This window comes from Photobacterium sp. DA100 (assembly GCF_029223585.1).
Lineage (GTDB): Bacteria > Pseudomonadota > Gammaproteobacteria > Enterobacterales > Vibrionaceae > Photobacterium.
The window spans coordinates 2,187,056-2,648,428 of the sequence record NZ_CP119423.1 but is presented as its reverse complement, the minus strand read 5'-3'; the positions used below and the strand labels follow the sequence as shown (position 1 = coordinate 2,648,428).

Here is a 461,373-nt window from a genome sequence, read left to right as displayed (position 1 = left end):
TGTCTCGGCTACCGCTGGCTGGGTTGCTTCTACTGCAGCGACCTCTACATCATCGGTAATACGTACTTTCTTACGCATTTCACGACGCTGGCGGCGCTGTTTCACTTTGGCCGTTTTTTCCTGCTCCTGGCGCTGTTCTTCAACAACCGGCTTGTCAGCCTTGGCTTTCTGATCCTGCTCGCGGTCGCGACGAGGCTTCTGGGCCTGGGCATCATCACGGTCACGGCGCTGACGCTTCTGATCTTTGTCCTTACGCTGCTGGGTTGGCTTCTCGGCGCTCTGCTCCGGCTTGTCTTTCGCTTTTTCGTTGCGACGACGAGCTTGGCGCTGCTCGCGCTGTTCGGCTACCTGCTGCTGCTTGTTGCTTTCAGACTCTTGGCGATCCTGACGGCCACGGCGATTGTCTTTACCTCGGCGGCTGTCTTGCTGGCGCTCACCACGGCGGCCTTCCTGACGCTCACCGCGACGGTTGTCTTGGCTGCGGCGGGTGTCCTTGCGGTCGCGACGATTGCGCTTGCTTGGCTCTTTCTTCTCTTTCGGTTGCTCTTCCTGCTCAGTACCTGAGAAGAAGCTAGCAATGGCAGTGAAGATGCGGCTAAAGAAGCCTGGCTTGGCATCGGATGCTGCCGCCGGTGCTGCTGCTTTCTTAGCTGGCTGAGGCTTGGCTTTCGGCGTGGCTGTTGTTTGCGCCGGAGCGGTAAAGCCCTGCAGTACAGGCTCCTCACGTTTCTTAGTCGTACGCTCTTGCGGGGCAGACTCAGAAGATTCAGCTTCGCGCAATGCTTCCAACGTGCTTGGAAGGTTGTATGACAGCGTATCGTGCTCGTCACCAGAGCGGACACGCACCACTTCAAAGTGAGGCGTTTCCATGTCGGCGTTTGGCACGATGATCACACGTACATTGTGTGATTTCTCGATGTACTGGACCGAGCGTCGCTTCTCGTTGAGCAGGTAAGACGCTATCGCCACCGGCACAATGGCCAGGACCTGCGAGGTGTTGTCTTTCAGTGCCTCTTCTTCGATTAGACGAAGGATTGAAAGCGAAAGCGATTCACTGTCACGGATCACGCCGGTACCGCTACAGCGAGGACACACATGGTGGCTGGCTTCAGCAAGAGACGGGCTCAGGCGCTGGCGAGACATTTCCAATAGACCAAAGCGTGAAATACGGCCGATCTGAACACGCGCACGGTCCATGCGGACGGCTTCGCGCAGGCGGTTCTCGACTTCGCGCTGGTGGCGAACCGGTGTCATATCGATGAAGTCGATAACAACCAGGCCACCAAGGTCGCGTAGGCGAAGCTGACGGGCAATTTCGTCTGCCGCTTCCAGGTTGGTCTGAAGCGCGGTTTCTTCGATATCGCCACCCTTGGTTGCACGGGCAGAGTTGATATCGATTGAAGTCAGGGCTTCAGTCGGGTCGATAACAATAGAGCCACCAGAAGGCAGGCGAACCTCGCGCTGGAACGCGGACTCGATCTGGTTTTCGATCTGATAGTGGTTGAACAGCGGTGTTTCGCTGTTTTCATACAGTTTTACCCGAGACAGGAAGTCAGGACGAACCTGCTGGATATGATCACGGGCGCGGTCGAAGATTTTCTTGCTGTCGATAACAATTTCACCGATATCACGGCGTAGGTAGTCACGGATAGCTCGGGCAATAACGTTGCTTTCCTGATGGATCAGGAAAGGCGCCGGTGCCGAGTCAGCAGCATCTTTAACACGCTCCCAGTGGTTCAGTAGGTAGTTCAGATCGTATTCAAGATCTTCAGCTGACTTACCAACACCAGCAGTACGTACGATCAGCCCCATGCCCTGAGGCAATTCAAGCGTGCTAAGTGCCGCTTTAAGCTGAGTACGCTCTTCGCCTTCGATACGGCGAGAGATACCGCCGGCACGAGGGTTGTTAGGCATCAGTACCAGATAGCTACCTGCCAGGGAGATAAAGGTCGTAAGGGCGGCGCCTTTGTTGCCTCGCTCTTCTTTGTCGACCTGGACAATCACTTCCTGACCTTCTTTCAGCACTTCCTTAATGTTAGGGCGGCCTTGGTAAGAGTAGTCTGCTGGGAAGTAATCGCGGGCGATTTCTTTAAGAGGGAGGAAACCGTGGCGTTCTGCACCATAGTCAACGAACGCTGCTTCCAGACTTGGTTCGATACGTGTGATGCGTCCTTTGTAGATATTTGCTTTTTTAGATTCGTGGCCAGGGCTTTCGATATCTAGATCGAACAGCTTCTGCCCATCAACTAATGCGACGCGCAACTCTTCCTTCTGAGTTGCGTTAATCAACATTCTTTTCATTATATTGTACTCGTTTTTTTTCATGTGCTAGTGCACTTAGAAACGTGTCTTTACTGGTGGTGCCGGACCCCAAGTCTGATCTTAAATGCAACCTCACGGCTGGAATTCAGGGGTGCTATGTGGCAACACGTATCATCCAACTGTACCAAGACGTTTAGATCTGAAAATGTACAGCTGGTTCACCGATGGTAACGGCGGTATCTGTCACACCAATAAAAAATTCGTCGCTTAAGGACACTAAAAAAACACTCCGAGGAATGAAACGTCTTACGCCACATGCTGCGTTTTTCATCAGAGCGGTATATATAGTCATCAGTTGGGTGTTATTCTGTTCACCCTGTTGGCAGAATAGGCAAATTTTCCTACCCTTGCACGCCAATCATAGCAGGGTGACTTTTTTGCGGCAATCTGCTTTGCATGCATGTTAGAATGAAACCCATGAAAGATGATAAACCAAAAGTGCAGTTCATCGAAATATCTGATGACTTTGCAGGCCAGCGGATCGATAACTTCCTCCGAGCTCGGCTAAAAAATGTACCAAAAAGTATGATTTACCGCATTTTGCGCAAAGGTGAAGTGCGAGTGAACAAAAAACGTATAAAACCAGAATACAAACTGCAGGACGGTGATCTTGTTCGGGTTCCTCCGGTAAAGGTACCGGAAAAAGAAGACCAAGCACCGATCAGTACCAAGCTGGATAAGGTGGCCGAGCTTGAGGCGTGTATCATCTATGAAGATGACCACATGCTGATCCTCAACAAACCGTCCGGTACCGCAGTCCATGGCGGCAGCGGCTTGAAGTTCGGGGCAATCGAAGCGCTGCGGGCGTTGCGCCCGGAAGCACGCTTCCTGGAGTTGGTCCACCGTATCGACCGTGATACCTCCGGTATTTTGCTGGTGGCGAAAAAGCGTTCGGCGCTGCGCAAGTTGCAGGAGCAGTTCCGCAACAAGACGGTACAGAAGTATTACTTTGCCCTGGTGATGGGGGAGTGGAAGGCCAGCTGCAAGAAAGTGACTGCGCCACTGCTTAAAAATGAGGTCAACAGTATTGTTCGGGTTAACCCTAACGGTAAGCCTTCTGACACCCGTTTCAAGGTGCTCGAGCGGTTAGACCAGGCGACCTTGGTTCAGGCCAGTCCGGTCACGGGCCGTACCCACCAGATCCGTGTCCATTGCCAATATACCGGCCACCCGATTGCCTGGGACGACCGTTACGGCGATCCGCGCTTCGATGCCTTTACCAAAAAGGTTGGGTTGGATCGTCTGTTTCTGCATGCAGCGAACATCAAGTTCACTCATCCGGGCAGTGATGAACTAATGGATATCAGCGCGCCGATGGAGAAAAAGCTGCAGCAGGCTGTGGAGAAACTGCGCCGTAAGGCGTAGCACCTTCATTAGTATAAATGAAGCCGTGCTCTCGCAGGCAAGGAAGCAAAGGCTCTCACGGGTAATGATAAAACGGCAGTTTCGACTGCCGTTTTTTATTGCTGGCGTGCAAACATACTACTACAGAACGCTGACACCTTGTTTAGCCAGCATTTCCCGTAGGGCAATCAGTGGAAGACCGACCAGGGTGTTGGGGTCGCGGCCTTCGAGTTTGTCGAACAGGGCGATCCCCAAACCTTCGCTCTTAAAGCTGCCGGCGCAGTTGAGGGGCTGCTCACGCTCGACATAATGGCGGATTTCGGCATCTGTCAGTTGGCGGAAGTGAACATGGAAAGGTTCGCAAATCACTTCGCTTTCACCCGTTTTGGCGTTGTGCAGGCAAAGCCCGGTATAAAAGGTAATGGTTTGGCCACTGGCGGCCTTCAGTTGGCGGCAGGCATTTTCAGCAGTATGCGGCTTGCCAATGATCTTCCCGTCGATAACACAGACCTGGTCGGAGCCGATAATCAAGTGATCGCCATGCTCGTCAGCGCAAGCAAGCGCTTTGGCCTTGGCAAGACGGGTGACAAGTTGTTCTGCTGGCTCATTTGGCTGCGGTGTTTCGTCTGCATCGGGCTTGGCCGTGGTAAAAGGCAGGCCGAGTTTCTGGAGCAGTGATTGGCGGAAAGGGGAGGTCGAAGCCAAAAGTAAAGGTTGGTGCATGACTATTACCGGGTTAATGCTAGGTTGTGGTAGTCTACGCATCTTGCTTTGCGATGGCTACGTTATAATGGAAGGTGAAGCAGGCTTAATGGTCGGCTTTTCACCAGTTTTTGTGTGTTATTTGAGCTGATGCATGCTGTCTTACAAGTTATTGGTGGATAGGCAGATAACAGATAAAATGGTGGAAGTGGCAGTGCTGGAGTGCTTGTATCTGGCATCGAGCATACGAATTGGCTAAATGCTGTTAATTCGCGCACATTTCCTTTGACTCAAACTGATTAGAAGGCTAATATTCGCGCCCTATGCAAAAGGTAAAATTGCCGCTTACGGTTGACCCGGTTCGCGCAGCTCAGAAAAAACTCGACTACGATGGCATCATCAAAGCCGAATTACTTGAGCGATTGGCCGAGTCAACGCAGAGCGTAACACGTGATGCAAACGTCACCTTATCATTTGACCTGGACCAGCGTCGTATCGCATTTATGCGCGGAAGCGCAGACATCGAAGTGATGCTGACCTGTCAGCGATGCCAGGAAGGATTCAAGCACGAATATCGTGTTGAGTTCTGTTACAGTCCGCTTCTCGACCCAGAGAAAGCAGATGATTTACCGGAAGCTTATGAGCCGGCTGACGTCGACGAAAATGGTGAGATCAATCTGATTCAAATCGTCGAAGACGAATTGATTTTGGAATTGCCGCAAGTCGCTATGCATGATGAAGCTGACTGCAAAGCCAGTGGAAACATGACTTTTGGTGAGATCCCCGTTGCTGATGAGCGTCCGAATCCGTTTGCAGTATTGAAAAATCTAAGTAAGTAATTTTAACAGGAGTAGGGTTAATGGCCGTACAAAAGAGCAAAAAATCACGTTCAGCACGTGGTATGCGTCGTTCTCACGATGCACTAACAACTGCAGCTGTATCTGTAGATTCTGCAAGTGGTGAAACTCACCTACGTCACCACGTAACTGCTGACGGTTTCTACCGTGGCCGTAAGGTTATCAACAAGTAAGGTTGAGCCTTGAGTGGTCTAACCGTTGCACTTGATGCAATGGGCGGGGATTTCGGTCCTCAAGTAACAGTGCCTGCCTCCGTGCAGGCACTGTTGCAATTCCCAGAGCTCAAAGTCATTTTATTTGGTGATCAAAGTGCGATCACTGCCCAACTATCCCTCCTGAATCATACGAATCACCCTCGTCTTCGCATTGTTCACTGCGACCACGTAATAGCAAACGATACCCGGCCTTCTCAGGCGTTGCGCCGTAGTCAGGGCTCATCGATGCGCGCCGCCCTGGAAGCGGTTGCCGAAGGCTCTGCCGATGCGTGCGTCAGCGCAGGCAATACCGGTGCTCTGATGGCACTGTCTCGTTATATTCTCAAGCAATTGCCCGGTGTCGATCGTCCCGCGCTGGTGTCTGCTATTCCGACCCACAACGAGACCAAGACCTGGCTGCTAGACTTAGGGGCTAACGTATCCTGCGACGCCGATACCTTGTTCCAGTTTGCGGTGATGGGCTCGGTGCTTGCTGAGCAAGGTCACGCGGCCTCACCGCGGGTTGCGCTGCTCAATATCGGCGAAGAGGAGATCAAAGGTAACGATCTCGTCAAGCGCTGTGCTGAAATGCTGGCCGACTCCCCGGATATCAATTACATCGGCTACCTTGAAGGTGATCAGCTATATAGCGGCAAGGCCGATGTCATTGTCTGTGATGGTTTCGTTGGCAATGTCAGCCTGAAAACCAGTGAAGGGGTGGCGAACCTGTTTATCGGCGCGATTAAACGTGCTATTTACGGTAATCCGTTCAAGCAATTGATAGCTAGGTGGCTGTTTAGTGACCTGTTTAACAGCTTGAAACAGTTGAACCCCGACCAGTATAACGGCGCGAGTCTGTTAGGATTGCGCGGTATTGTGGTGAAAAGCCACGGAAGTGCTGATACAACCGCTTTGACTAATGCGATTGGTGAAGCGGTACACGAGGTCAAACGGCAAATACCGACAAAAATCAGTGACCGTTTGGAAGAAGTCTTACTCGAGAGGCATTATTAGTCTTCATGTATAGCAAAATTTTAGGTACTGGCAGCTATCTGCCGGAGCAAGTACGTTCTAATGCCGACTTAGAACAAATGGTTGAAACCAACGATGAGTGGATTGTAGCTCGTACCGGTATTCGAGAGCGCCGCATTGCCGCCGAAGACGAAACTGTCGCGGTAATGGGGTATCAGGCGTCATTGAATGCCATTGAAATGGCAGGCATTGAAAGAGATGACATTGACCTGATCATCGTAGCGACTACCAGTGCGAGCCACGCGTTCCCTTCGGCTGCTTGTCAAGTCCAGGGAATGCTGGATATTAAAGGCTGTCCGGCCTTTGATATTGCCGCGGCCTGTTCAGGCTTCGTCTACGCCTTGAGTGTTGCTGATCAGCACATCAAAACAGGTATGGCGAAAAATGTGTTGGTGATCGGCTCTGATGCGCTGTCGCACCGCTGCGATCCCAACGATCGCTCGACTATCATTCTGTTTGGTGATGGTGCTGGTGCTGTCGTAGTCGGTGCCAGCGAAGAGCCGGGTATCATCTCGACCCACCTCCATGCCGATGGTCATTTTGGTGGTTTGCTGAGCCTAGGCGTGCCGGAGCACGGCCAGGACTTCAGCGACGACAAGTGGCTGTATATGGCAGGTAACGAAGTGTTCAAGGTGGCAGTCACCCAACTGTCCAACTTGGTGAAAGACACACTGGCTGCCAATGACATGGACAAATCCGAGCTTGACTGGCTGGTACCGCACCAGGCGAACCTGCGTATTATCAAGGCGACAGCAAAGAAATTGTCGATGTCGATGGATCAAGTCGTTGTAACACTTGATCGCCACGGTAATACCTCGGCAGCCACTGTGCCGACAGCGCTGGACGAAGCGGTGCGTGATGGTCGCATCCAGCGTGGCCAGACATTGCTGCTTGAAGCCTTCGGTGGTGGTTTCACTTGGGGCTCTGCGTTGGTGAAGTTCTAAGCACCTTCTTTATATTTAGTTTGGGCGGGTTGGCCGAGTGCCACCACGCCCGATTTAGCAAAACTGAGTGTTCAGTTACACAGAATAAGGATTCTCGAATGTCTAAGTTCGCGATTGTATTTCCGGGTCAAGGTTCTCAAACCGTAGGTATGTTGGCTGAATTGGCCGAGCAGTACGATGTGGTTAAGCAAACTTTTGCTGAGGCATCTGAAGTATTGGGTTATGACCTGTGGGCACTGGTACAAAACGGCCCAGCTGAAGACCTGAATCAAACTCACCGCACTCAGCCTGCGCTTCTGACGTCTTCAGTGGCTATCTGGCGTGTGTGGCAGGAAGTGGGTGGTGCGCAGCCAGAAGTACTGGCCGGCCACAGCCTAGGTGAGTATTCGGCACTCGTCTGTGCGGGTGTTATCGAATTCAAAGATGCCGTTAAGCTGGTTGAGCTACGCGGTCAGTTGATGCAAGAAGCAGTGCCTGCGGGTGTGGGCGCGATGTCAGCCATCATCGGTTTGGACAACGACGCGATTGCGACGGCGTGTGCAGAAGCGGCGCAAGACCAGGTGTGTTCACCGGTCAACTTCAACTCACCGGGCCAGGTTGTGATTGCCGGTAACAAAGAAGCGGTTGAGCGTGCTAACGTGCTTTGTAAAGAAGCGGGTGCCAAGCGTGCAATGCCACTGCCAGTTTCTGTACCTTCGCACTGTGCACTGATGCAGCCAGCAGCCGACAAGCTAGCAGAAGCGCTTGAGAACATCACTTTCTCGGCACCAGTACTACCGGTTATCAACAATGCCGACGTGGCAACCGAGACCGCTCCTGCCGCGATCAAGACCGCACTGGTTAAGCAGTTGCACAGCCCGGTTCGCTGGACCGAGTCTGTTGAGCGTATGGCGGCAGAAGGCATCGAGTCTCTGCTTGAGTTTGGCCCTGGTAAAGTATTGACTGGCCTAACAAAACGAATCAACCGTTCACTCAGCGGCGCAGCGGTTAACGACACCGCGAGCCTTGACGCTGCTAAGTAACCTATTTCATCAAAGAGGATTAACAATGAGCCTGGAAGGAAAAATTGCGCTGGTAACAGGTGCGACCCGTGGTATCGGTCGTGCGATTGCCGAGATTCTGGTTGAGCGTGGTGCCACTGTTATCGGTACTGCAACCTCTGAAGGCGGCGCAGAAGCGATCAGCGCTTATCTGGGTGACAATGGTAAAGGCCTTGCGCTGAATGTCACGTCGCCTGAATCTATTGAAGCTGTACTTAAACAGATCAAAGAAGAGTTCGGCGATGTTGACATCTTGGTTAACAACGCAGGTATTACCCGCGATAACCTACTGATGCGTATGAAAGATGACGAGTGGCAGGACATCATGGACACGAACCTAACGTCTATCTTCCGTCTGTCGAAAGCGGTACTGCGCGCAATGATGAAAAAGCGCCACGGCCGTATTATCAGCATCGGTTCGGTAGTGGGTACCATGGGTAACGCTGGCCAGACTAACTATGCAGCTGCAAAAGCAGGCCTGATTGGCTTTACTAAGTCTATGGCACGTGAAGTTGCTTCTCGTGGCATTACGGTGAATGCTGTAGCACCGGGTTTCATCGAAACCGACATGACCAAGGCGCTGACAGACGATCAGCGTGCAGCCACTTTGGCTGGCGTACCGGCTGGCCGTCTTGGCGATCCGCGTGAAATTGCGGCAGCAGTGGCTTTCCTAGCTTCTGAAGACGCTGGTTACGTAACCGGCGAAACCCTGCACGTGAACGGCGGCATGTACATGATTTAATCAAAAAAGTTGCATAACTTGATGATGCAAGTCAAACTCAACTAGTTTTCACCGAAAATCGTGGTTTGACCAGCATGTTGAGTATTGCAACTTTTGCAGTATTGAATAAACTACAGCAAATCGCATTAGCGAATTCTTGTTTTAAGGAAATAGATTAATGAGCAACATCGAAGAACGCGTAAAAAAAATCATCGTTGAGCAACTAGGTGTAGACGAAGCTGAAGTTAAGAACGAAGCATCTTTCGTTGACGATCTAGGCGCTGACTCTCTAGACACTGTTGAACTAGTAATGGCTCTTGAAGAAGAATTCGACACTGAGATTCCAGACGAAGAAGCTGAAAAAATTACTACAGTTCAAGCTGCAATCGACTACGTTGTTGGCGCTTCTGAGTAATTAAAGAACTCCCTCCAGGCGGTCACCATGACCGCCTGATTTTCTTTTGAAACCTGTTTTATCCTCAATTCCCGGAGAAATTAATCGTGTCTAAGCGTCGCGTAGTTGTTACTGGCATGGGTATGCTATCACCGGTAGGTAATTCTGTTGAATCATCTTGGAAAGCCCTTCTAGCCGGTACCAGCGGTATCAGCACCATTGAACATTTTGATGCTAGCGCATTCGCTACTCGTTTTGCTGGTATGGTCAAAGACTTCAACTGTGAAGAATACATGTCGAAGAAAGATGCCCGTAAAATGGATCTGTTCATCCAATACGGCATTGCAGCAGGCGTCCAAGCATTAAAAGACTCTGGCATTGAAGTAACTGAAGAAAATGCAGCCCGTATTGGTGTTGCTATCGGTTCTGGCATTGGTGGTCTTGGCTTGATCGAAGCTAACCACCAAGCATTGATGGAAAAGGGCCCGCGTAAAATCAGCCCATTCTTCGTTCCATCAACAATTGTAAATATGATTGCTGGCCACATGTCTATCATGCACGGTCTTCGTGGTCCAAACATTGCAATCTCTACTGCGTGTACAACTGGCCTTCACAACATTGGCCATGCAGCGCGTATGATCGCATACGGCGACGCCGATGCGATGCTAGCCGGTGGTGCAGAAAAAGCATCGACACCGCTAGGTATGGGCGGCTTCGCAGCGGCTAAAGCACTTTCTACCCGTAACGACGATCCTCAGGGCGCATCTCGTCCATGGGACAAAGATCGTGACGGTTTCGTCCTTGGTGACGGTGCCGGTATGATGATGCTTGAAGAATACGAGCATGCAAAAGCACGTGGTGCGAAAATCTACGCAGAGCTTGTTGGCTTTGGTATGAGCGGCGATGCTTACCACATGACATCACCAAGTGCCGACGGTTCTGGCGGTGCATTGGCAATGGAAGCGGCTATCCGTGATGCTGGCATCAATGCAGACCAGATCGGTTACGTCAATGCTCACGGTACATCGACTCCTGCTGGCGACGTTGCTGAAACGCTGGGTATCAAGCGTGCAATGGGCGCAGCAGTTGACAAAGTGATGGTATCTTCTACCAAGTCGATGACTGGCCACCTATTGGGTGCGGCTGGCTCTGTTGAAGCTATCATCACTGCTATGACTCTGGTTGATCAGGCTGTTCCGCCAACAATCAACCTAGAGAACCCTGATGAAGGTTGTGATCTGGACTACGTTCCTGGTGAAGCGCGTCAGGCAAATCTTGAGTACGCACTGTGTAACTCTTTCGGTTTCGGTGGTACAAACGGCTCATTGCTGTTCAAGAAAATCTAACGATAACCTGTTATCATAGAGCGGCTCGGTGTTACGCACCGGGCCGTTTTTTTATCTGTACGTATGAATTTATCGGCAGGCAGCAAGATGATCCTGATCAACGGAAAACCCAGCAACCAGATAGCGGTGACCGACCGGGCGATGCAGTACGGTGATGGCTGCTTCACGACTATGCTGGTAGAAAGAGGCATGGTGCGCCTTTGGCCTTTTCATCTCGAACGGCTGAAGGAAACACTGACATGGTTGGAGATGGCTGAGCCGAACTGGGATGAACTTGCGGAGACCGTCGATAAGCTTGCTGCCAATTACCCGGAGAAGGGCGGTCTCAAGGTGCTGATCAGCCGTGGCAGTGGCGGCCGGGGCTACAGTGCCGCCGGCTGTGACCATACCCAAGTGGTGGTATCGGAGTTTGCATGGCCGCAGCAATACCAGCGGTGGCAGCAAGAGGGCATCGTACTTGGGGTCTGCCAGCAACGTTTGTCCCATTCACCGATGCTGGCTGGCTACAAACACCTCAACCGCCTTGAGCAAGTGATGCTCAAGCGGGAAGCCGAAAATCGCCAGTGGCTGGATGCGGTGGTACTGGATGTTGCGGGCAATGTGGTTGAATCCATAGCATCGAACATCTTTTGGCGCAAAGGCCGTACCCTTTATACCCCATGCCTGGCATTATCTGGTGTGAGGGGGGTGATGCGGCGGCATATATTACAGTTGGTAAACGAATTGGATTATTGTTTAGAAATTGTCAATTCGCCGCTCGATAGCTTGCTTTGCGCAGATGAAGTCTTTATTACTAATGCCCTCATGGCGTTAGTGCCAGTTAATGAAATCAATGGAATAACATTTACTCAGCGTACTTTGCTGGGTGAGCTGAACAAGAGGTTGTACACGTGCTAAAGAAGTTGGCAATAGCTGTGATCCTGCTGGGCCTAGTGGCTGCTGGTGGACTGGGGTGGTCGTATCAGCAAGTGAAATCATCGCTGGACATGCAGGTGGAAAACCAGCAGGAAGTCTTGTTGACGGTAAGGGGCGGTACGTCATACCGCGGTCTCCTTAACCAGCTGGTTAGAGAAGATATTTTTGCTGAGTCCCCATGGACGCGTTGGATCCCGAGGCTTGAGCCGCAATTGGCAAACCTGAAATCCGGTACGTACCAGATCAAGCCGTCAATGACCTTGCAGGAGGTGCTGACCTTGGTTGCCTCCGGCCGCGAGCATCAGTTTGCCATCACCTTGGTTGAAGGTGAGCGTTTTGTCGATTGGTTGGTACAGTTGCAGCAAGCCCCTCACGTAACCCATGCAACGGAAGGGATGAGTGAAGTCGATATCGCCAAGGAACTGGGTGCAAAGGTTGAAAAGCTAGAAGGCTTCTTGCTGCCAGAAACCTATCACTATACGGCGGGGACCTCGGATCTTGAGCTGTTACGCCGGGCCTACCGAGATATGCAGCGTCTGCTGGATGTTGCTTGGAATGAGCGTGATGCCAAAATTCCACTGAAAAACGCTTATGAAGCCTTGATCATGGCATCGATTATCGAAAAGGAAACGGCTGTTGATGATGAGCGTGGCTTGGTGTCATCGGTGTTCATGAACCGTCTCAATAAGGGGATGCGCCTGCAGACGGATCCTACCGTTATTTATGGAATGGGCGACAAATATGAAGGCCGGATCCGCAAGCGCGATCTGCAAACACCGACCCCATACAACACCTATACCATTTTCGGCCTGCCGCCAACCCCGATTGCAATGCCGAGCAAGGCATCGGTACTGGCTGCGGTGAATCCGGATGACAGTACGTACTATTACTTTGTGGCTGATGGCAAAGGCGGCCATAAATTCTCGAGAACACTGACAGAACACAACCGTGCTGTGCGTGAATATTTAAGAATACTAAGACAACAATAATGACTGGTAAATTTATCGTAATCGAGGGGCTGGAAGGCGCCGGCAAAAGTACTGCCATTGAGCAAGTGATCCAGGTGCTTGCCGAGCAGGGTATCAAAGATATTACGTCGACCCGCGAGCCGGGGGGCACGCCATTGGCTGAGCAGATGCGTGCCTTGGTTAAACAAGGCCACCCCGATGAGCCACTGACGGATATGGCTGAGTTGTTGCTGCTTTATGCTGCCCGTTCTCAATTGGTTGAGAATGTTATCAAGCCGGCCCTGTCACAGGGCCAATGGGTCGTCGGAGACCGCCATGATATGTCCTCACAGGCCTACCAAGGCGGTGGCCGTGGCTTCGACCGTACGGTGATGGAGCGCCTGCGCGATACCGTACTCGGGGATTTCCGCCCGGACTTTACCCTTTACATGGACATCGACCCGGTGCTAGGCCTCGAACGCGCCCGTGGGCGCGGTGAATTGGATCGCATCGAGAAGATGAATATCGACTTTTTCCACCGTGCGCGTGCTCGCTTCCTCGAATTGTCTGAAGCGGATCCGAGCGTGGTGATTATAGATGCGAGCCAGACGCTCGAAGCCGTGACAGCCGATATTCGCCAGGCTGTCAAACACTGGCTGGAGCGGCAGTAATATGCTTTATCCGTGGCAGGAAAGTGTATGGCAAGGCTGGCAGCAGTTGCTGGCCCAGGGAAGAATGCACCATGCAATTCTTCTCGTTGCCCCCCATGGCAGCGGACGTGAAGCACTGGCCCGTCATCTGGCGAAAACGGTCTTGTGCCAGAATGGGGCGGCAGGGGTAGGTGGCGAACCTTGCGGGGTTTGCCATAGCTGCAAGTTGTTTGTAGCGGGCACCCACCCGGATTTCCATGTGGTGGCGCCACTGCAGGAAGGCAAGCAGATCGGTGTGGATACGGTCAGGCAGTGCAACCGTTGGGCGGTTGAAACGTCACAGCTAGGCGGTGAACGTATCATCTTGATTGATGGGGCCGACGCAATGGGCGAGGCGGCGGCCAACGCGTTGCTGAAAACCCTGGAAGAGCCACCATCAGGTTGCCAGTTTATCTTGCTGGCTTCTTCGCTGGATAATTTGTTGCCGACTATCAATAGCCGCTGTAATAAGTGGCGCTTGGCGATGCCAGCCGAACAAGATACCAAACGCTGGGTAGAAAAGCAGTTGATGCAGACTATCAAGTTGGAAACTGTCAGGCTCAACGGTTCAGCACCGCTGGCAACCCAGCAGTTTATTGAACAAGGCCAGGATATCCGATATGCCAAGTTGTTGGCTGCCTTTGCCGAGTTTTTGCGACCGCCATTTATCGGCTTATATGATGTTGCAGGCTTGTGTACTCAGGAAGGTCACCATAGCCTTAAATGGTTGAGTTACTTCTTGGTCGATTGCTTGAAGTGGCAACAGGGCGCAACCGCGCACTTGGTTCACAGTGAGTCACTGCCCTTGGTCGAGCAAGCGGCAAGTGTGATTGCTCCCATGACCCTGTTGGATCAAACTCGTGAGGCGAATAGCCTTTACCAGAAGCTTGAACGGCATCCAGGGTTGAATGCTGAGCTGCTAATTGTCGAGTGGCTGACCGGCTTCATGGGTCAACAGTAATGCTTCAGTTAAAGAAGCATCATGAAATTAATGAATACAGAGGAAAGAACCGTGCTAGTTGATTCGCATTGTCACCTGGATAAATTGGATTACGAGCAACTTCATACAGGGATTGATGATGTGTTGGCCAAGGCTAAAGCCCGTGGCATTGATTACTGCCTGTCGGTGGGGGTGACGCTGGACAGTTTCCCGACCATGATGGAGCTGATTGAGCCGCACGATAACGTCTTTGCATCATGTGGCGTTCACCCGCTGGATATCGAAGCCGGCTTTGATTACGACAAGCTCAAAGAGTATGCCCAGCATGAGCGAGTGGTAGCGATCGGTGAAACTGGTCTTGACTACCATTACCAACCTGAGCTTGCCGAGCAGCAGAAAGAGATTTTCCGCCATCATGTGCGTTTAGCCGTAGAGCTGGACAAGCCTCTGATCATCCATACTCGTATGGCCCGCGAAGATACTTTGCAGATCTTGCGTGAAGAAGGTGCAGAGAAGTGTGGTGGTGTGTTGCATTGCTTCACGGAGAGCTTGGAGATGGCACAAGCCGCTATCGAGCTGGGGTTCTATATCTCTATTTCGGGTATTGTAACCTTTAACAAGGCGTCTGAGCTCAAGAATGTTGTCAACCAGTTGCCACTGGAGCGGCTGCTTGTTGAAACGGATTCGCCATACTTGGCGCCGATCCCATACCGTGGCAAGCAGAACCAGCCTGCTTATGTGCGTGAGGTTGCTGAATATATTGGCTTGCTTAAAGGTGTTTCGGTCGAAGAAGTCGAGCAGGTTACCACGGATAACTTCTTTACGCTTTTTTCGCGAGCGAAACGAAGCTAAGAGTAAAAAAGGGGCTTTGGCCCCTTTTTTTTATGATTTTTGTATCCTATTTATTCGCTCATCAATAAGTATCAACGAAATCTACAATTAACACCAAAAAACACCAATTAAAGTTGATTATTAACTTCGTAACGTAAAGTAACACAGCTTACATTACTGAAAGATAATTACAGGTTGCTGTAAGTGGGTTTGTGTGTTGTTTTTTCTTTATCTATCAATGGATTGTGTTTAATTTGCATCTTTAGTAGTCGAAATTTCAACTGTGATCTATATTGAGTTTTGAAATTATATTTCATGACGTATTGGTAATTTTGACAGCCATCAAGTTATATTTAGCACCGCATTTTATACTTAACCTGTATTAAAAATGTCGGTCTTATTGGCAAGATGGCTACGGGGGTAGGCCGCTAATAAAGACCGAAAATCTAAATAAAACACTCACTCAGGAGCACATTATGTTTAAGAACCTTTTTGCGAACCTGCAAAAAGTCGGTAAGGCGCTGATGCTTCCAGTATCAGTACTACCGGTTGCCGGTATCCTACTTGGTGTTGGTGCAGCTAACCTTGGCTTCATCCCAGAAATCGTCTCTAACCTGATGGAACAAGCAGGTGGTTCGGTATTCGGCCAGATGGCCCTTCTTTTTGCTGTTGGTGTAGCTCTAGGCTTTACTAACAACGACGGTGTTGCAGGTCTTGCAGCTATCGTTGGTTACGGCATCATGACCGCTACACTAAGCGTAATGGCGGGTGTGATGGGTGTTGAGTCCATCGACACTGGTGTACTAGGTGGTATCCTCGTCGGTGGTGTTGCGGCTTGGGCATTCAACCGTTTCTTCCGCATCCAGCTTCCAGAGTACCTAGGTTTCTTCGCTGGTAAGCGTGCAGTGCCAATCATCACTGGTTTCTCTGCTATCGGTCTAGGTATCGTTCTATCTATCGTATGGCCACCAATCGGCGGCGCTATCGGTGCATTCTCTGACTGGGCTGCTCACCAGAACCCAACAGTGGCATTCGGTATCTACGGTATCGTTGAGCGTTCTCTGATCCCATTCGGTCTACACCACGTTTGGAACGTACCTTTCTTCTTCGAAGCAGGTACTTGTGTTAACGCTGCAGGCGAAACACAGAACGGTGTTCTAACTTGTTACCTAGTTGCTGACGAAGCTTCTCGTATCGCTGGTAACGGCTTCGGTCAGCTAGCGGGCGGTTACATGTTCAAGATGTTCGGTCTACCAGCTGCAGCAATCGCTATTGCTCACTGTGCTAAGCCTGAAAACCGCGTTAAGGTAATGGGTATCATGGCATCTGCTGCTCTGACTTCATTCCTAACAGGTATTACTGAGCCAATCGAATTCTCTTTCCTATTCGTTGCTCCTGTACTATACGGAATTCACGCCCTACTAGCTGGTTCTGCATACGTTGTTGCTAACATCCTAGGCTTCGTACACGGTACTTCTTTCTCACACGGTCTAATCGACTTCCTAGTTCTATCTGGTAACGCACAGAAGATGGTTCTAATGGTTGGTGTTGGTCTGATTTACGCTGCAATCTACTACGTAGTATTCCGCACTGTAATCACTAAGCTTGACCTTAAGACTCCTGGCCGTGAAGAAGAAGAAGCTGAAGCAGGTGCTGCAGTTGAAGGTTCTGAGCTAGCGAAAGACCTAGTTATGGCATTCGGTGGTAAAGACAACATCACTGGTCTTGATGCATGTATCACTCGTCTACGTGTAGCGGTTGCAAGCGTTGACAACGTTGACCAGGAAAAACTGAAGAAACTAGGTGCGGCAGGTGTTGTTGTAGCTGGTGGCGGTGTTCAGGCTATCTTCGGTACTAAGTCTGACAACCTGAAATCTGACATGGATGAGTGGATTCGTAACAACTAATACGAAATACTGATTCAATACTTCAAAAGGGAGCTTCGGCTCCCTTTTTGTTTTTCTGGTTCTGTGGTTCTGTGGTTCTGTCAGTCTATGCTGGAGATCAGGGTAGGGGGTTAGTAGTATTAGTGCATAGGTATTGGTATGTTAGTTAGCGTATTGGATTTTCTTTTTACTGTTTCAGGAATAGGGGTGCTGCTTTCAATCATCGGGTTTATTCTGATGATGATCTTTGCCAAGCGCTTAAATCCAACAATCATTAATGTGATGGTGATTAACTTTGTTATTGCGTTGGCCTTGATGGTGAGCTTGCCTCAGCTCGGGCGAGCTGAGCTTCGAAGCCGGCTTGCTGATGGAATTGACAGTATTTCATCTGATGAAGCCTTCAACCGTAATTTAATGGCTGAAAGGCTAACTAATATCAAATATGTTATTGGGTCAAATTCACATCCGAAAGAGCGTTTCGATATAGTGGTCTACACCAAGAGAGAAGAGATTCTGCTTCAGCTTGCCAGGGATTCAGTAGAGCAAAGTACCTATTGGGTCTACTACCCAAAATACCGCTTTTTCACCATCAATGAAGTCGGCAAGGTAAGGCTATAAACCCCAGAGCCTCAAGGAGCTTTCCGCTCCTATCTAGGGCCAAGCACCCAGAACCTAGGACCGTTTTTCTTGGAACTCGGTATCAACAAAAAAGCGAGAGTCTCAGACTCTCGCTTTGCTTTTCTTACTCTTATCTAGGTTCCAGGAACTAGGATCTATTTTGTTCTTACCCTGCACCTAGGGCCTAGGCTCCTGCTCTTCCTGCTTTTACAGCGACAAAAAGAACAGCATCAACACCGGTACTAGCAAACTCAGGATAAAGCCGCTGACAATGGCGATGGGGACGCAGCGGATCCCACCGCAGTTCTGGATCACCGGCAGGGTAAAGTCCATCGCAGTGGCACCGGCATAGCCGATGGCAGTACTTGGGTAGCGGGTGATCATCATCGGGATCAGGCTCAGGGCGACAAGTTCGCGCAGCAGCTCATTGAGGAAGGCTACCCCACCCATGACAGGACCCAGGCTGTCACCGATCAAGATCCCTGCTAGTGAGTACCAGCCAAAGCCTGAAGCCATTGCTAAGCCTTGGTTATAGGGTAGGTCGAGCAGCCATGCGGCAATCAAGCCACCAGGCAACGAAGTTGCGATGATCGTTAAGGCAATGATGATGCCTTTTTTATTGAGTAGGATCTGTTTTAGCGTCATGCCGCTATTTCTGAGCTGGATCCCGATCAGAAACAGCAGAAGCAACAGAATCACCTCACTGGCCTGGTCGACCCAGCCCAACTCGATGCCTGTGACAAGGCCTATAACCAATCCCCCTGCAACCACCACAATGAGCTTCAACGATTCCATCACCATGTCACGTAGCGGAAGTGTGTGGTGGCCATGCTCTGTTTCAGTGGGCATTAGCCTGTCCAGCAGGGGGAGAGCAAGTAGGTTGCAGGCACTGATTATTAAAAAGAACACTAACGTATAGGTGATAATTTGGTTCAGGTTTTGCCCAATATTGTCTAGGCCGGCCAAGCTAAGTCCCATAAGGGTCAGGATTACCAAAACCAAACGGCTGGTCTGGGTGTTGATAAAATCCAGTACTGAAGGATTTTTGACGGTGATGAGGTAGCCGATAATTAGCGGCAGGAAAATATAAAGCATGCCAGAGAACATGTTGGTCCTTTTGTGGTGTCGGTGGTGTAAGGCGGGCAGATCCGTCCCCCGCGGTTGGTATTACTGGGCTTGGTATAATTTCAGCAGCTTATCAGGTAGGCTGAGAATGGGTCAATATTCATTCTCAGCCAATTTACACGTTTGTCATCACAGGGTGTGATAGGCACGAGTGGCGGTAGCTTTATAGCCCGCTATTGTTGATAACGGTCTTGAGGCGTTGGTTGAATTCCTGAGAGGGCAGGTTGGTTAGTTCATACATGACTTCAGCTCCAGCAAGATCGAGTTCGACATGGTGTTCATCGATGGCATCGTCATTGCTTTTGAACATCAATAGATGATGGGCCATACGGGCTACGTCAAGATACCCGGTCTCGTCATCAGATGAACGGCTTCGCAAGAATTGGTTGGTTGCAACCTCGAGATAATCATCGTCGAAGCCCCAGTGCTTGAGTATGACCTTGCTGGCCTCTTGGCAACTGTGTTGGAAGACATACTTAGCTATATCAATGTCGAGATAGTTGCCGCTGTCGAGATATGACTGATATTCGTGGATCAAGCTAAATAGGCCAATGTCAGCAAACAGCCCTGCCAGCAGGGCTTTTTCTGGCTCGATGTTTTTGGGAAATTCATCGTGACTCGCTAAGCCATGGCTTATCAGGGCCATGGTCGCCGCCAGCTGGCGCGAGCGTATCGCACTCTGCTTTAGTAACTGATTGCATTCCTGGCTGAAGTGGTAGCGCAGTTTAAGCTCTTCGATGGCTTTGGCGGTAATAATATCCCTTACCCGAAAAATGCCCAGTCGGCTAACGGCAGTGTAGATATCATGACATACCACATTGCGTCGATTGAACATCATAGTGTTAGATATTTTCACGATATAGGCGGTTATGCCCGGATCATCGATAAGCAAGTCTGCAACACTGCGAACGGTTGTCTCGTCATCATTGCAAAGCTGCTGGAGTTTGTTAAGAACAGACGGGATAGGGGGAAGGATAAGCCGGTCTTTTTGGACTGCCGATTTAACTAGAGAACAAAATTCTGACTCCAATCCCTTGATTATCTTGTCGTTTTCAGGTCTCAACCAAAAAAAAGATACGTGAGTCATTTTTATATTATTAAAAGTCTGGACTTGGCTATTCTATCGGGACTGGCGGGGGATAGATAGAGCCAACTTCATAATTTCAGAACTTACTGTCCAGTTGGTCAACTTTCAGGCGAATGGAGCAGTTTGTGTAGGAAACGTGTGGTTAATTTAGCCGTATCTTGTGTTATCAACAGTTGCTTATAGTGTACTTCAAGCGGTAAAACTTCAATCCATCTCTGGCAAACCCAGGAAATATCGTCCCACGAGGCATCTGGGTATAAGGCCCCAATTTCAGGCATTGTTTGGTAGAACAGTTTGAGTTTTTCTGCCAGTTCCGTATCGGCTTTTGGGAGGGGGGCTGATTGCCAGTTAGGGTAAAGAGTGGCATCACCTTGCATCAAGCTGTCGCTATCAACGCTGATTCCATGCAGGCGGATTTTCTGTGTACCCTCTACCACAATAGATAGCAACCCGGCGTTATTCTGATCAAAATTAATGACTTTACACTGGGTGGCGATAGCTGGGATCTGCTTGAGCTCGCTCATTTCCTCTGATTCATTAATCATGCACAGGGCAAATGGGCTACGATTTGCCAGTGATTCTCTTAGCATCCGCAAATGGCGTTTTTCTATTAGCGTAAACGACGCCCTTCCACCTGGCAAAAGATGGGTACTTGATGGATAGAGGGCGATCTTATTCATGGTATGGCCTAAAAGAATACCTGTTGTGTAAAAGTTAGTGATAAGAATAAAGATAGTGGCTGCTGCATATTTTGGGATCTTGATCGGATTTTACAGCCGCCTAAATGTGGTCGAAATTGCCACAACTCGCTTATTTTTTGCTTCGTAATATGTCTGAATTCTCACTTTTAAATGTTCGCTGTTTCATATGTGGCGATTATTTTTTGGCTATGTCAAAGTCATCTCAATGATGCGGCTCAGTTCAGTCTGGCTGCAGAAAAGATAAGCCATTAACCGTTTAATGGGAGAATAATTGTGCTAGGTTTCAGGGATGAGATATTTAATTATTTGCGCGAATTTGGTGGGTTTGAAAAACGCTCCATGTTCGGTGGTACTGGTATTTTTATAGACAGTGCCATGTATGCCATCATTACCGATGAAGCGTTATTCCTTCGAGGTGGTGGCGAGCTCGACCAACAATTGACTTCGTTGGGCTGTGAAAAGTTTAGGCATATCAAGCGCAGCACGACTGCTGTTGTGAATTATTACGATGTTTCTAGGGTCTACCAGCAGGATCTGGCGCTTTGCTCAAGGCTGGTTAAGCAGTCCATTTCTATTTCGACCTCTGAGAAAAACTATAAGATGTCAGGAAAAAGCAAAAGGATCAGGGATCTGCCTAATATGCGCTTAACGCTGGAGCGAATGGTCAAAAAAGCGGGCGTACCGGATGTCACCAGTTTTGTTTCTCTTGGTGCTGTGGAAGTTTTTCGCAAAGTTCGCCAGAGCCAAGGCAAAGATCTGGACGTGAAGTTGCTATGGATGTTTGCCGGGGCGATCGATGGCTGTCATTGGACATTGCTTAAAGATGATCAGAAACAGCGCTTATTACGTGATGTGGAATAAGTGAACCACATTATTTCATTGCTAACAAAAAGCCACTTTTTCGAAGTGGCTTTTTTATTTTCTCCTTCCGGGAAAACGTTGGGGGGAATCTGATCGTTTTTGGGTATATCATGTGATGATAAACCCATGCCGTTCAGAGATATATGCGATTACCACGTTTGACAGGACCTGTGCTTTCAGGGCTCCATTGCTTCCTTATTGCTGCCGATCAAATGAGCTTTACCCGCGCTGCTGAGATCCTATGCCTGACCCAAAGCGCGGTAAGCCACAAAATTAAAAACCTGGAAGACTCCTTAGGCGTAAAACTGTTTATTCGCCAGCCGAGGAAACTGACCCTGACCGACGAAGGCAAGCGGCTCAAGGAGGTTTTGGCGCTTAATTTTGGGGATATTGCCAATGAGTTGAGGGATCTGAGGACACTTGAATTAAGTGGTGATCTCAATGTTTCGGTGCCACCGACATTTGCCCAGCGTTGGCTGCTGCCTAGGCTCAATAGCTTTTTGGAAAAGTACCCGGCGTTGCGTTTTCACCTGCGAACTCGCAACGAGCTGGTGGATTTCCACACCGAGTCCTTTGATTGTGCGATTTATTTTGGCAATGGTAAGTACACCGGACTGCATGTTGTCAAGCTGATGGATGAAAGCATGGTCCCGGTCTGCAGCCATGAGTATGCCGAGCAACATGGCTTATACGGAAACCCAGCCAAGCTGTCCTCTTGTATGCTGCTGCACGATGCCGCACCCTGGGCCAGAGCGGGGAAAAACGATGAATGGCAATATTGGGCCCAGCAAAATGGGGTTGTGCTGCCAGCAGCCGGTTGTACGTTTGACCGAGCCGATTTGGCACTGCAGGCGGCGGAGCGGGGGATTGGCGTCGCGATCGGGCGAGCATCATTTATTGCCGAGCAGCTTCAGTCAGGGCGTCTGGTGACACCATTTACCTTGTCTGTACCATCACCCCAAAATTACTTTTTGGTGTGTCGTAAGGAAATGGCGACCTCACCCAGGGTGAAGGCATTTATCGATTGGCTTGGAGAAGTACAGGCGTAATTGGCCCGACAGCCAAAGTCCAGATAGCAAAACGCCCTGCAGCGGCAGGGCGTTTTGGGGGATATGCGCCGATTAGAATTTGAATCGAGTCGACAGCATTACCTGATCACCATATAGCTCGTTGAAACGACCTGTTACGCCGACGGAGAACAGCTCTGTGGCGTGGAAGCGGCCGTAGACACTACCGATCACTTCTTCGTAATCATCAATGTTCAGGTGACCGATGGTACCGCCAACTTCTAGCTGTGGACCAAGCCACTGGCGCACGCCCAAGTTCACTTCAACACCGAACTTACCGCTGGAGCTATTCAGGGCACCTTTGTTTTTAGCACTGCGGGCTTTAATCTCACCCGTAATATCGGCCCAGTTGTTGACGGGTGCGTGGAAGCCTACCCCTAGCGCAGCATCCCAGTCGCTGTCGAATTCGGTGTCGATACTACCAGTGATGTGGGCATTCGGGTGAATAGACGTGCTGAAACCAGCACCGTAAGTCAGCGGGCTAATACCAATACGAGCCTCAGCATAGTCGTAGCTGAAATTGCTCATTGTCGGCTGGGCTGTTGCCTGAGCCGCTGAAACAGATGCCAGGACAAGACCTGAAGCAATTAGGATTTTACGCATGACAAATTTGTCCAATGGGCTAAAAATAATTGGATTATTTTAATGGACAAAAGCCAGTGTTCATAGCAGTTTTAGAGAATTTTGCTGTCTTGTTTATGAGGAAATAGGCATAAAAATGGACAAAATTGGTAAAATTTTATGATCTCTTGCTGCAACGGCTTCAAAACGCCACTCTGGGCAGGTGTGCTCCTGCCCATGGTTGCAGTGTTGTTGCGTGCAAGCAATTGTCATTGCAAAAAACTATTTAGACCAGCTCATTTCCCGAACGCTGTTGCTGCTCAAACTGCTTAATATTGTTCAAGGTGGTATCGGCAATATTGCCAAGCGCTTCTTCGGTAAGAAAAGCCTGGTGGCCGGTAAAGAGTACATTGTGGCACGCCGACAAACGACGGAAAACGTCGTCTTTAATCACGTCGTTGGATTTGTCCTCAAAGAACAGATCTTTTTCATTTTCGTAGACATCAATACCCAAGGAGCCGATTTTGCTATTTTTCAATGCCTCGATAGCATCTTTCGAGTTGAGCAGCTCGCCACGGCTGGTATTGATGATCATCACGCCATCGCGCATTTTGCCAAACGCCTCGGCATTGAGCATGTGGTAGTTTTCATCGGTCATCGGACAATGCAGGGTGATGACATCGGCCTGGTGGTAGATGTTATCCAGACTGGTGTATTCGACACCCAGTTCAATCGCCACTGGATTCTGGTATGGATCGTAGGCGAGTATATTCATCCCCAGCCCCTTGAGGATACGGATGGTTGCGATACCGATTTTCCCCGTGCCTATTACCCCGACGGTTTTACCGTAGAAGTTGAAGCCAGTCAGGCCCTCCAGTGAGAAGTTGGCATCCCGGGTACGCTGGTAGGCGCGGTGGATACGGCGGTTGAGGCTGAGCATAAGGCCAAGGGTGTGCTCGGCAATGGCTTCAGGGGAGTAAGCAGGAACTCGGACGACCTGAATACCGAGTGATTTGGCCGCTTCGAGGTCGACCTTGTCGTAACCAGCGCAGCGCATGGCGATGAGTTTTACGTGGTTTGCTGCCAGCGCTTCAAGCACCGGTCGGCTCAAGTCGTCGTTGACGAAAGCGCACACGGCGTCGTAACCCTGAACGATTTTGACGGTTTGAGGCGTTAGGCGGAAATCGTAGAAATCGAGCTGATGGTTGTAGTGTTGATTAATCAGCTCGAAGGAGTTCTGGTCATATTTTTTGGTGCTGAAGACTGCAACTTTCATGGATCACCTTTTCGGGTTGACTCTACCTCGGCGATTGCCTTGGACTAGTGTAATTGGTCTTGTTGTTTTGTGACCAAGATAACACTTCCGCCCTGTCCCGAAAAGGTTTGTATGACAATTAAATTTGTAGGGTTATATGTCTGACAGCGATATCCGGCGGTGGCTCAGCGCTTCCATGATCCGGTTGGTGTCGAGGATCTGCATCCACGCTATCAGCTCGGCCTCGGACTCGTTGTCGATCATAAAGGTGGTCAACTGGTCAATTACGACCTGTTTGAGCTGGTCTCCGTTCCATGGTTTGGCGATGTAATAATCCAGGCTGGCGTTGTTCACTGCCTGAACGGTTTCCTCTAGACCTGCCTGGCCAGTCAGCAAGACCTTGCGCGCATTGCAGGACTCTTCCTGGTGCTTGAGCTCGATAAGGAAGTCGATACCGGTTTCGCCGGGCATAATGTGATCACACAGGATCAGTGCCAGCGGCATATGGTCGGCAATAGCATCTGCGAGCACTTCCTTGGCTTCATCGACCGACTCCGCGGCTTCTATTACAAAATATTCTTCCAGCGCACGTAAATCATTAAGCACGCTATCGAGCACTTCCCGCTCATCATCAACGCAAAGGATCAGGTACTTGTTCATAGGCTCTCCTTAGCTGCCTCATCCAAAGGCAACGTGACTATCATTCTGGTAAACAATCCAGGTTCGGATTCGACCCTGATACTGCCATTGTGTTGGTGGATGATCTGCTGGCAGACAGACAATCCAATGCCAAGTCCGAAGTCTCCTTCTCGCTTGGTAGTAAAATTCAGTTCAAAGATCTTTGTCTGCTGGTCCGGCGGGATCCCCTTGCCGTTGTCCTCGACAATGACTTCAATGGCCTGCTGGCCGTTCTGTCCCGAGGTTACCAATCGGGTAATAACCTTTATCTCGCCCGGTTCATCAATGGCGTCAAGGGCATTGGAAATCAGATTGGTCCACACTTGCTGCAAGGCGATGGGCTGGCACTGTATGGGCGGTAGTGGATTGTATTCTTTGATGACATGGTGACGCTTAAGCTTGTTTTCGAAGATCACCAGTGTATCTTCCAGCCCCTCATGAATATCGACAAAGTGTATTGACTCATCGTCTTGCCGCGCATAACTTTTAAGGCTCTTGACCAGATCCGCAATACGTTGGGCACAGACATTGATTGAGCGCAGGAAGTTACCCATCTGGTAATAATTTTCCCATTCGGCCAAAACCTGCGACAGATTATTCTTTTGCGGGAGCAACCATTCTTGGAGGTGGCTATCGTCATCTATTCCCATCTGAACGACCTTGCGGGCTAATTGCCTGTCGCCGAGTGAGTCGGTTAGTCGCTTGGCCCGCTGGCGAGCCTCTGCCGTGGATAGAGGCCGTGACTGCATCGCCTGGTGCATAATGTCATTACCGCGGTCCTGGTTTTCATGGCTCAGCGCGGTTTTGGTAATGCTACCAATGGTCTGTTGGAGGGTATCGCTGCCCCGCAGGATCGCGGATACCGGGTTGTTGAGCTCATGGGCCACGCCGGCTACCAACTGGCCCAACATTGCCATTTTTTCCTTTTCAACCAGCTGGTGGTAAGCCTCATCGAGCGACTTCAGGGTCTGCTGCAGCCGCAATTCGGTTTGGATACTGCCTTTGAGGCGGCGGTTGAAGTTACGTAATAGTAGGTTGGTGAACAGTGGCAGCAGTTCGCTGCGGGAGTTCATGACCTTGTTGAACAGCTCCCGGTCGAGCTTGATCACGTCGGTAGCGCACAAGGTCACACCGGTAGAAAAGGAGTTCTCTCCGGAAATGAATGACATGCCGCCGACGAGATGGCCAGGTCCAGCCCTAACGACCTCATGACGACAGCCATGTTCATCTTTTTTGTACAGCGCAACCTCGCCGCTGGTGATGAACCAGAGGAAGTTATTCGGCTCGCCCTCCTGGGTCAGGATATGGTCGGCACTGTAACTGCGACAGGCCCGGGTTTCATCTTTGCTGGCAAAGAAATCGTGCAGGGCATCAATCACCTGGTTGGCCAGGCTGGTATCGTCGAGGGTATGGCTATGCTGGATAAAACCCGAACGGAAGCGAGACATTTGACGTTCGATATGGGCATTGAGGATCCGGCGGTGATCAAGCAACTGGCTGTACTTGAGCCAATCTTCATCGGGATGTTTCAAAACGAACTGTGTCAACTCCTTGAGCAACACTTGCTTGAGCTCTTGCGAGTTCCAGGGTTTGGTGAGGCAATAGTGCAGCCGGCCCTCGTTCACTGCCTGCATGATGGCATCAAGCTGTGGCATGTCATTGAGCAGCACCGATCGCGCCTGCTTGCTGGCTGGGAACTGATCGAGAGAGACCAGGAAGTTGACCCCCTTGTCTTCGCCCAGCTCATTGTCGCAGATCACCATGGCGACCAGCTGGTTGTTAGTCGCAATATCATCAAGGATCTCATTGGCTTCAGTAATGCTATAGGCATTGTAGATGTCAAAAAGAGAGGCAAAATCTGCCAAATCTCGATTGAGCTTTTCAACTACGAGGGGATCGTCATCCAGACAGACAATCGCAAAATTATTCACCGTTACACCCTTCTTGCTCAGATAACGTTTGCCCAGGTACGCGCAGGCGATAGGGCCAGTAAAACACGTCAAATTATTGCTATATGGCTGTTATATTTAGATACTTTAATCGCAGTGTATAAGATCTAGTCATTCTGGACTGAGAGCCACCCTGCAATCGCGTGAGAATATTATTACCGGTTGTCCAAGGTGTGACTGTGAGCCGATTTGCGGGGAGCACTGGCAAAATATCTTAGAAAATCAATGCATAAATTTATTGTTCAGCAAGCTATGATAGACTGATCTTTTCATCTTCAGATCTGGGACCTAAAAATAATGCTAGGAAAAGTTGGTGCCGTTGGTGGTGCAGTGGCTGTGGCACTGTGTTGGCCGTTTGCCACGGGGCAAATTGGCGAGCGTATTTATCTTGATACGTTTGGGCAGTATGAAAATCCGTATCTTGCTGTGTCCAATGATACCTATCAGCGCGGATACCTGACGTCTGAGGCGGTATCAAAAATCGAGCTAAAGGATGAGCTGAAATTTCTGTTTGAAGATGAAGGCTTACCGACCGTTTGGTTTGTGAAGCACCATGTCAGCCATGGCTTTATGGGAGTCTCCTCGACTAGCGAGCTGGTGGTGGACGATGCGCTCAAGCCAATGACAGCTGCACTGTGGGGAGAAGGGGTCTCTCCTGTTACCTTTACCACTAACACTGCGTTGACACGCAAGACTGATTTTACTTTCCAGATCAATCCAATTAGCGAAAAAGAAGTCAATGGCACCAGTGTTGCCGTAGCTTCGTTTGTCATGCAGGGGACGGTGAATGCTAAGGGGGCAGGCGAGTTTCACTATCAGCTTCCATCCGCCAACCTCACAACGGCAGCCCGCGAAGAGATGGTGCTAAAAGGGCTGAAAGGCGGTGGTAAGGGTTATCTGGACGGGCAGTTCTGGATCGGTGACCAAGCGCTGACGTTGGATGAGGTGCGGTTTGTCGATTTGAACTCCGAGCAGAGCCTGGATGTGGCCGAGCTGGCGGTCGGGATGGAAAATGTGCTTATCCAGCCTGAAGTAGCAGAAGGGCAGGAGAAGCCTGAGCTGCAGCTATCGAATTCCAACCATATCAAGGTTGGCAAAGTTGTGATGCTAGACGGCAGCGAATACCGTAACTTCAACTTCCAAATGGCCTTCTCTGAACTGGATTATCCCTCATTGAGCCGTTTGGGGGATATGACCGATGACTTGGACGAGCCACTCACCGAACAACAGGCGATGGAAGTCTCTGCGGCACTGGATGCGCTGGTAGCCAAGGGCCTTGCATTCTCTATTAACGATTTGAGTGTACTTGCTCCGGAAGGGCAGGTGACCAGCCGCCTGAACATGACCGTCGCTCCTGGGATCAGCAATATTTCCCAGAATATTGGCCAGATTGCGGAGAAGCTAGGGGGGGATCTTCACCTTAGCTTGCCGGTGGAGCTGGTCGAAGCGGATCCGCTGCTTAGTGAGCGGATCGATATGCTGGAGCAGAGTGCGATTGTCGAGCGCAATGCTACCCACTACCTGCTAGATATGCAGATTGAAGGTGACAAGGTTATCTTATCTAACGGTGACCAGCTGCCCTTTGCGATGCTGTTTATGCTTTTCATGTAACCTGCAGTTGCGTGTGCTAGTACGAAAAACCGCCGTTACCAACGGCGGTTTTTTTGTTGGTGCGCCGAGCATGGCGTTGTTCTAGGAGGTGAAAGTCCTCTACGGGCTCAGTCGAGCGAGAACCGTTAGCCTATGCAAGGGTGCCCACCGTGAGGTGGGATCTGAAGGAAGCAAACGGCAAAACTTGGTTGTGACGAACAGAAATCTGATAGTAGGCCAGTACAACTTGGGTAACCTAGCCATATATAGAATAGCCCAATGCCTCGACGGGAAGTGTGTACGGGTAAATCAGGCACAACCAAGGGAAAGAACAACGTCTTACCTCGGGAGATCTTATTAGCTGTCTCGGACGAGACTAGTGCAGCAGTGATGCTGCGTGACGGTTAATAAGAAGTCAGCAGAAGGCATAGTACCTTGGGGAAGTACAACCCAAGGGAAGGCCGGAACTGAATATATCAAGAAGCAGTCATTAGACACTCAATCATGTGGAGTCATAGCAAGATGAACAATATCTCTACGTACCAATGGGCAACACCGCAAGTGACGCTCATGGCCACGAAGAATGACAAGCATGTTTGGCGTAGACAGGAGGACGAGTCTTGGTGACCTCCACTCAGTTGATGGAGCAGATCTGTTCATCAACGAATCTGAACCAAGCCCTGAGAAGAGTAAAGAAGAACAAGGGATGTGCTGGGGTTGATAAACTCGACATAGCAGCCACTATCTCGGTGCTTCGGCAGTCTTCCAATGGGCAAGCGCTCCGCCAGAGCCTTCTGGACGGTAGCTATCAACCCCAACCCGTCTTGGGTGTAGAAATCCCTAAACCTAGTGGGGGAGTGAGGCAGCTAGGTATCCCAACGGTACTTGATAGGATCGTCCAGCAGGCCATCACATCAGTCCTGACAGATATCTACGAACCTAAGTTCTCCAACAGCAGTTACGGGTTCAGGCCCAACCGTAGTGCCCACCATGCTCTGGCGGCAGCAAGCCACTACATCAGGGAGGGGCGGGGTTATGTAGTCGATGTTGACCTAGCGAAATACTTCGATACTGTGAACCACGATAGGCTGATGCACAGGTTATCGAAAGATATCACAGATAAACGGGTACTGAAGCTGATCAGGTCATACCTACAGGCAGGCATAATGCGAAACGGGTTAGTCGAGCAGAGGCAACGAGGGACACCACAGGGTGGCCCATTATCTCCGCTGCTATCAAATATCGTATTAGATGAGTTGGATAAAGAGCTTGAACGAAGAGGGCATAAGTTCTGCCGATATGCAGACGACTGCCAAATCTACGTGCACAGTGAGGAAGCCGCAAATCGAGTAAAAGCCTCGATAACGGAGTTCTTGGAGCAGAAACTGAAACTCACGGTCAACCGGGAGAAGAGTGCAGCAACAAGAGTGACAGAGCGGACTTACTTAGGCCATCGCTTCCAACGAGATGGAAGTATCCATATCTCGAAGACAGCACAAACTCACATGAAGAAGCGAGTGCGTCAAATAACGAAGCGGAATCGAGGACGAGAGTTGAAGACAGTAATAGTCGAACTAACTCAATATCTAAGAGGTTGGCAACACTACTTCAAGCTCGCCATGCGGAAAAGCGCGATGCAGCGCTTGGATGAATGGATAAGACGGCGCTTACGGTGCTACCGACTCAAGCAGCGAAAACGCAGACACAGCATAGCGATATGGTTACGCCAAGAAGGCGTAAACGAGCGCAATGCGTGGAAGCTAGCGATGTCAGAGAAAGGATGGTGGCATCTGGCTTTATCGCCGCAGCTCAATCAGGCCATGCCAACGAAACGGTTCAAGGAGATGGGCATGTACTCATTGCGAGATGGGTACGAGTCACTGAAAATATATTCGGAACCGCCGTATGCGACCCACGCTTGTACGGTGGTGTGAGAGGACGGAGGCCGTGAGGCCTCCTCCTACTCGATTGCGCCGAGCATGGCGTTGTTCTAGGAGGTGAAAGTCCTCTACGGGCTCAGTCGAGCGAGAACCGTTAGCCTATGCAAGGGTGCCCACCGTGAGGCGGGATCTGAAGGAAGCAAATGGCAAAACTTGGCCGTGACGAACAGAAATCTGATAGTAGGCCAGTACAACTTGGGTAACCTAGCAACATATAGAATAGCCCAATGCCTCGACGGGAAGTGTGTACGGGTAAATCAGGCACAGCCAAGGGAAAGAACAACGTCTTACCTCGGGAGATCTTATTACCTGTCTCGGGCGAGACTAATGCAGCAGTGATGCTGTGTGATGGGAAATAAGAAGTCAGCAGAAGGCATAGTACCTTGGGGAAGTACAACCCAAGGGAAGGCCGGAACTGAATATATCAAGAAGCAGTCACTAGACACTCAATCATGTGGAGTCATAGCAAGATGATCAAAATCTCTACGTACCAATGGGCAACACCGCAAGTGACGCTCATGGCCACGAAGAATGACAAGCATGATCGGCGTAGACAGGAGGACGAGTCTTGGTGACCTCAACTCAGTTGATGGAGCAGATCTGTTCATCAACGAATCTGAACCAAGCCCTGAGAAGAGTGAAGAAGAACAAAGGGTGTGCTGGTGTCGATAAACTCGATATAACAGCGACTATCTCGATGCTTCGGCAGTCTTCAAATGGGCAAGCGCTCCGCCAGAGCCTTCTGGATGGGAGCTATCAACCCCAACCTGTTCTGGGTGTAGAAATCCCTAAACCTAGCGGGGGAGTTAGGCAACTAGGTATCCCAACAGTACTTGATAGGATAGTCCAACAGGCTATCACCTCAGTACTGACAGATATCTATGAACCGAAGTTCTCCCACAGTAGTTACGGGTTCAGGCCCAACCGTAGTGCCCACCATGCATTGGCGGCAGCAAGCCACTACATCAGGGAGGGGCGGGGTTATGTAGTCGACATTGACCTAGCGAAATACTTCGATACCGTGAACCACGATAGACTGATGCACAGGCTATCGGAGGATATCACGGACAAACGGGTACTGAAGCTGGTCAGGTCATACCTACAGGCAGGCATAATGCGAAACGGGTTAGCCGAGCAGAGGCAACGAGGGACACCACAGGGTGGACCATTATCTCCGCTGCTATCAAATATCGTATTAGATGAGTTGGATAAAGAGCTTGAGCGAAGAGGGCATAAGTTCTGCCGATATGCAGATGACTGCCAAATCTACGTGGGCAGTGAGGAAGCCGCGAACCGAGTAAAAGCCTCAATAACGGAGTTCTTGGAGCAGAAACTGAAACTCACGGTCAACCGTGAGAAAAGTGCGGCAACAAGAGTGACAGAGCGGACTTACCTAGGCCATCGCTTCCAACGAGGTGGAATTATCCATATCTCGAAGAGAGCACAAACTCATATGAAGAAGCGAGTGCGTCAAATAACGAAGCGGAATCGAGGGCGAGAGTTGAAGACAGTAATAGTCGAACTCACTCAATACCTAAGAGGATGGCAACACTACTTCAAGCTTGCCATACGGAAAAGCGCGATGCAGCGCTTAGATGAATGGATAAGGCGGCGCCTACGGTGCTATCGACTCAAGCAGCGCAAACGCAGACACAGTATAGCGTCATGGTTACGCCAAGAGGGCGTAAGCGAACGCAATGCGTGGAAGCTAGCGATGTCAGAGAAAGGATGGTGGCACTTGGCTTTATCGCCACAGCTCAATCAGGCCATGCCAACGAAACGGTTCAAGGAGATGGGCATGTACTCATTGCGAGATGGGTACGAGTCACTGAAAATATATTCGGAACCGCCGTATGCGACCCACGCTTGTACGGTGGTGTGAGAGGACGGAGGCCGCGAGGCCTCCTCCTACTCGATTCAAATCTTCCTCAATCCTGTGCGGGTAACCGGGTTTGCGCCAAGATAGGTCATGCCTATTGATAAAATTGCTCATTTCAATTTAGTAATTTCAAGGAAATAGACGACACTTATATCAAAAGGAGGTGAGCCCGGAGTGGGACCACCAATTTGAAAAATTATGGTCTGGGCAGTCAGCAACGAGGTGGATTGCTCCGGCAAGCATGAATTAGGGGGATGTATGGAGTCGTTGAAGGTGAAGGATTATATGAATGTGCGTCCGGTGACATTCGAACCCAAAATGTCTCTTTCTAAGGCACTGGACAAACTACTCTCTTCAAAACAAATCGGTGGTCCGGTTGTTAATGAGACCCATCATGTCGTGGGTTTCCTTTCCGAGCAGGATATGATCCACAAGCTACTCAAGGTAGGGTATTACTGCCAAGATACGCACACGGTTGAAGAATGCATGCGGCCAGATGTGCTGACCGTCTCGCCTGAGGATTCAATTATCGAATTGGCTGACATCATGGCCGGGCAGAAGCCGAAAATCTATCCGGTTGTCGACAATGGCCGCCTGGTTGGGGTGATCACAAGACGGGATGTGCTGACAGCCATAAGTAACCAAATCGTAGATTGTTTCAAGCATCCGGTTTAGTTGACGAAGCCGCAAAGAACATAGAAAGGCGCCTCGAGCGCCTTTTTCGTATCTACCACGCAAGGAATGTTTGTGCCTAGACAAAGCCAATCCCGCCAAGAAGCGAACATATCACGACAAATACCCAAAAAAGAGGCCAAGTTTGTCACCGGATCGCCAATGAAGCATATTGTGGTGATGTCTAGTACCGGAGCCGTTGGCCTGATGGCCCTGTTTCTGGTGGATCTGCTCGATATGTTTTTCATCAGCTTGCTGGGAGAAGTCGAATTAGCCGCAGCGATTGGTTTTGCTGGGACACTGGTGTTTTTTACGACTTCCGCTTCCATCGGTACGTCTATTGCTATGGGGGCGCTGGTGTCGCGTTCGTTGGGAGCCGACCAGCCTGAGCAGGCTCGGGTAATGACAATAAACATCATGATATTTGCCGTTATTTTTAGTGCGGTGCTGGTGTTCTTTATGCTTGGCAACCTGCAAGCGCTGTTGGCGATGATAGGAGCCAAAGGGAAGGTTGCCGAGGCGGCGACCGATTACCTTACGATACTGATGCCCAGTGCGCCGGTTGTCGCGGTGTCGATGGCCGCCGGTGCGGCACTCAGAGGAGTCGGGGATGCCCGGCGTTCGATGTATGCCACTATCATCGGGGGAGGGGTGAATGCGGTGTTTGATCCCCTGCTCATCTTTGGCTTCTCAATGGGCGTTGAAGGGGCCGCAGCGGCCTCTGTGTTGGCGCGGGTGGCTGTGATGATATTCTCGATCCATGCTGTGATTATCCACCATGATCTGGTTGCCCGCCCGCGGCTCGGCGCTTTTCTGTCTTCGGTTCTCCCGGTCTCAGCGATTGCCTTTCCGGCAATACTAACCAATACCGCCACACCGATCGGCAACGCTATCGTGACCAGCAATATCGCCCAGTTTGGTGAGAGCTTTGTTGCGGGCTATGCGGTAATTGGCCGGATCATGCCGGTTTGCTTTGCACTGGTTTTCTCGTTATCCGGGGCAATCGGCCCTATCATCGGGCAAAACTTTGGCGCCGGCCGCTGGGATCGTATCCTGCGCTCGCTGTCGGATGCGCTTAAGTTCGTGACGGGTTATTGTGTCGCGGTCTCTATTCTGCTTTGGCTGGTGCAGGATTGGTTGGTTGCCATCTTCAGCCTGGAAGCGGAAGCCGCAAGTCTGATCTCGGTCTTTTGTACCTACATCGCCATTACGTTTATCTTCAATGGTGCGATGTTCGTCGCCAATGCCGCTTTTAACAACCTCAATCGCCCGACCTGGTCGACAATGCTCAATATGGGCAAGGCGACCCTGGGGACGATTCCGTTTGTCTGGATCGGGGGGAACCTTGGCGGGGCGGCTGGGGTGCTGATTGGACAGGCGGCGGGAACGATTGTGTTTGGGATCGTCAGTGGCCTGCTGGTGGTCAGCCAGGTTCGAAAAATGGCTATCGAACATGAGCAGCAGCAGGCAGAGCCGGAAATACTAGAGCCGAGTGTGCCTCTGACCCCGTTCTGTTCGTCACGGACCTATATGGGGCATGAAGATGTCATAGAGGAGAGCTTGGCGAGCGATACCAAGGCCTGAATTTGGTTTTTCAGTAAGTCAATTGTTAAAAAGAGTTATATTTCACTGGTTTATTGATCTGTTCCGGTGAAATTTCCTACCTATAGACGCACAATCACTTAATCTAGATTTTGACCGGTAGGCAGAAGCGCTACCGGTGCTTCTGCGCCTGCTGAATGATGACTTCCATGGATTTGCCTAAACCAGCAGCGACAGACGCCAGATTTTGTGTTTTTAAGGGAATAATGTAAACATGCGTCAATATCTTAGGGTGATCATACCCGTTCTCATCCCCCTCATCATTCTGATGCTGCCGGCATCAGCGTTTCCAGTCGAAGGGTTAACCATTGTCCAGCAGCGGGTTATTGCCATTTTCTTGCTGGCGGCCTTGTGCTGGGTGCTGGAGCCAATACCGATTTATGCCACTTCCGTAGTGATTATCGTGTTGGAACTTTTGCTCCTCTCCGATAAAGGCTTGTATTTGTTCCGGGGCGCTGAAGGGCAGCCGCATTTTGGTGAGCTGCTGAACTACAGTGATATTATGGCAACCTTTGCCAGCCCGATCATTATGCTGTTCCTCGGTGGTTTCTTCCTCGCCATGGCTGCCACCAAATACCGCCTCGATGTCAACTTGGCCCGGGTGTTGCTAAGGCCTTTCGGTACCCAGCCGAAGTACGTCATGTTTGGCCTGATGCTGATCACTGCCATTTTCTCCATGTTTATGTCGAATACGGCGACCACGGCCATGATGCTGTCGATTCTGGCCCCAGTGATAGCCCTGTTTGGCGCCAAGGACCCGGGCAAAATCGCCTTTGCTCTGTGTATCCCGGTCGCTGCCAACATTGGTGGTATCGGTACTCCAATTGGTACCCCGCCCAATGCGATTGCCTTGAAGTACCTGACTGGCGACAACATGATCACCTTTGGTGAGTGGATGTTCTTCGGTGTGCCGTTTGTTGCGGTGATGCTGGTCTTTGCCTGGGTGCTGATCAATGCGCTTTACCCGGCCAAACAGGAAAAAATCGAGCTGACCATCAAAGGGAAGTTCTTGATGACACCGAAGGCGATCACAGTTTACGTGACTTTCGCCCTGACGATCATTCTATGGTTGATGGGATCGGCCCACGGCATGAACTCATATACCGTAGCCCTGATCCCGGTGGCGGTGTTCTCGCTAACCGGTATTATCAACAAGGAAGATCTTAAAAAGATCTCGTGGGATGTGCTGTGGCTGGTCTCGGGGGGGATTGCCCTCGGCTTGGCGCTGGATCAGACCGGACTGGCCAGACTGATGGTGCACAGCATCCCGTTCGATAGTTTCTCGCCATACATCGTCCTTGGTGGCTCGGCGCTGCTGTGTCTGGTCATGGCTAACTTCATGTCGCACACCGCAACGGCCAACTTGCTGATGCCGATCATGGCGGCATTGGGTACCTCCATGGTCTCGCTGGTGCCGCTTGGCGGTGAGATCACCCTGATTTTGGTGGTCACTTTCGCAGCCTCGCTGGGGATGTCCTTGCCAATCAGTACCCCGCCGAATGCCCTGGCGCATGCCACTGGCCATGTCCAGAGTAACCAGATGGCCCGTGTTGGGGTGATCATCGGGGTTGTCGGTGTGGTGCTGAGCTTTGCCATGATTTGGCTTCTGCACCTGATTGACCATATCTAAGAGAGTCGCCATGCATCAACCTAAAGCCATGCAGCGGATCATTGATGTGTACTTTCGTGATCCCGCCCGGACCGAAGCGGTTAAGGCCGGCACCCAGGTGCTGGTTCAGGATGGTTATAACGACAAGCTCTACTGGGTGAAAAAAGGCGAGCTGTCTGGCTACCTCAAGAACGAAGCCGATGTAACGGCAAGAGTGTTCAGGGTCGAGCAGGGCATGTTTTTCGGTGTCCACAGTTTCTTTGCCCAGACACTGATGGCGTCGACCACGGTGGTGGCGGAAAAAGACAGCGAAATCGCCTGGATCGATCTCAAAACCCAGCCGGTCGAGCCCGAAACTTTCGGCTCGTTGGCTGAGCAGTTCATGCCGGTTATGGTCCATGAACTGGCCCAGCGCCAGATGATGACCGGGTTGCAGGCGATTGAGAAAGAGAAGGCGCTGCAAAAGCTTTATGCTGCGGAGCAGATGACGACCTTGGGCCAGCTGGCCGCTGGCATAGCCCATGAACTCAACAATGCGGTTGGGGTGCTAAGCAGTAAAACCGAGGGCTTGCAGCAGGGGATCTGTCGCTTCCTGGAAGAAAACAAGCCGGAAGTCAGTCCGTTTCTTGATCTGGGGATTTGCGATGGCCAGGCTGTTACCTCGGCACAGGCCCGCAAGCGCGCCAAGCAGCTAGAGCAAGATCTGACGCTCCAGCGGGATCAGGCCAGGCAATTGGCCCGGGCAGTACCGGTAGGGGACATTCCGAATTACTGGCTCGATAATCTCGACGAAGCCTTGCAGTACTGGGATATCGGCCGCGACCTGCATGATATGAAGCTGGCTGCCAAGCATGCCGCCAGTATCGTCCGCTCGGTGAAACAGCTCGGTGGCACAGACAATGCGCGCCAGCCCGAGGTTGATGTTAACGATACGATCCACAAGTCCCTGGCCTTGCTGCAAAGCAATCTGAGGCGAGTCAATGTGGTACTGCGCCCGGCGGTGCTACCCACGATGACCGCGAGCACGACCGAGCTGGTGCAGGTGTGGGTCAATATCATCAAGAATGCGTGTGATGCGATGGAGCATACGGCCGAGCCGCAGATCGAGATCATCACGCGCCATTCGAAAAACCGCTTGCTGATCACCATCAGCAACAACGGGCCGATGATCGATGAAGCGACGCGGCGCAAAGTGTTTCAACCCAACTTCACCACCAAGAAAGGAGGGTTGTCGTTCGGATTAGGGCTGGGCCTCTCGATAGTACAGCGGATAGTCAACAGTTATGGTGGCACCATTGCACTGAAGAGCGACCTGGAGAAAACAAAATTTCGTATCAAACTGCCAATCGCGTAAGGGAATGGTTATGGAAAAACTAAACATCATCTGCGTAGATGATCAGAGGGAAGTACTAAGCGCTGTATTGAAAGATTTATCACCTTTGAATGATTTCTTTCATGTCGAAGATTGTGAATCGGCGGATGAGGCGCTTGAATTGATGGACGAGCTGGATGCCGAAGGCGAGTTCATTGCTTTGGTGATCTCAGACCATGTTATGCCGGGCAAAACCGGGGTCGAGTTGCTGACTGAGGTTTCGCAGGATAGCCGCTTCCACAAAACCAAGAAGGTCTTGCTGACCGGACAGGCGACCCATCAGGACACCATTGCGGCAATAAACCGCGCCCGCATCGAGAGCTATTTCGAAAAACCTTGGAAAGCTGACAGCCTGCTGACAACAGCCAGGAGCTTAATCACCGAGTACATCTTTGATATGGGGATGGACTACCAGCCTTGGATGGAGATCCTTGATAATGGTGTGGTGTTTAGGCGCCTAAGTTAAGGTTTTAGCTAAAGGCTTAGCCAAGGGCTAGTAAAACTAAAAAGCAGGCTTTTGTGCCTGCTTTTTGTATCTTGAAGTCGCTTGGGTATATTTAAGCCGCCACAATATTGTTTCTGACCAAGCCGCGCTTGATATTGCGGCACATTTTGCCAAAGCGAGAAATGTCGTCGAAGTCCGGCGAGTCACCCCGCTCCAATATACATTCCCAGTAAGACACTTCAGACTCGAGCAATTCCATCAGTTTTTTCGGGCAGCCAATACAGCTGTTGTCCGGGCCACAGACAAAGGTGTCGGGATCATACAGCGGCAGCTCTTGCTTAACTTGTTCGATGATCAGTTGCATCGCGGTGCGGCGATCGGGTTTCTTAGCCATAGTCGGTGCTGGATGTAGGGGAACAGGAGGGCAGAGGGTATATAACATGGGAGGGGGATGTCCATAGCCAATTAGTGGTTTTGTTTATTGCTAGCAAGTGGGGCTCTTTGTGTATCTTACGACTTGACCTTGGACTTAGCTCCAAGGTTTATAGTTACAGTATGGTGATGCTAATCACTATCAATAACGAAAAGGAGAAGGCCATGTGTGCCCAATGCAATAATAAGAAGTTACATGTTCATGCGGACAAAGCTGCCAGCTTTGGCCAGCCATCGGTTGTGGTTGAAAATAACAGCCCGGAACCGTGCTGTGCATCAAGCAGCTGCCAATCAACACAAACCTCATCAATTACGCAAGAATCGGAGCTGTCGCCGGGCGATGATGATCCTGCCTCCGGAGCCTCCAAAGGGTGTTCAGTTAATAAAATCACTTCCGCAGAGGCAGCGGCCAAATTGTCATGTTGCAGCTCAGGTAGTTGTGATAGTTCAGCGACGGATGAACCTACCCCCGATGACCTTGCTCCCGCTCCTCATAGCACGACATTAAGTTGGAAAGTCGAAGGCATGGACTGTCCAAGTTGTGCTAATAAACTCGAAAGGGCCATTAACGGCTTAGAGGGTGTTGCTTCGGCGAAAGTGATGTTTGCCACTGAAAAATTGGTCGTCAACTGCCAATCTGCTGCGATGTCGGAGGAGATTGTAGCGAAAACCCGCGAAGCAGGCTTTATTCTCTATACCACTGACAATACACCTGAAGACAGCAAGCGGATGAGTTTATTCCGAGAGATCCTGCCCGTATTGACGATAGCGGTGATGATGCTGGTTTCTTTTTTGCTCAACCAGCAGTCTCAAGCCATGGGGTTAGCTGCCTTTACCGCAACGACGCTGGTGGGTTTGCTCCCTATCGCCCGCAAGGCTGTCAGGTTGGCCAAGAGTGGCACCCCATTCTCCATCGAAACCTTGATGAGCGTGGCGGCTATCGGCGCGCTGTACCTGGGGGAAACGGCGGAAGCGGCGATGGTGTTGCTGCTGTTTTTGATCGGTGAGCAACTGGAAGGTTACGCGTCTGCGAAAGCCAGAAGTGGGGTGAAAGCACTGATGGCCTTGGTGCCGGAAAAAGCCAGCCGAGTATTGCCGGACGGTCGCAAAGAGCAGGTCTCGGCGAGTGAGCTTAAACCTGGCGATATTATTGAAGTTGCGCCGGGCGGCCGGTTGCCCGCTGATGTCGAGTTGATGGATGCGGCGGCCAGCTTTGATGAAAGTGCCTTGACCGGCGAATCCGTTCCGGTAGAGCGTTTACCTGGTGAGCAGGTGATGGCTGGTGCTTTGGTGGCCGATAAAGTGGTGCGCCTGAGGATTATTTCCGAGCAGGGCGAGAATGCCATCGACCGCATCTTGCATTTGATTGAGGATGCCGAATCGCGCAAGGCTCCACTGGAGCGCTTTGTCGACCGGTTCAGCCGCTGGTATACCCCTGCGATGATTGTGCTGGCCGCTCTGGTGGTCGTCATTCCACCGATGTTGTTCGGGCAGGCGTGGGACGAGTGGTTATACAAAGGCCTCACACTATTGCTGATTGCCTGTCCGTGTGCCTTGGTAATTTCCATTCCGGCGGCAATTACTTCAGGTCTGGCGGCGGCAACACGTCGAGGTGCTCTGATTAAAGGCGGGGCTGCCCTCGAGCAGTTAGGCAAGATTGAAACGGTGGCATTCGACAAGACCGGTACCCTGACCGAAGGAAAACCGGTGATGACGGATATTGTCAGCTGGGATGGCGATGAAGCCCGCTTGCTGCGCCAGTCGGCTGCGGTAGAGATGGGATCAGCCCACCCTCTGGCACAAGCTGTGGTCAATGCTGCTCAAGCACGCGGTTTGGATGTTGAAGAAGCGCAGGAGCGCCAAGCGTTGCCGGGCCGCGGGATCCAGGGCAATTGCCAGGGTGATACCCTGATGCTGCTAGCTGCCGACCGTCTACCACTGGGCATTACGCTGACCGCGCAGCAGGCTGAGCAAGCCCATGAGCTTGAAGGCCAAGGAAAGACCTTGGTGGTCGTGTTGCGTAACCAGCAACCTGTCGGGTTGATTGCCTGGCGTGACAACTTGCGCGAAGACAGTGCCAAGGCGGTAGAGCAACTCAAAGCGATGGGCATCCACTCCGTTATGCTAACTGGTGATAACCCGCGTGCCGCGGCGGCGATTGCCGGTGAAATAGGGATTGCCTTTGAGGCGGGACTGTTGCCTGAAGACAAAGTGAAGCATGTCGAGCTGGCCAACCAACGTACCAACGTCGCTATGGTTGGCGATGGCATTAACGATGCGCCTGCGATGAAAACGGCGTCGATTGGTATTGCGATGGGTGGGGGCACCGACGTGGCATTGGAAACGGCCGATGCGGCTCTGACCCATAACCGTGTCGCTGAGTTGCCGATGATGATCGCGTTGTCGAAAGCAACGCTGGCCAATATCAAGCAGAATGTGTTCTTGTCGCTGGGTCTGAAAGGGGTTTTCCTGATCACCACCTTGCTGGGGATGACGGGACTTTGGGTGGCGGTGCTGGCCGACAGCGGGGCCACCGCGCTGGTGACCCTCAATGCTCTTCGCCTGTTGAAGTTCAAGCTTAAGGACTAAACCGGTAATGATAGTCAAAAGGCACCCTCGGGTGCTTTTTGACAGTTTGAGTACCATGGCTTGTAAGTGTCCCCAAACATCAACGTACGCTGATAGCTGTTTCAAGCGACAAATGCAATTATCACCAAGTCCAAGGAGAGGAGCCATGCTCGAGTTAAAGATCCCGCCGTTATTGCTGTTCAATATCTTTGCGGCCGCGATGTTACTGCCGGCAGATTACCCGATTAAACTGGATAACGAAGGCTTTTGGGCAGGCAGCCTACTGATAGCCATCGCAATGGCGATAGCACTGTCAGCAACGATGACCTTCAGGCGGGCCAAGACCACGGTTAATCCCTGCCGGTTTGATAATGTCAATGCATTGGTGACTTCCGGTGTGTTCGGGTACTCAAGAAACCCGATGTATCTTGCCATGGCTATCGCCCTGTTGGGTGTTGGCTTGATAGTGGGCACAGTGGTTACGGCCGTGTTGGTGGTTGTCGGATTCGTCATTTATATGACGAAGTTTCAAATATTGCCAGAGGAGCGGTTGTTGGCCGAGCTGTTCGGCGCAGAGTACCGCCGGTACTGTCAGCAAGTACGGCGCTGGGTTTAGGCTATCCCAATTGTGTTCACTCTACTCGCTAAGGAGAGGAAAGTAGCTCAATTTCGCTAATTGTTGTTGGCCTCATAAAGTGCGTAAGCGAAAGCGGTTACTCTTGCCTATCACCTTTCATGGAGGCTAATAATGATGAAAACAGAAAAAAATAAGACAATCGCCATTGTTTCAGCAATCTTTTTCTTCATCGGACTCGCGGCATTTAATATTAGCGGGCTCGGTATTGTTCCGATATTTATTGTGGTGATTTCCTTTTTTACGTCACTGATACACGGCTGGCTGTATCTTTCCGGGCATAAAGAGACCGATGTTTTCACAGCCTATCAGGATGGCGCCAAAACCAAGGCGAAGGCGCTACATTCGGGCTTCAAAGGAAAAGCCGGTAAGGAGTAATGGTTTACTTCAACAGTCTATCTGCCGTTTACAGCGTGAAGCCCTAAAGCGGCAGGGGGAGATTTGCTGGTGCAGGCATCATAGCCCCCTGGTGGCATTGTTTGGTTACGAGCAAGAGCCACAGCAAAAACCGGGTTCACCGTGTTTCTTTGTTGTTTTAGTCTTTTCGGACTCTTGACGTTCGCTGGAAGCAGGTTGCTCAATAAACGTCTTATCTTCGGCTTTTTCGTTATCTTTCTTAAAGATCTTGGTAAATGAAATGGCCATTCTACTTCTCTCCTAGTGGTCTTGTGTGATGCAGCTTATAAGTTGTATTTTTTATATATGTTATAGTTTACCCAAGATGACTGTCAATGATTAAGATGGAGGGAAGAATGTTTGGGTTGTTACTAGCATTGCATATTATTGCCGCAACTATTTGGACTGGCGGGCATATTGTATTGTCGCTGGTAGTCTTGCCGTCGGTGTTAAAAAATCGCAATCCACAGCAGTTGCTGGATTTTGAGCAGGTATACGAAAAAATCGGTATGCCAGCGTTGATCATCCAGGTTGTTACAGGACTCATGCTGGCATACAGAATGCTACCGGATATCACCCTATGGTTTGATACCAGCATTCCTTTAGCTCATGGGATCATGGCTAAACTTTTGCTGCTGGCACTAACCGTACTATTTGCGCTGGACGCAAGATTTAGAGTGATACCGAAATTGTCTCAGGCGAATCTGTGGGATATGGCGTGGCATATTATCCCGGTTACGGTGATTTCTGTGCTGTTTGTTTTGGTTGGTGTCTCTTTCCGGGTTGGCTGGCTGGTATGATAGGAGGATGCTGAATCGTTTAACAGGTGCAGTAATAGAGAGAGAAGGAGTCATGAACACAACGGATGTTATGCATGCTTACAACAAGCATGAAAGAAAGGTTATCAATGATCTCGATGGAAAGGTGATTGATACGGATGGTGTGATTAAATTTGTTTCTGATAACCCCGAAGGGAGTTACATCTCTTTTTACGGTCTCAACGAGCAATCCGCCAAGGCTGCTATTGAACGGGAAGTGGCTTACTTTTCTCAATTGGGTAAAGCATTTGAATGGAAGACTTATTGCACAGACTTACCGCAGAATATTGGTGAGCTGTTACTGAGCAATGGCTTTGAGCAACAAGAGTCAGAATCCTTTATGGCGTTAGAACTGTCAACCGTCTCTGGGCGTGAGGTTGATGACAGCCGGATAGTTGAAGTGTTTGATGCCAAAGGGATCAGAGATGCTGTCTGCGTGCAGGAGCAGGTCTGGGGCGGAAATTTCGATTGGCAATATACCCATCTGCTCAATATGAAGACCCAAACCCCGGATAATATCGCTATCTACGTTGTGTATGACGACGGCAAACCGGTAACCTCGGCCTGGATAGTTTATAACGATGAGAGTCCGTTTGCGGGGATCTGGGGAGGTAGTACTATCGCTGAATACCGGGGAAGGGGACATTACTCGTTATTGCTCAACAAGCGAATCAACGAAGCGAAAAAGAGGGGCAAACAATATTTAATTATTGATGCTTCTGAGATGAGTCGCCCCATTGTTGCAAAGCATGGCTTTGTCTTTGTCTCAACAACCACGCCCTATATCTTTGAGCCGGGCAAGCAGCCATAGAGATTGGATGGGGCATCCTTTTGCAGGATGCCTGTTTGTTATGCCGAGTTATCCGGCGGCCAGCCAGATGCCGACGCCCATCATCAGCGAACCGGCAATCCGGTTTAGCATCTGTACGTTGCCACGCTGTTGCAGAAAACGGCGCAGTGTACGCCCCCCGCTTGCATACAGCAGCAGGCAGCTGAATTCGGTGATTAGGATAATGCTGATCAGCACCGACAGCTGTGGTAACAGGGCGTTGCCGGTATTGATGAACGGGGGCAGCAGCGAAATCATAAATGCCCATCCCTTTGGATTGGCAATGGCCGTAACAAACCCCTGTATGGCCAATCCGACCGCAGAGGTATCCACTTCCTCATCGATATTATCCGGAATTGCGAGCTTGCCCCTAGAGCGCCACATCTGGATCCCCAGCCAGAACAAATAGCCGCCACCGAGATATTTTAGTAGCAGGAACATTGCAGGGTAGTTGAGCATAATGGCTGCCACACCTACCACAGAAGCGATGGAAACCAATGCGACCCCGATCAGCTCCCCCCACATCATCGGCAGGCTTCTGCGAACCCCAATCGTCATACCCAGCGTCATCGATAGCGTCATGCACATTCCAGGCGTAACCGAGACGAAAAAGAAAGTAGGAATAAAAACAGCCAAAATGGCGAAGTCGATCATCAATTAACATCCTTGCGGTTAACTATACTGACGGGGCAACGAGAATAATTGAAAAAATATTATCAGTTAACTCAATAACAAAAAATAGTGTGATAAGCCGCACGGGCAAACGTTTTTTGGTGATCTGTGTCACTTTATCATGAAACATGAAATTAATGTAATTTCGCTTACTGTGACTGCGATCACTCAAATGCTAATTTTTATCAGCTATCGTAATTAAGTGTTTACGAACTCTTATTATGAATAAACGGTTTATACCCAAGTGATTACCAGATAGCTGACTCAGCGCTGGGATCTTCATGTTGAAGCCATTTGGGTATAAACAAAACTAATCAGCCGCTGGCCTCAATTTCCCTACCAGGCGGCAACAATAGAAAGGATATGATTATGTCTGACAACGCAGTATTCCATTTGGGTGTGAACAAAGCAGATCTTAACGGTGCAGAGCTAGCCATTATTCCTGGTGACCCGGCACGAGTTGAAAAAATCGCAAACCTAATGGATAACCCTGAGTTTCTAGCAAGCTCTCGTGAATACACGGTGTACCGCGCTAAGTTGGATGGTAAGTCTGTTGTTGTTTGTTCTACCGGTATTGGCGGCCCGTCTACGTCAATTGCTGTTGAAGAGTTGGCACAGCTGGGTGTGCGTACGTTCCTTCGTGTCGGTACAACCGGTGCTATCCAGCCGCACATCAACGTAGGCGATATGATCGTAACGACGGGTTCTGTCCGTCTAGATGGCGCAAGCTTGCACTTCGCCCCAATGGAGTTCCCTGCGGTAGCTGATTTCGATGTGGCTACAGCAATGAAAGCGGCATGTGATGCCGATGGTGCGACCGTTCACACAGGCGTAACCGCATCAAGTGATACGTTCTACCCAGGTCAGGAGCGTTACGACACATTCTCTGGTCGTATTGTCCGTCGTTTCCAAGGCTCGATGAAAGAGTGGCAGGAAATGGGCGTGCTTAACTTCGAAATGGAATCAGCAACGCTGCTAACCATGTGTGCAAGCTCAGGCCTTCGTGCCGGCTGTGTTGCTGGTGTTATTATCAACCGCACTCAGAAAGAAATTCCGGATCACGCAACGTTGAAAGAAACAGAAGCGCGCTCTATCAAGGTTGTGGTTGAAGCAGCCCGCCGTATGCTTGCTGAGTAATCGGTTATTACCCAGCCGGATACCGAGTAGAGAAGCCAGCTCAATTGAGCTGGCTTTTTTTTACTTCCAATAACCGCACATGCAGCGGCTGTCGTTTGGTACCTTGTATCTGGTTTCACTTGCATAAATATACTGGCGATATTTTGCTCATGCAGGGTACTGTGCCCAAGCAGGTTGCTGTTACATAAGCAAGGTCTGGGTAACATTTGAAATAAACTGTTGTTGGTATTGTTGCATCTATGGCGCATGTTTCTGTCGGTAATGAAAATGAACAGGCTCCATTACGTGACCCTGAGTCCATAGTTATTGGCAGCGACAGCTTTTATCAGTTTCTTTAAGTAACAAAGAAACCATTTTGCCAACAGTGATCTGCTTGCAGGAAATCAAAATTTAGTAAAAAGTTGATTGTGATATTGATTCCGAACTTAACTTACTGTTATGAATTACTTTTCACTTCATTCCGGATGGTTATTCAAGGCGGTTTGATTAATTGTTTTACTGAAAAATTTTACTGTGACTACGATCTATTTTACTTAAAATTTTACTCGTTATTATTTCCTCCGCTAATAAACAAGCTTGTTATATGTAAATAAAAAAGCGCCTGCCAGCCAATACAAGAATCGCACAGATCACGGCGGCGGGTGACATCGGGGGATTTTTTAATGACTTTTCGTAAAACGTGTTTAGCCGTGTTGATTGGTTCCGTCGTGGCATTGGCGGGGTGTAATAGCAGCAGTAGCAAATCAGAAAAAGAGGCCGGATTACCGAGCAACGATTTTATCAATGTGATCGACAGAAGTGGCGCGCCAGAGTACCTGCGCGATTATGACGAATACAGCAACTTGAAGTTTAACGCGTTTGTTGACAACGGGGCCTGGCACGGTCACTTGCTACCGGCAGATGAGCAAGGCTATGGCACCTTTGGCGGTATCATGCAGGTGACCCAGGAGTATGCGCATTTCATGTCGGGCCAGACATTCGACAAACTTCACATTACCGATACCATCAGCGGCGAGACGATTGATCTTTCCGCAGCCGAAGCCAAGGTCTACAGCACGCCGGGGGCGCTGGTACAGATCTTGAAGACCGATAAGCTTGAAGTGCAGATGGTGCTTCGCTTTGTCACCGATCGAACCTCGTTGGTTGAAACCAAACTGACTAACCTGACGAGTCAGGACATGGATCTGCAATTGTTGTGGGACGGTGAGCTGCTGCAAAAGGCGCGCTCGACACCGGGTTACGAAAACCAGACCGTTGACCAGATGTATCCGGAATACAATCGCCAAATCCACGCCACGGATAATGGCCTGAAAATCACTTTCGGTGACATGAAAGGCAACTGGGCAATTCGTAACGATGATGACAGTGAGTTCCGTATTGCCCGCTCGGTCAGCACCCAAACACATGTGATGCCAAACGAAATCTCGTACGCCTCTGTTGGCCACCAGCCGCTGTCAGCAAAGGGCACTGCGAGCATCTACACCACTTATTCCCACCTGCACAACGGTGCTGAGGTAACGAAAGAAACAGGCAAAGTAACGGATATTCTCAACAACCCGCAGCCATACATGATAGCTGCCGATGAGCGTTGGGCGGGTTACCTGTCATCGGGCATGGTCAACGGTCAGGCGACCGATGAACAGGCGCGGGTTGGCGTAAAAGCCATTATGACCCTTAACGGTAACTGGCGTTCGGCTGCCGGTGATGTCCATCAGGCAACGGTGACGCCATCGGTAACGGCGCGTTGGTTCTCCGGTAACCTCACCTGGCCTTGGGATACCTGGAAACAGGCTTACGCCATGGCGCACTTCAACCCAGATGTGGCCATGGACAATATCCGCACGGTATTTGAATACCAGGTGCAGGAAGACGATCCGATCAGGCCGCAGGACAAAGGCTACCTGCTTGATGTCGTCACGTATACCTTGCCGGAAAACCGCTGTGGTGCCGGCTCCGAGAACTGGAACGAGCGTAATACCAAACCTTCCCTGGCGGCTTGGTCGGTGATGGAAGTGTATAACGCGCTTAAAAACGAGTTCGACCGTCCGGCAGATGCCCAGGCCTGGATTGATGAGATGTATCCTAAGCTGGTGGCTTATCACGATTGGTGGCTGACCAACCGAGACCATAACGGCAACGGGGTGCCGGAGTATGGTGCGGCAGTGGACCCGGCGCATAATACCGATGATGGCCACATGTATGTGTGGGTTAAGACCGATGATGATTTGGTAGGTGCTGTCGGCCAGGGAAATATCCTTGAGCAAAAAGGAAATGAATACAAAGTAAAAGGAGTGGATAGCTACAACACCATCCTTGATAAAGTGATCTACCAGGAGCTGCATGTGGGTGCTCAGGAAGCCGCTGGCTGGGAATCCGGCATGGATAACGCCGCCCGCTTTGGCTTTATTTCAGCCGAGCAGCTTCAAGCGTACGCCGATGTCCAGCACGGCGGTGATGTGGAAGCGGCGAAGAAAGACTGGGAAGTGCGCTTCGCCGAGAACCGTGGCAGTAACGATGAGCTGCTGGGCTTCTCGATGCTGCAGGAGTCAGTAGACCAAGCGTCGTACATGTATTCCGACAATAAGTACTTGGCGCAAATGGCGACCCTGGTGTCAGCCAATGTTCCCGGCAAACAGCGCGGCCAGGAGTTCCTCGACGGCGCGGCGGCCATCAAGGACTACATCAATACCTGTATGTTTGATGCCAACACCGAGTTCTACTACGACATCCACCTGAATGTCGACCAGGACGGCAACCCAGCACCAGTAATGAAAAACGGCATTGCCTGCGCCGGTGAGCCGATTGTCGAGCGCGGACGCGGTCCTGAGGGCTGGGGGCCGTTGTTCAATGGTGCCGCGACCCAGGAGCTGGCGGATAAAGTGGTACGGACCATGATGGAGCCGGAGGAGTTCAACACTTCTGAAAAGTATATTGGTGAGGGGATTTCACTGCCGACGGCTTCGCAAACCAACCCGGCTTACCATGCTGACATCTACTGGCGAGGCAGGGTATGGCTAGACCAATTCTACTTCGGTGTGCGTGCGATGGAGCAATACGGTTATGGCAGCGAGGCGGTGCATATGGCCAATGAGCTGTTTGCCAACGCCGAAGGGATGACTGAAGACGGTGCGATCCGCGAAAACTACAACCCGGAAACTGGTGCGGTACAGGGGGCCACGAACTTCTCTTGGAGTGCTGCCCATATGTATATGCTTTACAGAGAGTTTTTTAAGAACTAATCGCCCTGCCTGACAGCAGATAAAATGAAAGCCAGCTCCTGCGAGCTGGCTTTTTGTTTGCAGCAATACGTTGTACAAACGCTTGTTTAGTCGAAGCTCTTGGTATGCAGGCTTCGCCGAGTATATTCATTCCACTCTTCGGTTAGTATTGAATAGGTGAGAGTACTCGAGGTGCGCGTATACAAAGGAATATAGACTTCACCGTGTTCATTGGTTTTGTATACTCTCCCGCGGTTAGCTGGATTACTGACGCTTACTCTGGCATTGACAGCCGGTTTGCCATTTTCAGTGACTTTCACCCAGCTACCTACTTGGGTGTCGATAATTCGGATATCAGCAAAAGCGAGTGAGCTAGCAGATAGCATCAGCGCTGCGATACTTGCTTGTTTGAATGTCATGTAAACCTCTCAGACAACTTACCCTGACATTGTTGTATTGCCACCTTCATCATTGATCACACTGGCAAGCAAAAGAAGGTGATGTCTGGTTTCGATGGAATAGCCAATCGCGTCGGTAGATAGCTGCTAGAGATCAGTATAGATAAGGTCACCCACTCCAGAAAGAAACCCGCTGCTCTTGCAATCACTGTGATTACCCCGTGCCAAACGCATCGTGAGCAATGCCGTTGTGGGTCAATTGGGTTCAGGGACAAATTTTGTAACAGAAGGAGTGATGGATTTTTGAACTTGCTATTTGAGCTCGATGATAACCGGGCATATAGTTAATACATACCGACCGTCGGTCGGTCAGTGTGAGGCAGGGTATGTCGAGAGTCGTCAAGTCGCCGCAGGAGCGGCGGGCAGAGTTCATCGCCGCGGCCAATGAGCTGTTTTTTTCCAAGGGGTATGCCAATACCTCGGTCAACGATCTCATCCAGCATGTGGGGGTGTCCAAAGGGGCGTTCTATCACCATTTCGATTCCAAGCAAGCGGTGCTGGAAGCGTGGAGCGATGACATGCTGGCGCAATATCGCCAGGTGATCGGTGGACTGGTGGATGATCCTAACCTCAGTGCCCTGACCAAGTGGGCACTCTTGCTGCGTCGTACCAACCAATGGGAAATCGGCCAGAAGGCAATCATGCTGGGCTTTGTCAAAATCATCAATATGGATGAAAACCTACAGCTAAAACATAACTTCATGCAAAAGGTCAGTGCGTTGCTCGCCGGTTACTACGAAGCTATCTTGCGCCAGGGATCTCAAGAGCAGGTGTTCGATGTGCCTTTTCCGGCGGTGACGGCCAGATTGATGGTGACTGTGCTCAACGGTTTTTCTGAAGCCCTCACCCGAAAAATGCTGCAAGCCGAGCATATCCAAGATCTGTTTGACGGTGTCGTGGATGAAGTGAAAGCCACCCAGCAAATACTGGAAAGGATGGTCGCGGCAAAGGCTGGCAGCATGCCTTTGATTGATGACGAGTTGCTGCGGGCTTGGTTCACAGGGGAATAGAGATGCGATTTGTGAAGGTGCTGTTTGTAATGTTGGTCTGTTTTCCGGCTTGGGCCATGGCGGAGTCAGCGACATCGATTGTAAAAAAGTCTGATCAGCAGATGCGGGGGGATTCCAGCTACAGCGAGGCGACGATGCGCATTGTCCGGCCAGACTGGACCCGAACCATGAGCATGAAAAGCTGGACCAAGGGTTTGGATTTGTCATTGGTGCTGGTGACGGCTCCCGCCAAAGACAAAGGTACGGCTTCTCTTAAACGCTACCGCGAAATGTGGAACTGGCTACCTAGCATTGAGCGGGTGGTCAAAATTGCCCCTTCCATGCTAGGCCAGTCGTGGATGGGGTCGGATTTCACCAATGATGATCTGATCAACCAGTCGTCGATTGTCGTTGACTATACCCATGCGATGGTTGGCAAAGACGTCTTCGATAATGACCCGACCTGGGTAATTGATGCGATAGCCAAGCCCAATGCGCCGGTTGTCTGGAGCAAGGTGAGGCTGTGGATCTCGCAACAGACCTACCTGCAACGCAAGGTGGAGTTTTACGATGAGTTCGACGAGTTGATCAACACCCTCAATACTTACGAGGTGAAGTGGATGGGCGGGCGCCAGGTTGCGACGCGAATGGAAATGCTCCCGGCCGATAAGCCGGGCAACAAAACCGAGATCATCACCCATCAGGCCCAGTTTAATTTTCCGATCAAAGAGAGCTTTTTCTCCCAAAGCCAGATGAAAGCCCTGCGCGACTGATGGGCAGTTAACAAGGAAGGACCATGTTACTGAAACTAGCTTGGCGCAACATCTGGCGGCAGAAAAGGCGGACTCTCCTGACGGCATCGGCGTTGGCGCTGGCATTGGCACTCTCATTATTTATGCGCAGCCTGCAAGAGGGTACCTATGCCAATAATATTGAAAATGCGGCGCGATTCTATACCGGGCTGATCCAGCTCCAGCATCCTGAGTTTGCCGAAAGTCACAGCATCGATGATTTGCTCGTCATGGATGAATCTTTTCTCCAGCCGGTATTGGCGAACGTGCATATTAACCGTGTCCTGCCGCGGATAGAGTCGTTTGCCCTGGCGGCCTCCGCGGATAAGTCTAAAGGGGTGATGGTGCTCGGGGTCGATACGGTCGCGGAAGATAGTTATTCCGGCATTTCAAACCGCCTGATCCGGGGAGCGTTTCTGGTGCCTGACGATCAGCAAGTCCTGGTTGGTGAGGGGCTGGCCCGGTATTTTGGCTTGGATGTCGGTGACGAACTGATCCTCTATGGACAGGGGTATCGCGGGCAGACGGCCGCGGGTTTGTACCGGATAAAAGGTATCCTCGATTTTCCGGTTGCCCAACTGGATAACCAACTGGTGTACATGCCGATAGCACTCGCTCAAACTCTCTACAGCACCGGGGAACAAGTGACGGCCTGGGTGATGGATGTCAAGCCGCTTGCCCAGCTGCAACCGACGGTCGACCTGCTGGGCGAGGCGTACCGCAGCGAGGTAAATGTCCGGGATTGGCAGGATCTGGCGCCGGAAATGGCCCAGCAGATCCTGATGGATAAAGCCGGGGGGATTTTCATTATGTACCTGCTCTATGGCGTTGTGGGGTTTGGCCTGTTTGCGACTCTGTTGATGATGACGCTGGAGCGGCAACGTGAATTCGGGGTTATGCTGGCAACCGGGATGCTCAAGCGCAAGATAATTGCCTTATTAGGCTTGGAATCACTGATGATCGGCTGGTTGGGGATTGCCATGGGTATGGCAATTACGCTGCCGGTGCTAATTTGGTTCTACTTCAACCCGATTGAGCTAACCGGTGAAACCGCGGAGCTGGTGCTGGAGATGGGCTGGGAGCCTATCTTGCCCATGTCGCTGGACCCGGTGTTGATGCTCAACCAAATGGTGATTGTATTGGGGCTGCTGGCCATTTGCCTGATTTATCCGATGTGGCGGATCCGCCGCATCGATGTGGCCAGGGCGCTAAAAGGAGGCGGTCATGCGAACTGACATGCTGTTCAAGCTGGCGTGGCGTAATCTTTGGCGCAATAAACTTCGCACGGCGATCATGCTGGGTGCCATGGTGTTTGGCCTGATGGGGGTCGTTGCCATGATGGGGTTCCTGTCTGGTATGTACGGCAGCATGATCCACAACGCCATTGCTTGGCAAACCAGCCATATTCAAATTCACAACCGGCTCTATCTGGATGATCCCGACATCAAGCACACAATTGTTGAACTGGCCGATGTCGAGCAAGCCGTGGCGGCGCTACCCGGGCTCAAAGGGTGGTCAGCCCGGTTTGTTGCCGATGGTATGGTGGCGTCAGCGCGCAGTAACCGCGGTGTCCGTATCAATGGCGTGGATCTCGACGCGGAGTCAAAGGTTACGCCGCTGGTAGATAATATCACCCAGGGGCAATGGCTGAGTGAAGAAGGACGGAACCCGGTATTGGTGTCGGAAAAAACCGCCTCGCGCCTCAAGCTTCGAATTGGCTCCAAGGTCGTACTGACCTTCACGGATGCCAACGGCGATGTCAGCGGGGCCGCCTTTCGGGTGCGGGGGATGTTCAAGACACCCTCTACCAGTTTTGATGATGGCAATGTATTTGTTCGCCGGACTGACCTAACCGCGCTGGCTGGTATTGGGGGCGCCCATGAAATCGCCATTTTGCTCGATAGCGATGAGGCGGCCATGGTGCAGGCAAGGCGATTGGGTAAAGCGCTGGCGGCAACGGACGACAGTGCCGCGATGGCGAGGGGCAACCGGGTTCGAGACTGGCAGCAGGTCCAGCCTATGCTGGCTTCGATCATCAACCAGCAAGGGCTGAGCAATGCCATCATGCTGGGTATCTTCGTGGTGGCAATGGGCTTTGGTATCGTCAATGTCATGCTGATGTCGGTTTTCGAGCGTACCCGTGAGTTCGGGGTGCTGATGGCTGTTGGCATGCAGAAACACCGGGTGTTTTTGCTGATCATGCTGGAGACTACGTGGCTGGGGGTAACCGGGGCCGGTCTTGGCTTGCTTGCCAGTTTCTCCTTGATTGGCTTGCTGCAGTACACCGGGATACCGCTCGGGGCGATGGCCGAAGGACTGGGGGCGTTTGGGGTCGACACCTTGCTGTACCCGCATGTGTCCTTTGCCGAATACCAAATGATCTTTTTTACTGTCGTTGCGGCCAGCCTTCTCGCCGCACTTTATCCTGCCCGGCAAATCCTCAGGCAGCGCCCGGTTGATGCCATGGCTGAGATGCACTGATGAAAAAGCACTGATAGCGAGAAACGGATGACCATTACCATAAAGCAGTTATGCAAAACCTATAACCCTGACAGTGATTTTCCCGTACATGCGGTAAAAGATCTCGATCTTACGGTCGAACAAGGCGAGTTTGTTGCGATCATGGGGCCATCGGGCTCGGGCAAGACAACGTTGCTCAATATGATCGGGGGGATCGACAGTCCAAGTTCGGGGAGTGTGCATATCGATGGCTGCGATATCTGCCAGCTCGACGAAAAGGCATTGATTGCTTTTCGCCGCGACCATGTCGGCTTTATTTTCCAGGACTACAGCTTGCTGCCGGTTCTTACCGCGCTGGAGAATGTCGAGTTCGTGATGCAGCTGCAAGGGCACGATGAAGCCACCTGCCGCCAGCGGGCCAGTGCACTGTTGGCGCAGGTGGGGTTGGCAAGCCAGCAGCACAAGCGACCGGCCAAGCTCTCGGGTGGGCAACAGCAGCGGGTCGCCGTCGCGAGGGCGCTGGCGCCTCGCCCCCGTTTTGTGATGGCCGATGAGCCGACCGCCAACCTCGATGCCCAGAGCACCGCCGAGCTGCTCGATATCATGCAGCAACTCAATGAAAAGGAAGGGACCACCTTTATTTTCTCAACCCACGACCCTCGGGTGATCACGCGGGCCAAGCGGGTGATTGTGTTTGAGGACGGCAAGCTGAAGGAGGATCGCCGCCAGTGAGCAGGTATCGAAATAGCGTCGGCAAACCGCGACTGTCAATGCCGGTTTGGCTTTTGCTGACAGCTGGGGGACTGTTATCCCCGCTGGCATGTGGCCAGATCCCGGGCCTGGAGCCGGAAAAAGATTGGGATCTCAACGGATACGTGAAGTACATGGCAACGGGCACATTGCCGGACAGCGGCTCGAATGGCCTTGATCACCTGATCCATCAGCGCTTCAATTTTGAATATCGGTTTAATGGGCAGTGGCGGTTCAATGTCGGGATGCGCAATCGCCTGCTGTTTGGTGATGCCGCCGAAATCCCCGGTTACGGTGATCTGGTTGCGATCGATACCGGCTATATGGACTTGTCGAAAAATTGGCTGGACAAAAAAGGCGCCGTGGGGAATAGCCAGCTTGATCGCCTGTATGTCAATTGGCAGCGCGATGACTGGCAGGTGCGAGGCGGCCGTTTCCGGGTCAATTGGGCGATGGCCACGCTGTGGAACCCGAACGATATCTTCAATTCCTATTCCATCTATGATTTTGACTACGAAGAGCGTGCCGGGAGCGATGCGGTGATGGTCAGCCGTAAGCTCGGTTTTGCCAGTTCTTTCGATGTGGTTGTTAACCCCAACTCCGATAGCAACCTGAACAGTTACGCCGGCCGGTATCTGTTCAATCACAATGGCTGGGACTATCAGGTATTGGCCGGAAAATCCCTGTGGGATCATGTTGTCGGGGCTGGCTTTGCCGGCGATCTCCAAGGGGCTGGTGTCAGGGGAGAATTGAGCTGGTTCGAGCCTGATCAGGATGAATGGCAGGGTGAGCCGCTCGAGCATTCTGCGGTAGCCACACTCGAAACCGATTACAGCTTTGGCGGCCAGCGCAACTGGATGGCGCGGGGGGCGGTGCTGTATATCTCGAACCCGCAGACCCCACGCAATGCCATCGCCTTTTTGAACCTGCCGCTAACCGCGAGGACCTTGAGCTTTACCCGCTGGACGGCCTATGCGGATGCCAGTTTGGATGTTACCCCCCTTAGCCGTCTGACTCTGTCAGCATCATACTATGATGATGGCTCGTATTTTGTCGGTGCCAGCAACAGCTACTCGTTGGCGGATGACTGGCAGTTGCTCGGGGTTATCCAGCGCTTCGACGGCAGCGGCAATAGCTTGTTTGGTGACACCGCCAGTACCTTGCTGTTTGCCCAGATTCGCTGGAATTTTTAAGTTAGTCCAAACTGGGTAATAGTGGGGTATTGCAAGCGATAAATACTGATTATGCATGCTTATTGGTATCAATGACAGGGTAACGGGATAGCTGATGATAACACTCGAAGGGATTGACCATGTGGTGCTGAGAACCACCAAACTGCCTGACATGCTCCATTTTTATTGCCAGGTGCTTGGTGCAAAGCTGGAGCGCGAACTGCCCAAGGAGATGGGGTTGGTACAACTGCGTGCCGGTAGTGCCTTGATTGATCTGGTAACCGTTGATAGCCAGCTTGGCCAGTTAGGCGGTAAGCCGCCTAGCCAAGATGGCCGCAACGTCGATCACTTTTGTTTGCAGATAGCGCCTGTTTCGGAACAAGCGCTGCTTGAGTACTTATCCCAATACAATATTTCCTGCGAGGGCTTCGCCGAGCGCTATGGCGCTGAAGGGTTCGGCCGCTCGATCTATATTCAAGATCCTGAAGGGAATGTGGTGGAGCTCAAGCTGAAGTGCCAATGAACGTCATTAGCTAGAGCGTTGACCGCAACTGATAAAGTGTTCGGTACGAGCGATGCTCGAGATCCTTGGACGTCAGCCCAAACTGCTTGGCCAGCTGTTCAAGCTCACCTTTATATTTTGCAAGAAGCGATTCATCATTGGTCATGATGGCAAATTCTGCAAAGTGGCCAATACCATCGAGGAAGTCCAGGGTAATGTGGTACGGACCGACAAAGTAAATGCTACGCACTTTCTTCATTAACAAATAAGGCTCATAGCCCATGGTCGCCAGCATGCTTTTGGCGGCCTTTGCATCAGTGATATTGGTCGCTTCGCAGCGATCAGCCTCCGGCCCTTTGACGATCCAGAGCTTGATGCCCGATGGTTCCATTTCGCGGATAGCGACGCTCTTGTTTTGGCTTGCCAGTGAATGCTCGGGCGTGTCGAAGTACCAATCGGTCTCTATGTTGTCGACTAGCATAACTTCATGGTGGAGCGAACTGAGCACCTGTAAAAAATCAGATTTTGATTCCACACGGTACTTCAGCTCGACTTCATATTTTCCTTTGAAGTGTTCACTACTCATGTCTGCTTTCCGGGTGCTGGTTTTCAGTTTTGTTCATTTTCATGAATACGGCGGATCAGCTTGGCGGGGGTACCACCGTAAAGGCTGTCAGGTGGCACGTCTGAATTGACCACGGAGTTGGCGGCGATAACGGAGCGGGCACCGATGGTGACACCTTGGTTAATCACGACGTTACCACCAATCCAGACATCATCTTCGACGGTAATGGGCTTGCAGGTGGTCGCCCATTGGCGGCGCTCGAGGTAGTTCAGCGGGTGGCTGGCGCAGTAGAGCTGGGTATTTGGGCCAATGAGTACATTGTTGCCAATGGTAATCTTGGCACCGTCCAGCATGGTGACATTCATATTGATGAAGGTTTTCTCACCGATATAAATGGTTTTACCGAATTCGCAGTGGAAGGGAGAGCGGACGATGCTTGAATCGGGTATGTCACCCATCAGTTGGCTGAGGAGAACACTGCGCTGGGTGTCATCAATGGTTTGGTTTAACGCCATCAACACCTGTGCGGCGTTGTCACGAATGTGGTTGATCCCTTGATCGCTGCCGTCAAAGTCTTTGCCTGCGAGCATTTTCTCGAATTCGGTCATTGTCTTTCCAATCTGTCTCTATTTGGGCCGGTCAGACAGCCCTGAGTATATTGTTGCAAGGACTATAGCGACCTCATGATATGATGAGAAGTGATTAAAATTCATTATTCAGCTGAATCAAAGGAATATCATGATCGATCTATCCCGCCTGCTAAAAAATGATATGAATCTGTTGATTTGCCTGTATGTGCTATTGCAAGAGCGCAGTGTCAGCCGGGCAGCAGACAAGCTGTATTTATCGCAGTCTGCAGTGAGCAAACAGCTGACAAAATTGCGCCAAGTGTTTGATGACCAGCTTTTCGAGCGCGAGTCGAAAGGCTTGTTGCCCACCCCAAAAGCACTGTCTTTGGAGGCTAAATTACAGCAGATCTTGCTGCAGGTCGACCAGCTCAGTGATCCCGACCGCTTCGAGCCGGAGAGCAGTACCCGTTCATTCAATATCGATCTGATTGAAACGGCGTACGCGACAATTTATCCCCGTTTTTTGCCGGCGGCGTTAGCCGAAGCGCCGAATATCACCATAAACAGCCGCGACTGGAATGCAAACAGCCTCCAGCGCCTGCAAAAACGGGAAGTGGACTTTGGGATCGGGATTTTCGAGTGGGACAGCCGGGCGAAGACCCATGTCCAGACTATTCCAGACACGCTCAGCTATGTTGAGCTAATGCGCGACTCATCCGCTTGTGTAATGCGCAGAGGACACCCCGCGCTGCAGGAGGAGTGGAGCCTGGAGACCTTTTTGAAATACCGTCATATCCAGGTGTTGACCGGGGGGATCACCAGCTGGTTATTGCATGAAGTGCTGGACTCCAAGCGTCTTAAGATAAACAACGCGGTAAATATGTCGGATATTGCCAGTGCGGTAAAGCTGTGTGAGAAGAGTGATTTGCTGACCTCTTACCCTTATGAGTGTGTGCGCGATTTTGTTGATAGCGCCGACATTGTGATCAAGCCGCTGCCGATTGAATTAGACCCCGGCGGTCAGTTCTTGTTGTGGAACAAGCAGTTCGACACGGATCCCAGCCATAGATGGCTCAGGGAGCTGATTATCAATCAGTTCAACGGCAGCGAGTGAAACCGGCGGTTACTTCTGGTGTAGCCCCATCTTGCACAGCTGCCTGAAGTCCTTGGGACTGACATCGGTATGGCGCTTGAAGAATTTGGTCATATTGGTGGCTTCGTTGAAACCGAGCCGGTTGGCCACATCGGAAATCGAATACTGGCTGAAGGCCAACAGGCGCTTGGCCTCAACCAGGACCCGTTCATCGACGAGCTCTTTGACACTGAGGCAGGCGTGATCCTTGGCAAGCTTGTCCAGCTGCTTGATGCTTTTGCCCAATGCCAGCGCGATTTCCCCTGCTGTCGGTCTTTGCTGGAAATGCTCGTCGATATATTTTTTCAGCCGGTAATAGTCGTTGTGGCCAATTCGCTGGGTGGATTGCAATTGTTGCTGGTAGCTGGGTACCACGGCTTTGAGGATGATGGACCGGATCAGATTGCGAATGATCTCGTCTTTGAATTCAGAGGTCGATGCAAACTCATTGACCATGGCATTGAACAGTAGCCCGATATCGTCATCGACATGGTGGACGCAATTAATGTGGCCCATGGCGGTGAGCAAGAGATCGAAGTAGGGATCGGTATTGCCACTGGACAGAAAGCTGCAGTCGAACGAAAGCACGTAGCCATCGACCGCACGCTGTTTGGCAAAGGCATGGATCTGGTTCTTGCCCAGTATCAGCATAGATCCGGTACGCAGTCGATGCTGTTGGTGTTCGACGTAATGCACGCCTTGGCCCTCGGTGATATAGATCAATGCACTGAAGTTAAGCCGGTGTGGCCTGGAAACGGTCTCTAAACCCCTTAGGGTATAGAGATCTGAAATCCTGTTGATAAAGGGATTAATCAGGTTCACTTCTCTGTTCAGGCGCTCGAGAGGGATGCACTTGCTAGTCATATCTATCTTTACAAAAGGCGCTTGGCGTTCGGCCAAGCCCTTACACTCCATGGAAACTGCGGCGTAGCAGAGGTGCTTGCTGCTCGCTTTAGTATTTTTCTTGCGTCAAATCGTTAGCCATTTGCCGGAAGTCGACTTTTGGTGCGCTGTTGAGCTCCGTGGTCTTGGCCGTCGGCTCGGTCTGGCGTGACACACTGTGCAATATCGAGCGCTGAGGTGCATCACTGCTCAGGGCCATGAAGCTGGCACTGATTTGCAGCATGATGACAACAGAAGCCAGGCAATAAAATACGAGGGAAATACGCTGTCTCATCGGTGGCCTCCAGTATGTTCATGGCGAGTAGGTACGTCTTCCGCTGCGATTTGTTTTGGTGCCGTTCGTTTGGCCATGCCTTGTCGCCGCTTGCGAGGCTTGGCAGCCTGTTTGATCCACTGCTTATTGAAAACGACAAAGTCAGTTAAGGTATTGATCGGACACAAACTTTGGCACCAAGGACGGCGGACGATTAATGAGGTTAGGAGGATCATCACAGTTAGGATAAACAGGTACATACCGCCGATCATGCCAAAGGCGATGCCGAAGGGCTCGTAGACAAAGGCGGCAGGGTTGCGGAAATAAGCCCCCAGACAGAGGGTGGCCAGCAGCAGGAAGCGGGGAAACCAGATAAACAGTGAACGGCGTATCGGTGACGCTTTGGCTTTGCCGACCTTGGCCAGGCATTGCTGGACGGCACCGAATGGGCAGAGGCTCTGGCAATACACGTTCCGGTTGTAGTAGAGGATACAGCCAATGCTCAGCATCAGCAGAATAAATGGCGTGTAATTGGCGACACCGCTGAGCCAGGTGCCGGAGACTAATCCAGCCATGGTGGAAGCCGAATAGAGTGACGCGGAGTGGAAGCCAAACAGCAGGGTAGAGCCAGCCAGCAGCACGGCATTCATTTTGCTCTTGTGCTCAGAGCGGGTGCGGCTAACCCAGACTGCCGCAACGAAAAATAGCAGGGCCGCAGCATCAAGCCATTTCAGGTAATGCCACGCGGGCTTGGCCTCGGTAAACTGGTAGCCAAATAGCCGCAGCCGGATCGGATCGGCCGCTTGGTTCAATGCCTGGGTATAGGCCTTCGAAGTCAGGGTGGCGCCGGATACCGCATCTACAGACAATGCGGTTTTGATATTCTGGGCCAGCAATGATTCGGGCAGTTTCTGCTCGGCCACTTTGTCAAAATAAGAGGTTGTTTCTTTAGAGCCCAGCAAGGCAATGGTTTCTATCTCCCCTTGATGGGAAAAGACCGCGCCGATGGTTAACTCGCCGCCGTAGCCAACGCCGGTGCCGAAGCTGACCCACTTGCTCGTATCCTGGGTAGTTTCTGGCGCAGGGTTGTTCTCAACACTCGGTACGATTTGATAGAGCAGGGGAGCCACTTCGATAAGCTGTTCGCCGCTGGCGAGGATACTGTCGAAGAACTGGGTTTGGGAATGGTTGGTGCGCTGCCCGCCGAGGTACCATGCAAACGCCAAAGCCAAGATAGAGATAACACTCACAAATTTGTCGAAGCGGCTATTACGCCGAGGTTTGGTCTTTCTTTCCATATATCTCCAAAGCCATGAGGCATCGATCCGATGCCTCATGGCTTATTCCTATCATACTGTGATCAAAATAGGTTAGCGCTGTATTCAGAACTAGCGACTCAGTGCTTCGGCTTCAGGGCGATGAGTACTCTTAGCAGGACTGCCCCTGCGATAACGAGGCCGGTGCCGACAAACCCGAGGAAGTACCAACCGGCAAGGCCCTCGTTTTCACCCAACAGGGTAAATGCCCCGGCAATGGTGAGAATGATCGAGGCCCACCAGGTACCGGCCAGTGTCCATTTCCACCAGTTCATCCCCAGTTTAAATTGCTTGGCCCATTGGTTGGCGCCGGCAAAGACCAGTACCTGTAAAGCGCCGAATGCCATCCAGAACAACGGATCCAGTATTGTTGATTGTGGAAACATCAGAAGCCCTCCCAGTTGCCGTCATAGTCCCAGGTCTTCTTGACCTGGAGGTAATCCTCGCTGCGTAGCCACTCCGGCGGTTGGTGGTAGCCTGCAAATCGCCCGCCGTTCCAGTCGCCGTGGTAGGCTTCTGCCTCTGGGTAATAGAAGAAGTTATGCTGCATCGCCAACAAGGTTTTGCGGGTCAAGCCGGTTGGATCTCGCGGGTCGGTCTCCTTGACCAGCGCATGGATCCAGTTGTTCTTGCGGGTATATGGGCATACCGCGATACAGACCCTGCACCCCATGGCGGTCTCCGTTGGACCCTGGCGCCACATGGTCCAGCAACTGTCCTGGTTGAAGTCGAACTTGCGATAGCCTCGCACGACGGCATCGGGTTTATCAGCTTTGCTGATCGAGCCGCTCGGGCAAGAGTCCGCGCAGATTTTGCACTCTTCGCAGAAGTGTTTCACTTTGGTATCGATCGGCTTGTCAGGCTCCATATCCAAATCAGTGATCACGGCGGCAAGGCGGATATTCGGACCCAGCTCCGGGGTCAGCAGGATACCGTTACGGGCGGCTTCGCCCATACCGGCCTGAATTGCCAGTGGCGGCACGACGATCTCATAGTCCGAACCCGGCCACTGTGGCCGGGCCGCGTAACCCAGTTCACCCAGGAAGGCTGCCATCAGCCCCGAAGCATTCTTGGCGCGGAAATAGCCGTCATAGGAGGTAGAGTAGCCGATAGAAGCATACATCGGGTCCCAGTTCATTGGGGTACCGAAGATAATGACATTCTTCCAGTGTTTCGGAATGCTCTCGTCCCAGTCGGGCATACCGCGCATGGTGTTTTTGAATACGAAGCTCGGGTCCAGCTTGGTGATGCCGACAATGCTCATGCCGAACTTGAACGCCATTTTCTTGATCAGCTCTGAGGCGTGTTTAGGCGATTTAAAGGCTTGAGGCTCACGCTTGACCCACTGGAAATCGACCTCATCGGGGTGGCCTTTGGGCTTCGGAGGGAAGTTGCTGCTATTGCCCTTCAAGTAAGCCGCAGAATAGGCCCAAGCGAGGGCAAAGCGGTCACGGTGTCGTTCGATGTTCTGGTCGTGCTTGGCCTTTTCTTCAAATGACTGGTACATATCGTCCCAGCGTTCTGGGTGGCGGGAGTAGTACTCACGCACCTGCTCATTGGGGATATCACGCCAATCCTTAGTGGGTACCCAGCCGTTGCCCATCTCTTTGCCCAGTGCACGGGTGCGGTGGAACAGGAAGTCGCTCCATTCAGGACGGACGGGCTCGCTGACCACTTCCATTGTCGGGGCGACATCGACCCGGAAAGGCTCGCGGTTGAAATACATATCTTTGCCCGCTTCGGTGCGACCCCAGCCGACGTTGGCATCTGGGTCACGGCCCAGTACAAAACCTGCACCGGCGGCGGCACCCACGGTGGCAGTGGCTGCCGCAACACCACCAAGTTTGAGGAAGTCGCGTCGCGATGTACTGGCAACGCCTTGTTCGGTTTTTTCTCTCACGTTTGCTCCCTGTGTATTAGTTTAATTCGACGATATCGAGGCTCAGTTTCTTGTTGATGGTATTGATGAGCGCTCGGTGAGTAACTTTGTAATGGCCGGATAGCTTGTTGAGTTCGACCATAATGTGCTGGGCCTCGGCCCATTGCCCGCTATGGAAATAGCAAAGGAAAAGTTGCTCGAGGCTCCATTCTTCATGCGGTTCGAGGGTCAGTAGCTGTTTGAGATCAGGCTCGAGCTGGTCAAAAAGATTGAGCTCGGCTTTGATGCGGGCACGGATGTTGAGTACATCGAAATTGCTAGGGTGTACGCTTAGGTATTGGTCCAACGCTTCAAGCGCTTCTTCCAGTCTGCCTTGCTGGTGGGCACAGATGCCAGCCAATCGCACCAGCTCGAACGATGAAACCTGGTTTTCGAAGGCGCGGGTGATCCATTTATCAGCCTGAACGTTCTCCCCCAGCGCCAGGTAACTGCTGGTGGCGGTGATGTAGGTAGAAACCAGCGAATGATCTTTGCTGTAGGCCTGTTCGGCATATTGTGCTGCCAACGCGAAGTTGCCTTCTTGGTAATAAAGGCCAGCAAGATTCTGGTAGCCGCCGATAAAGTCAGGGTCGGTGGTGATACTGCGCTTGAAGCTCTCTTCGGCCAACTCGCTTTGACCCAGATACAGATGGCTAAAGCCGAGGTGGCAGTGCAGCAGGGGATTGTGGGTATTGAGGGCTATCGACTCTTCGAACATCGATTTTGCCATTTCGTAATCGCCCAACTGCTGGTAGACCAACCCGCAGCAGGTTTTGAATTCTTCTTCGCTGAGCAGGGGCTTATGGTTATTGATGGTTACCATGGCAAGCTGGCACATCTGGGCGGCCATCAGGGTTTCGAACAGGAATTTCAGCTGGGCTGGGCTAAGCCTGTGTGTAGCCACGATGTCACTCATGATTAACGTAAAGGCTTCATGTTCTAACCAGTCGGCATGGCTATGTCCTTGGGTGTCTTCGCTCTCCCAGCTTGTTTGCTGGCGCTGTTGTTGCTTGGGAAACTGTACTTGTAAAAACAGCAGACGCTCGTTGAGCGGTGCGAGTACGTCGGCAGGATCAGGGAACTGCGTGATCTGTTTCTTGATATATTGGTAGAGCTCAATCCACTTACTGCTAATCATTCGGGTGTCCTTGGAGAAAGATCAGCTCAAGTATTGTGGATACGGCAAATGGTCAAAAGGTACAAATCTCCCCGTTTTGGGTAGAAAAATGCCCTTTGCTGACAATGTTGATTTTAATCAATAGATGTGTTCGGAATGAAAGGGCTAAAAGCAATATAGCCCTTTGTATTTATTGAGTTTGTTTTGTAAGGCTAATGGTCGCTGTGGGTTGATAGCAGGCCGTTGTCACTACCAAAACCGTTATGGATGTAGTCATCTGCACCGGGGTCATTTTCCCACGTTGAACCATTGATCAGGTAGCGGAATTGATATTGGCCATCTTTGGGCAAGCGAAGTTTCAGGCTAAAGATTTTCTTTTTGTTTAGTTTCATCGGGGTGGCTTGCCACTGGGTAAAGTCACCCGATACCGCAACGGTTTCGGTCATGCTACCTGCTTGAGGCCATTCGAAAGTGACTTCGACTTCATCTTTGGTTTTAAAAAAGCGCTTTTTAATCATGTTCACTCCTTGGAATAAAGCGTAATGATGAAAGCAAGCAACTTAAATGCCAATAATCAATGGGTTATACAGTGGTAGTAAAAGGTGGCATAGGGCTGGAAATTGTTGCCAATGCCCCATAAAGGGGCAATGGATGCACCATGACTAAGCTGAGCTTATGGCCTGCGAGTCTGCAAGTTTGGAATAACGGGTAACTCGTCATGAAAAGCGCCTTTTGCTGCCATAAAACCAAATGTATACGGAGCAACCTGTAGCCCTTGGCGGGCACGGTGGTCTTGGCTTTCGCGTAGCAGGTTAAATAACCAATCATCTAGCTTATGGACAACTTTTTGAAACTCGTCTTTGGTGAGATCGGCTTTCAGTGTAATGAGGAAAGCATCCTCATCGTCGGCCGATATACCGATGACTCGCTCTTGAAGTCTGGTTAATACTTGATGGGTAAAAAACTCGGGAAATTTAGAGCCTTTTTCGAATGAGGTGTGGGTCGGGACACACAGCTTTACTTCATGAGCTAGCCCTAGGGTGATTAGCCCTACTTTTTCCAGCTGCCTTAGATAGAGGTGAACGGAAGCGTTATTGAGGTGATATTTAGCTGTAATTTCAGCAACGCTTTGGTGCTCGGTCAGTTTTGTCCAGAACGTAAATAGGGCAGGGTTATCCCAAAATGCCTGATCTTGCTCAGAGGTGAAAAGGGGGATTTTAAACAGGTTTTTCTCGGCCTCTACTAGCAGGTTTGAAAGCGGTACATCAATGAGCTGGCAGATAGCAATGAGTCTCTGCATGGAAAGAGGCTGCTGGTTGTTCAGCAGGCGCTTGATGCTCACATCAGAAATACCTAATTGGGTCGAAAGTGCTCTGTAGTTAATGCCGTGCTTTTTGAGCTCCCTTTTGATTATCCGGCATACCTCGAAGGACAGTTGTTCTTCCATATTGTTTACTTTTCCTTTTCCATGTTGTCGGGCACGTGAGGTGATACATGAATGGTCATTATACGATGCTTTTTTGTTCATTGTTGTTCTGGAGGGTCAATATGAGACTCTTTGAAAAACAAAGGACATGGAGGAGCAAGATGACACGGGAGGCATTGGTATGGCGTTATGCCATTCAACAATTTATACACTGGACGATTGTCGGTATTACTATTCCGGTGTTGATACTGCTTTTTCAGGCCAGAGGGTTTAACTTACAGGATATTGGTCTGGTGATGGCCGTTTGGGTGGGCAGTACTGCGGTACTGGAAGTGCCCCTTGGTGGTGTTGCGGATAGGTATGGCCGTAAAGCCACCTACCTTGGTTCGTTGATCGTCAATATACTGGGTTGTTTTGCTCTGTTGTATGTCACCGAACTAGTAGAGATGTTGTTCTCAGCCTTTATGCTAGGGGCGTCTCGGGCCATTTACTCTGGCACGCTTGATGCTTGGTTTTACGATGCCTTTCAACAATGTCGCCAGCACAAGCTAACATTTCATACGGCACAATCCTATGTGAATATTTCTGTCACTATTGGATTGGCTTTGGGCTCGCTGCTTGGCGGCTGGCTGCCGGACTATGTGGTGAGTACTGGTGCACAGTGGGCCAGCATTTATGATCTTAATCTTGTGGTGGTGATTGTCGCAAATACCTTTTTGATTGCTGTCACGGCAGTGCTGCTCCGCGATAATAAAGAGCAAAACAAAGCTGTTGATTTGAAAGCCACTAACCTAAGTGTTTCGGTCCAGGCTTTAAGTGAGGCGTTTACGCATGATGTTATCAAGAGGCTGATGCAGACAACTATCGTTTATGGTGCAGTGCTAAGTGCCGTAGAGACATTTTGGCAGCCTTATCTGATGGCGATAATACAAACGACCACCAGCGGTCCGAATGAGAGTAGCATCACGCTGTTTGGCATTTTAGCAGGGCTGTATTTTTTGATGTCTGCTTTATCTTCCTTATTCTCTATCCGTTTGTTGGCTTTTTGTAATGGCTCACATAAAACGTTGATGCTTGCAACTCGGATCTTAGCCGGTCTTGTTTTGATAGCCATGGCAAATAGTGATGAAACTCTTTCGTTTACTTTGTCTTATCTGGCTTTTTTCTTCTTTTTTACTCTGGGCAATAGTTCTCAAAGCGTGCTGACCCATGAAAATACCCAGCCGCAGCATCGGTCTACCATGTTGTCGGTGAGCTCCTTGGTAGTGACTTGCGGGGCGGTGGTTGCTTCATTGTTGTTTGGCTTTATCTCTGAGCATTATGGCATTTCACTGAGCTGGCTGATTTGCGGAGGGGCACTGGTAGTATCTTCAGCGTGGTTCGTCCTGATCCCTGATAATCACAGTGCTGCTGCCCAGCAGTAGAGAGATACCAGCGCCACAACAAAAGAGGGAGAACGTATGTTCCCCCTCTAAATTCACTGAGATAAGTGCCAAATTCAATTAGGCGATATTGTGGCTTTGCCCACCGGCGTCTTTGAACCAGTTGTAGAGGTGGGTTTGCAGCTCGCTGAGCTGCTCCGGGCCGATAATGGCCAGGCCAAGGTCCTGGGCGCGCACCACATCGTGATGGCGAAGAGGTCGAAAGCTCACCAGCATGGCACGGGCCTGCAGGCCGCCAAGCAGGTCTCGCAGTGATTCTAGCTTGTACAAGGTGTCGTCACCGTCGTCACGCATGCCTTTTGTTTTGCATTCGATAATATGGAGCTTGTTGTTTACCACTGTGGCAACATCAAGCTCATTACGAACCTCGCGATCGCCAATCTGGCGGTAGACCTGAACACCCAGCGAGTGGTCTTGGATGGTCGGTAGATCGTTCTGGATAGCCCGTACTGTGCTGTGTACCAGGTTCTCTAGCCACTCGCCGTTGGCGAAGCGGCGTGCTTCCTCATGCTTGAAGGTTAGGGTGCCAGCCTGGTAGGTCGCGAGGCCGGTTTCTTCCAGGTCTTTGATGAGCATTCCCAGCTCTTTGTAGCCTTGCTGCTTCTCGCTCAGCTCCACATCGAGCTTTTGCTCTTTGCGACAAGTGGTGGCCAAGTAGTTGAGGGTGGCAAGGCCGGGGCCGAGCTCAAGGGCCGAGCTTGCCCAGCGTTGCCCCAACTCCCAAAGCTGCTCGTTGAGCTCTTCAGGTACCAAACTCTCGGGTAATTCACAGCGGGCACCGAAAATGGTCAGGTAGTCGGTTAGTTGTATGCGGTCTTCCACTTGCTGTTGCTCGCGGTCTGCCGGGTACAACCAGCACATTTCGTCACTGTACGGCTCGATGACATAAATTGGCCAATGGTAAGTGCGGAAAACTTCATAAGCGGATAATAGGCGGTGACGCAGGCCGCAGCTGGCATTGAACCAGACATCGGTTTGTTCGACTTTGAGTTTTTCTGCCAGCTCGATAATACGAGCGCGAATGCGGGTGATATTGATGGAATCAGGGATGATGAAAAACTCGGCGTCGATATTGCGGGGAAGCAAAATCGACGCTAGGCGGTCGTATTGTTCTTGCTGCGCTTCGGTGCCGATAAAAATCATTTTATTGGCCGGGATGCCGTGGTCGAGAAGTGGGGTGATCAGTCTCACGGGATCCTGATCGATAATGCCAACATGTGTAATCATAATTATCCTTAAGCGTTATCTGTGACTGTGCCGGCTCATCGATAATGGGGTACAAAGGGCGGCCCGGGCTTACTAGTCAGTGACGCTTTATATTTGTCATTCTTTATATATGCGGACAGTGTTCATTAAAATCAAGTCACACTGTTGCGTATGCTCATATTATTTTGTGCTTGATGCTCTGTTTGGTGAGCGCTGATTCAATAACTTAATTGAATCAATTCAAAGAAATGTCTGAGCTATGTAAGTGTTTGTCAGGATAAATGAAGTTTTGTTCCACTTCGCAAGCAAATTTTGGCAGAAAATTGTGGTGCCGGCAGCAGCCTGCTGATTTGCTGCAGGAAAAGGATTGAAATTATCGCGGTGTCAGTAACAATAGGTGGTGAAACCAATAACCAGAATGATTATGACCCAGAAACTTACAATCCTTGATATTGCCAAGCTGGCAGGTGTTGGCAAATCTACCGTTTCCCGAGTACTGACCAATGACCCTAAAGTTAAGCCGGCGACCAGAGAAAAAGTCGAGCAGGTGATCCGTGAGTCCGGTTACGTGCCGTCCAAGTCAGCCCAGGCGATGCGCGGAGGGAGTGCCAAGGTGGTTGGGGTCATTCTCTCGCGCCTGGATTCTCCTTCTGAAAATAAGGCGGTCAGCGGTATTTTGGATGTTATCTACAAAGCTGGCTATGACGCCGTGATCATGGAAAGCCAGTTCAGTGCCAAAAAGACCAACGAGCACCTGGCGGTGTTGCAAAAGCGCAATGTCGACGGGGTGATTGTGTTTGGTTTCTCGGGCTGCGATCTCAGCAGTATTGAACAGCTCGGCCATAAAGCGGTGGTTATCGCCACCGATACCGACACCATTTCTTCTGTCGACTATGATCACCAGGGCTTGATAGCGCTTGCCATGGACAAGCTGGTCTCATGCGGCAAGCAAGTCATTAGCTATATCGGGGTGGATGAATCGGACCGTACCACGGGTCTACTTCGCCTTAACGCCTACCTTGATAGCTGCCGCAAGCTGGGGATCGAGCCGTGTTACCAGACCGGACAGCTGAGCTATGACAGCGCTTACCATATTACCGACCAGGTGCTCCGTGAAGGTACTGAAGCGATTGTCTGTGCCAGTGATACCTTGGCAATGGGGGTCGCCAAGCGCTTGCAGGAACTGGGTCGCACTGATATTCAGGTCTCCGGAGTCGGGGCGACGGATCTGCTGTCGTTTCTGTTCCCCAATACCTTCAGTATCGACCCGGGCTACTTTGAGGCCGGCAAAGCCTCGGCCCAATTGCTGATAAAGCAGCTGTCGGGCCAGCAAGAAATTACTCACCTGATCCAGCAAGCGTCTTACTAAGCGGGAACTTGGTAGGCGACACCGGAGGATCTAAATCACAGGTTTGCTATTAATCTATAAAGGTAGGTTGTGAACTGATTCACGAAATGGGAATGTTCCCATTTTCATCAGCCAGCGGATCTGACACTATTTGCGATATCAAGTGGGAACATTCCCATTTAATTAAAAGTGAACAAAGACAGACAACCCAACACATTCCTATTTTTATAACGATGGACAATCGGCATGAGTAAGATTAACCAACAGCAGATAGAGCGTTTGGTCGAGTTAATCGGCGGTAAGGACAACATTGCAAGCGTCAGCCACTGCCTGACCCGTTTGCGTTTTGTACTGGCAGACACAGACAAGGCGCAATTAAAGGAAATTGAAAAGCTGGGCATGGTCAAAGGCTGCTTTACCAATGCTGGCCAGTTCCAGGTAGTGATTGGGACTGAAGTTGACCAGGTATATAAAGTGTTGAATGAGTATACCGGCCAATCGGGGGCTAGCAAGGAAGAGGCTAAAGTGGCTGCCCGCCAGAATATGAGCCTGCTGGAGCGTGGGATCTCCCATCTTGCTGAAATCTTTGTCCCATTGCTTCCGGCGATTATTACCGGTGGTTTGATCCTCGGTTTCCGTAATGTCATCGGCGACATCAAGATGTTCGATGGCCAAACCCTGACAGAAATCAGCCAGTTTTGGGCGACGGTTCACTCTTTCCTATGGCTGATTGGCGAAGCGATCTTCTTCTTCCTGCCTGTCGGTGTGTGTTGGTCAACCGTGAAAAAACTGGGCGGTACGCCAATTCTGGGGATCGTGCTGGGTGTCACATTAGTATCCCCACAGTTGATGAATGCCTACCTGATAGGCCAGCAATTGCCGGAAGTGTGGGACTTTGGCCTGTTCACCATTGAAAAGGTCGGCTATCAGGCGCAGGTGATCCCTGCCATGCTGGCCGGTATTGCCTTGGCCCTGATCGAAACCAACCTGAAAAAAATCATCCCCGCTTACCTATACCTAGTGATTGTACCGTTTGTGTCAATCATTACTGCGGTCATTCTGGCTCATGCATTCATCGGGCCGTTCGGCCGTATGCTGGGCGACGGTGTGGGCTATGCGGCTCAAGCTGCAATGACCGGTGACTTTGCCATTTTCGGGGCGATGATCTTCGGCTTCCTGTATGCCCCGCTGGTTATTACCGGTATCCACCACACCACGAACGCCGTGGACTTGCAGCTGATGCAATCTATGGGGGGGACACCGATCTGGCCTTTGATTGCCCTGTCTAACATTGCCCAGGCATCAGCGGTTGTTGGCATCATCATTATCAGCAAGAAAACCAATGAGCGTGAAATTTCGGTTCCGGCTGCGATTTCAGCTTACCTAGGGGTAACAGAGCCCGCGATGTACGGCATCAATCTGAAGTACAAGTTCCCGATGCTGAGCGCGATGATTGGCTCGGCGATGGCGGCGGCAATTTGCGGTAGCGCCGGGGTAATGGCGAACGGGATCGGTGTTGGCGGTCTACCGGGCATCCTATCGATTCAGCCGCAGTACTGGCTGGTGTACTTCATCGCAATGCTGGTGGCGGTAGTGGTACCGATGGCACTGACCTTGTTCATGTACAAGCGTGCCGAAGCAAAAGGCGAGTTGAGTGAAGCAACGGCTTAGTGGCAACCGCCTTCCTGAGTAATTTTGTAGCTGGCCGGAACGATTTAAATGGCCAGCTACCTTTTTCTGATTTGTTAAGTGTGCAGGTTATTATGTTGAAACAGCAACTTGAATGGTGGCGTACCGCTACGATTTACCAGATTTATCCGAAGAGCTTCTGTGATAGCGGCAGCAAGGGAACCGGTGATATTCAAGGGATCATTGCTAAGCTCGACTACCTTAACGCCTTGGGGGTCGATGCGATCTGGCTGACGCCGGTTTATTGCTCGCCAATGGTTGATAATGGCTACGATATTTCCGACTACTACAATATCAACCCCGATTTTGGCACCATGGCCGATTTTGACCAGTTGCTGGCACAAGCGCACCAGCGTGGTATCAGAATTGTTATGGATATTGTCGTTAACCATACTTCAACCGAACATGCCTGGTTTCAGTCGGCGCTGGGCGACAAGAGCAGTCCGTACCGAGATTACTATATCTGGAAAGACCCGGTTGACGGCGCTGAGCCTAATAACTGGCAGTCGAAGTTTGGTGGCAATGCTTGGGCGCTGGATGAGGCGACCGACCAGTATTATCTGCACCTGTTTGCCAAAGAGCAGGCCGATCTGAACTGGGAAAACCCGCAGGTCCGGGAAGAAGTCAAAGAGGTGATCAGCTTCTGGGCCGAAAAAGGGGTCGATGGCTTCCGCCTGGATGTGATTAACCTGATCTCCAAGCAGCAGGATTTCCCTCATGACGATATTGGCGATGGTCGCCGTTTCTACACCGATGGTCCCCGTGTTCATCAATACCTGCAGGAAATCAGCGAAGCGGTGTTCCAGAAATACGGTTCGGTGACGGTGGGCGAAATGTCTTCCACTACCCTTGAGCACTGCCAGCAATACTCATCGCTTGATGGCAAAGAGCTGTCGATGGTGTTTAATTTCCACCACTTGAAAGTCGATTACCCCAATGGCGACAAGTGGACCAAGGCCCCGTTTGACTTCCATCAGCTCAAGTCGATTTTCAATCACTGGCAGCTGGGGCTCAATGGCAAGGGTTGGGGCGCACTGTTCTGGTGTAACCATGACCAACCTCGGGTGGTTAGCCGCTTGGGTGACGATGTTAACTACCGGGTTGAATCGGCCAAGATGCTGGGGGCGTCGGTGCACATGATGCAGGGCACCCCGTATATCTTCCAAGGTGAAGAAATCGGTATGACCAATCCGGGCTACACCTCGATTGACCAGTATCGCGATGTGGAAAGTACCAACATGTACGACATCATGGTGAATCAGCAAGGGGTGAGTCATGACGCGATGATGGCCATTCTGGCGCAAAAATCCCGCGATAACTCCCGTACCCCGATGCAGTGGGACGACAGCGACTATGCCGGTTTCTCCAAGGCAGAGCCTTGGCTGCAAGTCGCAGGGAACTATACGCAGATCAATGCCAAAGCCGCGGTGGAAGATCAGAACTCAGTGTTCCACTTCTACCGCCAGCTTATCCAGTTGCGTAAAGAGGTTGCCGTTATCACCGACGGAGATTACGCCGACCTGATGCCGGAGCACGATCGTATCTTCTGCTACAAACGCGAGTCAGCCAGCCAGATTTTGCTGTGTGTGAACAACTACTATGGCGAGGAGGTCGAATGCCAGTTACCGCCAGAGCTGGATGTTAGCCGCAGCGAGTGCTTGCTGTCGAACTATAGCGACGCTATGCAGGTGGTTCAGCAAAGTCGCTTTGTCCTCAGGCCCTACGAAACTCGCATTATTCTTATCGCCAAATAGGCGTGGCTTGAGGCAGATAACCCAAAAAAAGCGCCCGATGGCGCTTTTTTATTTATGAGCTGGCCTGTCATGATGCCAGCGCCATATAGCCTTGAGGTGGAGTCGTGTTGGCCAATACGGATTCTTTTAGCCGGCAATAGGCTTCGATACGGGCGTTAGCCCTTTCAACCTGGCCCGGCAAAGGACGGGCTGCAGCGTAGGGCGAGGAGCCCCAATAGAACAGGTAGAAGGTTTCAAAGGTACGGGCAATACGGTTGGGGGTAGATTCTTTGAGACAGGCTTCAATGAGTTTCCAGGCCGATCCCAGAGGAGTGAGGGTGGGTTTGATCTTGATGAGGTATTCCTGTATCCAGCGACCGCGATCTAGCGGTTTATTCATACAAACGCCAATGGCAGTATGCGATAATACGGTCATTAGCTGATCAGTGTTGGTATTGTAGCTATGGCGGGTTTCCAGAATATATTTCAACGGCGTCATGGTACATCCTCTCCTTTATATTTTTGTTTGGAGTAAGATAGGTAGTTGGTGAACTTTATTTACGTTACTTATGTGGGCTTCTGCTATTACGTTTATGTTTGTTCTCAAAATACAGCGCGATCCTGGCGGCTATAATCAATAAAGCGATAGCAATTAGTATATTAATAAATACGGTGATGAAATCAGGCATATTCATATAAATGCTCTCGCCACCATATGGACATTGGAGTATTCGCCAATGTCAATTTCAGATGGCATTTTATCGGCGTCTTTATTAGACAGGGCGATATTGAAATCCATAATCCCGGGAAAGTGTGTCTTCAAGGACATTCTGGCTAAGTCGATGGCCCGGAGCGGGTGGCTGGATGAATAGTGATAATGACCAGCGTCGATGTCGACCTGAAATATATATGCAAACTGGTCGCGTACGGCTCGAATAAAGACATTAACTAAAGCCGGGAAATAACAGGCATAAACAATGAGCTCTGTATGGGTACCGGATTCTTGCTGCACGTGTATATCTCGTATTTCCACCAGCCCCTTGGCCGCAATATCATGGCTTACCAGCAGCTCTTCGACGGCCGAGATGCGTGATGTTGAATAATCCGTCACTAGATCGTAATGCATGGCATTTATGCTGGTGGTGTAGCGTACAGAATTGTTTGACTCGAATACTTTGATGACGATTGACTGCATTCTTTTTTCTCGTTTTGGGGATGTGAAGCGCGATACAGGAGGCTATCTAGCGAGGAAGCCGCAGGGGGTAAGTACGGCTTCTTCACAGGCCTGATGTTAGCCGGCCTTGTCCAAATTCGCGGTATTAAACTGCACGGGCGAATTGCGGGAGTTTTGCCCCTTCTTTTGTCAAGGCGAGCTGCCAAACGCTCAATCGGCGGCTGCGGAATGCGCCGGCGCAGGACAAGAGGTAGTAGCGCCACATCCGATAGAATCTTTCATCGTATTTATCCGATATGTTGCCCCAGTTTGCTTCGAAGTTCCGGCACCATGCCATGAGTGTCTTATCGTAGTCCGGCCCGATGTTGTGCAGATCTTCAATGTTGAACTTGTGCTCCATGGCTGTTCCCAGCTGGGAAATAGAGGGGATCACGCCGTTGGGGAAGATGTACTTGTTGATCCAAGGGTCGGTTTCCGTCTGGGATTGCGGGCTGCCTATGGTATGGAGCAAGAATAAGCCGTCGTCGTTGAGGAATCGGTGAGCACAGGCAAAATAATCGCTGTAGTTGCTTGGCCCGACATGCTCAATCATACCGATTGATACTACGCGGTCATAAGTGATGGCAGGGACATACTGCCGGTAATCCTGGAGGATGAAGCTGACAGGCAGTTGCTTACGGCGGGCGATTTCCATTCCCATAGAGGTTTGCTCTTTGGATAAGGTCAAGCCATGGCAGATCACGCCATAATGCTCGGCAGCGTAATTCATGAAGCTGCCCCAACCGCAGCCAATGTCCAGGAGTCGCATGCCAGGCCGCAAGTCGAGCTTGCGGCATATCAAGTCCAGTTTTGCCGTCTGCGCGCTGTCTAAATCGAATGATTCTTTCCAGTAGCCACAGGTGTAGGTCATACGCTCATCAAGCATATTTTGGAATAAGTCGTTGCCAATGTCATAATGAAACGGCACATCTGTATTGCAGCGCTCCACACTTTGCCGGTTGAAAAAACTGACGACTTTCTTTCTGCCAAGGTGCGCTCCGAGCAAGAGTTTGGCTTTGACGCCCAGTTTTTCTTCAAGGTTGTGGTGAGTAATGCGATTGACTAACTCGTCTATTCTGTCGCAGTCCCATAAGCCTTCCATGTATGTTTCACCTAAACCCAATGAGCCATCCATGAGGATTCTGTCCAGCACGGCTTCATCGTGTAGCCTGATATCCCAATCTCGCGTGCCATTTATTTTAATATCGGCCGGGCTTAACAGCTCATTAAAAAGTTTCAAATAAGACATAACTTACCTGCTGAGTTTTATATAACAGTGTGAGATTGGAAAGTACCATGATATTGATAATCATGATGTTCATTTTTTTCTAACCTACTATTTAGTAGAACTAACATGAGCGGTGGATATTACACGGACTCGGCCAATGCTGATTGCATGAAGGGTAAATGCTGGGAGGAAGGGATTAATTGAATGCGCTAATTCTTTTTTAAGTGTGATATGTAATATCAACAATTACATTGTATTTTGGGTGGTATGGCTTTCGTCAATGATTATAGAATTTGGCCGATGCATTGAATAATCTATTTTATAAAACTTGTAGATAAAGGACCTGTTTATGTATTTATTTGCTAATAAATGCAAAAGGGCATCCCGAGAGATGCCCTTTCTTTTAACTAGCGGTTTACCCAGATGTTTTAGACGGCAGGTACCTGTGAGGCCAATAACCAAATAGCCAATACGAAGAAGATCAAGCCCATGAACTTGTGTTGGTTGGTACGGAATTTCTCGTTCTTAAGCAGTGGCTGGCCCAGGCTGCCGATCATGGTGACCAAGAACAGGTTGAATAACAGACCCAGTACATTCAATAGCAGACCTAGCACTAGCATTTGTTCACCGGAAGTCGCCGTAACCTGAGTGGATACAAACTGCGGCAGGAACAGAACAAAGAAAATCAGCGCTTTAGGGTTAAGCAAATTACTTATCACCGCTCGGCGGTACAAGGTTTTGGCAACACTGTTGCTTTGCTCAAGGGTTGGCGCATCGGAAGGCTGGGTGCGCATACAGTCCCAACCCATTTTCAGGAGGTAGGCACCGCCCAGTAGACGAAGTACCTGCAGGGCAATCGGGTTCATGGCAATCAATGCTGAGACGCCCATGGCTGCCAGCAGAGTGAGGATCAATCCTGAGGTGGCATTGCCCAGGCTGGCAAAGACCCCCACCTTTTTACCGTAGCTCAGGCTGGAGCTGGCGATGAGCAGCATGTCGGGGCCAGGGATGAGCAGCAGGGCGATCACGGCAGTCAAGTAAACGGGTAAAATGGATAGATCAATCATGGCTATTCGGTGTTGGAATTACAAGGTGCTGGATTCTAGTTCTTTTTGTGGTTGATTTAAACGCAAAGATTGTATTTTTTGGTTTGTTTATTTGCCATGTGAGTATTTTGTTTGTTAATTGTTCTGAGGAAGGCATAAGATTATTGTTCGTCGCTGAGTGAACTCAGTGTCTTTCAAACAACCACTAGGACATCGCAGTGACCACCATTACCATTGAGCAAAGCCAATTACCGTCATCGGTGTCGTTGCTGGCAAAGGCTTTGCTGAAAAAGGGGAGAGAGCCTTTGCCAGAGATAGCAGTTGCTATTAATGGCTTTGTTTTTGAAAGGGATAGCGTCAACCGTTACAACACTTGCTGTGGCTTGCCACAAGACAGACTACCGCTCCCTTACTTGTTTGTGGCCACCCAACCCGCCCAATTGCTCTTGCTTACCCATCCTAACGTCTCGTTGAAATTGCTGGGCATGATCCACACCCATGTCAGTTTTCAGCAACAAACGCCACTGCTAATCGGCAAAGCCTATGATTTCACGCTTGGCGTGGCAGAGTGTATCCAAAGCGAAAAGGGCATGGAGTTTGAGCTGGAGGGGCGCTTTCATCTCGATGGCGTGTATCAGGCAGGCTATCGCAGCCGTTGCCTGTTGCGAAGCAAGCAGCCAGTGTCGGACAGCCGGAAAAAACGCAATGTCCCTTCAAGCGATGCCGAGGCACAATCACCGGCATGGGAGACGCTGGAGACATTGATGCTGACGCCCCGGATAGCGCGAGGCTATGCGGCTGTCTCGGGCGATTACAATCCTATTCACCTGCATTGGCTAACCGCCAAGCCGTTTGGTTTCAGGGCACCGATTATCCACGGTATGTACTCGGCCGCCCGCATGTATGCGGTACTCGAGTCCCCGGTTTGTCATGCTGAGTTTGTGTTCCGCCGTCCGGCCTTCTTGCCTTCAACTGTACAGTTGCAGGCCCGGGAGGGCGAACTCAGGCTGCTCAATAGTGAGGGTAAGCCGTTGGTCGAGGCCAAATACGCGCTCCGAGAGCCTAAAGCGGAGAACCAGAATTAATAAATAGTTACGTTTCAAATGTATATAGAGAGTATGGCAGCAACGAAACTTCGCTATTATGTCGCTTTAACAAATCATAACCCCAAGTGTTAACCCGCTTGGTTTGCAAAGGAAAGTCAAATGGATATTCAGCGTATTAACCCGACCAAGCGATGGTCTGATGTGACGGTCTTCAATGGTATTGCGCATTTTGTTGAAGTGGCCGAGCAGGACACCAGCGCCGATATGGCCGGTCAGGTCAACCAGATTTTTGCCCAGGCCGAGGCGATGCTGGCCAGTGTGGGCAGTGATAAATCCCGCTTGTTGTCAGTGACTATCTACGTCACCGATTTTGCCAACTTCGATGCGTTGAATATCGCTTGGGAAGCGTGGCTGCCGGAAGGTTGTGCTCCAAGCCGCGCTTGTGTCAAAGTCGAACTCGCTGATCCTGACTTGTTGGTGGAAATGGCATTTGTTGCCGCGGCTGGATAATTCTATGGCATGGTCCTAAAACAAATTTATCTTTTTGTTATGTAATGGGCCATGATGGTGTTGTACGGTATTTTTGCTGGATAACATCATGTTGAATTTTAATATGGAGGACGCAAGTCAAGTGTGTGTTGGCGCATTTGCCCTTGCTGTCCCTATCTCGTTTTCCGAGGAAGCTTGGCGGCTAGGGGAAACCTTACCTCTCCCTAACTTGGTTATGCTGTTCTGCCTCGCGGTTTTTTTCCTGGGTGTCTTCACCTACGAAAGTGTGTTTCAGAAAAATATCCAGCACCGGCTTGCCGGCTTTGTTTTTCGTATTGTCATTGCCTATCTGATCACGGCGGTGGTTGTTTCTCTTATCCTACTGGCGTTGGATAAATTACCCTTGCTCTCCGATCCGCTGACTTCGTTCAAGCGCATAATCGTTATCGCCATGCCGGCTTCGATGGGGGCTATCGTCGTCGATAGCTTTGACAAAGAATAGGCTGTTAAAGCATTGCGACTCCTTACTTCTCCAACGAAAACGCCATTACAAGCGCTAGCGGCTTGTAATGGCGCTATTGATAGTTACCTACCAATATCAGTTAAGCGGCTTGTTCATTTTTTACCTGAGCTGTCTCGTTGGTCCGTGCCGCCAACTTGTTGGCGAGCGAGTGAAGCTCAGGCAGCATGCGCTGGATAAGGTGCAATTGCTGCAGCACCATGCGGGCCGATGTCGAATCCTCATCCCGCCACAGTGATAGGCGCTGATCCAGTTCGCTGTCGGACTCTGGTGCCTGGGCGCAGTGGTTACCTGCCAGTTGCGCAGCCAGACAATCTAAGTGCTGGTGGATCTGCCGGTGGGCCTGCGAGACCAAGTGGTGAGTACTTTCATCTTCTAGCTGGGTACGGTGCGCACCGAGAGCGGAAATATAGCTCAGCATGGCATGGTTGAGTGTCAGGAAGCGGAAGCTCTCATCCGTTGCCATTCGGTAGCGGCCGGGTTCCAGTAGCATGTTACTAATCGCCGTACTGAGCTGGGCATCGGTATTGTGGGCATCCCGGCGTGCAATGCGGTAATTCAAGCTGTCCTTCTTCCCAATTCGATACTGGCCAATAATTTGCGCCAGATAGTCTCGGTTGGTTTCGATTGCTGATGCCATGACTTTATGCAGACGGCGGGCTTGCCAATCCGGCAAGATGAAGCTTACCGCCAATACCGCCAGCAAACAGCCCAGCAGGGTATCACCCAGACGAGGCAGAATGACCGCAAAGCCTTCACCAAGCTGGTTGAAGCAGAACAGCACCAACAAGGTGATGAACATGGTCGCCACGCCATAATTGGCGGTACGGAAGGCAAAGAACATCACGCCGGTAAAGACCATCAGTACCAGCTGCCCTTCTTGTCCCGGGAACAGATACAACAATGGCATCCCAATGAGCAAACCGGCTAAGGTGCCAATCACCCTTTGTTTCAGCCTCTGGCGGGTCGCACTGTAGTTAGGCTGACAGACAAACAGAGTGGTCAGCAAAATCCAGTAGCCTCGCTCCAAATCGAGCCCGAGAATAATCCCGTAGCCTACAGTTAGGGCAATGGCCATGCGCAGCGCGTGGCGGAACAGCATCGAGCTAGGATCGAGCTGGGCGCGGATCCGCTGCCAGCGCTCTTTCATGCTGCGTGCCTCGGTATCCGACAACTCGTTGTCACGGGCATTGTCGGTGGTCGAAACATCAGGGTTGCTGACGTTCGACAACTGGCGTTCAACCGTGGCGAGGTTGTTGAACAGGTATTCGAGCTGATTGATATACACCCGGCGCTTGGGATCGTTCTGGCTTTTCAGGTAAAGCAGGGACTCTTGCAGCTCATCCAGGGCTTTTACGCTTTCAATCCCATGGCTGTATGGTTTTCCCATCGCTAGGGCATGGGCAATCTCCCGGCATGCACTGGCCTGCCGGGTCAGCAGCCGCTGGAAGCGAAACAGCACATCACTGCGCTGGAATTCAGCGGCGAGATCCTGGTAGCGGTAGTGGGAAGAGCTGGCCCGCTCATGGATATCCTGCACCAAGAAATAGATCTTGAGGAACTTATCTCCGGTTTCATTCGGGTGTCCGCGCCGGGCGCGGTGAAGCAAGGTTGCCTTGGCATCGTTTAGCGCGCTGACCACCTTGGCATTCTTGGTGGCCGCTTGCAGTCGCAGTGGCTGGGGCACTAAATCGGCTACCGGCTCGAACAGCTGGCTCTTGCTATCGAGGTAGCAGGCCAGTTCGGTAAAGACTTTCGACAGGCTCTGCTGAACCGGCTGGTTTGGCCAAAGTACCTGCCAGCTTAGCGACAGTAGTCCGTACCAGGTTGCGCCCCCGAGCAGCAGCATAGGTTGGTACCACAGGTTCGGGCTTTGTGCCGCCCCGAGCATGGTATAGACCGCCAGTAGCAGTGAAGCAAAGGCGATACTGGCATAGCGGGCACCCATCGCCCCCAGCATGATAAAGCCAAAGGTTGAAGTAAAAAGCCCGATCGCAAACAGCGGAGGGTAGGGAAACAAGAGTTCGATCGAGAAGGCGGCAAGCACGAAACAAAGCAGGGTGGTGATCAGTGCTTTGATCCGCCCGGTCAGGTTGTCATCGGTTTCGGCTAGCGCCGAGGCAATGATGCCCAGGACTAACGGGGTCACTTCAGAGGTTGCTTGCAGATACCAGCAGGGCAGAGCAACCCCAACCAGGGCAATAAGTACACGAATGCTGTAGTTTATCCGGTCATTTGCCCAGTAACGACGCAGAGTTAATTGTAAGCGGCTAGTTGTCATTGTTTTTATGGTCTTCCTATTGAAGCGCTAAAGATAGCAAACTTCAGTTAGCAAGCGTTATATATCCCTATAAAAAATGCAGTTTTACCGGGGGTGTTGACCTTACGAGGCTATTTTTTGCGCGGGCGTGACCCCGGGCCGGATCCGACGGAGCGTTTGCCGGCTATGCCTACAAGGGAAAACAGGTTTTCATGTATAACAACGACATATCCAAAGCTTGCGCTGGGTGATTTTTACCCGCATTGCCGGAAATGCCAGCGGGATGGCCCGGTTCTCCCTAATCATTTAGCAAAAAATTTACGCAAAAGATTTTTTGGACGCTAGGGTATATCTATATAACTTGATACTCTAAGAACAGAGTGTTTCCTCGTTATTGGTTGATATCTATCCAGAACATTTGGGTTAGGAGCCAATATCGAGCGCGAAAGCTAGCGTAGCAGAAGTAAGTTGAGTGTTGGTGACAGAATGCGTTTGACAGCAGGGTGGTTGGCCCAATGGCTCGCCCAAGGTGATTATTGCAGTATTGCTCTTGGTGATAATTGTTTGGTGCTTGATAGCCAGACAGAGACAGAAGAAATTCCCTTTGATGAGTGGGATGGGGCCATAGACGTTCACCGCGGCGTGTTATGGGGCAGCTTTGAATTGACCTCAGCGGATCAGGAGTATTGCTGGACGGTACATGGCCTGCCATGGCAGCAGTGTAAGGCCTTTGCCAATATGTTGCTCGAAGCCTACCGCAACTGGGCGCAAGGCCGGGTCGAAAAGCTCGATAACCTGCTGCCAGTGATGCTTGAACGTATTGATCGCTATGCCCAAGCCGACGGCTACCTTCGTGAATCCTCCCACCGTCAGTTATACCGTTATCTTGACAACTCATTGGCCTCGACCGGTCTAACCCGCGAGCTGGCGGCATCGTTCCGCCCGCTGGCGTTCGAGAAGGTTGAACCTTGGCTGGAGGGCAATGAAGAGTGGGTGGAAGAAGCCAACAACCAATGGCTGGAAAAAGAAACTGATAAGTGGTCGTCGTGGTTCGATAAGTTTGAATCGTCGCCGTTAAACCCCTCCCAGCGCGAAGCCGTGTTGATTAATCAGGATCATAACTTGGTGCTTGCAGGCGCCGGTACGGGGAAAACCAGCGTATTGGTTGCCCGCGCCGCCTACCTGATTGCCAACCAGCAGAGCCAGCCCGAAGAGATCCTGATGCTGGCGTTTGGCCGCAAAGCCGCCGAGGAGATGAGCGAGCGACTGGCGGCCAAAGTCAGCGATCGCATCAAGGTGGCGACCTTCCATAGTTTGGGCACCCAAATCATCAAGGCGGTCGAGAGCGAGATGCCAAGTGTCTCACCGATCACTTTGGACGACAAAGAGCGCGCCAAGTGGATTGCCCAAGTGCTGACCGAGCAATGGGAAACCGCTGCTTCGGCCAAGCGCTGGCAGAAGCACCTGACCCAATGGCGCATTCCGGGCTTCAAAGCGGACAATTCGATGGAAAAGCAGGCCAAGAGTGAACAACTGGCAGCTTGGGTATGGCGTCATATCGAGTTGATTGGCCAGCGCGGAGCCAACAAGTCTCAGCTGGTTGAGAGTATCGAAAAGCATGACAATGAATCTGCTCGGGCGCGGATGAAGAGTGAGCTGGCGCTGCTGTGGCCATGCTACCGCGCCTACGAGCAGCACCTGAAGGCCAACAAGCAGATTGATTTCAACACCATGATCCAAAGGGCGACCGAATACGTCAAAGAGGGCAAGTTCACCCCGCCGTGGACGTTTGTCATGGTTGATGAGTACCAAGATATCTCGCCGCACCGTTTGGCCCTGATCGAAGCGCTCTGCCATGCGGGTGACAAGGACCAAAGACCAACTTTGTTTGCAGTTGGGGATGACTGGCAGGCTATCTACCGCTTTGCCGGAGCCGATGTGAACCTGACTACTGGCTTTGAACAGCGCTTTGGCGCCAGCCATATTACCGAGCTGGATACCACCTACCGTTTCAATAGCATGATCGGTGAAGTGGCCAATGCGTTTATCCAGCAGAACCCGAACCAGCTGAAAAAAGATCTCACCAGCTTCAAGAAACAAAAGCGCAAAGCCGTAACGTTGCTGTGCCAGGACTTGATCGACCAGGAGCTGGCCCAACTGGCCTCGCAGCAAAAAGGCGAAGTGACCACCTTGCTACTGGGACGCAACAACAACCAGCGCCCGGAGAAGCTCAAGCAGTGGCAGGAAAAGTGGCCGCACCTTGGCATTAACTTCATGACCTGCCACGCCAGCAAGGGGCGTGAAGCCGATTTTGTCTTCATCTTAGATGTGAACCGAGGCGTATTTCCGGCTCCAGACCGCGATACTGGCCTCGCCGCTTGCCTCCAGGCCCGCGGGGAAAGTTTCACCGATGCCGAAGAGCGCAGGTTGTTCTACGTCGCACTGACCCGTGCCAAGAAGCACGTTTGGGTCTGCGCCGAGCCGCAGAAGCCATCGACATTCGTCAATGAGCTGATTGACGACGGCTACCCGGTGATGAACAAGATCAAGCGGGTGAAAGCGAAGCAGAAGTAATTTCGTATACAGCCCCCCAAAAAAATATCAGCAAGCTCGCTATTCAATAGCGAGCTTGCTTTTTTATTTAAGCGGACGTTGTATCTTCCTGCTTTCTTTTTTGGGTTAGGCTTGTTTTGCCGGTGAGGCTAAAACGAAGTAGTTCATAAATTTTATTTTCTAGCTCTTCAGGGGTAGCAAATAAAGAATGGCTGTAATACCAGTTTCTATGTTTGCCAATAGTAAAAAGCCCCCGGCCGGGCTTATTGCTCTTTTCAGTAACTGATACTAGCCTGTCAGCGTAAATAACCTGTATTTCAGAATATGTATTGGTCCACTGCTCAGGCGTTCCATCGTACATAAACACCTCGGTACCAGGCTGAGCCTTGTCATTGTAAATTGCTTTTAGGCTTGCCACGCCCTGAAGAACCTCTAGTGTTTCACTCGGTAATTTAATCATGACTTGTCCTTAATCTAATGATTGTACTTGATAAAGTATTTAATATGTTGCTCTCTGTGACATGCTAAAGATTAGAGTGTTAAACGAATGAATTAAATTACAGGCTATTACACTAATTTAATGCTTGCCGAGAAATGGTGGAATAGATTGGCTTTCAGTTTATTAACTGTTCAATTAATAAAAGTTGGCTCTTAGATTTTCATGATGACTATTGAATGGAAAAGGTACTTCAAACGGCGTTAAGATACGATAATAAATATTTCCGAATAGTATGCTTCCTTGCAATTATGGAGAAAAGGATATGAACACTGTAACAGTAAACATTGATGTTGATAACCGTGAGCAAGGTATACAGTTTGAAGCACTGTTTGCTGAATATGCGAAGGCCAATTCAGTAGAAATTAAGCCGCATGTTGTAAAACAGTTATTTCGACTGCCTTATTTCCATGGATTCATTTGCTTTGTTGATAATGAACCTGCCGGCTTTGCCGTCTGCTTCGAGTCTTACTCTACCTACCGGGCGCAAAAAGTACTCAATATTCATGACTTCATGGTTTCCAAGGCGTTTCGTGGTAAGGGTATTGGCCACGCTCTGCTGCAGGGCGTCGAACAATACTGTGCGAGTAAGGGGTACCTAAAGATCACCCTGGAAGTGGACAGTGACAATATAGCAGCCACACGACTCTACAAGTCATGCGGCTACGATGATTACCAACGGGCGCAAAAAGGATTGCTGCACTGGCAAAAATACCTCATTTAACAGGGGGAGCAATCCATTCGAGTTAGCGGAAATCAAATAGTTCGGTATGGAAGTGCTGCATGTCAAAGTGTTCATCTCTCAGCTGCTGCTGGATAGCCGTGCTAAATGTCGTCGGTCCGCAAAACCAGACACTTGAATGCAATATGTCCCCGTTGTGCCGTTTGATATCACCGATGGTCAGGAAGTCATGCAGGCGGTTGTCTACAACATGAAACTCCACATTGGTCCCGTAGGTTGCCGATTCCAAATCCCGGATAAGCTGTGGCGATGGATTCTCGGTACAGTAATAGAAAAGTATCGGCTCAGGGCGGTCGAGCTGTTTCAACTCCGCTAATCTTGCTTTGAACGCCGCGCAACCAATACCTCCGGCAACCCAGATTTGTGGCTTGTTGTCATTGAAATTAAAATGCCCATAGGGGCCTTCCACAGTTACCTTCTTGCCTATTTCCAATCGTTGGTGAATTGTTGAGGTGAAATCACCCAAGGCCTTCACCAAGAATTGGACACTTGTTCTATTTCTTTGAGTATTGCCTTTGCTGCCGCCTGCTGCAGTAATTGTAAATGGGTGCGGCTCTTCTCCGGCCAGGGTTAAAAAAGCAAACTGCCCTGAGGTGTGGCCGGGCCACTTGGGGGCATCGATATCGATAAGCGTGGTTTTATTCTGCTCGTCGTATTGAATACTTGTTACGGTGCCTTGATATTGCTGACGTTTGCCAATCAGCCCGAAGAGGCTGAATAGCGCGCTGAAGACACCTATCACGACGGTACCAATAACAATAGGGGTGATTATGTCATCCCAGTAGGCATGCTTCAGTAATACCAGCGAGTGATAGGCAATAAACAGAAAGGTGATAGCCATCAGTTTATGGATAAACTTGAATCGCTGATATTTAATTGGGGCAAATAGCGCAATCAAGATCAGGGCGATGAACAGGTAAAGCGTCCACTCACCAAGGGATTCGGCCCCTCCGCGGAGGCTGTGAATGGTGGCGTAGAAAGAATCAGGATCAATAGTCAGGTTTGGTTTTGCTCCTCGTTCCATCACACCATAGCGAACCAACTGCTTTGGAACGATAGCAAGCAGCCAGTGGATGGCTCCAAATACGACGGCGTAAATACCCAGCCACTTATGTAAGCGGTACGATTTATCAAGACCTGCGGTCAGTCGCTCTATTTGTGGCAGGCGCAAGGCGAGTATCATGACCAGCGTTAAGAGTAGGGTCGAGATAATCCCAGTGATCTGGATCAGCGGGCTGCGCCATTGCATCAACGTGGAGTTATTAAGCAAATCTGGCTCAGCTTGCAGCCAGATCAGGATACATAGGAAGATAATACCTACCGAGGTTAAATAGAGATTTTTCATAATATAAGCTCCCGTTGAGCTTATACTCTAACGCGCAGAATGTAATAGAACGCCAATTGAAGTAAAGGAGTGTAAATCGTGCTTTTTCGCAGGGGGCGCGCCTCCCCGGCTCAGCAAGCATGGCCTGAGCCGGGGAGGGGGGATTATGCTGATTGCAATTGAGATACAGCTAGAGCCGGTCGGCGGCGGATCACGTAGCGCAGGCGCAGCAGCATAAACAGTGCCGCAACGCTCAGGCCGGTGACAATTCCCACCCAGAAGCCGGTTTCGCCCATGGCCGGTACCACCTTGTCAGTCAGCCCCATTACCATGCCCAGAGGCAGCGCCAAGCCCCAGTAGGCGGTGATCGCCAGGATCATCGGCACTTTGGTATCTTTGTAACCCCGCAGGGCGCCATTGGTGGAGGTTTGCAGTGCATCGCTAAACTGGTATACCGCGGTATAAATCAGCAGCGTAGCGGCGGTTGCACTGACCGCCGGGTCCGTGGTGTACAGGCGGATGATCCAATCAGGGAACAGCAGGAAAAAGCCCACGGAAATCAGAGAGAGCAGGCCGGCGACGGCAATACCGAACAGGCTGCGCTCCTTGGCCCCCTGTTCGTTCTTGGCTCCCAGGGCATGGCCAACACGGATAGTGATACCAAAAGAGAGACTCATCGGGATCATATAGGTCATGCTCGAAATGTTCAGGGCAATTTGTGCCGCTGCGACATTTTCGGCACCGATACGGCCAATCAGCAGGGCGATTACGGCAAATATACTGCCGCACACCGCGATGTTCATTCCGATAGGCACGCCCAGCTTGAGCAGGCGCAAGCCATCTAGGACTCTCGGCTTGATATCCGCAAAGTGAATGATCTTTTTATAATGGTGATGCCCTTTGATGTAAGAGTAGAGCAAGCCGGACATCACCCAATAGACGACACTGGTTGCCCAGCCACAGCCTACTGCGCCAAGGGCCGGGAAGCCAAACTTTCCGTAAATCAGCACGTAGTTGATCGGGATGTTTAGCAGCAGACCGATAACCGAAACCAGCATCGGGGCTCGGGTGTTGTTCATCCCCTCACAGAAACCGTTAAGGGTATAGAACAGGGCAATTCCCGGCACACCGAAAGCCAGTGCCAACACGTAGTCGCCGGCAATCGGGATGATTTCAGGGGCGACACCGATGGTGCTGAGTATATTGCCGCCTTGCGTCAGGTAGATAATCAGCAGGCTGCTGACCGAGCCAGCGACCCAGAGCATCTGGATGAACTCGGTACGTACTTTATCGAGTTCATTGGCACCGCGGTGAAAAGCAACCACCGGCGTGAGTGCCATGATGATGCCACGAAGCAACAGGGAGACCGGCAACCAAAGGCTGGTACCCAAGGCAATCGCAGCCAGATCGGCAGCGCTGACTTGGCCGGCCATGGTGGTATCGACAAATCCCATCGCCTGGGTGGCAAGCTGGGTCAGAATGATTGGAATCGATAGGTTCATGAGTGAACCCGACTCACGGGTAAAGCGAGAAAAAAGCGTTGAGCTTTTCTGTGATTGATTTTGCATGGAGTATTGATAACACCAATATAAATGCACCAGTGGAAGCAGGATGGCGGGTGTGCATTTTAGGGTGTGCCTTTCGAGGCGGGGGGAATATATCCAGCCTGTGCGCAAAGTGCAAGACCGGATATGTAAGTAGGTGTGGAAGAGCTTTTGTATTGGCTTAGGCGACCTGCTCTTGAGGGCTCTCATTGAAGCCACGGAAGATATTACTCAGGGTGATCAGAGCGAATACCGCGATGACAATCGATAAGTGCCAAGGCTGGCTGAGGCCCAGCTTCACCAAGCTCATGCTGACAATCGATGAGGCAATCATCTGTCCGCCTCCCGACATGGCCGCGGCAGCGCCGGCTTGCTTCTTGTACGGTTGCATTACCATTGCCTGCGAACAAGGCAGGGCAATACCATTTCCCAATATCATCAGAAACTGGCCCAGCATCAGGTATAGCGGCTCAACCGGGCAGAAGAACAGCCACAGTGCCGCACAAGCATGCAGTACCGGGGTGAAAAACAACATTTTCTGGGTGCCGATTTTCGGCCGGACCCGGTTGGTCAGGGTGGTGCCTGCCAGCATGCCAAGAGCCGGGATCAACGCCCACATCGCATATTCGTCGGAGGTCATGCCGATTTGGTTTTGCATGATGAAAGGCATGACTGAGACAGTGGTGATCATTAGGCTGAAGTTGAGCCAGCCGATACTGGCAAAGCTCATGAAATAGCGTGAGGTAAGCAGCTGCCAGTACTGCTGGGCGATGTTTTTTGCCGAAGGCACTTTCGACCTATTTTTCATGGTCTCTTTGAAACGCAGCGCAATCACAATCCAAATCAGGCTGACGTAGCCCAGCAGGGACGTGAACACCATGGTCCAGCCGAAATGGAAGTTAATAAACCCTCCAATCACAGGTGCCATCAAAGGGGTCAGCGACGCAGCCATTGCAATGTAAGACATGGCCAAGGGTAATTCTGCACCGCTAAATTGGTCACGGGTGGATGCCCGCGCTAGCACGGCGCAGCAACCGGTACCGAGTCCCTGAAGAAAACGGCCCAAAACCATACCGGTAAAAGAATGGCTGAACGTGATGATCACCACCAGGCCGGATAGGGCGATCAGCAACCCTGTCATCAGTACTTTCTTACGGCCCAACGCGTCCGAAATGGGGCCGTAGAGAAACTGTGACGGGCCAAAGCCGAGCAAATAGATACTGACCAGTAGCTGTGCCTGATCGAGCGTTATGTCAAAGTCTTTGGCAATCCATGGCAGGGAAGGGAAGACCAATCCCATACTTAGCTGCCCGACACTAATGATCAGGCAAACCAGTCCCAAGGCTTTCCAGAAATTACGATCTGTCATTACAGGTTGTTATCCTTGTGGCGTTTGCAGGTGTGCCGGGTACGCAATGCGCCTTCATCATCGAACTGGCTTAATTTACTTTTTACACGCTTGACGGTGGAAATGCTGACATTACAGCTATCCGCGACGTGTTGTAGTTTGTGGCCTTCGAGCAACATGGCCGCGATTTCCCGGTGTTTCTCGCGATCGGCAGGCCGGCCGCGGAATTTTTGCTGCCACAGCTCGGGATCTTCCTTTATTGCTTTGCGGCTATGCTCGGCAGCCAGCAACCTGCGACGGGTCTGGACATTGCCATAGCCGCTGAGAAGAGAAAGCAGCACCCGGCTCGCCTCCGCCTGTGGCGCAAACGTCAGCGGCTCGGACAGGGTGTAAAGTGTGACGCCCTTGTCGAGCAGTGCCGATACCGTTGCCTGGACCTGGTTGAAGTCATGCCCCAGTGCCGTCAACCACCAAACCCATATTGCGTCGCCGTCTTTGAGGCTGTCGAACATTTGGCGAAACGCTCGGCGTGCCATCGGGTCGATATCACCACGTACGCGATCTTGGACTTGCTCTGCCCCCGGTTCGGCGGCAAGCAAGGCATCAATTTGCTGCTGGTAGTCGGTATTCCTGGGAGAGAATCGTGAATAGATATATTTTGCCATAAAGCAAAATTTGGCTCACTTGATGTAATGGTTCATAAATATACCGTGGTCAACCTTTAAACACAATGAACAGAACCTGACTTGGTGGTGTTGTGGCGGATATTCAGGCCATTTTAGCTAACGGTCATTACCAGCTTACCGCTATGTTGCTGCTCTTTAAGGTGTTTGAGTGCTTCGGGAAGCTGGCCGAAGGCATAGACGTGATCCACCATAGGATCGAGCTTGCCCTCGCTGACGAGGCAGGCCAACTGGTTACCAATATCAGCGAGATGCTGGATATGCTCGATATGGCCGTGGGAGTAGGTGCCGTGCAGGGCGACCTCATGCAAGCTGAGCGCTTTGGTTGTCGCCAGCAGTGGTATCTGGTTGAACTGATCGGCAATCATGACAATATGGCCGTTGTAGCGGACCAAGGCGCTCATGGTGCTGCCCGACTTGGCCGACACACAGTCAACCACCCCGTGTACTAATTTGTCTTCGGTGTATTCGATAAGCCGCATGGCGATGTTTTCCGTCTGCGGATCAATAACTTCATCCACACCGTAGGACAGAAGCCGTTGGTGGTGCTGGCTGTCGGCAATGGCATAGACAGTGGCGCCAGCCAATTTTGCCAGTTGGACGGCGAAACCGCCCACACCGCCTCCGGCACCGGTAACGGCGATGCTTTGCCCGGCCTCGAGCCGGAGTTTGTCATGAATGGCGATCCACGCCGAGTAGCCTGCGCAGGGAAGGGCTGCAGCCTGGGTGAAGCTGACATTGTCGGGTAATCGACTGACCGCATAGGCTTTGGCCTTGCTGTATTGGGCGAAGCCCCCGCCGTCCCGGGGATCAATAAATGCCATGACCCGATCGCCGGGCTGGAAATGGTGGACGTCCTTACCGACGTCGGTGACCGTACCGGCAATATCCAGCCCGATAATTTGGGGGTAGTGCCAGGTAGCATAGCCCCAATGCGCAAGTTTATAGTCGATAGGGTTGAGGCCGACAGCTTCTACCTTGATACAGATATCTTCAGCGGAAGGGACGGGTTGGGGCGCCGTAGCCAGTACCAATTGATCGATACCCTCCGGCTGGTTCAATTTCCATGCTTTCATTGGCCACCACTGCGATTCTTGTTGTATGTCATGTGTTTATTGTCTCTTATAACAATAAACCAAATTTTCACTTTTGGGTGGTTTGGGCGCAGCGACGGGGCGGAAGAGGCTACAGGCGAGGAGGCGGTTGCTGATTAGGGTAAAACCCGCCAATAAAAAACGCCTCTTGGCGAAGAGGCGCTTGCTGGACTCTAGGCGACGGCCTGGCTGGAGTGTTCTTAGCCTAGGCGTTCGGTTAGGTACGCGTCGTAATCGGGGATTTCGATCTCGACCTTTTCCGCCAGTTTTGGCGAAGAAATCATGAAGTTCGCGCTGGCACGGTTGGTTGCTACCGGAATGTTCCAAACTGCTGAGATACGCAGGAGGGCTTTCACATCAGGATCATGGGGTACCGCATTGAGTGGATCCCAGAAGAAAATCATCATGTCAATCTTGCCTTCGCAGATCAGTGCACCGAGCTGTTGGTCACCCCCCATAGGTCCACTGAGCAAGCAGTTGATCTCAAGACCCGACTCGCGTTCAATCATATGGCCTGTTGTACCTGTGGCGTACAGAACATGGTCTTTTAACTTGTCCTTGTGCTCATTGACCCAGCGAAGCAGGTGAGCTTTACAATTATCATGAGCGACAAGCGCGATGTGTTTGGTTTCTTCCATTGTGCGGGTTGTTACGTGCATCTATTACTCCACAGAGACAAAATTGACAACAGCTGTCGCACAGAGTTTACGGCTCGAGTATGACAGCTGTGTGGTGTTATCTGTATTTTTATAACGCCATATGTAATGGATTGCACTTGGCAAGGGAATAGCATGTGCAACGCAATTCGAGGCATCAGGTATAAGTACCAGAGCTGACCATGGAAGTACAAAGAATTCTTTTCAAATCATTGGCTAGGTAACAGAATTCTGTCATGCGGGACCAGCCGTGGCCGGTCCTTGGATGGAAATACAACAGGGTAGGTGTCGGTATTACGGCGCTTCCACATGGAAGACGGGGCGAAATTCCGCAGGAGAGAGCGACTCGGCAATGGCATCGCTGTCGAGGCTAGCCGGTGTCAGCAGGGCAAGGATCGGGGCGAGATCTTTGTTCAAAGGCTTGCCTTCCAGATACCTGACCGCCTGATCGACTGACAACATTGCCTGCTGGGCCATCTTATCCGTTGGAGCAAAGAGGATTTTGCCGCGCAGCAAACCGCGATATACCCCATGACTGAGGTAGGTCGACAAGATCTGGGTCTCACCGCTCAAGTGCTTGGTTCTCAGTTCACTGATCGCAACTTCTGCCGCTACCGCCCCACCGACAATGTAGTCAAAGTGCTGCTCGCTCGCCAGCAGCTGCTGGATCAGGTTACGCTGTAGTTCCTTGCTGTGATCGGCCCATAACGTTGTGACAATCTTAATATCGCTGTCTTTGGTCGCATCATAAAAGCCCTGTACTACCGGCTTGGTGCCGCCACGTTTTTGCGGCCCGGGCAGCAAGGCCACATTGACCATACCACTGCCTTTGGGGTGGCGTTTTGCCAGAAACTGGCCGGTAAGGTGCCCCATCTCGTACCAGTCAATCCCGACTCTGGCGATGACATTGTCGTGGCTATCTTGGTCGGTGGTATCGAGGTAGTTGATGGTGGCAAAGACCGGAATATCCTCGGTCAGCTGGGTCAGCATATTCTCGTAGGCTAGGCTGTCGACGGTACCAAGGATAATGGCGTCGGCTTGCCATTTCCGGCAGTCAACAAGTTGGCTCTGCTGTTTATCGAGGTTCGGGTAGCCACCGGCTTCCAGTACTTTGAGCTCGACGCCGAGCTTTTTCGCATGTTCTACCATGCCGTAATTGACAGACAACCAATAGGAGTCTTTAAGGTGCGGGTAAACGGCACAGAGCTTCCACGGTTTGCTGGCGGTATCGAGCGGTTGGTAATGGATTTTCGTGGCTTGTTTGTTGGCCTCGAAAGGAGGGCTGTAGGCGATAACCTCGACCGCATTTGCTGTGTGGCTGAAGCCGGCGATTGCCAGCAGTGCCATCGCAATTTTGTTTATCATGTTGCAACCGTCTGGAAGTAGGTCTGTTGTTTCGGCTGGCGAGTATATTCCAGCCAATAAGAGTAGAGCAATGTTGTGGTTTATCATTAACTAGCTTGGGTATAATAGCATTTTTACTGTTTTCTGTGAGATGTGCTCGGCGAATCTTCCTGCTTTCTGTATTGTGTTAAGCAAACTGAAAGAGGGTGCATCTTCTTCTCTGCCACGGTTTATTATATGACCTTTACTCCCAGTAGCATTGGCCAGAAACTGCTGATTGCTTTTTCAATGATGGCCGGCCTGATGATCATCGCCGTAGTGATTGGTGTGGCCGGTTTTTCCCTGGTGGCCAAAACCGAGCGGACGGTGATCAATGCTGCCGTCCCAGCTTTGGTCGAGGCTCGTCAGCTGTCGGATCTCAGTACCCGGATTATCTTCAACGCCCAGGTGCTGGCAAAGTCAAAAGATGAAAACGAACGGGAGCAGCAGGGCAAGTCGCTGACACTTCACATCCGTGCCCTGAACAACAGCCTGAAATCTCTTGATCAGTATGCGTTCGAGCCTGAGCTGATGGCTCAGCTGGAAACCGATGTCGAGAACATCGTCAATAACCTTGCCATGCTGGGGATGCTGGTGGGCAGGAAGCTTGAACTTAGCGAGCAGGTCAAGGCGCTGAATAACACCATGACGGCAGCCACCAAGCAAATCGACGAACTGTCACAGTCTCAGGTTTCCAATGCCAATACCATTGCAGTGGCAAACGTGTCTCGCATTTATGATCTGGTGAAGAAAGATGACAAGGAGGCGGTATTCAATGCCCTCGACAGCTTGGTCGAGGTCGACATGGATCTCAGCGAGCGCCTGTTCGAGCTTCGTTTCCTTTCCCTGCAAGTGATTAATATGCTCGATGACAGCGAGCAAGTGAAAACAATCGGTGAGTTGGGCAAACTCAGGGAGCGTTTCGAGTACGCGGTTGGTGTCATTCAGCAGCGGGTGAAATCGGTAGAGGATCCGAGCCGCTCAGAGCAACTGCTTGAGCAGGTCAAAGCACTCAATAACGACGGCGAGTTCTTCGCCAACATGGAAGCGTTGATCTATTCCCATCAGGATGTCGAACGGATGGAGCAGCAGAACTTGGTGCTGTTCCAGCAGTTGAACCAAACCGTCGACGATATTATACAGGCGGCGAATACCGGTACCCAGCAGGCAGTTACCCAGGTCGATGAAACCCTCACAGTCGCGCGAAATAGCCTGATTGCGATTTCTGCCCTTGGGATGGTGGCCTTGGTGCTCATTATGTGGCGCTATGTTTATGCCCGGGTGATCCGCCGGATCAATGATTACAGCAAAGCCCTGATGGCACTGGCTCGGGGCGATTTGGCGATCCGCTTAACCACCCAGGGTGATGATGAGCTCGCGCAGATGGGGCGGGCGATTATGGTAGCCCGTGATACCGCCTACGAACGGCACAGGCTGGCGCAAGTTGAATCGAAGATCCGTTCTGAGTTGCAGCAGCATAAAAATAGCCTGGAACAATTGGTGGCAGAGAGAACCAGCCAGTTGGAAAAGGCTAACGAGAAGCTCAACCAGGAAGTGCAGAACCATGCTAAGGCGCGGGATGAAGCTGAGCAGGCCAACCGGGCGAAATCGGCATTCCTGGCGACCATGAGTCATGAAATCCGCACTCCGATGAACGGGGTGCTCGGTACGGCATCCTTGCTTGCCGATACCGGACTCACCGACAAGCAGGCGGAATATTTGAAGGTGATCAATCGCAGCGGCGAAACCCTGCTCGATATTCTCAACGATGTGCTGGATTATTCGAAGATCGAAGCCGGCCACCTGGACATCAGACCTGCTAATTTCTCGCTCCATACTTTGGTCAAGGATGTCTACAGCCTATTTGCCGGACGGGCACAGGGTAAACATATCCGTTTGCTGACCGAGATTGATGACAATGTCACGGAATACTGGGTCGGGGATGCGACACGTATCCGCCAAGTGTTGGCTAATTTGGTCGGCAATGCCGTCAAGTTTACTGAAAACGGCCAGGTGTCGGTGTATGTGACCGCATCGGCGCATGACCCTTCTCGCCTGCATTTTGAAGTGGAGGATACTGGTGTTGGTATCCCCCACCATGAGCAAGAGGTAATGTTCGATGCCTTCCAGCAGTCAAGCGAGGGCCGTCAGGCGGTGGGGGGAACAGGATTGGGACTGGCTATCAGCAAACGTATCGTCGAGGCCATGGGCGGGGAAATTGGCCTGGTCTCATCGCCTGGCGAAGGGAGCTGCTTCTGGTTTACCCTGACGCTAGAGCCTGGCGAGCAGAGCGAGGTTTCAAGCCTTGAAATGGTATCGAGCCTTCCTGCGGCCAAGGTGCTGCTGGTGGAAGATAATCCGGTCAACAGCCTGGTCGCCGAGGGCTTCCTGCGCCGCTTGGGTCATCATACTGTGGTGGCCGAAGATGGCCAGCAGGCGAGGGAAGTCTATGCCGGGCATGACTTTGATATTGTCCTGCTGGATATTAATCTGCCGGATACCGATGGGGTAACCTTGCTTGGTGAGCTCAAACGACTCAAAGGTACGGGGCAAGTTTCCGATACGACACCATTTATCGCTTTTTCTGCCCATGTGTTCAATGAAGAGGTCGAGCAATATTTGGCCGCCGGGTTTGCCGGTTTCCTACCTAAACCGCTGGTCGAGCACCAACTGCTGGATGTCATGAATGCGATTTTAGGTGGTAATGAGCATGTCGGTGCTTTAGAGCAAGCCCATTTTGTGCAGGAAGAAGCGGCGAGTAATAGCCGTAGTGACAATGAAGAAGATGTCGAGGTAAGTGCAATCATGACCGAGCAAATACCGCTGTTGGATGAATCTGTGTTGGGTGGTGATCTCCAAGTGCTGGGCCAGGCGATGGTCGAGAAGATGATCTCTCTGTTTGCCGAGTCATCGCAAGCGACCATGGCCAAATTGCTGCCGGCCATGCAGAGTGGCGATAGTGCATCGGTATCTGGCCTGTCACATAACCTCAAGGGGGCGGCAGGTACCATGGGGTTGCGCCAGCTGCATCAGGTTTGCTTGGAAATCGAGAAATCGGCAAAGGAAGGCAAGGTGGAAGAGGGGGCAGCCAATGAGCTCGAGGCAGTGTATCAGCAATCGCTCAAGGCGTTAGCAGATGCTTTTTCTAACGGTGACAAATAAGAAAAGGCTACTGGTAAAATAGATGAGTGTAGCAGGAGGTAACTTCCATCCTGCCACAGCAAGGACCACTGAAAAGTCAGTGGTTTTCTTTATTTCTCTTTATAAAATGCAGACTTCGGCGCGTTGGGAATGTCACCGGTTTCGGTCGGGTTGCTAGGATCCCCGCTCCATTCAAACCAGCCACCGTCATAGACGCTGATGTCTTGCCAGCCCATCACATGGGCGTAGAAGAAGGCCTCGGATGCTCGCCAGCCGGTACCGCAATAGAACGAAACCGTCTGCGATGCGTTAATGCCCCAATCTTTCCAGAAGTCAGTCATGATATTAGGACTGATCATGGTGTCATCTGGGTTGCGGAAGTCTTCCAGATGGTAGGCATCCGATCCCGCGTGGCCCCATTTTGAACCCTTGATGCGGCCTTTGGGCTCGATGTAGCGGTAACCACTCGTCTCACCAACATATTCGGCCCAGCTGCGGATACTGACCAATGACTGATGTTCAGGATCTGCCAGGATTTCACGTGCTCCTGGAACATCAATAACGTAGTGCGGATTGGCTGGAATAGTGCGGCCAAACTCGACAGGCTTGGCGTGGTTACGCAGTGGCTGGGTTGAATAACCTGCATTGACCCAGGATTGCCAGCCGCCGTTGAGCAGGCGTACATCATCAACACCGGCATACATAAGTAGGCTGGCGGCGCGGGCTGCGGCGGTATTGTCACGGCCGTACAGGATCACCGTTGTATCGTGGGCGATCCCCAATTCTTTGATGGTCGCCGCTAGCTTGCTGTCGTCAACTCGGTTCCACCAAGGCTCTGATTCAATATTGTTGGTATTGAGGTAGAGTGCAGAAGGTATATGGGCGGCAAGGTATTTTGTCGGTGGTCCCCAGGCGACCTCGACCACTTTGTAGCCTTTTGCCGGTGGGTGAAGGACATCTTTGCCGTTGATCAGCTGATTGAGCCACTGTGCAGGTACAAGCTGCTGGTAGTTTTCAAGCGCAGTAAGCGGACCTGAAAAGTCAGTAACCGCCTGGCTAATAAGCTGAATATTGTTATTGCCAAGGCTCTTAAGCTGGGATTGTAAAATGTCCGCTTTTTCAGGCTGGCAATAGAGATAAGTCGGCTTGGTCAGGTCGATACCGCGGTTTTCGAGCTCGGCTCGGACAACCTGGGGGCGAAGCGTCGATAGCCAGTCGGCATCGAAATTAATAGCACCAGGAAAGTGGCCACCACGTGTCTGGTTGGCTTCGGGCCAGCCGTTGTAGTGATTACTCGACCGACAATCGATGATTTGAAAGTCTTGGTTATTTTCGGCGGCTAACTGATCAAAAGTTGCCGCCATAAGTTGGGGACTCATTACGGCTGCAGAAGAGAGCAGTGCCCATTTTGTTAGTTTCATTGGAGTTACCTAGCATAAAAAACAGAGCCAGCATTATATTATGCTGGCTCGCTACTTTATTGATATAAGTAATGTTCTTTCGGTTTAGCTTGCTTGCGCTGCGGTATTTTTCGAGCGGTTCACATTTTTGCTACTAGGCTTGCGGCCACGTTGGTTTGGCTTTTGGCCTCTTGGCTTCACATCGCTGTTACGGGAGTTTTTGCCGTTGCCGTTGCCGTTGCCGTTGCCGTTGCCGTTGCCGCTACGTTTGCGTTGCTGGCCGTCAGCATTACGAGGTTTATTGTCACCTTGTTTTGGTGCGTTACCTTTGCGAGGGCCTGAGTTGCGTTTTGGCTGGTTACTGCGGTTGTCGCCACGTTTTTCAGTACGCTTTTCAGTATTGCTTTCTGCCGCTTCTTTTGGATTTTTTGGTTTCTTTGGCTTTTTCGCTTTAAGCGGTTTGATCGGCAAAGAGTTCGGTAGCGCATTGGTTGGCACAAAGCCCATTACATCTTTGCGCTCAAGGTGCTGCTGAATCAACTGCTCAATGGCGTTAAGCTCTTTGATTTCATCAGCGCATACCAGTGAAACTGCATGGCCTTCAGCTCCTGCACGGCCGGTACGGCCAATACGGTGAACATAGTCTTCAGCCACATTTGGCAGGTCGAAGTTGACTACTTGTGGCAGCTGGTCGATATCGATACCACGGGCGGCGATATCGGTTGCCACCAAGATGCGGATCTCACCGGTTTTGAAGTTTGCCAATGCCTTGGTACGGGCACCCTGGCTCTTGTTACCGTGGATAGCCGCCGCGGTAATGTCACGCTCTTCAAGGTATTTTGCCAAGCGGTTCGCGCCGTGCTTGGTACGGGTGAAAACCAGTGCCTGATGCCATTTTTTCTCTTGGATCAGCTTGGTTAGCAGCGCCGGCTTTTTCTTCTTGTCGGTTGGGTAGATCCACTGCTGTACCGTTTTGGCTGTGCTGTTGCGCGGTGTTACCGAAATCTCAACCGGGTTGTTGGTCAGCTCGCGGGCCAACTCACGGATTTCTTCCGAGAAGGTTGCAGAGAACAGCAGGTTCTGACGCTTGGCAGGAAGTAGCGCCAAAATCTTTTTGATGTCACGGATAAAGCCCATATCCAGCATACGGTCGGCTTCATCAAGTACCAGTACTTCTAGCTGGTTGAACTTAACAGCGTTCTGGCCGATAAGATCCAACAAGCGGCCTGGAGTGGCAACCAGTACGTCGGCACCTTTGCGCATGCGCATCATCTGCGGGTTGATTTTCACCCCACCGAATACGACCGCCGAGCTAAGTGGCAGTTTCTTGGAGTAGGTTGCTACATTTTCACCCACCTGTGCCGCCAGCTCGCGAGTTGGTGTTAGAACAAGTGCTCGCACTTGGTTCGCACGTACGATAGGGCCTTTTGATAGGCGCTCAAGAATAGGCAGGGTGAAGCCTGCGGTTTTGCCTGTTCCTGTTTGAGCTGCGGCCATAACGTCTCGACCTTCCAAAACCGCAGGGATAGCCTGTGCCTGAATAGGAGACGGGGTTTCATAGCCTTGGTTGGCAACAGCTTCAAGGATTGGGGTACAAAGGCCCAAAGAGGCAAAACTCATAGATAATTCTCAGTTGGATGAAAAGTATGATCTGCCTCACACAGGCAGCAAGCGGGCTAGCTTACAGCAGGATCGGGAAAAGTCCTAATCTTTCAGATTATTCTATCGGTCGGCCAGTGATTGTGGATCAGCTTTCACCGCTTGCGATAAGTGTCTCAAACCGCTCATTGCCGCGCAGGGATTCGAAGTCCTGCTCTTCGGCGGCTAGCTCGCGCAAGGAGGCACTGTCACGGACCGCTTGTTCCAAGTCATTGATAGCCATTTCTTCGGAGCCGAGGCAGGCATAGGCACAGGCACGTTGATAGAGCGCATGGGCATTTCTGGGATCGAGTTCTAATACCCGGTTACACAAGCTTAACGCCCAGTGAAACTCCCTGATTTCCATCACCGCATCGGCTTTGTAGGTCAGGGCTTCCAAGTCACCGGGGCGGATTTTCAAAATGTCGTCATAGACCTCGATTTTTTGTTCCGGCGTCTGCAGGCCCTGCGAACGTAACCACAGGTTGTGGATTTCGTTGATGGTTTCAATCTCTTTGTTGTTCTGGGCAATGATACGGGTTTTGCGCTTGAGATCTTGTTCGAGGCGTTGGAACTTCTTTTCATATTGTTCAGCAATAGACTGGAGTTGTTGATCGGCGGCTTTCTTGGTGTTGTCGCGCAGCTCACGCAGCGACTGCCAGCCGATCAGGGCAAACAGGGACGCGGCACCAGCAATGAGGTAGAAGAAATAGGTGACAGTGACATTGGCGTAGTTCATCGACTTATCAGCAACAGCCAGTTCCCGGTCGGTGATTTCGATCACCAACCGGCGTTCGAGATCCTGCTGGTCGATACGCAGCGCCTTGAGTTCGTCAAGTACGTACCTTTCCATCAAGGGGCGCTCCAGTATTTTATCTTCTGCTGGCGGTGTCTCGGCACTGGCAAGGGCCGAAAAGGCGAAGGCAACGAGTAGGATCAGATGACGAAATAGCATAGAGACTTCCTTGAGCAAAAAAATACCTCAAAGATCAGTCTAAAGGAACGGTCGTTCGATTGGAAATCGCAGGGGAAAGAAAAGCGCTGATGGCCTGAGTATGTTGATTGCTTACTAACAACGAGGCACAGGAAGAGATTGGTTGGCGGCCAAAACCTTGGTTACCACCAGCGCTGGAGAGACGTCGAAATAGGATTGCTAGTCTTCGAAACCACCTTCTTTCTGAATGGTAGCCAGCATCGACCTGCGCTTGAGCTCTTTATCGGCTTCTTGCTGGCAATGGACGGTGTTGGCTTCTTCGAAGCTGGTTTCTGCAGTGTTTGAAAAAACAAAATCTTTATTAAAAATCAGCATGACGTTTTACCCTCAAGTCATCATGTTGTTTACGGATCACATCCTGTCTTGATTTGGTTAAAAAACCATCATCCCTGACTAATTATTTTAAGGAGGAGGAAAGAGGCGTAGTTCACACTTTCTTTGCCTACGTAGGCGTAGAGCGACCAAAGGCTCGTCAATCTATACCGAGCAGCTCTAGTGCGAGTCGGGCTGAGTCAAACGCAAACTCAGAGGGGGCAATCTCATGGCGATTGATCCATTTGATAGCCGCAACATCATCATTTGCCTGCATTTTTGGCTTGCTATCAAGTGTTATCTGATAGAAGGCATCACAGGTTTTGTACGTCGTACCTCGGTATTTATAAGTATTGGGTGCCGAGCCGATATAGCGCATGCCGGCAGGCTGAAAGCCAAGTTCTTCTTCGAGTTCGCGGCAGAGCGCTTGTTCTAAAGATTCATCGTAATCGACAAACCCTCCCGGGAAATCGAGCATGCCTTTACCCGGTTGCCGCCCTCGCTCTGCCACCAAGATATCATCACCGCAGCAGATAACCGCCAGCACTGCCGAAGCGGTATTGTGGAAATAGGTAAACTGACAGTGGTCACAGCGAAACGCTTTGGCCTCGGCGCGTGATAGTGTGGCTTGTCCGCAAGATGGGCAGAACATAGGGCACTCTTGATAGTCGAAAATGAAAAGAAGAAACAAGTCGCGAGAATAACTTAGTAAACCCGTGAATGCCAAGCGTGATTGGGTTAAAATTCAGTAAGCGTTATACCCAAGTCTTTTGCGCTGAATAAAGCCCCTTGAAGTTACTTGGCTGTATAGCGCCTGTGTATTTATTGAAGTCACCACTGGTTTAGAAAAATGTCTGAAGAACACGAAGAGTATGAAGTTGAGGCCCTTGGCGTTGAGGTGAGTGCCCAGCCAATAGAGCTTTACAAGGTATTGAAAATTGCCAATGCCGTAAGTGGTGGCGGTGAAGCGAAGTTTGCGATTGCCGAAGGGTATGTGGCGGTAAATGGTGAGTTGGAGCAGCGCAAGCGCCGCAAGGTTTACGACGGCGATGTGATTGAGTTCAACAACGAGTTCTATTTGGTGCTTTGTGATCAGCCCGTGACAGAAGTTGCTGACAAGCCAAAGAAAGCCGCCGAGCCAAAACCCGCACCACGCACAAAGTCGAGCTCAAAACTGGCAAAAGGCAAAGGGCAGGGTGCCAAACCGAAATCAGGCTCACAAGCTAACCGCTCTCAAGGAAATAAAGCCAATAAAGGCCGCTCGGGCAAAGCGCCGGCCAAAGGTCCTGCGGACAAAGCGACGGGCAGAAAGCCAATTAGTTTCTAAGCGAATCTGTGACAAGTCAGTTTTTTTGACAACATTGGATAGGAAAGGCCGCGTATTCGCCTGTCTCTTATGCACAAATCCCCGAGCATGCTCGGGGATTTTTTTTTGAACTCACTTTCGAAGTTGTGATCTGATCATTTAATAGCTATTAAATGGATGATTAAGATGGATAAAAATACTCATGAACAATGGGCAGATATGCAATTTGGGCAAGCTAACCTCAACGACCCTAGACGAACTCAGCGTTTAGTCTCTTTAGCGGCTTCACTTGCTCAACAGCCAGGAGTTGCTGTGTCAAAATTATCCCTCTCACCTGCTGATATGGAAGGGGCATACCGGTTTATTCGTAATGACCATATCGAACCAAAAGATATCGCTGAGGCGGGGTTTCAAGTAACTGCTCAAAGAGCCGCAACCCATCCCATTTTACTCGCCCTTGAGGATACAACCGCTTTAGTCTTTAGGCATCAATCGGTTAAAGGTGAACTAGGGCATATTAATCAGGGAGATAATAATCGAGCCATCTTGGCACATTCGATTTTGCTTTTTGCTCCACAAAACCACGATATTGTTGGCTTAATTGAGCAGCAAATGTGGACCCGTGACATATTGAAACGAGGCCAGCGACATCAACATGCTTCGCGGCCTTACAAAGAAAAAGAGAGCTATAAGTGGGAAAAGGCCTCTCAGAACATGGTTGAACGATTAGGCACTAATATAGATAAAGTGATTTCAGTATGTGACCGTGAGGCTGATATCTACGAATATCTGGCGTACAAAGCGCAAAATAATCAACGATTTGTTGTGCGTTCAATGCAGAGCCGATGTATCAAAGAGCATGACAACAAACTCTATGACTATGCTGAGCAATTACAAAATGCGACGCCTAAAGTCTTGCATATACCTCAAAAAGGGGGACGTAAAGCGAGAGATGTCGTCCTTGATATCAAGTACGCAAAAGTCACACTGAAAGCACCAGCCAATAAATCATCTCAGCCCGATACCGCTATGTATTATGTCAGTTGTGTTGAACAAGGCGATAGAAAAGACAAGCTCGCTTGGCACTTACTGACATCTGAAAGGGTCACAAAAGCAGAAGATGCGGAACGCATTGTCAGCTATTACGAACACCGCTGGTTAATTGAGGACTACCATAAGGTCTGGAAAAGTGAGGGGACAGGAGTTGAAGAGCTCAGAATGCAAAGTCGAGATAATTTAGAGCGGATAAGCGTCATTTTAGCATTTATAGCCACACGTTTATTACAGTTACGCTTTATGAGAAAAACGTGTTCTCAGGCTGATCATAACTGTGAAAAGGTATTGAGCACACAAGCTTGGAAGTTGTTGTGGTTGAAAATGGAGAAGAAAACCATTCCCGAGTCGCCACCCAATATATCTTGGGCTTATGAAAACCTTGCAAGAATGGGGGGATGGAAAGATACCAAACGAACAGGAAAGGCATCAGTGAAAGCCCTATGGGAAGGATGGTTCAAGTTACAAACCATCCTTGAAGGCTATGAGCTAGCAATGTCTCTTGACCATCAAAACTTGTGATCAAGAGACAGGCGTATTCGCGGCCTTTTTGTTGGGGATGTGCTTGTGCCAGCAGAAACACAAGCGCTAAGCCGCGCGATGGTTGCTAAGCCCGTATTTCTTGATTTTGCGGTACAAGGTCGCAATGCCGATCCCCAGCTCTTCGGCCACCATCTTGCGGTTGCCGAGGCGCGAAATTGCCTCTTCTATACGGATTTTTTCCATCTCTTCCAAGCTCATCGAGCAGTCGTCATTCAAGATCTCCTGCGGACTTGTGGCTTCAGGGGTTTGCTCAAAATAAGGCGGAAGCAAATCGACGTCGATTTGGTCACCTTCAGGGACAACATTGACGAGGTATTCCACTAAGTTGCTTAGCTCTCGTACGTTGCCCGGCCAGTGGTAGGCATTGAGACGGCGCATGGCTTCTTCACTGATCCCCGGGTACGTCACCCCGATTTTCTGGGTGTGGTGCTCGAGGAAATAGTTGATCAGTAGCGCGATATCCCCTTCACGCTCCTTGAGCGGCGGCAGGTGGATAGGGATCACGTTGAGGCGGTAATACAAATCCTCGCGGAATTTGTTGGTGGCGATCATCTCCTGGAAATTACGGTTGGTGGCCGAAATAATGCGGATATCTACCGGAACCGCTTTGTTGGAGCCAATCGGCATCACTTCCCGCTCTTCCAGCACGCGTAACAGCTTGGCCTGCAGGGTCATCGACATATCACCGATTTCATCGAGGAACAGCGTGCCCTTGTTGGCGGCCTGGATCAAACCGGTTTTGCCTTTGGTAGATGCGCCGGTAAAGGCGCCTTTGACATAGCCGAACAACTCGCTTTCCAATAGCTGATCAGGGATAGCCGCACAGTTGATCGCAATGAAAGGGTACTGGCTGCGATCGCTCAGGTTATGGACCGCATTGGCGATCACTTCCTTGCCGGTACCGCTCTCGCCGTTGATCAGGACGCTCGATGGGCTGCTGGCAATGCGGGTGATGAGCTTCTTCAACTGGCGCATCTTGCTGCATTCGCCGATAACGGTGGCGAACTGTGGCTCATGATCCGGGATCATCAATGCGCTATTAGGTTGATGAAAGGCCATCAGGAAAAGTTGATGGCCGTGGGCGTTATAAAACTGCCCGACTAATAATTCCTGCCGGCCACCGAGTGAAATAATATGTTGTTGGTGGCCCTTCATCTCATTGTTGTGCAGAGACAGTGGCTGAATATTAATTTCAAGGCTGTGCAGCGCCTCCTGCGTTATATTCAGGTTGTTGAGGGCGGGCTGGTTGCCGTATTTTACCCGGTTGTTTTCATCGAGTACTAATACGCCCTGGTCCATGTTTTCAATAAGATTGGTAAACACCTCGTCGAGACTGTCACTATTACTGTTTTTCTCGACAACTTTAGATACCACTATTTGGGCAATATGTTTGATGTAGTCAGAGAAAAGCTGGACATTGTCTTTGATCCTCTCGCGTGATTCTTCACTGAACGCAACGAGGCTGATCACCCCGAGGCAGCGATCCTCAATCATGATCGGCACACCGAGGAAGGCCATTTCACGACAGCCGTTCTTGTTGGTGCAGCCCTCGCACAAAGGATCGGTCCTTGATTTGACGACAACTTTTTCTTCATGTGTTTCAAGTATATACCTGAAAATCCTTGAGCTGGTATTTAGCTTTTTTCCAAAAAACTTACTATAGGGACCAGTACCTGCAATTCTGACCAAATCGGCATCGACGACTTCGGCGTCGATTTTCAACACCGCCGACAGCATTTGGGTGAAGCGGAGGATAGTCGGTTGCAACTGCATTAATTCTGAGGGTCTTGGTGTATTCAGCATATTGACTGGCTTATTCCTTTAATGACCGAATTAACATAAAGAAAAACCCAGTTATGCTGTTTGATATGTGTCAGGGTTTTTAGATTGAATATTTCAAAATGAAATATTTTGCTACCAATGTCACACGGGCATATCAATATGATAATTCCCCTTTTTTATCACTATCATTTTGGTCTAGCGAGTTGATACCTCTGTGATAGCTGGTATTTCTATTGCCTCTCTATTCTTTATGAAAGATCGATACTCTTAAATCCTTCATCCCAGTATTCATGCGGGCTTTCAACGAGTAACAATAAATAATATTTTCTAAATTCAATGTTGGCACAGTTGTTGATTGTACTGAATTAAGTTCCGAAATAATTACCTTTGTTAACCCTTAGTTTAAGCCTGAAATTTATAAGCAATCTCAGTGCCTTAAATCAAAAACCAAATGAATGATCGCTGATTGAGCAATGCTGAAGGCTGTCATTACCCATTAAGCGACTGGCCCGTGAAGAAAAGCGCTGCCAGGGACGTATAACAATTGAAACCGGGAAGAAAAACATGAAGAGCATCAACGAACTGATCAAGGAAATTAATGAGCTTAAATCTGAACTGCACGACAAAGACTTTCTGTTGACCTGGGAGCAAACCCCGGAAGAGCTTGAGCGTGTATTGAAAACAGCCCAAGCCCTTAAATCAATGCGCCAGGAAAACATTGCTACCAACGTGTTTAACAACGGTCTCGGAATCTCCCTGTTCCGCGATAACTCAACCCGTACTCGTTTCTCTTATGCTTCGGCTATCAACATGCTAGGTCTTGCTCAGCAGGATCTGGATGAAGGCAAATCCCAAATTGCCCACGGTGAAACGGTCCGTGAAACGGCTAACATGATTTCATTCTGTGCCGATGCCATCGGTATCCGCGACGACATGTACCTAGGGGCGGGTAACGCTTACATGCGTGAAGTGGGTGAAGCCTTGGATGACGGCGTGAAAGAAGGTGTGCTTCCTCACCGTCCGGCACTGGTGAACCTGCAGTGTGATATCGACCACCCAACCCAGTCTATGGCTGACTTGGCATGGTTGGAAGAGCACTTCGGTGGCTTGGACAAGCTGAAAGGCAAGAAAATTGCGATGACATGGGCTTACTCGCCAAGTTACGGCAAGCCACTGTCTGTGCCTCAGGGCATCATCGGTTTGATGACCCGCTTCGGTATGGATGTCACCCTGGCACACCCAGAAGGCTATGACCTGATCCCTGAAGTGGTTGAAGAAGCACGTAAGAACGCAGAAGCCTCTGGTGGTAGCTTCACTCAGGTTGCCAGCATGGAAGAAGCGTTCAAAGACGCGGACATCGTATATCCGAAGTCTTGGGCGCCATATCAAGTCATGGGCCGCCGTACAGAATTGCTACGCGCTAACGACCATGATGGTCTGAAGGCATTGGAAAAAGAATGTCTTGCACAAAATGCCAACCACAAAGACTGGCATTGCACCGAAGAGATGATGAAGCTGACCAAAGGTGGCGAAGCATTATACATGCACTGCCTACCAGCAGACATCACTGGCGTATCTTGCGAAGAAGGTGAAGTGGAAGAATCGGTATTCGAGAAATACCGCATCGCGACCTACAAGGAAGCGAGCTGGAAGCCATACATCATTGCCGCAATGATCCTTAACCGTAAATACCAGGAGCCTGGCCACATTCTGCAAGAGCTACTGGATGATGCGAAGAAGCGCGTTAAATAACCGCGTGGAGCATCGATGCTTCTCCTGCCTTGGCTCGCTGGCCATGGTGTGACAGGGCAGGGAAAACCTAGTCGATCTATCTGTATCTTTATGCTTGGGCCATGCTAGCCCATTCGCGGGGGAATACCCTTGAGTAATTAAAGCCCCCGCTTTTTTCTTTCTCTAATTTTACGAGGTCTGGTCGTGTCTACGTTCACTCTTAAAATGGAGATCGCCGATAACCGCCACTATAACGGTCAGCTTTCTCCACTATTTACCGCCGCCGAGGCGGAAAAAGCCCGCGCTTTCCACCAAGCTGTGGAAGGCTACCAGCCGACACCATTGCATTCTCTCGACTGCCTGGCCAAAGCAATCGGTGTTGGAAAAATCCTAGTCAAAGACGAAGCTTACCGTTTCGATTTGAATGCCTTCAAGATGCTGGGGGGCGCATATGCGATTGCCCGCCTGCTGTGTGATGAGTTCAAGCTCGATATCAATGCCTTTGATTTCGCCAAGCTGAAAAACGACATCACAGAAAAAATGACCTTTGCGACCGCGACCGACGGCAACCATGGCCGTGGTGTGGCATGGGCCGCAAACAAACTCGGCCAGAACGCTGTGGTTTACATGCCTAAAGGTGCTGCCGATGAGCGTGTTAACAACATCCGTGCCCTGGGGGCCGAATGTATTGTCACCGACATGAACTACGACGATACCGTGCGCCTTGCGATCAAAACTGCCGATGAAAATGGTTGGAAAGTGGTCCAGGACACGGCATGGGAAGGATACACCGAAATCCCGACTTGGATCATGCAGGGTTACACCACGATGGCGGCAGAAGCTGTCGACCAAATGAAAGCGATGGCTGTTGAACGTCCGACTCACGTCTTCCTTCAGGCCGGTGTCGGTGCGATGGCCGGTGGGGTGCTGGGTTACCTGTGTGACCAATTCGGCCCTGACAAATTGCACTCAGTGGTTGTCGAGCCCGATCAGGCCGACTGTATCTACCGCTCGGGGATCAGCGAAAACGGCGAGATGATCAATGTCGATGGTGATCTTGCCACCATCATGGTTGGTCTGGCTTGCGGTGAGCCTAACCCGATTGGCTGGCCGGTACTGCGAGACTGTTCAACCCAGTTTGTTTCCTGCCAGGACAGTGTTGCAGCGCTAGGTATGCGTGTTCTCGGTAACCCGCTGGGTGAAGACCCAAGGGTGGTATCGGGTGAGTCTGGTGCGGTAGGCGCCGGTTTGCTGGCGGCGGTTCATTTCCATCCGGAAAAAGAAAAACTGATGGAAAAACTGGGCCTCAACCAAGACTCGGTGGTGCTGCTGATTAATACCGAAGGGGATACCGATCCTGTCCATTACCGCGAAGTTGTTTGGGGCGGTAAACACCAAACTATCTGACCGTTTTTTGAGCAGCTGTTTGGGCTAGTTAGCGCAATGCCTTTACTAACTAGCATCACTAAATGCTCAAAAAAAACAATCAAGAAAGAATTTTTAAATTTCGTGCCTTGTTGGAGTCATCAATAGGCAGGGCGCCGTGAAAATCGATCATACCGGGTGTGATGACCACCGCCCGGTTCAAGGAGAATTATAATGAACATCCCATTTGCCCAGGTACTGGAAAAAGCCCAAGACTACAAAGCGGACATGACCCGTTTCCTTCGTGACATGATTGCCATCCCGAGTGAAAGTTGTGACGAAGAGAAAGTTGTCCTGCGCATCAAAGAAGAAATGGAAAAAGTCGGTTTTGACAAAGTAGAAATCGACCCAATGGGTAACGTACTGGGTTGGATTGGTCACGGTCCGCACCTAATCGCGATGGATGCACACATCGATACCGTGGGTGTCGGCAACATGGATAACTGGGACTTCGACCCATATGAAGGTATGGAAGATGACGAAGTGATCGGTGGCCGTGGTGCATCGGATCAGGAAGGCGGCATGGCGTCTATGGTTTATGCCGGTAAGATCATCAAAGATCTTGGCCTGGAAGATGAATACACCCTGCTAGTGACCGGTACCGTTCAGGAAGAAGACTGTGACGGCCTATGCTGGCAGTACATCATCCAGGAAAGCAACATCCGCCCTGAGTTTGTCGTATCGACTGAACCAACAGATTGCCAGATCTACCGCGGTCAGCGCGGCCGTATGGAAATCCGTGTTGATGTCTCCGGTGTTAGCTGCCACGGCTCGGCGCCTGAGCGCGGTGAAAACGCGATCTTCAAGATGGGCCACATCCTGGGCGATATCGAAAAACTGGCTTCCAACCTTGGCGACGACCCATTCCTAGGCAAAGGCACACTGACAGTGTCCGAAGTCTTCTTCACTTCACCAAGCCGCTGTGCGGTGGCTGATAGCTGTGCGGTTTCTATCGACCGTCGTCTGACTTGGGGCGAAACCTGGGAAGGTGCTATTAAGGAAATCGAAGAGCTTGAAGCGGTTAAGAAATTCGGCGCTAAAGTGTCTATGTACAACTACGACCGTCCGGCTTACACCGGCCTGGTTTACCCAACTGAGTGCTACTTCCCTGCATGGAAGATCGACGAAGAGCATGTTGCAACCAAGACACTGGAAGCGTCTTACGAGCTATTGTTCGACAAGAAACCAACCGTTGATAAGTGGACCTTCTCAACCAACGGCGTATCAATCATGGGCCGCTACGGTATCCCTGTGATTGGCTTTGGTCCAGGTAAAGAGCCAGAAGCACACGCGCCAAACGAGAAGACTTGGAAAGACCACCTCGTTACTTGTGCAGCTATGTATGCTGTTATCCCTCAGATGTACCTGAAAGAGTTGAAAAAGTAATAAAACGTGACGGGTAGGGCATTACGCTCTCTATGCTTTGCCTGTCCATCCTTTTCCGTCCTGGGGGTGCCGACCGCTCTGCCTAACGTTGGCCACATATCCCCCCCAGGATGGATTTCTTTTTTATGAGCAAGTTACCTCTGAACCCGTATTTTGAAGTAGCTTGACGATATAGGCAGGCGCTTGCTGTTCCTTTTGTCCGTTAGGCCTGAAGTTCTAAGTCATAGCGGGCAAACGAAACAGCATCCTTTTTATCTTAGGCAGAGAAGGAATAAAGTATGTTTTCCGCGGCGTCGAAAAAAACATCAGAACACCAAGCGGCGATCCTGACCCAGCCCCGTCCGGGGACCATGTTGATCCGCCAGGGGATAGTGGTCGATCACCAGCAGGCACAAAAAGCCGATATTCTTATCGTTGACGGCAAGATCGCCGATATTGCCCCTGAAATCCACATCATTCCCAAGCAGTGCGAAATTATTGAGGCGGCGGGTTTGTATGTGATGCCGGGTGGTATTGATGTTCATACCCATTTTAATATCGATGTCGGTATCGCGCGCAGTTGCGATGATTTTTTCTCCGGTACCCGCGCAGCAGCATGTGGCGGTACCACTACGGTCGTTGACCATATGGGATTTGGCCCCAAAGGTTGCAGTCTTCATCACCAGCTCAATGTCTACCAGCAATACGCCAAGGAAACGGCTGTTATCGACTATAGCTTCCATGGGGTTATCCAGCATGTAAATGATGACATCCTCGGCGAAATGGCATCGATGGTGGAAGAAGAGGGGATATCCAGCTTCAAGCTGTACCTGACCTACGGTTACAAACTCGATGATGAAGAAGTGCTCAAGGCGCTGATTCAGCTCAAGCAAGTCGGTGCGCTGGCAACCGTGCACCCTGAAAACGACGCTGCCATTGCCTTGCGGCGCAGCCAGTTGCTCGAGCAGGGCAAGACCGCACCCAAATACCACGCGGTTAGTCGTCCGCTGGAGTGCGAGGCAGAAGCCATAGCCCGGATGATCAACCTTGCCAAACTGGCCGGTGATGCCCCTTTGTACATTGTCCACCTCTCCAATGGGCTTGGCCTGGATTATGCCCGGCTCGCCCGTGACAACCACCAGCCGGTGTGGGTGGAAACCTGCCCACAATACCTGATGCTTGATGACAGTTGCTACGAGCGGGAAGACGCCCTCAAGTATATCCTAAGCCCTCCTCTGCGCCCGGCTGCGGAGCGAGAGAAACTCTGGCTCGGGCTGGTGGATGGCAGTATCGATACGGTTGCCACCGATCATTGCTCGTTTACCTACCACGATCAAAAACAACGCGGCAAAGACAACTTCAGCGCTTGCCCGAATGGCATGCCCGGTGTCGAAACCCGGATGCCGCTGATGTTCTCCGAAGGTGTGATGAAAAGGCGGCTGAGCCCAAGCCGATTTGTCGAGCTGACCAGTTACCTGCCAGCCAAGCTGTTTGGCCTTTATCCGCAAAAAGGCGCATTGCAGGCGGGTTCTGACGCCGATTTGGTGCTGTTCGATCCAGAGCAGCAAGTGACAATCAAACACGAATTACTACACGACAACGCAGATTATACCCCGTTTGAAGATATCCAAGCCCAGGGCTGGCCGGTGATGACCATCAGCCGTGGGGACGTTGTCGCATGTAATGGCGAATTTACGGGGAAAGCCGGGAATGGCCGCTTTATTCGCCGCAAACCGTTCGATGCCAGTGCGCTATAAACCGTAACGAACGGGTAGGGGTGATAGCCCCACACAACAAGGATAATTCAAGGAGTCTTTATGAACACCCCAACCAAGAAGAGTACTGCCGTCGTCGCCCTCGGGGGTAATGCGTTGTTGCGTCGCGGCGACGCGCCAAGTTTTACCAACCAGCTTGCCAATATCAAGATTGCTGCCAAGGCGATTGCGGAAATTGCCAAGGAATACCAGGTCGCCATTGTTCATGGTAATGGGCCTCAGGTCGGTTTGTTAGCGTTGCAAAACCTGGCTTACGATAAGGTTCAGCCTTACCCGCTCGATGTTTTGGGCGCCGAAAGTGAAGGTATGATCGGCTATATGCTGGCGCAGGAGCTGCAAAACCTGATGCCTGATACCGAAGTCACCAGCTTGCTGACCCGTATCGAAGTCGATCCGAATGACCCGAGTATGCTCGACCCGACCAAGTTCGTTGGCCCTGTTTACAACGAGGAGGAAGCGGGCATTTTGGCTGAAGCCAACAACTGGACCATGAAACGTGATGGCGAGTTTGTCCGTCGCGTCGTACCGTCACCGAAACCGCTGAACATTATCGATAAAAAATCTATCGAAACCCTGTTGGGCGCTGGCGACATTGTGATCTGCTGCGGTGGCGGCGGGATCCCGGTACGCAAAACCGACTGCGGTTACACCGGGGTTGAAGGGGTGATCGACAAAGATCTTGCTGCTACTTTGCTGGCCAAGCAGCTCAAAGCCGACAAGTTGTTGATCCTCACTGATGCCGATGCGGTTTACCTTGACTGGGGCACCGAAAACCAGCGCGCACTGCGCTCAACCACGCCAGCTCAGCTGAGCGAATACCAATTCCCGGCAGGCTCGATGGGCCCCAAAGTCGAAGCCGCCGCCGACTTTGCCCAGTTCGGTGGCAGAGCCTACATCGGTGCCTTGGAAGAAGGGTTAGATGTACTGGCCGAGCGAGCGGGTACCTGTGTTAGTGCATAGGTGCTAGCGGTTTAATTCAGGCTTGATGAATAAGCAGCAACTCAGCGTAATGGGTTGCTGTTTTTTTTGTGGGGATGAAGGAATAGCCACTAACAATCTGCCGCAGATCTCAAACGTTGCTAACTTTTATATTTTCATTTCCAAAATCTTTCTTAACTATGACCAATCGAAGCATAGTTCATGGAAAAATAGGCGAGTCATATCGGATGGCCATGTTTGCTTCATTCGTGTTTCTAAACTGTTTTATTGCAACTGTAGTCGCTTTGTATGCAGTGACGCAGCATGCTAGAGCTTGTATTTCACACTCATTCTTAATAAGACGTCTTGAAGCTATGACACTCCAGGCAATATTTTTAAACCAACAATAAGTCAGAAATAGACATACATGACATGAAGAAAATTGAGTATCAAAATAGCATGAAAAAATTAAACCTCGGTTTTGCCGCTTTCATCTTTACTATGCTTGCTGGCTGCTCGTCGACTGAAGCAGTCTATGATGAAAAAACAAAGACTTACGCCAAGTCACATAAGCTTGTTGGTCAAGCTTCGTGGTATGGTGACAGATACCACGGAAAGCTCACTGCAAGTGGTGAGCGGTATAACATGAGAGCCTATACAGCGGCTCATAAAACCTTACCTTTTGGGACTATCGTGAGGGTTACAAATACAGTTAATAACAAAACGGTAGATGTGAAGATCAATGATCGAGGTCCTTTTGCCAAAGACCGAGTCATTGATCTTTCTCATAAGTCATTTGAACAAATAGGTGACACCAAGAAAGGCTTAGCACCGGTCAAAATTCAAATTATTGATGATAGTAATACCTTCAGGTATAAGCACTAATCACCTAATCAAAGTTAGCTTGGACTGATTTGTGTCGCAGTTTGCTGCACAAATCGGTACTGACGCAGTTGCTAGGTGAGATTGTCGTTAATCGTCTTCTTACCGCACTTTTCGCAAATACTATGGCGTGAAAAGTCATCCATAGTGGCTTCAAACGCGCCAACCGCAGCACTTTTAATAAAGCCTTTTAAGAAATCCTTAAATTTGCTCTGCTCAGGTTCATCTCGAACTAAAACAACAATATGCTTAGTTTCCATTGCGCATTTGGAACAGTAGTGAACTTCTTCATTTGTCAGCATGAGGCGTCTCGATGTGATGAGTTTCTATCGATTGAAGTTACCTGAACACCTTTCTTGCCGCTTTGAGCCGCCACACATTTCAAGGCAAAAATACGCGGCGCTTCACTGCGTTAATACTCCTCAGCCGGAATTATCCACCTGTACCCTGGCTTTCCATTACCCTTCTACGGTGAGCATCCAATCAGCTCCGGTGTTATCATATCTTCAGAACTAGGATACAACTTTGGCGAAACACACTTTTGACTAGCGCAATAATTCATCGCGGTCGGCACATTTTATATTTCATTTGGTACCGGCTCAGAACCAGTGGCTTGCAGATGCTGGCCAGCTTTCTTTTTGTGCGCTGCGCACTGCTGACTTTGTTTGTCCCGCTCGATATTTGGATCAGTTCCAAGTTGATGGCGTTTCATGGGGTGAGTGCCATTGCCAACCAGGAGCTGTTGGCTTTTTTGCTTTCGCCTGCCGGCTTTCTGCTGAGCTTGTGGTTTATCACACAGCTGAGTTTTGCCTTTTTCGTCGAACACTCAACAATTAGCATCTTGCTGGCCCAGCATGATCTGGGCAAGCGATCGATATTGGATACGTTCGGGCTGATCCTCCAGCGCAGCTTTCGGGTGGCGAAGGTCGTGCTGGCACAATCGCTTGGGATCAGTCTGCTGTTTTCTACCTTGGTGTGGTGCGGGCGCTGGATCTACGGGCTTATGCTCAATGACTGGGATATCAACTATTATCTCAGCCACCAGATGAGCTCGTTGTGGCTGGCGGTTGGCTTATTGGTCCTGCTCACGTTACCGATTGTATTGCTGGTCCTGCGCTATTGGGCTAGCTGGTGGCTCGCCTTGCCGCTGAGCCTGTTTCAAAACTGCTCCCAGTGGCGGCTGTTCAAGCAAGCCCAGCGTTTGAGCCAAGGCATTTATCCGCATATTTTATTGGGCCATATTGCTTGGTTATTCGGCCGGGTGGTTATTATAGCCATCATCGCCAAGGGCATTTTGTTTGTGCTTGAACCCGTACTGCACTGGGCAACTTATGATCCTGAGCGTTACCCTTGGCTGATGGTTGCAACGGTTCTGCTGATTGGCGTCGCCTTTCTGCTGAGCTTTGTCGACCGCTTTATTTACGCAAGTTGCCAATACTATGTGCTGCGCCTGCAAACTAGGCGCCATAAACTGGTCAATGAAGAAGAACGATTTGCGGGGCTGATGCAAAGCACCGAGCGCCGTATTTTGCTCAGTAGTGTCATGGTGCTGTTCATTGTCTTTGCATCAGTGAATGGTTACTCCGACGTGCGCCATTTCGTCGGACATTTGCAAACCAATACCTCTGGCTATGTCACCGCGCACCGCGGTGGGGGATTTGCGTACCCAGAAAACAGTGAAGCAGGCATACAGTACGCAATATCGCTGGGGGTCCAGAGTACCGAAATTGATGTGCAGATCACCAAGGACGGGCAGGTGGTGGTTTTCCACGACCGTGACTTGGGCCGTATGCTTGGCTCTCACTTGGTGGTGGAAGACGCTAGCTATTCTGAGATAGTCGCGGCTTATCAGGCTAAGAACCAGGTACCTCCGCCGCTGTTAAAACAGTTATTGGATGACTATGCCGATGATATCGAATTCAACATTGAATTAAAGCGTTACAACCGAAGCTTCGATCTTGCTCTGGCAATGGCGGAGTTGCTGCCGAAATACCAGCAAGCCATGATTGTGTCGAGCTTGGATGTTGAACTGCTGGCACGGCTGATGAACAAGATGGAGGCATCGCGTCCTGAACAGCTACGCTATGCGCTTATTTATGCCGCCAGTGTTGGCGAGTCCGAGCTTGAACGAGAAGTGGATATGCTGATGCTCAGCGATCAATGGCTCGATACGTGGCGAATCATCGAAATCCAGCAACGGGAGCAAGAGGTATTGGCTTGGACCATCAACAACTCAGCTGCGATGGAGCGGCTATTCCTGCTGGGGGTGGATGGCATTATTACCGACGAGCCCAAGTTAGCGTTGGAAGCCAAGAAGAGCATCGAACAAATGGATTTCTCTGAGCGGGCACTGCGGACCTTGCGCCACTGGTTGTTACTTTAAATGAAAGATCGGCTTACTCTTCTAGGGTAAAGCCGATTTTAATGGTTACCTGCCAGTGGGCCACTTTTCCGTCTTCAATATGGCCACGGGTTTCGACGACCTCAAACCAGCGCAGGTTTTTGACGGTTTCGTTTGCCCGTTCAATAGCGTTGCTGATTGCGTCTTCAATACTGTCTGGAGACGAGCCAACCAGTTCCATTTTCTTGTAGGTGTGATGATCGGGGCCACTCATAGCCGTCTCCTGCCATTAATCGTCGTTTAAGTGTAGTCGTTTTGAAGGCCACGTCATGCCGCAATATTGAATGATAATGCCCCGTGACCGATGGAGGGCAACGCTATTATTATTCGGGCAAGAAAAAGGGCCTCACTCTGCAGTGAAGCCCTTTGATGCGATCTAGCTACTGGAACTTACTCCTCAATCAACCGGTGCGCGATCTGGCTCTGGCGCTCCTGCGGTTTGAACTGGTTAAACCTTGGCAAGAACTTGTCCCAGTCGATGACATGGCTGTTGATTTCAGGACCATCGATACAGGCGTGCTTGCGCACCAGTTTGCCGTCTTCCATCACTGGCACCATGCAGGCACCACACATGCCGGTGGCATCCACCATGATGGAGTTGAGACTGGCAACACAAGGGACTTGATAGCCCAGAGTCTGATCGCTCACCGCGCGCATCATCATAGGCGGACCGATAGTGATAACTTCTGCAATGGTCTGATCAGAATCAGGACTATTGGCTTCCCTGTGCTGCACCAGGCGATCTTCCAGCGGATTAGTCACGAACCCTTCGATGCCGAATGTTCCGTCATTACTGGTGTAAACCACTTCCAGCAAACCTGGGAACGCAGCCCGGAGGTTCTCGACTTTGTCACCTTCTTCCGTCCAGAAGCTATGGGTTTTGCTTCTGAAACCGGAGATCAGAGTGACTTTGTTGCCGATTTCCAGATGGGCACGCATGATCGGGTGTACCGCCGGCAGACCAACGCCGCCAGCGGTGAAGATAACACTCTGGTTGTCAGGGTGTTTCACCACGTGGCTTGCTTGCCCCAGTGGGCCGGCAATGGCCTCGAAGCAGTCGCCTTCTTGCATTTGGTTGATCAGCTTGGAGCTGGTCCCCAGACCTTGGATCACTAGCTCGATAGTACCGGCTTCGGCGTCCCAATCGGCCAGAGTCAACGGGATCAATTCACCTTTCTCGTCGGCTAGTACCCTGACAAACTGTCCAGCCTTGGCTGAGCGGGCAATCAGCGGTGAGGTAATGGTGAACTCGACAATTTCCTCGGTCAATTGACGACGTTTGACGATTTTAGGCGGCGTTTGACCGAGCCCAGTGTAGTGGCAAGCTTGTGCGACTAGCCCTTCGACTTCCTTGGCGTTGAAATCAAGGTGGCCCATGATCTCTCTTGCCGCTGCCTGACCGTCACCAGCGGCCTTGATCGCGGTAGAACCACCACGGGTAGCATCACCACCACTGTACACGCCGCTTAGCGAGGTCTCTTGCGAGCCTTTGTTGAGCAGCAGCGTACCCCACTTGGAGGTATCCAAGTCTGGGTTAGCGTCTTTGACGATCGGGTTAGAGCTGTTACCCAAGGCCATAATGGCAAAGTCGACCTTCATCAGCTCAAACTCACCGGTAGACTGTGGACGTCTACGGCCAGAAGCATCAGGCTCACCCAGAGCCATCACATCAAGCTTGGCACTGGCCAGAACATGGTTCTTGTCGCCGTTGAACTCGCAAGGCGAGCGCAGCTCCTTGAGCTGGATTCCTTCTTCGAGCGCATGGTGAAGCTCTTCGACTCGGGCTGGCATTTCCTGTTGGGTCCGGCGGTAGACAATCGTGACGTTGGCTCCCAAACGGCAAGCGGTACGGGCGGCGTCCATCGCGGTGTTACCACCACCGATGATCATTACTTCCTTGCCTTCCATATCCGGCATTGGCGTTTCGTAGTCAGGCTCGTTGGCATGCATTAGATTGACACGGGTCAGGAATTCATTGGCCGACATGATGTTCAGCAAATGCTCACCCGGTACATTCATAAAGCGCGGCAAGCCCGCACCAGTGCCTACGAAGATGCGGGTGAAGCCAGCGCGTTTAAGATCGGCGAGGGTCGCCGTTTTACCCACGATGTAGTTGGTGACAAAGCGGCCGCCGAGCGCTTTGATTTTCTCAACCACATCATCCACCAACTGGTTGGGCAGGCGGAATTCGGGGATGCCGTATCTTAGTACCCCGCCCAAGACATGGAATGCCTCGAACACGGTGACCGGGTAGCCTTCTTTGGCGAGCAAGTAGGCATTGATCAGCCCCGAAGGCCCCGAGCCGACAATCGCCACCGGCGGCTTGGTAGCAGCCACCCAAGGGTTGATGTCCGCCGGTTTTGGCGGTTCACCGTTGGAGAGCTCACGCTCACGCTGGGGCAGGAACCACTCCAGCTGGCCGATTTCAATCGGCCTGTCGTTGTGGGTACACACCCCCTGGCATTGCAGCTCCTGCGGGCAAACCCGGCCGGTGACATTCGGCAGTGGGTTGGCATCGCGGATCAGCTCGAATGCGTCTCTAAAGCGGCCTTCACCCATCAGGTTGAGTACCTGAGGGATGTGGATCTTAACCGGGCAGCCTCCGTCGTTTTCTTCGGCTGGGTTACCGTCGCGATCGCACTTAGGTACGCCGATTTCACACGGACGATCTTCACACTGCTTGTCTCGGATCACTTCCAGCCAGACGAACAGTTCAACTTCACGCAGGCTGTAGCCTAGCCCCATGTAGCCGAGATAGCCCTGGCTAACCAAGTCAAAGTCCTTGCGGCGCTCTTCGGCAGGGCGCACGTAAGGCGGTATGTTGTTGCTTCCGGGCCACCCGACGGATAGCCCTTTGAACATCGGGTAGCGCTCAGACAGATGGGTATCCAGCGCCTGGACGAAGGCGCGCTTTTGCTTGAGCGGGATACGCCATAGGTAACGCTGCAGGGCGACACTGAGTTCGTTGTTGGCGAGCAACAGCTGCCAGAGTTTCTCGGTAAACTCCGCTGACAGCTTGCCTTGCTTGAGCGTTTCGCGGATGAGCTGCATACTCTCCTCGATCACCATCTGCTGGAAGCGCTGCGGATTTTGCTCCATGCGCTTTAGCATCAGCTCCCGTTGAGCTTGCGACACGCCAGGTGTCGCTTCTGGTTTTACAAAAACGTCGCTCATATCTACACCTCCACCGACGCAGGCGCGTTGAAGTGGATAATTTCCGCATCGCACTCATCGGCAATGCGCGAGGCTCGCTTGATCAACTCATCGCTGAGTTCGACGGTTTCCAGTGCATTAGGGATCACCTGGCTGATGACCTTGGCTTCACCGTTTTCAACAATCGTGGTCTTCTCAAACAGCTCACTCAATTGCTGGTAGCAGGTTTTGCAGTCGGTGCACTGGCCTTTTTCGTCCTCGTTGATGGTGACAAGCGGCAAGTCCCCTTGAGTACTAGTAGACGCTTGTGGGGCAGCTGAGCTGCTATCTATCTGGGTGACCGGGATGCTATTGGCCACATTGGGCGAAGCAGCCATAGCCAGTTCCGCCAAGCCATTGGCGATGGTTTCGATGGTCTGCTCGTTGCTGTCCATCGCGTTGTGGTAACGCTGTTTCCACTCATTGATCTGCAGTTGGTACTGCTGGTCAATATTCGTGACATGCTGGCCGCTTAGGTATTGCAGCATGTGCCAGTTGCGTAAGCGCTCTTCGGTCAGGGCGACAATCGAGCTGGACACACTCAGCTTGATCAGGTGCTGCTGTTTATCCGTTGCCCAGATAAACGGTGTCTTGCCACTGCGTTCATCCGCACTCATTGTGACGTATTCAGCTATCTCAACCGCGTGTTGCTCGTCAGATACTGGGTTGAAGTGTTTCTTGAAGCGCCCTTCATAGAGTGAGAAATCAGCCGGAGTAAACGGCACTTGTTTCAACTGGGTCATACCGTCACTGTCAATAAAGCTAATGGTATGGGTTGCCCAGTCATGCTGCAGCTCAGGGTTGCCTTCGATAGAGAAGCGCTCGGCCAGGGTTGCGCCCTTGCGTGGGTCGTGGACAAACACTGGACTCATGCGGCTTTCGACTGCCAGGCGGGAGTGGCGGGTACTGGCGTCATCGGCAATACCGTGCTCACCCATACATGGGGTGTAGACATCAAACAGTGCAGGGGCGTCTTGATAGTTCAGGTACTCCATCAAGTTGGCCATGAAGTGGCCCTGCAAGGCGGTAGAGGTTTGTACCACCATGACTTTCGGGTGGAAGGTCGCGATGATACCCAGCTCTTTACGCGATTCTTGCTTACCGCTGTGGGCGCTGCCGAAGCGGCTCAGGTCGGAGTCCTGCGCGGTGAAGCTGGCGGTAGACGCCTGGCCCCCGGTATTGGAGTAACTACCGGTATTGAGCACGAACACCTTGATCGGCGTGCTGGTGGAAAGCAGGCGCGATAGGGCACCAAAGCCGATGTCATAGGTCGCGCCGTCACCGCCGATACTGAATACGGTCGGTAACAGGCCAAGCTCCTGATCGGACAAATGGCTCCATTCCAGATAACGCAGCTGGCGGTCATGAACTTCGGCATCGTACATGTCTTCAAGCTCTAGCTTGGCAGTGCGAAGTGCCTTGAACTGCTCGAGCTGGTTGGCCGCTTCACCCTCGAACAAGCCCTTGGCAACCGCCGGGGTATCTTGGAACAGGCTGTTCACCCATGGGTCGTTGTATGGGTTGGCCGGGAAAGTCGAGGCGTAGACACTACTACAACCGGTGGCGTTGGCAATCAGTGCATCAGATGGCCCGTTACCGGTTGGTCCGTATTCGAAGTGGTACAGGCGTTTCTCCAGTACTTTGATAGTACGGGCAATGCGCTCGGCACGGGTATTTTCTGCATCGATAGCTGCCAATGATTGCTGCTTGTCTTCCAGCTTCTCAATCATCTCCTCTAGGCTGGCGATGTGCGACTGGTAACGCTGCTGCTGCAGGGCACGGTTGACCGAGGTTACTAGACGCAATGCAGTGACCTCGCCACAACCACGACACGCCCCGTGGCCTGAGCTCATGGCGTAGTAGTTGCTGCGATCAAGCAGCAAGCGCTTGGACTCGCTGGCATCGGTAATACCCTGCTGCAGGAAGCGGGCTGGGGTATTTGGCATTTCCGCCAAGGTGTTAAACAGCTCGTGCATCTGCTGGTTCATTTCAGTGGTCTGGCGGACCTTCTGCAGCGCGTTCGGGCCACAGACATCCACACATTCCATACAACCGCTACACTTGCTTGGATCGATGGCGACCGAGAACAAGCCACCGCTGCCGGGAACCGCTTTTTCCATGGCATCGAAGAAAGGCTTGGTACGGCTGACAGGCAGCGATTCCAGCGCCACGCAAATACCAGCGATTTGCTGTGAGACCGCCGGATCATCAAAGGTCATGCTGTCGACCACTTTGGCGACCACTTGGTGCAGCGGTAGTGACTCGTTCTTCGGCGCGGTGCGGTAGTACTGGCGAACCGCATCCAAAATCGGCGGCATTTTGGCTTTCAGGCCATCACGCTGCGCTGGTGGGATGTTGAGCTTGTCGATCGCCACGTAAAGGATATCGTGCAGCTCATGCACCGCATTCGGGATCGCCCCGTCAGGACAGGCGATGGTACATTCCATACAGCCGGTACACTTGTCGGCATCGAACTTGGGGGCATTGAGCCGGAACAGGCCTTTATCTTTGGTGATCGCGCTGGCTGGTGGCATGAACATGCCCGAGCCCGGGATCACCGGTGCTTCGCCAATCGAACCATCGGCATAATGCTTACCCGCGATATTGCTGAAGTAGGATGGGTCGAACAGGCCACAGCTGGCTTGTTTCTGTTTCGGTGCATCGGCTTTGGTTGTTGCCGCTGCAGCAATGTCAGCATCTTCGAAGTCTGCGTAGCAAACCTGCTTGGTCGCATGGATCCCTTCGCGGATCACCGCCATGTTACTGGCAACCACTTTCTCGCCCTTGGCACCGAACTTCTTGGCGATCTGCTGGGTGATGCGCTCAAGCATTAAGGTTTCATCGGCACCTTGGGTGACCTGGGTGGCATGGCCGCAAAGCGCGCCGATAAAGGCGATCCCCATCATCCTGATCTCGAGATCTGCGGATGGTGCTTGTTCACGGGCGACCTTGAAGGCATCGACAATGTAGAAGTTGATGTTGTTGTCACGAATGAACTGGCGGGCAGCCGCTGGGATTTCCTGCCATACCTGCTCTGGCTCGTGGTGGGTTTGCAGGATGAAAGTACCGTTAGGGCTTAAGCCTGCCAGCGGGTTGGTGTGCATGAACACCTTGTGGTCTGGTGACAGGACGATTTCAACTTGCTGCAGTTCGGCATTGGTGATCTTTATAGGCTCAGGCGACAGAGTAATAAAGAAGTTGGTCGGTGCACCACTTTTCTCAGAGCCGTATTTCGGCATGGACTTCGAGTGCAGCCCCAAGGCTCCGGATAGGATATCGGTGAGCAATTTACCGGTGGCAATGGTGCCGTAACCACCTACGGAGTGGAAGCGAACTCGAAGTGCGGATTCAGGCAGTAGGTTAGGGTTCTCGCCGGTTTCCAGTGCCATCAGTTCGGTATCTGGATAGGCGGCACGAAGGCGGTCTTGGATTTCCTTAAGCTCACCGGTGGCCTTGGCATCGAAGAACTGGCTGCCGAGATAGAAGAACGGCTTGGTATTGTCATCGCGCATGTTATCGAACGCGGCGATCAGGTGCTTAGGCTGCAGATCATGGCCGCCCAGCCCGAAAATACCGGTGCTGATGGTTGGGATCTGCTGCAGCGGTGGAATACCTTTATGCCTTGGGCTCTGCACGTTTTCCTGTGCCTTGAACAAGGCGCGGGAGATACGTGCGGTCAGGCGGGTTTCATCACAGCGCTCAAGCACAGTCACTGCCATTTTACCGGCAAGCTTTTCGACAATTTGTGCTTCCGGGAACGGATGAAGCTGCTTGATTGAAATAACCCCGACTTTCTGACCTTGCTCACGCAGATGCGCTGCCACGGCTTCGGCATCATCGGTAACTGAGCCTAGGCCAACAATGACATAGTCGGCATCGTCGCACATGAAGTCCATGACGGGCGCATAGAATCGCCCGGTGAGCTCGCCGTATTCCTGCATGGCTTGCTCGATAAACATCGGCACGTCATTTTGGAAGTGGCTACGATGATCGACAATCCCGGCCTGGTAATCCGGTTGGTTCTGCACCCCGCCGGTCAAGCCTGGGTTATGGGTATCCATCAGGGCAGGGACGCGCTGGCGGGTATCTTTTTCGTAGGCGTTGAGCCAAGCACGCTGCCATTTCTTTTGCAGGCTCTCAGGCAGGAATGGCTTGGTCGATTCAATGAACTGGCCTGCGCTGTCTTTTTCAATCGCTTCGCTGTTGCTGGCGATATAGCCTTTGAGGTCATTGAGTTTTTCAGGCCAGAACTGGTCTTGGAATTTTTCGATGAATTGGCCTAGCTGCCAAACACGCCCTTTGGCACCGTAAAGCATACGCTGGGCTTCGGTTGGTGCCGGGATGCGATCAGTCGGGTCGCCGAGGTACTGTTTTAGTAATTCAGGCTCTGGCAGTTTCACTTCGCTTTGGATGTGGCTGGTGGCAAAGCCATCCATGGTATTGGCAACCGGGATCAGCGATTGAGCACTAACACGGTATGAAATCGCCGCAAGGTCTGCCGCTTCCTGTGCGTTGCTGGCAAATAGGGTGGTGTAGCCAGCAGAAAGTAGGGCGTAAACATCATCATGCCCGGCCATAACATTCAGTGAATGGCGCGAGACAGAACGAGCCGCCACGTGAAGCACAAAGCCTGCGGCTTTCTTGCCCACGGTCACATAGTGAGACTCCAGGCCATACAGGATCCCCTGGCTTGAGGAAGCATTTGATATATATTTTCCGCCGGTCAGAGCCGCGCCGAGTGCACCACTTTGTGCTGAGTGTTCGCCTTCGGGTTCGAAGAAGAAGGGGTGCTGTCCCCAAACATTGCAACCGCCTTGCGCCCTGAATGCTTCGTATAATTCTGAGATTTCAGTCGAAGGGGTAATGGGGTATCCAATGACACCGCCACAAACGTAATCCATGACATGCGCGACAGCACCATTTCCATGTATTACGGTTGATTGGCCTGGGTAAGTTGGTGTGCCCTGGGACGTATTGCTCCTTTGTGTCAGTGTAGACATACGACATAGCTCCTTGGTATGTGATTATTATTCGGTCGACTTCCTAAGGGTCGATTCTTTTTACTTCCTCACCAAAATACTTCCCGGCTTATGCGCCGTTTTTTGCACCTTATCAACCAGAGCATTTTGGTGAAAAATCACATACAACAAGTGATAGCTCTTGATTTGACCAACTGATGCTTATAACAACAGATGCTACACTAGTTGCATTTGCAGCATTGCTCAGACGGTCACAAATTAAGCATAAAGACCATGGTTTTTATAAGTGTTTAAACTAACTGATAATCGATAACAAAATAGGCTAACCGTCAGCGGCAAAAGCTTGATAATCTAGCCGCTTTCTATGTTTAGATGTGGCGTTTTTTCTTTGGTTTCTCAGCATAAATATACCTTGGCTGGATGTGTCGCTATCCTGCTGTGGAGCTCTATCGTTGCCTTTATCAGAAACGTTGCCGAGCAGTTGGGTCCGGTAGGCGGCGCGGCAATGATTTATACCCTGAGCTCGGTGTTGCTGGTGGTGGTTGTCGGCGCGCCTAGGCTCAGCCGCTTTTCTCCTCGCTATTTGCTCATCGGCGGCGGGCTGTTCGTCAGTTACGAGATGTGTTTGGCCTTAGCGTTGGGTATGGCTAATGACAGGGTGCAGACCGTTGAAATGAGCGTGATTAACTACTTGTGGCCAGCATTGACTGTCATGTTGGCGGTGGTAGTGAGCCGGCAAAAAGTGAGCAAGCTTTTATATCCCGCCATGGCGATGGCTTTTTTGGGCGTGGCATGGACGGTGAGCGGTGAACAGGGTTTGTCACTAACCCGCTTGGCTGCCAATGTGGCGACCAACCCGGTCAGTTATACTCTGGCATTTAGCGGTGCTTTCATTTGGGCTATCTACTGCAATATCACCAAACGCTTGGCTAACGGTCAGAATGCGATTGCCTGGTTTTTCATTGCTACGGCAATAGCCCTATGGGTGAAATACTTCTTTACTGAACAACCACCTATGGTATGGAGTGGTGAGGCGCTACTGAATTTGGCGTTGGCTGCCATTGCGATGGCCGGCGGCTACGGGCTGTGGAATATTGCCATCATTGGCGGCAACATGGTGCTGCTTGCCACCCTGTCTTATCTCACGCCCATACTGTCGGCACTTTTCTCGGCGCTGGTATTTGGCATTACCTTGGGCGCGACGTTCTGGCAGGGAGTGGTGATGGTCAGTGCCGCCTCGCTTTGCTGCTGGTATCTGACGCGCAAGCGATAAGTCTGCTGCCAATTATTCCACGATATGGATAGGCTCCAACAGGCTTTGTAAGCAGCGGCTTACAAAGCCATTCGTTTTTGTAACCTTCGGTCCGGTGATTTCCAATACCATGTCTTTTATTTCATACGTGATGTGAAACAGGGAACTCCCTAAAGACATTAATAAATACAAGGACAGGTTATGATTGATAAGATCAAGCATGGTGTCTCAAAGCTATCCTCCATCGGTAAAGCTTTGATGCTGCCTATCTCTATTCTTCCCGCTGCGGGTTTGTTACTGGCGTTTGGTGCGAAGCTCGACTTGCCGCTGATGATGCGGGCCGGTGGTGTCATCTTCGATAATTTGGCATTGCTGTTTGCCGTGGGTGCCGCTGTCGGGCTGAGCAAGGATTCGGGGATCGCGGCCCTGGCTGCCGTGGTTGCAATGGCGGTAATGAATGTGACTATGGGGGTGGCGCTGGGAATCACCCCGGAAATGGCGATGGGCGGGGGCCGGTACGCCATGGTCATGGGGATACCGACGCTGCAAACCGGTGTGTTCGGTGGCTTGATTGCCGGGATCCTGGCGGCCAATATGTACACCAGGTTTTCGGATATTACCCTGCCTGACTTCTTGGGCTTTTTCTCCGGCAAGCGTTTTGTCCCGATTGTGACGGCATTCAGTGCATTCGCGATTGGTCTGGTTCTGCCTTATGTGTGGTCCTACATCCAATCCGGTATTGATGCCCTGTCGGTAATGGCGAACGGCGGTAATATGTATGTTTCGACATTCATCTACGGCTTCATGGAACGTGCGCTGATCCCCGTGGGCCTGCACCATATTTTCTATAGCCCTTACTGGTTCTCTTTCGGTGAGTACACCACAGCGGCCGGCACCGTGGTCAATGGTGACTATACGATTTGGTTCAAGATGCTGGAAGATGGGGTAACAACCTTCTCGACCGAACAGTACCAGGACGCGGGTAAGTTCCTGTCAGGTAACTTTGCCATCTACATGTTTGCCTTCCCGGCGGCTTGCTTGGCGATGTACCACGAAGCCCATGACAAGAACCGTAAAATCGCCGCGGGTATTTTAGGCTCGGCTGCCCTGACATCCTTTGTCACGGGGATCACTGAACCGGTTGAATTTGCGTTTATTTTTGTGGCACCCGTACTGTACATTTTCTCCGCGATAATGGCGGGCATTTCTTACTCGGTGACCTACGCACTTGATATCCATATCGGCAAAACCTTCTCGGCCGGTATCATCGACTTTGTGTCCTTCGGCGTTCTGCCCGCAATGGATGGCTTTAAGACCAATTGGCTAAACATCTTCTTGTGGGGGCCAATCATGGCAGTGATTTATTACAGTGTGTTCAGGATTGCTATTCGCAAATTTGACTTCAAGACCGTCGGTCGGGAAGCCGAGCAGCGGGTAGAGATCTCCCTGGACAATCAGGCGTTGGCCAGTGAAATCATCAGCAAAATTGGTGGTCGAGACAACATTACGTCGATTGGTGCCTGTATTACCCGTCTTCGCCTTGAGCTAAAGGATCTTACTCTGGTTGATGAAAAAGGCATCCAAGAGCTAGGGGCTATGGGCGTGATTAAAGTCGGGGGCAGCGGATTGCAAATTATCCTGGGTTCCAAAGCACAGTTTGTTGCGGAAATCATGAGTGAGGAACCGCAAGAGCCAACCCCCAGCCTTGCGTGAGTACCTGTAACCTAGGTACGACTCGATAAAATGCTCTGTGCTTTGCGCCGGCCTCGATAGGTCGGCGTTTTTTGTTGGGGGATAAGCCAAGCCGGAGGCGCTGTTTGTTGGTTTGAGTTCTTATAATATGGGAATGTGTGGTTGCTATGTAGCAGTAATTACCGCATTGTGAGAATTGAGGTTGAAGCATGGCAAGCATTGCGCGTAAATAGACGGGTCGGCGCGATGGGAGCTACTGAACGTGTCGCCTAACCAGATGAAACCGACAGGAAATGTTTTGAAAACAGATAAATATAAATTGAATGCCAATGAAAAGCTGCTCCAGGTACTGATGCATATCGCGTCGGCCAATGAACCGGTGACAGCACAGGCATTAAGTGAACAGACAGGTATGCCGCAAAGTAGTGTTTATCGCTACTTAGTTATCCTCAAGAACTGGAACCTGATTGAGGAAAGCCCGAGACAAAGCTGTTACAGCATCGGTCCGGCGGCGCTTCAGCTGCTGCGTAATTTCCAGCAGTTCTCACCGCTTTCGAGCGGGGTGCACCAGGTCCTGAAGCGGGTCCAGCAACAAACGGGCGAGATGGCCGCTTATCTTGTGCCGGTCGGCTTCAGGGCACTGTGTACCGCCCGGGTTGATAGCCCCCATGCGCTGCGCTGCGCGTATGAGGAAGGCCAGAGCCAACCGTTGATCCGCGGTGCCTCGGCCAAGGTGATCCTGGCCCACCTGCCCGAACAGCGGGTCATGGCCACACTGCATCATTTCGGCATTACTGAGCCGGATGTTATCAGCCACTGGCTGCAAGATTTGGCGCAGATAAAAAAAGACGGTTACGCCATCAGTACCTCGGAGTATGACGTTGGTGTTTCCGGGGTGAGTGCCCCGGTATTTACCGGCAACAAGATTGTCGGCGCGGTGAGTGTCATGGCACCGCAAGAGCGGGTTCAAAAGAGTAAGAACGCGATTATTTTCTCAGTCCTTCAGGCGGCGAGGGTATTGCCACCGGACTTGTAATTTTCCATAAGGAGCAATCATGCTGGATGTAAAACGTTGGTTTCCATTTTCTTTTCTAGGGCACCCCGTCAATACTCATCCCAGAGCCATGATTGAGCCTTATGCCGAACAACGCAAGGCGGGGGCGGTGATCCTCGGGCTTGCCAGCGATCTGAGCCTGAGCGACTACGATATCTACAGCGGGGCCAAAGAAGGCCCGGACATGATTCGGCAGATGTTGGTCAGGACGCCATACTCTGGTGCCTTGCCGATTTATGATGCTGGTGTCATCGAGGCGCAGAGCTATTTCGGCGTCAAGGAAGACGAGTTTGATACCATGCGTGCCGCCCAGTACGCCAAGCTGTGTGCCGTGCTCAAGCTTGGCCACCTGCCGGTTATGCTTGGTGGCGGACACGAGGTGGCTATCGCTAGCTACCAGGCACTTTCAGATACTGTTAACCAGGCAGGTAACGATAGCTCTGGCGAAGAGAGCCAGATCCTTCCCTTCTTGGCTGGCAACCGGATCGGCATTATCAATATCGATGCCAATTTTCAGCTTCGGCGTTCTCTGGCTGTCAAGGCGGGGTCGGCATTCCATAGCGTGGCGGCGTTTTGCCATACCAAAAATCGGACTTTCCGTTATCTGGGACTGGGAATGTGTGACCATATCAATTCGCAAGCTACCATGGCCTACGCCAGTGAACTGGGGGCACAATGGCTGCTCGATAGTGAAATGAAGATGAAAAACCGCAAGCGGATCCAGGCGGTGGTTGCTAAGTACCTCGAGCAGGTTGACCATATCCACCTGAGTATCGATTTGTCGGTATTCTCGTCGGCAATTGCTGGCGGGGTGAGCTTGTCTCGGGTATTTGGGGTTAACTTGGCGGTGGTTGAAATGGTGATCAGCCAAGCGATGGCAAGCAACAAAGTCAGGATTGTCGATATCGCCGGCCTCAACCCGGAATATGATTACCAAAATCAGACAGCCCGCTTGGCAGTCTCCCTGTTGCATCATGTGCTTAAGTATCGATAGGCTCTGCTCCTTCCCCCTTCGCAGCAAGGCCTCCCCTGTGGAGGTCTTGTTATTTATGCTGGAAAAGTATTGGTACTACAGTGTCAAGATGTTATAACATAACATTTTCTAATAAAGACAACGTATTACACAAGGCTTTTGATGTTTTACCGCAATAGGGCGAACAACCGAATTATTCCCGTAATGAAGCGAGCGGCGCTCGGCCTCGCTTTACTGATATCTCCGCTGTTTGCCACGGCTCATCCCCACTCCTGGATTGAAATGAAAACCTATGTCGATGGCAAGGATGGTATGATCACCGGCTTGCGCATGGTCTGGTCGTTTGATCCCATGACCTCGGCATACATGCTCGATGGCGAAGATACCTCGCCGGAGAGGGAAGAGCAGACGTTTACCAAGGTGGCGGCATCGGTACTTGATAACATGTTGTCCGAACACTACTTTACTTATTTCTACGACGGTGAAGAGCCAATCAAGTACCAGCTCGCCCGTTATGGCAAGATCACCCGTGACCGGGCGCGGTTAGTGCTCACTTTCGAACTGCCCCTTTCCCAGCCAAAGCCTGTAACCGAGGACTCATTAAAATTGCTGGTATTCGAGTCAAGTTACTACGTGGATATGTCATGGCGATCAAAACGTGATGTTATTCTCGCTGGCGACCTGGCTGACTATTGCAAGCTTGAAATGATTCAACCCAACCCGACCCCCGAGCAGATGAGCTATGCCATGTCATTGCCGGCTGATGCCGATCCCGACAATGCATTGGGCCAGTTGTTCACTCAGTCTGTTCGCTTCTATTGCAAGCCGACCGAATTGAATGGGGGTAGTGAGTAATGGCACAGCGTAAGCATTGCGGAACATCCGCTAGCTCGGAACCGGCCGTTAAAAGCCAGTGGAGCCAAAAGTGGCTAATGTTAACACTACTTTGTATCGCCTTTTTGCTTGGCGCCTACCAGCTTTGGTTAGCCTGGCCGAATATGGTACTGAAAAGTATCGAATGGCAGCGGGCGGTGAATAATCAGCTGGCTGACTTGCTCTATGATGCCAAGGAAACCCCGTGGGTATCAGGTAGCTATTTGGTCGGTTTCAGTTTTCTTTACGGGGTACTGCATGCACTCGGCCCGGGGCATGGCAAGGTGATAGTAACTACTTACTTGGCTACCCAGCCGACCAAGGTGAAAACCAGCTTGGTTCTGACATTGGTATCGGCGCTCTGCCAGGCTGTGGTCGCGGTCGCTTTGGTCAGTGTGCTGGTGTGGGGCTTCAGCGCGCCGATGAGAGAGGTCAACTCGCAGGCTGTGAAGTTTATGACCATCAGCAGCGCGCTTGTCAGTGTGCTGGGGGCAATGATCTGCTGGCGGGCAGTGAAGCGTTTTCGCCGCAGAGTTGCCAAGCCCCACGAGGCGAGTTGCGCTCACCACCATGACCACCATGACCACCATGACCACCATGACCACCATCATGTTGGTGACTGTGGTTGCGGGCATCGTCATATTGCCTCGCCGGAGGAGGTAGACAATGCAAAGACACTGCGCGAGTACATTGGGGTGATCATGAGTATTGGTTTACGGCCGTGCACTGGGGCAATTATGGTGTTGCTGTTTGCCAATATGGTCGGCCTGTACTGGATGGGTGTCGTCAGTGCCTTGGTGATGTCTCTGGGCACGGCCTTGACGACGTCAGTACTGGCTGTGCTGACGTTGTCCGGCAAGCGTATTGTCCATCATTACCTGAAAGCAGGAAATTCCAAGCATCAAGTTGGCTTGTTGTGGGCCGGTTACGGCTTGCAGCTGGCGGGCGGGATCATGTTGGTGCTACTGGGCCTACTGCTTGCGAGTAGCCAGAGTACGGGGCTATCACCGGTATTATTGGGATGATGGGCCGGGATAAAGGTTGGGTTGTTGAGTGGCCTCACTCTCGTGAGGCCTGTCGCCTAGCCAGGTGACGTTTTTATTATACTTTTCTAAGATTTATTTGTTGTCGGCTCAGCCTTTGGCTGGGCCGATGTGTTTTTAGCGTGCGGCAGCATGCGGATAATGGTGTTGTCTTTGATGACATAGTGGTGAAACAGGGCGGCAGCACTGTGAACCGTGATTAATGCCAGCAAGCCGCCGCCTAGCTGGGCATGGCGCTCGCGTATGGTTGCGGTGAGAGCGCGGTTGGTGTCGATAAGGGTGGGGAGTTCCATTCCCATAATGCTCAACGGCTTGCCAGTACTATTGAGCAAAGCCAGACCGGCAATGGGAACCAGCAGCATCAGCGCATAGATACAGATGTGAACGAGCCCGCTTATTTTGTTTTGGAGCGGCGTCGGCTCAGGGCGAATAGCGGGCTTGTGGCTTAGCGCTCTCACCAACAGGCGGAAAAGGGTGATCACTAGCAGCGTGAAGCCGAGATAAAAATGCAACTGGCTGAAAATATCACGGGTTGCCGAGCCTCGTTCAAAGTTAATGGCAACTTCTATTGATAAATAAATGGCGACGAGTACGCAGAATGTCAGCCAGTGGAGAAATATACTGGCAGGGTTAAAGTGTGTTTTATCCATAGTGTTCGTTCCTGTAGGCGCTTTATTTTCTATCTGTTTTAATAACTGGATGTTGAGTCAAGCTCATACTATGGATTTGCCATAAGGCGACAAGATATGCTGCTGATAATTAATGTGAATTATTGTTGGGCTGATATTTCTTGATATGTTTTAGAATTTTGGCTCAAAGATGAAAAAACACAATGGAGCTAGCGGGTTAATAATATAGAAAGCGGTAAGAATGATTGGCTGGCCAATGGAGGCAATGTGAATAATTTCTGGTGGGTTAAATGTATTTTGATGTTGGGTGCCACTTTTATGCTGGCAGCCAACAGTTTGGCCAGTGAGCCGGCTTTTGATTGCTCGAAAGCCGAGGGGGAAGTGGAATCCCTCATCTGCCAGGATACAGAGTTGGCAGCACTCGATCAGAAAATGCAGCAAGTTTTCGATAAGGCAATGGTTCAATTGCCCGCCGAGGAGGTGAAACGGCAAAAGGCGATGCAGCGAGGGTGGATTAAGGGACGCAACGAGTGTTGGAAAGCCAATGATGTGCGTGATTGTACCGAGTTTGCCTACACCAGCCGAATTGTCGAGTTGCAAATAATCAGTGGGCAGCTGGAGGTGCCGCCAATCGTTTCTCTTGACTGTGGTGATAATAGCCAGCCGTTTACTGCGGTTTTTTACCACCAGACCGAACCGGCAAGTATGGTGTTGACGCGAGGCGATGACCAGGTGATCGCGCTGGCCGAGCCAATGGCAAGCGGCATCAAATATTTGGGGCAAAATGTGGAATACAGTGAGCATCAAGGAAAGATAACCATAAACTGGTTAGATACCACCTTCGAGTGCAAAGTAAGGCAATAAAGAGCAATGTTGAGGGGATGGAGTTATGCGCTTAGCTCAGCAAGTAATAATTAGGGTCGCTATTGCCAGTCTACTGTTTGGTTTTATTCAATTTGTTCAAGCAGCATCAATGATGGCGACACTGCCTGACGGCCGCGAAGTGATTTTATTTGATGATAATACATGGCGTTATGTGACGGCGGAAACCGCAGAGCGTGAATCAGTCAAACCGTCGGCTGAACCGAATAAAGCCAAAGCAAGCGGCGCAGGTGCGAGTGCCACCGTCACTACCACCGCAAAGGGGGCCGCTGTGGCGACGGGGGCCGCGATCACTGCATCTTCCGCTGTAAACACGGAAAACAAATCAGCTATGAAAAAATCGGCAGGGAGCGGGGTAGCTGGTGACTTGGTTGCGCCAGATACCGGGCGATTGGTCGGCGAGTACCAGCGAAGTGGCGTGGTGATGGTTGCTCAATCCGCCAGCTATCAGGATGGGCGGCTAACCATCCCGGTATTGCTGAGGAATGAAGGCACGGACTCCGTTATCTTGGTTGAGGTGGCAACCATACTGCGTAACGACAAAGGCGAGGTGATCAAGCGGGATAACCATGTAGTCTGGACATCCATCAAGCGAATGCCAGAGACCTATTTCCGGCCCGGTACTGAGCGTGAGGGCAAGATCCTAACTTTTTCTGTGCCTGAGCTAGAACACTATTTCCTAGAAACTGATATCACTATGGTCGAGCGCTGGTGAGGGGTTTATTGAACGATTGATGTTGTGATACCTCACCAACGCCAGTTCGATATGGGTATTCTCAGTCTCGAGCAGCGTATCTAAACAGCCGGGGTAGCCGTTACTTTGGCTCTTCATGTAGGCCGCGAGCAGTTTGACATCGTCCGGCCTTGGCCGGTAACTCAAATTAGGAAAGGTCTGATAAATAGTGGTGATTGCCGCTTTTAATCTGTCTGCATTAGGTGTCGCTGAGCTTTTCATGTCTATATTATCGCGTTGATTAATCGTTGTCGGATATTTCCAAGTGGTTCAAATCACTTAGCGAAACAAGCATGAGAAGTGTAGACAGGGTCTGTGACAGGATGTTTTCAAGACACCCAATATATGCAATTTAATTCTTTTGGTGGGCTGGATAGTTGGCTGTGAAGAAAGGCTCCCAATCAGCGTGGTGGGGTACCGCACTGATTGGGAGCCAATTGTTAGTGAAATAACAGCAAGAGTGGGAAATTCGCTATTTCGATGCTGCAAGTTGCTCGGCACGGCGGGCTTTTGCCGCGACAAGCCGTGCTGCACGCTTATCTGGTTTGATCAGGATGCTCTTGGCGGTAATCTGCTCGGTTTCAGTACTCTTCTTGCTCTTCGGTAAGAGTTGGTTAAGCACGATAGTCGCCAAGGTCCCAGTTGTTATTCCGGAATGGAAAACGGTTTTCAGGGAGTCCGGGAAGTGCTGGAGTAAGTTGGGCTCGAGGGTAACGGCCATCCCCGATGCCAGACCAACACAGACCACCAAGGCGTTTCGGCGAGAGTCGGCAGCTTTGAGCAGCATCCTGATCCCGGCGTAGGCGATCATACCGAACATGACAAAGCCGACCCCTCCCAGCACGGGTTTGGGCACGGTGACCGCCAAGGCCGCCACTTTGGGAAATAGGCCGCCTGCGACCAGCAATATACCGGTCAGGGCAACCACAAAGCGGCTGGCAACCCCGCTGATCCCCACGATCCCGACATTCTGGCTAAAGCTTGCCACCGGCATGGCCGAGAACATCGCACCGAAGGTGCTGCCAAGGCCATCACCCAGCAAGCCCCGTTTGAGATCTTTACCGGAAACTTCGACATGGCAGTTACTGCCTAGCGCCATGAAATCCCCCGTCGCCTCGGCAACTACTACCAGATAAACCAGGGTCATGCTGATAATGGCCGGGAGCGAGAAGGCCATGCCGTACTTGAAAGGCTCTGGTGCGGCAACCCAGTTGGCTTCGTAGAGCTGGGTAAGATCAACCATACCGAGTGGAATTGCCATGATGTATCCGGCAGCAAGCCCGATCACGATCGCCGAGGCTGCAATTGCGCCTTTGCAGAAGACCGAGACCCCAATCACCACGGCGAGGGAAGCGGCGGCCAGGAACACCTTGGGCAATGAGGCGAAACTGGGATCGCCGGCTGGGGCATCGCCAATCCAGTTCATTGCGACAGGTAGGATTGTCAGGCCGATCAGGGTGACCACCACGCCGCTGACAAGGTTGGGGAAGAGCTTACGGATTTGATCCATGTAGAAGCTGGCGAGGATGACAAAGAACGAGCCGACAAAGGCCGCGCCGAGAATGGTTGCCATGCCGCCTGTTTGGCCAATGGCGATCAAGGCACCGAGAAAGGCAAAACTGGAACCCATCACCACGGGTAGTCTGATCCCAACTGGGCCAAACCCGAGGCACTGGACGATGGTGGCAAGACCGGAAACAAACAGCGAGGCGCTGATCAGGGTGACGATATCGGGCTCGGGCAGGCCAATGGCACCGCCGACAATCAAGGGTACAGCGACAATGCCCCCGATGGAGGCCAGCATGTGCTGGAGGGCAAGGAAAAAGGTGACCCCCCTGGGGGGCTTATCGTTGACTTGATAGAGTAACTGCATTGTTAAATCCTTATTTACAAGTACACGCAATCTTGGATAAAAAGCTCCCCTGCGGATTAGGCAGGGGAGAAAGACTTACGGGGTGATGTCTTCAATGACAGCATTGATGGCATTCAGGATGGGTTGGTAGCCCGTACAGCGGCATAGGTTGCCCTCTAGGGCATCCAAGACCTGCTGTTGGCTTGGGCGTTGATACTTCTTCAGCAAAGCCCAGGTACTCATCAGGACGCCGGGTGTGCAAAATCCACATTGCACCCCACCACGCTTGATAAAGGATTGCTGCAGTTGCTGGGCTAGCGGATCGTCCTTTAGCCCTTCGATGGTCACGATTTGGCTGTCTTGGCATTGGGCGGCCAAGATCATGCACGAGCACACAGCCTCGCTATCCATCACGACGGTGCAGGCGCCACATTCACCAACGGCACATCCTTCCTTGGTACCGGTCAGCCCGAGATCTTGCCGCAGCAAGTCGAGCAAACGGGTGTTGCCTGTCACAGACAACCGGTAAGGGCGACCGTTAACCGAGAGTGACAATGGGATCAGGTTTTCAGCAAGCAGACTCATTGCACTTCTCCTTGTAGTGGCTGATGGGGTTGCTGATATCGAATATCGTTCATGAGGTCACGGAACATATTGAGGTAGACCGGCTGCTTGTAGGCCGCTGACCATCGGCCTCCGATAGCTTGGTCGATCATTTGTTCGAGCACTTGGCAAGCGCGTTCGATGCTCTCGCTGTTAAGGGGCTGGCCGAGCAGCCGCTGCTCAACCGGTGAAAGCCTTTGCGGTTTGCTAAACAGGGCGCCGTCCACCAAGCGGCAGGATGTGATAACACCGCTGTCATTTCGCTCCATCAGGCAACTGAGGCTCAAGCGGGTGATGTTGAGCGCATTGCGCCTGCCGAGTTGACGGTATTGATGGATACACCGAGAGTTCGAAGCCGGTAGCGGCAGGATCACCTTGGTCAGCAACTCTCCTGGTTGTAGCTCGGTCCGGTAGCCGCCGGTAATGAACTCGCTGATTGGCAGCTCTCTCGAACTCGTTTTGCTCTGTAACACCACCTTGGCGTCATAGATCACCAATGGCGGAACGGAGTCTGCGCATGGTGCGGCGTTGACGATATTGCCGCCGATTGTCGCCCGGTTGCGGATCTGGTGTGAGCCAATGGTATGACAGGCCTCGGCAAGCAAGGGATAGAGTTGCTTGATATCGGGGTGTTCGGTGAGGTGGTTGAAACAGACTCCTGAGCCGATATGCCATCCATCCTGGCTGCGCTTGATTTCACGCAGCTCAGGCAGGCGGGCAATATTGACCAAGGCCCTGGGTTCATTCTGCAACCGGCCCTGAACTATCACATCGGTACCGCCTGCCAGAGGCATGGCATTGCCGTCAGCAAGCAGCTCGAGCGCAGCTGTGAGTGACTCAGGGGTTTTCACCGAGAAGCCATTGAGTCGATGGGTTTGTTTCTTCTCGCTGGAAGCATGAAGTAACTCACTCTGTCGGGCTGGCTTTTTAAGGTTATAGCCCAGTACGACTTGTTCGAGAGTGAGCGGCAGTTGGCGGTGGCGAGTGCCTGTTGCGAAGGCCACGGCGTTGGTAATTGCTGCGGCCGCGAGTTCTGCAGCCGGTTCGCCGATACTCTTGGCGCCAAAAGGCCCACCATTGTCGACATTTTCGACCGCGTGAATAGACAACGAAGGAATATCCTTGATGGTTGGCAGCAAGTAGCTGTCGAGGTTTTCGGATTTCACCTGACCGTGCTCGATGTTGTAGTCTTCCAGCATGCCAAGACCAACACCTTGTGCGATACCGCCAGCGACTTGTCCTTCATAACCAATTTGGTTGATGACCTGGCCGACATCGTGCACCGCGGTAATATCAAGCAGGTCGATTTTACCGGTACTGCTATCGACTTTCAGGTCGACGATTTGACAGCCATACACCCAGGTGAAATAGGGGGAGCCGGTGCCTTTCTCTTCATCCCAGTGAATGGCCGGTTGGTCGAACCACCCATAGGCAGCAAGGTTAACGCCGGCCCATTTGGTGGCATTGGCGGCTTCCGAAAAGCTAATGGACTTATCCGGTGCGTAGCGGTTACAGATTTCACCATGGGCCCACAGCGTATCATCGAGGCTGGTGGCACAAAGCTGATCTTTGATCACCTCGAAAATGCGCTGCTTGATTTGCTCGGCACCGTCTTTCACTGCGTTGCCACCGGTAACGGTAGCTCGTGACGCAACGGTTGGGCCGCCGTCGGCAATCAGCGATGTCGGTGGTTCGACGAAGGTCACTTTAGTCACCGGTAAGCCGAGTACTTCGGCGGCAATGGTTGCCATGGTGGTTTGCAGCCCCTGGCCGTTTTCGCAGACACCGGTCGAGACATTGACACTGCCATCACTGTTGACGGTCACCAAGGCACTTGAGGTATCGACCCCTTCGGCCCCCATCGAGCAGCCGCGGTAGCTCAGTGCCAAGCCGATACCGTATTTAATATGGCCGGGCTTGGCATTTAACTCGGCATAGTGCTCGCGCTTGGCTTGGAACTCACTGCGTTGAACCGCCTTGTCGAGAACTTCAATCGCCGAGACATTATGGTTATCAAACACCTGGTTGGTAATACTGCGGCTGCCCTGGCGCAGGGCATTGCGCTCCCGGACCTGTACCGGGTCGAGCTGGCAGGCCTCGGCGATTTCATCCATCAGGGATTCATTGGCAAAGATGATTTGCGGCGAGCCGAACCCGCGCATCGCGCCGGACATACTGTTGTTGGTGTACACCCCTTTGATATCGACCCGGACATTCTCGATGTCGTAAGGGCCGGCAGCCTGGACCACGGAGCGCCAGGTCACGAACGGGGTACAGGCCGCGTAGGCGCCGGCATCGGCCAGGATGTCGACCTTCATGCCCAGGATCTTACCGTCTTTGTTGACCCCGACTTTGTAATGCATATGGTAAGGGTGGCGCTTGGTGCTTTCGATAATCGACTGCTCACGGGTGTAGGAGAATTTGACCGGGCGTCCGGTCATGGAAGTGAGCAGCGCGGCACGGCACGCCAGATGATCAATACCGTCATCCTTGCCGCCGAATGAGCCGCCCATTACCGCCCGCTGGATATTGACCTTGGCTTGGTCGATAGCCATAAAGCTGGCCACGAAGCCCCTGACCCGGTGGGGGTTCTGGATCGAACCGGTGATCACAAGATCACGGGAGGTCGGGTCGATGTAGGCGGTGATGGATTCCGGCTCGATATAGCCATGCTCCTGGAAGCCGACCTGGTAAGTCTGCTCGAGGACAATGTCGGCATTGGCGAGGGCGGTTTCGGCATCGCCTTTTTCGGTATGGTGGCGGTTAACCACATTTGAGCCGGTTTCCGGATGGATCAGGCGTGCTCCGTCGGCCAGGGCATCATGGACATTGTCTATCGGGGTAAGCGGCTGGTAATCGACTTTGATTTTATCGGCAGCTAGGCATGCGGCCTCGTAGCTTTCGGCGGCAACAACGGCCACAACATCGCCGCTATATCTTACCTGATCATTACATATAGGGTGGTAATCACGGATGATGACACCTGTAGAAGGGTCACCGGGAATATCTTTGAAGGTGGCTATCCGTACTACGCCTTCGATGGCGTCAGCTTCAGATGTGTCTATGCCAAGAATAGTGCCCGCTGGAATATCGGTATAGCGACACACACCATACAGCATGCCGGGCATTGAAATATCATCTCCATATATGGCCGTGCCGGTAACTTTGGCTTGGCCGTCTACGCGGGGTAGGCTGTGGCCTACGTGATTGAAACGCGTCATTAAACACTCCCTCTTACACTGGCGACGACGATCTACCAATGACAAACAATGTGCTAAATAAATTGCTGCATCGAGGATGACAAACTAGGAAATTAAGCGAAATTGAATGTGACTTCGCGACATTTCGTAGTGACTTCGACCCAGCCATAGAGGCATGAATCAGGCCATGATCTGGCGAATGTCTAGTTTGTCAGGCAAAAGTGTGAACTCAAGGGGGAAAGTTTGTCGAGGGGGTGAGCATATTGTTGCTCGCTGAGAGGGTTGTCAAAGAATAGAAAAATTCATCGACTTGATTAATAAGACTTATTTTCATCTATTGGCAGAGGCTATCATTTTGATAGTCTCACTTTGGTAATGAGAGTGCACCCGGCCGTAAGTGATAGCTTGAGAATATTGGTTTATCAGTCAGTTAGAATAGTTTTCGTGGACTTGGTAACGTCTTTGCAAGACTGCTAACGGTAATATACCCAAGCTACTTCAAGATGCAGGCTCAGCATCCTGCACCTTGAGGTAACTTGGGTATAAATAAGATTTTTGTGTTCAATAACAACCCTAACAAAGTCCTTCTCCCCTGAAATGGTTGCGAAGGCTAAGGATAATTATGGATGGAAACAACGTGGATTAAAGATCCTCTGGCTATCTTCACTGCCTCCATGAATGATGCTCCGGGCGGCATCGTTATACAAGATAACCGTATTCTCGAAACCCTTGACCGCGGCGAGCGGCCCTCAGTACCCATAGACGTCACCGTTGATGCCAGTCAGCATGTCGTCACCCCGGGGCTGATCAATGCCCACCATCACTTCTACCAGACCCTGACCCGGGCCTACCCCGGAGCACTCAATAAAGAGCTTTTCCACTGGCTTAAAAGCCTATACCCGGTTTGGGCCGGACTGGACGAGGGAATGATGCGGGTTGCGACCGAGCTTGCCCTGGTCGAGATGATGATGTCGGGTTGTACGACCGCCTCGGACCATCACTACCTATTGCCTCACGGGTTGGAAAACGCTATCGATATTCAGGTCGATGCGGCCCGGCAGCTCGGCATTCGAGCAATATTGACCCGTGGCTCGATGAGTCTTGGGGAAGAGCAAGGGGGACTGCCGCCACAGCACACGATACAGTCGGAACAGGCCATTATCGAAGATAGCCTGCGCCTGATCCGTGAATATCACCAGGCGGATGACGGTGCCATGGTGCAGATCGCGCTGGCACCTTGCTCGCCATTTTCGGTCACCACCGAGCTGATGAAGGAAACAGCCTACATCGCCCGCCAGCATGGGGTGATGCTGCATACCCATTTATGCGAAACCAAGGATGAGGAGCAGTTCTGCCTTGACAGTTTCGGCTACCGGCCGGTGGATTATCTCGAAGAGGTCGGCTGGCTCCATGAGCGGACTTGGCTGGCCCATGGCATTCACTTCAACGACGAGGAAGTGCGCCGTTTAGGGCTGACCCAGGTCGGGATCTGCCACTGCCCGACATCGAATATGATGCTGGCCTCGGGCATTTGCCGTAATAAGGAGCTGGAAGCGGCAGGGGCCAAGGTCGGGCTCGGGGTCGATGGCTCGGCCTCCAATGATGGGTCGAACATGATTGCCGAGGTACGCATGGCGATGTACCTGCAGCGGCTGCGTTATGGCTCTGCTGAGGTGACCCATTTCGATGCCCTGCGCTGGGCGACGGCGGGTTCGGCCGCGGCGATGGGGCGCAATGACATCGGTAAGATTGAAGCGGGAATGCAGGCCGATATCGCCATGTTCAAGCTTGATGATATCCGCTTCTCTGGCAGCCATGATCCGTTAGCCGCCTTGTTGCTTTGTGGTGCCCAGCAGGCCGATAAGGTGATGGTTGCCGGTAAGTGGCGGGTGCTGGATGGCCGGGTAGAAGGTATTGATCTTGATGATCTGATGGCACGCCATCGGGCGGCTGCCAAGCGGTTGGCAGTGAAAGCGAATTAGTCGGTTTTCTGAACAAATGAAAAAGCAAAGGCTGGAACTTCGCGAAGCTCCAGCCTTTTTAGTTAATGTGGCTCTTTTGAGGGAGCAGCTATAGCGAAGAGGTTTTGAAGCCCGCCCCTTTCCACGCAAAGATACCGCCAGGATAACGATAGACATTGGTGTAGCCGAGTTTTACCGCCCAAGCAGCCGCATTATGGCTACGGCCGCACTTCACAAAACCGCAGTAGAAAACCAAGGTTTTATCCTTGTCTTCACCGAGAAGCTGGGTGAAATCCTCGATTGATTGCTGATCGGTTAATGCCGAGTCCCATTCTGGCATATCCGGAATAGGGAACTCGAACTGCTGGGCGGTGGGAATGTGCTCTTTCTTGTAGCTGTCTTTGAACGGCATAGCATCGACAATTATCACATCGCTGTCCTGTTCGATGAGTGCCTTGAGCCCGTTGGTATCGATGAGCTGGTAGCCGCCGGCCAGGGTGTCGTTATGGAGCTTGATGGCCACCTGCTCGGTTTCCACTTCAGCTTTGAACTTGCCGCCAAACAGAGCGGCATTGGCGCTAAACGGCAGGACTAGCAATGCACTGGCGAGAATGAACAGGTTCAGCCAAACGCTGCGTCCGCAACGCCGCAATGGAAATGCGTGCAATGAAGTCTTGTTCTGTATCATGATCGTATCCTTTTAAATTAGACAACGTTGGTCCGGTTACACGGTAGGTGTCACTGGGCGGTGGGTCGCCATGTTATTGAAGTAGTGGAGTGCTGCTGAAACGATCAGAACCAGCAGCATGATGAGAAACTGGGGTTCAAGGGTGCTGTAGACTTCCGACTGCACCGAGCCGGGCAGGTAGCAACCGCAGTCGAAATGTAAGCCTTGATAAAGGGCAAGTCCGGACAGGGCGATGTGAATGCCGAAGCCGACAACAACAGGAAGTAGGGAGGTTATACCCAAGTAGGCCGTGAGTGCGCTAATCCCTAGCGCTAACGGGATGGCGAAAGCGATGGGCTCGACATACATCGCTGGGACGATGCCGGTATCGCTCAGCAGTAACCCGGTGTGGTCGGGTAAGAAGAACCCTTTGACAGTTAGCGCAGCCGCGCACATCAGTACAAAGGAGGTAACAAAGTGATGGAAATAGCCTCTAGTTTTCATAATTTGATCTCTTCCTGTCGTAAAATCCAACTGCCTGTTTGGGCTGTGGTCGACAACCAAAACAGGGCTGGGAAAATGTCTGGCCTGAATCCGTCAGGCCAGACAAGATGGTTAACTCATTGTTTGTTGCTCCAGGTGTAGCATGGCTTCCAGAACGCTGCCGCCAATAGCCCGTGCCTTGTCGGATACCGTGGTGTAATCGGCCTCTTCGCCACGGGGATCAATATCGCCGATCTTGAAGCCTTCGCGGACGCTAAGGCCGTTGTTGAGTAATCCTCGTACCATGCCGCCCAGTGGCGCGACCACCGGGCTGTCGCCGATATGGGCAATCACATCGCCCTCTTGGACGAGATCGCCGAGCTTGACATGGCTGTGCATGACACCGGCGCATGGGGCACGTAGTACCCGCTGGTGGGTGTAGCCTGCAATATTGCCGGGTACGCCAGTATTAGGCTGGGTCGCCCCTTGGTAAATCACTCGACCTAGGTGGTGGCCGCGGTTGGTTTCAATCACCGCATCGCAGTCTTTGCCCGCAGTAAAGCCAGGGCCCAGGGCGATGGTAATGGGGGCCATGTCCTTTTGGGTACCGACATTGTGCTTGGCCAGAATGGCATCAACGAGGAAGGTCGGCTTCAAAGTGCCGGCATAGCTGCACTCTTCATCGACTACCACAGGGATCTGATTGCGGTCGATGATGGCGAACACCTCGTCTTTGTTGTTGGCTTTGCAGGCGGTGATCCCTTCCACCTGGACTGGCTCGCCAAACAGACATTGGCCAAACGACACGCTGCAGCGGATCATGGTGGGCTTAGCGATATCTGTCATCACGACTTTGAATCCGGCATTGAACAAGCGGACGGCAACCCCGGTGGCCATATCGCCTGCACCGCGGACCAGCACCAGTTTGTTTTGATTTAGGCGGGTATCGTCCTTCAGCTGGCCGCCCGCGGACTCATGTTTCACCTTGAGGATCTCCGCCATGATACTGATGGCGATTTCTTCCGGGGTTTCAGCACCGATGTTGAAGCCAATGGGTGAGTGGATGTTCTTGATCCGCGCTTCATCCACTCCGCTCTGGCGCAGGTGGGTAAACAGGGTTTGCACCTTGCGGCGGCTGGCCATTAGGCCGGTGTAGCGGGTTTCGCAATCCACTACCTTGGAAATGGCGTCTTGGTCCTGGTGGTTGGTGGCAATGACTACATAGCTGTCTTTGTTGATATCCAGCTGGTCGATAGCCTCTTCCATGGTATCGCCCAGTAGGCGCTTGGTCCCTGCCGGGAAATGCTCTTCGGCCAGGCTGTCGGCATAGGCATCGGCGACGGAAATATCGAAGCCGAGTACATGGGCGGCCTGGGCAACTGCACGGTTGACGTGCCCGGCACCAATCAGAATGAGGCTAGGACGAAGGCCATAGACATCGACAAAGACCGTCATAGCGCCGCCGCAGTCCATGCCCATGGCATCGGGGCCGTTGCGGGTCATCCGGCCTTTGACGACGCGGGGTTTTCTTTCTGACAGGGCTTCCAAGGCTTGTTCGATAACATACCGTTCAATCATGCCGCCACCTACTGTGCCGATGATGCTGCCATCTGCCTTGACGATCATTTGGCCGGAGTGGCGCGGGGCTGAACCGCGGGTTTCGATGATATTGGCAAGGGCGAAGGGAATGTTGTCTTGTTCTAGTTGGGCTGCCTTGGCAAAGATATTCATGTTCTATGACCTCAATACTGAAGGTGTCAGGTAGCTGCTATGTTTCAGTGGCATAGGCTACTTGCTTCTTCAAAATAACTTTTTTGATTGGTGTATCCGCCTGCATTTCTGCCAGCCAAACGGAATCGAGCTGTGGACTGTTGACCAGTACCTCTTCCGCGATCTGGCTAACGGTTAGGGCATCGTTGGCCTGATCCATTTTGTTTATCAGCCAGACTTGCTTTGCTGTCCTTGGGGTTGATTTAAATAACCCCTGCGGGTGAGAAATCAGCGGTTGCAACACTTGGGCGTCGATCACATCTCCGGGGTGGCACTGTGTAAGGGCTGAAAAAGCCGGCCAGCGGTGAACGCGTTCGGGAATCGCCTTGTGGTTGATGGCCTCTGCACCGGTGACACCAATCACCATATCCGAGTAACTCGGAATGCAAGGCTCATGCCCGTGAGGGGCTTTTATCGGTAATGAGCGGGAACCATCGCCTTCAATAATAAAAACTGTGAAGGGGAAATCATTTTGTAGTTTTTTTATCTCTCTTTCAGATAACCCAGATACTTTCAAACGGGCTGTTTTCAAGTGGTCGGTTAATAATGATTTATAGCAAAAAGTGATGGCTGGGTCATGAAAATCAAATTCATCTTGTGCTAAAGCATTATTACGCGTTTCTATTATCTTTCCATTTTCTTTTTTATTGCAGTACATGGCATTCAGGGGAAGGATATAATCAGCCTGGTGTGCATCGGGCAAATACATTTTCGTGGTCGTGGTTAGGCAAACGGCATTGCCCCACAGTTTGAATTTACGGGCAAGCCAAAATGCGGCGGATGTTTTTCCACCACCACCGACTAGAGTAATAAATACCGGGGTGGTTTCAGCAGTTAAATGGTATTGGTATAACTCAGACAGGATAAATTGGTCTGGAGTTTGCTCTATTAATCGTGTCTGTGTGCTATTAACCATGCGACCACCATAATTATCAATAAAGGAGTATGTTCAGTGATGGATAAATCGTTACGTCCCGAACGTTTAGACTGCGTTATGCCTGCTGCGGGCCTGTCTTCAAGAATGGGGGACTGGAAACTCATGCTACCTTACCAGCAGTACACAATCCTTGATGCAAGTATCGAAAATGCGCTCTCATTTTGTCGTCGGGTCATTTTGGTTGTTGGTTATAGAAGGGCGGAACTTATTGAAAAATATAAAAATGATCAAAGAGTAAAGATAGTGGTCAACGAAGATTACCAGGCCGGTATGTTCAGCTCTATCCAGCAGGGTGTCCGGCATGTCGAGAGCGATTTTTTCTTTATTACCCATGGAGATATGCCCTGTGTACCACCGCATGTCTTCCGCCAGGTCTGGTTTGAAAGAGGTGGGTGTACCGTATTCCCTGGTACGGCCCTAAGGCCTGGCCATCCGGTACTGATCCCTTGTCGATTAAAGAATATGGTGCTCAATGCCAATATACATTCATCGATGAAGAAAATTATCTTCCGCTATCCAGTTAAATATTTAGGGTTGGGTTGCGATGAAATATATTTAGATGTTGATACACCGCAGGCCTATGAAGAGTTGTGTGCTGTGTCACATTAGCACTATCAACTTGATAGCTGATAATCGCTTTTTTATCAATCTGATATCGAGAGTGCTTTTATCTCACATTTTTTATTTTATTTCATTAGATGTTTAATTTCTCATGGCGGATAATATCTATCATAATAGTTGATATCAAACTGATAGCTTTTTATTAATATGATAGCAATTCTTTTCTAATCAATAATCATCCTCATTTGAGTGGTTTTTTTGTTTGAAGTTTTCTTATTTTAAATAAACCTGTTTATTTGTCACCTGTCACAAAATGCAGTGAACTTTCGACTTTGCTCACGAAATTCATTAATAAATCCGCCCGTTTTGTTGGGGCTGAAAAAGTTTGGCTCAGTAGTTGCTCTTAAGTGTTTAGCTTATTTAGCCCTACACATTATTAGCCTGACATATTGCGCAAATAAATGTGCCTAGAAGAACAAGAAAAGCATCAAGGAGATCTATCATGGGAGATATCATGCGCCCCGTTCCGTTCGGTGAGCTACTTAACCGAATGTTTAGTGAATACAAGCAGAGTAAATCTATCTTCGGTATTCCAGAGAAGCAGTTCTACCGCAAAGCGAGCAAAGAATCACTGGCGGTTTGGGGAGAGTATTGTGAAACCCCTGTTGGTCCTGCAGCTGGCCCTCATACCCAATTAGCCCAGAACATCATTACTTCTTGGCTTGCCGGTGGCCGCTTCATGGAGCTGAAAACCGTCCAGAAGCTTGATCAGTTGGAGATCGCCAAACCGTGTATCGATGCTGAAGATGAGTGTTTCAACACCGAATGGTCGACAGAATTCACGCTGCTTAAAGCTTATGACGAATACCTCAAGGCGTGGATTGCCCTGCATCTATTGGAAGAAGTCTTCGCTCCGAGAACCGATGGCGAGGCCAAATCCTTTATCTTCAATATGAGTGTCGGCTATGACCTATCCGGTATTCAAACCCCGCCGATGCAGAAGTACATTCACGATATGCTTGACTCCAGCGAGCATCCAAGCTTCCACGCCTACATCAGCGAGCTGAAGACCTTTATCCAAGATCCTGACTTCATCCGTGAGTATCAGCTTGAAGAGAGAGTCGACCGCCTCAATGCCATGGTCGATGATATTCCTGCCCAGCTAACCCGTGGTGTGACACTGTCTACCATGCACGGTTGTCCTCCGCATGAAATCGAAGCCATCTGTCGTTACATGATTGAAGACAAGGGCATCAACACTTTCGTTAAACTGAACCCAACCCTATTGGGCTTCGAGCGGGTACGCGGTATCCTTGATAATGCAGGCTTTGACTATGTGGCACTGAGCGAAGAGTCCTTCAGCCACGATCTGCAAATCAATGATGCCAAAGACATGCTGCACCGCCTGGTCGACCTGGGCAAGGAAAAAGGCATCGGCTTCGGTGTCAAACTGACCAACACCCTGGGTACTATCAATAAGAAAGGCCGTTTGCCAGACAAAGAAATGTACATGTCCGGCCGTGCTCTGTTCCCGCTATCTATCAATGTCGCGCTGGAGTTGTCCCGTGAATTCAACGGTACACTGCCAATCTCGTACTCGGGCGGTGCCAGCAAGTTCAACATCAAGGAAATCTTCGAAGCGGGGATCCGTCCTATTACGATGGCAACGGATCTGCTCAAGCCGGGCGGTTACCTTCGCCTGTCTGACTGCGCCAAAGAGTTGGAAGGCAGCGACGAGTGGGGCATGGGCAAAGTCGACTTGGTCAAGCTAGAAGCACTGGCAGCAAAATCGCTTGATGCCGATTACGTCCAGAAAGAGTGGCGTGGCCCGGAAGAGATCAGCGTGAAGAAAGCGGTACCGCTGACCGACTGTTACGTTGCACCTTGTGTCACGGCCTGTCCGATCAGCCAGGACATTCCTGAGTACATCCGCCTGATGGGTGAGCACAAGTACACCGAAGCGCTGGAAGTGATTTATGCGCGGAACGCCTTGCCTTCAATCACCGGCCATATCTGTGATCACCAGTGCCAGTACAACTGTACCCGCCGTGACTACGAAGGTGCGTTGAATATCCGTGAAATGAAGAAAATCGCACTGGCCAAAGGTTGGGACGAATACAAAGCCAAGTGGCATGAGCCAAGCCTAAATACAGCCAAGCATCCTGTGGCGGTGATTGGTGCCGGTCCTGCCGGTTTGTCTGCCGCTTACTTCATGGCACGTGCCGGCCACCCTGTAACCGTGTTTGAGAAAGAGAAAAACGCCGGTGGGGTGGTGAAGAATATTATTCCGCAGTTCCGTATTCCGGCTGAAGCGATTGAACATGACATCCAGTTTGTCACCGATCACGGCGTGAATATCGAATACGGCTGCAATCCAGACCTGACCGTTGATGTGCTGAAAAAGAGCGGCTTCAAGTATGTCTGTTTTGGTATAGGCGCGGACAAGGGTAATCCGATTTCACTGGCGGGTGATAACACCAATATCTACAAGTCACTGGAATTCCTGCGTAGCTTCAATGACGGCGAAGAGCTCAAGCTCGGCAAGCATGTTGTGGTTGTCGGTGCCGGTAACACCGCAATGGACAGCGCCCGTGCCGCATTGAAAGTGGATGGCGTTGAGAAGGTCACCATCCTTTACCGTCGTACTATCGCCGAGATGCCTGCCTATAAGGAAGAGTACGAAGAAGCAGTGGAAGATGGTGTGCAGTTCATGTTCCTGACCAACCCAGAGCAGTTCGATGCCGATGGTAAGCTGACCGCTCGTGTGATGGAGTTGGGCGAACCTGATGAGAAAGGCCGCCGCCGCCCTGTAGCAACAGATATGACGGTTGAGCTTCAGGCTGATGCCTTGATCACTGCCGTCGGTGAGCAGTCTAATTGCGATGTCTTGTCTCGCATGGGGATCCCAATGGGCGAAGATGGCTGGCCGGTTGTTGACCGTGAAAGCTGTGAAACCGCGGTTGAGAATGTGTTCTTGATGGGTGATGCCCACACTGGCCCATCATCAATCGTATCGGCGATTTCCGGTGGCCGTAAGGCGGCAACCACTATCTTGGCCCGTGAAGCACAGGCCGATGAGCAGCTCGAAGCCAAATCCGATGTTAAAGTTGAAGCCGTATACGCCCGTAAAGGCGATATCCAGGTCAAGCTGATTGAAGCCAACAAGCTGGAAGAAGCCGACCGCGAGCAATTTATCGAGCAAGAAGCGAAACGTTGTCTGGAATGTTCGTACATCTGTAGCAAGTGTGTGGATGTGTGTCCGAACCGTGCCAATATTTCGCTGCCGATCCCGGGCTTCCGTGACCAGTTCCAGACGCTACACCTTGATGCGTACTGTAACGAGTGTGGTAACTGTGCCCAGTTCTGCCCATGGGACAGCAAGCCGTACAAAGACAAGTTCACGCTGTTCAATCTGCGTGAAGACTTTACCAACAGCACCAACGCCGGTTTCTTCGTCGAAGGTGACGAAGTACTGGTTCGCAGTCAAAGTGAGATTTATTCCTTCCGTATTAATGAGCAGGGCAATGTGGACATGCCAGAGTCGCTCGCTGATGAAGCGACGATTATCAACTATGTCATGGCTAACCACAGCTACCTGCTTGGCAAAGTAGATGTTTAGTGAGGAGCCAGGGAATGTTAGTACTCAGAAATGCAACAGCTGTGCAGTTTGAGCCTGCACTGATCAAAGAAGGCGTCGATATTGTTATCGACGGCGACAAAATCAAGGAAGTTGGCGCCAATCTGGCGGCCAACTACCCAGATGCCCAAGTTAAGGACATGAAGGGCAAACTGGTAATGCCGGGTATTGTCTGCTCTCACAACCACTTCTACTCTGGGTTGGCGCGCGGGATCATGGCTGATATCAAGCCAAGTCCTGACTTCATTTCGATACTGAAGAACCTTTGGTGGCGGATGGACAGGGCGCTGGACGAAGAAGCCTTGTACTACAGCGGTCTGATCTGCTCGCTGGAAGCGATCAAGTGCGGTTGTTCATCGGTGATTGACCACCATGCCTCGCCGAATTACATCGCCGGCTCGCTCAATACCCTGCGCAAAGGGTTCTTGAAAGCAGGCCTGCGCGGCATGACCTGTTTCGAGACCACCGACCGTAACCACGGCATGAAAGAAATGGTGGCAGGCGTCGAGGAGAATATTGCGTTTGCCCAGTTAATTGACCGTGCCAAGGAAAATGGTGAAGAGCCTTACCTGGTTGAAGCCCATATCGGAGCCCACGCACCGTTTACGGTGACCAATGACGGGTTGTCGATGATGGCCGAAGCGGTCCAGGCTACCGGGCGCGGGATCCATGTCCACGTGGCGGAAGATCGCTATGACGTGACCCACAGCCACCATCACTACGGCCAGGATATTGTTGAGCGCTTAGACAGCTTCGGCTTGATCAACGAGAAGACCCTATTGGCACATGGCTTGTTCCTATCAGAAAAGGACATTGCCATCCTGAACGCCAAAAATGGCTTCTTGGTCCACAATGCCCGTTCGAATATGAACAACAACGTGGGCTACAACGACAAGCTGATGCGCTACCAGAATGTTGCCTTGGGTACCGACGGTATCGGTGCCGACATGTTCGAAGAGTTGAAGTTTGCCTTCTTCAAGCATCGTGATGCCGGTGGTCCGTTGTGGCCAGACAGCTTCCTGCGCCATCTATGGAACGGTAACGAAATTCTGGCCCGTAACTTCGGCGCGAAATTCGGCCGCCTTGATGCCGGCAACAAAGCTGACCTGACTGTGCTTGACTACACCAGCCCGACACCGCTGGTGGCAGACAACCTACCGGGCCATATCGCCTTTGGTTTCAATGCCGGTAACGTCAACAGCGTGGTGGTTGAAGGTCGCTTCGTCTACGAAGATCGCGAGTTCCCGTTCGATGTGGCACCGATTTACGCAGAGGCACGCAAGGTGGCGATGCGTTTATGGCAAACCATGGATAAGTTGGACTAATGTGAGATCCCGTTATGGATACGGTCAATACGCACTTTAAGTGGGAGGAAGCCACTGGAGCTGCGAAATATATTGCCGATCGCCATTACGAGGGACTACTTGAAGGGCGGTTTTACCGCTCTTCTTGCCCTCGCGGGCGGATCAAATCGGTAACACTTCCAACCCTGCCTGACGGCTACCATATTTTCGGTGCAGACGATGTCCCCGGACAGAATGTCCTGCCGATTGTCGAGATCGACTGGCCTGCCTTTGCTGATCAAGAGGTGCGGTTTGTCGGTCAGGTGATCTATCTGGTTGTCGGGCCTGATCCTGATGTCGTTGATGAATTGCTTAATGAAATCGATGTCGAATACGCGCCCCTCGAGCCGGCTTATACCATTGAGCAATCCAAGGCGCTGAAGGACGGTGCCATCCACGCCGATGACAACGTGCTTGATACCCATATGCTGCACAAGGGGGACATCGAAGCCGGCTTTGCTCAAGCGGCCACCATTATCGAAGAGACCTGCTCGACTGGCTATCAGGAGCATATCTACCTCGAAACCCAAGGGGCCGTTTGCTATCCGCAAGATGGCAAAGTGGTGCTGGAAGGTTCGATGCAATGCCCCTGGTATGTCCACCATACCATGGCAGTGGTATTGGGCCATGACAATGTCAGGGCGATCCAATGCCCTACCGGTGGCGGCTTCGGCGGTAAGGAAGACTTCCCTGACGTGCTCGCAGCGCCTTTGGCAGTAGCGGTTGAGAAGCTGCAGCAGCCAATTCGGCTGATTTTCGAGCGCGGGGAAGATATTGCTACTACTTCCAAGCGTCACCCTGTCACTTTTCACTATAAAACCGGTGTCGATGCCGACGGCAAGATTGTCGCCATGGATATCAAGTTCGATGTTAACGCCGGTGCCTACCTGAGCTTGTCTGGCATTGTGTTGCAGCGTTCCATCACGACCGCCACCAATGTCTACGATATTCCCAACGTTCGGGTAGAAGGGCATGCCTGGGCCACCAACACCGTGCCGACGGGGGCATTCCGCGGCTTTGGTTCACCACAAAACTGCTTCTGCATGGAGACCCACATCCACCATGTCGCCAAGCAGCTCGGTGCCGATCCGGTAGCCTTCAAGCAGCGGCATTTCCTCACCGCCGAATCTCACTCATTGACCGGTGCGGAAATCTTTGGTGATTTGGTTCTCGACGAGATGCTGCACAAAGTGCTCGATATGTCGGATTATCACCGCAAGTTCAATGAATATACCCGGCAAGATGGAAGCCAACCTGAGCGCCGCAAAGGTATAGGCCTGGCGATATTCCAGCATGGCTGTGGTTTTGCCGGTGATCTGGAAGATACCCTGGTTAGGGCCAAGGTCAAACTGCTCAAGGGAAGTGATGGCAATGTGCAGATCCTTGCCTCCAACACCGATATCGGTCAGGGCCTGAGCCTGACATTCCGCAAGATAGTGGCAGATACCCTAGATAAGCCGTTGGAGGAGATCCAGCTGGCAGTGCCAGATACGGGTATTGTGCCCGACTCCGGGCCGACGGTGGCTTCCCGATCGATATTGATTGTTGGTTATATCCTCGAAAAAGCAGCGAAAAAGCTGAAAAAGTCTTGGGTTGAGGGCGAAGATCAGGAAATCACAGAGGTTTACTGCAAACCTGACTACCACCAGTGGGATCAGAATACCTACCAGGGGAACGCCTACCAAGCGACTAGCTATGGTGCCAACGTGGTGGAAGTGGAGGTCGATATGGCGACCGGCGAAGCGGACATTACCGGGGCCTGGGCGGTGTATGACATCGGCAGGGCCATTGACAGCACCATATTCAGGGGCCAGATCGAAGGCGGCTTGGTTCAGGCGTTGGGATACGGCAGTTGCGAGAAGTTGGAAATAACCCAAGATGGCGTCTTCGCCCAGCGCTCGATGGCTGACTATGTGATCCCGACCGCGCTGGATGTACCGGCTATCGGCAGCGATCTTGTCGATAATCCATACCCTTATGGGCCAAACGGCGCCAAAGGTGGGGGTGAATTGACTCACAACGGTGGCGCGGCGGCCTTTGTCGCAGCGGTCGAAAATGCCATCGGTGTGCCTTTGTCGTCCATTCCGGCAACACCTGAGAAAGTTTGTGAGGCACTAGCTCGACGCTCAGATGAGCCAAGCGCACAGCAACGAGAAGGGCAAGTGAAGGGATCTGGCCCGGGCAATGGAGCACCTATCGATGAAGATTGAATTTTACCTCAACAGTCACCTCGTCGTTGTCGACGTTGACCCGATGCAGTCTTTGCTCCATACCCTGCGCGGCACCATGAGCCATACCGCAACCAAAGAAGGCTGTGGGGAAGGGGAGTGCGGAGCCTGCTCTGTGCTGTTCAACGACCGCTTGGTCAACGCCTGCATGATGCCTATCAGCCAGGTACAGGGCGGTGATGTGATGACCCTTGAAGGATTGCGCCAGACCGAAAAAGGCCAATGCGTGATCAATGCGCTGCTCGAGGCCAAAGGGGTACAGTGCGGCTTTTGCACCCCGGGTATGGTGTTGGCACTTTATGCTTTGCTGGAAGCCGATCCTAACCCGACGGAGCTGGCTATCCGTACCGCGATCTCTGGCAATTTATGCCGCTGTACAGGCTACGGCATGATTGTCGAAGCGGCCAAGATCGCCGCCGAGAAAGGAGAAGGCTTATGGTAAATGTTTATCGGCCCGATACGTTGGCGCAGGCATTGGATACCCTGTCGATGGGCAAGCTGACGGTGTTCTCCGGCGGTACCGACTTGATGGTACAGCACGGCGTGCGAGCGGGCATGTCCCCCAGGTTCGAGCAAGATGTGTTGTTCGTCGATGCCATCGAAGAGCTGCAATACATTGCGTCCGCAGAGCCTGAGCACAAGGGTGAGAGCGGCCAAGAGCAAGCCTTGTACATCGGGGCGGGGGTGGTGTTGGCAGATATTGAACAGCATCCGTTGGTGCCTTCGGTACTGCGCCAGAGTGTGGCTAAAATAGCGGCGCCGGCGTTGCGCAACCGTGCCACGTTGGCCGGGAATATTTGCAATGCATCTCCTGCCGCTGACTCCCTGCCGGCCTTGTACTTGCTGGATGCCCGTGTCGTTCTATCGTCAATTCGGGGACAGAGGGAAATGGCCCTGGCAGATTTTATCCTGGCGCCTAGGGTGACGGCTCTGAAGCCGGATGAAATGCTGACCCATATCGTGATCCCGCAGTATGACTTACCCGAGGTGTTCTACCACAAGGTCGGCACCCGGGCAGCCAATGCCCTGAGTAAGCTGTCAGTAGCGGGTCTCGCCCGTATCAAGCGCTATCCCAAGAAGGCCCCCGTTATTGCTGACTGGCGGGTGGCATTCGGCGCGGTTGGCCCAACGGTGGTCCGCAGCCGCGAGTTGGAGTCGCTGGTTGTCGGCCAATCATTGGATACCTTGGCCAAGCCGGGTTTTGTGCAACAGGTTGTCGGCTGCTATCGCGAAATCATCCGCCCGATAGATGATCAGCGCTCGACGGCTGCCTACCGGCAGCAAGCCTCGCTCAACCTGCTGACCCGCTGGCTGGAGGGGCTATCAAGGAGCTAACGGTTTTACTCCCTCACTTGTATTTACTTTTGTTACCTTTTGGTTGGGGCCGCTAGGCCCCTTTTTTTATCAATATGATACTCGGTAGCAATTCCTTGAATAGGCTCCACTTTTGGCTCAATGATATTTAGGTCAGTAAGGGGTGTTTCTTTCGCAAAGTTGCCTCTTTACCAAATTTATCACCATGTAACCTCAATGATTATGCATAAAAACACAATTGATTTGCTGCTGTAGTAACCGGAATAAAACTTGCTGTAAACGGGGTCACTAGTGGGGATCGCCGGTAGTGGTTGAACATTCTGTTGCTTCATAAAGTAAGGAGTACTTTTATGGCAGGTAATACAGTAGTTTTAATGATTGTTGTGGGATATTTGTTTTTTTTGATCGGGATAGGAATATATTCCTCAAAAAAATTGGCGACTCAGAAGACTTTTTGGTTGCTGGGCGAAGGCTTGGGCCCTTTTTGATTGCTGGTACTTTGGCGGCGACTGAAATCGGCGGGGGATCTTCGCTGGGGGTGGTCGAAAAGGCCTATGGCGACTGGGGCTTCTCCGCCTTATGGTATGTCGCCACAATGGGGGTAACCTTTACCATTATCGCGATGGTGGCCCCGATGCTCAGGCGGGCGATGGTAAAGACCATTCCGGAGTTTTTCCGTAAGCGATATGACAAACCGTCTGCGCTGTTCACCTCGCTGATTATGATTTTGCCGTTAATCGGCTTAACCGCCGTACAGTTTATTGCCTCTGGAGTCATCCTATCCGTGATTATGGATTGGGATTACACCACTTCCGTTATTGTTATTTCCTGCGTTGTGATTATTTATTCCATGCTCGGCGGTTTATGGTCTGTCTCGTTAACCGACTTTACCCAGATGCTGATGATCGTATTCGGTATGCTTGCGGTCGTGCCTTTTTCTCTGGATCTTGTCGGGGGATGGGACGTCGTTGTGGCGAATACTAGTTCAGAGCGGTTGTCATTGACCCAGGGGATAGGTATGCCAACGATTGTCAGCCTTGTGCTGATTTATGCAGCGTCATTTATCTGTGGTCAGGAGGTAACCCAGCGCCTTTATGCCGCCAAGAATGGCCGGACCGCTTTGGTGGGGAGCTTGCTTACCGCGGTCGTGTTTTTTGCCTTCGCGATGATACCGGCCGCGCTTGGGATCATTGCGCGTACTATGGTCGATCTGGGGATGATTGATGGGTCGGCCATAACAGAAAATGGTGCACGTTATGCGCTTCCGACACTGGCAGTACAAGTCATGCCGCCGGTGTTAGTCGGGCTCCTGTTTGCCGGGATATCTTCTGCGACCATGTCGTCGGCGTCATCGGATTTGCTGGGAGCGGGCTCAATCTTTGCCAACGATATCTACAAGGTTTACATCAATCCCGATGCCGATCAGGCAACGCTATTGAAAGTGGCCAGGTTGACAATCTTGGCCATTGGGATCTTTTCGATTGCCGTTGCCGTGATGAATACCGGTGCCATCATTTCCATCTTGATGTTCTCATTTAGCCTCAGGGCCGGGGGGACATTGGTTCCGTATCTGTTTGGCCATTACTACCAGAAGGGGAGTAGGCAAGGAACATGGGTATCATTAGTGCTCGGTACGCTGGGGATCCTGGCGGTGAAATATGAGTGGGTCAACTTCTTTGGCCTGGATGGTATTTTCCTCGGCCTGCTACTCAGTGCGATGGGATATTTCTTGTTTAGCTACTTATACCCGAACACCAAGCCAATAGCGGATTACAGGGTTGAGCAGCCAGAAGAGTCTGTTGCCGACCCAGAGCCGGTGAATCAGCACACTACCAAGCACTCCTAAAACGGTACCACAGAACTGAAACAGCTAGGTGTACTGTTGTCTCTAAGGGGAGAGGCCAAGGGTTTCTCCCCACATCTAATTGATTGTATTCATAGTAAGTATATCGTTATCACCCCTACCAATATCATATTGATAGCCCCCTGATATTATTTTGATATCACATGCCCGATTAGTGATAACCGTTATTATCTGCTTGATAACCTAGGGAAATGTTCGGTGCTAAAAAGGTGATATGTAACCCGACGCTGATCCCACTTTTGTTGAAATACCGGACTGTGCTCACGAATCTTTGTCTTTCCTGGCTGGTTCGGGCAGTTTGGCGTGTTTGTTGCCTTTTAGATCTCCAAGACATCAATAACGTTCCGACAATGCCGTTAGGCCGAACGCATGATGCAGGAATAACAATGAGAATGCGAAAAGGCAAATAACATGATTGAACAATATCTAACGCCTGATACCCCTGCTCAGGCACTTGAATTCAAGCAGCAGCATGGCAGTGATGCCATCTGGTTTGCAGGTGGATCCAAAATCAATGCAGCACCAACCAAAACCGACAAAACTGTGGCGATTTCTTTGGGCAAACTGAATCTCTCCCAGATCGAGCTTCAGGGCGACAGCCTGCACATCGGCGCCATGTGCCGCATCCAGCAACTGATTGACCACGAACTGGTACCGGTGGCGTTGAAACAATCTTCTGCCTTTATCTATTCCCGCCATGTTCGTAACCAGGCAACGCTGGGCGGTGAAATTGCTGCGCGACAGCCAGAAGCTCTATTAGTACCAAGCTTGATTGCGCTGAAGGCCAAGCTGAAGTTGGCAAACGGGCAGGAAGTGGATGTAGAAGATTACATCAATAGCGAAGAGCGCGAGCTGATTGCCACCATCATTATTCCAGACAGAAACCTTACCTGTATCGGCTACAACATTGCTCGCTCAGCCGCCGGTTTGGCGATTGTGACAGCTGCGGTTTCCATTGATAAGCAAGGTAATAAAGTGATTGCGCTCGATGGCGTTTCGCCATTGCATCAGGGGGCCGCCCGACCTGTTCGTCTGCGCGATGTCGAAGAGCAGGATCTCAAAGGGGAGCTGCTGGAGCAGGCAGTGGCCGATGCGATTTATCCGGAAGCCGATATACGCGGCAGTGTCGAGTACAAGCGATATATTGCAGGCGTTGTTATCACGGATTTGATGGCTGAATGTCAGCACTTGGTAGAGGAAGCATAATCATGACGATTCAATTTACCTTAAATGGCCGCCCTCAGACTTTGGACTGCCGCCTTGGTGAAAATGTTCAGACATTGCTTCATTCTATGGGTTACCACTCGGTTCGCAACAGTGATGACGGTTGGGGATACGCCGGCTCGGATGTGATCTTGTTCAATGGTGAGCTGATCAATGCCTCTTTGCTGATTGCTGCTCAGCTTGAAGGGGCGGAAGTTAAAACGGCGGAATCTCTCGGCGAGTGGAACCAATTGAGCTTGGTCCAGCAGGCTATGATCGATGTTGGCGTGGTGCAGTCGGGCTATAACGATCCGGCATTGGCGCTGATCCTGACCGATCTGTTGGAGCGCATTCCTCAGCCGAGCCGTGATGAAATTGATGACGCGCTATCAGGCTTGTTCAGCCGTGATGCGGGTTACCAGCAGTTCTACGAAGTTGTCGAATTGGCGGTGAAACGCCTTAACGATCCTGACTATACGCAGCAGTTTGCGCCAGAGTTCCGTGATGATCTTGCTGTAGTTGGCAAGAACTGTCCGAAGATTGACTCGGCCAAGATGGTGCAGGCCAAACCGTGTTATGTTGAAGATCGCATTCCAGCCAATGCCTGTGTGATCAAGGTGCTGCGTAGCCCACATGCCCATGCTTGGATCAAACATCTGGATGTGTCCAAGGCCGAGGCGCTGCCGGGTGTAGTATCGGTGATCACCCACAAGAACTGCCCAGATATTCCTTACACTCCGGGTGGCCAAAGTGCTCCTGAGCCATCACCGCTAGACCGCCGTATGTTCGGCCAGAAAATGCGCCATGTCGGCGACCGTGTTGCCGCTGTTGTTGCCGAGTCGGTAGAGATTGCCGAGCAGGCATTGAAACTGATCGACGTTGAGTTCGATGTGCTTGAGCCTGTGATGAGCATTGACGAGGCGATGGCCGCCAATGCACCGATTATTCACAACGAGCCTATCGAGTACGGTGTCGGTGCACCGGATGATTTGGCAGAGCAGAACCGCAATGCTGACCCGCGTGAAGGCAAGCTGATTGTTAACTTCCCGATTGGCTGTTTCCCTCGCAAGAACATTGCCGCCAGTGTCCGCGGTCATATCGGTGATCTGGATAAAGGCTTTGCCGAAGCGGATGTGATTATCGAGCGCACCTACGAGTCGAAGCAGGTACAGCAGCTGCCGGTTGAAACCCATATCTGTTACAGCTACATGGATGGCGATCGTATCGTGATGCACGATTCGACTCAGGTGCCTTGGCACGTGCGCCGTCAGGTTGCCAAGATCTTGGGTGTGAAACAGAACAAAGTCCATATCGTCAAAGAGCGTGTGGGCGGCGGATACGGCTCGAAACAAGATATCTTGCTGGAAGATGTGTGTGCATGGGCTACCTGGACCACAGGCCGTCCGGTGTACTTCCACCATACCCGTGAAGAAGAGTTCATCTGTAACTCGACCCGCCACGTGGCCAAAGTCACCGTGAAACTGGGTGCCAAGAAAGACGGTACCCTGACCGCAATCGACATGGACTTCCGAGCCAATACCGGCCCTTACGGTAACCACGCATTGACCGTGCCATCAAATGGTCCTGCATTGTCACTGCCGCTGTACCCATGTGATAACGTTGATTTTAGGGTTACCACTTACTACTCCAACATCTGTCCTACCGGGGCTTACCAGGGCTACGGCGCGCCGAAGGGGAACTTTGCCCTGACGATGGCCATGGCTGAAATGGCACAAGAGTTGGGTATCGACCACTTGGATATGGTGGAGAAAAACCGTGTTGTTGAAGGTCAGGAGCTGAAGATCCTGGCGGCTATCGGCGAAGGTAAGATGCCGACCAGCGCACCGAAAGTACACAGCTGTGCCTTGGAGCCAATTTTGCGTGAAGGCCGTAAGCTGATTGAGTGGGATAGCCCGAAACAAGCTGACGGTGAGTGGAAAGTCGGCCGCGGTGTGGCGATTATTCAGCAGAAATCCGGTATCCCTGATATCGACCAGGCGAACTGCCGGATCAAGATGGCCTCCGACGGTACCTTTATTGTTCATTCCGGTGGTGCCGATATAGGTACCGGCTTGGATACGGTGATCAGCAAGCTGACCGCAGAGGTGCTTTGCTGCCCGATGGATGAAATTACCGTGCACTCTGGTGATACCGACCATGCACCGTTCGATAAAGGAGCCTACGCCTCATCCGGTACCTGCTTCTCAGGCAATGCCGCCAAGCGAGCTGCCGAAGCCATGCGCGAGAAGATCCTCAAGTGCGGGGCCGAAATGCTGGAAGAGCCAGTGGAAGATGTCGACATCGTCGCGCCGGGCTTGGTGAAAGGCAAGAAAGGCGAGGTGAGCTACTTCGATATTGCCCACAAGGCGGAAAGTGGAACAGGATGGGGGCAGTTACTGGCATCGGGCTGTTTCATCACTCCGGAATTTGCCTTCCCTTACGGTGCAAACTTTGCCGAGGTGGCGGTTAATACCCGTACCGGTGAAATCCGACTGGATAAATTCCATGCCTTGCTCGATTGCGGTACTCCGGTTAATCCAGATTTGGCCTTGGGTCAGATCTATGGTGCGAGCATGCGAGCCATCGGCCACAGCTTGTATGAAGAGCTGATTTACGATGAAAAAGGCGTGCCGGTCACCCGCGATCTGAAGAGCTATGGTGCACCGAAGATTGGTGATATTCCTCGCGACTTCAAAGCGGTGTTGGTGCCAAGCGATGATCCGGTTGGTCCTTACGGTGCGAAATCGATATCTGAAATTGGTGTTAACGGTGCGGCGCCTGCCATCGCCAGTGCAATTCACGATGCATGCGGTGTCTGGTTACGCGATTGGCACTTTACGCCAGAGAAGATTTTACAAGGTCTGAATAAGCTGTAGTAAATGCGCAAGCGGCCATTTCCAGGGGATGGGAAATGGCCGCTTTGTTTTTCGGCCACGGTTTCTCCGGGCTGGTGATATGGCAATTACGCCGTCATGACTTGGCTAGTATCGACTGGGCTCCGCCAACAATTTTCGGAGACAGTCAGGGTATAAGCGGGTAGGCAGGCACAGGCTCTGGTGGAGCTTGTTGTAAAGGGCCCAAGGGTTTCTGGCTAGGTTATCGATTCAAAGATTACGGATGGTACTGAAATGAAGCTGCTTTATAACGTTGAAGACAAACCACCTGTGGGTGCCTCGATCCTCCTTGCCCTGCAGCATATGCTTGCCGCTATGGGGGCAATTATTGCCGTGCCTTTGGTGGTCGGCAGTGCGATTGGTCTGCCGACTGATCAAATGGTGATTCTGGTAAATGCGGCCCTGATGGTATCGGGAGTGGTGACCATTATCCAGTGCAAGGGGGTTGGTCCGGTTGGGATCCGGCTTCCGGTGGTGATGGGAACCAGTTTTACCTTTGTCGCGATTTCCATTTCGATTGGTCTGGACTCGGGGATCTCCGGGGTGTTCGGCGCCTCCTTGATTGGCTCGCTGGTGATGATCATTGGCAGCCGGTTCATGCCACAGATCCGCAAGCTGTTCCCACCCGTGGTGTCAGGTACTGTGGTGGTGCTGATCGGTCTGACCATTTTGCCTGTATCCGTTGACTGGTTTGCCGGCGGGTTTGTCGGCCAGGAGCACTACGGCCAAATCAATAACCTGATGCTGGGGTTACTGGTGCTGGTGGTGGTCATCGTGCTGTCGCAACTTGGCAAAGGCTTGATTTCCGCCGCTGCGATTGTGATCGGGATGATGGTCGGGTACATAGTGGCTATATTTATGGGAGTCGTTGACTTTACTCCTGTACAAGAGGCGAAGTTCTTTTCTTTGCCCGAGCTACTACCTTTCGGCTTGAGCTTTACTGTCAGTGGTGTCATTGGCATGTCAATAGCCTATTTGGTGACCATTATGGAATCTACCGGTGACTTTCTCGCACTGAGTGATGCAACCCACACCAAATTAACCGGGAAGAAGCTGTCTAAAGGGATCTTGTGCGATGGTGTGGGCAGTGCCCTTGCCTCGGTATTCGGTGCAACGCCGTTTTCATCGTTCAGCCAGAACGTCGGTATTGTTTCGATAACCGGTGTCGCCAGCCGCCATGTGGTTGCAGTGACCGGTGTGATCATGCTGATCGCCGGTATGTTCCCGAAATTGGGCGGTATTGTGGTCACTATTCCATCACCGGTACTCGGTGGTGCCGGACTTGTGATGTTCGCCATGATCATCTCGGCCGGTATCGGCATCCTGTCACGTATTAATTTTACCAAACGCAATATGCTTATCATCGCTGTCGGGGTTGCCTCGGGTATGGCGGTGACCGTTCGTCCTGAGATTTTGACTTATATGCCAGATTCACTGCGCGTCATCCTGGGCTCCGGGATCACTACCGGCTCTCTGGTTGCGCTGGGACTGAACATCATGCTTGGTATTAACCGTGCCGATGAAGCGGAGAGTGCGAAAGAGAAACGTGAAGCATTGAAAGAGCAAATCAAAGAATGTGAAGCATGTGAAAAGGCATTGGCCGAGGAAGAGGCGATGCAGTCACGTGAGCAGCAAATTTAAGCCTACAACAGAAAGAATTCGATAAAAGATAGCGCTGGAATAACGGTGACCCTACCACTGTCCAGCACGAAAAGATAAGAGGTAATCATGGAATATACCCAATCAGTGAAAGCAATCAGAGCATCAATATTGGATATTGCCAAGGTTGTCGACAAGCCTGAGGATATAGAGCAGAACATCCGCTTTATTGAAGATGGCTTAATGCTGGTCGACAACGGACGTATTGAATGGGTTGGTGAATGGGAAGAGGGCAAAGATAAAATCCCGCCAACAGTCCGCATTCGTAGCTATCCCGGCAAGATTGTGATGCCCGGCTTCGTCGATACCCATATCCACTATCCGCAGGCCGAAATGGTTGGCGCCTACGGCGAGCAGCTGTTGGAATGGTTGAACAACTACACCTTCCCGACCGAAGCCAGGTATAAAGACAAAGACTACTCCCGCGAAATGTCGACTTTCTTTATCAAGCAGCTGCTGCGCAATGGTACCACCACGGCGTTGGTATTCGGTACGGTTCACCCAGAATCGGTCGATGCGCTGTTCGAAGAGGCTGAGAAGATCAACATGCGGATGATCGCCGGCAAGGTGATGATGGACCGCAATGCGCCGGAATACCTGCTGGATACACCGGAAATTGGTTACAACCAGACCAAAGAATTGATTGAGCGCTGGCATAAGCGCGGGCGTTTGCTCTATGCGATTACCCCACGTTTTGCGCCGACGTCCACGCCAGAGCAACTGGCGATGGCGGGAAGGCTTAAAGAGGAATATCCAGATACGTATGTACACACCCATCTGTGCGAAAACAAGAATGAAATCGCTTGGGTGAAAGAGCTGTACCCGGAGCAGGACGGCTACCTCGATGTCTACCATCATCATGGGCTGACTGGCTCGAAGAGTGTGTTTGCCCACTGTATCCATCTTGAAGACAAGGAGTGGGACTGCCTGCATGATACCGACTCTGCCATCGCGTTCTGCCCCACCTCTAACCTCTACCTCGGCAGTGGTTTGTTCAAGATGCAGGAGGCCTGGAAACGCAAGGTGAAAGTCGGCATGGGAACCGATATCGGTGCCGGTACTACTTTCAATATGCTGCAAACCCTCAACGAAGCCTACAAGGTGATGCAGTTGCAGCAGCACCGCTTGTCGGCCTTCGAAGCGTTTTATCTGGCGACATTGGGCGGGGCGAAATCACTCTCGCTGGATCATTTGATCGGCAACTTCGAGGTAGGCAAAGAGGCCGACTTTGTGGTTATCGACCCATGTTCAACGCCACTGCAGCAATTGCGCTACGACAGCTCGAAAGATCTATCGGAGAAATTGTTCATGCTGATGACCTTGGGTGATGACCGCAGTATCTACCGAACCTACGTTGACGGCCGGTTAGTGTACGAGCGAGGTTAATTTTTACGCAAACGATTTCGGCGGGAAATAAGTTCTTGGCAATGCAGGGTAAGCAAAGCGTATAATCGCCGCCAATTTACCTTGCCCAGCCCCGGTTATTTGCTCTAGGGATGTTCCTTTTTGGACGTTGATGGGTTCTGTTAACTGGGGTTGTGCCGATAAAAGTCAGCAACATTTATAACGTGACGGACCAGTCACAGCCCCAAAAAAGCAATCGATTGCGACGGGGCGGGTTGAGAGGAAGCTCAACGTTTTTCAAGGTGTCCAGGTTGCGCGCCTGGCATCAATTTTTACAAGGAATCACATCATGTCTGAAAATAGTTCGATTCATCATGAATCTACAGTCGTAGCAGAAGACACACCCCGCCAGAGCGGGTTGGATGGGTATTTTAAAATCTCCCAGCGAGGCAGTACGGTAAGGCAGGAAGTGGTCGCCGGTTTGACGACCTTCCTGGCAATGGTTTATTCGGTCATTGTTGTGCCGAGCATGCTCGGTGCCGCTGGGTTCAACCAAGGGGCGGTGTTCATCGCCACCTGTTTGGTTGCCGCGTTTGGTTCACTTTTGATGGGCCTGTGGGCCAACCTGCCTATGGCGATTGGCTGTGCGATTTCACTCACTGCCTTCACCGCATTTAGCTTGGTGCTGGGGCAGGGGATCAGTATTCCGGTTGCACTGGGTGCGGTATTCCTGATGGGGGTGGTGTTTACTGCCATTACCGTGACCGGTGTGCGTCAGTGGATACTTACCAACCTGCCGTTCGGTATTGCCCACGGTACGGGTATCGGTATCGGCCTGTTCTTGTTGCTGATTGCCGCTAACGGTGTTGGCTTGGTGGTACAGAACCCGCATGAAGGCTTGCCTGTTGCGCTGGGTGAGTTCACCTCGCTGCCTGTGATCATGTCTATCGTTGGGTTGGCGGCTATTTTCGGTCTTGAAAAACGCCGTGTACCAGGCGGCATCTTGCTGGTCATCGTTGCAATTTCCATCTTTGGTTTGATTTTCGACCCGAACGTAACCTACCAAGGCTTGTTTGCGATGCCGTCGTTCGGCGCAGAAGGCGAGTCTCTGCTTGGCACCATGGATATCATGGGGGCGCTGAACCCAATCGTGATCCCTAGTGTGTTGGCTCTGGTTATGACCGCGATTTTCGATGCGACCGGTACTATCCGTGCGGTTGCGGGTCAGGCGAACTTGCTAGATAAAGACGGCCAGATTATCGATGGCGGTAAAGCGCTGACATCAGACTCCGTCAGTAGCATCTTTGCTGGTTTTGTCGGCGGTGCGCCAGCTGCTGTTTACATTGAATCAGCAGCGGGTACTGCAGCAGGCGGTAAAACAGGCTTGACAGCAACCGTTGTGGGTGGTCTGTTCTTGCTGCTACTGTTCCTATCGCCAATCAGCTACCTGGTTCCTGCCTACGCGACCGCACCGGCTCTGATGTATGTTGGCCTGCTTATGATGAGCAATGTCAGCAAGCTGGATATGGCCGACTCAGTCGATGCCTTATCTGGCCTGATGTGTGCGGTATTTATCGTCCTAACAGGTAACATCGTAACCGGTATTATGCTTGGCTTTGGTTCTTTGGTGATCGGCCGTGTGATTTCTGGCGAAGCGAAACGCTTGAATGCCGGTACGGTGATCATCGCTATTGTACTGGTCGCTTTCTACGCGGGTGGCTGGGCGATTTAATATCACCAAGTTAATGATTTAGTTATGTAAATCAGCGCCTCTCATTGCAAAATGAGGGGCGTTTTTGTTATCTCACTCGTAAAAGTACCAATCCCATATAACTGACTCAACAGCTGTAATAAAGATCGCTTTTTTACCTTTTATTAATCACCTACCCTGCAACTATCTGTTTGATGATTTGTGAATATTCCATTCTTGATAAGGGGCGCAGCGTCGATGGTGGGAAACAACCGCTTTAATCATTTGGCTAGCACTCTGGGGGGAGCGGTGTCGGTGCTGGCTATTACCTGGGTGATGTTCAACCCCGCCAAAACCGATCTTGAAGGGTTTCAATGGACGCAGGCCTCTAAGCAGAGTGATTGGGCGATAAGCTTGCCCGAGGCTGAAGGCTTCAAGACTGAACGCCTGCTGGAACTGCATGATCTGGTCACGTTGAAGAAAACCAAGAAAGTGCAGTCGTTATTGATTGTGCGCAACGGTCATTTGGTGTTTGAGCAATACTACCCGGTCCAGAGTTCACCCGATGGAACGCCAATGCCGCAGTATTTCCCTCCGGGGGTGGATACTTATCATCAAATGCGCTCGGTGACCAAAACGGTCACTTCGACACTGATTGGCCATTTGCTTTATACCGGTGCTATTGCCGACAAAGACACGCCTTTGTTTGATTATTTCCTTAATGAGGATCTTCAGGATGACGAGAAGAAGCAGTTGATCAGTTTAGGGAACGCTCTGGATTTCAACAGCGGGCTGGATTGGAATGAGTGGGGTGCCTATCCAAGTGATGCGATGGGCATGTGGCTATCACAAGACCCTTACCAATACATTTTTGAAAAAAAGATCGCGCACTCTCCTGGTGAAGTTTTTGCCTACCAAGGTGCGATGAGCGTACTGCTTGGTGGTGTGGTTGAGAAGGTGACGGGCAAGACCTTGAGGCAATATGCCGAGCAGGCGTTGTTCAATCCTTTGGGGATCATCCACTATGACTGGTTTGCCCATGAAGTCACCGGAGATTACTTGGGTTCGTCAGGCTTGTACCTGCGTTCTCGCGATTTGGCTAAGCTGGGTCAGCTATACCTCAATAATGGGGTATGGCAGGGCAAGCGTATATTTTCGGAGCAATGGGCGCAGCAGAGCTTAGTTCCCAAGGGGAAGTTTTGGCCTCACAAAACCATAGAATATGGCCACAATTGGTGGTTTCCCCTTATTACCGTGGATGGCGTCAGACTGACTGTTGCTGGAATGCGGGGCTTTGGCGGTCAGGAAATGTTTATTATTCCGCAGCACAATTTAGTGATTGCCATGACCTCTGGAGCGTTTATTGGCCAAGATGAAGATTTTCCTTTTGAGTTAATGGTTGACTATATCTTACCTGCAATTGGAATAAGCAAGGCAAAATATATATCACAGGTTTAATTTTGATGACAAAGGTGAAGGATAATGAAGGGAATATATATTGTTGTCGTGGTTTGTGTTTTGGCTTTGATGATATTTATTCTGGAAAATAATGATAGACGGCCTCTTAATACAGCCCAGCCTAATACCCCCCCATTTCCAATATCAATGCATTATGACGGTAAATGGGAAGGTGAAAGGCGGGATATCAGCGGTGACAACATTTGTCTTGAAACTCGGGTGGTTGGCACCATAGAGCAGGGGGTGGTTAACTTAAAGCTGATGTATAACAACACCTTGCTGTCAGGGTGGGTGTCCAATGAGGGCAACTTGGCGCTCTATGCCAATAGTCCGCGCTGGGGGTATCGTTTTATGGGGACGGCGAAGAAAGAGCGTATTGATGGTGAGTGGAGAGTAACTAACGCTCCCTGTCACGGTACATGGAATATAAAAAAGGTTGGAGGGTGAAATGTGGTTAGTGTTTTATTGCTCGTAAAGTGATAGATTACTTTTTTAAGTATTTATGTGCTTTTAATTATTTTCCTATGTCGGCAATATGCCGATAAATAAATGCTTCGGTTGTTCGTTATACCTTTCACTCGTCAGACAAAATATCTGGAACAGCTTCACACATTATTTATTTTTCATACTTTCGACTAAATACACTTGGCTCTCAGTCGTTCTGGGGACGTAGTGTTCTTAATAATTTAAATATATAAAATAATAGGAGAAAGTAGCAATGCAATTTCGTAACTTCCTATCTCTCGGTAGTTTGGTCGTCATGCTGCTGGGTACCTCTGTGGTATCTGCCAAAGATTCAGAAAATGAAATTCTAGAGCTCTTTGTGGTGCCATACCACGTTCAGCTCAATGAAGGTGAAACACGTGTAATGTCAGCGAATGCCTTCTACGCCGATGGTACCTATGTACGCGGTGTTGAGGGGGTGGAGTGGCGTAGTAGCAACCCCGAAAGTGTGCCTGTTTCACAGAACGGTACTATTTTTGCCGCCCAAAAGGGCGCAACAAGTATTCATGCCAGCCTCAATGGCCATAAGGCATCCCAGCCAGGTACCGTGCTGGTCGGAGAGGCATCTGTAGATGAGTTACAGATCGAAATCAGCAATACCAATGTCATGGTCGGGCAGACTGTCGCTGTGATGGTTAACGCGACGTTCAGTGACGGTGAGACCGAGGATGTAACAGGAGCGGTGACTTGGGAGCGGGTTACCAATGATGATGCATTCGAAGTTGAGGGTCGAAAGTTAACGGGCCTGAATGAAGGCTATGGCTATCTGATTGCACATTTTGATGGCAGTAAGTCTGATGCGGTGCGAATTGATGTAAACGATGCTGGCTATTTGGATCTGATGATTTTACCTGGCTCAACGACCATGGCAGTGGGGTCGACGATGACACCCACCCTTCGCGCGTTTACATCATCAGGTATGGTTAATATTGATGCATCGGAAGCCAGCTATGAGCTGAGTAAGCAGGGTATTGTCAAGGCGAACTTAAATGGCTCCCTGACGGCTATCGGCAAAGGTCAGGTGGCTGTGTATGCCATTGCGGGCAATATCAAAAGCAGCCAACCGATGGTAATTACTGTCGAGTAATTAATTTAATTCTGGCAGAGGCTCAATGAACTAGCGCCTCTGCCATTAATCACCCAGCGGTACTGGGCGCTTCAGCGACTGGCGAAATTCCTTTTGTTAAAAAGATAATTAAACACTAACTATTTGATTTTATTTATCTAAAACAATTACTATACCTATTCTTGCATATCTTTGGCAGGCGCTGTTTGTACGGTGGCCTGATTGAGCAAGAAGGGAAATAGAGAAAGTTGAGTGGAAGTATAAGGAATGGAAACCCATGTACATAGGTGAAGCAGCAAAAAAGTCTGGGGCCTCGGAGCGGGCAATTCGGCTCTATGAGTCCATGGGGTTACTGGCCGTAGCGAGATCGGGCAACTATCGGGTGTTTTCAGTGGCTGATGTCGAGTTTATCCGTTTGATAAAAGAGGGACAGTCTCTTGGGCTACACCTATCAGAGCTGAAAGTGTTGGTGAATGGTAAGAATGATTTTGATTGGGGCAAAGTGCTGCAGCTACTCGAGCACAAACAACATGAGATTGCCCTCCAGATTAAGACGCTGGAAGCGAAGTCGGTCCGTATTGGTGAGTACCGGCAGTCTATTGCGCAGTGTGACTATTGACTCTGACCTTAGGGGTAGGGTTTAAGATGCCTCCACCATACACAAGGAGGTACTGTGATGAGAAAAGTCTTGGTGATCAATGCGAATCCAAAGCAAACAAGCCTATGTCAGTCTTTGGCTGATCGCTATGCGAAGGTTGCTAGTGAGAAGCATCAGATCCAACAAATCAATATTGCTGATATGTCGTTTGAGATGGACCTTCAGCAAGGTTATGACACCGAGTCTCCGCTGGAAGACGATTTGAAAGCCTTTCAGCAGAAAGTCATGTGGGCAGAGCATATTGTCATCATCAGCCCCGTTTGGTGGGGGACGGTGCCCGCCAAGTTTAAAGGCGCTATTGATAGAGCGTTTCTTCCCGGTTTTGCGTTCAAGTACCAAGAAGGCAAGGCTATACCACAAAAGCTTTTGAGCGGACGGACATCAGAACTGATCGTCACGCTCGACACGCCCCCCTTTTGGTACAAGTACGTTAATGGCAACCCGATCTATAAACAGCTTAAGCATGCTATTTTGAGTTTTACTGGAATAAAAAACCAGCGTTCGACCTATTTGGGGCCGGTGCTGAATGCCAGCGATAAACGCCGTCAGTTATGGTTTGATGTGGTTTCCAAGCGGGCAGCGCAGCTTTAATTGTCCCGTAACCGCTTCATTATGAAATCAGCGACGCTCTGAGGGGTGTTTAAATCCAAATAAGGCAGTGTGCATCCTTCAGGGGCCGGCTCATCGCTGGCAAAGGCAATAATGTTGTGGTCGTGTGGGTGCAAAAGTGGCTTGCCATAGCTCGGGCGATGCACTTCAATTTTGACGATCGGCTGGTCGCGAAACCCCTCAACCAAAATCACATCCAGCTGGCTGTGATCCAGTTGTGAAAGGCATTGCTCAAGTTGCGGCTCTGCCCGCTCAGGCTCTGGGTATTCAAAATAGAGCATGTGCCTTTCCTTGGTTGCAAGTAATGTCTGGTTGCAACCGGCGTGGCGTAGTCGGTAGCTGTCTTTGCCGGGTTTGTCTGGGTCGATATTGTGGTGGCTATGTTTGACTAAACCTATACGTAGTCCCCGCGCTTTCAGTAGGGGAATGAGGTGTTCGAGGAGGGTCGTTTTGCCCGAGCCACTATAGCCGGCAAAGCCGATAACAGGCGTCATATTGAATCTATACAGCTTATAAGTATTTCCCTGAGTGTAATTCAATTTGTGGGGTGTTGACGATGTATATCTCGTAATTTATTGCGCGGATGATAGGGAACGCCGAGGCATTCAATCTTGTATCATTATTGAGCATATTGATTTTTTTCCTCCAACAACATCATGTTTCCGACTACATTTATTGAGTACACCGCAGGTATCTGCTATTACCTTTGCATAGGGTGAACAAATGCCTTAATCGCTTACCATACAGTTTTTTGACAGGAAGTCGTGGTATTGGTGGTAAGTACTCATGATCGCATCAGGGAGAGCGCAATGTGGGCAACATTGGATTTTGAAGCATCCGGTCTATCCGGCCAGTCTTACCCGATTGAGGTGGGATACTCACTACCAGACGGCTCGGCAAACAGTCTGTTAATCAACCCATTAACCGCTGGTGATCCTTGGCAACATTGGGATGAATATGCTGAGCAAGAAATTCACCAAATTTCCCGTCAAGAGCTTCATAACGAAGGGCTGCAGGTTGTTGATGTATGTCATCACCTCAATGCCGTTTTAGGTAAATATGAGCGTGTCTTCTGTGACAGCCAGTGGGATCTGTTCTGGCTCGGCAGGTTATATCACGCTGCTCATATGCGACCTTCGTTTACTTTGACCGAGGTCGGTTTGTGGCTGCTGCAGGAAAATGGCATCGATCGAGCGCATTTCCAGCAAATTATGGCGGAGCTTGGTCCCGTGCAGCATCGCGCCGAGTCAGATGCCAAGCAGATTAGAATGGCAATTTCTCAACTGACAGAGTAAGAGTTTCATTCCGTTATTCCCCATTTCTGATGAGCAATTGATCGGAAGTGGGTATACTGTTTGTTCAAATTATTCTGTGAGTGATCCTCTTGCACACCTCATCATTTTGTCGCTCTTCGGCCAGCAATTTACCCTCCATTATTCGTGCTGCGGTATTTAATGTTTCCATGTCAGCCGCCGCGTCGGGTGAAATTCTCAGACAGCTTGAGCAACCAGATCATGAGCGCTTTTCAAAACTAGCGGCCATTATCCAGCACGTCAACCCGGATGTATTGATGCTTTGTGAATTCGACCATCCAGGCCTTGGCGGTGACGACGGAGCAGTGGCGCGATTTTGCCAACATTACCTGGCATTGTCCCAGCATGGGCAGCCTGCGGTGTCCTATCCCTATCGCTACTGCCCCCCATCAAATACCGGACTGGCGATGGCCAATGATCTCGATGGGGACGGGAAGATCACCTTGCCTAATGATGCCCAAGGGTTTGGTGAACACCATGGTCATTTCAGCTTTGTGATTTTGTCGCGCTATCCCCTGCTCGATGAGGAGATAAAAAGCTGGCAAACCTTGCGGTGGCAGGACTTGCCGGGCCATCAAATGCCCGAAGACTACTACTCAGCCGCCGCCTGTGCCGAGTTGCGCCTATCATCCAAAAACCATGTACTGGTCCCGGTCAATGTCGGTGGCGAGATCCTTCACCTGCTGTGCTGCCATCCAACGCCGCCGGTGTTTGACGGCCACGAAAGACGCAATGCCCGCCGCAACCATGATGAGCTGGCCCTGGTAACCGCGATTATCGAAGACGCCGAGCATTTGGTAGATGACAAGGGGGGGACTGGAGGGCTGCCCTGTGGCAGCCGTTTTGTGGTGCTGGGTGATTTGAATGCCGATATGGCCGATGGTGACGGTATGAAGCGGGCTATCCGCGATCTGTTGTTGCACCCCAAGATCCACCGTAGCGCTTCCTCCGGGCGGATGACACCGAAAAGCCTGGGTGGGCGCTTTCTCCGCCCTTGGCAACCACGTCGCGGGCGGCCAAGTGAATGGACCCATATCTCCGGGCTTCGCCTTGATTATGCCTTGCCGTCGGCCAACCTGGATGTATTGCAGTCCGGGGTGTTCTGGCCCGACAAGAAAGATCCGCTGCGGCATCTAATTACCGATGCTCGCGGTCGCGAGCGTCCGCAGGCGGGCTCCGATCACCGCCTGGTTTGGGTAGATATTGCTCTGAAATAAAGGCGTTATTGCTCCTGTCATGATTGGTTTTATGGTGTTTCCTGGCCTAGGCTTTTGAATAGGCCCAAATCACTTGGACACGAGGATGATTCGACAGGGAGGAGCTCCATGCCTGACTCACTCAAGCCGCTGGGCGGCGAAGGCTTGCGCGGCCAAACGGCCGGTAGCACGGCACTCTGTACGGTTGGCAAGACCGGCACAGGCTTAACTTACCGAGGTTTCGATATCTCTGACTTGGCCAAGCATGCTGAGTTCGAAGAGGTTGCCTACCTGCTTTTGAAAGGAAAATTGCCAACCCGCGCTGAGCTTGCCGCTTACAAAACCAAGCTGGTTTCGTACCGTGGTTTGCCGCTGGCGTTGAAGTTGGTGTTGGAGCAAATTCCTGCTGACACCCATCCGATGGATGTAATGCGCACGGGGTGCTCCATGCTGGGAAACCTCGAGCAGGAGCACGGCTTTACCGAGGAGTACGATAAAGCCGATAGATTGCTTGCGTTGTTGCCAGCTATTATCTGCTACTGGTATCGCTACAGTCACCACGGGGTGAAGATAGAAACCTATTGCGATCAAGACAGTATTGCTGGCTACTTCTTGAAAATGCTCACGGGCGAGACGCCGTCAGACTTGCATAAGCAGGTAATGCATTGTTCATTGATTCTGTATGCCGAGCATGAATTCAATGCCTCGACGTTTGCTGCCCGGGTCTGTGCCTCGACCCTGTCTGATATCCACTCGTGTGTCTGTGCGGCGATCGGTACCTTGAGAGGGCCTTTGCATGGCGGCGCCAATGAGGCTGCTATGGATATGATTGAGCAATGGCAGACACCAGATGAAGCGGAATCAGGCATCATGGCAATGCTGGAGAAAAAAGAGAAGATCATGGGGTTTGGCCATGCCATTTATCGCGAGTCCGACCCTCGCAATGCGCTGATCAAAGCATGGTCAGAACAGTTGGCTAAAGATGCCAATGATCCTGTTCTTTATGATATTTCGGTCAGGGTCGAAGCGGTGATGAAGCGAGAGAAGAATTTGTTCTGTAACGCCGATTTTTTCCATGCGTCGGCGTATCACTTCATGGGAATACCAACCAAATTGTTCACGCCTATTTTTGTTATGAGCAGGGTGACTGGGTGGGCAGCCCACGTGTTCGAACAGCGGGATCATAACCGTATTATCCGTCCGAGTGCTGACTATATCGGCCCAGAGCACCAAGAATGGATACCGATAGATGAACGCCATTAGCCGGCTTCGTGACCATGGCGGCGTCTGGCAGACCTTGCCTCAGGGCAGGGTGTATTGGCAACCGCACTTTCTAGAGCGCAGCGTGGCTGAGCAATGCTTTGAACAACTCAACCAGGAGCTGGATTGGCAGCAGCAGAAAATCAGGATGTTTGGCCGGGAAGTGCTGCAACCGCGGTTGCAGGCTTGGTGCGGTGATGCGGTATATACCTATTCGGGCCTGACCATGCAGCCTGATCCCTGGAGTCCGACCTTGCAGGCTATCCGCCAGCAACTAATGTCGCTGCTGGATGTTAAATTCAATTCGGTATTGGCGAACCAGTACCGCAATGGCCACGATTATATGGGCTGGCATCAGGATAATGAGCCAGAACTGGGGGCGGAGCCTGTCATCGCCTCCGTCAGCCTTGGTGCCTCCAGGCGTTTTGTCTTGCGCCACCGGCAAACCAAGGAAAAAAGAGAGTACCTGCTTACCAGTGGTTCGCTGCTGGTGATGGCGGGAGAGTTGCAGCGTTTTTGGCAGCACACGGTACCGAAAACACGGCGGCCGACGGCTGCGCGCATTAACCTAACCTTTCGGGAGATCATGAGCTAAAGCCTGCCCGCGGCATGTGGCCAATTACTTTTTGCTATTGTTATGGTGATCACAGCTGCGAGCATTAATTTACACCTTTCTGACGTTAAGGCTCCAATGCTTTGCTAGCGTGCTGGATATAAATATTTTTCGCAATGGGCAGGGAGTCTTCAATGGGATGGGGTAGCAGTAGATTACACAGGGCAGCCGCCTTTACGCTGATAGCTGGGGCGATGGCCACATCGCCAGTGATATGGGCTGATGTTCACTCCCTGGCCGAGCATGGGCCGACTGCTCGTGCTGACGGCTCCAATGCCGTTTCCAACGACGGGCAAGTGAGCTACCAGCAAGATGCGGAGCGAATTCGCCAAACCTACGAAAGCCAGCTCTTTACCCTTCCTGCCTTTAAAATGGGCCATTATGGCCTGCGGATGTATCGCCAGACGCAAGATCCCAAATACCAAGCTGCGATATGGTCTGACATGGCGCGTGTGGCCAGTCGGTTGAATTACTTCGCTACCGAAGTGCACACCCCTGAACAAATTACCGCCTATTCAGTTAAACGCCTCGCTCGCTATGATCACAAACAAGATGTTCGCAGCGACTTGCGATACGAAGCGACAAAAGACAAACCGGAATATTTTTACCTCGGGGTTGATCTGTTGGGTTCGATGGCCAGAGCCAATGAATATGGTCTTAAGCATCGTGAAGATGTAAAGCTGCGCGAAGTGATCCGCCGCTATGACTTCAAACAGTATGCGACGGATCCTGAAATGATAAGGGCGTGGGCTGCTCAATTGGCTAACCAGGTGTATTGGCTGCGCCAGTTAGGGGAGCAGGATGTGATTGATGACTTTATTGCAGCCTTCAAAGAAACCTACCCCGACAGCCAAGATAACAAGCTTAGTGATCAACAGTTCATGAATAAGGTTTACGGCCTAACTCATATCGTTTTTGCCGCAACAGAGTATTATCAGCATCCGATAAAAGAGTCTGACTATCAATGGATCTATGATTATTACCGAGCCAATATCGATACCATCCTTGAACGTTCGAAAGAGGATGTGATCGCCGAGGTTGGGATCAATTTCCTGTTGGCCGGGTTGGAAGACGACCCCGTGGTTGAAAAGACCCGCAGGACAATACAGCGTGCTTTGAACCGCCAAGCGGGTATAGTCCCGGCGGTAAACGGTAGTACGGATTTACTCGATGGCGAACACCGTAATGTGCTCGCGATAATGCTACTGGATTGGCAAGGAACCCATGCTGTCCCAACGATTCAGAAACAGCCGGAGATCTTCACCGGCAAACCCTATGGCTTGATTACCAAGTAATACCTAGCGAATTAAAACGAATTCGATATACAACGCCCCTCAAAAGGGGCGTTGTTAATTGGGGCGGAAGTGACAATCTCTCATCGCTATTAACCAATAGCCTAGTAGTAATACTTACCACTGATACTATTGACTTTGAACACCTGCACTTTCATCGATGGAGACCAGTAAACGCTGTTCCAGCCGGCTTTTAATTTCAGTTGGCGGATGAAGTCTTTGGGATTTGGCAGTTGCTCCCAAACTTGTGGCAAGAACAAAGCTTGGCGATGATTATCCGACAGGATAACGCCGACTTTGTTATTGTCCAGATAGTCAACGAGTGCTTGCTCAGAGTCGACAGCGAGATCTTCTGGTTGGGAAAGAACCGAGACTTCCACCATCAAGTCATCAAGTTGTTCTTCGACCAGCGGCATAAATCGGCGGTCTTGATAGGCACTTGCTCGGGCTTTGTTGTGTACTTCCATTACCAGTGGAGAGTGTGCGACAGTGGTGCCCAGGCACCCTTGAAGCTGACCATTTACGGTAAGGGTAACAAAGCAGGCTCCGGGCTGAAGTAGTTTCTTGCTATATAAATCAAGCTGTGGAGGCTGGGGAAGATCATCAGAGAAGTGGCCACGAATGGCATCACGAGCCACATCCAAAAGTTGGGTTAGCTCACCTTTATTGAGGTTCTGAAACGAGATAGCTGACATATCCTACGACTCTCTCCTTATCTCCGGCGTCAGTGTCGCCAGAGTTTATTAGTGTTTTACGAGTAAGTGTGTATCCCCTTTGTTTGGCTAGCAATAGCAATGTATTAATGCCTGTTGAACCACAAGCTTGCTCAGGAGCGAGAGTTGGCTCGTAGTTGTCAATCATCTTGCAGGTCTGGCTGTCAATACGCTGGGCTTCCGCATAGGAGTGGAAGTGACTCAAATCACTACTGACAACGAGTAGACAATCGTCACCTTGCCAAAGGGTATCAATGAGCTTGGCGACTTTCGTTGGGCTTACATTACTGGTTAAGAGCGGTAACAGGGTGAAGTCATGTAAACATGACTGCAGGAAAGGCAATTGCACTTCGAGGCAGTGCTCTAGGGCATGAACCTGATCCGATACTTCAATATCTTCTATTTCCTTCAGTTTTTCAACCAATTGTGTGTCGATTTTGACTTGACCTAACGGTGTTTCAAAATAATCCGCCGCGGGTATGGCGCAGCCTTGGAAATAGTAGCGATGGCTGGGGCCAATAAGGATCACCCGGCGGATACGTTCGGCTTCTGGTAGCAGGTAACGGTAGGCTTCTGCGGCGACGCTGCCCGAAAACATATACCCGGCGTGGGGCACTATAATGGCTCGGATCGGGGTTGCATGTTGGCAAACCTTAAGCCATTTATCCATTTGTGTTTTCAGGGTAGCCGCAGAGCGGGAATAGAACTGGCCTGCAACGGCTGGTGGACGTGTGTTCATAGGCTACCTACCAGTATACAGTCTAAAGATCTGGACTAATCTTAAGTATAGGAATAAATACCTGTAAATGATCTCACGGTGTCAGAAATTAGAGCTACATCAATGTGTTCTGTTCAAAATCAATAACCGCTAGGGTGACGACCATGCCTCAACCTCCTGAATTCTATCCAACAAAATACTGGCATCGGCTTGATGACGGTAGGGTGGTGTGCGACCTTTGCCCCCGGCAGTGTCGGTTGCGAGAGGGGAAGCGAGGGGCGTGCTTTGTCAGGCAAGCCCATGAAGGCAAAATCGTGCTGACCAGTTACGGTCGCTCCAGCGGGTTTTGTATCGATCCGATTGAGAAAAAACCGCTCAATCACTTTTACCCGGGGAGTTCGGTGCTGTCATTCGGTACTGCCGGGTGTAACCTTGGCTGTAAGTTCTGCCAGAACTGGAATATCAGCAAGTCCCGCCAGATAGATACCTTGTGTTCCACAGCCATGCCTGATCAACTGGCTTTGGCTGCTCAGCGGTATGGGTGTGACAGTATTGCCTTTACCTATAACGACCCGGTGATCTTCATGGAGTATGCGGTTGATGCCGCACAGGCCTGCCGAGAGCTGGGGATACACAGTGTTGCTGTCAGTGCCGGTTATATCTGCGAAAAGCCACGAGTTGAGTTTTACCGCTACATGGATGCGGCGAATATTGACCTGAAGGCCTTTACGGAGCGCTTTTACCATAAAATATGCAGCGGCCATCTCGCTCCTGTACTCGACACCTTGCTCTACTTGCGCCACGAAACCGATGTGTGGTTTGAAATTACCACCTTGTTGATCCCCGACGAAAACGACAGTCCACAGGAGATAGAGGCGCTGACCTGCTGGGTACATGACAACCTCGGCCCTGATGTACCGGTACACTTCAGTGCGTTTCATCCAGACTTCAAAATGATGGACAAACAGCCTACTCCTCCCGAGACGGTGAAAAAAGCGCGCGAGATAGCAATAGCCAACGGTTTACACTATGCCTATGTAGGGAATATTTTTGATGTCGAAGGAGACAGTACCTATTGCCCGGGCTGTGGCCAGAATGTCCTGACCAGAAACTGGTATCAACTCGGAGACAGCCACCTCACCGATCAGGGAGAGTGTACGTATTGTGGCTATCAACTCGCCGGACGTTTTAAGCTGATCCAGAAAAGCTTTGGCCGGCGCCGCATTCCTGTGCAAATTGCCAGCGAGTGAACTTTGTTGCGGCGTGAGTACTTGTCAGCGGTATCAGCGATGTTTTAGTCTTAGCCACTACATAACACCGGAATGAGAAAGTAAACATGTCTGATATGACGATGGAGCAACTTGCTGGCTACCAGAACTTGGTGATCACCCAGCCAAACTGCCCATATTGTGTAAAAGCAAAGGCTATTTTGGACGAGCGTGGTACTGAGTACACTACCTTGGTCTTGGGGACTGATCTTGCCAAAACAACTATGGTTGATTTTATCGAGCAGCAAACAGGTAATCAGGTACGCACGGTTCCGCAAATCATTCTGGATGGCCAATATATCGGTGGCCACAATGACTTGGTTGCTTTCCTCGAGCGTCAGGTAGAAAACGATGCGTTTGGTGATTTTGAGCTGTAAGCTCAACGGGCATTCTGCTCAATCATTTAGGCAATACAAAGGCAGCGCAGTGGCGCTGCCTTTTTTGATTTGATCTGGGCTAAATATCCGACATTCTTTTCAGGTGCCGTTACAAGGCTCTGGTAAACTGGTATTTCAATTACGTTATATGGATTTTCGGGAATGCTGAATTACCAAGGATTGTTTTTCCTACTGTTGCTAATCATGGCTTGTGCATTGATTATTGGTCATTCGTATCGATACAACCGTAAGGCGACGCCGGCATCGCTGATGATTGTTGCGCTACTGGCGGTGCTCTCCGTAACCAGCTATGCCTTCTTGGGCCATGAACCCCAAAATACCATACGGCGTGCAGAATCCCCTCAACCAGTGCCTGAAGAAATGCTGATGAGTGCTTCTGAGTTGAATCAGAAGCAAATCAAAGAAATACAGGATAAGCTGCGTGAAGACACGCAAAATGGCGAGCTTTGGTATGCGTTGGGTAACGCCTATATGTATAGCAGCGAGTTTGAGAATGCCGGGACTGCATTTCTGTATGCGTTAAGGCTTGCGCCTGAACCGCAGTCGAATATCTACTCGGCAATGGCAACAGCAAGCTATTATCAGGAAAAGCAGCACTTCACGCCGCAAAGTCAGGCTTGGCTGGAACAGGCCTTGGCGTTGGATAAAAATAATATTTCAGCCCTGATGTTGCTGGCCTCTGACTATTTCCTCAATGCCCGCTACCAGAAAGCCATCGATACCTGGCAGCAAGTGCTCGATACCGAGCGGACGGATCTGGACCGGGTTGAGATTATCAATGCAATCAACCGGGCGAAGAGTTTTATCGCGCCGTAAGCGAATGGCGCTCTGGGGTCCATGAATTTCATCCATGGCCCCCTGCAAGGCAGGCATATGATCATAGTAACCGTTGTATCTTGGGCGTCATACCTCGATTACCTGCTGCAGGTTAAGTCGCCAGCTGGTATTTCAAGTTACAAGATCGGCGTGGTATAGAATGTCAGTTTAATATCCGATAATCCGAAATATACCTTAATTCGAAGAAGTGTCCGCTAGCGGATACTTATCAGCCAGAGTTACTCTTATACTACTTACCCTGTTAGGGAACGAGAGCTTTAATTGACAGTGGCCATCACCGGTGCGATAGGGTGGCTATACTTCAATAACAGTAATTAGCGATCAGGTAGTCATGAACAAAAGGGTCAGCAGTCAAGAGCTTAGATGGACGACAGAACTATCCCCTGGCCTTAAACAGGCGTTGATGAAATTAGCCAAACGAAAGCACATTATGGAAAGAGATCTGGACAACTCTAGCCTTGTAAACCAAGGGGTTAACTTTCTAGAACAGGGGACGCTGGCTGTTTGTATTCAAACCCCCAACTTAAAAACAGCAAACTGCATTCTTATCGGTCAAGGTGGGTGGTTTGGTAATTATATTGACCAAGCCTCAACACTGTCGTCATTCGTATTTATTGAGCTGGAGCCTTGCCGCGTTATTAATTTCAGTAATGACAGGTTAAGGGAGGTGAGTTTAACGCATTCTGAAGTGTATAAATGGTTCTATTCGCTTACGTTTGAATCTCGGGATAAGTGGCTGCAGAGTCAGTTAATTAACAGTGAGAGTATGGCGGTGCGGGTGATATATCTGTTGCTAGAGATCCTTGTCCACTTGGAGCGGCGAGGGGCACACAATGAAATTGTCATCTCACAGCAGCAACTGAGTGACATGACCGGCATTGCCAGACAACGCGTGAATGAGGTGATGAAGCAACTTGAACGAGCGCAACTTGTTCAGCTTCACCGCGGCAAGATTAACATCGTAGATCTCCAGCAACTGTCAGAGCAGTTGGATGGGGTTGATCTCAGTATCAGAGATCCTCGTAGGTTTCTCTGACCCTTATTATTTGTACACCCAATTATCAGGCATAGGCTTGAGGGATTCTTTTAACTATAAGAAATGAAAATGCCTTTTATATATTCAATTGAAATTGCAACCGATACCAAAGACGACGTCAACCAAAAGCTTCGAGAAAATAAACTGAAGGGAGAAGTCATTGTTGATGACGGTGGGGCTATTTATATATGTCCTCAACTAAATGATAAGTTTTGGAGTGTTAGTCCTAAGGCTAATCAAGAGACAAGCAAAATTGACAAACAGTGGGATACGGTAATTGAAGAAACTCTTCGATATATGGAAACACATTATTCCACCACTATTTTAGCGAGGAAACCAAGGTGGATATATATCTCTGATCCATTTCGGTGTCCCCAAATGGCGTTGTATACCGACAGCCGAGAGTATTGCTGAGATAAATATGATGAAGAAGACTGACGTAATATATTATTTGCTGGTACTGATTACAGGCTTAATGGTCTCAGGTTGTGGAGGGGGCAGTAGTGGTGCCACTTCAACAGCTGCAATTAGTCACTTTCAGGCCCGGCAAGATATTCACGCTTTTGATTTTGTCTACGGCGGATCAGACTATGCCGTTGTTGATATCATTGCGTCCGGCGGCGAAAACGATGAGCATGGTTTAAGCCAAGGGCATCTCCTGTATGGAACGAGTGAACGCTCGCAGCACCTCTATCAATTTGACCAACGGCATGAGCAAAACCTGACGATTTCCCTGCGTGATAGGAATACACGGCTGATACTACAAGACACACAAATTGCGCTCAGGAGTGACACGCCTTATTGGGTCTTTGCCTTTGGGAATACCCTGACTGACCGCTATTCGTTGTATGCGGTGGAGAGACCAAGTACTGTTAGGGCGAACAATAATGTCCCGCTGTTTGTTATCGATGCGTCATCACCCAACTCGCGTTTACGGTCGGATGTATACCTAAATGGACATGCCATTATCGAAGGGCTTTCAAGTCAAACATTATCGCCGCCACTTTCTTTGCCTAGTGACGTTGCCAGTTTTTCCATCGAACTGCGAAGTACGGATGAGACCTCCCAGCGCTGTATTGATATTGAGCCTAACCACCAGGACAAAGAGCACCAGATGCAATGGAACGATAGCGCATGGATACTGGTTTTCACACCAGATAATCACTGTTATCTTCAGCCTGTTTTTTGGGAGTAGCGGTCCGGCCCTAGCTTATCTCGCACGCCGCATAATCAGTGTAGCCATGGTGATCGCCGCCAAATAGCGTGGCGCCATCGAGGTTTGACAGCGGCTGGTGGTTTTTCAGGCGTGATACCAAGTCTGGGTTGGCGACAAACGGCCGGCCAAATGCGACAAGATCGGCATAGCCCTTATCCAGCACCGCCTCGGCACGCGCCTGCGTGTAACTGCCCGCAACAATAATGGTATTGGTGAAGCGTTCGCGCAGTTCAATACGGAAGCTTTCCGGGATCACCGGTGCATCATCCCAGTCGGCTTCTGATAAGTGCAGGTATGCAATATCACGAGCTTGAAGTTGCTTTGATGCCTCAAGGATGGTTGGCACAATATCGGGGCAATTCATATCCTTGAAGGTAATGAAAGGTGCGAGTCGGACGCCAACTTTGTCTGCACCTATCTCTGTACATACCGCCTCAACAACTTCCAGTAAAAAGCGAAGTCGGTTTTCGCGGCTGCCACCATAGTTGTCGCTGCGGTGGTTGGAGTTGGTGCGCAGGAACTGGTCGATGAGATATCCGTTGCCACCATGAATTTCAACCCCATCAAAGCCAGCTTCGATGGCTCGTTTGGCCGAGTAGGCGAAGTCCTGGATCACTCTATCGATATCGGCTTGAGTCATGGCTCGAGGCTCAGCGCAGTCAACCATGTTGCCCTTGCCTTGCTCATCGGCGATCCAAACTTTTGTATCGACTGGGGCTAATGCTGAGGGGGCTATCGGCAGCTCGCCGTTGTGGAATGTCGGATGGGAGACACGCCCCACATGCCATAGTTGGCAAAACATTGCCGCCCCTTGTGCCTTAACGGCTCGGGTAACGGGTTTCCAACCGGCTACTTGCTCATCGGTGTAGACGCCCGGCGTGAAAGAGTAGCCTTGTGCGTCATCAGATATTTGCGTGGCCTCTGAGATGATCAATCCTGCACTTGCACGTTGTTGATAGTAAGTCGCCATCATTGGGTTAGGAATATTACCCGGCTGACTGGTGCGCGCGCGTGTCATTGGCGCCATGACCACATGGTTTTGCAGGGCAAGGTGTTTTAGCTGAGTGTGTTCGAATAGCTTGCTCATAATGGCCTCTTTACTTCAGTAGCTTTACGTTGCTTTTCTTGCTGGCAGATACCATCCATTCTTTGACGGCGTGATCCCACTGGAGCTCCGCTGCGCTGAAAAAGCCTCTGAGAATGGAGAACATGATGGCTTTGTCGACTAAGGTCATAGGCTGCTTCGACATCAAATTGAGCACTTTGCTGGCTTGCTGGATTAAAGATTCTACTTCTCTGGCGATAGCCGGAGTCTCACGAAGCAGGGTGTCAAAGTCCAATGCTTCGGTCTCTTTTTTGTTTCGCCAGGCCTGCTTGGCTGAGTCAGAGCTAAACTCGGGAAGGTTCATGCTTGACCAGCGCGGGTAGCCTACTTTTTGAAGCGGCAGGAAAGCGCTACGTTGCCAGTCCAGCACCTTCTGAGAAGGTAGGTGTGTCTCGGTTGAATCGGCCAGTGTCAAGAAGTACTCGATAATTTCGAGGCTTTCAGCCATGGCTTGGCCATTGTCTTTGACTAATACAGGAACTTGTTTAGTACCAATGATGTCGGCGGTGGTCGTATCATCGTCATAGTCGAGGTTGATGATATCCAATGAGATATTGAGCATACCGGCAACATAGCGAACACGAGCGCTGAAAGGGCAATGTTCAAAAATATAAAGTTTCATACTGTATCCTGATGGTCTGTTAGATTAATAATTTGAATTCAGTGAGTGAAGGCGGGGGTAACCGTGGGTTGAGAGCGTTCGCGGCGATTGGCTTTGGCGATTAGCCACAAACCGACAACCGGGACCACAACCGCGGCATAGGGGATCATGCTTGCCCCCATTGGGCTATCGAGCACCATGCCACCCAAGAACCCGCCGAATGCGTTGGCCAAATTGAAAGCAGAAATGTTTGCCGTTGCGGCTAATTCCTGGCCCTCACCGCCATGGTTCATCACTCGCAACTGCATCGCAGGTACATTGGCAAAAGAAGCGATACCAAACACAAAGGCCGCAGCGATAAACATGATTTTGCTTTCGACAGCGAGTCCGACCGCTACCAGAGATACAATCATGGCGATGGCCCAGAACATGGATGCTCGGTGTAAATTCTTATCGGAGGAGCGCCCGCCGATGGTGTTACCAATGATCAGACCGAGTCCGACGATAACCAAAATCCAAGTAACCGTGCCTTCGGCAAACCCGGTGATATGCATCGCGATTGGCGCCAAGTAGCCATAAAGTGTCATGAAACCGGACCAAGCAAAGACAGTGATGGCAAGGCTGAGCAGCAGCATGGGATTTTTGAACGCCAGCAACTGTTCTTTGACATCTTTGGCTTCGCCGTGACCTGCGGGCCTAATGACAGCAGTAATAAAGAACAGTGCCATCAGGCCAAAGGCGGCAACGGTTAAGAACGTGGTGTGCCAGCCAAACTGCAAGCCAATCCAAGTACCGCCAGGCACGCCCAAAACATTAGCCAGAGTAAGGCCTGCGAACATTTGGCCTACCGCTCGACCTGCCATTTTTTCTGACACTAGATTGGTCGCCACTACAGCACCAATGCCGTAGAAAGGTCCTTGCACCAAGCCGGTTATTACGCGACTGGCTATGAGCACGATATAGTTCGGTGCAAACGCAGACAGTAGATTACCGACGATGAAGAGCACCATCAGGCCGGCCAATACGGTTTTTTTGTTGAACCGGGCCAGGTAGATGGTCAGTAGCGGGCCGCCGACCACGATTGCCAATGCATAGGCACTGATTAGGTAGCCAGCTTGGCCTTCGGTAATCAAAAGGGAGTGAGCGACTTGTGGCAGAATACCTGCGATAACAAATTCTGCGGTGCCAATCGCAAAGGCTGCGAGCGTCAAGACCCATACCTGCAGCGGCATCTTTTGTTTATTCATGTGAAATCTCTATGATTTTTTTTGAGTGTTAGGTGCCAAGGTTGTCTGAAAAGTCGTTGTTTTGGCGGCGTTTAGTTGAGCAGTGCTCCTCCCTCAACGTCGATGACTGCACCGGTCATATAGCTGTTGTGCATCAACAGTTCATAAGCCATCGCGATATCGGTGGGTTGACCGACCTTACCTACCGGCAGGTTACTCTGGCTATGCTGATACATGGCATTCCTGTCTTCTTCGCTCATCCCTTTATGGGCCTCTGTTTGGGTTAGGCCGGGGCTGACGGCATTGACCCGAATTGGCGCAAGCTCTTTAGCCAGCACTTTAGTGATGGCTTCCAAGGCTGCATTGATGGCGGTCTTGACATACGTACCGGCGACGACTTTGCGTGACAGCATGCCCGTGGTCAGGGTGATGGATCCCCCTTGCTTGATATAGCGGGCGGCATGTTTGACGGTGCGGACCGTCCCCCAAAATTTGGTATCGAAGGCCGCCTTGGCTGCTGCAGTGTCGATATCAGTGACTTTCCCTGCTGGGGCAAAAGAACCTGCGGTGATAACAAGGTGGTCAATCGCGCCGATAGATTCGAAATAGCGGTATACAGATTGCTCATCATTGATGTCTAACCCCGTCTTTCGACTGGCAACATGGATCACTGTGTTGTCGCTTTTCAGTTGGTTGGCAAGCTCGGCACCAATTCCTGATGTGCCCCCGATAATCACGTACACGGTTTTCTCTGTATTCATGGTGACTGTCTCTTAGTTTGTTTCGATGGGGCTAGTATATGAATTCAATATAAATTGATAATTAGCTATAATTCGAATTCATTATTCGGTTTATATGAATAGTGATGGGCGGGGGTAACAGGAAGGAAGCAGAGAGTGGACAAGTTTGCGGATATGGCGTTGTTTGTAAGCATCGTTAAAAATCAAGGTCTTGCAGCGGCGGGACGGGAGTTGGGGTTGTCGCCAGCGACAGTAACGGCAAGGTTACAGGCGCTGGAAGATCGCTATGGCGTTAAGCTGCTAAACCGCAGTACACGCCATCTTTCGCTGACGGATTCAGGTGCTATGTACCACTTGGCTTGTCTTGAGATCCTCGATAGTGTGAGGGAAACGGAAAACCTCCTGCAAACCGGGGTGAAAGAAGTGCGTGGCACCTTGAAAATTTCTGCGCCGCGGGATATCGGCAAGCAGTACATTTCAGCTCTTGTGTCAGACTTTGCCGAGCGATATCCCGATGTCACCCCATACCTCTACTTGAACGATAACTTGTCGAATCTCGCTGAGTCCGGGCTGGATATTGTGATTCGCTACGGCGAGCTTGCCGATAGTAGCCTGATCTCGCGCAAGCTGGCATCTAGCCGACGGGTGCTGTGTGCATCGCCAGGGTATTTAGCCAAGAAGGGAACGCCCATCACGCCGCAGGATCTGGCTCGCCATGACTGTTTAGCCATGGTGCGCAACAACGAAGAGTTGAAAACCTGGCACTTCGAGGACCATGAAAAGCACAATACTGTGACTGTGGTACCCAAGCGTTTCTCCGATGACGGTGAAGTCATTCGCCAGTGGGCCTTGGACGGGGCTGGTATTGCACTGAAATCCATGCTGGATGTACAAGAAGATATTAAGCAGCAGCGCTTAATGACAGTGCTAAATGGGTACATGAAGAACTTCAACGCGTCCACTTCAGCGGCAGGCGCTGATTTGAACGTTATTTATATGAGCAGGCAGTATCAGCCGAAGCGGATTCGCTTGTTCTTGGATTTCTTGATTGAGCGGTTTGAGTTGTTGGCCGAGAAATAACAACGCCCCGCTAAAGCGGGGCGTTGTCCATTATCCGGAGAAGGGGAAAATTTACGGGGCCTGGTTCGCTTAGCGATCGTTGGCTTCATCCCCTCGAGTGTCGCACGGGCTGGCTTACACCAGAATCCGGCCCGTGCGGTTTAAAGGGTTACATGGCGACCAGTTTCATTGTGGTGATGCAGGTGCGACTGTCCCCTTTGGTGCTAAGTACTTCTGATGCCATCAAGTTACCTTTGTGGAACATAAACTGATATTCGCCGTCTCGTGGCATCCAGATATCGATGAAACCATCTTTTTGCGTAGTGACCATCTCATTCTTCACGACTTTACCTGTTGTCATATCTTTGATCATCAGGTGCAGCTCTTCTTCCACCAGTTCGCCCTGGCACCCTGTCGGTACATGGTAAGTACAAGGGTGGGTGTAGTTGATATACGGCGCGACTGACAGCAGGAACTCCTCGGTCAGCGGAATGGCCGCTTCCTCGCCAGAAGGCAGTGTGGCTTCGAGGCTGTCAGGCATCACCTTAACGGTTGCCTCACCGGTACGATGCCACTGGTGAGAGTGTTTTAACGCCTGCTGCGGGCTAAGAGCGCTGAACTCTTCTGCCGTCATTGCTGATGTGCCAAACGAAGCCATTAGGGCGACTACAGGTGCGATTTTGTTGAAGTATTTCATAATAGTTTTTCTTTAATTGATATTTAATTGAACCTCAGCCGCCGGTGCAGTTTGCAGGCGGTGAGAGTAGGTTTTCCAAAGTTTGTAGATAGATGGCAGCACCAGCAGGGTCAGCAGAGCCGATGATACCGAGCCTCCCAGCATTGGGGCGGCAATGCGCTGCATCACCTCGGAGCCCGTGCCGCTGCCGATCATAATTGGGATCAGGCCGATAACGACCGTGAGATCGGTCATCATGACTGGGCGGATGCGTTGTCCAGCCCCTTCTAAGATGGCTTGCTCGAGATCTTCCTCTGTGACATGGCTCCCTTGCTGCTCCCGTTCAGTTATCCTGCGTTGCCAGGCCTGGTTCAAGTAGACCAGCATGATAATGGCGGTTTCGACTGCCACACCCGCCAGGGCGATAAAACCAACCCCAACGGCAATCGAGAGGTTGTAGCCAAGGTAGTACATCAACCAAAGGCCACCCACGAGGGCTAGCGGCAGGGTACCGACAATGATGGCAACTTCGCCAAAGCGACGGAAACTCATGTAGAGCAGCATAAAGATGATGCCGAGTGTCACCGGGGCAACAATTTTCAGCTTCTCCATCGCGCGCTGCATATACTCGTACTGCCCCGACCAACTGATGGCATAGCCGGCTGGCAAGCTGACTTCCTCGGCAACCCGCTGGCGGGCCTCTTCGACAAAACTGCCAAGGTCTCGGCCTTCGATATCGACAAAAATCCAGCCGTTGGGGCGAGCATTTTCGGTTTTGATCATCGGAGGGCCATCCTCGTAGCGGATATCGGCGACATCAGCAAGGGTGATATGCGCGCCCAGCGGCGTAACGAGCGGCAGATTCTGCAGGCTGTATACAGAATCTCGGTAATGCTGCGGATAGCGGACATTCACCGGATAGCGCTCAAGCCCTTCCAGTGTCTCAGCGACGTTCATCCCACCGACGGCGGCACTGGTCACCTGCTGGACATCTTGGATGGATAAGCCGTAGCGAGCCGCGCGGTGACGATCGACATCGATAGTCACGTACCGTCCGCCGGCTACGCGCTCAGCGTATACCGATACAGCCCCAGGCACTTGGCCGACAACTTCCTCCAGCGATTTGCCGATTTTTTCGATGGTCTTTAAGTCCGGACCTGAAACCTTAATTCCCACCGGTGTTTTTATCCCGGTCGAGAGCATATCGATACGGGTCTTGATTGGCATAACCCACGCGTTGCTCAGGCCGGGAAATTTCACCAAGCTGTCAAGCTCGTTGCGCAATGTGTCTGTGGTAACGCCTTCGCGCCACTCACTGCGCGGTTTGAGCTGAATAAACGTTTCTATCATCGTCAGCGGAGCAGGATCGGTTGCAGTTTCGGCACGTCCGGCCTTGCCCCAAACCGTCTCGACTTCAGGGATGGTTTTGATCAGCTTGTTGGTTTGTTGCAATAATTCCCGCGCTTTACCAATCGAGATCCCCGGGTAGGTTGTTGGCATATACATCAGATCGCCTTCATCGAGCGGAGGCATAAACTCGCTGCCCATTTTGCTGTATGGGTACCAGGCTGATGCCAGCAACACCAACGACATCGCGATCATGGTCTTAGGGTAGCGCAGGCTCAATTTCAGCATCGGGCGGTAGCTGGCCACTAGCATACGGGTGATAGGGTTTTTCTGCTCGGGCATGATACGGCCACGAACGAAGTAGCCCATCAGTACCGGTACGAGTGTAATGGCCAACCCAGCCGCCGCTGCCATGGCGTAGGACTTAGTAAAAGCCAGTGGCGCAAACATCTTGCCTTCCTGGCCTTCCAGGGCGAATACCGGGACAAAGCTGAGGGTAATGATAAGCAGCGAGAAGAATAGGGGAGTCCCCACCTCTTCTGCAGCAGTAGCAATGATCTCCCAGCGGTTTTTGTCGGTTTCTGTGTTTCGCTCAAGATGCTTGTGAACATTTTCGATCATCACTATGGCACCATCTACCATGGCTCCAATGGCAATACCAATCCCGCCCAGAGACATGATGTTGGCGTTAATACCCTGCCACTGCATGATGATGAACGCACTGAGAATACCAAGTGGCAAGCTGATCAAGATAACCAGCGAAGAGCGAATATGGAAAAGGAACAGCGCACAAACCAGCGTGACGACCACAAACTCTTTGATCAGGGTGTTGTTGAGATTATCAACTGCCGAGTCAATCAGGCCTGAACGGTCATAGGTGATGACCATCTCGACGCCATCTGGCAGTGAACGTTCCAGTTCGGCCATTTTCGTTTTGACATTGGTGATAACCTCACGGGCATTTTCCCCGTATCGCATAACGATGACACCACCGACAGCTTCACCTTCACCGTTGAATTCTGAAATACCGCGGCGCATCTGTGGTCCCATCGAGATATCGGCGATGTCGCCGAGCATCAAGGGGGTGCCGGTTTCAGACAGTTTAAGTGGCAGGGCGGCAATATCTTCCGCAGAGCGAAGGTAACCCGTGGTTCTCACCATATGCTCGGCCTCTGCGACTTCGATCACTGAGGCGCCCACCTCCTGGTTGCCGCTCTGAATCGCCTGGTTGACTTGGGCCAGGGTCAGGTTATAAGCCCGCAACTTGTCAGGATCAATCTGGACCTGGTACTGGCGAACCATGCCGCCGACAGTCGCCACCTCTGAGACACCATCGACAGTCTGCAGCTCGTATTTTAAGAACCAGTCCTGCAGGCTGCGCAATTCACTCAGGTCATGCTGACCGGTTTTATCCTGCAGGATATAGCTCAGCACCCAGCCAACCCCGGTGGCATCAGGCCCCAGCTCGGGTTTTGCTGCTGCCGGTAAGGAAACCTGCCCCATGTATTCCTGGACCCGGCTGCGAGCCCAGTACATGTCGGTGCTGTCATCAAAGATAATGTAAACGTACGAGTCACCGAAGAAGGAAAAGCCACGAACGACCTGCGCGCCAGGGACTGCCAGCATGGCTGTCGATAGCGGGTAGGTCACTTGGTCCTCGACAACTTGTGGTGCTTGCCCCGGATAGCTGGTTTTGATGATGACCTGCACATCCGACAGATCAGGAATGGCATCGATAGGGGTTTTGTTCACCGAATAAAGCCCGCCGGCTGCCAGCATGGCCGCAGCGATGAGGACAAAGAATCGGTTGGTGATCGACCAACGGATAATTTTGTTTATCATTACTCGCCATCCTTATTGTGGTTCATCATGTCGTGACCCATCGCGCTGTGGTCCATATTGCTATGATCCATGGTGCTGTGATCCAGCATGTCGTGCCCCATCGCGCTGTGATCCATATTGCTGTGGTCCATGGTGCTATGATCCATCATGTCGTGTCCCATCGCACTGTGGTCCATATTGCTGTGGTCCATGGTGCTGTGATCCATCATGTCGTGACCCATCGCGCTGTGGTCCATATTGCTGTGATCCATCATGTCGTGACCCATCGCGCTGTGGTCCATGGTGCTGTGATCCATCATGTCGTGTCCCATCGCACTGTGGTCCATATTGCTATGATCCATATGACTGTGATCGTTCAGCACGAAATCATCGGGCAACTGTGGTTTCTCATCTGACAGGGAAACAATGAGGTATTGGTTTTTCTCTTTCTGCAGTGCAAAGCGGATCGGGGCACCTTTTGATAACGCCTTGAAGCTGACATCATCTGAGACGTCAAAGTCCATTTCCATCGCAGGCCAATTCCATTCCGGTACTGGCATATGGGATATCCGAACCCGGTTTTGACCATTAGAAGCGACAAAAAGACCATCGACCATTACGGGGGCAGCTTCAGCACCATTTATCCGGCTTAGGTCGGCACTTTGTGATGATTCAGAGTCCAGCATGAATTGCGCCGATGTCACGACTCTATCTGAATCGGTCAGGCCGGCAGTCACTTCGATCCATTCACGGTTTTCCATTCCGGTTTCTATCCGGGCAGAGCGGTATTTGCCGTCTCCGAGCGCCAAGACAACACGGGTCATGTCACGGTTTCGGATCACGGCCTGGCGAGGTACGACCAGACTTTGCTGCTCAGACGCTGCTTCTATTACTAACTTGGTATACATGTTAGGTTTGAGGCGCAACTCGGGATTATCAAAGACCACTCGCACTCGCATACTGCGCGTTGCCGAATTCAGTACCGGGTAGATGTAATCGACATAGCCTTGCCACTGCTCGCCTGGCAGGGCATCGATTGCCATGTTGACACGAGATCCGACCTTAACCTGGCCTGCCTGTCGTTCAAAAACTTCGGCCTCGACCCAGACCGTATCGAGTGCACCGCCGCTAATGACGGTTTGCTGAGGTGACAAAAATGCCCCCTCGCGAATATTTAGAGCATCAATAATGCCATCAGCCGGGGCTTTAACCGCGACATGGTGAATGGGCTTGCCGGAGCGAATAACCTGGGATACCTGGGCATCATCCATGCCTAGTGCACGTAACCGCTGCTTTGCACCATTAACCATTGCATTACGGTTGGCGCGAACGGCATTGAGCAGTTCTTCCTGGGCTTTAACCCACTCAGGCGAATAGAGCGTAAAGAGTACATCTCCCTTACTGACTTTCTCCCCTGTGGTATTGACGTGCAGGCGCTCGACCCAGCCATTGACCCTTAGGTTAACCTGCCAATAGCGTTGCTGATCAAAGCTGACATAGCCCACTGTGTCCACCGGCAGCGCTAAGTTTCGATACTCTACCGGCGCGCTCTTGACGCCGAGGTTGTTCTCAACCGCAGGGTCGATAAAGACTGTTCCTGCAGGCTCATTTCCGCCCTGTAAATCTTCCTCATAGACCGGAATAAGATCCATGCCCATCGGTGATTTACCCGGTTGGTCGCGTTTGTAGTTGGGATCCATTGGGGCGACCCAGTAAAGCGGTTGCTTTTCGCCGGTATGTTCTGCATGTGCATGGGTACTATCTGCGTGTTTGCCCAACGTAAAGCCAACACCAGCACTGATGCTCAGAGCTAAAAAGGTCATAACATATTTTTTCATTATTCATGTTCCTGTTGGTATTGGCTTTAGAAGTAGCGGTTCAGATAGAAAGCCTGCTGGTTGAGGCGTTGGTGATGATCGGCTTTCACTCGTGCAAGCTCCATTTCCACGGTCAGCAGCTCATCTGAGGCTTGAATCACATCGGCGAAAGTGGCAAAGCCACTTTCATAGCTGCTTTCCACCGTGGCGAGACGTGCTTTGCTGCGTTCAATAATTTGATTTTGATAGGTATCAATTCGCTGCTGAGTGAGGGTAGTTTCCTGCTCTAGGCGAGTAATTTCTGCATGCAGTTGGCGCAGCCATGTATCGCGCTGTGCTTTGCCTGCAACCATATTGAGCTGAGCGGCATTGAGGCGTTTGTCTTGGCGCTTGTTGGTAAACAGCGGCAGATCCATCGTCAGAGACACACTGACGAGATCAGAGGCCTGACGGCCACCCATATCTTCTGCCTGGCGATAGCCATACATCATTTCGACACCAAACTCTGGTTTATAAGCCTCGTTGGCAATGTCCACATCGGTTGCGCGAAGCTCGATTAACTTGTCGAGTTGGCGAACACTCGGGTGAGACAACAACTGTTCGGGCCAGCGGGCAGGGGTTTGCAGCATTTGCTGCAGCATAGGCCATTGTGGCAAGCGGCTGGCATCAACAGAAGCAAGATCGCTACCTAGCCATTCGGTCAGGCGTGCCAGTTGGACCTGCTGAAGTTGCTGGTTTGCCAGTAACTGTTGCTCGATACGTCCTTGGCTAATTTCAACGGCTAATACCGCTTCAGCTTCGGCCTTATTCCCCAGGGCATAAGACTCGGTTACCTCGCTATGCTGGCGTTCCAAGAGGTTTTGGCGGGACAGCAGCAACTCATGGGATTGCCGCAGATAATATAGCTCAATCCACAGTTCCGTAATTGTTCGTGATAGTTCGAGGGCCCGAAGCTCCATGGCGAGCTCCATGCTGTCAGCTTCGATGCCGCCACGTGATTCCTGCAAGGCGAGGGTATTTCCCCGCGAGAAGGTCTGCATCAAGCCGACGGAGACACTTGTCATCATGTCGTCATTCAGGGAGAAACTGTCCACCGGCAGTCCGCCCACGCCGACTTTCAGCTTGGGATCCATCCATTGACCGGCGGCAACCGCACTCTCGCGTAGCGCTTGAGATTGGTAATCCAGCTGTAGCCGGGTGGTATCTTGCTCGATGGCAATATCAACTGCCTCATAGAGAGTCAGCGAGGCCAATGCAGCTGGCACACTCAGCAGCGTACCGCAAAGCGCTGCGGCTAAATTTAGGTATCGGATTTTCATGACTATTCATTTTATTTAGTGAATAACAGACGAACTGATGCCGTGGCATTCAATACGCCATTGATAAATAAGTGAACAGTTAGGCTATTGGAGGCCGATACAGGTTATTAGGCGAGGCCGACAGATAGAAAGAAACGGCAGAGGACGGGCGTTGGCCACTGAAATTGAAATTCGGCATTTTGACGATGGTGTGGGTAAATGCCGCAGATGAAAAGTTACAAGGCGTGATCAGGCAACATTCTTGCAATCCATCGTGAGGGCAGCTGTTTGTCATCGGCTCTGCATGGCTGTTGCTTGAAGAACTTTGATGTGAAGCGTTATGGTGCAAGGAGGCGTCATGGTGGTCACAATGAGTGTCAGCCCCATGGCAATCGCTTGGATTAATGGCTGTAATGTGTGGCGCTAAATCGCTGGTTTCATAACTGACAGGTGTAGCAGCGACTCCCCCCGAAAGGGAGATTGTCAGCAGCAACAACAGTGTGATGAAACGAGGAAAACGCATTAAATAAAGCCTGTGCCAAATTCGCTGGAAATTATAAACCTTACTGCTGGGTGTGAGTCAAATCGCCCTGCCAGGTTAAAATCTGACTTTATGACGGCCTTTTATTTTAGCGTGAAAGAAATAGATGTTTTTAAGGTTATGAATTTTAATGGTTTTATTTGATTTCCTGAAAGGCGCAATACACTTTTATGTCTTAAGCACTCATCGGGAATTACTGAATTGATGTTGCTGGGTAATACTTTCTAACACTTTGTTGAGTTTTGTTGCGCTTGCGTGGCAATGATAAAGTTCATGATGGCTTTCAGATAGTTGGTTATCTTCAGCCTCGCAGCAATAAAATAACAACGCCCCGGCAAATCGGGGCGTTGTTTATCGGTTTGTGTAGGAGAAACCTTATTGGTCGTAGCTCGCTTCGCGAACTTTGGCTTCTTGTTCCCATTTAGGCACAACAGTGTTCAGGAAGTCTTCTTTCTCCTGGTTCATTGCATCCATATCCATACCAAGTGCTTGCTGGGCTTTTAGCTTGGTGGAAATATCAGGAATTTCCACTGGGTCGGTGATGCCTTTGGTAGCCAGTAGGCGGACCACTTTGGCGCGGGCATCGGCTGCTTTATCCAGTGCGGTGCCCAGAACGCGAAGCGCGACTTCTGGTGCGTGCATGTGAACACCGTGGGAGGCAATCGCGTAATCCCAGCGCCATTGCGCGTGGCGGATGTCGGTCAGGATTGGCTTCATCTCTTCCTCGGTCGCGCCGGCATCCCAAGCGGCTTTCGCTTCAAAGTGGGCAGCAACGATTTGCTTCTCGGTGCGAAGTTTCATTTCTAGCACCTGAGCTTTACGGGTTGAGACGATACCCTGCAGGGTTTCTTTATCCTGGGTGTGGCAGTTGGCACAAGTATCTTCGAAGCGGTCGAATGGGTTACCCACTTTGTGGTCGGTAAATACGACGCCGTCTTCATTCTGTACTTTCGGCATATGACAGTCGATACAGGTTACGTTGTTCTTGCCGTGGATACCGTCGCGCCACGTTTCGTACTCTGGGTGCTGGGCTTTGATCATTGGGGCTTTCGATAGGCCGTGGGTCCAATCACTGAAGCCGAGGTTATCGAAATACACTTCCATCTCGTCAACACCGGTGCCCATATCCCATGGGAACTTCACTGAGTTGTGGCTTTGTTTCTGGAAATAGTATTCCACGTGGCACTGGCCGCAGACCTGGGCCTGCTGGTCAAGGCGCGAACCGTCTTCAAACTTCTTGCCGATCGCTTCCATTGCACGGGCCGCGTAAGGACGTGACAAGGCTAGGGCCGGTTTGCCCTGTTTGAAATCTTCGCTGTTGGTATTGTGGCAGTCGGCACAACCAATGGTGTTGCTGATTTCCGAGCCCAAGCGTGCCCATTTGCCTTCGAAATAACCATCTTCGCCGCGCTCGTCAATCACCCGGGCGACGTCGGGGCTCTTACAGCTCCAACAAGCCATCGGCATCGGGCCCGAATTTTCATCCTGAGGACCGCCAGTACGAAGTGTTTCACGAACATCTGTCAGCGCATAGTAGTGGCCACGGGCTTTGTTATAGTCTTTAGCAAAGCCATAGCCTGCCCACAGGATGACCATGTTCGGATCACCTTCCAGGGCATCTTCGATGTCTTTACTTTCCTTGGTTGCCTCCCATGTTTTGAACTGATCGACATGGTCAGCGGCAAAGGTTTCGTTGCGAGCTTCAATTCTTTCTTGTGCTGCTGGTTGCTCACTGGCTAATACATTGCCAGAAAGAAATATTGCAGACAGTAATGCTGCAACAGCGGCAGTATTTCTCGTCCATTTATTACTCACGATGTGCACTCCATAATTCTTGTTGTAAATAGAGCCAAGCGTTGTGAATGCGGCTTTTTGATGCAAACAGAATCAGAGTTCTGAATAAGAGTATCAGATAGAAAATAAAACGAGACGAATCCGGTTTCTTTTTTTGTTGTGGATCAAAAGGGAAAAGCGAATAACGCGAGCTAGATTAATAATTTACCCATATACCCCCAAGGGGGTATTTACATAACCCTTTGGGATAGTGTGGGTGTTTTGATTTAATTTTATTTTAAAACAACATGTTAGGGTGGGTTTTGAGGTTGATCTAAATCAGTAAAAGTTCATATTCAATACTGCTTTTGGTGTATTTGTTATTTGTCGCATATTTTCACATCCTGAAATATAGTTTAATACGTTTGTTGAGCGTTGTGGCTTAAAAAATGATGCAAATAAGAATTGATTTCAAGTGCAATGGATTATTAATTGCAAAAATCAAGGGGCACGTTTGTGCCTGATTTGTATTATCAGCACCGGTTACTTTTTGATTTTAATAAAAAAGTAATTGTGGAAGATGAAAAGGTGAAAAATGGGCAATCATAAAGTAGCCCTGAATAGCATGCTGACATTGTTTGTCGCTATGTGTATTTGGGGTTTCTCAATCAATGTTGCCGCAGACTCCCAAAGCACAGAAGCCACAGCAGCCAATCCTTCTGTAACCACTTCGGAGTCCGGCAGACATGTCGTCGAATTCATCCGTGACCGGGATTACGCCTGTACCCAGTGCCACAAGGATGAAAAAGACGTTCTCAAAGGCGCACATAGTGCCGCCATTAACCCGCACACAAACCGTGATGTGACCTGCGTCGATTGCCACAGCAATGTAGGCAAGGATCACCGCAATGGCGCAAAAGAGGTAACCAAGTTTGCTCCAGCTCAGTCTGTTGCCGGTACTGAAAAGCCTGCGGCCGATGTCGCCTGGATCACGCAGCAAAACGAAACCTGTGTGAACTGCCATGAGGCTGAGAATCTGCGTGAAGCAAACTGGACCCACGATGTCCACGCGTTGGATCTCTCATGTGCCTCTTGCCATAACATCCACCCAACATCTGATCCGATGAAAGATATCGAGAGAAAGCCAAGAATCAAGCTTTGTGTCGACTGCCATTCCGATCAGACAAAAGCAAAAAAGTAGGGGAGAGTGTATGACGTGTTCAAGACGTAACTTCCTGGCCGGTGCCGGGGCAGTTATCTTCACTACAGGGGTGGCAGCCTCTAACCTCGTTGGCGGTCGCAAGACACTGGCGGCGACCATGGAAGATGGGGTGAAGCGCTACGGTATGGTTCACGACGAAACATTGTGTATCGGTTGTACAGCCTGTACCGATGCCTGCCGTGAAGTCAATAATGTGCCTGAAGGGGTTTCGCGATTGGAAATCGTCCGCAGTGAGCCGCAGGGCGAATACCCAGATGTTGACTATCAATTTACCCGTATCTCTTGTCAGCATTGTGATAACGCGCCGTGCGTACATGTTTGCCCGACGGGAGCTGCCTTCAAAGACGATGAGACCGGTATTGTTGCCGTTAACAACTTCAAGTGTGTCGGTTGTGGCTATTGTTTGGCAGCATGCCCTTATCAGGTGCGCTTCTTCCACCCTGAAACTAAATCAGCGGATAAGTGCGACTTCTGCCGTGAAACCAACCTCAAGGAAGGCAAACAACCGGCCTGTGTTGAGTCATGCCCAACCAAGGCACTGACCTTCGGCGATTTGAATGATCCTAACAGTGAAATCAGCCAGCTCATCACGCAGAAGCCGGTCTACCGACAAAAAGTCGAGCTCGGCACCGCGCCTAAGATGTATAAGGTGCCACATGGAAAAGGGGAGATAAAAGGATGAGTACGACATTTGCAGATGCCTTTTATTTTGACTCGCTGGTCTGGGACTGGATCATTGCGGTCTACCTGTTCCTGGCGGGGATGTCAGCCGGTGCGGTGATGATTGCAATTTACCTCAAGCGTAAGGTGATCGAAGGTTATCCGGCCAGCAACGGTATTATCAAAGCGACGGCGATCCTGGCGCCATTCGGGATCATCGTGGGGTTGTTGATCCTGATCTTCCACCTGACCAAGCCGTGGTCGTTCTGGAAAATCATGATTTTCTACAACCCGACCTCAGTGATGTCGATGGGTGTAGTACTGTTCCAGGTTTACCTGGTTGTCCTGTTCGCGTGGCTTGCCATCATCTACAAGAACGAGCTGCTGGACTTGCTGGGTGAAAAATTGCCAATTGTTGGCAAGGTCTTGAAAGTACTTGATCGTTTCGAAAACAGCATTGAGCTGTTCCTTGGCTTCCTGGCCTTGGTTCTGGCGGCCTACACCGGCTTCCTGCTGTCGGCGCTACAGACCTACCCGATGCTGAACAACCCCGTGTTGCCGATCTTGTTCCTGTTCTCGAGCCTGTCCTCCGGTGCCGCGGCCTGCTTGCTGTTTGGTGTGGTGGTATTCAAAGAGTCAGCGACAAGTGCCAGTGTAGGCTGGGTGCACAAGTTTGAGCGCCCGGTGGTGATGTTCGAGCTGTTTGTGATTTTTGCGCTGTTTACCGGCTTGTATTTCGGTGGTGGCCAAAGCCAAGCTGCAGCCATGGCTGCTATTGGCGGCGGTTTCTGGGCCAGTTGGTTCTGGTACGGCGTGATTGGCATGGGGATGTTGGTGCCGCTTGGCTTGAATGCGGTTAGCCCTGCCGGTGTCAAACACAACAAAGCCTTTATTATGCTGGTGACGACCCTAAGTTTGATCGGTGTACTGATGCTACGTACGTTTGTGCTGTATGCTGGACAAATGACAACCTTATAGGTTGCGGAAGAAATGAATAAAATCGCCACAGCCCGTGCTGTGGCGATTTAGTAACAAGGAATATAGATGCTCCCTGAAGTTGGACATTTTTCGTTAATCCTAGGTATGGTGTTTGCCTTGCTCGGAGCCACTGTGCCGGCTATCGGATTAGTCAGAAAGGATTCATACCTTACTCGCTATGCATGGCCATTAAGTTATGGCGCCTTTGCTTTTGTCGGTATATCGATTGTCCTGTTGGGCATGAGTTTCGCCCTGGATGACTTTTCGGTCGCCTACGTTGCCCATCACTCCAATACCCAATTACCCATTTTCTTCAAGCTCGCTGCCGTATGGGGCGGTCACGAAGGCTCGTTCCTGTTCTGGTTATTTTCCCTGACGCTCTGGAGTGCCCTGGTCGCGCGGTCGTGCCGCAGGTTGGATGAGGCCTTTATTGCCAGGGTGCTGGTGACCTTATCCGGGCTGGTTTTCTTATTCAGCTTGTTTGTGGTTCTTACTTCAAACCCATTCGAGCGCTTGTTCCCGATACCGCTGGAAGGGCGCGATTTGAACCCGATGCTGCAGGATGTCGGGCTGATCTTCCATCCACCTATGCTGTATTTGGGCTATGTCGGCTTTGCCGTCAGTTTTGCCTTTGCCATTGCCGCCTTGACCGGCGAACACGGTAAGGGTGACTGGGCGAAATGGAGCCGGCCATGGACGCTGGCGGCCTGGGTTTTCCTTACCGGTGGCATCGCGCTGGGTTCGTGGTGGGCATACTACGAACTCGGCTGGGGAGGCTGGTGGTTCTGGGATCCGGTTGAAAACGCCTCGTTAATGCCGTGGCTGACGGGAACCGCACTGATCCACTCACTGATGATCACCGAATACCGCAAGGCATTGTCAGGCTGGAGCTTGTTGCTGGCGATTTCGACCTTTTCGCTCAGTTTGCTAGGCACCTTTATTGTTCGTTCTGGGGTACTGACATCCGTCCATGCATTTGCTGTCGACCCGACTCGCGGCGTGACCTTGCTCGCTATGCTGGCCTTGATCCTGATCGTTGCCTTGTCACTGTTTGCGATCCGCTCTGGCCGCTATTTTGTGGCAGCCAACTTTGGCTTCTTGTCGAAGGAAGCTATGTTCATGGTGGGGAACAGCTTGTTTGTGGTCTCGATGCTAACCGTACTGCTGGGAACCTTTTATCCATTGGTGTTCCAAGCTTTGGGGCTCGGCAATATCTCCGTCGGCGCACCTTATTTCAACGCGATGTTTGTGCCGATGAGCTTTATCCTGTTCCTCTTTATGGGGCTTGGGGTAGTGATCCGCTGGCACAAGGTAGGGTTGGAAGATGTGATCACCCGAGCCTTGGCGCCGATGTCGGTGTCTATCGTGATGGGGGTCGCGCTGTCGGTATTGTTTGAGCGAGGGATCAACCTTACCGTCTGTCTGGCGTTCATCACGGCTATCTGGATCGCGCTCAGTGCCCTGCAAGCGATGTACATCCGTATCCATGCCCGTCGGGCAAAGGGCATGCGAGGTGTGGTTTGGAAGCAAGCTGCCATGGTAATCGCCCACATCGGTGTCTCTGCCACGATTATCGGTGCCACTCTGGTGAGTCACTACGATCAGGAAATTAGCAGCAAGATGGGGCCAGGCGATGCCGTTTCGCTGGATGAGTATCACTTTACCTACCAGCAAACCGACCTGCTGGTCGGGCCGAACTACACCGCCGAACAGGCGCAAATCACCGTGAGTAAAGACGATCGATTGATTGCGACCATTCGCCCCGAGCGCCGTCACTATACGGTACGCACCATGAACATGAGTGAACCGGGTATTGCATGGTTCTGGCACGGTGATATCTATATCACGCTCGGCGAGAAGCTTAACCGCACCGACTATGCGGTGCGGATCCAATACAAGCCTTATGTTCGTTGGTTGTGGGTTGGAAGTATTTTGATGATGGTTGGCGGGGCCATAGCGGTAGGCAGCTTGGCTGGCAAGCGGGTTTCGCATAAGCGTCATCAACCGAAAAAATCTGAAACGATAGTGATTTGGAAGTAGTGGTGGACAAGATATGAGATTGACGAGCCGATACCTTCCTTTGGCTGTTGTCGTGGCGATTCTGGCAGTGATTAGCTTGGCGGTGATGCTTACCCAAGATGGCCAGACGTCAAAACTTGAGGAGAAGCCAGTGCCAGCTTTTAGCTTGCCGCGGCTGGATAAGCCGGGTGTGGCGGATCAAACCTTGCTGGCGGGACAACTGCATTTGCTCAATGTCTGGGCTTCTTGGTGTGCCGTATGCAAAAGCGAGCATCAGTTTCTGATGCAGCTGGCGCAGCAAGGGGATGTTGCCATTGTGGGGCTCAATTATCGGGATAACCGCCAATCGGCAATGCGTGAATTAACCCAAAGTGGCAACCCTTACCAAGCGGTGTTGTACGATCCCAAAGGAGCCCTGGCATTGGATTTGGGCGTATACGGCACCCCGGAAAGTTACCTTATCGATAACCATGGCATGATCCGGTACCGCTATCTTGGCCCATTGGATGAAGCCATATGGCAACGGGAGTTCGTCCCGGTGATTGAGCGCTTACAGCAGGAAGAGGTCACCAATGGTTAGAAATCTGGTTAGTCAAATAAAAACGGTGCTTCTGGTTTTGTGCCTGGGGGGGCTAGCCATGAGTATGCCAGCGGCGGCACAGACAGATCAGATTTTTGTCGCTGCCGATACACAGTTAGTTGAATCCGTGGAGACGTTTCGCTTCCGCTCTTCTGCCGAGCAGCGGCGGGCAATCGAGCTATCACGCCGCTTGCGCTGTCCGCAATGCCAGAATCAGAACCTGATTGAGTCGAATTCGCCAGTGGCGAAAGACTTGCGGCTCAAGGTCTATCAAATGGTTGATGCCGGACGAAGTGACGAGGAGGTGATTGAGTTTATGACGTCACGGTTTGGCGATTTTGTGTTGTATAAGCCACGTTTGAACCCGCAAACGTATTTATTGTGGGGGGGACCATTCTTATTGCTCGCCCTGTTTGGATCAATTATCTGGGGCACGATTAGACGCCAGCAGCGGGCAAGAGAGTAGGCGCTCGCTTCGTGGTGAGTTTTTTGCCAGTAAAGGGAAAATACGAGTGGGGACACTGTATTTTCCCTTTTTCGTTTTAGTTGTGACTGCCTGCTAGCTGCCGAGACTTTATTGATAGCTTTAATTTTCTTGAAAGCAATACCAGCGCACAAGGCAGCAGCCAACTGGCATTTGCCGAGTACAGCGGAAGCCATTTGTTAAAGCTGCCGTCCAGCGCACTTGGGACAACATCAAGGATACTGGCGGCGTCGATGCTGCCGAAGATGAAAGCGATAGCGATGGCGGCCATATAGGTGTTGCGGTACTTGGTTTGGCCCGGGTAGAACAGCGCACAAAGGATCAGGGCAATAGCAACAGGGCACAGCACCAGGATAGCCGGCAGGCTCAGGGCCAGAATTTGATCAAGCCCGACATTGGCGATAATACCGGTCAGAACCACAACAATCGTGGCGGTACGGCGGAACGGGACACCGAAGGTTTCTTGGTAATACTCGGTACAGGCGTTAGTCAGACCAACCGTTGTCGTCAGGCAGGCCATGATAATGATTGCAGCCAGCAGCAATTGTCCGTATTCACCAAAATGGTATGCAACATAAAGGCTTAGCAGTTCACCACCATTGCTTGCTCCTGCCGCGATAGGGCTGGAAGTGGCACCGACATAACCCATCGCCAAGTAACATGCCCCCATCAGAATGATATAAATCAAAGCTACTTTGAACGTCGATTTTCCTACCGCTTTTTTGTCGGTTACCCCTTTGTTGTTAATGGCTTTGATGATCACCCAGCCAAAGCCAACCGCAGCGATGGCATCCATTGTCATATAGCCCTGTACCAAACCTTGGGTAAAAGCAAAATCGACATATTCACCCTGTGGTGCGAGCGGTGCAGATAGCGGGTTGACCACAGCGGTGATAGCCAGTGTGCAAAGCATGATGATCAAAAGTGGTGTCATGATCTTGCCGATATAATCAACCAGCTTACCCGGGTGAAAGGCCAGTAGTAAGGTCAAGCTACAAAAAATGAGGGAAAAGAGTGGTAGCTGCTCGCTATCGACAAACGGGTTGATCCCCATTTCATAGGCAACGGTAACGGCGCGGGGCATACTGAATGCAGGGCCAACGGCGGTAAGCAGGGCAACCCAGATCAGGGTGGCTAGCCAGCTTGGCAGCGGGTTTGTCAGCTGCTTACTATCGCTCAAGCGGCCAAAAACAAGCAGGGTCAGGGCGGGTAACCCGACAGCCGTAACCAGGAAACCAATCATGGCGGGCAGCAGCTGGGTGCCGGCTTCCAAGCCGAGGAAAGGGGGGAAAATAATGTTGCCAGCGCCGAGGAACATGGCGAAGGTCATCAAGCCGATGGCAAGTGTATCGTTAGTCTTCATTGGACGAACCCTGTGTTTGCTTTTAATTCTTGGGACCGTCAGGGGCTGGGAAGATAAACGTATTGATATGTTGATTCTCCGTCAGCCTGGCTGACGGAAAATAGCCGCCAGCCTAGATGACGATGACTAGGACGACGACAGAGACGACAGATTGTGTTGCACGCAAAACCGCACGTTTGGCATAAGCCAAAACGGTAGTAGCAGCGGTTTGAGAGAGAAGATCTAGCATTGAGCTTTTCCTAGTGCGAAACAACAATAAGTCTGGGTAACTCGATGTTACTTGGGTATACAACATATAAGCATTTTTCTGAGCTGTAAACATGGAAAGTGAAAAAAGTCACAAAATTTAGTGCTTGGTAAATATTATCCTACCCACACGGCACTGGCTGACGGTTTGTATTGCCATGTGGCGATTGGGCGGAGTTTTACCGGCTGATGCGATAGTGCCGGGTGGCCGCAAAAAGCATACCGCCCTTGTTATCTCAAGGGCGGTTTTGTGTGTTTTGGTTAGGTTTTCGGCGACGTTATGCTTTATTTCGCCGGAGTAGATGCCACCGGCTTGCTACGGTTCCCCAGTGATACATTAGCCAGAAAGCTAAAGAGCAGGGTTGTCAGGCACGGGAGTAGCCAGCTGGCATGGGCGGCATAGAGCGGCAAGAAATCCGTGAGAGTACTCTCCCATTGTGCCGGGATCAGACCGAGAATATGCAGGGTATCGATGCTACCAAATACCAGCGTAACAGAAACTGCCGCGACAAAGATGGCGCGCTGAGACGAAGCGGGCTTCACGACCAGTGCCGTAATAACCAGTGCAATGGCAACTGGGCAGAGTACCAATATCACTGGCAGGCTGATCTGGAGGATTTGATCCAGGCCGAAGTTGGCAAGCAAGCCGGTCAGGGCGCAGACGATAGTTGCCGTGATAGAAAAAGGGGCATTGAATGTTTGCTGGTAGTACTCAGCACAGGCATTTGTCAGGCCGACTGTAGTGGTCAGGCATGCCATCACTATGATGATCGCGAGTAATAACTGTCCTTGTAGGCCAAACAGGTTTGCCACATAGCGCGTGAGGATCTCACCACCGTTGGTTGCATCGCTGGCAACAGCGGATGAGGTTGCTCCGACATAAGCCATTGCCAGATAGCACGCCGACATCAGAGCGGCATAGATCAGAGTAACTTTTACAGTACTGGTAAACAATCCGTTAGTTGAAGTGGCTCCCTTGTCTTGAATGGTCTTGATGATCACCCAGCCAAAGCCAACCGCAGCGATAGCATCCATGGTCATATAACCCTGAATAAGCCCCTGGGTGACAGCTTGATGCTGATAGGCAGCGCTTGGTAGGGTCATTGGGCTGATGGGTGAGACAACGGCCGAGATTGCTAGTACTGCCAGCAGTAAAACCAGTAGTGGTGTCATCACTTTACCGATGTAATCGACTAACTTACCTCGCTGGAAAGCAAGCAGTAGGGTGACTGTCACGAAAACCAACGAAAAAGGCAGTAACAGGTCATTTGAGGCAAATGGAGCAATACCCATCTCATAGGCAACGGTTACTGCGCGAGGCATACCAAATGCTGGCCCGATGGCAGTAAACAGCAAGACCCAAAAGCCGGTGGCCATCGGTTTTGGCAAAGCGGCGGTAAGCTGCTGGCTATGGCTCAGGCGACCCATGACGATCAGTGTCAGGGCTGGTAGACCGACAGCGGTAACGAGAAAGCCAAGCATGGCAGGAAAATATTGTGTACCGGCTTGAAGGCCAAGAAAAGGGGGAAAGATGATGTTTCCGGCACCAAGAAACATCGCAAAAGTCATTAGGCCAATCGCCAAGGTGTTTTGTTTAGTCATTCGGACAAGTCCTCTGATAGACATCAGTTTTTGTTATGGACCGTCAGAAAGGCTGAAGAAAAACAGGTGGGTAAAGACATTGCTCCCCGTCAGCCTGGCTGACGGGTGAATAGCCGCCAGCCTAGTTAATAATCACTAGAATAGCAGCAATAATATTATGCGATACGAATGTTCCGCCTGTAGTCATAACAGGTTTGCAAACTGGGCGTTGGCAAGTTGTTTGATTAGCGAAATGAAACACGGCGTTTTCCTGAACATAAGTATCGAAGTCACTTACAACATATAAATAAAAAACTGTGTTGTAAATACCTTGCAGGCAAAAATAATGCACTTTTTTGCATGGGTAGATACCTTGGCTGTTTTCCGGCTAAGGTATGGGTATTCTGTCCATTGCGTTGTGGGGGGAGGGGTGAGATAGTAACAATAAGATGATTATTAAAGGTTATTTATGTTAAAGGCGATACACCATGCCGCGATTATCTGCTCAGACTACTCAAGGTCAAGAGCCTTCTATGTCGACATCTTGGGATTGAAAGTGTTGGCTGAGCATTACCGCGAAGCACGAGATTCATGGAAGCTGGACTTGCAACTGCCCGACAACAGTCAGATAGAGCTGTTTTCTTTTCCTAACCCGCCTGCAAGGCCAAGTTTCCCCGAGGCTAGAGGGTTACGCCATCTGGCGTTTGTGGTCGACTCGGTTGAACAGGTCACTGGTTATCTTGAATCAAGAGGAGTAGAAGTAGAGCCGATCCGGATCGATGAATATACAGGAAAAACGTATACGTTCTTTCAAGACCCGGATGGACTGCCGCTGGAATTATACCAAGCCTAAGCGTGATAGGCGGCAGTGAGAGAAGTCAGCAGAGGATACCGGTGAGCAATCCAGCAAAAACCAAGCTGGCCACACCGTAGAACCCGAATTCGATGCGAGATTCAACCAGGCTACTCCCTTCAGCAGGGCGCTTCAGCGTCGCCATGGTAAAGAAAGAACCGCCAGCCAAGCCAAGGAGCAGTACGATCAAGGCAAATAGCGTGCCTTCGATGAGGTAAGTAAAATTCATAAACAGGCCTAATCCTTTGTGGCACGTGAAATGACACAGTGATAATACACACCTTGATTTGTCAGGCAAAGTTTTTTGATAGTAAACCCTATAAAAAACAGGGTATTAGATGATTATGTTGTGCGTGTGAATGAATAGGCAGCAATAGGCTTATTGCTGCCTGAAATATCATCGCCGCGAAGGCTAGAAAACGAACGTGGCGAAGCGCCTTCTCTAAGGGGATAGCCCTAGAGGTACGATTGATGCCGAGTTAGAAGCAGGTTTCTACCAACCGAGAGACTTGGTAATCTCCATCGGCAATGCAGATGTATTTCCACTTATCAAAAGTCAGGCATGGATGTGAGGTAGAAAATGCAATTACATCGCCAACACGCAGGTCGTAGCCGTCGGGAACGGTGACAAACGTGTGCTGATCCATAATCGCAGTTGCTTCCAACCCCTTCACTTCAATCTGCTCGCCATTGCGGTAGCCCCGCTCTGGAATAGGCAGACCTGCATCAAACGCCACATCACGCTTGCCAAGGCCGATCACTGCTTTGTTTAGTTCCGGACGGGAAATCACATACGCCCACACTTCCAGTGCCGATTCAAGATCGCCACCCAAATCACAGGCATAACCTTGGTTTACTTGCGCCCTTGCCATGACATTTTTTTGGGCATCTTGGTAGATCCCGGTATCGTGGATGAGGTAACAGCCAGGGCGGATGATTGCCAATAGGTGTTGGCACTGGGCAAAACTCTCAGCCACAACGTCATACCAAGCAGAGCCTGCGCCAGTCACGATAGGGCTATCAAGTGCGATTAATCCCTCTTCCTTTAGCTGTTCGACCGTCTTGACGGTAGTTGCCAAGAATTCACGGATAGCTTGTTCGGCATTGTCGCCGTGGATCACCCCTTCATACACTTCAATACCGGCCAGGCAAATCCCATCTAGGCTATCGATGTGTTGGGCCAGTGAAACAACCTGCTGCGGAGTACGGCAACCGCAACGACCGCCTTCAACCCCAAATTCGATCAGCGCATGTACGGTAACGCCGGTGCCAGCAAAGAACGCAGACAGTTGGTCGGCATTCTCTTTGGAATCCACACAGCAATAGAATGTCACGTCATGCTGGGTTAGAAGACGCTTGATGATTGCCATGTTGGCCTTACCCACCAATTGATTGGCCATCATGATCTGTTTGGCACCAGCTGACGCTGCCACTTCGGCATGTGGGGCCGTGGCGACAGTCAGACCCCAAGCGCCAGCTTCAAGCTGCTGCTCAAAGAATGCGGGTGTCATGGTTGTCTTGCCGTGCGGAGACAGTTTGACGTTGTGGTGCTCGGCAAACTGTTGCATCCAGTCTAGGTTGTTATCAATCGACTGTTGCTTGATAACGGCTGCTGGTAGGCTGATTTCCTCGTTAATTAGGCTGTATTTTCCCTCCGTTTTTTCATCCACCCATATCCCTTTGGTGCCTACGGGAAATTTTTTGTGATGAATATCTTGGTATTTACTAACATGCTTTTTATTTGCTTGGGTCATTTATTATTCTCCTAACATAGCTCTCAGGGCTTGTTATTACTGCGTTTTAGCGTGGTGATAATATTATTGGTGTTAGAAAGTATCAAACATTACTGAGCGATTTGTGCTGTTTCTCACTGTTTTGAACCTGCCCTGAAATTACTATTTGCCCTGTCGAGAGAAAGGTGAAAGCCGTGACAATCGAAGTCGATATTGTTTCAAGAATTACCGAGCGCTTCTCGCAATTGCGGGATGCTGAGAAGAAAGTCGCCATGTTGGTGATTGATGATTTGGCCGCAGCATCGGGTTACAGCATTACTCAAATGGCCGAAGAAGCCGGAGTGAGTGAGGCAACCATTACCCGCTTTGCCAAAGCGGTTGGCTGTAAGAATGTGCGGGATCTGAAGCTGAAATTAGCTCAGTCACTTGCCATCGGTCAGCGATTCATTCATGAGTCGCCGGATCAGTCGGGGATCCAAGGGGTTTATGAGTCGATCAAAAATGTGATCAACATAAACCGCAAAGTGGTCAACGAGCAGGATGTGGCTTCTGCAGTAGATATGCTGCAGAACGCCCGGCAAATTTTGGCCATTGGTATGGGGGGGGGCTCAACCATGTTGTCGCAGGAACTGCAGTTTCGCTTGTTCCGCCTCGGCTACCCGGTTACGGCCTACAACGATGGCCTGTTGGCGAGAATGGTGGCTTCCACTGCCGATGCCAATGATGTGATGGTGGTGATTTCCGCGACCGGTTACACGCCAGAAGTGGTAGAGCCGGCATCGATTGCCAAACAATATGGTTTGAAGGTGATAGCCATAACGCCTAAGGAATCACCGCTGGCTGAGGTCAGTGATTTGGTTCTGCCGGTTGTCACCAAAGAGACCGATTTTATCTACAAACCGTCGGCATCACGTTACGCCATGATGGCGTTGATCGATGTGCTGTCAACGGAGTTGGCCTTGAGCCATAAACGCCGGACCCGCGATAAGCTGCGCCGCTTGAAGCTGGCATTAGACAGTCATCGTGGTGGAGAGGATAGACAGCCTCTCGGCGATTAACACAACCTGTCCGAACAGTTCGGATTAACGGTTGTGCAGAATTAGCGTCATAAAGAAGGAAGTTTCATGCAGTTCGATACCGTTTTCCGAAATGTTCAAGTTGTTGATGGCTCGGGTAGTGAGCCTTACAACGCCGATGTTGCTATTACAGGGGATCGTATTGCAGCCATAGGGGATTTAGCCGGGTGCGAAGCCTCACAGATCATCGATGGTCATGGCAAGGCGTTAGCGCCGGGTTTTATCGATGTGCACACCCATGACGATACCAATGTGATCCGTTATCCCGACTGTTTGCCGAAGATCAGCCAAGGTGTCACCAGCGTCATCGTTGGTAACTGCGGGATCAGTGCTTCACCAGCAACGCTGGCCGGGGATCCGCCGGATCCGATGAACCTGCTGGGCAAGCAGCAAGATTTTAAATACCCGACATTCGCTTCCTATGCCGAGGCCGTCACGGCAGCAGAGCCTGCTGTCAATGTTGCTGCGCTGGTGGGCCATACCACACTGCGCAACAACGAGATGGATGATTTGTACCGTGCAGCGTCCAGCGATGAAATTGCAGCGATGAAAGCCAAGCTGCACGAGGCGATGGAGCAGGGCGCTTTAGGTTTAAGCTCTGGCTTGGCTTATGCCTCAGCCAAACAAGCGCCGACAGAGGAAGTGATGGCCCTTGCTGAGGAGCTGGCTGAGTTTGACGGGATCTATACCACCCATATGCGGACCGAGTTCGAGCAGATCCTCAAGGCGATGGAAGAAGCCTTTGCCACCGGTAAGCATGGCAAGGTGCCAGTGGTGATTTCGCACCTCAAATGTGCTGGAGCCGGTAACTGGGGACGCACAGTTGAAGTGCTTAATGTAATGGAAAAAACAGCCAAGCACCAAGATGTTGCTTGTGATTGCTACCCCTATTCTGCGAGCTCGTCGACACTTGATCTCAATCAGGTCACCGATGAGATAGATATCTTCATTACCTGGTCAGAGACGCACCCTGAACACGCAGGAAAAATGCTCAAACACATTGCTGCAGAGATGGCGTTGCCTCTGATGGAAGCGGCCAAGCAACTTCAGCCAGCAGGCGCGGTTTACCACTGCATGGACGAAGCCGATGTCGAGCGGGTACTGAAATACCGATTAACCATGGTGGGCTCCGATGGCCTGCCGAATGACCCACACCCGCACCCACGTTTGTGGGGCTCATTTCCAAGGGTGCTGGGCTATTACAGCCGTGAACGCCAGTTGTTTTCACTGGGACTGGCGATTCACAAAATGACAGGCATGTCGGCCAAGCGCTATTGCCTTAAAGACCGGGGAGAAATTCGCGAAGGGGCCTATGCCGATATCGTGATGTTTGATCCGAACACCATTATCGATGTTGCAAGTTTCGAAAATCCGATTGCAGCAGCGAAAGGGATTGACGTGGTCATGGTCAATGGCTGCATCAGTTATCAAAACGGTCAGGTGAGTGATAACCGCCATGGTCGTTTCCTATACCGTCACCAGGACTAACCCCCAGGGACAGTAAATTGAACTAAGTAACACAACGTTGGAGAAAGAAATTATGACTATCACACGCTATGGCATCGAAGGCGGTACAGGCACCGGCGGTCAGCACCTACCTTTTGCACGTGCAACTCAGGCGGGTGGTTTCCTGTATGTCTCTGGTCAAACACCAATGACAGACGGTGAAGTGGTTGAAGGTGGCATCATCGAGCAGTCTCGCTTGGCGATCCAGAACTGTGTCGACATTATGGAAGAAGCTGGTTACGGCCTAGAAGATGTGGTGCACGTGAAAGTGGTACTGACAGATTCACGCTACTTCCAGTCATTCAACAAAGTGTTCAAAGAGTTCTTCGGTGAGCACCCACCAGCACGTATCTGCATGGTATGTGACCTGGTTGTTGACGTAAAAGTTGAGGTGGATGTGACGTGCTACCGCGAAGATCGCCGTTAATTCAGGCATTATCTTCGGGCCCCGCATAAAACAATAAAGCCGCGGGGCCAGCAGAAGCCCAATTGACAAGCGATGCCACAACGGAAGTTGGCGGGCTATTACAACTAGAGCCAAAGAAACAGAGCCGACAGGCCAAAGAAAAAAGGTTGGCAAAGTACCAACCCTAAAAAAGCAAAATACTGAAATTAGTCAGTAACTCATGGGGTAGTAAGTGATGAGACTATCCCCAAGCAAATAAAAGCAATGACGGATTATAAGAGGTATGGGATGAACAGTACACTCTTTCTCACCGGTTTCGGTGCGTATGTGGTTTTTTTAATCTGGTTAGGTTGGTTTGTATCGCGTAACCAGAAATCAGGCGAAGACTTTCTGCTTGGAGGTCGTGGTCTTCCGCTGTTCTTGGTACTGGGTACCACGGTAGCCACCATGGTGGGTACAGGTTCGAGCATGGGGGCGGTTGGCTTTGGTTATGCCAACGGTTGGGCTGGCGCACTTTACGGTATTGGCGGTGCCTTGGGTATCCTGCTGCTCGCCTACTGGTTTGCCCCGGTACGTAAGCTTAATTTCATGACCATGAGTGAAGAGCTGGCTTACTATGTCGGAGCCAACAAGGTTGTCAAAAATGTCGTGGGTATCCTGATCTTTACCGCCTCTATCGGTTGGTTGGGCGCGCACATTCTTGGTGGTGGTATGTACCTGGCTTGGATTGCAGACATCGAGCTCAACACCGCTAAGATGATTATCGCCGCTGCCTTTACTATCTACGTCGTGATTGGGGGTTACACCGCGGTAGTTTGGACCGATACTATTCAGGCCGTGATCCTGTTTGCCGGTTTCATCCTGATGGCGGTACTGTCGGTCAACCATATCGGTGGACTTGATAACCTGTATGCTGCGATGGAGCCTGCTTCTGTCAGCTTCCTCGGCTTGGAAAAACTGGGCATGATCCCGGGTATCTCACTGGCCCTGGTGGTTGGTGTGGGGATCTTGGCCACCCCTTCTTTCCGCCAGCGTATCTACTCGGGTAAAGACGTACCGACCATTCGCCGCTCGTTCGTGTTGTCGGGTGTACTGTACTTGTTCTTCTCTATCATCCCTGCGGTTATCGGTATGTCAGCCCATGCGATCAACCCAGAGCTTAACAACGCCAACTTTGCGTTCCCATATGTAGCAGCAACCGTGCTGCCTGTGGGTATCGGCATGATTGTTCTGATTGCAGGTCTGTCAGCAACGATGTCGAGTGCAAGTTCCGATGCGATTGCCGGTGTATCTATCCTGCTGCGTGATATCTACATCATGTTCACGGGCAGAGTCCCATCAAAAGACAAGATGGTTACCTACTCGCGTATCGCCCTGGTTATCTGTATCGGTCTGGCACTGCTGTTCGCCCTGACTTCGAATGACATTATCAGCTACATCACCAAGATGATCTCGACAGTCATGTCAGGCATGTTTGTGTGCGGTATGCTGGGTCGCTTCTGGGGCCGCTACAACTGGCAGGGGGCACTGGCTACCTTGGCAGGTGCATCAGCAGCGTCATTCTCTGTCATGTTCAACGCCGACTGGACAGCATTCTGGGGCAACCCGGTCATTCCATCTGTCACAACTGCTTTGGTTGCCGGTGTCGTGGTTAGCTTGGTTACGCCAGCGAACAAGGTGTCTAAAGAAGAAGCGCAAGCCATCCTTGATGCCGAGCGTGCGGCGATGGAAAAGCCTGAAGAGCCAGGTATCGACGCTCAGCCGGTTACCGCAAAATAATCTTCTGAAACTCGTCAAAATGCAGGCCTTTGTTGTGATGTAAGGCCTGCATCTTCAGTTACGCTTTAAATACAGTTCGAATAATTAGAAAGGTAGCAGTGTGAAAATTGCTTTTTTTGGTGAGTGCATGGTCGAGCTTAGCGGCCAACCGCTACAACGAACATTTGGTGGAGATACGTTAAATACGGCGCTGTACCTGTCTCGTTTGGGCACTAGCCGTGATATTGCTGTCAGTTACGCTACGGCATTGGGTGTCGACAATATCAGCCAGGACATGCTCAATGCTTGGCAGCAGGAAAATATCGATACCTCTATGGTGCGCAAGCTGGAAAATAAACTGCCGGGCCTTTACCTGGTGGAGACAGAGCCAAACGGCGAGCGTCACTTCCATTACTGGCGCAACGACAGTGCGGCGAAATTTTATTTTGCCTGTGGGCTTACTCCGCTTGAGCAAGCGATTGAAAACCATGATTTTGATGCCCTGTATATCAGCGGGATCAGCTTGGCGATTTTGGCTGAAGATGCCAAAGCGACCTTGGTTACTTTGCTGGACAAACATAAAGCCAAGGGGGGCAAAGTGTTATTTGATAACAACTTCCGCCCACAGCTATGGACGTCCAAGCAGGCCCAGTATTGGTATTCACAGGTTCTTCCTTTTGTCGATATTGCCTTGATCACAGAAGATGATGACCACTTGGTTTGGGGGCAAGGGAGCATAGTCGACCGCTGCCGATCATTCGGCTGCCAGGAGGTGGTGATCAAGCGGGGCAGTGAGCCGTGCTTGGTGGTTAGCCAGTTGCAGTCAGACCAGCCGTATGAGTCTTACATCGCGGCCAATAAGGTGGAGAAAGTGATTGATACCTGCGCGGCAGGGGACTCTTTTGCCGCAGGCTACTTGGCTGGTCGTTTGAGTGGTGGCAGTGAGTCTGCTGCTGCCGAGCTGGGCCACCAGTTAGCGTCTATTGTTATCCAGCATCCCGGGGCGATTATTCCGGCCGATGCAATGAAAAACTTAATGTAAATAGATTTATTGTAAATAGGAACACCTGAACATGTCTCAGCAGATCATCGAGAAACTTAAAGCCTTCAAAGTTATACCTGTTATTCAAATCAACGATGTGTCACAGGCTGTGCCTCTGGCTAAAACCCTTGTCGAAAATGGCCTACCGGTTGCCGAGGTGACTTTTCGTACTGAGGCGGCGGCCGAAGCTATTCGTTTGATGCGCGAAGCCTACCCACAGATGTGTATCGGTGCGGGTACGGTGCTGAATGCTGAGCAAGTCGATCGCGCTAAAGAAGCGGGTTCTGAGTTTGTGGTGGCACCGGGGCTTAACCCTAACACTGTGCGTTACTGCCTGGAGCAGGGGATCCCTATGGTGCCAGGTATCAACAATCCAAGCCAGGTTGAGCAGGCGTTGGAGATGGGACTGACCTTCTTGAAATTTTTCCCGGCCGAAGCGTCAGGCGGGATTAATATGATCAAGTCGCTGCTGGCACCCTACGTTGATGTATCCTTGATGCCAACTGGCGGTATTGGCAAGGCCAACGTACGTGACTACCTAGCCATTGATCGCGTCATTTGTTGTGGTGGTACCTGGATGGTGGCCCCGGCGCTGATTGAAAATGGAGACTGGGACGAAATCGGTCGCTTGGTGCGTGAAGCGGTTGAGTTAGTGAACGGCTAACGGTGCCTCGACATTATGATTATACGAAGCCCGCCCTAGGTGGGCTTTTTTAGTCTTATTTACAGCGTAGTTAGCAAAGTAACTTAAGCAAGCATGATCGACTTAAAAAAACGTGTTGAAGAGGTCGAAAAGCCGGTCTCGGATGCTGTTTATCAACAAAAGAGTGCGATAGAGGCATTCTAAGTTTATTGTGCTCATCCTAGCGATTGGTGGGTTTCCATACGAATTAGGCCGTTTTTTTGGCTTGATGTGTTGGAAATTGTTCAGTTGAAGCAAGTTCTTGTATTTTTGTTTGACTCATCCCAGAAAATCAGTAAATTACACCTCCGTACCGCAGCGGCATTGGCCGATATTCAGCGGTACTGACAAAATTGATGGCGCGTTGGCAGAGTGGCTATGCAGCGGATTGCAAATCCGTGGACCTCGGTTCGACTCCGGGACGCGCCTCCATCATTTCGGTTCTGAAGCCCGTTGGCGGCAGCAACCAGACAAGCCGCCGGGTAGGCAGGCTTGGACAATGTGGCGCGTTGGCAGAGTGGCTATGCAGCGGATTGCAAATCCGTGGACCTCGGTTCGACTCCGGGACGCGCCTCCATCATTTCGGTTCTGAGGCCCGTTGGCGGCTGTAACCGAACAAGCCGCCGGGTAGGCGGGCTTGAACAATTTGGCGCGTTGGCAGAGTGGCTATGCAGCGGATTGCAAATCCGTGGACCTCGGTTCGACTCCGGGACGCGCCTCCATCATTTCGGTTCTGAGGCCCGTTGGCGGCAGCAACCAGACAAGCCGTCGGGTAGGCGGGCTTGGACAATTTGGCGCGTTGGCAGAGTGGCTATGCAGCGGATTGCAAATCCGTGGACCTCGGTTCGACTCCGGGACGCGCCTCCATCATTTCGGTTCTGAAGCCCGTTGGCGGCAGTAACCAGACAAGCCGCCGGGTAGGCGGGCTTGGACAATTTGGCGCGTTGGCAGAGTGGCTATGCAGCGGATTGCAAATCCGTGGACCTCGGTTCGACTCCGGGACGCGCCTCCATCATTGAAGGCCTAGCGTTAACGCTAGGCCTTTTTCTTTGCTGCTCATCCGGCAAGCTCAACAAAATTATTTACCCCAAATAGACAAATCAGCAAGCCGCCGAGCAATTGCAAATAGAAGGGAAAGGTGATGCTGTCGTCATCTTTCAGTGCAAAGCCGGAAAGGGCAAGTAGGCACTGAATAATTAAACTCCCCACGAACACCGCTCCAGCAAGTTGCATGGCAAACAATAAATCCACATGCTCACTGGAATGGCCGATAAATGCGGAGAGTGCAATGATGGCAATCGGGTTGGCGAGTGTCAGGTAAAAGGCCGAGCGAAAACCTAATTTCTTTGCCGGGCGGTGTACCCTTGCAAGGAGTTTGGTATTTTTCATGGCATTGAACATCATATAAAAGCCCATGAAAATGAGTACCCAAGAAGAGAGCAGGATGATTTGGTAGTGGTACTGGTCGAGATTTTTGATCAATAAGCTGCTGGTTACGAAGCTTACTAAGGCATAGCAATAGTCAGCCAATGCAGCGCCCGCCGCACTCCGCACTGCTGCTATGTAGCCATGGTGCATACCGTTGTTAAGTACCAAAATGGCTATTGGCCCGACGGTCAATGATAAGATAACGCCAAACAGAATGGCTTTCATCATTTCCATAGCTTCTCCCCCACATTGGTTACCCACCGTACAACGCTAGTTGGTGCTATTTTAATGCTATGACGGTGGTTTTATTTTAATCATAGTCAGCTGTGCAGATGATGTGCTAGAAGAAATAACAAGAGTTTTAGCACTTTACAATCGTTGAGACAGGTTTCGTGAGAAAGTGTAGAAAGACGAATATGTATCAATGGCGCTGCATGAAACGAACGGTTGAGAGAACCCCAGATGATGGTAGGGCACCATCTGGGGATCAGATTGCGGGTTACTTGCTTGCTTCTTGTTTACGTTTTATGGGTTGATCGCCAATGGTGGTTTTACCTGGGCAGATTTTTTTTACCGGACATTTCGGGCATCCCCAAACGGCTGCGTATGGGCACAGCGCCATTTCCTTGCTCTTGTTCGACATAGATTACCTCATTGCTTTCAAATCAACCCAGGTAACTAGAAGTTACCCGGGCATAAACAAACTGGGCCATCCGCGGCCCAGTTATTAATAACGCGTTGATCACTTAACGAGTTCAGCGATCACTAACTTGCGCGTAATTTTTTCTTCAAGGTTCTCTGGCTTGTCGAGACCAACACGCTTAAGCAGAATATCGATATCATGGTCTGGTTTCGGTGCAGACAATGATTGGGCAATAGCTTTTAGCTTGCCAGTTGGCGTTGCACACTTAGCTTTCAGCGCCTTCAGTGCCTTGCCCAGTTTCAGCTCTTGGTCGGTAAAGCTGCAGCCGAATGGGAATGGACCGAAAATACCCTGGTCAGTGTACTTCTTGTAGAAGGCCTGGATTGCCTCTGGGGTATTGTTGGAATACTCTTTCGGGATCTGGTAATCCTTGGCCACTTTGCCCGCGGCTTTAGCTTCATCAAGCAACTGCTGCTGGAAACGTGAGTCCGCAATCTTAATGAGTTCGGTGTAGACAACATGATCCGGTTTACTGCGCAGATTCGCAACACCGTACTCGGTGACAACAATGTCGCGTAACTGGCGAGGTATGGTGTTGTGGCCGTAATTAAACAAGATATTGGAACGTAGCTTACCTTTGCGGAATGAGCAGCTGCGGATCTTGATGATTGAGCGAGAGTCACGCATTTGTCCCGACTGGGCGACAAAGTTGTACTGCCCGCCAACACCGCTGACGACTTGTCCGTTTTCCAGGGCATCCGAGACAACAGAGCCATCTAGGGTGACCATCATACCTGAGTTCATGAAGCGGGCATGTTGGCGCTGGGCTTGTTTCAATTGTTGGCTACCTAGGAAGTGATCGTACAGGTCATTGACGTAATTTACGCTGGTCATGCAGAATTTGTCATGATCTTCCTGGCTAAAGTTGTTCAGCTCCTGGTAGAAATCTTTTGGACCGATGAAGAAGGCGCCATGCATCACCGTACCGCCTTTCAGGCGCTGGCCGAGTGCGTACTTGGCGATCCACTCAAGGGCATCTTTGTCTTGGATATTGGCTTTGCTGGTGCCCTCTGCGGTGACCAACTTGCCATCAACATAGTCGACCTTGTCGTTGAAAATGCCGAAGCGCTTGAGGTAAGAGACATCAGAGGCGGTTAGTTCAGCGGAAATGGCTTGGCGCTCTAACAATGCCAGCAGTGTCATGACAGACACTTCGTTATTGATCAAACCATCGTTAAGAAGTCGCTGAATCGTGAGATCCTCAAACACTTCACGCTTCAAGATACCTGCTCGGTAGAGATGAACAAAGCCGTCCACCATCAATTCGCTACAGCCGTAGAGACCTTGCTCGAATGCGCCGGTATCACCGACTTCCTTGCAGATAGGGAATTTATCGTAGACGTTCAGCTCAGACAGCATTTTGTTGTAAATGCGGTTCTGCTGGTGGCGAACCAAGGTACTGTAGCTCAGGGCACTACTGAGCGAGCCGATGCCAACCTGAAGGGTACCGCCGTCTTTGATCAAGGCGCTGGAGTAGAGGCCAATCATATGATCTTCAGCCGAAATGCTGGCGTGAGGAGCCGCGAATAGCTGGTAATCTTTGTGATCTGGCTGGCTGTTGCCGTCCAGGATGAAATCAAACTCAGAGCTAGGCACTTCAGCATGGTTTTGCATAAATGGCATATTGCTGTTTACTTCGCCGAGAATAGTGATGTGTCGACCTTGCGCTTTTTGCTTCTCGATCTCAATGGCGAAGTCCAGTGCGAGATCCGAGTTACTACATAAGCTGTAGGTGGTGACACCATCGATAGTACGTGCAGCAACCAACTGGCCAATGACATTCACCCCTTTATCTAGCAGGTCACGCACTGCATGGGTATAGTTGGTTGAGGTGTAGTTTTGCTGCTGTGGTGAGTTCATAAAGCTGCCGGCTTTAAAGAAAAACTCACTGATGGTTACGTTGCTTGGCACTTTGCCTGCACGAAGGTCCATGATGTAGTCGATATCAGGCACATCGGCGAATTCACGGGCAACGAAAGGTTCGAGGAAGCCACGTTCGATTTTACTTTTGCCTACCGGTTTTTCTAGGGTGATCCCGGTTTCGATCCGCAGGTTGATACTCGGATCTTTTTTGGCTCGTTGGTACAGCGCATTCACAAAGCTTACCGGTTTACCGATGGCGAGCGGAGCACCGAGAACAATATTCTTGCCTACGGTAGCAATGACCTGATCAACCAGTTCATCGGCAGTGGCAACAACGGTAGCGGGAGCTTTCACTGAGAGGTCAGATGCTTCAGGAGCAGGGTATGATGAATCTACGATTTCTAAAACTGACATAGTGCATTCCTTGTTCGATATTATTCATATAAGTTCTTATTGTTGTTATCCCCCCATTGTTACCCCTGAACTTAGAGCGTTCACTCTATTTTTGGACAAAAAAGCCCCAAAATTTGTCGATTATGTGGTTTTGGGACTTTTGTCACGCATATGCGCAATGAGCATTGCTAATGTGCCTGCAGGTGTTCGTGTTAGTGGTCTTTACCACGGAGACGTTGTGTGAGCTGCTTACCAATTCCTTGGTTGAATTAGAAAGATTGATCTAATTCTAATTGGTAGGGTTTAAGTATCGAATTGATTTATCGAGGATAAAGTGATGATTAACCCTAAAAAACTTATTGGTAGTGTGAAATCAGCCACCCAGATGGGTGAGTCTTCTGTTCGTACTGTGATTTGGGCCGGCCTTGGTGCTTACAGCAAAGGTACCGAGCAGGTCGGTATGGCGCAGCATATGGTGACCAAGCAAATCCAGGATTTGGTTTCTAAAGGCAGCGAAGTTGAAACTGAAATGGTTGAGCGGATCCAAGAGACCAAGCGCGGTCTGTTTGGCCAAGCGGAATCGCAATTCAACCATGCATTCAACGCAACTTGTGGGATCGACCGCGATCGCTTGAGCAACTTTGAGAAGAAAGTTGACCATCTACAAGAGATGGTAGAAAAACTAGCTGCAAAGTAACGGACTGTACACATTAAGCGACAATGGCAAAGGGACAGACCTTGGTTGGTGGTAACCGTACCAGCGTGATAGCTCGTGCATTGCTACCAACCAGACCATGCCACAACGCAAAAAAGGAATAGATTTATGCCGAGTTTGTCTCTGCTGGATTTCAGCTTTATTGCCTTTGAAACGGCAAAAACCCCGATGCATGTTACTGGTTTGGTTATTCTTGACCCGCCGGAGGAGCATGCAGGGACCTACGCCCAAGAGCTATACGCCAGCTTTCTGCAACAACCTGAAATGGTGCCGCCATTTAACTGGAAACTGAATTGGTCTTTGACTGGGCGCCCTAGCTGGACCACGGTTAACAATGTTAATTTGGAAGATCACCTCCGTATTACCATGCTTCCATCACCGGGCAACGAGCAGCAGCTGCAGCAAGTCGTCGGCCGCTTGCACAGTCAAGTGCTGGATCGCAGCCGTCCGATGTGGGAAGTCTGGGTTATTGGTGGGTTGGAAAATAACCGAGTGGCGTTGGTGTTGAAAATCCACCACTCAATGGCTGACGGTGTAAGAGCCAGTAAGATCTTTACCCAGAGCTGCTCGACCTCGGTGGAAGAGTCATTCAGCAAACCTCTTTGGCAGTGCGATTTAAGAAAAACGCCGCGCCAACGCCGTGAGGAATCCCATCTTACCGATATGGTAATGAAAACAGCGGTGGCTGCCACCAAACAGATTTCTCTTATTCCATCGATGTTCCGCTTAGGCAGTAAACTGGCACTCAAAGCAGTGAACTTGGCCGATTGCGATTTGAAAGTACCGTTTACGGCACCGAAGACGCCGTTCAACCTGAGCCCCAAGCGTAGCCGTGCCGTGAGCCTCGGTCATTTCTCTATCTCGCAGCTCAAGCACATCAGCCGCATCACCGGTGCGTCAATGAACGATATCCTGTTCACCATCAGTGATATTGCTCTCAATCGCTACCTGAATGACCGGGCAATCCCTATCCGCAAGCCCTTGGTTGCCATGATGCCAATCAACCTGCGAGCGAAAGGGGATGAGGGTAAATCAGGTAATAAGATGTCGATTGGCCATGTTGAGTTGGGCAGGCAGGGGCTATCGCCGTTACAGCGTCTTGAGTCTATCCAGCACGCGACAACGGATCTGAAAAACGAAGCCCTGAATATTTCACCAGATGCTTATATCAACTACTCGTTGCTGGTAAATGGCGTCTCATTGTTCAGCGGTAAATTTGGCTTGAATAACTATATTCCGCCAGCCAGTAACCTTCTAATCTCCAATGTACCAGGGGCTAAAGAAGAGCTTTACTTCATGGGTGCCAAGGTGCGTGAGCAGTATCCTGTCTCGTTGTTGATGCCAGGCCAGACCCTGAATATCACCTTCTTCAGTAATGCCGATACCATGTACTTTTCGTTGGTAGCATGTAACCAGTCCCTACCGGGCTTTGAAGTGATCACTGACTACATGTGCGATGCGTTTGCCGAGATTGAGCAGGAAGTGATGGAAACCGCGGCGCAGGCTGTCGCCGAGCAGTTGGGTTACCAGCATGACGAGTCACTGGCGGTTGAACTAGCGGTCGAGGCAGCACAGGGCTCATTGACGCCGGAAGATGACGAGTTTGAGAGACTCTATCAGGAGAAGCAACGTAAAGTTGAACAACTTGAAAAGCAGTTGGCAAGGTTAACCGAAATGTTATCGGCAACCGTCGAAATTGATCCGGAAACACCGGCTAAAAACCAAGATGAACTCGATCAAGCACCGATAGAAGAAGTCAAAGTCGGGCAAGCCAAAAGTGTGAGCTAGCCACTCGCACAGCTCTAAACGGGAAGTTGAAAGCTAGATCTGTAAATGCGGGTCTAGCTTTTTTTTATATGGGATTTTCTAGTAGCGGTCCATAAAAAAAGGCCGCATAGCGACCTTTAAGATACAGTTGGGAGCGAGATGTTGAGGCTTATGCGTAAGCGGCAGCTAGCTCGCTAACTTTGTCAACGTACTGCTGCATTGCCGTTTCTGCATCCATTCCTTTTAGTTTTTCCCATGCGTCGTATTTAGCGCCGCCTTTGAAATCAAACATGCCTGGACGTTTGCCTTTTACGTCACCTTCAGTTGCCTGCTTGAACAGCGAGTAGAGTGCGAGTAGCTCGTCGTTAGAAGGGCGTTTAGTCAGTGCTTTAACGTCTACTTGAGCTTGTTCAAAACTCGCTTTTAAATCTGCCATGATGTGTTCCTTTACTTGTTCCTAGCCAGCACAAATACGTGTGCCGTGATAATTGATGAAAACTCTAGATATCCAAAGATAGACTAGAGAAAACCGTTAAGTTTTATGAATTCAGAAATGCTGTATTCCTTTAACCAATACATATTTACACTGGTCTGAGTTCTTGTCTTGCATTAAATGCAAAAAGTTTAATATGGATCACTTTTTATTTTTATCTGAAAAATAAATGCAGAGCCGCGATGTATTTACCACTGAAAAATTAAACTACACTATGATTAAATAAAAAAGATGATGAAGACTGGATTAAATAATTGGCTGGCTGAATAAGGATATCGTATTGAGGGAAAGTTATGTATGACTTCATAATTGTAGGGGCGGGTTCGGCGGGATGCGTGCTTGCAAATAGACTATCATCAGATCCTTCTTTAAAAGTCTGCCTTGTCGAGGCGGGCCCAAAAGATAGCAGCCCGGTTGTTCACGTTCCATTGGGTATCATTGGAATGATGCACTCAAAGAAAATGAACTGGCGCTATTACACAGAGCAAGAGCCCAACCTCGACAACCGGCAACTCTTCTGGCCTCGGGGCAAGACATTGGGAGGAAGTTCCTCCTCGAATGCCATGTGTTATATCCGAGGGCATGCCAGTGACTATGATGAGTGGGCAGCGTTGGGCAACAAAGGGTGGAGCTATGATGAAGTGCTGCCCTATTTCAAAAAATCCGAAACCCAGCAGCGCGGCGGAGATGACTATCACGGCGCTGATGGGCCGCTGCATGTCTCTGATCTTCGAATTAATAATCCGCTTTCCGACGCGTTTCTCAAAGCAGCTGAGCAGGCTGGCCATCAGATATCGACAGACTTCAACGGTAAAGAGCAAGCCGGCGTCGGTTATTATCAAGTGACTCAGAAAAACGGCCAGCGGTGTAGCTCGGCGGTTGCTTTTTTACGACCTGCTGAACAGCGGCCAAACCTGACTGTTATCACGGATGCAATTACAACTAAGATACTGATCCAACAGGGTAAGGCAACCGGGGTGGAGTACCGTAAAGCGGGGGTTAAATATAAGATCACGGCCAAGCGAGAAGTTATTTTGAGCGGCGGGGCCATCAACAGTCCGCAGCTGCTGATGCTATCTGGGGTGGGGGACAGACAAGAGCTCGAAGCTCACGGTATTGAAGTGAAGCACCACCTGCCGGGGGTCGGCAAGAACCTCCAGGATCATCTTGATGTACTGGTGGTCACCCGCGAGCGGACATTTCATTCTGTCGGTTTTTCTCCTATAGCATTAACCAGATCCATTAAAGGTATTTTTGATTACTTGCTGTTTAGAAAGGGAAATTTTACGACCAATATTGCTGAGGCTGGTGGCTTTGCCAAAACCTCTCCCGAGCTTGATAAGCCGGATGTCCAGTTCCATTTCTCACCTTGCTACCTTGATAACCATGGCTTGGATTTACTACAAACCGTCAAACATGGCTATTCGCTCCATGCGTGCAACCTTCGCCCAAAGAGTCGGGGAAGCCTAGGGCTCGCTAGTACCGATCCCTTGCAGCCACCTCTTATAAAGGCAAACTACCTTAGCCACCCTGAAGACATTGAAGTGATGCTCAAGGCGATTAAGATGTCTCGGCAGATCTTAAAGCAAGAGGGTTTCGACCACTACCGTGGAAAGGAAGTGTTCCCGGGTAAGGAAGTACAAACTGACGAGCAGCTAGAAGCGTTTATCAGGCATAAGGCCGAGTCAATTTATCACCCGGTTGGTACATGTAAAATGGGGCATGATGCGCTCGCCGTGGTCGATGAGCGTTTGTGCGTTCATGGTATTACTGGCTTGCGGGTTGTGGATGCCTCTATTATGCCGACATTAGTGGGTGGAAATACCAACGCGCCTACCATTATGATTGGCGAAAAAGCTGCAGATATGATTTTAAATGATATATCTATCAGAGAAGAAAATGTATCTGCGATGAAAGATTGCGTTGCATAAACGACATCGATGAATAAAAAGAAAGGCACGGTAGGATTTATTCTTACAGTGTCTTTTTACTTTATGTGAATGTTAGAATGAACATTCTAATTATTTATTCTATGATAAATAGTTTTATTATTTATTCAGAACGATTCTATTTTAACTCTCATTTTATAATTTACCTTCACGATCACCGGCCAAAATCAGTTGTTAATTCTAATCTATATGCTTACTATCAGATAAATAGCAGGAAGTTTATTTGAGGTAGTAATGATTTCTAAAAATGAATGGAGCGAAAAGCTCAAAAGCCTCAAGGAAGATATTTCTACCAAAGTGATAGAAAACTCGGAGTTCGCCAAACAGCGTGTTGTCGAGCTGCTTGAACATGGCTTACCGCCAGCGCAGGGGGATGCTTTGCTGGCAAGTTTTAATGGTTTGGTTGGGGACCACTTGCTCCAGAGGAATAGTCGGTTTGCCATACCTATGGTGTTCACTGATCATAGCCAAAATCTAAGCGACGATACTGCAGATCTCGAAAGGCAGCTGCCAGATGCTTCAAATCGCATTGTATTGTGTGTCCATGGCTGGTGTATGGCCGATAAAGGTTGGGTGAGAAAAGGCCACGACCATGGCAAGCAGTTTATCAACGCGGGTTATACGCCGATCTATTTATGGTACAACACAGGCAACCATATTTCCTTGAATGGAGAAGAGTTTGCTTTTCGGTTGGAGAAATTGCTTCAGGCTTGGCCCTGCGAAGTGAAAGAGCTGGTGATCATCGGCCATAGCATGGGGGGGTTGGTGACCCGCAGTGCTTGCTACTATGCCGGCATCAACCAACTGCAATGGCTGTCGGCCCTTCGCACCTTTATCACCTTGGGGACGCCACACAATGGTGCCCCTCTGGCCAAGCTCGCCTGTTGGATTGATGAACAGGTGGCTAATACCCCCCAGCTTAAGTTCTTGCAAAAGCTGGGAGAGATACGCAGTAGTGGCAGTAAGGATCTTAGTCGTGGTTACATTGTTCACGAAGACTGGCAAGCACCTACAATCCCTTTCAAGCAAGCTGATCAGGATAAAGTGACCGGTACCGAGCTGATCCAACGGCCGACTTTACCTGATGCTGTCCAGTGCTATGCCGTTGCCTCTTGTCTTGGCAAAAATATTCAAGATGAAAACAACCGTAGGTTGGGGGATGGCTTGGTGCCTGTGTCCAGTGCGCTGGCAGAGAGCTCGAAGGGTGTAATGGCATTGAATTACCCACCAGAAAATAAGTGGGTTGTCGGTGGGGTCGATCACCTCGACTTGCTCAATCATCCTGCTGTTGCGGCGAAAGTCAGTAAGTGGGTGCTAGAGAATACGGTGTAGCACCAACTCCCTCCCACTCTAATCTCGCGGGGATTTACATATAATGGAAAGCATATATAATGCTTTCCATATGTATTATTTGCTGCGCAAGTCACATGAAACGAATCCTATTTTTATGTACCGGAAACTCAGCCCGCTCTCAGTTAGCTGAAGCTGCAATGCGGCATATGGCGGGTGAGCATTACCAAGTTGTTAGTGCAGGGATGGCACCAGAGGAAGTGGATCCTCGTGTTTACCGTGTATTGGCCGAACGCGGCATCAACAGCGATAACTTGAAGAGTTGCTCGGCTGCGGAACTCGAAGGGCAGCATTTTGATACCGTGATCACCTTGTGTGACAAGGCCAGTAATGAATGTGCCTTGTTCCCTGATTCAGACGCGCTTCTGCATTGGGACTTTAAAGATCCCAAGCCCCAGAGTGGTGACCAACCTTTTCGTGACACCTTAGACGGCTTGGAAAGTAGGATTGCATTGTATTTGATGCTCAATGGGGAAGAGCATGATTCGGTGATTGGTCCCGTCGAGTTTTTTAAGATTCTGTGCGATCCGCTTCGTCTTCGTATCTTGATGTTGATAGAAGATGAGCAAGCACTAACTGTTGGTGATCTGGTTGATGTGCTGGGTGTTAGCCAGCCGAAAGTGTCTCGCCATCTAGCCTTGCTTCGTGACGGCGGTGTGTTGGAAACCCAGCGTGAAGGGCAATGGATTTTTTATCACCTGGCCAAGCAACTGCCGGTTTGGATTCGCCATGTACTAGCCACGGTGAGAAACGGCAATCCTAGTATGATCAATGACGAGAAGCTAAAGCTTAGCCTGCGCCAAGAGCGCAAAAGGCCGGGCTTCAGTAAACTGAACTAGTTTTTTACGATTATAAAACGCTCGGTACTCCCGCCGGGTATTAAAATTTCATTTACTTATTTATAGGTGCAAATATGTCAAACACACATCCGTTCTGGACTTTGCCTTTAGAAGATAGTGGCACATTGTTGCTGACGCCGTGTCCTGGCACTAAGGACGTTTCTTTGTATGATTCTCTGGTGCAATTAAAAGAAGCTGGCGCAACAGCAGTACTGACAGCCCTTGAGCCTGAAGATCTGCCTGAAGGCGGTTTAGAAGCATTGGCAGAACAGTGCCGTAACCTAGGTATGCGTTGGTTCCACCTTCCTATCGAAGATGACTGTGCACCGGGTCCTCAGTTTGAGGCTAATTTTCCTGAAGCTAACAAGGCGGCTCAGGCCATGTTGGATAACGGCGATGCGATTGCTGTCCACTGCATGGGCGGCTCAGGCCGTACCGGTTTGATTGCAGCACGCATTATGCTTTCTCGCGGTGCGGAACTGAACTCAACGATCGAGAAGATCCAAGCGCTTCGTCCGGGTGCCTTCCAGCGCCAGCCGCATATTGACTACATCCAGCAGTATAAGTAAGCCATAGCCGTCAGGCTTTCCTTACTCATTGAATGCCCTGCCTTTGCAGGGCATTTTTGTATTTGTCGTTTATCTCTTTGATGTTGTCATTTCGGGCCGTCTTTTCTTGTTACCACCTGGCTATCACCTAGAAGTCTTCGGGCAATAGTCAGGCAGCAGCCTAACTATAATTTGCTTTGTGAACCCTCGTGTTGTGCAGGTGGCACAGGTATCTCCATACCTAACGTCACCTTGGCAATGACAGTGGTAATTATTTGAAAAAAGATCTGGAAAAGCGGTTCGGATCTGGCTAGTATATGCGGCATACCATATATATGACAAATCATATGTTAAAGTTAACGGTTTAAGGAAAGTAGATTATGGCTATCAAAGTAGGCATTAACGGTTTTGGTCGTATTGGTCGTTTGGCGATGCGTGCTGCGTTTGATTGGGAAGAAGTGGAGTTTGTCCAGATCAATGATGTGGCAGGTGATGCCAAAACATTAGCTCACTTGATGGAGTTCGATTCAGTACAAGGCCGCTGGCATCATGCTGTCACTTCTGATGGCCAATCAATGCAGATTGGTGATTCTGTGATCCGTTGTACGCAAGAGCGCGATATCGATGCGGTAGACTGGTCTGGTTGTGATGTCGTTCTGGAAGCAACCGGTGTTCACCGTGAAATGGAGCACCTGAATAAGTACCTAGCACAGGGCGTTAAGCGTGTTGTGGTTTCAGCGCCGGTTAAAGATGACAGCGTACTGAACGTGGTCGTCGGTGTGAACGACTACCTGTTTGATGCTGATAAGCACCAGATTGTTACAGCGGCTTCTTGTACCACTAACTGTATTGCCCCTGTTGTTAAGGTTATTCACGAGAAATTTGGTATTGAGCAGTCGTCATTTACGACGATTCACGATCTGACAAACACCCAAACTATCCTTGATGCGCCGCACAAAGATCTTCGCCGTGCCCGTGCGTGTGGTATGAGCCTTATCCCAACCACAACAGGTTCTGCGAAAGCAATCATTGATATCTTCCCTGAGCTTGAAGGCAAGATTAACGGCCATGCGGTTCGCGTGCCTCTAGCCAATGCTTCACTGACAGACATCATCTTCGATCTAAGCCGCGACGTGACTGCTGAAGAAGTTAACGCTGCATTGAAAGAAGCGTCTGAAAACGAGCTTGCAGGTATTCTGGGTTACGAAGATCGCCCTCTGGTATCTATCGACTATAAAGGCGACCAGCGTTCAACAATCGTTGATGCCCTATCAACCATGGTTGTGAACGACCGCATGGTAAAAGTGTATGCTTGGTACGACAACGAAATGGGTTACGCAACACGTACTTCCGAGCTGATCCGCAAGGTTGGCCTGGTGTAAGTAACGCTGTACCAATGACCAGCCCCTGATATTGGGGCTGGTCTCGTTATTAATAGTGGTAAACAGCAACAAACAGTAGAGTGAGTTATTGCATGATTTCGGCTATTGCCAAGCTCTCCAAAGATGTTCGTCAGTACATGCTGGTGACATTCAATTACTGGAACTTCACTATTACCGACGGCGCATTGCGTATGTTGGTCGTCTTACATTTCCACCAGTTGGGTTACACCTCGCTGCAGATCGCCTCGCTCTTCTTGTTCTACGAATTTTTCGGCGTAGTCACCAACTTGATAGGTGGTTGGCTGGGGGCCAAGCTGGGTTTGAATCGCACCATGAACATTGGTTTGGCGATGCAGGTTGGTGCGCTGCTCATGCTTGCGGTGCCGTCCGCGTATCTGACTGTACCTTGGGTCATGCTGGCTCAGGCCTTGTCAGGGATCGCGAAAGATCTTAACAAGATGAGTGCCAAGAGTGCCATCAAAACCCTGGTTCCCGGTGAACAGCAGGGAGCGCTATACAAGTGGATCGCTATTCTTACCGGCTCCAAGAATGCCCTCAAAGGTGCGGGCTTTTTCATTGGCGGTTTGCTGTTGGCGGTGGTCGGTTTTAAAGGCGCTGTGTTGGCCATGGCGGCACTGCTGGCAATGGTTTTGACTCTGAGTCTTGCATTGCTGGAAAAAGACATGGGCAAGGCGAAGAACAAAATTAAGTTCAAGCAAATCTTCTCTAAGAGCTCGAGTATCAACATTTTGTCCGCCGCCCGTATGTTCCTGTTCGGCGCAAGGGATGTCTGGTTTGTGGTTGCGTTGCCAATCTACCTTAGTCAGGTGTTTGACTGGGACCACACCATGGTCGGTGGCTTTCTGGCCCTGTGGGTGATTGCCTACGGCTTTGTTCAGGGGCTCGCACCGAAAATTACCGGTAAGGCCAAAGGAACAGTGCCAGATGGCCGGGCTGCGATGGGGTGGGCGGGTCTGCTCAGTATCATCACCATGCTTGTTGCCCTCGGAGTGCAGTTCAACTGGCAGCCTGAGCTGACCATTGTGGCGGGATTGTTGGTATTCGGTGCGGTATTTGCCGTTAACTCCTCGCTGCATTCATACTTGATAGTCAGCTACGCCAAAGATGACGGTGTCTCGTTGGATGTTGGCTTTTACTACATGGCCAATGCGATGGGTCGCTTGATTGGTACCGTACTGTCTGGTTTGGTTTATCAGTTTGCAGGCTTGGCGGCGTGCTTGTGGGTGTCGGTGGCCTTCTTGGTGGCGACAACAATTATCTCAATCCGCTTGCCGGCCCATCCAGGAATCAATACAGTATAAGTTTGTGAGTCGCTCCATCTGTGAGGCCCCGGTATTGCTGCCGGGGCCTTTTCTATTGGATGGGCCTCTTAAGAGTGAGACTACAGAAGAAGAATGTTGCTGGCTTCACACTCTTCAATCATCTCATCAGGCCAGATAGAAGACTGCACTTCGCCGATGTGTGCTTTTTGCAAGAAAAACATGCAAATACGCGACTGTCCTATACCACCCCCTATGGTATAAGGCAATGATTTATCCAGTACCATGCTATGGAAAGGCAGTGAAGCGCGATCCTCACAGCCGGCAATGGCTAGCTGCTCGGTCAGACTATTTTCACAAACGCGGATACCCATAGATGAAAGTTCCAGTGCATTGCCTAGAATTGGGTTCCAGAATAGCAGGTCACCGTTAAGGTTCCAGTCATCGTAATCGGGAGCTCGGCCATCATGCCTCTCGCCATCTGATAGGGCATGGCCGATATTTCGAATAAAAACCGCGCCATGCTTTTCGCAGATTGCATTTTCGCGTTCTTTTGGCGTCAAGCTCGGGTATTTTTCCAGTAATTCTTCCGAGGTAACAAATGTCACTTGGGGTGGAAGACGCTTTTCCAAGACAGGATATTCTTGATAGATGTAATTTTCTGTCTTGAGGAAGGCGTTGTAGATTTTTTCGACCGTGGTATGAAGGTAGGTTTCATGACGCATCGACTTATCGAGAACTTTCTCCCAGTCCCACTGATCGACGTAAATTGAGTGGATATTGTCCAGCTCTTCGTCGCGGCGGATGGCGTTCATGTCTGTGTATAGACCTTCGTCCTTTTGGAAACCATAACGACCCAGGGCCATACGCTTCCATTTTGCAAGCGAATGCACGACTTCAACCCGGGCGTTATTGTCGTCCAACAAATCAAAATCCACCGGACGTTCGGTGCCATTAAGGTTGTCATTTAAGCCGGTTTCCGGCTTAACGAAAAGCGGGGCTGAAACTCGAGTCAGGTACAGCTCATAAGCTAAAGCATCTTCGAAATAGTCTTTTAGCTTTTTGATTGCGACTTCCGTATCTCGTAGTCCCAGTAAGGGGCGGTAATTATCTGGTACACTCAATTTCATGAAAATTCCCTTTGTTATTGATTTAGCTGTATATCTTCATGGCAACACCTTACGTTAGCCAAGTTTCAGCGTCTAGCGTTTTGTGACCATTCCTATGTTTGTAGTGGCCGTGTGTTGTGCAAATCCGATGCTGATTGTGCGTGATACCTACAAGGTGGGCTGCTTTTTAATCAATTGATTCGTAAAGTTAAAATTTAATGTTGACGAAAAATCTCAATCCGTTAAAGTAAATCTCGTTTTCAGGGCAACGCCCTAAAGCAGCAATGCGACACTAGCTCAGTTGGTAGAGCGCAACCTTGCCAAGGTTGAGGTCACGAGTTCGAACCTCGTGTGTCGCTCCAAATTTAAAGATTGATGTGCTTCAACGAGGAACCTTGTGTACCTAGTCGGCCACGTCTCTCCAGATTAAAATCTTACGGCGATTAGCGGTAAGAAAAAGATGGTGTTTACTTTACGAAACGCATCGCAAAGCATTGCGTGCCCTGGTGGTGAAATTGGTAGACACAAGGGATTTAAAATCCCTCGGCGTTCGCGCTGTGCCGGTTCAAGTCCGGCCCGGGGCACCATCTATATAACACGAGTTCAGTTGGTAGAGTGCAACCAAGCCAAGGTTGAAGTCACGACCAGCAGCCTAAAGACCAGAAACCTTGTGTATCGCTCCAAACAAAAGAATCCCGACTTATGTCGGGATTTTTTTTATCTGTCATTTCAGGCGCTATTTGTCACAGCATTTCTTGTATTTTTTACCGCTTCCGCAAGGGCAAGGGTCGTTTCTGCCTACTATTTTGGATGGTGCAGGCTGCTCTGATAAGAAGTATTTGATGTCAGAGGCCGGCCTGTGGTTTTGCAATAGCCGGGCCATGATAGACATGGCTTCATCAACATGCTTGAAGTACTTGAAGTAGCCTGCACATAGGTAGCTGTGATCGATTTTTCCGGATGGGCCCCGTTCAAACCGGTGCTTGGGACAGCCCCCATGGCACGCAGGCAGATAGCGGCATTGACGGCATTTGTCGTTCAGTGAATCGAACTTATCCTTGCCGAACTTGATCGCCTCTTCACTGTGGTTCATCTCCGAAATGGTGGTTTCATGGATATTACCGAGTTTGTACTCGGGATAGACATAATGGTCGCATTGGTACAAATCTCCATTGGCTTCCAGGGCAAAGGCATGGCCACATTGTTTAGAAAAAATACAGATACCGGGTGGTTGGCCCAGCCAGCTGGCAAGGGTGGTATCAAACATTTGGACAAAGGTCCGGCCGATATCGTTGCGTACCCAGTAATCAAAAATGGTAGTCAGGAACTGGCCATATTCTTCAGGGGCAACCGACCACTTGGTAACTTTGCCAAAAGCCTCGCCGGGGCTGGCAAGGTTCTGGATAGGGTTGTCTTGCTGGGCTGAATCACGCTCGACGAGAGGGATAAACTGCAGGAAGGTTGAACCGGTACTTTTGAGAAATTGGTACACCCGCAGTGGATGCTTAACGTTCAGTGCATTGACCACGGTAAGGGTGTTGAAATCAACCTGGTGCTTTTTCAATAGTTCAATAGCAGCAAGGACTTTTTGGTGTGTGCCTTTCCCGCTTCTGGTTTGGCGATAATGATCGTGGAGATCTTCAGGACCATCAATGGAGACGCCAATTAAGAAGTTATGTTGTTTGAAAAACTCGCACCACTTGTCGTTGAGTAAAATGCCGTTGGTTTGAAAAGCATGGGTGATCTGTTTGCCGTTAGCGTATTTGTCACACAGCTCAACCGCCTGCTGGAAAAAGTCCAGTCCCATTAGGGTAGGTTCACCGCCTTGCCAGGTGATTTGAACCTCATGGCCGGGCTGGGCCTCGATATGCTGTTTGATATAAGCGTCGAGGGTGTCGTCAGGCATCCGCCAGTCACTTTGCCTTTCAGGGTATAGCTTATCTTTCTCTAGGTAGAAGCAGTATTCACAATCGATGTTACAGACTGAGCCGGTAGGTTTTGCCATCACGTGGCAGCCAAAAGATGGTTGCATCAATAATCCTAATTTAAACTTGGGGCCCAGAGGTAGGCAAGGTAGCCAATTGCCAGCAGTGCAATTAGCAGAGAGAGAGATTGCTTTATCCAACACTCATTGGCCGAAACCGTCATGTTATTTTCGAATACTTGGGTAAACCGATAGCGGCTGTATAACGAGGCAAGTATTGCCAGTAGCATCGTAATAAAACCCATAATGGGTAACGCAATGAAATGGCTATGCTCGGTTACTTTGAGAAAGAGCAGCCCCAAAGCGAATAAAACCAGCTGTGTCCTTAGCCAAGACATGGCCGTTCGTTCAGGCTGCAGGCCGGGATCGCTATTCATAACAGGATAACCAAAATTACAACCGAGGTAAGGAACAGCATCACAAGGCTAATGATTTTGAGAAAGCCGGTATACTTGAGTTGCTGGTTAGCCCGCATAGCCTTCTCATTTTGGGCCCAGCGGCGATAGGCAAATACAGCCAGCAGACCTGAGCACAGGCACAAAAAAGAGGAAAGGCTGATCCTAACAAGCGGATCGGCAAGATCCGGTGTCAGTTGGTCAATACCGATAGCCCCTGCAAGAAGCGCCAGCGCTGTGCGTATCCAGGCCAGATAAGTCCGTTCATTCGCTAGCGAGAAGCGGTAATCTGGTGCCTGCCCTTCATGGCGCCAAGTCTTGCGTGGAAGTCGACGTCTGAGTGATTTCATGATGCGTTAATTGACCAATAGTGATTTACGATAATCAGCGAGCTGGTGGAGGCTGACGGGAAGTGGCTTGCGGCTGTTGCTTTCGAGTATTCCCGATTCTTTCAGTGTCTTACAGTAGCGGATCACGGTTGTGGTATCTGTTCCGCTGTACTCGCCGATTTCCCGGTAGGTCCAGGGATACTCTGGATAGGTATGGAACACATAGTAAATGGTATCAAGGATACGCTTTTTGGCACTGAAGGCGTTGAATTGCATCAACCGCTTTTCGGCTTCGCCCAGTTCGGCACAGACTTCCTTCATCAGGAAGTCTGCAAGGCTCGGTGCCACAAGATCGAGAGACTTAAAGTCGTTAACGTCGACATGGACTATTTTGCTAGCAAGCATTGCCCTTGCGGTGGACGGGTAATGTTGATTGGTGAAAAGAGAGCGGTAGCCGAAAAAAGATCCCGGGCCGTAGATCCTAAGGAGAGATTCTTTCCCCGTTTCAGAGACTTGGTATAGGCCAACTAATCCCTCATCAACGTAGTAGAAGCCTTTGGCTGGTACTCCGCTGCGATACACCACCTGTTTTTTGGCAAAACTCTTTAGCTCTATTTGGTGGGTTAATTGGGTTCGAATATCCACAGCTATTATCCGCTATACACAACAAAATTACAGTGGATACCATACCTGATAATGAGATAAACAAATATGATCGTCGCCATAAAAATTTACTGTGGTTACCATATTAAACCTGATCACCGCCATAAAATTTAATTGAGATGTTCTCATAAAATAGACCTAGCAAAATCTTTAGAAGTAAATAATTACAATTATGCTAGGAAACACAATATGGATATGTTTAGCCTTGTGATCGAGATATTAACTACCGATGGGATCATGCTAAAAATTGCTCTTGGCAGTATTTTTGGTTTGTGCCTTGGATTAACTGGTGTCGGTGGTGGTGTCTTATTGATCCCGATGCTGCAAATATTTTGTGGTATGGCTCCAGTGCTCGCTGTGGGTACCGCAAGTTTAATTTCAGCGCTGGTAAAAATAAATGCCTCTATCATTCATGTCAAAGCAAAAAATGTCTCATGGCGGCAAATCTCAATATTATTTGTCGGGGCAATGCCGCTGACTTTTCTAGTGACTCAGATTGTAGTCTATTTTAACCAGCACCCATTACATGCAGATATGACTCAGTCAATCATTACCGGTTTGGTAACCGTGGTCATGGTAGGCTCCTTGATGTCTGTTTATCACAAGTTCAGGGCAAAGCCTCAAGCCAAATTAGCAATGACGGGTACCGGAAATACCGATAGAAAAGCTTTATTATCCGGTATGTTTTGCGGCTCCGTGCTTGGCTCGACAGGCGTGGGCGGTGGCGTCTTATTACTACCGGTATTGAATAACATATTGAATGTGGACATTAAAAAAGCCATTGGTTCATCGGTTGTACTGGCGCTTTTCCTGTCAGGTTTTGCCGCGTTAGGTTATGCCAAAGGCGGGCAGGCAGATGTGAGTACTGCCATTTACTTTGTGTTTGGTTCATTTATTGGTGTTCCTGTTGCGGCTTCGCTATTAGAAAAGATCTCAGAAAAAACAACGTATTTAATTACTTTAACAGTGATATCGGTGAGTTTGTTAATGTATACCTTGTTTTAACGTTATCACTGAATTTTATTTGATTATGGTGTCATAGTAAATAGTCAAAAAAAGCCCCGCCTAAAAATTATGGAGGGGCTTTTTATTTTTTATATTATTATTTTCTATGAAGTGTAAATTGATAAGATCTTGCCAAGCTCATCAACTTGAAAACCAATGGGATGGATGAAGTTCGTCAGGGCAATAAGTCCGCCATCGAGTTGATAAATATCAGCAAGCATCGCTGCATTTTCAGCTTTCAACCCCCCACCATAAACGACAGGTGGAGTGGTTTTGAAATTGGCATTGACTGTTTGCTTGATGAAATCTGTGATAAGCCCAATATAATCACTATTCGGTGGTGTTTTACCTGGGCCAATCGCCCAAACCGGCTCGTAAGCAAGTATTATATTGCCCTCTAACTGTGCGGGAGGGATTTTTGCAAGGCTACTAACGATTTGGTTCTCCAGAACGATTTTAGCTCTTGCTAGCTGCTCTTGCTCTGTCCCTTTGCCACGTTCTTCGGCTGTCTCGCCGATACAGATAACGGCCTTCATTTGCTGCCCTAGGGCACGGCAAGCTTTTTCACTGATGATATCACTGACAACCTTATTGGCTGTGTGGGGGCAAAATGATTCAGCTTCAGTATATTGTGCAAGGATAAAGTTAAGATGGCGTCGTTCTTCACAGTGACCAATGAGGCTTACTTTACTCCCCACTATCGCCTGTGTTGAGGCTAGCGGGTGTGATGTGAATGCGCCAAAATTGCCGCCGACAGCCACATCCTCACGATGACAACTCTGGCTTCCTATACGTATATTGGCAATTGAAGGGGCCGGATTGGTTTTTATCTGTTCGACTGCTGCGATCAAGAGGATGTCAGGAACGAAAACGGTGAGTTCTATTTTGCTGTTACTAGCCCAACCTGAATCAATAATGCCTTGGATAGTGTTTTTAATCCATTGGACAGGATTATCAGATGGGCATACTCCGCCATTTTCTCTGTTTACTTCAAATCGTTTTAAATTAATTAGAATATTCTTTTTCATTGTTTAGGTTCACGTCTTTGTAGGATGTGTCAACTGAATATATCAGTATCGCTAAATTGAATTAGTGATATAAGTCACCAAAATACATATTGTGATCTATGTCACTCTACCTATTTTGATGTTGAATGAGCTGTGCTTGTTCGACGCCTTTTAACGCTGATATTTGATTGGCCAGTGCCGTTACATCTGCGCTTTTGCCAACGATAACGGTGTTTTCCAAACATAACTCGTGTTGAAGGTGGACATGAGTCGTACATTGGACGTGAGCTTTACTATCATGTTGAATTGCATTTATTTTTTCACTAAGCCCTCGTTGGTGATGATTGTATACGATGCTGAGAACACCGACTACCTCGCGGTTTGGTGAACGCCATTCATCATGGGTACGACTTCCCCTGAATAGGTCGCGGAAATATTCCGATCGTGATTGATATTGACGATCACCGAGGTTTGTCATCATTTCTTGGTAAAGTTCTCCTGGAAAAGAAAGCGAAAATCGAATGATTTCTTTGTTTGAATCTCTCATGTGATATTGGTCACTCTTTTTATTTGTGTGATATCTATCACTCACGTTAACACGAATTTGGTGATAGTGTTAACTACATATCCAAACTTAAAAAGTAAAAACGTGATGCCGTCGAATAAATATTTCTTCCGGTTATTGGCTGTAATTAGTTGTTTCTTTTTTTCTTTCCAACTTAGTGCCTCAAATAACCAACAGTGGATTTTGGGTTTTACTGATGAGCCCGAAATGGGGCTAGACCCCATTATGGGTTGGGGACGATATGGCGATCCCCTGATTCAATCGACCCTGTTAAAGCGCGGGCGTGGAATGGAACTTATTCCGGATTTAGCCACACAGGTCAGTGTTTCTGATGACCGTTTGAGCTGGACCCTAACGCTCCGGGATGATGTGCGTTTTGGTGATGGGAGCCGTTTAACTGCCAAGGATGTCGCTTTTACCTACCAACAACTGCAGGACGGAAAGTCCGTCCATGATGCCAGCATGATTGAGCAGATAAGCATTGAAAGCCTCAATACCTTACGTTTTGATCTTGCTGAACCTGACTTGGGGTTTGCTGATTTATTGGCATCCGTCGGTATTGTCGCACACAAGGTCTATCAGCAAAGTTACGGCCAGAACCCGTTGGGCAGTGGTCCATTCCGTTTTGTCCGCTGGGATAAAGGGCAACAAATCGTACTTGAGCGCAACCCCTATTACTATGGTCAGCAACCTGCCGTTCAAAAGCTGATTATCGTATTTGCCAGTGAAGACAGTCTGATCTCTTTGGTGCGCAGTGGCCAGATTGACTTAGCGTCGGTGCCACAGCGTTACGCCAGCTTGGTAAGTGGGAATCATCGACTTGTTTCTGTCGAGACCAATGATAACCGGGGTATTGTTTGGCCCGTTAACCCTCTTTCCAAAGAGCGTGGTGGCAATGAGGTCACTTCCGATGTTGCAATCCGTCGTGCGATTGACCAGGTAATTAACCGAGAACTGCTAGTTTCTGGTGTTTTGCAGGGCTATGGCCGGCCAGCTTTCTCTCTAGCAGATGGATTACCTTGGGGACCGACTATCGAACCGCGGAAGCTTGCTGATATTGACGAAATTTCCTTGCAGCTGGAACTGGCAGGCTGGTTCTTTGATAAGAGCAATCTTATTAGGGAGAGAGACGGCGTGAAGGCAATTTTTACGTTGTATTATCCCGCCGGGGACAGCGTACGCGAGCAGCTATCTCTGGCGGTAGCCGCAATGGCTGAGCCGCTAGGGATCGAGGTTAATGTTCGTGGAGCCAGTTGGACGCATATCGGGCGGGAAATGTCACATCATCCGGTATTGATGGGTTTTGGTAGTCACAATATCAGTGAAATGTTCTTGGTTTATGGCAGTGAAAATGCCGGAGAGGGGTGGTACAACTCCGGTTACTATGCCAATGGAATAGTTGACTTCAATCTCTCTAGGATTAAACAGGCCAGTGGCATTGAGCACACACGCCCATACTGGGATGCGTTGTACCAACAACTAGATCGCGATCTTCCTTGGAGCTGGTTGGTCAATATCAACCACCTTTACGCTGTCAATCAATGCCTCGATATTGGTGAGCCGCTACCTGAACCCCATCAACACGGCTGGCCGATCACCCGAACCATTGAGCAATGGCAGTGGAGTTGCCCGTGATGAAGCTGTCAGCTAGCAGGCTAGCGATTGCCGGACGGCTAACGTTGTTGAGTGCTTTGGTTTTGGCCATGACTTTTACTCTGCTGGCAGTGTCTCCCATTGATCCTATGCTGTATTACACCAGCGATAACCTCTTTGCGATGAGTGCTGAACACACGGCCCAGTTTTCGGGAACATTAGGGCTAGACCAACCCTTGGCAACACGTTTTCACCAGTGGGGAGTGAACTTGATGCAAGGTGACTTGGGTTTTTCAATATCACAGCAACAGCCCGTAATAGAAGTCTTGAACCAGCGTGTGCCGCTTACCCTCCGGTTAATGGTAATGGGGTGGCTCGGGTCGTTACTACTTGGGTATAGCTCTGGGATATTAGCCGCTATATATCAAGGGCGCATAGTTGATCGCTTTATTCAAGGGTTGAGCTGGGTGACGGCTTCTGCCCCGGCGTTTTGGATTGCACTATTGGCGCTTAGCCTATTTGGTGTGACATTGCAGTGGGTGCCGGTATGCTGTGGGGCGCCTATCGGAGTATCTCCCAATGCGATGAGCTGGTGGCAGCAGATGCCGTATTTGATCATGCCAACCCTTGTTCTTTCGTTGTCCGGGATGAGCCATGTGGCCATGCATACCCGTGAGCGGGCACTCCAGGTGTTGGCAAGTGAGCATGTTCTTTACGCTCGGTTGCAAGGCAAGAGCGGGTGGGGGATTTACCGTTATCACCTGTTTAGAAATACGCTGACACCAGCCGTTGTTCTTCAGTTTGCCGGGTTGTCTGAGCTGCTTGGGGGCTCGGCCTTGATTGAAACCGTTTTCAACTTCCCGGGTATCGGTATGACGATGGTTGTTGCCGGACTCAACGGTGACATTGCCTTGTTGATGGCAATTACCTTGTTGTCAATGCTGCTGGTGTTTGCCGGTAACGCGCTGGCACGGTTGATAAGTATGAAATTACTTCCGGAGGGGAGGGGACATGTCTGAAATCAATCGACAGGCATTGAAGCAACAAACACTAATCATCGTGCAATTAACCGCTGTTTTTGTCTTCTTTATTGTGTATTGCATCTTTTATCCCACTCAAGGGCAGGGCATTGATCTACAGCTGGTATTGCAACCCCCTACATGGAGCCATTGGTTTGGTACCGATGTGATGGGACGTGATATGTGGGGACGTACCCTCAAGGGGCTGTTGTTGAGCTTGCAAATTGGAGGAGGCGCGGCCGTCCTAAGCGGTTTAATCGCCATGTTTCTCACGGTGATTGCCGGGCTCAACCGCCGCTGCGAATGGGGGGTTGCCCTGCTGGTGGATATGTTTATGGCCATCCCGCATTTGCTGCTGCTGATCATCCTTACATTGGCCCTCGGCGGTAGTATGAGTGGGGTTATCTGGGCAGTGGCCCTGACCCATTGGCCCAAATTAACTCGCTTGCTGGTGGAGGAACAGAGGGGGCTGTTGATGTGCCAGTTTGTACAGTTGGCAGGACAGTTCGGCAGGCCAAAATGGACGGTGTTATGGCACCATGTACTGCCATTTATTTTACCGCACTGCTTAATTGGTATTTTGTTGATGATCCCCCACGCCTTGGTTCATGTCTCTGGCTTGACCTTTCTAGGCTTTGGCCTTGAGCCGACAACTCCTTCCATCGGCATCCTGTTATCGGAAGCCAGTCGCTATATGTTATCCGGTAATTGGTGGTTAGCGCTGTTTCCGGGGGTGGTTTTGCTGGTAGTGCTGCTATGGCTTTCTGCTATTGGCCAGGCATGTGTACGTTTTGCAAAAATTAAGGGTTATTAATGCTATTCATCGATCAGTTAAGCGTTTGTCATGGTGCTAATAAGCTGCTGGATAATGTTACTTTCGAGGTGGGAAATAAAGAGAAAGTCGGTATTGTCGGGGCAAGCGGCAGCGGAAAGACCGTACTTGCTCATGCACTGTTGGGCTTTATTCCTCAAGGATTTGAACAACAAGGGGGGATTATCTGTAATGAAGATATTGCCTTGATCCCTCAATCGGCAGCTTGCCTGAATCCCACTGCTAGGGTTAGTCGCCAGCTGAAAGGGTTGGCACACAGCGAAGCGCAATATCACAAGACCATCAAACATTGTCAGTTGGACATAAGTTTACTCAATAAATACCCGGGAGAATTGTCTGGCGGCATGGCTAAACGGGTTTTAATTGCCTTAGGGTTGGTACAGGGCAAATCACTACTCGTTGCTGATGAGCCGACTTCTGGATTGGATCATGACAGGGCAGTGCAGTTACTGGCATTGCTGACAACGTCGCAGGGGGATAGGCAGTCGATGGTTGTCATTAGCCATGACATTGTTGCCTTGACTCGGCATGTTGACCGTTTATTGGTTTTCCATCAGGGAAAACTGGTGGACGATGTGACAATTCAAGCCGGCTGGTATAACCATTGTGATCCATACACTCAGGCTTTGTGGCAAGCCGCACCTGAACATTGGTATCTGGAAAATGGAGGACACTATGCTAAGTCTGCGTAATGGGGCATTCGAGTATGGGCGGCAGCGATTGGCATTTCCGGATATCAATATCAAGCCGGGAGAGACTGTCGGGCTATATGGCCCCAGTGGATGTGGTAAATCCACCCTCGCTCAAGTATTGGCCGGACTCGTTCCCCATTCGCATGGGGTGCTATCACACCCTATGAAACAAACTGGTGTGGGCTCCCCAGTACAGTGGATTAGCCAGTCACCAGAGTTCGCTTTCAATCCACGTTGGCGTTTGTCCCGTTCTTTGGCCGAGAGTCACAATGTCACCGGGCAGATGTTGGCGCGCTATCAGGTCAATCCTGCTTGGTTAAAGCGCCTACCCAGCCAGCTTTCTGGGGGAGAGTTGCAAAGGTTAAATATTGTCAGGGCGCTGGCACCATCAACACAATACCTGATTTGTGACGAAATCACGGCTCAACTTGATGCGATAACCCAGCAGTACATTTGGCAGGTGCTGGCTGCCGATATCCAGCAAAGGCATTTGGGGGCACTGGTTATCTCCCACAGTTATCCTTTGCTCAATAATGTGTGCGACAGGGTGATTAAGTGGCCAGAATGTATCATGGGTTAGTTCAATGCCGATTAAAGCCTGATACACAGGGAGGGAAATTTGAAATAGTATTCTGGTCTGCATCAGTAATGACAACCATTTCGGCCAGTTGATCTCCAAATGCAGCGACTAGCTGTTCGGTGCTAGCCCGGAAGATTACCCGATTGTCTTATGCAATCAAGCGGCTATAATCCTCTAGTTGCTACTGCGTTTCTTTTTGAGTCTTGGACGGCCAAAAAAGGGTATAACATAGCTTTATTAGAGTTTCATAGTGCGACTATCACTAAGATTTGAATGAGGTACGGGATATGGCGCGCTTGAAGCGCATGTTTGTGTGGCTTCGAAAGTGGTACTTTATGCTCAGTCCCATACCGATCATCATGTTTATTAGCTTTTACTTGTATCTGAACGCAATTGAGGGTTGGGGTGCAATAGGTATTGCCCAAATAATGCAAATTCCAGTATTGTTGAGTGTTATGATGGCTCTGGTAGGAGGTATCATGATTTTCTGGGCTAATCATTTGGGAGAGCGTCGAGCATCCTTAGTGATTGTTACCCTTTTATATTGTGCCGTTCTGGTTGTTTTTTGTGTTTAAGGTTTTTGTTATGAATCAATCCTAGCTATTTCAGCCAATTTGATATTGAAGTGTTCTAATTCGGACTTTGTATTAAGTTTTCTGGAAGCCAAGCATTCTTAATTGCAGAGTAAAGTATAATAGGCAGCATAGGGTAGTACATCAGGGAGCCTAGATATAAAGTTAAGTGACTCTGATATTGGGTAGATGGTTTCAAACTATCGCTGGTTATGGTTTTTTCTGTTAATCCGCCAGAAATATAACCTTCGTAAAGTAGATACTTTTTACTGCTTTGGTCATTTTGAATAATAGGCCATAGATTAACGCCAAAATCAGCGTGAGACACATGCACTCCGACGATAGTGAAACTATTGGCACCCTCTAAGCAGTATTTATCCTTTATGTATCTATCCTCATTATAGGAACTATTGAAAGTCTCTTTGGGCCACAAGCTATAATACTCTGTATCAGTGAATAGAGTTGCACACCAAGCTGATTCTAGAAGGCTCAGCTTCGAGTCAATGACGGGAAAGTAAAGGCGATTGTTTTCTTTGTGAATGAACGGTACCCATATGAGGGGTAAAACAGCAAGGGCAATCAGCTTGCCCGATCTATTAAGCTGAAGGAGCAGATGGGCAAGTATTAAAAAAAATGGTATTCCCCAAAAAAAACTCGAAAAACCAATGTTCATAATTGCACCAGTGCTAAACAAAAAACTCACCGCAAAAAGTAGAAGCTGCTTAAATGTCATCATTTGTAAGGTTAGCACTCAGCCGTCTTTTATCCTTAAGTTTAAGTTTAAGTTTAAGTTTAAGTTTAAGTTTAAGTTTAAGTTAAGACTCCGTTATTGCAATCTAATCAAATCACTAGATTTCATTTCGGATAAGTATCAACTTTACGTCATCTTAAGTGATTTTGCCGCCCGCAGATAATTGATGTTTTGCTGAACTTGTAGAATTACTGACTTAAAATGTCTAAAAGCGATTGAATTGGCGTCAATGCCCCCTCTCGAAATAGTGCTCTATTTCGAGGAGGCTGTGTTGTTACCTGTGGGATATGCAATTGACGCACTCAGGAGTTATTAAGGACCGCTTGGGCTTTATCGCAATTGGCTAGCTGTCTTGCTCCCATGAATTCACAGCTCAGTGCGGCAACATGGTTAGCTGTATTGATGGCCTGGTCGAACGGTTGTCCTTTGCCAACCTGCATGGCGAGAATACCGATGAAAATGTCACCGGCGCCTGTGGTGTCTGCTACATCGACCTGATGCCCTGGGATATTGGCAAATGTCCCCTCGTGCAGCCATGCGCAGCCACGCTGGCTCAGAGTGACAACCGCCGAGCCGCCAACCCGTTTGATCGCTTTGTTTAGTGCCCGCTTGTGTTGGATATCAGAGGTCATTGCCAGCAGGGAAGGGTGGCTGAAAACGCAGCAGTCGGCCAGTTCAAGCAGTTCGATGAGTGATTGGTCAAAGTAGCTTACTCGGAGAAACGTTGGGATCCCTTTTTGCTTTGCCAGCTCAAACAGTACTTTAGCTCCTTCCGGCCAGGTGAGATCGGCAACGATCGCACTGGTGTCGCTTAGATCCAAGCCAAAAAGCGACGAGGTATCTTTGGGCATGGAGGGGTCGTTATAGACGTAGATCTTCGAGGAGTGCTCTTCATCAAGGATAATGGTGGCAATGGATGACTGGACTTGTTCGTAACGCAGGCAATGATCAATGTTGACGCCGTGAGCGATGAGTTCATCGGATATTTGTTTGCCGACCATATCAGTTCCCATCCGGCCGATGAAATTGACAGGTTCGCCGGCATTGGCAATGGCAACGGCTGCGGTTGCGGCAACGCCCCCTCCACTGACAGAAAAGCCGTCAGCGTATGATTTTGCGGCTTGTTGCTGCGATGTACTGACCGAAAAAGTTTGGTCCCAAGTAGCGTTTCCTAGGCAAATGACAGTCTTCAAAATAATCTTCTTCTAATTGTTGTTTGGTAACCAAATACACGAATAGTGTAACGGATTAGTAATTTAAGTGGTATTGAAAGTCGTCGATGGATAAATCGGGCCACTAGCGTGGCCCTAACCAGTACACCCTGAGGTGCTATGTGCCTGGTCTGTGCGCGGGGCTCGGTGTAGTGCCTATGTTTCTTAGCGGCAGAATTGGTTGATGAGTTTAATTGCCGCGCATGCGGCTCCGAAACCGTTGTCGATATTGACGGTCGTCAGGCCGGCCGCACAGCTTCCAAGGCAAGCGTTCAGCGCCAGATGGCCCCCTTCACTCACACCATAGCCGACTGAGGTGGGCACTGCGATGATCGGTGTGGCAATCATACCGGACAATACCGTGGGTAAGGCCGCTTCCATGCCTGCGACTGCAATGATGATATTGGCCTGCTGAATCTCTTCTAAACGGTTTGTCAAACGCCACAGTGCTGCGACGCCGATATCTTCATAGCGTTCGCAATGGATACCGTGATAGGCCAAGGTCGTTGCGACTTCATTGCACACTGCAGCATCGGAGGCACCTCCAGACACAATTGCAACGCTGGCACTCCTTTTGGGCGGCTCAAGATCACCCAAAACGGAGACCCGCCCCAGCGGGTCAAACATCAGCTTTTGTTGATGAGAGGAGGCAAGTTGCTTGAATTTGTCCTCGCCTAGCCGAGTTAGCAGCAGGCGTCGTTTTTGTCCGAGTGCCATATCGATAATGATGTCGATTTGATCTGCTGTTTTACTTTCGCAGAACACGGCTTCTTCAATCCCGCAGCGGGCCCGGCGTTCAAAGTCCATGGTAATATTGCTCATCAGGCGACCCTCACAAATGCACTGCCGCGTTTATAGGGCGCGACATCGACTGGTAATGACAAACCAACTTCGCTGGCCATGGACTGGGCATCGGCAATGATGTTGTTGATCATCACCTCATGGAGGGTGCTGAGTTTGTCTTCATCAATTTGCAGCACCAGCCGTTGGGCCAACAATCGGCAGCGGATATTTTCGGCATTGATTTGCTTTCTCAGGCTCGTTTCTACCCGGTTGATCAAATCGAGCTGTTCGGGCTGGATGAAAACCCCGGTTTCGACCCGACTGGCCAGACAAGGAGATGCAGGTAAAAATGCGATATCGCTTAGGCCAAAATGCTGGGCTATCAGGCGAATTGTCGACTTGTCGATATCCGCTTCGACAAATGGATGGCGGACCGCTTTCTCTTTTGCTGCAATTAGCCCCGGCCGGTAGTCGCTCAGGTCATCGAGATTGGTTCCGGATACGACTTGGCCAAATCCAATGGTGGTCAACGTCGAGTAAAGTGCTGATTTGCAGTGGTAACAACGGTTGACTGGATTGCTGCGGTAGGCGCTATTTTGCATCTCTCCGGCTTGCACCAGCTCTAGTTGCCAGCCTTGTTGCTTGGCGTATTTCTGGATTCGTTGGGTATCAGCACCGGGCACCGCCGAAGAGGTCGCATGGACCATTTTGGCCTTGTCCCCCAGGGTTTGATGGGCCACGTATGCCAATGTCATGCTGTCTACACCACCACTTACGGCAACAGTGACTTTGCCAATTTGCTGCAATACAGTTTCGAGAGCCTGTATTTTATCTATGACTGTCATAGTTCTACCTCTTGTACGTGGTGCTCAATCGTATGCTTGAGCTGCTGCTTTTGGTGGTAACTCGGACCCGCATCTTCAAGGTGGTCGGCTTCAAGTTTGGTGGTTTGGCTACCGTCTGGGCGCTTAACCGTTTTGACGTTGAATGCCTTGCCGTTATGGGAAATTTGGTGATGGAGCCGGGGTAGGCTAACCCTGTCGCACAGCCAGTGTCTGACGCCAAGTGTCGATGTCTGGTTGAGTATCGCCGTCACTATGTCATCGAGGTGATAAGGTTGGCACAGTAAGGTCAGTGTGCTGATCATTCGATGTTTCTTGCCGTGGGATACACTTTCCGTAATTTCCAATACGCCGGGATGCTGGCGCAGGGACTCCCTGGCATTGGCAATCATTTCGCCTGTCATATCATCGATATCGCATTGAACAATTGCGATTTGCTCTTTTTGTTGTTCAGGCGAGGGCTCAAGCAGGCTTGCCCTGATGACATTGGCGCGCTGTGACAGTCTTTTGGTACCAAAGCCGTAGCCAGTGCCCTGTAATTGTCCCTTTGCTACCTTTTGCTCCGGTGATAACCAAGCCAGGATCGCCGCACCTGTCGGGGTGATTCGCTCACCTAGCTCGCCATCATCAACAAAATGGAAGCCTGTGAGCAAATTTAAAGTGGCTGGTGCTGGTACCGGAATAACGCCATGGGCACATTTTACGGTGCCTCCCCCCCAAGGCAGGCCAGAGACAGACCAGGAAGTGGCATGACTGTGATGGATGAGCCAGGCGGCGGAAATGATATCGACGATACAATCCCAGGCACCCACCTCATGGAATTGGACATGTTCAATGTCCATATTGTGGACTTTTGCTTCTGCGGTAGCCAGAAGACTGAATATGCCTATAGCATGCTCTTTGACGCAGTGTTCCAGCGAGCTATTAGTTAGATAGCGGCGGATCTGCTGCCAGTCATGATGGTGGTGATGGTCGTGGCTGTGTCCGTGTTCGTGACGGTATTTTTGCTCATCGCTATGTTCTTGCTCATGGCTGTGCGAATGGTGATGAGGGTGTAATGGTGCGATGAGATCAACATTAAATCGTTTACCGTTGAGTCCTTTGTCTTCGCCATGCTCCAGCGAAACAATGACCTGATCATCTAACTCCAACGAGTTCAGCATGCCGAGTAAAGGTTGTTCTAAATGCGGGTGCGCATCTAACATTGCTGCAGAGAACATATCCCCAGCAATCCCGCCAATTAAATCTAGATGAATATGCATTTTTGCCCCACGCGTTGTCATCTGGATGGTAAAAAGGCCACCGCCTAAACGGTGGCAAACTCAGGAAAATATCTATTACGGTTTATTGGTCTTCCTTGCTTCCCAGATGCATCGCGGCCCGGGTAAATGCCTGTGGTAGGGCAAGGATATTTGGGTTGGTGCCGGTGTAGCGGACGGCGTCGGCCAAAGCCTCCTCGAACGTTGCACGGGTTTTCATTCCCATCTGACGGGCCAGTCCTGGCTCTTGAGCTCCGACGATATAAACGGCTTTAGTGTTCATCTCGGCAATATGGCCGCATGATGTCATGGAGAAACCGTGGAAAGGGTGATAGCCATAGTTGAAACGGTATTGCTTGATCATCTCTTCATCACGGGCGATATATTCAATATGCTTGTTGATATCGACTAAAGTGTTGCAGTAATCGGTCTGGAATAGCTCAAACAGCTTGCGGTATGAAGGGAACTCTTCATCATGGAAATAGCCGTTGCACAGCGAAGAACAAATCACTACGCAGTTGTCAGACATGACCCGCTTGTGACGGATGATTTGCGCCCCGATAGCTTGCATCATCAGTACCGGGTTGGTGCCGTGGCCGTTACCGTAATGGAAGTTCTGCGGCATACCGAACACCATGATGTCATACTTTTTTTCTGCCCAGTTTGCATAAGTACGCTTGTCGGCATCAGCAAAGCAATAGGGCTGGATGTCTTCACACCCGCCAGTATAGACAGAAATTTGTTGGGAAAATGTATTCAGTACCGCATCACAGGTAAAGAACTTCTTGCCCATGCATTTTTCCATGTGCTTGCCAATTTGGTCGAATTTCTGGCGCATCAGGCTTTTGCTGGAGACCGGGGTGAAGTCCTCGCGGTGCATCACCCGTGGAATGTGGTGAGAGGCGATACATTCCCAGTTGGTAATACCGGTGGCGCAGTGTTTGTAACCTCCCGAGTAACCACCATAAGGGTTGCCCAGCGTATGGCCGATCATGACAGCCAAATCCGCCTCAAACACGGTTTTATTCATCACAACTTTATCGCCGTGCTCATTCCGGCCAAGATCAACCAGGTTGTCCCAGTCTTCACTGTCGTGGTTTACGACCTGTCCTTCCCAGTAGAAGGCGTTGAATACCTCATCGCCAAGAATTTCACGAAGTTCTTTCTCTGTATTCTTACGGTGTAGGCCGTTACTGCAAATCAGGGTGATATCTTTTTTCTCAACACCAGCTTTGCGGCATTCTTCCAAGATAATTGGAATAGAAATCCTGCGGTGGGCTGTGTCATGGCAGCCACCCTTAACACGGTCTGGGAAAACAATGGCAACTTTCGAGCCTGCTTTGACCTGTTCGCTAATAGGTGGCATGCCGATCGGATTTAAAATGGAGTCACGGGTGGCGGATATTGGGTCAACCAGAGACTCTGGGTCTTTAACTGTTTCGCCCGGAATAAATACATCGGCTGAATCAGGAAGTTGGGCTGCCATAAAACCCGGGCCATATTCGAATTGGATAGTTTTCATATTTTCCTCAGTCTCAAATCTTTAATTGTTGGTATATTTATCCGGTGGTTATTTGGCTTGGCCACTACTGCCAAAGACTTGCATAATACGTGCGGCATGCTGCTTGGTGGCTTCAATAGAGCAAAGAATGATGTCGTGGTAGTAGGCTTCTTCTTTGCTGTTCAGCATGGTTTGAACCTGCTTGCCCACATCATGTGACATATTGGTGAAGTAGTTGATTTTGGATACACCGCAAGCAATGGCATCACGGTAGACGCTGTCATCAAGCCCTGAACCACCATGCATCACGAGTGGCACTTCAACGCTATTGCTGATATCACGCAAGCGCTCGAAATCGAGTTTTGGTTCGCCATGGTAAAGGCCGTGGGCGGTACCAAATGCAACCGCAAGGGCGTCTAGCCCTGTTGCGCCGTTGGCGAAAGCCTCGGCTTCTTGAGGTTTGGTAAGCTGATCTTCAGTTTGTTCTGTTGCGGCCTGTAGTTCTTCTTCATCACCGGTTTCGGTATTGCCGACTTTGCCAATCTCAGCCTCGACGGAAGCTCCGTAATAGCTGGCAAAACGGATAACGTCTTGGGTATTTTTCAGGTTTTCTTCAAAAGGCAGCGCAGAGCCGTCGTACATAACAGATGAGAAACCAAGGCGAAGAGCGCGGATACATGTTTCAACATCCTTTCCATGGTCTAGGTGAAGGACAACCGGTACTGAGGCTTCTTGTGCCATTTTTACCATAGTCGGAGCGATCAGCTCCGGTGGTGTAAGGCGGAATTGGCCTTGTCCCAAATTAATAATAATGGGGGACTTTTCTTGCTCCGCTGCTGCGATTAATCCGCGTAAAAGATTAAAATCAACCGCATTAAAACTACCGACGGCATATTTATTTTCTTTTGCATGGGCTAATACATCTTTTAATGTTACAAGAGCCATAAATAAATCCTTTGTATTAATTTGATTTAATAAATTGAATAACTTGTTCGTAATTTGGAATACCAGCACGGCCTCCAGGCTTGGTACACTTCAAAGCAGCAACTGCGTTGGCGAAGTTAACGGCATTTTCCCCACTTAATTTGTTGGCGATAGCGAAAGCCAACGCCCCATGAAAAACATCGCCGGCTCCGGTGGTGTCAATGACATCGACACTGTAGCCAGGGACATGTTTGACGGTGCCATCTTCAATCCAGTAGCAACCATGCTCACCATTGGTGACGTAGACGGTGCCTGTCGTTTTTTGTTGGGCTACCTGTAAGGCTTTGTTGATAGTTGTTTCGCCAGTCATTTGGCAAAGGGCTGGGTAGGAAAAGGCGATATCTGTACCCAGTTTGACCAGTTTTTCCATGGTCTCGCCACCAAGATCGGCATCGATAACCGATGGTATGCCTTTATGGTTGGCGAGGTTTAGTAACTTTTCCGCACCTTCTCCCCACGTGCAGTCACACAATATACAATCCACACCATCAAGGAAATCAGCTGTGATCCAATCACTGTTAACGGGTAGCAAGGGATCACGATGAACGGTAATTTGGCGTTCGCCTGCAGGGTCAACATGTACGACAGCATTACTGGAGCTAAGGTCGTCAAATTGCTTTAGCAATGAAGTGTCGACCCCCCATTTTTTTAGATCTTTTGTAATGGCATCGCCGACATTGTCATTGCCCAATCGTGCCAATAAAGATACTTCAGCACCAAGTGTTGCAATAGCCACTGCTGCGGTTGCAGCTACACCCCCACCAATTTCATGGTATGTCGTCGAGAAGTATTTTGTTGCTTTAGACGGGATTTCATCGACATTAAAAATGCGATCCCATGTGGCGTTGCCGATACATAAAATTTTCAACACTAGTTCCTCACAAAGTTAATTGTTTGGAAGCCAGGAAAGCTCAAACCAGTGAGGATATTTTCATATGAAATTCATTATTTGATCAATACCTCACTTTTCAAAAAGGTGATCAATCTCAATATAAATATATAATATCCCATTTAATCAATTACTTATTCTTTTTTGGTTAATGTTGAAGATCACAAAAATGAAGTGACTTAGATCACACTAATTATTAATGTGATCTGGGTCTCTATAATGTGTTGAGGTAAGCGATAAATTAAAAAACAGGGAAGCCAGTGATAATAAAACTCACCGTAAAGTGAGTTGTTCAAACCATAACTATTAGTAAATCCAATAACGTGAAAGGGAAAACATATGAAGAGGTCTATTACTGTTCTTGCAGCGGCATTAACAATGGCAATAACTTCCACATCAGCTTTTGCGAAAAGCACCCATTTGACCATTGCTAATACCACGCAAGCCAATACCCCAATGTCCCAGACAATGATTGCTTTCCAAGAAAGGGCGCAAGAATTATCTGATGGGGCGATTACAGTTCAGACAAGTTTTGGTGGTGCTTTGGGTAATGATACCCAGTTATTGCAAAAAGCGCAGATTGGTAGCCAGGTACATGCTGCACAGACTTCAGGTGCCAACCTGGGGACTGTGGTTGATGCATTCAAGGCGTTTGATGTGCCGTTTTTGCTAGACGGCCCAGAGCAGAGTATCCAGTTGCTTTACCAAGACGGTAAGCTAGGTGGTGACGTCGCTGATAAGCTGCAAGCTTTCCTTGGCGAAAAGAACCTGCGCCTGCTTTATGCTACACCGTTTGAGTTCCGCGGTGTTCTGACCAATGGTAAGACCGTTCGCACTATGGATGATGTGAGTGGCATGAAGTTTCGTGTGACACCTAACCCTGTAGAGCGCGGTATTGTAGAGAGCTGGGGGGCTGCGGGTACGACGATGGGGATCTCTGAGGTCTACACCTCTTTGCAAACAGGAATTGTTGATGGCCTTGCTATCCCGCCGGTGACTGCACAGGCTTTTGCTTTGAATGAAGTGGCGAAGGTGTTCAATAACCTGAACTTCCAAGCTCACCCTACATTTGTCGTTATTAATAAGCGCTACTGGGATCGTTTGTCTCAAGAGCAACAAGATATTCTTCAGCAGGCTGCGGATGAAGCGGTTATGAACACCAAACAAATCCATTACGATGCGATTGAAGGCGCCTTTGCTTCTTTTGCTGCTAATGGCGCAACAGTGATCCAGCCAACCGATGAAGAGCTCAATTCATTCCGCCGAGCAGCCATTGAAGCTGCCGAGCCTTTGGCAACCCGTGGCCTAAGTGATGACGAACTCGAATTTATCAATATGATTAAAACGGCTGCAGCGCAGTAATTCTACTCAAAAGTCACCTGTATCGCCGTGCAGGTGACGTTTTGTTGAGGTAATTATGTTACTGACTTTATTAAAAAAGATTGACCAGCATTTTGAAGAGTTTTTCTGTGCCCTAATGCTTGGTTACATTGCGGTATCACTGAATATAGAAGTCCTAAACCGTTACGTGTTTATGTCGCCATCAGCATTTACCGATGAGATAGCAAGGATGTTGATGCTGTTTATTGTTTTTCTGGGGGTTCCCTGGGCGGTAAAGTTAAATAGACATATCATCATAGACCTATGGCCCCAAAATATATCAGCAAAGAAGAAGCTTATTTTAGATGTTATCTCCAAAGTCTTATTTTTACTCTTTGCCTATTTATTTACCAAGGCTGCATTAGAGGCCGTAGAGTTTCATAAGATGCTAGGAACCAAAACCGAAGCCCTTGGCTTTGAATATTGGATTCAACTTTCCATGTTGCCGTTTGCATTTGGTTTAACCTGCGTACGTATTATTCAAAAAATTATTTCCTCGGTGTTGGAATACAGACACGCTGGAAATACCGACCTAGCACTTCACGAGGAGGTGTAAATAATGACCACAGTACATGTTCTATTGCTCATTCTGGGTTTTATCGCGATGGTGATGGTCAGGGTTCCGGTGGCCATTGCTATTGGTATTGTTCTAATTATTTATAACAAAATCCTTGGCCTTGAAGTCTTTGAAATGGCACTGGATACCTTCCAGTCCATCGATAGCTTCCCGCTACTGGCTATTCCGATGTTCGTGTTGGCTGGGACAATAATGGCGACTGGCGGGGTTGCACAGCGTATCCTGGATTTATCCGACGAGTTTTTCGGTCATATGTATGGTGGTCTGGCGATTGTCACCATTATGACCAGTGTAATATTCGGTGGACTGTCGGGCTCTGCACCGGCAACGGTAGCCGCGGTCGGTAGCATCACTATCCCAGCGATGATTAAACAGGGTTACCATCCTGGATTTGCCGCTGGTGTTGCTGCCTGTTCAGGCGTTATCGCCATTATTATTCCACCGAGCAACCCGATGATTATCTATTCGCTCACCCAGTACGCGACATCGGTGTCGGATATGTTTCTCGCCGGTATTGTTCCTGGGTTGCTGCTGGCCATTGGAATGGCTGTGCCGGCATGGTGGATCTCACGCCTTAATGGTTGGGGGGCGCATCGTGAAAAAGGGACATTCAAAACTAAGATAGCAGCATTCAAGCACGCCCGCTGGGCCATCTTGACGCCAGTAATTATATTAGGTGGTATTTATTCAGGTATTTTCACCCCAACAGAATCAGCTGCTGTTGCATGCTTTTACTCATACATCATCGGGGTGTTTGTCCACAAGGACCTCAAAATTCGCGATACCTTCAAGGTGCTGTCGACAGCGGCCATGATCACCGTTGTGGCAATGTTCCTCATGACCTTTGCAACGGCCTTCGGCAAGGTGCTGACGTCACAGGATGTGCCTGCCATTATTGCCGGTATGATGTCTGATAATGTCAGTACCATGCTGATGACATTGTTGATGATTAATCTGTTCTTGCTGTTCGTTGGCTGTTTTATGGATACGCTGGCGGCAATCATTATCCTGACTCCGCTGCTTTATCCGCTGCTCCAACAGTTCGGAATGGGGGTTTATCAATTCGGTATCATGATGATCATCAACTTAGGGATAGGTTTTGTAACCCCTCCATTTGGCGGCAACCTGTTCATTGCCAACCAGTTGAGTAATACCTCTGTACCTCAAGTATTCAAAGGGGCCTTCCCTCTGGTTATGGGGATGTTGGTTTCCTTGCTGTTGATCACCTTCGTACCGTTCTTCTCAACAATGTGGCTGTGATGACTATGGGGATCTATTCAATTTTGGGAAAACCACGGCATTACGCATGGGGAGGGGAGAGCTTTATTCCCTCCCTTATCGGGCGGGATAACCCCGGTAACAAGCCTTTTGCTGAATGGTGGTTGGGAGCACATCCCGATGATAGTTCTTTGGTGGTCGTGGATGGCAACCACCAATCCCTGCTTGACTGGCTGAAAATACACAACGAGGTTCAGGATGAAGAAGAGCGGCAGGGAGAGTTTCCACTGCCATTTTTGATGAAAATCCTCGATGTTGAGCATATGTTGGCCATACAGGTCCATCCGACAAAGGCGCAAGCCGAAGAAGGCTTTATCCGGCAAGATAAGCTGGGCATAGGACGAACGGCGCCCGAGCGGACATACCGAGATCGCAATGACAAGCCAGAAATGATGGTGGCATTGACTCCCTGTTGGCTTGCTCATGGCTTCGCTACGAGGGCAACAATTATCAGCCGTTTTGCTCTTTATGCCACATTCAATCAGTTATCAGATCAAATGCAACTATTTGGTATTGAGGCTGCGTTTGAGCGTTTGATGAAAATGCCTCAGTGCCAGGTGAACGAGTTACTTGGCGAAGTGGTTGATATTCATCGTTACCCCTATTCGCGTTGTGAGTTGAACCAACAATTACCTGAATATTGGGTCTGTCGCGCGGTATTAGATCAACGAAGTGGTTACGATCGCGGTTTACTCGCTATGTTGATGATGAATATTGTCCATATACCGGTTGGACAGGGGATATACCAAGGTGCAGGTGTCCCCCATGCTTACCTTGCTGGGCAGAATATCGAGATTATGTCGAATTCAGATAACGTAGTACGTATCGGGCCCACCAAACTGCATGTTGATCTCGATGAGGCCCTGCGGCTAATTGATTACCAGGAAGTGGTACCAAAGATCTTGCACCCAGAAGGTGGGCAAGAAAGTATTCGTCAATATTCACATGGTGGAACGGCAGCATTTCGTTTGCAGTAACTTTATGTCGAAGGGCAGTCCAAAAGCACTCAATATCACTTTCCTTTCTTAAGTATGGTTTTTGTTGCCCGCGGAACTTTGACTGTATCCATAGAAAATAATGTCAAACACTACTGTCAGGGTGAGACTTTCATCATACCTGCCAATACCAATGTTTTATTAAGCTCTGCAGATTGTGTGGGGTATATTGCAAGTTATGGAGCAAAAAATGCTAACAATTAATACTGAATTTCTAAACCAAGCAGTTAAAGCTCATGAGTATATTCAATTGGCTCCTTATGCTAAATTGGCCCACCATCAACTGGTAACTGGGGAGGGGGTGGGGAGTGATTTCCATGGTTGGATTCGCCTGCCCGAAACCATTGACTTGGAAGAAGTTGCTGATATCAAACAAAGAGCTGAAGACATTCAGCAACAGTTTGATGCCTTTGTCTGTATCGGTATCGGGGGGTCTTATTTAGGCCATAAAGCCATCCTGGAAGCACTTCAACCCGCTGTAGGTAAAGAAGAAAAAACCGAGATTCTATTTACGGCCCATAACTTGAGCTCTCGCTACCTCGATGAGGTCATGACATATCTGGCAGACAAAAATTACTGCATTAATGTTATTGCTAAAGAAGGTATTGCATTGGAAACCGCGGTGACGTTCAGAATTTTACGGGCTGAGCTGGAGCGTCGCTTTGGCAAGGAAGGGGCGCGGGAGCGTATCATTGTTACAACGGATAAATACCGAGGCCCGCTAAAAGATATCGTCGCAGAACAAGGGTATCCAATGTACCACCTGCCGCATGAGGTTGGTGGGCGCTTTTCAGTTTTCACGCCGGTTGGCCTATTGCCGCTGGCGGTTGCCGGTATTGATATTGATGCATTGCTGGCCGGCGCCAAGCAAATGATGACAGTGTGCGAGTCCGATGATATTGAGGCTAACCCGTCACTCAAATATGCGATTACCCGTAATATCATGACTCAAAAAGGCAAAGAGATAGAGCTGTTTGTGAATTACGAACCTTATATGGTGTTTTTTTCCGAGTGGCTAAAGCAGCTGTTTGGTGAAAGTGATGGTAAGGATGGCAAAGGCCTGTTCCCCGCCAGTGCGCTTTACTCGACGGATTTGCATTCACTGGGGCAATGGGTACAGGAAGGCCGCCGCAACTTATTTGAAACAGTGCTGAGCGTGAATGACAAACCTGTAGATGTGCCGGTTCCAAGCCTTGAAGAAGATTTGGATAATCTGGGCTTCCTCGCAGGGTCATCCCTCAATCATATTCAGGCTTCGATTAAGCAGGCCAGCATGGTGGCCCACTCTGATGGTGGTGTCCCCAACCTTGAAATTGCCATTGCAAAGTTGGATGAATTCCATCTTGGTGGATTGATGTACTTCTTTATGATGAGTGTGTCTATTGGCGGTTATATGGCAGGGGTGAATCCATTTGATCAAAATGGTGTTGACCAATATAAATCGGAAATGATGAAAATACTGAAGGGTTAATTATTTCATATTTGGTATTTTGCTAAAAAGAGCCGACATTTTGTCGGCTTTTTTTATTTCTGTATGAGCGGTAAATAGAAATACAAGTGTTCGTCTTGGGAAAAAATGTGTGTGAAATCAAATTTTGACTGAGGTTGGTGTTACGGAAATTAATAATAATATTACTGGCTCGACTTTTAAATTATATCGATCACAAATTAGGGGCGTGGTAATTCTCGTGGGATACCAAATAAGGTATATTCTAAATATGGAATTTGAGGTTTGATTACATATTTGGAATTGGCAATTTAAGCCCTTACATTTTTGGCAATTCGTCATTGATCAGAGAATTAAAGGAATCCCTATGCGTGTGCTGTACCTTGATCTTGATACCCTTCGTCCCGACCACCTAGGTTGTTATGGATACCAACGAAACACCTCCCCGAATATCGATAAAATCGCGGCTCAAGGTGTTAGGTTCAATAACTACTATGCATCTGATGCACCCTGTGCCCCATCACGCACGGCCATGATGACAGGCATGCAGGGGATCCATAACGGTGCTGTCAGTCATGGTGGCACCGCAGGCGATATTCGGGCCCAGGGGGCAAGCCGACAATTTAAGAGTTATGTCGAGCACAATGCATTGCCAACCTTGTTTAGACAGAACAACATGCGGACGGTGTTAGTCAGCCCATTCCCGGAGCGTCATTCATTGTTTCATTATTATGCCGGTTTTACAGAAATGTATAACACCGGTGGCTCCGGTCATGAGTCGGCAGAGGAAGTGACACCGACAGTGCTTGACTGGATTGATCGAAATGGTGATGAGGATAATTGGTATCTGCACATTAACTATTGGGATGCACATACTCCATATCGCGCACCAGAAGAGTTTGGGAATCCATTCAAGGATGCTCCTCTGCCTGATTGGATGACTGAAGAAAAGATGGCTGAATTTTGGAAAAAAGCGGGGCCACACTCAGCACAAGATTTTAATATGTGGGACAACAATACTTATGACCAATATCCCCGCCAGCCAGGTGAAATCGAGGGAATAGCGGGTTTTCGCCACATGATTGATGGTTATGATTGCGGTATCCGATACATGGATCAGCATATTGGACAGATTTTTGCAGCACTCGAAGCCAAAGGGGTGATGGATGATTTGATCATAGTGATCAGTTCCGATCATGGTGAAAAGCTGGGTGAGCTTGGTTTGTTCGGTGAGCATGCCACGGCGGATAATATTACCTGTCGGGTGCCGTTTATTGTTCGTTGGCCGGGAATGCAGGCTGGTATTGAAAATAATGCATTACACTACAATATTGATTGGGCTCCGACTCTGGCTGAATTGATGGGTAAAGATCCACTTCCTCTGTGGACTGGAAAGAGCTTTGCATCAGCGATTACTGAAGGTGCGGAAGATGGTCATGAATTTTTGGTGTTGAGTCAATGCGCTCATGTCTGTCAACGTAGTGTCCGTCATGGTGATTACATTTATATCCGCACTTACCATGATGGCCTGCACCTATTTCCACAAGAGATGTTGTTCAATATTAAAAATGATCCACACCAACAATACAACCTAGTGCAGGAACTGCCTGATATTGTCAAAGCAATGGCTTATCAGTACCTGCAGTGGCATGACCACATGATGGCGAATCAGCCGTTTGGTAGTACCGAGGACCCGATGCGAGTCGTGATGCAGGAAGGCGGCCCGCATCATGCAAAATGTGAAGATATCTCTGCATACTTCAAACGCTTGGAGGAAACGGGGCGTGGCGATAAAGTAGAAAAAATAAAAAAAAGGCACCCTGGAATAAATAATAAGTAATTAATAAGTTTAATTATTTATCACCTTTGAATTGGTATGCCATAATGACTGGGCTGATAACTCTTGCCCAGTTGAAAATAAATATATAATAACGTGAAACCTGGAGGTTAATTATTATGACCGTAGCCAAATCAGCGGTAGAGCCCGCTATTACCAATCGACCCAGAAATAAATTTCTTGCAACGCTATCAAAAAAAGAATTATTCGCCTACGGCATGGGTGGTGTTGGCTCTAATTTGATGTTCCATTTCATCGGAACGTTTTTGATGTTTTTCCTGACGGACATGTATGGAATTGATCCATTGACTGTCGGTAAAATTTTCCTGGTCACCCGCTTGATCGATGCCGTGACTGATCCGTTATTTGGTATGATTTCAGATGCAACCCGAACAAAAATGGGACGCTACAGGCCATATTTGATCTTCGGGGCGCCAGTGCTTGGTTTGACTATAGCTGCGCTATTTTGGGCCCCAGAGTTGTCAGTAACCTCGAAAGTAGTGTTTGCGTATGTTGCTTACATTACCTATTCTCTGGCACAAACGGTTATCAATGTCCCATACCACGCCCTCACGCCGGTGATGACCACCAATTACCATGAAAGAACAACGGTGGTTGCGATGAAGCAGGGACTCGGTATTTTGGCGACCTTTGTGGCAACGGCGCTGCCTCTCATCATGGTTGACTGGTTCGGTGGAGGAATCTCGGGTTGGCGTGCAACGGGAATCATTTTTGGCGTCTTGGTCACAGTTAATTTTTGGATTTGTGCATATGGTGCCAAAAAGCGCGATACGCTGGAAAATGCCAAGCAAATTGCAACTCAAAAAATCACTCCTAACCAAGTATATAAAACAGTTAAATCCAACAAGCCGTTAATAGCATTGGTAACTGCGCATGCGACTAATATATTCGGTTTTGCGATGGAGACGTCCATTGCGATTTATTTCTTCAAATATTACATGATGAATGAAGCACTGTTTCCAATGCTTAAGGGGGTAGGGAGTTTTATACCATTTATTATGGTGGCATCACTACCTTTGCTCGGGCGTATTTTTTCAAAGAAAGGGATGTTTCTTGGCGGAAGCTGGGCTGGGTTGCTAATTTGTGTCTTTTGTTACTTCACTGCCGACTTGTTACCAGTGTGGCTAATGTTCAGTCTGCTAGTGGCTTCAATGGCATGTAATGTTTTCGCTGGAAACCTAACCTGGGTGTTGATCCCAGATTGTGTGGAATACGGTGAATATAAAACCGGTAATAATGCGAATGCACTAACAACAGCGATAATGACCTTTGTAGCAAAATGTAGCAGTGCGATGGCAGGTTTGTTGACGGGCTATGCACTGGCATCGGTTAATTACACACCCAATGAAATCCAACCTGATGATGTGCTAAATACCATACTTATCTTGAAATTCCTGACGGTTGCGTTTGCCCATGCCTGCTCAATTATTGCTATGCGTTGGTATTACATTACACCTGACTTGTTTGAAAAAATAACGGCTGAGCTGAAAATACGACGAGCAGCCAAGACACAAGACTAACGCCATATTGTTGCTGTAATAGGGTGCCTGTTGCGGCGACATAATGAAGGATGATTATGAATATTCCAGATTATAAAAAGTCAGGCTTGCCAGTTGCCGTTCGAGTTGAGGACTTGCTCAGTCGGATGACGGTTGGCGAAAAGGTAGGTCAACTCTGCCAGACCCCTATGCGTCACTACGATAAGCGTCGCGAAGAACATTTGGCTGCGGTGAGGGAAGGACGATTTGGTTCAAGGATCCTTGCCGACACGGCCTGGGCGGGAAATGCGCCTGGCGAGATTGTTGACCCGGTGCAACTCAATGAAATCCAAAGGGCGGCGGTGGAAGAGAGCCGATTAGGGATCCCACTCATTATTGCCCGGGATGTGATATACGGCCAGCAAACAGTCCTACCCATCCCGCTGGCACAGGCGGCTTCATGGAACCCTGGTCTGGTAGAGCAAGCCTACCGTTGTATTGCAACCGAAGCCGCGTCGTTGGGGATTCATTGGACATTTGCCCCGATGCTCGACATCGTCCGTGATCCTCGTTGGGGTAGAGTTATTGAAAGCAGTGGCGAAGACCCATATCTCACTAGCCAATTTGCTGGCGCTGTTGTCAGGGGATTTCAGGGGCAGGATCTTGCTGCTACCAGCTCGCTGCTGGCTTGTGCTAAACACTTTGTCGGTTATGGAGCCGCAGAGGGGGGACGGGATTACGATACAACAGAGATCACGACCAATACATTGCACAATGTGTACTTGCCACCATTTAAAGCTGCGGTTGAACAAGGTGTTGCGACCTTAATGTCAGGGTTTAATGACCTTGGTGGTACACCGGTCACCGGCAGCCAAGAGCTGATTCAGGGCTGGCTCAAAACAGATCAGCAATTTGACGGTATGGTTGTCAGTGATTGGGGATCGATCTCAGACTTGAGCTATTTCGGCGTAGCTGACGACTTGGCCGAATCTGCGGTACAAGGGCTGAACGCTGGTGTCGATATGGCCATGACCTACGAGGTATATGACGACAACCTGGCAAGGTTGCTCGAGCAGGGCCGTATTGATATTGAAAGGCTGGATGATGCGGTTAGTCGTGTACTGACCGCTAAGTTCAAAGCGGGGTTATTTGAACGGCCATATGTCGATGAGCGGTGGCATAAAACAGCACTGCGTGCAGAAGTGCATGTGGAGAAAGCGCTTGAATTAGCTGAGCAGTGTATCGTTATGCTAAAGAACCGTGGTCAGTTGCTGCCATTGCCTAAGCAAGGGTTGAAACTGGCTGTGCTGGGACCGCATGCCCACTCGCGTCGGCAACATTTGGGACCTTGGTGCCTAGATGGAAAAGCTGAGGATGTCACTTCTATTTTTGCAGGCATTACGGCTGCAGCCCCAGAACTTGAGGTGATCACCGAGTCAGCGGTTTTCAGTGATGAAATGGTTGAACAAGCTCACCGAGCGGATGTGGTGGTGCTTTGTGTTGGGGAGAGCCATCGCCGTACCGGTGAGGCAAGGAATGTTGCAGAGTTGGCCTTACCTGCTGGGCAAGAAGAATTAATTGAAGCGATTGGTAAAATAGGTAAGCCTTTGATTGTAGTGCAGTGTACCGGGCGTCCTCTTCCTTCGCCTTCAGCGGAGCAATATGCCGATGCCTTGCTCTATAGTTGGCAGCTTGGCACCGAGGTGGGTAAGGCCTTAGGCCGTATCTTGTTTGGTGACATCTCGCCAAGTGGAAAATTGCCTATTTCGGTCCCGCGTTCTACCGGGCAAGTACCGATCTACTATTGCCGCAAACCGATAGGCAAGATGCGTGCTTTTCAAGATTATATGTCATATAAAGATCAACAAGATACGCCTTTGTACCCCTTTGGATATGGCTTGAGTTATACCAACTTTGCTTATTCCGATCTCTGGGTGGAACAACCGGTTATAACAGGTGTAGAGAATCAAATAGTTTCAGTTACAGTAACTAATACAGGGCAAGTAGAGGCATCGGAAATCGTTCAGTGTTATATACGCCAGCATGTTGCTCGAACTACCCGACCAAGCAGAGAGTTAAAAGGTTTTAGGCGCATACACCTAGCACCCGGTGAATCTTGTCAGGTTAGCTTTAAGCTAACCGCTATGGAGTTGGGCTATTATACCGAAAACGGTGATATGGTTTTATCTGACTCGAAGATTGATGTGTTTGTCGGGGAGAGTTCCCAAACCCAGTACAGCACCCATTTTTATTTATCGGTTCAATAACGCTTTTCTCTAAGTGAATACCACTGTGTCCAATTGGGGCAGTGGTATTTAGCGCAATGCTGTTTCAATCTAGCCTGCCTTTCATGACTTATCTTTATCTTCATAGGGTTAGTAAACTCTGATTGTATGCTATGTCACACTATGGTGACTGGCTACTATGGGAAAAATTGCAATTTTGGTATATATCAAATATGAACTTTAATGAATCTGACAATTATTCGGCCCCGGCCTGCGCAAGGGGTTTTTGGGTGCTGCAATGTCTCACTACCGCGAGGCAACCGTTGACTTTGGAACAGCTGTATCAAGTTTCAGGTGTCCCTAAGGCAACGCTTTCAAGAATTCTCGATACCTTGGTCCAGATGGAAATCTTGCATCGCCATAAAGATAAAAGCTATGAAGCTATGCGCCAACTTACCGCCGTCACGAATGCGGATATTGCCGATTTTGAAACGACCCTCAAAGTTGAAATGACGTCGCTGAGCAAGAAGTGTGGCCATACCGTGGAATGGTATGAGTTTTCTAAAAATGGCATGGTATTGCAACACAGTGTCAGCCCGATCTTGGAAAGGCGGGTGTGGGCAAAGGAGGGGTATGTCCGAAATTGGCTGGGTGAGGTTGATGCCGTATACCTAGTCGGCAAAGCATTTTCTCCAATGCCCGTTGCCGTCAATGAGACTCCCTGGCGTTATGAGACGAAAGGTGACAGGGTTATTCTTACTGATGAAGATGAAGCCGACCTTATTGCCAAGGCAAAATTAAAATGTTGCTATGCGGATATAATGTTCAATGAAAATGGTGTTCGGCGAGGAGCCGTTGCCTTATCATTTTTAGGTAAGATCAGAGGGGTGTTGGCAATAGCGGAATGTTGGACACCGGCAACGGATATGCATGAGATTAATGCGATTAGCTATTTACAGTTGGTCAAAAAGCGATTCGATTGATAAAGAAGCCCGTTTTTACTCTGTCTCTTCCCTGATCAACGGTTGTGACGTTTCTGCAATCGGTTCGACAGTTGAGGGGGGATAACCAAAGCGTTTTTTGAAGACATTGCTGAAATGAAACGCATCAGAGAAGCCAAGGTCAAAAGCTATTTGCGAAATAGACTTGTTTCCCCGTTTCAATACGCCGAGCGCGATATCAAGTTTCAGCTGTAGGTAATATACTTTTGGTGATTTACCGGTATGATTGAGAAAAAGTTTCCTTAAATGTTGTTCACTACACCCAATAAATAGTGCCATCTCCCTGACCTGCCAGTTATCGGATAATCGGTGGTGCATCTCTTCTATCACCGACTGCACGCTGTTATATGATTTTGACTTTTGCTCATTGTTAACTGTTAATAACCATTCATAAAATATTTTATTGAATATCGCTGCTGCATAACTATTGTAATCAACTTTTTGCTTTTGTAATGAATCCAGTAATTCTTCGAATTGAATAGCAAAATGCCTGTGATTATCGATCTGGATCACTTTTTGTTTTGGTATTCGATTTATAGTTTCTGGGTCACTGTTAATTTCAATCCAATACAACTTCCATATTAAACCATCACACCGATAGCAATGAATTGTATGTGGGTCGAGAAAAATCAGTGAGTTACCTCTAATTCGAATTTCTTCCTTGGTTTTTAAGTTAATGATTCCATTTCCTTTTTCTGTATAGATGATGACTAAGGTATTCTCTCTGTAGGGCAGTCGCCTGTCGCGAGGCCATAAATTAATATAATGCTCATCACCGATCACATCCCAGAAAGAACGAATACCAACACTGTTGAAGTTCACATTTTTAGTAATTACCAAGGGTTGATTTTTCATAGTTTCGTTTTTTACATGGATTGGTTCGTTAACTACATCTAATAATGTGTGACTTTAAATTATATTCCTTGTTGATATTTAGAAATGATGAATGTTTGTGACGGATGTCAATATTATTAATGACAAGTCATTAGGCATGTATTTGCAGAGCGCAAAAACATACTTATAGCGGATAACGATAATAAATCGCACCCTACATGGAGAGTTTACACATGATAGCAATGAGCTCGTTCATATTATTTACTCTATTGGTTGCCTGGATATCATATAAAGCAACTAAACAAGAAAACCTCAAACAATCAACAGGTTATTTTTTGGCTGGACGAAGCTTGCCCTGGTTTGTCGTCGCCGGTTCGTTGTTCCTTACTAATATTTCAGCAGAACAGTTGACCGGGCTGAATGGTAATGCGTTTGCCAACGGTGCCAGCGTCATGGCCTGGGAAACTGTCGCGGCAGTGACAATGATTGTGTTGGCTGTGGTGTTTCTGCCAAGGTTTTTAAAAGGTGGGGTAGCAACGGTTCCCCAGTTCCTTGAAGCGCGTTATGGCAAGCGGATGCGCTCTGTAGCATCATTCATTTTCATCTATGCCATTGTAATTGGTTTCCTGCCTTTTGTACTTTATGCAGGGGCAATTACTCTTGGAAAATTATTTGGGGTAGCAGAAGTTCTTGGTGTGAGTGAAACCGCCGCAACTTGGCTCATGGTGATAGGACTCGGTATTGTCGGTGGGATTTATGCGGTCTTTGGTGGGCTCAAAGCCGTTGCCGTTTCAGATACTGTTAACGGCGTAGGCCTGTTATTGGGGGGCTTTCTGGTCCCCATCCTAGCGTTGTACCAGCTTGGCGATAGTAGTGTCGCCGAAGGCTTTAATATTCTGATCTCTGAGTCTCCTGAAAGAATGGCGGCCGCCGGGGTAGGAGACAGTGCGGCGATCCCCTGGCATACCTTGTTTTCCGGTATTTTACTCATTAACCTTTTCTACTGGTGTACTAATCAGGCTATTGTTCAGCGCTCACTGGGGGCAAAGAACTTGGCGGAAGGCCAAAAAGGGGTATTGGCTGCTGCAGCAATGAAAGTATTGGGCGTAGCCATGTTGGTGCTTCCGGGTATCATTGCGTGGCACATGCACCACAAAGGGTTGATTACTGTACCAACCCGAGGGTTTACCGAAGCTGGGGAAGCAATACTCGCCAAAGATATGGCCTATCCAACTCTCGTCCGGGAAGTCATGCCGACATGGATGACGGGGTTCTTTGGTGCCGTTTTGTTTGGCGCTGTTATGAGCTCTTTTAACAGTGGTGTTAACAGCCTTTCGACGCTAGTAAGCTTGGACATCTACAAAGAGATCATTAACCCGAAAGCCGACGATATTAAAGTGGTTCGGGTGGGTAAACTGTTTGGTGCGGTGACGATTGCAATCTGTGTCTGTATCGCTCCTTTTATTGCCCATGCGGATGGCCTTTACACCTTGATGAGAACCATCATGGCGGTGATCAATGTCCCCATTTTGACCGTCATCTTGGTCGGTATCGTCTCCAAACGTACGCCAGCGTTGGCAGCATTTATTGCGTTACCGGTGGGGATGGTCACTTTCTACATGACACACTTTGTTCTCAAGGGGGACTTTGGCTTGTTCCAGATCCACTGGCTCCATATCGTCGGACTGAATTTCCTCTGGATGGTAGGCATTATGATGGTCGTACGTTACTTTAAGCCAATGGCCAAGCCATATGAGCAGTTCTATACCAATCAAGTAGAGGTGCAGCCTTGGAAGTATGCCGCACATGCTAGCTGGGGGATTATTGGTTTGTTAGCTCTGCTTTATACGGTGTTCTCTGAGATTGGCATTCTTGGTCAGCAAGGCAGCGCGGTAAAGGTGATTGCAGTATTGGCCATAATTGCTGTTTGCTGTTTCGGCCTCAACTACATGATAACTCGCCGTCAATTGATAAAGCCAAGCTCAACTGGCGTGGCAAGAGAAGCCTAATTCTTGTGCGGTATAGGCAGGAGTATCCCTGCCTCCCTTCAAGCATATCTATCTTTATTTTACTGTGAGAATGAAGTATGTCAGTTTTTCAAGATTCTGGTTTTGAGCATCAATTCCTTGACTCGAGATTGCGTCAAGGGAGTTATCGCGTTGATCCTACTGTATCTAAGCCGAATATCGTTTTTATCACCGTTGATATGATTTCCCCGGATTGTTACTTTACATCTCGGCCACTGGCTCAGGTGATTCAAACACCGAATATTGATGCCATATCAGCAGAAGGTACGAGCTTTTGTCGTACCTATACAACCAGCCCGTTATGCGGACCCGCGCGCGCCGCGATGTTCACAGGCATGCATCCACCCTATTTGACCAATGGTGAACGGGCACTATGTGGCTCGCAAGTGGATTTACAAGTGGATGATGTGATCTTTCAGGATTATCTAAAAGCAGAGGGATATATCCTTAAACATGCAGGAAAATGCCATGTCGGGGTAGATAAATTTATCCGCACTTTTGGTGAGAACGTGCATGCCTGGGATCGATGGGGGCCGCCGGTCGTAGATGACGACCGGTACCTTGACTACCTTGATCATTTAAACGTACAGCCTCCGCGATATCGACGGGAACTGGTCGGATTGAGGACAGATAAGCAAACGCCAGCGAACTCATTCGGAGGCTGGATTGAACAGACTGATGGTGCGGATTTTCCTAAAGAGGCCCACTATTCTGCATTTCTTGCCGATTTGACGATCCGTCAGATAAAAGCGGCTAGACGTCAGGAGCCAGGAAGACCATTTTTTGCCCAGCTAGATTTCTTCGATCCTCACCAGCCTTATTCAATTCCTAGTGGGTTTGAGAAACGGTATGAGGAAATAAAATCTGCGATTACATTGCCTGCAAGCTATACCGAATTGCAAGCAAATAATATCCTACCAGATAACCCAATCTATGCGTTGTACCGCAAATATTGGGGAATGTACGATGAAGATACCGTCATCGACTATATTGCCGCTCACCTGCTTCAGGTCGAAGTGGTCGACTACGCTGTTGGCAGGCTGGTGGATTACTTGAAGTCTGAAGGACTTTGGGACGATTGTGTTGTTGTCTTTTCGGCGGACCACGGTGATATGAATGGCCGGTTAGGCATGGCAGACAAAGGGGTGTACTTCCAACCGGATATTTTTGCAATCCCACTCTATATAAAAGCGGCAAAGCATACTATGCCGGTAATGAAGAAGATTGAGACTGTGTGTTCGGCATTGGATATTGCTCCGACACTGTTGGCGGCTGCGGGTATTGAAAAACCTGCGCATATGGAAGGGAGTAACTTGCTCAAAGTGGCAAGTGGCGGAGAAAAAGAGCCGATGGTGCAGGTTTTCCAGACTGGCATGCATGTTGGGATGAATTTTGGGGCTGCAATCAGACTGGAAATGTCAGGCAAGGAGTGGTTCTACGGTTACAATGCATCAACTGGCTATCAAGAGTTATACGACGTTGATGCAGATGAGCAGGTTAACCTGTTTTATGAAGCCGTTGGATTGGCGATGAGGCCCGAACTGATCAGAAAAATGGCTGAAGTCCTTAGTACCGACGTCCGTTGGCGTGGCTATTGGGCTTCATTTCGTTTACACAATATGGAATACCTCCCTGACGATACCGGAGCGGATATGCAGATGTTAAAGCCGGCTTAATTCTGCTTTGCGTAATTAACCGAGACAGATAAAACCATATGGTTAGCTTATAAAGTATGACAAACTGGTTGATATTGATGTCTATTAATTAGGGATAAAATGAAACGGATATTGGTAACAGGGGCAACGAGTGGGATTGGTTACGCGTTGGCACAACAATTATGCATGAAAGGGTATAGTGTTGTTGCCACTGGTCGGAATTGTGCCAAGTTAGAGGAGTTGGCGGCACTGACGGGTTGTCATATTATCGCGGCTGATTTGAGTGATCCTGAGCAAGCTGTGGCATTGTTCGAACAGGCAGTTGAGAAGCTCGGCGGGGTAGATGTATTGATCAATAATGCCGGAATGAATTCTCGCAAATGTGGTATTGATGAATTCACCCTCGAAGAGTTTGACTACCAATACGCTGTCAACTTGCGAGCACCGGCCTTATTGAGCCGCGAAGCATTGAAAGTCATGAAACCTGCAAGGTCTGGCCAAATCATCAATGTGCTCAGTACTGTTGCTAAGCGTTCAAATGAAACCATGGCTGTTTATACGGCAATGAAACAAGGGTTGGCAGGATTCAGTGCGATATTGATGAAAGAGGCTCAACCACACGGGATCAAGGTTACTTCACTGTTCCCCGGCGGGACAGACACTAACTTCAGGGAAACTGAACGACCGCAGTATATGCAGCCGGAAAGTGTTGCGCAGACTATTTCTGCGTTGCTCGAGTTGCCACAGGATGTGGTGATGCATGAAATGGTGTTTAGGCCGCCGGTTGAATTAGAGTAACTCACTGAGTGAAGCCCCTGTCGAAGAGCTGGGGGCTTTTGTGCACACCGTTCTATCTGATGTCAAACAATCTGCAGATAGTGATAGGCTAGCTATAAAGACTGTCATATGAATACCTCTCGTCAAGCTCAAGCAATTAAAAGTGGTCGAATTCTTGATGTAAAGGGACAGCGCAAAAGCTTGAGCATGTCGAGTTAGTTCAGCCATATTTTGGACGGGTAATGGCGGCGCTGGTTTTCGGTTGCGACTTTTTCCGTTTCTATCTTGTTTCCACCGTTGGCGACCGGTAGAGCTTCAGTTCGGGCTTGAGAGCAAGGAACAACCCTGAAAGACCATTTCAATCTGAAATGAAGGATAATAGCGGTATTGTACTGTACGGTCTGACTGATTATGGTGAGCAAGAGGTGTCTTCTATCAAAATTGGGGCGACGATTATTACTATGAATCACGTGGTGACTACGGGACTCTTATCATAAAATTGTAAGTATCTTCCACTCCCAGCCAGTCAAGGATTGCTTGTTGGAAACCTTTAACGGAACTATTGAGCCGGCAAGTTAACTGTCTTTTGTCATTGTCTTAGTTAAACCCGGTAGCGTTGACGGGTTTTTCGTTCTCATCCCTAATAACGCGACTCATAATGAGTAATCTCCCGCAATTAGCCAGTTTTCCCAAAAACACCTAACTAAATTTTGTAGTAACAGTTGGAAGATTCTGGTTTGTTCCATCTAAATGATAACTGGCTACAGCATAACAATAGAAGGTTAGGTTTATGACGTTTGATATTTTTTGCCTAATAAAGCGGCATGCTTTATGGGGAATCATATTATTGACGGGGTTAGCAGCATTACCTGTAAAGGCCTTTGACCCGGCACCTAATACGGTACAGTTTACCTTTGAAGGCTGTCGGAATGACGGTGATCCGACATTGCTCGCTGACAGAAATAGTCTACCTAACGATGATGGCAATTATACCTGTCAGGATCCGAATACCTTAGGAGGGGCTGATACTCCTTATACCTCAGGTAATTTGGGAAAAGGCTGGGATGAACTGGATCTGGTTCCTTTTCGCTTGATAGCGGAAAACGGCGATAGTGCTGGAGTCGTAACATATGACATTAGGGTGGCGGCTGACAACCAAGATAATGGCAATGCTGGCTACGATCAGATTGTTGATGTCCAGATCATCGGAGGTGGTCTCGACAATGACTTTTCCGATGCAAGCTGTACCTTAATCAGCGTTGGCGCGCCTGTTGTGACCGATCAGGTGAATGGCGGTGCCGATGATGTTATCTACCGCGAACTGAGAATATCTCAGGGCCCAAATACCACCTGTGTCATTGACTGGGCGAACCGGCTGGCAATCGGAGCCAGTCAATTTCCGGGTTCTTCACTGCAAGCGTATGTTTTTGAACAGGAAGGCTTCCAGCAAGGCAGAAGAACGATAACCATTGATGTCGATGCGAGCCAAGCTTTTGGTGTTCGCAAAGACATGACGGCCACTGTAGGCGACGGTATTGTTTGGAATATGACTAAGCAGGCGACGCCAACTACGCTGAACCTTGGCAATACCTGCGACACTTCTCAGGATAACAGCGCTGAAGCCACCATTCGTGTTGAGTGGAGTGTGATACCGACATCGGGGGATGCAGTTCGTGTGGTGACTAACATTTATGTCGCCAACAATATTTCAAGAGAGGTGGTGGTAGATATCACGGATGAGATCCTTGGTGATATTGGCGCGGGTGAAGAATCACTAGATGTTGCTACCTTCAATGGGGTGTCTGTCCCAGCCAATTCTGAAGTGTTCGTTACCCACACGTTTGAAGCGCCGTTGGGTGTATCCGGTTTGAATGATGTCGCGACAGCGACCTTCAAAGATCCCGCGTTAGCGGGTGTCCCTGCCTTTCCTGGCCAGCCGTTAACCACACAATTTGATTTGGTCCAGGATGGTGCTGGTATCCAGCAGGTGAGTGGGGAGCTGACGACTGCAACAGTATCAGATACCGAGCGGTTGACTGGTACGGGGCTGAGCTATTTTGTCTCTCAAGTAACGGGAGCGACTGGTACTTTTTCAGGGAGTTATCAATTAAATACTCCACTGACACCGGCTGATCCCGATCTGGTGTGGACATCAGAGACGCAGCAACCGGGTGAGTGTACCGATCCAAACGGTTGTGCTGTTGGTTTTGTTGAATTTACCAAAACGATTTCGGCAGCGGCGGTTACCAGCACAACCGGCACTCTGGCGGACTGGGCACTGCTAACAGCCTCGGATGGTACCATGGTTGAGAGTGGGACTGAGCAGTCACCGGTGCAAGTCACTGTGACCAGCTCGATTTTAGTCGACCTCGATGTTCGATTGGCGGTGCCTGCCCTAGTTGCGCCAAATACCTTGCAGTGTACAGTGGAAGTGAAAAACTCATCGAATGAGCTGATCGAGACGCTAACCTATGACTTCAACAGCTCAAACAATGATATTACACAGACCATTGATGATATCGCTCCGGACGTCTATACCGCAGAGGTAACCAGTTGTGGCACCTTGGTTGGCGAAACGGTCAAAATGGTTGATTTGACGCTCCCGGCTGAACCAACGCTGTACGATTGCTCAGGTCAGCTGGCATTTGTATTGGTTGAACCAGAGCCGCCGGCACCGGTGCTCGCCGCTGTTGATAAGATCACCATGCCAGCTGGCGAGGAAAATGGCTGGACGATGACGCTGAGAGGCCCGAATACCGGAGCGAATGGTATTGTGCTGGTTACCAGTGACTCTACACCTGGCGCCTATGAGGTTTTCCAGGGGCAGGACGGTGATTTTGAACTAGTCGCCGGGGACTATACAGTTACTGAGACGGTCCGCGAAGGTTGGGTGCAAACTGCAAGTTCCGGTTGTGAGTTCACGGTGACACTGCCTGAGGATGAGGGAACGACTAAACAGTGCTCGTTTACCAATAAGAAGCTTGGGACTATTATCATTCACAAGCTAACCAAGCCGAAATATGGCACCGGTTTTAGCTTCTCGCAAAATATCGAGGGCAGTGATGATTTCATTCTCGATCATGGTCAGAGCAAAGTGTTTGAAAATGTGATTCCTGGCAGTTATCGAGTCACTGAATACGACCCTGCGCCAGACTTCATTCTCATTGATCTGGTTTGCACCGAGTCTGAAATGGTAAATACCCAAACCAATACATTGGCTCGGCAGGCCGATATCGTCTTGGATCCCGGCGAGACGGTCGAGTGTACTTACACCAATCGTGAGAATGGTATGGTGAAGGTGAAGAAACTGACTAACGGTTATGCAACGGACGACGAGTGGAAGTTTACTTTGTCTGGCCCAGGCGTGAATACATATATCGTTACACCGCCAAATATGTTTGACTTTGATGGAATTAAGCTGACACCTTACGAGAAGTACACCTTATGTGAAGTGGACATTCCCTACGGATGGCAGTCATTCTGGATGGTAGATATCAACGGCGATTATTATGTTGATGAAAAGCTGAGATTTGAAAACAGCAGCAATGACGCACCGATTGATTACTACCTCAAAGTCAGCAAGTTGTTCAACCCTGATTATGGAAATATGCAATCTATCTACGAGGATATGTCACTGTGTGTGAACTTTATGGTGAAACCAGGGCAAACCTTGTTCTTCCAGGTGGATAATAGGCAGGTTAAGAAAACAGAGCCGGTGGCTTGTTACGATAAGCCTATCTATGGTGGTTACCTGACCAGCGAGGACTTAGAGACGCATACCTATATGCTCGGTGGGTACCACGTAGATACTTGCGAAGAAGCCACGGAGGTACTGGATAAATATGCTTCATTTGGCAGTGCTGATTATTTGGCCGCTAAGTTGTTCAGCGCCAAACTGCATGAGCAATATGGGCTAACGAGCTGCCAGCAGGCAGAGACAGCCATGCAGAAGAGCCATTCTATGCTCGAGCAGTCTGGATACAGCAGCTATGGCTATCAACCAAGCCGTTGGAGTAGTTGGGATGCCAACAACCTGGTCCGGGATCTCGATACCTATATGTCAGGCTACATGTGCCGATAACAGTTGGAATTGAGTGTTGAGCAATGGCCGAAGTGACAATTCACTTCGGCCATTTACTTGTGGCTGAATTGCCCCTATCAAAGGTATAAGGGGTTAACGCCATGTTCTTGTTCCAGACTGAGTATGCACCCTAATTTGCATGTTATGTAAACGCAAATATTCCGCAGGGGTGATACTAATCAATGTTTTGTTATATCGCTTTTGTGAATGCGAACCTTTGCTTTTATCTGTTAAAGTCATGCGGTAAAGTCGCAGCGGGTGAAGTGATAGTATTATTACCAAACAAGCTTTTGAAGTTTCCGTTGGTGATAATTGATATGCTAATGGATTACAAAAAATCAACTACGTTTGAGCAACTGAGCGGTAAAGAGCTGTTTGAGGCTGTCGGCAAGAGTTTGTATGAAGCTTTTGCTGTCGATAATGTCATTATTGGCTCGGTAAGCGATGATAGTGAGGGGCTAGAGATCCTTTCGACTTGCTATCAAGGTAAATTTGGCGAACCAAGTTATCTCTCCTTCGCGGAAGTGCCTGAAGCTGAAGTCGTCAAGCAGGGGACTCTCTTTATTGTCTCTGAGACTTTAAAAAAACAATATCCTCGCTATTCACACCGGCATGCTGGATTGGCCGCAACCTATATTGGTATTCCCCTGTTTGCACGCAATCGTCAATTGGTTGGTGTGCTCTCTTGCCTATTTCAAAATCCCTTCAATTGCATGGATGCGCTACAGGCGTATTGCGATACGTTTTTAACCTACCTCGGCCAAGAGGTCGGCTATGAAGCCCTATTGCAGCGCCAGGTGAAATTACGGTGGCAGCTAGAGGAAGGGCAGCGAGTCGCAAAGGTAGGTAGCTGGGTTTGGAAGCTTCAAGAGCAGCACTTCGAGTGGAGTAAAGAAGTTTATCGGATTTATGATTTTAAAGATGAATCTGTCAAACCGACACTGTCATTGCTGTCAGAGTTAATCCATCCAGAAGATCGTGAATGGGTGCTCGATACCCTTCACCGTTCAATTGAAAGTGACGGCGTCAATTACAACCTGGTACACCGGGTACTGCTACGGGATGGCAGTATTAGGTATCTGCGCAAGCGAGCTGAAGTGTTGCGTGACAGCAATGGTAAGGCGGTAGAGATACGCGGTACGGTTCATGATGTAACGGATGTCTATCAAATCTCAGCTAAATTGAACAAAGCCTCCCGCCAGCTTACAACGACGTTCAATTCCGTAGAAGAAGGGATTTGGGAGTTTGATCTTGAGCGCAATGAATTTGCGACATCTGCCAAATTCTGGCACATATTAGGCCGAGAGAAACCAGTAGCGGGTGATGATCTCGAAACCTGGCTATCTTGCATTGTTGAGGAGGACAGGAAAGAAGGGATTGATTATTTCGACCGCTTTATCCAGCAGCAACATGCCTCGGTATTTCAGTTTGAGTTTCGGGTTAAGCCGAGTAGCCGGATAGCCCTTGACGGTAATGAATGCTGGCTAACGGTAAAAGGCAGTATTGTTGCCCGAGATGAAAATGGTAGGCCAACGAAAGTCGCGGGTATTCAGCGGGATATCACTCATTCGGTGGAAGCCAAGCGTCAGCTGGATCGTGCGCAGGTGGTTTTTGATAATACGTCAGAATGTATCTTGATCACAGATAAAGACAACAAAATTATTTCGGTCAATCGCGCATTCGAAGAAACGACGGGGTACCGGGAAAAAGAGCTGCTAGGCCTGTCGCCCAATGTCTTGTCATCAGGGATCCATGACGACAAATACTATCAGTTCCTGTGGCATAACCTGAACCATTATGGTCATTGGAAAGGCGAAGTGTGGAATCGGCGCAAAAATGGCGAGATCTACCCGGAAGAAATTTCGATCAATGTGATCCGTGACGACAATGAAGAGATCATTAATTACGTGGCGGTGTTCCGCGATATTAGCCATTGGAAGAAAGCGGAAGAGCAACTGACCTTCTTTGCCTACAAGGATCCGCTGACCGGTCTTGTGAACCGCCGAAGTTTCGTGAAAAGGGTGAAACAGCATATCGCATCCATTGACGACAAGCGTGGCCAGGCGTTTTCGTTGCTGTTTATTGATATGGATGACTTCAAGTCGCTCAATGATCTATATGGCCATGACTTTGGCGATAAGGTATTGGTTCATATTGCCAGTTGCCTCAAGCGGGAGTTGCCGGTTGCCGATGATATCTGCCGCTATGGTGGTGATGAATTTTGTGTCCTGTTGCCAGAAACGACGTCCGGAGCGGCAAGAGTGTGGGGGCAACGGGTTGTTGATAGTGTGGCAGAAGCCTTTGTACTAGATGATATTGAGGTCAATACCACTGTCAGTATTGGTATTTCGACGTATCCAGAAAGTGGGGAAACACATACCGAACTGCTAAAGAACGCCGACTATGCCATGTACAACATGAAGGGGCAGGGACGAAATGGGGTCTGCCAGTATGATGGCGCATTACAGTCGGATTATATCGACAAGTTGAAAATGCGCGATCGGCTCAAGAAGGCGATCTCCGATGAATTGCTGACCGTCTATTACCAACCGGTTGTGGATGCTCGTACAGGGAAGATTAGTCGCTTTGAAGCCTTGGTGAGGTGGACGGACGAGGTTGAGGGCAATATTTCTCCGGCCGAGTTTATTCCCGTTGCAGAGCGCTATGGCTTGATAAGATCGTTGGGAGATTTTGTTTTACACCAGGTGTGCCATGATCTGAAACAGTTACACCTGGCCGGTTTTGCTGATGTGAGTATCAGCATCAACCGTTCGGTCAAGGAATTTATCAGTAGCAATGGCCTACCGCCCATTTGGGATACCATTGAATCTTATGCCCTGCCGCTGAAGTCCATCATTGTAGAGATCACCGAATCGACAGCCTCTAGCGAAAGTAGTGACATCCAGTCACTGCTTGCATCGTTTAAACAAAAGGGGATCGAGATCGCCCTTGATGATTTCGGGACCGGCTACTCATCACTGAGCTCGGTGGTCGAGCTCAGGCCGAATATCATCAAAATCGACCGCAGCTTTATCGAGGGGATCGATAAGCAGGATAACCGTACGCTGGTGTCCTTGATTATCGACTTAAGCCATAAGCTAGGGATACAAGTCGTCGCCGAAGGGGTCGAAACGCGCAAGCAGCTGGAGATTTTACGGGAAATGAACTGCCATTTTGTCCAAGGTTTCTTTTATAGCCCGGCCGTACCGCTGGCAAGCTGTATTTTAATCCTCGAAGCACAGTTGTAAGTGAAAGAGCCTGCCAAGCGGGCCTGTCAGTAAACTTGGCTTGGATTTGATGGGCTTAACTGGGTAAGATGTCGGTCTTGTTGTTCGCGGAGTAAGCCCATGCAGGCAGTTTGTTTTGATTTTGATGGCACTTTGGTTGATTCAGAAATTTTCCACGCTGAGAATTGGAGCCAATACCTTTCGGGTTTGAATATCGACATATCAGCACATGATTTTCTTGTCGATTTTGCCGGCGTGCCATGGGAAATTGTCGCCAATCATTTTTCTTCGGTTGCTAATCTACCGCATACCGCTGCGACCGTTGTGTCGGATATGGAACGGCTGACCTACAAAGCTATTATAGAAAGAGGGATCCCTGCTAAGCAGGGGGCGTTAGAGCTTATCAAGTCGCTGCATGGGGCGCGGCCATTAGCTGTGGTTACGGGTTCGCCGAGGAATTATGTCGAGGGGATGTTGGCTCATCTGGGGTGGTTGCATTATTTTGATCATGTTTTCTGTGGAGAAGATGTCAAGAATAATAAGCCAGCCCCCGAGATTTACCAATTAGCCTGCCGGACCTTGGGTATAGCGGAAAACCAGGCTGTTGCGATCGAAGATAGCCAAACAGGGGCGCAATCGGCTTACACGGCTGGTCTTAGGCTGGTTGTGGTCAATGATTTACACCCTGTTGGCCAAGACTTGACGCCTTACCGCTACGACAACCTGCTTGAAGCACAGGCGCAGCAAGCGAGCTGGCTCGTTGCATCATAGTTTTGCCTTTGCTTGTGAGCGAGCCAAGTCTTTTGAAGTAACTTGGCACGCTAGGCAAAGAAATTCAGTTTTAGTCAATGGGCCTAGAGAAAGGGCCAGAGAAAGGCATTGTTATGCAAGATGAAGAAATCATGACCGGGGATATGCTGGTCGAAACGGTAGAGAACCAACTGGAAGAAGGCAACCCAATCAAGGTTAAAGAAACCCTGATGCGGCTGATGATGACAGGTACACCGAGAGAAGAGGCGATCGAGATGATTGCCTGCGCATTATCGGTGGAAGTGTTTGATGTTGCGAAAAATGGCGGTAGCTTCGATTTGAAACGATACAGTGAAAATTTGAATGCCTTACCGGATATGCCCTGGGAGTTTGAAGACTAACCTTTGGTCACACTCACAAAAAGCCGCTTTTTAGCTAACACCGATCAGTTAAGCCATTGATCAGTTGAATGATCCTACGGTTGAGTGAAAATACCCTCAGACATTAAGTATGAGGGTATTTTTTATGTTGGCACATTGGCTGATCGATGTTGATGATTTTGCTTCACCTGACTCACTCTCTTTGTTTCAAAAAGAGTTGCCTCTTGAGTGGATTCAACAAGCACTCGATGACACCAACAAGGCAAGTTTAAGGCGACGGAAGCTACCTGCTGAGCTTGTGGTCTGGCTTGTTGTTGGGATTGGTTTATACCGTGATAGACCGATTACCGATGTACTTGATAAGCTAGACCTTAAGCTTTCCAGTTCTCTAGGTGAGTCCATTGCTCCGAGTGCGATCCCCCAAGCAAGAAAACGGTTAACAGCTAAGCCTCTCGAAGCCCTATTTACATTAACTTCACAGCATTGGGTACAAACAGAGGATAGTGAAGATACATGGTTCGGGTTAAAGCTTTTCTCTGTAGATGGCACGCAATTTAGGACCCACGATACCCCAGCCCTTGCAGAGCATTTTCAATACGTTAAGCACAGTAAAACTCGCCATACTGAATACCCAGTTGTAAGGCTATGTGCACTCTGCTCCCTCCGAAGTCGGCTAATCCATAATGTCGCTTTTGGTCCTAGCTACAAGGGTGAAGAAAGCTACGCCAAGCAACTCATTTCCTCTGCAACAGCCAACTCCCTTACTATTTTCGACCGATGCTATTTAGGTGCAGAGTTGATGATTAACTGGCAAAACCAACATGGTTCTAGCCACTGGATGACTCCCATTAAATCCAATACAAAGTACACAATCATAGAGCAGTTAGATGAAGACGGGCGTGACTTGATAGTAGAAATGAATGTTTCTCAACAAGCTCGCAAAAAAGATCCTCATCTGCCTGAAAAGTGGCAGGCTAGACTTGCGCTTTATCCAGAAAAAGATCAACCCAATCATATCAAAGGGGTTTTGACGTCCCTAACAGACAAAAAATATGACCTGCAATCCTTGCTTAATGTTTACTTCGAACGATGGGAAATCGAAAACAGTTACGGGGAGATAAAACACGACATGCTTGAGGATGAGATCCTACTTCGCAGTCAATCAATCGAAGGTGTTGAGCAGGAGATCTGGGGCACCTTAATTGCCTATAATCTAGTCCGGTTGGAAATAAGCCGAATAGCGAAAGAAGCTAAAGTGTCGCCTTTACGGATCAGTTTTATGATGGCTTTGAGGGATATCCAGGATGAATTAATGTGGTGTGCAATCGCATCGCCCGGCTCAATACCCAAGAAGTTAAGGGCAATGCGAGAGCGAGTAAAACGTTATATTTTGCCTGAGCGAAAAAAACGGCCCAAATCAAGGACCGTTCGTATCAGTAAAACTCGCTATGTGGTTCGCTCCAAGCATCTTAATTGATAGGAGTTAGCTTTTTAGCGGCTTTTTTGTTGCCTAAATGTTTTTTATTTGTTCGGTGGGGCGTGCCGGTGGGGAATTGAAGTGTACCCGTATCGAAAAAAGAAATAGAGAAAAATGTCGCGGATGACCGATTAGATGTCTCTTTTTTTAAAAGAAGCACTTGAAAACAACGAAAAATGTGAGCCTTTTCTCGTGCTAGTGTGGTGTTTATGACTGTATAGGCACTATGTTGCTGGTTTAAAAAGCTGGTTTTGGCTTTAAAGGTAGTAAACTGGTCTGGTTTGTTGTTGTTTATTGGTTTTTTCTTGTGTGACGGAGCTCAAAAACAGTTTCTTATGCTGACTGGGAATAAAATGGCAGTTTGATTTGTTGGTTTTAAGTTAAAAAATGGTCACACATTCCAAGGTTTTTTCTTTATTGTGTATATATCTTTTAACGAGGCAGCAAGGAAACAAAAGATGATTATTGGTGTACCTAAGGAAATCAAAGTTCACGAATACCGTGTGGGTATGGTGCCAGCTTCAGTCAGCGAAGCCGTTGCCCATGGACATAAGGTATACGTAGAGACCAATGCTGGTGCTGGTATCGGCTTTACCGATCAGGACTACATTGAAGCAGGTGCCCAGATTCTGCCCACCGCCGAAGCGGTATTTGCAGAATCAGAAATGATTGTAAAGGTTAAGGAGCCACAAGCCGTAGAACGTGCAATGCTTCGTGAAGGCCAAATCCTATTTACTTACCTTCACCTTGCGCCAGACCCAGAGCAGACGCATGACCTTATCAACAGCAAGGCTGTGTGCATCGCTTATGAAACAGTAACCGACGATAAAGGCCGCCTACCACTATTGGCTCCTATGTCAGAAGTTGCGGGCCGTATGTCTATTCAGGCCGGTGCGCAAGCACTTGAGAAATCAAGAGGCGGCCGCGGTATGCTACTTGCCGGTGTACCGGGTGTTGAGCCAGCGAAAGTGGTTATTATCGGTGGCGGTGTAGTGGGTGCCAATGCGGCACAAATGGCAGTGGGCATGCGTGCCGACGTGGTTGTGCTAGACCGCAACATCGATGTGTTGCGCCAGCTAGATGCTCAATTTGGTGGCACTGTACAGTGTGTATACTCAACCAAAGATGCGATTGAAAAACACGTCTTGGAAGCTGATCTTGTTGTTGGTGGGGTATTGGTTGCCGGTGCCGCCGCACCGAAACTGGTTACCGCCGAAATGATCAAGAAGATGAAGCCTGGTGCTGCTATTGTAGACGTTGCAATCGACCAGGGTGGCTGTGTCGAAACGTCGCACGCAACGACTCACAGCGACCCGACTTACATCGTAGACGATGTGGTTCACTACTGTGTGGCTAATATGCCAGGTGCGGTTGCTCGTACATCGACATTCGCATTGAACAACGTGACTCTGCCTTATATCCTCAAGTTGGCAGACAAGGGCTACAAAGCAGCGCTGCAAGAAGACAAGCACCTGCTGAACGGCCTGAACGTATACCGTGGCCAGATCACCTGTGAAGAAGTTTCTGAAGCACTGGATCTTCCATACATCGCGCCAGAGAAAGCGCTAGCGTAATATAAGCGTCACTGATATCAAATCCCTGCCCAGGCAGGGATTTTTTTTACTTATAATCGTTAGACACCGATACGAACATTCTAATCTATGAATATTATCTGCCTTGCTATATGGATGATTGAACTACTGAAGGATTAATCGGCATGGATAATAATTTAGGCATTAATGTAATAATTAATGACTCATAAAAACAATGCCTTAAATAAAATATCAAATAAGCTTGGATATTAATGCCAATAAAAATATACCCAAGTTACTTCAAGATGCAGGAATGGTATTCCCTTTTAAAAAGCTTCATCGAAGGAGTGAATGGGCTAAGATCCTACCGAAGGGAGAGCACCTTGAAGTATCTTGGGTATAACGTATTCGCCGAATAGCCAATAAAAAAACAGCAGCTTTATTAAGCTGCTGTTTATTAAACGATAATACAGGAGAATTTAATTAAGCGTGTGCGTAGATAACGCTGCCACCCTTAATGGTATCGATAATTTCCCGAGACAGCTCTGTTGGTAATGCAGGGCATCCCCAGCTGCGGCCAAGGTAGCCGTGACGGTTGATGAAAGATCTTGTCGCGTAGTCAGCACCGTGGATAACAATGTAACGGCGTCTGGCATTGTCGTTGACACCCGGTGTTAGGCCGTCCAAGCGAAGTGAGTAACCATTACCGCCATAGTAGGTGGTATCGGTGAGAAAGGTCCCCAGAGACGTCTGGCGGGAGTTGACGGTGTTTGAGAACTTAGTGGCATTTTTACCGCCGCTATTTACGCCGTGTGAGACGAAAGTGCGGTAGAGTAGCTTGTTCCGTTGTAGGTCAACAACAAAGAAGCGTTCCTTGGTTGAAGGAAGACTATAGTCAATGATCGTCAGAACAGGCCTTTTCCGGCCCTTAGTATTGTAATAGGCCTCGTAGGCTTCTTTAAATACTTGATAGTTAATGACTCCATTTAACTTTGCTTTGTTATATACGTCTTTAACCAAGATATCTGCTTGCGGATTTTTCGAATAAGGCTGGCTTGTTATTACACTGGCAGTGGCCTGCAGTGGCAGAAGAAATAGTGCCATTGCAAATAGTACGGTTAGCTTTTTCATTGTCCCTGTAAAATGTTCAATTATGTCGTTAAGGTTGATTGGGCCTGACTTTAACACATAAAAGTGAGTAATAGACGCCGCGAAAGGGAATATCGACAAGCCGAAGAATAGCAAAAAAATCCTGTTTTATTGCATTTACCTGCTCAAAAAATAATTAATTACAAGTAATTAAAAGCAATTGTCATTTTTATATGAAATTTTGTCTAAAAGGGGAAAGATCTAGTCAAATTATCCAGTGTTACAATTGTCACGGAGATAATTTATTGTTTGATAAAGTCAAATCTGATGTCATATTTTGAAAACAAAGAAATGTTAGCCTCTTTACTGTTTGGTTGAAAAGTGAGCGCCTTATCGCAATTTTTTACTTCTCACTAAGAGGAACTCGCACCAATGTCCTGCGATATTCATCGTCGTTAGCCAGATTTTTCCACTTATCTTTCATTTATGAAGTTAGGATCTTACTGTTTTTGCATCGTTTTGGTTGATAAATGCGCAGGTTTGACCCTGCGCATTATATTTACGTTGAACTGGTTAAATTGTGCACACTACAGCCCAGCTACCATCACTGCCAGGTGTTGAATTACTCCACCAGTTGGCTTGGTACACGATGCCGTTGTAGATGATTTTGTCACCTTGGTTGGCATGACTCGGGTTACCAGCCCAATCAGTCTGTGGCCAGTTAGGGTAGGTGTTGATTCCCGTTGTATCGCAAGTTCCGTCGCCACCACCACTACCGCCGCCGATGGAGCCTAGTGGCAAGTCGGGTTGTTCGAACTTAAACGCGAAGTCCTTGCCTCCAACAGTAACACTGTAGTTGGCTGGGCCGGATATCGGCAGGTAATAAACCATGTCGAGCTCGTATGTACCGCCTGCAGGGAGGCTTTTCCAGCTTGGCAGAGTGAAGGCGACCCGGTGCATGACCCCTTCCAAGCCACCGATGTTGTTGGCACGGGTATGGCCTGATGCGATGACCGCTAAGCCGCCGCCGGATTGATCTTTGGCATTGTCTGGTGCTGATGTTGGAATATCGAATTGGAATTCAGTTCCGCCCGGTATCTCTTGGCCAGTGTTGTTGGTGAAGGTCAGTTTTGGGTTAATAGGGTAGTTCTGATCACCGACCTTGAAGCCCGATACGTCAACGGTAATATCCAGTGCTTCTGCGGGAATTGCGCCTGTGGCGATTTTGTTGCCATAGGGGGTGGCTGACTTGAATTTCTCGTAAATGGCTTTGGTCATGGTATTGCCCATGTGGTATTCGCCATTGCCCGTCTGACATGCATTTTCTGTTGCATCGACAGTCGTGCGGTTACCGCTAGTATCAAGCAGGTAGCAGTTGTAGTCTCCCGCTAGCTCCCAAAACATGATGCCGCCGATCTCTTTGTCGATCACATAATCGGCTTTGACATTGATGGATGCCTTGTCTTCCGTGGATAGGAAGACTTGCTTGTCAGCATTCCACAGCCAGGGAGCAACAGCAACGGTATCATAGTGGCGGGTGTACGTACCAACCAGCTGATGCTCAGGGTTGTTCGCCGGGTCGAGGTTGTACGCTGTGCTATAGCTACCGAAGATACCCTGGGCAAGGTTCATTGCATGCCACATTGGGTTTGAACCGGCGCCCATTTCCTCACCAGCGGCGTTCTTGTCGTGCCACAGGTTATCGATACCAACGGCGCCATTTCCACAGTTGTTTTTCTCGCCTTCACCGGTTCCAGGGGCACATAATGATTGGTTAGGAAGGGCAGCACGGCCCCAAAGTCCATTTTCACCGCCGGTTACTCCTTGCCAGCCACGGGTATAGTAAGGTACCCCAATATTAATACGTCCAGCAGGCATCGAGCCGCGGAAGTAATGATATGCCCAGTCTGTGTTTAGGTAACCAATACCGCCATAGGCGGCTGTGCCATAGACGTTCCACTGTTCAAGTTCCGAATCTTTACCTGTGTCGTAAAGAGCGGCATTGTGGCCGACATGGTCGTTCCATGCGCCGTGTAGGTCATAGGACATGATATTGACATAGTCGAGGTATTTTGTGACATCAAAGTCCTCCATCCCCCGCAACAGGTAGCCCGAAGAGGGGGCGGCGATAGTCAGCATATAGTGGATGCCGTCTTGCGCAGAAGCCTGATCCAGTTTTTGGCGAAGCACTTTCATCAGCTCCTGATACGATGCCCATAGGTAGGCACGGCGAGGTTCCATGAAGGCTTTGTCATCAGGGTTACCGGCACCGGCCATCGAGGTAGGGTATTCATAGTCGATGTCTAGGCCATCGAATTGATACTGGCGCATCATCGCTACTGCAGATGCGGCAAACTTCTCGATGCCTGCGTGGTTGATCGAGCCATCTGCATTGGTGGTCATGGTATAGAAGCCGCCATCGGCAACGCGGTTACCGTTAGCATCAAAGTGACCTCCGGTTTCTGCCCATCCACCGATAGAAATTAAGGTCTTAACATCGTGTTTCTTCTTGTAGGTGGCGAGTGCACCAAAGTGTCCTTTGAAGCCTAGGGCTGGATCAATCTCCACGCCAGGCCATTCTTTGCCAGTTGCCGGGTTGGAAGGATCGGTTACGTCGCCAACATTGACCTTGCCATCGCTGCCGATACTGACAAATGCGTAGTTAATATGGGTCAACTGCTGCCATGGAATATCACTGACCAAGTAAGCGGCCTGTGGGTCATCGCCACTGCGCCAGCTAGTGAAATAACCTATGACTCGGCGAGGGTGATCAGCCCCCATGATCTCGCGGCCATTTTCATCATAAATGGTGCAATAGGGGACGTTAATATCGGGTGTTTGGTACAAGCCGTCGGGACGGCAGTTTGGTCCGTCGATGCTCGCTAGGCTTGACGTGATGGGAGCCATTGCTGCAATGGCATTGAAAGCCGCCATACACGAAACAGCGAGGGTGCTGAGTTTGAGTATTCGAGTAATCGCTTGTCCTTGTTTCAGATGTTTCATTGAAAATTCCTTACTTGTTGACACGCATTAATTGAATTTGTAAGCGGCATCTAGCTCTTATGTTGCGCCGTGAAAAAAGTATAAAAGGAATGTTGGAAGGGATGTGCTAAATTGTTGATTTTTTCGTGTCACTTCGCAGTGTGTTGCTTTTATTTTGAAATGTTCATGAGCTTAATTTGCACCGTGAACCGATAATGGTGAAATTTATGTCGCTTTAGAGACGAAAGCGGAAAGAACGAATGACGTATTCCAGGTCTGAAATTAGGTACCAGATGGTCTTGCTGCCGAAAGGTTTCAGCCGATAAATGCTGATTGTCGGAGAGGCGGTATTTTGGGGAGTATTGGTGATACCAGTGTAGAAAAAAGAGCCCGAAGGCTCTTTTTGCAAGATTACTCTTGGTTGATTTTTGCTTTGAAGCGCTCACGTGTTGCTTCATCAGCTTGTTCATACCAGTAATTAAGCATGTTTTCAGCCACATTACGTGTCTGCTGCGGGTCAACAGGTGGCTTAGGTGACGTCCCTGCCGGTTGAGCGGTCGCCGGAAGTGTCACTGGTACTGCCGTTGTTGCTGCAGCAACCGCAGCTGCTTTGCCTGACTGGTTGTAAACGGCAACTTCTTTTTCAAAGTCACGGCCAAACTGAATGCCTGACTTAATCAGCTTATCTTGTTCAAAGCTGATTTTTTCGCCGTCGGCTGCAATCAGGGCCAGCTGCGGAGATCTTTCAAATTTACGTGCATCTTGTCCGGTACGCAGCTTTGGCAGATCGAGTTTCAACGTTGTGTCGCTGGCCTCGAACTTAACAATGATAACCTCTGATTTGAATAGGTAGTCATCGCCATTTTCACGCAGCGAGTCGATATACCTGAATGCAAATTGGTTGACACCATTGGGTAGCGTTAATGTGTCGTTGCCGTGTTGCTCTACACCATTAACCACAACAAGATCCGCTGGGTAAGGGAGTTCAAGTTTAACATCAGCAAGAGAGGAGAAGCTAATGCCGCAAGCTGCAATAGCCATTAACGCTGTACGAAATTTCATAGCGGTTCCTTGAAAAACAATGTCCGAAATAAGTGGTTTTTTATCGGTATTCTCCTAGCAGTTTGTCGCTAGGTAGCTGAATAGGTGCTGAATACTGACTTTGATGGCCATTTTTATACCTAAGTCAACTCGCTGAATCCAGCAATTTGAAGTCACTTGGGTATAATGTCCGCGAATATAACACTTTGTTAGACGTGATGCTTATACACAGCTTACGTTTCTGCTACGGATAGAAAAATACAATGGATATGTCGTTATTGCAGGCGAGCCTGCTGATCGGAACCGGTTTTCTGGCCGGGATCATCAATACCCTAGCCGGTGGAGGCTCTAACCTAACACTTCCTGCTTTAATGGTGATGGGGATGCCCGCCGAGGTGGCAAATGCAACTAACCGGGTGGGGGTAGCCGTACAAGGCTTGACGGCCCTGATCGGTTTTCGTCGTCACGGCAAGCTGGAAACATCAGATATACCAGCTATCTTGTTGCCGACAATCATTGGTGGTTTGTTGGGGGCGGTTGGGGCTGCCTATGCCCCTTCTACGTGGATAAAGCCATTGTTACTGGGCACCATGCTGACAATGGCTCTGGTCATTTTAATTCGCCCGGCGATTGTTGCACCGCCTGCGGGGACAGAGCCCAAAAAAGTAAAAGATACTCCCAGTTCATGGTGGGGGCTGGGCTTGGCGGGCTTCTATGGCGGTTTTGTCCAGGCGGGGGTCGGGTTTGTATTGCTGGCGGCGCTCGCAGGGACGCTTCGTTATGATCTGGTGCGAGCGAATGCGCTGAAAATGCTATGTGCTCTGGCTTTTACACTCGTGGCTTTGGCGCTGTTCATTATGGAAGATCTGGTGCTGTGGGGGCCCGGCTTGATCCTCGCGGCAGGGACGATGGTAGGCTCTCACATCGCTGTAAAAATGGCGATTTCAGCCCGGCCAGAAACGCTGAAATGGTTCCTGTTCCTGATGACGCTGTGTGGTTCTGCTGCAGCGATGCTATCCAATTAGGCAATACACCGAGCCTCTAGCGCTCTATGGCAACAGGACAATGGATAAACAAAAGCCAGCAAAATACTGCTGGCTTTTTGGGATGATAGCTCAAGATCAGATACGTGTTACTTCACGTAGCAGGCAAAACCTTTGAGATAGAAGCCTTCTGGGTAAGCACTGTCTAGAGGGTGGTCGGCGGCCTGGCTGAAGCGTTCGATAAACTGTACTTCACGGTTGGCATCCAAAGCCGCATCGGCGATGATCTTCTGGAACAAATTGTTATCCATCAGGCCCGAGCAAGAGTAGGTCAGCAGGGTTCCGCCTGGCTTCAGGATCTGCATCGCCAGCATATTGATGTCTTTGTAGCCACGGCATGCACCGACCAGTTGAGATTTAGACTCGGCAAACTTCGGTGGATCCATGATAACAACATCAAACAGCTCGCCGCGCTCGCGGTATTCACGCAGTAACTTGAACACATCGGCATTGAGGAATTCGGCATTCTCAAGCGGGTAGCCGTTGGCCTCGGCATTCATGCGTGCTGTGTCGAGCGCAGGCTGGGAGACATCAACATTGACAACTTTGCTGGCACCGCCTTTTAGGGCATAAAGGCCGAATCCGCCGGTATAGCAGAAACAGTTAAGTACGCGCTTGCCGTTGACATATTTAACTGCTGCTTCGCGGCTGTCGCGCTGGTCTAGGTAAAAGCCGGTTTTGTGGCCACCCACGATATCGACATTGATCTTGACGCCATTCTCTTCGATGGTGACAAATTTCGGCGGCTCTTCACCGGACAGTACACCGGTACGCTGCTTAAGACCTTCTTTCTTGCGCACTGATACATCAGAGCGCTCGTACACGCTACATTCTGGGTAGCAAATGTTGAGGGCCTCAACCAAAGCGTCTTTCTGCGCCTCGGCACCAGCGCTTAGCAGCTGGCACACAAGGAAGTTCTGGTAGCGGTCGATCGTAATACCAGGCAAGCCATCTGACTCAGCGGCAATCAAGCGGTAACCGGTCAGGCCGTCACGGGCGGCAAGAATGTCACGCAAACCTTGGGCGGTTTTTAGGCGGTTGACGAAGAAATCCACATCGATTTTTTCGTTACGGTCAAAGGTCCATACTCGAACGCGAATTTGAGATTGCGGAGAAAAAGCACCGCGTGCTAACCACTCACCTTTGTGGTCGAAGATATCAACGGTTTCGCCAAGCGATGGCTTGCCTTCGACACGCTGAATCCCGCGCGAGAAGACCCATGGATGGCGGCGGCGAAGTGATTTTTCACGGCCTTTAACCAGATAAATTGAAGCTGTCATGACTTGCCCAGTATGGAGTAAGGAATGGGGGCGTATTATGTTGTCGAAACCACATAAAATCAAATTTATATGAGAGGCAGTGCCGGTGAGTGGGCACTGCCTGATGGGTAGGGGTTACACTTTGAGTCCCTGCATCAGGGATTCCAGCACCTCAGCTTGTTTGTTGAGTTGTTCAATGTCGCTGGCAGAAGCATTGATCGCACTGCAAATTTGATGGGACTGGCTGCGCACCTGCTCGACATTGCTCGCGATGTTATCGGCTACCGCCCCTTGTTGCTCGGCGGCTGCCGCAATTTCGGTACTGCGATCAGAGATATGCTGGTTACGCTCGGTGAGAAGCGATATCTCATTATCGACAGAGTCCATCAAAGCTTCACTGTTTTGCGCATTATCGACAGTATTTTGCATAACAGCCATCAGCTTTCGGCTATTTTGCTGCAGTGCTTCGATCATCTGCTGAATTTCTACGGTTGCACTCTGGGTGCGCCCTGCCAAGGTGCGGACTTCATCGGCAACGACGGCAAAACCGCGCCCCTGCTCGCCGGCACGGGCGGCTTCGATGGCGGCGTTCAACGCCAGGAGGTTGGTTTGCTCTGAAATGCCGTTGATGGTGGTAACCACATCATCGATTTTGGCGGCGTTGGTATCCAGTTCGGCAACGGCAACCGCCGCTTGGCTGATCTCCTCGCTGAGGTGGCTGATTGCGTTGCGTGTCTGGTTGACCTGGGCACGACCTTGTTCAGACACTTGCTGTGCTTCGCGTGTTTGCTCCGAGGTTTGGTGGGCATGGGTCGCGACTTCGCGGATGGAGGTCGCCATCTCCTCTGTCGCACTGGCCAGAGAGTCAAGATGTTGTTGCTGCGAGGATGACAGTTGTTCGCTGCCTTGGCTGCGCTGGCGCAAACTGCTGCTGATTTGCTGCATCAGCGCAATGGCTTGCTGGGTAGCCTGAACCAGTTGCTGCTCCCGCTCGCTAACCCGGTCAATAGTAATCGCGATGGTGCTGAATTCGTCACGGACCTTGAAGAAGTTCATGCGGTTGGTTAAGTCACCATCTGCAAGGCTTTGCAGTGCCTTGTTGGTGGTAAACATGGCGCCGCCAATGAAAGTCATGATGTAGTACACCGCAGCTAGCGTGACCAGCAGGATAGTTGCCATTACCGTCCATTGGCCAGTACTGACGTGGCCAAATAGCCCGGCAGCGGTGTCGGATGAAATGGTATAGTTCATACCGCTGACAAAGGCAGAGACGTCTCCCTGGCCAACATGCAGGTCAGTATTGGCCAGAAGGCGCTGGGCATCGGTTTGGCTGATTTGCTGCTGTGACAACAGGGACGCGGTGGTTTCTAGTTGCTGAGTCGTGATTTCAATACGTTGCTGGCTGGCACTATCGGCTAATATAGTAGCGACGCTGATTAGTGCGATAACGGGCAGCAGGAACAACAAGTAGAATTTTTCCTGCAGGGTGATATGGATTAAGTAGCGGTCGATCCATCTAAAGGCGACTTCTTTCATATTAATTCCTAAATCAGAAGCTTATAGCATTATATTTTGCGAGTATTTTATTGTTATCGTTTTGAGAGTAGGAAGCTTGAGGTGATTTATGTCACAAATCTGTGTAAAGGCACTAATAACCGGTATGGTTCAAGGGGTTGGCTTCAGGTTTCATACCGCCCATGAAGGGCTGAAATGCGGCTTGACCGGATACGCGAAAAATTTACCGGACGGCAGTGTGGAAGTAATGGCATGCGGGCCAGAAGAACAGGTAAAACAGCTGCTTGGGTGGCTGGAGATAGGGCCAAGAACGTCCAGTGTCGATAATGTGACGTGGGAACAGATCGACTGGCGTCACTACGACGGCTTTGAAATTATGTAGTTTATTCTGCTGGGAGTGGCGTTTGTCGCACATCGCGGCAACAAAAGGCGAGTGGAGGCCACCCGCATTTTGTCAGTGAATGGATCGTGATTGATTCGCTGAGCGATTAGATACACTTCACGGGTTTTGGCAGGCCTGCCAGTTTGGTTGCTTGCTTTGCCGGACCTTTCGGGAAAAGCTTGTACAGGTAGCGTGAACTGCCTTTCTCTTCGCCGTATTTTTTTGCCATTGCCTTGACCAGCATTCTGATGGCCGGAGATGTATTGAATTCTTGATAGAATTCACGAACAAAACGCACCACTTCCCAATGGGCTTCGGTCAGTGTGATACCTTCTTCATCAGCCAGTACAGGAACCAGAGCCTCACACCAGTCGCTGGTGTTTTTCAGGTAACCGTGAGCGTCGGTTTCTATTTGTTTACCTTCAAATTCAAGCATGTTTGCCTCGCATATAGAACGGCCAAAGCATAGTGATATTCAAGGTTGGCTGCAAGGTTACGGCTATAAAAAAAGCGCCTTGCGGCGCTTTTTCGTCATTTCGATGAACGAAGCTATGATTAGTCGTTGCTGCCCATTACGCCTAGGATTTGCAGCAGGCTCAGGAACAGGTTGTAGATAGAAACATACAGCGTCACTGTTGCTGAGATGTAGTTTGTTTCACCACCACGAACAATGTTCTGGGTTGTCAGCAGGATAGCTGCTGATGAGAACAGCACGAACATACCACTGATCGCCAGTGATAGCATAGGCAGCTGGAGGAAGATGTTGGCAATCACCGCAACGATGATGGCAACAAAGCCCGCCATTAGCATACCGCCAAGGAAAGAAAGATCACGCTTGGTGGTTAGCGCGTAGGCCGAACAGGCCATAAAGGTCAGTGCTGTACCGCCCAGAGCCGGAACGATAGCATGGCCCAGGCCCGCACCCACGTACATGTTGAGAATTGGCCCTAGGGTATAGCCCATGAAGCCAGTAAGCGCAAAGGTAAAGACGATACCCATGCCGCTGTTTCGGTTTTTCTCTGTCAGGAACATTAGACCGTAGAAGCCAACCAGTGTGATGATCAAACCCGGATGAGGCAGATTCATCGCCATTGCAAAACCTGCAACGACAGCTGACCATACAAGCGTTAGAGACAGAAGAAAATAAGTGTTACGTAGAACCTTGTTTGTAGAAAGTACGCTTTCGTAAGCTGTGCCACGATTGACAATACGATCGTTCATAAATAGTCCCCTCAGGGTTAGATATGTGATTGCTAATGTAAATGTATATTGGGGCTTTTCATCGTTATTGCAAGCCGTTTATCAAATTAATGTGGCTGTCCCCATACAATAACCACCAGTGTAACGGTATGACCTGAATGATACTTAACAATTCCTTATCTTTGTGGCCAAAGTTGTAAATGAATGTTACAGCACATTCTTGCTGCGCCTCAGTAAGTGGATGTTTAATATACGCTTTAATGCAGTATTTGGTTCAAGAATAGCTGTGTCCGATCGGACTGTGGGTTATCGAAAAATGCTTGCGGGGTGTTTTCCTCAATGATTTCGCCCATGTCCATGAAGATCACCCGATCGGCAACCTGGCGGGCAAACCCCATTTCGTGGGTGACGCAAATCATCGTCATTCCTTCATTGGCAAGCTCAACCATGACATCCAGTACTTCCCTGACCATTTCAGGATCGAGTGCCGAGGTTGGCTCGTCGAACAGCATGATTTGCGGCGTCATACACAGGGAGCGGGCGATGGCGACGCGCTGCTGCTGGCCGCCGGAGAGCTGCCCGGGGTATTTGTTGGCTTGTTCGGGGATCTTTACTCGCTCCAAGTATTGCATCGCGATCTGCTCGGCCTCTTTCTGCGGCATTTTCTTCACCCAGATTGGGGCCAAGGTACAGTTTTCGAGTACGGTGAGATGAGGAAACAGGTTGAAGTGCTGGAAACACATTCCGACTTCTCGGCGAACCAGCTCGATATTTTTCAGATCATTAGTAAGTTCATTGCCGGCGACGATAATTTGTCCCTGCTGGTGCTCCTCAAGGCGGTTAATACATCGGATCAAGGTCGATTTGCCAGAGCCAGACGGACCGCAGATGACGATTTTCTCGCCTTTTTTGACCGTGAGGTTAATGTCTTTGAGGACATGGAATTCACCGTACCATTTATTGACCGCTACCATGGTGATCATGTCAGATGCCTCCTTGCTTGAGGTATTACTCACTATCATATTGTCCCTCATAGTGTTCTATCGCTTATGACCGGTATGGAGTTTGTTTTCCAGATAAATGCTGTATCGTGACATGCCAAAGCAGAATACCCAGAAGACCAGGGCAACGAAGACATAGCTTTCCGTTGCAAACCCCAGCCATTTCGGATCGGTGTTGGCAGCCTGACCAATGCCAAGCACATCGAACATACCGATGATGAGTACTAGACTGGTATCTTTGAAAAGGCCGATGAAGGTATTAACGATGGCCGGAATACTGATTTTCAGTGCTTGTGGCAAAACGATCAAAGACATCTTCTTCCAATAGCCAAGCCCCAGAGCATCTGCTGCTTCATATTGTCCGGAGGGGATAGCCTGCAACCCGCCGCGAACCACTTCGGCCATGTAGGCTGCGCTAAATAGCACCACCCCAATTAATGCCCTGAACAGTTTGTTGGTTTCTGTTTCGGCGCTAAGAAATAAAGGGAGCATGACAGATGCCATGAAAAGCACCGTAATCAGAGGCACACCGCGCCAGATCTCGATATAAACCGTACACAGGCTGCGGATCACCGGCATATTCGAACGTCTACCCAATGCCAGTGCGATACCGATCGGAAGGGAGACGACGATGCCGACAATGGCAATGATCAAGGTGATCAGCAAGCCTCCCCAGAGGTGTGTTTCAACCACGGGAAGGCCAAAGATGCCACCGTAGAGCAGGCCGGCAATGATGAAAGGGTAAACATTGACGAAGAATAACCAAATCCATGTTCGGCGCGGTGTTTTCTCATAGCCGAGCAAGGCCATGAATAGAGCCAAAGTGACGTAAAACAACTGTGGCCGCCACAACTCTTCCCGGGGATAGAAGCCAAACATGAACTGCTCGAAGCGAACGGAGATAAACACCCAGCAAGCACCGTTACGGTGGCAGTCATCCCGGTTCGTGCCGACCCAGTCAGCCTGGAGCAACGCCCAGTCGACAATGTTCCAGATAGCCATGATGGCCAAATAGCCCAGGATGAGAGTCATCAAGCTGTTGACCATGCTGGAAAACAGGTGCTTGCGTAGCCAGCCGACTATACCGACCGTATTGGCTGGTGGAGGCAAGTCGGGGCGAAATTGATGTTGATGCATTTCCACGCCTCCTAACGTTCAACCAGTGCGACTTTGCGGTTGTAGATATTCATCACCAGTGAAGTAAACAAGCTGAGGGCGAGATAAACCGCCATGGTCATGGCAATAATCTCGATGGCTTGCCCGGTTTGGTTGAGTGTTGTACCGGCAAAGACCGAGACCAGATCGGGGTAGCCAATAGCCATTGCCAATGATGAGTTTTTGGTTAGATTGAGATATTGGCTGGTAAGTGGCGGGATGATGATCCGCAAGGCTTGTGGGATCACAACCAACCGCAGGGTTTTACCTTGAGGCAAGCCGAGAGAAAGCGCAGCCTCTGTTTGTCCGTGGCTGACAGCGTTGATCCCGGCCCGGACAATTTCTGCAATGAACGATGCGGTGTAGATACTCAAGGCAAGTAGCAGCGCAGCCAACTCGGGAATAATGCCGATGCCTCCTCTGAAGTTGAAGCCTTTGAGTTCGGGGACTTCTAGGTAAACCGGTTGTCCGCTGGCGAAATAGCTAAAGGTGGGGAGCACGACCAAGAGGCTGAGTGATACCCAGAGAATAGGGGATTGCTGACCAGTCGCTTTTTGCTTTTTTTTGGCGTAGATGGCATAGCTTATGCCCGATACTATTGCTGCTATCAGGGCAAGACCGATCCAGTAGGCATTTGGTCCGAAAACAGGCTTGGCAAAATACAGACCGCGAACATTAAGAAAGACACTTTCGCCGAAGCTGAGGCTGTTGCGGGGTGAGGGCAGTGCCTGTAACACGGCAAAATACCAGAAAAAAATTTGCAGCAACAGCGGGACATTACGGAATATTTCGATATAGACGGCGGCAAAGCGGCTGACCAGCCAATTTGACGAGAGCCGAGCGATCCCGATGATAAATCCAAGAAGGGTGGCCAGCAGAATGCCGAGTACAGAAACAAGGGCTGTATTAAGCAGACCGACAAAAAATGTCCGGCCATAGCTGTAGGTCTCGTCATAATCTATCAGACTCAGACCAATACCAAACCCAGCTTCTTGACTGAGGAAGCCAAACCCAGTTGCAATGCCTCGTTGATCGAGGTTGGTCAGGGCATTGTTGATGATGGAGTAGACAAAGTAGCACAGTGCTGCAGCAGCAAGAGCCTGAAACAGCACAGAACGAAAAGTGGGGTTGTACAACAGGTTTTTTGTATTCTTCGCGGCCAAAACAACACATCCTGTGTAAAAGAAAACGCTGACCGGAGGGGGCATCCCCCCTCCCGATTAACTAGCAATCGCAATGATCACTAGCGCATTGGCGGCGCATACAACAGCCCGCCATCATTCCATAAGGCGTTGATACCACGCTTGATTTCCAGCGGAGAGCTCATGCCGACAGTGCGCTCAAAGCTTTCACCGTAGTTGCCGACCTGCTTGATGACCTGGTAGGCCCAGTCATCATTGAGGCCAAGGCCTTTCCCTTTGGGGCCGTCAGCGCCAATCAAGCGGCGGATGTTGGGATCATTGGACATTTTCATGTCGTCGACGTTGTGCGATGACACCCCAAGCTCTTCAGCGGTAATCATGGCATTCAGCGTCCATTTCACAATATTGAACCACTGGTCGTCCCCTTGACGGACTGCGGGGCCGAGAGGCTCTTTGGAAATGATATCTGGCAGTACTACTGCCGAAGATGGATCCGGCAGGTTGAGTCGAAGGGCGTATAAGCCAGATTGGTCAGTGGTTAGCGCATCGCAGCGGCCGGCTTCAAAGCCTTTTACCGTTTGGGCGGCTGTATCGAAGACAACAGGGGTGTATTTCATTTCGCGATGGCGGAAGTAATCTGCGAGGTTGAGCTCTGTTGTGGTTCCTGACTGCACGCATACGGCTGCGCCATCGAGCTCGGCGGCACTTTCGATCTCAAGGGCTTTGTTGATCATGAAGCCTTGGCCGTCATAGTAGTTAACACCGGTAAAGTTGATCCCCAATGCAGTATCACGGTGAAGGGTCCAGGTCGTATTGCGCGATAACAGGTCTATTTCCCCTGACTGCAGGGCTGTAAAGCGTTCTTTGGCAGTCAGCGGGATGTATTTCACCTTGGTCTTATCGCCCAGGGTAGCGGCTGCCACCGCCTGGCAGAACTCGACATCAATGCCTTCCCATTCGCCTTTTTCATTCGGGTTGGAGAAGCCAGGCAAACCGGTTGTGACCCCGCACTGGAGATATCCTTGCTTCTGGATTTTAGCCAAGGTATCTGAGCTTGCTGAAGATACCGGTGCGCTATCGTTGCCATCGGATTTTGCTGCAAGCTGTTTTTCAAGCTCTGCAATTTTAGCTTTGAGTTCTTCCGCTCCGGAATCAACAGCCGCAACGGCGCCGCTAGAAGCCTGGGCTAATTGTTGTTCAAGTGCTTCGATTTTGTTCTGTAGCGATTGGATCATTTCCTTGTCTTGACTGTTTCCACCACTATCACAGCCAGCAAGAATGAGAGCAAGAGCAGATGCGGCCAAGGTTGAGCTGAGGGTTTGCTTCATAATTACGTCCTGTTATTCCTTATCATGAGAAATTGACGTTTTATCGCCATTATTAACAGTTACATCCAAAAGCGTATCCCCGTGATTTATCCACCTAATGGGCACTTTCTTTCAGTTGTAAAAAATAACTGCCTGTTTTTCTGTCACTATTCAGTATAGAAATAGTTTGAAATAGTTCTAGTTAATAAGTTGTTAATAGGGAGATGGCGGGTGAAATGAGAGATGGCGCGCAAATCAGTACCCCAAAATAAAGCCCCGCAACGGCGGGGCTTGAGGTTATGTTGGCAGTATACCTTAGCGGTAAACGTTGATCTTCACTGTTGCCACGTTAGATTCATTGCCTTTAGTGTCTTTGACACTGTAAGTCATGCTCATCTCGTAGTCTTTCAGCGGTGTCACCGAAATGCTGCCATCGAAGTGGATGCTGTAACGGCAGTCCCGGCTGCTAGGGGCATTGTGGATCACAATGCTGCGTGGGTCGATGGCGTAGTCACCGGCCACATCATTGTCTAGCGGCTTGATCTTCGTGGTAAAGCCGTATTTGGCTGAAACCTCGTCGTCCTTGGCTTCCAGGTACTTAGGTGCTGGCTCTGGTTCCGGCGCCGGCTCATTGTATACCGGTGACTGGTAGTCAGGCTCAGCACCATCAAGGAATGGCTTGAGCGGTTCCAGACCTTTCGCGGCACGGCCGTAGGCACCAATCATAGGGATCTCAATCCACTCTTCTTTAGGCGAGCCGTTGAGGTTGGTTTCGGCAAAGAACTCATCCCCTTCAACACCGTTCGGGATGAACAGCTGTGGATGGTCAAATGGTGCTTTTTCTTGGCGAACACGCTCATCGGTCAGCGATTTCATGAAGGCAACCAGTGCTTTCTTCTCGTAGTCCGTTAACCCAAGGCTGCGAATGTCTGGGTCGAGGTTGGACGTGATATCGCCAAAGCCGGATGAATCGCCAAGGCCTTCGCTGGTGCGGTTACCACCACGGTTGTAGAATTCGACAACTTGCCAAAGTGTCGACATACTCCCGTTGTGCATGTAAGGGCCGGTTAGCTCGATGTTACGTAGCGTGGGGGTTTTAAACGCCCCGTGAACAGCTGTTCGCTCTTTACCCTCTAGGACAAGCGTTTTGAGTGCGTTGGTGTGGGCTTCTGAGTCGCAAGGCTCGTCTGCAAGCACCTTGGCTTCAAAGGTACAGGGATCGACCTCAAAGTTATCAGGCACATCGTTACCTAACAGCTTCTCGATAAACTGCTGGGTATGCGACAGAGGATTCCCCCAAGGGTCTTTTCCGCCCAAGCCAAGGTCTTGGTTGGTCGGCGTCACACCGATGTTGTAGAAGCCGTTGTCATAGAGCGAGATGCCCCCGTCTCCCATGTGCATCCGCTCGACCAGACCTTCTTCCTGCTCCTCGGCAATCAAGTGCGTCATGGCTTTCGAGAACTCTGGACCACTGTGACAGTTCACGCACTTGCCTTTATCGACGAATATCTCCAGGCCTTTTTTCTCGAGGGTGGTCAGAGCATATTTGTCGCCATCCATATAACGGTCAAAGCGTGAATCGTCCGAGATCAAGGTTTTTTCATATAGCTGGATTGCCAAGCCCCAGAACAGGCTGAAGTTTTGTTCCATCTGGCTGTAGCCGTCAAAGTCTTGATCCGAACCCCAGTATTCGATATTGAAGGCGTCTTTGATCATCTCTTTGTATCGAGAGCGAAGACCGTCGTTCGGATAGCTCGAGTCATAACCCAAGACACTGTCCGAGCGGTCAACCTGCTGTAGGCCAAGCGGTTTGAGATTGAGTAGTTTCTTACCCATATCTCTGAAGGCCTTGTTGGCACAGGTCATTTCGAACGCACTGCCCGGAGGGCCAACAGCCTGCGAGGCCGCACTGGAGTTAATCAGATCCACTTCTTTCTGGCTGACATATTTGGTATATGGGTCAAAATGGAGCACTTTGGCCTCTTGGTTACGACGGCCAAATGGGTCAACCCCGTTGAAGGTATTATTGGCCCGACCATCCCAGAAGTTACGGAAGTTGAAAATGGCATTGATAACGGTCGGCGTATTACGTGGTTCGACACGGCGAGTGCTCACGTCACCAACGTGGAAAATATCTTTGACGGTGTCACAGGTCTCGCGGCGGTCCGAGTACCTCGGGTCGCCAAAGCTTCCGCCGTAAAGTTCGTCAAATACCAGACCTTCAACCCCTTGCGAAGAGACAACATCGTCGGAATCGAATAGGACTTCTGAGTCACGGTCATCAGGATTGGCATAAACACGGAATGGGAAATCATTTGGCACTAACGTGTAGTTAGGTCCGCCGACACCGGTTTGCGTCGGATCAAAAATCTCCCTTTTGGTCTCATCAACATTGTTGAGACCCGGGCTGATTTGGTTTTTAGTCCGGTTATCGGCACCAGCACTGTAGTGACAGCTTGCACAAGCCTGCCCCTGGCTACCTGCCTGCATGTCCCAAAACAGTGCCTTGCCAAGTTTTATGGCTGCTTTTTCATTTTTTACATATTCATCGAGCCCAGGTACGGGAGCCGGTTTAATGCCTTTGAGTGATCCGAGGCCTGATAAATCAGGTCCTTCAACCACTTCGGCATTGACACTGGCGATCCCGGTAGCCAACCCAAACATTGAAGCTGCTACTAAGGCTGTTAGTCGATGACGTTTAAATAACGTGTTGTTCTTCATCACTCACCCCTAACGTCCAATACGAAATGTTGCTTTTATATACGAGAAAACCTCGTGCAATAAAGATGAGTGAAATCTGGGTTCTTAATTATCACTTTTGTGAAACCAGCATGAGATAAAAAAGTCGTAGGTATTTGATTTGGGAGAAACGGCGTCGTAAATTGGAAAGGAGAGTGAAACTGCAACAATTATTAAAAATAAACAAAAAAGAAAACAGTTAAGTTAAAAGAGCTGGTGAATAAGAAAATGCTGGGAGAAGAAATTTAATTCAAATAATACAAAACGATAAATTCATATTGCTTCAATAGTGAAGCAATGGTGTCGAATTTGATCAATTAATACTTGAGTCAAAGATGTGGAATCTATCTTGAATTGTTGAATGAGAATTCTTGAGTGAGAAGAAAAAGGAAAAGCACAGCGAGGCTGTGCTTTTTTATCGTCTAGTTAGGAAAATTTAGGCACGAGCCAGTTTTTTCTCTAGGGCCTCGGCATCAACCGGTTTGGTTAGTACAGAAAGCAGTACATTCAGTGCCATCATTACCGCGCAGATGCTGTACGCCAGGGTGTAGTTACCTGAAGCGCCCATAGCGATAGCCGTAATAGCCGAACCGATAAAGCCACTTACACCCCATGCCGTGTAAAGCACACCGAAGTTGGCGCCATAGTTTTTCAGTCCGTAGAACTCAGCGGTTAGGGTTGGGAATACGGCTAGTAGCGTACCGTAACCAACACCTGCAAGCGCTGCACCAACCATTAGCGTGAAGCTTGAATCAAAGCTTGCGAATAGTGCCATGTTGATGCCCTGCATGATAAATGCCAGGGTAAGCGTTCGAAGGCCACCGATCTTGTCTGCCAGCATACCAGCAGCAACACGGCCGCCAGAGTTGAAAATTGACAGGACAACGACAAGGAATGCCGCTTCAGTGATGTTTGCCTGCTGGGCAGCGATCAGAGTGATATTACCAATAACCATCAGGCCGGCTGAAGAGGCAAGGGCAAACATAACCCATAGCGAGTAAAACTGAGGTGTTTTCAACATTGCACGCCATTGGATGTCAACCGGCTTGCTAGCTTTCGCCTTGTAGTTAGCAGGTGTTTGTGGCTGGTAGCCTTCTGGTGGGTTAGTGATAGTGCTTGCTAGTGGAACTGAGATTAGCAGGATAGCAACACCAAGAATCAGGAAGCTCGTGCTGATACCGAAAGAGTCAATTAGCAGCGAAGTTAGTGGTGCTAGGTAAACCGCAGCCAAACCAAAGCCGGCAGCGATTAGGCCGTTTACCAGACCTTTCTTTGATGGGTGGAACCACTTCATTGCAGAAGGGGCAAGGCACGCATAGCCAAAACCGATACCTGCACCAGTCATTAGACCAAAGGTAATTAGAAGAAGTAGAGGACTAGTTGCAAAGCTTGAAATGATCATGCCTGAGCCAACAAGTGTCGTACCCAAGATAAGGATCTTGCGTGGGCCCATGCGATCTTGAAGAACACCAGCTACCAAAAGAGATAGAGCAAAAGTAATTACAGCAACTGAGTATGGCATTGAAGCGTCTGCATCGGACCAGCCCATATCGAGAACTAGAGCTTGCTTGAAAACACTCCAAGCATACAGGATGCCCATACATAGGTTGATACAGAAACCTGCCAGCAGGATCTGCTTTGCTTTATCGAATTTAGTCATTGTTTTCTCAGTCACTAGAAGGTAAGCAGCATGGTTCTCATGCTGCACTCAAAAAAAATTGGTCTTTATTAACAAAAGTTGATTGCTACTAAAGGTGCGCGGATTCTATCAATATTTTTTGAATAGGAAACAGCTAGAAATATCTAGTTACAATTGTTTCCTCGGTGATTTTGTCCATTCATATATTGTTAATAATAAATAACCTCACAATTCAAGTGCTTACCCGTGCTGCGGGTGAGTCTTGGGGGAGATGTGAACGTGTAAATATATGCCCGCATCACAGTTTGTAAACCTGCGATGTGGACATAGTGTATGAAGTGGATGTGGCAGGATCAGTGGGAAAGAATACTGTAGATTTTGTCTTTCAGTTGGAGGCGTTCTAATTTGAGTTGGGTAAAATGGTGATCGTCTGTGGGGATGTTACTACCTTCAAGGCCTCTGATTTTGTGATCTAGATGGTGGTAGCGATCGGCCATTTGCTTGAAGTGTTCGTCAGATTGTTTCAGCTCCTTAATTTTGTCCTGATGCTCTGGGTACTCGATAAACAGTGCATGATTTTCACCTAACATATTGATACTCCCACGCTCTTCATGACCCTACCGAACTTGACGATAGGTATAGGTTCAACAGACATACCACAGACGCTTGTGGCCATTAATAAAGCGCACCCTAAACGAGAGAAGATCTTTTTCTGTTCGTTGTTATAACCAGTTGATGCAGTCATCAACCTAATAGTTAAGGCTCTATAAAATAATAATAGCTGGGAGAAGCCGAACGGCAAAGCCGGGCCATAGAGGCCCGGCAAGGTGAGGGGGATTATTGAATGAAGCTGATGTAGGTTTGTAGAACAATAAGGTTCGCGATGTCGATAAAGAAGGCACCGACAATAGGGACGACCATAAATGCCTGCGGCGATGGGCCATTGCGTGAAACGAGTGCCCCCATATTCATTACAGCTGTAGGGGTCGCACCCATACCAAAGCCACAGTGGCCGCCTGCAATTACTGCTGCATCATAGCTTTTGCCCATGAGTCGGAAAGTGACAAAGTAGGCAAATGTCGCCAAGGTAACCGTTTGTACCGACAAAATCACAATCATTGGCAATGCAAGGCCAAGCAACTCCCACAGCTGCAGGCTCATTAAAGCCATAGCCAGGAACAGGGAAAGTGAAATGGTGCCCAGGGCATCGACGGTTTCATTATTGATTTTGTAAACCTTGGTTGTCTCACAAATGTTGGTAATGAATACACCGATAAAGAGTGCGTAGACAAAGTCAGGGATACGTAGCCAGCTAATACCAAAGCCGTCGATAAACTCTTTCACATGTGCAGCGCCAGCGACACAGATCAGCAGGATAAAGAGTACTTCGATTGTATTCTTCGCGGTAATGCGATCCTCTTCGTGGTCGCTATATGTGACCAGATCAGGGTGTTCAATATGGTGTTTCTCGCCAATACCGAACTCCGACTTCAGTGAAAACCGATTGATCAGCCGCTGTGCGACAGGACCGCCAATGATTCCGCCCATGACCAAGCCAAATGTGGCTGCTGCCATTGACAGTTCTAGGGTCTGTAGGCCATAGCTATCCGCAAACGTCTGTGACCATGCCGCGCCTGTACCATGGCCGCCAGAAAGGGTGATAGAGCCCACCATCAGCCCCAGGAGAGGGTCAAGGCCAAGCATAGTGCTTAGGCTTACACCAACGGCATTTTGGATAACGATATAGAGTGTTGCAACACCAAGGAACAAGAATACCCGAGAGCCACCTTTGGCTAATAATTTAAAGCTAGCGGCTAAGCCGACCGTGGCAAAGAACATCTGCATGAGTGTGTCTTTGAGGCTTAGCTTGAAGGTTATATCGACACCTTGTGTATGTAAGACTGCAATAAGTACAGCAACAATTAATCCGCCAACAATAGGCTCAGGAATATTGTACTTTTGGAATACCTTTACTTTGCTATTAATGAAGTAGCCAAGAAAAAGCACAATAATCGCAATGAGAAACGACTCAAGTTCGCTTACTTGTATAACTGAATTCATGATTATGTCTTTTCATTTTTTCTCAGGCGTTAATTTTACCGCCTAAAATGGCGACTGCCTATATTGCCATTTCAACTGCAATAGTGTAGACCCTTGGTTATCACTTGGTTGTTTATGTTTTGATTATTGTGCTTATGTATATTTTAAGACAAAGCTGCAAGGTGCTTTGTTATTGTAATGTTCTTAGAATTGATTTGTTGGAGCTTTGTTGATAATCAATTCAAAAGATAAGAAATGCTTCAGAATGAAAACGTGACCGCTTTAAAATCAGCAGGCTATTGCTTTAATAGTGAATATCCATACGAAAAAAGCGGAATATATCTGTCAAGAATCAATGTAATTAATATGTTACGCCTCTGAAATTGTTGTTTATTTTGTAACCTAATTGGATCTTTAGGGGTAAATATCATCGAGGTGAGTGTTTTTCGCCCTATATTTTTTTGAATTTTTTTATCCTATTCTTGCTAAATGATAACTGAGATTGATTTTTGGTCACGGGTGATTAATAAAACAGCGTATATAATACGCGTGAGATCAATTTTTTTTCGTTTTTACCCTTCGCGATGCCGGGAAAGGTTCAGGTTACACCTCTGAATCTTTTATCTTGATTGCGTTTGGAGCATTGTCTTCAGCTTTTTTGAGGTAATGCTGTTCAAATTCCTCGACTGGTTGAGGTCGGCCGAATAAGAAGCCTTGGAACTCCTCAACTCCGATGCTCACCAGAAAATCACGTTGAGACTGGGTTTCTACGCCTTCGGCTACAACTCGCATATTCAAGTTATGAGCCAGTTCGACGATTGAGCGGGTGATAGCAATATTATCTTTGTTCCAAGGCAGATCTTTGATGAACTCGCGATCAATCTTGAGAATGTGGATTGGGAAACGGCTCAGGTAAGCGAGTGATGAATAGCCGGTTCCGAAATCATCGATAGCAATTTTAACCCCAAGGGCTTCAAGCTTAATTAGCTTGTCTAGTGCCGTATTAACATCGGACATGATGACGGTTTCGGTGATCTCTATTTCGAGATATCTGGGATCACAGCCAGCTTGAATGATCGCTTTGTCGATTGTTTCGACGATATTTGATCCCAATAACTGCTGGGCCGAGATATTAATGGCAAAGTTGAGATAGATTCCTTTGCTCTGCCAATCTTTTAATTGTTGGCAGGCTTTATGTATCAAGTGCTCTCCCGCTTCAATAATGACGCCAGAGCGTTCAAGTATCGGGATAATATTGAGTGGTGACTCATGCTCGCCGTGTTTATTTCGCCATCTTAGCAGGGCTTCAATACCTGATATTTCATGATCATGGGCATGAACTTTGGGTTGATAGTAAAACTCATAGCGATCAGTACCCACAGTGCGTCGTAATTCAGATTCCAATTGAATTTGCTGTATGCTGTGTACGCCCATTTCCTGGGTATAGAAACAGAATTGGTTACGCCCTTGCTCTTTGGCTCGGTACAGGGCGATATCTGCATATTTACTGATATTCTCAGCGATCTCCGAGTCATCGGGGAAGAAACTGATACCGATGCTGGCGGTTAAAAACAGCTCCTTGCCTTCCACAACGAGAGGAGCCGAGATGTGTTTCAAGATACGCGTCGCAATATTGGTGACATTTTGCAAGTTGGCATTTTGCGATAGGAGAATGGCGAACTCGTCACCACCAAGTCTGGCGAGGAAGTCCGTTTCTCTTAATAGACGCTGAATACGCTTCGCGGCAGTTTGGATCACCTTGTCGCCGACTGCATGTCCTAGAGAATCGTTGATCTGCTTGAAATAATCCAAATCCAGAGAAAGCAGAGCGATGTTCTCTCCGTGGAGCTTATTGCATTTCACTGCGGCACCGAGTTGTTGTTGTAGCAAGGTTCGGTTTGGCAGTTCAGTTAACAAATCGTAATGCACGAGACGGTGCAAGCGGTTCTCAAATAATACCCGCTCTGTGATGTCCTTGCCGGTGGAAATATAGTGGCTAATTTTTCCGCGGCTGTTACGAATAGGGGCAATGGTTTTTTCTTCATAGATGACCTGCTCATCACCCTGTTTGCGGGCAATAACGCGCTCAATAACATGGCCGTCTTTTAGTTGTTTTTGCACATGCTTGACGTCATTGAGGTTGTTGAGTGTATTTCTCAACAATTCAATTGATTGTTTACCAATAATGTCTTTGGATCTGATACCGTTATGCTCTTCGAAAGAGCGGTTAACATACTCCACCACACCTCTTTTGTCCGTAATAATGATAGAGTCGTTGCTCTGTTCAAGGGCACGCGACATGCTCTTGAGTTTTTCCTCTCGTTCAATCCAGTAGGTCACATCACGCAGGTTAAGCAAAATTTCACGGCTTGAGCTGTAGATCGTTTCTGTAGCGATGACCTCAATATGCTTGGTTTTCAGGTTGGTGAACTGCAACCGGATCTTGATTGTGGGTTGTTTCTTCTCGCGCAATTGATGCAATTGTTCAATAATCGCTTCCATCTGTCGGCGGAATTGCGTCCCGGGTAATAGTTTTGTCAGGGTAGAGCCAGTAATGTCCTTATTACCAAGGGATAATATCTGCCTCGCGGCATTATTGGCGGTGACAACTTTCATCTCTTGGTCGAGGGTCATTAGTCCGTCTGGTACATGGCGCAATACCGTTGCGTATTGTAAGGCGGTATCTTGAATTTTTAGTGTCATTTTGCGCTGGGCATTCAATAACTGGGATAGATGCCAGGCCAGTACTAGGCACCCAGAAGCCAAACAGATGATTAACGCGGTGAAAATGACCAGTTTGACGATACGCTTTTTAGTGAAAGCAAGTTCGGCCACCGCTTCCGCCATGTTGATTTTGGATATGATTGTCCAGGGTAAGTCGGTACCCTGAAAAGGCAGGGTAAAACTATCTTCTCCTTTGAAGGTTGAACCGGAGAAAAAGCGGGTATAGGTATACAGGAAGTCGCCAATAATGACTTGGCCGCGGTTGTTGTTCTTAATCTCATTCCAGAGAGAAGGGTATAGGGTATTAAAATCCTGCTGTTGGGGATCGACCAAGGTTGGCATGAATTGCCATGCACTTTCTGCTGTCGGACCAAGCAACCATTGACCATCGCTGTTTATTAACCAGTTTTGCACTTGGTCCCAGCCGTATTGCTCTTTGAGCTCTTCAAGATAGTCGATACCGAGATAATTGAGTGTAAGCAACCAGCTTTTGCCGTTAATTTTCACATGGCTGACAAACCTCAGCATGGGTTTGTGAGGGAGTTCGACTTTGCCATTTTCTTGATTAAGGTCGAATTGAGAGGTGTAAAAACTACCCGGCGGGATGTTTAGGGCTTTCTGAACATAGTCACGGTGGCTTTTATTTTGCAATTTATCTTTCGTGACTGCTTCAGTTCCGCCAACTTCTTTGTTTACCCTGATAACTTCCTGGCCCTGATCGTTGATCAACCGCACCTGATCATAGTAGGAGCGGGTTGTTGATATACGCTGGAATGTTGCGGTCAGGATCTCGTGCTGTCGCTCGATGGAGTGTTGAGATTGGGATAACTCTATTGTTTTTTCACTGATGTAACGGAGATCTTCAATAATCGGCGCGAAGTGTAACCGGGTAATGTGTAAAGAGGATTGATGGCGGCTATTCTCTCGATCTTGAATGCGATGGTTGAGCTGAGTGATATCTTCGCTGTAAATATAATAGATAGATGCTGACGTAATAGTCAGTAAGGGTATGAAAAATAGTAAAAATCGTAATATAGCAGTTTTCATACTTTATCCATGATACTTATCAAACTCGGTTAGTATAGCTTTTAACTGCCAGTAGATGCATATCAAAATGTTAAATTAGCTTTGCGCATCACATTGCATAGGTGTTTGGCTTGTATTTCGTTCTCCTTTCTTATTGCTGTTAGATAACTTCCTTTGATTAAGGGTAATCGTTTTCACTGGCTGTCAGATTTTGTTCATCGTTGACTTTACGGTGTACCAAGCACGAACCCAATGTTCCTTACTCCACGAAATCTTCATATATTTATGAATAATAATGTTTTTATTGATTTTCCTTAATGGAGAGTGCTTGACTGATAAAATGAACGGAACCCATCAATGCGTTGTAATTTGTGGAAACGTTTACACAATGTGGCAATGATCACAGATTTCATTTTGAGCTTATTGATAAACTTGCTCGCAGTTAAGAACAAGAGGTTGTTCTCGTTGAGGTGGTTTGGGCTGTCATAGCGAGTGAGTTGGGAGAGAGTGATGAAGGTATTAGTAACGGGTGGTATGGGATATATCGGAAGCCATACCTGTGTACAAATGATTGAGGCAGGTCTTGAACCAATCATTCTGGACAACCTTTGCAATAGTAAAGAAGCCGTGCTTGAGCGGGTTGATACACTGACAGGTGTAACACCGACTTTCTATCAAGGTGATATTCGTGATCGTGAAATATTGGATCAAATTTTCTCAGAGCATGAAATTCGCTCTGTGATCCATTTTGCGGGCTTGAAGGCCGTGGGTGAGTCAGTGCAAAAACCGCTTGAATATTATGACAACAATGTCCATGGCACATTGATGCTCGTTGATGCCATGAAGCAGGCAGGCGTGAACAGCTTAGTGTTTAGCTCATCCGCTACGGTATATGGTGATCCTACCGAAATCCCAATCAAAGAAACGACACCAACAGGTCAAGTCACCAACCCTTACGGTCGCAGCAAGTACATGGTCGAAGAGTGCCTGCGTGATATTCAGGTTGCGGTACCGGAAATGAGTATCACCTTGCTGCGTTACTTCAACCCGGTTGGCGCCCATCCATCGGGCATTATGGGGGAAGACCCGCAGGGCATTCCTAATAACCTGATGCCATTTATCGCCCAAGTTGCGGTAGGGCGCCGAGAATTCCTCTCTGTGTTTGGTAATGACTACCCAACACCGGACGGGACTGGCATTCGTGATTACATCCACGTTATGGATTTGGCCGATGGCCATATTGCGGCCCTGCGTACTGTTGGCGAAAAGCCTGGCCTGCATATTTATAACCTAGGTACCGGCAAGGGTAGCAGTGTGCTCGAAATGGTTGACGCCTTTAGTCAAGCCTGTGGTCATGATGTGGCTTATAAAATGTGTCCTCGCCGCCCGGGCGATATTGCCGAGTGCTGGGCGGATCCGGCAAAAGCTCGAGAGGAGCTGGGCTGGGAAGCCAAATTTGATGTGACTGCGATGGCTGCCGATACCTGGCGCTGGCAATCTGAGAACCCGAACGGTTACTAATTCGTTTTGAGATGATTTTGGAAGCAGGCGGTATCTTCACCCCCTAAGTATGCCTGCTCCTACCTTTATGTTTTGCAGCCAATCTGCAATTGGGAGTTTTGATAATGTCTGAGCAAAAGTTTAACCCTGTCGACCACCCTCATCGTCGTTACAATCCGTTGACGGGACAATATATTTTGGTTTCTCCGCATCGTGCTAAGCGCCCGTGGCAGGGGGCTGATGAAACACCGCAACAGGCAGAAGACAAGGCCTACGACAGTGAATGTTTCCTTTGCCCGACCAACACCCGTGTCTCAGGTGATAAAAACCCTGACTATGCCGATACCTATGTGTTCAACAATGACCATGCGGCACTGACACCGTCAACGCCGGATGCGCCTGAATCGGATAATCCGTTATTCCGCTGTGAAAGTGCTCGCGGCCTGAGCCGTGTGATTTGCTTCTCTCCTGATCACAGTAAAACGCTGCCTGAGTTGCCTGTGGGGACGATCCGCAAGGTGATTGACACTTGGAACGATCAAATCGAAGAGCTTGGCACGGAATACGTTTGGGTTCAGGCATTTGAAAACAAAGGGGCAACGATGGGCTGCTCCCAGCCACACCCGCACGGTCAGATTTGGGCTAATAGTTTCTTGCCAAATGAAATTGCTCGTAAGGATGAAAACATGCGTGGCTACTACCAACAGCATGGCTCGAACCTGCTGGTGGATTATGCTAAGGCAGAAATGGCAGATGGCTCCCGCACGGTCGTTGAAACGGAACATTGGATCGCCGTCGTACCTTATTGGGCGGCATGGCCATTTGAAACCATGCTGATGCCGAAAACCCATATCCGTCGCATGAACGACCTAACCGACGAGCAGCGTGATGACCTTGCCGTTGCGATCAAAAAGCTAACCAGCCGTTACGACAACCTGTTCAAGTGCTCGTTCCCTTACTCTATGGGCTGGCACTACGCACCGTTCTTCAAAGAAGGTGATACTTCGACCGAACACTGGCAGCTTCATGCCATCTTCTATCCGCCACTACTGCGCTCTGCCACCGTGCGCAAGTTCATGGTGGGTTATGAAATGCTGGCTGAAAGCCAGCGTGACCTGACGGCAGAGCAGGCAGCAGACAAGTTGCGTGCCCTAAGCGACGTCCATTACCGCGAACAAGAATAAGCAACCCATACAGAAAGAAAGGAACATTTTATGTCTAAAACACAATTGCTGATCGACGCTGTTAATACTTCATTTTCTTCCGTACTGGGTTACCAAGCGACGCATCTTATCCAAGCACCGGGTCGCGTGAACCTGATCGGTGAGCATACCGACTATAACGACGGTTTCGTTCTGCCGTGCGCGATTGATTACCAAGCGGTTGTTGCAGCAGCCCGTCGTGATGACAATATTGTGCGCGTGGTGTCTGTGGATTACGGTAATCAAACCAAAGAGTTCGACCTGACTTCAGAGATTGCTTTCGACGAAGAGTGTATGTGGATCAACTACATCAAAGGTGTCGTGAAGTGTCTGCGAGGCCGTGGCTATGAGTTTGCCGGTGCCGACATCGCCGTAAGCGGCAATGTTCCGCAAGGTGCGGGCTTGAGCTCTTCTGCGGCACTGGAAGTGGTGATTGGGCAGACATTCAAGACACTCTATGCGCTAGAAATCAGCCAGCAGGAGATTGCCCTGAATGGCCAGCAGGCGGAAAACGAATTTGTAGGGTGTAACTGCGGCATTATGGATCAGTTGATCTCTGCCGAAGGTCAAGCCAACCATGCCTTGCTGATTGACTGTCGTTCGCTGGAGACCAAAGCTGTCTCTATGCCGGAAGATATGGCGGTGGTTATCATCAACTCCAACAAAAAGCGTGGTTTGGTTGACAGCGAGTACAACACTCGCCGTGAGCAATGTGAAGAAGCGGCCCGTATTTTCGGTGTGAAAGCACTGCGTGACGTCACGATTGAGCAGTTCAATGCTCGTGTAGAGGAGCTTGACGAAATGGTGGCCAAGCGTGCTCGCCACGTGATCACCGAAAATGATCGCACTGAAGAAGCCGCTATCGCTTTGAGCCAAGGTGACATGAAGCGTATGGGAGAGCTGATGGCAGAATCTCATGCCTCGATGCGCGACGATTTTGAAATTACGGTCCGTGAGATTGATTTCATTGTTGATACCGTTAAAGCCGTGATTGGCGAACAAGGTGGTGTGCGTATGACTGGCGGTGGTTTTGGCGGCTGCGTTGTGTCAATTGTCCCGCCGGCATTGGTTGAAGAGGTGAAGGCCGCCCTTGCTGAGACGTATGAGGCAGAGACTGGGCTGAAAGAAACCATTTACGTGTGTAAAGCAAAAGCTGGCGCGGGTGCACTTGCCTAAGGTGAGATTGCTCAAAGAAGGAATATGAAAATGACACTACCACATAAAGTGTTAGCGCTGCACGAAACCATGACAATGGAGGCGGCCGATGACGGTCGCTCTGCCAACCTGTTTACCCTAACCAATGATGCAGGCATGACGGCAACGTTCATGGATATTGGTGCCACGTGGCTGAGTTGTACAGTCCCTGTCGACGGTGATGCGAGAGAAGTGCTGCTTGGCTGTGCCAACATGACGGATCATCTCAAGCAGAGTGCCTATTTTGGTGCGACGGTAGGGCGCTACGCCAACCGTATTGCCGGTGGGCAATTTACGATCGATGGCAAAACATTCCAGGTAAGCACCAACCAAGCGGGCAATACGCTTCATGGCGGCCCGGAAGGTTTCGCGCATCGACGTTGGACGTTGGATTCTCGCACCGACTCAAAGCTTGTCTTTAGTCTGCTCTCTAAAGATGGGGACCAAGGTTTTCCAGGTAACCTTGAAGCGAAAGTGACGTTTGAGCTGACTGAGGACAATACAGTAGCGATTAGCTATCAGGCGGACTGTGATGAGCCATGCCCGGTAAACTTCACCAACCATGCATACTTTAATTTGGCAGGAGAAGCCTCTGGGGTGGATTGCTTACAGCATGAGTTAACGATTAGGGCTGACTACTTCGTTCCTACCTCTGATGTTGGTATTCCTTGCGGGGAGTTGAAATCGGTAGCACAGACCGGATTTGATTTCAGGGAGGGTAAAACCATTGGCCAGGAGCTTCGAACCGATCCCGAGCAGGTATTGGTGGGGGGCTATGACCATGCATTACTGTTAAAGCCTGAAGTATGCGATGGTATCAGTGATGTTGCCACGGTGATTACGCCAGATCAGAAAATCACCATGACGGTCCAAACAACCAAGCCAGCGGTCCAGCTCTACACCGGGAATTTCCTGACGGGTACGAAAGGGGCATCGGGGGAATACAAGGTCCACCAGGGTTTTTGTTTAGAAACTGAATACCTGCCAGATGCACCTAACCATCCAGAGTGGCCGGGTGATAGCATTCTGCGGCCAAACCAGACCTACGCTCATTACACCGGGTACCGGTTTAATTTCTAGTTGCTTTGTTTTTCTTTGTTGTTGAATTGGGGTTTGCCCGCTCGTATGAGCGGGCTTTTTTTTATTGGAGCCCTTAAAATGTGCCGCTCTCTATTATCGCTATTATGATATTAACTTACTGATATTGTTGAGAAGTCGTGGTGGGTCGCAGAATGATATGCAATGCATTGCCCTAAAGTCTTTCTGTATATAGGATGAAGCTGATTTTTGCTTTTATATGGATTGATTAAATATGAATTTACTAAGATTTTCTGCCGTGCTAATCGCGGGCTCACTGTTGTTTGGCTGTGCATCGCCTGCTCAGGTTGAAAATATGAAAATTGACGACTCTGTCAATATGACCTTTGATGAAAAACTCACCAACGCCATTGCGGTAAACCAAGTGGATGGGGGAGAAGAAACTAATCCTCTTTGGACTTCTGAGATAGGCAATGCAGAGTTTGAATCGGCGTTGAAACATTCGCTGCAGCTACTAACGTTGATAGCAAAAGATGGGCAGCCGGAGTATGAGTTATCCGCGCAGTTGATGGAAGTTGATCAGCCTTCGTTTGGTCTGGATATGGAGGTCACATCATCGATTCGTTATGTGTTAATCGAGAAGAGTAGTCAAGACGTTGTATTTGATGAGGTGATTGTTGCCCCTTACACCGCGACATTTGGCGATGCATTTAGTGGGGTTGAACGTCTAAGAATGGCCAACGAAGGCTCGGCAAAGTCAAATATCACGCATTTTCTCGAAAAGCTGACTGGGCTTAATATCGACAAATCAAATGTGCAGTTAGTGAATTAAAACCAAGGTGTTATAGCGTGCTAGCCCGCTCTAAGGCAAGATGCGGGCTGCAGCAAAGGCGCTATTGTATGTCCTTTATAGATATTGGTGTAACCAACTATACTGCAAGTGGGTATCAGTTGATCTGCAGTATGCAGAGGACAACATTATGTCAGCACAAGAGAAGTTGGGTGGTTATGCAAACGGGTTTGGTTGCTTGGATGCTACAGCTATCGCTGCCAATGTGACAGCCGAATATCAGCTGTTGGACAGGGATGGTGTTGCCTATGGTAAAGGTGATTTACCAGGGTATATCTCTGAACTGAGGAAGCACGGCGAAAAAATGGAGATCACCAATGTCATGGTCGATGGCGACAAAGCATGGTGTAAGTGGCAGCTTGGTGAAATTGTCGGTGCCGGATTGATTACATTTGGCGATGATGGGGTAAGTCAAGAGCAGTTATTCTATCTCTGAAAGCCCTTTCGCGTGTAGATGAATCCGTTCATGTACGGATACTCGCCCGTTAACAGGTGAAGAAAGACGTTGGGAAGTAGTATAATCTCCGTCTGATTTGTAAGAGACGCTGTATCTGGTTTTAAGCATGAAAAAAAACTATATGACTGTCATCGTCACGTTCGTGTCGGTATTTTGTGCCATAACGGTTAAGAACTATTTCGTCGGCGCCACTTTGGCGGCAGGTGAACTACACTTTTTGCTCGATACATTGATACTTTTGGTAATTTATTTGCCTATTTATTTCATTTTCACAAGGCTAGGCAAGAGATTTACTGTTGACGAATAATTGCGGGTTCAACTTTGCACTGTGATGATTAGCTGGTGCCTATATATTAAGTACCAGCTATGTAATGTCCAGGTCATTCGTTTTGGTTGGCATGCGAGAGTAGTTCTATGAGTTCGTTTTCAGTCTTCGGAGTTCTATCTAACTGGATATGGGGTGAAGAGCCTCCCCACAGCATATAGGCCGTATCGGTACAGTGGTCATGGTGAAACCATTTTCCATCGATACAGATGTCGGTATAACACCTTGGATCTTGTATTAGCTCCATATATACGCATCCTCTTTTGTCGCAACATGTTTACAACATACGACCAATGTATATGCAATAAATTGATCTTGGTCATCAACCTATAACTTTTCTCTTTTCTGTCCCTCGCAAAGCCGCTTGTAACTTCCAGAAATGGCTTAGCATTTGCCTACCCATGCCCCCTTTTTCTTGCCCTGTCGATTAAAGCCATTTCATTTATGGGCAATGACTCATCGGTGTGTTGATTGGTGAAACTCCGAGCTGACAAACTGTGACGCCTTTTCCGTTGTTGTTGTTTGACTAAAAACCTTAATGGCTGTGCCTATTTTCTTGGTCTATAGAAAACATATCCAAGCGATTTGTGTAAGTGTTTATTAACTCAAGGAAATAGAGCATGGCGAAGACAACAAGTATTGGCAGAAAGCCCAAGGTGTGCTTGGTGCTACAAGGTGGCGGGGCACTAGGGGCTTATCATATCGGGGCCTATCAGGCTTTGGAGGAAGCCGGTTACACACCGGACTGGTTTGCAGGTATCTCTATCGGCGCGCTTAATTCTACGATTTTGGCTGGTAATAAACCGGAAGCTCGGCTTGAGCAGCTTGAAAGGTTTTGGGAGATGATTTCTTGGCCGGGAACAGATGTAACCATTCCCACTGAATTTTCATTGGCCTTCAATACCGTCAGTGCCAATACGGCATTAGCATTTGGTCAGCCTAACTTCTTCTACCCGAGACTGGTTAACCCATGGGTCGCCCCTCCCGGTGACGGTGCCACAAGCTTCTACAATACAGCTCCGCTGTTTGACACCCTGGCCGAGTTATCAGACTTCGGCTTGATCAACGGCAATGAGGTAAGACTGACGGTTGGGGCGACAAGAGTGACCGATGGTGAGTTGGTGTTTTTCGATAGCTATTCGGACACCATCGAGCCCGCACATGCCGTGGCGAGTGGATCATTGCCACCGGGATTCCCCGCAACCAAGATTGGGGAGGATCATTATTGGGACGGCGGGGTGGTATCCAATACGCCTTTGAACGGTATTCTCGAGCTAGCGGAAGATGAAGATCTACTGATTTTCATGGTTGATCTGTGGAATGCAAAGGGCGAACTACCGCAAACTATGCCTGAAGTGCTGTGGCGTGAGAAGGAAATCCAGTATGCGAGCCGTACTTGCGAGCACCTTGAAGCACTGGTTGCCAAGCGCAACCTCGATCACCTTAAACGGGCTGCCCCCGAGCTAATATCTAGTGCCCAGGTGCCGGATGTGACAGCCCTGACGGCAGGGAAGAAGATAGACATTGTCCATATAACCTTTGACCCATTGCAAGGGCATATCCCGCTTAGCGATACTGAGTTTTCTCGTCGCTCGATTCGGCTACGGCGTGACTGCGGGTATAAGGATATGCAGCAAGCGTTGAGAGAATCGCCTTGGACCCAACCAGACGATAAATTACCTGCCCATTTCCACCGTCGCCAAAAGGATGGTACGTGGCGTAAGCCACAAGCAGCCAGTAGCGTAAAGCCGACCAAGCGTAAAAAGGCCGTCCTAACAGAGATTGTCTGATGTTATCCCGTCTCGTTAAGGATACGGTCTAAACTGGCTCGTTTGAGAAATGATGACGTGACGGATAGTAGCTGGTGGAATAGACGAGAAGCCCGCCGTTTAGGGCTTCTCGTTTTTTGCTTTCAGTTTATTGAAGAGCAACCTTGAATTTACCGATGGACTGATGGAATGACGACACCAGGATGCAGACTTCTTTGGCTGTACCTTGGACATCGCTGGCTGATTGATGGTTGTTAGTGGCCATTTCGGCTATCTGCTGGATTCTCTCTGCCAGCTCTTGGTTGGCGATTGATTGTTCGTGAAGCGAACATGATATTTCTTCAATTAAGGTGTTTAGTGTTTGTGACATCTGGTGCATTTCACAGACTTGGGTTTCTGCTTCTATTGTCTGTGATAAGTTGTCGCTTACCGCAGAAACGCTGTCTTCAATATGGACAACAGTGGTTTCAATACCAGAACGTAATTCTTGAATGGTTGAGGCAATCTGCTTGGTTGAATCGGAAGTGCGGACCGCAAGGTTTCTTACTTCGTCGGCAACAACCGCAAATCCGCGGCCTTGCTCGCCGGCACGGGCAGCTTCAATCGCAGCATTGAGTGCCAGGAGGTTGGTCTGCTCGGCAACATCATTGATGACACTGACAATGCCTTCAATCTGCTTAGAATGCTGATCCAGAGCGGAAATCGTCTGGCTCGAACGGCGTGATTTTTCCGACATGTCATTCAAATGTCCTATTGCAGCACGCATCGACGATGCTCCCTCATTAGCTTTCTCGCCACTCTCATTGGATAGGGATTTCATTGTGTCGGCATCATGGGAAATGGTGTGAATGCTTTGAGAAAATTCTTCAACCAGGGCGGCAATAGAGTTGGTGTCATCGGACTGTTGGTTTGATGCCCCCACAATATGGCTAGACAGTTTTTCTAGCTTTGTTGCTTGTCCTTCTAGCTGCTGCGCACCAGTATGAATAGCCTGTAATGTATTTTCGAAAGTTGCCATGAGTGTGTTAAAAGCCAAGCCGACCGCAGAAATCTCATTTTTGCCCTCGACCGCTAGGCGCAGGGTAAGATCGAGGTTGGTTCCGGATTGTTGCAAAGTCGACTGCAAGTGGGCAAGGGGAGAAGTGATCGTTTTGGTGATATATAGCGAAACAACTATGAGCACTAATGTTAACAGGGCGACCAGCGACATCAAGTTCCGGATATCTTGGTAGAAAATGGTATCGACGTCATCGGTGTAGAGTCCGGTGTTGAGAACCCACCCCCAAGGCTCAAATGCCAGTGAATAGGCGATTTTCGGGTAGGGTGTTTCATCCTGGCTGGCTTTTTTCCAATGGTAAGAAACAAACCCCCCTCCGTTCTGGGCTGCAACGACTTGCTCTTTGACGATCAATACCCCGTTGATATCTTCAAGCTTAGAAAGATTTTTTCCGTTTAACGTTGGATTGATGGGGTGGTGCACCATGGTGTTTGTCATGTCGTACACCATAAAGTAGCCATTGTCACCATAGCGCATTGCATCGAGAGCGGATATTGCCCTTTGCTGTGCCTCATCGTTCGAAATCTGGCCTTGGCGGGCTTGCTGATGGAGACTTGACACTAATGTTTCCGCGGTTTCGACCAGGATCTGAATTTGATTTTTGCGTTCGTTCAGCATGCTGTCTCTCTTGTCAAAGACAGCAAGTGAGGTGGCCAACAGAAGGGAAGATACTGCGATCAGAATAAGCAATATCAGGCGTTGCTTAATGGATAGAGCATTCATGGTTTCCTCCATGTCCCCATAAAAGGTAAGTAATTAATTCAATTAATGTTAACTACCTTTTAGTCTAGCAATGCAAACATTATTTGCTTGAAAATTAGACACGGCTTTGTTGTTTTTCACTTATCGTAGGTGATAGTGTGTCTTATTGCGTGTAGTGCTTTAGGCAGAGCCATACTTCGCCGATGATGCCACGGAGGATATTACTTGTCTCTCAACCCTATTAGCCTTAGACCAGCCCAGTTAGACGAGTTGGAGCAACTGTTTCTACTGGTGACCAAAGATGAGGCCTGGACCCAGTTTAACGGTCCCTATTTCCCCTATAAGACTCCCACCGTAGCCGAGTTTAAGGCTAATCTCTTTGCGCGCATGTATGAAGGCGAAAGTATGCAACTGATAACTAAAGGGGAAGTCCCTGTTGGTTCGGTCAGTTATTATTGGGAGTGCGAATCAACGCGCTGGCTGGAAGTCGGGGTCGTGATTTATGATTCAAATTACTGGGGGCAGGGGATAGGGTATCTTGCCCTGATACCCTGGGTAAGCCACTTATTTGCCACCAAAGAAATTGAGCGGGTAGGGTTAACAACGTGGTCGGGTAACCCGCGGATGATGACCTGTGCGCAAAAGCTCGGATTTACGCAAGAAGCCTGTCTACGTAAGGTCCGTTATTATAACGGCGAATATTATGATTCAGTAAAATATGGGGTGCTGAGATCCGAATGGAAGCACACCATAACCCCTCTAGGACAAGGTTAACCATGAGGGGCAAAATGCCGTTGTCTTAGCACATCAGCGTGCCACCATGATATCGAACACAAGCATATTCGCTATTGTCTGACAGACGATTCCCGGACGATGACATCACCTTCAACCTTGATGGTCGGAGACATCAAGGGCTGCTTGTTGACCAGCTCGATAAGGGTTTCTACCGATTGGCGTCCCATGTCGGAATAAGGCAGCTCGACAGAAGTTAAGCCCGGCGTGAATTCACTCGCGACTTGTTGGTTGTCAAAGCTGACCAGGGCGATATCCCCGGGTATCGACAAGCCGCGCTCAGCAATTGCCTGATAGCAGCCTATAGCCATGTAATCGCTGCCGATAAAGATAGCCTCGGGCGGGTTGGGCAGGTCGAGCAAGGCCAGCGTTTGTTGATGCGCTTCTTTTAAGGACCAGTTTCCTTCCTTGACCAGGGCCTCATCGGGAATGATATCGTTATTGATCAATGCCTGGCGGTAGCCATTAAGTCGATCGGTGCTTGCATCCATCCATTTTTCACCGCAAATCATGCCGATACGATGGTAACCCTGTGCCAGCAGGTGCTCCGTTACTTTGTAAGCACCGAGCTTGTCAGCCGGAAGAATACTCGGCAGATCGGAGTGATCTTTACAGTAACAGTTCAACAGAACTGTCGGTGCATCAATACTGATGTTGGGCGACAGGGCCCGAGTCATACTAGAGGCGTATATCAGCCCATCGTATTCCCCTTGTTCGATTTCATTCTGGATCTGGGCAGCTAATAGCTTGTCGTTGCTGTAATCAAATGTCACCAATACCCGATCCTGCTGCCAGGCGGCTTCACGGGCAGCGTTAACGGCTTCAATAAAGGGATCGTAGTGATTTAGCCCGTTGATCACTAAAGCGATTTTCTTCGGCCGTCCTTTTGAATGCGACGCGCGCTTATGTTCATACCCCAACTTTTGTGCGGCATCCAATACTTTCTTCTTGGTTGCTTCTGCCAGTTTTATTGACTGTGAGCCGTTGAGAACCAGTGAGACAGTTGGTTGAGACACCCCGGCAGCCGAGGCGATATCTCTCATGGTGATCCGCTTTTTGATACTCATTGATGATGCAATTTCATTAGCTGATAAATTAGCAAATATATTAGCAAATCAAGCTGGGTTCTTTCATCTGGAAAGTGTGTTAGATCACGTTTTGATACATGAAAATCACAAGAAATGTGATCTCATGAGCAGCAAACTAAGTGGAATATTGATCAATTCAACCTAGTTAATACATTAGCTAATATATTAGCTAATCATTATTTTGAGGTTGAGATGATTAAACAGTGGTCTAATGAAAAAGCGTGGCAATGGCACAAGGGGCAAGGTTGGCTTCGAGGTTTTAACTATTTGCCGCGTACCGCGGTGAACTGGACGGAAATGTGGCAAGCCGAAAGCTTTGACCTTGAGGTGATTGAACAGGAACTCGTTTGGTCGGTAGAAGCCGGTTATAACACTCTGCGTACCAATTTACCTTTCATTGTTTGGCAAGCCGATCGCGATGGCCTGCATCAGCGTCTTGATGCTTTTCTAAGTGTATGTCAACGCTTGAATATTAAAGTGATGATGACGCTGATGGATGACTGCGGTTTTTCTGGCGACCATCCCTACCTTGGCCAGCAAAAAGTGCCCGTGCCCGATCTGCATAACAGCCAGGCTGCGGCCAGTCCCGGACGAAATATCGTTATGGACCCAGGTCAGTGGGGCCGGGTTGAGGCCTATGTGCGCGATATCGTCTCTACGTATCAGTCAGACAGCCGAATTACTATCTGGGATCTCTACAACGAACCGACCAATCGGATGATATTCACCCTCGAAGGTGAGCTGGCTTTTGATGAAGAGATGGAAGCATGCAGCCACCAGCTGATGGAGAAAGCGTTTGAGTGGGCGCGTGATTGCGATCCGGTTCAGCCATTGACTGTTGGTGCCTGGCATGCACCCAGCATTCTAGACCGCAGTTTACCTATGTATGAGCATCCAACTGACCGCAGAGCGATGGAATTGTCTGACATCATTACCTTCCACGCTTATTTACCGTTGGATCTGTTTGGTAAAGCGGTTGAGATTGTTTCGGCCTATGACAGGCCGATGATGTGCACCGAATGGCTTGCCCGTCATGCCGACTCCAATCTTCATGAGCAGCTACCGGTTTTTCATGAAAAGCAGATTGGCTGCTATCAATGGGGGCTAGTAAAAGGAAAAACGCAGACCCACTTGCCGTGGCCGGAAATCAAGCGTGCTGACATTAACTATCAATCCCGCTGGTTCCACGATCTGCTCCATGAAGATGGGACGCCTTACGACCAGTCAGAAGTTGACTTGATTCAGAAACTGGCAATGACCAATTAACCAGACACAAAGTGAGCCAGTAACCACTTTTGGTCTGGCTTACTTGCACCTGACTACAATGATAAGCACAGTGTGAGACGTGAAGATGAAAACCCTACAAAATAAATTGCAACCCAAAGAGCTCATGTCCTATTTCGGCTATGGGGTAGGTCAATGCTTTAGCTTTGGCCTTGTCGGCTCGTTTATTCTCTATTTTTATACCGATATTTTGGGTATTTCCCCCATTGCGGCGAGTATGATTTTCCTCATTGCCCGGGTTTGGGACGCGGTGAATGACCCGATTATTGCGGGCTATATGGACACCTTGAATTCCCGTTTTGGCAAATTCCGCCCTTATATGCTGTTCACTCCTTTCTTGATTGTTCTGGTAACTATCGCTTCTTTCTATAACATGGATGCCGATACATCGACCAAGGTGTTGTATGCAGGTGTGACATATATTTTATGGGGTACGCTCTACACCATTTCCGATGTCCCTTTTTGGTCAATGTCTTCGGTAATGACCGATGAGCCGCAGGAGCGTGCAAAAGCGGCAACGTGCGCGATGCTTGGCGTGAATGCCGGTATCGGTGCCACGATGATTTTCTTCCCGAAGCTGTCGGCGATGTTCGCTGAGGGGCGGGCGGATCAAGGCTACCTACCAGCGGTGATTATCCTCATGCTGATCGGCCTTGCATTTATGCTCAACGGTTTCTTCAACACCCGTGAGCGTATCGAAACCGCCTCTGACGGTCAGGTGACGTTAAAAGAGACTTTCCAAGCGGTACGTCAGAATAAGCCATTGTTCTTCATCCTTGCTGCTTTCTTCATGAATGTGTTCTTCAACATCGTGAACGGCATGTATATTTTCTTCTTTACCTACAACATGGGTGATGCCTCGCTGGTATCGGTCATCGGTACAATCACCTTGGTCAGTGCGATAGCTTGCTTAGCCACCCCAATGCTGACCAAGCGGTTCCGTAAGCGTGATATTTTCATCGTGCTGTGTGCATTAGAGGTTGTGGCCCGTGTTGGTTTTTACTTTACAGGGTATGACAACCCAACAACGGTAATGATCTGGCTTTCGGTGATCACGGCTATTTTCATGATGACGAACCCGCTGATCTCGGCAATGATCGCCGATACTGTGGAGTACTCTTACTACCGTACAGGTAAGCGCTGCGCTGCAATTACTTTCTCGGGCCAAACATTCACCGGCAAGTTATCAGTAGCGGTAGCCGGTGGCCTGACCGGTATTATTCTAACCATGATTGGCTATGTCCCTAATGCAGAACAATCAGCATCAGCATTGAGTGGATTGTTCTTCTGTGTCTCTTTGCTGCCGGCATTGGGGGCGGTGATCCGTATTTTCATTATGTCGCGCTATACCTTTACTGAAGAAGAGCACGCGAAAGTGAGGGCGAAAATTCAGCGAGGTGAGTTTTATAACGCTGAGCCTGAATTGAAAGAGGTGGAAGTGCAACAATAACCGCTTCTGGAAGTAGGAACCAAAAGGCCACTTTGTGGCCTTTTTGCTTTGGAGTGACCCGACTTGAAGAACACGCTAAGATGAAGTGGACAAGGGATAAAAGGAATTATCATGGAACCACGGATCAGCATCATTACTTTAGGCGTTCAAGATCTTGATGCCTCATTTGCGTTTTACAGTAAACTCGGCTTCCCGTCTTCGAGAAAACCAGAAGACGGTATTATCTTTTTCAAGACGGGCGGTGTGTGTTTGGCGCTATATCCATTACAAGCACTGGCTGAGGATGTATCGCCTGACTTCAAAGTGGAGAAAACAGGATTTTCTGGCGTGACCTTGGCCCATAATACCCGTTCGAAACAAGAGGTCGATGCTGTACTAATTTTGGCGGAAAAAGCCGGCGGTAAAATTGAAAAGCAGGCCCAAGATGTGTTTTGGGGGGGCTATAGCGGCTATTTTTCCGATCCTGATGGGTACCTATGGGAAGTGGCTTATGGTGATTGCTGGGAGTTCAATGACGACGGCAGCCTAGTCATTGACTAATGCTTATGACGGGTATTTTGTTCAAGGAAAGAAGATGATTAAAAGTGTCGGTGAAACAGTAATTCAATCCAAGCATCGGGCAACCTGCCATTGCGGCGCCGTCGAATTAGAGCTGAGCTTACCCAACGGCATCGAAAACCCCCGGCGTTGCGACTGTTCCATTTGCCGTCGTAAAGGGGCGATAGTGGGCTCGGTCAAACTTGATGGTATTCGAATCATTAAAGGGCAGAATGTCCTTAAGCTGTACCAATTCAACACTCATACCTCCAAGCACTACTTCTGCTCTGAGTGTGGTATTTATACCCATCACCAAAGACGTTCAAAGCCGGAAGAATACGGTTACAACATAGGGTGCCTGGAAGGTGTCAACCCATTTGAGTTGGGTGATGTGGTGACAAATGATGGTGTTAACCATCCGGCAGACCGTTAATGCTAAATTGGGCTTCATTTTCTCGCGAACCACCACCATTTCATTCACGGTGAGTTTAGGGGCCGTTCTAGCCTACGACGACAAGGAATGGCAGCAAAAAGGTGACGTGTACACTTACTACACCAGGCCATGCTTGCCTCTGATCAAATTAATGATGAGATCTACAGTACGGTCAGTTTGAATTATGACTTTTGATACGGTTTCTCAACATAATCTGGGTAAATTATCTTTACATGCCGCTAATTCTATATTGTTCAATTGACGGTGTTTTACGGTAATTTACCGTTTATCTGTATCAGTTTTGAGAATTTGAACGACTTATATAACTTTGTTATGCCTTATGCTCTATAGCTTAATCATGTAGGGTAGAGATATAGAGTTATTGAAAAATAGTTATTGTATAAATGTGGAAATTTATGATGTTTTTCTCTGAATGTTTAGCTGGGGTTGGTTTATTATCTTGATGGTAAAAGGTTTGCGTATAAACGTAAACCAATGTCAGGGTCAAAAATCATGTTCGAATTATTCGAACGACATGTTTAATTCTTAATGTTTCTTTATCTTGATGCTCTAGCTAAATTTAACTCCGAGCCCAAACGAAAATATTAATGGAGAAGAGATATGCTTAAGCTTACAGGTACTATGATTGCTGCGACTGTATTACTAAGCTCACCAGTGATGGCCGATTTAAACCTTGATGTTACTCCGCAAAACGAAGGCGCATGGGTAAAAGTCAGCGAAAACGGAGCACCCGCTAGCAATGTGCAAATTACAACCAATGTTCCAGGTACTGGTACTTTCACCACCGATGAACATGGTAGGGTTTACGTGACTGTTGCTTCCAATCGCTCAGGTAGTGTGAAGTTCAGGGCAATGGACCAAGAAGGTAACCTTGCTTACAAAACGGCGCTGATTAACAAAGATAAGTAACGCACCACAGTATGGAATGTAGAGAAAAGGAATTTCTCATTAGTCATGGCAGCGAACAATGTGTCAGTGACCTAGTCAACAAAAGGCCGTGAAGATTGCTCTAATCTGCACGGCCTTTGTGATCAAGCCTTTATGATGCCGGTATTAGTTGTTGGTTAACCAGCCCTTCTCAACAGCTAAATCAATTTGCTCACAGGCATATTGCCAAAGTTTCGGCGTGACTTTTTCCAGGTACTCGTTACGCTTAAGCACCTGTTGCTTGCTCACGGTGTGCTTAACCCAGCTGCCACCCTCATTGGACATGTTCTGGATCAGCGGCAAAATACGGTCCATGGCTTTGGCAAAGCGGGCATCTGCGGTTTCAGCCTGCTCAAACTCCATCCACAACGATTTCATTTCAGCGAACTGTTCGTCAGGCAATAAACCGAACAGGCGATTGGCGGCTTCGATTTCTTTTTCTTCCTGGCCGTCTAGCTCGTGTTGTTCGGCAAAAGCAAAAGTGTCACCGGCATCGATCTCGACAATGTCATGAATGAGCAGCATCATGATGGCACGATTCACATCAACTGGCTCTTCAATGTAGTCTTTCAGCACTTGAGCCATAAGCGCAATGTGCCAGCTATGCTCTGCACTGTTTTCCTGGCGGTTGTTATCAGGCTTGACCATGGTTTTGCGGTATACCGCTTTCAGGCGATCCAGTTCGTTGATAAAGGCCAACTGTTTTTCAAGATTAAGCATACATTCCTCTTATTGCTTTTTATTTTTGAGCGACGGACAAGCGACGTACTAGGGTAGGGACAAACATCCGGGTACATGTCTTGTTCTCATCACCTTTGGCGAGAGCGAGCGAAAGGTTTGCTGCTTGCTCCGCCATGATGTTGATCGGGTAGCGCACCGTGGTCAGTTTCGGGCTCAAATACTTGGCGATGATACCATCATCGAAACCGATCAGAGAGATATCTTGCGGCGGGGTAATCCCATTTTCTTCCAACACCGATAAACAGCCTGCGGCCATGTTGTCGTTATAGGCGGCAATAGCTGTGATCGGTAGGTTTTTTGATAGCAGGTTCATCATCGCATGCTCACCACCGGCTTCATCCGGGGAGCTGTATTCGATGTAGTTGTCATCGGCCGGCAAGTTATAGGCGCGCAGTGCATCTAGGTATCCAGCAAGGCGCTGCTCGGTATCTTCGATGTCGTGGTTCGAGCACACATAGCCGATATGCTGGTGGCCATTTTTGATCAGGTACTCTGTTGCCAGGTAGGAGCCCTTGTGGTTATCAAGTGCGATACAGCGATGGGCAATTTCCGGAATAAAGCGGTTAATGACCACCATGCCCGGAACTTCTTTGGCGAAATCAATCAGCTCTTGGTTACTCAACCCTTTACTGTGAATGATCAATGACTCACAGCGACTGTTGATGAGCAGTTCGATGGCCTCTCTTTCGGTGGTGGCATTGTGATAACCATTGCCGATCAGGATTTGTTTACCATTTTGTCGTGCGATCTGGTCGATGGCTTTTAGCATCGAACCGAAAAAAGGATCAGATACATCGCCGACCACCACACCGATAGTATTGGTTGATTGGCTGACCAAGGCCCTGGCATTGGCATTGGGGCGGTAGCCCAGCTCTTTCATCGCTTGTGTTACTGATGCAATTGAGGCTTGACTGGCTTTGGGAGATTTATTGATAACGCGTGATACCGTCGCAACGGAAACACCGGCCAGCTTGGCCACATCCTTAATCGTAGCCATGGCTACACATCCTAGTTCGAATTAAGCTTGGCGACTATTAAACACCGACAGTGTAACGGGTGCAATATCAATGCAGTAAAAAGATAAGCTATATTTATTATGGTCAATAAAATCAACGGTAAAGACTGGTGTAACCGTTACCATAATTAGCGTTTTGCTGTTGGTTGTCCAACTATCGTCCCTTACTGCAGTGTACTTGATTGAGAGTATCAGTAACGAGTCAGGCTTTTCAGTGGGGGAGCATATACTTTAAACCAACACGCCTAAGCGAAATATAAATATATCAATGCTTACAGAAAGGCTATAAGTTCAAACTGAGGAGTTATCTCCAAGGAAATAACTTGGTCACAGGTTACTTTATGAGAAGTCTTAACTTGCTTCCTTTAGCAATTGGATTATCCCTAGGAGTCACAGGGTGTGGGGGTGACTCAAGTTCCTCTGATGGTGGCAGTGATATTGTCCAAAGCTCACCGTTAGCACGAACAATAGGTACAGTAGATTCAGTTTCGTATCCAGACGAGTCCTTCACGATCAACCAGCATCAACTTGACGGTTCACAGGCAACGATTAGTTATGATGACAGTAGCTATAGTTTTGATGAACTAAAGCAAGGAATGCAGGTTGAAGTGGAATATCAGAATAGCCAAGCCCAGCAAGTTTATCTGCAACCTGCAGCGACTGGGCAGGTAACCGCGGTTTCGGATAGTAGCCTATCGATAAATGGCCTTAGCTACGAATACCCAGGTACCGGCTTTAATATTGGCGACTGGGTGATGCTTTACGGCTTGGTCGAACCTGATGATAGCTGGAAAGTGACAGTTGTTACCGTGGTTGACCCTCAAACAACGGCGGAAATTGAAGGAGCAATATCTGGGCTCGATCCTTCGCAAAGTGTGTTTACGATAGCCACTGTTCAGGTCGATTACTCTAATGCAGTTATCGAAGACAGCCGAACATTGGCTGATGGACTATGGGTTGAGGTTTACGGCCAGTTTAACGGAAGTCAGTTTGTCGCCTCACTCATTGATATCCGGGATAACGATGATGTGCGCAATACTGAGCTTGAAGGGATCATCACTTGGGTAAGCCCAGATCTCACTAGCTTTGATATTGGTGGGAACGTCCGAGTTCATACCAATGGCAATACATCCTTTGATGACGGGACGCGGTCAAATCTGGAAATTGGTGCAATTGTCGAAGTGGATTTGATTGAACTGGAGAACAAGCTTTTTGCTACTCGGGTTGATTTCCAAGATCAGGTGAGTGTATCGGATAATTTGGAGTTCAATGTTGAGGGTGAGGCGAGCTATGACGGTGTGACATTGAGTATCAATGGCATTGTCTTCATCGTTGATGTGAATACAGAGTATGACGATGGTATCAGCCTATCTAATGTCAACGGCCAGTGGGTGGAACTCGACGGTAAAGCCAATAACGGTAATTATGTGAAACGGGTTAGGCCTGAGAGGAAAGACAATGAAATCAGCCTAGAAGGGTTGGTTGAGAACGGTATTATGTGGGGGTATTCTGCCACAGACAATTCACTAGAGCAGTTCAATGGCCAGTGGGTTGATATCGAATGTCAGCGGGCACCAGATAATTCTCTCTCGTTTTGCCGCTTAGATCCTAGCCGATGACTTTTATCCTGACTGAACAAAAGCCCTGAACTAGGCAAACAGCATCAGGTTCAGGGCTATTATTTTCTACCAGCGAGAATTAACTTACTTCAATCGGCCCGCCGAATGACGTTACCGGCGGAACGCTACCGGTGAACTTCTCGAACTCAACCAGACAGGTGTTGGCACTGGTTGCCTGAGCCAGTTCAGAAGACGGAATATCCTGAGTCAGGGTATTTGGATCGCCATAGGTATCCATCGCGCCTTCTTTCTCGTTCAGAGGACCATACCATGCCCCTTCTTCGATACGAACCACGCCCGGTGCGTAGCTGTCTGTCAGTACAGCACCGGCTAGCAGTTGACCACGGTCGTTGTAAACGCGGACCAAGTCGCCGTTTTGGATGCCCTTGGCAGCGGCATCTTGCGGGTTGATGTAGATTGGCTCACGGCCCTGTACCGCGTAGGTGGCACGGAACTCTTCCGATTCACACATTTGCGAGTGTAAGCGTTTGTCTGGGTGACAAGACTGCAGCCAGTAAGGGTGTTTGTCTGAGCCCGGACCACCGTGTGAACGCTCGCTCTTCTCGAACCACATTGGGTGGCCCTGACAGTGCTCGTAACCAAAGCGATCAATCTTACGGCTGGTGATTTCGATAAAGCCCGATGGCGTACCCAATGGGTTGATCTCTGGATCCTCACGGAAATCGGCATGGCGAACCCAAGGCTTACCTGTACCGGCGTCGAAATAACCCTGGGCCCAGAACTCATCGAACTCTGGCATGTCGAATTTTGCCTTGTTGGCATCACGGCATTCGCTGTAAAGCTGGCGAACCCATTCCATCTCATCCATACCACGGGTGTATTCTTTGTGGCGACCGAAACGACGCGCAACTTCCGTCATGATTTCGAAGTCTGTTTTTGACTGGAACAGTGGGTCAACCAGCTTCTGCATCGCAATTAGGCCACGGCCACTGTATGAGCCATAAACATCGATATCGTTACGTTCCCACTGGGTACAAGCCGGTAGCACGATATCCGAGAAGCGACAGCTGGCTGTCCAGGCAAAGTCAATGGTGACAACGGTTTGAAGTGCCTTGAAGGCTTTCTTCATCTTGTTGCGATCCTGGTGGTGGTGCCAAGGGTTACAGCCACTGATCACCATCATCTTGTAATCAGGCAGGGTCACTTTAGAACCGTTGTAGCGGATCTGCTTGCCTGGCTCGAGTAGACAGTCAATCCAGCGGGCTACCGGAATAGTGCTGCTGTAGCCGTTGAAATCGTTGTTATCCCACTTAGGCTTCTGGCCTTCATCTGGGTTACGCGGGAAACCACCCGGTGCAGCGAAGCCTGTCGATGGTACGCCGATCGAGCTGTAGTGGTGACCGTAAGAAATACCACCGCCTGGCAGGCCAATTTGTCCCACCATTGCTGCAATAACCGCCCCCATCCAGTATGGCTGCTCACCGTGTTCCTGACGCTGGATACACCAGCCAAACAGCATCTGGGTACGGCCGTTAACCAGCATGCGGGCAAACTCGCGGATCTTATCGGCGGATACACCACAGATCTCGGCAGCCCATTCCGGATCTTTCTCGATCTTGTCTTTGGTTTCACCCATCACATACTGGATGAAGTCATCGAAGCCCAGGCAGTAAGTCTTGATGAAGGCTTTGTCATACAGCTCTTCGGTGTAGAGCGTGTGCGCAACACCTAGCATAAACGCCACATCGGTTTGCGGGTTGATGTAGAGGTGGTCGTTGTTCAGGTAGCGCTGGGTCTTGTTTTTCACCGGGTCAACGGAAAGCACATTGATTTCGCCTTTGGCGACTTTCTCTTTCAGCTGCTCCAGGTACGCGAAGGATTCATGGGTTTCACAGTTCCAGCCAACCTGAAGGTTTTTCACCGGATCATTGGCCCAAAGTACAATGTTGTCACTGTTCTCCAAGATTTCAGACCAAGAAGTACCCTGCGCATAAACTTCGGTGGAGCCTAGTACGTATGGCAAGATGGTTTGACCTGCACCCGTCGAGTAGTCACCGACTTTCTTGATGTAGTTACCGTGCATGCCGACAACGCGCTGCATGTGGTTACCACAGCTGTGGAACTGGCCGGTTTGACGCCAACCCGTTTGGCCGGCGTGCAGGGCCCATGGACCGTAATCTTTCTGAATGCGTTCCAGTTCGCGGTAGAACAGATCGATGGCTTCATCCCAGGTTACGCGGACAAAGCGGTTGTTACCACGGGTCGCTGCACTGTATTTATGCTTCTTCAGCCAGTCGAGGCGAACCATCGGGTAGCGCACACGTGACGGGCTGTAAAGAATTCCCTTGATGCCGTTGAGCATCTCGGTTGGGTGCTTATCCAGCTCCAGCGGTTTGATTTCTTGTAGCTTGCCACCGTAGATGTGGGCGCGGAATGCGCCCCAGTGAGAGCCTGATACCTTCCAGGTTCCTACGGTTTCAGCCGCCATGGCTTTGTTCATACCCAACAGGCTTGGACCAATCACTGATGCGGCGCTAGTGGCTACCATACCCTGTAGGAAACGTCTTCTGCTTACAGACATATTCAATTACTCCATCAATCGCTTAGTGGTGGCCATCTGCAAAATCAGATGAGTGTTTCTGTAGGTACTTCAGCACCAAGGCTTTGCTGTCGGTATCGAAGTTAACGAATGCCATCATGCCGTTGAACATGCCTGGCCAAGTGTTGGCATCAAAGTGTGCTTCATCCGGTTGGGTGTGACACACAGAGCAGTTGGTGTTGTAAGACTGCTTTGCTTTTTCCCAGATAGGCCGGACATCGGCCATCAGCGCTTCTTTCTTCATCCACACTTTGGCGGTAACACGCTGCCAAGGAAGGCCGGTTAGGTCATCTTCTTTGCGCTCGAATTTCTCGACAACCTGATCGTTGGTTGCTGACTCTTTAAGCAGTGAAGCCACGGCGATGTTCATGCCGAAATCTTCCTGGATAACACGACCAAAGCCTTTGTCTTTGCGCCAACCGGATACTTCCACTTCAATCGCATCTGCCGTTTGGCCGATGACTTTGACTGATGATGCAGGGTTTAGCAGACCAGCTTCCGTGGTCAACTCTTTTTCTTCGTATAGCGGCAGGTGGCGCACGCTTACATATTCTTGTCCTGTTTCGAACTTGGTGTTCGATGCCAACTGCTCAAGCTCACCGATCATGCCACCGGAGCTGTCCATGTTTTTCGGCAGGTTGTGGGCAATGCCTTTGTGGCAATCCACGCAGCTTTGATCACGCTCAGCCGCTTGTTTCATCTGGATACGGGCAGTTGGGCGCATGTTGTCGAAATCCATGCTGTCGTAGTCATGGCAGTTTTTGCATTCCAACGACTTGTTGGCTGAGAAGCGATCCCATTCATGCTGGGCCAGTGCTACACGGCGTTCTTCGAATTTTTCTTTGGTGTCTAAGTCACCGAATACTTGGGCGAACACTTCTTTGCTGGCTTGCATTTTCCGGGCGATCTTGTCAGTCCAATTGTGCGGGACATGACAGTCAGGGCAGGTGGCACGAACACCCGAGGTGTTTTTCCAGTGCACGGTTTCTTGTAGTTCTTGGTAAACGTTATTTTCCATTGTGTGACAGCCAATACAGAACTCTTCGGTATTGGTCGCTTCCAACGCAGTGTTGAAACCACCCCAGAAAATAACTCCTGCGATAAAGCCACCGAGGGTTAAAACCCCAAGGCTGATATGAACACTTGGCCGAGAGAAGGTCTGCCAAGCTTTAATGAGAAATGCTTTCATGTTGTGTACTCAGTGTGTGGTTATTTGATTGTTGTTATGTTGGCTTTATCCCATATGGCCGGGAGGCCCCAAGAAGAAGATTTGCATCATCCAAACGAAAAAACCGTAGCCAGCAACGGCGGCAACACTAAGGATGGGAAAGAGAAATACCGTGATGAAAAAGAAAGCACGCCACTCACGTTGCTTTTCATCCTTAGCAACTGTGCTGATTCCATTAGTCATAGTTCTACCCGTTCTACTTTGTTAATTGAGCTAAAAGGAAAAGTGTTAACAAATGTTTTAAAGGGATCTTAAGGTATATTTTTGGGGTGTTTCAATCGGACAAAAGCTATTCGTTTTACCTAGTTAATTCTTTTTTGATCTGTAACGGAAAGATGAATGAGATGAGATTTTATATAACTATTTATGGGTAGTTATGAAAATTTATTAACGGGGTGTTGTGTTTGCTTTTTGTTAAAATGGTTTGTTTTTGGTTGCGTTGGTGATCGAGGTATAGCGAAATAAAGGTGATTTTTAGATGATTGGTGATAAAACGAACGATAAAAAGTGTGATCTGGATCTGTATAAATATTAACTATGTAAGCCGAAGGGTAACTCTGTACACAATTAATAGTTGGTTTTGTGGCTAAAAAATACATATAAAAACTGTTTCACTGCGAGTTTAATTAGAAATGATTTATTACAGATGTTGGTTTTGCATAATAAAAAAGCTGGCGTTTACCAGCTTTTCAAATATGACGTTGTGATGAGTTGAGGGGCTTTTTTATCTGGCCATCTCGAACGCGAGGGCTTTTTTCTCGACCTGACGGAAAAGCAGGGTAAGAATGCCATTTACCATCAAGTAGAAGGCACCAGCGATACTGAAGACCATGAGCGTATCATAGGTTTGGGCGTTGATTCGTTGTGCATAGCCCATGATATCCATAATGGTGATGGTGCTGGCGAGAGAGGTGCCTTTGAAAACCAAAATTACTTCATTGGAGTAGGCTGGAACTGCCCGGCGGATCGCATATGGTAGCAATACACCCAATGTGGCTTTGGTATCCATGCCCAAGGCTTTACACGCCTGCCATTGGCCCCGAGGGATGGCATTGAAGGCGCCTTTGAACAACTGGGTGCTGTATGCCGCGGTATTTAGCGCCAGTGCCAGCATGGCACAGAACCAAGGTTGGCTCAGCCAGTGCCAGAGAATACTCTCGCGTACCCACTCGAATTGACCAGGACCGTAGTAAATCAAAAAAATCTGTACTAGGAGCGGTGTACCGGTAAATAGGGTGATGATACCCCGGCTAAGCCAATGGAGTCCCGGTGTCTTTAGAACCAGCGTCAATGTCATCAATAACGCAAGAGTACAACCAACCAGCAGGGATACCGCGGTCAGTTCAAGGCTGACTATCAAGCCTTCGAGCAGTTGCCAAACGTGCTGTTCATTCATGCGTTTGCTCCTTCTAATGCGTTAGTTTTGGCTGACTTTTTGACTGATGATTTTTTCGATACTGTTTGGCCATCCTGGAGGCTGTATTTTTTGTCGAGCTGTTTTACTACTTGCTGGGTGACCAAAGTAATAACTAAGTAGACAGCCGCAGCACAGGCATACCAGGTAAAGCTTTCGTGGGTAGCCGCAGCGGTCAACTGAGCCTGCTTGAGCAAATCGGTCACCCCAATCAAGGAGACTAAAGCGGTATCTTTAAGCAGTACCAGCCATTGGTTGGTCAGGCCGGGTAGGGCATGGCGAACGGCTTGCGGCAAAACAATCTTGAAGAATGCCCGTGACTTGCTGATCCCCAGAGCACTGGCTGCCTCCCTCTGACCGTTGGGCACAGCCTTGAGGGCGCCTCGCAGCGTTTGCGAGGCATAAGCGGCAAAGATAAGAGACAGGGCGATGACCCCTGACAGAAAAGGGCTGACCTCAATAAAATCTCCAGTCAGCAAGAACAGCACTTGCGTTGAACCGAAGAAGATAAACAGTACAACCAATATTTCAGGTAAGCCCCGAAGCACCGTGACCATTGTAGTCGTTGGCCAGGCAATGGCACGAAAGCGTGACATTTCACCACTGGCAAATAGAACAGCCAAGACCAATCCAACAGCGACGCTGGCCAGGCTTAGCTGGATGGTGACCCAGCTAGCCTCAAGTAGCGTCAGAGCATAACCTGATAACGCCATAATTTATTCACCGAAGTACTTGTTGAAGATTTCGTCGTACTGGCCGTTCGCCTTAACGGTTTTCAGGGCTGTGTTCAGCTTGTCCAGTAGCTCTTGGTTGCTTTTGTTGACGGCGATACCAAAGCCGTTACCGAAGTATTGGGCATTGGTAACCTGCTCACCGACGTACACAAGGTTGTCGTTCTTTTTGAACCATTCGGCAACCACGGCAGTATCACCGAATACCGAATCGATCCGGCCATTTTGCATGTCGATGAATGCGTCCTGGTAGCTGGCATACGGTACAGCGGTAACACCGTCAAGCTGCTCGGTTAGGTAGCTCTGGTGGGTTGAACCGTTCTGTACGCCAACACGCTTGCCTTTAAGCGCGGTTTGATCGGCCACTTTGCCATCAAGTGCAACAAAAGCAGCAGAGTTGTCGTAGTATGCGTCGGTGAAGTTAACCACTTGCTGACGCTGCTCAGTAATATCAATACCCGAGATAGCTGCATCGTAACGACGGAACTTCAGCGCAGGGATCAGGCTATCGAACGGTTGGTTGTGGAAAGTACACTTAGCTTCAATCACATTGCACAGAGCGTTTGCCAGGTCAACATCGAAGCCTTGAATTTCGTTATTTTCGTCAACGTATTCGAATGGGGCGTAAGTTGCTTCCATCGCAAACTTAATTTCTTCCTGAGCGGCTGCGTTAGCTGAAGCCAAACCAATCAATGTTGCCAATACAATCTTTTTCATCGCGATACTCCGTGCGTCGTTAGCTGCAGCATCACGTGATAGTGATGCTGATATATATAATGTGCGTATATCACTGAAACTCAGTGCGTGAGGTATTCTGCAAACTCCGGGGTGGTCGGGGTTGTGAAGGCCTCTTTGGTGCCGTGTTCCACCATGCGGCCTTTTTCAAGGTACAGTACGTGGCTGGCGATTTTTTTGGCAAAGTCTACCTCGTGGGTCACCACAACTTGGGTAATGCCAGTTTCGCTCAGGTCATTAATGATTTTGACAACCTGGTTGGTAATTTCTGGGTCGAGTGCAGCAGTGGGCTCGTCAAACAGCAGCACTTCAGGTTTCATCATCAGCGCGCGGGCAATCGCGACTCGCTGCTGCTGGCCGCCAGAAAGTTGCAGCGGCCAAGCATCGGCTTTGTCGGCAAGCTGTAACCGTGTTAATAAGGCCATGGCTTCGTCTGTGGCTTGCTGTTTGGAGATACCGGCCACTTTAACCGGTGCTTCGATAAGGTTTTCGATCACCGTGAGGTGGGGCCATAGGTTGTACTGCTGAAAAACCATGCCGACTTTACGTCTCAGTTTCAGTGCTTCTCTTTCGCAGATAGACTGGGAGAAGTCATAGGCTTCGTTGGCAACCTGAAGCTGGCCGCTGGTGGCATTTTCCAGCAAGTTAAGCACCCTTAGCAAAGAGCTTTTGCCAGCGCCACTCGGGCCAAGCAATACCAAGGTATCCCCTTTACCGCAGGTGAATTCAACATCATGAAGCACCTGGGTATCACCATAGAATTTATTAACACTCTTTACTTGAATACTCATGCTGACTTACTGCATTAATCGTCACTTGAGGGTTATATTACCCAGAGTGAGATCTTATGCAAGAAAAATGTATAAAAAATTCCATAGGTTACACTTTTGTTTGATTTTTGTTCTAACTTCTGCCCTTTTATCCATTTAAACCACTGTAATTTAGTGGGTGGAGTGGCAGATGTGAAAATGATAAAAAAAGTCGCACTCTCGGTGTGGGATATTTAAGCATTTCAGGGGCGGGAGCGATTTGACCCCCTCGGATATTGAAGGGTTTTATTTCCAGGGCTGGACATAAGGGAAAGGACTGGCCATGAACTCAGGCGTAAAAAAGGCCACTTTGTGAGTGGCCTTGATATGCTTTTTGCCTGACAGGGAATTATGCGGTTTGAGCTATTTCCGTTGTCTCACGGCGGGCTTTAACAACCAGAGCGTAACCGAATAGAGCAACAAAGCCGGTGATAAACATCGCTGTCGTTACCGTCATCAGGCCGTGCATGGCAAAGGCCGATACCAGACCGCTTGCGGCGAAGCAAACCATTGTCTGAAGGAAGTTCAGCAGGCCGGCAGCAGTGGCACTACAGTTTTTGAAATCTTCCAACGCTTTACTGATGATGATCGGGTAGATGGCACCGTTGGCCACCGCCAGCAAGCAGAATGGTGCCAGAATAGGCCAAATAGTGGTTGGCTCAGTTTGCAGTGAGATCATGAACATGATCGTTACGCTGGCAAAGAACAGCTTCAGGATCCAAGGTAGCAACTGCTGGCTGTCATATTTGTTGAGCAGAGTACGGCAGCCGTAACCACCAACAATAAACGCGACCGTCTGAGGTGCATAGCTCAGGCCGATATCTGCGCCAGAGTATCCCATCGCGGCCATCACGAATGGTGAACCGGTTAGGTAAGCAAAGAATGCAGCAGAACAGGCAGCGAAGATAATCATATTACCAACGAATTTTTTTGAACTAAGGATTTGGGCATAATCGCGGCGTAACTGCACCGAGACCTTTTCCTGTTTTTTGTCCAAATTGGCACTTTCAGTTTCTTTTAGTGTCATGATGGACAAAACGGCACCAAAACCAACAAGAGCAACAAAGATACTGCGCCAGCCGAACTGATGCTCAAGCATGGCGCCAGCCAGCGGTGCCAGGGCTGGGGATAGGGCAACCAACGGCATAATGGTCGCGAAAACACGCTCAGAGACCTTGCCTTCGTAGCGGTCAACCACAACAGCCTGCCAGATAACCGTTGCGCTACATGCGCCTAGCGCCTGGGCAAAGCGAGCGACTAGCATTAGCTCAACATTTGGTGCAAAGGCACAGAAAACCGAAGCGATACTGAATAGCGTCATACCGCCCATTAGCACTTTGATACGACCAATACGATCAGACAGTGGGCCATAAATTAGCTGGCCGAGTGCCATACCCAACAGGAAAATACTTAATGTCAGGCCAATAAGTGATTGTGATGTATCAAAATCCTCTCGAATAACTTCGAAAGCAGGGAGATACATGTCAGTTGCCAAGAAGCCCAGCATACTTAAACATGCAAACCATAGAATGGTCATTTTTGAAGGTTGATTTGTCATAGCTTTATTTCATTTAACTGTTTTGTACTTTGCGGCAAGTCTATACATGGTTTTTCATAGTGTGAAACGGTAAAATTTAAACATTGCTTTCAAAAAAATTGATGTGAACAATTTTGCACCTAAGTCGCGCGTTTTTGTCTTGCGCAGTGAGCAAGGTTGAATATCGGCCGAATGGCGCCAATTAGCAGCAATCTGTTGCGTTTTTGCTGTAAAAAACAACCGAATTAACTGGGCTAAGGCCTGGTTAGTAGCGGTGAAAAGGAAGAGCCCGATGTTTTCTTATAATGATTTACAAGTGATAGATGTTGTTGCCCGGCGAGGAAGTTTTTCCGCAGCTGCTGAAGAATTGCACAAAGTGCCGAGTGCAATAAGCTATACAGTCAGGGTGATCGAGGAGCGGTTGGCTGTCGATTTATTTGTTAGGCTCCACCGCCAAGTCCAGTTAACCCCTGCCGGAGAGTTCTTTGTGGAAGAAGCCAGGGCGCTACTTAAGCAAATGGAGCAACTAAAAATGCAAACCCAACGGGTCGCAAATGGTTGGTCGCAAAGTGTATCGGTGGCGCTGGATACGGTGGTGCGCGAGAGCCGGGTAAATACCTTGGTACGCGATTTCTACCGTCAATTTCCCGATATGGAGCTGCACCTGACGATGGAAGTGTTCAATGGGGTATGGGATGCCCTGTCGGATGGCCGGGCAGATATTGCCATTGGTGCAACGGCAGCGGTGCCAGTAAGCGGCCACTTCGATTACCGTGATATGGGGGTACTGGAGTGGCGTTTTGTGATCAGTCCCGATCACCCCCTGGCAGGAACAGAATATCCACTCGAGGCAGAGGAGCTTATCGAGTATCCGGCCATCTGTCTTGAAGATACTTCGCGGGTATTGCCGAAGCGGGTAACCTGGCTGATGGACAACCAGCGCCGGATTATGGTGCCTAACTGGCACAGTGCGATGTCGTGTTTGAAGTCGGGCCTTGGGATTTGCGTGGTGCCCGAGCATAAGGCCCTGCCACTGATTGAAAGCGGCGAATTGGTGGAGAAAGAACTTGCGGTGAAACCGCCGGTGAGCCCGTGTTGTTTGGCGTGGAATAAAGAGAGCCAAAACCCCGCGATTGATTGGCTGCTCGATTATCTGGGGGATAGCGAGCAGCTTCATCGCGAATGGATGCGGTAGCCTCTATTATTGAAGGCTTACTCTGTCGGCTTCTCGCTCTCAGCAACCGCTACGGTTTGATTCTGCTGTGCTGATTGTTCGGCCTGCTGGGCTTCTTCGGCTTCCATCTTGGCTCGCTCGGCTTTAGAGATGTAGCGAGGCTTGTTGCTGCGGTGCATCTTGGCGTTTTTCTTTTTGATTTTTGCCTTTTGCGTCTCAATGACTTTTTTCTTGCGGTTCATGTCTACATACCAAATCAAAATTGGCTGGCAATTCTAGGGGGAATCGCAGGGAATGTGAAGGGGGGATACCCTAGTAGCTTGAAGTTAGCTGGGTATCAATATAGACCAATACTGAATTGGCTCCCCGCCAATGGGGCTATAGAGGGGCGGTCCCGACGGACAGACGACGCACCAATGTCGGCATGTACATCCTCGCTTGCGTGGCATCTTTTTTTTCATTGGCAAGCTGCAGTGATAATTTTGCTGCTTGCTCAGCCATAACCTGGATAGGGTAGCGGATCGTCGTCAGCTTTGGATGAACATAACGGGCAATATCGCCATCATCAAAACCGATCACCGAAATATCTTCCGGAATACGCAAGTTATTCTCGTGCAGTACGGCCAAACAGCCTGCCGCCATGTAGTCGTTGTAGGTGGCCACAGCTGTTACGGGGAGGTTCTTGGACAGCAGGTTGGTCATGGCATACTCGCCGCCCAGTTCATCCGGCTCACCGTACTCAATGTATTCCTCGTTAGCTTCCAAACCATGATCTTTCAGTGCTTCAAGGTAGCCGGCCTTACGATCCCTGGCATCTTCAATGTCATGGCTAGAGCAGAGGTAACCGATGTGCTTATGACCATGGCGAATAAGGTATTCGGTGGCAAGGTAGGAGCCCTTGCGGTTATCGAGCGCAATACAGCGCGAGGCGATCTGCGGTACGATGCGGTTAATAATGACCAGCCCTGGTATTTCGTTGGCTAAGCCGATGAGCTCTTGATCGTCCAATCCTTTACTGTGGATCACTAAGGATTCACAGCGACTGTTGATCAGCAGGTTAATGGCGTTGCGCTCTTTTACGGCGTCGTGGTAGCCGCTACCGATAAGTAGTTGTTTCTCATGCTGATTGGCAATGGTATCGATGGCTTTGACCATGGTACCGAAGAAGGGCGCGGAAACATCATTGACCAAAACGCCGATGGTGTTGGTCGACTTACTGACAAGAGCCCTTGCGTTGGCGTTTGGCCGGTAGCCGAGTTTTGCCATTGCGGCTTTCACGGCCTTGATTGCCGTCTCACTGGTGTGTGGTGCGTTGTTGATCACCCGTGAAGTCGTGGCGACGGAAACGCCCGCTTCTTTCGCGACATCCTTGATGGTAGCCATAGAGCCCTCTTTCTTTACTGCTGGCTCATTAAACAATGGTTGGAGGAATAAAACAAATCCCGCCAATGTTTTTTCATGAGCTGAATTAATTATTGTAAGGTGAGTCACTTAACGAAAACCCTGGCGACTAATTTATAGGCAAGTCAGTCAGGATGAGGCAGGCGTGCCATGAAGAATAACGATTTATTGGCTAATGTAGGTGGAAAATGCCGCCTTGAGGGGGAGCCAAGGCGGCACGGGTTAGTTAATCGCGAGAATATAAGAATCGCTTAATCAGCAATCACAAGAGCCAGGCTGTAGGCATATTGCTTGCCGGTCAACTTGAATTCCTCATGAACACTCGGGCTCCAGGAATCGTCACCGCCGACGCCCATATGCTGGTGGTCTACGCGAAGGTAGATTTGCTGCTCGGCCTCGAGCTCGTTGGTGTGTTTCGCTTCAGCCAGTTGCTGCTGGCTGTAACGGCCGACGCTGAACTGGAACTCACCAGTGATATTCAAACTACCGATAGACAGCGAGTTACAGCCACAGCGCAGCCCATTATCTGTCGGGAAGATGTACGGGGTGTACATGCCGCTCAGTGTTTCGGTGTATTGACCAAAGCGTGCACCCGATAGCCTGTCAGGGTAGTTTTCAAATGGACCAAGCCCGCGCCATTCAATTTTCTGCTGCTCTTGCTGTAGCGGCAATGCTAACTCTAGGCCAATGCGTGGCATAGGTGGTAGCCCATCAGCGAGTTTAACCGAGACATCTAGCTTGGTTTGGCCTTGGCTGTCTAGGGTGTAAGTCCAGACGGTGATCGCCTGTACATTGCCATTGAAGGTATACACGAATGTTGAAGTAACGGCGACGTGGTGGCTCAGGGTATTAACCTGGCAATCAGTGCATTCGCGGTTCCATTTGCCGATCCCGGCAGCATCCCAACGGCATACCCAGGCATTCGGGTCAACGAAATCAACCTCACTAACGCCAATGTCGTTATCGAGCGGGGCACGGAAGAAGTTATCGGTTGGCGAAGCCACAAGTTGCGGTTTACCTTCGACAGTCCATTGCTCCAGCAGGCCGTTAGTTTTGTTCCAGCACCAGTGGTGCATGCCATCGTCACTGCTGACCAAAATGCTTTGATCGCTTTCAGTCACAGCAGGGGCCTTGCCTCGATTGAATGTCGGGTAAGCCAGAGAGGTGCGGTTAATGACTGCAAATTGTTCGCTGGCGACAGTGTGTCCGGCTTCAGCCCATGGTGTTGCCTCACGCAGTGCAATATCGGTATTGAGGTGGTATACCGCACCGGCAAGAGGCTTGAAGTCAATATCGATGCAGAGGGTCTTCTGGCTATCTGCCGGAATATCCAGTGGCTGCTCGCCAGTCGCAATGACACGGCCATCTTCAAGCAAAGACCATTTCAATTGCTCGTTGTCGGTACCACGGAATAAGTTCTCGTTGGTCACTGTCAGGTTATAAGCCACACAGTTGGCCAGTTGCTCTTCGCTCTCTAGCTGGACGGTGATCATGCGCTGGCAGTGTTTGGCTTCTTCCAGCGTTGGGTGCGGGGTCCTGTCCGGGAAAACCAACCCGTTGATGCAGAACTGGCGGTCGTTGATGGTATCGCCAAAGTCGCCGCCGTAGGCCCAGAAATGATCGCCTTTGTCATCGAACTTGCTAATCCCTTGGTCAACCCAATCCCAGATAAAGCCGCCTTGCAGGCGAGGATAGTCGCGGAAAGCGTCCCAGTACTCGTTGAAGCTGCCTAGGCTGTTACCCATGGCATGGGCATATTCACACAGGATCAATGGACGGTTCTCATTAGGCAAAGATACCCACTTCTTGATTGACCACTTTGGTACGGCTTCATCGGCAATCGTGGTGTTAACACGGGCATACATAGGAGCAATGATATCGGTCGCGGTTGTATCGGAGCCGCCGCCTTCATACTGTACCGGGCGAGATGGGTCAAAGTTCTTCGACCAGGCATACATGGCATTGTGGTTGCTGCCATGACCGGATTCATTGCCCAATGACCAAATGATAATAGAAGGGTGGTTCTTGTCGCGCTGTACCATTTGGGTGTAGCGGCTCATGTAAGCGTGCGCCCACATCGGGTCAGCAGACAGGCGGTTCATCGGCTCCATGCCGTGGGTTTCGATGTTGGCTTCGTCACACACATACAAACCGTACTCGTCACACAGCTCGTACCAACGAGGGTGGTTAGGGTAGTGGGCGGTACGCACCGCATTGAAGTTATACTGCTTCATCAGGCAGATATCTTTGATCATATCTGCTTCTGTCATGACATGGCCAAGCTCTGGGTGGTGCTCGTGGCGGTTGACACCGCGGATCAGCAGAGGCTTGCCATTGAGACAAAGCTGGCCGCCGATGGTTTCGACCTTACGGAAGCCAACCTGATAGGCTTCGCTTTCAATATGGTTGCCATCGGCATCAAGCAAAGAGACCACACAGCGGTATAGGTTCGGAGTCTCGGCACTCCACTGTTTCGGCTCACGTACCGACACCGTTTGGAATACCACGTCGTTGTAGCTACCGCGCTCGTCAATACGGCGGTTGTTCGGACGGTTAATCACGGGCTCTGTGATTGCCTGCTCGCCATCAAACAGCTGGATCTGTACCTGATGCTCAGCAGTGGCATTGATATGGGTAACAACAGACAAGCTGCCGTCACGATAGCAAGCATCCAGATCCGGTGTGATAAAGACATCTTCAATGCATTGTGAAGGCTTGGTCAGCAGAGTGACATCACGGAAGATGCCGCTTAGCCACCACATGTCTTGATCTTCTAGGTAGCTACCGTCACTCCAGCGGATCACCATGACCGCTAGTGTGTTGTCACCAGCAACAAGGTACGGAGTAAGATCGAATTCTGCAGGCAGGCGGCTATCCTGGCTGTAACCAACCCAATGGCCGTTACACCACAAATGAAAAGCGGAGTTCACGCCATCGAAGATAATACGGTGAGTTTCTGCCAGCAGGCTTGCTTCAACCGTGAAGCTTGTACGGTAGCAACCTGTTGGGTTGTCTTTCGGGACGAAAGGCGGATTGACTTCAAACGGGTATTTGACGTTGGCATAAATCGGTTTGTCATAGCCTTGGAGCTGCCAGTTGGAAGGCACCGGAATATTGTCCCAAGCCTGATCATTGAAGCTAGGAGTTACGAACTCGCCGTCAACGTGCTCCGGTGCACCGAAAAGCTTGAATTTCCATTCGCCGTTCAATGACTGGCGCTGGGCATTTTTTGCGTCTCGTGCACTGTCGGGGTCACGGAAGCTGGCCAGTGGGCTGTGCGCAGACAAACAATGGATGTTCACTGACTGAGGGTTCTCCCAGTCTCGGCGCTGAATAATGTTAGAAAATGCCGTCATCGTTATCCTACTTATATTGATCTTATGTAATCTTGAAAATTTTAGTTACTGCGCCGCACGGCGATAGCTTGTTGCCCTGCGGCAAGTTATTCATTGGGTCTTTCTGGTTAATTAACCCTTGGCGGTTACCGCGCCAAGGTGTCCAACAGGTAATCTTTGGCCTGTTGATGGCCGGCTGATTCGGCTTTGTTCGCCCAATCAACCGCTTGTTTAAGTTTTCCGCTGCTCATGGCTTCATCAATTTGCTGTTTGAAATAGTGCCAGCTCTGTGTGTCAACGGATGCAGCCTGTTTGTGTGCTGCTGAAATAGGCTCTGATGCAGTAGCGGGTGCTGTTTTTGATACGGCAGCAGCCGAGGCATCTTTCGTGGTCAAGCTCGAAAGCAGTTCTACTACAGGGTTGCCGTAGTGTTGCTGTGTGCTGATTTCAACCACGCCGACAGGCGACAATGACGCATAGAGCGGAAGACGCTTGTTGCCGATAATGTTCTGTGACTCGGCAAATTCCTGTTCTGGGTGGATCCGTTCTAGCTGATTACCAATTTGCTGAGGATCGTGCTGGATCACCATGTAAGCCATGTTGTTGAGTTGCGTGCTGAGGATAAATTTACCTTCAATGCGCTCGATACCACTTAGGCTACTGGTGAAGTAATGAAAATCTTCAGTGGTGTACTGCTCGACCAGCTGCCAATGATCGTCATAGATGGCTATTGCCGGGGCGATGACTTGGTTGTTGTTAATCGGAGCACTGACTGTCAGCATGAAAGGAGCAGCCGTTTGCGGCAAGCCATAAGCTTTGGCTGGCGAGCGGTCTGATTCCTCATTGCTATTTTGGGCAAGAGGGAGGGTCTGGCCATTGCCATCGAGAATCACATACTGTTGGCTATCTAATGCCAACGGTTGGATTGAAAGCGCAGCAATAGATTCACAGCAAGCCGATTGGTTAAGATCGGTATTGAGTGCCGTGTCTGGAATACTGCTGCAAGCGGTTAGGCTCAGGCCTAGCAGAATGGTCGCCAACTGATTCTTCTTCATGCTTTTTCCTTAGGGTACAGGCCCAAACAGGCCTGTACCGTTTCTAGTCAGAATCCCAAGAGTGGGCTATTACCACCAAGTCTCGACGTTGAAGCCGAAGGTCACTTCGTCAACGCTGTCCTTGCCGCTGGCGTTACGCATAGCTGTGCCGTAGGTATCGCCACCACGGTTCCACTCGTCGTTCTTCTCGGAGTAGGTGGCGAAAATACGCAGTGAAGGGCGAGCCCATACGCCTTTACCGGCCTGGAACATCTGGGCAACAGTGACTTTGTACATGTCATTGGTGCCTGCGCCGTTTTGTGCTTCGACGGTTTCGTAACCGACTTCCAAAGCCGTTGCCATGTAATCTGTCCAGCTGTACTGCGGACGGGCACCGACACTGAACCACTTCTCACCATCGTTGTTATCTAGGTTCTTGTCCTGATAGGCGATGGAGTACATTACTTGGAAATCTTCGTTGACGTTCAGATCGCCAGAGTTGAAGACTCGCCAGCTATAACCATCATGCTCAACACCTGTGCTGTATTTGCGGTTGGAGCCACCCTCGGCGCTCATCAGGCCACCGGCAAGGGCATCGGTACCATACTGGAAGGCAAAGGTATTCGAGCCGTAATCCCAAGCTTGGCGGTAAAGAGCTGATAGCATGGCACCAGAGGTGGTGATATCTGATTCTTCATAGCTAGAGTTTTGGGTGAAAATGTAGTTCAAGCCGAAGGTCAGATCTGCCGTGTCGCTGATAGTAATGTCACTGATACGGGCATCGATGTTATGCAAACTGCGGCCATCAGCACTGGAGTTCGGTGCCATCCAGGCAATGTGGCCGCTACCGAAGCCAAGATCCCAATCCTCGATACCAATACCGGTGCTTGATGTATCCCAGTACTTGATATCAATCATGTGCACTTCGTGACGGCGGTAAAAGCGCTCACCGGCCCACACTTTGGCATTTGGCTGTGATGCGAATAGGCCGTGACCGGCTGACCACATCTGGATGATGCTGACATCACCCCAGCTTTCTCCACTCCCCAGGTAAAGGGTAGTATCGAAGTAAGCATCACCGTCTTGCCACACATCGGCCTTCAGGCCCGCTTCCCACCAGTTAAGCTCGTTACCCAAGCGGTAGTTACCATAACCCTCGCTGGCGCGGATCACGTCGTTACGCTCACCTTTGCCATTATTATGGTCATCATTGTCTGTGTAGATATTTCCCCATTTGGCATAGCCAAAATATTGAATATTTTCTACAGCAGCTTGGCTGGCTAGTGGGGCCATTATCAGTGCTATGCCTACTGCTTTTGCTAGCATCTTCTGTTTCATGAAACGTCTCCATCATTTTGTTTTTTTATGTATGGGTCCTAACTCAAGAGCGATCCTAGCATTGCTCTGGAAACGTTTACAGTGAGGCGTGACGTATTTTACCTAAGAAAGGTAAATCAATTAATAAAACTGTAATTTAGCTCACATTAACGGCGTGTTTTGGCTTATTTTGATGGGAAATTGAACAGTAAATGAATTTATTTGTCCGGAAACGATTACACATAATTAGGGTGAGGGCAATAGGAAGGAAATAAAAAGCCCAACAAAACAATGGGTTGGGCTTTTTTGATCAATGGAAACAAACTTCTTTTCCAAGCCGTACAGATTGCTCGGTAAGCTAAGTAAAGAAGCTATCTATGAGTGTTTTGAGTTAGGAACCCAAGGATAACGTTTCACTCTGAATCACAATAGTCACAGAATACGTCAGCTATTAGTGTGAATTCAAGTAATATGTGAAACTCCTTGAATGGAATGACAACTCAAAACACCGCATTTTTACTGGTGTGGTATCGATTTCACTAGTATCAGTTACTTGTCGAAGGTGCGAGCACTTGGCTGCTCCAGACACGCCAGGATTTGGTCTAGATGATGAGCATTGCGTTCGCCACTTTTCTAAGTCATCATCTTGTTATTAAAGTGCCCGCATAATAAAAAAGCCGCTCAAATGAGCGGCTTGCACTAGACGAAAAACCTTAGTTTGTTTCTGGGGGTAAGAGGAACACACCGTTAGGGTTAATCGTTAGGTACGCATGGTCGGTGAAGCTGGTATCAAATTGCGTAGAGTTGAGCTGCAGCAGTAGCTCATGGCCTTGCCACTCCACCACGACTTCATACATAGAACCCATATAAGCAGCACTGGTTACCCGGCATTGCTGGCAAGGCTCACCATGTTCGGCCAGTAAAATGGCTTCAGGGCGCACGCCAATCTGATAGTCGCCAGGGCTGATACCTGAAACATTGTCTTGGGCTGCCGAGAGGCTGTAGCCATGGATGTCTATGGTTTCTCCGTCGAAGTGGCCTTCAAACATGTTAGCCTCACCCATGAAGTTGGCCATAAACATTGAAGCAGGGTGCTTGTACAAATCTGTCGGGCTGCCCTGTTGCATGATGTCACCCTCTTTCATGACGATGACGGTGTCAGAAACTGCAAAGGCTTCGGACTGGTCGTGGGTAACGTAAAGTGACGTGATATTGAAGCGCTGCTGCAAATCACGGATGGTCTCACGCATATTCCTGCGTAAATTGGCATCAAGGTTACTCAACGGCTCATCAAACAGCAGTACCTTGGGCTTGAGCACGAGCGCCCGCGCCAGGGCAACCCGCTGTTGCTGCCCGCCGGAGATCTGGTCGACGAAGCGCTCACCAAAACCTTCCAGATCGACCAGTTTGAGGGCATCATCGACCCGCTTTTTGATCTCGGCTTTATCAAGGCCAAGCATCTTCAACCCATAACCGACGTTTTCGTGTAGCGACATATGGGGAAACAGGGCATAAGACTGGAACACCATACAGATATCGCGATGCTGGATAGAAGTGTTGGTGACATCCTCGCCATCAATGAAAATCTGGCCGCTGGTGGGTTTTTCCAGGCCAGCGACAAGGCGGAGCACCGTGGTCTTGCCGCAGCCTGATGGGCCCAGCAAGGTCACCAGGCTGCCTTTCTTAATTTCTAAATCGAGGTTGCCGATAACGGGTTTGTCGCCAAAGCGCTTACAGACGTTTTTGAGCACCACAAAGTTTTCAGTTGCCATGAATATATTCTCCAGTTAGGACGCGTCGTTTTTGGCTTTGGAACGCGAAATACGCGCTTCACCGACAAGGAAATCAAAAATAAGGATGATGCTTAGCATCACAACGATCAGGATGGAGCCGTAGGCAATGGCGATACCGTATTCACCGTCTTCTACCCGGTTTAGGATGTAAGAGGTCGCCACTCGGGTTTCCGGTGTTACCAGGAAGATAATGGCGCTTACTGTGGTCATTGCCCGTACAAAGCTGTATACCAATGTGGATAGAATGGCTGGACGCAGCAGTGGCAACAAAATATGGGTGATGGTTTTCAGCGAGTTGGCACGCAGGCTCAGTGAGGCTTCATCCAATGATTTGTCCAACTGACCCAGCCCGGCAACGCCAGAGCGGATCCCCACCGGAACGTTTCGCATCACCATGGAGATAACAACGATAGCGGCGGTACCGGTTAGGTACACGGGGGCATCGTTAAACGCTAGGATATAGGACACACCGGCAACGGTTCCCGGTACGGCAAAACAGAGCATAGTGGCGAATTCGATCACTTTTTTGCCGTGGAACTGCTGACGGACGACGATGTAAGCAATCAATAGTCCGAATAGCGCGGTTAGCGGCGCGGCAATACCGGCATAAGTCATGGTGGTGATCAGTGATGGCCAAGCCCCTTCGCTCATACCCATACCGAACAGGTTGATGTAGTTGGCGAGGGTCAGGCTGTAATCAACCCCCCAGTTGACGGTAAAGCTGCCGTAGATAATGCTGCCGTAAAGCAGGATGTTGAATGCCATCCAGAAATACAGCAAGCCAGAAACACTGTGTTTCAATGTTGCAGGCAGTGGCTGGACATCGCCCCGGTATGACTTCCCTGAGATGGTGACGTAAGAGCGTTTGCCTATCCAAATATACTGCACTACAAAAATCGCCAGGGAGAACAGAAGCAATACTGCGCCAAGGGTACTGGCCGAGGCGTAATCCAACTGGGCGCCAGCAATGTAGAAGTAGATCTGGGTGGCCAGTACGTCGAAGCTGCCGCCGAGTACCAGCGGGTTACTGAAGTCTGCCAGTGACTGGACGAAGATGATCAAGAAACTGTTTGCCAAGGCCGGTTTGAGCAGCGGCATGACGATTTTAAAGAAAGTCTGGTAGCGATTGGCCCGCAGGGTATACGACGCTTCTTCCAGTGAGGGATGCAGCGATTTCATCGCACCGTCAAGGATCATAAACGACATCGGCGCGAACGCCAGTACCTGTGCCATCCATATACCGGTAAAGCCATACAGCCAGTTGGTTTGGGTAAGGCCGAACCAATCCACCATCAATTCGGTGATATACCCAGAGCGCCCCAGCATCAGGGTAACACCCAAGCCAACGACAAACGGTGGGGTGACGATTGGTAAAATGGAGAAAATACGGGCAATGAAGGCGCTGCGCTTGGCGATGCGAGTTGTGTAGATGGCAAAGACCAAACCGAAGAAGGTTGCCCCGATCCCCACAGATGTGCCCAGCATGAATGAGTTCATGATGATCTGGATGATTTGGGCGCGGCCAAGGATCTCGAGGAATTGCCAGGCGACAAAATTGCCCATGTCATCTTTGAACATGGGGACAAAGATAGCGATGCTCGGGAAGATAATGAAGGTGGAGATCAGCAGCACGATAGCGATGAGCGAGCCAATAACAAAGGTATCGCCGCCAAGGTATTCAAGCCGTGAGAAAGCCAAGGTCATTACTGCGCCAAGGACAACAAATAGGGCGATGGTTGCGTAACCCATTCCTTGCGCGGTATACCAAGATGAGATCACCACAAACAACATACAGAAAGCGGAATAGCCGATGTCGAAGTAGTGTCGGTTTTTGGCGTATTTATCCTGCACTTGGGCAGGGCGGATCAATAAAACAGCTGGGAGGGCGAACCATAGCCATGAGATATTCATGCTACTCCAGCCCATCGCTGCTCTGAATTCTTCCGGGGTGGATTCAAAAAGGCCCCAGTCGAGAGCAAAGACAGGCAGCAAAATAAAAGCTGCCAGCAGGCTTAAAACCCAATAGAAGACAGGGTCGCGCTTTATGGTACTTTGCGTGATTGGTGCGGCAAGTTCGTTCATTGTCTGTACCTGAAATATAGAACGGTGTTGGTGTTGTCAGATGATGCGGGACAGGGGCTGCCAAGCAGCCCCGCAGGGATTACTGTCCCATCTTGACGACATTGACCCACTTATTGATCAGACGTTTGCGTTCGTCAGACGAACCGTATTTGTCCATGTCATAGCTGATCAGGGTTAGATCTTCAGGGTTTAACGCGTTTGGTGATTGCTCGGCCTTGATGTTGGTTAGGATCTGGAATGATTGGCCTTTCTTCCAGGCTGTTTCCTGGCCTTCTTTTGATAGCACAAAATCAACGAACTTCTTCGCGTTATCTAGGTTACGGGCACCTTTGATCACACTGACACCGCCAATTTCATACCCGGTTCCCTCACAGGGTGAGATCAACTCGAGTGGTGCACCTTTCGATTGCTCCAGTGAGTAGTCGTGCAGGAAGCCGATGCCGATAGCAATCTCGCCTCGGGCTGCATTTCGAGAGGGGGTCACACCAGACTTGGTGTATTGGGAAACGTTCTTGTCCAGCGCTTTGAAGTAGTTAAAGGCTTTGTCTTCGTCCCACAGTTGGATGAAGGTTGCCAGTGCGGTGTAGGCGGTGCCTGAACTTTGAGGGTCAGCGATCTGGATCTCACCGGTGTATTCCGGCTTGGTTAAGTCATTCCAGCAACGTGGGATTGGCAGGCCTTTCTCTGCAAGGCGTTCTGTGTTTACACCAAAGCCAAGAATGCCCATATACACGGCAGATGAGTAGTTACCTTTGCGTTTGGCGGGATCTCGGAAGTCCGGCATGATGTTTTCAAGCTGTGGGGAAGGGTAGGCTTGCAGTAGGTTCATTTCGCCAGCTTGAGATTGCGGGTCAAGAGTACCGCCGTACCAAACGTCAGCTCGAGGGTTTTTCTTTTCGGCTTCGATTTTGGCCAGTGTGCTGCCAGAACCGTTACGTACAAAAGACGTTTTCACATTGTATTTTTCAGAGAAAGCTTTGGTTTCCGCTTCACACATCGCGTTGGTTGCACTGCAATATACAACTAATCGACCGTCAGCCAAAACTTGTGGAGCTGCAAAAGTTGAACCCAGAATGCAGGCGGCGAGCAGGGAGCGTTTTGTTCTAACTTTCATTATTATTTCCTCTTGTTGTTTCCAACGTGTAGGGTTGGATAAGTGACAACGAGAGGAATCATAATTTTAGTTAACGGCGATCCCTGCCCGTTGCTGTGCTTTGACGAAAGGTAAAATCAGCAGTCCAATCGACGCTGCACACAGCGTGATGACTCCGAAGAAACCTTCCCAGCTAAAATTCTCTATGAGCACCGCTAGCGGATATCCGGCCAGCGCGGCCCCCAAGTAGGCGAACAGTCCGACAAATCCTGTCGCGGTTCCGGCTGCGTCTTTGTGTGAACACTCTGCCGCGGCCATGCCTATCATCATTTGCGGCCCGAAGACGAAAAAGCCAATGGAGAAAAAGCAACCTGATAGCACCAACACGTTATCGAGCGGTGTAAGCCATAACGCCGCGACGGAGATGAAAATGCCCAAAGCAAAAATCAGGTTCATGGGCGCTCGGTTGCCACGGAAAAATTTGTCTGATCCCCATCCGCCAAAGAGTGATCCGAGAAAGCCGCCTATTTCAAACATGGATACAGTGGTGTTGGCCGTGATTAATGGGTACCCGTGGCGTTCGGTCAGGTATAAATTTCCCCAGTCATTGATTGCAATACGTACCACATAGACCAGTAAATATGAGCTGCACAGTAGCCAGATATACTTGTTGCCCAAGACATAGGTTTTCAGTATCTGCTTGAATGGCAGCCCTTTACCCTCTGCTTCGTGCTGTTTTTCCAACTCGTCATCACGCCACTCGCCAACGCTTGGCAAACCTAGGGTTTGCGGTTTATCCCTCAGTCGAAAGCACAGAACCGTGCCCACGACGATGGCCAGTAGACCCGGCAAGATGAAGCCAAACCGCCATCCCCAGCTTATAGCGATTATCCCGATCGAGACCGGTATAATTGCACCGCTTAAGTTGTGGCAAGTGTTCCAAATCGACCACCAAAAGCCGCGCTCCGATCGTGAATACCAGGAGGTCAGCAACTTGGCACAGGGGGGCCAGCCCCAGCCTTGGAACAACGCGTTGAGTGTCCATAGCAGCACGAAGGCAGATAGTGATGAACTGAGCCCGAACAGTATGTTTATTACGCCAGTGGCGATCAGACCGAGCCCCATGAAATAGTTCGGTTTGGTCTGATCACTGACCATGCCGGACAGAAATTTCGATGCGCCATAAGTGATGTAGAACAGGGTGCCGAGAACGCCAAAATCGGCAGTGCTCAGCCCGAGATCCGACAGCATTGCAGGCATGGCAAAGCTCAGACTTTTACGGGTGAAATAGAATACCCCGTAACCGATATACATCGCGGCCATCAAATGAAGACGCCAGTAGCGGTAGCTTTCGTTAACTTGGCTAGGGCTAGTTGCGACTGCGCACGTCATCACTTCTCCTTAAGTGCTGAAGTTGATGTTATTGATAATATGAATGAAAAGAATGAGACAGTTTCATAAATGACTAGGAAAATTTCCTAGTTAAGGTCATGTGGTATCGGATTTTGTGGGTAAGTTAACAGTTATACGACAGCCGAGTTCATTGCTACGAATCGTCATTTGACCACTTAGGGCGTGAACACGCTCTTCTATTCCCCGCAGTCCATGCCCACGGCTTCGCCAGTCATCCGGCAGGCCAACACCATTATCTCGAAGCTCAAGGCTAAATTGACTACCGGGCATCAAGGATAGTTGAACCTCTGACGCTTGCGCGTGCTTGCAGATATTGTTCAGTAATTCCTGAACGATTCGATACAGGGTTACAGCTGTGACTTCATCTAACCGATCAGCCAAAATGCCAAAATTAAGCTTGAAATCGACTTGTCGCTCTTTGAATCGCATTTCTGTCGCTAACTGGCGTATAGCTGCCTCAAGCCCCATTTCATCCAGTGCCTGTGGCCGTAGCTGCTTGAGTAACTGACGGGTGGAGGTATGGATCCGCATCGCCAGTTCATGGGTGGTATCGGCTATTGTTTCTGCTTGTTCACTATTTGCCAGCCTTTTTGCCAACATAGATTGAATTTGGATCGCTGTAATGTTTTGGCCTATCTCATCGTGAAGCTCTCGGGCGACAGACTTACGAATATCTTCCTCTACGTGAACAAGCTGTTTGGCCAACTGCTTCTTATTGTGCAGTTCGGCCTGGAGGTTTTCGTTGGCTTTTTTCAGCTGCTGGGACAGTAGATACTGGCGGCTGATGGCAATGCCTAAGCCCAATCCGATTGACGCCTGAGTCGCAATAAAGCTCTGAAGTTCGAGGTCCGTTTCGAATGAGCCTGAAATCTGCCGAGCTGTGGCGAGTAAGATACTGTTCATCACACTGGCGAGTACTCCTCCTTGCCAGCCATAGCGGTAGGCCATAAAGATATTAGGCAAGAGAAAAAGCAGCAGCGAAAGGGATTTCATTTCTTCGAGAAAGGTGAGTTCGGCTGCGAGGCCGATACTGAAAAAGGCCAGGCACCATACCAGTGCCGAGCTACGTAGCGTAATTTCTTGGTGTACCAGAGTTGGGCTAAGAGGTTGCCATATTTGGCGGTGGAGGTAGTCATAAAGCAAAAAGAAAAATGGCATTAAGAGAATGCCGCCAGTCAATGCTGAGACCGCCCCTTCCAACGCGTAGTCGATGGTCATCCCCATGGGTTTGGAAACCATCAAAAGGGCAATACCACATAGATTGGCATAGGCAAAAGCAAAACAGCACAAAGCCAGTAATTGTTTCCAATATACATCTAGCCTTCGCCAGTAGGGTTGGAAGGCAATGGCTAAGCCATGGCTAAAGATGGAAAACAGCATGAGAAGATAAAGCGCACTGTCATCGCTGATCACCGGCAGCATGAGGGCAATCAGCCCTATCTCTCCAATGGTAAACAAAGGCCAAAGGCGGCGGGGGCTGAGCGCATAGATCGCCAGTTTCAGTCCAGTAGGGAGAAACAGGCCTGCTAAAAGCAGGTCTGATACCAGGTAGCGGCTGATATTCCATAAGCAGAACCAGCTTATGGTATACACAATCAAGCTGAAGGCGTAGGTAAAAGCGTGGGTTAGGATCAGCCTAGGCAGGTGTTGCCGTCGCGTTATTTCACTCATACTGGCTCATCATGGAGCAACTTGTGGTGTAGGGCGAAACGAATTAAATCGACATTATTGGATAGTCCAAGCTTGCTGAGAATATTCGCCCGGTGAACGTGTATCGTTTTATGGCTGATAAAAAGCTCACAGCCTATTTCTTTAACGTCCTTACCCAGTATCAAATGGTCGAACACTTCTCGCTCGCGCTTGGTGAGTTCATGCAGCACATCGGGCCCAGCAGACGCGTTGCTTAAATTAACCAGTGCATCGGCGCAGAGGTAACGGTCACCGCTTGCAACGGTACGTATCGCTGTGACCAGTTCACTCGGGCCACAGCGTTTAGACAGATAGCCGTAGGCGCCAGCATCAATGGCTTTGCCAACAAAAGAGGCAGAGTCGTAAATACTTAGGATAATCGCCTTGAAATCAGGGTGTTTTTTGCGAAGTTTCTCAAGCAGTACCAAGCCACTTTCATCAGGCATCGAGATATCAATGACAGCCACATCGACCACAGTCTCTGAAAGCCCGCGGAATGCATCCTTGGCATTGCTATATTCACTATGCACCTGAATATCAGGCTCAATGGAAAGTAATTGAGCAAACCCCGAGCGAACCACAATATGGTCATCAACCAAGGTAACAGAAATCATTTTCGTAACCTACTTCATTGCTAGCAAGTTAGAAAATATCAATGTCATGACCTTAATGCACATTGGAACCGCGAAGGTGTGATAATTGTCGCTAAAGCCCTGAGGCCTGTCCGACACCGCACACATTCAGCGAAGTAATTTATGTAACTCATACAGGTCTTCCAATAGCAGAGTGCGAAAACCATCTATCCTTATAAATGCCTTTCACATCTGTAGGATTTGATCATGAAAAAGCTAATCGGTTTGCTAGGTATCGTGTTGTTCAGCGTTTCTGTACAAGCTGGCGGGGCTTCTGGCACAGGCGGTATTCCCAGCCCTCCGTGCGTGATTGATGGCAAGCTTATTCACAAGCATGTCCTAATAACAGAGTGTAACGAAATGAAGAAAGAAGTCGCCGACAACAAGGCTTCCACGACATACTAAATGACTAGACTTAGGCTTAGACACATCGCATCGGCCTCTGGGTCTCTAGAATTCTGTATGTTATAAGTGACGGGGTCACGTTAGATCCCGTACTACCTCCCATCTAACTTTTTTACTTGTACTGGCAAGCCTTTCCATTTGAAAGCATTATCTTACTAAAAAACAGTTCGATTATTTGAACTCTCGTGGAAACGTTTCCAGTGTGCGGGTTTGCTCACAGTATCTAGTGGGTATTTCATTATGATCGGGTGAAATTTCATGCTCAATAGGAAACCATGATAATGGATAAGCAAATCATTCGTCTGAAAGGTCGACAGTCGGAAATGATCATCGAGTTAGGAGAAGTCGCTGAAGTGATCTACTGGGGGGATGCGCTTGCCGCGCTACCCCAAGGGGCAGATGTTGCCTTGAAACGCCCAGTCCCTTATGGCCGATTAGATAATGATGTGCCTGTTTCATTGCATCCTGAGCTTGCGAGGGGCCTCTTCGGCAGCCCTGCTCTTGAAGGCCACCGTAATGGGCAACACTGGTCGCCAGCTTTTACGATCAGCTCGGTTCATCATGAGGGCGGAAATCTGGTGGTGGAAAGCCGGGACTCCATTGCAGGGCTTGCACTGACGGTAAGCCTGGAGATTGATAGTAACGATGTTGTCCAATTCAAACAGACGTTGACCAATATCGGGGAAGGTGAGTATCAGGTAAATCGCCTGGCCAATACGCTACCTTTGCCAGAGCGGGCCAATGAGCTACTGACTTACTATGGTCGTTGGGTGAAAGAGTTCCAACAGGTACGCCAGCCTTTGTCGCAAGGGGGCTACCAGCAAGAGAACCGTCGTGGCCGAACGTCACATGAACATTATCCGGCGTTGATTGCCGGTACCCGTGGCTTCGGCGAGTGTGACGGTGATGTCTGGGGCTTCCATTTGGCGTGGAGTGGCAACCACCGTATGCGCGTTGATGTCAAGGCCGATGGACGCCGTGTCGTCCAAGCGGAAGCACTGTATTTACCGGGCGAGATGACGCTGCCGCCGGGTGGCAGCTTGGTCACCCCTGTACTGTATGCCACCCACAGTGCAGCAGGCTTGAATCGGATGAGCCTGCAGTTCCATGGCCACGTACGTGAGTCAATCTTGGCGGCGCAAATCAGCGAGAAACCCCGCCCAATCCATCTTAATACCTGGGAGGGGATCTATTTCGAACATGATCCTGAGTACATCAAAGAGATGGCGACAGAGTCGGCCAAAATGGGGGTAGAGCGCTTTATTATCGATGATGGTTGGTTCAAAGGGCGTAATGGCGACAAAGCGGCATTGGGTGACTGGTACCTTGATGAAACCAAGTATCCTGAGGGCCTTGAGGGTATTGTTAACCATGTGAATGAGCTAGGCATGGAGTTCGGCCTTTGGTTCGAACCAGAAATGATCAACAAGGACTCGGATCTGTACCGCAATCATCCGGACTGGCTACTCGCTGTCGAGGGATATGACCAGCCAACAGGCCGCAATCAGTATGCGATAAACCTGCAAAATGATGATGCCTTTGACTACTTACTGGCAAGGCTTGATCACTTCCTGTCTACCTACAATATCGCTTACATCAAGTGGGACATGAACCGAGAGATTGTCCAGCCGGGCCATCAGGGCCGTGCTGCGGGTAATAACCAGGTGACGCGTTACTACGAATTAGTCGAAAAGATCCGCGAGCGCCATCCTGAGGTAGAAATCGAGTCATGTGCCGCTGGTGGTGGCCGGATTGATTACGAGGTACTTAAACGCACCCACCGTTTCTGGACGTCAGACAATAACGATGCATTGGAACGACAGCAGATCCAGCGTGGTTTTAGTTATTTCTTCCCGCCTGAGGTGATGGGAAGCCATATCGGTGCGCGCCATTGCCACAGTACCCGCCGTACCCATGATATCCGTTTTCGTGGCCTGACAGCCCTGTTTGGCCATATGGGTATCGAGCTAGATCCGGTGAAAGAGGGGGCCGAAGAAAAGGCCGGATTCGAGCGGTATATCAAATTGCACAAGGAATACCGTAGTTTGCTTCATAGTGGCAAGTCTGTGCGTATCCCCGTTGATGATTGCGATGGCCAGTTAGCCAAGGCGGTGATCAGCCAGGATGGCAACGAGGCACTAGTAATGGTGGCCCAGTTGGCGATGCCAACCAATTCGCTCAGTGGTGCCTTGAGGATCCCCGAATTGAATGCCAGCAAGGTCTATCAGATATCCGTGCTGGATCATCCGGTTAATTTCCATGAAGGCTTGGTAAACCAGCAGCCTGCATGGACCAAACAGCTATTATCTCTTAGCGGGGAGTGGTGCCAAAAGGTCGGGCTTGCCATGCCTATCCTCGATGCCGAGAGTGCGATACTGATCAGGCTAGTTGCTGAGTAACTAGCCTGAGTATAAGCAATCCACAATAATGGGACCTTGTAGGTCCCATTATTTTTTTATCTGTTAATGGTAAGGCATCTTTCACCTAAACACGGGCGCGATGCGATAAGTGATCAAAATCGCACTTTGCGTTTCTATTCATGGAATCTCTGGAAACGTTTCCATGGCTGAGGTTTAGATCACAGTTATCCTTCTGTAGATCCTTAATATACCCTTTGAGCCCAGAGCTTGACGGATACAAAAAAATTAAATAAATGCTGTACGCACCCTTTTAGTTAGGGAAGGGGTGTGGAACAGACGGAAGGATAAAACATGTCTGACAAAATCACACTACAAACCAAGTTATCATATGGCCTCGGCGCACTCGGGAAAGATTTCGCGTGTGCACCGATCTACATTTTCTTGATGTTCTATTTCACGGATGTAGCCGGCTTGTCTGCTGCCTTTGTGGGTACTATCTTCCTTGCTGCCCGAATTATCGATGCGGTCACCGACCCGATGATGGGGGTAATTGTTGATAACACCCGTTCCAAGTTCGGTAAATTCCGCCCATGGATTGTCATCGGTACACTGCTTAACGCCATCGTATTGGTTGGCTTGTTCAGCACTCATATGTTCGAAGGGCCGGCTCTGTACCTTTACGCTGCTGCGGCCTACATTCTTTGGGGCCTGACTTATACCATTATGGATATCCCGTACTGGTCAATGATCCCTGCGCTTTCAAGCGAGCGTCAAGAGCGTGAGAAACTGGTGGTTTGGCCACGCCTGTTTGCGAGCCTTGCATGGTTTATCACCGGTACTTACGGCCTGCACATCGTTGGCGTGTTGGGTGATGGCAACCAAGGTGACGGTTTCTTCAATGTAGCTATGCTGATTGCCGTCTTGTTCGTGATGAGTGCCTTCCTGATTGCCCGTAACGTCAAAGAGAAAGCGGCACCGGCGGATGCAAAAGCGGCAGAGAAATTTAGCTTCAAAGATGTACTGGTGATTATCGGTAAGAACGACCAGCTTAAAGCGCTGATTGGTACGGTGCTGTCGTTCCAGATTGCCAACCTGCTCGTAGGCGGCTTTGCGATCTACTACTTCTCATACGCACTGGGTAACCCTGAACTGTTCCCTGTTTACATGATGGTAGCCGGCGCGGCGGAAGTTGCGGGTGTGTTCCTGTTCCCTCGCATTGCGGCCAAATTGCCTCGTAAGCACCTATGGAAAATGGCGTGTGGCTTCCCAATCTTGTCTTGCATTGTCCTACTTGTCATGGGCGTGATGTTCCCTGGTAATGCTTTCCTTATCGGTCTAGCGGGTGCAGCAATCAAGTTCGGTGTGGGTATTGCCAACGCACTTCAGACGGTGATGCTTGCTGACGTGGTTGACTACGGTGAGTACAAAACAGGCCGCCGTAGTGAAAGTGTTATCTTCTCGGTGCAGACTATGCTGGTTAAGTTCGCTGGCGCGGCGGGTGGCTTCATTGTCGGTGTGGGCCTGTCTGTGGTCGGCTATGTACCCAACGTCGAGCAGACTGCCGATACGATTATGGGGCTTCACTTCATGATGGTCGGTCTACCAGCAATCCTTATGGCTGTCAGTGGTGTTGTTTACCAGCGCTACTACCGCCTTCACGACGGCTTCAATAAAGATGACGTCGCTGCGGATATGGTTGATGCTAAACCGGTTGAAGCATAATTTTGAAATCTAGAGCCTAGACCGACAATAGGTTGAAACAACAAACAGCTACCTCCGGGTAGCTGTTTTCGTTTGGCTTGTGGTTGGTTTAGTTTGGCTCGTCTCAAGTCGAGAGGGGCTAAGCCTCTCTCAGGGTTTGGTAGCCCGCCCAAATACGTGTGGTGGTGGTGATCCAGCACAGCGTGCCGAACACCCAAGCAATGGTAGCGAAGTGGGCAGGGAACAGGCAGAACAGCACAAAACAGGCAATCGTTTCAGTTCCTTCGGTCAAGCCGCCGATGTAGTAAAGCGACTTTTGTTTATAGACCGGACTTTCGATATTGCGCTTACCGGCCATGATCGCAAAGCTGAGGAAACTTGAGCCGGTACCGATAAAAGAGAATATGAGGAAAGCCCCCGCTACCGCATTGGCTTCAGGATCTGCCAGCACGAAACCGAATGGCACCATAGAATAGAAAAGAAAGTCCAAGGTGATATCGAGAAATCCGCCACAGTCACTGATCCCCTGTCGGCGGGCAACTGCCCCGTCGAGTCCGTCGAACAGGCGGTTGAGGATAATTAATCCTAATGCCCAGCTGTAAGCTTCCAGAGCCAAAGCGGGTAGGGCGAAGACTCCGATGACAAAGCCGGTTATTGTGACTTGATTGGCTGTGATACCGAGTTTGTCCGGCAATGCCGAGAGGGCGGTTAAGGGCCAGCGGACTACCTTGATCGTGTATCTATCTAACATGCTTGTTGTTCCTGAACTACGGTTGTCCATGGCCAGTCCAATACGTGGCCCTGTGGTGGGATGTCATCATGATCATGGGTCACCATGATCGCAGGGATCTGACGACTTTGGATCTGATCGAAGACAAACTGGCGGAACTCATGGCGTAGTGCTTTATCGAGTTTGCTAAAAGGCTCGTCTAATAGCACGGCTTGAGGCTCAGACAGCAGCATCCGCATCAGGCTGATCCTCGCGCGTTGGCCGCCAGATATCTCGTTTGGTTGCTTGCTGGCCAGCTGAGACAAGCCAAGGGTTATCAATGTCTTTTCGGCGCGCTCAACTCGGTTTTTTCCTTTGCAGTCGCGGGGGATACCGAACATGAGGTTTTCCAGCACACTCAAATGTGGGAAAAGCAAATCATCTTGAAATAGCAATCCGATACAGCGCTGATCAGGAGCCAGTGTCATTACACTTTGCCCGTTGAGCGTGACATCGCCGGAAAAAGAGAAGTCATGAACGAGATGTCCTGCGATGGCACTGAGCAGGGTTGATTTCCCGCAACCGCTTGGGCCCATTAAGGTAAATACCTCGCCGGGCTGAACGTCAAAACTGACCGGTGAAAAAAGGGGGCTCTCACCGTGTTGGATTGCTAGGTTTTTCACAGACAAAGTCATCCGTGAGTGTACTCCTTTGATTTATTAGACGAGTAAAGTGTTTGTAGCGAATACTGGCGGTAGTGGCGCCAACGATAACTTAGGCGGTTTGCGACTATTGCCAGCGAGAAGAAGACGAACGGTAGCACACCCTGCAGCAGGCCGTAAATTGCCATCACCCGTCTATCCTGACCGCTGGCCAGGGCCACGGCTTCGGTGGTCAGGGTGCTGATCCTGCCGGCACCGAGCATTTGGGTTGGCAAGTACTGCGCAAGGCTGACACTGATCCCAATGGCCAAGCCGAAGATAATGGCAGGCTGAACTTGGGGGCGCTTAACCCGCCACCAGGTTTGCCATGCGGTGAGCCCCAAGCTGCGGCTACATTGGTCAAGGCGGGTATCATAGCTACGCCATGCGCCATCGAGAGCCAGATACATGTAAGGAAAAACAAATATCAGGTGGCTCCAACAGACCCATAGCCAGTAGTGCTGGCCAGGGATCATGTAAGTCACGATTTGGATTCCAAACAGCAAAGAGAGCTGAGGCGTGACCAGCGGAATAGCAACCAACCAGACAGGGAGGCCCCGCCGGTATTTTTGGCGGTACTCAAGACACGCTATTACCAAGAGCAAAGCGACTGTGCTCGATACCAGTGCCAGCAAGAGTCCTGTTCCCATCAGCTCGGCCAACGTTGGCAGCTCTTGCTGCCAGAACCGCGCGCTATAGCGGGTGGGAAGCAAGTCGGGAAAACGCCATCTTTGGGCAAAAGACCAGACTATCAACAGTGGGACGATCAGCGCGGGAATAGCAATGAACGGGCTGTAAAGTGCCAAATGACGATGTGGCATTCGCTTGCTGTGCTTGGTAGCTCTAGGGCCTTTTGTCATCCAGCCTCGCTGCAGCCTTAAGCAGGCCCACTCGACAGAACGGATGAAGCCAAGGCTGGCAGCTGTGGTAATGAGCAGGAGGCAAGCACCTGCTGCAGCACGAGGAAGCTGGTGGAGTTCGGGATCGTTAAACCATTGCCATACCAGAATCGACAAGGTTGGAGGGCGTGTCGGGCCCAAAATCAATGCTACATCCACAACCGACAAGCCATAAGCAGCAACCGCAAACAGGGACAGGCGTAACTTAGGAAGCCATTGCGGCAGAATAACCTTGCGCCAAGCCTCTGAATGGCAGTAACCCAAGCTGGCAGATACCGCACAGAGCTGGCCCACGTTGAGTTGCTTGAGAATAGGGATACTCATGATCAGCAGGAATGGCGTCTCCTTGATAGCGAGTGCCAACATCAGGCCGATCCCGTAGCTGTCCTGGATAAGCCCTATCCCAGCTAATTCCGATAGCCCCAAAGAGTCAAGAAGCCTGAAAAACCAGCCGGTCGGAGCAAATAGCAGGGCAAAGCCAATGGCGAAGGCGACATGCGGCATGGCCAGCATGGGGGAAAGCGTACGTTCGAGGTTCAGCCAGCGCGCCGTTTCCCAGTATCGCCTTAGGATGATATAGGTGAAAAACAGGGCCAGTACGGTGCTGCCCAACCCTGTGAGCAAGCTTAAGGCAATAGAGACAGTGAGGTTAGGCCATGTGGCGACAGCATGAAGCGCGGTGAGGCTCACACCATCAAAGCCAAGTGTAGGTATCCAAGATATTGACGGAAGCAGCAGCCCAATCATGCCCGGCAACAGCGGCAAAAAACACAGCACAAGGGCAACAATAAATAACAGATGAATCATAAATCACTCGTTGGGTGGGAGCCGACTCCCACCCTGAAGGCTTAACCCTATAATATTAGCTGCCGTAACGCTTTTGCCATTCCAGCTCTATGGCAGTCAACCAGCTTGGATGTGGCTCAGGAATGGATTTAAACAGTGAAAAGCCTTGAGTGCCTCTGCTGGTCAAGGCCTCCTGTTTCAGGATGGATGGGTCCCCCCAAACCTTGGCATCTGCCTTGCGTGCTTGCGCTTCCGGACTCATCAGAAAATTAATCGTGACCAGGGCACCTGCTTTGGCTCGAGCGTTCCACGGGATTGCCAAAAAGTGGATATTGGATAGCGCACCTTGTTCAAACGCATAAGCTTGAGCCGTTTCTACCAAGTTACCATTCTCGATAGCGGCGTTGGCTGCATTGGGGTTGAAGGTGATCGCCAGCAGTAGCTGCCGATCATCCAGCAACTGAATAGTTTCGCTGGTGCCTGATGGGAACCGCTTACCTTGCTGCCAGGCAACGGGATGGAGCTGATCCAGGTATTGCCACAGCGGTGCGGTGACTGTTTCGAAGCGTTGGCGTTCGGTCTGGCTGTCAATCTCGCTGTATAATGAGTCCGGTTGATTGGTCAGTTCCAGCAATGCTGCTTTGAGGAAGCTGCTGCCGTGAAACTCTGGTGGTTGAGGATAGCTGACCTTGCCCGGATATGCCTTGGCCAAGCTCAGGAGCTCAGCAAAGTTTTTCGGTGGGTTATTCAGCGTTTCCTTGTCATGGATAAAGACCAGCTGGCCCACGCCCCACGGGGCTTCTAAGCCAGCAGTGGGCTCGGTGAAGTCTTCATCAATCGGCAGGCGGGTATCCACATACTGCCAGTTCGGAAGCTGTTGGGTAAACGGGCCATAGAGTAGGTTGCTGTGTTTCATCGAACGGAAATTCTCACCGTTGATCCAAACCAGATCGACACTGCCGCCAGCGTTTTTTCCCGCCGCCTTTTCTGCCAGCAGACGTTGGGTGGTTTCGGCAATGTCTGCCACTTTGACATGCTTGAGGTTGATACCGTACTGCGACTGAAGCTGACGGCCGGCCCAGCGCAAGTAGTCATTGATCTCTTGGCTGCCTCCCCAAGCATTGAAATAGACGGTTTGCCCGTTGGCCTGTTTGACAATTTCATCCCAGTTTTGCTCGGCTTCTGTCGGGGGCTGTGCCGTGCTGAGGCCAGAGGCCAGCGCAAATGCCAGCCCAAGCAGTATTTTTTTCATGATTTATCTATCCCTATTTTTCGCTCAGCGCGCTTTCGTTGCGGCGCTTGGGTGGAGTTTCAACCGTGTTAAGTTGAAGCGTGGCCTTGGTCATTTCATCCTGCTCGCCAGCTTGAGCCTTTTTGCCTTTCCGCATCCAGCGATGGTATTGCTCAACCAGTGCCAGCAGCCCCTGCGGAGCGTTGGCCTGTTTCCAAGCGCCTGCGGTATATTTTGCCGCTTCGCTCATGGTGGGGTATGGGTGAACGGTCGCCAAGATTTTGTTGAGGCCTAGGCCATGGCGCATGGCTAGGGTAAATTCCGCAAGCAATTCACCAGCATTATGACCAACAATCGTTGCCCCGAGGATTTTGTCCTTGCCTTTTGGTGTGATCACCTTGATGAAACCATGGTCTTCACCATCGGTAATTGCACGGTCCAGGTCATCAATTCCGTAGGTAACAATATCAAAATCAATACCTTGTTGCTTGGCTTCTTTTTCGTTGATACCCACACGGGCGACCTCTGGCGAGGTGTAGGTGGCTGCAGGCACGACCGAGTAATCGGCTTTGAATTTCTTGAACTGGCCAAATAAACCGTTCACTGCGGCATACCATGCCTGGTGGGCAGCTGCATGGGTTAATTGGAATGGCCCTGCTACATCACCGACAGCAAAGATATTCGGGTACTTGGTCTGGAGGTACTCATTGACCTCCACTGTGCCACGGGCAGAAGTGGTAATACCGAGTTTCTCTAGGCCGAAACCTTGGACATTGGCGACACGTCCAAGGGCCAGCAATACCGCATCGAACTCAACCTCAACGCAATGGCCTTGCTCTGCCTCGAGCAACACACACTGGTGTTGTTGGCCATGCTCGTCGGTAGCGACTTTGAACTTCACGGCTTTGTGATTTGTTTTAATGGTAACGCCATCACTCTCTAAGCTGGATCTGACCTGGGCGGCGACATCACAGTCTTCACGGATCAGAAGCTGATCGGCCATTTCGACCAGGGTGACTTCGCTGCCAAGTCGCCGGAAGCTTTGTGCCAATTCGCAGCCGATTGGGCCGCCACCCAATACCAGCAGGCGTTTCGGCTGTTCGGTCAAAGACCAAATGGAGTCGGAAGTCAGATAGTTGACTTCATCAAGGCCAGGAATACTCGGTACCAGCGGACGGGCTCCGGTCGCAATGATAATATTACGGGTGGTTATGCGCTCGCCATTTACCTCTACCTCCCAAGGCGACAGGATAGTGGCTTCACCGGCTACACAGTTTACGCCCAGTTTACTGTAGCGCTCGACGCTGTCATGGGGCTCGATTTTGCCGATAACTTCATGAACCCGACTCATTACCTTGGCAAAATCGACCTTGGCCTCACCGGTTTGGATGCCGAATTCGTTGGCTCGGCTGATTTTAGCCATAGTGTGTGCGGCCCGGATGATGGCTTTGGAAGGCACGCAACCGGTGTTGAGGCAGTCGCCACCCATTTTATGGCGCTCAATTAAAGTCACTTTGGCCTTCACCGCAGCAGCAATATAAGCACTGACCAGACCACCGGCGCCTGCACCGATCACCACCATATTCTGATCAAAGCAAGCAGGCTTTTTCCATTGGGCATAAACGCGGCGCTGGTTGATAGCTTGCATGAAGGCTTTGGCAATAAGCGGGAAGATACCCAGTAGGGCAAGAGAAACCAGCACTGGCGCTGAGACAATGCCGCTCAGACTGTCAATCTGACCCAGTTGGGTGCCGGCATTAATGTAGACGGCGGTGCCAGCGAGCATACCCAGCTGGCTGACAAGGTAATACATACGGGTGGTGATAGGTGTCAGGCCCATCAGCAGGTTTACGATGAAAAACGGAAACACCGGGATCAGGCGCAAGGTAAATAGGTAAAAAGCACCGTCTTTTTCGATACCACGGTTTATGGCCGACAGGCGGTGGCCGAAGTTAGCCTGAACCCAATCGCGCAAGATATAGCGACTGAACAAGAAAGCCAAGGTCGCACCGATACTGCTGGCAAACGAGATCAGCAGCAGACTCCACCAGAACCCGAACAGAGCCGCGCCGAGCAGGGTCATGATGACGGCTCCGGGCAATGAAAGCGCAGTGACAACGATATACAGGACAAAGTAAGCCAGGCTAGATAAAAACGGTTTGGCATGGATGGTATCAGTCAGCGCCAGCTGCTGTGTCTTGGCTTGTTCCAGCGTGAAATACTGGCCAAGATCGAAGAGAAACCAAACAGCGATCAGCGAGACGACAATGCTGATCACCAGCAGTTTTTTTCTGTCCATAGCTTGCTCCTGTTATTTGTCCGTGTGCGTAGGGGCATCAGAGGGTTGTATATCACTCGGTTGAATAGGTAGTGAGCAGAAATCTTGCTTTGGTACATCGAGCGCAGTGTTAAATTTCGCCGATAAGTTTTGGAATGCAACCAAGGCCGTTAAGTCAACAATAGCATCTTCATCGAACCACTGTTTCAAGGTTGCTAGCATCTCATCAGTGACACGTTGTCCGGTAATGGTCATGGCTTCCACATAACCCAGTACTGCTCGTTCCTGCTGATCGAAAAGGTCACTGTGCTGCCAGTGGGCTAGCGCTTTGATTTTCTCTACAGAGTCGCAGCGTTCGGCAAGCTTCATGCCGTTGGCATCAACACAAAACTCGCAATCATTCAATTGCGATACCCGGACACAAATCAGTGAGCGAAGGATCGGGCTTAACGGGGAGGTGCGGCGATCCAGGTAGCCGAAGAAACCGGCAACCAGCCAGAACAGAGTAGGTCGCCGTCCCCAAAGTTTAGCTGGGTTAAGGACTTTGCCATAGTGGCGTTTTTGCAACCACAATAGCGGCTTGATAAATAAAGAATAGTTTTCTTTGGCGGAGATGCGCACGGTAGCCCCTTGTCTCTTTGTTATGCCACTTTGAGCTTATCGAATAGGTGGCAGTAATTATTACTGAAATTATCAGGTAGTTATGAGACAAAGACCTAACGAAGAAGCAAATTATTTCACGCGAACGCCAAAAAAGATGATCAGTTGACCGATATTTGTACAACTTGGGGCTTGGATTGGCTAATGACCTTGTCTGAAGAAAGTTCAGTTAGCACTATGTAGCCACTTGCCATCAGAGGAATAAAGGCAAGCAACATAGTTTTACCTATGTGATAGTTACGATACCAATACTTGCGGGCCCTGATTTTGAGCATCAGCCCCCAACATAAAAGCAGGGCATTTAAACCGGCTATTGGGATCAATAGTGGCTGAAGTGATTGATAGGTAGTGATGTTATTTTGTACTAGGATAAATGCTAACAGGGGAGGAAGCAGGCTGAACAGAACAAGCGTTCGCATAATTCGCGGCCACTTGCCAAACTTATCCTTGAACATCTGATCACTCTGTCCTGGAAAAGGTTTGGAACAGTTCATAGTTACCCTCCGGTGTTATTTGAAACATATTTTACAAGTGTCAGTTTGCAATTAAAGGGTGTTGAGCGATTTATAAACAGTGTTGTGAGTTGATTCAATCTTTAGCGAAAATTGACAAAAAATTGGCAAGGAAATGCTTGATTGTTGACACTTGTCATTGACGCGAATAATACAAAAAAAGAGACCTTCACGATCTCTTTTTATATATGAAACTCGTCGTATTAGCTTAATTTTGCTAGTAATTCAGAGCGACGATCTTTGGGAATAACCGACCAATGTTGGCCGCTTATTGCCCCCTCTAGTGCCCACAGCAAATCGATACTGACGGTGCCTTGGTGACTGTCCTGCAATGCTTTAAAGGCATTGATTGAGCCTGCTTCTATTAAATCATCGACTGTACAAATCCCCGCTTTTTTAAGCATTCTTTCATTTGCCAGGCGAAGGTTTGGTAGGTCTTTTATTCGATCTGGTGATGCTTTGTCTTTTGTTTCTTTATCAACTTTAGCTGCATCAAGAGAGCGGGTTGCCTGCTCAATGATCTTTCCAGTGTCATTCCACCATTCGTCTGGAATGGCGTAATGTTTTGTTACGACTGGAAAGCCGCGTTTTTTATAAATATATGGCTTAAGCCCTGCCTTTTTATATTCTTGTTCGTTTTTTGCGTTGGCGCGAAGATGAAGTTTGTCATTTACAACGAGTGCAAACATTGTTTCACCCGCGAAAATTCCAAAACCACCAAACATTGAACGAGACTTAACGTTATCGAAACAACTAAATAGGCGTAAAGATTCTTTTAAAATTGGTTTGTCCATGCTTCTTCTCGGTGAAAGTTTCTTGGGTCACCTAACAACAGAGCGAGGATTCAAGAATAGCAAATATCATTACATTACACTGTCAGGAAAAAGTAAGAGTTTCCTGATGTTAGCTGCTATATCCATCGGCAACCCCGCTACCATAAGTTGACTGAGTTAATAAAAACTCCGACGACTCTTAGGCCGGAAGCTTTGCGTCCCTACCTTTCGGTAGGTTTGCCTTGTTCGTGACATTTTAAGAATATCTCATATGATATTTTTGAACTTGATCGCAACTTTCGAAATGTGATGTTGATTCCAGAAATTAACAGCTAATTTTGTTCATGAATGAATATTTTTGTCCCAAAAGCCAATATTTAACACAGTGCAATTGGATAAAAAAACGGAGGCCAATGCCTCCGTTCTAATTCCAAAAAAGTAAACGATACCGGATACTTAGTTAAGTTTCTTCACCGATTTGCGGATCACCAGTTCAGGTATCATTTCAAACACTTGGGGTGCGTGCTCTTTGTCTTTTACGCGTTGCATCAGAATTTCAACAGCACTCTTGCCCAGACGACGTTTCGGTTGGTGGATAGTCGTCAGTGGCGGCGAGAAATACGGGGCCAAATCGATATTGTCGTAGCCGACGATAGAGATGTCTTCCGGTACGTTAATTCCCGCCTGCTGGAAGGTACTGATCATTGCCATAGCCATGATATCGTTGAAGCAGAAGATAGCCGTAGGGCGTTCTTCCATGGCAATGAACTGTTTGGCTGCAGCCACGGCAGATTCACATTCGAAGTCGCCTTCGAGGATCCACTCTTCCTTAACTTCAAGGCCGGCTTCAGCCATAGCTTTTCGGTAGCCTTTCAGGCGTTCGCGACAAGCTGTCTTTTCGCTGTGGCCCGTTAAGCAACCAATCGTTTTGTGGCCATGCTCAATAAAGAACTTGGTCGCCACATACCCGCCAAGCTCGGCGTTATCCTGAATTTTATCTGTATGCGGACTTTCTGGGCCCCAATCCATGATCACCATAGGGGTCTCTTTCTGACGCTCGAGCAACTCCAGTAGCTGTTCATCCAGATCCGAGCACATCACCAGCAAGCCATCAACACGCTTTTCGGCCAACATGCGCAGGTAATCACGCTGTTTCGATAGGTTGCCTTCGGTATTGCACAAAATTAGAGTGTAACCGGCGCCATAGCAGAACTCTTCAACCCCGTGAACGACTTCGGCAAAGAAAGGGTTGGTCGATTTGGTTACCAGCATACCGATGGTTCTTGTTGTGTTGCATTTCAGGCTTCGCGCAACCGCACTTGGTGCGTAATTCAACTCTTCAACCGCAGCCAATACCTTCTTTTGCGTTGCTTCTGCGACAAAGCGCGTTTTGTTAATCACGTGAGAGACTGTGGTTGTCGATACACCAGCCATACGTGCAACATCTTTAATCGTTGCCATAGTTATTCTTCTAATAATAAAGGTCAGAGAACCTTATAAATTAATACCTTACTCAACAGAAAAATGAACTAGATCACCATTTTCTATCCGAGTAGTTCATTGTTCTGTTGGGTACGAACCGCAGAAACGGCAAAAGGCCGCATCACGAATGGGCGGCTTCGTTTCTTATTCCTGCTGTATGCTTAACATGCCATATCGCATGTGTTGCATTGTTTAATCGCTTGCGTTCACATTTTACTTAGTGTGGCCTAGAGTGCAATGATTGTTATCTCAAATTGCATAATTCGTAGCTAATGATCGGTTTTTTGCTTGCATGGTATACAACAGGGCCAAGATGCGGCCCCGTTTTAGGTGATTTGCTTAGTTATGCAGTTTGGTAAGTTGCGGACAATCTTGGGTGGACTCCGGGCTAAGCCGTTGCCGGCAGCACCACCGGGTAACCCTCTATCGGGTGGTGAGTGATGCATACTGGCCAGCCATATACAGATTTGATTGTATCCGCTGTCAGGGCTTCTTCCGGGGAACCATCGGCCTGAATTTTGCCATGGTTGATGATGACTAAGCGATCGGCGTACTGCGCCGCGAGATTAAGGTCATGGATCACGATGATGACAGCGGCACCAGCCGCTGCCATTTGCTTGGCTACAATCAGTGCGTTGTGCTGGTGGGCCAAATCGAGGGCCGAAGTGGGCTCATCCAGCATTAAGATACACTGCTCTCCGGCATGGCTGAGCTGGGTCAGCACCCTGGCGAAGTGGACGCGCTGCTTTTCACCGCCTGACATTGATGGATACAGACGTGGTGCGAGCTCGGTCACCCCGAGCATCGCCATTTTTTCCTGAGCGATTTTTTGTGTCTGCGCATTGGGAAGCTGGAGCGGGAGTGTCCCCAGCTCCACGACTTCCTGTGCCGTGAAAGCAAACGAGAGGGAGCTGTGTTGCGGGAGAACGCCAAGTCGTTTTGCTAGTTCCGAGATAGGCCAGTTTTGCCGAGGAGTGGCAAAGACATTTACCTCGCCCTCGGCCTCCACTTCACCGCATAGCACTTTGAGCAGAGTACTTTTCCCCGCGCCGTTGGGCCCTAAAAGCGCGGTTAGCTGACCGCTTTTGATCTGCAGTGAAAATTCGTCGAGTAGTGTTTTTCCACCTAGGGTCAGTGAAAGATTTACCGCTTCAATGGCGATGCCACTGCCCGTCAAGACTTGCGGGTTTGAAGTCGCCAGGTGATTCATGACAGTTTGCCTTTTTGCTTGATCAATAGATATATGAAGAATGGGGCACCGAGCAATGCGGTGATAATACCCACAGGCAATTCCGCAGGTGCTGCAACAACACGAGCAAGCATGTCTGCAACCAGCAGGATCAACGCACCGAGCATAGCCGAAAGCGGGAGTAGGGACTTGTGGTTGGGCCCTGAGAGCATTCGGCTGATGTGGGGAACGATCAGGCCGACAAAACCAATCACACCGGTGAGGGATACGGCAATGCCAACCCCCGCGGCGCACAACAAAATAAGTACACGCTTCAGGCGCTGGACGTTAACACCAAGATGTTTGGCTTCGGCTTCACCCAACAAGAAGGCATTAAGGGCATTGGCATTGCGATCAAAGGCAAATAGCAGTCCTAGCAAAGTGCAATAAGCCAGGCCGATACCAGGCCATGTTGCTCCTGCTAACGAGCCCATTGTCCACAGCGACAAATCGCGAAGCGCTTGATCATCGGCGTAGTAGTTCATTAACCCCAGCGCCGCGCCGGAGAGGGCACCAATTGCCACACCGGCTAGCAACATGATAGTCACCGATGTGCCATTTTTGTCTGTGCCGAGCTGGTACACCAGAAAGGTGCTGACAGCGCCACCGATAAAGGCAAAAACGGGCACTGTGCCCAATGTTAGTAACAGTGGAGAGCTGGCTGCTAGTGGCGCAAAGATCACGATGGAGAGCGCCGCACCGAGGCTGGCACCACCGGAAACACCAATGATGCCAGGATCTGCCAGCGGGTTTCTGAATAGTCCTTGCATCACGGCACCACACAGGGCAAGGATCGCGCCGATAGCCATGCCAAGCAAGGTTCTCGGTAGGCGGATCTGGTGGATAACGATGTCGATATGCGGCGGCAAATCAAAGTTAATAGGTAACAGCGCCCTGAAACTGTCGGCAAAACTGATATCCATCGGCCCAACGGCGATCGACGAAGTGACGGCTATTACCAGTAATGTCATACCGACAGGAAATATCAGGCCGGTTGGGATTCGTTGTAACTGCATTATTAATATTCTGCTTAGATCAACGGCAAAGCGTTATTGATGGTAAAACACTTGGTTCAGGCGTTCGGCTTCGCTCAGGCTTTTCAGGCCAAGGCCGCCAATCAGTGCGGTACCGTCAATTGTCACTACTGCTTTATTCTGTCCCGCTGGGGTTGCAGAGAGCAGGGGCATTTTCTGCAGCAGCTCATCGGCTGAGCCGATCTGGCTGAGGGTGCGTGAGCTAAGCAAGATAATATCAGGCTGCATTTCAACCATAGCCTCGAGCGAAATAGGCTTGTAGGACTCTACCGCATCAGCTGCAGGGTTGGTGGCACCGGCAAGGCGGATCACACTGTCTGCGGTGGTGTTGCGGCCTGCGACATTCGCCGGGCGACCCTCGTGGATCATCAGAAAAAGGACTCTTTTCTGCTCGGCTTGCTGCTCGAGGCTGTGGTTAATAGCGTCAACTTTTTCTTGTACCCTGGCCTGAAGAGCACGGGCGGCTAGCTCTGTATGGGCCAGCTTACCGACTTGCTGAATACGGGTCAGAAGATCATCAACGGTTTCGCCAGAGTTGACTACATTCACTTCAATACCGGCTTGCTGAATCAGATCCAATGTCGCCTTCGGTCCCATTTCATTCGAACCCAGTAAACGGGTTGGGTTGAGTGCAATAAGACTCTCGGCCGAGAGTTGGCGGTGGTAGCCTAGTACTGGCATACCTTCATCGACTAGCGATTTACTGGTGACATCAACAGCCACCAGCTGCTCTTGTGCCCCCATGGCATTGATAATTTCAGTAATTGCTGCCCCTGCACTGATAATGCGCTCACTGGCGTACGATGCCGTGGCAGTAAGGAGTAATGCGGTAGCCAGAGCCAATCGCTTCATTATTTGTCCTCTTCCATTAATAATTGTGTCGCTTTAATTTCGTTCTGCTGTAGAAAAGCGAGGAGTTTAAGCATGTTTTCAACTGAACCAGCCTTGTCAGCACCAATCACCACGGGCTTGTCAGGGTTGGCTTTGACTTCTTTGAGAAGTGCGGCCTTGAAGGCATCCCAACTGTCGATTTGTATCCCTTGCAGTGCCCAGTATGGCTCTGTAGAAGTGATATTGACGGTAATTGGATCTGCCTGAGTTTCTTGTAGCGCCTGGGTTTCTGTCTGTGGTAGTTCGACATCCAGTGACTGAAGCTTTACGCTGGCAGTCAGTAGGAGGAAGACCATGACGATAAAGATGATATCGAGCAGTGGGGTAAGGTCGGGTTTTAGATCATCATCACCGGTGACACCTTGATGGGTACGAATCATGACGCCGCCTCAGCTTCAGCCTTTTTGGCATTGTCTACTTTCGGCAGGCAATTAGGCTCCAGGGTCAAGCCTTCTAGCCATAGGTTACAGTGGTTGAGGCTATGCTCGAGTTTTGCTGTCACCTTATCAGCCCAAAGGCCAAGCAGTTGTGACCCCGTGATTGCAGGCAAGGCAATGATCAAGCCTGCCGCTGTCGTGCGCATGGCCAGACCAAGGCCATCAGCAAGATCGTTAGGGGTGACGGCACCCGAGCTAATGGCAATACCCTTGAACATTTCAATCAAGCCGAGCACGGTACCCAAAAGGCCAAGAAGCGGGCTGATCACGCCAATCAGGCTAAGCAGACGCAACCCCGAGCGTAGCTGAGAGCGCTTTTGCTGAAGCCAGATCCCTGCGGCATCTTCCCGTAAAGCTTTGGAAAAATGGCGGTGAGAAATAAGCATGGAGACACCTTTGAAAAGCAAAGGGCGCTTTTCTTTGAGAGAGTTTGCAAGCTGGTCCAGGCCTGCTTCGTCAGTACGGCTTTGCGTTGCCAGTAGCGCATCAATCTTACTTCTGCCTACACCAGTGCATAGCAAAACCTGAATACAACGCTCGATAAGGATCATCAATGTCAGTGCTGAGCAAAGCAGTAGAGGAGCTGTCATCAGGCCAAATTGATTTTGTAGGGAGTGAAACATTTCCATGAGTGAATCCAATAAAATACTAGTCCAGCTTAAAGCGGACAGGAACTTGTACGCGATGGGCAATAGCCTGACCATCAACAATATGGGAAGAAAAACGCCAGCGCTTGATGGCTTCTAGGGCTGCCTCATCAAGGATTTCTGCACCGGATGATCTCAATAAATTCTGTTTGACCTGCTTTCCAGACTCATCAATCCAAATCTCAACCAACACCTGTCCCTCAATCCCGCGACGCTTGGCAATTCGCGGGTAGGTCACAGGGCTAGGACGTGTTGCGAAGGTTGGTTTAGTGATGAGCTGGGGTTCACTGTTTACCCCTGACGCTGCTTGATCTGCAGCCGGTGGAGTAGGAGCCGGTGTTTTAACCTTATCCTCAACCGGTTTAGGCCTGTTTACTTCAACGGGCTTCTGAACCGGTGTTGGCTTTTTAGCAATCTTCTGCTCGACGTTTTTCTCAACAGGCTTTTCCGGTACCGGCTGATTGATTTCCTCCGGTTGAACTTTAGGCTCCGGCTGTTTTTTCTTTACTAGCTTTTTCACCGCCGTTTTTTCTTTTACGGCTTTTTGAGGTACTTCGACGGAAGCTGGTGATAGCGGCTCGGAAGTAACAGGTTCAGCCGGCCGAGGCGTGGGTGCCGAGACGAGGTTGAGCGAGACCTTGGTTGAGTCTGTGCCAACTGGCATCGCCATCACCATTTTGTTAGGTACAGCAGAAAGCAATAGGCTGTGGGCAAGTACTGAAACAACACCTGCTATGGCATATCTTTTCGCGTTCACTGTTCTACTCCGACCATGCAAAATAATGCTACATGTGTTTGTTAGTTTTGAATAATTTCGTAAAGAGCAATCTATTACTTCGCTCTCCGAATCAAGAATGACTCTCATTATCCATGTAATCGAAATAATATCAATTATCATTTGCAATATTATTTAGGGGTGCTTATGATTGCCGCAAATAAGAGTGGTTATCATTCTCTGATGGTTTAGGAGGGGCTAGGTATCTAGCTCGACGAAGAAGTAGATGATTGAAGAACAAGCATTACAATCTGCTGTGTTGGCGCCGGAACTACTGACCGAATCGATTGTAGGAAAACACACGCCCGATCCGCTTCGATATGCTTTTGCCAGCAAGCGTTCAGCGCATGCGGGTGGTATGTCGGCGATGGTTGCCGAGCAAGAGCGGCAGGGTTTAGCACTGAAAGCGCTATCAACGGTATCGGAAAATCCCAATAGTCGTTGCCTCTATATTCACATTCCATTCTGCCGGGTGCGTTGCACTTACTGCAACTTCTTCCAGTATGCTTCCAGCCAGTCGCTTATCGACGAGTATTTCGATGCCTTGATGGTAGAGCTGAAAGCCAAGGCCGCAATGCCTTGGACGCAAGCTGCACCGTTCCGGGCGGTATATGTGGGTGGAGGTACACCTACTGATCTAACGGCAGAGCAGGTGACGCGACTGGGAAAAATGGTGAAAGCGTATTTCCCTTTAACTACAGATTGCGAAATTACCCTTGAAGGCCGTATTAATCGCTTCGATGACCGAATGTTCGAAGGGGCACTGGAAGGAGGCTTCAACCGTTTTTCCTTCGGTGTACAAAGCTTCGATACTACAGTTCGCCGCAAGGCCAAACGGCTAGATGATCGCGAGCCTGTTATGGCGCGCATCCAGTCTCTGAGTGCGACCAATGCAGCACCAATCGTTATCGACCTGTTGTTTGGTCTTCCCTATCAAGATATGCAAGTTTGGCAGCAAGACTTGACTGACTTTTTAGAGAGTGGAGCACACGGTGTTGACCTTTATCAATTGATTGAAATGGGCGGTACACCAATGAAAGGCATGATTGAGAAAGGCCGCTTGCCAGAGCCTGCCGATACGCCGACCAAGGCATCGATGTTTGAATATGGCGTAAACTTTATGGCACAGCACCACCTGCGCCGTTTGAGTGGAAACCATTGGGCTCGGGATAACCGTGAACGCAGTATTTACAATAGTCTGGCTAAGACTTCCGCCGAGGTATTGCCTTTAGGAGCAGGTGCTGGTGGTAATGTTGGTGGTTTCGGCTTCATGCAGCACAGAACCCTGGACGCATATATAGACGCGATAAAGGCAGAACAACTGCCATTGGCTATGATGACCAAGTCTAGCCCTCATGCGGCATTGCATGCAGAGATCAAAGCCAGTTTTGACCGTGGTTTCCTGTCTGCGAGAGATTTTAGGCAGAAGTTCTCCCAAGATATCTTTGCACTTTGCCTGCCGCTGTTTGAAGCATGGCAAAAAAATGGCTTGGTGAAGCTTGAAGGTCAGTACCTGTCGTTGACCCTGGCGGGGACGTTTTGGTCTGTGACCTTAGCCCAGTCAATGATTCAAGTTTTGCAGCAGAACGCGATGAAGCAAGTTGCAGCGTAAACGACTTAACTATTACCAATTAGAACTCGTAGATTGAAGTACCTGGAGATAAAACGTGTTTGAGAAAATTACATTTGAATCGCTAAAAGCACAAGTTGCAGAACAACTCGCCGCTGAGCCTAAACTCCACGCCATGGCAATTGCAGAAACGTTGGGAGTTACCGAAGGGGAAGTCGTGATGGCTTTTCCTGAAGAGCTGGTAGTAGCACTACCGGGTGAGCATGCAAAAGCGATTCTGGAAGACCTACCGACTTGGGGACCGGTTACAACAATCGTTCACTCCATGGCGTCAATTTTTGAAGTAAAAGCGCCTTTTCCTAAAGGTAAAGAGGCTCGCGGTTACTACAATCTAATGGGTAAAGAAGGCGAACTGCATGGCCACCTACGTCTAGACCTTGTGACGGACATTGCTTTGGTCAGCAAGCCCTTTATGGGGCAGGAAAGTTACTTCATCGGCTTCTTCGCCAAAGGTGGCGAATGTGTCTTCAAGGTATACCTTGGTCGTGACAAGAAACGTCAGCTATTCTCTGATCAGATCGAGAAATTCCAAGAACTTAAAACAAAATTTAAATAAATAATAATACTCCGGAGAAAGTCAAAATGAATGCTGTAAAGCAAGAGCGCCTTCAAAACCGCTTGGGTCCAGAAATCAGAGAATTCCGTCAGTCTTGCCAGACCATTCAGTTGGCGACGGTTGATGCTGACGGTAAGCCCAATGTCAGCTATGCACCATTTGCGCTCTTGGATGATGGTTACTACGTATTGATCAGCCAGATTGCCAAACATGCTCGTAATTTGTTGGTAAATCCGCAGGTTTCTTTGATGATGATTGAAGATGAGGTATCGTCTAAAACCATATACGCACGTAAGCGTCTCACGTTCGAAGCCAACGTGGTTGTGGTAGAGCGTGAAACCGAGAAGTGGCTGGCGGCGGTAGAGGAGTTGAAGTCGCGCTTTGGTGAGATCATTGATGGTCTTAGCGGCTTGGAAGATTTCAAGATGTTCCGTTTCGAACCGACTCAGGGTCTGTTTGTGAAAGGCTTTGGTCAAGCTTTCCAGGTGGGGGGGGATGATTTGGTCGATTTTGTTCACCTTCAGGAAGGCCACCGCCGGATCAAAGACGGCAGTGAAGTCACCCAGTCGACCGAAGAGCTATAATTTTTTGAAAATGTCTTAGACTCCAACAGCCTAGGTTGCTCATCTAGGCTGTCATTTTTGGTAACTATAACAGACTATCGCGGATAGGCTTGATCGTGATCAGCGTCTGCATTATTGAAACTTGATAGCGCAAAAATACATGTGATAATTAGGCTAAAGATAATTATCAATGGATAAAGTCATGTCTACTGATCCGCGCCGCGAAGTGCGATTTGCCTACATTGCAAGCTTCCTTACTCCTCTGACGCTGATGGTTTCTGGCATTGTTGCCGTGATCTACTCGGCCTACAAGCTGAACAAGGGGACTGATGAGCTGAGCTATACCCATTATTACACCATCATCCGAACCTTTTTTTACTTCTTCACTTTTTTTGTTGTGCTAGGTGTTACCGCCGCGACAACAACAGGTATTGTTGCCGGGGCTGAGTATTGGGTATACAGCCCATTCTTGCACAAGGTGCTGCAGGTTATCCCTGTAGTTGGCCTGATCATTGCTGCACTGGCGATTGTGAAGTGGTTTATCCAGCATATCCAAGGTATGAAGTTGCTTAAAGCGAACCAGCCCATGGAGCTGTAGAATCGATAAATAAGTCATTGCTTAAAAGCCGATGTTTATGCATCGGCTTTTTTTATTGCGTTGGGACAAATAATACAAATAATTTTTAATTATTTTTTTTCGAAAAAATAAAGTCATCAAAAATTATCATTTTGATACTTATATTTTAATTGAAACATTATCGTCTGTTAATTTATGGTTGATAATGGTGTTGGTATTTTGTTGTCGATATTTATTCTTATTGTTTTTTTACGGCTTCATTAAATATAAAGTCATTATATTTGGTGATTGCGATCATGTTTTATTTACTACTTTAATAATTAATAAAAGCAAAAAAAAGATATGTGACAGATGTTTCATAAAAACTCCATGCGTAGGTGTAGATTGGATTAGTGTTTTTATACTAAGTATCCACTAATGTTAGATCTATCTTCTGGTAAAGAGCGGATTATTCAGGAGTTTGTTCCGGGCAAGCAGGTGACACTCGCTCACCTTGTAGCGAATCCTACTGAGGAATTGTGCGAGCGAGTTGGGGTGGAGAGTAAAGGTGCGATTGGGATTTTGACCCTTACGCCAGGCGAAACTTCAATTATTGCCGGTGATATTGCAACGAAATCTGCAAATGTAAATATTGGCTTTTTAGATCGTTTCTCAGGTGCTTTGGTTATCACTGGTAGTGTTGCATCGGTCGATGAAGCGCTTAAGACCGTTATTTCTGTACTAAACACCACCTTATCTTATAACACCTGTGAAATAACGCGGACATGATATGAATAACCAACAAATATCAGATATCGCCTTTATTGGTGAGGTGGATGCAGGTAAGTCGGCACTGATCAATAAGCTATTAAATACAGATACAAATACCGGGAAAACGCAGGCCGCTATTTTTTACCAAGGCAGCGTTATCGATACACCGGGAGAGTTTGTCGATAACCGATCGTGGAATGGTGCATTGCTTTCAACTATCTCGACGGTAAAAACCATCGTAGTCCTTCAGCCGGCGGATGCTAAACGTGTCAGCGCGCCGAGCGGTTTGTTACGGGTATACCCGAACAAGAATATTGTAGCGGTGGTCAGTAAGTCTGATGTTGAAGGTGCCGATTGTGACAGGGCAGAACGCTTGCTGAGGGGGGAGGGGATTACGGGGCCTTATTTTCGAACCTCAATCTACGATCTGTCTTCAATTGAGCATCTTCATGAGCATTTACTTTCTCTTCAGCCTGTAAGTGCTGTATGAGTCCATTTAATTTGCAAGGGAAGCGGTAATGAAACAGTTAATTTCTGCTGCAGATATACGTAAAGCGAAAGCGGATAAGAAGAGTTATCTGATCGTACCGGTAGCACAGTACATTATCACACCAGAAGCTCGTGATGTCGCCAATGTCGAGGGCATCGAGTTGCTGGATACCGAGCCAAGCCAACAATCAGTCACCTCCCAACCGGAAGTGCAAGCAGGCACCGATACCGGGCAGGCCTTACAGAACGTTGAGGCGGAATGCCCGCAACAACTGGCTGCCAAGATCCAGTCGGAGATTGAGTCGAAGCTATCTGGTGTCGACAGTGATCAAAGTGCACTAATCAAAGAGTTGATCAGTAAAGCATTACAAGACTTTGGGGTGCAAGCGCCGCCATCAGCCCGCCAAATCAATGATGATGGCATTGTGCTGGTCAGAGGGAGTGCGGTTCAGCTTGGCGAATTCGATGGGGCGCCTGGCAAGAATATCGGGCTTACTGATGTTATCGGAGCTCAGGACAACAGCAATATGGGGGTGGGCTATATGGGATGGGAGAACGCCTTCTTCCCATGGACCTTGTGTTACGACGAAGTCAATGTGGTATTGGAAGGCGAATTCCACGTTAAAACAGCCTCAGGTACCACCATTGGCCAGCCTGGCGATGTCATTTTTATTCCTAAGGGAAGCACGGTGGAATTCGGTACGCCGACCCACGTACGTTATGTCTACATTACTTACCCCGCTGAGTGGGCATAACCATGGATAGTCAAACCACGCCTGCATTTATAACAGAGGATTACCTTCGCCAGCATGTGGGACTGCGTGCTGGCGGTGAGATCTACCTGCCTGCAGGTACCCGTTTCACGCCATCGGCTCAGCAGATGATCACCGAGCGACAAATAACAGTGAAATGGCGTGATGAGAGCGGGCGGGTTTTTATCGGTGAGCAAGATGAGGCGAAAGCGTCAACCAAGCAGGTACACCCACTAAAAACCAATAACGCACGGCCAAAAAATGCGTGTGTGATGTGCGGTTCAGATATTGCCGATAAGCCTGCATTGATGACACACCTGAATGATCAGGTCTTGGTACCGAAAACCCATCCAAGAATTGCCCTGCGGGGCAAGCTTGATAGCTGTATTTGCTTTTGCGTCATGGCTCAGTGCGCGATGGAAAACCAACCGGAGATCCTTAGAGGTTTCATGGCGGATATTCGTTCTTACTTGGGGCAGTTACTGCAAGCTGAAGTAACCGAACAACCGCTACCGTTGCCAAGTTTGGGGGATTTTCAGGCTGATGAAGTGCATCGCTGGTCGCATAAGCCGTTGGCCTATCTCGGACATGATCACTTATTACCTGAAGTGAGCTACGGCCAACAGGTTGCACAATTGAATTACTTGCGCGCTCTAGTTCGTGAACTGGAGCTAATGGCCAGCCAGGTGTATCTCGACGACTGCATGCAGCTGAGCCGCAACGATATCGTAGCGGGATTGAATCGACTTTCAAGTGCGGTGTATGTGGTGATGATTTTGGTGCTTCAGTGTGAAAAAGGCCGTCGGGATATTCTCAAGGAGCTCGGCCATGAAGTTGCTTGAAACTTGCCGAGAAGCTTGTCGCCAGGCCCCGAAACGTATTGTCTTTCCCGATGCTGAGGATGTTCGCTTATTACATGCAGCCAATGAGATGAAACTGGCGGGACTGGCTGAGCCAATTTTGCTGGGCAATCCGTTCAAGCTACGCGATTTGGCCCATCGCAGCGGCATCGCCGTCCCTTGCCTGACCCTACTCTCGCCGGAGTCAGCGGGGTGTTTCGATGAAATGGTCGCTAGTTATGTGTCACGGCAGCGGAAACCCATAACCACTGAAGAAGCAGCAGCCAGACTCAAACAACCATTGGATTTCGCCATGATGATGGTGGCCCATGGCTATGCCGATGTGTGTATCGGCGGCAATCTATCGACGACGGGGGATGTAATACGAGCGGCGATACGCGGGGTAGGCATCGCCCCTGGCTCCAAAACGGTATCAAGCTTCTTCTTGATGTTGTCACCAGATGGTGAAGCGGTACATGCATTTTCCGATGCTGGTGTGATCCCCCTACCGACTGCAGAGCAATTGGCTGATATTGCGATCGATACTGCGGCGAACTTTGCCCATCTCACGGGGCAAATCCCACGAGTAGCGATGTTGTCATTTTCGACCAAGGGAAGTGCCGAACATCCAACGGTGAGCAAGGTGACCGAAGCAACAGAAATGGTTCGCCAGCGATGCCCGGATCTCATCATCGATGGCGAGGTGCAGTTTGATGCGGCAATAGTGCCAGCGGTCGCTGCGCAGAAAATGCCAGATAGCCCCCTTGAAGGGCAGGCAAATGTATTTATTTTTCCTTCGCTTAACGCTGGCAACATTGCCTACAAGGTGGCCCAGCGGCTAGGCGGATATATTGCGTTGGGGCCGATGCTGCAAGGCTTGGCCTCTCCGGTACATGACTTATCTCGCGGCTGCAGTGCGAACGATATCGTTGATATATCGGTGTTGGCCTCATGTCTGTGTCGATAACTTTAAACAAACAAATGTTGAGGAATAGCTAATGGAAGCGTTAGGCATTATTGAAACCAAGGGACTGACGGCATTGATCGAAGCGTCTGATGCGATGGTCAAAGCTGCTCGCGTGCAGTTGGTAGGCTACAAGCAAATTGGCTCGGGCATTGTTTCTGCGATGGTGCGAGGTGATGTGGCTGCGTGCAAAGCGGCAACCGATGCCGGCGCGGCAGCAGCGCAGCGTCTAGGTGAGGTGGTTGCAGTGCATGTGATCCCTCGCCCACATGGTGATCTGGAGGCGATCTTTCCGATCACGACCGAAGTAGAAGAAAAGCCGGCACCAGCATCGAAATCACGTACTGAAAGCAAATAATCCAAGGAGCAGTAAATGGACGCATTAGGAATTCTTGAAACCAAAGGGTTGACCGCACTGATAGAAGCATCGGATGCGATGGTCAAGGCTGCACGAGTCGAGCTAGTTGGCTATCAGCAAATCGGCTCTGGGTATGTTACCGCACTGATCCGTGGTGACGTGGCATCGTGCAAGGCGGCAACAGATGCTGGCTCTGTGGTGGCGCAGCGTCTGGGTGAGTTGGTGGCGGTTCACGTGATCCCTCGCCCTCATCAAGATCTAGAAAAAGTATTTCCGATCAAAGTGAAGTAATCATTCTCCCTCGCAATGGGGGGGAGACACATTAGAGGAGTTCGTATGCGCGTCGCGAGAGTGATAGGCCATGTGATTGCCACTGTACGCAGTCAACACATGCGGATGGATAAGCTCTGCCTGGTGGAATTTGTCGATAAGCAGGGTAACGGCATGGGTGACATCCATATTGCGATGGATCAGCTTGGAGCGGGCGAAGACGAGTGGGTGATGGTGGTCTCGGGCAGTTCTGCCCGGGCTGCTTACGGTGATTTGCAAACTGGATCGCCAGTGGATCTCTGCGTAGTGGGGATCATTGATGAAGTCACTGCGTCACGCGAACAGCTTTATCGGAAAATTTAACATGTTGCATGGAGTAGATTCATTATGGATCAGCAGCAAATAGAAGAAATTGTCAGACGTGTTGTCATGCAACTAGACATAGTCGATGCCGGCACGCCTTCTGGCTGCGAAGCTGGTGACTACGGGATTTATCCGACGCTGGATGGCGCGGTTGCTGCGGCAAAGCAAGCCCAGAAGCAAATTCATTCATTGGCCTTACGTGACGAGATAATCCTTGCTATACGCCGTATGGCCAAAAAGCACGCCGAAGAACTTTCGACCTTGGCGGTAGAGGAAACGGGCTTTGGTCGTGTCTCAGATAAAATTGCCAAGCACCTGCTGGTTGCCCAGCGTACCCCGGGCACAGAAATTCTGGCCCCGCAGGCGGTATCTGGTGATGCGGGTATGAGCCTGATGGAAAATGCGCCGTGGGGCGTCATTGCATCGGTGACACCGAGCACTAACCCTTCCTGCACCGTCATCAACAATGCGATCAGCATGATTGCTGCAGGGAATGCCGTGGTATTTGCCCCGCACCCAGCTGCCAAGAAAGTTTCCCAATATGCTATTCAGCTAGTCAATAAGGCCAGCGAAAGTGTTGGTGGCCCAGCAAATATCTGCACCACAGTTGCAACGCCATCGTTGGAAAATGCGCAAGCTTTGTTCTGTTACCCGGGGATTGGCCTGTTGGTGGTGACAGGCGGTGACGCCGTGGTGGAAGCCGCGCGTAAAGTGACGGACAAGCGCTTGATTGCCGCTGGGCCGGGGAACCCGCCTGTCGTGGTAGATGAAACGGCCGACCTGCAACGTGCGGCTATCTCTATCGTGCAGGGGGCATCATTTGACAACAATATCGTCTGCGCCACGGAGAAAGAAATCATTGCAGTCGAGTCGATAGCTGATGAGCTGAAAGCCTGTATGTGCCAACACGGTGCCTATGAGTTAACGCCAGCTCAGGCTGAGTCAGTTGCAAGAGTGGTGCTTAGAGGCTATCCGGGTGATAACCCGTCGGCAGATCCAAAATGGGTCGGACGTGATGCGGCAAAAATTGCCGCTGCTGCAGATATCAAGGTTCCCAGCGAGACCCGGCTCTTGGTTTTTGACGCACCGAAAGATCATGTCTTTGCCACTACCGAGCAAATGATGCCGATCCTTCCGCTGATCAGGGCGAAGCATGTTGATCAAGCGATTGACTGGGCGGTGGAGCTGGAAAACGGCAATCGTCATACGGCTGCCATCCATTCGAAGAACATCGACGTCCTGACCCGTATGGCATTTGAAATGGACTGCAGTTTGCTCGCCAAGAACGGGCCTGCAATCGCTGCCATTGGTGCGGGTGGCGAGGGATGGACAACCATGACCATTTCGACACCAACCGGTGAAGGGGTGACCAATGCGCTGACCTTCACCCGTAAGCGCCGGTGCACGGCTGTCGATGCCTTCAGGATTGTGTAGCTATGACTAGTTTGCTCGAACAAGTTAACCAGCACCTTTTGCTTATCGATGAATTGGTGAACGATGAGTCACCGATTGCGGCACCAGAGCAATGGTATGTCGGGATTGATTTGGGGACCGCCGATATCCAAACCGTTGTGGTGGATGGCTGCGGGGTACCCATTGCGGCCTTCCTTGATTGGGCGGATGTCGTGCGCGATGGGGTCGTGGTCGATTATGTCGGTGCTTGCCGCATAGCGCGTGAGCAGTTGCGTAAAGTGGAACAAAAGCTCGGTGTGAGCGTCGAGCATGCCATTACTTCCTATCCGCCGGGAACCGATCCGCGTATTTCCATCAATGTGGTGGAATCAGCAGGGGTGTTGGTTAGCCATGTGATTGACGAGCCAAGCAGTGTTGCCGAGTTACTACAGATTCAACAAGGTGCGGTGATTGATGTGGGGGGCGGGACCACCGGGACTGCCATTATTGCCGGCGGTGAATTAGTGACATCTTTGGACGAGCCATCGGGCGGCCGCCATGTCAGCTTGACCATTGCTGGCGGGCTTAGGGTGGATATGGATGAGGCCGAGCAACAAAAGCGGCGCAGCCATGAAGATCCCATGATTGCTGCGATGGCCAAGCCGGTGATTGAAAAAATGGCCGATATTGTTGCTGGCCATATAGCGGGGCACCAACCTGCAGCTATGTACCTCACGGGCGGCGGCACCCTGATTGCGGGATTCAGTGATATTTTCCGCAAGTCATTTCCTGCTACCAATGTGGTTGAGTTTTCACGAGCCCTCTATCTAACACCCTTGGCAATCGCGAGCTATGGCTTGAGGTTGGCAGGCAAGGAGTAAGCGATGAATGTGTCACAAGCTGATATTGCTTCGATAGTCCAGCAAACGCTAACTCAATTCAGGCCGCACCGCGGTTTCACTTTTCGCTCTCCGGCCGTCACCGTAACAGGTGGCCATTGCGTCAACCAATTGGGGGAGGTGTTGAAGGAGTTGGGCGCGACCAAGGTGCTTTTGGTTGCCGACAAGCAGGTTCACCAACTTGGCCTAACCGCGAGTTGTGAAGCGGCAATAGCGTTGTCAGGGCTTGAGCTTACGCTATTTACCGATATTGCCGGCGAGCCGGACTCAGATTGTATTAAGGCTGGTAGCGAAACGCTTAGTCGCTGCGGTGCCGACTTTGTCCTCGGAGTGGGCGGTGGCTCGGCGCTGGATGCCGCGAAAGCCATTGCTGTGCTGGGGGACTATGCCGGAAAACTGACTGATTTTCGAGTCGGCGGTATCGCCTCACGTCGTGTCGGGCTAGGAGCGATTCCTACCACCGCAGGTACCGGATCCGAGGTTACTGATATTACAGTGATCAAGGATTTGGCTCAGGGCATCAAAGTGCCAGTGAAGGGGCCGGCATTAGTGCCTGATATGGCGCTTATCGATCCGGCCTTGATGCTTGGAGTGCCCGCCGGGATCACTGCCGCCACGGGGATTGATGCTCTTACCCATGCTATCGAAGCGTACATCTCGCGCCATTCTAACCCGTTATCGAAAGCCTATGCCTACCACGCGATTGAGGCGATTGGAAAAGCCCTGCCGATTGCCGTTGGCTATGGCCAGGACATTGATAAACGTTACGACATGGCGGTAGCCGCGTACAAGGCTGGCCTGGCATTCAGCAATGCCGGGTTAGGGCTAACCCATGCTATCTCGCATCAGATTGGGGCTCGTTATCACCTGGCCCACGGCGTGGCCAACGCTATCTTGCTGCCTTATGTCATGGCATTCAACGCGCTTAGTTGCGAAGCCGAGCTGGCTGAAGTGGCGAACGCGCTAGGTGTGGGGCGAGAATCAATGACATCGCGAGAGCGTTGCCGGGCAGCCGTGCATGCCGTACGTCAATTGGTCATGGATTTAGGCTTACCGACCTCGCTGGCCGACGTTGATATTGCCAAGCGAGATATTCCTTTGCTGGCTGAGCAGGCGATGAAGGATATCTGCCTGCAAGGAAATCCTCGCGATGTTAGCCCGGGCCAAGTAGCCAGTCTTTTACAGCAGATGTTAGCTGGCACTCTGCCGGAAGGGTATTGTTGATGGACAGGAAAGTCATTCATAGCGTCGGTATTGATATTGGCACGACGACGACGCAGGTTATTTTTTCCAACCTGACGGTGGTTAACCGAGCTCCGGCGTCGCAAGTGCCCGTGTATGAGTTCATCGAACGTGAAATTGTTTATCAGAGCCCGGTGTCTTTTACGCCAATCAACCGCGAAGGCACCATTGATGCCGCTCGGTTGCAACAGTTTATAGAACAGCAAATCGAGTTGGCCGGCTTGGCCGAGAAGGTTGAGACCGGGGCAATCATTATTACCGGTGAAACGGCGAAGGCGATTAACGCCCGTGATGCCATTATGGCGTTGTCCCAAAGGCTGGGGGACTTCGTGGTTGCGACGGCAGGGCCGAATCTTGAATCTGTTATTGCCGGGCGAGGTAGTGGCGCGCAGGAGCTGGCACAGAACGGTCACCTGAAAGTGATGAATATCGACATTGGTGGCGGTACCTCCAATTATGTCGTGTTCGATTGTGGCCGAGTGGTCGAAACCGCCTGCCTCAATATTGGCGGTCGTCTGGTGGAGTTAAACGACAACGGTGATGTGGTATATGTCCACAAGCCAGCCATTGCCGTAATGCAGGATCTCTTTGGTGAGGCGTTGCATCCACGCCAGATCACCGCTGATCATCTCAAGCGTATGGTTGAACGCATGGCCGACTTGATTGTTGAGGTAATGGAAGGGCAGCTTTCCCCCTTGGCTGTACAGCTACTGCAAACCTCGGCGCTTAGAGAACATCAGGATTTAGATGCCGTATTTCTTAGTGGCGGTGTCGGGGAGTGTTACTACCAGTCAGACAGCGAGGGACTGGCGGCAGGTTTTGGCGACGTCGGGCCAAGTTTGGCACTCTCGCTGCTTCGTCATGGCCGGCTGGCGAATTATCCAGTGCGCCGGCCCAATCAGACACTGCGAGCCACGGTGATTGGTGCCGGCGCTTATTCGTTGACTTTATCGGGCTCGACAATCTGGCTGAACTCGGACGAGCTGCCTCTCAAGAATATCCCGGTTGTTCATCCCGCCGTGGATTGGATGCAGCCGCGGCCGTCGATATGCGATGAGATTGTCATTGCTGCCGAGAGGATGGATCTTGCCCTCGGTTGCGACCGCTACGCGATAGCCCTCGATCGTGGTATGCCTGTGCGCTACCAAGCCGTGCAGCACGTGGCAGAGGAGCTAGCCCGTTTCTTCCAACATCATGGTAATCATCAAGATCCAGCGTTGGTCATTGTCCACAACGATATCGGTAAGGCCGTAGGAATGGAGCTACAGCCCAAACTGCAACCGCAGCCCGTCAGTGTCATTGACGAAGTGATCACCCATGAAGGTGACTATATCGATATCGGCAACAGTTACTTCGGCGGGGAGATTGTGCCCTTAACTGTGAAATCTCTCGCCTTCCCGTCTTAAAAGGAGTTGTTACATGAAGTTAAAAACCCACCTGTTTGGCCAAACATACCAATTCAGGGATGTGAAAGATGTACTTGCTAAAGCTTCGGACCTTCGCTCCGGCGATATTCTGGCGGGAGTAGCGGCACACACTGCGCAGGAGCGAGTTGCTGCCAAGCATGTATTGTCGGAAATGACGCTAAAAGATCTGCGCGAGAATCCGGTGGTCAGCTATGAGAGCGACATGATCACCCGCATCAACCAAGACAGCCTGAACCGTACCATGTTCGAGAAAATTCAGAACTGGTCGGTGAGCGAGCTTCGCGAGTATGTGTTGAGTGACGATATCAGCAACGAAGATATGCAGCGCCTTCGCAAGGGCCTCACGGCTGAAATGGTGTCGGCAGTTGGCAAGCTGTGCTCGAACGGTGACCTGATGTACGGTGCCAGCAAGATGCCAGTCATTACCAAGGCTAATGCCACTGTTGGTTTGCCGGGGCACTTTAGCTGCCGTTTGCAGCCAAATGATACCCGAGACAATATCAACTCTATCTTGGCGCAGACCTACGAAGGCTTAACTTATGGCTGCGGTGATGCGGTGATCGGCATCAACCCCGTGACTGACAGCGTCGAAAACACCACGCAGATGCTCAACGCCATCCAAGACGTGATCACCAAGTGGGATATTCCTACCCAGCCATGTGTGCTCGCCCACATCAGTACCCAAATGGAAGCCGTACGCCGTGGTGCGCCGGGTGGCTTGTTGTTCCAAAGTATCGCGGGGTCGGAAAAAGGCCTGGCTGAGTTTGGGGTCAGCGTCGAGATGCTCGATGAAGCCTATGAGATCGGTAAGCAGTATTGCAACCTGGCCGGCGAGAACATGATGTATTTTGAGACCGGCCAGGGGTCAGAGCTTTCTGCCAACGCTCACCATGGCGCCGACCAGATGACGATGGAAGCGCGTTGTTATGCGCTAGCCCAGCGCTACAATCCGCACCTGGTGAATACCGTGGTCGGGTTCATTGGTCCTGAGTATCTCTACAACCACCAGCAGATTATTCGGGCCGGTTTGGAAGATCATTTTATGGGTAAGCTGTCGGGTATTCCTATGGGGTGTGATGCTTGTTACACCAACCACGCCGACACCGACCAGAATTCCAATGAAAACCTCGTCACCTTGCTAGCCGCCGCCGGGGTTAACTTTGTGATTGGTATGCCGCTTGGTGACGACATCATGCTGAATTACCAAACCACTTCATTCCATGATACCGCCACTGTGCGACAGCTGCTGAAGTTGCGTCCGGCACCGGAGTTTGAAGCCTGGATGGAAACCATGGGGCTTATGGAAAATGGCCGCTTAACCCGCAAGGCGGGCGACCCATCAATCTTCTTCAAATAAGGGGTAGCTAGGAATGAACGAACAAAAGATTCAGGATATCGTCGCCACCGTGCTTGCACAGTTAGGTGAAACAAACGTGACGCCGTCAGCGGTGACTAAGGTGGTTGACGCGAAGATCTCACAACTGAGTGCCAACCACGAGTCATTGCCCGATCTTGGTGATAAATGCTTCAAGAAGTGGAACGGTATTACCAATGCCGCCGATAGCAAAGTGGTTGATGACTTGATGTCTCAGACCGATGCAAGGGTAGGGACGGGGCGCACAGGCCCACGGCCAAGAACAACAGCGCTGCTGCGTTTCCTTGCTGACCATTCTCGCTCCAAGGATACGGTGATCAAAAACGTTGAATCTTCATGGCTACAAGAGCGCAACCTGATGGAAGTTCAGTCTTGCGCGGTAGATAAGGACCAGTACCTGACTCGCCCCGATCTAGGCCGCAAACTCAACGATGATGCCAAGATGCTGATTCGAGACAACTGCAAGAAATCGCCGCAGGTACAGGTTGTCCTTTCCGATGGCCTGAGCTTGGATGCGGTAACCGTGAACCATGATGAAATTCTGCCGCCACTGCTTAACGGATTAAAGAATGCAGGCCTGGATGTCGGTACGCCTTTCTTCCTGCGTTATGGCCGCGTAAAGGCACAAGACGAGATCGGCATGCTGCTAGATGCCGAGGTTAACCTGTTGTTGATTGGTGAGCGTCCGGGGCTTGGACAGTCAGAATCATTGAGCTGCTACGCCATCTATAAACCAACAGAAAACACCGTTGAGTCGGACCGAACCGTGATTTCGAACATACACGCGGGTGGCACACCGCCGGTTGAAGCGGCGGCGGTCATTGTCGACTTGGTGAAAACCATGCTGGCGCAAAAAGCCAGTGGTATTAACTTGAAGCGCTAAGAAGGAACAAAGCATGGCAATTTTAGACAAAATCCAACCTGCTGTTTTGGCAACCCGTGTGATTGCATCGGTCGATCCTGTGTATAAGGAAAAAATGGGGCTGGAACCCCACCATAACAGCATCGGGATGATCACGGCTGATTGCGATGACGTGACCTATTGTGCGCTGGATGAAGCGACGAAGGCCGCAAATGTAGATGTCGTCTATGCCCGCTCGTTCTATGCCGGGGCGGCCCACTCATCTGGCCCAACGTCAGGTGAGGTGATTGGGATTTTGGCCGGCGCTTGCCCGGCAGACGTCATTGCCGGTCTTGAGCGTGCCAAAGCTTTCATCGAAGACGAAGCGGCATTCCAATGTGCTGACGACAATGGCGACATTGCCTTCTTCGCCCACTTGGTTTCTTCGACGGGGAGCTACTTGTCAGCAGAAGCGGGGGTGGAGCAAGGAGAGGCCTTGGCTTATCTGATTGCCCCGCCGTTAGAGGCGATGTTTGCCCTTGATGCCGCATTGAAAGCTGCGGATGTTCGCTTGGTTAATCTATTTGCTCCACCGTCAGAAACTAACTTTGGTGGCGGTCATTTGGCAGGCTCGCAAGCGGCTTGTCGTGCCGCGTGCGAGGCATTTCAGGCAGCCGTGCTTGAAGTTGCCCGTAACCCAATAGCGAACTAGGCGAGGTGGATGTGGAACCGTTATTGAAACTGGTTCAGCAAGCAGGGGTAGTCGGGGCCGGTGGCGCTGGCTTCCCAACTTACGTCAAGCTTGATTGTCAGGTTGATCTGGTACTGGCAAATGGTGCCGAGTGCGAACCGCTGCTCTATAAGGACCAAGTCCTGATGCAGCAGTGGAGCCATGAGCTTTGCGGCGGTATGTTGTTGGCCATGAAGCAAGTGGGGGCATCACGTGGGGTCATCGGTATTAAGAAAAAGAATACCGACACCATTGCTGTGCTACAGGCTCTGCTGCCTGAAAATATCGAACTGCTGCTGATGGATGATGTTTATCCGGCTGGCGATGAAGTGGAGCTGGTTTTCCATGCGACGGGTCTGCGGATCCCGGCTGGTGGGTTGCCAAAAGATATCGGGGTGCTGGTCAACAACATCGAATCTTTCATTAATGTTTTCCGGGCAGCTAATGGCCAACCTGTAACAGACACCATGGTCACGGTCCACGGTGAGGTCGTGGCACCGTATTCGGCATGGCTACCTATAGGTATGACATACCGTGAGGCCATTGAGTTTGCCGGTGGCATGACCGCGAAGGACTGTATTGTCGTTGAAGGCGGGCCAATGATGGGGTCGGTAACTACTGATCTCGACAAGCCCATTACCAAGGTATCGAGTGGTTTGCTGGTATTACCGAGGACCTCACGCATAGCCCGTATCAAGCTGCGCAGCGAGGCAGATCTGCGCCGTATCGGCAAAGCCGCCTGTGATCAGTGCAGCCTGTGTACGTCGATGTGTCCCCGTAACTTACTGGGCTATCCGATCAAGCCGCATCTTGCCATGCGCTCGCTGCAAGTTTCCGGTAGCAGTAACTTGAGCTACGCACTGGCTGCGCAGGCATGTTGTGAGTGTAACCTCTGTACTATGTGGTCGTGTCCCGAGGGGCTTGATCCTAGCCGGGTTTGTGCGACGACGAAAAGGGCGTTGCGCGAGCGACAGCAGTGGCAATCGCCAGCAGAACTTCAGGCGCAAACCACAGAGGTTCACCCATTGCGCGAATACCGTGGTGTGCCGACCAAGCGACTAGCCCGCCGGCTTGAACTCACGGAATACATGGTCAAAAAAGCCACTTTCCATGACTTTGACGTCACTCCCGAAAAGGTGGCCATCCCGCTGGCCCAGCATATCGGCCTGCCAGCCCAAGCCATTGTCAAAGAGGGAGAAACGGTTACCAAAGGGCAGATTGTTGGTCAACCCGCCGAAGGCGGATTGAGTACCGCTGTCCATGCCAGTATCTCGGGTATTGTCACTGCTGTGGGTGATTCAGTAGTAATCCAGCATCAAGCAACAGCCGAGTCGGCGGCTTTGTGCAATTAGACATAGATTGGAATAGTAAATGGTAAATGCAATTGGCTGTATTGAACTGAACTCGATAGCGCGTGGTTACTTGGTTGCTGATGCCATGCTCAAGTCGGCAAATGTTGAGATCCTGTTTAACCGGACGATTTGCCCCGGCAAATTCATGGTGATGGTCAGCGGGGATGTGGCTGCAATCAACGCCGCGGTTGAGACCGGGTTGCGGGTTGGTGGCGGAGAAGTGGTTGATGATTTAATCATCGCCAATGTTCACCAGGACGTGTTTCCAGCCATTGCAGGCACGCGTGTGGTAGAACACACCGCGGCATTGGGGATTGTCGAGACCTTTTCTGTCGCCGCTATTGTGGAAGCTGCGGATGCAGCTGTGAAAGCAGCAAATATAGAGCTGTTGGAAGTCCATATGGCAATGGCTATTGGCGGCAAGGGCTTTGTCACTCTGACCGGTGATGTAGCGGCGGTACAGGCTGCTGTCGAAGCGGCAGCCGATAGAATTAGAGGCAAAGGTGTATTGGTCGACAAGGTCGTCATTGCTCAACCTCGTAAAGAAATCTTAGAAGGAAAAGTATAAATCAGCGAGACACCAATCCGTGCACCGTTGAGGGTTGTTATCCAGACTTCGCATACTGTTGGTTGCTGTTGAAAACAGTTGTTACTGAACCGCTCGCTTTATTGTCTGTTGAGTAAATAAGGCGGGCAAGACAAATTTACGTTCCACGTTTTAGCCGTATGCAGCTGCACAGGGCGGGCTTCTTACACCTTGAAAAAAGTAGCCATCACTTGCAACTGATGTAAATCATTATTTGGGATAAGGAAGGTACATCATGAATGACATCATTCTATACATTATGGTGGGCTTTATGGTGCTGGGGGCTATAGATAAAGTACTCGGCAACCGTTGGGGCTACGGAGAGCAATTTGATGAAGGCTTCATGGCGATGGGGGCACTTGCCTTGGCCATGGTTGGTGTGGTCAGTCTGGCACCTGTTTTGGCTAATTTGCTTAGCCCTGTTGTGGTGCCGCTCTATACCGCACTTGGCGCGGACCCGGCGATGTTTGCCGGTACGCTACTGGCTAATGATATGGGTGGGTATCCACTGGCACAAAGCATGGCGGAAACCGAGGCGGCAGGCTTGTTTTCTGGCCTGATCCTCGGGGCGATGATGGGGCCAACATTGGTATTCACTATCCCTGTTGCGTTGGGGATCATCCAAAAAGAAGACACTCAATATCTAGCACGAGGTGTCCTGATTGGGATGATCACTATTCCCGTCGGCTGTTTCGTTGGTGGTTTGGTCGCCGGCTTTGATATGGCAATGATTTTGGGCAATTTGGTTCCTATTGTGATTGTGGCCGGACTGATTGCTGTTGGTCTGTGGCTAAAACCAGATTCGATGATCCGAGGCTTTGAAGTGTTTGGTAAAGGTGTTATTGCCGTTATTACTATCGCCTTGGCTGCGATTGTCGTCGAAACCTTGACCGGCGTGGTGCTGATCCCCGGTATGGCACCGATTTCTGACGGTATCGAAATTGTCGGAGCGATTGCCATCGTTTTAGCCGGTGCATTCCCAATGGTTCACTTTATTACCAAGCACTTGAACAAACCGCTTATTAAGCTGGGTAGTTCGATGGGCATGGGAGAAACTGCAGCGGCAGGCCTTGTCGCTACCATGGCAAACAATATTGCAATGTTCAATATCTTCAAAGATATGGATAACCGCGGAAAAGTGATTAACGTCGCCTTTGCTGTGTGTGGCTCTTTTGTATTCGGCGATCATCTTGGTTTCACCGCTGCCGTGAATAGCGACATGATTTCTGCTGTTGTAGCCGGTAAGTTGGTTGGGGGCTTTAGTGCACTGCTGCTAGCGGTTTACGTGACCCGAAACATGACAGATGAACCTGACATGATTCCTGCCAATCAGCCCTGATAAACAGTGAGTAACCCAAGGCAAAGGGCGGCAGTAATGCCGCCCTTTTTGTCATTGAGACTTTGGTCATTACGAAGGGGGCGCGTATTTCCCTATACTTTTTGTATCTGCTTTATCGTAAAGGAAGTACTCAGGAACGGAGGATGTATGGCTAGAGCGAATAAACAGTTAAGTATTCCGGAAAGCGACAACGGCGTACAGCAAGAAAAAATGAGTATGCATGAAGGGATAGCGGACTGGTGTGACTGCTGTGTGTGCGAAGCCGAACCCTATTGGTTGGAAGTCGCCGAGGAGATGGGAATTGATATGAGTAATTTTTCTGACGGTCGATAAAACCATACCGCAGCCGTCGGCTGCGGTATTATCCTGGCTTGCTGATCAAAGTGACTCAAGCAGGGTGTTGAGCTCGTTCACTAAGTTTTCAGTTTTTGGATCGAAGGCTTTCATCGCGGCAAAGGTATCGGACTGAAGCTTCTCCTGTAGCGCCATTAATGACTCATCGGCAAGAATGCTTTCACGTTGCTCTGCCAACTGGCGTTTGGCGGCGGCAAACTCTTTGATCAAGGCCTCGCGCTCTTCTTCGCTGGTTTCGGCGTTGCGAACTTTATCCTGGATTTCTTGTGCTTGGTTGATGAACTCATCTGGGTTGTAACCAATTTCTTTGGCTTTAGCCTGGTAGGCTGCCTCGAACGCCTTGGCTTGTTCGACTAGCTCAGGGTTTGCCTGAAGAGTCTGCTGGCGAATGCTGGCCAGATCACGCTGAATAGCATTGATACGATGCGTGACTTCTTTCTGGCTGGCAACGGTATCCGTTGCTGCGTCGCTTGCCTTTGACGCTGGGCTGAAGGCGAACAAGGTCACGAGCAGCAGAGGAAGAGCATATTTCATTAGGCTCAATACAGTATTGGGTTGTTGCTGGGTACGCGTTTTGCTGTTTTGCATAAATTAACCTTTGTTGGTCGTTATCATTGCTATGTCTGCAATGTATAAAAGCTCCCTGAGCGGAATGTCAGTATTGTGTCATGTATGCTGGATAAGAACTGAACAAGCAGGCTAATGCATTTATTTTTGGACTATTTAACCGTTAACGACATAAAAAAGCCGGCAATCCATATGCCGGCAAAATTTGAGATAGTGTTTTTGATGCGCTGGCTAACGCCAGTCAGGTTTATTGTTCTTCGCCCTTTAGGAACTTAACGTCCAAGTGGCAGAAGGCGGTGAGTACTTCTGCGGCGGCTGCGTAAAAGCCGAACGGATCGCGTTGTTTTACTTCTGCGGCAAAGGCTGGCAGCCAATTAAGCAGCATGGTGTTGATGAAGTCTAACTGCGCCTGCATCATCGGCTCTGCCTGCTCTTCTGAGCCTTGCTGGTTGGCGATGATAATGAGGTTACCCATGAAATCCAATTCGACAGCAAGGTGGTCGGCCGGCTCGTTGAACTCTTTGCGCTGGGCAATGCCGTATTCTTCCATCAGCTTGTTCATGTCTTGTGCTGGCTTGTCATTCATCAGGCCGCTCTTGCCGACATACATCGAGGCATAGGGTAGGGCGCCGGATTTTGGGGTGCTGAGAAACAGGCCACAGAAGTCAGCCGCAAGCTCTAACTGGGCATCTTCACGGCTTTCCAAACGGTTCAATGCTGCACGGAATGCTTCAACGGGTTGCTTCAGTTCAGGCGTCATTGCCAGACCTGACAGGAAAGTGACCATTTCGCCACCACGGTACTGTTCGATGTCCTGCTCGGTAAGTTCACGAGCGAAGAGGGATGACATCCACCAATAAATTTCTGCGCGTTGTTCGTTGAAAGCAATAAATTCTTTCATGATCACTCCAAATCAAGGCATACGGCTAGCAAACGTAGACGTATGGAAAACATATTCAGATAGAATAAATGATGCATTTATTATACGTGAATAGGTTTTTTAAACACACTGTAATAAAAGCAAAAAACTATTCAGAGGCCGAAGCCCCTGAATAGATGTTGGCGACTATTAACTTATTCTAGATCCATTGCAGGGAACAGAGGGTTAATGTCTGTCACTGCAGTCGGGCCGTGGAAGCCGGTCACTGCTGGAACTTTACCTGTGTACTTCTCGATTTCTACCTGCGCTGAGGCTGCGATGGTTGCCTGAGCCAGTTTCGAAGAACCGATATCCTGAGTTAGTACGTTCGGATCACCGTAAGTACAGATGGTACCCGGCTTACCGCCTTCAAGCGGGCTGTACCATGCACCTTCGTGGATACGACAAACACCGGACATGTAGTCATCGGAAACCACAGCACCCGCCAAAACTTCGCCACGGTCGTTGAATACACGTACGATGTCACCAGACTTGATGCCACGGGCTTTAGCGTCTTCGGTACTGATGTAAACAGGTTCACGATCAGCCACCGCGTAAGTCGCGCGGTGCTCAGTCGAAGAACACAGCTGCGAGTGAAGGCGGTGTTTCGGGTGAGTACTCTGCATATTCAGAGGGAATTTCTCTGAACGAGGACCACCGTGGCTGCGCTCGGTTTTCTCAAACCACATTGGGTGGCCTTGACAGTCATCGTAGCCCATGTCGGCAATCGTCTTACAGTAGATTTCAATAAGGCCTGTTGCCGTACCTAGTGGTTCAAGATCCGGTTCTTTACGGAATGACTCGTGGCGTACCCACTCGGTACCCGCAGGGAACTCAAGGAAGCCTTCTTCTTCCCAGAACTTTTTGAAGTTCGGCATACGTACACCGATACCACGTCCTTGTAGGCGGGCACCGTTGTAGAACTGCTCAATCCACTCCATCTGTGACTTGCCTTCGGTAAAGGCTTCTTCGCGATCATAGCGACGGCATAGTTCACGGAAGATATCGAAGTCATCTTTCGCTTCATACATTGGCTCTACAACTTTAGGTAGGGCAATAATACCGGCGTTAGAGTGGTTACCGTACTGTTCGATGTCGTTACGCTCGTGCGTTGTCGTCGCTGGCAGAACGATATCGGCAAAACGACAGGTCGCCGTCCACTGGTGTTCAACTGAAACCACAGTTTCCAGTTTACGCCATACCTTGATCATCTTGTTGCGATCTTGATGGTGGTGGAACGGGTTGTTACCACAGAAGATCGCCATTTTCATTTCAGGGTATTTCACTGAATGGCCGTTCCATTCAATGGTTTTACCTGGGTTTTCGATACAGTCGACAAAACGGGCAACAGGAATAAAGTTTGAGTAACCCTTGTACGAACCGTTGTGGATTGGATCAACCCCTGTCACACCTGAGAAACCAGACATCAGTGGGCCAGCAGAAGTCACAGAGCCCGCATCGTTGTAGTGCCAACCGAAGCCGAAGCCACCGCCCGGCAGACCGATCTGGCCTAGCATCGCAGCGACAACTACTAGCATCCACGCGTACTGTTCACCGTGCTGCATGCGCTGCAGACACCAGCCACCGATGATCTGGGTACGGCCTGAAGCCATTTGGCGAGCCAGCTCGCGGATCTGGTCGGCTTTCACGCCACAGATGTTCTCAGCCCATTCCGGTGTCTTCGCAACACCGTCTTTCTCACCGAGCAGGTAAGGCAGGAACTTGTCGAAACCTGTGGTGTAGTCAGCCAGGAACTCTTTGTTGTACAGGTTTTCGCTGTAAAGTGTATGGGCAATAGCCAACATCAGTGGCACGTCTGTTTGCGGGTTAACTTTAACCTGCTCGCCACCAACGAATTTCTGGGTGTCAGAAACAACTGGGTCAATGTAGATGACTTTGATGTCTTTGTTCTTAACTTTCTCAGCCAACTGCTCGAAGTAGGCGTATGGGCTGTGGTCAGGTACCAGCCAGCCTACCTGCAGGTTTTTAACCGGATCCGAACCCCAGATTACGATGGTATCAGAGTGCTCAAGTACAAGTGGCCATGAGGTCTGCTGTTCGTAAACTTCCATTGCACCAGCAACATAAGGCAGAATCACCTGCGCAGCACCGGTAGAGTAGTCCCCCATCTTACCAAGGTAAGTACCGTGTAGACCGATAGCACGCATCATCATGGTACCGGCAGAGTGCAGCTTACCTACTGACTGCCAACCCGTGTGGCCTGCATAGAGAGCACTTGGGCCGTAGTTGTTCTGGACACGTTCCATCTCATGGTAGAAGAAATCCAACGCCTGAGACCAAGGAACACGGACAAAACGGTTGTCACCGCGTTGGGTCGTATCAGACTTGTAGCCATGCTTTAGCCAGTCAAGACGAACCATTGGGTATTTCACACGTGCCGGGTTGTATACCACTTCACGCACACCGTTGATCATGGTTGTTGGGTGTTTGTCCTTCTCAAACGGAACGGTATCGACCCATACACCGTTTTCGACTTTGGCACGGAATGCACCCCAGTGAGAACCAGACAGAACCTCACCCGTGAAGCTAGCTTTGGTTTCTGTTGCTGCCATTGCCTTACGAGGAGCTAGCAAGCTTGTCCCGACAACAGACGCAGCACTTGCTGCAACCATGCCAGAAAGGAAGCGACGGCGTGATACGCCCTTGTTTAGAATTTGAGTTGCCATTGAGCAATTCCTTAAGTTTGAATTCTTTTTTTGCATGGGAGGGGGAAGCCGTCTTCCCCCTCTGCTAACAGGAATTAATGTGCGCCAGCGCCGCCTGTGTCACTGCCGTGGTTCTGAAGGTATTTCAGAAGGGTGCGCTCTTCAGTCTTGCTTAGTCGGTAGTATGCGCTCATGCCGTTTAGGCTTGAGATCCAACCGTTTGCAGTAAAATGGCCAGGAGCCGGGGCTGCGTGGCAAGCAGTACATGTTGAGCCGTACATGCCTTCGGCGTAGTTCCAGATTGGCTGAATGTCATCAATCATGTCATCTTTGGTGATCCAACCTTCAACCGAAACGTGCTGCCACACAATGTTGGTAGAGGCATCGGTCTGCTCTTCGAGTAGTTGTTCGGATGCTTTCACATCACCACGGATTGTTGCCTTGAATACACGTTTGCCCATGTACTCAGTCAGTACGCGACCGCGACCTTCTTTCTCTAGCCAGCCATCAATCTTCACTTTGAGCATATCGCCATCACGTTCAAGCACCGTCACCTCTGAAGCTGGTAGCAGGTTGCCAGAAACCGGGCTGTTCGTATCGGCAACGGCAAAGATGTTCTTTTCGCTTAGAGAGTAAAGCTTGTCAGCGACTGCACCTTGCGCGTCGGCTTTTACTTGAAGCTCTTCGAAGTCTTTCTGGAAACCACCGGCCATGTTTGGCAGCTCGTGGGCGATACCTTTGTGACATTCGATGCAGTTCATGTCCTCAGCAGCGGCTTTGTTCATCTCGAAAGCGGCTTGTGCAGACTGCTTGGTGTGATCCATTGCATCGTACGAGTGACAGCTCTTACAGGTTTTTGAGTTCTGGCTCTTCATACGATCCCAAACCATGGTAGCCAGCTCGAGACGATGCTCTTCCAGTTTCTCTGGGGTATCGATTTTCTTGGTGATGAAGTGGTTGTACACGTCTTTCCAAGCGCCAAGTTTACGCTGAACCTTGCCTGGGAAATCTTTTGGCTGGTGACAGTCAACACACTCGGCACGGACACCTGAAGCGTTTTTGAAGTGAATGCTTTGTTTGTATTCTTCGTAGTTCTGCTGCATCGTGTGACAAGAAGTACAGAATTCGGTTGAAGAAGCGAATTCGAAACTCTTATGAACGGTCACAACGCCCGCCAAAGTGATACCAATACCAACCAAGACCAGCGCAAGAATCGAGTACTTGCTGCTAGGCTTAGTCAACATTTGCCAAAGTTTTTTCATAGTGGAAGATTCCAATTTAGAATGAATGCCTGCCGTAAACTACGGTGACGTATAAATTTTTATGGGGTAATCTTAATTCCACGATGTGAATAAGGTTAAGGGTGGCAGTGAACAGAATTTGCGGGTTTATGACAAATTGTGAATAGCTGCCTCCTGTGCTAACGTTTTAAAGAACAGTAAATAAGACATAAAGAGAAAAAAATGAGTCATCACGTACTTGTAGTAGAGGATGAAATTGTTACCCGTACCAAGCTGGTCGGGTACTTTGAAAATGAGGGATATAAGGTCAGCCAGGCCGAAAGTGGCGCCCAAATGCGTGAGATTATGGCCAGCGAAAAGATCGATTTGGTTATGCTTGATATCAACCTGCCGGGTGAAGATGGTTTAATGCTGACCCGTGAGCTGAGGAGCCGTTCAGAGGTGGGTATCATCTTGGTTACCGGCCGTACAGACAGCATTGATCGGATTGTCGGGTTAGAGATGGGGGCTGATGATTATGTCACTAAGCCGTTTGAGCTGCGTGAGCTGCTAGTACGCGTGAAAAACCTGTTGTGGCGTATCTCTCTAGTCGAAAAAGCACGTGATGAAACCATTGTAGAGATGCAAGAAGACAGCATTATCCGCTTTGGCGAATGGCAGTTTGATATCAATAAGCGCGCCCTGACCCACAATGGCGTACCTGTCAAATTGACCAAGGCTGAGTATGAGCTGCTGGTGGCATTTTCTTCTCACCCGAATGTGGTTTTAAGCCGCGAGCGTATTTTGAATATGCTTAGCCACCGCGTCGAAGCACCAAATGATCGCACTATTGATGTGTTGATCCGCCGTATGCGTTCGAAGATGGAAGTTGACCCGAAAAACCCCCAGATTTTTGTTACGGTGCATGGTGAAGGTTACATGTTTGCGGGTGACTAATAATCCGGCAAGCATGCATTGAATGCCTGAAATATTTTGTAATAACTAAGCCGGGATCCCATGGGTGCCGGCTTTTTTTGCGCCTATTTTTCGGTATTTCTATTGATCTCGATCAAAAGTTATTACGTGTTATTAACAGCGCGAACTGTCATATAAATACTGCGTTCACTTATTTTTTTGCATTTAATGGCCAAAAGTTATTATTTGGTTTCATTTGTATTGCTAATTGTTTGTATTTTAATGCGCTAGAGAACCGTTTTCTACTAGTGGAAAATACTGTTTGGTTATAATTTGTACTGGCAATGGCTGGATTATCAAGCGGTTAATTGTTTTGCTGGCTCTTTTGGTGGGGAAGTGTTTGTTTTTAACGCAAGCTATGACGAAATATTTCACTATGTCCTTGGGTGCAAAACAAGCCAGCCTGGCTATTGCCAGGCTGGATCTTGATTGATGGGGGCAGTGCTAGAGTGTAACTTGCTGGTTGAGAATACTCTCAGTCAGCGTGTTGATCTTAGGGAAACTGATCAAGCTCTGTTTGGCGATGTCCTTTTGTTCTTCGAGGACGTCTTTCAAAATCTGCTCCGTGGTAAGCGGGTTGGCGAGTACAACACGGAACACGGTTGTCAGCCTGCGGCCCCACGCTTGCGGTGTGATTCGGGTACGAGAGACAAATGACTTACCTGATTCACGCTGGCGTTTCTGGATGAACTTGGTCATATCGTCCAGGGCGGCCAATAACTCTTCGCGTTGCTCTGGATCTGCAAGCTTCAGTGCTTCCTGAGTACGGGCTGGTGCATAACGGTAAGTCAGCAGGCATAGCTCGGGTTCTGAGATCAGTTCAAAGTCAGAATCCTGGTTGATAAGCGATGCGAAGTACTGGGCTTTTTCGATGCTGGTATTAATCAGCATTTCATAGCCAGGGCGGCTGATGATGTTGAGGCTGGCATACAGTAACATCGCCATGCCACTTCGCGACCCTTCGAGAGTATGGCTACCTAAGTCTTTAGATCCTTTACGCAGGATATACTCTGCGTGATGCTCGATGGCGGTCATCAAGGCTGGGTTTTTGAAGATTACCATACCGGCACCCATAGGCACGTACAGTTGCTTGTGGGCATCGATAGTGACGGAGTCAGCCCGCTCGATCCCTTTTAGCAACGGCCTATAAGTATTGGACATCAGGGTCGCTCCCCCCCAGGCGGCATCGACGTGGAAATGGCAACCATATTCCTGAGCGAGATCAGCGAGCTCTTCCAGCGGATCGATATTGCCTGTTTCGGTGGTGCCAGCGACCCCGACAATAGCAAAGGCTTTAACCTGGTTCTGCTTAAGCTCTTCGAGCTTGGCCCGCATTTCATCGACCCGAACACGGTTGTGGCCATCGGTCTTGATAGGGATCAGGCAATCTCGGCCAAGTCCAAGGACATCGGCGGCTTTCTTGAGCGAGTAGTGACCCCGTTCAGAGACCAGTACGACAAGATCTTCATAGCCATAATGCTTCATGGCTTTGAACAAGCCTTCCTGTGCGACACCTTTAAAATCACCATCGGGTTTGAGTGCACTGTTGCGTGCTACCCACAGAGCGGTGATGTTGGCGATAGTCCCTCCTGAGCAAAATGCTCCCAGCGAATGGTTAGCACTGTGCATCCATTGCTGGTAGAAGGCATCATTCTCGCGGTAAATCAGGTTATGCAGCATTCCCAGAACCTGGCGTTCCAACGGCGTGAAGGCCTTGGAGGTCTCGATCTTCACCAAGTTTTGATTGAGGCCGATCATGATCTTGGACAACGGCATCAAGAAGTAGGGTAGGGCCGAGGTCATATGGCCAATAAACGTCGGTGCAGAGGTATGTACCGACTGGGCTACCAGTTTGTCCAAGAGGAAATGGGTATGATCAGAAACAAAGCTAGGACTCTCTGGGATATCCGCGGAGGAAAAGTCTTTTTCGATTTCAGCCAGGGGTTTCTCCCGGGCAGCAATATGCGTCTGCAAAAACACATTCAGGTTTTCTGATATCTCTTTTTCGATCCGACCTAATGTCGACTCTGGTGCTTCCGGCACTGTAAAAATGCGATGCAACGACTCTTGGGTCGCATCGGCTTTTTTGTGATCCACTACTGCCATAACGATTAATAACTTGTAACTATTTCGGCAAATTGCAGCTAATTTAATGCAATTTGCCGCTGCTGTCGAAAAAAAATTAGAATCGGTAGTTCATACCCACGGTGAATAATAAGCTATCTTCATCATAAAAAGTGATGTTGGAGTTACTTTGGTTATAGCCTATTAGCGAGACTAGGTTCCAGTTTTTCCAGTCCATGGGCTCGTTGTACTGGGCTGCCAAGAATACGCCCCAGCGGTCATCCTGCTGAGTACGCTCGAATATTGGATTCGTTGCGTCAAACTCAACATAGTTGTAGCTTGCCGTCAGGGCAAAATTGGCCTTGTTAAAGTGGTGCACCAGACTGAGCTCAACACCATAATTATCACTGGCCATTGCACTACCTTGCGCATCGTCACGGGTATAGCGAATAGCCGAGCGCAATGCCTGAGCCCGGTTTATTGGCAAAAGGTGACTTAACTGGGCGAAGTAAATGTCAGATTGGCGGTCGAGTGACTGCTTTTGTGCATCGGTTAGCTTGGGCTGGCTAGCACCGCTGTTCTCGTGGTCGATATCTTGGTTGCCACCCGCCAGTTCGAGTGAAAAATGACTGCCGAGGATTTGGTTGTATTGGAATCGCACTCCTCTGATTTTACTGTCAGTTTTAGCGCGTGCCTGATCAAGCAGGTACGGGTCTTGCCAGGTTTCGGCGGTTAACAGGCCGGGGACATAACTCAGTATCAAGGTGCCGTTATCGTCCAGTTTATGCTTATACCCCAGCTCAATATGGAAGCGTCCAAATGCCAAATCCGAGCGGCTAGTACCGAAATAGAACTGCTTGTTGAGCGCATCATTGGTATAGCTGATGGTACCGAGCGGAGCGATCAAGGCATTACTTTGGGATTCGGCCTTACCATAATCGCTAATGGTACTGTTGTTATCGGTATTGAAAGGCGATCGGCTCTCGGAATATCCCATCAGCAAGGAAATATCGGCATTAAAGCCTGCCGACCATGGTTGAGGTGGATTGGCTTGGGCCTGGTTAGGTATGCACACCGCCGGAATGAGCAGGAACAGTGCGTTCAAGTGCCGATTTATCATCTTGGATCCTTTCAATTGCAGGAATTCGGTGCAAAAAATATGCAGTGCTGATAGCTGTATATTGCACGGTATATGAATATTAACGAATATGCAATTTGAGTTGTTGGCGAACGGCCCAAACACCAGCTCAGTGGTTGGGCCTTTAGGCTATCGCTACTGGCATTCAATAGCCGCTATCGCGGTCATTTTTTCGTTGTAGGTATTTAGGGGCTTTTCAATGTTCCCTGGGTGGGTCAACAGTTCGGCGAAGGCACTGCGCAATGCGTAGTTTTGTGGGTGCGGCTTACTCTGCCTGTCATCAAAGGCCAGCTTCGCCGCCTTGCCTAGCTCTGAATCTTGCTCGGATAACGCTTTCACATCTTTCTGGCTCAGATTGAGCCAGGACTCTACGGGTAAAGACAGGGCCAATTTTTCCCTGTCGTTTGCAAGATACCAGTCAAAGGCATCACGGTTTAGTTCAAAGTGGTGTTTGCGCCCTTCGAGAAACCATTGGCCCACTTCGTCTAGGCTTGGCTCTTTTTCTACCGCTAGTTCCACAAGGTCTTCATACCAGTTGAGGGAAGCATCAATGTACTGATGGTATTTTTCACTTTCGCAGCTTGCGGGTGCTGCCAAGACGGCTGAGGGGATGAGGGCCGCTGAGAGAATTACTGCTGCTAACTTCATTTCTGTTCCTTGATTATTTGTTTTCATTGGGCTTTGTAGCTGACAATTACCTGGCGACTTAGCGCGAATATGCTGCGTTATATGTTATGTGTCGCCCTATCTAGACGATTCGATTGTAGCTATCTGATTGCAAATAGGAAAAGAATTCTTTATGAGAATGGATCATTGTTAACACATTTGCTGCATTCTTTGCGGAAAAAAAAGGAGGCATATACGCCTCCTTGTAGGTTAATTAATCAGAATTTTACGAGTGGTGCTTTTTCATCGCGACGGAAATGCAGTAAGCTGCGCCACCCCAGGTGATACCCAAACCGAAAAGCATCATAATGATTGCGCCTGTTGTCATAGCTTGGCCTCCTGTTGTGGCTGTGGTTTAGATGAAGCATTGATGATGACGGCAACAACAAACATTGCTGCTACAAGTCCCCAGCCCAATACCAACAGATCAGAGACTGCGTAACCGCCGTAACCGTCGTTGAAGGTATTGACCAGGTTGGTGCCCAGAATAACCGCCAGCATGGCTGGGCTGAGGAAGCGGATACAAATTTCAAACCATTTGCCGATGCTGAATTCAGAAATGTTATTCACATAGCTACGTATATCAGACACTTTCAGCAGCCAAGCAATCACTACCAGTTCCACAAGACAGCTTGCCAGCAAGGCAACGTTGTTAATGAAGTAGTCAACCAAGTCTAGTAACAGCAGCCCGCCATTGGTGGCGAATGCCATTGAAACAACAAAGCCCATGCCACACACCAAAGAGGAGGCCACTTTTCGGCTGATATTGAGCTTATCGATGATGGCGGACGTTACCGCTTCGATAATTGAAATGTGCGAGCTAAGACCAGCAACGACCAAGGCCAAGAAGAACAATGGCCCTAAGATGAACGGCGCCGGCAATAGGTTAATTGCAGCCGGAATGGTGACAAATGCCAAGCCTACACCTGCCGAAACAACTTCGGTGATTGGTTTTGCTTGCTCTTGCGCCATGTAGCCGAGTACTCCGAAGATCAAGACCCCTGCAGTAATCGAGAATCCACAGTTGATCAGCACGGTCATAAAGGCATTGTTGTTGATATCAGACTTCTCTGGCAGGTAGCTTGAGTAAGCGATCATGATGGCGAAGCCAACGCTCAGGGTGAAGAATATTTGGCCGTAGGCTGCAGACCATACTTTTGCATCCATGATTTTGCTAAAGTCTGGCTGGAACAGGTAGTTGAGGCCGTCCAGTGCCCCTGGCAGGAATACGACACGGGCAATCAAAGCCAGTACCATGATAAAGAGTAGCGGCATCATGATTTTGCTGGCGCGTTCGATACCCCCTTTTACCCCTGTGAATATGGCAGCAAAGGTGATAGCCCAAGCAATTGTCATAGGGATGGCAATATGGCTTTGCAGGCTACCAAGCTGACTTGGGGTATTGTCACCCAGTTGCAGGTACTCGCCAAAGAAGAAGGCATTGGTATCAGTCCCCCAGCTTTGGGTGAAAGAGTAACTCAGGTAAGAAATCGCCCAGCCGATAATTGCCACATAGTAGACCGCGATAATGGCCGCGATAAATACCTGGAACCACCCCAACCACTCATATTTAACCCCGAGCTTGGAAAAAGCTCTCGGAGCGGCCCCGCGAAGTTTATGACCTAGGCTAAACTCCATAATCATAAATGGGATGCCGGCGGTGAGCATGGCAAAAAGATAGGGAACAAAAAAGGCGCCACCACCATTTTCGTAAGCCATATATGGGAATCGCCAAATGTTCCCTAGGCCGATTGCAGAGCCAACTGCAGCAAGGATGAATCCTGCGCGCGAGCCCCATTGTTCACGTTTCATACACATCTCCTTATGTACGGCAAATCACTATAGAAATAGGATTAGTCAGAGAATTATTCCAATTAATATCGATACTTAGCGTGAGAATTGAAAGGTAAGACCACGCTGATGGGACGAGATTAACTAGAGTAAATATGTAAAGCAATAGAGTGTGGTGTTGTAACTGTAAAATTGACCAGTTGTTAATTATTGGTTTTTATAGAGATGCCAGACAAGAGGAGGGGGATTGTTTTCATGCTGGTGTAAAAAACTACCTAGAGGGAAACTGCTTGGTTGGAAATATTATTTTACAAACACAATGATAATGTCTAAAAAATGGCCCTAAATTAGGGTATCAGCACACCAGCGAAGACTTTCGCTGGTGCTAACGGGGGAGCTACTGCTCTTAACTAGCCGAAGAGGTTAGAACGCGTAGGTGAAACCGAGGTTCGTCTGGAACTGGGTCAACCATTCAGAATCGACGCTGATTTTACAGGTTTGGTTACCTTCGGGCAGGTGACAAATGGTCGTCGTATCACTTTCCATGAGATTTGCCAGCCAGCGGCCTTCAAGAAGGACCGAGAAATTGGGCGTAAATTTATACTCGAGACCACCCAGAAAACCACCTGAGAAAACAAGATCTTGATCACTCCAGTCGGCATCGACTATGGTTGTGCCTATGCTTGCGCCAAGATAGGTATCAAAGTGCTCAAAGGTATTGAAACGCAATGAACTCTGGAAATGAACGTAGGTAAAAGAGCCGGAATTGGAAAAATTCTCGTAACCAGTCGGAAGGTGGCTGACAAATAGGCCAACGCGCCCATTATCCAAGTCTGTCTCGATACTGATTGCGTAATGCGGGTCATCGTCGGGGGCTATTTGTGTCCCATTGTCATCGGTTACTGAATTCGAAAAGGTGTATCCAACATACGGTGTCACATAGATAGTATTCGCCGATGCCGCCCATGATGCGGTCAACAACCCAGTGGCAGTGATCAATAAATGTCCAATTTTCATACCATTATCCATTAGCGCAAACCCAAGTATAAGTGTGACAGCTTTCTTATATTATTGCTTTTTCATTAGCCAGAATCTTGAACTCCCCCTAAAATAGGGTTAATAATTTGTTAAGATTGCTTTCTGGGGAAGGGGATTATTATGGACTTTGATTTGAAACTAGCAATATGCACTGCAATTATTACCATGACAGTCCTGCTGGGCTTTGGGCTCGTCTCTGTAACCATGTAAAATATTAATAAACAAAAGAATAAACTTATAATTAAGGTTTAATCAAACTAAGGAAGGTATACTGTCTGCCAGGGAATCTAGTAGGATTGGTTTAGCAGTATGACAAATCACTTACCGTTTAGCTTAAAAGCGTTTGATTTACCTTCCATTAACAACTTTTCGCGCCAGCTGCTTAGTGCAAGAAAGAAAAAGATAGCGCTAGTTGTTCAGGGGGGAGGGCAACGTGGCATTTTTACGGCCGGTGTGTTTGATGCGTTTTTAGAGAGCGATTTCGACCCGTTTGAACTTTATATCGGCACCTCTGCTGGAGCGCTGAACCTCTCTTCTTTTATCAGCCGTCAGCCCCGTTTCGGGTATCAGTTCATTACCAATTTTACGACTGACACTGAATTCTTCAATCTATACAAATACCTAAGCCAACAGAAATCAATGAACCTCGACTGGGCATTGGAAGAGGTTCGTGCACAAGGCTCTATTCCGCTAGATCTTATTACTGCCCGGGAAGTCCTTCAGCACCGGACCGCATTGGCTTGTGCCACTCGCAAAGATACCTTATGTGACATTTACATGCCTATGTATGAGAAAAACTGGTGTGAGGTATTGCGGGCTTCATGTGCCATACCGGTGATCTACAACCAACCTGTTAATTTCGATGATTTGGAGTGGGTCGATGGTGGTGTCAGTGCCGCCGTGCCAGTGAGGGAGGCATGGCAGAGAGGGGCAGATCTTGTTGTCGTCGTCAGGACGGAACCTGTTGCCTTGCCACAAGATGAAAGCCGTCTGTTTAATGATTGGCGCGGAAAAGTAGAAATTGCCCTGCCTGAATATATCGATCGGCTTAGCTTGAACCAATCCATTGATAAGGTGAAAGCGCTTCATGGTGAGCTTACGACCAAGTTCGAGAGTTGGAAGTTGGGGTGGCGCGAGAAAGAGCTATTACTCAAGCCTGAACAAGCAGAGGCTGCCGCGGCGGGAACACCAGCGAGCAAAGGGAAGGGCTGGAGCTTACTTTCAGCAGACAATATTGAGCGTTTTCTCTCACTTACAGGCAACAGCAAGCGCCTGGAAGTCATCGATATGCTAAACCGCTACTATACCACCTACCAAGATGCACACGAGTTCATGTTGTCACCGCCTGACGGTCTGCAGGTTATTCAGATTGCGCCTGAGAAAAGCTTGAAGAGTCGTGCACTACTTAGCAGCAAAGATGATCTGGAAATTGATTATCGTGAAGGCAAGCTGATAGGCCGCGAGTTCGTCTCTCATTTTGCCGATATTTTGAATGAAACCACCGCCGTGAAGCGCTAACGGGCAGCAGCTTGCTTGCAGTGTGTTGAGATCAAAAAAAGGAACGCCGAAGCGTTCCTTTCCAATAACAGTGGTACCAGCTATCAAGCAAGTACTTGCTGAAGCCATGGCCAGCCTTGCTTCTTACGGCTTAGGGTGTTTTCCATCATCAGCATGCCGTCTTTAGCATAGGCATCTAGCACCTCGTTCCATTCACCTTTGTAAAGCAAGCGCGTTGTGCTGGTAGTGATATCAGTTAGCATTAGGGCAGCCATTGCCAGGCCTTCCTCGTCACAACGACGCTGAAGATCGGCTTCAAGCTCGGCAATCATATCTTCAACTTGCTCAAGAGTTGCAAGTTCGATCTGGCCTACAACAACGTTACGCTCTTTGAACGGGTACGCTTTCAGATCTTTTTCAACAAGTTCTGCAGCAGATAGACCCTGGATGTCAGTTTTAGCGATCAGTAGCTCTTTGATGAACAGGTCTAGATCTTCAACACCCGCTAGTGGAGCTAGTTCAGCAACGGCATCTTTGTCTTTTTGCGTGCAAGTTGGAGACGCAAAGCCAACAGTGTCACTCAGGATAGCCGACATCATCAGTGTGGCAAGCTCGCGAGTGATTTCTACGTTTTCCATCTTGAACAGGTTGAACATGATGGTACAAGTACAACCTACCGGCCAGATCCATGCTTCAAGCGGGTTAACTGTCATCACGTCACCTAGACGGTGGTGGTCAACAATACCTACGATTTCTGCTTCTGCGATGTCGTCAGGTGCTTGTGCCAAGTCAGTGTAGTCAACAAGCCAAACTTTCTCACCGGCAACACCTGTACACATTTCAGGCTGGTCAACACCGGCTGTCTGAAGAATGTGCTGTGTTTCACGGTTAATTTCACCTTGACGAACAGCTTTAGCTTCAACGCCACGAGCTTTAAGAAGAGCAGCACCAACAAGTGCTGAACAGATGCTATCGCTATCAGGGTTTTTGTGACCAACTACTTGAATCATGTCGTATCCTTTACTGCGTCATTTGCTGCTTGTTAGCAGCAAGACTAATTAATTTATCCTAGCCTGTGCGGTGACAGGTGCTATAGGAATGTAACCGAGCAATTTTAGAGTTTCTGCAAAAAATAACAATTAAAGTTGCGCAAAAAAATATCGGTTGATTAATATCACAGCTAAATTAGCTCGACGAACTCTGCAGATCTTGTTGTAAATACTGCCTAAATTCACTGAACGGCATGGGCTTGGCAAAATGGAAGCCTTGCATCAGGTGAATATCACGTTGATGCAGGTAGGCAACCTGTTCTGCGGTTTCAACCCCCTCGGCAATGACTTTGAGGCCTGCGTGTTTGGCAAACAGGATGATTGAGTCAAGTATGTTGGACTTAACATCATTGGTGCCGATAGTGTCGATAAACATCTTATCGATCTTCAATGTATCGATTGGCAGGTTTTGTAGGTAGCTAAAGCCACCATAACCGGTACCAGCGTCATCAAGCTTGATCGAAATGCCAAAGTCTGTCAGCTGCTGGATAATGCTCTTGGCTTTCGCCAAGTTCTTAAATGGGATCCGCTCTGTTACCTCGAATGCCAGCCTGTGGGCAGGGACATTGCGCTGTTTGAGCAAGTTGATTGTCGTATGGAGAAATTCGTCGTCCTCCAGTTGTTGCGGGGTGACATTAATACTGACGTAAAACCCCTTGTTGACAAAGAACTCGTCCTGGAATTGGTCAATAACCTGCTCAAGCATATATTGCGTCAGTAGCTTGATTTGACCATTGTGTTCAGCGATGGGGATAAATTGATTAGGAGAAATAAGCTCCCCGTCTGCGCGTTGCCAACGTATCAACACCTCGCAGCAGGCCATCGAATCGGTACGGGTATCGATAATCGGTTGATAGAAAGGGACAAACTCCTTTTTGAGCAGGCCGAAGGATATCATTTCCTTCAACGTCCGCTCGGGGGTTCGGTACAGCCCGATCATCAAACTGACAGACAGCAACATAAAAAACAGCAGTAACTGGGTAAGGAACAGGTCATGCTCTGTCACGTAGTCGATCCCTTGCTCAGTGGCATAGACATTTATGGCATAGTTAGGGCCAAAGGGTTGGCTGGCAATAGGAAAGTAGGTTTCAGTGCTCTGCATCGGATACACTTGAATTTCTTCGCCGCCACGACTTAAGGTGATGGCGGTGCAGCTTGAGCAAACCTCACTGCGGGTGAAAACATTTTGCACTGGCTCGGTAATGAGGATCAGGCTGGCTTCCTGAAGCCGGTAGTGGACCTTCAGGCGATGGTTGTGATACGGAGCAACGTCGTAGCTGAAATCAACAGCTTCGTGCAAGATGATTTCGACAGGATTATCAAAGTGTTTTATCAACGGCACGTTGTTGCCATATACCGAGCAATGGCCCTCTGCTGTCTGGAGCTCCAGCAGCTGGATGCCTGTCGACTGCTCGATAGTCTCGCGCAGTAGGGCGATATCATGCGATGTGCAGGTAAAGTTGAGCTCGCCTATCAACGCTTGTAATTCATGCCCTACATTCAGGTATCTTTCTTGGTAGAACTTATGGATGTTTTCAAGTCGCTTCTCAACTTCATTCTTGAACAGGTAGTGGCGGATAGGCTGCGAACAAAAAGCAATAGCCACTGCCCCCATTAGAAAGAACAGGAAAGGAAAGCGCCAGCGTAGCCAAAGAGTCATGTTCATCGAAGCATTAACGAGTTGCTCAAAAAGGGCGCTATTGAAACATAACTTTTTTGGATATAACAGGGTAAATGCATTGGCAGGGTAAAAAAAGTGCTTCTATTTACTTTGACGCTCTGCTACCGCATTCAACTGGTGGACCGCTGAGATTTACCTTTATATTGGTGTATTAAAGATGTATATGTAACACTTCTTTGTGGGGGTGTTTCATGATATTACGTTTTTTCCCGATAATCCTGAGTTTTTGGTTACTTGGCGCACATTTCTTGCGTTACGGAGCATGGATTCCGTGCTTGTTGCTACTCGTTTACCCTATCCTGTTAGGTATTCGCCATCGGTGGATACCTTATATGATGTCGATCAGTTTGAGTCTCGTAGCGTTGAAGTGGCTGCATGTGACGTACACCATGATCACTGTCAGGCTGATGATGGGAGATGACTGGCTGCGGATGTTGGTGATCATGGCGGCGGTAGTCTGCTTTACGCTAATGTCGATGTGTCTTTTCCAGGGACAAAAACTCAAAGCTTACTATCGTGCCTGCAGCGCCTAAGCCACAGATAAGGTGTGGTTTTATCACTGCCTTTGTTATGTTATAACATTTCCTTGAAGGGGTGGTTAATATTGCTCTGATAAGCAGCAACCTATACCTTTACGCTGTTTTAGTGCAATAATTTTAGATATCATTACCAATTATACCCAAGTCGCTTCAAGTCACCTGTTTGAGTTGGTCCCTTGAAGTCATTTGGGTATATCTACCCGAGTAAAAGAGTAATACCCTAGCGACAGCTGTACTTGCGAGTATCAACGGCTGGGTGTTGTGTAGAGAATAGTCAGTCAAACAGTATGCCTGTAGCCTTTGCCGTTAGGCTTGTATCGATTGGATTGCCGCTACTGTTTTGGCTGTAGAAGTACTTAGGAACAACATGGTTAAAGTAAGGGCCCGAGTGCCTTTTAAAGTCGGTAAAAGAAGTGATATTCCTGCTGAACTGCTTTCCTTCCGAGGGCTAGAGTCAGGCAAAGAACATGTTGCTGTGATTTTCCAAAATGCCGATCAGCGTTCAATACCGCCACTTGTGCGTATGCATTCTGAGTGTCTAACGGGTGATGTTTTCCACTCTTCGCGTTGTGATTGTGGTGAACAGCTGGATGAAACCATTGAAAAGATGGGCGAGCAGGGCGGGGTACTGCTGTATTTGCGCCAAGAAGGTCGCGGGATTGGTCTTTATAATAAGATCGATGCTTATGAACTGCAAAGCCAGGGAATGAATACTTACGAGGCGAATAATCACCTCGGTTTTGGTGATGATCTGCGTGATTTCTCTGAGGCGGCCCACATGCTTGCGGCACTGGGTTTAAAAGAAATTCGCTTGATCACCAATAATCCGAAAAAAATCCGCGAGCTCGAAGCTCTCGGTATTGTGATTACAGAAGTGGTGGGTACTAAAGCACACCTTAAAGACGGTAATGAGAATTACCTGAAAACCAAAGCTGCTCACGGTAAGCACAGGTTTCACTTTGATTAATCATTGATGCCTTTTCGACGAAACCCTGCTCCGGCAGGGTTTTTTTTATCTCGAGATTGCTTATTTATTCACGTATTACAAAGTGTGGGATCAGCTGATTGTTGGCGGTGCGAAAAGAAGCATGCCAAACACTCTAATTAAGCATTAATTTTTCTAATGCGATTGATAATAAACAATCGTGCTTCAACTGACCCTAACTGCTTGCCATGATTAGTGTTCAGCTATACTATCTCGTTTATCACATCAGGTGTTGAATCTAATCTATCTCAACTCCTAGAGCTTTTATATCGCGTCAGCTCCAAAAAATAGCATTAAATTTTATTTGTTAATGAAATTCATCAAAGATGACGCAGTTTCTCAAAATATTATTCTGTAATGAGGATATTGGCTGTGAAACAGCAATCACCTTCTTCTAGCATGGCAAGATTGTTATTTCTAATAATCATTCTTGCGGCTGTAGGGCAAATGACCCAAACAATGTATGTGCCATCGATCCCGGCGATGTCGGATTTTTTCTCAGTAAAGTCGGCATATTTACAGGCAGTGATGGCGGCGTATCTCATTCCTTATGGCATGTCGCAGTTTATCTATGGACCTTTGTCTGACAGAGTTGGACGACGTCCAGTGATCATTGCGGGCATGGCAATTTTTATTGTCGGTTCAATGGCGGCGTTGTTTGCACCGAGCTTTGAGTGGTTCCTTGTTGCTACATTTGTTCAGGGGATGGGCACCGGTTGTAGTGGTGCCATGTGCCGAACTGTTACCCGAGATTGCTTTGACGGTGAACAGCTGCACCGGGCCAATAGTCTAGTCAGCATGGGGGTGATCTTTTCACCGCTTATTGCACCGGTGTTGGGGGGATACCTCTCGTCAGTATTCGATTGGCAGGCGAGCTACTGGTTCCTGTTGGTTTTCGGCACCTTGGTCACGGTTGCGATGATGTTCATGTTTACCGAGACCCTGCCGAAAGAAAACCGCCGCAATGAGCGAGTGTGGGTAAGCTATCGCTATGTGCTGGGTAACCGCCGGTTCCAAGGGTATGTACTCTGTCTGATTGCGACATTCGCCGGTATTGCTGTATTCGAAGCAGCTGCAGGTGTGCTACTGGGTAGCGTACTTAAATTGGATCCGAAAACGGTGAGCCTGTTGTTTATTCTACCGTTGCCGGGTTACCTTGCGGGTTCATGGTTGTCGGCAGTGCTAGCCAAACAGATTGGTAATACTCGTGTCATGTTCCTGGGGATGTTGGCAATTATTGCTGGCGCATTGGCAATCTTCATTCCGGGTATGGCTGGCCTAGTCACAGTTAGCTCATTGATTGGCGGTGCGTTTGTGTATTTCATTGGGGCAGGGATACTCTTTCCTGCGGCAACGACCGCTGCGATCCAGCCTTTTCCCCACCATGCCGGTACGGCAGGGGCTGTGCTGGGGGGATTACAGAACCTTGGTGCAGGCTTGGCGACGTTGGCTGCCTCTATGATGCGAGCCGAAGATCAGTACAGCTTGGGGGCGGTGATGACGGTCATGGCTATCTTGGTGGTACTGAGCTTGTTGTGGGTCCGTCACAGTAGCCGTCATGACACCCCTGTTTTGGTGTAAGTAAACCGAGACAAGCACTTGAGAAAAAGGCGGAGCCCCTTACGAGGCTCCGCCTTTTTGTATTTCGCGACGATTTGTCTTTAGTCACGTTTCCACAGAATGTGGCAGAATTTGTTGTTAGGATCACGGCTCACAAGAAGGCGGGCGAAGACATCGTCTAACTCGTCGCTTTCTTCATTTACCAGCCCCACACGCACTTCAGCATAGATTTCTTTGTCAACGTCAAAGCCAACGTGCTCTGCCCAGTCATCTTTGGTCTCAACGAGTTCGGCAGCACCACGCTCGTCGAATTGCATGGTGAACAGCAAGACGTCGGCTGGCTCGAGGTTATCAGATGCCATCTCAAGGAAGATGTCGTAAGCGGCATCGATAACATCGTCATAAGAAATTAGGTTTGGTGTGTCCATGAACTCTATCTGTAATTTGTAAATTGAATTTGCAGTATACCCAAGCGACTTGACGGTGCAAGTGCCCGCCGTAGACCGAAGTGACGGCAAAATAAAAAAGGGGAAGCCTAAAGCTTCCCCTTGTCGCTATATCGGTGCGGATTAATCAGCACGGCTCATGAACTTACGCTCTTGAACGTTGACCTTCACTTTCTCGCCTGTAGAGATGTACTCAGGAACTTGTACGGTTAGACCTGTCGCAAAGCGAGCAGGCTTGGTACGAGCCGAGGCTGAAGCCCCCTTGATTGATGGGTCTGTTTCCTCGATAACCAGTTCAACCGCTGAAGGCAGTTCAAGGCCTGCGGCTTTGTCATTAACCAAAATGACATGCAAGCCCTGGGTGTCTTCGGTAATGAACAGCATCTCATCAGCAATCTCTTCGGCGCTGAAGGTGTACTGATCGAAGTTTTCGGTATCCATGAAGATGATGTTCTCACCCTCAGCGTATGAATAAGCGACTGGGTGCTTAGTCATCTCAACAGTGTCTACCACATCATCAGCCTTTAGGCGTTCGTCGACACGATGGCCTGTAGCCAGATCGGTACAACGCATTTTGTAGATTTTTGTACCGCCACGGCCGCCAGGTGTTGTTACTTCAATGTCTTTGACCAACAGCGTTTTACCGCCGTTTACAATGACAAAACCTTTCTTAATTTCACTAGCTCTTGGCATGGACTATATCTTTCTGTTGGTAAAAACCGAAAATTACCACGGTTACGGCTGAACACCAACAATTTCCTGAGCCGATAGACCAACTTCTTCAGGAAGTGTCGAGTGTATTTTGAATTTAGCCAAAAAACGTACGAAAGGCATAGGTTTAGCGTAGTAAAAACCTTGGCAGCTTTGGATGCCCAGATCTTTGACATGCTCGGACTGTTCAACCGTTTCAACCCCTTCTGCAATCAAATTGCAATTGAGATTGTGGCCAATTTGGGCAATATTGCCCAGAATCGACTTGGTCACAGAGTCTGTCGCAGAGGCGGCAACGAACGCGCGGTCTATCTTAATGATGTCAAAACTGAGTGCCTGCAGAGTAGAGAGCCCGGCATATCCTGTCCCAAAGTCATCCAGCGCCCACTTTATTCCTTGATCCCGTAGCGCCTGCATACCACTTTGAAGCAGTGAGACATCCGTGTTGGAAAAGTTTTCCCGCTCAGAAAACTCCATAACAATTCCACTTTGCAACAGTGGGTGGCGCTCAATGATTGCCGTAATGGCCTGGACAAAGTGTGGCGAGGCAATCATCGACGCGGTCACATTGATCGATAAATAAAACGGTTTATCGATTGCTAACATTGATTTCTTGTCCTGTGCCGCTTGCTCGAAAAGTTGCAAGGTGATCTCGTTTATTTGTCCGGATTGCTCTGCTGCCGGGATAAACTCAGCAGGCATGACTGTTTGTTTTTTCGGGTGCAGCCATCTGACCAGCAACTCAGCGCCAATCCATTGTCCGGAGATGGCAGAGACAATAGGCTGGTATTCGGCATAAAACTCCCGATTATAGATCCCTCTCTGGATTTCGGTATATAGCGGAACCCGTTTAAAGAAAAAGTAGTGTGCAAGAATACACACACCAATGGCATTGGCAAGAATTAATAAAATCCCCGTCGGTAGAAAAGTGACGATAAGACTGAATAATAATGCCTTGGTATATCCAACCGAGATCCCGATAGGGAATTCTGTAGACTCTTCATATGCTTTGTAAAATATTGAATCAGAGCTATTTATATCGTTAATATTGGATAAGTACTTGCGCTTGTTGTTATACAAGTAGGCATAAACATTATGGTGGCTGGCAATTTCTTTCAGCCATAACTCGAGGACGTGTTTATCAAAATGAATTTGATACCAGCCAGACTCTATATATACCATAAAGAAAATGGCTGTTTTTTCATTTTTCTTGTCGTAAATCTGATAGATAGCATATTTCTCCCCGGCGGGAAGCTTTTCAATCTCGAAGTCAGCAACCTCCTCCTTGGTTAGGGTTGCACTGCGGTCGCTACAGATGGTGGAATTGTTTCGGATGAAAATAACCTCTTTAATAACACTATAGTTTAATGTCATTGTTTCGAGGGCATTGCGGCTCTCTTCGCTGCAGTCGGGATATAATTGTGCCGTTACAGATAATTGGCTTTCAAAAGCAATTAAATCAGCGGTAATGGATGACAGCAATACTTTAGCCGTGTCTTCTGACTTTTCTAGCGCATAGGCATTAACGTAGGCAAAGAAGGTAACTAAGCCTATGATTATCATACAAACAAAAATAAAAAATTGATTCTTTATATTCATTATGTTGAGTCGAAGTCAAAAAGTACGCGAATACTATAATAGTTTCATGTTTAATTACATTGAAATGTGCAAAATTGTACACATTTCAATGCTTGGTCATTTTGTTGTCGCAAAGTGTCTAGCGACTGACAATAATCTGTCATTTGCTGCGTGATTATTGTTCAGTTGGTGTTGGGGATAGATAATGATGGATGGCGTTTTGGTATAATTTCAACGCCAGAAGAAATTAAGAGGAATATCTGTGACTAAAGCTTTACCTGCTTTGGATTGCCCTGCGGCCTTTCAGCCTGAGTTCGCTAAGATTATTGACCAATTGGTCTTCCAGCTTAGTCGAAGTATTACGGCAGTGCACAGTGTGTATGTTGCCGGTAGTGTTGTAAGAAAGCAGGCGGTAGCAGGTCGTTCGGATCTCAATGTGACTTTGGTTGTGGCTGAGCCCTTGACTGTGTCGGAGCATGCAATACGTAGCAGCATAGCCAGTCGAGTTGAGCAACAGTGGCCACAAATCACTGCCGTACAGCTCACCGTGTTGACCAAAGATGAGGTGCTTGATATCTCAACAATTTTCAAGTGGGGGTTTTGGCTGAAACACTGTTGTGTCTGTGTGTTTGGCGACGATCTTTCCAGTCGGTTTGGTTGCTTTGAGCCTAGCTGGGAGATCGGTAGATCGATGAATGATGATCTGCCTTTGCAGCTCGACGAGTACCGCCGAAAAATAATGGCAACAAGGGTGGTGTCCCACTATTTGTCTTTCTGCCGTGATGTTGCAAAAAAAATGATTTGGTCCTGTTATTCGCTGGTTTTCCACCGCTCTGGAAAGCTGGCTTTATCGCTTGAGCAAGCGGCCGAGCTATTTCTTTCTTTTTACCCGCAACATGGGGTGGCGATTGAGCGGCTGTTTCTTCTTGTCTCCGGTACGCAAGTACCGAAAAAAGCGGTGTTGTTCATGATCAATGACTTTGGTCAGTGGATTGTTGCTGAATTTGGTAAGATTGAACGTAAGATTGGTTAAGCCTGGCAAATTAACGAGGTGTTTTTGCAAACTCAGTCAAAAGGCTTTGTACTAACAAGGCAGAGCCGTGATGTTCGCGGCCAAACGGAGATTGTGCTTTGGGTAAGCACCGACACTGGCCCTGTCCGTTTAGTGATCAGCAATGATAAACCGGTGAGCTTTGTTCGTCAGCAAGATCAAGCACCGGCCCAGGCTGAACTTCATAAGGCAGGCATACGGGTTGATTGGAAACCGCTGCCATTAAAAAACTTTCAGCATGAAGCCATGTCGGCTTGTTATTCTCACTCAATTAAAGACAGCCTGCAGTTACCTCAGATCCTTTCTGCGGTCGGCATTGAGGCCTTTGAGTCTGATATTCGCTTGGCCGATCGCTTTCTGATGGAGCGCTTTATTTGTGGCGGTATCGCCTTTACCGGTGAACGTACAGCGAAAGCAGGCTTTGATGAGTATCATCAGGTCAAAGCGAAAGCGGCGGAGTACAAACCCCAGCTATTAGTCGTTTCACTGGATATCGAGTGCTCCGAGAAAGGGGTGTTGTATTCGGTTGGTTTACATTGCGAAAAAGATAGCCGGGTGATCATGGTGGGCGATGCCTCGTGTGACGAGAATGATCATGAATGGATCCAGTGGGTAGAGTCCGAGAAGGCTTTGCTGCTTGCCCTTGAAGCCTGGTTTCTCGAATACGATCCCGACATTATTATTGGCTGGAATGTCATTGATTTTGATTTTCGTCTGCTGCTCAAGCGGGCAGAGTGGAATGCGATAACCCTGCGTATGGGTAGGGGAAAGCAGCCCCCTCACTGGCGCCAATCCACCCAGAACCCGAATCAAGGCTTTATTACCGTACCCGGTCGCGTTGTTTTGGATGGTATCGACACCCTGAAGACCGCCACCTACAACTTCCGCTCCTGGTCCTTGGAGTCAGTGTCGCGTGAATTGCTGGGGGAAGGCAAAGAGATCAACAATGTCCATGATCGGATGGCGGAAATCAACCAGATGTTTCGTGAGGATAAAGTCTCGTTAGCCAAGTACAACTTACAAGACTGCAAGCTGGTATCACGCATTTTTGACCATACCCACCTGCTCGACTTTGCTATTGAGCGAAGTTGCCTGACTGGGGTAGAGCTGGACAGGGTCGGTGGGTCGGTGGCTGCGTTTACCAACCTCTATTTGCCTCAGCTTCATCGTGCAGGTTATGTGGCTCCGAGTTTGGATAGTGAAAACTGGATAGCGAGCCCGGGCGGCTATGTGATGGACTCTAAGCCCGGTTTGTACGAATCGGTGCTGGTGCTGGACTTTAAGTCGCTATATCCGTCGATAATTCGAACTTTTCGCATTGATCCGCTCGGATTGGTAGAAGGCTTGCTGCTCGAAGAAGGCAGGCAGGATAACCAAGCCATTGCCGGATTTCGTGGTGGGCGCTTTCACCGTACCAAGCATTTTTTACCGAAAATGATTGAGTCATTGTGGGCGGCGAGGGATCAAGCCAAGCGAGAGGGCGAAAAGGCCTTTTCTCAGGCCATCAAGATTATCATGAACTCGTTTTACGGCGTTTTGGGTTCGTCGGGCTGCCGTTTCTTCGATCATCGCTTGGCCTCGTCCATTACCATGCGTGGCCACGAGATCATGAAAACCACCCGCGAACTGATAGAAAACAGGGGCTACGAGGTGATTTACGGAGATACCGACTCGACCTTTGTTTCGCTCAAGCACGCCCATTCTGCTGAGAAAGCGGATGAAATAGGCCGCGAACTGGTGGGCTATATCAACCAGTGGTGGAGTCAACACTTGCTGAGTGAATATAAGGTCGAATCGGCGCTAGAGTTGGAATATGAAACGCATTACCACAAGTTTTTGATGCCGACGATCCGTGGTCAGGAAACGGGGAGCAAAAAGCGCTATGCCGGTCTGGTGATTAACAATGGCCAAGAGGAAATGGTCTACAAAGGGTTGGAAACAGTCCGTACCGACTGGACCCGCTTGGCCCAAACTTTCCAGCAAACGCTCTATCACCGTGTGTTTCATGATGAAGAAGTGGAAGAGTACGTCAGGCAGTACGTGGAAGAAACCCGGGCTGGTAAACACGATAATGCATTGGTTTATCGCAAGCGGTTACGGCGTAACCTGTCGGAGTACCAGAAAAATGTTCCCCCTCATGTCAGGGCGGCACGAATGGCCGATGAGGTCAACCAGCGTCAGGGGCGTCCGCTGCAATATCAGAGCGGCGGCTGGATCGAATATGTGATCACTATCAATGGCCCTGAGCCGGTTGAAGCCCAACAGAGTCCAATCGACTACGAACATTACATTGATAAGCAGCTAAGGCCTGTCGCTGACGGTATTTTACCTTTTATTGGCAAGCACTTTGATGATATTACTGCACCGCAGTTGGGACTATTTTAGATTTACAGCAAGGATTAGAGCACATGTTTGACACCCGTTTAAGCGCACAGATCCAAGAGCGTATCGATCAGAAAACCAAGCCATTGGGGGCTCTGGGGCAGTTGGAGAAGCTCGCTCACCAGTTAGCGCTTATCCAAAGTCAGGGCAAAGCGCACGCGGTGGATGAAATCACGCTGCAGCAGCCGACGGTTCTGGTGTTTGCCGGCGATCATGGCATTGCGGAGGAAGGGGTAAGTATCGCCCCGAGTGCCGTGACCCAGCAGATGGTAATGAACTTTCTGGCCGGAGGGGCTGCGGTCAATTGTTTTTGCCGTGCCAATGAGGTGGCAATAAAGGTGATCGACTGTGGCATCTTGCTACCTGTTGAGTTGGGATCTCCGCTATTGATTCAGCGCCGGCTTGGGGAAAGGACGGGGAATTTGGCCATTGAGCCAGCGATGACACAGCAGCAAGTACAGCAAGGAATAGTGTGGGGGCAAAACCTGGTCGAGGATGTGATCAATCAGGGTTGCAACCTGGTTATGTTTGGGGAAATGGGCATCGGTAATACCAGCAGCGCATCGGCGCTATTAGCCGCGGTTACCGGTGAGCCTGCAGAACGCTGTGTTGGTTTTGGTACCGGCGTAACAACAGGGCAACTGGAAAAGAAAAAGCGCTTGGTCAGCCAGGGCGTTGCTCGATGCGACTCGTCGCAGCCGCTTGATCTCCTCGCTGAGCTGGGGGGCTTTGAAATCGTGCAAATGGTCGGTGGTTTCCTCGCCGCGGCAAAGCATCGTACCCCTGTACTGGTTGACGGCTTCATCGTGACGGTGGCAGCATTACTGGCTACAAAGATTGATCCCAATTGCCGTGATTACCTGATTTTTGCCCACCAATCCCATGAGTTGGGCCATCGCATTGCACTTGAGCAGCTAGTTGCTGAGCCGCTGCTGGATCTGTCTCTTCGTTTGGGGGAGGGGACTGGGGCGGTATTAGCGGTGCCGCTGCTTCGGGCTGCTGCCGAGTTTTACAACAACATGGCCAGTTTTACTGAAGCCGGGGTAACGGTATAGCACAAACAAAAAACCGCATATTGATGCGGTTTTTTATGCTTGTACTTGGTGATCGCTGGGATCAGCTGAAGTATTCAACACTAGAAACAGAAGACTTCATGGCGTGGATAGGATCAAACTTGATCGCGCCTCGGTTCGGGGTGCAGATCTTATACATGTCGTCACATTCAAAAATAGCCAGAACAGTCTCATCCGTTCTGAACACGTCGGGAAGCGGTTTACCGATTTCACAAGAACATTCAGCCCCTTCATGTTGCCAAACAAGCTTGTAAACGCGTTGGTCTTGCTCTGGTGCTGAAACGTGGTTGGCAATCGAGTTGAATACTGCTTCTGCTTGCTGCGGGCTAGTTGCCGATGGTACAAAGAAATCCATGGTTCCCTCCTGGTTGAACAGCAGTCGTGGAAAAGAGTTGTGACTGCAAAAAATATAATGTTATCGATCCGGATAACCACAAAAGACTAGCAAAATTATTATCAAAAGTACAAGTCATTGAATGACTATTCATTATTGGTGAGAAATTTTGCTGGGTTGGTATTTGGCCGCTAGGTTATGAATTTGGGAAAATTAGGGCAAGGGATTATTATCATTAGTAGATAATTTTTGTCAGCGATGGGAAGCGGATGGAGCAATTAGACTTTTTTACCATTCCCAGTCCATGTGTCGGGGTATGTCAGGTCAATAACCGTGGTTATTGCAAAGGTTGCTTTCGCAGCAGGGACGAGCGGTTTTATTGGCAGCAGCTAACCAATGAACAAAAGCGCAATGTGATCAGGCTATGCAAGCAGCGTTACCAAAGGGTAATGCGAGCCAAAGCCCTGCCAAACAGTCAAGATGAGCTCGATTCAGACATATCACCGCAGCAGGAATTGTTTTAGGTGACTTTCTCCCAGCTTATTAAGCATTGCTAACGCAGATAGCTATATCCAATAATTCTGCAGATACAAAAAAAGCGCCATAAAGGCGCTTTTTTCATTGAGTATGAATCAAATGCGATTAAACGCGTTTGAAGTCCATGTGCTCAACTTTTGGCTTGAACGGGTGACGCTGGATGTCTTGAGGCTTAACAGCAACTTCTTGACCGTCGATCACTAGAACGATACCTTCGTAGAACTCAGGCTTGTCCATCTGGTTCATCACGTTGTCGTGGTTTAGCTCGATAGATACTGGAGCTGCTTCGCCACCGTAAACGATTGCTGGGAATTTACCTGCGTGACGTAGGCGGCGGCTCGCACCTTTACCTAGGTCAGTACGTACTACTGCTTCAAATTTCATCTTAAATACTCTTTCAATTAAATTCACTGAGTAATGCGACCTTACTCAATGTCGTAAAAACGAGCGCGAATATTAGCAGCGTTCCTATCAAGCGGCAAGTGAAAAAACACAGTCTTCATTCAATCACTTAAAAATTAGGCAATTAGCCCGAAAAGCCGCTGCCTTGCTTATAAGTCAGGCATGAATGATAAAGCATCGGCTGAAAGATAAAAAGCAATATGGTAAGACTGAGAAGCAACCCTAAAAAAATTACATGATAATGATAGTAATTATCGTTTGTATTTGTAATAATCCCGGCCAGTTTCATTACCACCTAGAAAATAATAAGCAGGGAATATGAGTTATAAGCTTACTTTAGTGGCAAGTTCAGTGGTTCTTGCGCTTTCACCTTCTCTTCATGCTCAAGATGAATTTTCCGTTTTTGATGAGGTCGTGGTTTCTGGTACTCGTTCAGAACAAAGCATCAAAAATATTCCATCATCAGTATCTAAGGTCTCTTCCGAGGATATCGAGCAGAATTTGTCAACGGACATAAAGCAGGCGTTGAAATATGAGCCGGGCGTCCAGGTCAACGGCCAAGGTCGCTTCGGTATGGAAGATTTTACCGTCCGGGGGATGAGCGGTAGCCGGGTGAAGGTGTTGGTCGATGGGGTCGAGCAGCCGTCCTCCTACAACCCTGGTGCGGATGTAATGCGCAAAAACGCCAATACCTTTGAAGTTGATACGCTTACGGCAATAGAGGTGAACAAAGGCCCGACTTCGACACTTTATGGTAGCGACGCCCTGGGCGGTACCGTGCTGATGCGTACCAAGAATCCAGAGGATTTACTCGGGGCGGGTGATGATACCCATGTTGGTTTGAAAACGGGCTATGCCAGCGCGAATGACGAGTACAAAGCAACGGTTGAAGTGGCCAATCGTACCGGCGACCTCGACACCATGCTGATTTATACCTACCGCGATGGTAATGAAACTGAAACCCATGGTGATGGTGCTGATATTCTTGGTCCTGAGCGCGGGGCTGCCGATCCATACAAGATTGAATCTCACAATATACTGGCGAAGGCGTTTTACCAAATCAACGCTGCCCACCGTGTCGGCGTGACTGGCGAGTATTACACCCGTGATGCAAAAGGCGATATTTTATCTGGCGAAGGCCGTGACGGTGGCATGCCGGGTTATATCTACACCAATGTTCATGGTAAGGATAAAGACAATCGCTACCGTTTAGGTTTTGAACATGAGTGGCAGGCTGATTTTACCGCTTTCGATACGCTTGGGTGGAGCCTGAACTGGACGGAAAGTGAGTCCGAGCACAATAGCTTCGATCATACAGATGCAAAGGGTAACCGAAATCGCGCCCGTTCTGGTAAGGACGAAAGCCTGCAGTTTGATTTGCAGATGCAAAAAGCGATTGAGCTAGCAACGAGTCGCCATGAGTTCACTTACGGAGCGACAGCCTCAAATGACAAGTTCAAGTTGTCCTACATTGACTACAACTTGGATACCGGTGTGAGCTCACCGGGAAGTGAAGAAGTCCCAAGCTCCGAATCAGAACAGCGCGCGGTGTTCATTCAAGATCAAATGTTCTTTATGGACGACCGCATGGTTGTGACTGCAGGCCTGCGTTACGACGACTACAAAGCGACACCGGATAGTTCATCGGGTCTAGAGCAGCATAACAGTGATGCTCTAACATCGCGCTTGGGCGCAGTTTATCACTGGAATAATAATCTGAGCACTTACGCCCAGTACAGCGAGGGCTTTCGCTCGCCAACTATCTACGAAATGTATTATGACAAAGATAATTCGATGTTTGGCTATCGGATCGAGGCAAACCCAGATCTGAAACCGGAAGAGAGCCAGTCCTATGAAGTTGGTATCCGTGCCAATAATCATCTGGGATCTGTAGAGTTGGCTGTTTTCTACAACGACTACAAAAACTTTATTTCGAGCAAAACAACGATGGATGGCAGTGTTGAAGTGACCCGTAATGAAAATATCGGCAAAGCGCGCATCTACGGTTCGGAGTTTAAAGGTAGCTTATGGCTAGATGAGGCCTTTGGTGCGCCGATGGGCTCCTATGCCCGTTTGTCGATGGCATACCTTGACGGTGAAGATCGTGAGACTGGCAACACGCTGGATACTATCGCACCATTTACGACAGTCGCAGGTATTGGTTATGACGCACCATCTGATGCTTGGGGGACCGCATTAACGGTCACTGCCGTTGCGGCAAAAGATGACTGGGAAGAGGCTGATAACCTGAAAGCACCAAGCTACACGGTTGTTGATTTGACCGGTTACTACCGTCCGACCCAGGATCTCACGTTACGCGCTGGCCTGTTCAACGCTTTTGATGAGAAGTACTGGCAGTACCAGGATCTTGAAGGCGCGACGGCATCTACACAGGGCATCGATCGCCGTACACAGCCGGGCCGTAACTGGGGTATTAACCTCGATTACGCGTTCTAAGCGAGGCTGATTTGATATAAATAGCCGCACACAGCTTTGCTGTCGTGCGGCTTTTCTACTGTGGTACGTAAAGCAATTAGTCCTTTTGGTACTGATCTAAATCGAACAGTTTGTCGCGTATTGCCCAGAAGCGTCCGCTCTTGCGAGCAATAACGATTTCTGGTGGCCGAAAGCGGTGCTCGTTGTTGGCCACTTTGGTCGGAGCGGTCACGGTGAAAGGACGGTGGCGATCAGCCAGATGAGGATTGACGAATTTCTTCATGAAGCTGTCTTTTTGCCCCTTGGTTGATAGCGGCCATACTTCACTGATCTCGGCTCCCTCATCACTGATGTAAACCACCTTGAGCTGAGGTTTGCCAAATTTGTTCTTGCCCGGCTCAAGGCGCAGGTCATGGCAGTTCATGATCATTGCATCCTTGAGCTTTAAGGCATCGCGCAGTTTCTTGTCAGGATCAACCATTACCGCATCGCAGACATTGCAGCGTCTTGCTGCGATGTCATTATCGGCACCGCATTCTTCACAGTACTTGGCTCGAAAGCGATAACCGCATTCTTCTCGCTCGCCGGAGTCATCGTCTTCAAAATAGCCTTGGCAACGGCGGCCATAGTGTTCGATCAGGAAACCGGCCGGATCGAGCTTACCCCAAAAGCTATTTTTGAAACCACATGCAGGACAGGGCACCATAATGACTTCACTGTCGCTGTTGGGTTTGGGATCGCCGACTTCCGGTTGGTAGAGATCATAACAATTGCCTGCATACTCCAGCACCAGGCAGTCTTTCTTGCCTTCGAACAGGCGCAGCCCCCGGCCGACAATCTGTTGGTAGAGGCTGATCGATTCTGTCGGGCGCAGAATCGCAATCAGATCGACATGCGGTGCGTCGAAACCGGTGGTTAACACCGATACGTTGACCAGGTACTTTATTTCTTGTTTCTTGAACTGTTCGATAATCCGGTCACGTTCATCAAGCGGCGTGTCACCAATAACCAATGCGGCGTTTTCACCTTCAAGGTAGCCCATGATTTCCTTGGCATGGTTGACGGTGGAGGCAAAGATCATCACTCCGCGACGGTCTTTAGCGTAGTCAATGACTTGACTGATGATCATTGGTGTCGCGCGGCCGGACTGCTCAATCACGCTGTCGAGGTCGGCTTCTTTGTAGCGGCCGTTATTGCCTGGTTTGAGTTGCGAAAAGTCATAGCCCATGACCGCCATATCCATCATTTTCGGCTCAGTCAGAAAGCCTTCATCCAGCAAATAGCGGATAGGCAACTCGAAAATACAGTCTCGGAAAAAACGCTCTTGCTCGGTGCGGACTTGCCCCCGGGTGTGGTATTTGTAAATCCAGCCCATCCCCAGGCGATAGGGGGTGGCGGTCAGGCCGAGAATTTTTATGCCGGGGTTGATTTTCTGCACATGTGAAATTACCCGGCGATAGGCACTGTTTTCGTCATCAGGGACACGGTGGCACTCGTCAATGACCAGCAATGAAAACTCATTGGCAAATTGGTCAAGGCTGTTGACCATTGACTGAACAGAGGCAAACACGACTTGCCGGTCGGTTTCTTTTCGTCCTAGGCCGGCTGAGAAAATGGAAGCTTTGAGGCCATAGCTTTCATACTTACTGTGGTTTTGCTCAACCAGCTCTTTGACATGGGTCAGTACCAGTACTCGGCCGCGGGCGATGCGAGCTAGCTCTGCCACCACCAAGCTCTTGCCTGCCCCTGTGGGAAGGGCCAGCACGGCTGGTGTGCTGTTCTTTCTAAAGTAGTGGATGGTCGCATTGACACTGTCTTGCTGGTATGGGCGAAGCGTATACATATAGGCGAAAATATCAGGGATGCTATGGGTAACTGTACAAGTTTACAGGTGTGTAGGGGCAATGAAAACACCCGCTGACAAAAGCCTTGTCAGCGGGTGCGGGTAGAAATGGGCAGTTGGCTATGAAGCGATGTTGAGCGGCACTGCTTCAGGGGAGATGATCTTGGTCATCATGCAGAACTGTCGGCGCGGTACAAAGTCATGCTTTTCATAGAACTTGCGTGCTCCCTTGTTACCGATATTCACTTCAAGCGAAAGGGCATGCACACCGGCGGAAGCCGCATGGGCTTCAATTTGCGGGATCAAGGCAGTACCGATCCCTTGCTGGCGCCATTCAGGTTTGAGGTAGAACTGGTCGATCAAGCCGATGCGTCCGCCGTGCTCTAAGCTGAAGCTATAGCTGACAATGATGTGGCCGGCGATGAGCTTTTCGCCATCGATGTCGACTTCGATAAACCAAGCCTGACCTAACTCAGGATTCGTGAGCAGGTGTTGGATAGCCTGCTGAGTTTGTTCTTTTTTCTTCGGCAGTACTTCATATTCAAAAAGCTCCTCAACCAATGTAAGCAGCATGTCCATTGATGAAATACTTGGCGCAACAAGTGAGATGTTCATATCGTAACCTTTACAGCTAATCGGTATAACCAATGCGTAGATGATACTTGTTATACGTAACTATTGCCTGAATACGTCTACTGATTTTAAAAGATACATTGAAAAATGTTTGAGACTTTGAGGTTAGTTACGTTCTGGGATTTTGCACTGAACTTTTGGGAAATTGTTTACCACGAAGGGGAGTCTTCATGGATTCGTTGCTCAGTTGCTTCTATTTTAGCCCATATCATGAAAGGGATAATGCCCAAGGGCGCCAGACTTGGTATGATACGCGTTTTTGTACCATCTGGAGCCAACCATGAGGCTTGATAAGTTTCTTAGCACAACACTTGGAATTACCCGTAAAGAAGCCGGTAAACTATTAAAAAACAAACTAATTGAAGTTAACGGTGAGGTTGTTAAGAACGGCGCCCAGAAAGTCAGCGATGATTGCGATGTTCAGTTCGACGGTCGTTCATTGTGTTTTGATGGTCCGCGTTACTTTATGCTGAACAAACCGTCGGGTTTTGTTTGCTCCCATGTCGATGATTTTAATCCTACGGTGTTCATCCTGCTGGATGTCGTGAGCCCGGAAAAGCTGCATGTTGCTGGCCGACTCGATGGTGACACAACCGGTTTGGTCCTGTTGACCGACGATGGCCAGTGGTCCCACCGCATTACCTCACCTCGCCATGTCTGCGAGAAGATATACTACGTTGAAACGGCCGATCCTATCGCACCTGAAACGGTGGAGCAGTTTGCCCAAGGCGTGCAGTTACGCGGTGAGAAAGAGTTGACCCGCCCGGCTAAGCTGGAGATCTTGGATGAGAAAGCGGCATTGATCACGATTTCTGAAGGTAAGTACCATCAGGTGAAGCGTATGTTTGCAGCGGTTGGCAATAAGGTCGAGGCCTTACACCGTGAGCAGATTGGTAGCGTGGAGCTGGATGAGGATCTGGCACCGGGTGAATACCGGGCGCTGACTCCAGAAGAAGTGGCCTCTTTTACCAAGTAACGCTTTTACTCACGCCTATTACAAGAGGGATTATGCGAGTTATCCCTCTGTTTTCTTTAATTTTCCCGCATTCTGCAACAAGACATGATAGAAACTCACTCTTTCCTAGAGGGAAAGAGTGTATTCAGTTAATTCGTCGTACAATATAAGTCTTTGACTTTTTCCAGCACTTTGAGAACACATGACTGCGACAGACAGCCAAAAACTAAGTATTCAACTCATTATTATTCTAGGGGCTATTGGGGCACTGACACCGCTGGCGATCGATATGTATCTCCCGGCGATGCCGACTATTGCAAAAGATTTGATGGTAAACCCCGGTTTGGTACAGGCAACCTTGACCGCCTATACTGCCGGTTTTGCGATTGGCCAGTTAATTCATGGCCCGTTAGCAGACAGCTTTGGCCGCAAGCCCATTTTGATTGTCGGCATTATTTCCTTCGCTATCGCTGCTGTATTCTGTGCTGTGTCTGCGGACATTATAGAACTGACATGGATCCGCGCCGCGCAAGGTTTCGCAGGTGCCGCCGCGGCGGTTATTATCCAAGCCTTGGTGCGGGATATGTTCGAGCGTGAAGATTTTGCTCGCATGATGTCGTTCATTACCCTGGTGATGACGGTGGCACCTTTGGTCGCCCCGATGCTGGGTGGCTTTCTGGCGGTATGGTTTGGCTGGCGCTCGATTTTCTGGGTTCTGGCTCTTTTTGCGGTTGTAATCGGTTTCGCTGTAACTGCGAAGATCCCGGAAACGTTACCCAAGGAGAAGCGGTTGCCGTTTCACCTTGGCTCGACCTTGCGCAATTATGCAAAAATGCTGATCACACCAGTGGCTGTAGGTCTGGTTTTCTGCAGCGGCTTTTCATTTGCCGGTATGTTCACCTTCCTGACCGTGGGCTCGTTTGTCTATATTGATATCTACCACGTCAGCACCGAGTACTTCGGTCTATTGTTCGGCCTCAATGTGGTGTGCCTGATTCTGATGACCAGCATCAATGGCCGCTTGGTGAAAAAACGCGGCTCGCACTGGATGTTACGTTTTGGCCTGACTGTGCAGTTAATCGCCGGTATTGGCTTGGTTTGTGGCCAGCTGCTCGGCTTGGGCTTGTGGGGGGTAGTGATCCCTGTCATGCTGTTTGTCGGAACCATCTCAATTATCGGCAGTAATACCATGGCATGTCTGCTTGCTCGCTATCCGCATATGGCGGGCACGGCGTCATCACTGGCGGGAACCTTGCGCTTTGGTACCGGTACCGTGGTTGGCGGACTGGTTGCCCTGATGCACAACAACACGCCGTGGCCTATGGCGCTGACAATGGCTGCCTGTGCAGTGCTTTCAGCTTTGTTTTATTGGTTCCTTTCACGAGAAGCATAAAGGTTATCGATGGCTACGTTTTATCAAGAAATTTATAAGGTTGTCTCGCAGGGTCTACAAGAGCTGACGGAGTCTCAGCAAGCCGGGAAGACACCGAAGAACCCAGTGAGCGAGACGTTGTATCTCAATGCCTGGGTGACAAAGGTCATCAAGCAGCAGCGTTATGATCATGTGGTTGCCAAGACGCTGATTGACTGGCAGAAGCAGGCGCGCAGTATGGGCAAGAACGCTCAGCTCAAGAGCCAGTTTGAACAGATCAAATCCTGCTACGAGGGGATCCCTCGAGACGGCGAAGTAACGGGTACACTACATGCCCAAACGCTGCATGACTCTCAGCTCAAAGCACTTTACGGACAGCTGGAGCAGCATGATTGGTTGGTGACGACCGAATATGAAGTGAACCGCAAGGTTACCCATCACACTGATGGCCAGGCTTCGTTGGTGGTCTGCTCGGCCCAGTACGCCGCCGCTTTTGATGACAGCGGTGAAATGGTTAAGCCGCTGTCACTGTTTGTCCGTGGCGACACCCGTCAGTTTATTGATTTGGCGTATGCTCAAGGCCTGTTGCTGTACAAAGTGACAGATTACAAATCGATAGTGAAATACCATGGCGAGTTCAAGCTGTTCCCTTGCAATGCCGGCACGCATTTGCCGGAGTTGCCAGCTCAGCAGTAACTCGCTTGTTTGCATAAGAAAACGGGAACCGAATGGTTCCCGTTTTTGTCTTTGCTATAAGCCATCGGCTTGATTATATCGTCTCGGTTTTCCCTTCCTGTGCCTTTGCATGACAGCGCTCCACTAAGGCATGGGTCATTCCCCGGAAAATAAAAAGGTGGGCGGGCATCATGGCAAACCAGTAGAGCAAGCCGGAGAAGCCGGCTGGGTGCCACCAGGCACGAATGTCGATTTCGCGGTGGTCACCTTTATCTTCAATGGTAAACTCCAAGCGGCCAAGCCCCGGAGCCTTCATGCCAAATAGCAGCGACAAAAAGCGGTTGGGCTCGATACTGATCACCTTCCAGGAGTCAATTTTATCCCCCAGCTCCAGATGGTCGGGATCCCGGCGGTAGCGGTTCAGCCCTTCGCCACCGATAACCCAATCCATCCACTCTCTGATCCACCACAGATAATTGGCATAAAAATAGCCCTCTTTCCCGCCCATCCGCAGAATTTGCCGCCAGAGTTGTTCGGCAGTGGCGTTGGTTTTCAAATGGTATCCGGCTTGTTTGGGGTAATAACCAAAACCGGGTTGCCAGCGAGCGAGCGCGTCCGGGTCAAACCCCCAGATATCACTCCGGACAACTTCGTTCTCGTGTGCCAGGCTTTCTTCCACGGCTTCGTCATAGCTCAGCAGATGCTGGGGGATCAGCGATTGCAGCGCAGAGCCGTTGGCGCGTAAATCATGGCCTAGTCCGCCGATTAAGGCTTTTGCGATATTGGTGGGTACGGATGTTACCAAGCGAAGCCAGCGGGCGGCGAACCTTGGGGTCAGAAAGGGCAGGGGCAAGATCCTGACTTTTCTCCCGGCCTGAAAGCCAATCGTACGAAGCTGTTTGGCATAGCTGATATTTTTCGGGCCAGCGACATCCATTATTTGGTGGCGGGTAGGCTGGAAGTTGAGTAGTTCAAGGAGGTAATGCAGCAGGTTGCGCAGTGCAATCGGTGAGCTCTTGGAGTAGACCCATTTGGGGGTAATAAGGATGGGGAAATGCAAGGCAAAATCGCGCATCACTTCAAAGGCAGCAGAGCCGGGGCCAACGATGATCCCCGCACGCAGCTCGGTAATTGGTTTACCGCTTTCTCTTAGAATTTCTCCTGTCGCCTTGCGGGCTAAAAGGTGTTCGGAAGGTTTGCCGTCTGAAGGTTGCAAAGCGCCCAAATAGATCACTCGCTCGACATCTGATTGTTTAAGGGCGGCGCTGAAATTTTTCGCAGCCTGCAGTTCAATGTCAATAAAGTCGTGGCCGTGGTTCATGCCATGGACGAGAAAGAAAACACTTTCGACTCCTTCCAGCAGGGGGGCTAGGTCAGCTGGCTCGGTGAGATCGAGTTGGTGTAAACTGACATTATCAAGATTTTGCCAGCCGCGCTTTTCTAACAATTTCAAGTTGCGGCATGTGGCTTTGACCCTATAGCCTGCACAGGCCAGTTCGGGCACAAGGTGACTGCCGATGTAACCCGATGCGCCAACAACTAAAATTGTTTTATCCATATACTACTGCTCCGTGTAGCGGGTAATTGGCCAGTTAAATGAGGTGGAATCAAAGACTGGCTATCAAACAAAGGTATACAATAAAAATATACAACAGCAATCGCGGTTGTGCGGCGCTATTTTGTGAGGGGCATGTAGGGGCTTTAAAGGAAATGTAGAGCGGATGTAACGTAATAGGTGTGTTTTATCTCTATGTTCATTAAAGGCCTTTATAGAACAATTGGTTTGCTGTAAATTTCAGGGCAAACACTTCCTATAACTGGGGATTATAATGTTACGACTGGTCAACCTTTGCAAAGGATATATGGATGGTGATGAATACCATTCGGTTTTGCAAGGTGCTGAGCTGGAATTAAAGCAAGGTGAGCAACTGGCGCTGATGGGTGAGAGTGGCTCGGGAAAAAGTACCCTGCTTAACCTGATTGCTGGGCTAGATAGTGTTGATTCCGGTGAGGTATGGCTCGGTGATAAGCCTATCCATACTATCTCGGAGCGAGAGAGAACGGCTTTCCGTCGTAACAATATAGGTTTGGTTTTTCAGCAATTTAATTTGCTACCAACCCTCACGACGGCAGACAATATTCGTTTCTGCCGCCAGCTAAAGGGGCTGGAAGAAAACCCAGCGCTGTGGCGACAAATTATTGCCGCCTTGGATTTGATGCCGCTGCTGGGGCGTTACCCGGAGGAAATGTCGGGAGGCCAACAGCAGCGAGCGGCGATTGCCCGGGCCCTTTACATGGAGCCGCAAATTCTATTGGCGGATGAACCTACCGGTAGCCTGGATGAGCGAAATGCCGCCGCGGTGATTAATTTGCTTATCAACCTGACCAAACAATTGGATTGTACTTTGCTGCTGGTTACCCACAGTAAACAGGTCGCCGCACATATGAACGGCTGCATTCGCCTGCAGGGAGGACTGTTACATGTCAAGCCCCGTAGCTAAAGCGCTTTGGGGGCATTATAAGCGTCACCCTCTTCAAATTGTCCTTGTTTGGTTGGGACTGACATTAGGTATTGCCCTCTTGGTTGGGGTCATGGGCGTCAATCAGCAAGCGCGTGAAAGCTACCGCGATGGTGAACTCCTTTTTTCCAATCCTTTTCCGTATCGCATTCGTCACAGCCAGCCGGCGTTAAAAGTTCCCCAGGGGTTTTATGTCCAGCTTCGTCGTGATGGTTTTAGCCAATGCGTGCCGATGGATGAGCTGCGCATTACGCTTGACAACGGGCGCAGCCTCGAGCTTGTCGGCCTCGATCCTATCGCGTTGTTTTCCAGCTTCCGCCACAATACCGTACCGGGCAGCGAGAACCAGCAACAGATCCTGTCCCTGATGCAGCCACCATATCCGGTGCTGGTGGGTGAGCAGCTCGCCAACTATATGGGATTCAAGGATGGCCAGATTTTGCAACTGGAGTCTGGAAAGTCCATCGGCCCGCTCCAAGTCGTCAGTGAAGAGCGTATCAAGGGACCGCGGTTAATTGCGGATATGGCCTTGCTCAGGCAGCTGCAGCCCAGCTCAGGGCTTAGCTCGATTCTTTGTGGGGACTTGAACCCGCGAACCCTCAGCAGACTGGAAGATAAGCTGCCAACTGCGCTCAAGTTAGAGAAACAAGAAACTGCCGGTCTAGAGCCGCTCACGGATGCGTTCCACTTGAACTTACTGGCAATGGGCATGTTAGCTTTCGTGGTCGGTCTGTTTATTTTCTATCAGGCAATGTCGTTGTCTTTTTCCCAGCGACAGCCACTGGTCGGGTTAATGCGTCAAGCGGGGGTTTCTTCGGGGCAATTGATTCAGGCGCTGAGCTTGGAGCTGGTGGTATGGATTATCGTGGGCTTGATAGGAGGGAACCTTTTGGGCCTGCTTCTGGCAGAAAAGCTGCTTCCTTCCGTGGCCCAAACTCTGAATGACCTCTACGGGGCCAATGTGAGCCTGGCGGTTCGCTGGCAATGGGAGTGGGGGGCTGCCTCGATCCTGATTGCCGTCGGCGGGTGCCTGCTAGCCTGTGGTTGGCCTTTGGTACGCCTGATTAATAGTCAGCCTGCGCGTTTGGCTACTCGTATGTCGCTGGTAAGGTTCAGCGGCCGAGAGTTTGCCCTTCAGGCGGTGTTCTCGTGCATGTTCGTCGGGGCGGCTATCGCGGCCTATCAACTGCCACATGGCCAAAAAGCGGGGTTTGTCCTGATAGCTTGCATACTGATTGCCTCGGCACTGGCTATGCCTTTCTTGTTGTGGCAGCTATTCCGTGTGTTGGGGATTGTGGTTCGCTCGGCTCGCCTGCGCTGGTTCTTTTCCGATGCGGCGGCCAGCCTGAGTTATCGGGGCGTTGCCGCAATGGCATTCATGCTGGCGCTGGCATCGAATATCGGTATGGAAACCATGGTCGGCAGTTTTAGGAATACCACCCAAACCTGGTTAGAGCAGCGATTGGCGGCTGATATCTATATTCGCCCGTCGGTTAATATGGCCCCGAGGATGACCCAGTGGCTGGAAAACCAAGATGAAGTGAAACAAGTTTGGTGGCAGTGGCGCAAGATGCTGCCATCTGAGTCTGGTACCTTGCAGGTTGTCAGTGTTGGCGGGACCGAAGACGAAAAACAAGCTCTTGCGGTTAAAGTCGCGATGCCTGAATACTGGCAGAAACTGCATCATGAGCGGGCCATTCTGGTGAGTGAGTCGATGGCCCTGAAGCAAAATATCAAGCCGGGGCAGGTACTGGATCTGCCGCCGCCATTAAACAAGCAGTGGCTTGTCGCCGGTGTGTTCTATGACTACGGCAATCCCTACGGACAAGTCATCATGTCCCAGAAGCGCTGGAAGGCGATTTGGCCGCACAAGGGGCAAGTGAGCCTTGCGGTCCATCTTGACGATCATGCCCAGGCAGATAGCATAATCCGCTCTCTTGGCGAAACGTTCCGCTTGCCGCCGGAGAGAATACGCAACAACAACGACTTGATGCTCCAGGCAATGAATGTGTTCGATCGTACATTTATCGTCACGGCAACGCTTGGCAAACTGACCTTGGTCGTAGCCGTGTGCGGGTTGTTCTTTGCAACGGTGGCAGGGGAAACTTCACGCCTGCGCCAGTTTGCCTTATTGCGCTGCATGGGAATGACCGGCCGGGAACTGGCGTTGCTGGGAGGAGGGCAGTTGCTCGTGATTGGCTTGCTCACCGCTTTGATAGCCTTGCCGCTTGGCCTTGTCTTGGCTCAGTTACTGATTGATGTTGTTTTGAAGTACTCCTTCGGCTGGACAATGCCAATCGAATATTTCCCTACCAACTATCTGTTCTCACTGGGATCGGCGTTGGTTGTATTACTGCTTGCCGGGGCGTGGCCGGTATGGCGGCTGGTGAAGCAGTCAGCAATCATGTCACTAAGGGAGTCGTTCTGATGAAGGGGAGAAATTTCCTGCGCGGGTATTTGATTGTCTCTCTTGTCGCTATTGTTGCGGTGCTGGGACTGTTGAGCTGCGAGCCAGAAGAAGCCCAGGTCAACCGTTCCGTATCCATGATGGTGGGGCAAGACAGTGACCAATTTGCCCAGGTTGTGCCTGGCTATCAGTTTCAGTTTCCGCGTGATCATTTACCCCATCCGGAATTCAGAACCGAATGGTGGTACCTGACGGCAAACCTCAAAGCAGAAGATGGCGAGGAGTTTGGTTTTCAATGGACCTTGTTCCGCTCCCGTTCGCTGCCTGGCGAGGGGCACGGTTGGGAGAGCCCGCAACGGTATATGGCCCATTTGGTGGTTAGCGGCAAAGATAAAGTGTGGGCTGCCGAGCGTTTTGCCCGGGGAGGGATCGGACAAGCGGGCGTGCTAGGGCAGCCCTACCGAGCATGGCTGGATAATTGGGAGTGGCGCTCTTTCTCCGATTCGCCATTTCCGGGAGTGCTGTCGTTCGCCGATGACAGCGGTATGGCCGGCAAATTGGCGATCCAGCAAACCGGTAATATCGTGTTGCAAGGCGAGCAGGGCTATAGTAAGAAGCATGCGACCAAAGATATTGCGTCATACTACTTCAGTGCCCCCTTCTTGCAAATTGACGGGCGTATAGAGTTAGACGGTAAGCGTTTCGAGGTCACCGGTGATGCTTGGTTTGACCGTGAGTGGAGTAGCCGCGGACTGGCTGAAAATCAACTGGGATGGGACTGGTTCGCTATCCATCTCGATGATGGAAGTGCATTAATGCTGTATCAGATCAGAGAAAAAGATACCCGTCCGTATTATTTTGGCTCGCTGAGCAGGGCCGATGGCCACAATGAGGCACTGGCGGCGGAAGACATTCAGTTGCTGCCGGTTACATTTTCGACCCAAGGGGGAAAAACGCATCCCGTCGCATGGCAAATAGATGTGCCGTCAAAGGGGATAAAACTTAAAGTGGATGTGGTCCGAAAGGAGCAGTGGCTCCCGTTCATCTTCTCTTATTGGGAAGGGCCGATAAGGGTTACAGGAAGCCATACAGGACAAGGATTTATGGAGCTGACAGGCTATTGAAGCCGCGCCCTGTAAAAGATTATTAGGAACAATAGGTGTTAAGTAACTTGCATTTCGATGAACAGACGCTGTCTCAGCGCTTAATGAATCATCGCCGGGAGTTTCATCGCTACCCGGAAGCCGCGTGGCGGGAATTTTTTACCACGAGCCGTATCGCTAGCCATCTTGAAAACTTGGGCTACTCGCTGCATTTCAGCGATGAGATCATTCTTCGCTCCTCGATTATGGGGCGCGATGAAGTGCTGGTTGCTCAGGCACAAGAGCGGGCGATTAGTTGGGGAGCGGATATTACCTATCTGGCCCATATGGATGGCATTACCGGGGTTGGAGCGGTGCTCGATACGGGGCGGCCAGGCCCTGTGATTGCGCTGCGTTTTGATATCGATGCCGTTGAAGTCATGGAAAGTGAAGAGGATGCCCATCGTCCTCGGTTCCTGGGTTTTGCTTCACTGGCACCGGGTGTGGCGCATGCATGCGGACACGATGCCCACGCTGCGATTGGCTTGGGAATTGCCGAAGTACTGGCACAAAACAAAGATCTGCTAAACGGTAAGATAAAATTACTGTTTCAGCCAGCAGAAGAAGGGTGCCGTGCGGGTAAGGCCATTGCTGAGAGTGGCTGGCTTGACGATGTGGACTATTTCTTTGCGGCCCATATCGGCATGAACGTGCCAAGCGGGACCTTAGTCTGTGACCCCCAGCATTTCCTCTGTAGTTCAAAGTTTGATCTTCATTTTACGGGCAAACCCGCTCACGCTGGGATTGAGCCCAATGCTGGGCAAAATGCCCTTGCGGCGGCCTGTACCGCGGTAAGCCAGATGCTGGCTATTCCACGCCACCGCGATGGTATGACTCGGATCAACATCGGGCAAATGCATGCCGGCGATGGACGTAATGTCATTCCAGCCAGTGCGGTACTGCTGGGGGAAACGCGTGGTGAGAACCGTGCCTTGAATTCCTATATGTTCCAGCAGGTGGAAAACATTGCCGAGGCTGCGGCGATGATGCATGGGGTGAAAGTTAAACTCTGCGCGCAAGGCGAGGCGATAGGTCTTGAAAACGATCTTGAGCTCGTCGAATTGCTGGAGTCTGTTGGCCCGGAGAGTGGATTTACTGACGTACTCAGAGAAAAAGATTTCGGTGCCAGTGAAGATGCCGGCTATTTGGTTGACCGCGTGCAGTCCCGCGGTGGTAAGGCGATATATTGTCTGATTGGCTCGGACTTAACGGCAGGCCATCACAATGGTGATTTTGATATCGATGAAAGCCGTATGCTGCCCGCGGTTAAGCTGCTGCTCAATGCTGTCAATGCCCTTCAGCAACCACTGTTGCGAGCAGAGTCGGCCAGTGAACCGTCGATAACCAGCAATTGATTTAATCGCAAACAAGACCGTCACCCTGCCAACTAGGATATTATCCTTTTTGTCACAGGCCCCGGTGAAAACTGGGGCTTTTGCATCCTTCCTGCCAATAGTTACGCCATCTCTGAAGGGATTCTCAGTCCTGCAATTGCTGTTCAAGCAGTCTAACAGTTCGATAAATAAGACAATTTTTTTCTGTGCTTTACCCAAAATAACCTAGCCTTATTAAGCAGCGTATTATTAAAAGGGTATCGCGTGAGTAAAGCCAACACTCAATTACTCCGTATTAAACAAAGACTGTCGGTTTTCCAGTTGGGTAACTGGTTATTGCCTTTTTGCTTGAGCGATAAGTTCAAGTTTGCCTTCCGTGTTGCTGTCAGCCTGACGCTGGCCTACTTGATCCCCATGGCTTTGGGCTGGTCTCAGCCTTCGACCGCGGCAACAACCGTAATGTTGATTGCATCGACGGGGAGCCGCCGCGAATCACTGGCCAAAGGCACACTGCGGGTACTTGGTACTATTGCCGGAGGGATTATCGGGCTAATCCTCGTCGGTTTTTTTGCTCAGGACAGGCTGCTCTACATGGTTGCCGTGTCCCTGGTTGTTGTGGTTGTTTTCTATATTCGCTCAGCATATCTCAACGATCCGACCTTATTCATGCTGACGGGTGTGATGATCCTGATGATGTACAATGGCGGAGATGCTGAAGGTGCTTTTATTTATGGGCTTGATCGCACCTTCATGACGATATTTGGTGTGGTCGTTTACACCATTGTCGGGGTGTTCCTCTTTCCCCCCAGGGTAGAGCAGAATCTCCGTCACCTTGGTGATGAACTGAGCGCCGCACAAAAAGCGTTGTTTGAGGCCATAAGCCAGCCGCCGCACCAAGTAGAGTCAGAGAGTCCCCCTGACGGGCAAGAACTCGGCTCACCGCCGCCGGGTGACGAATCAGCGGTAGCCAAGGTGGAAGATGTTCCTCCCACGGTGGCTGAGCTCAGTAAAACGGTATTTGCAGCCCAGCAAGCCTTCGCAGCTCGGTACCAAACCCTTAACAGTGAATGCAGTGAGATTTCCGCCTACAAAAAAGAGTGGGACGGCACGGTTGCGTTATACAGCCAAATTTCCGAATTGCTCTTATTTGCCGCGAAGGACCATTCACGCTCAGGGGGGCACCCGGTGGATTATCTCCGTGACTTTGAGGAAATGCGTGCCGAGGTGATTGGGCTATTCGACAGGTTGCCGGATGCCTGGGAGAAGCAGGAAGCCCATCCGCCGCAGTCACTGGCGGCCGTAGAATATGATGGGGAAAGGCTGAAGCAGGCCGGGCACTTATACCGCGGGGAAGCGATATCCTCCGGTTATCTGTTGAATCAGCTGCGGGAGCGCCTCGCCAAACTGGAGAGCTGTATCAGCAGTATCGACTCGTTGACCGGGACGGTGGAATTCGAGTTGCCAGCGCTAAAGGCCAAACCCAATTTTAATTGGTGGGATGCCGAGAATGCCAAGTCTGCGGTAAAGGTTTTTGTCACCTATTGGCTGGCTGGGGCATTTTGGATCCATTTCAACCCGCCTGGTGGCTATAACTTTGTTATTTTCAGTACGTTATTTGTCTCTATCCTGTCTTTTTTGCCTTTCCATCCAGTGATGCTTTTTGTTCTGTTTACTCTTGGGTTTGTGTTCTCCGTGCCTGCCTATGTGTTTTTGCTGCCGCAACTGACCCTCGGCTCGGAACTGGCATTGTTTATCTTCATTTATACTTTCGTCGGGTTTTATATTTTCAAGGGACCCATCACTATCTTCTTTCTACTGGGGATGTTTACCCTCGGTATTGACAACAGCATGGTGTATCACTTCGGTATCACCCTCACGATTGTTACTCTGTTCTATATGACGGTGCTGTCAGTCGTGATTTCCTATTACTTGCCTTTCTCAAGCCGCCCCGAACATTTAGTGTTGGTGTTTCGCGAGCGATTTTTCCGCCATGCTGCAGGGGTGATCCACTTACTGCAGGTCGACCACCTGTCGGTTTGGCAGAAACTGCAGCTGGTTTGGCGCATTGCCACTATGGTGGTGGCGCTGAAAAAATTACAGGTGTGGGGAGCGAAATTTAACACCGAGCCCTACCCATCACTGACAGCCGAGCAACTCACTCAGTACATTGCCCAATGCGATGTATTCCACCACCACCTGATGACCTTCATCAAAGCACGTAAGCAGTTAGATGAAAGCCCGCTGCTGGTGGAGGCCAAGCAAGGCCACAGGGACACCGTCATTCCCGTATTGGCTGTTGCCTTGTGGAAGGCAGACTCATTGAACGCGGCTAAGTTGGATGTCGATCATCTCCTGCAAGACTATAAGCGGTTGGAAGAGCGGCTGGATGAGTATTTTTCGCATCTCGAATTGGAGAAGTATTCGAATTCAGACATCGCCGGTTTTTATATCTTCCTAAACTTGAAAAAAAATATTTTCCAGTCGTTGCTCAACTGCAAGCAGGCAAGTGATGAGATTGCTTGGGATGAGCTGCAGATGAAGCGGTTTTAGGGGGCATAGCTTGGTAGGTAAGATCAGCGTTTGCTTAACAGTGATTTCCCTGCTGGTGACGTCAGGCTGTACGGTGCTGGGGCCGAAATTTGAGGGGGTGGCCCCCGCGACATTGCCGACATCGTGGTCAACACAGGACCTGGCGTACAGTAAGACGGTGACTGCGCGTTGGTGGCAGCAGTTCAATGATCCTGTGCTTAATGCCCTGGTCGACAAGGCCAGCCAGCAAAACCTGGATTTGGAGGCTGCAGGGCTGCGGATCTTACAGGCCCGTGCAGCACTTGGCGTGGCGGAATCTTTTCAGAATCCACAGCGCCAGAATGTGTCGGGAAGCGTGGCGAAAATCTACCAGAATGAAAACACCTTCGACAATGCCTCGTTGAGCTTCGATGCTGCCTGGGAGCTGGATGTCTGGGGGCGCTACGCACTCGGTGTCGAGTCAGCAGAGGCAACCTTGTATGCCTCAATCGCTTCCTATCACGATATTTTGGTTACCATCACGGCTGAAGTTGCCAGGAACTACATCAACTACCGCACCTTTCAGGAGCGGGTGTTGTTATCTGAGCGCAATATTGAAATTCAGCGCCGGGTGGAAAGGATCACCGAGATTCAGTATGAGTCAGGTAATGTTACTGAGCTCGATGTTCAGCAAGCAAGGACCCAGCTATACAACACCGAATCGGCACTGCCAAGTTTGAAAATCGGTATGATGCAGTCACGCAATGCCATTGCGGTATTGCTGGGGATCCTTCCGGAGCAAGCCATGGAGCTGCTAGACAGCTCTTGGGTGAATGCCAAAGTCGCGGCATTTGATAGTAAATACGCCGCGACCCGAAGCCGTAGGCTGACGAGTGATTATGATCAGTTTTCGCTGATCCCCGCAACGTCACCTATCCATACGCAGGTCGAAGCCGACTTGGTGCTGCGCCGGCCCGATCTCCAGTTGGCCGAGTTGCAGGCCCATGCCCAGAGCAGCCAAATCGGTATTGCAGAAGCCGATCTCTATCCGCAGTTTTCCTTGTTCGGTGTGATTGGCATCAACAGTACCGTTCCGGCAGGGAATGACTTTAGTTTCAGCGATTCGCTTAATCTTTCTCTTGGCCCTGCCTTTTCGTGGAATATTTTCCAGTATGGCCGGGTAGAGAGTGCGATCCGAGCCCAAGATGCCCGTTTCCAAGAGACGCTAACCAACTACAACAAGCAGGTCTTGCTGGCGGTACAGGAAGTAACCAATGCTTTGGAGTCTTACCAGCTCAACCAGGTTCAGAAGGATCTTGCTTTCCGCTCTGTTGATGCATCCGTTCGCGCCTACAATATCTCCCTGACTCAGTACGAAAATGGCCAAATCAGTTTCGAGCGCCTGCTAAATTCACTGGAGAAAATGACCCGCAGTGAAGATGCCTATGCGATCGTTAAGGGGAATGTTGCCAATCAGGTCGTTGCGCTCTACAAGTCATTGGGTGGTGGCTGGGAGGCAGAAACCGGCCGTTCATATCTTAATGATGCACTGCGATCCCAAATGGAAAGCCGGACAGACTGGGGCGAAATGCTAGACGACACCCAATTGCCGGTGTTGTCGCCCGGTGAAGTGCCGAAGGCGGTCTCTCCCTTTGGTGAGCCGATAGATCCGGCCAAGCAGCAATACCCAGGAGGTCCATAGATGGAAATGCCGCATGAAATGTCCTGGGGAGACGTGTATTACTCACCCTTTTTGCTGGTCATCATCTTGTCTGTGATAGCGACTTGGATAACGGTTGTGATCCTCAATAAAACTCGGTTGTCCCGGTTAATTGCTTATCCTTCGATGACATTTCTGGCAATAACGGTGCTCTACACCGTTGCTATTGATGCTTATTTTATTCAATTTTAGGTGTGCATATGAAGAGTATAAAAAAGCTATTCGTTATTGCGCTGAACCTCATCATTATTGGTGGTGCTATCTATTTGGGCTACCAGAAATATCAAGAATATTTTGAAAATCCCTGGACACGAAACGGTCAGGTCAGGGCCAATATCATTAAGGTGGCACCTAGAGTATCCGGACCCGTTGTCTACGTGGCTGTCGTTGATAATCAGTTTGTGCGCAAAGGTGAGTTGCTGTTTCAAATTGACCCCACGACCTATGAAGTTGCCTTGTCGCAGGCAGAGGCCTCGTTAGAGCGGGCGAAAATAAGTTCCAAGGGCAAAAAGATTGAGCTTGACCGGTTGCTTGATATCCAACGCAAAGACCGAGGTGCGGTCTCGCTTAAGGACATTACCCGCCGGCAAATTTCCTACGAGGAGTCGCTGATTCAAATCAAAGTGGCCGAGCAAAATTTACGCGCAGCCAGGCTGAATATGGAGTTTACCCAGGTGTTTGCTTCGGTCGATGGCTATGTGTCTAACTTGGACATACGCGAGGGGACGCAAGCGGTGGCCAATCAGCCTTTGCTTGCCGTGGTCGATGTGAACAGTTTCTGGGTATTCGGTTATTTCCGGGAGAACCAACTGGCCAATATCAGGATTGGCGACGAGGCCAAAGTGACCTTGATGGCCTATCCCGAGCAGCCGATCGAAGCGGTGGTCGATTCAGTCGGGTGGGGGATAGCACCACAAAATGGTGCCGTGGGCTATAACTTGTTGCCGAGTGTAAACCCAGTTTTTCAATGGATCCGCCTGGCGCAGCGTATCCCCGTGAAAATCACATTGGCCGCCTTACCTGAAGGGGTGAACTTACGATTTGGCATGACGGCATCAATCATGGTGATGGAAGAGCAGCAGGATTCGGGTTCACAGCAGACACAATAGGTGGATGAGGAGGCAAAATGGGTAAGAAGATCACCGAAAAGAATAATTTCTATTACCTCACGATCGCGTTGATTATTCTGTTGGTCAGTTCGTCGCTTGACCAAGTACTGCAAATCACTTGGTTAGATAAGATCCTGCAAGCTATCACCTTGTTGACTTTTGTGGTCTGTTTGATGAGCTTGCGATTTGACTCGGGCTGGTTCCGTTTTTTGATGAGCTTGCTTATCGCCTGGGTAGTGCTGGTGGTTATCAAAGAGCTGTTCGGTTTCAGGCAGATCGATATTGCCATGCTGGTCCTGATGCTGTGCTTTTTTTTCGGCACGTTTAAGTCGATTATGCGCCAGATATTGTTTACTGGCACGATTGACAACAATAAGGTCGTCGGTTCTCTGGCTCTGTTTCTACTCCTCGGCTTGATGTGGGCTATTGCCTACCTGTTGATCTTGGAATTTTCTCCGGGCTCCTTCACCGGGCTCGAGGCCAAAGATTGGGGCGATAACTTGTCCAATGCGGCCTACTTTAGTTTTGTCACCCTTACCACTTTGGGCTACGGCGATATCAGCCCCATTACCCCCGTCGCTCAGGTTATTGTGTATCTAGAAGCGATTGCTGGTGTGTTCTATATGGCAATTGTTGTAGCCAGCCTGGTCGGTGCCAGCCAAAACAATCAGGAAAACAACGATGGATAAACAATTAGAAAAGTACAAAAGCAAAGTATTTATCAATAACATGCTGGAGTCTGCTATTCGGATTGGGCTGTTAATTATCCTGATCGGGTGGACTTTAGGGATTATCAAACCCTTCATTATCCCAGTTCTCTGGGGGGCGATTATTGCCGTGGCCTTGATGCCGTTGACGCTTAAACTTGAAGGGGTGATGAAAGGTCGGCGCGGTTTGTCGGCAACTGTATTAGCACTTATCGGTATTGCCATTTTGGTCGTGCCATTGGTGATTGTGATGGGATCGATTTTTGATGGCATTGTCAGTTTAACCGAGTTTCTACAGAACGAATCGGTCAAGCTGCCGGGTCCATCTGCAAGAGTCGCTGAAATTCCACTGATCGGTGGCAAGCTCCACAGTACCTGGTCATTGTTTGCCACCAATATGGAACAGGCATTGGTGCGCTACGGCGAGGAAATTAAAGCGGGGGTCAGCGCGTTCGCGGGAGCGCTGGGTAGTGGCTTAGCCACCGTGGTGATGTTTATTATCTCCTTGCTTATTGCGGCTGGTTTTATGGCCCATTCCGAAGCAATGGCGAAAGCGGTGAAGCAGGTTTCGGTACGGGTTGTCGGTAAGCATGGTGAAGAGTGGGCCGGTTTGATTGCCGCGACTATACGTAGTGTGTTGCTCGGGGTGGTGGGGGTTGCCTTCATTCAGTCGATCCTGATTGGCGCAGCGATGTTCGTGTTCCAGATCCCCGCGGCAGGGCTGATCACCTTTGCTGTGTTCATTTTGGCCATTGCTCAACTGCCGGCCTTGTTGATAGTACTGCCCGTTATTGTTTATGTTTTCTCATATATGGATACGACACCTGCTACAATTTTCACTGTTTGGGTATTATTGGCAGGGTTGTCCGATAATATCCTCAAACCTATGTTGATGGGGCGAGGTGTGGAGATCCCCATGCCGGTTATATTGATTGGTGCGATTGGCGGGATGATCTCTGCGGGTATTATCGGGTTGTTTATCGGGGCCGTGATTTTGGCAATCTGGTATGAGTTATTTATAACCTGGATGAAGCTGCCCCAGCAAGAGGATGAGCTTCCCTCAGAGCCATTGGAAGAGAAATCTTCTAAGGATTAATGGAACAGAAGCAAGGATGCTGAAATGACACAAGCCAAACAGCTAAGTACGCTGACATTAACCCAAAGCCATAACTGGCTCACTGAAGAGCAAGAGGCCCAGCTGTTGGGTCTGATTGCCCATTGTTTTAAGGGGGTTGAACCCAATGCTTATTTCAATAAGTATTTCTTGGGAACTGATGCCTATGAGCGAAAACTCAAGCTGTTCTACCAGCAATTCTCGGACATAGTTCCCCAAGAAACCAACGGTGCCATTGGAAAAAAAGACAATAACGGCAAAGTGAGGTTGGTGGGGTATTGTTTGCTGACCTTCCAAAAAAATGATGTTGGTGGTAAGGAAACGATCATTATTGGAGCGTCGGCCGGTTTTCTTCCCGATCAGCGTCATGGCAACCAAACCGTGACATTTTCTCTGCTTGAGGCGGCGAAGTGTTATATACGCCATCCACTGACCCCGGTGTATTATGCCGATACCATGATTAGTCCTGCTATGTACCGCGTGATGGCCAAGTTCCTGCCCGAACTGTATCCCAAGGCGAATACACAATTGACCGAGCCAGCTTCTCGGATCCTCGATTACTTACAACAAACTGTGATGTTCAGAGAGCCGGACTGGCACCCCCACCTCTGTTATGTCCAACGTTCGGTCGACTATGGCGAGCAGGAGATTGCCTCGTTTAAGCGCAGCACCAAAAGGGATATTCAATATTACTTGTCTATAAATCCGAACTTTTCAGAAGGATATGGTATTGTCACCATTATACCGGTGAATATTAAAAACATTCTCGGTTCCGGCATGAAATTTTTGACAGGGCGATAGGCATGCCACTGCTTGCCATTGGCCTGATTGAGCGACAATTAATAGGCTATGGCTGAGGCATGCAGCAGTTTTTTAAGAATATCTACCAGTACATTAATCCAGACAAGGATCCCGGCCTGCAAGCCGCAAACCAGCTCTGGGAATCCTCCCTGCCAACGCTGTGGTTGCTGGGTAAGACCGGAGCGGGCAAGTCGACTTTGGTCGCGACAGTAACAGGCAATGAACTGGTCGAGGTTGGCAATGGTTTTCAGCCTTGCACTCAAACCGCCGTGGAATATTCGTTCCCAGCCGATAACCCTGTTTTGCGCTTTCTCGATACCCGCGGGCTATCAGAAGCTGATTATGATCCTGCCGAGGATATCTCTGCCTGTCAGGCCCAGAGCCATGCCCTTCTGGTGGTCATGAAGGCCGAAGAGCCCGAACAGAGCGATGTGCTGTCGGCGTTGAAGAAAATTCGCAAAGATGGCCGGATTGATAGTGTCCTGGTCGTTCATACCGCTTGCTTGTCGATTGTCGACCCGGAGCAGCGTCTGCAGGCGATTCGCTATAACCAGGATCAGGTAGAGAAAGTGTGGGGAACCACTCTGATGTCGGTCAATGTCGATTTCCAGGCTTATGCGGCAGGAATGGTTGCGGCGCACGGTCGCGAGCCGTTTGGGTTATCGGCCCTGAATCAGCAACTTGCCGATATGTTGCCGATAATCCACCTAATGCAGCAGGCGCAGCGGCACCTTGATGCTGAGCACAGTAACTTTCTCAAGCTGCAGCAAGAAGTCATGTGGTATGCCGGCAGTGCCGCGGCAACGGATGCACTGCCCGGTGTCGGCATGGTATCTGTTCCGGCCCTTCAGGGAAAAATGCTGCACAGTTTGGCACGGCAGTACGGTGTTGAGTGGAACCGAAAACGCTTTAGCGAGTTTGCCGGCCTGCTTGGCAGCAGTTTTGCCCTGAAATATGCCACCAAGCTGGGGCTTAGGCAGTTGGCAAAGTTTATACCGGTTTACGGACAGACAGTCGGCAGTGCGGTCGCGGTTGCCATCAGCTTCGCCCTGACATATGCCATTGGCCGTGCTGGCTGCAAGTATTTATATCATATCAGCCGAGGAGAAACGGTTGATGAGACAGATATTCGCCAGGTGTTTGAACAGGCATTAAAACAGGCAAAGTCCAGCCAAGCGGGCAGGGCGACGGCAGACAACATGGATAACCGCCAAGATCATGAAAAAAACAATCAATAGTGTCAGCCTGCTTAATCGCTTTTCGGCGGGGGTGGCCCCTTTAGCTTTCGCCGCGATGATCATTCCGGTGCTTGTGTTGGCCGGGTGGGGGCTGTTTAAGATCATCCAGGATGACCAATGGTTGTTTTTATCTATTTTGATTGCTTCCTCGTCAGGCTTCGTTATTGCCGGCGCTGTTTGGTTGCGCCGGCTCCGGCGTAATGGCTCTGAAGAGGCCATACAGCTGGAGAGTGATTATGACGTTGCCCCGTCGGGAGAGTGGGGGGAGTTTGACCGCGAGGTTTGGAACGCTCTCAGCCCGGCTATCGGCCAATATCTCGAACAGGATGATAGCTGGCCTGCGTTAAGGGGGTATGCCCTCGCGTTGTCGCAGGCCGTTGCCAGCCAGTATTACCCTGAACGCGATATCAAGGCATTGTCATTTACCGCGCCAGAGTTCCTGTTGATGCTGGAAAAGGTGAGCCACCGTTATCGCCACTTTTTGCTCAACCACGTGCCCTTTGCCGAGACGCTAAAACTGTCGTATTTCCAGCAAGGCTACCACCACAAAGACAAACTGGGGGCAGCGAAAAAGGTTTATGATGTTTATCGGGTATTCAGGGCCATGACCCCGGCAGGACTGATTGCTGAGGCCAGAGGGCAACTGCTGGGACGCCTATTCGATGAAGTTAGCGCAGAGGTCCAGTTCACCCTGAAAAAAGTACTGCTACAGGAAGTCTTGTCGGTGGCAATAGACTTGTACAGCGGCCGGTACAAGGTGGCAGACGGTGAGCTCAAGGGCCATGAACCGGATGATGCGCATTTTGCCGAGGAGCTCGAGCCGCTTCGGGTCGCAGTCGTCGGCCAGGTAAGCGCAGGGAAATCTTCACTGATCAATACATTTGTCGGCAGCATGGTGGCTGAGGTAAGCGCGATTCCGTCAACGGACAGTATGGTCATCCACCGGTGCTATGTTGATGGAATTGACATCATTCACCTTGTTGATTTACCGGGTATTGATGGCCATGAGGCCACCAACAGGCAATTGCTCAATCAGATGGTGCAAAGTGACATTGTACTGTGGGTACTTAAAGCCAACCAGCCCGCGAGAAAGAGCGATGTGGTATTGCGTCAGCAATTTGATGAATATTATCAGCAGGCTGATAATCGCAGCCGTAAAAAGCCCAAAATAATCATGGTGCTCAATCAGGTTGATCGCCTGCAACCAGTGCAGGAGTGGCAGCCGCCCTACGATTTATCAACCCCTGTGTCACCGAAGGCGACGACCATTAAGGCAGCGCTTGAATTTAACAATATGCAATTGGCACCGGATGATGCAGTTGTGGTTGCGATGCCGCCCAACGAGCAACCCTATAACATGGACAGTTTGGCTGAAGCCTTGTTGAGCACCTTCGAAGAAGGAGTAAATACCCAGCTCAATCGGCGCAGGATGGAGCATCGGCGTGATGCGTTCAACAAGCAGGCAAAGCGTTTGTATCGTCTCGGTAAGGTGGCGGTGAAACGCTATATGGCGTAGCGCCTGCGATGGGAAAGTTGCCCAACCCCGTTGGGTTGGGCTGACGAGATCAACGGGCCGCTGACTAGCGGCGCTTGATTTTTCGTGGGATCACTTCCACTCCGGTTCTGTACCGGCCTGCGATAGCATTCAGGGCCAGTTCAAGAGCATTATCAGCGATAAGTTCAAACTGCTGCGGCAGCGACTGAATTTTGATGGGCAAGAAATCGAGCAGGCGATTATCACCAAAAGTAGCGAGATGGGTCTTTTGCATCAACTCCGGGTTGGCGAGCAGGCAATCGAGCACCCCCTCAAACAGGGTATAGGAGGTCGCAAGGATGGCGTCCGGCATGCAGTCATTATCGATCCAATTCTGTACCTGCTGCTGACCTTGCTGCTGGCTAAAATGATCACCGTTGGCAATTAACGTTTTGGCTTCCGGCTTTTGCGTTTGACTGCTGTAGGAGCGAATTGCGGACAAAAAACCTTGTTCACGCTCTTTGGAGACGCCGAGTTCAGGTACCGCACCCACCAGGCCGATACTGCTTACTCCTTTATCCAAAAGGCTAAGGGTAAGATCAAATGCTCCTTCGAGATCTTCGCTGATTACACTGGCAAACATTTCATCGTTCATGGCTCGGTCTATGGCGATCACCGGTACTCCACCTTTTTGAATCCGTTGGTAGAAGTCATTATCGGTGGGCAGGGTACTGGCCACTATCAAGGCATCGATACGGCGGCTCAGCAGCGTTTCGGCCACTTTCATTTCCGTCTCTGCGTCATCATCCGAGCAGGAGATGATCAGCTGGTAACCCGCTTTACGCACATTGCTTTCCAGAAGCTTGGCTAGCTTGGCATAGCTGCTGTTTTCGAGATCAGGAATGATCAAGCCAAAGGAGCGGCTGCTTCCTGCCCGTAGAGAGGTGGCTGCATGATCGGGGCGGAAGTTGTGCTCATTGACAACAGCCATGACTTTTTGCTGGGTTTTCTCGCTGATCCGGTATTTTTGCGCTTTACCGTTTATCACGTAACTGGCTGTGGTGCGGGATACACCGGCAAGTTTTGCTATTTCATCTAGCTTCATTCTGCTTCTTGTATTTTCTGTTGGCAGGCACCTTCCATTCTACTGCTTCGCATTCGGAACAGAAAGAGGCTGATACGCTGAATACTAAGTCGGTATACCCAAATAGCTTGGGTACACCAGTGGTGTTTTGTGCGGCGGATCAAAAATTCAAGCACGATCTCCCCGGCATGTTTGCAATATTAGCTGAAACCATTCAGCATGTCAGCTGAATGGTTTCAGCAGCGATATAATTTTGAACTAGATTGTGCTGAAATTTAATTTTTGACCAAATGCTGAATCGATTCAGTCGGCTCTTGGTCATTCAGGTTTATATTTGTGTAGACGGGGAGAGAAGGTCAACGGCCTTCACCAGGTTTAACGAAACTGGAGTAAACACATGCTGTCACTCTCAACAAAAGATATTCAGCTCAAACAATCAGCAACGGATAAGCAAGAAGCAATCAAGGCAATTGCGGCTGGTCTGGAACAACAAGGTCTGGTTGAAACCGGCTATGTTAACGGCATGCTGGACCGAGAGGCTCAAAACTCAACATTCCTCGGTAATGGTATAGCCATCCCACACGGTACCACGGACACCCGGGACTTGGTGAAAGAGACTGGTGTGCGGGTTCATCACTTCCCACAGGGGGTTAACTGGGGCGATGGCAAAACTGTTTACCTTGCGATTGGTATTGCTGCGAAGTCAGATGAGCACCTGGGTATCCTTAAGCAACTGACAAAAGTGCTGTCTGCCGATGGCGTCGAGGAGAAGCTTAAGACGAGTGACAGTGCAGAGGGGCTGATCGCTATTTTAAACGGAGAAGCGCAGTTAGAAGCCGACTTTGATGAAAGTTATGTACAGCTTGCTTTTCCTGCCACAGACCTTGTCCAATTGACTGCGGTAGCTGCTGGCTTGGTGAAAAATCACCAATCAGCAAGCAACGACACGGTGGCTGATGCGATTGCCTCGGGCGCGACCCATCTAGGGCAAGGGCTATGGTTGGCAAAAAGTAATAAAGGCGTGAGCCGTACGGCTTTGTCATTTGTTACACCAGCGGAATCTTTTGAAGAAGCAGGCACTCCAGTAAAAGGTCTTTTGTTCGTCGCCGCGTGTAATGGTGCCCATGTCAATAACATGAACTACTTGGCACAGCTACTTTTCAAGAACCAAGTAGGCAAGCTGTTCAACGCAGCGGCTGATCAGGTAGTGACTTTGCTAACAGAGGAAGCGCTGGAAGGTAACACCGAAGTCTTCAAAATTCGCAACCCGCATGGTTTGCATGCCCGTCCGGGTGCCATGCTGGTTAGTGTTGCCAAGAAATTCAGCAGCAACATTCTGGTGGCCAACCTGAACGGAGAAGGCAAAGCCGTGAATGCCAAGAGCCTGATGAAAGTGATTGCCTTGGGTGTGAAGCAAGGCCATGAGCTGCAGTTTACTGCCCAGGGCGACGACGCGGATGCGGCACTGGTTGCCATCGGACAAGCTATTGCCGATGGCCTGGGCGAGGGTAAATAGTCATGACGCAATCTCAAGCGATTAGCCGCGCGCTGAAAGTTGTCACGGTAACGTTGAATCCGGCGCTGGATCTGACCGGTAGCCTCGATGCCCTGAGTCCTGGCTCGGTGAACCTTGTCAATGCCGGGTCATTACACCCAGCCGGTAAAGGGGTGAATGTGGCCAAGGTACTGGCCGAGCTCGGGGCTGATGTTACCGTCACCGGCCTGCTTGGTGCCGATAACCAAGAACCGTTTTGCCAGCTGTTTGACGAGTTGGGAGCCAAAGATGCCTTTGTACGGGTAAAAGGTGCCAGCCGTATCAACGTTAAGCTGGTCGAGCAAAATGGCCGAGTCAGTGACTTCAACTTCCCAGGTGTAGAGGTTGGTGAAGAGGACCTCAAGGCCTTCGACACAACATTGAAAAACTTGGCTGAAAGCCATGACGTGTTTGTCATCGCGGGAAGCCTGCCACGCGGTATTGCACCAGAGCAATGCGCGGCTTGGATCCAGTGGCTGCACGATAACGGCAAGCAGGTGTTCTTTGACAGCAGCAAAGCCGCATTATCGGCTGGCCTGGAGGCATCGCCATGGCTGGTTAAACCCAACGATGAAGAGCTTGCCGATTGGGCGGGCCGTGAACTTGGTTCAGAGCAGGCTATGTTGGAAACGGCCGAGCAGCTGTCAGCCAAGGGGATCGCCAATGTGGTGGTGTCGCTGGGAGCCGAAGGCGTAATGTGGCTCAACAGCGAAGGTTGGCTGCGTTCCCAGCCGCCTAAGATGAATGTGGTAAGCACCGTAGGTGCAGGGGATACATTGGTTGCTGGTTTGTGCTGGGGACAGCTAAACCAGTGGGATAAAGAAGAGACATTGGGCTTTGCCACAGCATTGTCTGCATTGGCAGTCAGCCAGGTAGGCGTAGGCGTTGAAGATATCAACCAGGTGCTGAAAGTAAAAGAAAATGTCCAAGTAAATAACGTGAAAAGCTGATTCGGATCAGAGGGTGTTGAAATGAAAATTGCAGTTATAACAGCATGCCCGAGTGGTATTGCAAATAGCATTATTGCAGCTGGCTTGATTGAAAAGGCAGCAGCAGAGCTCAAATGGACGGCGGCCGTTGAGTGTCAGTCATCAGTAGTACCGGTGAAAGCGTTAAGCCAGAGTGTCATTGATGAGGCTGACTGTATCGTTGTTGCAGCGAACACCGCAGTAGATACGACACGCTTCAAGGGTAAGAAGCTATGCCAAATCGCTATTGAAGATGTACTGGCTGATCCGAAAGCCGCTCTTTCTCAAGCAATTAGCCAAGCGACGGTACTTACAGACGTTACGGCTGTCGTTGCAGATGCGGCAGGCGAATCTGCCAGCAAGAAAATTGTTGCGATTACGGCATGTCCAACCGGTGTTGCACACACCTTCATGGCGGCCGAGGCCTTGGAGGAAGAAGGTAAGCGCCAGGGCCATCAGATCAAAGTTGAGACCCGAGGCTCAGTGGGAGCGAAGAACCAGCTAACGGCGGAAGAAATTGCTGCCGCTGACTTGGTTATCATTGCTGCGGATATCGAAGTGGATCTTTCTCGCTTTGCTGGCAAGAAACTGTACAAAACCAGCACGGGAGCTGCACTGAAGAAGACAACGCAAGAGTTTGAGAAAGCGTTTGCCACGGCAACCCCTTATCAACACCAAGCGGGCTCTGCAGCTACAGGTGAAGCTAAGCAAGAAAAAACAGGTGCCTATAAGCACTTGATGACAGGTGTATCCCACATGTTGCCACTGGTTGTTGCGGGTGGTCTTTCGATTGCGTTGTCATTTGTGTTCGGTATTACGGCGTTTGAACAAGAAGGGACGTTGGCCGCGGCACTGATGACTATCGGTGGTGGCTCGGCATTTGCCCTAATGGTGCCGGTACTGGCTGGTTTTATTGCATTTTCAATCGCTGACCGTCCGGGCCTGGCTCCGGGTTTGATTGGTGGTATGTTGGCAAGTTCTACCGGGGCTGGTTTCCTTGGTGGTATCGTTGCAGGTTTCCTTGCGGGCTACAGTGCCAAGCTTGTTGCTGACCACGTTAAGCTGCCTCAGTCTATGGAAGCGTTGAAGCCCATCTTGATCATTCCTTTGCTATCAAGTTTGGTAACTGGCCTTATCATGATTTATGTGGTGGGCGGCCCGGTATCAGCGGCAATGACTAGCCTTACTGACTTCCTGAACAACATGGGATCTGCAAATGCCGTCTTACTGGGTATTATCCTCGGCTGTATGATGTGTTTCGATTTGGGTGGCCCGGTCAACAAGGCCGCATACACCTTCGGTGTAGGCCTGCTTGCGTCCCAGACTTATGCGCCAATGGCTGCTGTAATGGCTGCTGGTATGGTGCCGGCGCTAGGTATGGGCTTGGCCACATTCTTGGCGAAACGTAAGTTCAATGCCAATGAAGCAGAAGCGGGCAAAGCCTCTTTCGTACTAGGTTTGTGCTTCATCTCAGAAGGTGCTATTCCGTTTGCAGCGCGCGACCCAATGCGAGTTATCCCAAGCTGTATGGCCGGTGGTGCGCTAACAGGTGCCCTGTCTATGCTGTTCGGCGCTAAACTAATGGCTCCTCACGGTGGTTTGTTTGTCCTGTTTATCCCGAATGCGATTACCCCTGTACTGATGTACCTTGTGGCGATTGCGGCCGGTACGGTTGTGACTGGTGTGACTTACGCATTCCTCAAGAAATCTGATGAGGAGCAGATGGCTGTCGCTGAAGCGAAATAACAGTTAATCACTTGTTCATCCAATAAAGAAAGCCCCGGCAAATTTGCCGGGGCTTATGCCACCGCTGCCTACGGTATGTTTGCGTTTGCCCCAAAACCTCAAAAGGTTAACAGAGTTATCTTTCCATGAAAGAATGTTATTATATTATCTCTGTTACGACAGACGTATGTATTATGTAGACATTCCCTGCGAATGAATAAAAGCGCTATTTATTATTTTATTATTTACCCTAAGTTATAGTTATAATTTATAATTTATAATTTATATTTTTTATTTTTCTTCTGCTGCTAACAGCACATCTTCCCCATTAACAATCAATAAATAAGATTTACCGATTTCCAAATCACAGACATTTATTTGGTTAGCGCCTAAAATAAGTTCTTTATTACAGTTATCGAGTAATATCTGATTGGAGAAATTACCCTTTGATAGGTTAGTAACTGAAAACGCGGATGAATTGACAGTTATTGTCACATCTTCTATTGTAAATATTCTCAACCGATATTTATCCTCGACCGGAGATGGGTTTTGAATATTAGTCGACAATGTTAACGCGCCTTCATCACTCCACGCTATCGCCCACAATTTTTCCTTATTATTCATTGTTATATCTTCTTGTAAGGCATGGGCAGTCTGGCTGTTGGTATCTTGCGTACCAATATCAACCTTCATTGGTGTCGCAGATGTCCAGCTAATAGAATGATAATAAGAACTAAAGTTAGTTACTGAAAATACTTTGTTGTCTTCATCGAATAACGAACTAGCGCCATTAGACTCTTTTACATAAAAATCTGCTGACATACCCGATATATTAACTAGATCTATCCCCAGAGTTCTAACGCTGATCTCATCCATAGTGACACCGGTAGGTTCGGATGAATCGCTCGATGAACCACCACCGCAAGCAAATAATAAAAATGTTGATAATGCTGTAAGCGCAACCCTAATCATCTTGGAACCTCGTTATTATTTTTTGAAGCTCAGGATAAGCATATTTCAAGAATTGATAATTTTTTGATGAATAATAGGGAGAAAAATAAGAAATTAATAAGTGATTGAATATATGGTGATTTTTAGCTCTCAATATTGAGATTTTGCGGTGAGATAGTGATAAACATCCTTAAGAACGAAGGCGAGTAGTAAAAAACAGAATACTCGCCGATAAAAAGACTGTGAGACAATGGGGTGCTTTGGCTCAGCACATCCGCCGTTTCAAGCCGCTAATATCCAGCAGTCGAGTGGCTATTTCTTCCACTGATAGGCGACTGGTGTTGAGGTAAGGAATGGCTTCGCGGCGGAACATGGCTTCAACTTTACCCAGTTCGCTCTCACATTGGTCGACACTGGCGTAATGGCTGTTGGCATAGCGTTCATGGCGGATCTCAACCAGCCGCTCGGTGTCGATAGTCAGTCCATAGGTTTTGTAACGGAAGGGTTCAATCGCTTTAGGAAGGCGCAGCTTACTCATGTCCTCGGCAATGAAAGGGTAGTTGACCGCCCGAATGCCAAATTGCATTGCAAGATAGAGGCAGGTTGGAGTTTTGCCGCAGCGAGAGACGCCAAGCAAAATAATATCGGCCTGGTCAAGGTTGTTGAGAGAGACGCCATCGTCATGGGCAAGGGTGTATTCGATGGCCGCAATACGGTCTTGGTAGCTAGCAGCATCCTTGGCAATGCTGTGGGAGCGCTGCAGCTGGGGTTGCGGTGCCATTTGAAGATCTTCACTCAGTGGCGCCACCAGGGCATTGAGCACATCGTAAAAATGGGCGCTACTTTGCTCGATCACCGCCTTTACTTCCGGCAATACGATGGAATAGAACACCAACGGCTCTGTCCCTGTTTTCTCGTAAGCTTGATTGATCTGTTGCTTCACACTATTGGCACGTTCAATGCTTTCAACAAAGGGAAGGGTCGTTTGGCGCGTCGTGATATCAAATTGTCCCAGGACGGCGTGGCCTAGGGTTTCAGATGTAATGGCGGTACCGTCAGAAACGAAGAACACATCACGAAAATTGGGTTTGGATTGCATAAAAATTTTAATCCTTGAAATTATTTTTAGCCAGAAGCATGGCTGCACCCAATATAATCACCTGAAAGGCAAGTTTCCAGATTTTGCATCACACTTTTGTGCAACCCTGGCTTTGTTTTTTTTACACCGTCTTTTAGAGGATTTTACATCTTTGGCCGAGAATGCGTTCTTTGGCTAGGTTGCTCAATATTTGTTTAATCTGCTATGAGGTACGATGTCGTCAGTTTTACAGTGGCTTTGTCAAAAAGTTCAAAATTAAGTTAATGATAATAAAGAATAAATACTATTGTTGTGCGGTAGTGCTGCGATCCCCTACCAAAGTTGAGCCAGATCAAAAACCTGATGCGCTTCAAATTTTTTTGATAACTTGCTAGATAATTTTGATGAGAGATGGAAAACTGAATACAGACATTTCGGTGCTACTAAGGCATAGCAAGGCCGCTAGGATGTACAGGAATGTATATGAAAATGTCTATGTATGTGTGTATATCCAGCTGTATCGCATATAGATATACGTTTTCAAGTGATTGAAAATGGAAAAGATTTGACAGAATTTTAGCAATTAAATTTATAACAATACCTTACAGGGTAACTGTGCTTCGATGATGAAGTGCGCTTAAGGAGAGATGATTGACTTTTTGCTCTGAAAATTGACATTTTTTGCTTTTTTTTGCAGCGAAAGGCAAACGTTTACTTATGGGTTGCCTGCTTTAAACTGTTGAATCCAATAAGGAGAATTGCCGTGCAACAGAATGTTGTCTGGTACGATGCTTTGTCAATGAACGATGTTGATAAGGTCGGTGGTAAGAATGCATCTCTTGGCGAGATGGTGGCGAATTTGGCGAATGCGGGAGTGAAAGTTCCCAATGGCTATGCCACCACCTCTTATGCCTTTAATCAGTTCCTGGAAGCCAATTCGCTCAATGAGCGGATCTATCAGCTGCTTGACGAGCTGGATGTTGAAGATGTAAATGCCTTGCAGCAAGCTGGCGAGACTATCCGTAATTGGGTTCTAGAGGCACCGCTTCCGCTGGATCTCGAGCAGGATATTCGCGAGAGCTACCATGAGCTTGCCCAAGGTGACGAGATGCTTTCTGTGGCTGTCCGCTCGTCAGCAACAGCAGAAGACCTACCTGATGCCTCCTTTGCAGGCCAACAAGAAACCTTCCTCAATGTCCGTGGGATCGATGCGGTAATCGAAGCGGTCAAACACGTTTTTGCATCGCTGTTCAATGACCGTGCAATCTCATACCGTGTCCACCAAGGGTTTGACCACAAAGGTGTTGCGCTATCTGCGGGTATCCAGCGTATGGTGCGCTCAGACAAAGCCTCTTCAGGTGTCATGTTTACTTTGGATACCGAGTCAGGTTTTGACCAAGTGGTATTCATCACTTCATCCTGGGGCCTTGGAGAGATGGTCGTACAGGGGGCCGTCAACCCTGATGAATTCTACGTTCATAAACCAACCCTGCAGGCGGGTAACCCTGCCGTTGTTCGTCGAACTATCGGCTCTAAACTGCTAAAGATGGTCTATACCGAGGATACTTCACTGGGTAAGCAGGTTGAGATTCTCGATACCACCCAACAAGAGCAAAACCAGTTCTCCTTAACTGACCAAGAAATTGAATCATTGGCCAAGCAAGCGCTGATCATCGAACAGCACTATGGGCGACCAATGGATATCGAGTGGGCCAAAGACGGGATCACAGGGGAACTACTGATTGTCCAGGCCCGTCCCGAAACCGTGCGCTCGCGCGATGATGCCAATGTCATGGAGCGCTTCCACCTCAATGGGACAGGTCATGCCCTGACTGAAGGGCGAGCGATTGGCCAACGTATTGGTAGCGGCGAGGTGCGTGTCGTCTCCGATTTGTCTCAGATGGATCAGGTCCAAGCCGGTGATGTGCTGGTGGCAGATATGACTGACCCTGACTGGGAGCCGGTAATGAAAAAAGCGGCGGCGATTGTGACCAATCGTGGTGGCCGTACTTGCCACGCAGCCATTATTGCCCGCGAGCTTGGCATTCCGGCGGTAGTCGGCTGTGGCAATGCGACGGAGTTGTTGCGAACCGGTCAGCGCGTCACCGTATCTTGTGCTCAAGGGGAGACGGGCTACATCTACGAGGGAGAGCTGGACTTTGAAGTACGCCGCTCTGCTGTCGATGATCTTCCTGAGTTGCCGCTTAAAGTAATGATGAATGTCGGTAACCCTGATAGGGCGTTCGACTTTGCCTGTATTCCGAACGAAGGTGTAGGTTTGGCAAGGCTGGAGTTTATCATCAACAAGATGATCGGTATCCACCCGAAAGCTTTGCTTAATTACGACCAGCAATCCGAAGAGCTGAAAGCTGAGATTGATCAGCGCATCATCGGTTATCCTGATCCGGTTGAGTTCTACATCCAGAAGCTAACAGAAGGGATTTCAACGCTTGCTGCGGCATTCTGGCCAAAACGCGTTATTGTGCGCATGTCAGACTTTAAGTCGAACGAATACCGCAATTTAGTTGGCGGTGTGAATTTCGAACCGACAGAAGAAAACCCGATGATCGGTTTCCGCGGAGCCTCACGTTATGTTTCCGAGCAGTTCCAAGATTGTTTTGCTCTTGAATGCGAGGCAATCAAACGCGTTCGTGAAACCATGGGGCTGAAGAATGTCGAAATTATGATCCCGTTCGTCCGTACGGTAAGCGAAGCGGCTTCTGTGATTGATTTGCTGGCGAAGTTCGACCTTCGTCGCGGCGAGAATGGCCTGAAAGTGATCATGATGTGCGAGCTGCCTTCCAACGCGATTCTGGCTGATGATTTCCTCAAGTACTTTGACGGCTTCTCTATCGGCTCTAACGACATGACTCAGCTGACGCTGGGGTTGGACAGGGACTCCGGTGAAATTGCCCACATGTTTGACGAGCGTAACGCTGCGGTCAAGGCCATGTTGGCCATGGCGATTAAAGCTGCGAATAACGCCGGAAAATACGTAGGGATCTGCGGCCAGGGGCCATCCGATCATGATGACTTAGCCCAATGGCTCATGGAGCAGGGGATCGATTCGGTGTCACTGAATCCGGATACCGTGGTCGAGACTTGGTTGCATCTGGGTAAGCAATCATAAGGTATTGCTTCATTGGTGAAAAGCTCGCTGATAAGGCGAGCTTTTTTCTATCTCTCAACATCATCGCTCAGGCATAGATTGTTAGCGGGGTAATGGATTTCAGCATTGATAACTATGTCTCACTAAAACGCAAGTAAGTTCGAAGACGATCATTAATGTATTCAAAGCAAGCTTTGTATTTGCCCTCGGCGAAATAATTACCTAGTCTGAATGCGATAGTCAATGCGTAGAGTGATAGGGTGTCGGCATGGTTTGTTTGTTCATTCACTTTAATCCCTTTTTTAAATGGACAACCTCACTCTGGTTTTTTCTGTTTGCAGCCATCACATTCTCAAATTCAGTCTTTGCATCAGGGACTATTATGATCGATCTAACACGACCCAGCGAACATCAGCAGTGGCAAGTAACCAACGACAACGTGATGGGAGGCATTTCTCAAGGTCAGCTTACTTTTGATGGACAGTCGAGTCGATTTTGGGGGGAGTTGTCACTGGCCAACAATGGCGGCTTTAGTTCGATCAGCCGACCTCTAGAATCACTGTCTGCCGATGTGGATCAAGTCGAGCTGGTGTTTATTGGTGATGGACGCCTCTACCAATTGAGGCTTGCGACATGGAAAAATGGCAATCGAATAACCTACAAGCACGATTTTTCGACCATAGAAGGGCAACGCCAAAAGCACGTGTTTGAGCTGAGTGATTTTCAAGCAGTGTTTAGAGGACGGCTAATCGATGGGGCTCCTGTACTTACTGCGCGGGATATAAAACAAGTCGGGGTGTTGATTGCCGATAAGCAGCCTGGCCCCTTTGCGTTAAATCTAATACAGCTTAAATTTAAAACCTCGCAGGAAACCGAATGAGCAAACGAATTATTAATGTATTGCTTCACTGTACATATAGAAACCACATATAGACAACAGTAACATTGTGCAGTGAATACTGATGTTGAGGTGGTGAGTCTGCTTAGTAAAAAAGAAAGCCGCCAGGAAACGCGGCGGCAAAATTGCTAGGAAGAATACCCAAACCGGTAGTTTGGGTATTTTTTTATTGTTTTAGTAGTTGAAGGGAAATAAGCCCAAGCTATTGCGGTTTATATAGGTAGTAGCTTGAGCTGTTTGGGGGAACCTATTTCACTTCAGGGTAAGTCTTGTAGCGTACGCCCATCATCTGCTCCATACAGTGGACAACCTGGCAGCTGTAGCCGAACTCGTTGTCGTACCAGATATAAAGCACGCAGCGTTTGTCCTGGGCAATAGTTGCCGCTCCGTCGACCACGCCGGCATGGCGTGAACCAACGATGTCGCTGGAGACGATTTCGGTTGATTCGGTGTAGTCAATTTGGCCTGAAAGCGGCGAGTTCAATGCCATATCACGTAGGTAGGCATTCAATTCGTCTTTGGCTGCAACGCTGTTTAGGTTCAGGTTGGCAACTGCCATTGACACGTTAGGAGTAGGTACACGTATCGCATTGCCGGTGAGCTTGCCTGAAAGCTCAGGTAGCGCCTTGGCAACAGCTTTGGCCGCACCGGTAGAGGTGAGTACCATGTTCAGCGATGCAGAACGGCCACGACGCTCTCCGTTGTGGAAGTTATCAATCAGGTTCTGATCATTGGTAAATGAGTGGACCGTTTCGATATGACCTGAATCAATGCCGTATTTGTCGTTGATTGCTTTGAGAATAGGGGTAATGGCGTTGGTGGTGCAGCTTGCTGCGGAGATGATGGTATCATCTTCTTGAATTGCCGACTCATTGACGCCGAACACCACATTTTTCAGGTCGCCTTTGCCCGGCGCGGTAAGCAAGACCTTTTCGGACCCGTTGCAGTCCAGGTGTTTGCTTAGCCCTTCACGATCGCGCCACATCCCCGTGTTATCAACAACTAGCGCGTTATGAATACCATAGGCAGTGTAATCGACGTCGGCTGGGCTATTGGCATAAATCACTTGGATGTAGTTACCGTTGACGATGATCGCCTTGCGGTTTTCATCGACGGTAATGCTGCCATTGAATGGGCCGTGTACCGAGTCACGGCGAAGCAGGCTGGCTCGTTTTTCCAAGTCGCCATCTTTGCCGCCACGAACCACAATGGCTTTGAGGCGAAGCGGGTAACCTTGACCACTTTTTTCTACGAGCAGTCGGGCTAGCAGACGACCGATACGACCAAAGCCGTACAGCACAACATCACGTGTTTCTACAGACTGGGTGCTGTTAAGTGATTCTTGCAGTGCGGTCTGCAGGAAATCGCTGATATTGCCTTCATCTTCATTGTTAGACCAGTAGCTGTGTGCCAGTTGGCCAATATCGACTCGGCAAGGCGAGAGATCGAGCGTTGCCAATGTTTGGATTAGTGGCAATGTCTGGGATGGTGACAATTCAGAGCCGGTGTAGCGGCGGGAAAGACGGTGGGATTTAACGATATCGATAACTGATGTATTTACGATTTGCTTGCCGAACATCAGGACTTCGACGCCTTTTTGTCGGTACAGCTGACCCAGCAGCGGGGAAATAGATTCAGCATTGGTTTGGCTTGTTTGCCAGTCTAGAAGGTATTTTTCTGGACTCATCGTTAGTTAGGACCTTTCACGTTAGGGAAGAGACCGCAGAGCGGTTTGTAATATTTTTGTTATGAATTTTATGGCGGAGAGTTTAACGTTTGCGTGGTTTTTATCCTAGTAAAATTAACGAGTTGTAAATGTGATCTGGAGCATGCTGAAACAGTGATGTAACGCAAGTTTTTTGCTGCCACGGTTTTGTAGCCCATAAAAAATGCCGTTACTTATTTTTGAACGTTAACAAATGCTATTAGCAATTTGACTCTCAAAATGGATAGTTTCGCTCTGTTGCTGGCGGTGAGATAAATATGGTCTATAAAACAATAAGTTATAAGCCTGGTGACTTGGTGCTTTTTTTGCTTGCAAAGCAATTGATAGAGTGTTTGCCAGATAAACTTGGAGTAATCATGAAAATGCCTTTCCTCGCGTTGATAGTCACATTACTCATATTACCTTTAACCGTCTCTGCGATGACGGTTGAGCAACTTGCCAGTCAGTTAGGCCGTAATGACCTGATCATTTACGACAGTCGCAGTAAGGCCGATTATGACGCCGGTCATATACCCGGTGCCATCAGTTTTCCATTCGAACAAGCTTACTACAGCAAAGACAAAGCGCTGTATATCAAAGGGCGGACGCAAATTACGTCCTTGTTAAGAGAGAAAGGCCTCGAAAGAGAAAAGCGCGTTATTTTATACGATGATGGCGACCTCATAAGTGCGGCTCGCCTGTATTGGATTCTAACCCTGTATGGGCATGATGACGTGACTGTTTTTGAGTCCGGCTATAACTCATGGATTAAGGCCCAGCCAAGTGAACGTCAGGAATCGAAGGTCGCGTCCAGCCACTTTGCACCTAATTTTGATGCATCGGTTTATGCCAGTACCACCTTGGTCAAACTGGCGACTTACTCAAAAAACTACACGATCTTGGATGCTAGGTCATTGGATGAATATCGGGGTAATAAATCGATGAGTAGCACTTATGGCAGAATACCATCCTCTTTGCATTTTCCGGTATCTGCGTTGATCAGTGAAAAGTCGGGACAGCCAGTATTAAAAAGTAATAGGGAGCTTACACCTGTCATCAGTCAGTTAGAGCGAAATAAAAAATATATTACCTATTGCAACTTAGGAAAAAACTCAACATTGAGCTTTTATGTACTGAAAAGAGCAGGTTTCGATGTTGCTTTATATGACGGCTCCTGGATCGACTGGTCGATGAAAAAATTGCCGGTAGAGCAGGAAAAGGGCCAATAGGATGTTAGGCGAGCGAATGACATCACAGGTGGCAATGTTCACGAAAGGTGTATTGGCCCGGCGACTTTTTACGGTGATCGGCTTGATAATGCTGGCTTCTATCTTTTTTTCGCTGCTGTTTACCTATAAACAGAATGTCAACCGTGTGACAAAAGATGTGGAAATGCTCATGAATATCTCTTCGCCTTTGGTAATTGATGTTTTTTTGAGTACGGATTTAGAAGGCTCAGTAGAATTGAACCGATTCTTTGCAAATTATGAAGAAATCTCTGCCGTCAATATCTTTGATCTGGAGGGAAAATTGCTCCATGCCTATCAGAGCCGGGCAAAAAATAGTTTCTCGTATATTGGCTTCAAGCCTGTGGGTAACCTCAGTTCAGGCTTTCACTTTAACATCGTCAATGAGATTCTATTTGATGGCAAAGTAATTGCGCAATATGAGGTTTACTATAGAAGCGAATATACCGTAAAAGATTTGTTGTTTGCCCTAATACAACTTGCGCTGCCATTTATTTTGATGTTGTGCTTCATGTTGTATTACGTCTATACCCGAGTAACAAAACCTATTTATGCCATTACTGAACAGCTTTCGTTGGTGGGTAAAGGCCAGGTCAGCTTGGATGAATTTATGGAGTCAGATACCGAAGTTGGGTGCTTGGCGCGAAAAATTCAAGCTTCAGATGCCAAGTTGTTTTTTAGAAACAAGAAACTCATAGAGCTTAACCAAACGTTGAAAACGAAAACCGAGCAACTAGATCGGGCTGTGAAAGTGAAGACAGAATTTATGGCCAATATGAGCCATGAAATCAGAACGCCAATGAACGGCATCATAGGTTTCATACAGTGTCTGCAGCAAAAGAACCTAGATCATGAATCGACCCAGCAGGTTGAATACATCAAAGAATCCGCTTTGTCTTTGTTGGTTCTTATCAATGAGATTTTGAACTACTCAAAACTTGAAAGCGGAAAAGTGAAAGTCACAGAAAATGATTTCAATATGTGGCGTCTAATTAATTCATGCGTGAAAACGGTTCACTCAGAAGCGAGGGCTAAAAATCTTGAGGTGAATATTAGCCTGCCACCTGAAAAGCGTTGCTATTTCCATGGTGATGAGCAGCATCTGCGCCAGGTTCTGACTAATTTATTGGGGAATGCGGTTAAATTCACGGCCAAAGGCTTTGTTAATGTATCGGTAGACCTATTGCAGGAAAAAGAGCTCGAAGCTGAGTTATGCATTCGGGTTTCCGATAGTGGTATCGGTATATCGGCAGATAAAATTGACAGTATATTTGAATCCTATACGCAAGCCGATGGTTCGATTTCAAGGCGCTACGGGGGGACAGGCCTTGGGCTGACGATTTCAAAACAGTTATGTGAATTGATGGGTACCCAGTTGGGGGTGATCAGCCAAGAAGGCAAAGGGACTGAGTTTTCGTTTCGTCTGACGGTGAAAAAAGCGCAGGCAGTTCCAGAAAATAATCCGTTACAGCTTAACGAGTGCTTGGATTGCGACTTATCTCAATTTGCCAATACCCGTATTCTAATCGCTGAAGATAGCCATATTAACCAGCAATTGGTAATTGCCTTTTTAAAGTCGATGGGATTAACCAACATCGATATTGTCGATAATGGTCTTCAAGCTGTTGATTATATGAAAAGCACTCAACCAGATGTTGTATTGATGGATTGCCAAATGCCAGAGATGGGAGGGTTGGAAGCGACGCAGAAGATTCGGCGCCTGCCCAATGGTAGCCAGATCCCAATTATCGCCCTGACAGCGAATGTTATGGAAAGTGAAAAACAGCAGTGTTTCGATGTGGGTATGGATGCGTATTTAGCCAAACCCATAATTAAAATTAACCTCTTCAGTACTCTGTTAACCATACTCAATACCAATTCAGTCAGCTAGGCGATAAGCCTCCAATCGAGGCTTATCGCACGGACGGAAGCTGGATTGCTATAGGGTCAATAGCAGCCCCTCTTTTCCGGCCAGTGTAATGCTAAGAATGCCGTCCTTGCACTCCCACTCATCCCCAGTCAGCAATTCTTTCAATACGGCATTAGGAGTTGCGCCTAATTGCCAAATCGGCAAGGTCAGTGCCTTGGAAGAGTGGCTGTTGTTGATCAATGTGATCACGGTTTCACCTTCGAGAGTGCGCGCGTAGGCCAACTGCTGCTGCTCAGCATGGAGCCACTGCAGGCTGCCTTCCTGAAGGGCAAGGTAGTGTTTACGTACGTCGATCAGCTTGCTGACGAAATCATAGGTTGGGTTAGGGTGTTCAGTGCGCTCCCACGGAAAACAGCGGCGGTTATCTGGATCATGGCCTCCTTCTAACGCTACTTCAGTACCGTAATAAATACATGGGGTACCGATATAGGTGAACAGCATCAGCAGGGCCAACTTCATGGTTTCTTGATCACCATCCAAAGTTGTCAGGAAACGCATGGTATCGTGGCTGTCAAGTTGGTTCAGCTGGGCCAGTTGGTTATGCCATGGCACTTTACCGCGCACCTCTTCCAGCCAAGCGGCAAACTCGGCCGCATCGATCTGACAGTTATGGTAGGCAATATCTTTATTGGCAAAGAAGGCGCGCACAGGGTGGGCAAAGCCGTAATAGTTCATGGCCCCGTCTTCCTGATCGCCTTCTAGCCAGCTGGTGGCCTCGAAGAAGTGCTCACCCAAGACATAGCAGTCAGGGTTGACCGACTTGGCGGCCTGACGGAATGCTTTCACATAATGGGCGTTGTTGGCGGCACCGACGCCTTCACCTAGCATATGGATAACATCAAACCGCCAGCCGTCGATATTGTATGGTGGGCGAAGCCACTGTTTGATAACGGCATCTTCTCCAGCATAGATATAGTTCTGGACCTCTGGGTTAGAGAAGTTGAGCTTTGGCAGGGTCTCAATCCCTTTCCAGCCAACGTAGCTGTTGCTATCACCGTCGAATTGATAATAATCGCGGTAAGGTGAGTCAGGGTTGCCGAATGCGCCTGCGGTTTCCTGCGGCTTTTGGTAACGGTTAAACCATGGGTGGTTGACCGAGGTGTGGTTATACACGGCATCCAGCACAATCTTCATGTCGCGACCATGAAGATTATTGACCATATGGCCAAACTGCTCATTGGTCCCGAGGTGGGGGTCGATACGGGTATAGTCAGTCGTATCGTACTTGTGGTTACTTGGCGCCTCGAAGATAGGGTTGAGATACAGTGCGGTGATCCCCAGCGCCTGCAGGTAGTCGAGCTTATCTTCGATGCCCTTTAGATCGCCGCCGAAAAATTCATTCGGCCCATTGCTGTCGTGTGAGTCTGAGACCGGCTCGCCCCACTTTTTGGCAATTGTTGGCCGTTCATCGCCCTTGAGGCAGTATTCATTATCGACCACGCTGATGGATGGGTCACCATTGTTAAATCGGTCAGGGAAAATTTGGTAGAACACCTGGCTCTTGACCCACTTTGGTGGCTGGTGCTGGGCGTTGTATTTGAAATGTGACTCCCTGCCAGGCATCCGAGGGCCTATCCCTTTACTGTCCAGCCACCACTGGCGGCTGTTCTGCATCACTTTGAAGCAGTAATGAGTTAACGGCTTGTCTTGATTTAACGGAATTTGGCCGTGCCAGTACTGGAGTTTGCCGTCAGTTTTCCCCTTTTCCATATCAATGAGCATTTCTTCATTGTCAGGCTCGCAGCGAATGAAGATAGTGGAAATGAGTGTGTCTGCTTCACTAACAAGCGTCAGGTCCAAGGAATGGTCCGAAACCGATACCCACTGTTTGTCCTGTCCGTGGTAAAAAAAAGGCTTAGTCATCATTGTTATCCCGCCCTCAGAAGTCGATGTTCCCCCTACCATAATGGTTTTGGAACAAAAATGAATCCTCCTGATTCAAAAAAATCGGGCGTAGGCGGGGGCGTAGAGAAAACTGGAGCGGCCTGCGGCCGCGGAGATTAACTGTGCAGATATCTGTTATATCGAACACCGGCTGTTTGGCGAGTAGGCAATCTCTTTTTTGCGCATTGGCATGCTGTCGACTAGCTGAGTGATGTGCTGCCAGTTGGTTGGCTCACTCCAGCGGTGTTTCTCAAGCCCGTCTTTACCGATCAATATTGCGGTGTGTGAATTGCGGGAAATATTGTAGAGCTTTTCCAGTCGGACTATATCCTCAGGGCTAAAAATATCGGCAGGTTTGTTGAAGCCGTCTTTGGTCATGACCACTACGACAATATCCCGCTCTTGCAACATGCAGTCATGCATGAGGGACTCCTTGATGAAAGTCTTAACATGCTGATCTTTTTCAGGGGCGAAATAGAGGATGCTGCGGTGGTTCCAGTGCATTGAATCCATTGGGTAGGAGAGGGCGGATACACTAAAGCCAATCAGAATCATCGCAACTAGCATTTTTGCAAATCGGTTCGTTAACAGCTTGCTCATTGTCGTCTTCCTTCCAAATGGTACAGGGGAAAGCCGGTGATGGCGCTCTGTAAATTTCAGCGCTGCTGCCAATAACTAACGACATTCATGTCGGATTGGATCAAAGGTGCGAATATTGTCTCATTGTTGTGCTTTTAGTATATACCAAGCGTTGAGGGGCATTTGCGGAGAGCGAGATAGGCGCTCCCTTGAGTGATGTCTGCCAGGGAGCGTACTGTTTTTAGAGGCAAGCGGGAAAAGGCTAGGAGACGGTGTACTTTGCCATGTGCTCGGCAACATAGTCGATAAAGACGCGCAGTCGGGCTGGCATGAACTTGGTTTGGGCAAACTGCAGCGCGATGTCCCCTTGGTAGTTGCCTTTGATGGTCCAATTTTCCAGCACCGGTTTCACTTCGCCTTCAGCAAGGGCTTTCTTAATGACAAAGTCTGGGAAAATACCGATCCCCAAGCCATCCATGACACCGCGCAAGCGCATCTGCGAATGGTTCACCGCATAGCGGCCTGATACCGCAACGGTATGCATCTCGCCGTCTTTGACGAAATCCCAGATATGATCGGTGGTTGTCTCGCCTAGGTAAAGGCAGTCGTGGTTCACCAATTCGGTCGGGTGGGTGGGGGTACCTCGCAGCGCAAGATAATCCGGGCTGGCACACAAGCTAAGGCTAACCTTGCCGAGTTGTTTTAACACCAAGCCCTCGGTTGGCTTTTCCGTTAGGCGGAAAACAATATCTATACCTTCGGAGATCAGGTCTATATCACCGTCTCGAGCTTTAAGTTTGAGCTCAATATCAGGATACTGGGTCAAGAAGGGCAGGACCATCGGTTGCAAAACGATACTTAAGAATGCTTTCGGAGCAGCCACCGTCACTGAGCCGGAAGGGGTTTCGTGCTCAGAGCTCGTGTACTCGACCACTTGCTTGGTTGCTTCTAACAGTGCGCAGCATTGATCGTAAATGCCTTTACCTGACTGGGTGATAACCAGCTTACGGGTGGTCCGTTCAAGCAGCTTGGTCGAGAGGGTCTGTTCCAATCGGGAAAGTTGTTTACTCAACGCTGAAGGCGTAACGCCGAGCTTTCTGGCTGCAGCGGTAAAACTGCCTTCATCAACCACAATTTTAAAGACTGCCAGTTCAGGCATTAAGGCAATTAGTTTATTTGTGTCCATAATTCACGAGACCTTTTCCACGAGAGGGGATAATAGTCTGATTGCTCTTTGATTAGAATGGCTAAAGTTCAAAGATCCTGTGAAATTGCAATAATTGCAGGTAAATCACCTAATCTATAAATGGAAATATTGCTCAAATAGGCGTTTTGCACGCATATTTGTGCCAGTTGTCAATCGGTGGTGACTGGTAAACGATATTATTGTGAGGAACATCATGTCTGCCGCATTCTATGATCAAATCAAACAGCAAATAGAAG

The 461,373-nt window shown here is 49.7% G+C and carries 393 protein-coding genes, 7 tRNA genes, 1 pseudogene and 1 riboswitch (2 of these 402 only partly in view); of the genes and pseudogenes, 228 read left to right on the top strand and 173 right to left on the bottom strand.

All coding sequences use genetic code 11. From position 1 onward, the window contains the following. Positions 1-2,301 carry the 5' portion of a ribonuclease E gene (rne, locus tag PTW35_RS12155; RefSeq protein ID WP_281025209.1) on the bottom strand. It extends 1,029 nt beyond the left edge of the window, so 2,301 of the gene's 3,330 nt are visible here — the first part of the coding sequence; the start codon lies at positions 2,299-2,301; its stop codon lies beyond the left edge, outside the window. Between the two features lie 438 nt (positions 2,302-2,739). Between rne and rluC the strand changes: the two genes are divergently transcribed. Next, complete coding sequence (gene rluC, locus PTW35_RS12150) at positions 2,740-3,687, top strand: 23S rRNA pseudouridine(955/2504/2580) synthase RluC (protein WP_281025208.1); 948 nt, start codon at positions 2,740-2,742, stop codon at positions 3,685-3,687. Positions 3,688-3,807: 120 nt separating this feature from the next. Here the strand turns inward: rluC and PTW35_RS12145 are convergent, their stop codons facing one another. Further along, on the bottom strand, positions 3,808-4,389 hold the full coding sequence (locus PTW35_RS12145) for a nucleoside triphosphate pyrophosphatase (RefSeq protein WP_281025207.1): 582 nt from the start codon (positions 4,387-4,389) through the stop codon (positions 3,808-3,810). Positions 4,390-4,691: 302 nt separating this feature from the next. Here PTW35_RS12145 and yceD point away from each other — a divergent pair, with 302 nt between their 5' ends. From yceD to PTW35_RS12070, 15 genes are all read left to right on the top strand, one after another. Further along, positions 4,692-5,207 carry a 23S rRNA accumulation protein YceD gene (gene yceD / locus PTW35_RS12140; RefSeq protein WP_281025206.1) on the top strand — a complete coding sequence of 172 codons (516 nt, stop codon included), beginning with the start codon at positions 4,692-4,694 and terminating at the stop codon, positions 5,205-5,207. Positions 5,208-5,227: 20 nt separating this feature from the next. Next, positions 5,228-5,398, top strand: coding sequence for a 50S ribosomal protein L32 (gene rpmF, locus PTW35_RS12135; RefSeq protein ID WP_039468809.1), 171 nt, complete (start codon positions 5,228-5,230; stop codon positions 5,396-5,398). 9 nt (positions 5,399-5,407) lie between these two features. Next, entirely contained in the window at positions 5,408-6,433 is a 1,026-nt protein-coding gene (gene plsX / locus PTW35_RS12130) for a phosphate acyltransferase PlsX (protein WP_281025205.1), read from the top strand. A 5-nt stretch (positions 6,434-6,438) separates the two neighbouring features. Beyond that, positions 6,439-7,395 (top strand): beta-ketoacyl-ACP synthase III, encoded by a 957-nt coding sequence (locus PTW35_RS12125; protein WP_281025204.1) that lies wholly within the window; start codon positions 6,439-6,441, stop codon positions 7,393-7,395. Positions 7,396-7,493: 98 nt separating this feature from the next. Beyond that, entirely contained in the window at positions 7,494-8,417 is a 924-nt protein-coding gene (gene fabD / locus PTW35_RS12120; RefSeq protein ID WP_281025203.1) for an ACP S-malonyltransferase, read from the top strand. Between the two features lie 25 nt (positions 8,418-8,442). Then, the gene (gene fabG, locus PTW35_RS12115) at positions 8,443-9,177 is read left to right on the top strand and encodes a 3-oxoacyl-ACP reductase FabG (protein ID WP_281025202.1); all 735 of its coding nucleotides are present in this window, start codon (positions 8,443-8,445) and stop codon (positions 9,175-9,177) included. A gap of 157 nt (positions 9,178-9,334) precedes the next feature. After that, complete coding sequence (acpP, locus tag PTW35_RS12110) at positions 9,335-9,571, top strand: acyl carrier protein (protein WP_007467184.1); 237 nt, start codon at positions 9,335-9,337, stop codon at positions 9,569-9,571. Positions 9,572-9,657: 86 nt separating this feature from the next. Next, on the top strand, positions 9,658-10,896 hold the full coding sequence (fabF, locus tag PTW35_RS12105; protein WP_281025200.1) for a beta-ketoacyl-ACP synthase II: 1,239 nt from the start codon (positions 9,658-9,660) through the stop codon (positions 10,894-10,896). Between the two features lie 87 nt (positions 10,897-10,983). Further along, on the top strand, positions 10,984-11,793 hold the full coding sequence (pabC, locus tag PTW35_RS12100; RefSeq protein WP_281025199.1) for an aminodeoxychorismate lyase: 810 nt from the start codon (positions 10,984-10,986) through the stop codon (positions 11,791-11,793). Continuing rightward, positions 11,787-12,800, top strand: coding sequence for an endolytic transglycosylase MltG (gene mltG, locus PTW35_RS12095; protein WP_281025198.1), 1,014 nt, complete (start codon positions 11,787-11,789; stop codon positions 12,798-12,800). The genes pabC and mltG overlap by 7 nt, the downstream gene beginning before the upstream one ends. Then, positions 12,800-13,429, top strand: coding sequence for a dTMP kinase (gene tmk / locus PTW35_RS12090; protein WP_281025197.1), 630 nt, complete (start codon positions 12,800-12,802; stop codon positions 13,427-13,429). The genes mltG and tmk overlap by 1 nt, the downstream gene beginning before the upstream one ends. Position 13,430: 1 nt before the next feature. Next, complete coding sequence (gene holB, locus PTW35_RS12085) at positions 13,431-14,408, top strand: DNA polymerase III subunit delta' (protein WP_281025196.1); 978 nt, start codon at positions 13,431-13,433, stop codon at positions 14,406-14,408. A gap of 51 nt (positions 14,409-14,459) precedes the next feature. Beyond that, the gene (locus tag PTW35_RS12080; RefSeq protein ID WP_281027500.1) at positions 14,460-15,239 is read left to right on the top strand and encodes a YchF/TatD family DNA exonuclease; all 780 of its coding nucleotides are present in this window, start codon (positions 14,460-14,462) and stop codon (positions 15,237-15,239) included. Between the two features lie 455 nt (positions 15,240-15,694). Then, complete coding sequence (gene ptsG, locus PTW35_RS12075; protein ID WP_281025195.1) at positions 15,695-17,125, top strand: PTS glucose transporter subunit IIBC; 1,431 nt, start codon at positions 15,695-15,697, stop codon at positions 17,123-17,125. A 138-nt stretch (positions 17,126-17,263) separates the two neighbouring features. Next, complete coding sequence (locus PTW35_RS12070; protein ID WP_281025194.1) at positions 17,264-17,722, top strand: hypothetical protein; 459 nt, start codon at positions 17,264-17,266, stop codon at positions 17,720-17,722. 207 nt (positions 17,723-17,929) lie between these two features. Here PTW35_RS12070 and PTW35_RS12065 read toward each other — a convergent pair whose 3' ends face one another. The 3 genes from PTW35_RS12065 to PTW35_RS12055 all read right to left on the bottom strand — a co-directional run bounded on the left by PTW35_RS12065 (position 17,930) and on the right by PTW35_RS12055 (position 20,614). Further along, a complete protein-coding gene (locus PTW35_RS12065) occupies positions 17,930-18,829 on the bottom strand; it encodes a lysine exporter LysO family protein (protein WP_281025193.1) in 900 nt (299 codons plus the stop codon). A 181-nt stretch (positions 18,830-19,010) separates the two neighbouring features. Further along, a complete protein-coding gene (locus tag PTW35_RS12060; RefSeq protein WP_281025192.1) occupies positions 19,011-19,934 on the bottom strand; it encodes an HDOD domain-containing protein in 924 nt (307 codons plus the stop codon). A gap of 98 nt (positions 19,935-20,032) precedes the next feature. Further along, positions 20,033-20,614: an LON peptidase substrate-binding domain-containing protein gene (locus tag PTW35_RS12055; protein ID WP_281025191.1), complete on the bottom strand. Its 582-nt coding sequence runs from the start codon at positions 20,612-20,614 to the stop codon at positions 20,033-20,035. A gap of 294 nt (positions 20,615-20,908) precedes the next feature. Between PTW35_RS12055 and PTW35_RS12050 the strand changes: the two genes are divergently transcribed. After that, the gene (locus tag PTW35_RS12050; RefSeq protein ID WP_281025190.1) at positions 20,909-21,496 is read left to right on the top strand and encodes a TfoX/Sxy family DNA transformation protein; all 588 of its coding nucleotides are present in this window, start codon (positions 20,909-20,911) and stop codon (positions 21,494-21,496) included. A 143-nt stretch (positions 21,497-21,639) separates the two neighbouring features. Further along, positions 21,640-22,545: a DNA-binding transcriptional regulator DsdC gene (gene dsdC, locus PTW35_RS12045; RefSeq protein ID WP_281025189.1), complete on the top strand. Its 906-nt coding sequence runs from the start codon at positions 21,640-21,642 to the stop codon at positions 22,543-22,545. 72 nt (positions 22,546-22,617) lie between these two features. Here the strand turns inward: dsdC and PTW35_RS12040 are convergent, their stop codons facing one another. The 4 genes from PTW35_RS12040 to PTW35_RS12025 form a co-directional block, all read right to left on the bottom strand. Further along, positions 22,618-23,166 carry a hypothetical protein gene (locus PTW35_RS12040; protein WP_281025188.1) on the bottom strand — a complete coding sequence of 183 codons (549 nt, stop codon included), beginning with the start codon at positions 23,164-23,166 and terminating at the stop codon, positions 22,618-22,620. A 244-nt stretch (positions 23,167-23,410) separates the two neighbouring features. Next, complete coding sequence (locus tag PTW35_RS12035; RefSeq protein ID WP_281025187.1) at positions 23,411-24,400, bottom strand: 2-hydroxyacid dehydrogenase; 990 nt, start codon at positions 24,398-24,400, stop codon at positions 23,411-23,413. A 132-nt stretch (positions 24,401-24,532) separates the two neighbouring features. After that, positions 24,533-25,039: a response regulator gene (locus tag PTW35_RS12030; RefSeq protein WP_281025186.1), complete on the bottom strand. Its 507-nt coding sequence runs from the start codon at positions 25,037-25,039 to the stop codon at positions 24,533-24,535. Continuing rightward, the gene (locus tag PTW35_RS12025; RefSeq protein ID WP_281025185.1) at positions 25,036-26,988 is read right to left on the bottom strand and encodes an ATP-binding protein; all 1,953 of its coding nucleotides are present in this window, start codon (positions 26,986-26,988) and stop codon (positions 25,036-25,038) included. The genes PTW35_RS12030 and PTW35_RS12025 overlap by 4 nt, the downstream gene beginning before the upstream one ends. Before the next feature lie 315 nt (positions 26,989-27,303). Here PTW35_RS12025 and PTW35_RS12020 point away from each other — a divergent pair, with 315 nt between their 5' ends. The 8 genes from PTW35_RS12020 to PTW35_RS11985 all read left to right on the top strand — a co-directional run bounded on the left by PTW35_RS12020 (position 27,304) and on the right by PTW35_RS11985 (position 38,136). Further along, positions 27,304-28,617: a DUF945 family protein gene (locus tag PTW35_RS12020; protein WP_281025184.1), complete on the top strand. Its 1,314-nt coding sequence runs from the start codon at positions 27,304-27,306 to the stop codon at positions 28,615-28,617. A gap of 620 nt (positions 28,618-29,237) precedes the next feature. Beyond that, positions 29,238-30,530 carry a group II intron reverse transcriptase/maturase gene (ltrA, locus tag PTW35_RS12015; RefSeq protein ID WP_348637735.1) on the top strand — a complete coding sequence of 431 codons (1,293 nt, stop codon included), beginning with the start codon at positions 29,238-29,240 and terminating at the stop codon, positions 30,528-30,530. A gap of 595 nt (positions 30,531-31,125) precedes the next feature. Next, positions 31,126-32,418, top strand: coding sequence for a group II intron reverse transcriptase/maturase (ltrA, locus tag PTW35_RS12010; protein WP_348637736.1), 1,293 nt, complete (start codon positions 31,126-31,128; stop codon positions 32,416-32,418). 255 nt (positions 32,419-32,673) lie between these two features. Further along, positions 32,674-33,090, top strand: coding sequence for a CBS domain-containing protein (locus tag PTW35_RS12005; protein WP_044623789.1), 417 nt, complete (start codon positions 32,674-32,676; stop codon positions 33,088-33,090). A 177-nt stretch (positions 33,091-33,267) separates the two neighbouring features. Then, entirely contained in the window at positions 33,268-34,671 is a 1,404-nt protein-coding gene (locus PTW35_RS12000) for an MATE family efflux transporter (protein WP_281027499.1), read from the top strand. A 232-nt stretch (positions 34,672-34,903) separates the two neighbouring features. Beyond that, positions 34,904-36,319: an SLC13 family permease gene (locus tag PTW35_RS11995; protein ID WP_281025183.1), complete on the top strand. Its 1,416-nt coding sequence runs from the start codon at positions 34,904-34,906 to the stop codon at positions 36,317-36,319. 10 nt (positions 36,320-36,329) lie between these two features. After that, complete coding sequence (locus PTW35_RS11990) at positions 36,330-37,652, top strand: ATP-binding protein (protein WP_281025182.1); 1,323 nt, start codon at positions 36,330-36,332, stop codon at positions 37,650-37,652. Positions 37,653-37,662: 10 nt separating this feature from the next. Continuing rightward, positions 37,663-38,136 (top strand): response regulator, encoded by a 474-nt coding sequence (locus PTW35_RS11985; protein ID WP_044623786.1) that lies wholly within the window; start codon positions 37,663-37,665, stop codon positions 38,134-38,136. 91 nt (positions 38,137-38,227) lie between these two features. On the opposite strand, the gene PTW35_RS11980 is transcribed toward PTW35_RS11985, so the two are convergent. Further along, positions 38,228-38,509, bottom strand: coding sequence for a hypothetical protein (locus tag PTW35_RS11980; protein WP_281025181.1), 282 nt, complete (start codon positions 38,507-38,509; stop codon positions 38,228-38,230). 203 nt (positions 38,510-38,712) lie between these two features. Between PTW35_RS11980 and PTW35_RS11975 the strand changes: the two genes are divergently transcribed. The 3 genes from PTW35_RS11975 (at position 38,713) to PTW35_RS11965 (ending at position 42,127) form a co-directional block, all read left to right on the top strand. Next, a complete protein-coding gene (locus tag PTW35_RS11975; protein ID WP_281025180.1) occupies positions 38,713-41,136 on the top strand; it encodes a zinc/cadmium/mercury/lead-transporting ATPase in 2,424 nt (807 codons plus the stop codon). A 145-nt stretch (positions 41,137-41,281) separates the two neighbouring features. Then, positions 41,282-41,731, top strand: a complete 450-nt coding sequence (locus PTW35_RS11970) for an isoprenylcysteine carboxylmethyltransferase family protein (RefSeq protein WP_281025179.1) — start codon at positions 41,282-41,284, stop codon at positions 41,729-41,731. A 132-nt stretch (positions 41,732-41,863) separates the two neighbouring features. Further along, the gene (locus tag PTW35_RS11965; protein ID WP_281025178.1) at positions 41,864-42,127 is read left to right on the top strand and encodes a hypothetical protein; all 264 of its coding nucleotides are present in this window, start codon (positions 41,864-41,866) and stop codon (positions 42,125-42,127) included. Positions 42,128-42,232: 105 nt separating this feature from the next. Here the strand turns inward: PTW35_RS11965 and PTW35_RS11960 are convergent, their stop codons facing one another. Continuing rightward, positions 42,233-42,394 (bottom strand): CCGSCS motif protein, encoded by a 162-nt coding sequence (locus PTW35_RS11960; protein WP_082060648.1) that lies wholly within the window; start codon positions 42,392-42,394, stop codon positions 42,233-42,235. 107 nt (positions 42,395-42,501) lie between these two features. On the opposite strand from PTW35_RS11960, the gene PTW35_RS11955 reads away from it, so the two are divergent. Together PTW35_RS11955 and PTW35_RS11950 are read left to right on the top strand one after the other, a co-directional pair. Then, complete coding sequence (locus tag PTW35_RS11955) at positions 42,502-42,945, top strand: CopD family protein (RefSeq protein WP_281027498.1); 444 nt, start codon at positions 42,502-42,504, stop codon at positions 42,943-42,945. A 7-nt stretch (positions 42,946-42,952) separates the two neighbouring features. After that, positions 42,953-43,774 carry a GNAT family N-acetyltransferase gene (locus PTW35_RS11950; protein WP_281025177.1) on the top strand — a complete coding sequence of 274 codons (822 nt, stop codon included), beginning with the start codon at positions 42,953-42,955 and terminating at the stop codon, positions 43,772-43,774. A gap of 48 nt (positions 43,775-43,822) precedes the next feature. Here PTW35_RS11950 and PTW35_RS11945 read toward each other — a convergent pair whose 3' ends face one another. Next, complete coding sequence (locus PTW35_RS11945) at positions 43,823-44,446, bottom strand: LysE family translocator (protein WP_044623779.1); 624 nt, start codon at positions 44,444-44,446, stop codon at positions 43,823-43,825. 387 nt (positions 44,447-44,833) lie between these two features. On the opposite strand from PTW35_RS11945, the gene udp reads away from it, so the two are divergent. Beyond that, on the top strand, positions 44,834-45,601 hold the full coding sequence (gene udp / locus PTW35_RS11940) for a uridine phosphorylase (RefSeq protein ID WP_044623778.1): 768 nt from the start codon (positions 44,834-44,836) through the stop codon (positions 45,599-45,601). 662 nt (positions 45,602-46,263) lie between these two features. Then, positions 46,264-48,840, top strand: a complete 2,577-nt coding sequence (ygjK, locus tag PTW35_RS11935; RefSeq protein WP_281025176.1) for an alpha-glucosidase — start codon at positions 46,264-46,266, stop codon at positions 48,838-48,840. A gap of 86 nt (positions 48,841-48,926) precedes the next feature. Here the strand turns inward: ygjK and PTW35_RS11930 are convergent, their stop codons facing one another. Beyond that, positions 48,927-49,238 carry a hypothetical protein gene (locus tag PTW35_RS11930; RefSeq protein ID WP_281025175.1) on the bottom strand — a complete coding sequence of 104 codons (312 nt, stop codon included), beginning with the start codon at positions 49,236-49,238 and terminating at the stop codon, positions 48,927-48,929. A gap of 365 nt (positions 49,239-49,603) precedes the next feature. Between PTW35_RS11930 and PTW35_RS11925 the strand changes: the two genes are divergently transcribed. The 7 genes from PTW35_RS11925 (at position 49,604) to PTW35_RS11895 (ending at position 55,962) form a co-directional block, all read left to right on the top strand. Beyond that, positions 49,604-50,287, top strand: coding sequence for a TetR/AcrR family transcriptional regulator (locus tag PTW35_RS11925; RefSeq protein ID WP_281025174.1), 684 nt, complete (start codon positions 49,604-49,606; stop codon positions 50,285-50,287). A gap of 2 nt (positions 50,288-50,289) precedes the next feature. Then, complete coding sequence (locus PTW35_RS11920) at positions 50,290-51,039, top strand: outer membrane lipoprotein-sorting protein (RefSeq protein WP_281025173.1); 750 nt, start codon at positions 50,290-50,292, stop codon at positions 51,037-51,039. Positions 51,040-51,062: 23 nt separating this feature from the next. Continuing rightward, the gene (locus PTW35_RS11915) at positions 51,063-52,292 is read left to right on the top strand and encodes an ABC transporter permease (protein ID WP_281025172.1); all 1,230 of its coding nucleotides are present in this window, start codon (positions 51,063-51,065) and stop codon (positions 52,290-52,292) included. A gap of 1 nt (position 52,293) precedes the next feature. Further along, the gene (locus PTW35_RS11910) at positions 52,294-53,538 is read left to right on the top strand and encodes an FtsX-like permease family protein (RefSeq protein ID WP_281027497.1); all 1,245 of its coding nucleotides are present in this window, start codon (positions 52,294-52,296) and stop codon (positions 53,536-53,538) included. A gap of 27 nt (positions 53,539-53,565) precedes the next feature. Continuing rightward, positions 53,566-54,249 carry an ABC transporter ATP-binding protein gene (locus PTW35_RS11905; RefSeq protein WP_281025171.1) on the top strand — a complete coding sequence of 228 codons (684 nt, stop codon included), beginning with the start codon at positions 53,566-53,568 and terminating at the stop codon, positions 54,247-54,249. A 38-nt stretch (positions 54,250-54,287) separates the two neighbouring features. Further along, a complete protein-coding gene (locus tag PTW35_RS11900) occupies positions 54,288-55,460 on the top strand; it encodes a hypothetical protein (RefSeq protein WP_281027496.1) in 1,173 nt (390 codons plus the stop codon). A 94-nt stretch (positions 55,461-55,554) separates the two neighbouring features. Beyond that, a complete protein-coding gene (locus tag PTW35_RS11895; RefSeq protein WP_281025170.1) occupies positions 55,555-55,962 on the top strand; it encodes a VOC family protein in 408 nt (135 codons plus the stop codon). A 10-nt stretch (positions 55,963-55,972) separates the two neighbouring features. Here the strand turns inward: PTW35_RS11895 and cyaB are convergent, their stop codons facing one another. Both cyaB and PTW35_RS11885 read right to left on the bottom strand, forming a co-directional pair. After that, positions 55,973-56,527, bottom strand: a complete 555-nt coding sequence (gene cyaB, locus PTW35_RS11890; protein ID WP_281025169.1) for a class IV adenylate cyclase — start codon at positions 56,525-56,527, stop codon at positions 55,973-55,975. 23 nt (positions 56,528-56,550) lie between these two features. After that, positions 56,551-57,114: a sugar O-acetyltransferase gene (locus tag PTW35_RS11885; RefSeq protein ID WP_044623769.1), complete on the bottom strand. Its 564-nt coding sequence runs from the start codon at positions 57,112-57,114 to the stop codon at positions 56,551-56,553. A 130-nt stretch (positions 57,115-57,244) separates the two neighbouring features. Between PTW35_RS11885 and PTW35_RS11880 the strand changes: the two genes are divergently transcribed. Next, positions 57,245-58,189, top strand: coding sequence for a LysR substrate-binding domain-containing protein (locus tag PTW35_RS11880; protein ID WP_281025168.1), 945 nt, complete (start codon positions 57,245-57,247; stop codon positions 58,187-58,189). A 9-nt stretch (positions 58,190-58,198) separates the two neighbouring features. Here PTW35_RS11880 and PTW35_RS11875 read toward each other — a convergent pair whose 3' ends face one another. From PTW35_RS11875 to PTW35_RS11840, 8 genes are all read right to left on the bottom strand, one after another. Then, positions 58,199-59,071 carry an AraC family transcriptional regulator gene (locus PTW35_RS11875; protein ID WP_281025167.1) on the bottom strand — a complete coding sequence of 291 codons (873 nt, stop codon included), beginning with the start codon at positions 59,069-59,071 and terminating at the stop codon, positions 58,199-58,201. Positions 59,072-59,159: 88 nt separating this feature from the next. Then, on the bottom strand, positions 59,160-59,384 hold the full coding sequence (locus PTW35_RS11870; protein ID WP_281025166.1) for a hypothetical protein: 225 nt from the start codon (positions 59,382-59,384) through the stop codon (positions 59,160-59,162). Then, a complete protein-coding gene (locus PTW35_RS11865; RefSeq protein ID WP_281025165.1) occupies positions 59,381-60,661 on the bottom strand; it encodes a 4Fe-4S binding protein in 1,281 nt (426 codons plus the stop codon). The genes PTW35_RS11870 and PTW35_RS11865 overlap by 4 nt, the downstream gene beginning before the upstream one ends. A 98-nt stretch (positions 60,662-60,759) precedes the next feature. Continuing rightward, complete coding sequence (locus tag PTW35_RS11860; protein ID WP_281025164.1) at positions 60,760-61,065, bottom strand: hypothetical protein; 306 nt, start codon at positions 61,063-61,065, stop codon at positions 60,760-60,762. Next, on the bottom strand, positions 61,065-62,579 hold the full coding sequence (locus tag PTW35_RS11855) for a reductive dehalogenase (protein ID WP_281025163.1): 1,515 nt from the start codon (positions 62,577-62,579) through the stop codon (positions 61,065-61,067). Before PTW35_RS11855 ends, PTW35_RS11860 begins: the two co-directional genes overlap by 1 nt. A 16-nt stretch (positions 62,580-62,595) precedes the next feature. Then, a complete protein-coding gene (locus PTW35_RS11850; RefSeq protein WP_281025162.1) occupies positions 62,596-63,735 on the bottom strand; it encodes a tetratricopeptide repeat protein in 1,140 nt (379 codons plus the stop codon). A 191-nt stretch (positions 63,736-63,926) separates the two neighbouring features. Beyond that, positions 63,927-64,232: an isoamylase early set domain-containing protein gene (locus tag PTW35_RS11845; RefSeq protein ID WP_281025161.1), complete on the bottom strand. Its 306-nt coding sequence runs from the start codon at positions 64,230-64,232 to the stop codon at positions 63,927-63,929. 155 nt (positions 64,233-64,387) lie between these two features. Next, on the bottom strand, positions 64,388-65,161 hold the full coding sequence (locus PTW35_RS11840; protein ID WP_044623761.1) for a helix-turn-helix transcriptional regulator: 774 nt from the start codon (positions 65,159-65,161) through the stop codon (positions 64,388-64,390). A gap of 101 nt (positions 65,162-65,262) precedes the next feature. Here PTW35_RS11840 and PTW35_RS11835 point away from each other — a divergent pair, with 101 nt between their 5' ends. Then, positions 65,263-66,564 carry an MFS transporter gene (locus tag PTW35_RS11835; RefSeq protein ID WP_281025160.1) on the top strand — a complete coding sequence of 434 codons (1,302 nt, stop codon included), beginning with the start codon at positions 65,263-65,265 and terminating at the stop codon, positions 66,562-66,564. A gap of 78 nt (positions 66,565-66,642) precedes the next feature. Here the strand turns inward: PTW35_RS11835 and PTW35_RS11830 are convergent, their stop codons facing one another. After that, entirely contained in the window at positions 66,643-67,809 is a 1,167-nt protein-coding gene (locus tag PTW35_RS11830) for a DUF1887 family CARF protein (RefSeq protein WP_281025159.1), read from the bottom strand. 403 nt (positions 67,810-68,212) lie between these two features. Between PTW35_RS11830 and treR the strand changes: the two genes are divergently transcribed. The 3 genes from treR to treC all read left to right on the top strand — a co-directional run bounded on the left by treR (position 68,213) and on the right by treC (position 72,579). After that, positions 68,213-69,157, top strand: a complete 945-nt coding sequence (gene treR, locus PTW35_RS11825; RefSeq protein ID WP_281025158.1) for a trehalose operon repressor TreR — start codon at positions 68,213-68,215, stop codon at positions 69,155-69,157. Between the two features lie 225 nt (positions 69,158-69,382). Continuing rightward, on the top strand, positions 69,383-70,807 hold the full coding sequence (gene treB / locus PTW35_RS11820; protein ID WP_281025157.1) for a PTS trehalose transporter subunit IIBC: 1,425 nt from the start codon (positions 69,383-69,385) through the stop codon (positions 70,805-70,807). Positions 70,808-70,899: 92 nt separating this feature from the next. Further along, on the top strand, positions 70,900-72,579 hold the full coding sequence (treC, locus tag PTW35_RS11815; protein ID WP_281025156.1) for an alpha,alpha-phosphotrehalase: 1,680 nt from the start codon (positions 70,900-70,902) through the stop codon (positions 72,577-72,579). Between the two features lie 67 nt (positions 72,580-72,646). Here the strand turns inward: treC and PTW35_RS11810 are convergent, their stop codons facing one another. The 4 genes from PTW35_RS11810 to PTW35_RS11795 form a co-directional block, all read right to left on the bottom strand. Continuing rightward, positions 72,647-73,057 (bottom strand): hypothetical protein, encoded by a 411-nt coding sequence (locus tag PTW35_RS11810; protein ID WP_281025155.1) that lies wholly within the window; start codon positions 73,055-73,057, stop codon positions 72,647-72,649. Between the two features lie 192 nt (positions 73,058-73,249). Beyond that, a complete protein-coding gene (locus PTW35_RS11805; protein ID WP_281025154.1) occupies positions 73,250-73,753 on the bottom strand; it encodes a hypothetical protein in 504 nt (167 codons plus the stop codon). A gap of 124 nt (positions 73,754-73,877) precedes the next feature. Continuing rightward, positions 73,878-75,020, bottom strand: a complete 1,143-nt coding sequence (gene cfa, locus PTW35_RS11800; protein ID WP_281025153.1) for a cyclopropane fatty acyl phospholipid synthase — start codon at positions 75,018-75,020, stop codon at positions 73,878-73,880. 407 nt (positions 75,021-75,427) lie between these two features. Then, positions 75,428-76,066 (bottom strand): LysE family translocator, encoded by a 639-nt coding sequence (locus tag PTW35_RS11795; protein ID WP_281025152.1) that lies wholly within the window; start codon positions 76,064-76,066, stop codon positions 75,428-75,430. A gap of 197 nt (positions 76,067-76,263) precedes the next feature. Between PTW35_RS11795 and PTW35_RS11790 the strand changes: the two genes are divergently transcribed. The 3 genes from PTW35_RS11790 (at position 76,264) to PTW35_RS11780 (ending at position 78,082) form a co-directional block, all read left to right on the top strand. Beyond that, entirely contained in the window at positions 76,264-77,130 is an 867-nt protein-coding gene (locus tag PTW35_RS11790) for a MaoC/PaaZ C-terminal domain-containing protein (protein ID WP_281025151.1), read from the top strand. 120 nt (positions 77,131-77,250) lie between these two features. Next, complete coding sequence (locus PTW35_RS11785) at positions 77,251-77,601, top strand: RidA family protein (protein ID WP_281025150.1); 351 nt, start codon at positions 77,251-77,253, stop codon at positions 77,599-77,601. Positions 77,602-77,686: 85 nt separating this feature from the next. Continuing rightward, complete coding sequence (locus PTW35_RS11780) at positions 77,687-78,082, top strand: DUF2391 family protein (protein WP_281027495.1); 396 nt, start codon at positions 77,687-77,689, stop codon at positions 78,080-78,082. Between the two features lie 100 nt (positions 78,083-78,182). On the opposite strand, the gene yccS is transcribed toward PTW35_RS11780, so the two are convergent. After that, positions 78,183-80,381: a YccS family putative transporter gene (gene yccS / locus PTW35_RS11775; protein WP_281025149.1), complete on the bottom strand. Its 2,199-nt coding sequence runs from the start codon at positions 80,379-80,381 to the stop codon at positions 78,183-78,185. A 465-nt stretch (positions 80,382-80,846) separates the two neighbouring features. Here yccS and helD point away from each other — a divergent pair, with 465 nt between their 5' ends. Beyond that, positions 80,847-82,934 (top strand): DNA helicase IV, encoded by a 2,088-nt coding sequence (gene helD, locus PTW35_RS11770; protein ID WP_281025148.1) that lies wholly within the window; start codon positions 80,847-80,849, stop codon positions 82,932-82,934. Between the two features lie 67 nt (positions 82,935-83,001). Here helD and PTW35_RS11765 read toward each other — a convergent pair whose 3' ends face one another. Next, positions 83,002-83,373 carry a hypothetical protein gene (locus PTW35_RS11765; RefSeq protein WP_281025147.1) on the bottom strand — a complete coding sequence of 124 codons (372 nt, stop codon included), beginning with the start codon at positions 83,371-83,373 and terminating at the stop codon, positions 83,002-83,004. 301 nt (positions 83,374-83,674) lie between these two features. Here PTW35_RS11765 and PTW35_RS11760 point away from each other — a divergent pair, with 301 nt between their 5' ends. Next, positions 83,675-84,133: a GNAT family N-acetyltransferase gene (locus PTW35_RS11760; RefSeq protein WP_281025146.1), complete on the top strand. Its 459-nt coding sequence runs from the start codon at positions 83,675-83,677 to the stop codon at positions 84,131-84,133. Between the two features lie 22 nt (positions 84,134-84,155). On the opposite strand, the gene PTW35_RS11755 is transcribed toward PTW35_RS11760, so the two are convergent. The 7 genes from PTW35_RS11755 to torT all read right to left on the bottom strand — a co-directional run bounded on the left by PTW35_RS11755 (position 84,156) and on the right by torT (position 92,165). Next, complete coding sequence (locus PTW35_RS11755; RefSeq protein ID WP_281025145.1) at positions 84,156-85,496, bottom strand: ferric reductase-like transmembrane domain-containing protein; 1,341 nt, start codon at positions 85,494-85,496, stop codon at positions 84,156-84,158. Between the two features lie 143 nt (positions 85,497-85,639). Continuing rightward, on the bottom strand, positions 85,640-87,043 hold the full coding sequence (locus PTW35_RS11750; RefSeq protein WP_281025144.1) for an MATE family efflux transporter: 1,404 nt from the start codon (positions 87,041-87,043) through the stop codon (positions 85,640-85,642). A gap of 157 nt (positions 87,044-87,200) precedes the next feature. Further along, the gene (locus tag PTW35_RS11745; RefSeq protein WP_281025143.1) at positions 87,201-88,388 is read right to left on the bottom strand and encodes a multidrug effflux MFS transporter; all 1,188 of its coding nucleotides are present in this window, start codon (positions 88,386-88,388) and stop codon (positions 87,201-87,203) included. After that, positions 88,388-89,032 (bottom strand): recombinase family protein, encoded by a 645-nt coding sequence (locus PTW35_RS11740; protein WP_281025142.1) that lies wholly within the window; start codon positions 89,030-89,032, stop codon positions 88,388-88,390. The genes PTW35_RS11745 and PTW35_RS11740 overlap by 1 nt, the downstream gene beginning before the upstream one ends. 113 nt (positions 89,033-89,145) lie before the next feature. Beyond that, positions 89,146-90,126 (bottom strand): zinc-binding dehydrogenase, encoded by a 981-nt coding sequence (locus PTW35_RS11735; protein WP_281025141.1) that lies wholly within the window; start codon positions 90,124-90,126, stop codon positions 89,146-89,148. A 218-nt stretch (positions 90,127-90,344) separates the two neighbouring features. Continuing rightward, a complete protein-coding gene (locus tag PTW35_RS11730) occupies positions 90,345-90,803 on the bottom strand; it encodes a methylglyoxal synthase (protein ID WP_044623735.1) in 459 nt (152 codons plus the stop codon). Positions 90,804-91,094: 291 nt separating this feature from the next. Next, positions 91,095-92,165 (bottom strand): TMAO reductase system periplasmic protein TorT, encoded by a 1,071-nt coding sequence (gene torT, locus PTW35_RS11725; RefSeq protein ID WP_281025140.1) that lies wholly within the window; start codon positions 92,163-92,165, stop codon positions 91,095-91,097. A 216-nt stretch (positions 92,166-92,381) separates the two neighbouring features. Here torT and torS point away from each other — a divergent pair, with 216 nt between their 5' ends. Continuing rightward, positions 92,382-95,345 (top strand): TMAO reductase system sensor histidine kinase/response regulator TorS, encoded by a 2,964-nt coding sequence (torS, locus tag PTW35_RS11720; RefSeq protein WP_281025139.1) that lies wholly within the window; start codon positions 92,382-92,384, stop codon positions 95,343-95,345. Positions 95,346-95,434: 89 nt separating this feature from the next. Here torS and PTW35_RS11715 read toward each other — a convergent pair whose 3' ends face one another. The 5 genes from PTW35_RS11715 to PTW35_RS11695 form a co-directional block, all read right to left on the bottom strand. Continuing rightward, complete coding sequence (locus PTW35_RS11715) at positions 95,435-96,745, bottom strand: rhodanese-like domain-containing protein (RefSeq protein ID WP_281025138.1); 1,311 nt, start codon at positions 96,743-96,745, stop codon at positions 95,435-95,437. A gap of 84 nt (positions 96,746-96,829) precedes the next feature. Continuing rightward, positions 96,830-98,344: a DEAD/DEAH box helicase gene (locus PTW35_RS11710; protein ID WP_281025137.1), complete on the bottom strand. Its 1,515-nt coding sequence runs from the start codon at positions 98,342-98,344 to the stop codon at positions 96,830-96,832. Positions 98,345-98,471: 127 nt separating this feature from the next. Then, positions 98,472-99,317: a tetratricopeptide repeat protein gene (locus tag PTW35_RS11705; protein WP_281025136.1), complete on the bottom strand. Its 846-nt coding sequence runs from the start codon at positions 99,315-99,317 to the stop codon at positions 98,472-98,474. 198 nt (positions 99,318-99,515) lie between these two features. Next, a complete protein-coding gene (locus PTW35_RS11700; RefSeq protein WP_281025135.1) occupies positions 99,516-99,671 on the bottom strand; it encodes a hypothetical protein in 156 nt (51 codons plus the stop codon). A 157-nt stretch (positions 99,672-99,828) separates the two neighbouring features. Beyond that, entirely contained in the window at positions 99,829-100,320 is a 492-nt protein-coding gene (locus PTW35_RS11695; protein WP_281025134.1) for an NUDIX domain-containing protein, read from the bottom strand. 198 nt (positions 100,321-100,518) lie between these two features. On the opposite strand from PTW35_RS11695, the gene PTW35_RS11690 reads away from it, so the two are divergent. Then, entirely contained in the window at positions 100,519-100,995 is a 477-nt protein-coding gene (locus tag PTW35_RS11690; RefSeq protein WP_281025133.1) for an RNA-binding S4 domain-containing protein, read from the top strand. A 165-nt stretch (positions 100,996-101,160) separates the two neighbouring features. Then, positions 101,161-102,549, top strand: a complete 1,389-nt coding sequence (locus PTW35_RS11685; RefSeq protein WP_281025132.1) for an IS4 family transposase — start codon at positions 101,161-101,163, stop codon at positions 102,547-102,549. Between the two features lie 66 nt (positions 102,550-102,615). Here PTW35_RS11685 and PTW35_RS11680 read toward each other — a convergent pair whose 3' ends face one another. Next, complete coding sequence (locus PTW35_RS11680; RefSeq protein WP_281025131.1) at positions 102,616-104,343, bottom strand: sigma 54-interacting transcriptional regulator; 1,728 nt, start codon at positions 104,341-104,343, stop codon at positions 102,616-102,618. A 573-nt stretch (positions 104,344-104,916) separates the two neighbouring features. Between PTW35_RS11680 and ygeW the strand changes: the two genes are divergently transcribed. The 6 genes from ygeW to PTW35_RS11650 all read left to right on the top strand — a co-directional run bounded on the left by ygeW (position 104,917) and on the right by PTW35_RS11650 (position 112,451). Next, on the top strand, positions 104,917-106,104 hold the full coding sequence (gene ygeW, locus PTW35_RS11675) for a knotted carbamoyltransferase YgeW (RefSeq protein WP_281025130.1): 1,188 nt from the start codon (positions 104,917-104,919) through the stop codon (positions 106,102-106,104). A gap of 204 nt (positions 106,105-106,308) precedes the next feature. Further along, positions 106,309-107,490, top strand: coding sequence for a diaminopropionate ammonia-lyase (gene dpaL / locus PTW35_RS11670; protein ID WP_281027494.1), 1,182 nt, complete (start codon positions 106,309-106,311; stop codon positions 107,488-107,490). Between the two features lie 192 nt (positions 107,491-107,682). After that, positions 107,683-108,894 (top strand): YgeY family selenium metabolism-linked hydrolase, encoded by a 1,212-nt coding sequence (locus PTW35_RS11665; RefSeq protein WP_281025129.1) that lies wholly within the window; start codon positions 107,683-107,685, stop codon positions 108,892-108,894. Positions 108,895-109,172: 278 nt separating this feature from the next. Further along, the gene (gene hydA / locus PTW35_RS11660; RefSeq protein WP_281025128.1) at positions 109,173-110,630 is read left to right on the top strand and encodes a dihydropyrimidinase; all 1,458 of its coding nucleotides are present in this window, start codon (positions 109,173-109,175) and stop codon (positions 110,628-110,630) included. A gap of 60 nt (positions 110,631-110,690) precedes the next feature. Further along, complete coding sequence (arcC, locus tag PTW35_RS11655; protein WP_281025127.1) at positions 110,691-111,608, top strand: carbamate kinase; 918 nt, start codon at positions 110,691-110,693, stop codon at positions 111,606-111,608. Between the two features lie 390 nt (positions 111,609-111,998). Then, the gene (locus tag PTW35_RS11650) at positions 111,999-112,451 is read left to right on the top strand and encodes a septal ring lytic transglycosylase RlpA family protein (protein ID WP_281025126.1); all 453 of its coding nucleotides are present in this window, start codon (positions 111,999-112,001) and stop codon (positions 112,449-112,451) included. 71 nt (positions 112,452-112,522) lie between these two features. Here PTW35_RS11650 and PTW35_RS11645 read toward each other — a convergent pair whose 3' ends face one another. Further along, on the bottom strand, positions 112,523-112,750 hold the full coding sequence (locus PTW35_RS11645; protein ID WP_044623723.1) for a hypothetical protein: 228 nt from the start codon (positions 112,748-112,750) through the stop codon (positions 112,523-112,525). 317 nt (positions 112,751-113,067) lie between these two features. On the opposite strand from PTW35_RS11645, the gene PTW35_RS11640 reads away from it, so the two are divergent. Continuing rightward, entirely contained in the window at positions 113,068-114,831 is a 1,764-nt protein-coding gene (locus tag PTW35_RS11640; RefSeq protein ID WP_281025125.1) for a glycerophosphodiester phosphodiesterase family protein, read from the top strand. A gap of 13 nt (positions 114,832-114,844) precedes the next feature. Here PTW35_RS11640 and PTW35_RS11635 read toward each other — a convergent pair whose 3' ends face one another. From PTW35_RS11635 to PTW35_RS11625, 3 genes are all read right to left on the bottom strand, one after another. Next, positions 114,845-115,063, bottom strand: coding sequence for a dodecin (locus PTW35_RS11635; protein WP_044623721.1), 219 nt, complete (start codon positions 115,061-115,063; stop codon positions 114,845-114,847). Between the two features lie 176 nt (positions 115,064-115,239). Beyond that, complete coding sequence (locus PTW35_RS11630) at positions 115,240-118,023, bottom strand: sulfide/dihydroorotate dehydrogenase-like FAD/NAD-binding protein (RefSeq protein WP_281025124.1); 2,784 nt, start codon at positions 118,021-118,023, stop codon at positions 115,240-115,242. Positions 118,024-118,025: 2 nt separating this feature from the next. Further along, positions 118,026-123,041, bottom strand: a complete 5,016-nt coding sequence (locus tag PTW35_RS11625) for a 2-oxoacid:acceptor oxidoreductase family protein (RefSeq protein ID WP_281025123.1) — start codon at positions 123,039-123,041, stop codon at positions 118,026-118,028. Between the two features lie 367 nt (positions 123,042-123,408). Between PTW35_RS11625 and yddG the strand changes: the two genes are divergently transcribed. The 6 genes from yddG to PTW35_RS11595 all read left to right on the top strand — a co-directional run bounded on the left by yddG (position 123,409) and on the right by PTW35_RS11595 (position 129,889). Further along, positions 123,409-124,293: an aromatic amino acid DMT transporter YddG gene (gene yddG, locus PTW35_RS11620; protein WP_281025122.1), complete on the top strand. Its 885-nt coding sequence runs from the start codon at positions 123,409-123,411 to the stop codon at positions 124,291-124,293. Between the two features lie 180 nt (positions 124,294-124,473). After that, entirely contained in the window at positions 124,474-125,985 is a 1,512-nt protein-coding gene (locus tag PTW35_RS11615; RefSeq protein ID WP_281025121.1) for a PTS transporter subunit EIIC, read from the top strand. 256 nt (positions 125,986-126,241) lie between these two features. Continuing rightward, complete coding sequence (locus tag PTW35_RS11610) at positions 126,242-127,000, top strand: IclR family transcriptional regulator (protein WP_281027493.1); 759 nt, start codon at positions 126,242-126,244, stop codon at positions 126,998-127,000. A gap of 19 nt (positions 127,001-127,019) precedes the next feature. Then, positions 127,020-128,012, top strand: coding sequence for an arginase family protein (locus tag PTW35_RS11605; protein ID WP_281025120.1), 993 nt, complete (start codon positions 127,020-127,022; stop codon positions 128,010-128,012). Positions 128,013-128,195: 183 nt separating this feature from the next. Continuing rightward, on the top strand, positions 128,196-128,846 hold the full coding sequence (locus PTW35_RS11600; RefSeq protein WP_281027492.1) for a DUF1007 family protein: 651 nt from the start codon (positions 128,196-128,198) through the stop codon (positions 128,844-128,846). Between the two features lie 77 nt (positions 128,847-128,923). Continuing rightward, entirely contained in the window at positions 128,924-129,889 is a 966-nt protein-coding gene (locus PTW35_RS11595; protein WP_281025119.1) for a nickel/cobalt transporter, read from the top strand. Between the two features lie 86 nt (positions 129,890-129,975). Here the strand turns inward: PTW35_RS11595 and PTW35_RS11590 are convergent, their stop codons facing one another. Continuing rightward, positions 129,976-130,557 carry a cytochrome b gene (locus PTW35_RS11590; RefSeq protein WP_281025118.1) on the bottom strand — a complete coding sequence of 194 codons (582 nt, stop codon included), beginning with the start codon at positions 130,555-130,557 and terminating at the stop codon, positions 129,976-129,978. Between the two features lie 246 nt (positions 130,558-130,803). Here PTW35_RS11590 and PTW35_RS11585 point away from each other — a divergent pair, with 246 nt between their 5' ends. Beyond that, entirely contained in the window at positions 130,804-131,400 is a 597-nt protein-coding gene (locus PTW35_RS11585; protein ID WP_281025117.1) for an MliC family protein, read from the top strand. Between the two features lie 109 nt (positions 131,401-131,509). After that, positions 131,510-132,133 (top strand): DUF3157 family protein, encoded by a 624-nt coding sequence (locus PTW35_RS11580; protein WP_281025116.1) that lies wholly within the window; start codon positions 131,510-131,512, stop codon positions 132,131-132,133. A 490-nt stretch (positions 132,134-132,623) separates the two neighbouring features. On the opposite strand, the gene PTW35_RS11575 is transcribed toward PTW35_RS11580, so the two are convergent. The 3 genes from PTW35_RS11575 to PTW35_RS11565 all read right to left on the bottom strand — a co-directional run bounded on the left by PTW35_RS11575 (position 132,624) and on the right by PTW35_RS11565 (position 137,827). After that, entirely contained in the window at positions 132,624-134,024 is a 1,401-nt protein-coding gene (locus tag PTW35_RS11575; RefSeq protein ID WP_281025115.1) for a nucleobase:cation symporter-2 family protein, read from the bottom strand. Positions 134,025-134,099: 75 nt separating this feature from the next. Next, positions 134,100-134,588 carry a (2Fe-2S)-binding protein gene (locus tag PTW35_RS11570; RefSeq protein ID WP_281025114.1) on the bottom strand — a complete coding sequence of 163 codons (489 nt, stop codon included), beginning with the start codon at positions 134,586-134,588 and terminating at the stop codon, positions 134,100-134,102. After that, positions 134,585-137,827, bottom strand: coding sequence for a molybdopterin cofactor-binding domain-containing protein (locus PTW35_RS11565; RefSeq protein ID WP_281025113.1), 3,243 nt, complete (start codon positions 137,825-137,827; stop codon positions 134,585-134,587). The genes PTW35_RS11570 and PTW35_RS11565 overlap by 4 nt, the downstream gene beginning before the upstream one ends. A 605-nt stretch (positions 137,828-138,432) precedes the next feature. On the opposite strand from PTW35_RS11565, the gene PTW35_RS11560 reads away from it, so the two are divergent. Next, entirely contained in the window at positions 138,433-139,788 is a 1,356-nt protein-coding gene (locus PTW35_RS11560; protein WP_281025112.1) for an 8-oxoguanine deaminase, read from the top strand. Positions 139,789-139,876: 88 nt separating this feature from the next. Here the strand turns inward: PTW35_RS11560 and PTW35_RS11555 are convergent, their stop codons facing one another. The 4 genes from PTW35_RS11555 to yqeC all read right to left on the bottom strand — a co-directional run bounded on the left by PTW35_RS11555 (position 139,877) and on the right by yqeC (position 143,603). Then, positions 139,877-140,455: a rhodanese-like domain-containing protein gene (locus tag PTW35_RS11555; protein WP_281025111.1), complete on the bottom strand. Its 579-nt coding sequence runs from the start codon at positions 140,453-140,455 to the stop codon at positions 139,877-139,879. Between the two features lie 36 nt (positions 140,456-140,491). Further along, complete coding sequence (locus tag PTW35_RS11550; protein ID WP_281025110.1) at positions 140,492-140,938, bottom strand: MauE/DoxX family redox-associated membrane protein; 447 nt, start codon at positions 140,936-140,938, stop codon at positions 140,492-140,494. A gap of 111 nt (positions 140,939-141,049) precedes the next feature. Beyond that, the gene (gene yqeB, locus PTW35_RS11545; protein WP_281025109.1) at positions 141,050-142,648 is read right to left on the bottom strand and encodes a selenium-dependent molybdenum cofactor biosynthesis protein YqeB; all 1,599 of its coding nucleotides are present in this window, start codon (positions 142,646-142,648) and stop codon (positions 141,050-141,052) included. A gap of 37 nt (positions 142,649-142,685) precedes the next feature. Continuing rightward, entirely contained in the window at positions 142,686-143,603 is a 918-nt protein-coding gene (gene yqeC, locus PTW35_RS11540; protein ID WP_281025108.1) for a selenium cofactor biosynthesis protein YqeC, read from the bottom strand. 39 nt (positions 143,604-143,642) lie between these two features. Between yqeC and mocA the strand changes: the two genes are divergently transcribed. The 18 genes from mocA (at position 143,643) to PTW35_RS11450 (ending at position 167,638) form a co-directional block, all read left to right on the top strand. Then, positions 143,643-144,233 carry a molybdenum cofactor cytidylyltransferase gene (gene mocA / locus PTW35_RS11535; protein ID WP_044623704.1) on the top strand — a complete coding sequence of 197 codons (591 nt, stop codon included), beginning with the start codon at positions 143,643-143,645 and terminating at the stop codon, positions 144,231-144,233. Between the two features lie 454 nt (positions 144,234-144,687). After that, positions 144,688-147,804 (top strand): putative selenate reductase subunit YgfK, encoded by a 3,117-nt coding sequence (gene ygfK / locus PTW35_RS11530; RefSeq protein ID WP_281025107.1) that lies wholly within the window; start codon positions 144,688-144,690, stop codon positions 147,802-147,804. Between the two features lie 14 nt (positions 147,805-147,818). Beyond that, positions 147,819-149,147: a putative aminohydrolase SsnA gene (ssnA, locus tag PTW35_RS11525; protein ID WP_044623702.1), complete on the top strand. Its 1,329-nt coding sequence runs from the start codon at positions 147,819-147,821 to the stop codon at positions 149,145-149,147. Positions 149,148-149,161: 14 nt separating this feature from the next. Further along, positions 149,162-151,375 carry a xanthine dehydrogenase family protein molybdopterin-binding subunit gene (locus tag PTW35_RS11520; protein WP_281025106.1) on the top strand — a complete coding sequence of 738 codons (2,214 nt, stop codon included), beginning with the start codon at positions 149,162-149,164 and terminating at the stop codon, positions 151,373-151,375. Beyond that, positions 151,365-151,835 carry a (2Fe-2S)-binding protein gene (locus tag PTW35_RS11515; RefSeq protein ID WP_281025105.1) on the top strand — a complete coding sequence of 157 codons (471 nt, stop codon included), beginning with the start codon at positions 151,365-151,367 and terminating at the stop codon, positions 151,833-151,835. The genes PTW35_RS11520 and PTW35_RS11515 overlap by 11 nt, the downstream gene beginning before the upstream one ends. Beyond that, positions 151,829-152,728, top strand: coding sequence for an FAD binding domain-containing protein (locus tag PTW35_RS11510; RefSeq protein WP_281025104.1), 900 nt, complete (start codon positions 151,829-151,831; stop codon positions 152,726-152,728). The genes PTW35_RS11515 and PTW35_RS11510 overlap by 7 nt, the downstream gene beginning before the upstream one ends. A gap of 329 nt (positions 152,729-153,057) precedes the next feature. Continuing rightward, positions 153,058-153,195 carry a hypothetical protein gene (locus tag PTW35_RS11505; protein WP_281025103.1) on the top strand — a complete coding sequence of 46 codons (138 nt, stop codon included), beginning with the start codon at positions 153,058-153,060 and terminating at the stop codon, positions 153,193-153,195. Next, positions 153,192-154,553 carry a sodium:solute symporter family protein gene (locus PTW35_RS11500; RefSeq protein WP_197078605.1) on the top strand — a complete coding sequence of 454 codons (1,362 nt, stop codon included), beginning with the start codon at positions 153,192-153,194 and terminating at the stop codon, positions 154,551-154,553. Before PTW35_RS11505 ends, PTW35_RS11500 begins: the two co-directional genes overlap by 4 nt. A 429-nt stretch (positions 154,554-154,982) precedes the next feature. Further along, a complete protein-coding gene (gene ygfM / locus PTW35_RS11495; RefSeq protein WP_281025102.1) occupies positions 154,983-155,777 on the top strand; it encodes a molybdopterin-dependent oxidoreductase FAD-binding subunit in 795 nt (264 codons plus the stop codon). 2 nt (positions 155,778-155,779) lie between these two features. Continuing rightward, positions 155,780-158,650 carry a molybdopterin-dependent oxidoreductase Mo/Fe-S-binding subunit gene (locus PTW35_RS11490; protein WP_281025101.1) on the top strand — a complete coding sequence of 957 codons (2,871 nt, stop codon included), beginning with the start codon at positions 155,780-155,782 and terminating at the stop codon, positions 158,648-158,650. Between the two features lie 252 nt (positions 158,651-158,902). After that, positions 158,903-160,309 (top strand): nucleobase:cation symporter-2 family protein, encoded by a 1,407-nt coding sequence (locus PTW35_RS11485; RefSeq protein WP_044623693.1) that lies wholly within the window; start codon positions 158,903-158,905, stop codon positions 160,307-160,309. Between the two features lie 87 nt (positions 160,310-160,396). Beyond that, positions 160,397-161,713 (top strand): guanine deaminase, encoded by a 1,317-nt coding sequence (gene guaD / locus PTW35_RS11480; RefSeq protein ID WP_044623692.1) that lies wholly within the window; start codon positions 160,397-160,399, stop codon positions 161,711-161,713. 307 nt (positions 161,714-162,020) lie between these two features. After that, complete coding sequence (locus tag PTW35_RS11475) at positions 162,021-163,403, top strand: NCS2 family permease (RefSeq protein WP_044623691.1); 1,383 nt, start codon at positions 162,021-162,023, stop codon at positions 163,401-163,403. A 216-nt stretch (positions 163,404-163,619) separates the two neighbouring features. Beyond that, positions 163,620-164,819, top strand: coding sequence for a serine hydrolase (locus PTW35_RS11470; protein ID WP_281025100.1), 1,200 nt, complete (start codon positions 163,620-163,622; stop codon positions 164,817-164,819). A gap of 24 nt (positions 164,820-164,843) precedes the next feature. Beyond that, entirely contained in the window at positions 164,844-165,266 is a 423-nt protein-coding gene (locus tag PTW35_RS11465) for a hypothetical protein (RefSeq protein ID WP_281025099.1), read from the top strand. A 271-nt stretch (positions 165,267-165,537) separates the two neighbouring features. Next, complete coding sequence (locus tag PTW35_RS11460) at positions 165,538-166,410, top strand: Ig-like domain-containing protein (protein ID WP_281025098.1); 873 nt, start codon at positions 165,538-165,540, stop codon at positions 166,408-166,410. A gap of 256 nt (positions 166,411-166,666) precedes the next feature. After that, positions 166,667-167,008: a MerR family transcriptional regulator gene (locus PTW35_RS11455; RefSeq protein ID WP_281025097.1), complete on the top strand. Its 342-nt coding sequence runs from the start codon at positions 166,667-166,669 to the stop codon at positions 167,006-167,008. Positions 167,009-167,065: 57 nt separating this feature from the next. Then, positions 167,066-167,638, top strand: coding sequence for an NAD(P)H-dependent oxidoreductase (locus tag PTW35_RS11450; RefSeq protein ID WP_281027491.1), 573 nt, complete (start codon positions 167,066-167,068; stop codon positions 167,636-167,638). Here the strand turns inward: PTW35_RS11450 and mobB are convergent. Continuing rightward, on the bottom strand, positions 167,635-168,150 hold the full coding sequence (gene mobB, locus PTW35_RS11445; protein WP_281025096.1) for a molybdopterin-guanine dinucleotide biosynthesis protein B: 516 nt from the start codon (positions 168,148-168,150) through the stop codon (positions 167,635-167,637). The two genes, PTW35_RS11450 and mobB, sit on opposite strands and share 4 nt — an antisense overlap. 315 nt (positions 168,151-168,465) lie before the next feature. On the opposite strand from mobB, the gene PTW35_RS11440 reads away from it, so the two are divergent. The 5 genes from PTW35_RS11440 to PTW35_RS11420 all read left to right on the top strand — a co-directional run bounded on the left by PTW35_RS11440 (position 168,466) and on the right by PTW35_RS11420 (position 173,333). Further along, positions 168,466-168,951 carry a hypothetical protein gene (locus PTW35_RS11440; RefSeq protein ID WP_281025095.1) on the top strand — a complete coding sequence of 162 codons (486 nt, stop codon included), beginning with the start codon at positions 168,466-168,468 and terminating at the stop codon, positions 168,949-168,951. Between the two features lie 89 nt (positions 168,952-169,040). Next, entirely contained in the window at positions 169,041-170,186 is a 1,146-nt protein-coding gene (locus PTW35_RS11435; protein WP_348637722.1) for an endonuclease/exonuclease/phosphatase family protein, read from the top strand. Between the two features lie 108 nt (positions 170,187-170,294). Continuing rightward, on the top strand, positions 170,295-171,428 hold the full coding sequence (gene prpC, locus PTW35_RS11430) for a 2-methylcitrate synthase (protein WP_281025094.1): 1,134 nt from the start codon (positions 170,295-170,297) through the stop codon (positions 171,426-171,428). Continuing rightward, entirely contained in the window at positions 171,415-172,020 is a 606-nt protein-coding gene (locus PTW35_RS11425) for an alpha-ketoglutarate-dependent dioxygenase AlkB (RefSeq protein WP_281025093.1), read from the top strand. Before prpC ends, PTW35_RS11425 begins: the two co-directional genes overlap by 14 nt. 152 nt (positions 172,021-172,172) lie before the next feature. Then, on the top strand, positions 172,173-173,333 hold the full coding sequence (locus PTW35_RS11420) for a DUF3541 domain-containing protein (protein ID WP_281025092.1): 1,161 nt from the start codon (positions 172,173-172,175) through the stop codon (positions 173,331-173,333). 101 nt (positions 173,334-173,434) lie between these two features. Here PTW35_RS11420 and amrA read toward each other — a convergent pair whose 3' ends face one another. Together amrA and amrB are read right to left on the bottom strand one after the other, a co-directional pair. Continuing rightward, positions 173,435-174,025, bottom strand: a complete 591-nt coding sequence (amrA, locus tag PTW35_RS11415; RefSeq protein WP_281025091.1) for an AmmeMemoRadiSam system protein A — start codon at positions 174,023-174,025, stop codon at positions 173,435-173,437. Then, positions 173,994-174,782: an AmmeMemoRadiSam system protein B gene (amrB, locus tag PTW35_RS11410; RefSeq protein ID WP_281025090.1), complete on the bottom strand. Its 789-nt coding sequence runs from the start codon at positions 174,780-174,782 to the stop codon at positions 173,994-173,996. The genes amrA and amrB overlap by 32 nt, the downstream gene beginning before the upstream one ends. A 143-nt stretch (positions 174,783-174,925) precedes the next feature. On the opposite strand from amrB, the gene amrS reads away from it, so the two are divergent. The 5 genes from amrS to PTW35_RS11385 all read left to right on the top strand — a co-directional run bounded on the left by amrS (position 174,926) and on the right by PTW35_RS11385 (position 179,495). Continuing rightward, complete coding sequence (gene amrS, locus PTW35_RS11405) at positions 174,926-176,011, top strand: AmmeMemoRadiSam system radical SAM enzyme (RefSeq protein WP_281025089.1); 1,086 nt, start codon at positions 174,926-174,928, stop codon at positions 176,009-176,011. Between the two features lie 86 nt (positions 176,012-176,097). Beyond that, a complete protein-coding gene (locus PTW35_RS11400; protein ID WP_281025088.1) occupies positions 176,098-176,406 on the top strand; it encodes a glutaredoxin domain-containing protein in 309 nt (102 codons plus the stop codon). A 162-nt stretch (positions 176,407-176,568) separates the two neighbouring features. After that, on the top strand, positions 176,569-177,243 hold the full coding sequence (locus PTW35_RS11395) for a tetratricopeptide repeat protein (protein ID WP_281025087.1): 675 nt from the start codon (positions 176,569-176,571) through the stop codon (positions 177,241-177,243). A gap of 424 nt (positions 177,244-177,667) precedes the next feature. Then, entirely contained in the window at positions 177,668-178,300 is a 633-nt protein-coding gene (locus PTW35_RS11390) for a helix-turn-helix domain-containing protein (RefSeq protein WP_281025086.1), read from the top strand. A gap of 421 nt (positions 178,301-178,721) precedes the next feature. Then, positions 178,722-179,495 (top strand): hypothetical protein, encoded by a 774-nt coding sequence (locus PTW35_RS11385; RefSeq protein WP_281025085.1) that lies wholly within the window; start codon positions 178,722-178,724, stop codon positions 179,493-179,495. Between the two features lie 10 nt (positions 179,496-179,505). On the opposite strand, the gene PTW35_RS11380 is transcribed toward PTW35_RS11385, so the two are convergent. From PTW35_RS11380 to PTW35_RS11365, 4 genes are all read right to left on the bottom strand, one after another. Then, positions 179,506-180,603 carry an alkene reductase gene (locus PTW35_RS11380; RefSeq protein ID WP_281025084.1) on the bottom strand — a complete coding sequence of 366 codons (1,098 nt, stop codon included), beginning with the start codon at positions 180,601-180,603 and terminating at the stop codon, positions 179,506-179,508. A gap of 10 nt (positions 180,604-180,613) precedes the next feature. After that, a complete protein-coding gene (locus PTW35_RS11375; protein ID WP_281025083.1) occupies positions 180,614-181,243 on the bottom strand; it encodes a GrxB family glutaredoxin in 630 nt (209 codons plus the stop codon). Between the two features lie 38 nt (positions 181,244-181,281). Further along, the gene (locus tag PTW35_RS11370; protein ID WP_281025082.1) at positions 181,282-182,469 is read right to left on the bottom strand and encodes an MFS transporter; all 1,188 of its coding nucleotides are present in this window, start codon (positions 182,467-182,469) and stop codon (positions 181,282-181,284) included. Between the two features lie 71 nt (positions 182,470-182,540). Further along, positions 182,541-183,209 (bottom strand): SDR family oxidoreductase, encoded by a 669-nt coding sequence (locus tag PTW35_RS11365; RefSeq protein WP_281025081.1) that lies wholly within the window; start codon positions 183,207-183,209, stop codon positions 182,541-182,543. 135 nt (positions 183,210-183,344) lie between these two features. Between PTW35_RS11365 and PTW35_RS11360 the strand changes: the two genes are divergently transcribed. Beyond that, positions 183,345-184,268 carry a LysR family transcriptional regulator gene (locus PTW35_RS11360; RefSeq protein WP_044623672.1) on the top strand — a complete coding sequence of 308 codons (924 nt, stop codon included), beginning with the start codon at positions 183,345-183,347 and terminating at the stop codon, positions 184,266-184,268. A 148-nt stretch (positions 184,269-184,416) separates the two neighbouring features. Here PTW35_RS11360 and PTW35_RS11355 read toward each other — a convergent pair whose 3' ends face one another. From PTW35_RS11355 to nrfA, 5 genes are all read right to left on the bottom strand, one after another. Further along, positions 184,417-184,944, bottom strand: coding sequence for a CueP family metal-binding protein (locus PTW35_RS11355; RefSeq protein ID WP_281025080.1), 528 nt, complete (start codon positions 184,942-184,944; stop codon positions 184,417-184,419). A gap of 12 nt (positions 184,945-184,956) precedes the next feature. Further along, positions 184,957-188,112, bottom strand: a complete 3,156-nt coding sequence (locus tag PTW35_RS11350; RefSeq protein ID WP_044623671.1) for an efflux RND transporter permease subunit — start codon at positions 188,110-188,112, stop codon at positions 184,957-184,959. Beyond that, on the bottom strand, positions 188,112-189,929 hold the full coding sequence (locus tag PTW35_RS11345) for an efflux RND transporter periplasmic adaptor subunit (RefSeq protein WP_281025079.1): 1,818 nt from the start codon (positions 189,927-189,929) through the stop codon (positions 188,112-188,114). Before PTW35_RS11345 ends, PTW35_RS11350 begins: the two co-directional genes overlap by 1 nt. Before the next feature lie 26 nt (positions 189,930-189,955). Further along, entirely contained in the window at positions 189,956-191,227 is a 1,272-nt protein-coding gene (locus PTW35_RS11340; protein ID WP_281025078.1) for a TolC family protein, read from the bottom strand. 895 nt (positions 191,228-192,122) lie between these two features. Further along, complete coding sequence (gene nrfA / locus PTW35_RS11335) at positions 192,123-193,562, bottom strand: ammonia-forming nitrite reductase cytochrome c552 subunit (protein ID WP_281025077.1); 1,440 nt, start codon at positions 193,560-193,562, stop codon at positions 192,123-192,125. 553 nt (positions 193,563-194,115) lie between these two features. Between nrfA and nrfB the strand changes: the two genes are divergently transcribed. The 6 genes from nrfB (at position 194,116) to nrfF (ending at position 199,445) form a co-directional block, all read left to right on the top strand. Continuing rightward, complete coding sequence (gene nrfB / locus PTW35_RS11330) at positions 194,116-194,721, top strand: cytochrome c nitrite reductase pentaheme subunit (protein WP_281025076.1); 606 nt, start codon at positions 194,116-194,118, stop codon at positions 194,719-194,721. Between the two features lie 10 nt (positions 194,722-194,731). Next, entirely contained in the window at positions 194,732-195,424 is a 693-nt protein-coding gene (nrfC, locus tag PTW35_RS11325) for a cytochrome c nitrite reductase Fe-S protein (protein ID WP_281025075.1), read from the top strand. Next, positions 195,421-196,380, top strand: a complete 960-nt coding sequence (gene nrfD / locus PTW35_RS11320) for a cytochrome c nitrite reductase subunit NrfD (RefSeq protein WP_044623666.1) — start codon at positions 195,421-195,423, stop codon at positions 196,378-196,380. Before nrfC ends, nrfD begins: the two co-directional genes overlap by 4 nt. Before the next feature lie 66 nt (positions 196,381-196,446). Next, entirely contained in the window at positions 196,447-198,420 is a 1,974-nt protein-coding gene (locus PTW35_RS11315) for a heme lyase CcmF/NrfE family subunit (protein ID WP_281025074.1), read from the top strand. 13 nt (positions 198,421-198,433) lie between these two features. Next, on the top strand, positions 198,434-198,979 hold the full coding sequence (locus tag PTW35_RS11310; RefSeq protein ID WP_281025073.1) for a DsbE family thiol:disulfide interchange protein: 546 nt from the start codon (positions 198,434-198,436) through the stop codon (positions 198,977-198,979). A 58-nt stretch (positions 198,980-199,037) separates the two neighbouring features. Beyond that, entirely contained in the window at positions 199,038-199,445 is a 408-nt protein-coding gene (gene nrfF, locus PTW35_RS11305) for a heme lyase NrfEFG subunit NrfF (protein WP_281025072.1), read from the top strand. Between the two features lie 76 nt (positions 199,446-199,521). Here nrfF and brnQ (PTW35_RS11300) read toward each other — a convergent pair whose 3' ends face one another. Together brnQ (PTW35_RS11300) and brnQ (PTW35_RS11295) are read right to left on the bottom strand one after the other, a co-directional pair. Then, the gene (brnQ, locus tag PTW35_RS11300; protein WP_281025071.1) at positions 199,522-200,826 is read right to left on the bottom strand and encodes a branched-chain amino acid transport system II carrier protein; all 1,305 of its coding nucleotides are present in this window, start codon (positions 200,824-200,826) and stop codon (positions 199,522-199,524) included. A gap of 531 nt (positions 200,827-201,357) precedes the next feature. Continuing rightward, positions 201,358-202,674, bottom strand: coding sequence for a branched-chain amino acid transport system II carrier protein (brnQ, locus tag PTW35_RS11295; RefSeq protein WP_281025070.1), 1,317 nt, complete (start codon positions 202,672-202,674; stop codon positions 201,358-201,360). Between the two features lie 448 nt (positions 202,675-203,122). Between brnQ (PTW35_RS11295) and PTW35_RS11290 the strand changes: the two genes are divergently transcribed. Next, positions 203,123-203,506, top strand: a complete 384-nt coding sequence (locus PTW35_RS11290) for a VOC family protein (RefSeq protein ID WP_281025069.1) — start codon at positions 203,123-203,125, stop codon at positions 203,504-203,506. A 25-nt stretch (positions 203,507-203,531) separates the two neighbouring features. On the opposite strand, the gene PTW35_RS11285 is transcribed toward PTW35_RS11290, so the two are convergent. Continuing rightward, a complete protein-coding gene (locus PTW35_RS11285) occupies positions 203,532-203,735 on the bottom strand; it encodes a hypothetical protein (RefSeq protein ID WP_044623659.1) in 204 nt (67 codons plus the stop codon). A 250-nt stretch (positions 203,736-203,985) separates the two neighbouring features. Further along, positions 203,986-205,260 carry an amino acid deaminase gene (locus PTW35_RS11280; RefSeq protein WP_281025068.1) on the bottom strand — a complete coding sequence of 425 codons (1,275 nt, stop codon included), beginning with the start codon at positions 205,258-205,260 and terminating at the stop codon, positions 203,986-203,988. Between the two features lie 173 nt (positions 205,261-205,433). On the opposite strand from PTW35_RS11280, the gene PTW35_RS11275 reads away from it, so the two are divergent. The 11 genes from PTW35_RS11275 (at position 205,434) to PTW35_RS11225 (ending at position 212,721) form a co-directional block, all read left to right on the top strand. Next, positions 205,434-206,297: a MurR/RpiR family transcriptional regulator gene (locus PTW35_RS11275; RefSeq protein ID WP_044623657.1), complete on the top strand. Its 864-nt coding sequence runs from the start codon at positions 205,434-205,436 to the stop codon at positions 206,295-206,297. Between the two features lie 66 nt (positions 206,298-206,363). Beyond that, positions 206,364-207,803, top strand: coding sequence for a D-aminoacylase (locus PTW35_RS11270; protein ID WP_281025067.1), 1,440 nt, complete (start codon positions 206,364-206,366; stop codon positions 207,801-207,803). Between the two features lie 52 nt (positions 207,804-207,855). Next, complete coding sequence (locus tag PTW35_RS11265; protein WP_044623655.1) at positions 207,856-208,248, top strand: RidA family protein; 393 nt, start codon at positions 207,856-207,858, stop codon at positions 208,246-208,248. Between the two features lie 267 nt (positions 208,249-208,515). Then, positions 208,516-210,006, top strand: coding sequence for a sodium:solute symporter family protein (locus tag PTW35_RS11260; protein WP_281025066.1), 1,491 nt, complete (start codon positions 208,516-208,518; stop codon positions 210,004-210,006). Positions 210,007-210,133: 127 nt separating this feature from the next. Beyond that, positions 210,134-211,027, top strand: coding sequence for a sugar kinase (locus PTW35_RS11255; protein WP_197078636.1), 894 nt, complete (start codon positions 210,134-210,136; stop codon positions 211,025-211,027). A 31-nt stretch (positions 211,028-211,058) separates the two neighbouring features. Further along, positions 211,059-211,691 carry a bifunctional 4-hydroxy-2-oxoglutarate aldolase/2-dehydro-3-deoxy-phosphogluconate aldolase gene (locus tag PTW35_RS11250; RefSeq protein ID WP_281025065.1) on the top strand — a complete coding sequence of 211 codons (633 nt, stop codon included), beginning with the start codon at positions 211,059-211,061 and terminating at the stop codon, positions 211,689-211,691. Positions 211,692-212,067: 376 nt separating this feature from the next. Next, positions 212,068-212,141, top strand: a tRNA-Cys gene (locus PTW35_RS11245). A 71-nt stretch (positions 212,142-212,212) separates the two neighbouring features. After that, positions 212,213-212,286: transfer RNA gene (locus PTW35_RS11240), tRNA-Cys, on the top strand. Positions 212,287-212,357: 71 nt separating this feature from the next. Beyond that, positions 212,358-212,431: transfer RNA gene (locus tag PTW35_RS11235), tRNA-Cys, on the top strand. A 71-nt stretch (positions 212,432-212,502) separates the two neighbouring features. After that, positions 212,503-212,576, top strand: a tRNA-Cys gene (locus PTW35_RS11230). A 71-nt stretch (positions 212,577-212,647) separates the two neighbouring features. After that, a tRNA-Cys gene (locus PTW35_RS11225) sits at positions 212,648-212,721 on the top strand. 44 nt (positions 212,722-212,765) lie between these two features. Here the strand turns inward: PTW35_RS11225 and PTW35_RS11220 are convergent. Beyond that, positions 212,766-213,371, bottom strand: coding sequence for a LysE family transporter (locus tag PTW35_RS11220; protein ID WP_281025064.1), 606 nt, complete (start codon positions 213,369-213,371; stop codon positions 212,766-212,768). A 508-nt stretch (positions 213,372-213,879) separates the two neighbouring features. Beyond that, positions 213,880-216,117 carry an acetyl-CoA hydrolase/transferase C-terminal domain-containing protein gene (locus tag PTW35_RS11215; protein WP_281025063.1) on the bottom strand — a complete coding sequence of 746 codons (2,238 nt, stop codon included), beginning with the start codon at positions 216,115-216,117 and terminating at the stop codon, positions 213,880-213,882. Positions 216,118-216,433: 316 nt separating this feature from the next. Here PTW35_RS11215 and PTW35_RS11210 point away from each other — a divergent pair, with 316 nt between their 5' ends. Together PTW35_RS11210 and PTW35_RS11205 are read left to right on the top strand one after the other, a co-directional pair. Further along, complete coding sequence (locus tag PTW35_RS11210; protein ID WP_281025062.1) at positions 216,434-216,793, top strand: hypothetical protein; 360 nt, start codon at positions 216,434-216,436, stop codon at positions 216,791-216,793. A gap of 126 nt (positions 216,794-216,919) precedes the next feature. Next, positions 216,920-218,599, top strand: coding sequence for a wax ester/triacylglycerol synthase family O-acyltransferase (locus tag PTW35_RS11205; RefSeq protein ID WP_281025061.1), 1,680 nt, complete (start codon positions 216,920-216,922; stop codon positions 218,597-218,599). Positions 218,600-218,747: 148 nt separating this feature from the next. Here the strand turns inward: PTW35_RS11205 and PTW35_RS11200 are convergent, their stop codons facing one another. After that, positions 218,748-219,014: an acyl-CoA-binding protein gene (locus PTW35_RS11200; protein WP_281025060.1), complete on the bottom strand. Its 267-nt coding sequence runs from the start codon at positions 219,012-219,014 to the stop codon at positions 218,748-218,750. Positions 219,015-219,364: 350 nt separating this feature from the next. Here PTW35_RS11200 and PTW35_RS11195 point away from each other — a divergent pair, with 350 nt between their 5' ends. From PTW35_RS11195 to arsJ, 6 genes are all read left to right on the top strand, one after another. Continuing rightward, positions 219,365-221,002 (top strand): choline dehydrogenase, encoded by a 1,638-nt coding sequence (locus PTW35_RS11195; protein WP_281025059.1) that lies wholly within the window; start codon positions 219,365-219,367, stop codon positions 221,000-221,002. Between the two features lie 252 nt (positions 221,003-221,254). Next, on the top strand, positions 221,255-222,352 hold the full coding sequence (locus PTW35_RS11190; RefSeq protein WP_281025058.1) for an alpha/beta hydrolase: 1,098 nt from the start codon (positions 221,255-221,257) through the stop codon (positions 222,350-222,352). Positions 222,353-222,447: 95 nt separating this feature from the next. Continuing rightward, positions 222,448-223,209, top strand: a complete 762-nt coding sequence (locus PTW35_RS11185) for a metalloregulator ArsR/SmtB family transcription factor (protein ID WP_281025057.1) — start codon at positions 222,448-222,450, stop codon at positions 223,207-223,209. A gap of 74 nt (positions 223,210-223,283) precedes the next feature. Then, the gene (locus tag PTW35_RS11180; protein ID WP_281025056.1) at positions 223,284-223,778 is read left to right on the top strand and encodes a dual specificity protein phosphatase family protein; all 495 of its coding nucleotides are present in this window, start codon (positions 223,284-223,286) and stop codon (positions 223,776-223,778) included. A gap of 359 nt (positions 223,779-224,137) precedes the next feature. Next, positions 224,138-225,139: an ArsJ-associated glyceraldehyde-3-phosphate dehydrogenase gene (locus PTW35_RS11175; protein ID WP_281025055.1), complete on the top strand. Its 1,002-nt coding sequence runs from the start codon at positions 224,138-224,140 to the stop codon at positions 225,137-225,139. 92 nt (positions 225,140-225,231) lie between these two features. Continuing rightward, positions 225,232-226,461, top strand: a complete 1,230-nt coding sequence (gene arsJ, locus PTW35_RS11170) for an organoarsenical effux MFS transporter ArsJ (protein ID WP_281025054.1) — start codon at positions 225,232-225,234, stop codon at positions 226,459-226,461. 80 nt (positions 226,462-226,541) lie between these two features. On the opposite strand, the gene asnA is transcribed toward arsJ, so the two are convergent. Further along, positions 226,542-227,549: an aspartate--ammonia ligase gene (asnA, locus tag PTW35_RS11165; protein WP_281025053.1), complete on the bottom strand. Its 1,008-nt coding sequence runs from the start codon at positions 227,547-227,549 to the stop codon at positions 226,542-226,544. Between the two features lie 265 nt (positions 227,550-227,814). On the opposite strand from asnA, the gene PTW35_RS11160 reads away from it, so the two are divergent. Continuing rightward, positions 227,815-227,890 (top strand) — tRNA-Gly (locus PTW35_RS11160). Between the two features lie 138 nt (positions 227,891-228,028). After that, positions 228,029-228,115 (top strand) — tRNA-Leu (locus PTW35_RS11155). 149 nt (positions 228,116-228,264) lie between these two features. Here the strand turns inward: PTW35_RS11155 and PTW35_RS11150 are convergent. Genes PTW35_RS11150 through PTW35_RS11135 form a run of 4 tightly spaced genes read right to left on the bottom strand, consistent with a single transcriptional unit; the run spans position 228,265 to position 230,881 of the window. Continuing rightward, positions 228,265-229,560, bottom strand: coding sequence for an anaerobic sulfatase maturase (locus PTW35_RS11150; protein ID WP_281025052.1), 1,296 nt, complete (start codon positions 229,558-229,560; stop codon positions 228,265-228,267). An 8-nt stretch (positions 229,561-229,568) separates the two neighbouring features. After that, the gene (locus PTW35_RS11145) at positions 229,569-229,889 is read right to left on the bottom strand and encodes a DUF202 domain-containing protein (protein ID WP_281025051.1); all 321 of its coding nucleotides are present in this window, start codon (positions 229,887-229,889) and stop codon (positions 229,569-229,571) included. Then, a complete protein-coding gene (locus tag PTW35_RS11140; RefSeq protein ID WP_281025050.1) occupies positions 229,886-230,257 on the bottom strand; it encodes a DUF202 domain-containing protein in 372 nt (123 codons plus the stop codon). The genes PTW35_RS11145 and PTW35_RS11140 overlap by 4 nt, the downstream gene beginning before the upstream one ends. A 6-nt stretch (positions 230,258-230,263) precedes the next feature. Further along, complete coding sequence (locus PTW35_RS11135; RefSeq protein WP_281025049.1) at positions 230,264-230,881, bottom strand: Crp/Fnr family transcriptional regulator; 618 nt, start codon at positions 230,879-230,881, stop codon at positions 230,264-230,266. A gap of 207 nt (positions 230,882-231,088) precedes the next feature. Between PTW35_RS11135 and PTW35_RS11130 the strand changes: the two genes are divergently transcribed. Continuing rightward, positions 231,089-231,904, top strand: coding sequence for a sulfite exporter TauE/SafE family protein (locus PTW35_RS11130; RefSeq protein ID WP_281025048.1), 816 nt, complete (start codon positions 231,089-231,091; stop codon positions 231,902-231,904). 104 nt (positions 231,905-232,008) lie between these two features. Here the strand turns inward: PTW35_RS11130 and PTW35_RS11125 are convergent, their stop codons facing one another. Both PTW35_RS11125 and nikR read right to left on the bottom strand, forming a co-directional pair. After that, positions 232,009-232,932 carry a triose-phosphate isomerase gene (locus tag PTW35_RS11125; RefSeq protein ID WP_281025047.1) on the bottom strand — a complete coding sequence of 308 codons (924 nt, stop codon included), beginning with the start codon at positions 232,930-232,932 and terminating at the stop codon, positions 232,009-232,011. A gap of 106 nt (positions 232,933-233,038) precedes the next feature. Then, entirely contained in the window at positions 233,039-233,458 is a 420-nt protein-coding gene (gene nikR / locus PTW35_RS11120) for a nickel-responsive transcriptional regulator NikR (protein ID WP_281025046.1), read from the bottom strand. Positions 233,459-233,764: 306 nt separating this feature from the next. Here nikR and PTW35_RS11115 point away from each other — a divergent pair, with 306 nt between their 5' ends. From PTW35_RS11115 to PTW35_RS11090, 6 genes are all read left to right on the top strand, one after another. Next, on the top strand, positions 233,765-235,111 hold the full coding sequence (locus tag PTW35_RS11115) for an ABC transporter substrate-binding protein (RefSeq protein WP_281025045.1): 1,347 nt from the start codon (positions 233,765-233,767) through the stop codon (positions 235,109-235,111). Further along, positions 235,111-236,088, top strand: coding sequence for an ABC transporter permease (locus PTW35_RS11110; RefSeq protein ID WP_281027489.1), 978 nt, complete (start codon positions 235,111-235,113; stop codon positions 236,086-236,088). Before PTW35_RS11115 ends, PTW35_RS11110 begins: the two co-directional genes overlap by 1 nt. After that, complete coding sequence (locus PTW35_RS11105) at positions 236,081-236,902, top strand: ABC transporter permease (RefSeq protein ID WP_281025044.1); 822 nt, start codon at positions 236,081-236,083, stop codon at positions 236,900-236,902. Before PTW35_RS11110 ends, PTW35_RS11105 begins: the two co-directional genes overlap by 8 nt. Further along, a complete protein-coding gene (locus PTW35_RS11100) occupies positions 236,902-237,612 on the top strand; it encodes an ATP-binding cassette domain-containing protein (RefSeq protein WP_281025043.1) in 711 nt (236 codons plus the stop codon). Before PTW35_RS11105 ends, PTW35_RS11100 begins: the two co-directional genes overlap by 1 nt. Further along, a complete protein-coding gene (locus PTW35_RS11095) occupies positions 237,596-238,192 on the top strand; it encodes an ATP-binding cassette domain-containing protein (protein ID WP_281025042.1) in 597 nt (198 codons plus the stop codon). Before PTW35_RS11100 ends, PTW35_RS11095 begins: the two co-directional genes overlap by 17 nt. Positions 238,193-238,479: 287 nt before the next feature. Beyond that, complete coding sequence (locus tag PTW35_RS11090; protein WP_281025041.1) at positions 238,480-238,767, top strand: hypothetical protein; 288 nt, start codon at positions 238,480-238,482, stop codon at positions 238,765-238,767. Positions 238,768-238,822: 55 nt separating this feature from the next. Here the strand turns inward: PTW35_RS11090 and PTW35_RS11085 are convergent, their stop codons facing one another. The 8 genes from PTW35_RS11085 to PTW35_RS11050 all read right to left on the bottom strand — a co-directional run bounded on the left by PTW35_RS11085 (position 238,823) and on the right by PTW35_RS11050 (position 246,963). Further along, positions 238,823-239,515, bottom strand: a complete 693-nt coding sequence (locus PTW35_RS11085) for a hypothetical protein (RefSeq protein ID WP_281025040.1) — start codon at positions 239,513-239,515, stop codon at positions 238,823-238,825. A gap of 302 nt (positions 239,516-239,817) precedes the next feature. Beyond that, positions 239,818-240,708, bottom strand: coding sequence for a PfkB family carbohydrate kinase (locus tag PTW35_RS11080; RefSeq protein WP_281025039.1), 891 nt, complete (start codon positions 240,706-240,708; stop codon positions 239,818-239,820). Positions 240,709-240,891: 183 nt separating this feature from the next. After that, positions 240,892-241,548: a nickel pincer cofactor biosynthesis protein LarB gene (gene larB / locus PTW35_RS11075; protein WP_281025038.1), complete on the bottom strand. Its 657-nt coding sequence runs from the start codon at positions 241,546-241,548 to the stop codon at positions 240,892-240,894. Continuing rightward, positions 241,548-242,354 (bottom strand): ATP-dependent sacrificial sulfur transferase LarE, encoded by an 807-nt coding sequence (locus tag PTW35_RS11070; protein WP_281025037.1) that lies wholly within the window; start codon positions 242,352-242,354, stop codon positions 241,548-241,550. The genes larB and PTW35_RS11070 overlap by 1 nt, the downstream gene beginning before the upstream one ends. Next, positions 242,351-243,613, bottom strand: a complete 1,263-nt coding sequence (locus tag PTW35_RS11065; RefSeq protein ID WP_281025036.1) for a LarC family nickel insertion protein — start codon at positions 243,611-243,613, stop codon at positions 242,351-242,353. Before PTW35_RS11065 ends, PTW35_RS11070 begins: the two co-directional genes overlap by 4 nt. An 82-nt stretch (positions 243,614-243,695) precedes the next feature. Next, complete coding sequence (locus tag PTW35_RS11060; protein ID WP_281025035.1) at positions 243,696-245,132, bottom strand: lactate racemase domain-containing protein; 1,437 nt, start codon at positions 245,130-245,132, stop codon at positions 243,696-243,698. 48 nt (positions 245,133-245,180) lie between these two features. Then, positions 245,181-246,056 (bottom strand): class II fructose-bisphosphate aldolase, encoded by an 876-nt coding sequence (locus tag PTW35_RS11055; protein ID WP_281025034.1) that lies wholly within the window; start codon positions 246,054-246,056, stop codon positions 245,181-245,183. 16 nt (positions 246,057-246,072) lie between these two features. Continuing rightward, entirely contained in the window at positions 246,073-246,963 is an 891-nt protein-coding gene (locus PTW35_RS11050; RefSeq protein ID WP_281025033.1) for a PfkB family carbohydrate kinase, read from the bottom strand. Between the two features lie 360 nt (positions 246,964-247,323). Between PTW35_RS11050 and PTW35_RS11045 the strand changes: the two genes are divergently transcribed. From PTW35_RS11045 to PTW35_RS11005, 9 genes are all read left to right on the top strand, one after another. Continuing rightward, positions 247,324-248,346: a TRAP transporter substrate-binding protein gene (locus tag PTW35_RS11045; protein ID WP_281025032.1), complete on the top strand. Its 1,023-nt coding sequence runs from the start codon at positions 247,324-247,326 to the stop codon at positions 248,344-248,346. Positions 248,347-248,401: 55 nt separating this feature from the next. Then, positions 248,402-248,920 carry a TRAP transporter small permease gene (locus tag PTW35_RS11040; protein ID WP_281025031.1) on the top strand — a complete coding sequence of 173 codons (519 nt, stop codon included), beginning with the start codon at positions 248,402-248,404 and terminating at the stop codon, positions 248,918-248,920. A gap of 3 nt (positions 248,921-248,923) precedes the next feature. After that, the gene (locus PTW35_RS11035; protein ID WP_281025030.1) at positions 248,924-250,201 is read left to right on the top strand and encodes a TRAP transporter large permease; all 1,278 of its coding nucleotides are present in this window, start codon (positions 248,924-248,926) and stop codon (positions 250,199-250,201) included. A gap of 23 nt (positions 250,202-250,224) precedes the next feature. Continuing rightward, positions 250,225-251,196 carry a mannose-6-phosphate isomerase, class I gene (gene manA, locus PTW35_RS11030; RefSeq protein ID WP_281025029.1) on the top strand — a complete coding sequence of 324 codons (972 nt, stop codon included), beginning with the start codon at positions 250,225-250,227 and terminating at the stop codon, positions 251,194-251,196. A 208-nt stretch (positions 251,197-251,404) separates the two neighbouring features. After that, positions 251,405-252,685, top strand: a complete 1,281-nt coding sequence (locus PTW35_RS11025; protein ID WP_281025028.1) for a glucose-6-phosphate isomerase — start codon at positions 251,405-251,407, stop codon at positions 252,683-252,685. A 343-nt stretch (positions 252,686-253,028) separates the two neighbouring features. Next, on the top strand, positions 253,029-254,501 hold the full coding sequence (locus PTW35_RS11020) for a sulfatase-like hydrolase/transferase (protein WP_281025027.1): 1,473 nt from the start codon (positions 253,029-253,031) through the stop codon (positions 254,499-254,501). A gap of 116 nt (positions 254,502-254,617) precedes the next feature. Continuing rightward, positions 254,618-256,039 (top strand): glycoside-pentoside-hexuronide (GPH):cation symporter, encoded by a 1,422-nt coding sequence (locus tag PTW35_RS11015; protein ID WP_281025026.1) that lies wholly within the window; start codon positions 254,618-254,620, stop codon positions 256,037-256,039. 56 nt (positions 256,040-256,095) lie between these two features. After that, positions 256,096-258,264: a glycoside hydrolase family 3 N-terminal domain-containing protein gene (locus PTW35_RS11010; RefSeq protein ID WP_281025025.1), complete on the top strand. Its 2,169-nt coding sequence runs from the start codon at positions 256,096-256,098 to the stop codon at positions 258,262-258,264. Positions 258,265-258,455: 191 nt separating this feature from the next. Beyond that, positions 258,456-259,205, top strand: a complete 750-nt coding sequence (locus PTW35_RS11005) for a helix-turn-helix domain-containing protein (RefSeq protein ID WP_281025024.1) — start codon at positions 258,456-258,458, stop codon at positions 259,203-259,205. Between the two features lie 15 nt (positions 259,206-259,220). On the opposite strand, the gene PTW35_RS11000 is transcribed toward PTW35_RS11005, so the two are convergent. After that, positions 259,221-260,078 (bottom strand): AraC family transcriptional regulator, encoded by an 858-nt coding sequence (locus tag PTW35_RS11000; RefSeq protein ID WP_281025023.1) that lies wholly within the window; start codon positions 260,076-260,078, stop codon positions 259,221-259,223. A 197-nt stretch (positions 260,079-260,275) separates the two neighbouring features. Between PTW35_RS11000 and PTW35_RS10995 the strand changes: the two genes are divergently transcribed. From PTW35_RS10995 to ald, 9 genes are all read left to right on the top strand, one after another. Next, positions 260,276-262,066, top strand: a complete 1,791-nt coding sequence (locus PTW35_RS10995; RefSeq protein WP_348637721.1) for a solute:sodium symporter family transporter — start codon at positions 260,276-260,278, stop codon at positions 262,064-262,066. Between the two features lie 77 nt (positions 262,067-262,143). Continuing rightward, complete coding sequence (locus PTW35_RS10990; RefSeq protein WP_281025022.1) at positions 262,144-263,760, top strand: sulfatase-like hydrolase/transferase; 1,617 nt, start codon at positions 262,144-262,146, stop codon at positions 263,758-263,760. Positions 263,761-263,859: 99 nt separating this feature from the next. Then, positions 263,860-264,537, top strand: coding sequence for an SDR family oxidoreductase (locus PTW35_RS10985; RefSeq protein ID WP_281025021.1), 678 nt, complete (start codon positions 263,860-263,862; stop codon positions 264,535-264,537). An 826-nt stretch (positions 264,538-265,363) separates the two neighbouring features. After that, positions 265,364-268,597 (top strand): hypothetical protein, encoded by a 3,234-nt coding sequence (locus tag PTW35_RS10980; protein ID WP_281025020.1) that lies wholly within the window; start codon positions 265,364-265,366, stop codon positions 268,595-268,597. A gap of 323 nt (positions 268,598-268,920) precedes the next feature. Further along, the gene (locus PTW35_RS10975; protein WP_281025019.1) at positions 268,921-271,845 is read left to right on the top strand and encodes an EAL domain-containing protein; all 2,925 of its coding nucleotides are present in this window, start codon (positions 268,921-268,923) and stop codon (positions 271,843-271,845) included. Between the two features lie 99 nt (positions 271,846-271,944). After that, positions 271,945-272,595: an HAD family phosphatase gene (locus PTW35_RS10970; RefSeq protein WP_281025018.1), complete on the top strand. Its 651-nt coding sequence runs from the start codon at positions 271,945-271,947 to the stop codon at positions 272,593-272,595. 113 nt (positions 272,596-272,708) lie between these two features. Next, on the top strand, positions 272,709-272,975 hold the full coding sequence (locus PTW35_RS10965) for a hypothetical protein (RefSeq protein ID WP_281025017.1): 267 nt from the start codon (positions 272,709-272,711) through the stop codon (positions 272,973-272,975). A gap of 124 nt (positions 272,976-273,099) precedes the next feature. Further along, positions 273,100-274,431, top strand: coding sequence for an IS4 family transposase (locus PTW35_RS10960; RefSeq protein WP_281025016.1), 1,332 nt, complete (start codon positions 273,100-273,102; stop codon positions 274,429-274,431). A gap of 458 nt (positions 274,432-274,889) precedes the next feature. Beyond that, a complete protein-coding gene (gene ald / locus PTW35_RS10955; protein WP_281025015.1) occupies positions 274,890-276,005 on the top strand; it encodes an alanine dehydrogenase in 1,116 nt (371 codons plus the stop codon). Between the two features lie 441 nt (positions 276,006-276,446). On the opposite strand, the gene PTW35_RS10950 is transcribed toward ald, so the two are convergent. The 3 genes from PTW35_RS10950 to PTW35_RS10940 all read right to left on the bottom strand — a co-directional run bounded on the left by PTW35_RS10950 (position 276,447) and on the right by PTW35_RS10940 (position 281,096). Further along, complete coding sequence (locus tag PTW35_RS10950; RefSeq protein ID WP_281025014.1) at positions 276,447-277,094, bottom strand: murein L,D-transpeptidase catalytic domain family protein; 648 nt, start codon at positions 277,092-277,094, stop codon at positions 276,447-276,449. Between the two features lie 531 nt (positions 277,095-277,625). Further along, on the bottom strand, positions 277,626-280,055 hold the full coding sequence (locus tag PTW35_RS10945) for a glycosyl hydrolase family 18 protein (protein WP_281025013.1): 2,430 nt from the start codon (positions 280,053-280,055) through the stop codon (positions 277,626-277,628). Between the two features lie 390 nt (positions 280,056-280,445). Beyond that, positions 280,446-281,096: a DUF2057 domain-containing protein gene (locus PTW35_RS10940; protein WP_281025012.1), complete on the bottom strand. Its 651-nt coding sequence runs from the start codon at positions 281,094-281,096 to the stop codon at positions 280,446-280,448. Positions 281,097-281,338: 242 nt separating this feature from the next. Here PTW35_RS10940 and PTW35_RS10935 point away from each other — a divergent pair, with 242 nt between their 5' ends. Further along, complete coding sequence (locus PTW35_RS10935) at positions 281,339-282,100, top strand: sulfite exporter TauE/SafE family protein (RefSeq protein WP_281025011.1); 762 nt, start codon at positions 281,339-281,341, stop codon at positions 282,098-282,100. A 107-nt stretch (positions 282,101-282,207) separates the two neighbouring features. Here PTW35_RS10935 and PTW35_RS10930 read toward each other — a convergent pair whose 3' ends face one another. After that, positions 282,208-283,398, bottom strand: coding sequence for a class I SAM-dependent methyltransferase (locus PTW35_RS10930; RefSeq protein WP_281025010.1), 1,191 nt, complete (start codon positions 283,396-283,398; stop codon positions 282,208-282,210). Between the two features lie 114 nt (positions 283,399-283,512). Then, positions 283,513-284,913 carry a methyl-accepting chemotaxis protein gene (locus PTW35_RS10925; protein ID WP_281025009.1) on the bottom strand — a complete coding sequence of 467 codons (1,401 nt, stop codon included), beginning with the start codon at positions 284,911-284,913 and terminating at the stop codon, positions 283,513-283,515. Between the two features lie 88 nt (positions 284,914-285,001). Here PTW35_RS10925 and yccX point away from each other — a divergent pair, with 88 nt between their 5' ends. After that, entirely contained in the window at positions 285,002-285,274 is a 273-nt protein-coding gene (yccX, locus tag PTW35_RS10920; protein WP_281025008.1) for an acylphosphatase, read from the top strand. A gap of 106 nt (positions 285,275-285,380) precedes the next feature. Here yccX and tusE read toward each other — a convergent pair whose 3' ends face one another. From tusE to PTW35_RS10865, 11 genes are all read right to left on the bottom strand, one after another. Further along, the gene (gene tusE, locus PTW35_RS10915; protein ID WP_044623602.1) at positions 285,381-285,710 is read right to left on the bottom strand and encodes a sulfurtransferase TusE; all 330 of its coding nucleotides are present in this window, start codon (positions 285,708-285,710) and stop codon (positions 285,381-285,383) included. Between the two features lie 119 nt (positions 285,711-285,829). After that, positions 285,830-286,495, bottom strand: coding sequence for a Bax inhibitor-1/YccA family protein (locus tag PTW35_RS10910; RefSeq protein ID WP_039469272.1), 666 nt, complete (start codon positions 286,493-286,495; stop codon positions 285,830-285,832). Positions 286,496-286,731: 236 nt separating this feature from the next. Beyond that, positions 286,732-287,457, bottom strand: a complete 726-nt coding sequence (locus tag PTW35_RS10905) for an amino acid ABC transporter ATP-binding protein (protein ID WP_281025007.1) — start codon at positions 287,455-287,457, stop codon at positions 286,732-286,734. Positions 287,458-287,514: 57 nt separating this feature from the next. Next, positions 287,515-288,612, bottom strand: coding sequence for an amino acid ABC transporter permease (locus tag PTW35_RS10900; protein ID WP_281025006.1), 1,098 nt, complete (start codon positions 288,610-288,612; stop codon positions 287,515-287,517). Between the two features lie 11 nt (positions 288,613-288,623). Beyond that, entirely contained in the window at positions 288,624-289,838 is a 1,215-nt protein-coding gene (locus PTW35_RS10895; RefSeq protein WP_281025005.1) for an amino acid ABC transporter permease, read from the bottom strand. A 35-nt stretch (positions 289,839-289,873) separates the two neighbouring features. Continuing rightward, positions 289,874-291,100, bottom strand: coding sequence for a transporter substrate-binding domain-containing protein (locus PTW35_RS10890; protein WP_281025004.1), 1,227 nt, complete (start codon positions 291,098-291,100; stop codon positions 289,874-289,876). Between the two features lie 294 nt (positions 291,101-291,394). Beyond that, positions 291,395-293,743, bottom strand: a complete 2,349-nt coding sequence (locus PTW35_RS10885; protein WP_281025003.1) for a cytochrome c peroxidase — start codon at positions 293,741-293,743, stop codon at positions 291,395-291,397. Between the two features lie 511 nt (positions 293,744-294,254). Then, a complete protein-coding gene (locus PTW35_RS10880; RefSeq protein ID WP_281025002.1) occupies positions 294,255-295,478 on the bottom strand; it encodes an OFA family MFS transporter in 1,224 nt (407 codons plus the stop codon). Between the two features lie 332 nt (positions 295,479-295,810). Then, entirely contained in the window at positions 295,811-296,047 is a 237-nt protein-coding gene (locus tag PTW35_RS10875) for a DUF465 domain-containing protein (protein ID WP_281025001.1), read from the bottom strand. A gap of 247 nt (positions 296,048-296,294) precedes the next feature. Further along, positions 296,295-297,518 (bottom strand): sodium/glutamate symporter, encoded by a 1,224-nt coding sequence (gene gltS / locus PTW35_RS10870; RefSeq protein WP_281025000.1) that lies wholly within the window; start codon positions 297,516-297,518, stop codon positions 296,295-296,297. Positions 297,519-298,100: 582 nt separating this feature from the next. Continuing rightward, positions 298,101-301,268, bottom strand: a complete 3,168-nt coding sequence (locus tag PTW35_RS10865; protein ID WP_281024999.1) for a bifunctional diguanylate cyclase/phosphodiesterase — start codon at positions 301,266-301,268, stop codon at positions 298,101-298,103. Positions 301,269-301,757: 489 nt separating this feature from the next. On the opposite strand from PTW35_RS10865, the gene galE reads away from it, so the two are divergent. From galE to PTW35_RS10835, 6 genes are all read left to right on the top strand, one after another. Further along, positions 301,758-302,768, top strand: coding sequence for a UDP-glucose 4-epimerase GalE (galE, locus tag PTW35_RS10860; RefSeq protein WP_281024998.1), 1,011 nt, complete (start codon positions 301,758-301,760; stop codon positions 302,766-302,768). Positions 302,769-302,872: 104 nt separating this feature from the next. Continuing rightward, on the top strand, positions 302,873-303,931 hold the full coding sequence (locus PTW35_RS10855) for a UDP-glucose--hexose-1-phosphate uridylyltransferase (protein ID WP_281024997.1): 1,059 nt from the start codon (positions 302,873-302,875) through the stop codon (positions 303,929-303,931). A gap of 30 nt (positions 303,932-303,961) precedes the next feature. Next, positions 303,962-305,125, top strand: coding sequence for a galactokinase (gene galK / locus PTW35_RS10850; RefSeq protein ID WP_281024996.1), 1,164 nt, complete (start codon positions 303,962-303,964; stop codon positions 305,123-305,125). A 30-nt stretch (positions 305,126-305,155) separates the two neighbouring features. Then, complete coding sequence (gene galM, locus PTW35_RS10845; protein ID WP_281024995.1) at positions 305,156-306,223, top strand: galactose-1-epimerase; 1,068 nt, start codon at positions 305,156-305,158, stop codon at positions 306,221-306,223. A 232-nt stretch (positions 306,224-306,455) separates the two neighbouring features. Next, positions 306,456-307,013, top strand: coding sequence for a hypothetical protein (locus tag PTW35_RS10840; protein WP_281024994.1), 558 nt, complete (start codon positions 306,456-306,458; stop codon positions 307,011-307,013). A gap of 148 nt (positions 307,014-307,161) precedes the next feature. Then, positions 307,162-307,467, top strand: a complete 306-nt coding sequence (locus PTW35_RS10835; RefSeq protein WP_281024993.1) for a hypothetical protein — start codon at positions 307,162-307,164, stop codon at positions 307,465-307,467. 401 nt (positions 307,468-307,868) lie between these two features. On the opposite strand, the gene PTW35_RS10830 is transcribed toward PTW35_RS10835, so the two are convergent. Then, complete coding sequence (locus tag PTW35_RS10830) at positions 307,869-308,060, bottom strand: hypothetical protein (protein WP_039461615.1); 192 nt, start codon at positions 308,058-308,060, stop codon at positions 307,869-307,871. Positions 308,061-308,433: 373 nt separating this feature from the next. On the opposite strand from PTW35_RS10830, the gene PTW35_RS10825 reads away from it, so the two are divergent. Further along, positions 308,434-309,603 carry a patatin-like phospholipase family protein gene (locus PTW35_RS10825; RefSeq protein ID WP_281024992.1) on the top strand — a complete coding sequence of 390 codons (1,170 nt, stop codon included), beginning with the start codon at positions 308,434-308,436 and terminating at the stop codon, positions 309,601-309,603. Positions 309,604-309,730: 127 nt separating this feature from the next. On the opposite strand, the gene PTW35_RS10820 is transcribed toward PTW35_RS10825, so the two are convergent. Further along, a complete protein-coding gene (locus PTW35_RS10820; RefSeq protein WP_281024991.1) occupies positions 309,731-311,362 on the bottom strand; it encodes a methyl-accepting chemotaxis protein in 1,632 nt (543 codons plus the stop codon). Positions 311,363-311,566: 204 nt separating this feature from the next. Between PTW35_RS10820 and PTW35_RS10815 the strand changes: the two genes are divergently transcribed. Further along, positions 311,567-312,115, top strand: coding sequence for a GNAT family protein (locus PTW35_RS10815; protein ID WP_281024990.1), 549 nt, complete (start codon positions 311,567-311,569; stop codon positions 312,113-312,115). Between the two features lie 71 nt (positions 312,116-312,186). On the opposite strand, the gene PTW35_RS10810 is transcribed toward PTW35_RS10815, so the two are convergent. Beyond that, positions 312,187-313,200 carry a LacI family DNA-binding transcriptional regulator gene (locus tag PTW35_RS10810; protein WP_281024989.1) on the bottom strand — a complete coding sequence of 338 codons (1,014 nt, stop codon included), beginning with the start codon at positions 313,198-313,200 and terminating at the stop codon, positions 312,187-312,189. Positions 313,201-313,416: 216 nt separating this feature from the next. On the opposite strand from PTW35_RS10810, the gene PTW35_RS10805 reads away from it, so the two are divergent. The 5 genes from PTW35_RS10805 (at position 313,417) to PTW35_RS10785 (ending at position 317,855) form a co-directional block, all read left to right on the top strand. Then, the gene (locus PTW35_RS10805; RefSeq protein ID WP_281027487.1) at positions 313,417-314,487 is read left to right on the top strand and encodes a cellulase family glycosylhydrolase; all 1,071 of its coding nucleotides are present in this window, start codon (positions 313,417-313,419) and stop codon (positions 314,485-314,487) included. Positions 314,488-314,572: 85 nt separating this feature from the next. After that, complete coding sequence (locus PTW35_RS10800; protein ID WP_281024988.1) at positions 314,573-315,955, top strand: MFS transporter; 1,383 nt, start codon at positions 314,573-314,575, stop codon at positions 315,953-315,955. A gap of 111 nt (positions 315,956-316,066) precedes the next feature. Further along, a complete protein-coding gene (locus PTW35_RS10795; protein ID WP_281024987.1) occupies positions 316,067-316,495 on the top strand; it encodes a VOC family protein in 429 nt (142 codons plus the stop codon). Positions 316,496-316,529: 34 nt separating this feature from the next. Further along, entirely contained in the window at positions 316,530-316,925 is a 396-nt protein-coding gene (locus tag PTW35_RS10790) for a GFA family protein (protein ID WP_281024986.1), read from the top strand. A gap of 621 nt (positions 316,926-317,546) precedes the next feature. Continuing rightward, positions 317,547-317,855 (top strand): hypothetical protein, encoded by a 309-nt coding sequence (locus tag PTW35_RS10785; RefSeq protein ID WP_044623586.1) that lies wholly within the window; start codon positions 317,547-317,549, stop codon positions 317,853-317,855. Between the two features lie 144 nt (positions 317,856-317,999). Here the strand turns inward: PTW35_RS10785 and PTW35_RS10780 are convergent, their stop codons facing one another. Continuing rightward, positions 318,000-318,593 (bottom strand): HD domain-containing protein, encoded by a 594-nt coding sequence (locus tag PTW35_RS10780; RefSeq protein WP_039461595.1) that lies wholly within the window; start codon positions 318,591-318,593, stop codon positions 318,000-318,002. 19 nt (positions 318,594-318,612) lie between these two features. Continuing rightward, complete coding sequence (locus PTW35_RS10775) at positions 318,613-319,611, bottom strand: substrate-binding domain-containing protein (RefSeq protein WP_281024985.1); 999 nt, start codon at positions 319,609-319,611, stop codon at positions 318,613-318,615. A gap of 359 nt (positions 319,612-319,970) precedes the next feature. Here PTW35_RS10775 and PTW35_RS10770 point away from each other — a divergent pair, with 359 nt between their 5' ends. After that, on the top strand, positions 319,971-321,248 hold the full coding sequence (locus PTW35_RS10770; RefSeq protein ID WP_281024984.1) for a DUF5666 domain-containing protein: 1,278 nt from the start codon (positions 319,971-319,973) through the stop codon (positions 321,246-321,248). A gap of 79 nt (positions 321,249-321,327) precedes the next feature. Here PTW35_RS10770 and torA (PTW35_RS10765) read toward each other — a convergent pair whose 3' ends face one another. The 8 genes from torA (PTW35_RS10765) to punC form a co-directional block, all read right to left on the bottom strand. Continuing rightward, positions 321,328-323,790, bottom strand: a complete 2,463-nt coding sequence (gene torA, locus PTW35_RS10765) for a trimethylamine-N-oxide reductase TorA (RefSeq protein WP_281024983.1) — start codon at positions 323,788-323,790, stop codon at positions 321,328-321,330. Positions 323,791-323,812: 22 nt separating this feature from the next. Continuing rightward, positions 323,813-324,997, bottom strand: a complete 1,185-nt coding sequence (gene torC, locus PTW35_RS10760) for a pentaheme c-type cytochrome TorC (RefSeq protein ID WP_281024982.1) — start codon at positions 324,995-324,997, stop codon at positions 323,813-323,815. Positions 324,998-325,042: 45 nt separating this feature from the next. Then, positions 325,043-325,219 carry a trimethylamine N-oxide reductase system protein TorE gene (gene torE / locus PTW35_RS10755; protein WP_281024981.1) on the bottom strand — a complete coding sequence of 59 codons (177 nt, stop codon included), beginning with the start codon at positions 325,217-325,219 and terminating at the stop codon, positions 325,043-325,045. A gap of 541 nt (positions 325,220-325,760) precedes the next feature. Then, entirely contained in the window at positions 325,761-326,432 is a 672-nt protein-coding gene (artM, locus tag PTW35_RS10750) for an arginine ABC transporter permease ArtM (protein ID WP_044623581.1), read from the bottom strand. Further along, the gene (gene artQ, locus PTW35_RS10745; protein ID WP_044623580.1) at positions 326,429-327,163 is read right to left on the bottom strand and encodes an arginine ABC transporter permease ArtQ; all 735 of its coding nucleotides are present in this window, start codon (positions 327,161-327,163) and stop codon (positions 326,429-326,431) included. The genes artM and artQ overlap by 4 nt, the downstream gene beginning before the upstream one ends. 3 nt (positions 327,164-327,166) lie before the next feature. Then, positions 327,167-327,898, bottom strand: coding sequence for a lysine/arginine/ornithine ABC transporter substrate-binding protein (locus PTW35_RS10740; protein WP_281024980.1), 732 nt, complete (start codon positions 327,896-327,898; stop codon positions 327,167-327,169). An 80-nt stretch (positions 327,899-327,978) separates the two neighbouring features. Then, entirely contained in the window at positions 327,979-328,707 is a 729-nt protein-coding gene (gene artP / locus PTW35_RS10735) for an arginine ABC transporter ATP-binding protein ArtP (protein WP_281024979.1), read from the bottom strand. A 367-nt stretch (positions 328,708-329,074) separates the two neighbouring features. Beyond that, complete coding sequence (gene punC, locus PTW35_RS10730; RefSeq protein WP_044623577.1) at positions 329,075-330,283, bottom strand: purine nucleoside transporter PunC; 1,209 nt, start codon at positions 330,281-330,283, stop codon at positions 329,075-329,077. A 271-nt stretch (positions 330,284-330,554) separates the two neighbouring features. Between punC and punR the strand changes: the two genes are divergently transcribed. Further along, the gene (gene punR, locus PTW35_RS10725) at positions 330,555-331,457 is read left to right on the top strand and encodes a DNA-binding transcriptional activator PunR (RefSeq protein ID WP_044623576.1); all 903 of its coding nucleotides are present in this window, start codon (positions 330,555-330,557) and stop codon (positions 331,455-331,457) included. A 17-nt stretch (positions 331,458-331,474) separates the two neighbouring features. Here punR and PTW35_RS10720 read toward each other — a convergent pair whose 3' ends face one another. From PTW35_RS10720 to PTW35_RS10670, 11 genes are all read right to left on the bottom strand, one after another. Further along, positions 331,475-331,678: a DUF2986 domain-containing protein gene (locus tag PTW35_RS10720; protein WP_281024978.1), complete on the bottom strand. Its 204-nt coding sequence runs from the start codon at positions 331,676-331,678 to the stop codon at positions 331,475-331,477. Between the two features lie 136 nt (positions 331,679-331,814). After that, positions 331,815-332,819 carry a substrate-binding domain-containing protein gene (locus PTW35_RS10715; protein WP_044623574.1) on the bottom strand — a complete coding sequence of 335 codons (1,005 nt, stop codon included), beginning with the start codon at positions 332,817-332,819 and terminating at the stop codon, positions 331,815-331,817. A gap of 269 nt (positions 332,820-333,088) precedes the next feature. Beyond that, positions 333,089-336,193 carry a beta-galactosidase gene (locus PTW35_RS10710; protein ID WP_281024977.1) on the bottom strand — a complete coding sequence of 1,035 codons (3,105 nt, stop codon included), beginning with the start codon at positions 336,191-336,193 and terminating at the stop codon, positions 333,089-333,091. A gap of 125 nt (positions 336,194-336,318) precedes the next feature. Next, complete coding sequence (locus PTW35_RS10705) at positions 336,319-337,227, bottom strand: MalM family protein (RefSeq protein ID WP_281024976.1); 909 nt, start codon at positions 337,225-337,227, stop codon at positions 336,319-336,321. A 69-nt stretch (positions 337,228-337,296) separates the two neighbouring features. Then, positions 337,297-338,544 (bottom strand): carbohydrate porin, encoded by a 1,248-nt coding sequence (locus PTW35_RS10700; RefSeq protein ID WP_281024975.1) that lies wholly within the window; start codon positions 338,542-338,544, stop codon positions 337,297-337,299. Between the two features lie 692 nt (positions 338,545-339,236). After that, positions 339,237-340,295, bottom strand: a complete 1,059-nt coding sequence (gene fbpC / locus PTW35_RS10695; RefSeq protein ID WP_281024974.1) for a ferric ABC transporter ATP-binding protein — start codon at positions 340,293-340,295, stop codon at positions 339,237-339,239. 15 nt (positions 340,296-340,310) lie between these two features. Further along, entirely contained in the window at positions 340,311-342,398 is a 2,088-nt protein-coding gene (locus PTW35_RS10690) for an iron ABC transporter permease (RefSeq protein ID WP_281024973.1), read from the bottom strand. A gap of 79 nt (positions 342,399-342,477) precedes the next feature. Continuing rightward, positions 342,478-343,512: an ABC transporter substrate-binding protein gene (locus PTW35_RS10685; RefSeq protein ID WP_281024972.1), complete on the bottom strand. Its 1,035-nt coding sequence runs from the start codon at positions 343,510-343,512 to the stop codon at positions 342,478-342,480. Positions 343,513-343,578: 66 nt separating this feature from the next. After that, on the bottom strand, positions 343,579-344,883 hold the full coding sequence (gene uhpC, locus PTW35_RS10680) for an MFS transporter family glucose-6-phosphate receptor UhpC (protein ID WP_281024971.1): 1,305 nt from the start codon (positions 344,881-344,883) through the stop codon (positions 343,579-343,581). Positions 344,884-344,979: 96 nt separating this feature from the next. Next, positions 344,980-346,575 carry a signal transduction histidine-protein kinase/phosphatase UhpB gene (gene uhpB / locus PTW35_RS10675; protein ID WP_281024970.1) on the bottom strand — a complete coding sequence of 532 codons (1,596 nt, stop codon included), beginning with the start codon at positions 346,573-346,575 and terminating at the stop codon, positions 344,980-344,982. Continuing rightward, positions 346,572-347,207 carry a response regulator gene (locus PTW35_RS10670; protein ID WP_281024969.1) on the bottom strand — a complete coding sequence of 212 codons (636 nt, stop codon included), beginning with the start codon at positions 347,205-347,207 and terminating at the stop codon, positions 346,572-346,574. Before PTW35_RS10670 ends, uhpB begins: the two co-directional genes overlap by 4 nt. A 225-nt stretch (positions 347,208-347,432) precedes the next feature. Between PTW35_RS10670 and PTW35_RS10665 the strand changes: the two genes are divergently transcribed. From PTW35_RS10665 to melB, 3 genes are all read left to right on the top strand, one after another. Next, entirely contained in the window at positions 347,433-347,630 is a 198-nt protein-coding gene (locus PTW35_RS10665) for a hypothetical protein (protein WP_281024968.1), read from the top strand. 275 nt (positions 347,631-347,905) lie between these two features. Further along, complete coding sequence (locus PTW35_RS10660) at positions 347,906-350,029, top strand: alpha-galactosidase (RefSeq protein ID WP_281024967.1); 2,124 nt, start codon at positions 347,906-347,908, stop codon at positions 350,027-350,029. A gap of 312 nt (positions 350,030-350,341) precedes the next feature. Continuing rightward, positions 350,342-351,712, top strand: a complete 1,371-nt coding sequence (gene melB, locus PTW35_RS10655; protein ID WP_281024966.1) for a melibiose:sodium transporter MelB — start codon at positions 350,342-350,344, stop codon at positions 351,710-351,712. Positions 351,713-351,830: 118 nt separating this feature from the next. Here the strand turns inward: melB and PTW35_RS10650 are convergent, their stop codons facing one another. From PTW35_RS10650 to PTW35_RS10580, 15 genes are all read right to left on the bottom strand, one after another. After that, on the bottom strand, positions 351,831-352,442 hold the full coding sequence (locus PTW35_RS10650; RefSeq protein WP_281024965.1) for a CDP-alcohol phosphatidyltransferase family protein: 612 nt from the start codon (positions 352,440-352,442) through the stop codon (positions 351,831-351,833). Then, positions 352,436-353,095, bottom strand: a complete 660-nt coding sequence (locus tag PTW35_RS10645) for an ATP-binding cassette domain-containing protein (protein ID WP_281024964.1) — start codon at positions 353,093-353,095, stop codon at positions 352,436-352,438. Before PTW35_RS10645 ends, PTW35_RS10650 begins: the two co-directional genes overlap by 7 nt. Beyond that, positions 353,092-354,807, bottom strand: a complete 1,716-nt coding sequence (locus PTW35_RS10640) for an ABC transporter permease subunit (RefSeq protein WP_281024963.1) — start codon at positions 354,805-354,807, stop codon at positions 353,092-353,094. Before PTW35_RS10640 ends, PTW35_RS10645 begins: the two co-directional genes overlap by 4 nt. A 55-nt stretch (positions 354,808-354,862) precedes the next feature. Next, positions 354,863-356,038, bottom strand: a complete 1,176-nt coding sequence (locus tag PTW35_RS10635; RefSeq protein ID WP_281024962.1) for an ABC transporter substrate-binding protein — start codon at positions 356,036-356,038, stop codon at positions 354,863-354,865. A 13-nt stretch (positions 356,039-356,051) separates the two neighbouring features. Then, entirely contained in the window at positions 356,052-358,316 is a 2,265-nt protein-coding gene (gene lpdA / locus PTW35_RS10630) for a dihydrolipoyl dehydrogenase (protein WP_281024961.1), read from the bottom strand. Between the two features lie 12 nt (positions 358,317-358,328). After that, positions 358,329-358,916, bottom strand: coding sequence for a carboxymuconolactone decarboxylase family protein (locus tag PTW35_RS10625; RefSeq protein ID WP_281024960.1), 588 nt, complete (start codon positions 358,914-358,916; stop codon positions 358,329-358,331). Between the two features lie 140 nt (positions 358,917-359,056). After that, positions 359,057-359,449, bottom strand: coding sequence for a hypothetical protein (locus PTW35_RS10620; protein ID WP_281024959.1), 393 nt, complete (start codon positions 359,447-359,449; stop codon positions 359,057-359,059). Between the two features lie 221 nt (positions 359,450-359,670). Beyond that, positions 359,671-360,261, bottom strand: a complete 591-nt coding sequence (locus tag PTW35_RS10615) for a TfoX/Sxy family DNA transformation protein (RefSeq protein ID WP_281024958.1) — start codon at positions 360,259-360,261, stop codon at positions 359,671-359,673. Positions 360,262-360,385: 124 nt separating this feature from the next. Continuing rightward, a riboswitch (cyclic di-GMP riboswitch) is annotated at positions 360,386-360,492 on the bottom strand. A 204-nt stretch (positions 360,493-360,696) separates the two neighbouring features. Then, positions 360,697-361,701, bottom strand: a complete 1,005-nt coding sequence (locus PTW35_RS10610; RefSeq protein ID WP_044623553.1) for a substrate-binding domain-containing protein — start codon at positions 361,699-361,701, stop codon at positions 360,697-360,699. Between the two features lie 409 nt (positions 361,702-362,110). Beyond that, on the bottom strand, positions 362,111-362,932 hold the full coding sequence (locus PTW35_RS10605) for a heme ABC transporter ATP-binding protein (RefSeq protein WP_281024957.1): 822 nt from the start codon (positions 362,930-362,932) through the stop codon (positions 362,111-362,113). Next, the gene (locus PTW35_RS10600) at positions 362,929-363,921 is read right to left on the bottom strand and encodes an iron ABC transporter permease (RefSeq protein WP_281027485.1); all 993 of its coding nucleotides are present in this window, start codon (positions 363,919-363,921) and stop codon (positions 362,929-362,931) included. The genes PTW35_RS10605 and PTW35_RS10600 overlap by 4 nt, the downstream gene beginning before the upstream one ends. Positions 363,922-363,999: 78 nt before the next feature. Continuing rightward, on the bottom strand, positions 364,000-364,836 hold the full coding sequence (locus PTW35_RS10595; RefSeq protein ID WP_281024956.1) for an ABC transporter substrate-binding protein: 837 nt from the start codon (positions 364,834-364,836) through the stop codon (positions 364,000-364,002). Beyond that, the gene (locus PTW35_RS10590; RefSeq protein ID WP_281024955.1) at positions 364,836-365,255 is read right to left on the bottom strand and encodes a biopolymer transporter ExbD; all 420 of its coding nucleotides are present in this window, start codon (positions 365,253-365,255) and stop codon (positions 364,836-364,838) included. The genes PTW35_RS10595 and PTW35_RS10590 overlap by 1 nt, the downstream gene beginning before the upstream one ends. Then, the gene (locus PTW35_RS10585; RefSeq protein WP_281024954.1) at positions 365,252-365,941 is read right to left on the bottom strand and encodes a MotA/TolQ/ExbB proton channel family protein; all 690 of its coding nucleotides are present in this window, start codon (positions 365,939-365,941) and stop codon (positions 365,252-365,254) included. Before PTW35_RS10585 ends, PTW35_RS10590 begins: the two co-directional genes overlap by 4 nt. 19 nt (positions 365,942-365,960) lie before the next feature. Further along, positions 365,961-366,716 (bottom strand): energy transducer TonB, encoded by a 756-nt coding sequence (locus tag PTW35_RS10580; protein ID WP_281024953.1) that lies wholly within the window; start codon positions 366,714-366,716, stop codon positions 365,961-365,963. A 244-nt stretch (positions 366,717-366,960) separates the two neighbouring features. On the opposite strand from PTW35_RS10580, the gene hutW reads away from it, so the two are divergent. From hutW to PTW35_RS10465, 23 genes are all read left to right on the top strand, one after another. Further along, positions 366,961-368,346 (top strand): heme anaerobic degradation radical SAM methyltransferase ChuW/HutW, encoded by a 1,386-nt coding sequence (hutW, locus tag PTW35_RS10575; RefSeq protein ID WP_281024952.1) that lies wholly within the window; start codon positions 366,961-366,963, stop codon positions 368,344-368,346. 133 nt (positions 368,347-368,479) lie between these two features. Next, a complete protein-coding gene (hutX, locus tag PTW35_RS10570; protein ID WP_281027484.1) occupies positions 368,480-368,920 on the top strand; it encodes a heme utilization cystosolic carrier protein HutX in 441 nt (146 codons plus the stop codon). A 26-nt stretch (positions 368,921-368,946) separates the two neighbouring features. Then, positions 368,947-369,504, top strand: coding sequence for a heme utilization protein HutZ (gene hutZ, locus PTW35_RS10565; protein WP_281024951.1), 558 nt, complete (start codon positions 368,947-368,949; stop codon positions 369,502-369,504). Between the two features lie 181 nt (positions 369,505-369,685). Beyond that, entirely contained in the window at positions 369,686-370,081 is a 396-nt protein-coding gene (locus tag PTW35_RS10560; RefSeq protein ID WP_281024950.1) for a hypothetical protein, read from the top strand. 396 nt (positions 370,082-370,477) lie between these two features. After that, on the top strand, positions 370,478-370,828 hold the full coding sequence (gene eutS, locus PTW35_RS10555; RefSeq protein ID WP_039461521.1) for an ethanolamine utilization microcompartment protein EutS: 351 nt from the start codon (positions 370,478-370,480) through the stop codon (positions 370,826-370,828). Position 370,829: 1 nt separating this feature from the next. Beyond that, complete coding sequence (locus PTW35_RS10550; RefSeq protein ID WP_281024949.1) at positions 370,830-371,300, top strand: EutP/PduV family microcompartment system protein; 471 nt, start codon at positions 370,830-370,832, stop codon at positions 371,298-371,300. Positions 371,301-371,328: 28 nt separating this feature from the next. Then, positions 371,329-372,054, top strand: coding sequence for an ethanolamine utilization acetate kinase EutQ (eutQ, locus tag PTW35_RS10545; protein WP_281024948.1), 726 nt, complete (start codon positions 371,329-371,331; stop codon positions 372,052-372,054). A gap of 2 nt (positions 372,055-372,056) precedes the next feature. Then, the gene (eutT, locus tag PTW35_RS10540) at positions 372,057-372,893 is read left to right on the top strand and encodes an ethanolamine utilization cob(I)yrinic acid a,c-diamide adenosyltransferase EutT (RefSeq protein ID WP_281024947.1); all 837 of its coding nucleotides are present in this window, start codon (positions 372,057-372,059) and stop codon (positions 372,891-372,893) included. After that, positions 372,880-373,857, top strand: a complete 978-nt coding sequence (gene pta / locus PTW35_RS10535; RefSeq protein ID WP_281024946.1) for a phosphate acetyltransferase — start codon at positions 372,880-372,882, stop codon at positions 373,855-373,857. The genes eutT and pta overlap by 14 nt, the downstream gene beginning before the upstream one ends. A 31-nt stretch (positions 373,858-373,888) precedes the next feature. Further along, entirely contained in the window at positions 373,889-374,212 is a 324-nt protein-coding gene (eutM, locus tag PTW35_RS10530) for an ethanolamine utilization microcompartment protein EutM (protein WP_281024945.1), read from the top strand. A gap of 15 nt (positions 374,213-374,227) precedes the next feature. Further along, positions 374,228-374,503, top strand: a complete 276-nt coding sequence (gene eutM / locus PTW35_RS10525) for an ethanolamine utilization microcompartment protein EutM (protein ID WP_039461512.1) — start codon at positions 374,228-374,230, stop codon at positions 374,501-374,503. Between the two features lie 45 nt (positions 374,504-374,548). Next, positions 374,549-374,845: a EutN/CcmL family microcompartment protein gene (locus tag PTW35_RS10520; RefSeq protein ID WP_281024944.1), complete on the top strand. Its 297-nt coding sequence runs from the start codon at positions 374,549-374,551 to the stop codon at positions 374,843-374,845. A gap of 24 nt (positions 374,846-374,869) precedes the next feature. Further along, positions 374,870-376,279: an aldehyde dehydrogenase family protein gene (locus tag PTW35_RS10515; RefSeq protein ID WP_281024943.1), complete on the top strand. Its 1,410-nt coding sequence runs from the start codon at positions 374,870-374,872 to the stop codon at positions 376,277-376,279. Positions 376,280-376,281: 2 nt separating this feature from the next. Further along, positions 376,282-377,118 (top strand): ethanolamine utilization protein EutJ, encoded by an 837-nt coding sequence (eutJ, locus tag PTW35_RS10510; RefSeq protein WP_281024942.1) that lies wholly within the window; start codon positions 376,282-376,284, stop codon positions 377,116-377,118. A 3-nt stretch (positions 377,119-377,121) separates the two neighbouring features. Beyond that, entirely contained in the window at positions 377,122-378,360 is a 1,239-nt protein-coding gene (locus PTW35_RS10505; protein ID WP_281024941.1) for an iron-containing alcohol dehydrogenase, read from the top strand. Next, positions 378,360-379,784, top strand: coding sequence for an ethanolamine ammonia-lyase reactivating factor EutA (locus tag PTW35_RS10500; protein WP_281024940.1), 1,425 nt, complete (start codon positions 378,360-378,362; stop codon positions 379,782-379,784). The genes PTW35_RS10505 and PTW35_RS10500 overlap by 1 nt, the downstream gene beginning before the upstream one ends. A gap of 13 nt (positions 379,785-379,797) precedes the next feature. Then, positions 379,798-381,162: an ethanolamine ammonia-lyase subunit EutB gene (locus PTW35_RS10495; RefSeq protein WP_281024939.1), complete on the top strand. Its 1,365-nt coding sequence runs from the start codon at positions 379,798-379,800 to the stop codon at positions 381,160-381,162. 13 nt (positions 381,163-381,175) lie between these two features. Next, positions 381,176-382,063, top strand: coding sequence for an ethanolamine ammonia-lyase subunit EutC (gene eutC / locus PTW35_RS10490; protein ID WP_281024938.1), 888 nt, complete (start codon positions 381,176-381,178; stop codon positions 382,061-382,063). 13 nt (positions 382,064-382,076) lie between these two features. After that, positions 382,077-382,733: an ethanolamine utilization microcompartment protein EutL gene (gene eutL / locus PTW35_RS10485; RefSeq protein ID WP_281024937.1), complete on the top strand. Its 657-nt coding sequence runs from the start codon at positions 382,077-382,079 to the stop codon at positions 382,731-382,733. Positions 382,734-382,744: 11 nt separating this feature from the next. Next, positions 382,745-384,103 (top strand): 4Fe-4S dicluster domain-containing protein, encoded by a 1,359-nt coding sequence (locus PTW35_RS10480; RefSeq protein ID WP_281024936.1) that lies wholly within the window; start codon positions 382,745-382,747, stop codon positions 384,101-384,103. Positions 384,104-384,122: 19 nt separating this feature from the next. Beyond that, positions 384,123-384,671 carry a BMC domain-containing protein gene (locus tag PTW35_RS10475; RefSeq protein ID WP_281024935.1) on the top strand — a complete coding sequence of 183 codons (549 nt, stop codon included), beginning with the start codon at positions 384,123-384,125 and terminating at the stop codon, positions 384,669-384,671. Positions 384,672-384,924: 253 nt separating this feature from the next. After that, positions 384,925-386,028, top strand: a complete 1,104-nt coding sequence (gene eutH, locus PTW35_RS10470; RefSeq protein WP_281024934.1) for an ethanolamine utilization protein EutH — start codon at positions 384,925-384,927, stop codon at positions 386,026-386,028. A 147-nt stretch (positions 386,029-386,175) separates the two neighbouring features. Continuing rightward, positions 386,176-386,361, top strand: coding sequence for a hypothetical protein (locus PTW35_RS10465; RefSeq protein WP_281024933.1), 186 nt, complete (start codon positions 386,176-386,178; stop codon positions 386,359-386,361). A gap of 45 nt (positions 386,362-386,406) precedes the next feature. On the opposite strand, the gene PTW35_RS10460 is transcribed toward PTW35_RS10465, so the two are convergent. From PTW35_RS10460 to torC (PTW35_RS10445), 4 genes are all read right to left on the bottom strand, one after another. After that, positions 386,407-386,970: a hypothetical protein gene (locus tag PTW35_RS10460; protein ID WP_281024932.1), complete on the bottom strand. Its 564-nt coding sequence runs from the start codon at positions 386,968-386,970 to the stop codon at positions 386,407-386,409. Between the two features lie 226 nt (positions 386,971-387,196). Continuing rightward, complete coding sequence (gene torD / locus PTW35_RS10455) at positions 387,197-387,850, bottom strand: molecular chaperone TorD (protein WP_281024931.1); 654 nt, start codon at positions 387,848-387,850, stop codon at positions 387,197-387,199. Positions 387,851-388,023: 173 nt separating this feature from the next. Beyond that, positions 388,024-390,555 carry a trimethylamine-N-oxide reductase TorA gene (gene torA / locus PTW35_RS10450; protein ID WP_281024930.1) on the bottom strand — a complete coding sequence of 844 codons (2,532 nt, stop codon included), beginning with the start codon at positions 390,553-390,555 and terminating at the stop codon, positions 388,024-388,026. A gap of 74 nt (positions 390,556-390,629) precedes the next feature. Continuing rightward, positions 390,630-391,796, bottom strand: a complete 1,167-nt coding sequence (gene torC, locus PTW35_RS10445) for a pentaheme c-type cytochrome TorC (RefSeq protein WP_281024929.1) — start codon at positions 391,794-391,796, stop codon at positions 390,630-390,632. 201 nt (positions 391,797-391,997) lie between these two features. Between torC (PTW35_RS10445) and torR the strand changes: the two genes are divergently transcribed. After that, entirely contained in the window at positions 391,998-392,711 is a 714-nt protein-coding gene (torR, locus tag PTW35_RS10440; protein ID WP_281024928.1) for a two-component system response regulator TorR, read from the top strand. A 462-nt stretch (positions 392,712-393,173) separates the two neighbouring features. On the opposite strand, the gene panP is transcribed toward torR, so the two are convergent. The 6 genes from panP to PTW35_RS10410 all read right to left on the bottom strand — a co-directional run bounded on the left by panP (position 393,174) and on the right by PTW35_RS10410 (position 399,405). Then, the gene (gene panP, locus PTW35_RS10435; RefSeq protein ID WP_281024927.1) at positions 393,174-394,835 is read right to left on the bottom strand and encodes a pyridoxal-dependent aspartate 1-decarboxylase PanP; all 1,662 of its coding nucleotides are present in this window, start codon (positions 394,833-394,835) and stop codon (positions 393,174-393,176) included. Positions 394,836-394,911: 76 nt separating this feature from the next. After that, positions 394,912-395,913: a DUF2860 domain-containing protein gene (locus PTW35_RS10430; protein ID WP_281024926.1), complete on the bottom strand. Its 1,002-nt coding sequence runs from the start codon at positions 395,911-395,913 to the stop codon at positions 394,912-394,914. A gap of 153 nt (positions 395,914-396,066) precedes the next feature. Beyond that, on the bottom strand, positions 396,067-396,579 hold the full coding sequence (locus tag PTW35_RS10425) for a hypothetical protein (RefSeq protein ID WP_281024925.1): 513 nt from the start codon (positions 396,577-396,579) through the stop codon (positions 396,067-396,069). A gap of 244 nt (positions 396,580-396,823) precedes the next feature. Next, on the bottom strand, positions 396,824-396,925 hold the full coding sequence (locus PTW35_RS10420; protein ID WP_107291674.1) for a MetS family NSS transporter small subunit: 102 nt from the start codon (positions 396,923-396,925) through the stop codon (positions 396,824-396,826). Continuing rightward, a complete protein-coding gene (locus PTW35_RS10415) occupies positions 396,922-398,409 on the bottom strand; it encodes a sodium-dependent transporter (RefSeq protein ID WP_281024924.1) in 1,488 nt (495 codons plus the stop codon). Before PTW35_RS10415 ends, PTW35_RS10420 begins: the two co-directional genes overlap by 4 nt. Before the next feature lie 402 nt (positions 398,410-398,811). Beyond that, positions 398,812-399,405, bottom strand: a complete 594-nt coding sequence (locus PTW35_RS10410; protein WP_281024923.1) for a hypothetical protein — start codon at positions 399,403-399,405, stop codon at positions 398,812-398,814. 330 nt (positions 399,406-399,735) lie between these two features. Here PTW35_RS10410 and PTW35_RS10405 point away from each other — a divergent pair, with 330 nt between their 5' ends. Beyond that, positions 399,736-400,944: a patatin-like phospholipase family protein gene (locus PTW35_RS10405; protein WP_281024922.1), complete on the top strand. Its 1,209-nt coding sequence runs from the start codon at positions 399,736-399,738 to the stop codon at positions 400,942-400,944. Between the two features lie 83 nt (positions 400,945-401,027). Here PTW35_RS10405 and PTW35_RS10400 read toward each other — a convergent pair whose 3' ends face one another. Together PTW35_RS10400 and PTW35_RS10395 are read right to left on the bottom strand one after the other, a co-directional pair. Then, positions 401,028-401,933, bottom strand: a complete 906-nt coding sequence (locus PTW35_RS10400) for a manganese-dependent inorganic pyrophosphatase (protein WP_044623524.1) — start codon at positions 401,931-401,933, stop codon at positions 401,028-401,030. 175 nt (positions 401,934-402,108) lie between these two features. Beyond that, a complete protein-coding gene (locus PTW35_RS10395) occupies positions 402,109-403,632 on the bottom strand; it encodes an EAL domain-containing protein (RefSeq protein ID WP_281024921.1) in 1,524 nt (507 codons plus the stop codon). 353 nt (positions 403,633-403,985) lie between these two features. Between PTW35_RS10395 and PTW35_RS10390 the strand changes: the two genes are divergently transcribed. From PTW35_RS10390 to emrD, 3 genes are all read left to right on the top strand, one after another. Next, the gene (locus PTW35_RS10390) at positions 403,986-404,186 is read left to right on the top strand and encodes a hypothetical protein (RefSeq protein ID WP_231580671.1); all 201 of its coding nucleotides are present in this window, start codon (positions 403,986-403,988) and stop codon (positions 404,184-404,186) included. A gap of 373 nt (positions 404,187-404,559) precedes the next feature. Further along, positions 404,560-405,159, top strand: coding sequence for a GTP cyclohydrolase II (ribA, locus tag PTW35_RS10385; RefSeq protein WP_044623521.1), 600 nt, complete (start codon positions 404,560-404,562; stop codon positions 405,157-405,159). 417 nt (positions 405,160-405,576) lie between these two features. Then, on the top strand, positions 405,577-406,758 hold the full coding sequence (emrD, locus tag PTW35_RS10380; RefSeq protein WP_281027483.1) for a multidrug efflux MFS transporter EmrD: 1,182 nt from the start codon (positions 405,577-405,579) through the stop codon (positions 406,756-406,758). 80 nt (positions 406,759-406,838) lie between these two features. Here the strand turns inward: emrD and PTW35_RS10375 are convergent, their stop codons facing one another. The 3 genes from PTW35_RS10375 to PTW35_RS10365 all read right to left on the bottom strand — a co-directional run bounded on the left by PTW35_RS10375 (position 406,839) and on the right by PTW35_RS10365 (position 409,493). Further along, positions 406,839-407,165 (bottom strand): HI1450 family dsDNA-mimic protein, encoded by a 327-nt coding sequence (locus PTW35_RS10375; RefSeq protein ID WP_281024920.1) that lies wholly within the window; start codon positions 407,163-407,165, stop codon positions 406,839-406,841. A 141-nt stretch (positions 407,166-407,306) separates the two neighbouring features. After that, entirely contained in the window at positions 407,307-407,876 is a 570-nt protein-coding gene (yeiP, locus tag PTW35_RS10370) for an elongation factor P-like protein YeiP (protein ID WP_039463129.1), read from the bottom strand. Positions 407,877-407,918: 42 nt separating this feature from the next. Next, the gene (locus PTW35_RS10365; RefSeq protein WP_281024919.1) at positions 407,919-409,493 is read right to left on the bottom strand and encodes an EAL domain-containing protein; all 1,575 of its coding nucleotides are present in this window, start codon (positions 409,491-409,493) and stop codon (positions 407,919-407,921) included. A gap of 241 nt (positions 409,494-409,734) precedes the next feature. Here PTW35_RS10365 and PTW35_RS10360 point away from each other — a divergent pair, with 241 nt between their 5' ends. Genes PTW35_RS10360 through cobT form a run of 3 tightly spaced genes read left to right on the top strand, consistent with a single transcriptional unit; the run spans position 409,735 to position 413,960 of the window. Next, positions 409,735-410,505 carry a nucleotidyltransferase domain-containing protein gene (locus PTW35_RS10360; protein WP_281024918.1) on the top strand — a complete coding sequence of 257 codons (771 nt, stop codon included), beginning with the start codon at positions 409,735-409,737 and terminating at the stop codon, positions 410,503-410,505. A gap of 24 nt (positions 410,506-410,529) precedes the next feature. Continuing rightward, positions 410,530-412,908 (top strand): DNA polymerase II, encoded by a 2,379-nt coding sequence (locus PTW35_RS10355; RefSeq protein ID WP_281024917.1) that lies wholly within the window; start codon positions 410,530-410,532, stop codon positions 412,906-412,908. Positions 412,909-412,931: 23 nt separating this feature from the next. Then, a complete protein-coding gene (cobT, locus tag PTW35_RS10350; protein ID WP_281024916.1) occupies positions 412,932-413,960 on the top strand; it encodes a nicotinate-nucleotide--dimethylbenzimidazole phosphoribosyltransferase in 1,029 nt (342 codons plus the stop codon). A 61-nt stretch (positions 413,961-414,021) separates the two neighbouring features. Here cobT and PTW35_RS10345 read toward each other — a convergent pair whose 3' ends face one another. Continuing rightward, positions 414,022-414,333 (bottom strand): hypothetical protein, encoded by a 312-nt coding sequence (locus PTW35_RS10345; protein ID WP_044623515.1) that lies wholly within the window; start codon positions 414,331-414,333, stop codon positions 414,022-414,024. Between the two features lie 248 nt (positions 414,334-414,581). Between PTW35_RS10345 and PTW35_RS10340 the strand changes: the two genes are divergently transcribed. Continuing rightward, positions 414,582-414,836: a DUF1289 domain-containing protein gene (locus tag PTW35_RS10340; protein ID WP_281024915.1), complete on the top strand. Its 255-nt coding sequence runs from the start codon at positions 414,582-414,584 to the stop codon at positions 414,834-414,836. A gap of 118 nt (positions 414,837-414,954) precedes the next feature. Here PTW35_RS10340 and rplY read toward each other — a convergent pair whose 3' ends face one another. Then, positions 414,955-415,233 carry a 50S ribosomal protein L25 gene (gene rplY / locus PTW35_RS10335; protein ID WP_281024914.1) on the bottom strand — a complete coding sequence of 93 codons (279 nt, stop codon included), beginning with the start codon at positions 415,231-415,233 and terminating at the stop codon, positions 414,955-414,957. A gap of 336 nt (positions 415,234-415,569) precedes the next feature. On the opposite strand from rplY, the gene PTW35_RS10330 reads away from it, so the two are divergent. Continuing rightward, complete coding sequence (locus PTW35_RS10330) at positions 415,570-417,708, top strand: TonB-dependent hemoglobin/transferrin/lactoferrin family receptor (RefSeq protein ID WP_281024913.1); 2,139 nt, start codon at positions 415,570-415,572, stop codon at positions 417,706-417,708. Between the two features lie 76 nt (positions 417,709-417,784). Here PTW35_RS10330 and PTW35_RS10325 read toward each other — a convergent pair whose 3' ends face one another. Continuing rightward, positions 417,785-419,530, bottom strand: a complete 1,746-nt coding sequence (locus PTW35_RS10325) for a DEAD/DEAH box helicase (protein WP_281024912.1) — start codon at positions 419,528-419,530, stop codon at positions 417,785-417,787. Between the two features lie 120 nt (positions 419,531-419,650). Beyond that, complete coding sequence (locus tag PTW35_RS10320; RefSeq protein WP_281024911.1) at positions 419,651-420,145, bottom strand: GNAT family N-acetyltransferase; 495 nt, start codon at positions 420,143-420,145, stop codon at positions 419,651-419,653. A 298-nt stretch (positions 420,146-420,443) separates the two neighbouring features. Between PTW35_RS10320 and rsuA the strand changes: the two genes are divergently transcribed. The 3 genes from rsuA to PTW35_RS10305 all read left to right on the top strand — a co-directional run bounded on the left by rsuA (position 420,444) and on the right by PTW35_RS10305 (position 423,186). Continuing rightward, a complete protein-coding gene (rsuA, locus tag PTW35_RS10315; protein WP_281024910.1) occupies positions 420,444-421,139 on the top strand; it encodes a 16S rRNA pseudouridine(516) synthase RsuA in 696 nt (231 codons plus the stop codon). Between the two features lie 181 nt (positions 421,140-421,320). Beyond that, positions 421,321-422,511 carry a Bcr/CflA family multidrug efflux MFS transporter gene (locus PTW35_RS10310; RefSeq protein WP_281024909.1) on the top strand — a complete coding sequence of 397 codons (1,191 nt, stop codon included), beginning with the start codon at positions 421,321-421,323 and terminating at the stop codon, positions 422,509-422,511. A gap of 9 nt (positions 422,512-422,520) precedes the next feature. Further along, on the top strand, positions 422,521-423,186 hold the full coding sequence (locus PTW35_RS10305; protein ID WP_281024908.1) for a DUF2913 family protein: 666 nt from the start codon (positions 422,521-422,523) through the stop codon (positions 423,184-423,186). Positions 423,187-423,259: 73 nt separating this feature from the next. On the opposite strand, the gene PTW35_RS10300 is transcribed toward PTW35_RS10305, so the two are convergent. Then, positions 423,260-424,723 (bottom strand): SDR family oxidoreductase, encoded by a 1,464-nt coding sequence (locus PTW35_RS10300; RefSeq protein WP_281024907.1) that lies wholly within the window; start codon positions 424,721-424,723, stop codon positions 423,260-423,262. Positions 424,724-424,994: 271 nt separating this feature from the next. Here PTW35_RS10300 and PTW35_RS10295 point away from each other — a divergent pair, with 271 nt between their 5' ends. The 13 genes from PTW35_RS10295 to PTW35_RS10235 all read left to right on the top strand — a co-directional run bounded on the left by PTW35_RS10295 (position 424,995) and on the right by PTW35_RS10235 (position 441,280). Beyond that, the gene (locus PTW35_RS10295) at positions 424,995-425,666 is read left to right on the top strand and encodes an ABC transporter ATP-binding protein (protein ID WP_044623505.1); all 672 of its coding nucleotides are present in this window, start codon (positions 424,995-424,997) and stop codon (positions 425,664-425,666) included. Continuing rightward, the gene (locus PTW35_RS10290; RefSeq protein WP_281024906.1) at positions 425,647-428,112 is read left to right on the top strand and encodes an ABC transporter permease; all 2,466 of its coding nucleotides are present in this window, start codon (positions 425,647-425,649) and stop codon (positions 428,110-428,112) included. The genes PTW35_RS10295 and PTW35_RS10290 overlap by 20 nt, the downstream gene beginning before the upstream one ends. After that, complete coding sequence (locus tag PTW35_RS10285; RefSeq protein WP_281024905.1) at positions 428,112-429,215, top strand: lipocalin-like domain-containing protein; 1,104 nt, start codon at positions 428,112-428,114, stop codon at positions 429,213-429,215. The genes PTW35_RS10290 and PTW35_RS10285 overlap by 1 nt, the downstream gene beginning before the upstream one ends. Positions 429,216-429,250: 35 nt before the next feature. After that, positions 429,251-430,588, top strand: a complete 1,338-nt coding sequence (locus tag PTW35_RS10280) for an amidohydrolase (protein WP_281024904.1) — start codon at positions 429,251-429,253, stop codon at positions 430,586-430,588. 243 nt (positions 430,589-430,831) lie between these two features. Next, complete coding sequence (locus PTW35_RS10275) at positions 430,832-433,117, top strand: FUSC family protein (RefSeq protein WP_281024903.1); 2,286 nt, start codon at positions 430,832-430,834, stop codon at positions 433,115-433,117. Positions 433,118-433,127: 10 nt separating this feature from the next. Further along, positions 433,128-434,777 (top strand): TolC family protein, encoded by a 1,650-nt coding sequence (locus tag PTW35_RS10270; RefSeq protein WP_281024902.1) that lies wholly within the window; start codon positions 433,128-433,130, stop codon positions 434,775-434,777. Positions 434,778-434,783: 6 nt separating this feature from the next. Beyond that, positions 434,784-434,987, top strand: a complete 204-nt coding sequence (locus tag PTW35_RS10265; RefSeq protein ID WP_082008569.1) for a DUF1656 domain-containing protein — start codon at positions 434,784-434,786, stop codon at positions 434,985-434,987. 17 nt (positions 434,988-435,004) lie between these two features. Continuing rightward, positions 435,005-435,904: an HlyD family secretion protein gene (locus tag PTW35_RS10260; protein ID WP_281027482.1), complete on the top strand. Its 900-nt coding sequence runs from the start codon at positions 435,005-435,007 to the stop codon at positions 435,902-435,904. Between the two features lie 17 nt (positions 435,905-435,921). Then, on the top strand, positions 435,922-436,593 hold the full coding sequence (locus PTW35_RS10255) for a potassium channel family protein (protein ID WP_281024901.1): 672 nt from the start codon (positions 435,922-435,924) through the stop codon (positions 436,591-436,593). After that, complete coding sequence (locus PTW35_RS10250) at positions 436,586-437,707, top strand: AI-2E family transporter (RefSeq protein ID WP_281024900.1); 1,122 nt, start codon at positions 436,586-436,588, stop codon at positions 437,705-437,707. Before PTW35_RS10255 ends, PTW35_RS10250 begins: the two co-directional genes overlap by 8 nt. Before the next feature lie 24 nt (positions 437,708-437,731). After that, positions 437,732-438,526: a hypothetical protein gene (locus PTW35_RS10245; protein ID WP_281024899.1), complete on the top strand. Its 795-nt coding sequence runs from the start codon at positions 437,732-437,734 to the stop codon at positions 438,524-438,526. 59 nt (positions 438,527-438,585) lie between these two features. Beyond that, a complete protein-coding gene (locus tag PTW35_RS10240) occupies positions 438,586-439,764 on the top strand; it encodes a GTPase (protein WP_281024898.1) in 1,179 nt (392 codons plus the stop codon). Next, positions 439,745-441,280 carry a GTPase gene (locus PTW35_RS10235; protein WP_281024897.1) on the top strand — a complete coding sequence of 512 codons (1,536 nt, stop codon included), beginning with the start codon at positions 439,745-439,747 and terminating at the stop codon, positions 441,278-441,280. Before PTW35_RS10240 ends, PTW35_RS10235 begins: the two co-directional genes overlap by 20 nt. 64 nt (positions 441,281-441,344) lie before the next feature. Here PTW35_RS10235 and cra read toward each other — a convergent pair whose 3' ends face one another. Beyond that, a complete protein-coding gene (cra, locus tag PTW35_RS10230; protein WP_044623494.1) occupies positions 441,345-442,343 on the bottom strand; it encodes a catabolite repressor/activator in 999 nt (332 codons plus the stop codon). A gap of 376 nt (positions 442,344-442,719) precedes the next feature. On the opposite strand from cra, the gene fruB reads away from it, so the two are divergent. The 3 genes from fruB to fruA are packed head-to-tail and all read left to right on the top strand — an operon-like array spanning position 442,720 to position 446,570. Beyond that, positions 442,720-443,838: a fused PTS fructose transporter subunit IIA/HPr protein gene (gene fruB, locus PTW35_RS10225; protein ID WP_281024896.1), complete on the top strand. Its 1,119-nt coding sequence runs from the start codon at positions 442,720-442,722 to the stop codon at positions 443,836-443,838. A 2-nt stretch (positions 443,839-443,840) separates the two neighbouring features. Then, positions 443,841-444,806, top strand: a complete 966-nt coding sequence (gene pfkB / locus PTW35_RS10220) for a 1-phosphofructokinase (protein WP_044623492.1) — start codon at positions 443,841-443,843, stop codon at positions 444,804-444,806. Positions 444,807-444,827: 21 nt separating this feature from the next. Then, complete coding sequence (gene fruA, locus PTW35_RS10215; protein ID WP_281024895.1) at positions 444,828-446,570, top strand: PTS fructose transporter subunit IIBC; 1,743 nt, start codon at positions 444,828-444,830, stop codon at positions 446,568-446,570. Between the two features lie 270 nt (positions 446,571-446,840). Here fruA and PTW35_RS10210 read toward each other — a convergent pair whose 3' ends face one another. After that, on the bottom strand, positions 446,841-447,521 hold the full coding sequence (locus PTW35_RS10210) for a hypothetical protein (protein WP_281024894.1): 681 nt from the start codon (positions 447,519-447,521) through the stop codon (positions 446,841-446,843). Between the two features lie 244 nt (positions 447,522-447,765). Then, positions 447,766-448,599 carry a pyruvate, water dikinase regulatory protein gene (locus PTW35_RS10205; RefSeq protein WP_281024893.1) on the bottom strand — a complete coding sequence of 278 codons (834 nt, stop codon included), beginning with the start codon at positions 448,597-448,599 and terminating at the stop codon, positions 447,766-447,768. Positions 448,600-449,341: 742 nt separating this feature from the next. Between PTW35_RS10205 and ppsA the strand changes: the two genes are divergently transcribed. Continuing rightward, entirely contained in the window at positions 449,342-451,708 is a 2,367-nt protein-coding gene (gene ppsA, locus PTW35_RS10200) for a phosphoenolpyruvate synthase (protein ID WP_281024892.1), read from the top strand. 53 nt (positions 451,709-451,761) lie between these two features. Here ppsA and folX read toward each other — a convergent pair. Beyond that, positions 451,762-451,827 (bottom strand): annotated as a pseudogene (gene folX, locus PTW35_RS10195) (dihydroneopterin triphosphate 2'-epimerase); the annotation flags it as partial. A gap of 128 nt (positions 451,828-451,955) precedes the next feature. On the opposite strand from folX, the gene PTW35_RS10190 reads away from it, so the two are divergent. Next, the gene (locus tag PTW35_RS10190) at positions 451,956-452,567 is read left to right on the top strand and encodes a CIA30 family protein (RefSeq protein ID WP_281024891.1); all 612 of its coding nucleotides are present in this window, start codon (positions 451,956-451,958) and stop codon (positions 452,565-452,567) included. A gap of 265 nt (positions 452,568-452,832) precedes the next feature. On the opposite strand, the gene PTW35_RS10185 is transcribed toward PTW35_RS10190, so the two are convergent. Next, on the bottom strand, positions 452,833-454,272 hold the full coding sequence (locus tag PTW35_RS10185; protein WP_281024890.1) for a glyceraldehyde-3-phosphate dehydrogenase: 1,440 nt from the start codon (positions 454,270-454,272) through the stop codon (positions 452,833-452,835). Between the two features lie 296 nt (positions 454,273-454,568). Here PTW35_RS10185 and PTW35_RS10180 point away from each other — a divergent pair, with 296 nt between their 5' ends. Next, a complete protein-coding gene (locus PTW35_RS10180; protein ID WP_281024889.1) occupies positions 454,569-455,519 on the top strand; it encodes a rhodanese-like domain-containing protein in 951 nt (316 codons plus the stop codon). A 16-nt stretch (positions 455,520-455,535) separates the two neighbouring features. Continuing rightward, on the top strand, positions 455,536-457,428 hold the full coding sequence (locus tag PTW35_RS10175) for an ATP-binding protein (protein ID WP_281024888.1): 1,893 nt from the start codon (positions 455,536-455,538) through the stop codon (positions 457,426-457,428). A gap of 48 nt (positions 457,429-457,476) precedes the next feature. Here the strand turns inward: PTW35_RS10175 and malZ are convergent, their stop codons facing one another. The 3 genes from malZ to PTW35_RS10160 form a co-directional block, all read right to left on the bottom strand. Beyond that, on the bottom strand, positions 457,477-459,333 hold the full coding sequence (malZ, locus tag PTW35_RS10170; RefSeq protein ID WP_281024887.1) for a maltodextrin glucosidase: 1,857 nt from the start codon (positions 459,331-459,333) through the stop codon (positions 457,477-457,479). Between the two features lie 153 nt (positions 459,334-459,486). Beyond that, complete coding sequence (locus PTW35_RS10165; protein ID WP_281024886.1) at positions 459,487-459,951, bottom strand: DUF4174 domain-containing protein; 465 nt, start codon at positions 459,949-459,951, stop codon at positions 459,487-459,489. A 241-nt stretch (positions 459,952-460,192) separates the two neighbouring features. Then, on the bottom strand, positions 460,193-461,116 hold the full coding sequence (locus PTW35_RS10160; protein WP_281024885.1) for a LysR family transcriptional regulator: 924 nt from the start codon (positions 461,114-461,116) through the stop codon (positions 460,193-460,195). Between the two features lie 214 nt (positions 461,117-461,330). Here PTW35_RS10160 and PTW35_RS10155 point away from each other — a divergent pair, with 214 nt between their 5' ends. Then, a protein-coding gene (locus PTW35_RS10155) for a glycine C-acetyltransferase (protein WP_281024884.1) crosses the window boundary here: on the top strand, positions 461,331-461,373 show its beginning. 1,151 nt of this gene lie beyond the right edge of the window; 43 of the gene's 1,194 nt are visible here — the first part of the coding sequence; its start codon is at positions 461,331-461,333; its stop codon lies off the right edge, out of view.

Bases quoted from the DNA above. Each gene is read 5' to 3' on its own strand.
- rluC (WP_281025208.1), top strand. From the start codon at position 2,740: ATGAAAGATGATAAACCAAAAGTGCAGTTCATCGAAATATCTGATGAC.
- PTW35_RS12145 (WP_281025207.1), bottom strand. From the start codon at position 4,389: ATGCACCAACCTTTACTTTTGGCTTCGACCTCCCCTTTCCGCCAATCA.
- yceD (WP_281025206.1), top strand. From the start codon at position 4,692: ATGCAAAAGGTAAAATTGCCGCTTACGGTTGACCCGGTTCGCGCAGCT.
- rpmF (WP_039468809.1), top strand. From the start codon at position 5,228: ATGGCCGTACAAAAGAGCAAAAAATCACGTTCAGCACGTGGTATGCGT.
- PTW35_RS12125 (WP_281025204.1), top strand. From the start codon at position 6,439: ATGTATAGCAAAATTTTAGGTACTGGCAGCTATCTGCCGGAGCAAGTA.
- fabD (WP_281025203.1), top strand. From the start codon at position 7,494: ATGTCTAAGTTCGCGATTGTATTTCCGGGTCAAGGTTCTCAAACCGTA.
- fabG (WP_281025202.1), top strand. From the start codon at position 8,443: ATGAGCCTGGAAGGAAAAATTGCGCTGGTAACAGGTGCGACCCGTGGT.
- acpP (WP_007467184.1), top strand. From the start codon at position 9,335: ATGAGCAACATCGAAGAACGCGTAAAAAAAATCATCGTTGAGCAACTA.
- pabC (WP_281025199.1), top strand. From the start codon at position 10,984: ATGATCCTGATCAACGGAAAACCCAGCAACCAGATAGCGGTGACCGAC.
- tmk (WP_281025197.1), top strand. From the start codon at position 12,800: ATGACTGGTAAATTTATCGTAATCGAGGGGCTGGAAGGCGCCGGCAAA.
- holB (WP_281025196.1), top strand. From the start codon at position 13,431: ATGCTTTATCCGTGGCAGGAAAGTGTATGGCAAGGCTGGCAGCAGTTG.
- ptsG (WP_281025195.1), top strand. From the start codon at position 15,695: ATGTTTAAGAACCTTTTTGCGAACCTGCAAAAAGTCGGTAAGGCGCTG.
- PTW35_RS12070 (WP_281025194.1), top strand. From the start codon at position 17,264: ATGTTAGTTAGCGTATTGGATTTTCTTTTTACTGTTTCAGGAATAGGG.
- PTW35_RS12065 (WP_281025193.1), bottom strand. From the start codon at position 18,829: ATGTTCTCTGGCATGCTTTATATTTTCCTGCCGCTAATTATCGGCTAC.
- PTW35_RS12060 (WP_281025192.1), bottom strand. From the start codon at position 19,934: ATGACTCACGTATCTTTTTTTTGGTTGAGACCTGAAAACGACAAGATA.
- PTW35_RS12055 (WP_281025191.1), bottom strand. From the start codon at position 20,614: ATGAATAAGATCGCCCTCTATCCATCAAGTACCCATCTTTTGCCAGGT.
- dsdC (WP_281025189.1), top strand. From the start codon at position 21,640: ATGCGATTACCACGTTTGACAGGACCTGTGCTTTCAGGGCTCCATTGC.
- PTW35_RS12040 (WP_281025188.1), bottom strand. From the start codon at position 23,166: ATGCGTAAAATCCTAATTGCTTCAGGTCTTGTCCTGGCATCTGTTTCA.
- PTW35_RS12035 (WP_281025187.1), bottom strand. From the start codon at position 24,400: ATGAAAGTTGCAGTCTTCAGCACCAAAAAATATGACCAGAACTCCTTC.
- PTW35_RS12030 (WP_281025186.1), bottom strand. From the start codon at position 25,039: ATGAACAAGTACCTGATCCTTTGCGTTGATGATGAGCGGGAAGTGCTC.
- PTW35_RS12020 (WP_281025184.1), top strand. From the start codon at position 27,304: ATGCTAGGAAAAGTTGGTGCCGTTGGTGGTGCAGTGGCTGTGGCACTG.
- ltrA (WP_348637735.1), top strand. From the start codon at position 29,238: ATGGAGCAGATCTGTTCATCAACGAATCTGAACCAAGCCCTGAGAAGA.
- ltrA (WP_348637736.1), top strand. From the start codon at position 31,126: ATGGAGCAGATCTGTTCATCAACGAATCTGAACCAAGCCCTGAGAAGA.
- PTW35_RS12005 (WP_044623789.1), top strand. From the start codon at position 32,674: ATGGAGTCGTTGAAGGTGAAGGATTATATGAATGTGCGTCCGGTGACA.
- PTW35_RS12000 (WP_281027499.1), top strand. From the start codon at position 33,268: ATGTCTAGTACCGGAGCCGTTGGCCTGATGGCCCTGTTTCTGGTGGAT.
- PTW35_RS11995 (WP_281025183.1), top strand. From the start codon at position 34,904: ATGCGTCAATATCTTAGGGTGATCATACCCGTTCTCATCCCCCTCATC.
- PTW35_RS11990 (WP_281025182.1), top strand. From the start codon at position 36,330: ATGCATCAACCTAAAGCCATGCAGCGGATCATTGATGTGTACTTTCGT.
- PTW35_RS11985 (WP_044623786.1), top strand. From the start codon at position 37,663: ATGGAAAAACTAAACATCATCTGCGTAGATGATCAGAGGGAAGTACTA.
- PTW35_RS11980 (WP_281025181.1), bottom strand. From the start codon at position 38,509: ATGGCTAAGAAACCCGATCGCCGCACCGCGATGCAACTGATCATCGAA.
- PTW35_RS11975 (WP_281025180.1), top strand. From the start codon at position 38,713: ATGTGTGCCCAATGCAATAATAAGAAGTTACATGTTCATGCGGACAAA.
- PTW35_RS11970 (WP_281025179.1), top strand. From the start codon at position 41,282: ATGCTCGAGTTAAAGATCCCGCCGTTATTGCTGTTCAATATCTTTGCG.
- PTW35_RS11965 (WP_281025178.1), top strand. From the start codon at position 41,864: ATGATGAAAACAGAAAAAAATAAGACAATCGCCATTGTTTCAGCAATC.
- PTW35_RS11960 (WP_082060648.1), bottom strand. From the start codon at position 42,394: ATGGCCATTTCATTTACCAAGATCTTTAAGAAAGATAACGAAAAAGCC.
- PTW35_RS11955 (WP_281027498.1), top strand. From the start codon at position 42,502: ATGTTTGGGTTGTTACTAGCATTGCATATTATTGCCGCAACTATTTGG.
- PTW35_RS11950 (WP_281025177.1), top strand. From the start codon at position 42,953: ATGCTGAATCGTTTAACAGGTGCAGTAATAGAGAGAGAAGGAGTCATG.
- PTW35_RS11945 (WP_044623779.1), bottom strand. From the start codon at position 44,446: ATGATCGACTTCGCCATTTTGGCTGTTTTTATTCCTACTTTCTTTTTC.
- udp (WP_044623778.1), top strand. From the start codon at position 44,834: ATGTCTGACAACGCAGTATTCCATTTGGGTGTGAACAAAGCAGATCTT.
- ygjK (WP_281025176.1), top strand. From the start codon at position 46,264: ATGACTTTTCGTAAAACGTGTTTAGCCGTGTTGATTGGTTCCGTCGTG.
- PTW35_RS11930 (WP_281025175.1), bottom strand. From the start codon at position 49,238: ATGACATTCAAACAAGCAAGTATCGCAGCGCTGATGCTATCTGCTAGC.
- PTW35_RS11925 (WP_281025174.1), top strand. From the start codon at position 49,604: ATGTCGAGAGTCGTCAAGTCGCCGCAGGAGCGGCGGGCAGAGTTCATC.
- PTW35_RS11920 (WP_281025173.1), top strand. From the start codon at position 50,290: ATGCGATTTGTGAAGGTGCTGTTTGTAATGTTGGTCTGTTTTCCGGCT.
- PTW35_RS11915 (WP_281025172.1), top strand. From the start codon at position 51,063: ATGTTACTGAAACTAGCTTGGCGCAACATCTGGCGGCAGAAAAGGCGG.
- PTW35_RS11910 (WP_281027497.1), top strand. From the start codon at position 52,294: ATGCTGTTCAAGCTGGCGTGGCGTAATCTTTGGCGCAATAAACTTCGC.
- PTW35_RS11905 (WP_281025171.1), top strand. From the start codon at position 53,566: ATGACCATTACCATAAAGCAGTTATGCAAAACCTATAACCCTGACAGT.
- PTW35_RS11900 (WP_281027496.1), top strand. From the start codon at position 54,288: ATGCCGGTTTGGCTTTTGCTGACAGCTGGGGGACTGTTATCCCCGCTG.
- PTW35_RS11895 (WP_281025170.1), top strand. From the start codon at position 55,555: ATGATAACACTCGAAGGGATTGACCATGTGGTGCTGAGAACCACCAAA.
- cyaB (WP_281025169.1), bottom strand. From the start codon at position 56,527: ATGAGTAGTGAACACTTCAAAGGAAAATATGAAGTCGAGCTGAAGTAC.
- PTW35_RS11885 (WP_044623769.1), bottom strand. From the start codon at position 57,114: ATGACCGAATTCGAGAAAATGCTCGCAGGCAAAGACTTTGACGGCAGC.
- PTW35_RS11880 (WP_281025168.1), top strand. From the start codon at position 57,245: ATGATCGATCTATCCCGCCTGCTAAAAAATGATATGAATCTGTTGATT.
- PTW35_RS11875 (WP_281025167.1), bottom strand. From the start codon at position 59,071: ATGACTAGCAAGTGCATCCCTCTCGAGCGCCTGAACAGAGAAGTGAAC.
- PTW35_RS11870 (WP_281025166.1), bottom strand. From the start codon at position 59,384: ATGAGACAGCGTATTTCCCTCGTATTTTATTGCCTGGCTTCTGTTGTC.
- PTW35_RS11865 (WP_281025165.1), bottom strand. From the start codon at position 60,661: ATGGAAAGAAAGACCAAACCTCGGCGTAATAGCCGCTTCGACAAATTT.
- PTW35_RS11860 (WP_281025164.1), bottom strand. From the start codon at position 61,065: ATGTTTCCACAATCAACAATACTGGATCCGTTGTTCTGGATGGCATTC.
- PTW35_RS11850 (WP_281025162.1), bottom strand. From the start codon at position 63,735: ATGATTAGCAGTAAGTGGATTGAGCTCTACCAATATATCAAGAAACAG.
- PTW35_RS11845 (WP_281025161.1), bottom strand. From the start codon at position 64,232: ATGATTAAAAAGCGCTTTTTTAAAACCAAAGATGAAGTCGAAGTCACT.
- PTW35_RS11840 (WP_044623761.1), bottom strand. From the start codon at position 65,161: ATGGAAGAACAACTGTCCTTCGAGGTATGCCGGATAATCAAAAGGGAG.
- PTW35_RS11835 (WP_281025160.1), top strand. From the start codon at position 65,263: ATGAGACTCTTTGAAAAACAAAGGACATGGAGGAGCAAGATGACACGG.
- PTW35_RS11830 (WP_281025159.1), bottom strand. From the start codon at position 67,809: ATGATTACACATGTTGGCATTATCGATCAGGATCCCGTGAGACTGATC.
- treR (WP_281025158.1), top strand. From the start codon at position 68,213: ATGACCCAGAAACTTACAATCCTTGATATTGCCAAGCTGGCAGGTGTT.
- treB (WP_281025157.1), top strand. From the start codon at position 69,383: ATGAGTAAGATTAACCAACAGCAGATAGAGCGTTTGGTCGAGTTAATC.
- treC (WP_281025156.1), top strand. From the start codon at position 70,900: ATGTTGAAACAGCAACTTGAATGGTGGCGTACCGCTACGATTTACCAG.
- PTW35_RS11810 (WP_281025155.1), bottom strand. From the start codon at position 73,057: ATGACGCCGTTGAAATATATTCTGGAAACCCGCCATAGCTACAATACC.
- PTW35_RS11805 (WP_281025154.1), bottom strand. From the start codon at position 73,753: ATGCAGTCAATCGTCATCAAAGTATTCGAGTCAAACAATTCTGTACGC.
- cfa (WP_281025153.1), bottom strand. From the start codon at position 75,020: ATGTCTTATTTGAAACTTTTTAATGAGCTGTTAAGCCCGGCCGATATT.
- PTW35_RS11795 (WP_281025152.1), bottom strand. From the start codon at position 76,066: ATGATTGATCTATCCATTTTACCCGTTTACTTGACTGCCGTGATCGCC.
- PTW35_RS11785 (WP_281025150.1), top strand. From the start codon at position 77,251: ATGGATATTCAGCGTATTAACCCGACCAAGCGATGGTCTGATGTGACG.
- yccS (WP_281025149.1), bottom strand. From the start codon at position 80,381: ATGACAACTAGCCGCTTACAATTAACTCTGCGTCGTTACTGGGCAAAT.
- helD (WP_281025148.1), top strand. From the start codon at position 80,847: ATGCGTTTGACAGCAGGGTGGTTGGCCCAATGGCTCGCCCAAGGTGAT.
- PTW35_RS11765 (WP_281025147.1), bottom strand. From the start codon at position 83,373: ATGATTAAATTACCGAGTGAAACACTAGAGGTTCTTCAGGGCGTGGCA.
- PTW35_RS11760 (WP_281025146.1), top strand. From the start codon at position 83,675: ATGAACACTGTAACAGTAAACATTGATGTTGATAACCGTGAGCAAGGT.
- PTW35_RS11755 (WP_281025145.1), bottom strand. From the start codon at position 85,496: ATGAAAAATCTCTATTTAACCTCGGTAGGTATTATCTTCCTATGTATC.
- PTW35_RS11750 (WP_281025144.1), bottom strand. From the start codon at position 87,043: ATGCAAAATCAATCACAGAAAAGCTCAACGCTTTTTTCTCGCTTTACC.
- PTW35_RS11745 (WP_281025143.1), bottom strand. From the start codon at position 88,388: ATGACAGATCGTAATTTCTGGAAAGCCTTGGGACTGGTTTGCCTGATC.
- PTW35_RS11740 (WP_281025142.1), bottom strand. From the start codon at position 89,032: ATGGCAAAATATATCTATTCACGATTCTCTCCCAGGAATACCGACTAC.
- PTW35_RS11735 (WP_281025141.1), bottom strand. From the start codon at position 90,126: ATGAAAGCATGGAAATTGAACCAGCCGGAGGGTATCGATCAATTGGTA.
- PTW35_RS11730 (WP_044623735.1), bottom strand. From the start codon at position 90,803: ATGCACGTAACAACCCGCACAATGGAAGAAACCAAACACATCGCGCTT.
- torT (WP_281025140.1), bottom strand. From the start codon at position 92,165: ATGATAAACAAAATTGCGATGGCACTGCTGGCAATCGCCGGCTTCAGC.
- torS (WP_281025139.1), top strand. From the start codon at position 92,382: ATGACCTTTACTCCCAGTAGCATTGGCCAGAAACTGCTGATTGCTTTT.
- PTW35_RS11715 (WP_281025138.1), bottom strand. From the start codon at position 96,745: ATGAAACTAACAAAATGGGCACTGCTCTCTTCTGCAGCCGTAATGAGT.
- PTW35_RS11710 (WP_281025137.1), bottom strand. From the start codon at position 98,344: ATGAGTTTTGCCTCTTTGGGCCTTTGTACCCCAATCCTTGAAGCTGTT.
- PTW35_RS11705 (WP_281025136.1), bottom strand. From the start codon at position 99,317: ATGCTATTTCGTCATCTGATCCTACTCGTTGCCTTCGCCTTTTCGGCC.
- PTW35_RS11700 (WP_281025135.1), bottom strand. From the start codon at position 99,671: ATGCTGATTTTTAATAAAGATTTTGTTTTTTCAAACACTGCAGAAACC.
- PTW35_RS11695 (WP_281025134.1), bottom strand. From the start codon at position 100,320: ATGTTCTGCCCATCTTGCGGACAAGCCACACTATCACGCGCCGAGGCC.
- PTW35_RS11690 (WP_281025133.1), top strand. From the start codon at position 100,519: ATGTCTGAAGAACACGAAGAGTATGAAGTTGAGGCCCTTGGCGTTGAG.
- PTW35_RS11685 (WP_281025132.1), top strand. From the start codon at position 101,161: ATGGATAAAAATACTCATGAACAATGGGCAGATATGCAATTTGGGCAA.
- PTW35_RS11680 (WP_281025131.1), bottom strand. From the start codon at position 104,343: ATGCAGTTGCAACCGACTATCCTCCGCTTCACCCAAATGCTGTCGGCG.
- ygeW (WP_281025130.1), top strand. From the start codon at position 104,917: ATGAAGAGCATCAACGAACTGATCAAGGAAATTAATGAGCTTAAATCT.
- dpaL (WP_281027494.1), top strand. From the start codon at position 106,309: ATGGAGATCGCCGATAACCGCCACTATAACGGTCAGCTTTCTCCACTA.
- PTW35_RS11665 (WP_281025129.1), top strand. From the start codon at position 107,683: ATGAACATCCCATTTGCCCAGGTACTGGAAAAAGCCCAAGACTACAAA.
- hydA (WP_281025128.1), top strand. From the start codon at position 109,173: ATGTTTTCCGCGGCGTCGAAAAAAACATCAGAACACCAAGCGGCGATC.
- arcC (WP_281025127.1), top strand. From the start codon at position 110,691: ATGAACACCCCAACCAAGAAGAGTACTGCCGTCGTCGCCCTCGGGGGT.
- PTW35_RS11650 (WP_281025126.1), top strand. From the start codon at position 111,999: ATGAAGAAAATTGAGTATCAAAATAGCATGAAAAAATTAAACCTCGGT.
- PTW35_RS11645 (WP_044623723.1), bottom strand. From the start codon at position 112,750: ATGCTGACAAATGAAGAAGTTCACTACTGTTCCAAATGCGCAATGGAA.
- PTW35_RS11640 (WP_281025125.1), top strand. From the start codon at position 113,068: ATGCTGGCCAGCTTTCTTTTTGTGCGCTGCGCACTGCTGACTTTGTTT.
- PTW35_RS11635 (WP_044623721.1), bottom strand. From the start codon at position 115,063: ATGAGTGGCCCCGATCATCACACCTACAAGAAAATGGAACTGGTTGGC.
- PTW35_RS11630 (WP_281025124.1), bottom strand. From the start codon at position 118,023: ATGAGCGACGTTTTTGTAAAACCAGAAGCGACACCTGGCGTGTCGCAA.
- PTW35_RS11625 (WP_281025123.1), bottom strand. From the start codon at position 123,041: ATGTCTACACTGACACAAAGGAGCAATACGTCCCAGGGCACACCAACT.
- PTW35_RS11615 (WP_281025121.1), top strand. From the start codon at position 124,474: ATGATTGATAAGATCAAGCATGGTGTCTCAAAGCTATCCTCCATCGGT.
- PTW35_RS11610 (WP_281027493.1), top strand. From the start codon at position 126,242: ATGAAACCGACAGGAAATGTTTTGAAAACAGATAAATATAAATTGAAT.
- PTW35_RS11605 (WP_281025120.1), top strand. From the start codon at position 127,020: ATGCTGGATGTAAAACGTTGGTTTCCATTTTCTTTTCTAGGGCACCCC.
- PTW35_RS11600 (WP_281027492.1), top strand. From the start codon at position 128,196: ATGAAGCGAGCGGCGCTCGGCCTCGCTTTACTGATATCTCCGCTGTTT.
- PTW35_RS11595 (WP_281025119.1), top strand. From the start codon at position 128,924: ATGTTAACACTACTTTGTATCGCCTTTTTGCTTGGCGCCTACCAGCTT.
- PTW35_RS11590 (WP_281025118.1), bottom strand. From the start codon at position 130,557: ATGGATAAAACACACTTTAACCCTGCCAGTATATTTCTCCACTGGCTG.
- PTW35_RS11580 (WP_281025116.1), top strand. From the start codon at position 131,510: ATGATGGCGACACTGCCTGACGGCCGCGAAGTGATTTTATTTGATGAT.
- PTW35_RS11575 (WP_281025115.1), bottom strand. From the start codon at position 134,024: ATGCAGTTACTCTATCAAGTCAACGATAAGCCCCCCAGGGGGGTCACC.
- PTW35_RS11570 (WP_281025114.1), bottom strand. From the start codon at position 134,588: ATGAGTCTGCTTGCTGAAAACCTGATCCCATTGTCACTCTCGGTTAAC.
- PTW35_RS11565 (WP_281025113.1), bottom strand. From the start codon at position 137,827: ATGACGCGTTTCAATCACGTAGGCCACAGCCTACCCCGCGTAGACGGC.
- PTW35_RS11560 (WP_281025112.1), top strand. From the start codon at position 138,433: ATGGAAACAACGTGGATTAAAGATCCTCTGGCTATCTTCACTGCCTCC.
- PTW35_RS11555 (WP_281025111.1), bottom strand. From the start codon at position 140,455: ATGATACAGAACAAGACTTCATTGCACGCATTTCCATTGCGGCGTTGC.
- PTW35_RS11550 (WP_281025110.1), bottom strand. From the start codon at position 140,938: ATGAAAACTAGAGGCTATTTCCATCACTTTGTTACCTCCTTTGTACTG.
- yqeB (WP_281025109.1), bottom strand. From the start codon at position 142,648: ATGAATATCTTTGCCAAGGCAGCCCAACTAGAACAAGACAACATTCCC.
- yqeC (WP_281025108.1), bottom strand. From the start codon at position 143,603: ATGGTTAATAGCACACAGACACGATTAATAGAGCAAACTCCAGACCAA.
- mocA (WP_044623704.1), top strand. From the start codon at position 143,643: ATGGATAAATCGTTACGTCCCGAACGTTTAGACTGCGTTATGCCTGCT.
- ygfK (WP_281025107.1), top strand. From the start codon at position 144,688: ATGGGAGATATCATGCGCCCCGTTCCGTTCGGTGAGCTACTTAACCGA.
- ssnA (WP_044623702.1), top strand. From the start codon at position 147,819: ATGTTAGTACTCAGAAATGCAACAGCTGTGCAGTTTGAGCCTGCACTG.
- PTW35_RS11520 (WP_281025106.1), top strand. From the start codon at position 149,162: ATGGATACGGTCAATACGCACTTTAAGTGGGAGGAAGCCACTGGAGCT.
- PTW35_RS11515 (WP_281025105.1), top strand. From the start codon at position 151,365: ATGAAGATTGAATTTTACCTCAACAGTCACCTCGTCGTTGTCGACGTT.
- PTW35_RS11510 (WP_281025104.1), top strand. From the start codon at position 151,829: ATGGTAAATGTTTATCGGCCCGATACGTTGGCGCAGGCATTGGATACC.
- PTW35_RS11505 (WP_281025103.1), top strand. From the start codon at position 153,058: ATGGCAGGTAATACAGTAGTTTTAATGATTGTTGTGGGATATTTGTTT.
- ygfM (WP_281025102.1), top strand. From the start codon at position 154,983: ATGATTGAACAATATCTAACGCCTGATACCCCTGCTCAGGCACTTGAA.
- PTW35_RS11490 (WP_281025101.1), top strand. From the start codon at position 155,780: ATGACGATTCAATTTACCTTAAATGGCCGCCCTCAGACTTTGGACTGC.
- PTW35_RS11485 (WP_044623693.1), top strand. From the start codon at position 158,903: ATGAAGCTGCTTTATAACGTTGAAGACAAACCACCTGTGGGTGCCTCG.
- guaD (WP_044623692.1), top strand. From the start codon at position 160,397: ATGGAATATACCCAATCAGTGAAAGCAATCAGAGCATCAATATTGGAT.
- PTW35_RS11475 (WP_044623691.1), top strand. From the start codon at position 162,021: ATGTCTGAAAATAGTTCGATTCATCATGAATCTACAGTCGTAGCAGAA.
- PTW35_RS11470 (WP_281025100.1), top strand. From the start codon at position 163,620: ATGGTGGGAAACAACCGCTTTAATCATTTGGCTAGCACTCTGGGGGGA.
- PTW35_RS11465 (WP_281025099.1), top strand. From the start codon at position 164,844: ATGAAGGGAATATATATTGTTGTCGTGGTTTGTGTTTTGGCTTTGATG.
- PTW35_RS11460 (WP_281025098.1), top strand. From the start codon at position 165,538: ATGCAATTTCGTAACTTCCTATCTCTCGGTAGTTTGGTCGTCATGCTG.
- PTW35_RS11455 (WP_281025097.1), top strand. From the start codon at position 166,667: ATGTACATAGGTGAAGCAGCAAAAAAGTCTGGGGCCTCGGAGCGGGCA.
- PTW35_RS11450 (WP_281027491.1), top strand. From the start codon at position 167,066: ATGAGAAAAGTCTTGGTGATCAATGCGAATCCAAAGCAAACAAGCCTA.
- mobB (WP_281025096.1), bottom strand. From the start codon at position 168,150: ATGACGCCTGTTATCGGCTTTGCCGGCTATAGTGGCTCGGGCAAAACG.
- PTW35_RS11440 (WP_281025095.1), top strand. From the start codon at position 168,466: ATGTGGGCAACATTGGATTTTGAAGCATCCGGTCTATCCGGCCAGTCT.
- prpC (WP_281025094.1), top strand. From the start codon at position 170,295: ATGCCTGACTCACTCAAGCCGCTGGGCGGCGAAGGCTTGCGCGGCCAA.
- PTW35_RS11425 (WP_281025093.1), top strand. From the start codon at position 171,415: ATGAACGCCATTAGCCGGCTTCGTGACCATGGCGGCGTCTGGCAGACC.
- PTW35_RS11420 (WP_281025092.1), top strand. From the start codon at position 172,173: ATGGGATGGGGTAGCAGTAGATTACACAGGGCAGCCGCCTTTACGCTG.
- amrA (WP_281025091.1), bottom strand. From the start codon at position 174,025: ATGTCAGCTATCTCGTTTCAGAACCTCAATAAAGGTGAGCTAACCCAA.
- amrB (WP_281025090.1), bottom strand. From the start codon at position 174,782: ATGAACACACGTCCACCAGCCGTTGCAGGCCAGTTCTATTCCCGCTCT.
- amrS (WP_281025089.1), top strand. From the start codon at position 174,926: ATGCCTCAACCTCCTGAATTCTATCCAACAAAATACTGGCATCGGCTT.
- PTW35_RS11400 (WP_281025088.1), top strand. From the start codon at position 176,098: ATGTCTGATATGACGATGGAGCAACTTGCTGGCTACCAGAACTTGGTG.
- PTW35_RS11395 (WP_281025087.1), top strand. From the start codon at position 176,569: ATGCTGAATTACCAAGGATTGTTTTTCCTACTGTTGCTAATCATGGCT.
- PTW35_RS11390 (WP_281025086.1), top strand. From the start codon at position 177,668: ATGAAATTAGCCAAACGAAAGCACATTATGGAAAGAGATCTGGACAAC.
- PTW35_RS11385 (WP_281025085.1), top strand. From the start codon at position 178,722: ATGATGAAGAAGACTGACGTAATATATTATTTGCTGGTACTGATTACA.
- PTW35_RS11380 (WP_281025084.1), bottom strand. From the start codon at position 180,603: ATGAGCAAGCTATTCGAACACACTCAGCTAAAACACCTTGCCCTGCAA.
- PTW35_RS11375 (WP_281025083.1), bottom strand. From the start codon at position 181,243: ATGAAACTTTATATTTTTGAACATTGCCCTTTCAGCGCTCGTGTTCGC.
- PTW35_RS11370 (WP_281025082.1), bottom strand. From the start codon at position 182,469: ATGAATAAACAAAAGATGCCGCTGCAGGTATGGGTCTTGACGCTCGCA.
- PTW35_RS11365 (WP_281025081.1), bottom strand. From the start codon at position 183,209: ATGAATACAGAGAAAACCGTGTACGTGATTATCGGGGGCACATCAGGA.
- PTW35_RS11355 (WP_281025080.1), bottom strand. From the start codon at position 184,944: ATGAAATACTTCAACAAAATCGCACCTGTAGTCGCCCTAATGGCTTCG.
- PTW35_RS11350 (WP_044623671.1), bottom strand. From the start codon at position 188,112: ATGATAAACAAAATTATCCGTTGGTCGATCACCAACCGATTCTTTGTC.
- PTW35_RS11345 (WP_281025079.1), bottom strand. From the start codon at position 189,929: ATGAAAAAATATGTTATGACCTTTTTAGCTCTGAGCATCAGTGCTGGT.
- PTW35_RS11340 (WP_281025078.1), bottom strand. From the start codon at position 191,227: ATGAAAATCCGATACCTAAATTTAGCCGCAGCGCTTTGCGGTACGCTG.
- nrfB (WP_281025076.1), top strand. From the start codon at position 194,116: ATGGGCAATCATAAAGTAGCCCTGAATAGCATGCTGACATTGTTTGTC.
- nrfC (WP_281025075.1), top strand. From the start codon at position 194,732: ATGACGTGTTCAAGACGTAACTTCCTGGCCGGTGCCGGGGCAGTTATC.
- nrfD (WP_044623666.1), top strand. From the start codon at position 195,421: ATGAGTACGACATTTGCAGATGCCTTTTATTTTGACTCGCTGGTCTGG.
- PTW35_RS11315 (WP_281025074.1), top strand. From the start codon at position 196,447: ATGCTCCCTGAAGTTGGACATTTTTCGTTAATCCTAGGTATGGTGTTT.
- PTW35_RS11310 (WP_281025073.1), top strand. From the start codon at position 198,434: ATGAGATTGACGAGCCGATACCTTCCTTTGGCTGTTGTCGTGGCGATT.
- nrfF (WP_281025072.1), top strand. From the start codon at position 199,038: ATGAGTATGCCAGCGGCGGCACAGACAGATCAGATTTTTGTCGCTGCC.
- brnQ (WP_281025071.1), bottom strand. From the start codon at position 200,826: ATGAAGACTAACGATACACTTGCCATCGGCTTGATGACCTTCGCCATG.
- brnQ (WP_281025070.1), bottom strand. From the start codon at position 202,674: ATGACTAAACAAAACACCTTGGCGATTGGCCTAATGACTTTTGCGATG.
- PTW35_RS11290 (WP_281025069.1), top strand. From the start codon at position 203,123: ATGTTAAAGGCGATACACCATGCCGCGATTATCTGCTCAGACTACTCA.
- PTW35_RS11285 (WP_044623659.1), bottom strand. From the start codon at position 203,735: ATGAATTTTACTTACCTCATCGAAGGCACGCTATTTGCCTTGATCGTA.
- PTW35_RS11280 (WP_281025068.1), bottom strand. From the start codon at position 205,260: ATGACCCAAGCAAATAAAAAGCATGTTAGTAAATACCAAGATATTCAT.
- PTW35_RS11270 (WP_281025067.1), top strand. From the start codon at position 206,364: ATGCAGTTCGATACCGTTTTCCGAAATGTTCAAGTTGTTGATGGCTCG.
- PTW35_RS11265 (WP_044623655.1), top strand. From the start codon at position 207,856: ATGACTATCACACGCTATGGCATCGAAGGCGGTACAGGCACCGGCGGT.
- PTW35_RS11260 (WP_281025066.1), top strand. From the start codon at position 208,516: ATGAACAGTACACTCTTTCTCACCGGTTTCGGTGCGTATGTGGTTTTT.
- PTW35_RS11255 (WP_197078636.1), top strand. From the start codon at position 210,134: ATGGTCGAGCTTAGCGGCCAACCGCTACAACGAACATTTGGTGGAGAT.
- PTW35_RS11250 (WP_281025065.1), top strand. From the start codon at position 211,059: ATGTCTCAGCAGATCATCGAGAAACTTAAAGCCTTCAAAGTTATACCT.
- PTW35_RS11220 (WP_281025064.1), bottom strand. From the start codon at position 213,371: ATGGAAATGATGAAAGCCATTCTGTTTGGCGTTATCTTATCATTGACC.
- PTW35_RS11215 (WP_281025063.1), bottom strand. From the start codon at position 216,117: ATGTCAGTTTTAGAAATCGTAGATTCATCATACCCTGCTCCTGAAGCA.
- PTW35_RS11210 (WP_281025062.1), top strand. From the start codon at position 216,434: ATGATTAACCCTAAAAAACTTATTGGTAGTGTGAAATCAGCCACCCAG.
- PTW35_RS11205 (WP_281025061.1), top strand. From the start codon at position 216,920: ATGCCGAGTTTGTCTCTGCTGGATTTCAGCTTTATTGCCTTTGAAACG.
- PTW35_RS11200 (WP_281025060.1), bottom strand. From the start codon at position 219,014: ATGGCAGATTTAAAAGCGAGTTTTGAACAAGCTCAAGTAGACGTTAAA.
- PTW35_RS11195 (WP_281025059.1), top strand. From the start codon at position 219,365: ATGTATGACTTCATAATTGTAGGGGCGGGTTCGGCGGGATGCGTGCTT.
- PTW35_RS11190 (WP_281025058.1), top strand. From the start codon at position 221,255: ATGATTTCTAAAAATGAATGGAGCGAAAAGCTCAAAAGCCTCAAGGAA.
- PTW35_RS11185 (WP_281025057.1), top strand. From the start codon at position 222,448: ATGAAACGAATCCTATTTTTATGTACCGGAAACTCAGCCCGCTCTCAG.
- PTW35_RS11180 (WP_281025056.1), top strand. From the start codon at position 223,284: ATGTCAAACACACATCCGTTCTGGACTTTGCCTTTAGAAGATAGTGGC.
- PTW35_RS11175 (WP_281025055.1), top strand. From the start codon at position 224,138: ATGGCTATCAAAGTAGGCATTAACGGTTTTGGTCGTATTGGTCGTTTG.
- arsJ (WP_281025054.1), top strand. From the start codon at position 225,232: ATGATTTCGGCTATTGCCAAGCTCTCCAAAGATGTTCGTCAGTACATG.
- asnA (WP_281025053.1), bottom strand. From the start codon at position 227,549: ATGAAATTGAGTGTACCAGATAATTACCGCCCCTTACTGGGACTACGA.
- PTW35_RS11150 (WP_281025052.1), bottom strand. From the start codon at position 229,560: ATGCAACCATCTTTTGGCTGCCACGTGATGGCAAAACCTACCGGCTCA.
- PTW35_RS11145 (WP_281025051.1), bottom strand. From the start codon at position 229,889: ATGAATAGCGATCCCGGCCTGCAGCCTGAACGAACGGCCATGTCTTGG.
- PTW35_RS11140 (WP_281025050.1), bottom strand. From the start codon at position 230,257: ATGAAATCACTCAGACGTCGACTTCCACGCAAGACTTGGCGCCATGAA.
- PTW35_RS11130 (WP_281025048.1), top strand. From the start codon at position 231,089: ATGGATATGTTTAGCCTTGTGATCGAGATATTAACTACCGATGGGATC.
- PTW35_RS11125 (WP_281025047.1), bottom strand. From the start codon at position 232,932: ATGAAAAAGAATATTCTAATTAATTTAAAACGATTTGAAGTAAACAGA.
- nikR (WP_281025046.1), bottom strand. From the start codon at position 233,458: ATGAGAGATTCAAACAAAGAAATCATTCGATTTTCGCTTTCTTTTCCA.
- PTW35_RS11115 (WP_281025045.1), top strand. From the start codon at position 233,765: ATGGAACTTATTCCGGATTTAGCCACACAGGTCAGTGTTTCTGATGAC.
- PTW35_RS11110 (WP_281027489.1), top strand. From the start codon at position 235,111: ATGAAGCTGTCAGCTAGCAGGCTAGCGATTGCCGGACGGCTAACGTTG.
- PTW35_RS11105 (WP_281025044.1), top strand. From the start codon at position 236,081: ATGTCTGAAATCAATCGACAGGCATTGAAGCAACAAACACTAATCATC.
- PTW35_RS11100 (WP_281025043.1), top strand. From the start codon at position 236,902: ATGCTATTCATCGATCAGTTAAGCGTTTGTCATGGTGCTAATAAGCTG.
- PTW35_RS11095 (WP_281025042.1), top strand. From the start codon at position 237,596: ATGCTAAGTCTGCGTAATGGGGCATTCGAGTATGGGCGGCAGCGATTG.
- PTW35_RS11090 (WP_281025041.1), top strand. From the start codon at position 238,480: ATGGCGCGCTTGAAGCGCATGTTTGTGTGGCTTCGAAAGTGGTACTTT.
- larB (WP_281025038.1), bottom strand. From the start codon at position 241,548: ATGAGCAATATTACCATGGACTTTGAACGCCGGGCCCGCTGCGGGATT.
- PTW35_RS11070 (WP_281025037.1), bottom strand. From the start codon at position 242,354: ATGACAGTCATAGATAAAATACAGGCTCTCGAAACTGTATTGCAGCAA.
- PTW35_RS11065 (WP_281025036.1), bottom strand. From the start codon at position 243,613: ATGCATATTCATCTAGATTTAATTGGCGGGATTGCTGGGGATATGTTC.
- PTW35_RS11060 (WP_281025035.1), bottom strand. From the start codon at position 245,132: ATGAAAACTATCCAATTCGAATATGGCCCGGGTTTTATGGCAGCCCAA.
- PTW35_RS11055 (WP_281025034.1), bottom strand. From the start codon at position 246,056: ATGGCTCTTGTAACATTAAAAGATGTATTAGCCCATGCAAAAGAAAAT.
- PTW35_RS11045 (WP_281025032.1), top strand. From the start codon at position 247,324: ATGAAGAGGTCTATTACTGTTCTTGCAGCGGCATTAACAATGGCAATA.
- PTW35_RS11040 (WP_281025031.1), top strand. From the start codon at position 248,402: ATGTTACTGACTTTATTAAAAAAGATTGACCAGCATTTTGAAGAGTTT.
- PTW35_RS11035 (WP_281025030.1), top strand. From the start codon at position 248,924: ATGACCACAGTACATGTTCTATTGCTCATTCTGGGTTTTATCGCGATG.
- PTW35_RS11025 (WP_281025028.1), top strand. From the start codon at position 251,405: ATGCTAACAATTAATACTGAATTTCTAAACCAAGCAGTTAAAGCTCAT.
- PTW35_RS11020 (WP_281025027.1), top strand. From the start codon at position 253,029: ATGCGTGTGCTGTACCTTGATCTTGATACCCTTCGTCCCGACCACCTA.
- PTW35_RS11015 (WP_281025026.1), top strand. From the start codon at position 254,618: ATGACCGTAGCCAAATCAGCGGTAGAGCCCGCTATTACCAATCGACCC.
- PTW35_RS11010 (WP_281025025.1), top strand. From the start codon at position 256,096: ATGAATATTCCAGATTATAAAAAGTCAGGCTTGCCAGTTGCCGTTCGA.
- PTW35_RS11005 (WP_281025024.1), top strand. From the start codon at position 258,456: ATGAACTTTAATGAATCTGACAATTATTCGGCCCCGGCCTGCGCAAGG.
- PTW35_RS11000 (WP_281025023.1), bottom strand. From the start codon at position 260,078: ATGAAAAATCAACCCTTGGTAATTACTAAAAATGTGAACTTCAACAGT.
- PTW35_RS10995 (WP_348637721.1), top strand. From the start codon at position 260,276: ATGGAGAGTTTACACATGATAGCAATGAGCTCGTTCATATTATTTACT.
- PTW35_RS10990 (WP_281025022.1), top strand. From the start codon at position 262,144: ATGTCAGTTTTTCAAGATTCTGGTTTTGAGCATCAATTCCTTGACTCG.
- PTW35_RS10985 (WP_281025021.1), top strand. From the start codon at position 263,860: ATGAAACGGATATTGGTAACAGGGGCAACGAGTGGGATTGGTTACGCG.
- PTW35_RS10975 (WP_281025019.1), top strand. From the start codon at position 268,921: ATGGATTACAAAAAATCAACTACGTTTGAGCAACTGAGCGGTAAAGAG.
- PTW35_RS10970 (WP_281025018.1), top strand. From the start codon at position 271,945: ATGCAGGCAGTTTGTTTTGATTTTGATGGCACTTTGGTTGATTCAGAA.
- PTW35_RS10965 (WP_281025017.1), top strand. From the start codon at position 272,709: ATGCAAGATGAAGAAATCATGACCGGGGATATGCTGGTCGAAACGGTA.
- PTW35_RS10960 (WP_281025016.1), top strand. From the start codon at position 273,100: ATGTTGGCACATTGGCTGATCGATGTTGATGATTTTGCTTCACCTGAC.
- ald (WP_281025015.1), top strand. From the start codon at position 274,890: ATGATTATTGGTGTACCTAAGGAAATCAAAGTTCACGAATACCGTGTG.
- PTW35_RS10950 (WP_281025014.1), bottom strand. From the start codon at position 277,094: ATGAAAAAGCTAACCGTACTATTTGCAATGGCACTATTTCTTCTGCCA.
- PTW35_RS10945 (WP_281025013.1), bottom strand. From the start codon at position 280,055: ATGAAACATCTGAAACAAGGACAAGCGATTACTCGAATACTCAAACTC.
- PTW35_RS10940 (WP_281025012.1), bottom strand. From the start codon at position 281,096: ATGAAATTTCGTACAGCGTTAATGGCTATTGCAGCTTGCGGCATTAGC.
- PTW35_RS10935 (WP_281025011.1), top strand. From the start codon at position 281,339: ATGGATATGTCGTTATTGCAGGCGAGCCTGCTGATCGGAACCGGTTTT.
- PTW35_RS10930 (WP_281025010.1), bottom strand. From the start codon at position 283,398: ATGACAGCTTCAATTTATCTGGTTAAAGGCCGTGAAAAATCACTTCGC.
- PTW35_RS10925 (WP_281025009.1), bottom strand. From the start codon at position 284,913: ATGAAAGAAGTCGCCTTTAGATGGATCGACCGCTACTTAATCCATATC.
- yccX (WP_281025008.1), top strand. From the start codon at position 285,002: ATGTCACAAATCTGTGTAAAGGCACTAATAACCGGTATGGTTCAAGGG.
- tusE (WP_044623602.1), bottom strand. From the start codon at position 285,710: ATGCTTGAATTTGAAGGTAAACAAATAGAAACCGACGCTCACGGTTAC.
- PTW35_RS10910 (WP_039469272.1), bottom strand. From the start codon at position 286,495: ATGAACGATCGTATTGTCAATCGTGGCACAGCTTACGAAAGCGTACTT.
- PTW35_RS10905 (WP_281025007.1), bottom strand. From the start codon at position 287,457: ATGATCACCATGGTAGCGGTCAATAAATGGTACGGTGAATTCCATGTC.
- PTW35_RS10900 (WP_281025006.1), bottom strand. From the start codon at position 288,612: ATGCATCAACATCAATTTCGCCCCGACTTGCCTCCACCAGCCAATACG.
- PTW35_RS10895 (WP_281025005.1), bottom strand. From the start codon at position 289,838: ATGCCCCCTCCGGTCAGCGTTTTCTTTTACACAGGATGTGTTGTTTTG.
- PTW35_RS10890 (WP_281025004.1), bottom strand. From the start codon at position 291,100: ATGAAGCAAACCCTCAGCTCAACCTTGGCCGCATCTGCTCTTGCTCTC.
- PTW35_RS10885 (WP_281025003.1), bottom strand. From the start codon at position 293,743: ATGTTTGGGTTGGCTACCGGGATCGCCAGTGTCAATGCCGAAGTGGTT.
- PTW35_RS10880 (WP_281025002.1), bottom strand. From the start codon at position 295,478: ATGACTAAATTCGATAAAGCAAAGCAGATCCTGCTGGCAGGTTTCTGT.
- PTW35_RS10875 (WP_281025001.1), bottom strand. From the start codon at position 296,047: ATGTTAGGTGAAAATCATGCACTGTTTATCGAGTACCCAGAGCATCAG.
- gltS (WP_281025000.1), bottom strand. From the start codon at position 297,518: ATGAATTCAGTTATACAAGTAAGCGAACTTGAGTCGTTTCTCATTGCG.
- PTW35_RS10865 (WP_281024999.1), bottom strand. From the start codon at position 301,268: ATGAAAACTGCTATATTACGATTTTTACTATTTTTCATACCCTTACTG.
- galE (WP_281024998.1), top strand. From the start codon at position 301,758: ATGAAGGTATTAGTAACGGGTGGTATGGGATATATCGGAAGCCATACC.
- PTW35_RS10855 (WP_281024997.1), top strand. From the start codon at position 302,873: ATGTCTGAGCAAAAGTTTAACCCTGTCGACCACCCTCATCGTCGTTAC.
- galK (WP_281024996.1), top strand. From the start codon at position 303,962: ATGTCTAAAACACAATTGCTGATCGACGCTGTTAATACTTCATTTTCT.
- galM (WP_281024995.1), top strand. From the start codon at position 305,156: ATGACACTACCACATAAAGTGTTAGCGCTGCACGAAACCATGACAATG.
- PTW35_RS10840 (WP_281024994.1), top strand. From the start codon at position 306,456: ATGAATTTACTAAGATTTTCTGCCGTGCTAATCGCGGGCTCACTGTTG.
- PTW35_RS10835 (WP_281024993.1), top strand. From the start codon at position 307,162: ATGTCAGCACAAGAGAAGTTGGGTGGTTATGCAAACGGGTTTGGTTGC.
- PTW35_RS10830 (WP_039461615.1), bottom strand. From the start codon at position 308,060: ATGGAGCTAATACAAGATCCAAGGTGTTATACCGACATCTGTATCGAT.
- PTW35_RS10825 (WP_281024992.1), top strand. From the start codon at position 308,434: ATGGCGAAGACAACAAGTATTGGCAGAAAGCCCAAGGTGTGCTTGGTG.
- PTW35_RS10820 (WP_281024991.1), bottom strand. From the start codon at position 311,362: ATGAATGCTCTATCCATTAAGCAACGCCTGATATTGCTTATTCTGATC.
- PTW35_RS10810 (WP_281024989.1), bottom strand. From the start codon at position 313,200: ATGAGTATCAAAAAGCGGATCACCATGAGAGATATCGCCTCGGCTGCC.
- PTW35_RS10800 (WP_281024988.1), top strand. From the start codon at position 314,573: ATGAAAACCCTACAAAATAAATTGCAACCCAAAGAGCTCATGTCCTAT.
- PTW35_RS10795 (WP_281024987.1), top strand. From the start codon at position 316,067: ATGGAACCACGGATCAGCATCATTACTTTAGGCGTTCAAGATCTTGAT.
- PTW35_RS10790 (WP_281024986.1), top strand. From the start codon at position 316,530: ATGATTAAAAGTGTCGGTGAAACAGTAATTCAATCCAAGCATCGGGCA.
- PTW35_RS10785 (WP_044623586.1), top strand. From the start codon at position 317,547: ATGCTTAAGCTTACAGGTACTATGATTGCTGCGACTGTATTACTAAGC.
- PTW35_RS10780 (WP_039461595.1), bottom strand. From the start codon at position 318,593: ATGCTTAATCTTGAAAAACAGTTGGCCTTTATCAACGAACTGGATCGC.
- PTW35_RS10775 (WP_281024985.1), bottom strand. From the start codon at position 319,611: ATGGCTACGATTAAGGATGTGGCCAAGCTGGCCGGTGTTTCCGTTGCG.
- PTW35_RS10770 (WP_281024984.1), top strand. From the start codon at position 319,971: ATGAGAAGTCTTAACTTGCTTCCTTTAGCAATTGGATTATCCCTAGGA.
- torA (WP_281024983.1), bottom strand. From the start codon at position 323,790: ATGTCTGTAAGCAGAAGACGTTTCCTACAGGGTATGGTAGCCACTAGC.
- torC (WP_281024982.1), bottom strand. From the start codon at position 324,997: ATGAAAGCATTTCTCATTAAAGCTTGGCAGACCTTCTCTCGGCCAAGT.
- torE (WP_281024981.1), bottom strand. From the start codon at position 325,219: ATGACTAATGGAATCAGCACAGTTGCTAAGGATGAAAAGCAACGTGAG.
- artM (WP_044623581.1), bottom strand. From the start codon at position 326,432: ATGAATGAACAGCACGTTTGGCAACTGCTCGAAGGCTTGATAGTCAGC.
- artQ (WP_044623580.1), bottom strand. From the start codon at position 327,163: ATGGCGTTATCAGGTTATGCTCTGACGCTACTTGAGGCTAGCTGGGTC.
- PTW35_RS10740 (WP_281024980.1), bottom strand. From the start codon at position 327,898: ATGAAAAAGATTGTATTGGCAACATTGATTGGTTTGGCTTCAGCTAAC.
- artP (WP_281024979.1), bottom strand. From the start codon at position 328,707: ATGAGTATTCAAGTAAAGAGTGTTAATAAATTCTATGGTGATACCCAG.
- punC (WP_044623577.1), bottom strand. From the start codon at position 330,283: ATGACAAATCAACCTTCAAAAATGACCATTCTATGGTTTGCATGTTTA.
- punR (WP_044623576.1), top strand. From the start codon at position 330,555: ATGTTTTCTTATAATGATTTACAAGTGATAGATGTTGTTGCCCGGCGA.
- PTW35_RS10720 (WP_281024978.1), bottom strand. From the start codon at position 331,678: ATGAACCGCAAGAAAAAAGTCATTGAGACGCAAAAGGCAAAAATCAAA.
- PTW35_RS10715 (WP_044623574.1), bottom strand. From the start codon at position 332,819: ATGGCTACCATCAAGGATGTCGCGAAAGAAGCGGGCGTTTCCGTCGCC.
- PTW35_RS10710 (WP_281024977.1), bottom strand. From the start codon at position 336,193: ATGACGGCATTTTCTAACATTATTCAGCGCCGAGACTGGGAGAACCCT.
- PTW35_RS10705 (WP_281024976.1), bottom strand. From the start codon at position 337,227: ATGAAGAAGAATCAGTTGGCGACCATTCTGCTAGGCCTGAGCCTAACC.
- PTW35_RS10700 (WP_281024975.1), bottom strand. From the start codon at position 338,544: ATGAAACAGAAGATGCTAGCAAAAGCAGTAGGCATAGCACTGATAATG.
- fbpC (WP_281024974.1), bottom strand. From the start codon at position 340,295: ATGGCAACTGAAAACTTTGTGGTGCTCAAAAACGTCTGTAAGCGCTTT.
- PTW35_RS10690 (WP_281024973.1), bottom strand. From the start codon at position 342,398: ATGAACGAACTTGCCGCACCAATCACGCAAAGTACCATAAAGCGCGAC.
- PTW35_RS10685 (WP_281024972.1), bottom strand. From the start codon at position 343,512: ATGAAAGTTAGAACAAAACGCTCCCTGCTCGCCGCCTGCATTCTGGGT.
- uhpC (WP_281024971.1), bottom strand. From the start codon at position 344,883: ATGACGTGCGCAGTCGCAACTAGCCCTAGCCAAGTTAACGAAAGCTAC.
- uhpB (WP_281024970.1), bottom strand. From the start codon at position 346,575: ATGAGTGAAATAACGCGACGGCAACACCTGCCTAGGCTGATCCTAACC.
- PTW35_RS10670 (WP_281024969.1), bottom strand. From the start codon at position 347,207: ATGATTTCTGTTACCTTGGTTGATGACCATATTGTGGTTCGCTCGGGG.
- PTW35_RS10665 (WP_281024968.1), top strand. From the start codon at position 347,433: ATGAAAAAGCTAATCGGTTTGCTAGGTATCGTGTTGTTCAGCGTTTCT.
- PTW35_RS10660 (WP_281024967.1), top strand. From the start codon at position 347,906: ATGATAATGGATAAGCAAATCATTCGTCTGAAAGGTCGACAGTCGGAA.
- melB (WP_281024966.1), top strand. From the start codon at position 350,342: ATGTCTGACAAAATCACACTACAAACCAAGTTATCATATGGCCTCGGC.
- PTW35_RS10650 (WP_281024965.1), bottom strand. From the start codon at position 352,442: ATGTTAGATAGATACACGATCAAGGTAGTCCGCTGGCCCTTAACCGCC.
- PTW35_RS10645 (WP_281024964.1), bottom strand. From the start codon at position 353,095: ATGACTTTGTCTGTGAAAAACCTAGCAATCCAACACGGTGAGAGCCCC.
- PTW35_RS10640 (WP_281024963.1), bottom strand. From the start codon at position 354,807: ATGATTCATCTGTTATTTATTGTTGCCCTTGTGCTGTGTTTTTTGCCG.
- PTW35_RS10635 (WP_281024962.1), bottom strand. From the start codon at position 356,038: ATGAAAAAAATACTGCTTGGGCTGGCATTTGCGCTGGCCTCTGGCCTC.
- lpdA (WP_281024961.1), bottom strand. From the start codon at position 358,316: ATGGACAGAAAAAAACTGCTGGTGATCAGCATTGTCGTCTCGCTGATC.
- PTW35_RS10620 (WP_281024959.1), bottom strand. From the start codon at position 359,449: ATGAACTGTTCCAAACCTTTTCCAGGACAGAGTGATCAGATGTTCAAG.
- PTW35_RS10615 (WP_281024958.1), bottom strand. From the start codon at position 360,261: ATGGACAAACCAATTTTAAAAGAATCTTTACGCCTATTTAGTTGTTTC.
- PTW35_RS10610 (WP_044623553.1), bottom strand. From the start codon at position 361,701: ATGGCAACGATTAAAGATGTTGCACGTATGGCTGGTGTATCGACAACC.
- PTW35_RS10605 (WP_281024957.1), bottom strand. From the start codon at position 362,932: ATGAATCACCTGGCGACTTCAAACCCGCAAGTCTTGACGGGCAGTGGC.
- PTW35_RS10600 (WP_281027485.1), bottom strand. From the start codon at position 363,921: ATGACATTACTGGTAATAGCCGTCACTTCGTCGATCGCCGTTGGGCCG.
- PTW35_RS10595 (WP_281024956.1), bottom strand. From the start codon at position 364,836: ATGAAGCGATTGGCTCTGGCTACCGCATTACTCCTTACTGCCACGGCA.
- PTW35_RS10590 (WP_281024955.1), bottom strand. From the start codon at position 365,255: ATGATTCGTACCCATCAAGGTGTCACCGGTGATGATGATCTAAAACCC.
- PTW35_RS10585 (WP_281024954.1), bottom strand. From the start codon at position 365,941: ATGGAAATGTTTCACTCCCTACAAAATCAATTTGGCCTGATGACAGCT.
- hutW (WP_281024952.1), top strand. From the start codon at position 366,961: ATGATTGAAGAACAAGCATTACAATCTGCTGTGTTGGCGCCGGAACTA.
- hutX (WP_281027484.1), top strand. From the start codon at position 368,480: ATGGCAATTGCAGAAACGTTGGGAGTTACCGAAGGGGAAGTCGTGATG.
- hutZ (WP_281024951.1), top strand. From the start codon at position 368,947: ATGAATGCTGTAAAGCAAGAGCGCCTTCAAAACCGCTTGGGTCCAGAA.
- PTW35_RS10560 (WP_281024950.1), top strand. From the start codon at position 369,686: ATGTCTACTGATCCGCGCCGCGAAGTGCGATTTGCCTACATTGCAAGC.
- eutS (WP_039461521.1), top strand. From the start codon at position 370,478: ATGTTAGATCTATCTTCTGGTAAAGAGCGGATTATTCAGGAGTTTGTT.
- PTW35_RS10550 (WP_281024949.1), top strand. From the start codon at position 370,830: ATGAATAACCAACAAATATCAGATATCGCCTTTATTGGTGAGGTGGAT.
- eutQ (WP_281024948.1), top strand. From the start codon at position 371,329: ATGAAACAGTTAATTTCTGCTGCAGATATACGTAAAGCGAAAGCGGAT.
- eutT (WP_281024947.1), top strand. From the start codon at position 372,057: ATGGATAGTCAAACCACGCCTGCATTTATAACAGAGGATTACCTTCGC.
- pta (WP_281024946.1), top strand. From the start codon at position 372,880: ATGAAGTTGCTTGAAACTTGCCGAGAAGCTTGTCGCCAGGCCCCGAAA.
- eutM (WP_281024945.1), top strand. From the start codon at position 373,889: ATGGAAGCGTTAGGCATTATTGAAACCAAGGGACTGACGGCATTGATC.
- eutM (WP_039461512.1), top strand. From the start codon at position 374,228: ATGGACGCATTAGGAATTCTTGAAACCAAAGGGTTGACCGCACTGATA.
- PTW35_RS10520 (WP_281024944.1), top strand. From the start codon at position 374,549: ATGCGCGTCGCGAGAGTGATAGGCCATGTGATTGCCACTGTACGCAGT.
- PTW35_RS10515 (WP_281024943.1), top strand. From the start codon at position 374,870: ATGGATCAGCAGCAAATAGAAGAAATTGTCAGACGTGTTGTCATGCAA.
- eutJ (WP_281024942.1), top strand. From the start codon at position 376,282: ATGACTAGTTTGCTCGAACAAGTTAACCAGCACCTTTTGCTTATCGAT.
- PTW35_RS10505 (WP_281024941.1), top strand. From the start codon at position 377,122: ATGAATGTGTCACAAGCTGATATTGCTTCGATAGTCCAGCAAACGCTA.
- PTW35_RS10500 (WP_281024940.1), top strand. From the start codon at position 378,360: ATGGACAGGAAAGTCATTCATAGCGTCGGTATTGATATTGGCACGACG.
- PTW35_RS10495 (WP_281024939.1), top strand. From the start codon at position 379,798: ATGAAGTTAAAAACCCACCTGTTTGGCCAAACATACCAATTCAGGGAT.
- eutC (WP_281024938.1), top strand. From the start codon at position 381,176: ATGAACGAACAAAAGATTCAGGATATCGTCGCCACCGTGCTTGCACAG.
- eutL (WP_281024937.1), top strand. From the start codon at position 382,077: ATGGCAATTTTAGACAAAATCCAACCTGCTGTTTTGGCAACCCGTGTG.
- PTW35_RS10475 (WP_281024935.1), top strand. From the start codon at position 384,123: ATGGTAAATGCAATTGGCTGTATTGAACTGAACTCGATAGCGCGTGGT.
- eutH (WP_281024934.1), top strand. From the start codon at position 384,925: ATGAATGACATCATTCTATACATTATGGTGGGCTTTATGGTGCTGGGG.
- PTW35_RS10465 (WP_281024933.1), top strand. From the start codon at position 386,176: ATGGCTAGAGCGAATAAACAGTTAAGTATTCCGGAAAGCGACAACGGC.
- PTW35_RS10460 (WP_281024932.1), bottom strand. From the start codon at position 386,970: ATGCAAAACAGCAAAACGCGTACCCAGCAACAACCCAATACTGTATTG.
- torD (WP_281024931.1), bottom strand. From the start codon at position 387,850: ATGAAAGAATTTATTGCTTTCAACGAACAACGCGCAGAAATTTATTGG.
- torA (WP_281024930.1), bottom strand. From the start codon at position 390,555: ATGGCAACTCAAATTCTAAACAAGGGCGTATCACGCCGTCGCTTCCTT.
- torC (WP_281024929.1), bottom strand. From the start codon at position 391,796: ATGAAAAAACTTTGGCAAATGTTGACTAAGCCTAGCAGCAAGTACTCG.
- torR (WP_281024928.1), top strand. From the start codon at position 391,998: ATGAGTCATCACGTACTTGTAGTAGAGGATGAAATTGTTACCCGTACC.
- panP (WP_281024927.1), bottom strand. From the start codon at position 394,835: ATGGCAGTAGTGGATCACAAAAAAGCCGATGCGACCCAAGAGTCGTTG.
- PTW35_RS10430 (WP_281024926.1), bottom strand. From the start codon at position 395,913: ATGATAAATCGGCACTTGAACGCACTGTTCCTGCTCATTCCGGCGGTG.
- PTW35_RS10425 (WP_281024925.1), bottom strand. From the start codon at position 396,579: ATGAAGTTAGCAGCAGTAATTCTCTCAGCGGCCCTCATCCCCTCAGCC.
- PTW35_RS10420 (WP_107291674.1), bottom strand. From the start codon at position 396,925: ATGACAACAGGCGCAATCATTATGATGCTTTTCGGTTTGGGTATCACC.
- PTW35_RS10415 (WP_281024924.1), bottom strand. From the start codon at position 398,409: ATGAAACGTGAACAATGGGGCTCGCGCGCAGGATTCATCCTTGCTGCA.
- PTW35_RS10410 (WP_281024923.1), bottom strand. From the start codon at position 399,405: ATGAAAATTGGACATTTATTGATCACTGCCACTGGGTTGTTGACCGCA.
- PTW35_RS10405 (WP_281024922.1), top strand. From the start codon at position 399,736: ATGACAAATCACTTACCGTTTAGCTTAAAAGCGTTTGATTTACCTTCC.
- PTW35_RS10400 (WP_044623524.1), bottom strand. From the start codon at position 401,933: ATGATTCAAGTAGTTGGTCACAAAAACCCTGATAGCGATAGCATCTGT.
- PTW35_RS10395 (WP_281024921.1), bottom strand. From the start codon at position 403,632: ATGACTCTTTGGCTACGCTGGCGCTTTCCTTTCCTGTTCTTTCTAATG.
- PTW35_RS10390 (WP_231580671.1), top strand. From the start codon at position 403,986: ATGATGTCGATCAGTTTGAGTCTCGTAGCGTTGAAGTGGCTGCATGTG.
- ribA (WP_044623521.1), top strand. From the start codon at position 404,560: ATGGTTAAAGTAAGGGCCCGAGTGCCTTTTAAAGTCGGTAAAAGAAGT.
- emrD (WP_281027483.1), top strand. From the start codon at position 405,577: ATGGCAAGATTGTTATTTCTAATAATCATTCTTGCGGCTGTAGGGCAA.
- PTW35_RS10375 (WP_281024920.1), bottom strand. From the start codon at position 407,165: ATGGACACACCAAACCTAATTTCTTATGACGATGTTATCGATGCCGCT.
- yeiP (WP_039463129.1), bottom strand. From the start codon at position 407,876: ATGCCAAGAGCTAGTGAAATTAAGAAAGGTTTTGTCATTGTAAACGGC.
- PTW35_RS10365 (WP_281024919.1), bottom strand. From the start codon at position 409,493: ATGAATATAAAGAATCAATTTTTTATTTTTGTTTGTATGATAATCATA.
- cobT (WP_281024916.1), top strand. From the start codon at position 412,932: ATGTTTGACACCCGTTTAAGCGCACAGATCCAAGAGCGTATCGATCAG.
- PTW35_RS10345 (WP_044623515.1), bottom strand. From the start codon at position 414,333: ATGGATTTCTTTGTACCATCGGCAACTAGCCCGCAGCAAGCAGAAGCA.
- PTW35_RS10340 (WP_281024915.1), top strand. From the start codon at position 414,582: ATGGAGCAATTAGACTTTTTTACCATTCCCAGTCCATGTGTCGGGGTA.
- rplY (WP_281024914.1), bottom strand. From the start codon at position 415,233: ATGAAATTTGAAGCAGTAGTACGTACTGACCTAGGTAAAGGTGCGAGC.
- PTW35_RS10330 (WP_281024913.1), top strand. From the start codon at position 415,570: ATGAGTTATAAGCTTACTTTAGTGGCAAGTTCAGTGGTTCTTGCGCTT.
- PTW35_RS10325 (WP_281024912.1), bottom strand. From the start codon at position 419,530: ATGTATACGCTTCGCCCATACCAGCAAGACAGTGTCAATGCGACCATC.
- PTW35_RS10320 (WP_281024911.1), bottom strand. From the start codon at position 420,145: ATGAACATCTCACTTGTTGCGCCAAGTATTTCATCAATGGACATGCTG.
- rsuA (WP_281024910.1), top strand. From the start codon at position 420,444: ATGAGGCTTGATAAGTTTCTTAGCACAACACTTGGAATTACCCGTAAA.
- PTW35_RS10310 (WP_281024909.1), top strand. From the start codon at position 421,321: ATGACTGCGACAGACAGCCAAAAACTAAGTATTCAACTCATTATTATT.
- PTW35_RS10305 (WP_281024908.1), top strand. From the start codon at position 422,521: ATGGCTACGTTTTATCAAGAAATTTATAAGGTTGTCTCGCAGGGTCTA.
- PTW35_RS10300 (WP_281024907.1), bottom strand. From the start codon at position 424,723: ATGGATAAAACAATTTTAGTTGTTGGCGCATCGGGTTACATCGGCAGT.
- PTW35_RS10295 (WP_044623505.1), top strand. From the start codon at position 424,995: ATGTTACGACTGGTCAACCTTTGCAAAGGATATATGGATGGTGATGAA.
- PTW35_RS10290 (WP_281024906.1), top strand. From the start codon at position 425,647: ATGTCAAGCCCCGTAGCTAAAGCGCTTTGGGGGCATTATAAGCGTCAC.
- PTW35_RS10285 (WP_281024905.1), top strand. From the start codon at position 428,112: ATGAAGGGGAGAAATTTCCTGCGCGGGTATTTGATTGTCTCTCTTGTC.
- PTW35_RS10265 (WP_082008569.1), top strand. From the start codon at position 434,784: ATGCCGCATGAAATGTCCTGGGGAGACGTGTATTACTCACCCTTTTTG.
- PTW35_RS10255 (WP_281024901.1), top strand. From the start codon at position 435,922: ATGGGTAAGAAGATCACCGAAAAGAATAATTTCTATTACCTCACGATC.
- PTW35_RS10250 (WP_281024900.1), top strand. From the start codon at position 436,586: ATGGATAAACAATTAGAAAAGTACAAAAGCAAAGTATTTATCAATAAC.
- PTW35_RS10245 (WP_281024899.1), top strand. From the start codon at position 437,732: ATGACACAAGCCAAACAGCTAAGTACGCTGACATTAACCCAAAGCCAT.
- PTW35_RS10240 (WP_281024898.1), top strand. From the start codon at position 438,586: ATGCAGCAGTTTTTTAAGAATATCTACCAGTACATTAATCCAGACAAG.
- PTW35_RS10235 (WP_281024897.1), top strand. From the start codon at position 439,745: ATGAAAAAAACAATCAATAGTGTCAGCCTGCTTAATCGCTTTTCGGCG.
- cra (WP_044623494.1), bottom strand. From the start codon at position 442,343: ATGAAGCTAGATGAAATAGCAAAACTTGCCGGTGTATCCCGCACCACA.
- fruB (WP_281024896.1), top strand. From the start codon at position 442,720: ATGCTGTCACTCTCAACAAAAGATATTCAGCTCAAACAATCAGCAACG.
- pfkB (WP_044623492.1), top strand. From the start codon at position 443,841: ATGACGCAATCTCAAGCGATTAGCCGCGCGCTGAAAGTTGTCACGGTA.
- fruA (WP_281024895.1), top strand. From the start codon at position 444,828: ATGAAAATTGCAGTTATAACAGCATGCCCGAGTGGTATTGCAAATAGC.
- PTW35_RS10210 (WP_281024894.1), bottom strand. From the start codon at position 447,521: ATGATTAGGGTTGCGCTTACAGCATTATCAACATTTTTATTATTTGCT.
- PTW35_RS10205 (WP_281024893.1), bottom strand. From the start codon at position 448,599: ATGCAATCCAAACCCAATTTTCGTGATGTGTTCTTCGTTTCTGACGGT.
- PTW35_RS10190 (WP_281024891.1), top strand. From the start codon at position 451,956: ATGGTTTGTTTGTTCATTCACTTTAATCCCTTTTTTAAATGGACAACC.
- PTW35_RS10185 (WP_281024890.1), bottom strand. From the start codon at position 454,272: ATGAGTCCAGAAAAATACCTTCTAGACTGGCAAACAAGCCAAACCAAT.
- PTW35_RS10180 (WP_281024889.1), top strand. From the start codon at position 454,569: ATGGTCTATAAAACAATAAGTTATAAGCCTGGTGACTTGGTGCTTTTT.
- PTW35_RS10175 (WP_281024888.1), top strand. From the start codon at position 455,536: ATGACATCACAGGTGGCAATGTTCACGAAAGGTGTATTGGCCCGGCGA.
- malZ (WP_281024887.1), bottom strand. From the start codon at position 459,333: ATGATGACTAAGCCTTTTTTTTACCACGGACAGGACAAACAGTGGGTA.
- PTW35_RS10165 (WP_281024886.1), bottom strand. From the start codon at position 459,951: ATGAGCAAGCTGTTAACGAACCGATTTGCAAAAATGCTAGTTGCGATG.
- PTW35_RS10160 (WP_281024885.1), bottom strand. From the start codon at position 461,116: ATGGACACAAATAAACTAATTGCCTTAATGCCTGAACTGGCAGTCTTT.